We start from the raw sequence: 455,062 nt of genomic DNA on the forward strand, positions 1-455,062 counted from the left end.
CCCATGAGCCGGCAACCGATCGAATCGACCGCGACCGCGTCCGTGCCGGCGAGGGCGAGCTTCATCTCGACCGGGTCGCCATGCGTGGGTCCGTCCCCTTCCATGGCGAGGAAGGCGTCCACGACGCACAGGTCGGGCTTGGTCTGGCGCAGGAGCTCCGCGATCGTCTCGTGGTGGGCGTCGTTCCCCTGCGCGTGCAGGTACGGAGCGCGCGCCCAGATCCGGCCCGAAAGCCCGATGCTGGAAGCCGCCACCCACGTGCCGATGGTCCAATTCTTCACGCACAAGGAGACGCCGACGTCGCGATGGGTCTTCATGACCGTCAGGTCGACCGTAAAATCGGATTCCGCGACCGTTTTCGCGATTCCCATGGGCCCGAGCGATCCGTCGCGCTTCACGTACGTGCCCGGCACGGTCGCGTCGTCGTTCAGGTCAAACAGCCGGACGTCCGGGTATTCGCCAGGCAGGTTCTCGTACCCGAAATGGCGGAACGCGGCCTTGGTGCCGTGATACGAGGCGTCGGCGATGACGACGGGCGCGGCCGTCTTCGAACGGACGACGTCGAGCACGGCCCGTACCGCGTCCGCATGCGTCGAGGCGAGCTGGTTCAAGTGGTGCACCAGGTTTGGCTTGATGAGTACCGAACGGGCCGACACGAGCCCCGCGAGGACATCGGGAGGCAACGCCTCGATGGCTCGTCGGACGTTTTCCCTGCGGTTTTCCCCACGGATGACAGATACCTGTACCATAGTGTCGAAAGTATATCCCATATGCTGGGCATATTCGACTCCGGATTCGGCGGGCTCACGGTGCTCAAGGACATCCACCGCCGCCTTCCTTCCCTCTCCACCGTCTACCTCGGCGACAACGCCCGGGCGCCGTACGGGACCAGGCCCCAGGACGAGATCTTCGCGTTCACGCTCGAAGGGGTGCGCGCCTTGTTCGGGATGGGCTGCCCGCTCGTGATCCTCGCCTGCAACACGGCGAGCACCAACGCCTTGCGGCGCATCCAGCAGGAAATCCTTCCGACGGAATTCCCGGACCGTCGCGTGCTGGGAGTCATCCGCCCGACCGTGGAGCGCATCGGCGCGGCCGAACGCGTGGGCGTGTTCGCGACGCCGGCCACCGTCGCAAGCGGTGCGTATGAACGCGAGCTGGGCGGACCGGTCCCGCAAATCGACTGTCCCGGACTCGTGGACATGATCGAACAAGGCCGCGACCGTACGCAAGATGCCGACGAGATGGTGGCCGGATTCTGCGAGGAGATGATGGCGCTCGATCCCCGACTGGAAACCGCCCTCTTGGGCTGCACCCACTATCCGCTCGTCGAGGGTCTGTTCAAAAAACACCTTCCCGAAGACGTGCGGATCCTCGGCCAAGGCCCCATCGTCGCGGACGCGCTCGCGGACTATCTCGACAGGCACCCTGACATTTCCGCGCGCATCAGGACGGACGGGGAGAGAACGTATCTGACGACCGCGAACTCCGTGGACGACTCGCTCGCTTCCAGGTTTTATGGCAAGCCGATAAGCTTCACCCCGACCAGTTGATTTTCCGACCTTTTCCGGCTACCATCAACCGGCATTCGGGGGTCGTCTAAAGGCAGGACAGCAGCCTTTGAAGCTGTGAATGATGGTTCGATTCCATCCCCCCGAACCATGGGAACATCCGGCCCACCGGGTGTTTTCGTTTTATGATATACTTTAGGACGTTATGCCAAGGAGGAAAGCGACCCGGCCCGCGAAACGCGGACCACGGCAGCCCGCCACGCGCGGGGTGTCCGAGATTTTCCATTCCAAGATGAGCCAGGCGCATTCGCGCAGGATGCATGTGGCCGAGGTGCTGGTGGAACGGTTCGGCACGCTGCCGTTCCTCGCGCTCAACGCGATCTTCTTCGGGGCCTGGATCGCGGCCAATGTCGGACTGGTCCCGGGCATCGCCGTGTTCGACCCGTACCCGTTCGTGATGCTCACCACGATCGTCTCGCTTGAGGCGATCTTCCTGTCCATCATCGTGCTCATCGCCCAGAATCGGGCTTCCAAGATCGCGGACGTGCGCGAGCAGATCGACCTGCAGGTGAACGTGCAGTCGGAACGGGAAATCACGAAGATCCTCCATATCCTGGACAACATCCAGCATCGCCTCGGCATGAAAGGGCACGACCCGGAACTCGCGGCCATGAAAAAGGCGCTGGACCTGGAATGGATCGAGGATAAGGTCCTTGAGGAGATGAACGGGACGGAAAAAGGCAGGTGAACGTGGAAACGCAAAACGGCCCTCACGGGCCGTTTCGTCATGCGCGGCTATACCCGGAGATATTTGCGCATGGCGAACCCGGTGGCGATCATGGAGGTGGCGGCGAGCACGGCGAACTGGATGCCGAACACCATGATCCCCTCGCGTCGGTAGAACCCGAGCAGGTCGAGCGTGGCGGCGCCGTCGAAGAAGGCCCCGAGCGCCGGATCCGCCGCGGCCACGGCCGGGATCACGAGCGCGGCGGAAACGAGCGTCGCGACGAGGCTCAAGAGCACGGTCTCGACGAGGAACGGCGTGCGCACGAAGGCGCTCGTGGCGCCCACGAGCTTCATGATGCCGATCTCCTCGCGGTGGATCACGAGCCCCAGGCGCACGGTGTTGAACACGATGAGCAGCGCGATGGCGAAGAACGTCCCGGCCACGGTGACGCCCACGGCGCGGGCGCGGTCGGTGGTCTCGCGGATGCGGTCGATCACCCCCTGGTAATCCGTGAAGTCCTTCTCGCGCACGTCGTCCGCGAACTGCGGGCGATCAAGCGCCTCCATGATGAACGGGAAATCGCCCGGCGCGCGGGCCTTCACCACCAGCGTGGGGCCGAACGGGTTCTTGCCGATCTCCTGAAGCGAGGCGAGCACGGTGGCGTCGCGCTCGTGGCGGGCCTTGAAGCGCTCGAGCGCCTCGTCGCTCGTCGTGACCCGCACGTCGCGCACCTGCTCGAGCGCGCGCAGGAACCCGGCCGCGTCCGCGACATGCGCCTCGGTGGCCTCCGCCTTGAAATACACCGACACCTCCACCTTGTCCTCCACGTAGGCGATGGCGCGGTCCGCCACGAGGCTCAGCGCCACCAGCACGTTCACGGACAGGAGCGTGAAGGTCATCATGCTCACGGTGATGACGGACAGCCAGAAGTTACGCAAGATATTCTGGCCGGCGAACTTGATGACGCGCAAGACGGTCGTCATAGCTTATATCGTCCTTCTTCCTCGTCGGACGTGACTTCCCCGCCGGAAAGGCTGATGACCCGCTTGCGCAGGGCGTTCACCACGTCGCGGTTATGCGTGACGAGGACGACCGTCGTGCCGAAGGAATTGATGGTCTTGAGGAGCTCGATGATCTCCTGGGTGTTCACGGTGTCCAGGTTGCCGGTGGGCTCGTCGGCCACCAGGATCTTGGGGCGATGGACGAGCGAGCGGGCGATCACCACGCGCTGCTGCTCGCCGCCGGAGAGCTGGTCGGGATAGCGTCCGCCCTTCTCGTGCAGGTTCACGATCTTCAGCACCTGCGGCACCACCTCGCGGATGCGTTTCCCGCGTTCCCCCGCGACCTCGAGCGCGAACGCCACGTTCTCGAACACGGTCTTCCTCGGCAGCAGCTTGAAATCCTGGAACACCACGCCGATCTGGCGGCGCAAGAGCGGCACGTCGCGGTCCGGGATCGCGGTGATGTCCCACCCGCCGACGGTGATGCGGCCGTGGCTCGGGCGCTCCTCCGCGAACAGCATCTTGGCGAGCGTGGTCTTGCCCGTGCCGCTTTGTCCCACGATCGAGACGAACTCGCCGGGCTTCACATGCAAACTCACGTCGCGCAGCCCCACGACGTTCGGCGGATACACTTTCGAGACGTTTTTGAGTTCGATCACAGTCCGAGAGCTTGCCAAGCGCGAAATCGTCGCCTATCATACCGCGCATCGGTCGTCCGACACAACTTCCGCGGGTATAGTTTAGTGGTAAAACGAGTGCTTCCCAAGCATTAGTCGCGGGTCCGATTCCCGCTACCCGCTCCATGGACAGGTTCCGCACGCCACTTTAGCTCAGCTGGTAGAGCAATGCTTTCGTAAAGCAGAGGTCCCGGGTTCGAATCCCGGAAGTGGCTCCAGAAAACCGCCCTTCGATAAACTCAGGGCGTTTTTCTTTTCAAAAACGGCCTCATTTCTGGACCAACGTCCGGTATCGCGGCTGGTCGAAGAAATACGCCCACCACTTGGAGGAGTTCGCGACCCCGCGCGGGTCGACAGGCTCGCTGGCGCCGCGGTCCGCGGCCGATGCCGTCCCCTCATCGCGACGGACCACCACCACGGATTCGCCGGGCTTCTTGAGCCCGAGCTTGAGCCGCGCTTCCCGCTCGATCGCGGATTCCGTCTGCAGCATGGTGGCGAGCTCCCCGATGCGCACGTTGCGCGCCTCGAGCGCCGCGGCCTTGCCCTGCAGGTCCGCGATCTGGTCGCGGATGTCGCGGTTGCGCATCCACTCGCGCCCGAACGCGGCGCCAAGGAGCGCCAACACCCCGAGGTTCACCGCGAACAGGGCCCGGAAATGGAGCAGGCGGCTGATGGCGCTCGGGCGATGCTCCGGCATATCAGGCATCGTCCTTCTCCCCGAAGAACCGCTGCGCCGCCTCCGTGCGGACCTCCCGCTCCGCGGCGCGTTGCATCCCCTCGATCTTCTCGAGCGGGACGACCTTGGCCAGCCGCCGGATGCGCTGCTCGGCCGGATCGGCCTCCCCCTCGCGCGCGCTTCGGCGCAAATCGGCGATGAGGTCGTGCACCTTGGCCGGATGCTTCACCCGGCAGAACTCGATGTCGGCCGCGGCGCCGGAAATCTTCACCTCCACGTCGCCGTAGCGGCACAGGGTGGGCATGAGCCCCTTGATGCGGAAGGTGACCTCGTCCACGTCCGCGAAGGAGGCCTCGCACACCTCGGTGTCGAACAATCCCCGGCGCTCGATGTCGATCACGCGCCGGTCGGTGATGACGAGCATCGTGTCCGACCACTTCCGGTACGCGCGCCAGATGAACACGACCGCCGGCACGAGGATCGCGAAGAAGCCGAGCACGCCCAACCACCCGAGACGGAACAGGGGGAACAGGAGGAAAAACGGGAGCAGGAACCACAGCCCCAGCATGAAGAACGCCGGCACGCGCGGCAACACCACCTCGCGCACGGCCAGGAGGATCTCCTCTTCCGGCTTCAGTTGGATGACGCGTTGGAGATTCATAAGGCCTTGAGCGCCTTACGCACCGCCACACGGTCATCCCACGGCAGCTTCTTCCCATGAGCGACCGCCATCACCGGCTCACTGCCCTTTCCCGTGACCAGTACCAAATCTCCCGGCTGCGCCATCCCGATCGCCTTGTCGATCGCTTCAGCCCGATCCATCACGCGGAACAGTGTCTCCCCTTCGACCCCTCCGGCCTCTTCGGCCCCTTTCGCCACTTGATCGATGATCTCCATGGGTGGCTCGTCGTAGGGATCCTCATTGGTGACGATTACCACGTCGGCATGCGCGGCGGCCAGCTTGCCGATCTCCGCGCGGCGCCAGACGTCGCGTCCGCCGCCGGCCGAACCGGTGACATGGATGACGCGGCCGTGCTTCATGAGCCCCACGGCGTCGTAAAGCGCCTTGAGCGCGTAGGGCTCGTAGGCGTAATCGACGATCGCGGTGAATGGCTGCCCTTCGTCGATCGCCTCCAGGCGGCCGGGAACGGACGCGAGCTTACCCATCGCCTTCGCGATCGCGCCCCACTCGAACCCGAGCGCGCGGCAGGCGGAGGCGGCGGCGAGCGCGTTGTACACGTTGAACGTGCCCACCGGCTTCAGGTGGAACGCCACGTGATCCACCGAGAACACCGAACAGGAGCCGGAGGAATGGACGTTGCGCGCGATGACCGGCACGAACCGGGCGATGGCCGCTTCGGGATTCGTCCGTCCTTCAAGGCCGAACCCGTACTGACGCTCGGTCCCGAAGCCGAGGAAAAACGGCGCATGCGCGTCGTCCACGTTCACCACCGCCGCCTTGGCGAACGTCCGACCGCCAATCGTCTTGTCGTCGCCTTCCTCGAGATGCGAGAACAGCTTCCCCTTGGCCTTCTTGTAATGCTCGAACCCGCCGTGCGCCTCGATGTGCTCGGGCGTGAGGTTCGTGAACACGGCCACGTCGTAATCGATGCCGATGTGGCGGAACTGCTCGATCCCCTGCGACGAGGTCTCCACGATGGCGTATCCGCACCCGTTGAGCACCATGGCCTGAAGCAGCTTCTGCGTTTGGAACCGCCCGAGCATCGTCATCTTCTTGTCGTTCGCCCACTCGTGAGCCCCGACCTTGAAGCTGGCCGTGGTGGTCCATCCCACCTTCTCCCCCATCTGCTCGAGCATCCGGCCCAGGAACTGCACCGTGCTCGACTTGCCGTTGGTGCCCGTCACCCCGATCACCACGAGATGCCTGGACGGGTGGCCGTACCAATAGGCCGCCAGGTGCGCTAAGCCAAGGTGATACAGAGAAATCACCGGTTCGGGGACCAGCTTGCGCAGGAGGGATTTGAGCATGTCGCCGGTTAAGTATAGCATGGCCTCACTATGCCTGCCGCGCCACCGACAAGTTGGGAAAACGTGGCCGACTGGTACGGCAAGCACCAGGAAGAGACCGGAACGCTGCTCGCGAGCGTCGTCTATCCGGGGGCGTTGAAGCTGCTCGCGCCCAAGTCCGGGGCGTCATATCTCGACGTGGCCTGCGGCGAGGGGGCGTTTTCCCGATTGGTCGCCGCCAGGACGAAGGGTCACGTGAGCGGGTTCGACGCCGCCCCGAGCCTCATCGCCATTGCCAAGAAGCAGGCGCTGAAGCACGCGGCCTACGCCATCGCCGACGCACGGGCGTTCTCGAAGCTGTATCCGCTCAACTCCTTCGACGGCGCCACCTGCCTGCTGGCGATACAAAATATCGATGAGCCGGGAAAGGTCTTTCAGGAGGCGTCGAAGGCCCTCAAGCCCGCAGGGACGTTCGTCGTGGTGATGAACCATCCGGCGTTCCGCGTCCCTGGGGCGAGCAGCTGGGGATACGAGGGGAACGCCAAGATGTTCCGGCGCGTGGACAGGTATCTTTCCGCGCTCGAGATCCCCATCCAGGCGCATCCAGGAACGGACCCGACGGTCAAGACCGTCTCATACCACCGTCCGATCTCGTCTTACGTGAACGCCCTTGCCGACGCCGGCTTCGCCGTCACGCGCATGGAGGAGTGGACCAGCAACCGCGTAAGCAAGCCCGGCGCGAGGGCCAAGGCCGAAAACCTGTCGCGCAAGGAGATCCCGATGTTCTTAGCAATCAAGGCAACGAAGGTATGAGTTGGTGGATCACGCTCGCGAGGACGATGCCGGTGATGGTGCTGCTCCTGTTGAGCGCCGGCTCCGTCATTGCGGGGGATTATTTCGGAAAACTCTGGTCGCAGAAGCCGTCCCCGGCGCTCTTCGCGGTCGCGCTCGGCTGGTATCTCCTCTCCGGATTCTTCTATCTCCCCACCCTGCAGCGCGAAGGGCTCGTCATCACTTCCGTCATCTGGACCGTCATCAGCACGACCGGATTCCTGGTCATCGGACTCCTTCTTTTCAACGAATCCCTCTCGCCCATCCAGATGGCCGGCGTCGCGCTCGGGGTCGTTTCCCTTATCTTGCTGAGCGTCTGACCTCCAGAATCAACCAGAGCCGGGTCCTGGAAAGCGTTGGTCTTACCTCGAAATCCGGCATTCACTTCAAGTTCTTCACCGCCTCCACGAACTGGCCGCCGCGGTCGTAGGCGTTCTTGAACAATCCGAAGCTGGCGGTGCCGGGAGAGAGCAGTACGATGTCGCCGGCGCTGGCGGCTTTCTTCGCTTCGAGGACGGCGCTTTCCATGTCGCTCACGTTCACGCTCGGGACGGACGTGCCGACCGCCTGCTCGATCTCGGCCGTCGAGCTTCCCTCGAGGTACACGACGTGCTTGCAATGCTCGCGGATCGCAGCCGCCATCTCGTCGAAGCTGAACCCCTTGGCCTTGCCGCCCACGATCAGCACGACGCGCTTCTTGTCGTTCGCGAACCGCTTGAGCGCGGCGACCACGGCGTCCGGACTCGTCGCGTTGGTGTCGTTCACGTAGGTGACGCCGTCGAACTCGCGCACGGTCTGCTGGCGGCCCTGGAGCCCTTCGAAGGTCCGCAGCGACATGCATAAGCCTTCGTCCGGCACGCCGGCAAGGGCGGCGGCGAGCGTTGCCGCGAGCGCGTTCTGCACGTTGTGCTCGCCCTGCAGGCACGGCCAGTTCTGCGGGTGGCAGATTTCCCTGTCCGTCCCGCCGAGGCGCAGGTGCAGCGTGCCGTCCTCGGCGATATACGTCCCTTCGACGCTCTCCGGCAACGGCTTCGCGCTGAACCAGAAGGCCCTGGACTTCACCCGTTCGCCTACTTTGCGCACGATCTCGTGGTCGTAGTTGAGAACGGCTTTTTGCGACGGCGATTGCGTGTTGAAAATGATCTCCTTGGCCGCGAGATATGCGTCGAACGACTCGTAGCGGTCGAGGTGGTCCATGGACACGTTGGTGAGCACGGCCACCTCCGGGCCGACCTTCACGTGATCCAACCCTTCCAGGAGCCAGCTCGACAACTCGAGCGCCACCGGCACCGGCTTCTCCTCCGTGAGCATCCAATCCAATTCCTCAAGCGGGCTGTGCATGATGTTGCCGGCCACGACGGTCTTGGGATGCACGCGCTTGAGCATCTCCCCGATGAGCGCCGTCGTGGTGGATTTCCCGCGCGTGCCGGTGACGGCGCAGATAGGATGCGGATAGAAATGCCAGAACAGCGACACGTCGCTCTCCACGCGCACGCCGTTCTTCTCGGCGAGCTTCACGAACGCGGATTCCTTCGGCACGTCCGGGTTCTTCACCACGAGCTGCACGTTCTCGAAATCCTCCTCGCGATGTTCGCCCAGCACGAACACGGGCGCATAGATGTCGCGATCCGGGTACTCCTTGCGGTACTCCTCGTACCACTGGGTCACCAAGTCCACCGACGCCTTGAGGTCGGCCTCGCTCTTCAAGTCGGTCACCACGATCTGCGCGCCGTGGCGCATGAGCCATTTGGCCGCCCCGATGCCGCTCCCTTGCTTGAACCTCCCAAGGCCCATCACGGTGACGACGGCGTCCTGGAGGTCTGTAGGTTTGGTGAAATCGATAGGCATAGTCAGAATTCCCCTTTCAGGGCGGCAATACGGACCAGGATCATTGCTTTAGCCACGACGGTCCACATGCGGACGTATTGTACCAGAGCTTTCCGCCAACCCACCTTTTGGAACTTCCGCCGCATGGTGAGGCCCGGGAGCGGCACCGACCCGTACGGCAGGCGGTTGCGACGGCAATAATAGTTGAGCGCCTCTTCCAGCTGGAACCCGCGAAGCAGATGCGGCGGCACGCGCTCGATGATCTCGCGCGGGAGCGCGCGTTCGCCGGACACGAGCGGGAGCCAGCGCGTGAACGGGGTGAACCACCCGCGGTCGCGTTGGCTGCAGTTCATCACGCGGCTGCCGTCGAGCACGGGCGCAAGCAGGCGCTCGACATGGTCGGCGGTGAGTCCCACGAGGTCGGCGTCAAGCAGCAGGACGAGCGGCGCGTCGGTCATGGCGAGGCCGGAGAGCACGGCGGCCCCCTTTCCGCCGTTGGTCGGGCGCTCCACCACCCTGGCGCCGGCCTCGCGGGCGACGGCGGCCGTCCGGTCGGTGGACGCGTCGGACACGACGATCGTCTCTGACACGAGCGGGCTCGTCCTCACGGCGCGCACCACGTCCGCGACGGTCGTTTCCTCGTCATACGCGGGGATGATGGCGGCGACGCGCACGCTCATATCAGCGGCGTATCCTGCCGGCGCTTCCTTTCTCGCGCGATGCGCGACCGGGCTTCGGTTACGGCTTCAGCGACCGGCGCGGCAAGCGCGATGAGTCCTTCCTGTTCGGCCGGAAGCCTGCCGGCTGCCCGGAGGGACTCGAGCGAGGCCGTTGCGCGGGAAAGATATGCCTGCGCGAGCTCGAGTTCCTTGTCCGCCACGTCGAGCGAGTAGGCGTCCTCGTGCGCGAGCTCGTTCAGCGCATACGAGACTTTCATGGGCACCAAGCACGCGTTGAGGCACACGCGCAGGAGCTGCGGGTGGCGCTCCTTGGCGTAGGCGGCCTTCGCGAAGCGGAACGCCGGGCCGGCCCATGCGAGCGCGCGCTCGTACGTGGGCTCGCGCTCGAGGTCGCGACGCAGGAATTCGAGCACCGGCATGTCAGGGCCGTGCGCCGTCGCGTCTGCGGGTTCATGCTCATGCCCGTCATGGTGCGGACAGTCCTCGGATTCCTCGAGCCAGCCCGGGCCGATCTTCGCCGTGAGCTCCGCTTCGCTCGCGTCTTCGGTGTCCGCCTGTTCCCGGACGACCGCCTCCTCCGCCTCAAAGCCTGGGCCGGATTCCCGCTCCTCATGCGCGCGGCACAAATCATCGAAATCCTCTTCAAGGACGGCAAGCTCGTCCCGGCGGCTTCCCCATGGGTATTCCGGCAACATATGGCCGCATTTAACCCTTTCGGGCTCCCTGCGACAAGAACCGGCCTTTCACCGCCTCGATCACGACCACGCGCACGGCGCCAAGGGAGAGGACGAGGCCGAGGTCTGCGCCCGTGAGCGGCACATGGCCGAACGCGGCCATGACCGTCGGGACGAACAGGGTGATGGCGATGAGCAGCATCCCGCACGCCACCCCGGCCACGAGCCACGGATTGGAAAGCGGATGGATGCGCCACAACGGCACGCGCATGTTCTTGAGCGAGAACGCATGGACCACCGAGATGAACCCGACCGCGGCGAACAGGACGGTCTGCAGGTGGTCGAGCGGATATCCCGCGCGAAGCAGCAGGACGAACGAGAGGAAGACGGCGATGTCCGTGACGAGGCCGGTGAGGACGATGAGGCGGATCATCCGCCGGTCGAGCACCGGTTCGTCCCGTCGGCGGGGCGGATCCCGCATGATTCCCGGTTCGCCCGGCTCCATCGTGAGCGCGGCGCTCGGCAGCCCGTCCGCGACCAGGTTGATCCAGAGGATCTGCAGCGCCGTGAGCGGGAGCGGAAGGCCGGCAATGATCGATCCGCCGATGAGCAGGATCTCGGTGAAGCAGCTGGACAGCAGGTACACGCTCACGCGGCGGATGTTCTCGAACAGGACGCGCCCCTGCTCGACCGCGGCCGTCACGGTCCCCAGGTCGTTGTCGAGCAGGATGATGTCGGCGGCTTCCTTCGCCACCTCCGTGCCGGACCCGAGCGCGACCCCCACGTCCGCGGCCTTGAGCGCCGGGGCGTCGTTCACCCCGTCGCCGACCATGGCGACCGACGCGCCGCGCGCGCGCCAGGCCTCGACCAGTCGGATCTTGTGGCGCGGCTCCACGCGCGCATACACGTCGATGCCGGTCACCCGTCGCGCGAGCTCGCGGTCGTCCCAACGGTCGAGCTCCTCTCCGGTCACGACGCGATGCGTGCGGTCAAGGCCCGCCTCAAGCGCCACCAGCCGCGCGGTGTCGGGGTGATCGCCGGTCACGAGGACCGTGCGCACGCCGGCCGCGCGCGCCCGCGCGACCTGCTCCTGCGCCTGCGGCCTCAACGGGTCGCGCAGGCCGAGGAACCCGAGGAATGCCATCCCGCGAAGGTCGTCCGCCTCAAGCGTCTTCGCCCGCGCGCCGGCCTCCCGGGTGGCGCATCCGATCACGCGTACCCCGCCTTTCAGCAGCCGCGCGAGGACGCGGGACACCCGGCGCCGCTCTCCGTCGGTGAACGGATGGACGTCGCCGTCCTCTCCCAGGTACGACGCGCATCGCGCAAGCACGAATTCGGGGGCGCCCTTGTACAGGATGCGCGCCTCCTTGCCCGCCCACCGATGGAGGGTCGCCATGTCCTTGCGACGGGAATCGAACGGGATCTCGGCAAGCCGCGGGTGCCGGAGGCGCAAGGCGGCCGCGTCGATGCCGGCGGAGAGCCCCGCGCCCATGAGCGCGCGCTCGGTGGGCGACCCGTTCGTCGCCTGCTCGATCCCCTTCACGCGTTCCACCACCGCGTCGTTCACCAGCATCCCCGCTTCCAGGAGCGCGACGATGCCGCGGGATACCGAGAGGTGGCTCACGTCCGCGGCGGACGGGGCCCCTTCGGCCGGGACGACCTCCGCCACGCGCATCTCCCCTTCCGTGAGCGTCCCGGTCTTGTCCGTGCAGATCACCGACACGCTCCCGAGCGTCTCGGCCGCCACCAGCCGGCGCACGAGGGATCCCCGTTTGAGGATCCGCCGCATGCCGACCGCAAGCACCATGGTGACGGACACCATGAGCCCTTCCGGCACGGCCGACACCGCAAGCGCGATGCCCGTCTTGAGCATCTCGACCGTGCCGCGGCCGGACGCGATCCCGAGGACGAACAGCGCGAGGACGGTCGCGACCGCGAACAACCCGATCCGGGCGCTCAACTGGCGCAGCTGCGCCTGCAAGGACGTTTCCGGTTCCTCGGTCCCGACCACGAGCGAGGCGATCTTCCCGAGTTCGGTGAGGGAGCCGGTCGCGACCACCACCGCTTCCGCCCGGCCGGCCACCACGATCGTGCCGGCAAACGCCATGTTGACGCGCTCGGCGAGGATCGTCCCGATGCGGAGCGCCTCCGGACCTTTTGCGACCGGCATGGATTCCCCGGTGAGCGGCGCTTCGTTCGTCTCGCACGCCACGGCCTCGATGAGGCGCGCGTCCGCGGCCACCCGGTCTCCCGCGCGCAGCACGAGCCGGTCGCCAAGGACCAGCTCGGAAGCGCGGATCTCCCGTTCGCGCCCGTCACGGCGCACCATGGACATCGGCACGACGAGCGACCGGATCGCCTCAAGCGTGCGGGCCGCGCGGTATTCCTGGAAGAACCCGAGCGCCGCGTTCAGCGCGAACGCGCAGGCGATCACCGCCGCCTCGGCCTTGTCCCCGAGCGCGAGGCTCACGACCGCGGCCGCGAGCAACAGCAGCATGAGCGGCGCCGAGACCTGCCGGGCGAGCACCCCGGCCCATCCGTCATGACGGACGGTCGGAAGGGCGTTTGGTCCGTGGAGACGGAGGCGGCGCGCCGCCTCCGAGCCCGCCAAGCCGCCCGGAGGGGATCCGAGCGCTTTCAAGACGGCCGCAGCGGATTGCGCATGCCAGGGGCGTTCCATGTCCGGACGGTTCCTCCACGGCCCGGTTCAACGCCCGAGCGCCAGTCGCGGGACGTACCCGGCCCACGCGAACGAGGTGAGGAACGAGGTCATCTGACGGGTCAGGATCGGGAGGCTGAGGAGCGTGTCCTTGGGGAGGACTTCCGTGAGCGATACGGCCGCGCCCGGGACGAACAGCGCGAGCTGGGATCCGGTCACCGGGACGATCAGCTCCTCCCAATGCGTCCCGTATGCCGTCGTCGCGACGCGCTCGCTCGTGAGCAGGCGCGCGACCGGATACAGCGGACGCTCGGGATTCGCGACCAGCGCGTACACGGCGGCCTGTCCCGGAACCTGCACGAGCGCGCTCCCGGCCTTGGGCAGCATGGGGTCGCCCGCGGGAAGCGATTCGACGGTGGCGTCGCTTACCAATCGCACGTGGCGGAAGTCCGGCTCGTAGGTGAAGAACTGCACGTCGCTCACGAACGCGCGGGCCTTGAAATCGTCCGCGACATAGACGACGCCCGCGTGCCCCGGGCTGCGCAGGTACTCGCCCAGGCAGACGATATCCACGGCTTCCTCGGCGCCCGAGACGGCGCGCACGCGCGTGCCGGGCGCGACCGGCGCGTCGCACGACGGCGCGGCAGCGGAGGCAGCAAGCGGGAGGAACAAGGCGGCGACGAACGAGACGAGCGTGAGGCGCATGCGCATACGAAAGATTGTGCGCCTGTGGGGGCGGCGCGATTATGCGAACATCATACCAAAAACCCCGCGAACGTTCGCGGGACTCCTGTGCACAGCCTAGGCGTTCTGCGCCTCGGCGCGCTTGCGGGCGTTGTAGTCGAGGAAGGTCTTGCGGATGCGGATGGACTTGGGGGTGACCTCCACCAGCTCGTCGTCCCCGATGTACTCGAGGCTCTGCTCGAGGGTGAGGATGCGCGGGGGCTCGATCGCCACGCTCGCGCCGTCGCCCTTCGAGCGCATGTTGGAGAGCTTCTTCTCCTTGCACGGGTTCACGTCGATGTCCTCGGCTCGGGAGTGCTCTCCGATCACCATGCCCACGTACACCTGCGTCCCGACCGGCACGAACATCACCCCGCGCTCCTGCAAGTTGGTGACGGCGTAGCCCATCACGGTCCCCTGCTCCATGGAGACGATGGACCCGTGTTCATTGGCGCTCACGTCGCCGGCGAGCGGTCGGTAGCCCAAGAGCAGCGTGTTGATGATCCCCTGGCCCTTCGTATCCGTCATGAACTCGTTGCGGTAGCCGATGAGCCCGCGCGTGGGGATCTCGAACTCCATGAACGCGGTGCCGTTCTCCACCTTCATGTCCTTCATGTCGCCGCGGCGCTTGCCCATCTTCTCGATGATGATCCCCTGGAACGCCTCGGGCGCCTCGATGGACACGGCTTCGAACGGCTCGGTCTTCTCCCCATGCTCCTCGCGGAAGATCACCTGCGGGCGGCTCACCTGCAGCTCGTACCCCTCGCGGCGCATTTTTTCAATCAGAATCGCCAGGTGCAGCTCGCCGCGCCCGGAAACGATGAACGCGCCGTCGCCTTCGCCTGGGGCGACGCGCAGCGCCACGTCGTTTTGCAGCTCGCGGTCCAGGCGCTCCTTGATGTTGCGGCTGGTGGTGAACTGCCCTTCCTGGCCGGCGAACGGCGAGGTGTTCACGCCGAAGGTCATCTTCACGGTGGGTGCTTCCACGTTGAGCACGGGGAGCGCGACCGGGTTCGTCGGGTCGGCGAAGGTCTCGCCGATCTGCACGTCCTCGACGCCCGCCACGGCGACGATCTCCCCGGCGGACGCCTCGGGCAGGTCCACGCGCGCGAGCGCCTGGAACCCCTGGATGGCAACGACCTTGGCCGGCTTCACCTTCCCGTCACGGTCGATGTGCGCGATGCTTTGCCCAACCTTGATGCGGCCGTTCACCACGCGCCCCACCGCGATGCGGCCCTTGTAGTTGTCGTACATCACGTTGACGATGGACATCTGGAGCGGCTTCTCGACGTCGGCCTGCGGGGCCGGGATGTGGTCGACGATCGCCTGGAACAGCGGGGTGATGTCGGTCATCGCCTCGAGGTCCGGGGTAAGGCCGGCCTTGCCGTTCACGGCCGAGGCGTAGATCACCGGGAAATCGGCCTGCTCTTCGCTCGCCCCCAGGTCCACGAACAGGTCGAAGGTGTGGTTGAGCACCCACTCCGGGCGCGCGTCCTTCTTGTCGATCTTGTTGATGACCACGATCACCTTGTGCCCGGCCTTGATCGCCTGCTTCAACACGAACTTGGTCTGCGGCATCGGCCCCTCCTTGGCGTCCACGAGCAGCAGGCAGCCGTCCACCATGCTCATGATGCGCTCCACCTCGCCGCCGAAATCCGCGTGGCCCGGGGTGTCCACGATGTTGAACTTGATGTCCTTCCACACGATGGACGCGTTCTTGGCGAGGATGGTGATCCCGCGCTCGCGCTCCAATTCGTTCGAGTCCATGATGGTGGTCCCCATCGCGTCCGCGTTGCGGAACGTGTTGGACTGCTTCAAAAGCGCGTCCACCAGGGTGGTCTTCCCGTGGTCGACGTGGGCGATGATGGCGAAATTGCGCAGGTCAGGACGGGTCATAATGGGCGGATGGTAGCCAAAAATCGAATTCAGGTCAAGACAAAACCGCCTGAGGCGGTTCTGACTGGTGGGTCGGGTGGGGATCGAACCCACGACCTTGGGCTTAAAAGGCCCCTGCTCTACCATTGAGCTACCGACCCGTAGTGAGGAGAAAACGAGCTCGCTCGTATTCGACGAACGAGGGTTGGCAACGGCTTTGCCGTTACCGACCCATGAATGGCCGGATGGTATCCGAAAATCGACGGGAAATCAAGCCCCTCCGACGCTCCAGCCGGGCTGGAGGTCGGAGCCCCGACCCCCGAAGGGCGTCGGGGTTGACGTCCTCTTCCCCTCTCGTTCTACTTCGCTACAATATCCAGGTCTTCATTCTTTATCCCCACGCGGAGTCCGTATGAACACGGGAGTATGCATCACCTGCGGCGCGCAGGACGTCGACCTCGACGATGACACCGAGCAGTGCGCGGACTGCGTAGCCTTGGAAGGCGGAGCGCCCAAGAACGGCGCCGACGCGCTCGAGGAGACGACCTGACGATGACACCGCCCGACCGGGCGGTGTTTTCATTTCGCCATGAGACGCATCAGCCGGTGCGCGATCTTTTCCGCGACGTCGGTGGGGAGCGCGCGGGCCAGGCGGTCGCCGAGCGCGCGGCGCGCGGGCTCGTCGGCGAGCAGGCCGAGGATCGCCCGTTCGAGGTCGCCGAGGGTGGCGAGCGGCTGCTGGATCACCTTCGCGGCGCCCGTATCCTCGAGCACGGCGGCGTTGGCCATCTGCAGCGAGCCGTGGATGGGCACCAGCACCGCCGCCTTGCGCATCGCGGAGAGTTCGCTGATCGTCCCCATCCCGGCGCGGGCGAGCACCACGTCGGCGGCCGCGAGCGCGTCGGCCATGCCTTCGACGAGCAGCTCGACCGCATGGTAGTGCGCGCCGAACCGCTGGTAGGCGGGCTTCATCTTGCCCGGGCCCGTGATATGGATCACGTTGGCGATCCCCACCAGCTTGGGCGCCATGTCCATGCACATCTGGTTCAACCACTTGGCGCCTCCTCCCCCGCCGGTCACGAGCAAGGTGGGCAGACGCAGGTCGAGGCCGAAGCGGACGGCCGCACGGTCCTTGGCGCCGGCACGCACGCAGGCGCGCACGGGGTTGCCCATCAGCTCGGTCTTGCGGCGCGGGAAGGATCCCGCGGTCTGCGGCCAGGCCACGGTGACGAGCCGCGCCACGGGGGCGATGAGCCGGTTCGAGAGCAGCGGCCGCACGTCGCTCTGGTGCGTCCACACTGGGATCCCGCGGATGAATGCGGCATAGGCCATGGGCACGCCCGTGTATCCGCCGGCGCAGGCCACCAGCGACGGCTTCTCCCGACCGAGCACGAGCCAGGCCGTGACGAACGCTTGGAACGCGCGGAACGGGAGGGTAAGCCATTCGAGGGATGGATACCGGGTGAAACGCGCCACCGGCAGATGAAGGAATTTCATCCCTTGTTCACGGACGATCGCCCCTTCCGGGCCTCGTGACGTGCCGACCCACACGAACGAGACGGACGGATCCGTCCGCTTCCATGCCTCGGCCACCGCGATGAGCGGAGTGACCGGACCGAGCGTGCCGCCGCCGGCGAAAAGGATTTTCATAAGCAATATGTAGGATGAAGACTGTAGGAAGTAGGATCGTAAACTCTCGTCTCCGCTTATCCTTCAGTCTACATCCTACATCCTTCATCCATTTCCCTTCCTGTACCTCGATATGTTTAACACGACTCCCACCGCGGACAAACTGACGGCCAATGACGTCCCCCCGTAGCTCACGAACGGCAACGGGATGCCGGTCATGGGCATGAGCGCGGCCATGGAGCCGATGTTCACCAGGGCCTGGATCGTGAGCCAGGCGCCCACCCCCGAGGCCACCAGCTTCCCGAAGCGGTCCGGCGCCTCGTTGGCGATGCGCAAGGTGCGCCACAGCAACGCGATGAATGCCGCGATGAGCAGCGCGCACGCCACGAACCCCAGCTCCTCGCCGATCACGGCGAAGATGGAATCCCCGGCCACCTCGGGCAGGTATTGGAACTTCTGGCGGCTGTGGCCGTATCCCACGCCGAGGAACCCGCCGGAGCCGATGGCGAGCAGCGCCTGGTTGATGTGGTACCCGACCCCTTGGGGATCCAGCTCCGGATTGAGGAAGGTCATGAACCGCGCGGCGCGATACGGGGCGAAGCCGATGAGGGCCGCGAGGCCCAGCACCCCCGTGCTGATGAGCGCGAGCACGTAGGCGATGGGCGCGCCGGCGAGGAAGTACACCACGAGCGACATGGCGACGATGATCACCATGGTGCCGACGTCCGGCTGCAGGATGAGCAGCCCGATCACCGCCCCGAGCACGGCCACGAACGGGAGGAAATCCGCGGACATGTCCCTCCCCCCCCGTTCCCCGCGCTTCTCGAGCCAGCCGGCCAGATAGAAAAGGAAGGTCAGCTTCACGAACTCGGACGGCTGCACCGTGAACCAGCCGCCCACGTTGATCCAGCTGTGCGCGGTGCCGATCCCGGCCGAAAGCCCCGGCAGGAACACGAGCATGAGCAGGGCGATCGAGACGAGCAGCAGGTTCCAGGCGTTCTTCTTCCACACCGCATACGGGGTCCGCGAAAAGAACAGGAGCCCGGCGATCCCGGGGATGAGCCCGAACACCACCTGGTGCTTGAGGAAATAATAGCTGTCGCCGAACCGGTCATACCCGTCGGGCGCCGAGGCGCTCGCAAGCATGAGCAGGCCGAACGTGACCAGCCCGCCGACAAGGGCGAGGTAGGCGTAGTCCATCGGTTTGGCGTCGCCGGCGCGCATGCGTCAGCGCAGGGCGTCCAGGAGCGCGAGCGACACCCCGAGCGCGGAGGACACCATGGACACCACCCACAGGCGCATCACGATCTGCGGTTCGCTCCAGCCGATCGCCTCCAGATGGTGGTGGAACGGCGCGCTCTTCAGCAGCTTGCGCTTGAACAGCATGCGCCAGGCGAGCTGGAGCAGCACCGAGGCGGATTCGAGCACGAACACGATCCCGATCACCGGAAGCAGCAAGGCGGAGTTGGTGAGCATCGCCACGACCCCGAGGGTGACGCCGAGCCCCATCGCCCCGGTATCCCCCATGAACATGCGCGCCGGGGTGATGTTGAACCAGAGGAACGCGAGCAGCGCGCCGATGATCGCCCCGCAGAACGCGGCCAGGTCGTATTTCCCCTGCGCGAACGCGATCACCGCGAACGCGCCGAACGACATGAGCAGCGACCCGCCCGCGAGGCCGTCCAGACCGTCCGTCTCATTCACCGAGAACGCGGTCGAGACGATCACGAGGATGAAGAACGGCACGTACCACAGCCCCAAGTTGAAATCGCCGACGAACGGCACATGGAGCAGGTCCCAATCCAGCTTCGTGTAAAACCACCAGGCGCCGACCGCCGCGATGAGGGTATAGACGAGAAGGCGATGGCGCGCGCGCAATCCCCCGCCGTGCGCCCCGAGGCGTTTGACGTTGAGCCAGTCGTCGGCCAGTCCCACCAAGGCGGAAGCCACGAGCACGCCCAAGGGAAGAAGCGTTTCTGACCGCGAAATGAACGCCAAGCCGTCCTGAAACGGAAGCTGCGTATCGAAGAGGTTGAGAAGGCCGGCAAGAACCAGCACGGTCCCCCACACGAGCACGCCGCCCATGGTAGGCGTACCGGCTTTCTTCGCGTGGAGCTTGGCATACACCGGCGCCTCGTCGCTCGAACGGATCGTCTTCGCCATGCCCGAACGCGTGAGCAGGCGGATGAGGGCGGGAGCCCACGCGAACGCGGCCGCGAACGAAAGCGCGGCAAGCAGGAGCACCCGGGTGATGGCGAAGGATTCAAGAGGCATGCCTACAGGTTCAACAGCACCGTGAGCACCATGGCCACGCACAGCATCCCTTCGGCGAAGACGGTCGCGACGGCGAAAAAGGTGGAAAGCATCCGTTCGCGGCGGTAGAAGACGGCTTGGAACACCGTGTTCACCACGAGGAGCGTGGCTCCGAGCACGCCGGGGATGAACGCGTAATACCACGGCCCGAACCGGTCGATCCCGATGTAGACGTTGTAATGCAGCGGGATGAACGGTTCGCTCACGCGCATCGGGACGATCTTCCAGGCCGGCAGCGCGAGGGTCGCCGCCACGAGGAGCACGGAGGCGATCATCGTGCGACGGTATACGGATGACGAACGCACGAGGTCGGCGAACGACCCGGCGATGCGCGTGAGGAAGAGCCTGAGGCGAGGCATGCGGTTATCCGTCAATGGCGATCACCTCGCGCACCTCCGGGACGGCGTCCATGAGCGCGGCCTCCACCCCCATCTTGAGGGTGATGGCGGACATGGGGCAGCCCACGCATGCCCCCTGCAAACGCACCTTCACGATGCCCGTCGCGAGGTCGCAATCCACGAACGAAATGTCGCCCCCGTGCATGGCAAGGGAGGGACGGATGTCCGCGAGGACGGCTTCGACGCGTTCGCGCATAGGTGTTGAAAGCGTATCAAAATATCGTCGTCTTTGCGAGGAGGCACTGCTTTCAAGGCCGACGAAGCAACCTCCCGGGAGGTTGCTTCGTCGGCGGAGGCCTCCTCGCAAAGACAAAAGCGGGGGGACTCCCCGCCTTTTATATCACTTCGTTTCGGGCAACACGTGGCAGAACGTGCAGACCTTGAGCTTCCCGGTGAAGTTCGGCATCTGCTTCTTGGTGAACTTCACCTTGCCGGCGGCCTTTGCGTAGAGCGTGTCGTCGCCGCCCTTGGTGACGTTCTTCCCCGCGCGGATGGGGGTGCCGCGCTGGCGCACGAGGATCTGCCCCGCGCCGGCCTTCTCCCCGTCGCCGATCTTCACGCCAAGGCGCTGGCCATGGGAATCACGGCCAAGGGTGGTGGAACCGGCGGCTTTCTTATGGGCCATATCGGGGATGAGTCAAGTTGGCGGAAGTATAAGAAAAGACGGGGAAAGCGTCAAGCCCGCTTCACTTCGAAGACGAAACTCTTCAGATAGGCGGATTCCGGGAAATAGACGGACATCGGGTGGTCGGCGCTTTGGCGGACGGAGGCGAGGGTGTGCAGGTGCACGCCGGCTTGGACAGATGCGCGTCGGAGCGTGAACGCAAGGTCGGCTTCGGGGAAGAAGTGGGAGCAGCTGGACGTGACGAAGGTGCCGCCGTCCTTCACCAGCTTCATCGCGGCGCGATTGATGAAGTGATACGCCTTGGCTCCGGCTTCGACGTCCTTCTGCCCCTTGATGATGGCCGGCGGGTCGACGATGACCATGTCGTATTCGCCCTGGGCGCCCGCAAGCCATTGGAAGATGTCGGTCTGTTCGGTCGTGAACGTTTCGGGTCGTATGCCGTTGAGCTTCGCGTTCTGCGCGCACAGTTCGAGCGCGCGCGGCGACTCGTCCACGTTATGCACGCGCGCGGCTCCTCCGGCCATGGCGTAGACGCCGGTCGCCCCGGTGTAGGAGAAAAGGTTGAGCACCGACGCGCCCTTGGCGAAATGACGGACGCGCTCGCGCAGGTCCTTCTGGTCGCAGAAGAACCCGGTCTTCTGCCCGTCGATCGCGTCGGCCACGAACGTCAGGCCGTTCTCGGTGAACGGGACGGGGGCGGCGACCTTACCAACGCGCACGCCTGCGGAAAGCGCGAGCATCTCATCCTTTCGCCCGCTCATGTCGCTGCGCTCGACCACGTTCTCGACGCCGAGCGCCGAGACGATGGCCGCCACGATGTCCTCGCGTAGGCCGTCGAGCGCGGCGGTCGCGATCTGGAACACGGCCGTGTCGCCGTACCGGTCCACCACGAGGCCCGGCAGCCCGTCGGATTCGCCGAAGCAAACGCGGAATCCGGTCGTAGCCGTCCCGGGGCCATATCCCATCCGTACGCGACGTTCATGGGCTTTCCGCAGCCGCGTCTCGATGAACGCCCGGTCGATGGTCGCCTCGCCCGGCGCGAACACGCGCACGGCGATGGAGCCCTGGCGCGAGAACGAACCAGTGGCGATCACCTCGCCCTTCCGGTCGGCCACGTGCACGAACGCGCCGTGCGGCACCGACTCAAATGCCCCCTGCCCTGAGCCTGTCGAAGGGTCGAACGCGCCCGAAAACACCCAAGGGTGCCCGTAGGCGACCGATGCCTCCTTTCCTGCCTTGAGCTTGAGCGTGGGGTAAGACATATGCGTGTAGCGAAGGGATTACGAGAGGTAAGGGATGAGCGTAACAGAAAATGGGCTTCCGAACCAGGGGCACGGCACTCCTATGATTCATAGGTGATTCATGGGTTGACCGACGGCCTTTTCCGTCATATATATGCACGGGCACATTCACAATCGAACGAGGTTGGCATGCCTGAAAGGAAACGGCGACGGGATCGGATGCGGATCCCAAAAAAACACCTCCTACTCAAGGCGGAAGTGCGGGAGGACTATCACGGCTTTACCGAGTATGTCACGGCCATCCGCCCGTTCGTCCGCCGGCTCGCGGAACAAGAGCTCGAGGCGGCCATCGAACGTCATCGTCGCCAAGATCCGTCTGGCCGTCCCGCCATCGTGTACGACCAGCTCCCCCACGTGATCTGGGTGGCCATGCGCAGAAACGCGCATGAGATGCACCTGATCGATAAGATCCAAGAAGGGATCATCGGCGTCCTGACCGGACTCGAAGGCTATGATCCGGAGCAGCGGACGAGATTCGGAAACTTCATCCGTGTATGCATCCGGTATGCCATCGACCAGGCAGCCATCACGATGGACGAACGACGCCCGTATCGGATTCCTTACTCCGCATACAAGAAAATCTGGCCGGTGCGACGCGCGATCTACGCGCTGACCAAAGATGGAGGCTCCTACCCCACGAATGAGGAAATCTGGCTCTATCTGTCCAAGGACGAACAACAGCGCCCACACCAAAAAGGAGCCGGGGATCGGGAACTGACCCTGGCGGAGGTGACGCTCGCCCATCGGCTGATTTACGGGAAAAACATCAGCTGGCATGCGCCCGCCCTTCCTGTGGCAGGAAGCGGCACGACTATCGAGAACCTGATCCCTGCGGACGCAGACACGTCCAGGCTCGCCGAAAGCATGGATACGGCCGAAGAGTTGGCCGAATTCATGATAAGCGTACGCCAGGTGACGGCACGCATGCCGTGGAAACACCAAGGCGTTGCCAGGCTGCGGCTGGGCATCGAGACGCCCGAACCGCTGACGCTCGAGGAGATCGCCATGCGCTTCGGTGTCACGAAGCAGGCGAAAAGCCTCATCGTGAAAAACATCGACGGACGTCTCGCAGAACGCGGTTGGAGCCTCGACCTCCTCCGAGGACTGGTCGAACGGCTTGAGTCCATAAAAGAATGCCTGGAGGGATGCCCGATCGGCCTCCCGGATGCGATCGAGTTGTTTCCAGCGCCGCTTGAACGCCCGCTCCTCGATCATCCCATCGTCTCTGACGGCAAGCGGATCGCGGACATCCTTGCTGAACACGGACGGGAAGACGCACGAGGACTCCTCGTCCCCGCGGCCTTCCGCATCATTGCCGTCCGTTTGCGGCTAACGCCGACGGAAGCAAAGGCGGCAATCGCGTCGGCACAGACCGCGGGCATAGTGACGATCATGCCCGAGGGCGCGGTCCTTATGCCGAGCACAAAGAAACCCGTGCCGTTGCGGAGGGAATTGCGTCCCTTCGATGTGAAAGATTCCGTACGAGCCGATAGGCGCGGCTTGATTCAATGGGACGAGGCTACCTGGGGGACGATACGCGTGCTTGCGCAGCGGGCAGGAGTCTCTTATCACACGCTCAAGGCGCGGTTCGCCGACGCATTGAATATCAGACGGTTGGAAGCACGTGATGCTGGAGGCAAACCACAGACCTTCTTCAAGGAATCCGACGCCAAACGCCTCTTGCTGGAGCACTCGTCTCGCGGCTAAAGGAACGGATCCGACGATCGCGCACTAGCCCTCAAAAGGGCTAGTTTTTCTTTGCCGCGTCCACGAACGCCTGGAACAATGGGTGGGGCTTGAGCGGGGAGCTCTGGAACTCGGGGTGGAACTGGACGCCGACGAAAAACGGGTGGTCCTTGAGCTCGATGATTTCCACAAGGGCCCCGTCCGGGCTGGTGCCGGCCACCGTGAGCCCGCACGTGGCGAGCTTCTCGCGATACTCGTTGTTGAACTCGTAGCGGTGGCGGTGGCGTTCCGAGATCGTGTCCGTGCCGTACGCCGCGCGGCTCTTGGTGCCGGGCAGGAGCGCGCAGTCCCACGAGCCCAGGCGCATGGAGCCGCCGTACTCGCGCTTGAGCATCTTCTTGGCCTGGTCCGGCATCACGTGGATGACGGGCGATTTCGTGTCCGCGGCCACCTCGGTGGTGTGCGCGTCCGCGATTCCGCACACGTTGCGCGCGAACTCCACGGCGGCAAGCTGCATCCCGTAGCACAATCCGAGGTACGGCACCTTGTTTTCCCGGGCGAAGCGCACGGCCGCGATCATCCCTTCCACCCCGCGCGTGCCGAACCCGCCCGGCACCACGATGCCGTCGTAGCCCTTGAGCACCGCGTCGGCGCCCAGCTTCTCGATGTCCCCGGCGTCCACCCAGGTGAGGCGCGGCTGGCGGTGCGTGGCCCAGACCGCGTGCTTCACGGCCTCGATCACGGAAATGTACACGTCCGAAAGCACGAACCCGCCCGTGGCGAAATATTTCCCGACCATCGCGATATTCAGGGTTTCCGTGTCCGCGCCAATGCGGTCGTTCACCTCCTGCCAACGCGCGAGGTCGACCGGCTTGTCGGGCAATCCGAGCTGCCCGAGCACCAGGGAGCCGAACCGCTGGTCCTCCAGGATGAGCGGAATCTCGTAGATGCTGCCGACGTCCGGCGCGGCGATCACCCGCTCCTTGGGCACGTTGCAGAATAGGGCGATGCGCTCCTTGCGCTTGTCGTCCATCGGGAGGGTGGAGCGGCCCACCACGAACTCGGGCTGGATCCCCATCGCGTTCAGCATGCGCACGCTCTGCTGCACGGGCTTGGTCTTCATCTCGCCGAGGTTGCCCGGCACCGGCAGGTACGCCACGTGCACGTGGATCACGTCCTCTGGCCTGTGCATCTTCATGATGCGAGCGGCCTCGAAGAAGATCCCGTTCTGGTACTCGCCCACGGTCCCGCCCAGCTCGATCACGCACACGTCCGAGCCGTTCGCGCCCAGCTCGAACCGGCGGATGATCTCGTCGGTGACGTGCGGGATCGCCTCCACGTCCTCCCCTTCGTACTCGAACGCGCGCTCGCGGCGCAGCACTTCGGCGTATACCTGGCCGGTGGTGAGATAGTTCACGCGCTTGAGCGGCCGGCCCAGGAACCGCTCGTAGTTGCCCAGGTCCTGGTCGCACTCAAGCCCGTCAGAGGTGACGAACACCTCGCCGTGCTCGCTCGGGCGGATCGTCCCCGCGTCCTGGTTCAGGTACATGTCCACCTTCATGGCGGACACGCGGTAGCCGCGCGCCTCAAGGAGCGCCCCAAGGGAGGCGGTGGTGATCCCTTTTCCGAGCCCGGAAATCACCCCGCCTGATACGAATACGAATTTGGACATAAGAAAATGTAGGGTGAAGGATGTAGTATGAAGGATTTACCATCCTACATCCTACATTCTACATCCTACATACATTTACTTTTTCTCAACCGCCACCGACACTTCCGCCTCGAATCCGGCCGGGAGCGACACGGTCGCCCGCCCTTCGCCGACCTCTTTCATGGGCGCCATCCCGATCATGTCTTCTTCGACCTCGAACCCGGCCTTGCGCAGCGCCTTCGTGACCGTCTTCGCGGTGACGGCGGCGTAGAGCGTGCCGTCGTCGTTCGCCTTCTCCTTGAGGGTCACGAGGAACCCGTCCAGCTTCTGGGCGAGCTTCGCCGCCGCGGCCGTCCCTTTCTTCGCCGCCCGCGTCTTGGCCGCCTCCTGCTCCTTGAGCCGCCGCAAGGCGTCGGCCGTGGCCTGGATGGCGGCATTCTGCGGGAACAGGAAGTTCATGGCGTACCCGTCGGAAACCTCCGCCACCGCCCCGACCTTGCCAAGCGTCTTCACGTCCTTCAAGAGGATGACCTTCATACTGCGGGCGAGTATAACACGCGACGGGTTGGGGGATGCAAGCGGAGAAACCTTGAGGCGCCCGCGCCATATCTTGACATCGTACGAGCGGACACGTATCATCCCGGTTCATCGCTCCAGGAGGATCCGTGAAGCAGCCCGTCGCGTTCCATAAGAAAGCCATTTCCGCCGCCAAGACCACCGCCCAATTGACCCTCGTCGTGGGGGTCGCCGTCCCGGTCATCGCCGCGGCCGGCAGCCTCCTCGCCGCCGACCTTGCCTTCCACCACGCAAGCAAGGCGATCAAGCGCCGACTCGCGGAGCGCCACAACGCCAGGCTCGACCGCCGCAGCATCCGCGGCTGACCTTCCGCCGCAGCCCCATCAGGAACGAGCCCCTTCGGCGCGGATGCGCCAGGGCGACCCCGACGAACGGTCGGGGTCATTTTTTACTAAACCCAGCCAAATTATTGCAAACCATCCCTTGACAAAACCTCAAAAATATGGTATAAATATCCACGTGAAGTGATCGTTCCTTCCAAGCGGAGTTCGAAGACCGCTACAACCTTAAGGGGGAGAGTCTAAAGAATGCCCGTGGCTGTTGTTGTCGTGAGTCCCCCTCACACACGACGGCAGCCACGGGCCTTTTTCGTAAAAGGCTCTAACGCGAACCCGCCGACGTCGTCGGCGGTGAAAACAACGTCAGAAAAACAGGCCGGGTCCCTTGACCCGGCATTGAGGTGATTCTTGAAGAACCTGATCCTGATCGCGTCCATGCTTGCCTTCGCTGCCTGCGAGGGACGAACGATTGAGACCCCGGCGACGACCGTCAACGCCACCTGCCCGGCCCTGCCGGAGCAGAACGACGACGCGCTCCTCGCCTGTCTCGAGACCATTAGCGAGATGACGACCGCTGCGCAGGACGAGGAAAGCCTCGTCGCCTGCCTCGGGGACCTCGAGGCGGCGCTTGACCTCTGCGAAGAGGCTCCCGCGCCCGTCACGGTCGACGTGATCACGTGCCAGGCCAACAGCGCGGTCGTCGCGAGCGCAACCGATTGCCCTCGCGTCAACCTCGTCTGCGCGCCAGGCACCACGCCGTTTTCGAGTCCCGACACCGGCGAGTTCCGCTGCGATGAGCAGCATCTCACCATCGACATCGGGAACGGGACGCCGCAAGGCGACCTGGTGCTCCCTGGGACCGGCGTGGCCGACGTGGCGCACTTCCGCGTGACCAACCTCGGAACGGCGCCGGCTCCGCTCACGGGCGTCAAGCTCGAGAACGTAGCCCAGCAGCCGCTCGAGTCCGTCTACGTCGTCGACGTCATCCGTAACGGCGTCGGGACCTACGGGGTCTGCACCGGACGGATCGACCTGAATGACGGGAACGGCTGCCTGCGACCGCTCACCGCGGTGACGGTCGGCACCAATGAGTCGGTCGACGTGGTGGTGCGGGTGGAGACGCCTGCAGCCGGCACGTGGCCCAACAACGACCGGTACGTGCAGATGCGTCTCGTATCCGGCGAGCGTTCGGCCTACGGCAACTGGTTCCTGCTTGCAAACAGCAGGCTCACCGTGAGCAAGGCCAGCGGTTCCCCCTCGGGCGGCGCCGTTCCCGGGCTCATCGAAGTCGCGCAGATGAACTGGGCAGCGAACGCCCGCGGTGATATCTTCGGCCAACGCATGACGTTCGAGGTGGAAGCGACGGACAACGCCGGCAGCGGCTGGATCGACGGCCTGATGAACCCTGCCAAGTGGCAGGTGTTCGACCGCGACGACTCTTCGGAGATGCTCGATACAAACGCCGGCTGGTCCTTCCAGAGCACGGTCGACGGGCTGGTCATCGCGTCGCTGGACTTCTACCAGAACGGCTCATTGGTCGTCGAACAAGGCAATACGAGGATGTTCGTCGTAAAAACGGATACGACGGGCGCCGGCGCGAACGACACGTTCAGGCTGACGCTCGTGGACGTCCAGTGGACCGACGGACATGTTTGGTCCGACGGCTTCTACGTGAACAACCTGCCGGTCGAGTTCGGACGGATCGACTTCTGACAACCCTGCGTCCGGGGCGGTGGAATCGAGAGGGTCTCCTCTCTTCCCCGCCTCGGCGCGAACACGTTCTGAAGATTCTGCGATTGCGGTCATGCGACCTCAGCCGCGGACCTTTCAGGATAGATAACCAGTGCCGGACTTCGAGCCGGCCAGTATGGAGGACGCCATGACGTGGAAGAAGTTCGAAGGGAACGTGGTCGGGACCAGGGTCGAAGGCGATCCGTCGGTGCCGCCCACCAGGTGGTACAACCACCTGTGGCTGCTGATGTTCGGATGGAAGAAGGTCGCCGTGTTCATGGCGATGAACGCTTCCGCCCCCGCCCGCGTGGGCTTCCGTCCCTTCAGGGGCGACGCGATGCTCCGCGAGGAACCGCTCGATCGTGGGACCTTCCGGGTCCGGATCGGCCACGAGGCGTGCACCTTCTTCGTCGTCGGCGACGATGGCAAGGAGATCCCGCTGGAGCTCCTGAAGGTAACGACCCGGGACGATCCGGGCTACGACAAAGTCCCGCTCCTCTGAGGGGCGAGACGCTACGACGAGGGCGGAGGCAGGGTTCACTCCTTGCTTCCGCCTCTCCCCCAAGCGGATGAGCGCCACGCGCGTTCGTCCGCCTAGGCCGAGAAACAACCAGAATCCCCTCTGGCAATCCCGCCGGAGGTGACAATTGAACATAGGAGATACGAGTGAAGAACATCATCGCCCTGTTCGCGATCATCCTGGTCGGTTCGGCATGCGAAGGTCGCGTCGAAGTCGAGAAGATCGTTACGGAAGAGGTCGTCGTCTGGATCTGCACATGCAGCGACGGCACCGACACCGACTGCGATGCCCCGACCTGCGAAGGCGAGGTGATTCGCGAGACGGTCTGCGAAGCCGACGGTGAGTTGGTCGACGACCAGAGCGAGTGCCCGGAGCCACCGACTCTCGAGTGCGCGCAGGACTCCGATTGCGGAGGCGTCGGGACCGGATGCAGCGAAACCAACTTCGTGACCACGAACGCCTTGTGCACGGCAGAAGGATTCTGCGACCGGTTCGTGACCGACGTCGATCCCGAGAGCGAAGCCTGCGGGTTCGTCGGCGAAGGTGAAGGAGAGGGGGAAGGCGAAGGCGAAATGGTCGCGGCACCGATTCTGGTGAGTGATGACTGGTCGACAAGATCAGGAGACGACACTGCCCTATTCAGGTTTCGTCTGACACCGCCGTCAGACCATGCGATTAGCCTGTACCGAATCGCGTTCCGTATCGATAATCCGTTTCCAACGGAGACGTTCTGGAACGGGTGCGACCAACTCGCAAACCGATCCCGCTGGAGCACGCATATCGGGCCTGTCCCAGTGGATGGGACCGGTTGGGTAGTAGGCCAAGATCCCGTTGGGTACTGGGAGTTCTACTATTCGGGCGGCGGCGACCTTGGGATCTGCACGGGGAATGCGCCGCTCCGGTACGCCGTACTGACCCTTCCGCACGACTTCGGCATCCCTGGGCGCGACATCCCTCCTGGGATGGACTACGAGGAAACGGTCTACGTGGACCTGACGGGAATCGTCGGCGGCGAATGGGTTCAGTTGGGTCTCCCGTCCGACAGTGAGCTTGCTTCGCTTGGGATTGCCACCATCGAGTGGTATGACCGAGAGACGGGAGCGTTGCACCGATCTGACGAAGAGGCCGAGGGTCTTCCGCTCATCGGGACAGTCACGACCTTCTGACTCGCACGCGATCACGCCTACGACGCGCCCCATCCCACGGGGCGCGTTTTCTTTTTTTGCGGATGGCGTAAGATGGATGTGGATAAGCCGTAATCCCCCACGCTATGGCTACGCGCCGCAAGTAAGCGCTGGACGCCCTCGCTACGCCGAGGGCGTCTTTTTTTGGTATGATGGCGGCATGAAGCTGTGGAGGATCCGCAAGGAGGAACGTCGGCCGGCCCTGCGGCTGTGGGCCGGGTTGTTCTTGTCGGCCTGCGCCAACCTGCTCGCCTGGAGCGTGCTCACCGCGGTCTTCCTCAAGACCTACGGGATCGGCTCGTTTCCGCTCGTGTTCCTGTTGAGCTCGGCCGCGTCCATGGTCGGCTCCGCGCTCTACGCCCGGCTTGCCGCGCGCGCAAGCGCGGGAGCGTCGGCGCGGATCTTCTCGCTTGCCGCGGCCGTGCTGCTCGCGCTTGCGGCCGCGCGCGCGGGCGAAGGCGGCTTAGCGTTCTTCGCGCTCCTCTTGTTGGGCAACTCGGCGTTCGTGTCGTTCGTGGGGTCGCAGCTCATGGTGGTGGCCAACGACCGGTTCACCCCCTCCCAGGGCAAGCGCCTGTTCCCGCTCGTGAACACGGCGCACGTGGTGAGCGGGGTGACGGCCGGATTGTTCCTTGACCGGTTCGTCGGGACGCTTGGCATCGGCGGGATGCTCATGGCCGCCGCCGCGCTCGCGCTGCTCGCGCTCCCCTGCGCCGCGCGCACGCGCGCGGACAAGCGCGAGGCGTCGCAACAGGGAGAGGTCGGGCTTTTCGCATACGTGCGCGGCAACCGCTACGTGCTAGTGCTCGCCGGGATCGTGGCGATCTCCTGGGTACTCACCCGCGCGTTCGACGTGGCGTTCGCGAGCGTGGCCGATGCGCGCTTCCCCACGGCCGAGGCGTACGTGCGCTTCAGCGGCCTCTACCTGGTGGTGACGAGCCTCTCCGCGGTGCTGTTCGACGCCCTGCTGCTCAACCGTTTGCTCGAGCGCATCGGGCTCACCCGCGGGATGGCGTTCGTGAGCAACGCGGTCACCGCGGGCGTGGCAGCGATGCTGATCGTCCCGACCTTCTGGCCCGTGATCGCGGCCAACGCCGTGAGGAGCGTGCTCATCGACCTGCAGGCCACGTCAATGCAGGTGATGCAGGGGGTGCTTCCCTCCGCGAGGCGCGCCGGGGTGAACGCCTTCCTCGAAGGGTATCTTGCCACGGCCGCGGGGGCGCTGGGCGCGCTCGCCATGCTCGCCTTCGACGCCCTCGTGCCAAGCGCGTTCGCGCCGTCGGACTCGATGCGCATCCTCGCCGCGCTCATGCTCCTCCTGCTCGCCGTGCGCGCCTGGTTGAACGCCCGGCTGCGCGCGCGGTTCTTTGAGACGCTGCACGCGCAGGTGAGGCAGGGCGACGACGACGCCCGGCTGCGGGCGCTCGAGACCCTCGTCGAGCACAAGTTCTACCGCCAGGAAGGGATCGGACTGGTAATCGACGTGGCCAAGGACCCGCGCGCGAGCGTCGCGCTGAAAGAGACCGCGCTTTCGACCTTGGGCGCGGTCGCGGACCCATCGACCCTGCGCGTCCTCTACAACCTCCTCTCCGGCCGGGAGCGCGCGGTGCGCCTGGGAGCGGCCCGGGCGATCGCCGCGTTCCCCGCGATACGGGATTCCTTCTTCGACGACGCCTTCTCCCGCCACCACGCGGTAGAGAAGCTCCGCGCGCTGTTCGCAGGCGAGCCGGACCCGGAGGTGCGCGCCGTCGCGCTTGACGCGCTCGTAAAGCTCGAGGATCCCGACATCGTCCCCTTCCTCGCGAAGCTCCTGCGTGATGGCGATGCGCAGGCCAAGGCCGACTGCCTGTATTCCCTGCTGCGGTTCAACGACCCGGGCGTGATCGACGACGTGCGGCCGCTCTTGCGCGAGGGCGACCCGGCGCTGCGGGCGCTCGCCGTGCGCGTCATCTGGCCGTTTCCCTGGGAACGCAAGGCGCTCAAGGACGCGATCGCGGGCCTGTTCCCCGTCCTCAAGGAGGAAACGTTCCGACGGCTCCCGGCGGCGCGCAAGGAGGCGTTCCGCCTCGGGACGAAATTGGCGGGCGACATCCGGCTCCAGGCGGAAACGAAACGGCTTCGCGCCCTCCTTGGCTGGACCGACCGCGCCATCCGGCTTGAAGCCGCCCTTTCCCTCTCGAAACTCGGGGAAAAGGACGGTCCGGAGGCGGTCCGGACCCTCCTTTCCGACAAGAAACGTCCGGAGCTCGACCGCGTGGATCACTCGCTGAAATGGGGCCGATATGAACCGGATGTGCGGCTGCGCCTCGTAGATACCCTCGAAGAAATGGCGGAAACCCCTCGGAAGGGTTGACGCGGGCGAGATTTTCGGGTATGTTGGGTGGTCATAGTCCTTTTGACATTTTCATAGCGAATTTTGGCTTTTTCCTGGCCCCAACAACGAAGGAGCGCGCCATGACGCAGATGCACGAGAACAAGGACGCGTCCCAGGCGGACGCCCCTTCCGAGGCTACCGGTCAAAACGGGAACGACAGCCTTGATGAGGTGGACGTTGAGGAAGCCGAAGCCGGGACACCGGCACCGACAGGTACGCAAGCGCCGGCGGACGCGGAGACGCCGGAAGCGAAAACGGTCACAGCGTCCCCGGCATCGCCGGGGGAGGATGTGTTCATGAGCCAGGACGAGCAGAAGGCGCCGCAGACGCAGGCGTCAGACGGCAATACCCCGTCGGGCGGAACGTCCGCGCTGGCGGATCTTCCGCGCGGCCAATCGGGCGTATTCCCCGCCCCGAACTTTCCGTCGCCGAACTCGCAGGCACCGGTTGGCGGCGAGAGCGCGATGGTGAGGCCCGCCACAGGCGCGGACGCGAAATCTCCGCCGTCCAATCGTGATGCGATCATCGCCTTCGCGGACCATCTGGTAAGGGTCGGCATCGAAAAGACGGCGGGGGGGAATGTAACCACCTCGATCCAGTGCATCAAACTGATGCAACAGATCGAGGCGACCTACGCGGAGAAAAGGCGGCAACTGGCACAGGGGATTCTTCCGTCGATGAAGGCTGAGGCGGCAAAGCTCGCTCAAGAGATCGAACCAGAAAGGCGCGAACTCCTGCAGAGGAAAAAGGATCTCGACAAGCTCCAGGGGGAGTACGACGCGCTCAGTCAGCTCTGGGCGAGCAAGAGGAAAAAGCTCGAGGAGCTCGAGGGGACGGTCAGGAGTTTCACGCATATGGCGCGGCAGAACCCCCAGGCGCCGTCCCCCGCTCCGGCGACGGCGCAAAAGGCGCTTCCTCCGGCAGCGACCGCCGCGACGCCGGACCCCGACAAGCCCAACGGCTGATCGGCACGCCGCGCCGCGACCGACGAAAGACAGGCCCCCGACACGACATCGGGGGCTTTTTCATTCTCAACCCTCGTGGGACGCGTCGCGGATGGGCGCGTCGGAACGCCGGAGCAGCATCCCCCACCCGAAGAGCGTCACCACGGCCGCGGCAATGAGCGGGGCGCGCGGGTCGAACCCGCTCAACACGCCCGCCACGGCCGGGGGAAGCGCCATGGCGAGCGCCTGCACCGACTGGCTGATCCCCATGATCTCCCCTTGCGACCGTGCCCCGACGAGCGCGGAAACCATCGCGGTGAGATTGGGAACGATGAGCCCCTCCGATACGGAAATGACCGGCAAGATGAGGAACAGCCAACCGAACGTAGGCGGGATGATCAGGCCCGCGAGCGCCACGGCAAGCAGGGGGCTGCAGGCGCGCAGCACCGCGGACGGGCTCGCGCGCGCGGAGACGAGCCGGGCGAGCGCTCCTTGGGTGAAGGCGATCCACAGCCCGACGTAGGCGAACACCTGGCCGATCTGCAGCGGAGTCGCCTGGAACCGGTCGATGAGGAACACCTGGAAGAAATTCGTGAAGCAGGTGAACCCGAAGGTGAGCAGGAACACCACCACGAACATCGACCGCAGTGATGGCTGGGTAAACGCCTTTCGCACGTTGCGCACGCCCGTGAGGAGGCTCGCCGGGTTGTGCACGCGCTCGCGCAGCGTCTCTCGGAAAAACGCCAGCACGGCCATCAGGTTCACGAGGCCCAGGAGCCCGGCAAACCAGAACGGCGTGGCAATGGTAAACCAGGAAACGAGCGACGGATCCGCGAGCGAGCCGCCGAAAAACGGCCCGAGCACGAACCCGACGGCGAACGCCATCCCCACCAGGCCGAAGTTGTGCACCTTGGTGCGCGCGTCGCTCACGTCCGCAATCGCGGAGTACGCGATGGCGATGTTGCCGCCCGCGAGCCCGGCCACCACGCGGCTTACGGCCAGCAGCCAGAACTGCCCGCTCCCGACCCCGAAGGCGAACATCGCGTATCCCAACGTGTTCACGGCGATGGAAATGAGGAGCGGCCATTTTCGCCCGAACCGGTCGGACAGCGCCCCGAGGATGGGAGCCCCGAAGAACTGCGCGAGCGGATACAGCCCCATCACGACGCCCAAAAGCAGCGTGCGCGTGGCGTACGGCACCTCGGGGGAAAACAGCGGCGAGGCAGGGTCCACGAACAGCGGCCCGAGCACGGGAATGACGATGCCGAACCCGAGCATGTCGAGGAACACGGTAAGGACGACGGGGAACAGTGACGGATGCTTCATAGGCGTGTACGGTGAAGTATATCATTTCATGCCTATGAAACGACTCGCCGCCGCCGCCTTCGTCCTGTCCGCGTTCCTCCCCGCCCTGCCGGCCGCAGCCGGCGAGTGCTGGTCCGAGCCCTATCACGAGGCGTCCGGCTCGGCCACGATCCGCTCGGCCGTGTTCATGCACGACGGCCCATGCCAGGAAAACACCTCGGTGCTCGCCACGGCCCCCACGGGCGCCAGCGTGAACGTGCTCGCGGAGGACCACGAGTGGTACCTCATCCGGCTGGACAACGGGGCAACCGGCTGGGTGTGGCACACCTTCCTCAACCTCGGGGCGATTTCCCTGTCCGACTCCGACCGCGCCACCGTGGAATCCAAGTTCCCGCCCACCGGCGCCACCGTCTCGGCCCCCGCCCCAACCACCTCAACAACCTCAACCACCTCAACCACCTCGTCCTCCTCCCTGCTCTCCCGCGTCACCGGCCACATCCTCCTGCAGGTGGAACAGCACGGCGAGGCCTGGTACGTGGACCCGCTCACGAGCGCCCGCTACTACATGAAGGACGGCCCCACGGCATATGAGATGATGCGCACCTTCGGGCTGGGAGTCACCGAAGGCGACTACGCGAAGATCGCCACCGGAAATGCCGATCTCAAGTCGCGTCTCAAGGGACGCATCGTGCTGCGCGTGCAACTCCACGGCGAGGCGTATTACCTCCATCCCGATGGGTCGGTCTATTACCTGAAGGACGGCCCGGCCGCCTACGAGGTGATGCGCGCGCACTCGCTCGGGATCACCGACGCGGATCTCGCAAAGATCGCGTCGAAGACGCTCATCCTGAAACCCGTTTCCGCCTCAACCTCGACTTCAACCCCCTCAAGCTCCTCTAGCTCCTCAAGCTCCTTCTCCACGATCCGCATCTCCGACTCCCAGGAAGGGACGATCCCGTCGAACATCGACGTCATCGATCTCAACCGATACTGGATTTCGAAGATCAACGCGCTGCGCGCGGAACGCGGGTTGAGACAGCTCGCGCTCGACCAGCGGTTCGTGGACACCGCAAGCGAATGGGCCGGCTACATGGGCGTGAACGACGATCTCACGCACGAGCGCCCGGACGGCAAGACCATGCACCAGTGGATCGACGCCAAGGGCCTCGACTTCACGGAGCGTTATTCGCTCCCCGACGGGTGGACCAGCAACTACTTCACCGAGAACATCTCCTGGGATTTCACGGACGACTCGATGGACGGGGCGCGACAGGCGCTCGACAACACCCTCGCCTTCTATCTCGGAGAAGCGGCGAGCAACGGCCCGCACTACCGCACCGTCTACCACCCCGATTGGAACGCGGTGGGCGTCGGATTCCATTTCGCGCCCACGGACGACGGGTACAAGATGGTGATGGCGTTCCACTACGGGAGCCTGGAACGCTAGGCTTGACATGCGGCGGAAATCCGCCTACAGTGCGAGGCCCTTGTCGATCGTGACAGGGGCGAACGCCAGGACAAGAGACAGGAGCACCAAGTGAACAGTACGATCCTCGGCTTCCAGGACCAGCGCAGGACGCGATACCGTTGTACGGACCAACCGCCGCCTGACTTGAAACAGGTGTGCAAGGCGATCGCCAAGGCCGTGCGCCCCAAGCGGGGCGAACTCCTCTCGATTTCCAAGAGCGAGATCAAGAGCCGGGCGAAAAGCGCCTCGGGGACGTACGACGAACCCGGACCGCAGGACGACCTGTTCCGATTCCTCGACAACAACCACGTGATCGTCGAGGCGAACGGGAGCAGGACGGAGTTCTACTACGACGCCGACCAGGCGGAAGCCGTCCTGCGATGCTGCCGGGACGGCCGCCTGCCCCCGACTCCCGCCGGCACCGTCGAGGAACGCATCGCGCTCTTGCGCGAGCGGGCCATGGACCGGCACGCGAACGCCGATGACTCATGCGAGTCTTCCGCGCTCGAGCCCGAGTACGCCCAGCCTTCCGTGCCGCTCCCCGCGGCGCCCGCGCCCCCTCCCGCCCCGCGCGAGGTGACGGCCGCCCTCTTCACCGACGCGCAGCTGGACGCCATGGACCCCGAGACGCTCGTGCGCGCGCTCACCGACGTCGACCGGGCCATGAAGCCGCTCCAAACGCTGTCCGCCGCGATCAAGGCGCGCATCGACGCCGCGCGCCGCGCCTTCGAGGACGAGGCCCGCCGCGAGGAGGCGCAGGCGAAGGCCAAGGAGGAAGAAGCCGCCCTGCACGCCCGCAAGGCCGCGGCCGCGCGGGAGTGGCTCAAGAAGCACTTGGGATGAACGCACACGAGGAGGATCACAACGTGCCAGACAACCTGATAAGCCCGTCGAACATCGTGGAGCACATCGAGGCGCACGCCAACGGACAGTCCGATTCCTGCGAAGGCGCCCCGGTGCCGGAACGCCGGAAATACGAATTCGAGGTGTTCCCTCCCAGGGACATGATGGAGATGCCCGAGGAGGAGTTCGCCGCCTACTTCGTGCGCATGGCGTCCATGGCGGAGATCATCGACGAGATCATCGTCTCGGGCAAAGTGCTGCGCACCAGCCGCCAAAACGAGCTGCAGCGCAAGATTGCGGAAGCCGAGGAGAAGACGATGAAGGACGCGGAAGAGGCCGAACGCCTGCAGAAGGAGTTCCAGGCAAAGCGCGAGGCCGCCACCCTCAACGCCAAGGGCGTCGAGGCCTTGCGAGAGAAGCTCGCGAAGCTCAACGGCTGAAGGCGGAACGCCAAACGGACGTCCACGCCACGCCCCGGTCCTCGGGGCGTTTTCTTTTTCCACAGCCCGACAACCTTGACGCTTCGCGCTCGCGCAGGCATACTTGCGGCTCCCTGCTCTTTTCGGAGGAAACCATGACACGGAAAACGGACCGCTTCTCCTTGTACCTGGCGCTGTTCGCTACAGACGGCATCGCCACGGGGCTCGCCCTCTCCTATTTGCCCGCGGGCGCGGCGCTCACGCTCGCGATCTTCGCGGTCCAGGTCGTTCTGCTCGTTCTGCTCGTGCGTGACGTGAAGCAGTCCGACCCCGGAACCTATCCGTCCATGGTCCGGGTCGCGATCGCGGAGGAACCCGAGCGTACGGATCCGGGCATCCAGGCCCCGGTTTCCGATCTCCCGACCGACCCGGATGCCATGCCGGTGCCGACCCGGGAGCCGGCCGGTCCGGAGCGCGTCGATGCGCTTACCGCCTTCCTGATGGCGATGGACAAGCCCAAGCCGTCGGCGGAGGAGCTCGACGCCTTCCCGCTCGACCGCGAGTTCCCGACCGATCGGAACGCCCTCAACGCCTGACCGCGACGGACCTCGTCACGGCCCTCACCAAAGCCTGACGCTCGCGTCAGGCTTTTTTCTGACAAAAAAACAGGTGCCTAGGCGGCACCTGTGAGATCCTTTCGCATGCGTTCCCATTCCTCGTCGAGCCAGGCCCTGGCCTGTGCTTCGGCGACCGGCTCGTGGACCCGGACCGTCACCGTGACCGTGCGGCCAAACAGCGATGCTCCGTCGAGCATGGTGCGCCCCCCTTCCGGCGGCCGGTCCCAGGCGAACGTGACGGACACGACCGGACAGTGCGGCATGTTGCGCACGGCGGCCATGAACCCGCCGGCCTTGGGCGGGAGCACCTGCCCAAGCGGCGCGCGCGTCCCTTCCGGGAACAGGGCGAAGGACGCCCCTTCGCCCGCGGCCGCGGCCGCGGCGGCTTCCACGGCGCGGATGTCGCTCGCATGCCCGCCGCGTCGCACCCAGGCAAAGCCCGACGCGCGGAACATCGGTCCCCAGCCCCAGGCGCGCTTCATCGCATCCTTCGCGATCCAACGCACGTTGTCGATCCCGAGGCGCTCGAGCAGCCCCGGGAGCACGAGCGGCTCGATGAGAGAGTGCTGGTGGTTGGAAACCACGATGCACGGCCCGGAGCGCAACGGGACGACCTGCGCGGCGGTCGGGAACCGGTAGGTGACCTTGAGACGCATGAAGGAACGCAAGACGAGCATGAGCGCGGAACCCCAGAGGGACCGCCAGCGCGACAGGCGCAGGCGCAGGGCCGGACCCGGACGTTCGTCGAAGAGGATGAACGACCCATGGGCCACGCTTGCGGCCCACACGAGCGTGCCGACGCACAGGCAAACGAAGAACAGGGCGCGGATCCGCATGGGATCTCCTTCCTGCCGTGAGGCATCGGCACGGTAGCACCGACGGTTGACAAAATCAACGGATTCCCGTATCTTACCGGCAACGTTACCCGTCTTAAGGCGGGAAGGACTCGACCCTCGGAGTGCGGAAAGCGCGACTCGATGGATGCCGAGTCGCGTTTATCTTTTTTTTGAGGACTATGTCCCCTTCTTCTTCCGTTGCCCCGTCGAACTTCGACGGCCTGGGCATCAGCCCCAAGATCCTCGAGGCGCTCGACCGGCTCAAGATCACCTCCCCCACCCCCATCCAGAAACAGGCCATCCCCGTGGCCATGGACGGCAAGGACGTGGTGGGCATCGCCCAGACCGGCACGGGCAAGACCTTCGCCTTCGGCATCCCGATGCTGCAGATCCTCTCCCGCACCAAGGGCCAGGGGCTGGTGCTGCTCCCCACGCGCGAACTCGCGCTGCAGGTGGAGGAAAGCATCATGAGGCTCGCCGGCCGCTTCGGGCTTCGCACCGCCGTGCTCATCGGCGGCGCTTCCATGCACCGCCAGAAGGAGATGCTGCGCAAGGTCCCGCACATCATCGTCGCCACCCCGGGACGTCTCATCGACCACCTCGAGCAGCGCACCCTGAAGCTCGACCGCGTGAACGTGCTGGTGCTTGACGAGGCCGACCGCATGCTCGACATGGGGTTCGCGCCGCAGATCAACAAGATCCTCCGCCAGGTGCCCAAGGACCGCCAGACCATGCTGTTCTCCGCCACCATGCCCTCCGCGATCGCGAAGATCGCCGCCGAATACATGAAGCTGCCCGTGCGCGTGGAAGTGGCCCCGCAGGGGACCGCGGCCGAGCGCGTGGTGCAGGAGCTGTTCGTCGTTCGTAAGGAAGACAAGCCGCGCCTCTTGGAGCACCTGTTGCGCGAAGTGCGCGGGTCCGTGCTCGTGTTCACGCGCACCAAGTTCGGCGCCAAGAAGCTCACGCGCATCCTCGTGCGCGCCGGCCACGCCGCCGCCGAGATCCACTCCGACCGCTCGCTCGCCCAGCGCCGCGGCGCGCTCGAAGGGTTCAAGAGCGGCAAGCACCGCGTGCTCGTGGCAACCGACATCGCCGCGCGCGGCATCGACGTCACCGGCATCGAGCTCGTGGTGAACTTCGACCTGCCCGACCAGGCCGAGGACTACGTGCACCGCATCGGCCGCACCGGCCGCGCGGGCCACTCCGGCCGCGCCATCTCCTTCGCCATGCCCGACCAAGGGAGCGACGTGCGACAGATCGAAAAGCTCGTGCGCGTGCACCTGCCGGTCACGCCGACCCCGGGCGAATTGCCCGCGGTGGTGGTTAGCCCGGAGAACCGCAGCGATCACCGCGAAGAGGCGGGACGTCGCGGATATGGCGGCGGACGCGGCGGCTACGGTGGCGGCCGTTCCCACGGAGGCCGTCCGCAGCACGGCGGATCGCGCGGCAGCGGCCGCAGCGCCGACCAGGGCCGGGCATTCGGCGGCGGTCAGCGTCGCGAAGGCGGCGGATCGCCCGACGGACGTCGCGGCGGCACGCAGGCCGGCGTGCGCGGCAAGCACGAGCGCGCCCGCAAGCCCACCGACCCGGTGGAGAACCACCCCGACCGCTGGCAGCCGCCGGCGTCGTACAAGAGGTTTGGGAAGAAACGACCGGCGTAGTGGGGAAAACTTGAAGAACCAAAACTTGAAGGACCAGAGGAGACGTGAAAGGTTGAAGAACGAAAGGACGAAGTTCAAACTTCGTCCTTTCTTCTTTCTTCCTTTCGGGCGACCTTTGGTCCTTCAAGTTTTGGTTCTTCAAGTTTTTTCGCTTCATGGTTGCCGCTTGCGTCGGACCGGACCCTTCGCGGTCGGGAGCTCGAACCAGAACAGGCTGCCCTTCCCCTCCGTCGACAAGAACCCGATGCTCCCCCCGTGCTGCTCCACGAAATACTTGGCGATGGAAAGCCCGAGCCCCGAGGCGTTTGGCAGCATGGAGGAGGCGTTGCTCGCGCGGTAGAACCGGGTGAAGATGCGCGACTGTTCCGCCTCCGGGATGCCGATGCCCTCGTCCTCGACTTCGAACCGGACGCGGTTCCCGACCGCGGAAAGGCGCACGGCGACGCGTCCGCCTTTCTTGGAGTACGCGATCGCGTTCTCCATGAGCTTCCCCGCGGCCTCCCGGATCTTCTCCGGATCCGCCTCCACGGCCTCGGCGGCCTCCTTGGCGGCCTCGTACGAGCAATCGATGCCCTTCGCCCGGCAGCGCGGCTTCCATTCGGTAAGCACGCTGGACACGACGCTCGTGAGCGACAGGCGCTCGCGCGCGAAGGTCACGCGCCCCTCCTCGATGTCGGTGGCCACGAGCAGGTCGCCGATGCGGCGGATCACCTCGACCTCCGCGCCGTGCGTGATCTCCAGGAGCTGCCGCTGCCGCGCATGCAGCTTCCCCGCGCGTCCCTCCATGAGCGCCTCGAGGTTCCATCGCACCGCGTTGAGCGGCGTGCGCAGCTGGTGGGCGACGATGCGGATGAAGCTGTTCTTGAGCTCGTTCAACTCGCGGAGCTTCTCCTCGGAACGGAACCGCTCCGTGACGTCGCGGAAGATCCCCAGGTTGCGGTTGCCGCCCAGGTTGATGATGCGCACGTCGGCGATCAGCTCGGTGCCGTCCTTGCGCATGACCGAGGCGTCCATGCCGTTGCGCCCCTCGCGGATGAGGGTGAGCAGGAAGGCGAGCTTCTCCTCCTCGGTAAGCCGGTGGTCCATGAGGTCGCGCAGCGACATCCCGCGCAATTCCTCCTCGTCGTAGCCGAGCATCGAGCGGGCGGCGGGGTTGGCGTCCACGATGCGCCCGTTGTCCGCCATCACGAACACCCCGTCGATGGACTGCTCGATGTAGGAGCGGTACCGCTTCTCGCTCTCCGTGAGCCGTTCCTGCGTCTGCCGCTCTTCCGTGACATCGAACGCCATGCCCCCCACAAGCCGCACGCCCGCGTCGTTTATGATGGGGAACTTCATCACCTGGAAGGTACGGGGCTTGCCGGCGATCGTCACCTGCTCGACCGCGTTGAACGGCGCTCCGCTCTCCAGCACCTTCCGGTCGCCTTGCAGCGATGTCTCCGCGACCTTCTTCCCCAGGAGCTTCGCGACCGTGCGTCCCTGGATTTCCTTCCATGGGCGTCCAAGCGTGCGCCGCAGCGCGGCGTTGCCGTACACGTAGCGCCCGGCGGCGTCCGTCATCCATGCGGGGGACGGGTGCATGTCCATGAACAGCTGGAACCGTTGCCGCGCGCGGTCGAGCGCGGTCTCGGCGTGCGCGCGCGCCGCCTTGTTGAGGGAGAAGGCGTACCCGACCGCGATGTCGTCGGCAAGCTCCTCGAACAGCTTCAGGTCCTCCGCGTGGAACGCGGCGGCGGCCTCCGAGGCGAGGATGAACGCCCCGAACGGCTTGCCGTCCATCTTGAGCGGGAAGGCGGCGAGCGACGCGGCTCCGGCGAGGACGAGCTCCGGCGGGAATCCGGAGGCCCGGCCTCCCTCATGCGCGAGCACGCTTACGCCCTCGCGAAGCGCGCGCGCGACCGGATGCGCCGCGGCGGCCTTCCCCGGCGGGAGCAAGACGGAAGAAGCGACGTCGATGCCGGCGGCGGCGGCCACGCGCGGCGCGCGGCGCGGCGGCGCGACCACGATCCACGCGCCCAGGAACCCGGCGACGTCCACGCCCACGCGGCACGCCTCCTCGAAGAGGTCCTGCACGTCCTGCATGCGGAACAGCGCGCGGTTCACGCGCGCCGCCATCTCGCGCCGGCGCGCGAGCTGTTGGATGAGCCGGTCGCGCTCCGTCAGCCCGTTGACATGGCCTTCCATCGCCTTGGCGGTCGCGTTGAACGCCTCGGCGAGCGCGCGCATCTCGTTGTGCGCCTTCGGCACGTCCAGGCGCGCGCGATACTCCCCGCCTCGCAGGCGGGAAAACCCGTCCGCGAGGGCGCGGATGGGGTCGATGAGCAGGCGGCGGAACGCGTAGAGGGAGAGCGCGAGCGCGGCGAGGCCGAGCGCGGCGAGCAAGAGGAACGCGAAGGAGAACCTCCGATCGATGTCCGCGAGCACCCTCTCTTCGTCTATGCCGACCGAGGCGTACAGCCGCGCGTCGTGGGTCTCGCCGACCGGGGCGAACTGGAACGTCCTGCGCTTCCCGTCGAGTCCGGTCGCGCGCACCGACCCCCGCTCCCCGCCCAGCATGGCCTGCGCGAGCGCCGTCGCGGACGCGTCCATGCCCATGTAGCGCTCCGGCTCCGGGTACCGCGTCACGACCGTGCCGCCGCGGTCCACCTCGAGGAACGCCATCCCGTCGGGCAGCCCGATGTCGGCGGCCAGCTCGTTGAGCCAATCGAGGTCGAGCGCGATGAACACGACCTGCCGCACGTCCCCCGACGCGTCAAGCACCGGGTAGGCGGCGTTCAGGGCCCGGCGTCCCGTGATGCGACCGACTTGATAGGAGCCGACGGCGAACCGCTTCGTGGCCACGGCCTGCTTGAACCAATCCCGGTCCGCGGAACTCGTTTTCTCGACAAGCGGGAGCGCGCTGCAGGTGATGATGCCGTCCGCGCCGACCACCCCGATGTTGGCGAAATTCGGGGTCTCGGTCCTGATACGGGCCAACGCCAGGCCGCAGGCGGCCGGGTCGTCGCCTGTGACCGTGGAATCCTGGGCGAGCGTGAACAGGTTCTGCCGCGTGGAATCCAACAGGGCGTCCTGCTGCGCGACGAACGCCGTCAACAGCCGGCGGGACTGCCCGTGCACGGCCTCGATGCGGTGGGAGCGCTCCGATAACCCGATGCCGACCATGATGGCCGCGGCCGGGAGGAATACGATAAGCAGCGCCAACACCGCCCGGGCGCGCAGGGATGCGAATCGCAAAAAACGCGAATGGCGGTGCTCCTCCTTTGGCATGGCTTCAAGTATACCGCATCCCGCGTCCGGGTTCATATCGCGGTGCACACCGCCCGTCGGAAGGAGCGGGCCTACTGCAACCTCCTCCCCTCGGGTATACTTGTGGATAACCGACCTGCCTAAGCAGGTCGTCCCAAGGCCGAAGGCCGAAGGATCCTAACCATCGCTTCGTATGTGCGGAGGCTCGTGCGCGTGCGCCCATCACAAGGTGGGCCCCTTGCTCATCGCCCTGATCGGGCTCCTGTTCCTGCTCAAGACGCTGGGCGTCGTGGGCGCGGCCACCGTGGACCTGGCCTGGCCGGTGGCGCTCATCGTGATCGGGCTCATGAAGAGCGGGATGTGCAAGTGCTGTAAATGATTTCGGCCCTAGGCCGAAATCATCCTGAAGCCCATCAGGGCTGAAGGATCCCGTGAATCGTTTGAATCGAAAGACCGGCCACGCGGCCGGTCTTCGTTTTCTCGCCGTAAATTCACGCCTTGATCCGAAACCACTCCGAAACGGTCTTGGGCCAGCCGTATGCCTGCAACAGCGCGAGCGGGGCTCCCCAGTTGGCAAAACGCTCGACGAAGTCCCACACGGGCTCGCCCACGAGCGGGCGCACGAGCGCGGTCCAGAACCCCCAGATCGCCGCCCACAGGAGCACCGCGCGCGGGACGCCCCGCCACAAAAGCACGGCGGCGGCGACCGCGATGTCCGACCATCCGACGAGGGTGAGCAGCGTCGTCGCCGTCGGGGCATTGACCGAAAGGATCTCCTGGATCCAGCCGATCCACTGCGCCTTCCCCTGGACAGCGAAGACGCCGTGTCCAAGGAATTCGCCGGCGACGGCGATGCGCAGCACCCACTCGAATGTCTTGTTGTTCATACCTTCGTATTGATGATGAGTGAAGTCAGGACGGCGTGATTTCATCCGTCGGGCGGCTTTGACGGGTTTTCCGGCTCGGCGCGGTCAGGAAACGACGGATCTCCGGGAATCATGAGCGAGAGGCAGGCGGCGTATCCCTTGTCCATCACGAGGATGTGGGTGGAAAGCCACGACCCTGCGTACTCCGCGATTTCCCTGGCGAACCGGCGGCGGTCATGGACCGTCCCGCGGATCTGCGCGATGCGGCGCATCACCTCCTCGCGGAACGAGTTGTGGACGGCCACATGCTTCGCGCCATTCCCGCATTCGGGCAGGAGCAGGTGACGCTCCTCGGTGGCCAGGTGGAAGTAGGCGTAGTTGGCGAGCGCCATCACGTGCTCCTCCAGGATCTCCGGCGTGGCGTCATCCAGGCCGGCCGTGTCGATGAGCCGGTTGGCGAGGTCGAAGAACCGCCGATGCTGGCCGTCGATCAGGTCGTTTCCCAGAGCGTACTCGTCCTTCCAGGCGAAATGCTGTCCCATACCGCGTGCTTAGGCCGTCGTAACCGGCAGCTCGATCCAAAACGTGCTTCCCTTCCCCTCCTCGCTTTCGAATCCGATCCTGCCCCCGTGTTGTTCCACGAAATACTTGGAGATGTACAGCCCGAGGCCCGAGGAATCGGGTTTCATGGTGGAGGCGTTCGATGCGCGGAATAAGCGGTTGAACACGCGCGGCTGCTCCACCGCCGGGATCCCGATGCCGGTGTCCTTCATGCTGAAGCGGATCGCGCCGTCGCGGTACTCGAGATTCGCGTCCACGCGGCCTTTTTCGGGAGTGTAGGTGACCGCGTTGTCCATGATCTTGGCGAAGACGTCGCGCAGCTTCTCGCCGTCGCCCTGGAGCGCGGGGAGCGGCGCGCTCGGCGGCGCGTACTCGCAGACGAGGTCCTTGAGCGTGCAGCGTTTCTTCCACTCGGCCAGCACCCCGTTCCAGATGGTTTCCACGGACACGGTCTCCTTGGAAACGAGGGCGCGCCCCTCCTCGATGTCCATGGCCGTGAGCAGGTCGCGGATGCGGGAAATCACGTCGGTGTTGGCGTCGTAGGTGACGCGCAAGAACTCCTTCTGCTCGGCCTTGAGCGGCCCGAGCTGCTCGTTGAGCAGCGCCTCGATGTTCCAGCGGATGGCGTTGAGCGGGGTGCGGAACTGGTGCGTGACGATGCGGATGAACTTGTCCTTGAGCTGGTCGAGCTCCCTGATCCTCATCTGGGCCTTCTTCTCCTCGGTGACGTCCTGCACGGTGCCGTCCATTTCCAACGGCGTGCCGTCCTTCCCGTACGACACCTCGGCGCGCTCGTGCACGACGACGACGCTCCCGTCCGGGCGTACGACGCGATGCTCGATGTCGTACGGCGCATGCCCGCGGATCGACGCGTCGACGGCGCGCTTCACGAGATCGCGATCCTCGGGATGCACGCGCGCGAGGAACGCGTCGTAGGTGGGCTTGAACTCGCCCGGAGATGTTCCGAACATGCGATAGATCTCATCGGTCCACGCGAGCGTCCCCGTAGGCACGTCCCATCGCCACGCCCCGATGTGCGCGAGGCGCTCGGCGTTTTGTAGCATCAGGTTGGTAGTCGTCGAATCCTTCTGGGACGCGAGCGCGTCGTCGAGCGCGTTGAGCATCGCAGTCCGCGCGTCCTGGAGTTCCTTCGTCTTGAGACGGAGCTTTTCGGCCTCCTCGGAAAGCCGTTTTTCGCGCTCGCGCCCTTCACGCGAGGAAATCTCGAGCGAACGATCCATGAGCGCGCGGTCCTCGTCAGCGCCCTCGTACGAACGGCTGACGGCCTCAAGCAACGGCCGGCATTCTTCCGGCACGGTCTCCAAGGTCCCGAAGGCCTTGCGCAGCTGTCGCTCGAGCAGCGGATGCATACGGCCTTCAGGCCTCGCGCAGCGTGGTGACGGTCATGGTCTGATTGTGCAGCCGGCACTGCTTCTCGGTCGCCGCCGAGGGCGAAATCTCGCCGTAAGAGTAGAACCCGCAGCTGGCGGCCTGCTCCCCGACCGCCGCGCGCACGGCCTCTATCTCCTCCTCCACGCGCTCCTTGAGCACGAGCTTGCGGCCCACGCAGCTCACGAGCACCGCAAGCTCGGCCTGCCCGTTGTCCAATCCTTCGATCCCCATCTTTCCCGCTCCGGATGCGCCGTCCACCAACCGGTCGAAATTCGCCTTCATGAGCCGCGCCAGCGCCCCTTGTGGCATGTCCCCGGCAAAGGTAAGGCTCTGCGCCTTCTCGTCGACGGCCAACAGCGTGCGCGTCACTTCTTCTTCTTCTTCTTCTTCTTTGAGCCGCACCTGCAGCGGGAAGAGCAATCCGCTCCCGGGCAGGTCCTTGGCCTTGTCCCCGAGATATTCCTTGTACAAGGCGAGCGCGGGCTTGCCGTCGATCTCGTAGAGCACGTTCCCTTCCGAACGCGTGATCACGCGCTCGGGCCCGAACGGGTCCCAGCCGCCCAGCGACCCGTGGCCCACGCGCAGCTGCGCGCCGTACAACCCCACGAGCACGATCTGTCCCTCCGTTGCCGGGGCATCGAGCCCCACCAGCGTCTTCTTGAAATCCGCCCCGTCGCCCGAAAGCCCGCCTGTGACGGCCACGCCCTTGGGAAGCGCGCCGGCGAGCCCGCGCACGAGCCGCGTGCCGTTCACGCGCAATCCGTCGGAAAACACCATGGCGTGGACCAACCCCTCGTGCGGGAGGCACTGGCCGAGCTTGCGCCCCACTTCCTCGCTTTGCGCCGCATCCGAGATGGATTCCGCGCACGCGCGCACGGAGGAAGAGCGGAACCGCACGGCCGTGACCGAGAGCGACCCGTCGAGCACCTGCGCGCCGTGGATCTCCCCGGCCGTGGAGCAGCTCACGACATGCGCGTCCGGGTACATCGCCTTGAGTTCGGGATAGGTCGCGCTGTCCTCGAGCTTGGCGCGCGCGCCGAAGGCGAGCACGAGGTGCGCGCTTCCGGAAAGCTTCCCGGTGGCCGGTTTCCATCCGGTTTCCGCGGTCCACTGTTTCTGTTCTATCTCCATACGTCCCGTGGGAATCAGGCGCCGGGCTTATCGCCGGTCGTCGCGTGTGGCGTCGCCGTGCCTGGCGAGGCATCCGCGCCCTCGGCCTGCGCCAGCCGCTTCTTGAGCTCGGCCATGCGCAGCTCGCGGCCCACCAAGTGCGCGTTCACGCGCTCGAGCTCGCGTTTTTCCGCTTCCAGCTCGCGGACGCGGTCGGCGACTTCCTTTTCCAGGCGTTGTGCGTACGAGCGCTGTTCCTCGGCGAGCCGCTTTTGCTGCGTCACGTCCTCGAGGATGAGCAGCGCCTCAAGCGCCTTGCGCCCGGCAAGCGGCGTGCCCGTGAGACGGAACGCCCGCCCGTCCGCTCCGGGAATCTCCCGCTCGAAGGGCGCTCCGGCGAGCGCGCCGCGCAGCTCCCCTTCGAGCGCGCGTTCCCGGCACCAGGCCGAGGCAAGCAGGCCGTCGCCTTCCATGACCCCGGTCCATTCCTTCGCGCGGGCGTTCGCGGACGCGACCGTCCCGTCGGCGGCGACCGTGATGATCCCCACCGGCGCCTGGGTGAACACGGCCTCGTAGAGCTGGTTGAGGCTGCCGAAATACTCGTCCAGGCGCTCGGCCATGGCGTTGACCCCCTGCGCGGCCTGGCCGATCTCGTCACGCTTGATGTCGGCGGCCGGCACGCGCGCGCCGAACTTCCCTTGCGCGAGCTCCTTGATGACCGCCGTGCACGCGCCCACGCGCCGGCCCATCACCACGCTCAACCCCACGCCCAACGAGGCCGAGAACGCCAAGGTGACGAACAGCACGAGCGCGTTCTGCGCGCGCGCCGCGCGCGCGGCCGCGTCCACTTCGGTCGTGTCGATTTCCGAGACGAGCGTCCACCATCTGCCCGCCTGGCAGCGCGAGGCGCCGATCACGGGCACACCGCGGTAGTCGATCCACTCTCCGGACGCGGATTCGCCGGCCTCGCGACATCGTCGCACCGGCTCGGTGTCGACCTTGACCTTGAGCACCACATCCGGGACGAAACGCGACGGAGTGACGAAATGGCCGTCCGCGTTCACCAGATAGGTCTCGAAGGTCGACTCGGGACGATCGGAAAGGATCTCTCCCAACAGCGCGGTGAGGTCGCGCGCCGAGACATGCAGCACGAGCACGCCGCCCGGCGTGCCTGCCTCCTTGGCGAGCGGGGCGGAAAAATGCAGGGTCGGCTCGGAGGGGTGTCCTTGCTCGTCACCCTCGAGGACGACGAAGCCGTTTGTCACGGTCTCCACGAACGAGGCGGCCATGGCCCGGCGCCAGGCGTATTCGTATTCCAATTCCTCGGCGCTCTCGCTGTGTCCCACCCGCAGCGGCTCGGACGAGGCCACCACGCGCCCGTCGGCGTCGAACACTTCGGCAATCAGGATGGAACGATCGAGCGGCATCTTGAAGTCGCGCAAATACGCGCCGAGCTCGCGCGAGGCCTCCTGCGCCTCCGGGCTCTCCCTCGGCAGCGCGGCGATACGCGCGATCAGGGCGTTGATATGCCCGTCCGACGACCAATCGGACGCGCGCTTGGCGAGCCCGTCGAGGTACAGCGTGACGGAACGCTCGGCAAGCTCCGCCGTGACGGCCACGTGCTCCGCGAACTTGTCCTCCACGCCCTGCCGGATGGTCCCCAGGCTCACGCCGAACACCACGAGGAGCGGGACGACCCCCGAAAGCACGAAGGCGAGGACGAGCTTGGAGCGGATGCGCATGGGACGCAATCACGGCGCTAATCGCGCCCATCATAGCACGTTTCGCGCGCCGTCAAGAAACGTACACCCTCCGCGACGGCGGGATCGAGGCAATCGCCCGCTCGATGAGCGGCGCGACGGAAACTTGGGAAACCCACGCGGCGGGCGGACGCGTCGCGACCGTGTCCGTCACGATGATCTCGCGCACGCCCAGGCCGTGCAGCCTCTTCCAGGCCTCTCCGGCGAACAGCCCGTGCGTGACGCAAATCAGGAGTTCCTTGGCGCCGGCGCGGCGCAGGCGTTCGCAGGCCGCGACCAGCGTGGAGCCCGTGTCGAGCTGGTCGTCCACGAGCACGCACCGGTTCCCCACCGCGCCGACGGGCGCGCCGACCCGGACGCCGCGCGCGGTCCGCGCCTTCTCGAACCGCGTGACGGGACGCTTGTCCTTGAGCGCCCTGGCAACCGCCTCGCACCGCGCGACGGCGCCGTTGTCCGGAGCGACCAGCGTGGCGTCCTCCCATCCTCGGTCCAGGATCTCCTTCGCGAAAACCGGCGCGGGCGAGAGGGAAACGATCGGCACGGGGACCAGTTCCCTGTCCCGCAGGCTGTGCAGGTCCACGGTCACGATCCGACCGATGCCGGAGGCGCGGATGAGCTCCCCCAGCCAGGCGGTCGTGAGGCCAAGCCCCGGCTTCGCCTTGTCCTGGCGCATGTATGCCATGAACGGGATGACGGCCACCACCCGACCAGCCCCTTCCTTCTTGAGCGTATGCGCGGCAAGGAGCGTCTTAAGCAGGTTCTCGTCCGGAGGAGAAAAAGATCCGAACAGGGCGACCGTTCCGGAGAGCGTCGGGCATCCGGGAAGGTACAGCTCCCCGTTCTCATAGCGGCGGAAGGCAAGCGTCGTCATACTTGTTTCATCATGGCGACCACCTCTTCGTCGCTCACCTGGTCGAACGCCTCGTAATAATTGCCGATGGACCCGAGGAACATCGCCGGCTCGTGCAAGACGACGACCTCGTCAACCTCCTTCCCAAGCTCGCGCAGCGTATCGCGCGCCGCCACCGGGACCGCGATCACGACGGAAGACGGTTCGCGCGTCCGAAGCTCCGACAACGCCGCCTTCATGGTGAGCCCGGTCGCGATCCCGTCGTCGACCACGATGGCGGCCTTGCCCTTCACGGGGACGGCCGGTCTCCCGGAGAGGTATCGCTCGCGCCGTCGGCGGGCTTCCTCGCGTTGCCGTCGGACTTCCTCGTCGAACCATTTCGGATCCGCGGACCGGACTTCGTCCTCCTGACGCACGACGGCGCCCGTTTCCGTCACGGAGGCGATGGCGTATTCGGGGTTGTCCGGATGGCCGATCTTGCGTGGGATGAGCAGGTCGAGCGGGGCCTTGAGGGCCTTTGCGACCGCGACGCCCAGCACCACGCCCCCGCGCGGCAGGGCGTACACGACGACGGGCTTGCCGGCATAGGGCCGGAGCGCGTCGACGAGCTGCCGTGCCGCGTCCGCGCGATCCTTGAATCGGGGCATAGGTCGATACCCTATTGGCCCGAAGCGGCAGGGGCAGATCGGACGAACGCGTTCAGGGCCGCCCTCGTAAGCGGTCCGACCAGGCCGATGGGCGGGATGTTCTTCAATGCCTGAAACGCGGCGACGGCGCGCTGGGTGATCGGTCCATAGGTGCCGGAGGCGGACACGTCTTCTGGGAAATGCTTGAGGCACCGAAGGATCTCCTGCAGTCGTACGACCGCGTCACCGACGTTCCCAGGGCCGAGGTTCGAGGTGAACGGCGAGGACAGGACGCAGGCGGAGGCCACCGGCTCGGGGGCCCTAGCCTCGACGCACATGGCCGGATCGTCCTTCGCGTTGATCGTGCGGATGCTCCCCGCGGCCTCGTGGGTGTCGTTCCAGACCACCCGATCGAGCTTCGGCTCCCCGCGCAAGGACACCTGGAGCGCCAGGCGGTGGTGCCAGGCGGCGTCCAGTTCGAGCAGTTCGAACGTGACGGCGGAACAGTCGCGTGTATCGACTAGGACGCGGACGTCGTTGTAGTCGAAATCCCGTCCGGAATCCTCGAACCCGACGATGGTCCTGCCGTCGGCGGCGGGCGTCACGCGGACGTACGGCGTCCCCATATGCCGTTCGGTCCCGTCCGGGTTCACGATGTACAGGTCGTACCCGACCTCGTCGCACGCGACCTCGCACGGCGCTGGCAGAGCGTCCGCAGCGGGGACGGACGGAGGAGGCTCGACGTCGGTCGTGGGCGGAAGCGGCGGGAGGACGCCGGCAGGATCGACGTAGGGTTCTTCCACGTCCTCGACGATCGGAAGGATCGCCCCGACGACGTACGCGCCGTCCTCGTTGGCGTCGATGAGCGCGTACTGGCCGATGCCAAGATGCGAATCCGGCCAGATGAGCAGGTCACTCACGAGCGCTCCCGCGTTGGACAAGGCGATGCGCACGTTGTGGAGCCACCCGGCGTCCACCGCGAGCACGGTCACCACGATCCTGGTCCAGTCCGAGTAGTCCACCCGGATCACGACGTCGTCGAAGTCGAAGTCCGATCCCTTGTCCTCGAACCGGATGATGTCCACGGTGTCGCTCACGCGCTCGACGCGCGCGTACCGCGGGTCGGTCATGTGGCGCTCGGTCCCGTCGGGATTCACGATGTAGATGTCGTAGGACGCGGCGGAGAAGTCGACGTCCGGCGGGGCGGGTTGCGACGGCACGGGTTCGGTCACGGGGCTCGGCGGCGGAAGTTCGCTCGTCGTCTCCGGCGCGGACGGTTCCGGGGAGGTCGTCGTCCCGGTGTCGGATCCGGGATTGCTCGGAGGGTTCACGACGATGCTCCCTCCCCCGCTGCGCCGGGTGATTGAGAAGGAGATGTCCGTGGCGTCCGCAGCGGCATACGTCCCGTCGGCGTCGATGTCCGCATCGATGGTGCAGGTGCCAGCCGCGACGAACGTGACGATGCCGGTGGTCGAGCCGATGGTGCACACTCCGGTCGTGGTGCTCGTGTACGTCTTGGTACCGGCTCCAGCGGAAGCGGTGGACGTGATGGTCGGCTCCGCTTCGGTGATCAGGTAACTCGACTCGTACGAGCCCGCGTCGATGGTGAGCGTGCGGGCGGCGAGGGTCACGCTGAAGGAGATGTCCGTGGCGTCGGCCGTGTCATAGGTGCCGTCGGCGTCGATGTCCGCATCGATGGTGCAGGTGCCGGCGGACACGAACGTGACGATCCCCGTGGTGGAACCGATGGTGCACACGCCGGTCGTGGTGCTCGTGTACGTCTTGGTACCGGCTCCAGCGGAAGCGGTGGACGTGATGGTCGGAGGCGTGTCCGTGAGCTCGTAGCTGGCGACGTACGAGCCCGCGTCGATGGTGAGCGTGCGGGCGGCGAGGGTCACGCTGAAGGAGATGTCCGTGGCGTCGGCCGCGTCGTAGGTGCCGTCGGCGTCGATGTCGGCGTCGATGGTGCAGGTGCCGGCCGCGACGAAGGTGACGATACCTGTGGTGGAACCGATGGTGCAGACGCCGGTCGTGGTGCTCGTGTAGCTCTTCGTCCCCGTTCCGGCGGAGGCGGTCGACGTGATGGTGGGCGGGGTGTCCGTGAGCGAATAGCTGGAGACGTACGAGCCTGCGTCGATCGTGAGCGTGCGGGCGGCCAAGGTGACCGAGAACGAAATGTCCGTCGCGTCGGCCGTGTCATAGGTGCCGTCGGCGTCGATGTCGGCGTCGATGGTGCAGGTGCCGGCCGCGACGAAGGTGACGATGCCGGTCGTTGATCCGATTGTACAGACGCCTGTGGTCGTGCTCGTGTACGTCTTCGTTCCCGTCCCGGCGGAGGCGGTCGACGTGATGGTCGGGGGCGTGTCCGTCATGGAGTAACTGGCCACGTACGAGCCCGCGTCGATGGTGAGAGTGCGGGCGGCCAGCGTCACCGAGAACGAGATGTCCGTCGCGTCGGCCGTGTCATAGGTGCCGTCGCTCGCGATGTCGGCATCGATCGTGCAGGTGCCGGCCGCGACGAAGGTGACGATGCCGGTGGTCGAGCCGATGGTGCACACGCCAGTCGTGGTACTCGTGTACGTCTTGGTGCCGGCTCCAGCGGAAGCGGTGGACGTAATCGTCGGCGGCGTGTCCGTGAGCGTGTAGCTCGCGACGTACGAGCCGGCGTCGATGGTGAGGGTACGGGACGCCAGGCTCGTGGTGAAGTTCAGGATGGATCCTTCGAACGCGGTCGTGCAAGAGACGTTCGGATACGTGCCGGTGAGCGCGCTCGTGCACGCGCGGATCTTGAAATAATAGGTGATCCCGGAGGTGAGGCCGGTCACGGCATAGCTGAACGGCTGGGTGGACGACCCGCCGGCCGTGAGCGCGGCCGTGCCGGTGCCGTCGTCGACGGTGACGGTCGTCGTCCCGGAAGAAAGATCCGAGACGGTGCCGTACACGAACTGGATGCCGGTGATCGGGGTCAGGTTCGGGTTGATAGTGCCGTTCACCGTCGCCGTAGTCGCGGCCACGCTCGTCGCGGCGGTCGTGGTGGGGGTCGGGTCCGCGAGCACCGCAAGCGTGGTGAACGACAGGATGGTCCCCTGGGCCGATCCCGCCTTCACGCGATAATAGTAGGTCGTGCCGGACGAGAGGCCAGTGAGGCCGAGGCTGACCGCCGTCGGGTCCGTGAGCCCGTCGAGCGTGCCGGAGGCCGGCGTGGTCGCGGTCGTGGTCGTCGCCCCGACCAAGGTCGGGCTGGTGCCATACTCGAACTGGCCGGTGAGCACCGCCGTGCCGTTGGGGTCCACCGTGCCGTTGAGCGTCGCGGCGGAGGCGGTGATACTCGTGGCCGGATCCGTGACTGCCGAGATGCTGAAATCCGCCGTATCGGCGACGACCCCGACCGTGCTGGTGCCTGTGGAGGTGACCGTAATCCTCGACATCGCTGACGCCGTCGCTCCCACGAGGAAATCGCCGATCTTGGCGTATGCGGTGTTCGCGAAGCTGCCCACCGGCACCCACATCTCGTAGTCGATGCTCGCGGTCGTGCCGGAATTGAGCGTGAACGGGCCGGTGAAATGCAGCGGCTTGGGGGCCGCGTCCGCGGTGACGGTCACAGGGTCGCCGATCGCGACCCCGGTGCGGCCGATGTCGGTGACGGTCGCGCTTCCCGGAATGAAGATGGGGCCGGTTGGCGCTTGGTCCACGAACTCGTCCACCGTGAGCGTGGTGGCCGTCGTCGAAGAGGCGGTGAGGCGGTACGGGACCTCCACGTACGTCTCGCCGCTGCCGCTTTCCCCGGGAACCGCGCACGCGCCCGTGCAGTCCACGACCGTGAGCCCGGTGGTGGTCGTGACGCTCTTGGTAAGCGCCGCGTTGATGGTGAGCGAGGCGAACGAGATGTCGAGGGTGCCGCCCGCGGCGCCGGTGTCGGAGTGCTTCACCTGGGTGCCGCTCGCGATCTGGGCGATCGGCACGGCCGTGACCGTGCTCGTTGGGCGCCCCACCACGCGGAAGCCGTAGGAGATGCGGTATTCGGAGTTGTCGACGTTGGTGAGGCCGTTCGCCCCCGTGATGAGCAGCTGGTTCGCGTAGGTCACCTGGTCGGCGGTGTTGGCCCAGTTGGCGTTGCCGTCGAAGGTGATGGACACGCTTTCAAGGCGCAGCGCCCGCGTGGGCCAGGTGGACACGGCCGCGGGCGCGAGCCAGATGATGTCGAAATCCGGGGTGGAACCCGCGCCGATCTGCCCGGTCTGGCCCTCGACCGTGATCGTGACCAGCTGCCCGAGCTCCGGCGAGGTGTCCGAGACCTCGATCGCCGCGGCGCTCGTGAGCCCGTTGTCCGCGAGCTTGTTGGAGGCCGCCTTGATGGTCTCCTGCACCTTGGAGAACGAGAAGTCGCATTCGTACAGCACCGTGGCGCCCGCAAGGTCGGGGCGGTCGTCGTACACCTTGAGCGTGTGCCCCTGCGCCGACATGGTGGCGCCGGTCGCCTTCAGCATGAAGTAGGAGGTGCCGGTCGAGCCATCGGCGAGCGTCGGGAGTTGCATGGCGCTGTCCAGCGCGTTCGCGAGCGACACGTTGGACCCCGTGAAGGAACTCACCTGCGCCCACAGGCTCGATTGCGAGGATCCCGTCCCGTTGGTCACCCGGTAACCGATGTAGCCCGCGTCGAGCACCGGCGTGACGCCCGTGTCGATGTAAAACACGTTCCCATGGCTCGGGACCACCGTGATGCCGTTTTGCGCCGCCGCGCCCGAGGAGCAGGTGACGGCGGAGACGTCGTGGACGTTCGCGAACAGGGACGCGAACGCGGCAAAGACGATGATGCCGCACATCCCGATCGCCTTGCCCGCCGAAAACGAGCCGATTTGACATCGCATATATTGACCCTATCCTACCATGTTCCAATGGAACAGGAGGCGTCCCGTCTCGCCTATGCCTCCTCCTGCGGGATTTCGACCGTCACCCACCAGTCGTCGTTTTCGCAGCGGTAAAAGACCCTGTCGTACTTTTTTCGGCGGTCGCCGTAGCTCACGTCCTGCCGGAGCTGGCGCATGTTCCGATTGCAGTTCGGGCATTTCATACGTGAAAATCGTATCACGGCGCGGCGGGAAGCGAAAAATCCCGCTTGAACGAGCGGGATTTTGGCAGGGACGGTGGGAATCGAACCCACGTCAGAGGTTTTGGAGACCTCCGTCCTACCATTGAACGACGTCCCTACGCCGCGGCAGTATGTCAAAAACCCGCCCTCTTGTGAAGGGCGGGGTCTTGATGCTTACTTGGTCTCCTTGTGCGGCTGGTGGGCGCGGCAGCCTTTGCAGAACTTCGAAAGCTCCAGGCGCTCCTTGAGCGTCTTCTTGTTCTTGTGGCTCTGGTAATTGACCGTCTTGCACTGCGTGCACTCCAGCTTGATGAGGAAATCTTGGGACATAATTGGCAATCTGATTGGTCGGAACCTTACGGAAAAACGCGATTCGTGTCAAGGGAGTGGAGCCGTTGACCGGGATTGAACCGGTGACCTCATCCTTACCATGGATGTGCTCTACCAACTGAGCTACAACGGCATATTTCTTCTACCAAGTCCGACGCCCTGATGGGGTCGGACCCCCGACCTGCGCCGCAGCGCAGCGTCGGGGCTGAGCTACAACGGCGTGTTTTTATCGCGATGGCCCCGCCAGCCGAAGCCCCTCAAGGGCGAAGGCTGGAGCCGCCTGTCGGATTTGAACCGACGACCTGCTGTTTACAAAACAGCTGCTCTACCCCTGAGCTAAGGCGGCGTTATTCAAGCTTCCAAGTCCCATCCATAAGCTTTTCCTTCTTTATCCTCGACCAGCCCTTAATCTGACGTTCTCTTCTTCTTGCACACAGGAGGATCTTGTGGATCTCGTAGTATACGAGACGGACGGGAAGCCGTTTTGCCGTCCATAAAGCGGCCCTGCCCGCACGATGATCTTCCATCCTTCGCAGAAGATTTTCAGAACAACCTACATAATAACTGCCATCGCCACATTCCAACATGTACACGACGACGCGCCCTTCGACAAGCTCAAGGCATTCGACTCCTTTCCTGTTCCCTACGGAAGCGTTTTGCGTCGTATGGTCGCAGACCATGAGCGATCGTCTACCACGGACTCACTGCCCTTCGACAAGCTCAGGGCATTCGACTACCACATAAACGGCACGAAGGTAGTCGAATGGTGGGTGGAGAAGGGTTCGAACCTTCGAAGGCGTGAGCCAGGAGATTTACAGTCTCCCCCGTTTGACCACTTCGGTATCCACCCGTTGGTTGGAAAGGTGCCGAAAGGATAGCAAAACCTATCCTTCTTGTGAAGGCTCGGCCTCTGGCAGCGCTGACAGGCTTTCCTCGAAGACGGGGATCTTCTGGTTGTCAGGATTGCTCGCCTTGAGGCTCGCAATCCCCTTCTCGGCGTCCTTGCGTTCCTTGGCGAGGAGCGCGGTCTCGATGTAGCGGTCGAGGTACTTGGGATTGTGGGGCCGCTTCTCCACGGACTCGCGCAGGTGCGCGAGCGCGGCCTGCGTCTTCCCTTCGGCCAGGTCAAGGTCCGCGAGGCTCATGTGAACCGAAGCGTCCCCCGGAGAAAGGCGCAGCGCGAACGCGAGCGCCTCGCGCGCCTGGTCGTACTGCTTCACCTCGAAATACAGGTTCCCGAGCCCCTCGTACGCCTCGGCGCACTTCGGGGAATGGCTGATCGCCTCGATGTACTTCTTCTCGGCCTGGATGGGCTCGCCCTCGCGCGCGAACGCTTCCGCGGCCTCGAGCATCCCGCGGACGGCCTCGGGACCGACCGCCGCGCCGGCGTGCGATGGCGCGCGCTTGAGCTTCTGGTAGTACTGCTCCATCCTGTACAGCCGCTGCACGGCGAGGCGTCCGAGGCGCATGGCCCCCTTCCCCCCGGCGATGACGGCGCGACCGAGGCGCCCGAGCTTCTCGCTTTGCAGCCGCGCCACGCGATCGAGGATGATCGCCTCCTTCACGCGCCTGGTCCGCTCATCCGAGTCCGTGGACGTCTCCATCACCCGCAACTGCGGGATCTTGCGGACCACGATCACGCCAAGCACCGCGACGGAGGCGAGGAGCAGGAGGAGGGGGATGAGCCAGAGCACCATATCCCGTACTACAACAAGGACGTTCTCGTCAGGCAAGCGTCCTGAACGACCGTCTGGGAACAACCGGACTCTCGACCTGGATGGAATACCTCGAAGGGAGCCGACAAAAATGTCCTTGTTGTAGTACGGGGCATACGGTCAGCCTTGGGCTTCGATCACGTCGCAGGCGGCAGAGAGGATCTCGGCGAACTCGGTATGCTTCACGGAGGCGCCGCCCACGAGCACGCCGTCGACCTCCTTCTCGCGCAGGAAGGAATGGGCGTTCTTCCCGTCCACGGATCCGCCGTACAGCACGCTCAAACGGGATGAGAGGGCTGGAGCGAGCTTCGCCACGAGGCTGCGGACATGCGCGTGCATCGCCGCGGCATCGGCCGGGGAAGCGGAACGGCCGGTGCCGATCGCCCACACGGGCTCGTAGGCGACGAGCAGGCGCGCCTGGCCTTTCGGCCGCGCGCCCGTGAGTGCCGCGCGCAGCTGGCGCTCGACGACCGCCTCCTGCGCGCCGGCGTCGCGCTCGGCCGCGGTCTCGCCCACGCATAAGATCGCGTTCAATCCGGCCTCAAGCGCGGCGCGCGTCTTTTTCCCCACCATCTCGTCGGTCTCGCCCAGGTGCTGCCGGCGCTCGGAGTGACCGATGATCGCATGCGTGACCCCGTGCTCGAGCAGCATCCGCGGCGACACCTCGCCCGTGAACGCGCCAGCATCCTCCCAGAACAGGTCTTGCGCGCCGAGCGAGGCATGGCTTCGCGCGAGCACCTTGCGCACTTCGGAGAGCGCCGGGAACGGCGGGCACAGCACCGTCTCCGGGAAACAGCTGCGGCCGCGCAGCGCCAAAAGCACCCCGCGCGCGAGCGCCACGCTCTCGCGGGTGCCGACGTTCATCTTCCAGTTGGCGATGACGGTTTTCATAGAGTCGTAGGCGTTGAAGGCCTTAGGCGTGAAGGCATAAGGGATTTTCCTGAGGCCTTATCCGCCTGAGGCCTTCACGCCTATATTTTCAATCCTGCTTTGGCAGCGAATTCCTTTTCCCTCTTGAACGGGCCGATGGCTGCCACGGTGAGACGGGACAGGTCGAGCAGCTCCTTGGCCGCGGCTTTCACTTGGGCCGGCGTCACCTTGTCGAGAAGCGCCAGGTATTCGTCGGGGGACTTCACCTTCGGATGGAACAGTTCCTGCGTGGCATACCAGTCCGCGCGGTCGGAGGAATCCTCGAGCGCGAGGCGCAGGCGGCCGCGGACGTTCTCCTTGGCCTCCTTCAGCTCACGTGAGGTGACACCGATCGTACGCGCCTTCTTGAGTTCCGAAAGGATGGTGGCGACGGCGACCTTGAGCCGCGCGGCCTCGAGCCCGGAATGCACCTGGAACACCCCGGTATCCTCCATGGGCTGGTGGCTGGCGCGGATGAAATAGCACAATCCCTTGCGCTCACGCACCGAAATGAACAGCCTCGAACTCATGGTGCCCCCAAGGATGACGGCAAGCAAGTGCGCGGCCGGGACCCGCTTGTCGCCGATCGGGTAACCTGGAAAGCCGAACGCTACCTGGATCTGTTTCGTATCCTTGTTTTCCACGATGAGGCGCGGAGCCTTGCCTGGGGCCGGGATGGCCGCCGGGAGGAACGGCGCCGGTCCTTCCTTGGCGCGCCGCGACGTGCCGAACGTCTTTTTGAGCAGCGGGAGCGCCTTCTTGTCCACCTTGCCGGCGATCACCACCACGGCGCGCTCGCTCGTGTAATACGCGTCGCGAAACGCCAGCACCGCCTCGCGCGTCATGCTTCGTACGGTCCGCTCGCTGCCGCCGATGTCCCATCCGAGAGGGCTCCCGTCGAACATCTTCCCCTCAAGCAGCTCCTCCACGCGCATCATCGGGTTGTCGCGGTACATGTTGATCTCCTCCACGATCACGCCGCGCTCGCGGTCCATTTCCGCCTTGTCGAACTTCGAGTGGAACAGCATGTCGTTCAGCAGGTCGACGGCGAGGTCGAGGTGCGCGGCATCCACCTTGATGTGATAGCCGGTCCAGCTCTTGGAGGTGAACGCGTTGTAATCGGCGCCCACCGCGTCGAGCGCGCGGGAGATGTCGATCGTCTTCGGCCGGCGCTTGGTCCCCTTGAACATCAGGTGCTCGATGTAGTGCGCCGCGCCGTTGATGCTTCGCGCCTCATAGCGGCTCCCCACCTTGAACAGCACGAACACGGTGGCCGCATCGGTCCCTTCGAACGGGACCAGGTGCACGCGCATGCCGTTTGAGAGGACGTGACGGGAAGATTTCATAGGATGGAAGGCCTTAGGCGGACAAGGCTTCAGCGCTAAGGCCTTAACGCCTGCGGCCTTTACGCCTTCAACTGATTATTCAAATACCCTTCCAACTCCTCGAGCTTCACCCGTTCCTGCTTCATGCTGTCGCGGTCGCGCACGGTCACGGCCTGGTCGGAGAGCGTGTCGAAGTCGTAGGTGATGCAGTACGGGGTGCCGATCTCGTCCGCTCGGCGGTAGCGCTTGCCGATGGACTGCGTCTCGTCGTATTCCGTGCGCCAGCTCTTCGCGAGGCGAAGCGCCAGCTCGCGCGCCGGCGCGGTGAGCTCTTCCTTCTTGGACAGCGGGAGTACGGCAACCTTGATGGGCGCGAGCGCCTTCGGGAATCGTAAGACGACCCGCTTGTCCGTTTCCCCTTCTCCGGTCGGCGCTTCTTCCTCGTGATAGGCCGAAAGCATCACGGCAAGCACCGTGCGATCGAGGCCGAACGAAGGCTCGATCACGTGCGGGACGTATTTCTCGTTCGTGACCGGGTCGGTGTAGGTGATGTCCTTCCCGGACGCCTTCGCGTGGTTCGTGAGGTCGAAGTCCGTGCGGTACGCGAGGCCGTACAGCTCTTCCTGCCCGAACGGGTAGTCGAACTCGATGTCCACGGTGCGCTTCGAATAATGGGCCAGGTCCGCGGCCGCGATCTCGTGGTCGTGCACCTTCCCCGCGGGGATGCCGCAGGCGGCGATGAAGGCGTGCATCTGAAGGAGCCACGCCTCGAAATGCTGTTCCCATTCGCTGGGATGCACGAAATACTCGATCTCCATCTGGTCGAACTCCCGCGTGCGGAAGATGAAGTTCCCGGGCGTGATCTCGTTTCGGAACGCCCGGCCGATCTGCGCGATGCCGAACGGGACGCGCTTGCGGCTCGTCATGAGCACCTGCGGGAAGTCGGCGAAGATCGCTTGCGCCGTCTCGGGCCGGAAATACGCGACGTTCGCCGCGTCTTCCTTGGGACCGATCCAGGTCTTCATCATCAGGTTGAACGACGCCGGCTCGGTGAACGTCCCCTTGTTGCCGCATTTCGCGCACGCCTTCGAGAGGTCGATCTTATCGGCGCGATAGCGTTCGTGGCACTGCTTGCACTCGACCAGCGGGTCGGTGAACGTCGCGAGATGCCCGGACGCCTCCCACACCTTGGGGTTCATGATGAGGGCGGCGTCGATGCCGACCATGTCGAGGCGCTGTTGGACGAACGTCTTCCACCAGAGCGCTTTCACGTTGTTCTTGAGCTCGACCCCGAGCGGTCCGTAGTCCCAGGAGTTGGCCATGCCGCCGTAGATCTCGGAACCGGGAAAGATGAAGCCGCGGCTCTTGCACAGCGCGGTGAGGGTGTCCATGGTGACGTCAGGCATATGGGTTTATCTAGGCTGTTGGAGGCTTCGCCGTTGGTACTTCGTGTTGGTGTCGCTTCGCTCCGTTGGGATCTAACCGCATCAGCGACCAACGCCGCAGGCTCGAACGGCCCGCAGGCCACCAACGTCACACCGTCATGATTTCCTCTTCCTTCTTCGCGCCGATCGCATCGGCCTCGGCCACGAAATCCTTGGTGGCCTTGTCGAGCTCGTCGAGGATCTTGAACTTCTCGTCTTCCGACACGCTCTCCTCCTTGCTGCTCTTCATCACCTCCTCGCGCGCGGCCTCGCGCACCTGGCGCAGCGACACGCGGGCGTTCTCGAGGCGCTCCTTCATGTTCTTCACGAGGCTCCGGCGGTTTTCCTCGGTCATGGGCGGAAGGTTCAGTCGCACGCGCTGCCCGTCCACGGCCGGATTGACCCCGATGTCGGCGTCACGGACCCCCTTCTCGATCGCCATGAGCAATGACTTGTCCCACGGCTCGATGAGGAGCGTCTTGGCGTCGGACACGGTGATGGAGGCGACGCTCTTCAAATCCATCGCGCTGTCGTACGCCATCACCACCACGTTCTCCACCATGGCCGGGTTGGCCCGTCCGGTGCGAAGCGAAGACAGCTCCTTTTGGAGGTGCTCGATGACCGCCCGGAAGGCGGCGTTCTTTTGGCCTACGAATGGATGCATAGGGAACGAAAACTTGAAAACTTGAAATCTTGAAGGTCCAAGGGGGGTGTCCTTATTTTTTCACTTCGGCGGCGCCGGCGAGATAGAGGACCGAGGCGTTTTTCGGGTCGAGCGTGAGGAGCTGCGGGATGCGGGCGGTGGGAAGCGGGTCGGTGGCCCAGGTCACCCCGTCGTCGGTGCTCGCATAGAAGGTGCCGGCGGCCGCATACCAGAGGCGGGACGAGGCCGCGGGATCCATGGCAAGCGCCCTGATGCTCGTCTGGCCCGGAGAGGTGAGGAGCTTGATCCCCTCCCAGGTGGCGCCGAAATCGCGCGATCGGATGAGGCCGTAGCCCGTGGCGGCCACCACCGTGCCGGAATCCTTGTCCTGCACGAGAGCGGCAACCTTAGTCGCATTCCGGAAATCCTTCAACTCCTTGGTGACCTGGGTCCAGGCCTTGCCGGCGTCGAGCGTGCGGAAGAATCCGGCCCCGTCGGTCCCGATGAGCATCTGGCGGCTGTCGGCGCGGCTGAGCATGATCTGCGTGACGGCGGACTTCGTGGAAACCGACGTGCGCCAGCTCTTCCCCTTGTCCGTGCTCTGCAGCACGTCGCCGTTGCTCAGCCCGATCCACACCACGTTCGGGTTATACCAATCGACGACCAAGGCGGTCACCGACACCTTGGCGCGCGGTTCCACGTACGCCTGGTCATCTACGCTCCGCAGGCAGTCCACGGACTTGAGCACGCGGTTCCCGCGCGCCACGTACACCGTGCACGCGTCCTTGGGATCCACGGCCACGTCCACGATCGCGCCGGCGCGCAGGCTTTCGGCATGCGCCTGGCGCCATGAAGCCGTGCCGTCCTCGCTCAAGAACAGCCCGTTCTCGCGGGTTCCCGCATACGCGACGGACGGGTCCTGCGGGTCGAAGGTGAGAACGGTGACGTTCGTGCCGGCCATGGTGCCGACCCCTTTGGGACCCGGGACGGCCACGGCCTGGGCCCAGGTCTTTCCCGTATTCTCGGAACGCCACAGGCCGCCGTCCGGACCTTTGGCCGGGGTTTTGGGGCCGCCAAGGCCCGGGATGCTGCAGCCGGCGCCTATGAGCGCAAGGGAGACGAGCGGGAGAAGCAGGCGCGTACGCATACTGGGCATATTCAGGTTTGTCAGGTTTTTTCAGGTTGGTCAGTTGGTGAGGATCTCCTTACCGACCTTACAGACCTCACAGACTTATCAAGAGATGTTCGAGGGCGAGTTGGGGACTGGCGTTATGCAGGATCCCGCTGCGCGCCTCAGCGAGCCGCCGGAGGGAGCGCGTAAGGCGCAAGGCGGCGGGCGCGTCGCGCACGCTTCCGAGCATGCGCTCGCGCAACGCGCGTTCCCACGCGTCGAGCGTGCAGAGCGCGACGAGCGCCTTGTTGGCTTCGTCCTTTGGCATGAGCTCCGCGGCCGCTCGCAGGCGCCGGGCGATCGGAGCAGCCATGAGGTCGCGCACGGCGGCGCTCGCGACGTCTTCCTGCGCGCGATATTCGCCGTCGGTGAGCAGGCGGATCGCGACGCCCGGCGCGCCATGCGAACGGGCGGCGAGATGCGCCGCTTCCTCATGATCGAGCCCGCGACGGACGAGCGCCTCGGCGATCGCGGGTTCGGGGACGGCATGGAACCGGACGACCTGGCAACGCGACGCGATCGTCGCCGGCACGTCGTCCGCGCTCGGGGCGCGCAGCATGATGAGCGCGTTCCCTTTCGGTTCCTCAAGCGTCTTCAGGAGCGCGTTCGCGGCCGCGGCGTTCATCCGGTCGGCCTCCTCGATGAACATCGCCTTGCGCCCGGAAAGGCTCGTGAGGGAAAACCGCTCGCACGCTTCGCGCACCTGTTCCACGGAGATAGCCGATTTCTCCTTGCCCGTCTTCTCATCCGTTTCCCGTCGGACGAAGACGGCGTCCGGATGCGTCTCCACGGATCCTTCGCCCATGACCGCATTCAGAAGGGTGAGCGCGACGGTCGTCTTCCCCACGCGTGCCGGACCGACGAACAGGAAGGCGTGTGCCATCCGACCGCTGCCATGCATGCGGAAAAGCGCCTCACAGACGAGCGTATGGCCGATAATTCGGGAAAACGGCAAAGCCATAATGGCGCAAGTATATCATAGGCAAGGTTCCTTGACTCGGTTTCTTTAAACGCAGCTTAGATTAGCCAATATTTTGACGTTTCCCCTTGACAAAACCCCTAAAATATGATATAAATCTTCTCGTACTCTGATCCTTGGATAACTGGCGGAAACGCCATTGGGGAGTTCGAAGGCCCTAAATATCCATGAATTCAGAGGAGTGAGTATCTCAATGACAGGCGAACAGCCGGTTGTTGGCGTACTTCACGTACTCCCGCAACCGGTTGTTTGTTTTCTTGCCCACCGAAGCTCATCAGAGCGAAGGAGGGTTGTACCCGGAAATCTGGAGGAGAGAGTCCCCCGCCGAAGCCCGCAAGGGCGACAGTGGGTCGGATGCCTAATGCCATGACTCGGTCTTGTACTGACTCATGTCATACCCCTGGCATCCATGGGCCACACCAGTCGCAAGGCAGGTCACTGGCCCCCGACCCTCCAGATTCCCGGGTGCAACTTCAACCAGCACCCGTAGGAGGCAGCATGACGCGAATCAATTATGGAGACGACGACGTCCGGATCTTCGTCGACAGCGCGGAGGGCAACGCCGTCCTCATCGACCTGACCCCGCAGGAGAGGGAGGACGCGATCAGGTTCAACAACCTCCCGCCCGACCTCACCGACGTGGACCTGTCCGCGTTCGTGGACGAGCTGTTCGACGGCGTCGGCAGCACGAAGTAGGCAACGCCCTACAAACGCTCGCCTCTGTCGTGAGACAGGGGCCCAGCAAGGAACCGATGAGACGGATCTCGTCGTTTGCTTGGTGAATAAGCGACGGAAGTCGCTAAAAGCCATAGCGGGAATGAACCCCCGCACCCAACAACGAGAATCACGTGAACGCACCTCTCCCGAATCAGTCCCTCCACAACCTCGACGCCGCGATCGACGCCATCCCCGACACCGACAAGAAGGTGCGCCGCATCAACATCGACCAGCATGGCGTCCAACCGCTCGAGGTCGTCGCGCTGCTGAAGCGCCTCGTGGCGATCTCGGAGCACATGACGCCCGAGCACGACGCGGAGTTCCGCGCGCTCATGGCGCCGATGGTGATGGCGAAGTACGCGCGCTTCAACGAGGCGATCCGCGACATCGGCTACGTCGCCACGTGCACGCTCAAACAGCCGGCCATCGGCATCAACGAGGACTACAGCCTCGAGGACGGCCGGACCGTGGCGCTGCGCCTGCTCGTCGCGGCGCAGTCCAAGGGCGACGTGAAGATCCTCGACGAGGTCTTCAAGACCCTGCTGAAGCACGACCTCGTCAGCGTGAGCGACCTCAAGAAGAAGCGCTAGTCACGACGACACGGTGGGTCCCCCGCATGCATCCGATACGACATCGGAATCGCGTGCGGGGACCCACGACAGAAACGAGATGATGACCCGGCCTTCGCCCGATGCTTCGGCGGACAGGCCCCCGGTTCGTCAGCTGGTTCCTGGAGGATCCCGAACCTTTCATGCGGACCAGGACGCAGGAGAACACATGACGAACGTTGCCGTGCAGACCGTTTCCTCGAACTCCGTTTCGGCTCGGGCGAAGAGCTTGGCGCTGAAGGAGGTGTTCCGGTACGAGGGCCGCCTCAAGCGCGCCCGCAAGGTGAAGCCCGCCGTCATCGACCCCGTCGTGACGGCGGCCAAGGAGGAGGTGGAGCGGCTCGAAGAGGAGCTCCGTACCACCTCGAGCGCGGCGGCGTGCTACCAGGTCGAGCTCGAGCTCGACCGCGCCCGCCGGGCGCTGCACGTGGCGCACCTGCCGCCGCTGCCGCCCAAGCCGGTGAAGCGGCCCGTCGTCGCCCTGCCGGCCCCCAAGGCCGTCGAGACGCCGAAGCCGCCGGTGGTCGTCGTGCCCGAGCCCAAGCTCGAGCCGAAGCCGCCGGTGATCGACGCCACGGAGATCGAGCGGCGGGCCGAGCAGGCGGCGCAGAAGCCGGCGGAGGCCAAGCCGAAGCCCGAGCTCAAGCTCGTGCCCAGGCCGAAGACGGTCGAGCCGTCGATCCAGGAGATCGACGAGCAGATCGCCGCCATCGAGGCCCGCATGGCCGGTCCCAAGCCGACCGTCCACAAGCGCAGCCACGAGGGTCAGCGCCTGCGCGCGCAGCTCATCCAGCTGCGTCAGCAGAAGAAGGCCATGGCGCCAGCGCCGGCCAAGGTGCTGGGCACCATCAAGGTCGAGCCCCGCGGCCCGACCAAGCACAAGCCCATGGTCGCCACGAAGGCCGACAAGGTCATCGTGAACGACCCGCCGAAGAAGCAGAAGGGCGGCCGGCGCAACAACGCCTAGCCGCCAAAGACACGCATCGTGGCCCCTGCACCCTTCCGACGCCTGTCGGATCGGTGCGGGGCCACGAAAGAAAACTCCGCCATTCATCCTTGCCTTGGTACGCGCCTTCTGGCACGGACTAAGGTGAGGACGACGGGCGGAGTTTTCGTTTGTCCGACCGTTGACAGACGGCGGATTTTTTGATACGCTCGGCACCACTCTTTCACAACTGAAACGAGGAGAAAGATGAGCAAAAGCATCCTGTTCCTATTCGCGTTCCTGACACTCACCGGCTGCGACGGAAGGACGGTGGTCGAGAATACTCAGAAGGTCCGCGAGTGCTACTGCGGCGAGAACGAGATCGTGTGCGACGTCGACCCATGTGACCGAGAGATCGTCGAGGTCATCCGCACCGCCTGCCTTGATGGCAGCGTCGTCGACGACCCGCGCGATTGTCCTGCGGCCGGTGAAGGCGAAGGAGAGGGAGAAGGCGACACTGGACTTTTCGTCACGCTCTCAAGTTCGACGCCCGCAAGTCAGACGGTCCCGCCCGGCGCCGCCTCGGTGGAGTTCATCAAGGTGCGGCTCGCGGAAACGGATGCGCTGCTCCCCATCAACGATCTCACCTTCCGCGTCGGCGGCGTGGGTGCCGTCTCCAATATCGATTCGGCCACCTTGTACTTGGCAGATTCCTTCGATGATCCGGTTATCGACTTGCGCGTCTCCGATCCGCAGCCGATCGATCCGGTGACGCGCGAGGTGTCGTTTCGAGGAGGTTTCGGTCTCGATCCCGGCGAGACACGGACGTATGCCGTGCGCTTGGATATCGCCGCCGCCGTGAACAGCGGAGACACGGCGCGACTTGAGCTGGTGTCCATCGCATCCGACGGCCAGGACGTGTTTGGCGCGTTCCCGATCAGCGGGAACGCGATGACATTCACGGACCATCCGGTCGGGACGGTCCGGTTCGGACGATTCCCGTCCTTCAGCCCGGTCGTGGGCGAAACGGACGCCGTCGTGGCGCAATTCACCATCCAGGCCATGTCGGAGGGCGCGAACTTGAAAGCGCTGACGCTCAACTGGCCACAAGCGCTCGACAACGGTAACAGTTCGATTTGGAACGATGACGTGAGATTGGGTGATTGCTTCGCCTTCTCCAGGTCGCTGGTCTTTTGCGACCTGGATGACCAGCTCCACCTCGATCAGGATGAGATGCGGAGCTTCCAGCTCCGAACCGATCTGTTCGTCGAGGCCGGAGAGGTGATGCAGGTTGCCGTCGAAGACCCGACGGACGTGTTCGCCTTCGGAGACGAATTCGGCTTCCAGATGGCCGTGGACATCTCGGGATACGACGACGCGGATTCGGCGTGCACGGGACCGGGCCGAGACTGTTCCTATTCGGTCGTGAGTCCCGGATGCGCATTCCAAGTCCATGACGAGGGAGGGACGTTGTTCCAGACGCAGGCCCTGCCCTCCTTCTTTCCGACCTCCGGCGGCGAGGCGACCCGTGAGGTCGTCCCTGGACCGAACTCCGCGCTGACGTTTGAGGCATTTGCCCAGAACGCGTGCGATGGAAACGTGACCCTGTTCTGGATCAGCGATTTCTCCATCCGGGCTACGGATGAGGACGGAACCGGCTGGGTGGAGGATCTGCACGATAACGCGCCTGACATGATCCGGCTCGTAAACCTGACAACCGGCACGCAGACGCCAGGCACCACAGTGACATTCGGCCCGACGGTACATCAAGGAACGACGACGCAGTTCGGCTTCGGCTTCGAGTTCGATCCGGCGGAGTTCATCGAGAGCGGTGTGTTCTATGCGTATGAGCTCATCGTCGACACGACGGGAGCCTCGGTTGGTTCCAACGACAGCATTGAGGTGTCGACCATGTTCCTGGCGTATTGGAGCGACGGCAACGTGTCGCTTATGACCTCGAACCTTGGGCCGCAAATCGGGACCGTCCTGATTCACTGAACGGACCTCCGCGGCAAAAGACGCACCTAGCCCTGCGGAAACGTGGGGCTTTTTCTATTCCAAATTTCAAAAGGCCCAGGCAGCGATGCCATGGGCCCTTTCTTCATCAGGCTACAGCCTGATGGACTCTCTCCTCTTCCTCCAAACCCGCCATTGCCCTTCGAGAGCGCCGGTGGGTCTTTTTACTCTCTCCCCTTCGTTTCGGGGATATGCCCCTAACGGTTCCCTGGAGTTCCAGAGGAACCCAGAAGGCTATCCCTTTCTCCCAAATCTGTCAATCCCTCCATCCCCTTCGGCCCCTTCTCCCCCTTAAATCCCTTATAACCCTTCCGTTTCCCTGTCATTCCCCCTTGACACCCCTTAGGAAACCTGATAGCTTGGTCGGTCGTCGAAGCAGGCGTGCAGGCGACCGCCAACCTGTCGAAAGATGGCGTCTACGCAGGACAAAAAGATGGATCGAGTCAAATCGCAACGGGCGCAAAGCGCGCACAGGCCTGTCCCGTACCCACGGGAACCCCCATTGCCGACGGGCCGCAGGTGCCCCACGCCCATCTCCTGTCCGGGAGAAGGCGGCTGCTGAAGACTCCGTTCATCGACGACGACTGCGACGACGCACGACACGCCCTCCACAGCTCATCAGAGCGACGGAGGGTCTTTTATTTACACCTTCAGGACGGGGTATTCCGATGCCCCGGCCCAGGCCAGGTCGAACATGATGCGGATGGCGTCGGCGATCTCCTTGCTCACGATGACGATGGAAAGCGGCGCGGACTTGAAATTCACCAGGAACACGTGGCTGCCGCGTACGGTGATCTCGGCGTGAAGCGGGAATTTCTCCGGCGGGAGGTAGCGCACTTCCCCGTTCTTCACGCGCGGCAGGCGTTCCGCCGCGCCGGGAGACGTCACCAGCAGGGCGCGATGGAACGCTCCCTGGGCCTCCACTTCCGCGACATGTTCCGGTCGCGTCTTCATGATCGTCGGGTTGGCTTCCACGTCGTCGAGCGGGACGATCTGCACGTACTCGCCCTTGAGCGACAGGAACACCTCGCGCATGGTCGCCTTCCCTTCCACTCCTTCGAGATAGCGGATCTGCGGCTTGGCCCCCTCCACGTTGAACAGGCCGAGCAGCGTAGGCAGCACCTTCTCGAACTCGAGCTCCTTCTCCTCGATCTCCCGGCGCTCCATGCGCAGGATGCTGCGCAGGCGATCCGGCGATTCGGGGACGAAAAAGCGCTTCTTGCCGCGCACGAAGGTGCTCATGAGGCCTCGCCCCGCGAGCGATTCGATCATCACGTACGTGGTGGCGCGGTTCACCTTGGACTTGTGCGCGATGTCCTGCACCGGCGCGGGCCCGAGCTCGAGGGACGCGGCATAGACCGCGGCCTCCTTCTCCGACAGGCCAAGGTGCATCAGTTCGCGGAGGACTTCGTCCATATGTCAGACTAGTATAACACGCGCCGGAGCGACTCCCAGGTGAGCCGTGCGGTCTCGTCCCAGGAAAAGGCCGCCGCGCGGACGGGACCTGTGGCGGCCAGGCGTTCCCGCAGGGAGGCGTCCTCTGCGACGCGACGCATGGCGGCTGCCGCCGCTTGCGCGTCACCGACCGGAACGAAAAGCGGGGCGTCTCCCCCGACCTCACGGAAGGGCGGGATGTCGGAGGCGATCACCGGCGTGCCGGCGCGCATGGCTTCGAGCGGCGCGATGCCGAACCCTTCGGCACGGCTCAAGGCAAGGAGCGCCGTGGCGCTCGCGAGCGCGGAAGCGGCGACCGCTTCAGAGGCGTAACCTTCGAAACGGATCTTCTCGGCATACGGGCTCCTCGCCGCAAGCGTGCGCGCATCGGATGCCTGGTACCCGTCGCCGCCGAGGAAGCGCAGCTCGAACGGGTCGTCCGCGGGACGGGTCCGCTTGAACGCCTCGAAGGCGCGGACGGCCACGTCCGCGCCCTTCTTTTTCTCGACGCGACCCAGGACCAGGAAGAACGGGGCTGGCCTCGCGACCTCACCCATGCCCTCTCCTTCTAAAGGAGAGGGGTGGCTCGGCAGCGCGGGGGCGAGCGGGGTCACGTCGACCCGGTCGTGGGGGATGCTATACGCCTCGCAAGCGGTGCGTTTCGCGTAGGCGCTCACGGCGAGCAGGCGGACGGCGCGATGGACGACGGAATAGGTCTTGAACTCCAACGACATGCGCTGTCGTTCCTCATAGAGCTCGGGATGCAGGCGGAACTCCACGTCGTGCACGACGCCTGCGAGCTTCGTCTTCCCCGAAAACGCCGGGAAGCCTTGGGCCGGGACGAACAGCACGTCCACAGACCCCCTATCGTCCCCCTTCCCAAGGGGGACACGCGACCGCATCAGTTCCCAACCCACGCGCAGCGGCATCCATCCCCTCCCCGGCAGCCACGACAGCACCTTTGACGACCAGCCGGCGGGAAGGTCGGCAAGCGCCCCTTCGAGCGGCGCGGGTGAAAACAAAACCACGCGCTCGTCGCCGCGCAGCGCGTGGTTCTTCATGGCTTCGATCAGGCGGAAGGCATACCACTCGACACCCGTCTTTGTGGGTTTGGCGGCAGAGGAAGCGTCGATGGCGATGAGGGGCATAGCGATGAAAACTTGAAATCTTGAAAACTTGAAGGACCAAAGGGGGACGGAAAGGTTGAAGGACGAAGGTTAAAATTTCATTCTTTCTCCATTCGACCTTTCCACGGACCTTTGGTCCTTCAAGATTTGGTTCTTCAAGTTTTCAACTCGTAAAGATGCTTCTCTTGTACGCCTCCAGATTCTCCAATGCCACCCCAGTCCCCTTAACGACACACTGCTGCGGATCCTCGGCGACGAAGGTGGGGACGCCGGTCGCCTCGGCAAGCAGCGTGTCGAGGTTGCGAAGCTGGCTCGATCCCCCGGAGAGCACGATCCCCTTGTCCATCACGTCGGCGGACAATTCCGGCGGCGTCTTGTGGAGCACCTCCTTCACGGTGGCGATGATCCCCTCGAGCTCGTTCTGGATGGCGGCCGTGACGTCGTCGCTTGAGATCTGCACGATCTTGGGCAGGCCCGACATCATGTCGCGGCCCTTCACGTCCATGGTGAGGCGCTCGGGCATGTACATGGCCGAGCCGATGTTGATCTTGATGTCCTCGGCCGTGCGCTCCCCCACCGCCAGGCCGTACTTGCGGCGGACGTATTCCATGATGGCGGCGTCGAACTTCACCCCGCCGATGCGCACCGATTCGGACGCCACGATGCCGCCGAGCGAGATGACGGCCATTTCCGACGTGCCTCCGCCGATGTCGATGATCATGTGGCCGCTCGGGCTCCCGATCGGGATGTTGGCGCCGATCGCGGCCACGATGGGCTCCTTGATGACGTACGCGGCCTTGGCGCCCGCCGCGATCGCGGCGTCGATCACCGCGCGCCGCTCAGTGCTCGTGATGCCGCCCGGCACCGCCACCATCACCTCGGGACGGAACAATCGCATGCCGCCCAGCGCCTTGTTGATGAAATAGCGCAGCATCGCCTCGGTAGTGCGGTAGTCGGCGATGACGCCGTCCTTGAGCGGACGGCGCGCGACGATGGTGTCCGGGGTGCGTCCGAGCATGTCCTTCGCCTCCTTTCCCACCGCGAGCACCTTGTTGTCGATCGAGGACACCGCGACGACCGAAGGCTCGTGGATGATGATGCCGCGCTTGGGCACGTACACCAGTACCGTGGTGGTGCCAAGGTCGATCCCGATCTTTTTTGCGAACATAGATAAAGGCGTGAAGGCCTCAGGCGTTGAAGGCCTCAAGGCCTTGTCCGCCTGCGGGCCTACAAAGCCACTTCAAACACCCGGTCCTTATCCAAAACGGTCTCCAGCTCGTATACGTCATTTCCCCACTTGTCGCGGCCCTCCGGGACCGACGCGCTCGTGACGTTCTTATCAAAATCAAGGCGCAACGTCAAACCTCCCTCCTGCGCTCCGGCCTGCTTGAAGACCTTCAGGCGATAGGAGCCTGAGGCGATGGATTCGACCACCGACGGCGCGAGGAGATACTCGAAGACGAGGTCGCGCGAAGTCCCCGGTTCGATCGACGTGAACGCGCCGAACACCGTGAAGCCGAGCTCTTGCCCGACGTCGGCCCCTCCCGCGGCGCCGGAGGGCTCATGCAGGCGGTCGTCCTTGAGCGCGCCGGTGACGCGGATGAACTCGCTCCCCGCCGGCACGTACACGCGGGCGTAGGTGCGGTAGCGCGTGGTCTTCCAATCGAAGCGTCCCTCGTGGTCGTAATGGATGGTGACGCGACCCACGTATTGTCCGGAAGAATTCTTGAACGTCTCGTATCGGAGCGTGCGCTTGACGGCCGGGTCGGTCTTGAGGCTCGCGAGGTTCGCGTCCACCGCCATGAGCGCGTCGCCCCAGGCCGGAGACGCGACGCGCCCGCCCCAACCCACGGCGTCGATCACCCGCTGCGACGACGGATCCTCGCTGTAGAGGAGGAGGGATTTCGCGACGAGCGCGCGCTCGGCCGCCTGCGCGATCTCGCCCCAACGCGACACGGGCATCGCCTCGAGCCGCGCCTTCATCCGTTCCACGAGCTCGGCGACGATCTCCTTGCGCTGGGCGAGCGGGATGCCCTGCCCCGCGTAGCCGACCTCCACCTGGTACTCCAGCTTGTCGTAGACGTTCTCCGAGGAGAAGGTCTGCCCGCCCGCCTCGATGGGGCCGGTAAGCCGCAACAGGTCGGCGGCGAACGCGGGGGTGAAGCCGATCACGCCGTCAAACGCCGTCGGGGTGCCGCCACCAAGCTCCTGTTCGGATCGGAACAGGCGCAACGCGTCGCGCGAGGACGCGGCGAAGTCCGGCGACCAGTTAGCGTCGCGGAAGAACCATTTCTGCGCGCCCAGCCAGCGGCGCAGCGGTTCGGGCGGCACCTGCGTGACCCGCGCCTCGGCCGGGCCGTCGAGCGCGTACGCGTCGTGGGTGTAGAGCGCCGCGATGTCGGCATCCTTCACCGTCAGCGCGCCGTAGGTCCCGATGAACCCGCCGCCCGGACGCAGCTCCGCGTCGTTCAAGAACAGGAGCAGCGACGTCTTTGACCCGTCGATGCCGGCGAACGCCGGGAGGACGCGCGCGGCACGTGAGAGCAGGCGCAGCGTTTCCTCCGCCTGCGCCAGCTTCCCTGCAAGCGGTACCAGCGCGGCGAACGTGCCGGAGGCGACTCCCTCGCGGTCGGCTTGCGCGAGCTCGGCGCGCGCGATCGCGATGCGCTCCGCGGTCTCATCGAGCTCGTCCGCGGACGCGACGAGTCGGCGCAGGAGCAGGCGCTTGGTGGCCGACGGCAGGTCTCCCAGGCTCGTGCCCGGCGAAGCGCCTTCCGAAAGGGCCTGGAGGTCGGCGGCGGAAAGCCCCGAGAGGCGCGCGAGGTCGGCGCCGAGGGTGGCCGCGATCTTGAGCGCCTCCACGGCGGAGCGGCCCGCGGCGGCGAGCGCGGAGGCCGCCCGAGCCTGCGGAGCGACCCACGGCAGGAACTCGAGCGGCAGGAGGGCGGCGGCGTTGCGGTCGGCGCGGGCGAACCGCTCGTCGGCGCGCTCGAGCTCGAAGAGCGCCGTGTCGAAATCCAGCGATTCCGCCGCGTCACGGGCGGCCTCGAGCGCGGCGCGGCCGTCGGAGGCGGCGGCGTACAGGGCGCCGAGCGCGACCGCGAGCCAGATGGCGTACCCGACGAGGACGGTCGCGACGAGCGTCGCGGCGATCACAAGGCCCCGCTTGATGCCGTGACGGCGATGAACGGGAGCGGGTTCCGCGCGATGGAGGAAATTAGCGCTGTGGGACATGAGAGAAAGGCGTTAAGGCCTCAGGCGGACAAGGCCCACAGGACCTTTCACGCCTGCGGGCCTGAGGGCCTTAAGGATTTTCCTTTCCATTTCTTATAATAGTATAGCGCACTTCGGAGCTGGATCCTCGTGAGCGGGTTCATGAGCTGGCGCCAGAGGCTGCCCTCGGCCGTCTCGCGGCGATGATAATGGACGAGTTTCGCCCCTGGATGATAGGTGACCTTCCATCCGGCTTCCCAGAACCGACGGCACCAGTCCTGATCCTCGAAATACACGAAGAAGCCCGGGTCGAACCCGCCCACCTGCTCGTACGCCGTTCGCCGCACGCACAGGGCGGCCCCGAGCATGTAGTCCACGTCGCGGCTCTCCGTATGGTCCCACTCGGCCATGACATAGGCGTCGAGCGCCCGCCGCGCGCGCGGAAACAGCGGCGCGAGCCACGGCAGGCGCCGCCAGGCGATCACCTCCGGCGCCATGAAGCGGAAGCAGCTGTGCTGGACGGCGCCGTCCGGACGCAACAGCTGCGGCCCGCACATCCCCACCTCCGGGGAGGCGTCCATGAACCGCACGAGCTCCTCGAGCGCGCCTGAGAACACCGCGATGTCCGGATTGAACACCAACAAGTACCGCCCCGTGGCCTCCCCCATGGCGCGGTTCATCCCGCCGCCGAACCCGAGATGCCGGTCCGGGACGATCAGCCTGACCTCGGGAAATTCCCGGCGAACGGCCTCCGCCACGCGCATGGAAGGGTTGTTGTCCACCACGATCACCTCGTACGAGAGCTTGGGCGCCACGAGACGGATCCCCTTGAGCGTCTGCCGAAGCAGCCCGGGCGTGTTGTAATGGACGATGAGAATTGATAAATCCATACGAGGGGCAGATGGCAGTTGGCAGATGGTAGTCGGGGTCTTATGGCCCCCTAACTGCTAACTGCCCACTGCCAACTGCATTACTACACGAACCACTTCCTCATCTCCTTCGCGCTTGCCTTGCGAGAGCGCATGATCTCGCGGCGCTTGCGCAGCATGCGCGGGAGCCGCGCGAGCGCTTGGACGAACGCGCCGAGGTTGCGCGTCTCGAACACGGCGACGTACGCCAGCTGCAGCGCCTCCCGGCACAGGATCCACGGCGAGGCGAGCAGGCCGTTCACGAACAGCTCGTCCTTCATGAGCATGTTCCAATGGTTGCGGGCGGAATAGCCGGAACGCGCCTGGGAACGCCCGAACCGTTCGCGCAGGCGCTTGAACGCTCCGGCCGACTCGCTCCCGCCCATGGCGCGATGGTGGTGCGCGCGCGCCTCCGGCACGAACAGGGCGGAGAACCCGGCGAGGCGCAGCCGCCAGGCAAGGTCGACGTCTTCCTTATACGCGAAGAAGTCCGCGTCGAAATATTCTTCGTCGACCTTCACGTCCTCGAGCGCGGAGGCGCGATAGAGCGCGAGCGCGCCGGAAATCCCGAACACGTCGGTCAGGGCGTCGTACTGTCCGCGATCGAGCTCGCCCGCCCCGCGATCGGCCACCGTGCGAGCGCGCGTGCCCCGCAGCCCCGTGGAATCGATGACGTCGCTCTTCACCGTCTCGCGCAGGTCCTCGTCTTCCAGGCGCTCACGCGAGGCGCGCAACAGCTTCCCTCCGAGGCTCCCGGCCTCGGGGTGCGCATCGGCGGCCGCGACGATCTTCTCCAGGAAGTCCGGCGCGAGGATGACGTCCGGGTTCACCACGAGCGCGTAACGGCGCGCGAGGTCGTCGGAGGGCCAATGCGAGAGGGCGTAGCGGATCCCCTGGTTGTGCGCGGCCGCGAACCCGAGGTTGCGCGCGTTGCGCAGGTACGCCACGCGAGGATGATGCGCGCGCACGTACGCCTCGCTCCCGTCCACGCTGCCGTTGTCGATGATGAACGCTTGGAAATCCCGGAACGTCTGCGCTTCCACGGACGCAAGAAGCTCCGGCAGGTACCGGAGGCTGTTCCAAGCGACGATGGTGAGATGGACGCGGGGAGTCATGGCGGTAGGATGAAGGATGTAGACTGTAGGATGAAGGATGAAAAATATCCTACATCCTACATTCTTCATCCTACATATTTATCTAAGCTTCTTCGTGACGTTGAACCCGAGATAGGAGCCCAGCAGGAACCGCGTCTGCGCGTCGATCGCCGGCAGGGCGCCGAACAGGATGAAGGTGACGGGGAGCAGCAGCCACTGCGCCACCATGAGCAGCCACGCCCATCCCTTCACCGATGCCGGGCGCGGCGGGAGCAGCGTGAGCGACAGGATCCCGGACACGAACACGCCGGCCATGGCGAGCTGCATGATGTGCTGGAGCGTGAACGGGGCGGCCTGGATGAGCGCGTCCGGGTCGCGCACGAGCGCGAGCGGGAGCTGGCCGAACAGGAAGATGAGCAACGGCGCCGTGGCCCAGGTGTACATCCCTTCCAGGTGGTTGAACAGGTACCGCGCCTTCTTCATGAGCGGGATCCCTGGCGCGGCGCCAAACGCCGCGACCATCGCGGGAAGATGCTCCACCCCCCATGCCCAACGCCGCTGCTGCTTGTAGAGCGCCTTGAGCGCAGCCACGTACGTCTCCCCGGAAACGGCGTCCATGGACACGGGGAGGTACAGGGGCGTGACGCGATAGTCGCCGCGGTAATGCACGAACGCCTGCAGGAAGATGCGGCTGTCCTCCGAGACGATGTCCTTCTGCCAGAACCGGACGTCCTTGAGCATCTTCCACGGCATGGAGTGGCTGGAGAAGGTCCACAGCCGCTCGGGGCGCGCGAGCTCGCCCATGAGCCAGAAGGTGGTGCCGAACGCGGCGATGCGCACCGGCGCCGGCGCGGTCCAGATGGTGTTGGAAAACAGCACTACCGGCTGGTAGCTGCAGCGCAGGGGGTCCTCGACGGTGAGATACGTGCGCGCGAGGTACGAGAAGTACTGCGGATGCACCACCGTGTCCACGTCGAACGCCGAAACGATCAGGTCCTCGTCCTTCAGGGTCGGGAACTCGGCGGTGAGGACCTCATCCGCGCGGTGTCCGGCCCAGTTGAGGTTGGATCCCTTCCCCGGGATCTCGTCCGGCAGCCCGGCGGGATGTTCCGTGACGATCAGCTTCTTGAAGCGGTGACCGAACTCGCGCTCGATCGCGGCGGCGTTCTTGCGGAACCGATGCGCGTCGCGCTCTTCGCCGGCAAGCACCACGATCATGCGCTCGTGCGGCACGTGGGCGGACAGGAGCGATCGCAGCGTGGCGCGGATGACCGACAGTTCTTCCTTGTACGTGGGGAGGAACACCAGGTGGTGGATGCGTTCATGCCCCGGGATCTCCCGCACCCGCGCGGCCCAGTCCACCTTCGAGGCGCGGCGCACTTCCACCCAGGCGATCACCAGGAAGATGATGAAATACGCCACGCGGAAGAACCAGTACAGGTCGAACACGATGATGAACACCACCACGTACACCGGGGCGAAGAACGACAAGGCGAGTCCAAGGATGAGCGTCCCCCACACGAGCGCCCCCGGAAGCATCTCCCAAAAGCGCATGCGGCCGTACTTATAGCCGTAAAAGCCGTCCATAATCGAAAGAATCCTAACAAAAAACCGCCCTTGAGTCTAGGGCGGTCTTCGCCATATCCTACTCTATTTCCTTCCATTCCTTCTCACGCTCCTTCATGCTTTTTTCCAACTTCTTACGGACATCCTGAATCGTCATCGGCGTATGCGCCTGCTTCCCCCGATAATCGACCCAGAGTTCCCCATTGCCGACATCGAGGTGCGAGCTTTCGACAAAATCCCTATACGTTCCACCAAGCTCATTGATGCTCTCGACGTTTATAGACTTACCCATTGCCATAAGCGTCAGCCAGTCACTGAAATAATTGTGACTCACGGAAACTAGGTGGGTAGGTCTGTCCGGAAAGTGTTTTTTTGAAAGCTGATCCATGCGTTCAACATAATCCACAGCTAGGAAAGCGTATTCTTCCGGCGTTTGGATGAATTCGGCTGGATTAATCGTCGAAGGATCTATGTCTGGATGTGTACGTCTAAGTTCCTCCTTGAGCGCGGGGATTTCTTCCTTCCTTGCGGTCCAAATCTTTCCTACGATGGACTCATCTTTGTAGAGGCTGCGCCATTTTTGAAAAGCTGAGTCAGCCAGATCCTCCTTCCTGAGACTGTATCCGAGCATGGTTTGCGGAGCCGTCTCCGTGATGAGAAGTTTCTTGTCAGTTCTGGTTTTAGCTTCATCAATTTTCTCAGCATCCTTCACGGATACAGCTTCGAAGTCGCCATCTTGTGAAACCAGGTCGAGTAAACTTGATTCCAAGGTCCGCTTTGTATCAATTGCACGGCCGATGTTTGAAGAAAAAAGCACAATGACAGCAGGAGCAGGAATCTCCTTTAGACGTTCGTAAAGCTCATGCGCCTTTTTCTTGGCCTGTTCAATCCCCTGTTCGGATAATCCTTCCCCCTTCTTGTGTCCGTGACGCATGATCTCGAACTGTGTGCCCGACCGTCGTTCCGTCATAGATGAGAGGTATATTTGGCAGCCCGTTTTAAGACCGTAATCTTGCCGTTGGTGGCATCGAGCTCGATCAGGTCCCCATCGCGGATGATATCCGTCGCGTGATGGGTGGCTACGAGACACGGTACGCCAAGTTCACGAGACATGATGGCGGCATGCGAATTCAATCCGCCCTGGTTCGCGATGATTCCACCGGCCTTTTTCATGAGCGGAACGAACTCGGGCGAAGTCGTCTCCGTGACCAGGATGGTTCCCTGCGGCATTTCCATCAGGTGTACGCTCTTTACGAAATCCTCATAACTCTTCCCGTATTCCGGCAAGATGACACGGGCGCGCGCTGTCACTTTTCCACGGTTCGCGATCGTCCCGCCGCATTCCGTCATGTTCGAATAATCAGGTTCTGCGAAACGCCCGAGAACTAATTTCTTGTCGATACCATCCAATTCGTACCCGCGTCCGTTCTCGGAATAAATCAGGTACGAATGCTGACGTGCCCTGATGATGGTATCAGGCGCCAGAGTACCTTGTTCTAACAGGCGAATGAGCTGCTTAATGCTGTAAAATTTCACGTCTTCCACGTTCGTCCCATGTTGTGCGGCGGCCAAATCCGCATAATGGTAGAGGCAGGTGGTGAGCAATTCGACAAGTAAAGGGCGGCTCTTCATCTTGAGGTCGTCACCCAAGACCAACATGTTTTTCTCCAACAAGGCGTCGGTATTTTCGAAACAGCCATCTGTGAAGAAAAATTCGGTCTTTTCAAAGTAGTAATACAGCTTCTGGACAATCGCCTTGAGGTCGCAGACGTCATTGATGGTAACGACGGTCTTTTGACGGGACGTCTTGAGATAGGATTCGCTTTCAGCGATGACTTCTCGGAATCCTTTCTCAAAACGAACAAAATTTTCCTCTTGTGAAAAGATAGCCCGGCCGATCTTCATGGTCTCCGCCGCGATGGAACGTGGGATGTACGAGCGCAACAGGTCATTTTCATACATCCACAAGAAGCCCCGGTCGAAGTAATGCTGCGCGGAAAAATCTATAAGAAGATAACCCAACCCCTTGAAGTTAAAGGCACGGATATAGTCTTTCGGCGTAATTTTCTCCAATTGATACATAGGCATGATCATTAGCATGTAGCCTATCAAAAACATCGACACGAGGCTAGATTTTCCCTGAAAAATTAAGATGGGTTCTGTAACTACTGCAAAAACCATTTTTTCAAGGGTTTTCGGTTGACAAGGGCGTTAATTTCTGCTATCTTTCAACGTTGTTCGTTCCATCCAATCTACTGTTGAAAGCGGTATTTTGCAGCCGAAGTTCGGCGTCAAATAGCCGTTTTCAACAAAAGGAAAATCGTGGATCAATGGTTTGTTCCAAGATGTACCTACGGCATACGTGAAAGGCAGGGTAGTTAAGTGACCGACACGTCAAAACTCGAGACCAGCAAGCCGGCCTCTGACCTCATCCATGGCCTCTTCACCCCTCTCGCGCGCAAGCTCGAGATGGTGAGGAACTATCCCGGGGTGACCCAGGAGATGATCGCGGAGGCGCTCGATGAGGCGAATGTCTCTGGACTCCTCGGCCGCTACGAAGCCGAGAGCCCAGAATATCCGCGGCTCGACGTGGTCGTTACGGTGTACAGGGAGAGCGTCCTGGCAACGTTCCTGTACGCGCGCGATCGGATGCGCGAAGCCTTCGGTGAAGGATTCTCCCAGTGGGAACATGCCTATGGAGAGGGTGTGGATGAAAACCGCATCCGACTCCTCGAAGGCGTCCCAGATCATCGCAACTGTGTTCGTATCGAGGTGCTAGACCTCCGCGATTGTTGTGAACCCCAAAAGCGCACTCTGCCCGAAAGAGATGGGTATATGCCTAGCGCGTTCCGTGTGCCGAGATCGGCCACCTTCGCACCCATCTACGCCGGGGCTCAAAGCCCGAGGTGGGTACGTCAGATGAGCACCGCCGACGACGACGTTCCTTGGGTTATTTGTGGTGGAATTGAGCTCAATGATCCTTGCCTCGATAAACTGTGGGGAGCCTTGCCGGGTGTCAGGCTCTTTGAGGGGAAAGCTGAACTCTTCGCCATGAAGTGTGACTGCTGGGTCTATCCCAACTGTGCCATGCCTTCCCTCTGGACACGAGAAACCGTGGGGACCCATCACAGGTATCAGTTTATCTATGGGAAAGGTTGATCTCTTCACCTACGAATGTGACCGCTGTCTCTATGACGGCCACGCTTTGCCTCCCCTCCGGGAGTGAGCGTTGGCACAGGGATGCTCGGAACTCGAAATCCTCGGTCTTCGGACCTTAGATCTCAGTTCCGGGCTTTTTTACATACTCAAAGATATATTTCGCGCCGATGTCCGATCTTTACGATCTCGATGCGTTTCGCTGATGCGTTCACGATGCCGATGAGACGGTAATCCCCGACCCGGAACCTGACGTCACCCGCGGCCGGCTCGCGCAGGCGCTTCGCGAACGCGGACGGATTCGACTGTTTCCCGAGCCAGACGAGCTTGTGCACGATGCGGCGCGCGACGGCGTGGTCGAGACTCCGCAGGTCCTTCTCGGCCTGCGTGGTCAGGACCAGCTTAAATGCCATAGGCCTTGGCAAGATCGGCGATGGAAACGATCTCTCCCTTCTTCAATCCTTGTCGCGCCTTCTTCACGCGTGCTCGCAACGTGCGGCTCGACGCGGCTTCCAGGTCTTCGAGCAGCTCGTCCATCTCCGCACTGGAGAAGAAGAATCCGAGCGTGGTGCTCCCGCGCATCACGCGCGTGACGTCCCGAAGGGTCTTGGAAGGATTCTTCTGGACATCGCGGATCGAGGCGACGTGTTCCTTTGCCAACAGCTGGTAGACCTTTGCCATATCGTATGTAGATTATTACATACTTTATATCGCGGCGCAGAACCGTCCGTCAAGCCCGTTTCAAGATCCTCACGACCCCCTTCTCCGCGTCCACTTCCACCTCATCGCCATCTTTCAGAACTTTCGTCGCGACCTTGGTGCCGATGATGCACGGCTTCTTGAGTTCACGCGATACGATGGCGGCGTGGCAGGTGATGCCGCCCTCATCGGTGACGAACGCGGCGGCACGGCGCATCGCTGGAAGGAAATCCGGGGTGGTCATCGTGGAAACGAGGATTTCCCCTTCTTGGACGGATGCTACTTGCTCACGCTTCTTCAAGACACGGACCCTGCCGCTCACCTTCCCTTTCTGCGCGATCTGCCCTTTGAGCTCCCCGGCCATTTGCGCTTCCTTCGCAGGGTCGACCAAGACGATATCCGTATGATCCTGCACGTACTCATGGAGGGAAATGGCCCCTTGCGGAATACCGTCGACGAACAGGTACTTCTCGCGCCGAGCGCGAAGGGTCGCCGGGTCGATACCAGCTGCAAGGTCTGCCATGGTGACGTACCAGGTGAGATCCTCGTTCCCCGGCAGCAAGGCCGCCAGCGTCTTTTGGATATAAATTTCAGCGTCCACGAAAAACGTGTCGCGGGCGCGCAACTCCAACGCCAGGTCACGAGCGGATTGGAGCGAATCCTCGCTGGTAATCACGTAAAACAGCGCGAGCCAATTTGCGAGAGCGACGCGCGTCTTTTGCAGCGTACCCTTGAATCCCGCGACGGTCGTCTCGGGTATTGCCCAAATCGACATCAGTTCGGACAATTGCCCTTGATACTCGGCGACCTTCGAGCGCACGAGTTCCAGGTCTTGTCCGTACGCGCGCCCCGCATTCGCGACGATCCAGGTATTCGCCTCCTTGCGTACCCAGATTTCAATGATGCCATCCGCGCAATCGATGAGCAGCGCCGGGCGCGGAACGGCCGTGTCCCCGAACTTCTCCGGGACATCCACCAAGAAAGTCTGCATCCAGACTTCCTGCACGATTAAGGTTGATTGACGGCTATACAGCTTCTCGAAGGTCATAATTCTACGTCCCTTCAGGCACGCTTCAATCCTCACGACCCGCTTAGCGTCGTGATCGGCCGGCTTTGGACGATGTAAAACGTCCCGCCCTCCATGGCCCATTCGATGTCGCACGGGAAACCGTAATGTGCCTCGATGCGCTGGCAGATTCCGCCGATGTCGCGGATCTGATCGGGAGAGATCTTTTGCGCGTTTTTCTTTTCCGCTGGCACGGGGATCTTCTCATTCCCGCCGGTCGAGCGCACCATCATGAGTTCCTGCTCGGACACGTTCACGTCGATGAGCGACTTGTCGGTCTTGTCGACGACGTACGAATCCGGCGTCACCTGCCCGCCCACGATCATCTCCCCCAGGCCCCAAGCCGCCTCGATGATCATCTGGTTGCGGTCCTCCGTCACGGGGTGGACCGTGAAGGTGATGCCGGACACCTCGGACTGCACCATCTTCTGCACCACGACGGCCACCGACACGTGCGTGTCCACCATCCCCTTTTCGTTGCGGTACACGATGGCGCGTGGGGTGAACAATGATGCCCAGCAGCGCTTCACGTTCACGAGCAGCGTCTCGTGCGTCGTGTTGAGGTAGCTCTCCAGCTCCCCGGCCCAGCTGGCGACGGAAGAGTCTTCGGCTGTGGCGGACGAACGGACCGCGACGAACTCGGCACCGAGCGCGGCGAACGACGCCTCGATTTCTTTCCCGAGGTCCTCGGGAAACTTCGCGTCATGAATGAGGTCATGCAGCACGCGCGACGCACGGTCTACGGAAGCCACGTCCTCGTAGTTCACCTTGGCGAGCTGCGCCTTCACTTCCTGGGTCAGGTCCGTCTCCTCAAGAAACCGATCGAACGATTCCGCGACGACGACAAATCCCGGCGGCACCGGGATGCCGGCTTTCGTCATCTCCCCAAGCGACGCCCCCTTGCCTCCCGCTTCGCCGACATTTTCCTTTCCGAGCTGTTCGAACGGTTTCACGAAAGGCATATGATCAGGCTCGTTTCAAGATTGTCACGATTCCCTTCTCCGCGTCCACCTCTACCTCATCGCCGTCCTTGAGCACCTTGGTCGCGATCTTCGTGCCGATGATGCAGGGTATTTTCAACTCCCGCGATAAGATTGCCGCATGGCAGGTGATGCCGCCTTCGTTGGTGACGATAGCGACGCACTTACGGAGAAACTGCATGAAATCCGGCGAGGTCATGGAGATTGCCAGGACGAACGGCTCATCGGGTACTGCCTCCTTCGGATGCGCAACGACCCGCACGATTCCCCTTGCCTTCCCCCTGAACGCGACCTGTCCACGCACTTGATCATGTTTTCCCTCATCGGTTCTAACAGCATCGAAAATTTTTTTTGCGTTTTCACCGACCACGTAACTGCCCTTTTTCCCGTTTTCCCAATACACGAGCAAGCCACCGTCTCGCCTTGCACCAAGCAGGTCCTTGTACGTCTTGTCCTGCAGTTTCGCCAGCGTCAGTTCGCCAGCATACGAATATTTCAACGCGTCGTGGCTGACATCAAATTTTTCCGCCAACCCGCCTAGCGCCCAGTCGATTAACGCGAACAGCCGCTGTTCGTAAGCCATGCGCTCGTCGCGGTTGTACTGACAATACCCAAAGAGCGAGAAAATGTTCCGTTCCTGCGTGTTTGCGCCGAGCTTTTTCAAGATGGCCTGTTTGGCCTTCGCCAATACCTTCTGTTCCTTCGGGTTGAATTTCTGTGCAGCTTCGGCATCCCTCAGCACGTCCTCAGCCGAGTACTCGACGTACCCGTTGAAATTCGACTTGGCATACGCGAACGCGCGTGCCAACCGCTCGGCGGCCTTCCTTTTGTTGACGGCCCGGCGTATTTTTTTCGAAATAACGATTTGCCGTTTTACCGTTTCGGAAATTTCCGAACTATGGAAAAGGGTTGAAAAATGTGCCTGCCGTTGATCCAGCGGGACACGCTTCTGCTCCAACCACCAGTTCGTCCAGTCGGTCGCCATGTCCCCGATCATGGCTGCCAATGGCGAAACCGCCCAAATGTCTTCCAACACCCGCTGGCACTCGTGAACCAATTCGACCAATTGCTCTCCAGACAGCATGGAGAAGGCTTTGCCGCCGTATCGATGCCACAAGCGATCGGATTGCGCTTTGACCTTGTCCCAACGCCGAAGATACATTCTGAAGTTTTTTCCCGACAAGAAATAATCCAGTACGGAATATCCGAACATGCGGACGTTCAGTTTGATGAAGGATGTCTCTCCCTGGTATAGCCAATATCCATCCGCGAACAGGAGGGAAAAGCGGTAGTAACGCTCGATGTGCTGATCGGCCCATACCTTCATGTAAGGATCCAGAAACGCTGGCGTCCCCGGCCTCTGAGCGACGAGCCATGTCTTGGATTCGGGCAAAGGCGGATGCGGATAGGAAAATCGTACGGGATTCATACACGCATATTCGCCTCTACGAGAGAGAGCGGGGCCGGTATTTCGTCCTCTCTGTCGTAATGCGTGCGGCCATTGAGCGCCACATCAAGCGCAACTAAGCTCGACATGTGGCCTACGCCGTAAAAGAAGATGGGGAGTCCCTCATTCGCGTGCACGACCTCTTTTAATTTCAGCACCTCCTCACGCAACTGCGCTGCCCTCTTCTTCAAGATTGAGTCCTCACGAGCAAGATCCTGATTGACCGCAGTAAAAAATAATTCCATCTCCCGTGCATGGCCTTTTCCTCCTCCCGCACTCGAGATATATTGGCTCAACTCCTTATCGTCTTCCTGGTCTTGCTGCGCGATCCGCTGCATGAGTTGCAACATGCCTGGAGCTTCTTTGGGCATGTCGGACGTTCCCGTCGTCCGGATTCCCATATCCGTCGTCGACTCCCCTATCGTGTCCGTATAAATCTGCTTGGTCCCGCTTTCACGGATATGGTCTTCCAATGATTCTAGGATATATTCCGCTGTGAAACGCGTACGCGGATAGTTCGTGGTCGAAAAAATCACGAGCGCGCGTTCGGGAAGCGATGAAAAAATATCTTGTGCAAGTGTTTCCATCTTCTCGAGACTGCGATAGGTAACCTCTGGATCAGAAATGTGCAGACGCTCGCAGATTTCCTTCCATCTCGCCTGCTGTTTGCCTGTTAAGCCGGACGCCTCAACGGTTGACCGTTCCTCCCCGGCTTTCATCTTTTCCCCGTGCCTGATAAGTGAGAATCTTTCCATATAATCAAGGATGTTATCGAAAAACCGCCCTATTTACAAGGGCGGTTTGGCCGTTGCGAGTATCTTACTTCTCGCTCGTGAGGTCCTTGCGGAGCTGCTCGAGCACGCGGTGCGCATGCTCCTTGCCGCCCAGGCCGAACGCGAGGCCGCCGGCGAGCGCGAGCATGGCCACCAGGCCCGTGAACAGCGTGTTGATGATGGCCGTCGCGATCTGCAGCTGCACCAGGGCGGCCATGAAGCTGAACACCACGATCGCCCACTTGGCGAGGCCGGCGAGGAAATCCGCCGAGGCGAGCTGGGCCGCTTCCACGGCGCTTTTCACCACCGAGCGGACGAAGTTGCCGAGCAGGATTCCGGCCAAGAGGATGACCACGGCGATGATGACGTTCGGGATGTAGATCACCACCTGCTTCAAGTAATCCGTGATCTGCTCCCAGCCGAGGATGTCGGTGGCCGCGATGAGGGACACGATGATGAAGAACCAGCGCACGATCCAGGCGAGCAGGCGGCCCACGTGCAGGCGCAGCCCGACGCGTTCGAGCGCGGCCTTGAGCTCAAGCTTGGACACGAGTTCGTCGAGCCGCAGCAGCTCCACCGCCTTAAGCACCACATGGCTTAGGATGGCGGCCACCACGAGGCCGGCCACGAACACGACCGCGGCCGCCAGGACGTTTGGCAACGCCAGGGTGATGTTCGTCCACACGCTTAGGAGGGTTTCTTGGAACACGTTGACCGTCGGGTTCATACGTTGGGCTTAGGGATTAGGAGTTTGATATATAGGGTATAACGTTTGAGGATTTGGGCAAGGTGATGTTGGGGGGTCGGTCATACACAGGGCTTACGAATCCAACACCCGGTGTTGGACGGTTGAACGCCCCTGAACCCATCAATTGTTCAAGGCTCTTTTTTTCCTCATTCGCGATGCCGAACACGGGAATGTTCCGCGCAAACGCGATCGCGTTCGCGATCGTCACGGACATGCGGCTTGCCGTGAAGGCCCCCGGACCCGTCACGACGCACACGCGGCCCGCATCCGCGAGATCGCACCCCCAGGAGGCCAGCGTCTCGTCGATGGCCGCGAGATACCGCTCCGGTTCGGCTTCCACTTCGGTCGTCCGTGCGAGCTTCCCGTCCTCCATCCATCCGATCGAAATGCGACGGATATCCTGAGCAGAAATCACCAAAGACGTCATACGCCGAGCGTATTCACCATCACGATTTTCTCCCCGCCCAAGATGGACATGAGGAACCGGTCGGCGATCTGCCGGCGGTACAGGAACTCTTCCTTCGGGAGCAGCGTATAGTTCACTTCGTGGCCCAAATCCGCCTCGAACTGGCCGACGACGCGCTGGAGCTCGGAGGGATCGATGCCGCCGACGATGACGATGTCCGTGGGGACGTCGCTGCGGTCCACGAACCGCCCGGTGAGCGCGAAATACTCGATGCTCCCCTTCTTCTCCAACTCCTTCACGAGGATCTTCTTCAGGAGCACCTGCATCTTCTTGAACATCCCCCGCAGGTCCTCGAACAGGAGGAAGTCGGCGTTCACGATGTAGTACTTCTTCTTCTCGGCGAGCGAGGCTCCCGGCTTGGGGATGGCGCCGACCTTCTCGACCACCAGGCCGAGCTCCACGAGGTTCTTGAGCTCCCGGCGCACGGAATTGAGCTGGGCGTCGATCTTCCTGGTAAGCTCGCGGACGAAATAAGAGGTTTCCGGATTCATCAAGAACAGCCCGAGCAGGCGGGCGCGGGTCTTTGAGCCAAACAGCTGTTCAAGCTTGAACTCGTGCGAAGGCACAGGGAGGACGTTCGTTGCATTGCGACAAGCTCCTTCTCGGGTATAATCCTTGCACACCGCCTTGAATCGGGCAACCCATGGCTCCCAAGGAATCTTACCTGAAAGCCGGCACGTACGCGGATCCGAGCCCGAGCCCGTCCGCCCCGCGCCTCACCCTTACCCCGCTGCACGGACGAGACGGGTTCGCTTTCGCGTTGTGCGTGACCGCGACCAAGCGGCCGTCTCCGGACGCCAACCTCGCGTGCCGCCTGGTGGAGGAGCATCTGGACCGCCTGGCCGCCTCCTTCGGCATGGGCGACCACCCCCAGCACAGCTTCGAGGCGTTCCTTGGCGCGATGAACGCCGCCATTTCCGAGCTGGTGCGCACCACCGAGTGGACCCTTCCCATCCGCGACTTCCGGGCGCTCGTGGGGATCGCCTGCGGGTCGGAGATGTACCTCTCCGGCACCGGCGACCTCACGGCGATGTTCCTGCACCGCACGCAGGACAACCGTTACCAGGCGTTCAACCTCACCCGCAGCATCCAGACGGAGCAGGCGCTCCCCACCTGGGAAAAGCCGTTCGCCGTGGTGCTTGACGGGGAGCTGCGCCCCGGCGACGTATTCTGCCTGTCGAGCAAGGAGCTCGCTCCCGCCATCGGCAACGACGAGCTGTGCGGGGTGCTCTCCTCGCTCCCGCCCATCGGGGCAGCCGCGAGGATCCGCCAGTATTTTGCCTTCAACGACGTGCTTTCCATCCTGGTGCTGCGCGCGCAGGCCGAAGAGGCGGCGCCGGCCGTGGAGCAGGCCAAGCCCCGCTCCGAGGTGTCGCTCGACCGGCTGGTGGAATCGCGCGAGCGGACCGACCGCCTCATCGAGGACCAGGCGCCGCGCGGAAGCGCGCTGTTCGCCCTGGCCCGCCGTCTCCTGCGCCCCCGCGCCCCGGAAGAGCCCGGCATGCCGCGCCCGGCGGGATGGCTGCGACGCGCCGCGCGCTCCGCCTCCCGCGCCGCCCTCTCCCTCGTCGGACACACGGCCGCAAACGCGCCGCGCGGGGACGCCCGGGCGCGCATCGTGCGCGAGCCTAAGGAGCGGATGGGCGAACGGGTGAGCGGACTCGTCCTGCGCCTGCGAGACCTGCCCAGGACGAGCCGGAGGCTCGCGATCGCGGCCTTCTGCGTGCTCGCGGCGCTTAGCATCAGCCTCGCGGCGCTGTCGCGAACGCAGGCGAGACGCGAGGTCCAGGAGGCGTTTAACGAGCGTATGCGCGCCGTGGAAGAGCTGCGCGACCAGGCGGCAGCCGCGGCGATCTATCGCGACGAGGACCGCGCCCGGCTCCTCTACGGCGAGGCGCTTGCGGACCTTCGCGAACTCGCGCTCGACACGCCGGAGCGGCGGGAGGCCGGACGGCGCATCGAGCAGGACGTGACGGCGGCGCTCGACCGGCTGCGCCGCGTGGTGCGCCTGCCGGATCCTCCCCGGATCGCTTCGGCCCTGGACGCCCGGGCGGTCGTCGGCGACGGGACGCATCTCTACCTGTTTGGCGCCGACAAGGGCATCCTGCGGGTGAATCCATCCTCCGGCGCCGCGGAACCCCTGCCCGTTCCCGCCTCGGCCGTGGGCGTCGCCTTGAAGGCGTCCGTCGAGGACGCAACCGTGGCGTTCCTCGACGACCGTCCGGGCGTGTCAGAGCTCGTCCTGTCCGACGCCCAGATGAAGGTCACCTCCCTTGCCCCGGCCGCGGACGCCGCCTGGAAGGACCTCACGGCATACGGCGGACGCCTCTACGTCCTTTCCGTGTCGCTCGGCGACGCGCAGGTGCTGAAGTTCCCGAGCACCACGTCGGGATTCGGGCAGCCGAGCGGATGGATCCGCTCCAAGACCTCTTCGCTCGCCGACGCGCGCGGCCTTGCCGTGGACGGATACGTGTACGTGCTCACGGGGAGCGACCTCCTGCGCTTCGTGAACGGAGGGGAATCCGGCTGGGACCTGCGGGGGGCGGAGCCCGCCATGGCCGACGCGCAGGACGTCTGGACCTCGTTCGAAAGCGAGCGGCTGTACGTGCTCGAGCCTTCGCAGCGCCGCGTCCTCGTGTTCGCCAAGGAAGACGGGACGCTCCTCGCCCAATACGTCGCTGACGCGTTCGCGCAATCACGCGACCTGTTCGTGGACGAGAAGGAAGGCACCATCTATGTGCTCACGGGCGATGCGCTCTACGGCTTCCGCCCCACGGCGCAGCCATAAGCAAAACCGACCCGCGGGGGGCGGCGTTGCGCAACGGACATCATGTAAAAAAGATCCCGCTTCTTGGTCGAGGCGGGGTCGCGTCAATCGAAGACGAGCGCGGCGCGTTGCACGCACACGTCGAGGGATCCGAAGTGCACGTGCTGACAGAGGAACGCGACGGCGGCATCCACCTGTTCATTCGTGGATTTCTTCGCCTCCATCGCCTCCTTCAGCGGCCCTTTCGCGTGGTAGGAGGTGAAGAGGATCCACTGCTCGATGTACCGCCCGCTCCCCTCCTCGCGCTGCGACCTCATGCACTCGAACCCGTAGGATCGGAGCTTCGAGGCGTTGCGCTCGTAGCTTTTCGGCTCCCGATCGCCCGCGCCGACGTACTCGACGGTGATTTTCGGGAGGCAGCTGGCCTTCATCCTCTGCTCATCGAACATCTCGATCTGAATCGAGCCTTTGCCCGAAATGAACGGCTGCCAGAACGGACGCATCCGCTCGTCCTCGATCGGGTCCGGGGCCGGGAGGTGCGCTTCGGAGAACTGCAGTTGGCCGTCCTCCCCTTTTCGGACCCAGCAGGTGCCGACGGTCATGGCGGCATCCAGCTTCGCGATCTCCTCCGGCGTCAGGCCGGCGACCGTGACGGACTCGTGCCCGCGCGACTGGACGTACGCCCGTGCCTTCTCCTTCTCTGATGAACCGAACATGTGTCCTCCTCGTTCAAGTGCCCACGTTCAATACGCCCAACCGCAATCCATGTCAAACGAAAAACCGCCCTGCAGGGGGCGGTTCTCGAGATCCTTCGGCCTCGAGGTGGCCTCAGGATGACTTTGAAGTAACAGGATTGTTACTTCAAAGTCACCTGCGCGCCGGCTTCCTCGAGCTTCTTCTTCATTTCCTCGGCCTCGGCCTTCGCGACGCCGGCCTTCACCACTTTGGGGGCGGCATCCACGATCCCCTTGGCCTCGGCAAGGCCCAGGCCCGTGATTTCGCGCACGGCCTTGATGACGGCGATCTTGCTGGCACCGGCGCCGGTGAGCTCCACGTCGAAGGAGGACTTCTCTTCCGCGGCGGCAGCGCCGGCGCCGGCGGCGGCCATCACCATGGCCGGGGCGGCGGACACGCCGAACTTCGCTTCCAGGCACTTCACGAGCTCGGCGAGGTCGAGCACGGAGAGCTTCTCGATCTCGCTCACGAGGGAGGCGAACTTCGCCGGGACCTCGACTTTCACTTCGTCTGACATAACGATAGGGGGTAGGTAGTAGGGGGTAGGGGGTAGTATGGAGGATTTTTGTCCTACCACCTACCAACTACCACCTACGCACTTTAGTTAAGCCGCCTGCTTCACACGGATCGCTTCCAGCACGCGGACGAAGGCGGACACGGGAGCGAACATGGTGCCCACGACGCGGCCGCGCTGCGCCTGCTTGCTCTCGAGCTTCGCGAGCGCCTTCATGGCGTCCGCGCCGACGAACTTCCCTTCCAGGATGCCGCCGACGATTTGGATCCCTTCCTTATCCTTGCCTTTCGCGAGGTCCGCGACGAGCTTGGCCGGAGCCACTTCGTCCTCCATGCCGAAGGTGGCGAGGATGGAACCGGAGAGCGCCCCCTTTTCGACCTTGAGGCCCGACTGTTCGAGCGCCTTCTGAAGAAGCGTCTTCTTCGCCACGGTGAGCTCGACGCCGGTCTCGCGCCCCTTTGCGCGCAGCGCGTCGGCGTCGCCCATGGTGTACCCCGCGATCGAGGTGAACACCGCCGCCTTCATGCGGCCGAGCTTGTCGACGAGCCCGGAAAGGGCCTCTTCCTTTTGAGCCCTGGTTTTGGCCATAGGTATCGACCTTTAGGTGTATTAAAGAAAATTCTGCGAACGAATCGCAGAAGACACGCGCCAAACGGCGGGGAGGCTGGCCTCGACGGGACTTATCTCGGATCCTTCGCTTTCGCTCAGGACCTTCGGCCCGTTGTCTTTGGCGATCCAATTGCCCCGGCACTATACCCAAGGGCCGGGAGGGCGTCAACCCCCGACCATGGTCCCCGTGAACCGATGCCCGGAGAGGAGCGCGTCGAGATTCTTGAGGTCCGTGCCGTTCACGATGGCCACTTTCATCCTGGACGCGGAGGCGAGCTTCGCGGCCACCGGGTCGAACGGGACGTTCATGCCCGGGTCCCACTCCTCTCCCACCATCTTGCGGAACTCCTTCCAGCCGATCCGCATGACGGGCTCGGCATCCTTGTGCTTGCCCGGATCCTTGTCGTACAAGTAGTCGATGTTGGACAGGTTCACGATGAAATCCGTGCCTAGGCGCTTGGCAAGGCGCACGGCCACGTAGTCGGTGCTCCACCCAGGCTTCCATCCGGCGCCGATCATGACCGGCTTCGCCCAGCGCGTGGGCGCGCGCGTGGGATCCTTGATGACGGCCGGGTGCGCCACGTCGCGGAAGAGGGTGCGCAGCAGGTGGCCGTTCATGCGCGTGGCGTGGATGCCCAGCCAGTCGAGGTCATCGCGGGTGAGGTTGCCCATCTTGCGCGCCGCGTCCTGGTACGCGCGCGCCGTCGCCCCTCCGCCGACGACGATGAGGAACCGCCATCCCCGCGAGACGTGGCGCAGGATGAGCTCGCGGAACCCCTTGAGGAACTCGGTGTCCATGCCGCCCTTGGGCGCCACGATGGATCCGCCGAGGGACAGGACGAAGGTGGGCTTACCGGTCATGTTTCTTTTGCGTGCTTGATAAGCCAGTTGGTGCCCATGCTCACGACCCAGAGCAGGAACGCGGCCATGAACGCGGGAAGGAACCCGGAAACGTGGAACCCTTTCACGATGGTGCTCGTGAGCCAAATCATGAGCGCGTTGATCACGAACGCGAACGCTCCGAGCGTGAGGACGGTCACCGGCAACGTGAGGATGAACAGGAGGGGCCGGATGAGCGCGTTCACGAGGCCGAGCACGAGCGCCGCGACGAGCGCCGCATAGAACCCGTCCACGCCGAATCCTGGGACGACGTTTGCGATGACGATGAGCGCGAGCGCATTGAGGATCCAGCGGAGAATGAGGGACATAGGGTCAGACGGATTCGTATTTGGCCTTGATCTCGCGCACCTTGTTCTCCACCTCTGAAAGCTTTTCCTTGCAGGCGGCGGCGAGCTCGAGCCCGCGCTCGAACTTCTTGAGCCCCTCGTCGAGGTCGGCTTCGTCGCGCTCGAACCACTCGGTAATGGCTTCCAGCTCCTGGAAGGCTTTGGCGAAATTGACGGCTTTCTTTGCCATAGTTTGTTGGTACTGCGTGTTGGTGCGCTGCGGCGCGTTTGGGCCTGATGGCGTCGGCGACGAACGCAGCCGCAGGCTGCACCGACGACCCGTCAGGGCCACTCACGCCGAAGGCGCTGACATCATATCAACCTCTGCTTCCCCTTCCCGTTAATCCGCGTCACGTCGGCGTCAAAGCGCCCGCGCGCCAATCGTACCTCGACTTCGGCTCCCACCTCAAGGGCGGACGCGTCGCGGGCCACGTGGCCGCCCACGCTCACGATCCCGTACCCGCGCGCGAGCACGCGCGTGGGGTCGACGTTCTTCAGCAGCCGTTCGCCCCCGAACACGCGCTCGCGCAAGCGCGGGATCCAACGTCCGGCCGCGCCGTCGAAGGCGGAGACGGTCGCGTAGAGCCGCTCGCGCTCCCGAGACACGAACGCTCCGGCGGCTGATGCCACGTGGCCGACCGTCCGTCGATGCGCGTCGAGCTTCTCGCGCAGGCGCGTCTCGACGTGGCGCGCCATACTTTCGACCTCATAGCGCACCTCCTCGCGGCTCGGACAGACGCGCTCGGCCGCGTTGCTCGGCGTGGACGCCCGGACGTCCGCCACGTAGTCGCACAGCGACTCGTCGCGCTCATGGCCGATCCCGACGACGACGGGAATCCGACACGAGAACACGGCGCGGGCCACGGACTCGTCGTTGAACGCGTGCAGGTCCTCCAGCCCGCCGCCGCCGCGCGTGAGCACGAGCACGTCGGGACGCTCCGCCTCGGGGAGCGCGTTGAAATGGGCGAACGCGGCAAGGATCTCGGGCACGGCGCTTGCGCCCTGCACGTGCACGCTCGAAAACAGCACATCCACCCCGCCCCAGCGGTTGCCGAGCACGCGCAGGAAATCGCCGTACGCCGCGGCCTCGCGCGAGGTGATGAGCCCGACGCGCTCGGGAAACCGCGGGAGCGGCCGCTTGCGCGCGCCGTCGAACAGCCCTTCTTCCTGGAGTTTCGCCTTGAGCGCGAGGTACGCCCGCTTGAGCGCCCCTTCGCCGACGAGCTCGACCGCCCGCACGTCCATCTGGAACTTGCCGAACTTGGGGCTCACCTTGGCTCCCCCGGTCACGCGCACGCGCATCCCGTCCTCAAGCGGCACGGACAGCTGCCACACGGTCATGAAGCACTTGAGCACCGCTCCGGCTTCGGCGTCCTTCAGGTCGAAGCTCACCCACTTGCCGTGGCTTACGCGCAAATCCGACACCTCCCCTTCCACGCCCACGTCCGAAGGCACCTCGCGCAGCCGGTCGTTCACCAGGTCGAGGTATTGGGCGACGGAGATGGCGGCGGGGACGGACATGTCAGGAATTCGGCTCGATCACCAGCACGCGCTTCGCTCCCGAAAGGCCGCCCTCTTCCGCGTCCCAGTCGTCCATGGCATCCATGATCGTCTCGAACGGATACACGTATCCCTCCCCGCGTCGCGTCCCTGGATCGTTCGTGATGAACCCCTCCTCCGTCCAGCCGCGGATCACGATCATGTGGTAGAGAGGGCCCGGCTGCTTGAAGTACGGATTATGCAATTCCCTGCCCGCGGCCGGCATGATGACCGGGTGCCCGGCGCGCACTTCGCGCTTGATGTCCTCGACCGTCGGCGCCTTGACGACCTCGGCCGTCTCGTACCCGAAGAATTTCCTGGCGATGACCCCCGTCTCCGCCGCGGTCGTGTCCTCGAAGTACCCGAACTGCTTGTTCTCGAAATCGACGATGGCAAGGAGCTCCTTGTCCGCCCCGTCGGGGTCGAAAGAGGTCCGGCCGTCGTAGAACGCGTCCACCATGAGCAGGCTCGCCTCCTCGCAGGTTTCCTCATGCACCTCGTCCCAGATCGCGAGCGGCGCCTGGGAGGTGAACGGGACGGCGAGGTTGAAGGAGGTTGGGAGAGGCGTTAAGGCCTCAGGCATTGAAGGCTTCAGGGGAGATTTCGCCGGTTTGACTTCCGATGCCGGCACGGCTGCTGGGGCCTTGTCTGCCTGAGGCCTTACCGCCTCTTGAACGGTCACATCCTCGAAGCTCACCGCAGGCGGAAGCTCCGGTTGCATGGCCGAACGGAAATAGTCCGCGATGACCACGCGGTTCACGACGGCCGCCGCGAGGGCGGCGACGGAGAGCGGGACGATGATGAGCATCGGTCGTAAACGCATATCAACGGTACATCGGGACGGCCTTGATCGGCTTGCCGGGACTCGTCTGGAGGCAGCGCTTCTCCCCCTTGGACGGCCCTTCGCACTCGTAGCCGGACGGACATTGGTCGTCCGTGGCGCACACGCAATACGACGCACGCGCTTCGCGGCAGGTGGCGCCGCTCCCGTCGGTAAAGCAGATCACGCCGGGAAACGAACAGGCGTCGTGCACGTCGGGCGTATCGAAGCACTCGCTCACGCGCTCGTACCTCACCGTGCCTCCCGCCGCCTCGCACGCCTCGGTCGCCGGGCGGTTGAACGGTTCTTGCGTGGCGAGCGGCAGCTCCATGAGCGCCACGGTTTCGGGCGCCTTGGCCGTGCGGATCGCGAAGGTCGCCGCGGCGGCGATGACCGCGAGCGCCGCGACGAACAGGAGGAGCAGCCGGCGTTCGGAAATCTCGGCCATAGGCTATTCCTTCGGGACAGGTCGCGCGAACTCCGGAGCGGGCATGGGCTTGTACGGGTCGATGCCCGTCTGGGAACGGACATCCGGGGCGCGGCGCGAAGCCATCACTCCGATAACCGAGATGACGAGCAGCACGGCTCCGACCGTGAACGCGATGGCGAGTTCGTGTTTGATCACCTGTTTCATATTATCGGCAGTTTTCTTGTAACCATTCCTTCAGCTTCCACGTCGCGCGTACGTCATCCTCGTTGTAGTCCAGGATCTTCTGCTTGAGCGCGTCGTCCTTGGTGCCCAGCCATTTCTCGAACCAGATCACGGAGTTGGCTCCCGAGGCGTCTTCCGCGCGCCAGGTGAAGCCGAGATAACTCGCGATGTCCTTCAGGCTGTAGAAGGTGAGCGGGAAGATCACCGCGGGGCGCAGCGCCATGTTGACGTCGATGAGGTTGCGTTCCATGGCCTCGCGCGCGATGGCGCTCGTGCCGTAGCGCGCCGCGAACCGGCGGAGCACGTCGGCCTCGAACGTGCCGTAATGGTACACCGGCGTGTCGAACTCGCTCTCGAGGAACCCGGTGAAGTCGCGCCACATGCGCTCCTGGTCCTCCGGGCTCGACGCGAAGAAGGACCGGTATTCGCTCTGGTTCCCATCGACGACGAGGACGCCGAACAGGTAGTCGAGGTCGCGCAGCGGGTCGCTCTCGATATCGAAGTACACGGCGCGCTTCCCGACCGGGAAATCCACCATGCCCGTGATGAGATGCGTCCCCTTCTTGAGCGCCACGGCCTGGTCGCGCATGCGCTCGATGCGCTCGTGCCGCACGCCAGGCGCGCGATGCGACAAGGTCTCGACGGACGAGGCGGCCAGCTCGTCGATCGTCTTCACGCCGGCCGCGGAAAGCGCCGCCACCTCTTCCCGCCACACGCGATTCAAGAGCGACAGGTCGTTGCAAGATTCCGAGATCCCCTTGCACTTCGGAAACCACGGCGACTGCTTGCACCCGCTCGTCACGAAGTGCGCCGGCTTCTCCCCGGAGACGATGCGCTCGATCTCGTCGAGGGTCAGCGCGTACTCGCCCTCGAACGCGCCGATGTCGTATGGCAGCACCGTCTTGTCGGGCGTGATGACGTACCCGCGCTGCGGCTTCACCCCTTGGACGCGTTCGAGCAGCTCCGCGTAGAAGCAGCCCTGGAACGCGAAATCGTCGCGCATCTCCCGCGCGCCCTTGAAATCCGCCGCCACGTAATACCAGTCGCCCAGGCGCGAACGCCCTTCCACTTTTTCGAGCACGTCGGGGGTGCCGATCCAATGCTTATCGATGAGCACGGCGCGATAGATGGTGGCTCTTCCCTCCTTCATGAACGCCAGGGTCTGCATGAATCCGTCCTCGGGATCCTCGTACATGACCTCGGCCACGTCCGGACGGCCCTCAAGCAGTTCACGCTGCTTCTCATGGATGAGCCCCTGGGTGGTGAGCAGTTCGAGGAGCGGCTCATGCGGCGCCAGCTCGTCCGCATGCGCGTTGAAATACACCCAATTGGGGCATTTGAGGTACTGGTAGAACGACTTCTCCGTGATGAGGCGGGGCATGGACGGATTATATCATTCCTCGAGGTAATCGGCGGGTTCATACACGTTCCGCGCGTTCCAGATCATCCAACCAGACGCGCCGGCGTCGCGGGCGGCCTTGATCTGCGCTTCGATGCGCGCCGCGGTGTAGGTGGCGCCGATGTCGAAGTCCTGGATCCATGGACGCAACTTTCGCGCATACGCCTCGGGCGGGATGCCGAGCGCTTCGAGCATCGCCTTGCCAGAGTCGAACGAATGCTTGGGAACCTCGTACGGGTAGAGCGCCGGATTCTTGTATCCCTGGAATCCGACGGCGTAGTGCGACGGGTAGGTCATGGGCGAGACGAAATCGACGTACGGGAACGCGTCCACCAGCCGCTGGCCGATGTTGAAATCGTCGACGCTCTCGAAGGTCATCCCGAACAGGTCGAACGACACGGGAATTCCATCGGTTTTCAATCCTTCCCCGAGCGTCTTGAAGAATCCCTGCATCACCTCCACCTTGGTCTGTTTCCCGTCGTACACCGGATAACGGATGGCCGAGAGCGCGCCGTCGGAGGCGAAGCGCACGTAGTCGTACTGGATCTCGTCGAACCCGCGCGCGTACGCCTCGCGAGCGAGCGCGAGCGCATACGTCGCGACGCCCGGATCGGCCGGGTCCACCCAGGCCGCGCCGGTGTTGTCGCGCCAGAGGGAGCCGCGCGGATAGCGGAACGCGACCTCGGGATGAGCCGCGGCATACGCGCTATCGCGCATCACGGCCACGCGCGCGATGCGGTAGATGCCGGCGTCTTTCAGCCGACCGAGAAGCGCCTCAAGGTCGGGGATGGCCGGCTCTTCCTGCGCGTACGGCGCAAGCGACAGGTCAAGCGGCGCGAAGGCGAGCTCCCCGTCGTCCATCTTGAGGTCGATGACCACGGCGTTGATCCCGCTTCCCTTCATGTATCCGAGCAGCTCGTCGGCGCGCTTCGTGCCCGCGGTCTGGGCGGTCCAATACAACCCGCGCACTTCATCGGGAATCGGGACGTGGATGGAAGGCGGCGCCGCGTCGGCCACGGTGGGCGGGGGCTCCGGGACGCGGATGCATCCGGCGCCGGCAAGCGCCAGGGCGGCGGAAAGCAAAAGGAGGCGTTTCATGTGTCTGCAGCATAGCGGGAAAGGACCAAGGCCGGAAGAACCAAGGACCAAAGGAAACGAAAAAGGACGAAAAAAAGAAAGATGAAGGTTTAAGCCTTCATCTTTCAGCCTTGAGTCCTTTCACGTGTCCTTTGGTCCTTTAAAAACCTTGATTCCTTGGTCCTTACTTCTTGTCTTCCACCGTTACCTTCACCATCTTGTCGCCCACCTTGATCTTGTCCACCACGTCCATGCCGGAAAGGACCTTGCCGAAGATGGTGTAGTTCTTGGGGAGCGGGTAATCCGCGAGCATGATGAAGAATTGGGAGCCGTTGGTATTCGTGCCGGAGTTGGCCATGGCCACGATCCCGCGATCGTACCGGAAGTCGTCCTTGAGCTCATCCGCGAACCGGTAGCCGGGGCCGCCCGTGCCGATGCGCGGGTCGCCCGGCGGAAGCGTGCGCGAGTACGGGTCGCCGCCTTGGATTACGAACCCTTCCACGCGGCGGTGGAACGTGACCCCGTCGTAAAAGCCGAGGCCGGCGAGATACGCCATGTTTGAGACGGCGAGCGGCGCGGACTTGGGGTACAGCTCGAACGTGATGTCGCCCTTTTCCGTGTGGATGCGGACGACCTTTCCGGTGATCTCGGCGTCCGGCAGCACGCCGGGAGCCGTAAGGGTGGCTGGTTGTTCGGTCACAACGGGGGTTGGTTCGGGTTGGGTCGGGACGGAGGCCGGAGGGAGGGTGATCTCGACGGCATCGCTCCCGGAGAGCCCGGCGGGCGATCCCACTGGCGCACATCCTGCCCCGAGGAGCAGCAATCCGGCAAGGCCAAGGGAGAGACGACGGGACGACGTCATACTAGCGGGCCGAAACGGCCTGACCGTTGAAGGCGTTCACCTGGCTCGAGAGCGACGCGATGTCCATGCTCGAGACCAACACGGCTCCCGAGAGCACGAGCATGACCGCGGCCATGGCAAGGAACAGGCGGTTGGGGCCCAGCGGGAGATGGTGGCAGTCGCTGCAACCATAGGCTAGCTGCGGACCCGGCGGCGGTTCGATCGTAGGTTCGTCGGGGCCCTGCAGGAGCGACATGGGCCCGCCTTCGTCAAGGCTGCGGCGGGCATGCGTGCGGCGGCGCGCGCTGGTCGTGCTGATTCTTCGGGTGGCCATAGGGATGTGGTGGGGTGATGTGATTGTGGAAAAGTATAGCACATCCGCCTGACGCGATGCTACGGCGAAGGCGCGAGCGGGGCGTCGGGAGGACATCCGGTCCCTCCCTGGAACCGCACCGCCACGCGCGTGATCCCGGTCGGCTCGGCGACCTCCTTCGTGGCGACGATCTCGCGTCCGCGAACGAACGCGCCACCACACCCGCCACGCGAGAGCGGCTCCGCGACCAGGAAAAAGTCCTCGCTGCCCGGCTCCGCGACCGCGGAAAACGCCTCGTACCCGACGGTGCCGGAAGGCGGGAACGAAAGGAGGGCGTCGAGGAGCGCGGGCGAGACCGTCGAAGCGGGGCCTGGATCGGCCGGGGCCGCGGTCCAGTCCGACAGGCCGGCGGCCGCGTCCGCCATGAGACGTCCGTCGGCGCGGTCGTCCTGCGACGCGGCGCGACGCCACGCCCCCGCGGCCGGATCGTACCCCCACAAGGCGAGGGCGGCTCCGGGGAACCGCTTCGCGGCCCAGTCCGGGTCGTACGCCAACGCGACCTCGTATGGACGCATGGGCGCCGCCTCGTCGACCGTCACCCGATACGCGGGCGCGACGCCGGCGCTTGCGACGCGATCGGAGATTCGCTCCACGCGGATGGAGGAGAACGGACCCGCGGCCGTAAAGCGCCCGTCGTCGGAGCGGCCTTTGGCGCGATCGGGATCGGGCAAGGCGAACAGGGCCGTAGAGCCGAGGACGACGGCAAAGGCGAGGATGAGAGCGTGGACGGGCAGGCGGTCGTTCATGAAACGCGTTTCCTCGCCTTGTGCGCGCGCACGCGCTCGCCGGCCTTCGCGTGCGAGTCGCGGCAGGGCGGATCGACGTCGCACCGCGCGAGCGCGATGGCGTCCTGCTGCTCCCCGATGCGGTCCTCATAGGCCAGCTCCTCGTCGTGCTTTTGCTCGGCATCCTGCGCGAACACCGCCACCGCGGCGCCGGCGAGCGTGAGGAGCATGGCGATCACGAGCCAGGTGAAAATCATAATGACGCAGGGGGCATTCCTGCGTCATTCTACCATAGTCACGCCGCGTTCATGGCGGCGTCTTCCCAGGGCGTGCCCGGGCGTCCGAACGCGCCATAGACGGACAGGTCGCGGTACATCGGCCTCTCAAGGCTTAGCCTTTCCACGATGGCCTCGGGCCGGAAATCGAATGCCCGTTTCGCCGCGGCCGTGAGGTCCATCTTCGCGCCTTGGGCCTTTTCCCCGACCCCCCGCACCTCGATCGCAACGGGTTCGGCGCGTCCGAGCGCATAGGCGACCGTGACGGTGGCCGCATCGCATAGGCCCTGGTCAACGAACGATCGGGCGCACGTGCGGGCGAGATATGCGCCGCACCGGGACGCCTTGTACGGATCCTTTCCGGCCATGGGGGTATCGAATCCTGGCACCAGGCCGCCGTACGTGTCGGATGCCGCCTTGCGCCCGCTCATCCCCGAGTCGGCCCGGAACCCGTGCGCGGTGAACGGCCCGATGGGATTCACGGACATCTGCGGCGGCTCCACGCCGAACACGGGCACGATGAGGCGTTCGATGAGCGCGCCCTGCACGTCACGCGGCGCCATGTTGCGGGCGTGGGAGGCGAGCACGGTGACACCCGCCACGCGCGCGCCGTCTAGCGTCACCTGCACCTTGCCGTCGGGCCGCAGCCAGGAGAACGCCGGGTCGAGCCGTCGTAGGTCATCAAGGCGGCGTGACAGCTCGTGCGCGTAGACGACCGCGCGCGGCAGCCGCTCGCGCGTCTCGCGCGTGGCGTACCCGCGCACCACCACCAGGTCGGACGCGCCGCGCGGCGCCTTGCGCATCTCGTCGGACGGCTTTTCCACGTTCACGAACACTTCGATCTCGTCCGTGTAGCCGATCTCCGCATACGTCTTCTTCGCAAGCGCGGACAGGTCGAAATCCGCCGCGGAATCCAGTTCCCCGGCCACCATCATCATCCCGTGGGACCCCATCACGCACAGGTCCACTGATGCCTTCGGATCGCGACGCAAACACTCGTCCACGATGGCCTCGGCCACCTGGTCGCACACCTTGTCCGGATTCCCCGCGCACGCGCTTTCGACCACTTTCAACATATGGAGTGGGTGAAGGGTAGCCGTCCGAGCGCGGAAATTCAAGGGACGAACAGGGGAAACAATCGGGATAACAAAGAGCGCACCTACGGGGCATTGAGCAGATGGCTCTTTGCCGCGCGGGTGCGCGAGTCGACGGTCTATCGACCGTACTTCGTCTTGAGGTCTTCGAGGACGCGCTGCGTCCCCATCCGCTCGTAAGCATCGAGCACGTGCGGCGGCGGGGGCTCGACCCCGATGGTGCCCTCGCGGGTGTCCGTGCGGAACCACCCCTTGTGGTAGGTTCCATCCTCGGACTGGCCACGGAAGCACCAGCTCTGACCCGACCCGTCCTTGATACCGACCTCCGTGATGTGGAGCGTCAGCTTCTTGTTCTCCACCCACCAGTTCGACTTGTCGGTCGACTTGAGGATGAAGGTGACGGGACGGAGATTGTTCATGCTGCGCTCGAACAGCGCGAGCATGAGGTCGTACTTGCTGGGGCCGCTCTTGATACCGACGGTGACAGATGCCATTCGGCACCTCCTGACTTGCTGAATACCTCCTTGGATGGTGTGGAGGCGAGCACCGTTACGCACCCTTGCGGATGCGCCACCTGCCCATACGGGTAGGAATTGCGTCGTGTTTACGACTGATAAAAATACCACAAAAACGCCCTTTTGTCAATAGTTGGTGGCTAAGGTTGACCTAAATCGAAAACCCTCGGCGCGAACCGAGGGTTTTCGCATCCCGGGCCTAGGCGGTTGCGAACACGGACACGTCCCGCTCGATCCGTTTCGCGACGGCATCCTGCACGCAATCAAGGTCATAGTGCATTTGCAGGTTCAGCCAGAACTGCGGGGTGGTGCCGAAATAACGCGCGAGACGCAGGGCGGTGTCGGAAGAAACGGACCGTGTCCCGTGAATGATCTCGTTAATCCGCCGTGCGGGAACCGCGATGTCCTTTGCAAGCCGGTACTGGGTCAGCTTATGCGGACGCAGGAACTCATGGTCCAAAATCTCGCCTGGATGAACGGGTTTTTGTTTTGCCATATCAGTGATAATCGATAATTTCTACGTCATGCGCGTATCCGTCCTGCCACCGAAAGCATATGCGCCACTGGTCATTTATCCGGATGCTGTAACGATGCAACCGATCATGAAGGAGTTTCTCAAGACGATTCCCAGGCGGCACGACAAGGTCGGCTAATGCGCGTGCCGCATGGATCATCCTAAGTTTATAGAGAGCCGTCCGCTGAATGTCCGAAGGGATTTTTCTGGACCATTCTCTCTGGAACAGACGCGCGGTCTCCTTATCGGCGAAGCTCAGAATCATAATAACGCGTCACGTTATTAAATGTCAATGGGTTCGTGGAGTACAAAAAAACTCCCCAATGGCCCATTTAAGCCGGAAGGGAGTCCTCTGTCGTCACCCCGATGACCGGTGGAGGTCTCACGAAGATGAGAAGATTTAATCATGTTTTTTTCGTTTTGTCAAAGGCGAGACAAAGCGCCTAGAGATCCTTCAGGCCTGATGGCCTTCAGCCTGCCTGCCGGCAGGCAGGGATGCCACCGGCCTCTGCGGCCGGTGGCACTTATCCACAGTCCCCTCTTTTTCTGCCAATCTACGACCCTTGTGTTCGGTTTTTGTTCGGTCTACAATACGAACATAAAGCGAACAGGAGATTGCTTCGTCGGCTGAAGCCTCCTCGCAATGACAGACTCCTATGCCACCTCTCACGAAAAAACAGGCAGAAATCCTTGCTCACATCCGATCCCATATCGCGGAGCACGGGTACGCTCCAAGCTACCGCGAGATCGCCGAGAACTTTGGCCTCTCCTCCCCTGCCACGGTGCACCAGCATGTGAAGTCGCTCGCCGAGAAAGGGATGATCGAGGTGGGAGATGAGGGCGAAGCGCGCTCCATCGAACTCGTCGACACCGGCGAGAGCGCCTTGCTCGCGCTCGAGCTCCCGCTGGTCGGCCTCATCACCGCCGGGTCTCCCATCGAGGCGATAGAAGAGCGCGAAACCATGGCCGTGCCCGCGCAGTTCGTCCTCGACGGCGCAAACTCGTACGTGCTCAAGGTGAAAGGACGGTCGATGATCGACGACGGCATCCACGACGGGGACTTCGTCGTGATCGAACGCAATCCAAGTCCAAGAAACGGCGAGGTCGTCGTCGCCCTCCTCGACAACGCGTATGCGACGCTCAAACGGTTTTATCGCGAGACCAACCGCATCCGCCTCCAACCCGCGAACAGCACCATGGATCCCATCTACGTCAAAGACTGCATCATCCAAGGCGTCGTGCGCGCCGTGATCCGCAAGTTCCAGCCGGCGTAGCACCTCCGCCCGCCGAAGCCTTGGCGAAGGCGGGTCCCCTTCCCTCACGAATCATTTCATTCCCTAGCCGCTGAGCCGTTCAGGCTCCGCCCATGCTTTATGTCGTCCGCCACGCTCAAGTACTACGACGTCTCCATGGGATTCGTCCCGTTCCGCAAGGAACGCGAACTCGAACGGTCGATGAACCACCTGCGGCTGCGCGTGTCGCGCCGGCGCTTCAAGCGGGCCGTGCGGCAGATGCTGTCGCGCCTGGACTCGGTCGAGGAATAGTGGAACGTATCACCATCCACGCGGACCCACCTTCGCCAAAGGCTTCGGCGGGTCGACATGCATGGCAACGGATCATCATGCATGTCGACATGAACAGCTACTTCGCCTCGGTGGAGCAGCAGTTCAATCCCGCCCTGCGCGGGAAACCGATCGGCGTGACCGGAAAACGTACCGAACGATCGGTCGTCGCGGCCGCCAGTCGCGAGGCCAAGCTTCTTGGCGTGAAAACCGCCATGTCCACCTGGGAGGCGAGGCGCATCTGCCCCTCCCTCATCATCGTGCACGGCGACCCGCGCAAGTACGCCATGATCACCGAACGCTTCAACGCCATCTTCAACGACCATGCGGACAAGGTGGAGCGCTTCAGCGTGGACGAAAGCTTCCTCGACGTCACCATCGCCGCGCGGGACTACCTGGGCGCGATCGCCATCGCGCAGTCGATCAAGCACCATCTTCGTCGCGAGTGCGGGGAATGCATCACGGCCTCCGTGGGCATCGCTCCTAACAAGCTGCTCGCGAAGGCCGCATCGGAACGCATGAAGCCCGACGGACTTACGGTGGTGAAACCAGGTGAGGAAATCGCGTTCCTGGACACGCTCGCTCTCGAGGACGTCTGCGGCATCGGGCCGCGCATCGCGAGGCGCCTGGGACAGCTCGGCATCACCACGATCCCCCAGCTGCGCGCCGCGCCGCTGGGACTCCTCGTGAACGAATTCAAATCCTATGGATGCTGGCTGTTGAACGCCGCGCGCGGCATCGATCCGGATGACGTGGTGCACGACCCTTCGACAGGCTCAGGGCGGCGAGCGGTCGCCCCGAAATCCGTCGGGCATTCCTACACACTCCCCCGCGACGCCTGCGCGCCTACCACGATCCGTCGCTACCTGCTCGGGCTGTGCGACAAGGTCGCCTGGCGGCTGCGACGCGACGGGTACGCGGCCCGAAGCGTGAGCGCCTACGTCCGCTTCGGCGACTTCTCCGGCGCCGGACGACAACGACGATTCGATGAGCCCGTGAACGACGGGCTTTCCCTCTACCGCATCGCCTGGTCCTTGCTCACAGACCCCCTCATGCTCCCCCTTTCCAAGGGGGAGATAGCTCGTCCGGTCCGCCTCATCGGCCTGTCGGCTGGCAGGCTCGCGCCTGTCTCCGGACAACCCTCGCTGTTCGCCGCCGACCGCAAGCGCGAGCGCGTGAACGCCGCGCTCGATCGCGCCCAGCGCCGATTCGGCAGCGGCGCCTGGACCCGCGCATCGCTTCTCAATACGTCCATCCTGGAACGGACCAGCGGGTTCGCGTACGACCACGAACTCTAGTCCGCGCCGAAGGTCCCCTTGATCACCTGTTCGCCCGGGTCAGGATTCCCGTCCTTTTTCTCAAGCGTCACGACCACGCGCGTGTAATCGTCGACCGTCCCGTCTTTCCCCCCTTCCCAACGCACCACGAATTCCCCGAGGTCGTTCGTGACCATTTCCCCGAGGGAGAAGAACTCGTAGGGCACCTGACGGAGGAGCCACGCCTCGTACGCCTGGCTTTCGCGGTCGATCGCCAGTGGGGACATCACGAGCTCCACATAGGGTTTCCCGTCCTCTTGCCCGCGTCGGGCTACGCCGACCCTCACGCTCGAACGCACGTCAACGAGCGCCGCTTCTCGGTCTTGCCGGGCGGATTCAGGAATGGACGGGGTGATGGAAGTCGGCGTGGCGATCGGGGCCGTCGAGGCGATGGAGATCGCCTGGGGTTCTGGCGTGCGGGCGCGGAAGGCTTTCACGCTCACGGCAAAGACGCCCGCGAGCACCGTCACCAAGAACCCGGTCACCAACACGGGACCAAGTCGGAAGAACCGTCGAGATGAGCGGACATGAGCGTGTCTCACAGGTCGTCTACGTTCCTTAGCAGCCCTCGATACGGGACATCGGTCTTCTTCTCGCCGAGCGCGTCCAGCACGATCATCGGTTCCTCGTCGGTCCCCCACCGGGAACGGGAAGGCGGCGCCGTGCGCGGGGCATGCCGCAATCGTACCTCCTCGGCGAGCCCTTGAGGAAGCTCGGTCACCAGGGGCGACGGCGCGCCAATCGAGAACGCGTCGGTCATGGAGGCAATGGGATAGGTGAGGAACAGCCGGCGGCGCGCGCGGGTGATTGCCACATACAAGAGGCGGCGCTCCTCCTCAAGCCCGTCTTGCTCCTCGAGCGCGCGCGGATTCGGGAACTTGCCGTCGGCGAGCCCCATCACGAACACGGCGTCCCACTCAAGCCCCTTCGCCTGATGGATCGTCGTGAGCACCATCTTTTCTTCGTCCTGTGCCTCGCCGCTCCCGCCGCGCGCCGCCCCGTACTGGTCGGTGAGCGACACCTCATCGAGGAACGACGTGAGCGACTCGTAGCCGTCGGCGAACAGGGCGAACTGCTCCAGGTCGTCCAGCCGGTCGCGGAAATCCGGGTACTCGGCCTCGAGGTAATCGCGATAGCCGCTTCCCGCGACTTCGCGGATCATGCCGGATGGGCCGCCGGCGGCCGCCGCCTTGCGAAGCACGTCACGCGCCGCCTCCCAGCCGCGGGCCGCTTTTCCTGACACGGGACACCGCGCGAGCACGGCCTCAAGCCCCTCCGCCCCGCGCAGGCCGTCGACGATCTTCCCGGCCGTCACGAGCCCGATGCCGCCCTGGAGCGAGAGCACGCGCATCCAGGCAGCTTCGTCCTTCGGATTCGCGATCAGCCGCAGATGCGCCACGAGGTCCTTCACGTGCGCGCGCTCGAAAAACTTCATCCCGCCGCGGTACTCGTACGGGATGTCGCGCTTCATGAGCTCGAATTCGAGCGACTGCGAATGGAAGCTGGCACGGAACAGCACCGCGATCTCGCAGAGCGGCGTCCCCTCGTCGCGGAGCTGGAGCGCCTGCTCGGCGATATACCGCGCTTCCTCGGCATCCGTCCCGGCCGGCACCAGGCTCGGCTTTTCCTCGTGCGGACGCACGGCCCGGAGCTCCTTCTTGAACTGGTCCCGGTTATGCGCGATGACCCCGTTGGCGAGCGCCAGGATGTCGGGGGTCGAACGGTAGTTGGTGAGCAGCCGGAAGGTGGTCGCCCCCGGGAACAGCTCCGGGAACGCCAGGATGTTGCGGATGTCCGCGGCGCGGAACGAGTAGATGCTCTGCGCGTCGTCGCCCACCACGAGCAGGTTGCGGTGCACGAGCGAGAGCTCGCGCACGATGTGCGCCTGCAGCGCGTTCGTGTCCTGGTACTCGTCCACGAGCACGTAACGGAAGCGGTCCGCGAGCCGGTCGCGCACGTCGGGCCTCTCGCGCAGGAGCTTGAGGAGCAGCACGAGCAGGTCGTCGAAATCCACGGCGTCGGACGCCGCCTTGCGCGCCTCATAGAGCTCCGCGATGCGCTCGACGACGGGCGCCAGGTCGGAAAAATGCGGATGCTTGATCGTGAGCGCGTCGCGCACCGGGATCGTAGCATTGCGCGCGTAGCTCGCGATCCCCTTAAGCACGGCCGGCGACGGGAAGCGGCGGGCCGTCGTATCCACATCGGCCTCCTTCACGCACAGTTTGATGAGGTCGCGCGCGTCTTCCTCGTCGAGGATCGTGAACGACGGCGTGCGGCTGACGAGCGGCGCGTACTGGCGCAACAGCCGGTTCGCGACGGAATGGAACGTGCCGCCCCAGATGCCGGTGGCTCCCGCGCCGAGCAGCCCTTCGACGCGGTCGAGCATCTCCTTGGCCGCCTTATTCGTGAACGTGAGCAGGAGGATCTCGTCGGGTCGGACGCCGCCTTCCAGCAGATACGCCACCCGATACGTGACCGTACGCGTCTTGCCCGAACCAGCGCCGGCGAGCACCAGGCACGGCCCGTCCCCGCCCTCGACCACGGCCAACTGCTCCGGGTTCAGTTCCCCGGCATAGTCGATCTTGCGCGCTCCCGCCGGAGCGTCCTTGAGGACGAATTCCTTCATGTCCGCGCACTGTATCAGATTAAAAAGCGACCCGACAGATGTCGAGTCGCGTGCGTCGCAGGGCGGCGATCAGAGGAACTTGTGCAGGTCGTAGCCGATCTCGTACGCCTGATCGTAGTTCGGTCCGTTCTTGTGATTCAGGCATTCGATCATGGCTTGGATTCCGACCGTGAACCGCGCGATGGCGTTCGCCGAGGCGTACTCGGGCGTCGCTGGTGGCTGTGCCGCGGCGATGCTGTTCAGCACGGTGAGAAACAGTTCGAGTTGCTCCACCGTCGGCACGAACTTCCCTTTGGCCGCGAGCGAAAGCGGGATCATCACGAGGTGGTAGCGGCGACCGCCGTGAAGGTGGCGAACAAGATTCCGCCCCTTCTCGAACAGTGCCTTCGCGCCGACGAGGTTTCCCTCACGCAGCGCCGCGGCCATCGCGGGAAAGTCCTTCTTGCACTGGTAGCCGAAGAACCGGCAGAACGGGCTGATGATCATGCCGATCATGCGCTTCGCATGCGCGTCGATGCGGTCGGCCGTCTGGTGCCGCCTCTCCGGCGTCCACCAGTCGTCCGGCTTCGCCGCGGCTTCCGTGCATTGCTCGTCGAACGCATCGATGGCGTCGTAGACCCGGCCGACGAGGCGGGTGACGACGAAGACGCGGGTGTCGAGGTAGACGGGGACCGTCTCTTCCTCCTCGATACGGGCGTCATTCTCCTCGATGGCGAGGTTCAGCATGTACGTGACGACGGACGGATTGTTCCGGCCGCGCGAGTCCGCGAGAACCCGGCCGCGGGCAAGTCGCTTCTGCGCTTTCACCTTGTGCTCGTTGCGCGGTTTGCCGAACCGGTCCGGGGTAGCGTTCGCCTGTTCCCGGAACCCCTCGACGGCGGCGATGCCTCCGTGACCGACGAACTTCGCCTGCTGACGCAGGAGCCGCAGCTCGCGCGCGGCCTCTTTCAGGTTCGGCACGCTCACGAGATACTCGCCGACAGCCTGGTCGATGCCGCGGACGAACTCCTGCGGCTGACGGAACACCTGGCAGGGTTCGAACGGGCTGTTCTCGGGAAGAGCCAGGCGCTTGCCGAGCTCGACGTGACGATTGAGAAGGTCGCCTTCCCAGACGATCTGTTCGTCCTGATCCGTGTCGTTTGCCGACTCGGTCGCGACGTACACCCCGTCCATGATTTCGCCGACTTCCGCGCGCATCTGAACGCGGCCTTTGAGCGCGATGGCATGCGGCTTGCGCGGCAGGTTGAACGGGTCGGGATCGGGGAGGTTGGCGATGTCGATGAGCTCGCGCCTTTGAACCACGGGACACCTCTTTGTTTGGTTGCCAGTCTGGCTTGCCGACCCTACGACAAAAACGGACCCGTGTCAATGGATAAAACTTGAAATAGGAAAACTTGAAGTACCAACGGACACGTGAAAGGACGAAAAAGCGAAACGTTTCAAACCGTTTCGCCTTTTCGTTCTTCAAACGTTTTTCCACCCTCGTTCAAGATTTCAAGTTTTCCTGTTTCAAGTTTTCGTTCACCAGCTCCCTCCGCCTCCGCCGCCAAACCCTCCCCCTGACGAACCGCCTCCGCCGCTTCCGCCAGAACTCGCCGGCGCCGACGCGGCATTAAGCGACGAGATGAAGCTATCCATGCTGTTTCCGAATGACGATGCATCCCAGGCCGACCCGGCGGGACCCGCGTACCACGCAGGCGACGCCGTTTGCTTTTCCGCGAGCGCGGAAGCCCACTTGTCGGCCACCCCGAAGACGATGGCGTAGGGCAACAGCTTCTCGAAGATCCCCTGCTCCTCCTGCCAGCGCGACCGGTACTTTTCCGCTACCGACAGGTACTCCTTGAGCCCGAGCCCGCGGTCGGCCACGATGGCTCCCTTCTCGGTCTTCTTCGGCATGAACGGGGCGAACAGGAGGAAGAACCCGCCGGTCGTGATGAGCGAAATCATGGCGATGGGCCGCCCGGTGATGGCCGCCGCCTGCGCGCCGAGCAGGATGCCCACGGCGAGCACCAGGATCCCGATGACCGCATGCGCGAACCGTTCCGTGCGCGGGTTCTTCACGTAATAGCCGTCGTCGGCCATGTGCCGGTACAGGGCGTCTTCCAAGGCACGGCGCGCCTTCGCCGTCGCCGCGTCGGAGCCGGACAATCCCACTTCGGTCCTCCCCTCGAACAGGAGGTCGAGGAACGCGCGTTCATGCGGCTTGAGGTCGCCGTCCGGCCTCTTGAGCGTCAACGCGTAGTCCTTGTCCTTTTGCTCGATCGTGAGGAACCCGCGCACGGCCAGGTCCACCACCGTCGCCGCGAAGGCGCGCTGCACGCGGGCGGAAACGAGCGTCCCGAGCTCGGCCGGACGCAGCCCGGCGGGCGGCTCGTACTCCGCGACGATCGGCCTTTTCCCTTTCGGATCCTCTCCGTGATGCCGCCAACGATGGAACAGGACGAGGAACGCGAACAACGGGACGATCGGGAAAAACAGGTCCCAGTTGTCCGAAAGCCACCAGGCAAGCCGCGCTTGCGTGCCCGGCTCATGCGCCAGGTTCTTCGGGAACCGCACCGAGACGGTCATCGGTCCGGTGGCGGACATCCGGATCCCGTCCTTCACGAGCGTGAGCTCGCAGGAGGAGCCGGAAGAGGGGAAACACTCGTTGCGCAGGTCGCCCGCCGCGGCCCCGGCCACCTTCACGGTCGCCCGCACGGAAGGGAGCGGCGCGTCCCACGCGTCGCCGGTGACGTTCCAATACAGCTCATCCTCCAAGTCGCGGAACAGCAACGCGTTTTCCACGTGGTACGCAAGGTCGTAGCGGAAGTCGCCCGCGAAGGTGGCGTCCGGTTCGCCGATCTTGATCACCTGGTACGCGCCGGAGCGGTAGCTCTCGAACGGCGCGCGCTCCCCGTCGCGCCGGACCGAGTCGACCCGCAGGCGGATGCGGTGCGTGGACCCGTCGGGACGCTCGTATGCGACCGGGATGAACCGGAACAATCCGTGGCGCGGTTCTTCGAACGAGCCCGTGATCTCCTCGGCCACGTCGAAGGATCCGTCCGATCGCACCTCGATGTCCGAGCCAAACGACGTGAACGTGACGCCGCCCTGTCCTTGTGCGGACGCGGAGGCCGCGAAACAGAGAAGGCTAGCGAAGGAAGCGGCGACGGTTGTCCAGATGCTCCTCGAACGTGCGCGCATATTTCACTTCCCCTTCGGGAGTGGTGAGGAAATAGTAATAGGGGTTCTTCGTCGGATGCTCCGCCGCCTGGATGGCATCGATCCCCGGGTTGCCGATCGGTCCCGGCGGAAGGCCGGGATACCGGTACGTATTATACGGCGAATCCACTTGCAGGTCTTCATAGGTGACGCTCGGGCGGTTCCCGCCGGTCGCATAATTCACCGTGGAGTCCGCCTGCAGGGCCATCCCGATCTCCAGGCGCTTGCGGAAGATGTCGGAAACCTGCGCCATATCCTCTGCCCCCCGTACCTCGCGCTCGAGGATGGAGGCGAGGGTAAGCGTCTTCACGAAGTCCTCCCCTTGGACGATTCCGTTTTCCGCGAGTCGCAGGCCAAACGTGGCGCGGAGCTTCCCGACCACGTCTTCACTCGTCGCGTCCGTGTGGAACCGATAGGTGTCCGGGAACAGGTACCCTTCGAGCCCCGCGGTTGCCGCATCCCACTCCTCTTTCGTGATATGCGGCAAAGCAGCACGCGTCACCTCGCCGATCTGTCTCACCGTGTACCCTTCCGGAATGGTAATCTCCACCTCCTCTCCCGCGGTCGACAGGCTCAAGATGGAAAGCAGGGCCACGTAGCTCATCCCCTCCTTCAACGTGAACGTGCCGGCCTTAAGGCGCGGCGCCGCGCCGGTCAGCCGTGCGAACGCCCTGAACGCGAACGGGCTCTCGATGATCCCGGCCTCCTGCAGCTGTCCGGCCACCGTCCGCGCCGTCGCGCCGGAAGGGACCGTCAACGAGATTTCTTCCGCTCCCGGTCCTGGAGCGATGAGGATGGCGTCGTACGCCACGGAACCTGCCCAGGCGACGAATGCAAGAGAGCAAGAAATGGCGAAGAGAAGGAAGAATCGGCTCATACCACGTGAGGATAGCGTCCCTTGAGCTTCTCGACCACCTCCTTCACGCGCTGCGCGTCGGATTTCTTGCACACCAGGAGCGCTTCGGGCGTGTCCACCACGACGACGTCATCCAGCCCGAGCACGGCCACGGGCTTGTTCCCGTACGCATACACGAGCGACCCGCGCGTGTCGACGAGCACCGAGTCGCCGCGCTCCACATTCGCTCCTTCCTCCGCGAGCTGCGCATGCAGCGCGTCCCAGCTCCCCACGTCGCTCCAGGGGAACGTGCCCTGGATCACCGTCATGGCCGACGCGGGCATGCGTTCGGTGACGACGCGATCGAACGAGGCGCGCGCGCCCGAGAGGATTTCCGGCGCGTACCGGTCGCAGGCCTCGACGAACATCCGCGGGGTGGCCATGTAATAGTTCGCGTGCCAGAGATACGACCCGTCCTCGAGATACGACTTGGCCGTCTCGTAGTCCGGCTTCTCGGCGTGGCCCAGGAACTCGAACGCGTCCACCGCGCCGTCGCATGCCACCATCGTCCCGATGCGCGTATAGCCGAGGCCGGTGCTCGGGAACGTCGGCGCGATGCCGATGTCCGCGAACGTGCCGCGTTGCTTCACGATAAGCTCTCCGGCGGACAAGCAACGCAAGAACGCTTCATCATCGCCGATGAAGTGGTCGGACGGGACAAACACCAAGGGTTCGTCCGGCGCAACGTCCATAAGCGCCGCGGCGGCGAACCGCATGGCTGGCCCCGTGTCGCGTCGTTCAGGTTCGACAAGGATGCGCCCGACGAGCTCCGGGAGTTCCATCGCGACCAGCTCCGCCACCTCGGGAGCGACGCACGCGTAGATCTTTTCCGACGGGATCGACCGCAGCAGCCGCCGGTACGTGTCACGCAACAACGACTCCTCGGTGAGGAGTGCGGCGAACTGCTTTGGCTTGGCCGTGCGGGAAAGCGGCCACAACCGCACCCCTCCCCCGCCGCAGAGGATGATGGCGCGCATAGCTCAGTCAATGATACCGGTTGAAAGGAGGATCCATACCGCTGCGTATACGGCCAGGAATCCGACGAGGGCGCCCACCAACGTATCGGTCGGATAATGAACGCGGACGCGGACGCGCGACCAGGCCATGAGAACGGCCGACAGGACGAACAGCGGGGCGAACGGCTCGCCGTCAAACAGATAGACGTAGGCGATCGCTGATGCGATTGCCGTGTGCGCAGACGGGAATGAAGGGGTCTCCCACAACATCTTGATGAGAGCCTTCTCTCCGTTTTGGAACGGACGGCGTCGATGGAATGCCAGCTGGAGAAGGAATGCGAACAGCCAGGCGAGGAATACGGGAAGGATCAGGAGCAACAACCCCGTATATCTCGACAGCAGGAGCCCAAGACACAGGATGACGAAAATCAAATACGTCGCGCACCAAATGGCGACGCGGTCCAAAATGTTTTTCGGCTGGGCCAGTTCGGTGGTCATACGTTACAACAGCGCCGTCCCCGTCATCTCCGGCGGCTGCGGGATTCCCAAGACGGACAGGACCGTGGGCGCCACGTCGGCGAGCATGCCGACCGGCTGCATGAGCGAGAGGTCGCCATCGGGTACTTCCCCGGCAGGCGACGGCACCCCCTTGAACCGGTTCCCGACGATGACGAACGGCACGGGGTTCGTGGCATGTTCCTTGTCGATCTCGCCGGTGCGCACGTTGAGCACCTCCTCGCCGTTGCCATGGTCGGCCGTGAGGAACAGGACGCCGTCCTTCTCAAGCACGGCGTCCACCACCTTCCCGAGGAACCCGTCCACCGCCTCCATCGCCTTCATGGTCGCCGGAAGGTTACCGGTATGCCCCACCATGTCGGGGTTGGCGTAATTCATGATGATGAGGTCGTCCTCCCCTTTGCCGATCGCCTCGATCACGCGGTCGGTGAGGTCCGCGCCGCTCATCGCGGGCGCCTCGTCATAGGAGGCCACGCGGGGGCTTGGCACCAGGATGCGCCGCTCGCCCTTGAACGGCTCCTCTCGCGTGCCATTCACGAAGAAGGTGACGTGCGCGTATTTCTCGGTCTCGGCGATGTGCAGCTGCGTGAGTCCGGCATCGGAGACGGTCTCGGCCAGCGTCTTGGAAACGGCGACCGGGGGATAGGCGACTTCCACCGGGAGTCCGGACTGGTATTCCACCATGGTGACGGGAAGCAGGTCCTTGATCGTGGCGCGCGGGAACCGCGTGAAGTCCGGGATGACGAACGCCTTCACGAGCTCGCGCATGCGGTCCGGGCGGAAGTTGAAGAAGATGACCGCGTCGCCGTCCTTGACCGTCGCGACCGGCTTGTCCGCGTCCGTCATCACGGTCGGGACGAATTGCTCGTCATACACCTCGCGCGCGTAGCTCTCCCTGATGGCCATGATCGGGTCGCTCGCGGTCTCGCCGACCCCCGCCGCCATCGCGTCATACGCCTTCTGGACCCGATCCCATCGGTTGTCCCGGTCCATGGAATAATAGCGGCCGCTCATGCTCGCGAGCTTCCCGACCTTCAGCTTCTTCATCGTCGCGAGGAGCTTCCCGACGAAGTCGATGCCGGCGTTGTAGAGCGTGTCGCGCCCGTCGAGGATAGCGTGCACGAACACCTTCTCGGCTTTCTGCTTCTTGCACAGCTCAAGCAGCGCGAAGCAATGCTCATCCATGGAATGCACGCGCCCGGCGCTCACGAGCCCGATGAGATGGATCGCGCTCCCGTTCTTCTTCGCATGCCCGATCGCCTTCCGGAACGCCTCGTTCTCGAAAAAATCGCCGCTGACGATGTCGCGGTTGATGCGCGGGAAGGTCTGGTAGTACACGCGCCCGGCGCCGATGGCGAGATGCCCCACCTCCGAGTTGCCCATTTCGCCCCACGAGAGCCCCACCTCCTCGCCGGAAGCGCGCAGCGTCATGGTGGGATAGTCGCGGATGAGCGACCGGAACACCGGCATCTTGGCACGCGTGACCGCATTCCCCGGCCCATCCGGCGCCACGCCAAACCCATCAAGCACCATGAGCACCGCGGGTTTGGGGCGTTTATTCGAGGCATCTGCCATAGGTGGGGACATTGTAGCAGAAACCAAACCCCGTCCTCTTAGAGAGGCGGGGTGGTTGGTCCCGAGCCATGGTGGAGCCGACGGGATTCGAACCCGTAATGCCAGGTGTCAACCCTAGTGAGGTTGCCAATTACCTCCACGGCCCCGGCAACGTTTCCGTTGCGGCCCGGGATGTGAACAAAAAAGACCCCCTCAAATTGAGAGGGTCGTTTTTGTGACACCTGGATGGAGGAAATGCCTCACTAGGATATTAGGAGCGTATCAGTTTCCCGCGAAAATGTCAATCTTCACCTGTGGATTGTTTAATCGCCGAACTCTTCTGAACAGCCATTGCCTGGCGGTCAGATTCATATCAGGCCGTTTCCTCCTCAATCTCCATCAGCCGGTTGTATTTGGCGAGGCGTTCGGAACGCGATAACGAACCGGTCTTGATGTACTCGGCGTTCACGGCGACGGCAAGGTCCGCGATCGTCGTGTCTTCCGTTTCCCCTGAACGATGCGACACGGAAACCTTGTAGCCGCTCTTTTGCGCGAGGAGGATCGCATCGACGGCTTCGGACAATGATCCGATCTGGTTCACCTTGATGAGGATGGCGTTGGCGCACCCATGCGCCACGCCCTGTTCCAGCCGCGCGACGTTGGTGACGAAGAAGTCGTCGCCTACGAGCGCGAGCTTCGCGCCCAGCGTCTCGGTGAGCTTTTCCCAGCCGTCCCAGTCGTCTTCCGCGAGGCCGTCCTCAAGCGAGACGATCGGATATCTCTTGGCGAGCGCCTTCCAATACGCGATCATCTGGTCGCTCGTGAACGTCTTCCCGTCGGCTTTCAACACGTAGCGCTTGCGCTTCGCGTCATAGAACTCGCTCGCGGCAGGGTCCATGGCGAGCATCACGTCCTTTCCCGCCTTGTACCCGGCGGCCGCGATCGCTTTCATGATGGCTTTGAGCGCATCCTCGTTTTTCTTGAACGGCACCGCATAGCCGCCCTCGTCGCCCTTCAGCGTGGAGTATCCCTGCTTCTTGAGAAGGTCGCCCAGCGCATGGAAGATCTCCGCGCCGCAACGGACGCGTTCGGCAAACTTCTTCTGCATCGGCGCCACCATGAACTCCTGGAAATCGATCGCCCAGCCGGCGTGCACGCCGCCGTTCAGGATGTTCATCGTTGGGGTGGGGAGTCGGTAGGGGGTAGGGGGTAGGTGGTAGGCGCGGCGGAGGTAGGCGTAGAGCGGCATCTTCTTCGCGTTCGCGGCGGCGTGCGCCACGGCGAGCGACACGCCGAGGATGGCGTTGGCCCCGAGCTTTCCCTTGTTGAGCGTCCCGTCGAGCGCGCACATCCGCGCGTCCACGTCGCGCTGCTTCGTGGCGTCCATGCCGATCACGGCCTTGGCAATCGGGCCGTTCACGTTCTTCACGGCCTTGAGGACGCCTTTGCCGAAGTAGCGCAACGGATCGCCGTCGCGAAGCTCGAGCGCCTCGTGGCTCCCGGTGGATGCGCCGCTCGGGACGGAAGCCGTTCCAACCGCGCCGCCCTCAAGCATCACCGTCGCCTGGACCGTCGGGTTGCCTCGGCTGTCGAGGATCTCATGCGCGTGGACGGAGGAGATTTTGGTGGACATATGAAAGGGTTGTAAGGGTTTAAAGGGTTGTAAAGGTGTTGGAATTCTTTTTTGTAAAAAGGCTCCTTCACCTTTATCACTTTTACAACCTTTTCCACCTCATGTTTCTAACGCCTCGATCCCCGGCATCTTCTTATCCGCGAGGAAATCGAGCATGGCGCCGCCGCCGGTGGAGATGAGGGTGAACCGATCGGCGAGGCCGGCCTCCTCGAGGAGCGGGACCGTGTCGCCGCCGCCCACGATCGTCACGGCCTTGTCGCCCCGTGCCGCGATCTCGCGGGCGAGCTCAAGCGTGGCGGCCCGGAACGGTTCCTTCTCCACCCACCCGAACGGTCCGTTCCACACGATCGTCCTCGCCTCCTGGATCTCGCGCGCCATGAGCCGCATGCTCTGCGGCCCGATGTCCACGATGCGGTCACGCGCGCCGACCTCGGCGACGCCCACCGTCCGCGGCTTCCCCCGCGTCCCTGCCATGACGATCACGTCGAGGGGAAGGAGGAATTTCCCGCGGGATTTCTTGAGAAGGGCGCCGGCGACCTTCACCCCTTCCTCATCATACACCGAGCCGCCGACGTTCAGCCCTTCGGCCTTGAGGAACGCGGTCGCGAGCGCGCCGCCAACGAGGACGCGGTCCGCGTGCGGGAGCAGGTTCTCCATCACGGGGATCTTGTCCGCGGCCTTGAGCCCGCCCATCACGAGCGTGAACGGCCGGCGCGGATGCTTCATCGCCCGCCCGAGCACGGACACTTCCTGCGCGAGAAGCGGCCCGGCATAACTCGGGAGCTCGGCCGTGATCGCCTCCACGGACGCATGCGCGCGGTGACTCACGGCAAAGGCGTCGTTCACGTACAGGTCGGCGAGGAGCGCGAGCTGCTGCGAGAACGCCGGGCTGTTGCGCTCCTCGCGCGGGTCGAAGCGGACGTTCTCAAGCAGCACCACCTCGCCGTCCTGCATCTTCCCGACCAGCCGCTCCGCCGACGCGCCGACCACGTCGCGGGAGACCTTCACGGGCACGCCGAGCAGTTCCGACAGGCGCCGGCCCACCGGTGCCACGGAATACGCGCTCATGCGCCTGCCTTCCGGCCGGCCGAGATGGGTGGCGACGACGATGCGCGCGCCGCGCTGGCGCAGCCAATCAAGCCCCACGGCTGCGCGGGCGATCTTGCCGTGCGGGCCGTCCACGGCATGCCCCTTCACGACCGGCACGTTCCCGTCGATGCGCACCAGCACGCGCTTGCCGCGCAAATCCGCCCCGTTCTTGAGCGTCCGAAGGGCCATAGGGTCAATCGTTCTTCGAGTAGGCCCTGGTCCCGCGCACCCACACGTGGATGGCCCGGCGCAACGGGAGGATGGAGGAGAAATACAGGAAGTCCGCGACCTTGCGCGCGAGGTAGCCGAGGCCGTCCGAGAGCACCACGCGGCCGAGGTCGGCGATCGCGTAGCGGCCGCCAAGGGGGGTGACGGTCATCCAATGTTCGGGCGGGATCCAGGTGAGCGGCAGGCGGCGCTCCAGCCCCCGCGTGACGTTCTCCGCGACGATCGCCGCCTCGCGCGTGGCCGCCTGCGCGAGCGCGGGCACGCGTCCGCCGGTCTTCGGATGCAGGAACGACGTCGCGTCGCCAAGCGCCCAGACATGCTCCTTGCCTTTCACGGCGAAGGTCGGCGTGACGGCGATCCATCCCTTCGCGTCCGTGGGCAGGCGCAGCGCCTTCACGGACTCGGGCGGACGGATCCCGCCGGCCCACACCACCACGTCGGCCTCGCGCACGCATTCCTCCCCGTCCCCCTCGATCGCGAGACAGGCCCGGCCCGACTCGACGGAAACCACCTTCGTGCCGGTCATGATTTCGACGCCCAGGCGGTCGAGGCGCGCGCCCGCGCGGGCGCGGACCTTCTCCGGATGGTTCGGAAGCACGGAAGGCCCGGCTTCCACGATGCGCACGTGCCAGGCGTCGCGCGGGAGCTTCCCGGCATAGGTGAGGCGGTGCAGGAAATTGGCGAGCTCCGCGGCGAACTCCACGCCGGTCGGGCCGCCGCCGGCCACCAGCACGCACACGCGCTTCTCCTTGCCCTTGCGCTGCGCCTCGAGGAACGTGGCGATGCGTTCGCGGATGCGGATCGCGTCAGGCAGCCACTTGAGGAAATAGGCGTGTTCCGCCACGCCGGGCGTGCTAAACGTGTTCGGTACGGCGCCCAGCGCGATCACGAAGTCGTCGTAGCCAAGCCGGCGGCCGTCACGCAGCAGGATCTCGCGCGCTTCCTCGTCGATGCCCGAAAGGTCGCCGCGGACGAACCGCAGCGCGCTTTTCTTGACGCGCCTCTCGAAATCGGAAAACGGCACGGCGACCCCCGCGCGCAGCTCGCGCGCCGACGCGCCGCCGTCGCCAAGCCCGCCGGTGCACACCTCGTACAGGAGCGGGTTGTACACGTGGCTCGTCTCGCGGTCCACGAGCACCACCTCGAACGCCTTCAACCTGGCCCGGCGCTTCACGAGCTCGAGCGCGGTGCGGACGCCCGCGAATCCCCCGCCGACGATGACGATGCGATGCGCGCCCTTCACAGCTTGCCCACGTATTCCACCATGTCGATGAGCCGCATCGAGTACCCCCACTCGTTGTCGTACCAGGCGAGCACCTTCACGAGGTCTCCGCCGACCACGCGCGTCATCTCGAGGTCCACCACGCTTCCGTACGTGCTGCCGATGAAATCGGACGAGACGAGGGGCACGTCGCTCACCCCGAGGATCCCTTTCCAGCGCGGCGACTTCGACGCGTGTACGAACGCCTCGTTCACCTGCTCGGGGGTGACGCGCTTCTTCAAAACGAAGGTGAAGTCCGAGAGCGACACGTCAAGGGTGGGCACGCGCACCGCGATGCCGTCGAACAGCCCGTCGATCGCGGGAATGGCCTTGGAAAGCGCCTTGGCCGCCCCCGTGGAGGTGGGCACCATGTTCACGAGCGCGCTTCTCGCGCGGCGCAAATCCGGGTGCCGCGCGGGGGGGAGGCTGTCTACCAAGTTCTGCTCGGCCGTCACCGAATGGATGGTGGTCATCATCGCCTTCTTGATACCGAACGTCTCCTCCATGATCGCCACCACCGGGCCGATGGAGTTGGTGGTGCACGAAGCGTTATTCACCACCGTGTCGGTCTTTTTCGCGCCCTTGTGGTTCACGCCCATCAGGAACGTGGGCGTCTCCTTCGCCGGGGCGGAAATGACCACCTTTTTCGCGCCGGCCGTGAGGTGCGCCTGCGCGCTCTGGCGATCCGTAAACCGGCCCGTGCACTCCATCACTACCTGAACCTTGTGCGCCTTCCACGGGAGCTTCGTGGGCTCCTTCTCGGCCACGACCGGAATGGCGTGACCGTCGACGATGATGTGCTTCTCGTCGGAATCCACCTCGTGCGGCCAGGTGCGGAAGGTGGAATCGTACTTAAGGAGGTGCGCCAGGATCTTGGGCTCCGTGAGGTCGTTGATGGCCACGAACCGCAGGTCCTTGCGGCCCCAGCCTGCCTTGAACGCCGTGCGCCCGATGCGCCCGAACCCGTTGATGGCGACGCGAAGCATAATGGGAGTTGGTATTTGGGAGTTGGGAGTGGGTAGGAACGGAACGGGGGGAATTGTACCATCCGGCGACAGCAAACGAAAATCGGCCCCGGAGGGCCGATTTTCTTATCCGATCTGGAACCGAGCGAAGCGGCGGATCTGCATGTTCTCGCCCAAGAGGGCGATCTTCTCTTTCAGCAGGTCCTCGACGGTCTTGTCCTCGTCCTTCACGAAGGGCTGCTCGAGCAGCACGGTCTCCTGGTACCACTTGGAGAGGCGGCCTTCGACCATCTTCTCGAGGATCTCGGGACTCTTCGCGTTCGGGGCGGATTCCTCGCGGATCATCGCCTTCTGTTTCTCGACGAGCTCCACCGGCACGGCGTCACGTGAGACGTACAGCGGATCCGACGCGCTCACGTGGAGCGCGAGGTCGTTGCACAGTTCCAGGAACGCCTCGTTGCGCGCCACGAAATCGGTCTCGCACAGCACTTCCACGAGCACGCCGAGCTTGCCCGTGCCGTGCACATAGGCGTGCACGCGGCCTTCGTTCGTGAGGCGGTCGGCCTTCTTCACGGCCTTGGCGATCCCCTTCTTGCGCAGGTTCTCCGCGGCCGCGTCCAGGTCGCCGTTCGTCTCTTCCAACGCCTTCTTCGCGTCCATCATCCCGGCGTTGGTCATCTCGCGCAGCTGCGCGACCGTCTTCGCGTCGATTGCCATAGTGATAGTGCGTAGTGCGTAGTTGGTAGTACGTAGGGCGAGACCTGTTGCCTACGCACTACCCCCTACCGACTACGCACTTCCTCCTTAAAATTAATCTTTCTTCTCCACGACCGGAACCGCCGCCTTGAGCGCCTCGGCGCGCCCTTCCTTCACGGCATCGGCGACGAGACGGGACACGAGCGCGATCGTCTTCCCCGCATCGTCGTTGCCCGGGATCACCTGGGCCACGTTCGTGGGGTTCACGTTCGTGTCGCACAACGCCACTACCTTCGTCCCGACCACGGCCGCTTCGGTGAGCGCGGTCTTCTCGGTCTTCACGTCGATGATGAAGATGGCGTCCGGCAGCTTCTCCACGTCCTGGATGCCGCCCATCTTGAACTCCATCTCCGAAATCTCGCGGTCGATCATGAGCTGCTCCTTCTTGGTGTACTTCTTGAGCTCGCCCTTCTCGCGCTGGTCCTTGAGCGTCTTCAGGCGCTTGAGCGTCTTCTTGATCTGCGGGAAGTTGGTGAGCGTGCCGCCCAGCCAGCGCTCGGTGACGTGCGGCATGCCGCAACGGATCGCCTCCGCCTTCACGGCCTCCTTGGCCTGTGGCTTGGTGCCAACGAACAGCACCGTACCGCCACGGCTGGCAATCCCCTTCACGAAATCCAACGCCTGCTCGAGCTGACGCTGCGACGCCTCGAGGTCGATGATGTGCACGCCGGCCTTCGCGCCGAAGATGTACGGCTCCATCTTGGGGTGCCAGCGGCTGGTGCGGTGGCCGAAGTGCATGCCGGCTTGCAGCATGTCGGCCAAAGCGGGGATCTTTGGCATATCTCTATCCTTTTATACGACGACGGGGCGCGCCGGGCCCCTCCTTCGCTCCGTTTGGAGCTTCGGCGGGGAGGATCCGGTCGGCCTTGGCCCGTCTGTTTGATTTAGTGCGGGAAGGATACGTAAAACGGTAAAAACCGTCAATCCTTAGGCCTAAAGCCTGATAAGGCAGGGAATTTTTTAGAGATACTGCTTGATCTGATTCCAGGTGATGCCTGATGTCGTCTCGAGTTCCTTCAATATATAGTACAAGACATCCTTCCGAAGATCCGCGATAACAGTCACGGACTTCTGCGTGGCCGGCCAGGTCACTTTCACGTGATCGCCCTTGCCGCCGACGGCATTGGCCTCGAAACCGAGACGTCGGAGCGCGTTCAGGAATTTCTTTCGTGAGAGATCTCCTGGCAGCTCGCTACGCGAAGGCATATTCCTTCTCGCCCACACGGTGGACGCCTGCCTCCTTCGCGTACGAAGACGGCACCTCGAAGGCGGTGAGGATGGCATCCTTCACCTTCTCATCAAGCTCGTCTGCCCGATCGGCATGCGTGATGATGCTCCCGTACCGAAAATCTTCGCTGATGGCGACGACCGAACCGTCTTCCTGCTTCTCGTGTCGGAAATTGATGCGCCCGTAAAGACGGAAGTAATGGTTCAATTCAACCAATCCGCGCGGAGCGACCCCGCTTCCGAGGACGAATTTCACGAGGTGGTCTTTTGCCTGCTTATAGATGCCCATATTGCTCAAAACGTATCAGAAATCTTCGGAATATTCAATCGTTCTCACCGGATAAACATCGCGTCCCCGAACGAATAGAACCGATATCCCTTCTCGATCGCCTCTTGATAGGCGGCGAGAACATGCTCGCGACCGGCAAAGGCGCTGACGAGGACGAGGAGCGTGGATTTCGGGAGATGGAAGTTGGTGATGAGGGCGTCGATGACCTTGAAGTCGAAGCCGGGGGTGATGAAGAGGTTGATGTCGCCGGAGAATCCCCCGCCAGGAACGCCGCTTCCTTCGAGTGCACGGACCGTCGTCGTCCCGACGGCGATCACCCGACGACCTTCGGCTTTCGCCTTGTCGATCGCCCGCGAGGTTTCAGGAGAGATCGAGACCCACTCGCCGTGCATGACATGCTCCTCGAGCGTCTCGGTCTTCACCGGCCGGAAGGTGCCCAGTCCCACGTGCAGCGTGACGAATGCGAATTCCACCCCCTTTCCCTTCAGCTTTTCGATAAGCTCCGGCGTGAAGTGGAAGCCGGCCGTCGGGGCGGCGACGGACCCCTTCTCTTTCGCGTAGACGGTCTGGTACTTCGACGCGTCGTCCGGCGCCTTTTCGACGTAGGGAGGCACGGGCACTTCGCCGAACTCGTCGCAAAACGCGAACACTTCGTCGTCGGAAATGTTGAACGCGAGCGTCACCGACCCGTCCTCGTGCTTCTCGACGACCGTCGGCTTCAATCCCCCGATCTCGATGGCGTTCCCGACGTGCACGCGCTTGCCCGGGCGCACGAGCGCGTGCCACAGCGACGCGCCCTCGAGCGCGTCCGGGAGCGGACGCAGCAAGAACACCTCGAACTCCTTGTCGAACCGCTTCCCCCGCAGGCGGGCCTTGAAGACGCGCGAGTCGTTCATCACGAGCAGGTCGCCGGCCTTGAGCTCGCCGATGATGTCGCGAAACGCCTTATGCGCGGTCTTTCCCGTAAAACGGTCCATGACAAGCAACCGCGACGAATCGCGCGGCTCGGCCGGCACCTGGGCGATGCGCTCGGCCGGCAGCTGGTAGTCGTAAAGGGAGACAGGGGTTGACATGGGAGCGACCATACGCGATTTCCCTTGACTTTTCAAGGATCCGACCCTAGACTGCGACACCCTTCACGTCGAAGGGCTCTCACACGCGGAGGCGGAAGATGGCGACATTGAAGGCGCGGGTGTCGGACGTTCACTCGCTTGGGCGTCTCAAGCCCGGAGCCGACCCTGGCACGCCCATGGTCAAGCACGGGGTCATCGGATACGTCTGGCATGACCATCGGTCAGCGGACAAGGCGCATCCGGACGACGGGCGGCGTACGGCACATGTCGAATGCGGCGGCACGGACTACGGGCCGCACCTCGCCATGGAGCTCCATGACATTACGAGGAACAGGCTCCCGATTTACACGTTCCTCGAGAAGCCGGGCGTGCACGGCGCGGCGGTCGGCGACCGCCGGTGTCCCGTCCCGTTCGACAAGCTCCGTGAGGATTCGATCGACGCGGACGACGAGGGGAACCTCGTGGCCGTCTCGGTCCACGCCCTGACCAACGAGGTTTCGGCGATCCACGGCGGATGGGAAAGCCGCCGGTTCCGAGTCATCGGCGCGCTGCTGATCATCGGCAACGCGGTCGTGTTCCCGGCCGATGACGGCGAGGGGTACGCCTTGTACGCGCGGGAGACGCCCGCGACGGAGCGTCACAAGCTCCTCTGGATCGAGTCGGTGCACGGCAACGCCATCACCCTCGCCGGGTGCCGCATGGACGGGGAATTCGTCCAATTCACCCTCACCCTGGACGCCGGAGCCCAGGACCAGGCCGACGCGGCCTAGACCTCTGCCCGGAAACGGGCCTTGCGGGACGCCTTGCGTGTCCCGTTTTTTCTTTATCCTCGGCGAAGGACCCCGACGTTCCGGTTCGTGCCGGAAGTCGGGGCTCCGACCCCTTGAATGGGCAGGGCGTCGGAGTTGACAATTCCGACCCTTCCTTATAGACTTTCCGCAATTCCGAACCCCTTTATGAAGCAAGAAATCCATCCTGAATACCACCCCAAGGCCAAGATCGCCTGCGCGTGCGGCGCCAGCTACGCGGTTGGCAGCACCCTGCCGGAAATCGGGGTCGAGTTGTGCGCGGCCTGCCACCCCTTCTACACGGGCAAGCAGAAGATCCTCGACACGGCCCGCCGCGTGGAAAAGTTCACCACGCGCACGTCCAAGAAGGCCACCGTCGCCACCGGCACCAAGGTGAAGCGCGCCAAGCGCGCCGCGGCCAAGGCCGTGAAGACCGAAGAGAAGGCCAAGAAGGCGTAGCCGCGGGAAGGCGTCCGAGCGGACGCTTTTTCCTTTTGCTGATATTCTCCCCTGTATGGACCTCCTCAAGGAGCTCGACCAGGTGAAAAAACGCGTGGCGGACCTCGAAACCCGATTGGCCGATCCGGGCGTGCTTTCCGATCCCAAGAAACTCCGCGAGGCCGGCATCGAGTACCAGGAAGCGAAAGACCTGCTTGAGATCGGGGAACGCTATGCGCAGGCCGCCTCGGGGCTCGCGTCCGCAAAGGACATGCTTCGCGACTCGACCGACCCGGAGATGCGCGCCTTGGCCCAAACGGAAATCGAGGAACTTGCGGGAAAACTCCCGAAGCTCGAGGAGGCGTTCACCCTCGCCCTGCTCCCTCCCGATCCGCTCGATAAGAAAAACAGCATCGTGGAAATCCGCGCTGGCACGGGCGGCGACGAGGCCGCGATCTTCGCGGGCGAACTGTTGCGCGCCTATTCGCTGTTCGCCGAACGCCAGGGCTGGAAGGTGTCGCCGGTCACCATGAGCCGCGGCGAGGCGGGCGGGTTCAAGGAAGCGATCGTGGAGATCGAGGGGAAGAACGTCTACAGCAAGCTCAAGTTCGAATCCGGCGTGCATCGCGTGCAGCGCGTGCCGGAGACGGAAAAGGCCGGACGCGTGCACACCTCGACCGCGACGGTGGCGGTCATGCCCGAAGCCGAGGAGATCGACGTACGCCTCGACCCGAAGGACCTGAAAATCGAAGCGAGCACCAGCCAAGGCGCGGGCGGCCAGAGCGTGAACACCACCTACTCCGCCATCCGCATCGTGCATCTTCCCACGGGCATCGTCGTGCAATGCCAGGACGAACGCAGCCAGGCGCAAAACCGCTTGCGAGCCATGCAGATCCTGCGCGCCCGCGTGTTCGCGCACGAGCAGGAAAAGGCGGCCAAGGAACGCTCCGCCGCGCGCAAGTCGCAGATCGGCTCCGGCGACCGCTCGGAAAAGATCCGCACGTACAATTTTCCCCAGGACCGCGTCACCGACCACCGCATCGGGGAAAACTTCCACGACATCCCCGGCATCATGAACGGCAATCTCGCCCCGATCTTGGACGCGTTGAACGCGGCGGAATTGAAGGAGAGATTCGAGGCGTTAGCAGAGAAAGAAGCTTGAAAAGCGAAAGGAGTGCGTAAGAAAGAGGGTTATCCACAGAAATGTGGGTAACGCCCCTTGACGCGTCGTTTAGGGAACGATAAGCTGCTTCTCACGTTGATGAGGCAGAAACGAACCGACGACGTCCGTCAGGACGACCGAACGGGCGAAAAGCCTACGCAGCGTGCAAAGTGAGATGACGTCGCTCGAATCGAATGAAGGCCCCGCGAGGGAGACCGACAGGAGAAAAGAGCGAGGATCAGGAATCTTCTGAATCATTGATGGGAATCTCTGGTGGTCCTCCGTGACTTACTGGAACCCTCCCATCAGTGCCATCAGCCTCCCCGCCGTGAAACAGCGGAATAACCTGGCGCATGTGCATGCGTCTGGTCCAGGAGGAGCGCCGGCTCATCGAGTCGGAACCGGTCCCATTCCGGAAGGTGGAAAGCAGAAGAAGGTTTGCGGGGTAGCTGGGGAGGAGAAAGACCTCCATGCGAGCCGCAATTCAAGTCGTCGGACATGGAAGCCCGCAATTGCGCGGTTTCACCTAGAGGACGCTAATAACGTCCGCATAGGTCGCGAATGTCGGAGGGTCGCAAGACCCTAGGGATCAAGAGGCGATTCATCGCTACTTCCCTTCACTGATGACGCTCGGTGCAGCGATCCTGCACGACAAGTCATGTTTGACACCCTGCCATGGATCGCAAGATCACCAACATGGCTAGGTCCGAACGTCTTTGAACATGCCGATCCGGAGCCGAACGAGAGTAACATCTCCAGTAGGAAGGTGAGGTGGCTGGTGCTCTCGGGTGCCAGGAAAGACGTCGGGAACGTTCCCGATCGATATCGAACCGGCGCGTCAGGCATCTGGCGCGTGACATTCGACACGGTGGGTCCCGTTGGGATGTAGGAAGTAGGAAGAGCGCGTGCGCTCGGACGAAACTACGTCTCGCGGGCCACCCGTGAAGGATTGCGAGTTGGTCAACTCCAGCGAGCACCTGAGGCCCTAGCGAAAGCGAAGGCCTCTTGAATTTTCATTTCCGAACGTTCGCGCTAGGGTACCATGCGCCTATGACGGTATTCGAGGCCCTGCAATGGGCCAGCGGCAAACTCAAGCCCCATGCGGAATCGGCCATGCTCGACGCTGAGGTGCTGCTTGGGCATGCCTTAGGGCTTCCAAAGGCATGGGTGTTCTCGCATTTCGAGTACGAGCTGAAGCCGTACGAGGCCGACAGGTTCGCATCGTCCGTCGCGCGGCGCATGAAGCGCGAGCCGGTGGCGCACATCATCGGCCAAAAGGAATTCTACGGCCGCAAGTTCCGCGTCACTCCCGCGACCCTTATCCCTCGACCAGAAACGGAGCTGCTCGTCGAGCACGCGCTCAGGGCGAGCTACCCCTCTCCTTTAGAAGGAGAGGGCATGGGTGAGGTCTCGCGAGACAAGGACATGGGTGACGTGCTCTTCGCCGACATCGGGACCGGCAGCGGCGCCATTGCCATTTCCCTTGCCGCCGAATCCGGATTTCCGGCCGTCGCAACGGACGTGAGTCGCGAAGCCCTGGCTGTCGCGAAGAGCAATGCCGAAGCGCTCGGCGTTTCCGACAAGGTGGATTTCCGGCTCGGAAATCTCCTGGAACCGGTCACGGCCATCTTCAAGAAACTCGGAGACGCGTCGCCGGTAACGCACCTTGTCATCTGTGCCAACCTGCCGTACCTCACCGCGGAACAGGTCGCCTGCACGGACGCCGACGTAAAAGACTTCGAGCCGCATTCCGCCCTCGTCGCGGGCGAAGACGGCCTGTCCTGTTACTGGCAATTGTTCCGTCAGCTAAAGCAGAACCGCGGCCTGTTCCCCGCCCGCGTCACGGCCCTCATCGAGATCGACCCGTCGCAGCGCGACAAGGCCGTCGCCCTCATCACGCACGACTTCCCCGCCGCCAAGCCTGAAGTCCTGAAAGACCTTGCCGGCCTCGATCGGGTCATCTTCGCCGACCTATGAAAATACCAGGACCCGGTCCTGGTATTTCCGCGCGAACGCTTAAAAACTTGGTGCCTCTGCCGGCTCGTGGATGGATACCATTTCGGCGTCCGGGACCACTTCGATCCACGTAAGGCCGGCATTCATCTCCATCTCGGCGCCATTTTCGTCGAAGAAGCGGATGCGCTCCGTGGCGCTGGGCTTTTTCCAGGTGCCTTTCACCGCCTTGCCGTCCTGGAGCACCATCGCGCTCCCCTCCCCGACCGTCTTCACCTCGCGACGACCGACCGCGTCGACGACCTTCATCTGGGTGATCACGATGGCGACGTTCGCCGCGGCGACCGGAGAACCGTCCTGCATCTGATACGGGAGCCCGCCCTGGCGGCGCGCATACGTGCCCGTCTTCGGATCATACGTCCAGTCCGCCTTGTAACTCGTGGCGCCGAAGTCGACGGTGGCGCCCGCGCCCTCTGGCTCAGGCTCGATGTCCTTGAACGCCCAGGTGCCATACAGGAGCGTAGGCGCCTTGCCGAGGTCCTCCGCCTTCTTCGCCGCGGCGGCAAGCCGTTCGGACGAGGTGTACGCGTTGTGCGGGGCGAACCGGTCCGCAGAGCGCCAGTACGCGGCGCCGTTTCCGAACTCGTTGAGGTCGAAAACGCCCGTGCGGCCGATGAGCTCGAGCGCGGCGTCGGAACCGCCCACATGCGCGTACAGCGCGTCGAGCTCCTGCGCCCAGTCCACGAAATAGGGGCGGGCGGAGCGCACCGGACCGATCTTTCCCACGTCCGTCCCGGCGGCGAAGAACGCCTCGAGCCGCGGGATGCCGGCCTCCACCGGCGCTTCGATCACCAGGAACGCCTTGTTGACCCCGCTTTGGGGCCAGGCATCCACGCTGTGGTCCACCATGACGGCATACGCCAAGGGATAATCCTCCATCGGCTCCAGGCGACGCTCGCCCGTGAGCGGATGGCGGAAGGCGAGCACCTCCTCCCGCGCCTCGTCCGGGGCATCCGGACGGTCAGGCCAGATCACGCCGCGGAACGCGTACAGCCCCAGGACAAGCGCAAATGCAAGCGCGATGGCCATCGCGCTTGCATATCCCTCCTTGGTCTTGAGCTTCTGGAACCAGCGTTCCAATTCCTGTCGGTAGTTCGTCATGTGGGGATCCTTCGTGCCTGATGGTCCTCAGGATAAATTCGACTAAGTCGAATTTACTTCTTGGCCTTAGGTTCTTCCTTCTTCGCTTCCGGTTTCCCTTCCGCCCCTTCGGCCGCTTCGGCCCCTTCCTCCTCTTCCTTGCCCTTCTTCTCCACCTCGACCTTGGTGACGTCCGCTTCCGCGACCGTGTCGAGCGCGGCGATCTCTTCCTCGGAACGCGGCGCTTCCACGGAGGCGACGGCGCCCTGCGCGTCATCGAGGATGGTGACGCCCGCGGGGACCGCGATGTCGGAAACGCGGATGATGTCGTCGAAGGTGACGAGCGTGCTGATGTCAATCACGATCTCGCCCGGCAGGTCCTTCGGCAACGCGCGCACGGTGACCTCTTCCACCGAGTGGGTGAAGGTGCCGCCGAGGTTCTTGACGGCGTTGGACTCGCCCGTGAACACGAGCTTCACATGGGTCTCGATGGGCTTGGTCATGTCCAGCGCGCGGAAGTCGGCGTGGATCACCTCGTCGCGCAGCGGGTCGGTCTGGATGTCGTGGATGAGCACGTTCACCATCCCCTTGCCGTCGATCGTAAGCTCGACCACGCCGGATTCCCCGGCCGCCTTGTACAGGCGCACGAACGCCGGGCGGTCGACCTGGATGGCCGTGGGGGCGTCGATGCCGGCGCCGTATACGATGGCCGGGACCACCTCCTCGTTGCGCAGCAGGTAGTTCTTGCGCCCCTTGGTGGTGCGGACGTTCGCGTTCAGCTGGTAGGTCTGCATAGGGTGGTTCCTGGACGGGAAAAGCCCCGTCGAATGGGCCAAGTATGCAAAAACGGCTGTGATTTGTCAATGCCGAAGCGCGTAATGCGTAGGTGGCAGGTGGTAGGACAAAAAATCCTACGCACTACGTACTACCCCCTACGTACTCATCAGGAGCGGTTCGATCGGGTTTTCGAGGAGAATCGGACCCGCTTTTTCCCTAAGGTGACGGACCTGGCCAATGCGGCGAGACCGGGGCCGTCCACGAAGGCATGCAGCTCGATCACGTCATCCACGGTGATGGCGCCTGGGCGCTGGAACCGCAGGGCGTCGTCGGCGGACAGGTCCGTGAGGAGCGCGACCGAGGTCGCGGCTTCCCCCCGGCGCATCACCAGGGAAAGGGTGGCGCAGCCGCATCGCTCACAGGCGGCGTGGATCAGGCTCGTGTCATCCCGGGAGCCGAGCACGCGGCTTACGAGGTCCGTGCGGCGTTCGTCGCATGCGGCGCACGAGACGAGCTTCAGCGGCTCATTCCAGGCGTTGTTGGAAGGCATAGGGGTAAGCGTGGGGGTCACCTCCATACGATAACACGGGCAAGGAAGAAAGGAAGGTTAGGCCCCGTCGCGGCGGGAATGTACCGCGACGCTCTGCGCCACCCCGAGCATGAGCAGGGTGAACAAGAGCGAGCTCCCGCCGTAGCTTACGAGCGGCAGGGTGACGCCGGTCACGGGCATGAGGCCCAGGTTCGCCCCGACGTTCACGGTGAGCTGCACGAGGATCATGGCGCCGAACCCGATGAGCAAGTGGCTGGTGAAGTCGTCCCGGCTCGCGGCGGCGAGCTGGAGCAGGCGGACGAACAGGACGGCGAACGCGGACAGGACGATGACGACCCCGAAGAACCCGAGCTCCTCGGCGATGACCGCGAAGATGAAGTCGGTCTGGGACTCCGGGAGGAACTTGAGCTGGCTCTGCGACCCGAACCCCAATCCGCTGCCGAACAGGCCGCCGCTGCCGACCGCGATGATGGCCTGCGCGACGTTGTATCCTTCCCCGAGCGGGTCCAAGGACGGGTCGATGAACGAGAGGATGCGCGCTTTCTGATACGGGGCGAGCAACCCCTGCCAGGCCACGACCCCTACGAGCGCCGCGATCGCGAGGATGGGGACGAGGTGGCGCGCTCGCATGCCGGCGAACAGGCAGACGGCACCCCAAAGCCCCATGAGCAGGAGCGCCGAGCCGAGGTCGGGCTGGAGCATCACGAGGACGGCCGGCACGGCGGCGATCAGCCCGCTTTCCACCAGCTCGCGCACCGCGAACCGGGGGCGCGCACGGGAAGAGAAATACGCGGCGAGCGCCACCGCGAGCGCGAACTTCATGTACTCGACCGGCTGGAAGCGGAACGTCCCGAGGTCGAACCATCCGGTCGTGCCGCGCACGTCCTCGCCAAAGAGCAGCACGGCCCCGAGCATGAGGACGCCCGCGGCGTACGCGACGACGCTCCAGTTGCGCAACAGCCGGTAATTGCCGCGCGCGGCGAACAGGAACGCCGCGAGACCGACGCCCGCGGCCAGCAGCTGTTTCTTCACGTTCAGGAAATCCGACTCGGGACGGGACAGGGCCACGGAATAGATGGCGGCGAGGCCGAAGGCGAGCAACGCGAACACCGCGAAGGCGAGCGGCCAGTCCATGCGTCGCAGGCGGGCGAGGTCGAGGAGCATGGGGGGAGGGTAGACGAAAACTTGAAACATGAAAACTTGAAGGACCAAAGACCCATGAAAAGGTCGATGGATAAAAGGATGAAATTTCAAACTTCATCCTTCAACCTTTCCGTCACCCATTGGTCCTTCAAGTTTTGGTTCTTCAAGTTTTTTATCCTATTGCCCCGCCGGGATGTACACCTTGGGGTCGAAAATGTTGATTTCAGGGACCACCTGCGTCTCGCTCACGCTCGGGATGGGTCCGAACCAGTTGAGCAGCACCTCCTGGCTTTCCCCGGCGCGCAAGGAGGAGAGCGCGGTGCGGGTGACGCCGACCACGGAGCTGCCGCGCTTGAGCCGTACGAGGAACGACGGGTCGTAATAGCCGAACGCGCTGTCGTTCTTCACCGTGAACGAGACGCGTCCGATGGTTTTCGCGTCCACCTGCAGGTCGGCGCTGAACGCCGCGCCGGTGATGGCGAAATCCAGGCGGTCCCGCGCCCACGGCTCGTAGGCCCCGGTGAGGTGCTTGTCCACGCGGCGCCACGTGAGCCGGTCGAGCACGAGCTGCGGATCTTGCGGCGGGGCGTCGGCGCGCACGGCAAGCGCCACGAGCGCTTTCTCCTCCCCCGGCAGGATGAACTGGCGCTCGTGCGTGGTCTCCCCCGATCCGAGGCGGTAAAAGGCGTCGAATTCGGCGTACCAGTCGCCGTTGGGGTTGGTGGCGGTGGCATAGAGGTCGTACGTCCCTTCCCCGCCGGTGAGCACGGTCGTCCCCGAGAGGACGATCGGCTTGCCGGCGGTCTCGCGCGTGAACGCGGAAAGGTCGTCCTGGCCTAGGACGGCCATGGTCGCGATCGCGTCGCGCTCCGTCCCGTAGCTGATCAGGAACGTGTCAACGCTGGTCCAAAGGAAAAAGCCGATGAGGACCGCATCGACCAGGCCGAACAGCACGAGCGCCGCCTTCTGAAGCCGCGCCCGGTTCTCGATCCACCAAATCCCAAGCTTGTACGACCGTCGGCCCTCCGCTTCCTGTTCCAACAGAATCGGCTCCTCCATACTGGGAAAAGTATACCATACCCCCCTGCCCTGATCGCAGCATCGGGGCTTGGACACGTCCGGCCCCCGTGGTACCTTATGGCCATCGCTGACACGGTATTTCCTATGGCAAAACAGGACGAAAAAAAGCCTCAAAAGAAAGCTTCCAGCGGGTATGATGCTGGGAATATCCAGGTCCTCGAAGGGCTTGAGCCGGTCCGCAAGCGCCCGGGCATGTACATCGGCTCCACCGGGCCGACCGGACTGCACCACCTCATCTGGGAGGTGATGGACAACTCCATCGACGAAGCCATGGCCGGACATGGCAAGGTCATCACCCTGCGGCTCCTGCCGGAAGGGTTGATTTCGGTGGAAGACGAAGGCCGCGGCATCCCGGTGGATCCGCATCCGCAGTTCAAGGTGTCCGCGCTCGAGCTCGTGCTCACAAAGCTGCACGCCGGCGGCAAGTTCGGCGGCGGCGGGTACAAGGTTTCCGGCGGCCTGCACGGCGTGGGCGTGTCGGTCGTGAACGCGCTCTCGACGTACCTCAAGGCCGAGGTGAAACGCGACGGCAAGCTTTGGATGCAGGAATACGCCAAGGGCGTCCCGCAAGGCAAGGTGAAGGCCGTTGGCACGGCGCGCGGCACGGGCACCACCATCACCTTCCGGCCGGACCCGACGATCTTCGAGACGGTCGAGTTCAGCCTGAAGACGATCATCGACCACCTCCGCCAGATGGCGTATCTCCTGAAAGCCCTCAAGCTGGTGATCGTCGACGAACGCGCTGATGCGGCGACGGCCGGGTATGCCTTCTATTTCGAAGGCGGAGTGGCGAGCTACGTGCGCCACATCAACCACGGGAAGGAAGCCAAGCACGCGAACGTCTTTTACGTGCAGAAGCTCGACCTGGCCACCGACGTCGACGTGGAGGTGGGCATGCAATACACCGACGAATACCACGAATCCGTCTTCTGTTTCTGCAACAACATCTACAACCCGGAGGGCGGCACGCATCTGGTCGGGTTCCGCACGGCGCTCACCCGCGAGCTGAACGCCTACGCGCGCGGCAAGGGCTACCTCAAGGAGAAGGACGCGAACCTCACGGGCGAAGACGTGCGCGAAGGGCTCACGGCCGTCGTGAGCGTGAAGATCAAGGACCCGCAATTCGAAGGCCAGACCAAGGCCAAGCTCGGAAACACCGAAGCGCGCACGGCCGTGGAATCCGTTTTCGGCGAGGCGGTGAAGGTCTTCCTGGAAGAGCATCCGCGCGACGCCGAAGGGATCGTCGGCAAGTGCCTGCTCGCGGCCCAGGCCCGCGCCGCCGCCCGCGCCGCGCGCGAGACCGTGCTGCGCAAGGGCGTGCTTGAAGGGCTGACCCTCCCGGGCAAGCTCGCGGACTGCTCGAGCAAGGATCCCAAGCGCTCCGAGCTGTTCATCGTGGAGGGCGACTCCGCCGGCGGCTCGGCCAAGCAGGGCCGCGACCGCGAGACGCAGGCCATCCTCCCGCTCAAGGGGAAGATCCTCAACGTCGAGCGCGCGCGCCTCGACAAGATGCTCGGGAACAACGAGGTGAAGAGCCTCGTGATCGCGATGGGCACCAACATCGGCGAGGCGTTCAACATCAATGACCTGCGCTACGACCGCATCGTCATCATGACGGACGCCGACGTGGACGGCGCGCACATCCGCACCCTGCTGCTCACCCTGTTCTACCGCTACTTCCCGGAGCTCGTGAAGACCGGCCACGTGTACATCGCGCAATCCCCGCTCTACCGCGTGGCCGTGGGAAAGGACTTCCGCTACGCGTTCACGGAAGAGGAAAAGATGAAGGCGGTGGAGGAGCTCACCGGCGCGGTGACGGCGAAGAAGGCGGAAAAGAGAGGGGTGAAAGTGGCCGAAGAGGCCGAAGTGGCGACAGAACCCGCCGGCGAATCCGAGGACACGCCCGAACAGGCCATGGTGGTGGGCGGCGTGAAGGTCAATATCCAGCGCTACAAGGGTCTCGGGGAAATGAACCCGGAGCAGTTGTGGGAGACCACCATGGATCCCGCCACCCGCGTGATGAAGCAGGTGAACATCGACGACGCCGAAAAGGCCGACGAGGTGTTCGACGTGCTCATGGGCGCGGACGTGGCCCCGCGCAAGCGCTTCATCCAGACGCACGCCAAGGCGGTGAAGAACCTCGACATCTAGTTCGGCCGATGATACAAATCGGATGTATGGAGAAGGATCGCATGTACGATTTTTCCGTGATGTTCCAGCCTGCCGAGGAGGGTGGATATGACGTGTTCGTGCCCGCGCTCCCCGGATGCGTCACCCAAGGGGATTCGCTCGAAGAGGCGAAACGCATGGCCGAGGACGCGATCCGCCTGTACTGCGAAAGCCTGATCGCCTCCGGCGAACCGATTCCCCAGCGCTCCGGCGAATTCGTCGGACACGTGCGCATCGCCGCCGAGCCCGCATGACGCCCAAGCTCCCGATCGTTTCCGACAAGCAGGCCATCAAGGCGTTGGAACGGGCGGGATTTTTCGTTGATCGGCAAAGCGGGAGCCATGTCATCCTCAAGCGATTCAAGGACAACAGGCGCGTCGTCGTTCCCTTCCATGCCGGCGACCTGCATGTCGGCATCGTGAAGGAAATCCTCCGTCAATCCGGACTCCCGCCGGAAGAGCTGTCCTGAAAAAACCCGCCTCTTGCGAAGCGGATTCGAGACGGCGGGCCGAGAGGCTCGTCGTTTGCGTTCATGGCGTCTTTGCCGTGACGCGGCCCGTGAGGCGCCTGCCGCGCGCGTTCTTCAGCGTTAAGGCGTGAAGGACGAACGTGCTTCCGCAGGTCGAACATTTCACGGCCGTCCCGTAGGTCGCATCGACCCTCATTAGGCCGAGCCCGCAGTCCGGGCACCACATCGCGCCGGAATCATCCAATTGCTGGACCATGACCTGGCCTTCCCAGACCGTAAGCTCGTCCCCGGGATTCAAGGAACGTTCCTGTCGCGCGTAAAAACGTTCCTTCCACCACCGTTTGAACTTTCCCACCCGACCCTTCGACATGGGAAGCAAAAACTCAAATACCCCTTGGGGAATCGATGTGCTCGTCGAACGGCTCTCTTCCTGCATGCCTCAACCTCCACTTTCATCCTAGCCAACTACGGCGTTTTCGCAAGTGTTGACACTTCCCCGCCTCTCCTTTATCATTGCCCCGTCGCCCCGCAAGGGGGTTTTTAGATAAAGGAAAAATATGGAGGCTACTGCCGCCAAAACGCGCAACCCGATCCTCTGGGGGATCCGGTACCTGCGCGAAGCCAAGGAAGAGCTGGGGAAGGTCGCCTGGCCCAGCAGGGCGGATACCATCCGGTACAGCGTCCTGGTCGTGATCGTCACGCTCGGGATGGCCGCGTTCTTCGTCGCCCTCGACGCGGCGTTCGCCCTCGGCCTGGAACAGCTCATTACCCTTTCGAAGTAAGGAGGTCGTATGCCTAAACAGACCGCCAAGCACGGCCGGCGCTGGTACGCCATCCACACGTACTCCGGCTACGAGGAGAACGTGTCGGAGAACCTGAACCAGCGCATCGAGACCATGGACATGGAGGAGAAGATCTTCTCGGTCCTGGTCCCCAAGGAGAAGAAGATCAAGATCAAGAACGGCAAGCGCAAGACGGTGGAGGAGAAGATCTTCCCCGGCTACGTGCTGGTGGAGATGATCGTGACCGACGACTCGTGGTACGTGGTGCGCAACACGCCCAACGTCACCGGGTTCATCGGCACCGGCACCACCCCCACCCCGATCGCCGACGAGGAGATCGCGGCGCTCCAGAAGCGGATGGGCGTGAACGAGCCGGAATTCACGGTGGACGTGGAGAAGGGTTCCCCGGTCACCATCACCGACGGCCCGTTCAAGAACTTCGAAGGGAAGGTGGCCGAGATCGACGCCGAGCGCGGCAAGATCAAGGTGCTGGTCAACATGTTCGGCCGCGAGACCCCCGTCGAACTGGATTTCCTCCAGGTCAAGAAGATCTAATAACTCATAGCCTGGTCACCCTGAGCTTGTCGAAGGGAATCCAGTCAAAAAAATGCTATGGCCAAGAAGATCACCACGCAGATCAAGCTTCAGATCCCGGGCGGCGGCGCCACCCCGGCCCCGCCGGTGGGCCCGGCGCTCGGCCAGCACGGCCTCAACATCGCGGCGTTCGTGAAGCAGTTCAACGACGCCTCCGCCGGCCGCCGCGGAGAAATCGTCCCGGTCGTCATCAGCGTGTACGAGGACCGCACCTTCGACTTCATCATGAAGATCGCCCCGGCCTCCCAACTGATCGCCAAGGCCGCGGGCATCGCGAAGGGCTCCGGCAAGCCCAACGTCGACAAGGTGGGCAAGATCACCAAGGCGCAGTTGCGCGAGGTGGCCGAGAAGAAGATGCCGGACCTCAACACCAAGGACATCGACGCCGCCATGAAGATCATGGCCGGCACCGCGCGCCAGATGGGCGTCGACGTGGTATAACCCGTTCATAACCCATTAAGCCCAGCCCTATGACAAAAGGAGGCTCTGTCATCCTGCGCATCTACTTCTCGCTCGTGTCCTTCGTCACCCTGATGATCCTCGTGTTCTCGGTGTCGGACCTCGTGAACCTCACCCTCAAGACCTACCTGTTCCCGGCCGCGGACCAGCCGTCGTACACGGTGTACTGCGACCCGTCGCAGACCGCCGAGATGTGCGACCGCCAGCAGCGGGACGCCAAGGAGCAGGCGCTCGTGCAAAAGCAGCAGGACGCGGTGCGCGACCTGTCCCTGCTCATCGTCTCGGCCCCGATGTTCTGGATGCACTTCCGCATCGTGTACCGCGACTGGATGGAGGAGAAGAACAAGAAGGAGGCGTAAGAAATTAATTCCGTGGGAGACCTGCCCTTCGTGAAGGGCGGATCGCCATCACCACAAACGATATGTCCGGCAAGAAGACCCAGGAAGCCAAGAAGCTCATCGACGCGAAGAAGAGCTACCCGGTGGATGAGGCGCTCGCGCTCGTCGGGAAGATGCCCAAGCGCGGGTTCGACGAATCCGTGGAACTGCACGTGCGCCTCGGCATCGACCCCACCAAGGGCGACCAGCAGGTGCGCGGCACCATCGCCTTCCCGCACGGGGTGGGCGGCAAGGGCAAGCGCGTGGCCGCGTTCGTGGAGGCCGCGAAGGAAGCCGAGGCCAAGGAGGCCGGCGCCGACCTGGTGGGCGGCGAGGAGCTCGTGAACGACATCGCCACCAAGCAGGTCATTGACTTCGACGTGGCCATCTCGACCCCGGCGATGATGCCCAAGCTCGCGAAGCTCGCCAAGTTCCTCGGTCCCAAGGGCCTCATGCCCAACCCGAAGACGGATACGGTGGGCCCCAACGTCGGGAAGATGGTGGCCGAGCAGAAGGCCGGCAAACAGACGTTCAAGAACGATGCCGCCGGCAACGTGCACCAGATCTTCGGCCGCGCGTCCTTCGACCAGGCCAAGCTCAAGGAAAACCTCACGGCGCTCCTCGACCTCTTGAAGAAGATGAAACCGGCCACCTCCAAGGGGATCTACATCAAGTCCGCGACGATCGCCACCACGATGGGCCCGGCGATCCACCTCGATCCCAACGCCTGATTCCCCCCCCTGTTGATAACCGGCCGAAGGCCCCGCCATGGCGGGGTTTTTTCGTTGTGTTAGGATGCGGCTTGGAGGACCCCCTCCTTTTTGTTTGTCTATGCGTGAGTGAGCGAGCGGAATGACCGAACATCGGGCATTCCCGAGCGAACGAACGCAATATGACGAAGTCATATGGCATCCCGATCGGCCGCCCTGGCTGCCCAACATATCCGTTCCCTGCTGCGCCACGGCGCCGTGCGCGAGGCCGACGAGAGCTCGCTCCAGCCCTCGAGCCTCGACCTTTCGGTGTCCGGCGAGCTGTACCGCATGCGCGGGAGCTTCCTGCCGCAGCCGGGCGAGAAGATCCGCGACATCCTGAAGCGCGGCATCCTGTTCCCCGCCCCGCTCAACCAGCCGCTGGAATTGAACGGCATCTATTGGATCCGATTGAACGAACTGCTCGATCTCCCGCCGGGCGTGTTCGCGACGACGAACAACAAGTCCTCCTCGGGACGCATCAACCTGCAGACCCGGCTGGTGGCCAACGGCGTCTCCGCGTTCGACTACGTGCCGCGCGGCTACCGCGGAGAGCTCTGGCTGGAAGTCGTCCCGAAGTCGTTCCCCGTGAAGCTCTCCTACGGGGAACGTCTCAACCAGATGCGCTTCTACACCGGCAACGCGCGGCTCCCCGACGACGAGCTGCGCCGGGAATACGCCCGCTACGGGTTCCTGCGCGACGCGAAGGGCGAACACGTCCCCTTGCGCAAGCTCGCGCACCAGCCCGGGATCACCATGACCATCGACCTCGCGAGCCACGACGTCGTCGGATACCGCTGCGGCCCCACCATGGGGCGCCTGCTCGATTTCACCCGACGCGACCACGACCCGTCGGATTTCTTCGAGCCGATCCCGCGCCCCGCCGACGGCCAGTTCGTGATGCGCCGCGGGGAGTTCTACGTGTTCGCCACCAAGGAAGGGATCCGCGTCCCGCTCGAGTTCGCCGCGGAGATGGTCCCCTACGACGTCACCATGGGGGAGTTCCGCAGCCACTACGCCGGGTTCTTCGATCCCGGCTTCGGCTACGGCGCGCACGGCGAGACGCTTGGCACCCCGGCCGTGCTCGAGGTGTTCACGCACGACCGCGACTTCGTGCTGCGCGACGGCCAGCCCGTGTGCCAGATGACCTTCGAACGCCTCTCCGGCGCGTCGGAAATCTCCTACGGCGACCCCAGCCTCGTGTCCAACTACTACAAGCAGACCGGCCCCAGGCTCTCGAAGCATTTCAAGATGAAATGAAAAATGACGCTTCCCGCAGAGGGGAGCGTCATCCTGAGGAGCATCAGTGACGAAGGAACCCGTATGGTCCCGTCGTGCGTGCGTGTTCAGTCGTCCGCGGTGAGCTTGTCGAAGTTCGCAAGCAGGTACTCGAGGTTCCCGATGCGCTCGCGCAACGCCTTCGCTTCCGCTTCCTTGTCCGCGAGCTCGTCCTTGGCCGCGACGAGCTTGCGCTCGACCGCGTCCCGCGTGAGGGCCGAGGACGGCTTCGCCGGTTCGGGCGTGTCTGCCGCCGGTTTCACGGGTGGTTCGGCCGTCGCCGGAACTGCGGCCGTCGCGATGCGCTTGAGGTCCTCGAGCCAGCGCTCGGGCGGCACGGACATGCCCTTGCGCAAGGGCGCCGCGCGCCTGGGCGAACGTCGCTCGCCGTCGGGACAGGCGACGAACAGGATCGCCCGCGCCTTCGCCTCCACGATCCTGGTCTCGGCCGCCTTGGTGTTCCCGGTCACGGACAGGATCCCGAGCTCCCTCTTGAGGATCGGGGCGAGCATCCCGAGGCGGGTGCCGACCCCCTTTTTGAGCCGCCCCTGCGCGACCTCGACGAGGACGCCGGCCTCCTCGGGCGTGACGTACGCCCGGTGCGTGACCGTGACGCCGACGTTCCCGCCTTGCACGACGGTGAGCGGCGCTCGCGCAGGCGCCGGAGGGGACACGTCAATCACCGGCTCCGAGACCTTTCCCTGGACGCCGAGGTCGATCCCGAAGTCCTCCAGGAGGTACGCGCGCAGCAGCTCCCCGTTCACGGTGCCGTCTGATCGCATCGCCCGCCCGTTCCCGCAGTGGCCGGTCGACAGCGGCCGCTCGCTGAACAGGTGGTGGATCCACACCCGGGCATCGTCATGATCGCACGCGCCGTGAAGGGACCCGGCCAGGTCGATGCTCCCTCCCGCCTCCGTGAGGCGCCGCAACAGCGCCTTGTTCGCCCGCAAGGCCGCCGCGAGCGGCCGCGGATCGCGGAAGTCGCGCAGCAGCAGGTCCGTCGGCGGATGCGTGTGCTTCTTGGCGAGCTTGAGCGCCGTCCCGAGATTCAGCAGGCCCACCTCCTTCGCGTGATCGGGCACGCAGACCTGGTTGGACTGGAGCCACCGCTTGAGCGGCCGCACCAGCGAGTGCGCCTTGAACTTCTCGAGCAAGGCGTCGAGGTCCTGCTGGGTAAGGCAATAGTGAAGGATCTTGATGAGCATGCCGCCGTACCACTCGTTATACGGCAGGCCTCCGTTGCTGGAATGCCGATCATGACGATGAGACGTGGCCATTCGCGTTCCCCTTTCCCTGCACGATGCAGGCCCACGATCGTATCGGATTCCGGCCGTCAAGTCAAGGGATGAAAAAGACCCCGCCTTTCGCGAAAGGCGGGGTCGCATCGTTCAGGCGTTGTGTTCCATGAGCCAGGTGCAGAGCTGCCATTTGAGGTCCTGGAGGGACTTGTACTCGATGACCTTCTCCACCGCCGGGTTCCCCCGGAGGTAACGCGAGACGTCCGCGCCAAGCTCATAACACAGGAGCACGCGCTTCCTAGCCTCCCGCGCCCTTTCCGCTTCCCCTCCCGCCCCGTGGGACGGATAGGTCGCTTCGACGATGAGCAAGTCCCGCGTCACGACCTCGCGCGTGTCCTCCCGGTACACCTCCTCCGGGGCCGCGTCTTGGTGCCGATCCGGCCGGGCGCGGTCGTGGGAAATGAAGGCGTCGATCCCGCATTCGCTGCAGATCTTCCCGATCCACTCGTAGGTGCGTTTCATCCGGGCCGCGTCGTGGGCCGGAAGCCCCCGGAGCGCTCCGGCGACATAGGCGGTCTTGATCTTCTTCGTGATCGTGTCTCCCATCGGCTCTCCCTCCTCGTCATTCGTCCGTGATCCCCTTTTCCAGCCGCTTGGCGGATTGCCTGGCCTCCGACGCGGCGCGGGCCCACGGGTAGTCGTTGTGGTCCACGTGGCCGAGCAGGCCGATCTCGTCGATCCACGGGGCGCGCCTGCCGATTTCCTTGTGCATCTTTTGGCACACGCGGCGATAATCGTAGTGGCCTTGCGGGATGGTGCGGATCTCCAGCAGGTGCTGGCTCTCGCGCAGGTTGTATCCCATCATGAACCGGATGTGATGGCCGAAGGTGACGCAATATTGCGCCGCCTCGGGCCCGACCGCCTCGTCGAGCTTGTCGTAGAGCGCCCCGACCTCGGCGATGAGCGCGCGCACGTCGTCGGCTAGGCCGATGTCCTCCACGTCCTTGGGGACGGTGAAGCCCAGGTGCGGGTTCAAGAGCTGGCGCTGCTGGGTGAGGATGCGATGGCGATGCAGGTCGCGGAAGATGCCGTAGTTTCCCGTGACCTCGAAGGTGGCCGGATACCCGTGCTCGAACGCGCGGCCGGCGCGGTCGCGGCGGGTCTTCCTGTCCCCCACGATCTCCTTGAGGAGCGCGACCAATTTCTCCCTGCGCACGGTCATGAATCGACGGACGATCTGGTGAAACGGCACTCGCACGTGCGGGTAGTAGCTCGCGGCGAGCAGATGCGCGATCGGATCCGACGCGTCGGAGACCATCTCCGGGGTCTCCACCCATTCGACCTCCTTCCAGGACCGCTCGAATTTCCGGAACTCCGGGAATTCCCGCTCGATCTGCTCGCGCGCCACGCGCTCGGGGTCGATCATGTGCCGCTCCCCCTCGGGAGAGGCCCGCTTCACGTACTTGGGGATGAACCGGTTGAGCGTGTCGTGCAAGCGCGTGGCGAGGTCGCCGTATTCCGGGTTGCCCGAGGAATACAGGCGCTTGAGCAGGTGCTCGAAGCTGCGGCCGTTCCCCACCATCGCGAGGTTGGTGAGGGTGGCGGCCGGCAGCACGATGCGCGCCGTGTCGCAGGCGCGGGTCTTGAGGTCGAACTTGTAGACGCGATGGAACTCCTTGATCTCCTTCTCGTCCGTCAGCTCGTCGAGCCGGTACTTCTTCTCGTCGCCCGGCCGGATGGCGTAGGTCGCCTCGGCAATGGGCTTGAGCGTCTTGTAGTGCTCGGTGAGCGCTTCGGCGAGCTTCGCGTACATCGTGAACAGCTTGTCCATGACGCGCACGTACTCGTCGGCGTGCGGGCTTTCCATGATCCGCTTCTCGCGCAGGTACAGCCAGTACCCCGTGACCGGGTCGCGCTCGGTGTAGAGCACGTAGCGGCTGGACTGCTCGATGAACCCGGCAAGCCGCCGGTCCTCGATCGCCTTGGTCGCGAGGTTGCTCACCGAATTGAACAGCACCGTGGCGCACTCGAGCTCCTGCACCGAGTCGTCGCCGTACTGGATGAGCACGCGCTCGATGATCCCCTCGAGCTTCTTCGCCTTCACCTCGCCCATGGCGGTCCCGAGCTCGGCGGCCTCCTCGGGCGTGGTCACCAGGAACTCGTTCACGAGCACGTCCACCACGCTCCCGGCGATGCGGCTCTGGCGGGCCAGCATGGCTCCCGTCAGCCCCGCGAGCTTCTTCGCGTCGAGCGCCGTGACGGTCGAGTCCGGCGACAGCAGGTAGGGCTTCGCCAGCTCGAACGCCTCGGCCGTGATGAACGAGCGGTACGGGGCGGACACGCCGTCCCCGAACGCAACGACCTCTTCGCGCACCTGCGCCCCGTCGACCCCGCGGCTCACGCGCGTAAAGACGGCGCGCCGATCCGACGCGCCTTTCTTCTCAAAACGGACTTCTTCGGTATCCATAGTGATTCCTCCTTCGTTGCAGGGGCATCGTAGTCGCCCCCCTCCCCCGCCACAATAGCCGCTTATGCACACCCTGTGGGCGGGCCTGCCCGCCGGCAGGCAGGTTGACGTGCGGAGCGTTTCGGCCTATCCTCGCTTGACCCCGCACAGAAGGAGCACGCATGAACGTGGACAGGTCGGAAGAGGCGCGCACGAGGCCGATCTTCTTCCTCACGAGCAATGACGAGAAGGTCAGGCAGGGGGCGATCCTCGAGATCCTTGGGCGGAACCCGGCGTTCGTCGCGTTCATCCCGGGCGTCTCGTCCTCGCCGCTCACGACCGCGTTCGAACGGCGCGTCGCGAAGCACCTCCCGCTTTCCGAGTTCCACAGGCGCGAGAGCTCGAAGCAGATTGCCGCGAGCGCCTACGCGGACGGGCACGCGATCGGGCTGGAGACCCTGGCGGTGAACGAGGCGGTCATGGGCACGGACGGGAGGGTCGGGCTCACCGGATGGCCGGGAGAGCTGGCGCTGCCCCTCGTCCGGGCCGGCTATGACGTCCGCGTCATCTACGTCGAACGGGACGACCTCGCCCCGCAGCGCGCGCTCCGTGAGCACTACTGGGTCACGTGTGAGGCGCAACGCGTGCAGGCGGTGGCCCTGGCCGTCGACGACGTCCTCGAGTGCATCTGCCGGGAACTGCATCCGGAGCTGGCATTCCCGCTCGAAATCGAGCTCGGCTGCCGCTGACCCGCCTCCTGAGCGCGACGCGCTCGGAAGGCCTGTCCCCCAAAGCTTCTCGAAGCGAAGGGGGATTTTCTTTTTGCCGCTTGCCGAGCGGCACTCCTCGGCTACAATGGGGCGGTTATGCACATCCCCGTGAAAATCCTGAAGGTCCATCCGGACGCGATCATCCCCGAATATAAGACCTCCGGAGCCTGTGCCTTCGACCTCTCCCCCGTAGAGGACGCCGCGTTCGCTCCGGGCGAGACGAAGCTCGTGGGAACCGGACTCGTGTTCTGCTTCCCGCCAGGTCACGTGCTCGTGGTCGCCCCGCGCTCGTCGCTCTTCCGAAAGAAGGGACTGGTGCAGCCGCACTCGATCGGCATCGTCGATCAGGACTACTGCGGGCCGGACGACGAGGTGAAAATGCTCCTCAAGAACGACTCGGACGTCCCGGTCACGATTGCCAGAGGCGAACGGGTCTGTCAGGGCTTGTTCTTCCCGGTCGTCCATGCCGCCTTCGAGGAAGTCTCGTCGATGGACGCCCCGACCCGCGGCGGATACGGCAGCACGGGCTGAAATTTGGTATACTGGAACCCTGGTATGGCGCGCTTCATCGTGATTGACGGGACGGACGGCGCTGGAAAGAAGACCCAGACCGAACTCCTCATCGCCCGCATGGAGCGGGAAGGCCTTCCGGTGCATGCCGTCTCGTTCCCGCGATACGGGAACCCGTCGGCGTATTTCGTGGAGAAGTTCCTTCGCGGGGGATACGGTGCGGCCGCAGACAACATGGGGAAACGCGCTTCCCTGTTCTATGCGATGGACCGTTTCGACGCCGCGCCTGAAATCCGGAACGCGTTGGGCGAGGGCAAGCATGTCGTGACGGACCGCTATGTCGCCAGCAACATGGGGCACCAGGGTTCCTTCATGACGGACCTGGCGCAGCGTGACGCGTATTTCGCCTGGAACGACGAGCTCGAGCACGGGATCCTCGGCATCCCCCGCCCGGACCTCAACGTCGTCCTGCACGTCCCGGCCGAGATCGCCATCGGGCTGAAGCGACAGGCAGGCGGAAAGGACGGGAAGTCCGGGCTCGACATCGTGGAGAGCGACATCGAGTACTTGCGTGCCGGCGAACGATGTTACCTTGACATCGCCGCCCGCTTCCCCCGTTTCCGCCTCGTGGAATGCATGGACGGCGACCGCCTCCGCAGCAGGGAGGAAATCCACGAGCTCGTCTGGAAAACCGTCTCGGAATTCTTCCTCACATGACTATGCCCCCCAAACCCCTCATCACGATCGGCGAACTCATCGACCAGAGCTGGGACCGCTACCGCGAGTCGTTCACGGATTTCGTGAGCGTGAGCGGCTGGCTGCTCGTCGTCTCCGTGTTCGACGTGGTGGCGCGCGCGCTCTACCCCGCCACCATCCGCCTGTTGTCCGGCGCGCCGCTCACGTGGAGCGAGAACCTCGGCATCCTTCTCTATTGGCTCACCGCCACGGTCATCGCGCCCGCGATCGGGGTGTGGACCATCCTTGCCCTCATGAAACTCGCGGACGCCCGTTTGTCGGGGGTTCGGCTTGACCCCAAAACGGCCCTCAAGGCGGCGAAAAAGGAATTCTGGGGGATGACCTGGGTGACCGTGCTGGTCGCACTCGTGCTGCTCGCGACGCTTGCCTGCGGAGCGATTCCCGGCCTCGCGCTCACGACGATCGTCCTCGCGTCCGGCAAAGGCGGCCTGATGGTGCTCGTCTCAAACGTCGTGCTCATCATCGGCCTCGTCGTAGCCAACCTCCTCGTGCTCAAGTGGTCGGTGCGCTACGGGTTCGCCCCGTTCGCGTTCGCCGCGGAAGGCACGCGGGGGACGGCGGCGCTTGCCGCAAGCCGCAAGCTCTCCGAAGGGCGCCTCATGCGCGTGCTCGTGCGCGGCCTCCTGCCTGCCGCCATGTTCGGCCTCGTCGGATACGTGGCCGTCCGCTTCCTGTCATTGGTGTCCTACACGATCGTTTCCGCCGGCGCCGGCCTCAACCTCGACGTGCAGGTGCGCCTCATGTCCATCTCCGGAAGCGTGTTTCCCATGATCGTCGCCGTCCTCATCAATCCCCTGATCGTCCTCGTCGGCATGAAGCTGTACCGCAGCCTGAAGGGGTGATACGGTTCGGTCGATATGGTCTTGCAACCGGTCATCGGCCTCGAGATTCACGTCCAACTGAAGACCGGGACGAAGATGTTCTGCGGCTGCCCGGCCCACGACACGGGCGCGGCGCCGAACATGAACGTGTGTCCCGTGTGCCTGGGGAACCCCGGGGTGCTTCCGGTCGTGAACGAAGAGGCGGTACGCATGGGAGTGAGGATGGGCCTCGCGCTCGGGTGCGTCATCGCGGAGCGCTCCAAGTTCGACCGCAAGCATTATTTCTATCCCGACCTCCCGAAGGGCTACCAGATTTCCCAATACGACCGGCCCATCGCCGAGCATGGCGAAATGTCGGTGGACGTCCCTGGAAAGGACGTCGTCCGTCCCGTGGCGAAGATCGGGATCACCCGGGCGCACCTGGAGGAAGACGCGGCCAAGAACGTGCATGGGGAAGCCGGAAAGACCTTCGTGGATTTCAACCGCGCCGGGATGCCGCTCATCGAGATCGTCACTGAGCCTGATTTCCGCTCCCCGGCCGAGGCCAAGGCGTTCCTCACCGAGCTGCGGCTCATGGCACGCACGCTTCGCGTCTCCGACGCGGACATGGAAAAGGGCCAGCTGCGCTGCGACGCCAACGTCTCGTTGCGCGAAGTGGACGCGGACGGCAACGTCGTCGGAGAGCGCTTCCACCCCAAGACCGAGGTGAAGAACCTCAACTCCTTCCGCCACGTGGAACGCGCCATCGCCTACGAGATCAAGCGCCAAGGCGACCTGTGGCACGCGGGAAGCCCGCCTGCCGCATCCACCACGCGCGGCTGGGACGACGTGAAGCAGAAGACTGTGGAGCAGCGCGTGAAGGAGGCCGAGGGCGACTACCGTTACTTCCCCGAGCCCGACCTCCCGCCGCTCGCGCTCGCGGAGGTCGCCGACGTGGAACGCGCCAAAATGCCCGAGCTTCCCGCGGCAAAGCGCCGCCGGTTCGTGTCGGAATACGCCGTGAAACCCGAGGACGCGCGCCAGCTCGTGGAGGATCCCGCGCTTGCCGTCTTCGCCGAACAGGTCTTCTCCGAGATGCACGCCTGGCTGCAGGCGCTCCCCGAGCTCGATGGGGCGGAAGAGGCGACCTGGGAAAAAGAACGCGCCCGCATCGGCAAGCTCGTCTCATCGTGGCTCACGACGAAACTCCTCGGCGCGCTCTCCGCGCGCGGCGGCGACGTGCGCACCATGAAAGTTGACGCGGAAAATTTCGCGGAACTGCTCACGCTGGTCGCGACTGGCAAGCTCAACCAGCACAACGCCGCGATCGTGCTCGAGGAAATGCTCGAGAGCGGCGCGGATCCGTCGCACGTCATGGAAGACAAGCGCCTGGGCGCCATGCAAGACGCCGGCGCCATCGCCGAGGCGGTGGACCGCGTGCTCGCCAACTTCCCTGCCGAAGTGGTCCGCTACAAAGGCGGAGAAAAACAGCTGCTCCAATTCCTGATCGGTATGGTGATGAAGGAAACCGAAGGGGCGGCCGACGCGAAGGAGGCGAGGAACATGTTGTTGGTGAAACTGGAGGGATGAGGGTTTGCAAGGGTGGGCGGTGTGGGCATGAGTGAAGGAGTTAAAACCGTCGGACATATGTCCGACGGTTTTCCATCACCCCTGCAAACCCTTGCCCACCCCTGCCCACTCCTCTATCAGCCCCATTGCTTCTTCGTTTCCCTTCACCCAGTTGATCCGATCATCCCGCTTGAACCAGGTCATCTGGCGCTTGGCGTAGGCGCGGGTGGCCTTTTTCGTCTCTTCGACCGCGGCGGCGAGCGGGGCCTTCCCGTCGAGGAAGAAGCAGATCTGACGGTAGCCGATGCCGCTCATCGCTTCCGTATCACAGCCGTATTTCGTCTTGAGCGCGCGCACCTCGTCCACGAGGCCGTGCGCGACCATCTCTTCCACGCGCTCGTCGATGCGGCGGTTCAGTTCTTCGCGCCCCACCTCGAGGCCGATCTGCAGCGCGTCGTACTTGGGGTCGCCCTTCGTGAGCTGCTGCGAGAACGGCTTCCCCGTGGCAAGCGTCACTTCGAGCGCGCGCACCACGCGGCGCTTGTTGTCGCGATCGATGACCTCCGCGCCTTCGGGGTCAAGCCGCTTGTACTCGGCGTACAGGTCGCCAAGCCCCCGCGCGTCGAGCTGCGCGCGCAAGGCGTACACGGGCGGCGTCTGGGCATACGTCGGGTTGTCCACGATCGCCTTCACCCACAATCCGGTCCCGCCCACGACGACCGGCAGCTTGCCGCGCTTCAGGATGTCCGCGATCTTCCCGTCCGCATATTTCTTGTAGTCCGCCACGGAATACGGCTCGTCCGGGTTTGCCAGATCGAACCCCCAGTGCGGGACGCCTTGGATGACCCGAGATTTCCCTCCCGGAAACAACGCCGAAATCCCTGCGGCCTGAGGCCTGAGGCCTGAGGCCTCATCCCCAGCCGATTTCGCCGTCCCGATCTCCATCCCGCGATACACCGTGCGCGAATCCGCCGCGAGCACTTCGCCGCCGAACCGCTTGGCGACCTCAAGCCCGAGCGCGCTCTTTCCCGAGGCGGTGGGACCCACGATGACGATGATCTTCGGCATTGGTCCCGGCATGCCACGAGGATACCGCGCCCCGCGACCCCCATCAAACGGCAGGACTTGACACGGGCGGAACCATCGGTTAGAGTGCGTCGTTCCCTCCCACGAAAGGGGGCGCGCCATGCGCACCTCGGAACAACCGATCGACCTCGGATGCCACCGGGTCAAACGACAGGTGCTCGCCTGCAGCATCGACGCCGAATACGGGTTCTGCCGGTACGACGACGGCACTCTCGCCCTGGTGCTCGACGTGCGGCTCCCCCGCGGCACCGACGAGGCCGAAGCCTACGTCTGGCTCGCGTCCATGCGCCTGGTCGTGCGCGCTCGCGACAAGCGGGTGCTGCTCGACGCCGGGCAGCTGCCCGGCCTCATCCTCCACGGGCGCAGCGGCGACGACATCGAGTTCACCTTGGCCTTCGGACCGCTTCCGAGCGACGTCATGGGATGCCCCGGCGCCCGGATGTCCATCGAGACGACGGCACAGCGGGGCGGAATCCTCTACGGCAGCCCGATTCCCCCTCTCCCTCCCAGCCACGCCTGAACGCGTGGTCTTTTTATTTCTTCCCGTCGCCGCTCGTGTGTTATCATGCTTCAAATCGTTATCCCCACTATGGCAAAGAAGATGAATCCAGACGGTCCTGCGAGGAACGGCGGCCGGGAGTCGACGCGAATCGGCATCCCGAGCACGGTGTCGCAAGGGGAAAAGACCGACTTGTTCGATACGTTCCAAGTGATGCTGGAACAGACGACGACCGATGAAAAGATGACGGACGAGATGAAGGCCGAAACCTACTCGAACCTGCTCGAAGAGGCCGGGAGGCGCAGGGCGGAGGCGGGGCGCGAGGTGGCAAGCGTCCGCATCAAGATGGAGGACACGAAGGACCTGCCGCTTCCAAAAAAGACCATCGATGGGCTGTTGAAAAAGCAGGAGGCCGAGATGCAGGCATGGCTGGCCAGGGAGTCGGAATACCGCACGGCGGCCGAAAAGATCCGTTCCAGCCTGCTGGGGAATTTCGCGCGTCAGCTCACCTCGGAAAAACTGCTGGAGCTCCGCCTGCTCGACCAAGGCCATGTCGCGGCCGTTGCGGACCGGATCATCGCGCTCGAAGCCGAACAACAGGCCCTCGCCGAACAGTCGGAAAAGGCGAAGAAGCTGATGGCGAAGATCGACAAGGAAGAGCTGGCCTACGCGGAGCTCGGGCGTCGGTTCCGCCAACTCAAGGATCGTGCCGATGTGGCCGGCCTCAAGATCGCGCAGGAACGGAAGAAGCTCGATCGAGCCCGCAAGGAGATGGAAGCGGAAGCGAAGGAACAGGAAGAGGAACGGATCCTTCAACGCGCACCATCGCGACTCCGCAAGGGCACCAAGGTCCTGAAAGCCCCCGAATCGGACACCGTCGTGGACGAGGCTCCCCGGACGCTGACGGAAAGCCGCGAACGCACCGTGGAGCTCAAGCGTCCGAAGACCGTTGTGGACACCGCCCGAGACGAGGCTCCGGTGAGCATGACCGAGGAGAACGACACCTTGCTCGATCAGGGTCCGGCAACGGTCGATGAGGAGACCGTGGGCACGGACGAAGACGAGCCGGTGCACACGGCCGTGAGCGTCAAGGAAGAACGGCGAGGAAAGAAACAGGCAAAGGGCCTGGGAGGATGGATCAAGGGGTTGTTCAAATGACCCTGAAGTCATGGATCGGAACGGGGCGGACGCTTGACGTCCGTCCCTTTTTCGGCTATCATTGCAGGCGCTCAAAGAGGTACACGTGAAAGAAGTGACCGATCTTTCGAAGGTGCGGCACGCGCGGCTCATGGCGTCGTGCAGCAGGCGGCTGGTGAAGGTCAGCGATCCCGTGGAGGAACGGAAGGAACGGACGCATGGCGTACGCATCGTCCTGACCTTCCGCGAGCTGACGTTCCTCCCCTATCCGTTCCTGCGCGAGCTGACCATGCTGCTGGTGGATCCGGCGCTGCACCCGAGGATGCTCTGGCGGGCGAAGCTGCTGCTTCCCGACCTCAGCGACTATGCCGATGCGGGAGGGCAGCGCGCGGTGACGCTTCGGACCCATGGGACGCCTGAGCCGCGACGGCTCACGCTCCACGGCATGGTGGTGCTCACCGCGGGCGACCGCGAACTCCTGTCGTGCCGGGCGACCGCGCGCAAGATCGCGCGCGGCAACGCCGGCCGCTGACTCCGAGAACCTCGGAGTTTTTTCTTTCCCGTGGTAGAATGGGGGAAATTATCCCCACCCTATGGCACGAGGAGACAGCAGCGCGGCGCGCGTCGAACGCGCGGAACCAAGCGTGAAGGCGAGGCGCGAACAGCCGCCGCCGCTCAAGCCGGCGCTCGAGCGCCAGCGCGCCCTCAAGCTCCTGAAACGGGAATCGGAGGGGACGGACAAGAAAGCGCTCGAGGAGGCGCGGGCGAAGATCGAGACCGTCACCAGGACTCCCGCCCAGGATACGCGCCGGATGAGCGCGAGGGCGGCAAAAGAGATGGACCGGCTCACCCAAGCGCGGGCAGAGCTCGCGCGCCTCGCAGAAAAGACGGAAGGAGGCGCGGGAAACGCCGCCAAGGACCAGGTCATCGCCCAAACGACGGCGGACAAGGATCGGGCGATTGCGGTTTCCGCCAAACGCCTGCTTGAGAACTTTTCCGACGAGCTCACGGCCGCGGAACAGGATGATTTCAAGGAGATCGTGAGGGCCTGGAACGCGCGGGAAACGGCGGCAAAGAAGGAAACGGCGGCAAAAAGGGAGGCTTCGAAGCCGTATGCCCCTTCGCAACAGGACCGCGTCATGATGCTCGGCAACGAGATTGAGGACCTAAAGGAAGGGATGTCCGGTCCGGGCCTCAAGCAAGTGCGCGAAGAACTCGAGGATCTCGGCGTGAACCCGGACGTGGTGCGCATATCGCGCTGGAAACGATTCGCCACCGGCGCGCGGGCCCTGTTCAAGCCCCGCATCACCAAGCTGATGGCGGACTACCAGGACCTGCTCGACGACGTGGAGCGCAAGCAACGGGCCTTGGACGAGCTCACGCGCAAGGAACCCAGCAAGGAACAGCTCGCCCATCACCGGGAGACCGTCCGTGGACGACGAGACACGGCGCGTCAGAATCGGGCCCAAGAGTTCAAAGGACGCAAGGGGTTATAAGAAAACAGGGCCTCACGGCCCTGTTTTCGTTTCGCAATCCTTACGCCGGCATCCTGGCCGCGTCCGTCGCGCGCGCCACGAGTTCGGCCTGCGGCATGGCGAGCGCCTCCTCCGAGCCGAACACCTTAGCCTGCAGGTCGCCGCCTTCCGCTTCCTTCCCTCCGACGACGATCGTCCATGGCACCTTCATCAGGGCCGCGTTGCGGATCTTCTTGCCGAGCTTCTCGTCGGAGGCGTCCACCTCCACGCGGATGCCGGCCTCGGACAGGTCGCCCGCGAGCTTCTTCGCGTGCGCCACGTGGTCCTCGCCCACGGAAGCGAGGCGCACCTGCACCGGGGCGAGCCACATCGGGAACGCGCCCGCGTAGTGTTCGATGATGACGCCGAGGAACCGCTCGACGGAACCCAGGATGGCGCGATGCACCATCACGGGGCGCTTTTTCGTCCCGTCGGAATCCGCGTATTCGAGCTCGAACCGCTCCGGCTGGTTGAAGTCGAGCTGCGCGGTGGCGAGCTGCCACGTGCGGCCGATCGCGTCGGTCGCCATGAAATCGATCTTCGGGCCGTAGAACGCCGCCTCGCCCACGCCCACCTCGTAGGCCTTCCCCATCTCCTTCAGGAGGCCTTCGAGCGCCCCTTCCGCCTGCTGCCACAATTCCGGCGAACCGAGATACTTCTCCGGCTTCTCCGGATCATGCACGGAAAGCTGGATGGAGAGCGACATGTCGAACGCCTTATAGAACCCCTCCACGATCTTCGCGATGTCCGTGAGTTCGTCCTTCACCTGCTCCGGCGTGCAGAAGATGTGCGCGTCGTCCTGCGTGATGCAGCGCACGCGCGTGAGGCCGGCGAGCTGCCCGGTATTCTCGTCGCGGTACACGGTGGTGTTTTCCGCGAAACGCACCGGCAGGTCGCGGTAGCTGCGCGGGGAGCTCGCGTAGATCTGCGCGTGGTGCGGGCAGTTCATCGGCTTCAGCACGAACGGCTCGTCGGTCTTCTTGCTGGTGACATGGAAGATGTCATCCTGGAACTTGTCCCAGTGGCCGCTGGTCTTATACAGGTCGGCCTTGGCCAGATGCGGGATCCAGACGCGTTCATAGCCGTACTGGCGGTTGAACGACCAGACGAATTCCTCGAGCGCGCGGCGCATGGAGGCACCCTTGGGGGTGAACAGCGGGAGGCCCGGGCCCACGAGCGGCGAATAGGCGAACAGCCCGAGCTCGGCGCCGAGCTTGCGGTGGTCGCGCTTCTTGGCCTCCTCAAGCATCGTCAGGTACGCGTCGAGTTCCTTCTTCGACGCGAACAGCACGCCGTACACGCGAGTCATCTGCGGGTTCTTCTCGTCCCCGCGCCAGTACGCGCCCGAGACCTTGGTGAGCTTGAACGCGTCGCTCACTTCGGACGCCTTCGCCACATGCGGGCCGCGGCACAGGTCCACGAAACTGCCGGTGTGATACAGGCTTGCCATGTCCGCGCCTCCTCCGACGTCCTGCATCTCTTCCGGACGGATCTTCGTCGTTCCCTTCTCCTTCAAGTCTGACAGGAGCGACACCTTGAAGTCCTGGCCGGCCTTCTTGAAGAACGCGATGGCCGCTTCGATGGGCATCTCCTCGCGGCGGAACGCGTCGTCGCGCGCGACGATCTCGCGCATCTTCGCCTCGATCGCCGCCAGGTCTTCCTCGGAAATAGCACGCGGCAGCGACAGGTCGTAGAAAAACCCGTCGTCGATGACCGGCCCCACCCCGAGCTTCACTCCCGGGTACAGTTCCGTGACCGCGGCCGCGAGCACGTGCGCCCCGGAGTGGCGCATGGCGAAGAGCTTATCCTGTTCGTTCATAGCGGGAATTTCGGAGAAAAAAGCATGGGTAGCGTACTTGAAACGGTCGGAAGGGTCAAAAGGGTTTGAAGGGTGAAGGAAACAGCCGGCATATGCCGGCTGACCTACACTCTTAACGACCCTTCAAACCCTTCAAACCCTCATTCCACTTCCACGATCACGTGGTCGGGAAGGCGCGGGGCCTTGCGGATGAAGGGCGGGAAGAATTCCACGGTCACCTCCTCGGCGATCCCTTCCCCGACCAGCAGGGCGCGGATCTGGTCCGCGGTCTTGCCCGTGAACCGGCTCGGGGCGAGCGCGGAACTGTTGGTGGACGGGACCGAGGTGCCGTCGAGATACACCTTTACCGTGGCCGTCTCGCCCTTGAGGTCGGCTTTCTCGACCGAGGTCTGCAGCGCCTCGAGGTTGACGTCGTGGAATTCACGGCCGGGCTTCAGCTGTTCGTACAGCTTGCGCTCAGCAAGGTTGCCGGCCCCTTGGCGGTCGTAGAAGGCGCCGATCACCTTCACGTCGAGCGTCAGGTCGAAACGGTCCGTCTCGGTCCCCGGCTCCACTGACGCCTTCTTGCCGGTCACTTCCACGGCGAACGATTCGCCAGTGAACACCGTGCCGGCCTGCGTGCGCAACGCGGCCTTCGCGTCCGCGGCGACCTGTTCCTTGAGCTCGGTCTCCGCCCGCGCGATGTCCTCGGCGGAAACCACCGACACGGTCCTGGTCCCGCCCGTGAACGGGCCTTTGGTCTGCGCGTAGATGAGCGACTGCAGGGAAGACGGGAGCCCGGGAATGGTGAACGTCGCCTCCTGGACGTCGAAGGTGCCGCCGGTCTGGTCGGCGTACGCCGGGGCGTCCACGCTGCCGCCCGCCGGGACCGTGACCTGCGCGTCGATGCGGTACAGCTTGCCGTCGGGGGTGAGCAGGCGCGTGGTCTTCACGAGCGTCTGCGAGCTCCCGGTCTTGTTGAACAGGGTGACCGTGCCGCGCGAGGTGCCCACGACCTCCTTGCCGGCGCCGGCCGGCTTGAAGGAGCTCGTGCGCGACAGGCTCGTGGCAAGCACGCGTCCGCGGATCTCGTTCTCGCGCGTGGGCGTCTTCACTACGTCCAGGATGAGGTCGGCCTTGACCGTCTCCCCCACCGGCTTCACGCGGATGCGCGCCTCCACGGTGGAGACGTACAGCACGACCGCGAGCACGACGCCCACGAGCACGACGAAGGTGAGGGCGATGCGCCGGTACAGCTTGAGCGAGTGCATGTGGGACGGAAGCGCTTCCTCCTCGAGGACGCGCTTGCCGCCCCGGGCCGGTTTGGCTTTGGGAGACATGGCGTGGGGGTCAATTGTCCACAGGATAGCACTAAACCGCCTCCCGCACCACGTTCTGGCGGCCGACAAGCTGCGCGAGGCTCCCCACGAGGTCGTCCGTGACCGTCACGCAGTAGTCGGTTTCCACCCGCCGCACCCCGCCGCCGGCTTCCACGAGGAAACAGACCCGCTCCGTCCCCGGGCTCGCTTGGATGATCTCGCGCAGGGCGGCGACCATCTCCTGGTCCGGCTTCCCGCGCAGCGCGATGGAAAGCGACCCGCGATGCAGCAGCGCCGTCTTCACCTCCTCCATCCCCCCTCCAAATACCGGCCGCATCTTCTTTTCTTCCCCTTCCGACCCTTTCGACCCTTCAAACCCTTCCGACCCTCTTTCTGCCACCCACATCCCCCGCTCCAACATCTGCGCAAGGCTCGCGGCCTCCCCTTCTTTCACCACGATGAAGGAATTGGCGAGGAGCTTCCCTTCCTCCCCGTCGCGCTTTCCCACCTTGGCGGACACGAGGATCACCTGGTCGGGTGCTAGGATCGCCTTGAACTCGGCCCAGGTGCGCGGGAACACGATCGCTTCGCACTTGCCGCCCATGTCCTCGATCCCCACGAACGCCATGGCCTCCCCTTTCTTCGTCATGATCTCCTTCACGCTCGTGACGAGCCCGCCGCAGCGGGCGAACGCGCCGTCGGCCATGCCGGCGACCGAAACGCACGGCACGAGCAGCGCCCCCATCGTCTTCGCGACCTCCGCGTACGGATGCGCCGACACGTACAGGCCGAGCAGCTCCTTCTCCCAGGCCAGGATCTCCCGCATGGTGGCGGGGGCGGCGGGCCGCAGGGTGAGCGCTTCGGCCATGGCGCTGGGCGCACCGGCGAACAGCGACCCCTGGTTGGCGCTGCGCTCGCGCTCGCTCGTCTTGTTGAGCATCAGGATGCGGTCCACGTTCACGAGGAGCCGCTTGCGCTCCCCGAGCCGGTCCATGGCCCCCGACATGATGAGCGCCTCGAGCGACTTCTTGTTGAACGCGCGGTGGGTGACGCGCTTGGCGAAATCCGCCAGGTCCTTGAAGGCGCCGTTCGATTTCCGTTCCCCGATGATGGACGCGATCACTTCCTCTCCGAGGTTCTTGATGGCCACCAAGCCGAAGCGGATCGTCTTGTCATCGACGTACGTGAAGGTGGACAGCGACTCGTTGAGGTCGGGCGAGAGCACCTCGATCCCCATGCGCTTGCACTCCTTCACCGCCTCGGCCACCGTCTCGAGGTCGGCGCATTCGGCGGTCATGAGCGCGGTCATGTACTCGGCCGGGTAGTTGGCCTTCATGTACGCGGTGTCGTAGGCGATCATGCCGTAACTCGCCGCATGCGCCTTGTTGAACCCGTACGCCGCGAACGGCTCGATGAGCTTCCACAGCTCCTGCGCCTTCTTCTCGGACAGGCCGTTTTGCACGAACCCCTTGAGGAGCTTTTCCTTCTGCGCGGCCATCTCTTCGGGAATCTTCTTTCCCATCGCCTTGCGCAGCTTGTCGGCCTCGAGCCACGAGTAGCCCCCCAGCTTGATGGCGATGAGCATCACGTCGTCCTGGTACACGATCACCCCGTAGCTCTGGTCGAGGATCTCCTCCATGCGCGGATCGAGGAAGGTCACGAGCGACGGGTCGTGCTTGCGGCGGATGTATTCGGGGATGGACTCGATGGGGCCCGGGCGGTAGAGCGCCACCATGGCCATGATGTCCTCGATGCGCTTGGGCTTGAGGTCCGTCAGGTACTTGGTGAGTCCGTCGCCGTTCAGCTGGAAGGTCCCCATCGTCTTTCCGTCGGCGAGCAGTTCGAACGTCTTCGCGTCGTCCACGGGAATCTCCTCGAGCACGATGTCGATGTCCTTGGTGATCTTCACCAGCCTGATGGCGTCTCCGAGGATCGACAGGTTGCGGATGCCGAGGAAGTCCATCTTGAGGAGCCCGGCCGCTTCCACCGCCTTCATCTCGTACTGCGTGATCACCTTGCCCTCGCGCGTATCGACCTGCAGCGGGGTGTAATCGGTGAGCGCGGTGGGCGAGATCACGGTGCCGGCCGCATGGATGGACACGTGGCGCCCGCACCCTTCGATCTGCCGCGCGAGGTCGAGGATGCGACGCACCTGGGAGTTAGTGTCGTAGAGCTTCTTGAGATCCGGCGCCTCCTCGAGCGCGCGCTCGAGCGTCATGGGGAACCCCTGGCTCCCCTCGGGCACCAGCTTCGCGATCGCGTCCACGAACGCGTAGGTCTCGCCTAGCGCCCGGCCCACGTCGCGCACGGAGCCCTTGGCGAGCATCGTCCCGAACGTGCAGATCTGCGCCACCTTGTCGGCCCCGTACTTGCCGCGCACGTACTCGAGCACCTCGTCGCGGCGGTTGTCCGCGAAGTCGGCGTCCACGTCGGGCGCGCTTGGGCGCTCCGGGTTCAGGAACCGCTCGAACGGCAGCTTGTACGTGAGCGGGTTCACGGTGGAGATGCCGATCGCGAAGCTCACGAGCGACCCTGCCGCCGAACCGCGGGTCGTCGTCACGATCCCGTTCTTGCGACTCCACTCGATGTAGTCGGACACGATGAGGAAGTAGGGCGCGAACCCCTTCTGGGCGATGACGGAAAGCTCGTAGTCGATGCGCTTGGCCACCGCCTCGTCGACGGCGACGCCCTTCCCGACGATCTCCGCGTACGCGCGCTCGCGCAGCACCTGGTCGAAGGTCTTCCCCTCGGGGATCTTGAAGTCCGCGAAATTCCATTTGCCCAGGTCGAGCGTGACGACGCAGCGGTCGGCGATCAGCCGCGTGTTCTCGATCGCCTCCGGGCAGTCCGAGAAGCGGTCCTCCATGTATTCCCCGCTCACCATGGACGCGTCGTAGTCGTACTGCGCGAGGCGCTCGAAATCCTCAAGCGTCTTCTGTCCCTTGATGCAGTTGAGGATCTTCCAGGCCTCCACGTCGCCGGGCTTCAGGTAGAACGTGTTCTTCGTCGCGACGACCGGAACGTTCAACTCCCGCCCGAGCTGGATCATCTGCGCGTTCACCGCCTCCTGCTCCGGGATCTCCGGGCGGTCCACCAGCTCCAGGAAGAAATTCCCTTCGCTGAAGATCGAAACGTATTCCTTGATGAGGAGGACGGCCTTCTCCTTGTTGTGTTCTTTCAGTGCTTCTTCGATCTCCCCCATGTGGCCGCCCGAAAGAGCAATGAGCCCCTTCGCATGCGTGCGCAACACTTCCTTGTCGATGCGCGGCTTGTAATAGAACCCTTCGAGGAACCCGATGGACGAAAGCAGCACGAGGTTGTGATACCCCTCGTTGTTCTCCGCCAAGAGCACCAACCGGTTCGGCTTCGTGTCGATGCGCGCACGCTTGAGGTGCCGCCCTTCCTTCGCGAGATAGAAGTCCACCCCCAAGATGGGCTTCACCCCCGCCTCCGTAGCCTTCTGGTAAAACTCCACGGCCCCGTACATCGTCCCGTTGTCCGTGATCGCCACCGCGTCGTGCCCCAGCTTCTGGACGTGCTTCAACAGCGCCTTCACCTTGGGCAGCGCCTCAAGCAAGGAGTAATGGGAGTGCACGTGCAAATGCACGAATTTGGACTTCTGCCCATCGACCGACATGGGGTGAGGGTAACACGGGTCCACCCCTTGACCAAGGCCGGTTTTTCCGCAAGAATTCCCCAGTCTCATCGGAGGTCTCCATGGACGACATCCCGACCTTTATCCAAACCATCGCCGTAGGCGGCGGCGTCGCGCTCGTCGTGATCATGGCCGCTCGGCCGTCGTCGCTGCGCCGCATCGCGGCCTGGCGCATCGGCGGTTTCCATCCGTTCTCCCCCAACTGGATTACCGCGTGGAGCACGGTCATCACGCTCCTGGCGCTTGTCCCCTACTCCGTGGGAAAGCCGACCCTCGCGGTCGGGCTCGGGGTGTTCGGCGGACTGCTCGACCGCATCGACGGGAGGAGCGCCGCCGCTTGCGGCAAGACGCTCGACGCTCCGTCGCTGTGGCAGCGGGCCTATCGGCTTCGTCACGGGGATTACCGCCTCGTGGCGGGCGGACGGACCGCGCAAAAGACGAGGTTCTTCCGAAGGGTGCCCGACACCCGCTTCGGCCGCTGGTGGTTCGAGATGAACTTCGCCGGCGGCACGGACCTCGGCAAGGTATGGGACCCGTTCCAGGACAAGGTGCGCATCTTCTCCGTGACCGCGTTCTTCGTCTGGTACGGCCAGGTGCCGCTGTGGCCGGTGCTGGTCCAACTCGTTCCGGAAATCCTCGGCACGCTCCTGCGCCGGCCGTTCGACCTGCTGAAGGCCTACCATCATCCGGACCCGAAGGCGACCTTCGTGGGCAAATGGAAGACGCTCGCCCAGTGGGGCGTGGTCGTGGCGGCGATCCTCCTTGACCAAGGCTGGCTCGACCCCGCCATGCTCGACATGCCGGATGGCCGCTTCCTGCTGGGCAACCTCACGAACTTCGCCACGCTGTTCGCCATCGCGAGCCTCCTATCGCGCCTGCGGTTCGTCCGGCAAAACCGCGCGCTCGGGAACGCGATCGAGACGCTTGACCGTGGCATGAGCCACGACTGAAACCCCGGCCTGATGTCGGGGTCTTTTTCTGTCTGAAACCGCAAGGGTTAGGCGTTAGGCCGATGAGTCTGGAGATAAGGCTACACAGACCCCCTCATGCTCCCCCTTTCCAAGGGGGAGGTAGCTGGCAGGTGATGTGCAGCCGCGAAAGGACTTCTTCCGTCGCATCAAGGACCTCATCGTTCATGAATCGGACGACTCGGAAACCGAGATCAGCTAAATAGGCCGTGCGTTCCTCGTCGTGAGCCACTCCTTCAGGCGTGAAATGGCTGTCTCCATCCACCTCCACGACCAACTTGAGGGATGAACAATAAAAATCAACGATGTAGGGCCCAATCCCGAACTGGCGACGAAACTTGAGGCCGCCGACTTGGCGGTTTTGCAGATGCCTCCATAGCTCCTGCTCCGCCTTCGTAGAAGCGTGGCGCAAATCCCTCCTCCGTTCGTTGAACTCTTGTCTATTCGTGATAGACGGCATACGCGCTATCCTCCCCTTGGAAAGGGGAGGCATGGTGGGGTCTGCGAATTCAAACCACCTATTCCTTGCTCGCCTTCACAAACGCCTTGTAGATTTCCACCATGGCCAGGGTATCGAGCTTGCAGTAGGCGAGGAGGTCGCGGCGCAGCGCCTTTTTGCGCTTGGCAGTGGTGCGCGGATCCGTGAGCTCGGGCCATCCGGCCGCGGCCATCTCGCCGTTGCGGACGTTGAGGCTGCCGTAGGAAAGGCTCGGGACCACCACGGGGAGCACCTTCTTGAGGCTGGCGCTCCCTTCGAAGCGACTGTCGAGGTAGAGCCCGCGCTTCACCACCTGCATGAGGTCGTACATCCGCTCGTTGATCGAGCGCAGCGGTGCGCGCAACGACGGCACCAGGCGCGCGAGCTCCTCGTTGCGACTGGCCTCGAACCGCTCGTTCCACACGATCACGCTTCCCGCGCTTGCGATGTCGCGCGCGAGCGCGGCGGCCACGGGCCTCGCCGGATCCGTGGACGCGTCGTGCAGGAACTCCTTGTGCTCGAGCCTTCCGCCGGGCTTGCGCAGCACGTGCAGCGAATACTGGAACACGGCCTGCTGGTAGGGCCGGTACCCGTCGAAGTCCGGAATGGCCGAGGCGAACGTCTCGTAATCGAGGAAATGCAGCGGATACTCGAGCTCTGCGAACTCGCGCGCGAGCCCCTCGCGGTCGATGTTGGCCGCGGGCTTCTTCGCGCGCGCTCGCTTGAACGCCGCGGCGCCGCCCAGCGACTCGAGCAGGTCGGGCGGCACGTTCTTGGGCGCGATGACGCCGCGCGCGAGCAGCTCGCGCAGCCGCGCGCGCGGGAGGCCCGGCGCGATGGCGTACACGTCCTCGTGCAAGATGGTGCCGGCGTACAGCGGCAGGTACGGGCAGGACCCAGGCGCGGAGCAGGCCTTGAGGAGATCGAGCCCGGCTTTCGTGGAAAGCGCGAGCGTCTTCTTCGCGCGCGCGATCTGCGTGCGCGCCACCGGGAGCGCCGTCTTCACCTCCTGCGTGAGGTTCACCGTGGCGAGCACGCCGAACGGGTCCACCTTCCCCCGGCGCACGTACTGGTTGTTGACGTGCACGAGGAAGGTCTTTCCCACGCGGATCCCGGATTCCTCCAGGCAGACCCGCTGGAACGCGAGGTCCATCACGTGCGTCCCCTTCTGCCCCGTGGACGACTTCACCTCGTACAGGTCCCACGAGCGCCCGCGCTTCACCAGGATGTCGCAGCGGCAGGTGATCCCGTTGCCCGTGAAGGTAGGCTGGAACAGCACCGTCGCCCCGCCCGCGATCGCCGAAGCCGTGTTGCGCGCCCCCGCCTCGTTGAACCCCGCGATCTCCACCCCGCGCGGGAACAATTTCTTCGCGAACAGGTCCACCTTGTTCCCTTCGTCGAACAGCCGCTGCAAGGCCGCATCGATCGGCGGCAGCAGGTGCGGCATGTTCTTCACGAGCCACAGCTGGCAGGAACACTCGAGGAACTTGAGGAAGTTGGATTTGGTAAGCATGAAGTGTCTGATTATGTGCCGTTTTGCTCGAACAGCTTGAGGTACTCCTTATGCTTGTAGGTCTGGCCGTAGCGCTTCTCTTGCGGGTGGAGGATCCCTTCTTTGACAAGCCGACGGGCGAGGTTATATGCCCCTTGGCGCGAGACGCCCGCGACTTCCTCGATTCTCCGCGCGTTGATGATTGGCGACTTATACAGCTCCTTGAGCACCGCCAGAGCCCCGACGCTCGTCTTCCTTGGAAGCAACGCGATCGTTACCATGTCACGCTCGCGCAACATGACGATGGCATCACATGTTGCGATCGCCTCGGTCGCCACCTCGATGACGCCTTTCAGGAAGAATTGCAGCCACGCTTCGACGGATCCCTCCCGATATTCATCAAGACGTTCGAAATACGCCTTGCGATGCTTCTTCAGGAAGGCGGAGAGGTACAGGACCGGCCGAGCCAGGATTCCCTGTTGGCACAGGTAGAACGTCATGAGCAGGCGACCCATCCGCCCGTTCCCGTCGCGGAACGGATGGATGGTCTCGAACTGCGCGTGCGCGATTCCCGCCTTCAACAACGGCGGGATCTCCTTGGACTTGTGGAGGAACATTTCCAAGTCACCCAAGGTCCGCAACAGCTCATGTGCCGGCGGCGGCACGTACCTCGCGTCGAACGGGCTCGTCCCGTCAATCCAGTTCTGGTCATTACGAAACTGGCCGGGCCTCGGGTCATGGTCGCTGCGGGCATCCGTCATCAGCACCTCGTGCACGTCCTTAAGAAGCCGTAGCGTCAATGGAAAATCTTTCAATCTCTCCAATCCGGCATCCATGGCCTGGATATAATGCAGGATGTCGTCCACGTCCTGCGGCAGACCCGGGACTTTCTCGATTTCCGCCTGCAACGCATCGCTCAATTTCGCCCTCGTGCCCTCGATCTGGCTCGAATAGGCCGCTTCCTTCTTCACGTACATGAAGATGAAGAAGCCGATATCAGGCAACAGCTTGGTGATGCCATCCAGCTTACCTAGACGCAACGTAGCCTCGGCAAGCAGCCGGATTGTCTCAGGCTGCGTAACGAAGGAAGCCCCGCCCGGTGGAAATCGGTCAGGAATGAAGGCTTTATATCCTTCTTTTTGCTTTACATTGGCCCCGATTCGCATACATTGACATCTGTGTTATCAATGTCAATATTTAGACACTTTTTTTGACTTTAGTCAAACACATGTCAAGATCCCAACTCGGCGTCAGCCGTTCGGCCGCCAAATGGCAAAGGTGAGGTAGGTCGCGAAACAGACCCAGGCGAAGTACGGCGCGAGGAGCCACGAGGCGGCGCGTGAAGTCGGGCGGACCTGCCAGATGAGCCAGGCCACGTTCGCGGCGAGCGCCGCGGACACGAGGACCGCCGGACCGACGAGATGCAGGCCGAAGAACGTGACGCTCCAACCGACGTTGAGCAGGCCGTTCACGACGAACCCGCCGATGACCCGGCGGAATTCCCTGCCCCGCCTGGCATGCGTCCAATACACGATGATCGAAACGGCCGCGAGCACGAACAGGACCGTCCACACCGTGCCAATCACGTTCCCGCCCGGCGTCCACGCCGGCACCTGAATCGTCCGATACCAATCCATCCCCCGCGCCGTCACCAAACTCCCCGCCAGGGCGGTGAGAAAGACGAGGGTGACGATGACGAAGTTCGACTTGGTGAGCATGGAAACAATGATACACCGTGAAACGAAAGGCGGCACCAGATGGTACCGCCGAGCACTACGCCTTTTCGTAGAAGGTGAAGGTGTATTTCATCTCCGGCTGTTTCACGACGAGCCAATGCGTTGGCCCCAGCCCGTCGACCATCGTCTTCCCGATCCCCTCTTCGGAAACCGTGTACCCGACGACGCGGTCGTCGAAGTCTTTGCAATGCCTTTGCCCCATCTGGACCGCCACTTCGATCGGCCCGCAGCCCGAGCCGATTGCCTTGTATCCCCCAAGCTCGTCTTCACGCAGCGGAAAGATCGTCTTCGTCCGATTCGGCTCCATAAAACTCCAAAACTCTCCCGGAACGGAAGAGTTTGATGAGGTTACTTCTTCGAACAATGGCTGAAAGTCCTGAGCGTAGTCCCTTAAGCTTCTCACGGGACGGAGTCGAAGGACGGGTCAAAGGGCCGATTCCCTCGCTGCGCTCTGGATAGTATTCAGTTGTGCCCTCACGTTAACGGCTGAAAGTACGAAGGTCAAGAATGCGCAATATTGTTAAGTAATTTTCTGTGGATAAGCGGCTTGTATTTTGATGCTTTAGGGTTGATAATTAATACAACCCATATGAACCTTGGCGGCGCAATCAGATCCGCAAGAGAGGAGCTCGGTGTCGGCATTAAAAAACTTGCCGCCGAACTTGATATCGATTACTCGCACCTGAGTAAGATCGAGAACTGTCACATCAAGCCGTCAAAGGACCTGCTCATGCGACTCGCTTATGCGCTCCAAAAAGACGTCGACGAATGGCTGATCCTCTCGGGTTGTCTCCCAACCGACATCGCCAGGGCCGCCGCTCAGGACCCCGCGGGATTTCTAAAAAACCTTAGACGTTCTAAATACTGTAAACCTGAAGGAGGGAGTGTGATGAAAAAAAATACGCGAAACCCAGTCATCAGTCTTTTCACCGGAGCGGGCGGAATGGATCTCGGATTGGAGGAAGCGGGATTCGATACCGTGCTATCCGTTGAATTCAATCCCGTATTTCGTCAGACGATCCGCCTGAATCGTCCTGATTGGAATCCGGTCGACGACCATAACGGCGACGTGACGAAAATCTCCGTCGATTATATTTTGGAGAAAACCGGTTTAAAACCGGGCCAGGCCGCGCTGGTCGTCGGCGGCGCACCCTGTCAGCCTTTCAGCAATCTCGGCTCAAAGAGAGGCACGGCCGATTCCCGCGGAACGCTTTTCCAGGATTTCATCAGAATCGTAAAAGGCGTCAGGCCAAAGGGTTTCATCTTCGAGAACGTGGAGGGTCTGACACAGGACAAGCATAAAGGAGTGATCTCCACTTTGGAGAGCGCGTTTGCGAATCTCGGTTACCGCGTGTCCTCAAAAATCCTTCTGGCCGCCGACTACGGCGTTCCTCAGAAACGAAAACGCCTTTTCGTCATCGGGGTCAGATCCGGAAAAAATGCTCCGTCCTTCCCCGAGCCTACGCATTCAAAAACCAACGAGCCTGGAAAAAAGGCATGGGTTACGGTTCGTGAAGCCTTCGCGAAGATTCCGAAAGAACGTTTGAACCAGAATGATTGCCATTCCATGAATCATTCGCCTGGCATGCTAAAGCGACTTTCCTTGGTTCCAGCAGGAGGAAACTTTAAGGATCTCCCGAAACGACTGCTCCCCGATTGCTGGAAAAGCGGCAAGTATCAGGGTCAGGATACCTTCGGCAGGGTCAAGTGGAACGAACCGTCAGTGACCATCCGAACCTGCGGATATAATCCGACAAAAGGACGATACATTCATCCGTCCGAAAACCGCGGTCTTAACACGATCGAGATGGCCGTATTGCAAAGTTTCCCGATCGATTACAAATATTGCGGCGGACTGAAGACAGTCGGAGAGCAGATCGGCAATGCGGTGCCGCCCGGTCTCGCAAAAGCAGTGGGCCTTTCCATGAAAGAAGCGATCGGCTTAGCCTGAAGCGAGCTCATTTGCGCGTGGAGCGATCAAAAAAATCATCGATGTCCGATAACTTCCTGATGCATGAAATCCCGTCGACAGCTCGAACGGATTCCGCGAACACGTTCGTGATTGACGAAATCGCCGCCGTCTTTAATACGGCCTGGTCGGGTCCCGTAGGTTCCGTGTTGGTAAGCGCGTAATACTTGGTCGAAAAATCGATTTTCCAATAACGCGTCTGCAAGTGCGCCGTGAGAGCCTTGATGATGTTCCCTTCGTGGACGAACTGATAACGCCGGTCGGGACGGACCGACGTCTTGGCCGAAACGACGAATTTCATCCCGTCGAACGGGCATCTGCCGACGAACTTCTGATAAAGCCTGTCTAAAAATTCAGCGGTCGTTTCGTCAAACGTCTTGATGGCGGGTTGCGAGAAGGCGGCAGCCGCGGATTCACGATCGATTTTTCGCAGATCCAGGCAAACGAAGTCCGGGTTGGACATCTGCAGTTCGATGCCCTGCAGTGAGAGATGATCCTTGAGCTCACGGATCCTTGAGCGGACGTCTTCATCAAAAAATTCAGTGAACTCCACGGCGCTCACGTTCGGGATGGTGAATAGGCAGAATTTCCCGGATTTCTTGGAGAGGTTGTAAAATCTTGCCGCCAGAAGCATTTCGAACCACTCTCCCCTCGCGTTATTAAACGCGTTCGAATTGATGGCGACGCCGATCTCGCTCGCTTCCTTCCTCACAAAGGCCTCGATCTTTGCCAGAGCCTCCTCGATGTCGCAGTCTTCCGGAATTTCCGGAAAAACGGCAGAGATGGCCTTGACCCTCTTAATCTTCCATGAATTTCCTGAGGTCTGTTCGAGCGTCCTAGGTGCTGGCATATTAGCCAGAGTCTATCCGCTCCACCCGAAAAAGGCCATGGATATCTTTTCTCCGAAAAAACGCAGTGAAATAATGTCTGCGATCCGCAGCAAGGGCACGAAGCCGGAAAAGACCGTCTTCCGTGCGCTTCGGGCTAGCGGTATCTACTTCCGGACCCACTACAAGCGAGCCGTCGGGACGCCGGACATCGCCTTGCCCAAAAAGAAAATCGCCATCTTCATCGATGGTGATTTTTGGCATGGCTACCGCTACCCTGCCTGGAAGCGCAAGCTCAAGCCGTTCTGGAGGGCGAAGATTGAACGCAACCGGGCTCGTGATAAACGCACATTCGCGAGGCTACGACGTGATGGATGGAAGGTGCTGCGAATATGGGAACATGAGTTGACGAAATCCAGAGCGGAGACGACCATCCGACGGATTGCCGAATATCTATCCCACATTTAGAATCGATGTTTAAGCAGCCTTTACGACCTGTACTACCTTTCCAGCAATGAAAAGATTATCGTCTGAGTGTAGGATAATCGGCGTAAAAGATTCGGTAGATTCAGGCACAAGAGTCATCGTTTTGTTTTTCTTATCCAAACGGACCTTTTTAATTGTTGCGCAGCCGTCGATCACACTAACGACATAATCGTTGTCTCGTGGAGTTTTCTCTGTTCGATCGACTAGGACCAAGTCTCCATTTTCAATGTTTGAACCTTTCAGATTTGCTCTATTCATTGAGTTTCCGACAGCGCGAATTGCAAAAATTTTTCTCTGACCGACAATCCGTTTTGATACTTTCAAATAACCCTCGACTTCATCATTGGCAATGATTGAGGCCGTGCCACAATTCGCGGCACCAAAAATGGGAACTGAAATAAAATCTCTAGAAATCTTCTGAGGATTTGCAAGAAGATATTCTCGATTGAGAAAATCCGCGGTAATCAACCCGCGTTCCTGAAGACGAGTGAGATGATGTTTGACGATTTGGGGCGCGTCAGGAGCGCCAACAAGGCCTCCGATTTCACGCAGGGTTTTTCCAGACAGCCGGCGAGTTTTGGCCAGGTCGAGCAACTTTTTCTGAATTTTGTGAATGGGTCCCATATCGCGATGATAATGGAGTGGTGCAAAATAGTCAATTTGACGGAATTGACAGCCTAGACAAGCCCCACTACCATGATGGGGTCCGAAGCGGGAGAGAGGAACTGCCGGGCGAGCTCCCACAGGTAAAGGTCGGGCTCGAGCGAGGACCTTAATTCACCAGAATGCATATGGCACGTACGACACCATACCATTCCATCAATGGCACCGTTCATCACGTGTACACCCAGTGTACCGTGGGGAACAACATCGAGCGCGACAAGCGTCGCGACGGGACGGGCAACCTCCCGCTCTGCTCCGTGTGTCACGACATTGATCGCGGCTTGCGCGACAGGTAGACGCCGGCTAAATCGGGCGGGGACGCATGTCCTCGCCCGATCAAAGATTAATATAAGAACAAATATGCCCAAATCTACTCGCAACACGGGGAAACAGTGGTCGGCGACGGATGAGAAGGCGCTTCGAGGTCTTGCCGGGAAAAATACCCCTACACGTGTCATGGGCCTTAAGCTCGGCCGTACGGAAAATGCGATCAATTCCAAAGCCCAGGAGCTGGGAGTTAGCCTGAAGCCGACAAATCAACCGCCATATAACCGTAAAAAATGATTGAACGCTGGCGGGCCCGGTTTCCTACATCAACCCGCTCATGAACTCCATCACCCGCTCATCCATCATCAGATGCCTTAGCATCACCGGCTTAGCCAGCACGATTCCCTCCAGAGTCCGGCACCGGCTCAATGCCACGTACACCTGCCCCGCAGCAAATGCCCCGGTGCCGAGGTCGACGATCACCTTGTCGAAGGTCTTGCCCTGGCTCTTATGAATCGTCGCCGCCCACGCTAGGCGGAGCGGGACCTGGGTGAAGGTGCCTACTTTTTCCTGATCGAGCGTCTTGGCCTTCTGGTCGTATGCGGAGCGGTAGAGCGTCCACGTGGTGGGCGAAACGGTGAAGGTCTCGTCATCGTCGGTAAGGACCTCTACGGAAACGTCGTTGAGCTTGGTGACGGTGCCGAGCGTGCCGTTCACCCAGCGGCCTTCGCCGTCGTTCTTCACGAACATCACGCGGGCGCCTTTCTTGAGGAGCAGGCTTGCGTCCGTTGGCATGTCGCGCTCGGGGAAGCCGCCGGTGGTGCGGCCTTCGTACGCCACGGCCTTGCCGGAGAGCGCCTTAAGGCGGCGGTCGTTCACTTCATCGGCGGCGGCGTTGGTGGTGGTGAGGTAGATGTAGCTGGCGGCATCGCCCTTGAGCTTGCCGTCCACGCGGTCGTTGAGCTTGTTCAACTGCGCGGCGTCCATGGACCGGTCGCGCACGGTGTTAAGCAGCGACACGAAATCCTTGTCGCGCTGGCGGTAGACCGTTTCGAGCTCGATGAAGGCGACCTTGCCAACGTCGGTGAGGTTCCGCACCACGTCGGAGGAAAAGAAGTACGGGGTGCCGTAGCGGTCGGCGAAGGCGGTGCGTTCGTCGGAGCGGATGACGGGCGGGAGCTGGAACAGGTCGCCGATGGCGATCACGCGCACCCCGCCGAACGGGCGCTTGTCGCGGCGGACGGTGCGCAGGAAGATGTCCATGCAGTCCATGAGGTCGGCGCGCACCATGGAGATCTCGTCGATCACGAGCGCGTCGACGGACTGGTACAGCTGCGGCGGGGCTTCCTTGCCGTCATGCTGCGCCTCGAACAGGGTGATGCCCGGGGAGAAGCGAAAAAAGGAATGGATGGTTTCCCCTTCGATGTTGAGCGCGGCGACCCCGGTGGGCGCGAGATAGGCGCATTTGAGCTTCGTGGTCTTGCGAAACTCCTTCAGCAGGGTGGATTTCCCCGTCCCGGCGCGGCCGGTCACGAAAACGAAGGGGTCGTCCCCTTCCATGAAACGGATCGCGGCGTCGAACGCAGGATTTTTCTCTAAAACCGAACGGGTCGCCATTCCTAATGCTTCTTCCCCCGTTTCTCAATCACGTAGTCTACGAGCCGTTCCATCGGCGCGAGGACGCTTGCCATGCTCCCCGTGGCGCTCTCGAACCGGTGCCGGATGGTGCTGATGGCGTACTCGATGCGATCCACCTTGTCCTGCACTTCCGCCAGCACGTCGTTGAAGTTCTTCACCAACATGGCCGCTTGGAAAATGAGCCAGAACATCGCGGCGCTGACCCAAAGGGCGCAGAACGCGAGGACGATGTAGAGAATATCCAGTGGGGAGAGGGGGGGCATGGGGTTGAGGGTGAACCGTGCGGGTTTGAAGGGTTGGAAGGGTTTGAAGGGTTTGAAGGGTGAAGGAAGTCTTTTTATTTAAGAGCTTCGATCATCCGCCGCAAAAGGAACCCTGTCCTGCCCCGCAATTGTTCTAGTATAGCGTATTTCTCTTTGGAGAGATATCCGAGCTTGGTGGAAAGTTCCAATAAGTAGGCACATTCGGCGGCAGAACCACGGCTGATTACAAGGAACCTGACAAAATCCGGCCGGGTGGCCCTTGCCTGTCCTTCAACGATGTTCAGGGCGATTGACGATGCGGCACGGCGAAGTTGTGACGTGAGACCGAACTTCTCCTCTTCAGGAAAATTGGCGGTCGCTTGATACACAGCGACGACGAACCGGTCCGCAGCTTCCCACGCAAGCAGTTTCTTGTACGGTTGTTCCGTCACAAATCAATAAACCCAACCACCACCCTTCAAACCCTTCCGACCCTTCCAACTTAGCTCCTCACCACCGCCCCAAACTCCTTCTCAAGCACCTTCGCGAGCTTCATCATCTCCCCATCCACCTCGGCCGCCTCCAGGGTCTTCTCCATGGAACGGAACGACAGGTGCACCGCCACCGACTTCTTTCCTTCTTCGACGCCCGTTCCGCGATACACGTCGAACGGTTCCACGGCATGCAAGAGCGGCGACGCGTTCTTCATCTCCCCTTCGATGGTGCCGTACTCGGTGCGATTGGCGACGACGAACGCGAGGTCACGCTTCACTTCCGGATACGTCGGGATCGCGCGGTAGCTCTTCGCGGTCGAAAGATGCGGGAGCAATGCCTCGAAGTCGATATCGACAAGGACCGTCCGCACGTCGAGGCCGAACGCCTTGGCGACCGCCGGCGACACCTCGCCGATGGTGCCCATGTGCAGGTGGTCGTCGATCCAGATTTTCGCCGAACGTCCTGGATGCCAGAACTCATCCGCTTCTCGTTCAAGACGGAAATGGCGGACGCCGTCTTCGCGGAAGAAGCGCTCGAGGGTGCCTTTGGCTAAACGGAACGCGGCTGCGCCGTCTTTCCCCGTCACGGCGACGACGAGGCGCATGAGGGGCGACGGGATGTCCTTCGCGTTGGGAAGATACGCCGGGGCGAGCTCGAACAGCGCCATGTCCGGGAAGCGGCCTTGGTTCGCCTCCACGGTCGTGAGCATGGTCGGGATGAGGCTCGGGCGCATGTACTCGTGCTCGGAAGAAAGCGGGTTCGCGATCTTCACGGCCGCTTCGATGGGAATGGAATAGCGCTCCAGTTGCTGGGGCGACATGAACGCGTACGAGTACGTCTCGGTGAGCCCGGCGGCCTTGAGGATGTCCTTGGTGCGGCGCTCCCAGGCGATCATCGGGTCGAGGGTGGCGTGCGGCAGCTCGCCCTCGGGCAGTTTGCTTGGGATGTTGGCGTAGCCGTAGATGCGGGCGATTTCCTCCACGAAGTCACGGCTCCCCTCGATGTCGTGGTCGCGCCAGAACGGGACCGTCACCGCATACCCGTCCTTGCGCTTCTTTCCGACCATGAATCCGAGGTCCATGAGCATCTTCAGCTGCCTCTTCTCGGGGATCTCCACGCCGATCAGCCGGCTCGCCTGTTCCGGGTCAAACGGGAACGCTGGAGCCTTGTATGGCGCGGCCCGGTCGCTCCAGATTTTGCTCGCGACCTTTCCGCCGGCGACTTCGAGGATGAGCTCGACGGCGCGAGCGAGCGTATGGCCCGTCGCTTCGGTGGACAGTCCCTTCTCGAACAACAGTGAAGAGTCCGAGGCGAGGTTAAGGGCGCGACTCGTGCGACGGACAGACACCGGGTCGAACGTGGCACTCTCGAGGATGATGCGGGTCGTCGACGCGCTCGTCCCGGTCTCCATCCCGCCCATCACGCCCGCGATGGCCACGGGTTTCTTCCCGTCCGCGATCACGAGCATCTTCTCGGTGAGGTCGTAGTCCTTGCCGTCGAGCGCCTTCATGCTCTCGTCTTTCTTGGCACGACGCACCACGATCTCTCCCCCTTCAAGTTTGTCCGCATCGAACGCATGCATAGGCTGTCCCAGCTCGTGCAGCACGAGGTTCGTGACGTCCACCACGTTGTTGATGGGACGATGCCCGGCGAGGAGAAGCTTCTTCTGCAGCCACCATGGCGAAGGGCCGACCGTGACGCCGTCGATGAGGACGGCTTCGTATTTCTTGCAAAGATCCCAGTCTTTGACGGAAATCTTAAGGGTTGTAAGGGTTTTAAGGGTGGGAAGGGTGAAGGAGTTTTTATTTATTTGTTTTGCTCCGATCACCGCTGCTCCTTCGCGAGCTTGTCCGACGATCGATTTGCAGTCCGGGCGGTTCGAGGTTACTTCGATGTCGAATACGACGTCATCGAGCTCAAGCGCCTTTGCGAGCGACGTGCCAGCCTTTGCGTTCGTGATCGCGGACAGGTCCCAGATGTCCTGCTCGCCACAGGGCATCTTCTCGAACCCGATCTCCGCGGGAGCGCAGATCATCCCGTGACTCTTCACGCCGCGCAGTTCGGTCTCCTTGATCGCGACCAGGTCGCCTTGGCCATGCCATCGGACCTTCGAGCCGGGAAGCGCGACGGCGACGCGCTGCCCTTCCTTGAGGTTCGCCCCGCCGCACACGATCTCGACGGCGCCGCCGGTCCTGAGCGAAGTCGAAGGGCCGATGTCCGTCTGCGCGATGCGCAACTTGTCCGCATTCGGATGCGCCTTCACCGCTTTCACGACGCCGACCACCATCTTGTCGAACTTCTCGGCAAGGATTTCCATCCGCTCCACGCCGTTCCCGGCGGCCGTCGTCTTCTTCGCAAACTCTTCGGCCGACAGGTCGGTCTTCAGGTATTCGCGAATCCAGTTGTACGAAGCGAGGATGTTCATAGGGCAGGAGCCGTCAGCCATTAGCCGTTAGCCGTTAGCGGCTTATGACGTCAGGGCGTTAATCATCCGAAGGATTTCACTCAATAAATCGATTGTCTTTGCCGATTCCAAATGCCTGGTTCCTGGCAGTCGTTGCGAAAGAAGGATCTGCGTTTCCAGTTCGGCTGCGGAACCAAAGGCAATTGAAAGGAAGCGGTGAAATTCGTTATCAGTTCCTCGCATCTTCCCCTCAGCAATATTCGACGGAATGGACACGGCACACCTCCGCATCTGAGACGTCAGTCCGTAAATCTCTTCTTTGGGAAAGTCTTCCGTCAAACGGTACACCTCTTCAACCAACTCCATCGCCCGTTGCCAGACAATCAACTCTTTATAAGATCCTGTCTTCATACCTAACGGCTAATGGCTGACGGCTAACGGCTCTCAGAATTGCTGCACGAACCGCAGGTCGTTCCTATAAAGGATCCTGATGTCATCGATCTTAATCCCCTCCCGCATCATAAGCGTCCGTTCGACTCCCCAACCGAAGGCGAAGCCGGTGACCTTTTCCGGGTCGAGACCGCCAGCCTTGAGCACGTTCGGATGCACCATGCCGGCGCCGCCGAGCTCGAGCCAGCCGGTCTTGCACAGGCGGCAGGCTACGTTCTCCTTGCCTCCGCAGTTGTCGCAGGAGATGTCGACCTCGAAGCTCGGCTCCGTGAAGCGGAAGTGATGCGGACGAAGGCGAATGGAGCGGCCCTCACCGAAGAAGTTGCGCGCGAAATGGTCGAGCACGCCCTTGAGATGCGCGACGGACAATCCTTCGCCGATCATGAGCCCCTCGAACTGGTGGAACATGGGGACGTGCGTGACATCGCTCTGGCGGCGATAGGTCCGGTTGATGTTGATCATCCGGATCGGCAACTTCCCTTTTTCGATTTCACGGACCTGGCTGTTGCTCGTATGCGGCGTCAGGACGATGCGGCCCAACCTCCCCTCGGAGCACTGCGCGCTGGTCGGGGCGATGAAGAACGTTTCCCAGTCGTCGCGCGCGGGATGGTCCTTGGGCATGTTGAGCGACTCGAACGCGTACCAGTCCCAGTCGATCTCGGGCGCGCGCACGCGCGTGAAGCCGATGCGCGAAAAGATGTCGGTGACCTGCGCGATCGCGGTCGAGACCGGATGCAAGTGCCCTTCGTGCGGCGCGACGCCGGGCTCGGTGACGTCGATCCATTCCTTTTCGGCCATCGCCCCGGCTTCGGACGACAGGACGCGCTTTTCGGCCGCGGCGAAGGCTGCCTCCATGGCCTGCTTCACCTCGTTGGCCGTCTTGCCCGCGAGCTTGCGTTCTTCGTCGGCCAGGCCCGCCATCCGCTTCATGAGCTCGGCCATCTTCCCTTTGCGGCCAAGGAGTTCCACGCGCAAGGCTTCGAGCGCGTCGCGGTCGGCCGCCTTCTTAAGCGCGGCGAGCGCGTCGGATTTGAGTTTGTCGAATTGAGTCTGCATATGTCTCGCGTTCGCGAGCCTTTAGCCGATAGCCGTCAGCCGTCAGCGCTAATGGCTGCTGGCTAATGGCTAATGGCTTTTAACATCCCTGCTCCGTATTTCACGATGTCCTGATACGTGACCACGAGCACGAGCGCCATGAGCGCCACGAAACCGATCGAATGGATGAGCGCCTCGCTGCGCGCGCGCATGGACTGCCCGCGCGCTTTTTCCATGATGAGGAGGAAGATGCGACCGCCGTCGAGCGCGGGGAGCGGGAGCACGTTCACCACGGCCAGGTTGATGGAAAGGAGCGCCGTGAACTGGAGCAGGTACGTGAACCCGAGCTGCGCGGCCTGGCCCGTGAGCACCGCGATCCCGACGGGACCGGAGAGGTCCGCGCCGGCGCCGGTGCCGGTGAACAGCCCCTTCACGAGGCCGGCGAACGACAGCACCACTTCCTTCGTGTACGTGCCGGTAGCAAGCACGCCTTGCACGAACGCCTGCGGGAGCGGGTACGACACGAGGCCGGTCTTCACGAGGCCGACGCCGACGCCGTGGATGCCGGGCGCGGCCGCGAGGTCTTCGCTCGTGAGCGAGACGTTAAAGAACGTCCCGTCGTCGCGGCCGAGCACGAGCAGCACGCCCTGGTCGCCATGCGCGCCGATATAGGCGCGCGCGGCCTCGGCCGTAAGGAACGGCTCGCCATCCACCGACACGAGCACGTCGCCGGAGCGCACGCCGCCATGTTCGGCCGGACTCCCTTTGGCGACGGTCATCACGCGCAGCTCCACGTCGCGCACCTTGGCCGACGCGGGCATGGACTCATCGACGACGCTCGGGAGCCCGAGCGCGAACCCGGTGGTGATGAGGCCCGCGGCGAGCACGAGGTTCATGGCGACGCCGGCGGCGAGCACGGCAAAACGCCAGGCGCCGCGCTTGCTCGAGAAGCTCCCCGGGTGGTCGCGGTCACCCCCGCTCTCCCCTTTGATCTTCACGAACCCGCCGAGCGGGATGAGGTTGATGGAGTAGGCGGTGTCGCCCTTCTTCCAACTCCACAGCCGCGGCGGGAATCCGAACCCGAATTCCTCCACGGTCATGCCGGCCTTCTTGGCCATGATGAAATGCCCTGCCTCGTGCGCGAGCACGAGCACGGCAAGGACGGCGAGGAAGATGAGGAGGGTGAGCATGGCGGAATCTTAGGCGTTTTCGATGATTCCGGCAATCTCCTTGAGCCTGGAATCGAGATGTTCCTTCGAGGCCGCTTCGGCGTTCACGCGTAACAGCGGTTCGGTGTTGGACTTGCGTACGTTGAACCACCAGTCGGCGAACTCATACCGGGCGCCGTCGAGCCGGTCGATGGAGACGGCTTCGGATGCGTATTTCGCGTCGAGCGCGGCGAGCGCCTTGTCCTTTTCGCGCGCCTCGAAATTCGTCTCGGGGCTGCGGGCGTACCGGCGGTATGGCGCGATCAGCTCGGACATCGGCTTCCCGGAATCCGCAAGGGCCTTCAGGACCAGCAGTATCGTGAACTCGCTCGATTCCATCCCGCCGAACTCCGGGTAGAAGTAGTGCGCGCTCACCTCCCCGCCGATGGCGGCCCTTTCCATTTGCACGCGCCTGATGAAGTTGGTGCGCCCGACTTTTTCCGACACGGACCTTCCGCCGTGTTCCTTGATCGCGTCGCGCACGGCCCAGCTCGCGTTCGGGCTCCACACCACTGCCTTGCCGGGATGTTCTTTCAGGCGTAAAGAAGCGAGCAACCCAAGCATCTGGTCGCCGCCGATCGGCTCCCCGTTCTCATCCACGAACCCGATGCGGTCCGCGTCCCCGTCGAAGGCGACGCCAATCGCCGCCCCTTCGCGCTTCACCGTCGCGACGAGGTCGCGGAGCGTGTCGAGCTTGATCGGATTCGCTTCATGATTCGGAAACGTCCCGTCCGGCTCGAAATAGAGCGCCGTGAGCTTCGCGTCGAGCCTCGAAAAAATGTCGGGAAGAATGACGCCAGCCATCCCGTTGCCCGCGTCGACAACGACCTTCATGCCGTTCAGCTTCGGCATCTGCGCGAGTGCGAACAGACGGGCGAGGTACGGGGGCTTCACGTCGAGATGGGTGACGGGAGGCGATAAGGCCTCAGGCGTGAAGGCCGCAGCGCTGAGGCCTTGTCCGCCTAAGGCCTTGTCCGCCTCGATCGCCTCACGAATCTCCTCCCCGCTGATCGGCATCGCGTTCCCTCGCGTCATCTTGAATCCGTTGTACTCCGGCGGATTGTGCGAAGCTGTCACCATCACCCCTGCCTCATGCTCGGCCCAGTTGAACACCGCGAAGTTGAACATGGGCGTGGTACACATCCCGATATCCACCACCTCGGCCCCTTCAGACATCGCCCCGCGCGCCACTTCCGCGGCAAAGCTCGGGCTTGTCGGCCGCATGTCCCGTCCGACGACAAGCCTCTTGGCCCCCGTGAGACGCACCGTGGCCGCCCCGACGGCGAACGCGAGCTCGTCGCTCAACTGGTCCACGGTGCCGCGCACGTCGTAGGAGCGGAAAATCTCTGCTGGGAATCGCATAATTGTCGATTGACGGTTTGACGGGAAAACAGTAGCGTTAGTGTATAGAAAACCTAGTAATTTCGCTATGCCTTACCTCATTTGGATCCCCGCCCTCGTCGTCGTCGCCCTGCTCGCCTGGCTCATCCTCTCCTATAACGGCCTCATCCAGGGCCGAAACCGGGTGGACGAAGCCTGGTCGGACATCGAGGTGCAGATGAAGCGCCGCTACGACCTCATCCCGAACCTGGTCGAGACCGTGAAAGCGTACGCCAAGCATGAGGACAGCGTGTTCACCAAGGTCACGCAAGCGCGCTCGGCCGCGATGAACGCCAAGACCCCGGCCGAACATGCGCAGGCCGAGAACATGCTTACCGGCACGCTCAAGTCGCTCTTCGCCGTGGCCGAGGCCTACCCGGCGCTCCAGGCCGCCGGCAACTTCCTTGACCTGCAGCAGAACCTCACCGATGCCGAGGACAAGATCCAGTCGGCCCGCCGCTTCTTCAACGGCAACGCGCGCGACTACAACACCTCCCTCCAGTCGTTCCCCACCAATCTCATCGCGAGCGCCTTCGGCTTCAGGAAGCGCGAGTTCTACGACGCGCCGGACGTGGCCATGGAAACGCCGGCGGTGAAATTCTAGAAGGTTGGAAGGGTTTGAAAGGTCGGAAGGGTGGTGGAAGTTTTTTCAAAAAAGTTTCCTACACCCTTCAAACACTTCCCACCCTTCAAACCCTCAACCCATGTACTCCGAAATTTCCTCCAACAAGCGCGCCACCGTCCTGCTCATTTCCCTCTATGCGGCCATCCTCATCGCGCTCGGATGGGTGGCCGGGGAATATTTCGGCGACCCGTCCACGGGCATCGTGATCGCGACCGTGGTCTCGACCATGATGACGCTCGTGGGCTATTTCGCCGGCGACAGGATCTCGCTCGCCTCCGCGGGCGCCAAGGAGGTGACCAAGCGCGAGGCGCAGGAGCTCGTGATGATCGTCGAGAATCTCGCCATCACCGCGGGACTGCCCACGCCCAGGGTGTTCGTGATCGATGATCCCTCCCCCAACGCCTTTGCCACGGGACGCGACCCGGCTCATGCGTCGGTGGCCGTAACGACCGGGCTGCTGCGACGGCTCGATCGCGCCGAGCTCGAAGGCGTGCTCGCGCATGAGCTTTCCCACATCGGCAACTATGACATCCGCGTGATGACGCTCGTGGTGGTGCTCGTGGGCGTGGTCATGCTCCTTTCCGACATGCTCACGCGCGCGCTGTTCCACGGCCGCGACCGCGACGCGCCGGCGGCGCTCGCCCTCGTAGGCCTCGCGCTCGCCATCCTCTCCCCGCTCTTCGCCGAGCTCATCAAGCTCGCCGTGAGCCGCAAGCGCGAATACCTGGCCGACGCCTCGGGCGCGATGCTCACCCGCCATCCCGACGGCCTCGCCCGCGCGCTCGAAAAGATCGCCGCGGACGACCTGCCGCTCCAGCGAGCGAACCACGCCACGGCCCACCTGTTCCTGGCGAACCCCTTCGACCCGCACGTGACGAAGAAATTCGAACGATGGTTTTCCACGCATCCGCCGATAGAAGAGAGGATCAAGCGGCTGAGGACGATGGGAAACTAGGTAGTAAAGGTTGTAAAAGTGGTAAAAGTGAAGGAACACTTTTTAAAGAGAACTCCTACACCCTTACAACCTTTCAAACCTTTACAACCTTTCAGGTCTTCCTATGAAAGACATCACCGAAAAATTCACGACCCACCTCAAGAACGTCCTCACGCGGGCGCTCGTGTTCGTGGTGGAGCGCGGGAACCAGACGGTGAAGCCGGAGCACCTCCTGTGGGCGCTCGGCACGCAGAAAGGGTGCATCGGCGGGGAGCTGCTCGGCCGCGTGAAGGTGCCGCCCGAGAAGCTGCGCGACCTGGTGGGCGCGACGGGAACCGAAGGGACCGAGACGGCTCCGGGCGCCTTCGCGCTCAAGCTCTCCGAGAGCGCAAAGCGCATCCTCGAAAAAGCGGTACTGACCGCCAACGTGTACAACCACCGCTACATCGGCACCGAGCACCTGCTCTCGGCCATCCTCCAGCTCAAGGAGCCGGCGCTCGAGAGGTTCTTCGTCGCGGAACGCACCGACCTGGATGAGCTGCGCCGGGAGGTGACCGTGGTCCTCAAGGGATCCGCCTCGTTCCCCGAGATGATGGGCGCCGTCCCCGCGGCCGTGCCCGAGACGAGCCAGGAACCGGCGGCCCCGCAGGAGGGCGGCGAGAGCAAGGGGAGGAAGACCCCGGCACTCGAATATTTCGGCCGGGACCTCACCAGCCGAGAGGTGCAGGAGCGCATCGACCCGGTGATCGGCCGCGAGACGGAGATCCAGCGCATGATGGAGATCCTGTGCCGTCGCACCAAGAACAATCCCCTCCTGCTGGGCGAACCGGGCGTTGGCAAGACCGCCATCGTGGAAGGGTTCGCCAAGCGCGTGATGGAAGGCGACGTTCCCCCGGTACTGCGCGGCAAGCGCATCGTGTCGCTCGACCTCTCCGCCGTGGTGGCCGGCACCATGTACCGCGGCGAGTTCGAAGGCCGCCTGCGCCAGATCATGGACGAGGCGCGCCAGAATCCCGACATCATCCTGTTCGTGGACGAAATCCACGGGCTGGTGGGCGCCGGATCGGCCACGGGATCCATGGACGCCGGCAACATCCTGAAGCCCGCGCTCGCGCGCGGCGAGATCCGCTGCATCGGCGCCACCACGAGCGCGGAATACAAGAAGCATTTCGAGACCGATCCCGCGCTCGAGCGCCGGTTCGGCGGCATCCGTGTGGAAGAGCCCTCCCCCGAACGCGCGCTCGCGATCGTGCTTGGCGTGCTCCCGCAGTATGAGGCGTTCCACGGGGTGCGCATCGCCCCGCACGCGGCCGAGGCCGCGGTGCGACTTTCGGTGCGCTATCTCAACGACCGCCGCCTGCCGGACAAGGCGATCGACCTCATCGACGAGGCGTGCGCGGGCAAGCGCGTGTCCGCTCCCGAACCCGGAGCGGCCGAGGCCCGGCGCCTCATCCGCGCGCGGCTCGACGCGGTGGCCGACGAGAAGCGTACGGCCGTCGTCGAGGAGCGTTTCGACGACGCCATGGCGCTCAAGGACGAGGAGGAGGCGCTGCGCTCCGGTCTCAAGCGCGAGGAAGCTGCGCGCGGCCCCGTGCTTGTCGTGGACGAAGAGGACATCGCGCGCGTGATCGCCCGCTCCACCGGAATCCCGGCCGCCGACCTGGTGGAAGACGAGCGTGCGCAGCTCCTGGCGCTCGAGAGCACGCTCACGGAACGGGTGATCGGACAGGAGCGGTGCGTGCAGGCCGTGGCGCAGGCGCTGCGTCGCGCCAAGGCCGGGCTGTCGGCGCGCGAGCGTCCGCTCGCGAGCTTCCTGTTCTTGGGCCCGTCCGGCGTCGGAAAGACGGAGCTCGCCAAGGCGATCGCGCAAAGCGCCTTCGGCGACGAGCGCTCGCTCATCCGGCTCGACATGTCGGAGTATTCGGAGGCGTTCACCATGAGCAAGCTCGTCGGTTCCCCGGCCGGCTATGTGGGGTACCGCGAAGGGGCCAAGCTCACGGACGGCGTGAAGGCACGTCCGTACGGCGTGGTGCTGTTCGACGAGATCGAGAAGGCGCACAAGGACGTGCAGAACCTCCTGCTCCAGATCTTGGAAGAGGGCGAGCTCGCGGACGCCACCGGGCGCAAGGTGAGCTTCCGCCACAGCGTGATCGTGCTCACGAGCAACGTGGGGCTCGAGCGGTTCGGCCGCTCCGGGATGGGGTTTGTAAGCGGGGAGGAAGACGCGCGCGCCACGCTCGAGGCGGACCTTAAGGCCGAGCTGAACGAGCGCTTCCGCCCGGAGCTCGTGAACCGCATCGACCGCGTATGCGTGTTCGAGCCGCTCGGGCGCGACGTGCTCGCGCGCATCGCGCTGCGCGAGCTCACCAAAGCCGTGGTGCGCGCCACCGAGCGCGGCATCGCCCTCTCGATCGGCGCTGGGGTGGCAGAGCGCCTGGCAGAGCTTTCGGATCCCAAGGTAGGCGCGCGCGACGTGCGCCGGCTCGTGCAGGAGGCTGTGGAGTCGAAGCTCGCCGACCGGCTTCTCTCCGGAAAATCCCCGAAACGCCTCACGGTGACGGTCAAAGGCCGCGACATCGCCCTCACGGAATCCCGCCGCGCCTGAAATGCGGTACAATGGGCGCGTTATGGCTGCGGCCGCGTCCGATAAGAATCCCTCTCGCATCGCGCGGTTCGGACAACGGGCCGCGCTTTCGGGCATGCTGTTCTTGGGCGGCGCTCCGGGGCAGGCCAGCGAGGAGCCTGAAACGCAAGGTGTTTCCATCGTCGCCGGTTCGGCCGCGGAAGACGAGGGGGGCGACGAGGCGTTCGACGAGGCGGATGCGAGCGCGCGGCTCAAGGAGCGCACCCAGCGGGCCCGTGCCGCCGAGGGACGGCAAAAGGCCCAAGAAGACATGGCGAAGCAAGCCGGAGAGCCTCCGCCCGAAGTGGCGACCGTGTGGAGCCTGTTCATCGGCTGGGTGAGCAAGGCCGCGCTGGCTTCGATCATCGGGGCGTTCCTCTGGTTCCCCTTCCTCCTCGTCGTCGGGGACTTCGTCTTCCGGGGGAAGCATCCCTACATCCCCGGGGTCACCTGGGACCTGCTTCTCATGAAGATGGGGGCAACGCCGAAGGAGCAGGCCAAGCTCAACCTGCTCCCGGACATCCTGGCCAAGGCCATCGTGCTGTTCATGCTGCTCGTGGACATCCTCGTCGTCTGCCTTCTCGCCGTCCTCATGGTCATCCAGGTCTACCTCGAATACAAGGCCATCATGGTCATCGTCCGGATCTTTGGCCCGCTCACCAACAATCTGCTAGACTTGTTGAATCTGCCACATGTTCCCCTGCCCTGACCTATGGACGAACGGGTGAAGCGCGGCTTGCAAATCGCGGCGTTCGTCGGTTCCGTGCTGCTCATCGGGACGGGGTTGTATTTCGCGTTCTTCCGCGGACAGGCGGGACCGTCGCGGCCCCCGGCCGCCGTCCCCGCCGCGCCCGCCGCCCCTGGGAGCCTCCCGTCCGCCGGCCTCGGCGCTCCCGCCCCTGCCCCGAGACCGACGACGGCCGCCCCGCGCCTGCGCGCCTCGGCGATCGCGAACGGCGGCGCGACAAGCACCAACGAGGTCGCCGCGACCCCGGCCAAGGCCATCGTCGCCGCCGGCAGCGGGATCAGCTACTACGATCCCGCCGACGGGAAGTTCTACGGGGTGGACGCCGACGGGAACGTGCGGGCGCTTTCCGAGCAGGCGTTCCCCCAAGCGAGCGACGTGGAGTGGAACAAGGGGGCGGACAAGGCCGTCATCGAGTTTCCCGACGGCAGCAACGTCGTCTACGATTTCGCCACGCAGACCCAGGTGACGCTCCCGGCCCACTGGGAGGATTTCCACTTTTCCCCGGGGAGCGACGAGATTCTCGCCAAGTCGATGGGTCTCGACCCCAACAACCGGTTCCTGGTGGTGAGCAACGGGGACGGGAGCAACGTGAAGAGCATCCAGGCGCTCGGGAACAACGCCCATAAGGTCACGGTCGCCCCGAGCCCCAACGACCAGGTGGTGGCGTTCGCCGACACGGCCGATCCGCTGCCAGGAGGGATCGGACGCAAGCTCATCGTCCCCATCGGCAAGAACCAGGAACATTTCAAAGGGCTCGCCGTGGAAGGATTCGGCTTCTCCCCGAACTGGGCTCCCGACGGCGCGCGGCTGTTGTATTCCGTCTCCGGTGATTTCAGCTCCTACCTGCCGCAGCTGTGGATCGTCGACGCCACCGCCGCGACCATGGGTGAGCACCGTCAGGCGCTCCCCATCAACACCTGGGCGGACAAGTGCGCGTTCTCCGGGAACAATTCGCTGCTGTGCGCCGTCCCGCGCGCCCTTCCGGCAAACGCCGGGCTGCAGCGCGGCCTTGCCGACGCGGTCGCCGACGACCTGTTCCGGGTAGACCTCGCCACGGGCGCGGCGTCCCGCGTGGCGGTCCCGGCCACCAACACCCGGATGACCGGCCTCACGGTCACCGCCGACGGCTCCGCCGTGTTCTTCAAGAACGAATTCACCGGCACGCTGGAAAGCATCCGGTTGAAGTGAGGGCCTTGTGAAGTACCCCTGGCTCGTCATGCTCTCCTTCGCGGCCGTCGGGGCGATCGTCCTCGGGTTCTACGCCATCCGGCTTGAGCCGATCCGCAAGCAAGCGCCCTCCTCGACTCCCGTGACGACTCCGCTCACTACCCCGACCATCACCTTCGTCGATCCCTCGCGCGGACCGACTTCGGCCAAGGTGACCATCGTGGAATTCGCCGATTTCCAGTGCGAACCATGCGCGGCCACGGCAAAGGCGCTCGCGGAGCTCATGGCGGTCCGCACGGACATCCGCGTGGTTTGGAAAAACCTCCCGAGCGAATCCCATGCTCTCGCCCTGCCAGCTGCCGTCGCTTCCCTCTGCGCCGACCGCCAAGGGAAATTTTGGGAGTATCACGACGCGTTGTTCGCAGAGCGCGCTTCCCTCTCGTTTGAACGGCTGAGAGACATCGCCTTCGATCTCAAGCTCGACCAAGCGGCGTTCGCGTCCTGTCTTGATGCCCAGGAAACGCTCCCGCTCGTGCGCAGGAACGTGGAAGAGGCGCAGGCGCTCGGCCTCACCGCCTCGCCCACCCTGTTCATCGGGTCCGAGCGCGTGGTCGGGGCCGTCACCCTGGAAGAACTGGAACGGTATGTCGACGAAACGCGGTAACCTCGTCGTATTCCTGGCGTCCGTCGTCCTCTCGTTCGGCTCGGCCATGCCGGCGCAGGCGTCCCAAACCCAAGGTACCTGTTTTTGCGCGACGGCAGGAGACGACCCGTGCCGTGAAACGGCGGGAATCACCGTTGACTCAGTCCAGGCCGTCGAGACCCCTTCGGCGCTGGCGTACAGGATGTCCATCTTGTGTGCCACCATGCAGTGCGGTTCCAACGACCCAAACCTCTCATACGGTGTCAGTGACGTGTCGGACAGCGGGCTCAAGGCTGCGGTCAAGGCTGCTTGTGACACGCGCACGCCGCTCGCGGACGCCTATGAGACGGTCTTCGGGCGGCGCGCACCGGCGGCCACGGACGCGGGCAAACCGTTTGCGTCCGTAAAACCTGAACTCTCCTTTGACATCCCCGGCCTCGAATTCTCGGACGTCCTCAATAAGGATGGGAAACTGACCGTGAACTTCCTTGCCGAGTACATCACCGCCGTGTTCCGCCTGGTGCTTGGCGTGTCCACGACCATCGCGATCGTGATGATCATGGTCGGCGGGTTGCAATACGTGATGGCGGCAGGAACCGGCAACGTGAAGGCGGCCAAGGAACGCATCCGCAATTCCATCATCGGGCTCGCCATCCTGTTTTCCACCTTCGTCATCCTCTACACGGTCAACCCGCAGCTCACCTTGTTCGCCGCGCTCGAACTCGAGCAGATCCAGACCGTAAAGCTCGTCGCGGAGTCCGGTGACACGGGCGGAGGCGTCACGGCGGATCCGGCGGCGTTACAGGCAGCCGGCATCGAATGTCCGCAGGAAGGCGGTGCGGGAGACATCCCCATCATCGCCGAATCGTTCATCGGGAAGGTGACCTATCGCTTCGGGGGCAAGGGAAAGCCGCCTCCGTACACGTTCGACACCAAGGTCTCGAAGGACGGACAGGCGTTCAGCGGCTTCTGCCCGGAGGGGACCGTGTGCCTGGACTGCTCCGGGTTCGTCGACCTCGTGTACGCGTGCGCAGGACTTCCTCCAAAGCTCACGAGCGGCTCCGTGAAATTCGCGAACGAGACGCTCATCGACACCTCGACCTGCTCGGATGACGGCGGGGTCGAGACGGCCGACGGCTCCACGATCCTCGTTCCCGGCGACCTCATCGGCTTCAGCAAGGGCGAAAACGGCCAATCGGCCAGCGGACACGTGTGGATGTACCTTGGCGACGGGAAGCTCATCAACAGCGCGGGAAAACGCGAACCTCCTGGCAAGGCCGTGTTCACGCAATCATTGACGGGCGTCTGCAAGGCCTACAAGACCCTGCACGTGATCCGCGTGGCTCCCTGATATGTTCGCCTGCTCCAAGTGCGACGCGCAGACGTCGAAGTGGGCCGGGAGGTGCGCCGAGTGCGGCGCGTGGGGGACGGTGGGGGAAGAGGCGGACAAGGCCTCAGGCGGACAAGGCCTCAGGACGTTTGGAGCGAAGGCGAAGGCAATGAAGAGCGCGCCGCTTTCCGGCGCGTCGGCGGCGCCAAAGGCTCGGATCGCGACGACGATCGGGGAGATGGACCGCGTGCTCGGCGGCGGGCTCGTGCCTGGGAGCCTGGTGCTGCTTGCTGGTGAGCCGGGGATCGGGAAGTCGACTTTGGTGGCGATGGCGGCGGGACGGGTCGCGCGCGCAGACCCCTCCATGCCTCCCCTTTCCAAGGGGAGGATAGCTCAAGTTTTGTATGTATCGGGTGAGGAATCGGCTTCCCAGCTTGCGGACCGGTTCACGCGGCTTGGGCTCAACCCTGCGTCTGTCAATTTCCTGGAGCCCTACCCTGTCGAGACGCTCGTCGCTTCGATCGAAAAGGAGCGGCCTGCGCTTGCCGTCATCGACTCGGTTCAGACGCTCTCGTCAGAACTCGTTGAAGGCACGCCGGGTTCTCCTACTCTCGTGCGATACGCGACGGCGCTGTTGCTCGACCTGTGCAAGCGCACGGACGCCTGCGTGCTGCTCATAGGGCAAGTCACGAAGGACGGCGCCGTGGCAGGTCCGAAGACGCTTGAGCACCTGGTAGACGTCGTCCTTTCCCTGGAAGGTGATCCTTCACATGGCTACCGTCTGCTGCGCTGCATGAAAAACCGCTTCGGATCGACGGATGAAGTGGGCGTGTTCGAGATGGCCGGGTCCGGCCTGCTCCCGGTCGAGAACCCGTCTGCGAAATTCCTGGAGGAACGGGCGGCCGTGCCCGGTTCCGTCGTCGCCGCGTCGCTCGAAGGGAGCCGCGTATTCTTGGTGGAAGTCCAGGCGCTCGTCGAGAAGAGTGGCTACTCGACCCCCGTGCGACGCGCGTCCGGCTTCGATGCGGGACGGCTCACCATGCTGTGCGCCATCCTGTCGAAACGCGGCGGCCTTTCGCTCGCGGATAAGGACGTATACGTGAACGTGATCGGTGGGCTCACCCTCACCGAACCCGCCGCAGACCTGGCCGTATGCGCGGCGATCGCCGGGGCGGCCAAGGGTACGGCGTCAAAGGAACCGGTGTTGTATGCCGGCGAGGTCGGATTGGGCGGCGAAGTACGCAGCGTGCCGCATCTGGAGCGACGGTTGGCGGAGGCGAAGAGGATGGGGATCGGGACGGTGGTGACGCCAAAAACATTAAAAAGCGTCTCGGAGTTGTAAAGGTTTGAAAGGTTGTAAGGGTGTTGGTCAGCCGGCATATGCCGGCTGTTCAATCACCTTTACAACCCTTACCACCTTTACAACTTTTTTATTCCAAGTGCACCCGATCAAAACTCCTCTTCACTTTCTCCTTCAGCACCGGATGTCCGGACAATTCCGGGTCTTCCGCAAGCAGCTTCGACGCGGCATCGCGGGCGCGCTTCATGAGCGGGACGTCGGCAAGCGTCGCGAGTTTGAAGTCCGGGAATCCTGACTGCGCGTTGCCGAACAAGTTCCCTGCTCCGCGCAGCTGGAGGTCGGTTTCCGCGAGCGCGAACCCGTCGTCGCTCTCCACCATGGCCTGCAGCCGCTTTTCACCTGGCTTCGTGAGCGCGTCCGGCAGCAAGAAACAATACGATTGTGCCTCGCCCCGGCCCACGCGGCCGCGCAGCTGATGCAGCTGCGCAAGCCCGAACCGCTCCGCGCCTACGATGACGATGGCCGTAGCGTTTTGCACGTCCACGCCCACTTCGACGACGGTGGTCGCCACCAGCACGTCGATTTCGCCGGAACGGAACTCCTCGATCGCCTCGGCCTTTTCTGGCGAAGTCATCTTCCCGTGCAGCATCCCGATGCGCAGCCCCTTCAAGTCGCCCTTCGACAACATGGATGCCGTCTCTGACACCGACTTCGCCGCGATTTTTTCTGATTCTTCGATAAGCGGGCACACGACGTACGCCTGATGTCCGGTTGCGACCTCTTCGCGCACCTTTTCCCAAACGGCTTTTCGCTCCCCCTCCGTGACAAGGAACGTGGCGATCGGCTTCCGTCCCTTCGGTCGGTCGGGGATGACGGACAATTCGAGGTCGCCGTACAGCGTGAGCGCGAGCGAACGCGGGATCGGGGTGGCGGTCATGGAAAGCAAATGCGGCGCGGGGTCATCTTCGAGCAACGCCCGACGTTGCTCCACGCCAAAGCGGTGCTGTTCGTCGATCACCACGAGCCCGAGCTTTGGCAGGTCTACGCCGCCCTGGAACAGCGCATGGGTCCCGATGACGAACCGCACGTCGCCATTGCGGATCGCCTGGAACAGCTCGTCGCGCGGCACCGGCGCCTCGCGTACCAGGCACTGCGACGCCGTGTAGAGGGCGACGGGCGAGGACGGGAAGAACCGGCAGAACGCGGCGTGCTGCTGGCTCGCGAGGATTTCCGTCGGGGCGAGGTAGGCGACCCCGAGGCCGGCGTTGAGCGCGCTTGAAGCGGCGATCGCGGACACGGCGGTCTTGCCGCTCCCCACGTCGCCTTGCAGCAGGCGGTTCATGGGATGCGGGTTCCCCATGTCCTTCACGATCTCCCAGGCCGCGCGGCGCTGGCCCGGCGTGAGCGCGAACGGAAGCGTGGCGACGAACGACTTCAACCCCGCTTCGTCCACGGGAATCGGATGCGCGTCACGTTTCGCTGCCTGCCGCCGGATGTCGGCGTACTGGAGCTGGTGCAGGAACAGCTCGTCGAACTTGAGGCGGTCGACCGCCTTCTCGAGCGCCTCTTTGGACTCCGGAAAATGGATGCCCGCGATTGCCGCCCCCTCGCTGCCGAATCCCTCGTCCGAAAGCAAGCCGAGCGGCAGCCACTCCTCCATCTCCTGCGTGGCCGGAAGCGCGGCCTTGATCGCGGTGCGCAAGCGGCGGACGGTGAGCCCGCGCGTGAGCGGGTACACCGGCACGAGCCGCCCCGTATGCGTCCCCTGCCCGGCCGGTTCCCAGACGGGATTCACCAACGTCTTCCCGCCGAACTTCGCGTCCATGCGCCCGGCAAGCGACACGCGCGTGCCCGCGCGAAGCGACTTCTCGAGATACGGCTGGTTGAACCACATCACCTTGATTTCCCCGCTCTCGTCCGAGATGACCGCTTCGGTGAGCTTCAGTTTGGGATTCTTGTTGGCCGGACGTGTGGCGATCTTCTCGACCGTGCCCACGACCGTGGCCGTATCGTCATGCCGCAGCTTCGCGATCGGGAGCGTTCGGGAATAGTCGTCGTACCGATACGGGAAATACAGGAGCAGGTCGCGCACGGACACGACATCGAGGGTCTTGAGGTCCTTGGCCGTTTCGCTCCCGACCCCCGGCAGGGCGGTGACAGGGGTGCCTAAGTGCAGGGCCATAATGAAGGCATCTTAGAACATTGCCAGAAAAACAAAACACCCGTCTTTCGACGGAGGTTTTGTGGTGCGCCCGGCACGACTCGAACGTGCGACCCTCAGCTCCGCAAGCTGATGCTCTATCCAACTGAGCTACGGGCGCTCGCAACCTGCGGTTGCAGCGTATTCTTCATCTCTTCGGTTCAAAGCTTATACACCCGCTGCAACACGTCGGTCAAGGTTTCCTCGGTGCGATCGAGATTCTCCTTGAGAAACGGCAGCAGCGCTTCCCGGACGAGGTTCGGGTCCGTGTCCTCGAGCGGGATGGTGATGAGCGGGCGCAAGGACGACTGGAAATCGAGGTACAGGTTTTTCACCTCTGGCGGCTCGTACACGAGCGCGAAGCTCTTCATCACCTTGTACTCGTGGAAGGTGCCGCCGATGACCACGCCGTTGGTCGTCAGCACGACGCCGATGCGCGCCGGATCGCGGAACGTGGACAACAGGGTGATGATCCCCATCATGATCACGATCACCGCGAACAGGAAATTCGCGGTCCAGATGGCGTAGATGATGAGCGCGATGCCAAGGACCGAAGCGATCGCGTACCAACGCGTTGATCTGTGCTGACGCGGATACTCGTCCACCTCCCAAGAGAGCAGGTACTCCCCGGCGTGGACGGCGTCCTGCGTGTCGTGATCGTGTTCCTCCATACGTCGTTTCGATGGCGGAAAGGGTGGGATTCGAACCCACGAGACCTTGCGGCCTGCTAGTTTTCAAGACTAGTGCCTTAAACCACTCGGCCACCTTTCCATTGTTACTCGTTGATCTTCGATAAAGACACCCTTCGAGGGTCTGAGGACCCCTCAGGGTCTCAAAGACAGGGCATTCGACTCGGCTGGTCAACGACCATGAGCGGTCACCTACCGCTCAACACTGTCCTTCGATAAAGACTCAGGACATTCGACTACCTTCGTACATGGCACAACGGTAGTCGAATGGCGGAGAGGGAGGGATTCGAACCCTCGCGCCGGGAAAAGACCCGACCTACAGGTTTAGCAAACCCGCCCCTTCAGCCTCTTGGGTACCTCTCCACGTGTCATTTCCCAATACTGAAAGGTACTGGAATCCTAGCCGAAACCTCGAAAACATTCAACCTCTCGCCACCGCGAACCCCCGCACCTCCCTGGCCCCGGCGGCCTTGAGCGCGTGAGCCGCCGCGCCCATCGTGGCCCCGCTCGTGAACACGTCGTCGCACAGGAGCACGCGAGCGGGCATGGCACCGGCCGCCTCGAAGATCCCGTCCAGGTCCCCGGCCTTGCGGTCCGCGCGGCCGACCAGGGACCGCGGCCTGGTGTGCACGGAGCGGGACAACAGCGGGACGCATGGCACGCAAAGCGCGCGGGCGGCTTCCTCGGCCACTTCCCTGGCCTGGTCGAACCCGCGGGAGCGCAGGCGTTTCTCGTGCAGCGGGACCCAGGCGACGGCGTCGACGGGGAGCTCGGACGCCGTCTCGAGCGCGGCACGGACCTGTTTCATCACCGCCTCGCGTCCCTGCCCGTCCCCGCCGAACTTCCACGCCCCGATGAGCCTCCGCAGCGTCGGATCGACATACGGCCCCGCGCACAGGAGCCCGTCGAGCGGCGCCTGCTGTGGCACGTCACCGGGGACAGGAGAAAACGTGACCGCCTCGTCACACGTCCGGCAAATCGTCGCCCCTTCCGCTTTGCACCGAACGCAAAAACGCGGGAAAAGGGCGTCGATGAGCCAACGAATCATATCAGGGAGATCCTTCGTCGTTGATACGACTCAGGATGACGCTCCCTCTGCGGGAGCGTCATTTCCATGTCGCGGACGCGACCAACCACTTCCCTCCGACCTTCTCCATCGTCACTTCCAGGTCCTGGTATTTCACGCTCAAATCCTGCGGCGACCCCTTTGCTTCCTGCCGCTGGGTGCTCACACTGAACCGCATCGTGGTCGCCTGCCCTGAGCTTGTCGAAGGGTCCATCAGGTCGGCCGTGAGCGCGACCACGCGCGTGGTGACGCCGTAATATTCCGTCGGAGGCACCCCGGCGTCCGCCAGGGCCTCAAGCTGCGCGCCAAAGGCGGGGGTCGCGAGCGGGATCACGTCGCGGAGGTTGCCGAACGCGGCCTCGCTCGAGAAGCTCCCGTAGCGCTCGGCGAATACCTTGGCGACCGTCTCCGCGCCGGATTGCGTGACGCGCGCTTCCTGCGTGGGCGAGAGCGCCGCGGGAGCGGCGGCGGGAACCTCCGGGCTCGGGACGACCACGGGCTGGGCCGGGGGGACCGCCGGGGCGGATCGCAGCAACCACCACAGGATGAGGAGGAGGATGGCGACCAGCAAGGCGATAAGGATGAGGAGCTTCCGACGACGGGACATAGGGAAGGCGTTAAGGCCTCAGGCGGACAAGGCCTCAGCTGATGAGGCTTGATTTGATCTTTTCCAATTCGGCCTTCGCCGTTTCCTCGCTTGAGAGCAGCTTGGCGGCCGCATCCGCTTGGGCCTTGTCGTTATCGAGCGCCTTCACTTCTTCGTCGATCGCCATGTCGATCTCCCTTTCGGTTTCCGGCTTCCCTGGGGCCTTCCCGCCTGAAGCCTTCTCCTCCTCCCCCCGCATCTGCGCCTCGAACTCCTTCTTGGCCCGCTCGATCTCGAGGAGCTGCGCCGGATTGGTGGTGACGATCTGGTCCTCGGTGTAGGAAGCGACCACCTTGATGGCCGCGTGCTTCTGCCCGGCGAAGAAGATCCCCTCGCCCACGCCGGATTCGAGCAGCAGGTACTTCTCCCCGTCCGTGAGCAGGAAGGTCTTCTGCACGAGGTCGATGGCGGCCGGCGACTGCTTCAGGAGGAGCTGGAGCGAGGAGTTGTTGACGATCGCCTGGCCGTAGGGCGAACGCAGGAAGTCGTTCACGTCCTGGGTGATGGTGGTGACCCCGAGGAAGTACTTGCGGCAGCGCTTCACGAGCGCGAACACGAACTTCGCCGAGTCCTCGTACTGCATGAGCCACCAGGCCTCGTCGATCACCAGGATGCGCTTCTTGCGCTCGGAACGCACCACGTTCCAGATGTAGTTCACGATGGAGTACACCGCCGTGGGGCGCAGCTCGTCCTCGAGGTCGCGCACGGAGAAGATCACCAGCTGGTTGCTCATCGTGACCGTGGTAAGCGAGTTGAGGAGCCCGCCGAAGGTGCCGGTGGTGTACTTCATGAGGCGCGCCACGAGGTCGGCGGTCCCCTCCATGCCCTCGAGCACGTCCTGCAGGTCCTGCATGGTGGGCGGCTCGATGTTGGACAGGTCCATCAGGTCCGCGGTGATGTCCTTCTTGGCGTACGTCTCGATGAGCGCGCGGTCAAGCAGCGAATCCTCCTCCGGGGTGAACCCCACCTTGCCCGCCTCATTCCCGATCGGCTTGCCGATCATGATGCGCAGGAGGCCCTTGAGGGTGATCACGGCGCTCCGGATGATGTCTTCCACGCGCGTCCCCTCGCCCACGGCGCGCGGCAGGTCGAACGGGTTCACCTTGGCAGGCGAGGCGAGCGACACGCTGATGTAGGTGCCGCCCACCGCGTCGGAGAGATGCTTGTATTCCATCTCCGGGTCGATGACGATCACGTCCACCCCCATCATGAGCGAGCGCAGGATCTCGAGCTTGATGGCGTAGCTCTTGCCCGCGCCGGAGGTGGCGAACACGACGGCGTTCGCGTTTTGCAGGCTGAAACGGTCGAACAGGATGAGGGAGTTGTTGTGGCGGTTGATGCCGTAGAGGATGCCGTTGTCGCTCGTGAGCTCGGAGCTGATGAACGGGAAGCTCGCCGCGATCGGCGAGGTGTTCATGTTGTAGGTGATCATCAGCTCGTCGTTCCCTAGCGGGATGGTGGAGTTGAACCCCTGCTCGGCCTGGTAGTAGCCGGCCTTGGAATAGATGAGCTTGCTTCCGAACATCGCCTCGATCTCGGAGCCGGTGCGGTCGAGCTCCTCTTCCTTGGTGGCGTAGATGGTGATGTAGAAGGCGAATTGGAAGAAATGCTCGGTCCCCTGGGTGAGCGCGTCGCGCAGCGCCTCCACGTCGCGCAGGGCGGTCTCGGCGAGCGGGTCGCGCGGCGCGCCCTTGTCGGCGTTCCCGATGATGGTGGCCTCGAGCACGCCCACCTTCTTCTGCAACTGCTTCAAGATGACGTTGGCCGGGATCGGATAGAAGTACATCGCCACGTCGAACGTGCGGTTCATGTTGATGATCGGCGAACTCCACCCAAGGCCGATGTGGCGCGGATAGGTGATGATGAACACCGTGCGCACGTAGAGCCCCGAGACGCGCAGGTAGGTGGGGGTGACCTCGAAGGAGGCCGGCGAGATGAGGTCGCGCACGGTGACCACGCCCTTGCGGTAGATGCGTTCCTCCTCGAGCGCGATGCGCTCCGTGGCGACGCGCGCCTGCTCGACGCTCGCCGCTTTCGGCGGCGGCGCGGCCTTCTTCGGCGGCGGCGCGGCGGCTTGTCCGAGTTGTCCGATGTCGATTGCCATAATCAGGCCAAATCCTCTGTACGGATCTTCGCCAGGTCGTTCAGCTTTTCCGTGTCGAAGACGTCGGGGTTATAGGCGGTGTAATACAGCTCGATGAGCCCCTGGGTGTCGAGCCGGACGGCCGAGAGCCCCATGCTCGAGAGCGCGCCGCTCGTGACGTCCACGCGGCGGCCGAGCTGCTCCAGCCGGTCCTTGAGCTGCTTCTGGTTCAAGTTGGCGGCGGCGGCGGGCGAGAACGCCTCGCCCAGGCGCGTGAAGAAGTTCTTGCGCTTGTTGGACACCGGGTCGTAGGGCACCACCACGTAAAACCGCTTCTGCATGATCTCCCCGAGGGTCACGAGCTCGGTCACGAACGTGCGGTAATCGGCGATCTGCGCCCTGAGCAGGTCGTTTTCCGTCTTCTTCTGCTGGTCGTTGAGCGACTGGATGTACGCGTCGATGTTCATCTTGCGCGACTGGATCACGATCTGGACGGGATACTCGAGCGAATTGAGGAAGGTGATGTAGGACTGGATGATGGCCTCCTGCTCCTCCCCGCTCTTCAGCGCGAAATTGATGCTGCTTACGAGCAGCACGGCGCGCACGGTGCCGTCCTTGAGGAGCACCATGTCGTCGCGGATCTCCGCGACGTCCAGGTACCGCTGGGTCGCGGGGCCGGGCTTGGGTTTGGCGAGCGCCTTGGATTGCATAGCGCGTAGGTGGTAGTGCGTAGTGCGTAGTGCGTAGATTTTCCTACGCACTACGCACTACGTACTACGTACTCCCGTTTTCCGGCTTATACACCCCGCCGGTGTTCACCACGAGCGTGAGCTCCGCGAGCTTGGACGCCGATACCGGCGCCTTGCGCAGGGGCGGGGCCGGCGGCGGCGGCGCCACCGACCTGGTGAGCGCGCGCAGCTCGCCGTCGTTGAGCGTCTTGTCCCACACGCGCAGCTGGGGCTTGCGGAAGGTCTGGGTGATATTGAGGATGAAATAGTGGAACGGCTGGCCGTTGACCCGCGCGAAGGCGAGCACCACGCCCATGGCGAACAACGGGATCGCGGTCATCAGGAAGTAGACGAACGGCAGGGCCTTGTACAGGATCGCGTCCGTCATCAGCACCACGAGCATGATCACGAACTGCCGTCCGGTGACGGGCCCGAGGATCTTGTCTTCCGCATCGATGAATTGTGGGACGACGAATTGTTCCGGCATGGAATTCGTTACGAACCTACGAACGGCTACGAACCAACGAACGTCACATCCCCTTTTCGTAGTTTCGTAGCCGTTCGTTGGTTCGTAGCATATCTTATCAGAATCTAAGCTCCCCGTTGAGCTTGATGAGCGACGCGAGCTCGGAGGCGGTAAGCATGGCCGGATCCGCCTTGCGGCGCTCCTCGGCCACCTGGACCACCGATTTCCCGGAGCTGAGCGCCTCCTGGCTCAAGGCCACGTACAGCCGATGCACGGCCGATTCCCGCCAGCCCTTGATGGCCGCGATGCGCTGGTCGTACCCCTGGTCCTCTAAGAGCGCCACCTTGGCTTTCACCTTGCGCGCGGCCTCCTCGGGGTCCTTGGAAAGCCGGCGGAACTCGGCGAGCGTCATCCCGCGCAGCTCGTCCACCGGGCCGGCGAGGCGGCGCGCGGCGCGCACGTCGTCCACCCTGGGGCGTCCGGCGCCGGGCGGAATCGTGGCCGCCGACACGCGTGCGGTCGCCGCCGCCTTCATGGCTCCTATCGGGGCGGCCGAAACGGCGTCCGTGGGGCGGCCCGTGAGCTCGGCATAGCGCTTGCTAAGCGCCGCCTCCTCAAAGGCGCGGCGCGCTTCGTCCTTGCTCCGTTTCTCCTCCTGGGTCCGGGATACGAACTCCTTCTGCGCGCTCGCGGCCGTCGCGTCCGTCGAACTCCGGCGCTGTGCGACCAGCTTCTCGAGCGTTTCCACGGTCGTCGCGAGCGCGGCGCCCTGGATCCCGACCCCGCCCTTGTCCACGGCCGCCTCAAGCGTCTCACGCGTCTCGAACGCGTCGCGCACGTCGCGCACGCGGGCGTCGACCGCGAGCTCGAACCGCTTCTTCATGTCGGCGTTCGCGAAGGAGAGGCCGGCGGCCTGCGCGACCTGGTCGGCAAACGAGCCGCGCGGGACCTCACCCATGCCCTCTCCTTCGTAAGGAGAGGGATAGCTCGGTTTGATTCCCTTCTTCTTCGTGAGCGCCGCAACTTCGGCTGCGTCTTCGTCCGTCGGGACATCGACGGCTCTGCCGGCGAGGGGCTGGCGAGCTACCCCTTCCTTACGAAGGAGGGGCATGGGGAGGTCCGTGCCTGCGCTCGTGCCCGCGGTCGGGACGGGACTCGTCTCGCTTCGTACCGTCCCTGCCCCCTCCTTTCCAAGGAGGGGGGCCTGCGGGCCCTCGGGTGAAACGGCGGGTGCCTGGACCGTCTTTGGCGTGTCTGCGAACGAGATCTTCACGAACGCCAACCGCTCCGCGACCCCCTTGAGGAGCTCGCGCGCGTCCGCCTCGGGCATGTCGAGCCCGCCCACCTTGCTCGCGCGCGACATCATGTTGGCCGCCTCGTTCTCGTCGCGCACGCCTTTGACGAACGAGGTGACGAGGAGCACCAGGCGGTTCTGCAGCACGTCCGTCGGCATGCGTACCATGTGCTCGGCCAAGTACCCGGCCACGAACGATTCGGCGGTGACCTTTGGCATGTCCACCGTCTTCCCTCCCTCCATCTTGGAAAGGTCCCCGCCCCAAGAGGCGATCGCGCCGGCCACGTCGCCCACGGCCCCGGCGATGGGAAGCAGCCGGTCGGCCGCGAGGTCCACGGCCGCCGCCTTCGACTTCGCCTCGGGCACGCCAAGCTTCACGAGCTCCGACGGGAGCGCGTCGAGCGCCACTTCCCCGAGCACGACGCGATCAAGCAGCTTCAAGACGCCTGAAAGCTTTGGCAAGGCATGACGCTCCTCCCACTTCTTCAGGAACCGAACGGCGTCCGGATGGCTCAAGAAATCCAGGACGGGCTCTGGGATGTCCGCGTACGTTTTTGCCATAGGCTCCCGATGGCTCGATTAGACCGTGCCGGTCGGCGGCTTAGGCGTCTTGCTGGCCGCCAGCCGGCTCGCATACTCCCCACCGATCTCATTGATATCCTTCTCAAGCCGGCTCATCTGTTCCTGGAATCCCTTCATCGCCAGGCGTTCGTCGCCTGTCTGTTGGAAGCCAGGCTTCTGGTTGAGCTTCTCCAGCTTGATGCGTGCGTCGTTATAACGGAGGAGGAGATCGTTCGCGCGCCTCTGCACTTCGCGTTCAGCCTCGCGCGCGTCCGTCGGCGGAGGAGTCGCGGCTGCGGGCGCTGCCGCCGTGACCAAATCAGGCGGATTGGCGGAAGCGAACGCCGATGTCAGCGCCGTCTCCTGCCAGCCGCTCTCCTTCAGCTGTTCTTCAAGCGCGGCGAGCTTGCCGGTCTGGAGGTTGTCGTTGAGCATCGAGCGGATGTTGTCGATATCAGGAAGCATGGCCTTCTGCCCGTCCGGACCGGCCTGTTTGAACCCGCGCACCACGCTCGCCATGGCGTTGTCGTCGAGGTGCGGCAAGGCGTCGGCCTTTATGCGCTCGCGCGCCTCGGGCTTCATGCGGCCGATCACGAGCGGGTCGGCCTTGATGGCGGTGGCGAACGACTCGGCATTCTTCTCCGCAAAACCGGCGGCCTGGTCGGGATTCATCTGCTGCAATGCCGCGGTCACGTTCAGCGGGCTTTCTTTCTTGAGCTCCTCCTTGGACATCTTGGCGTAGAGGCCTCCCAGGCCTCCCTCATAGGCATCCTTCACGCGACCGCCCATGCGCCCGGCCGCGATATAATCAGGCACCTTGACCGGCTTGCCCTTGTCAGGCCCGTCTTTCCATACGTCGCCGCTGTCGATGTCCGCGATCCGGTCCTTGAAGCCCTTGTTGCCCGACAACGCGGCCCACGCCTTCGGATCCAACTTGCGCAGGCTTTCCACGTCGGTGATCTTGCTGAAGTCGCCCGTGACGTCGGGACGCGTCGCCTGCAGGTCCTTCAGGCTGTCGTTCATCGCCTTGTCCCCCTTGAAGAGGTCCGTCATTTCCTTGCCGCCCAGCTCTTCGTACAGGTTCCCGAACACGCCGGCCTGGTCGAGCGCCTTGCGCGCGTCCTTGTTGCTCGCCATCTCGGCGAATACCGCCTGCATCTGCTGCTTTTGGCGGCTGTCGAGCTTCTTGCCGGACTTCACCGACTGGCCGGCGGCCACCAACCCGGCGATCTTGGCGTCCTCGCCCATCCCTTCAAACGGCTTGCCGACCTTCTTGGCGGCTTCGGCGACCTTGGCCTGCTGGGCCGACACCTTCTCCATGGCCTTCGCGCGCTTGAGCGGATCCTCGATCCCCTTGGCCTTGGCCTCCTGCTTCTTGAGCGCGTCCATGCGCCGGCCCTGCATGAACTGGCTCGTATCGATGCGGCTCGCGGCCGCTCCGGCCACGTACTTGCCGCCGCGCGCCACCGCGCCCGCGCCCTTGCCGAGGCCTTTGGCGCCAAGCCCGCCCGCGAACCGGGCCATTACCCCGCCGGCGCCCTGGCCCTTGTGGAGCATCCCGCCGATCACCCCGCTCGCGCCATGGCAGAAATCCGCCGCGGCCTGGAACCCGGCGTAGAGCATCCCCATGCCGATCACGAAGGTCATGAGGTGCACCGGCTCGAAGATGGCGAGCTTGATGGGAAGTTCCTCGCCCGGAAGCCGCGGGGCGCTGAACGCCTCGAACCCCTTGCTTGCGGCGACGTTGCCCGCCCCGAGCACGGCCAGGGTGAGCCAGAGGAAAAAGGTGAGGAGCGGACCGGAAACGACGTAACAGTTGAACTTCTTCCACCAGTCCGCATAGGCGTCGCTGTGCGTGAGTCCCTGGATGCCGCCCACGAACCAGGTGAGCGGCGCGATGGTGACGAGGATCCACAGCGCCACGATGCGGATCACGAGGATCGCGAGCAGGATCATCACGGTGACCAGCACCCACAGGTTCATGATCACGTGCGCGACCGCGGCAAAGAAGAGGTCGACGCTATAGATAGCGCTGGTGTTCGTGAACTGGCTCCCTTGGATGCCGAACATCTGGACGAAGTTGCCGGCGGCCACGGCCTGAAGCGCGTTGGCGAACGTGAGCATCACCACCTGGCCGATGTCGATGATGATCCCGCAGATGGTCTTAGAGAAATTGATGACGATGGCGAACAGGAGGAGCCTGGGCACCTGCTGCTGCCACTGGAAGCGCGACGACCCGAAGATGGTCCCCACCGCGATCACCACGAGCACCACCACGAAGAACATGTTCACGGTGTCGCGCACGATCGCCCAGCCGGCCGAGACCACAGGCGAATCCACGAACCCGTTGTACTGCATCACCTTGATGACCGTCCCGAGCAGGATCGACATCAGGCTCGCGAGGAACGCCGCGACGTGGTCGATGAGGCCGGCGAGCAGGATCAGGACGTTGTCAATCGTGCTTGGCTCTTTCGGATTTGCCGCTCGCACTTGGATTGCCGTATCCTGCGCCCACGCGAGGCCTGGGGTCGCGAACGCGAGGAAAACGCCAAGAGCCGCTCCGATCTTCGCCGGACGCGAACAGAACCATTGCCAGTGCCTCCGAGGCTGCATAATTGGCGTAAGTATAGCATAGGGGAGGGTCTGCGGCCTATGGAAAACTTGAAGGACCAAAACTTGAAGGACCAAAGGGCTTGAAAAAGGACGAAATTTGAAGAGAAAGGCGTTTATACGACGACTTTGCCGATGATGGCACCGAAAATACGAACCAGTTCCCCTGCCTCGGCGGTCAGCCGTCCTCGTTCCTTCGCAAGCACGACACTGGAACCCACATCAAGGATTCCAAGCCAATACCCGCTTTCACGCGATTCCTTCTTTGCAATCTTCAAACGAAGAACGAAATCTTTCCGACTTACCCCTTCGTTCCCTTCCAAATAATTCGCCCCAATGGACCCGGACGACCGAATGAGTTGTTTGCCATCTTCCTTGTTCCAAGGATTCATCGGCAGCCGCTTCACCAACTGACGGACGTCCATGGCGAACTCAGATGTCCGCCGCTCAAGATCATAAATCCTCATAACTTCTTTCTATGCTATTTCAATCCTTCGCCCTTTCACCCTTCGTCCTTTCACGTTTCCATTGGTCCTTCAAGTTTTGGTTCTTCAAGTTTTAAGAAAATTGGCCCCAGGAGTCCCCCGGAGCCACATCGTCGTCACGGAATCATCAGAATCAGTCCACACCCAGTGCTCGTCGGGTCGTCGGACGTGTCGATGTCCACCGCTTCCCCGTCCACGTCGGCGGCGGCCGTCCCTTGCCTCGTCCCGTACAGCCCTTGCGAGGCGTCGTAGGGGCCGATGCACGACCAGCTCACGTGGCCGTCCGGCATCTCGTATTCCGCCGAGAACCGGAAGCGGTCGCCGCTCCCCACCCCGTCGAGGTCGTAGGTGACGGTCGCGGCGTCGTGGACCGTCCCGAGCTCGTGGTAGAAGAAGCCGTAGCTCCCGTCCGCGAACAGGTACTCGCCGGAGAGGGTGATGCGCTGTGCGGTCGCGGAGAACGGCGTGGTCCAGGTCAGGTGGAGCGCATGAGCCGCTCCAGCATCGTCTGCTCCGTCTGCGCCTCCTCCATCGTCCTCGGTCCCGTCCGTGTCGCCGCCATCAGGCGGAACGCCGTCAGCAGCAGGGTCATCCGATGCCGCGCCGTCGTCTCCGTCGTCGCTTTGCGGCGGTTCATCTTCGTTTCCTCCATCGTCATCTCCTTGTTCCGGCTCCGGGTCGAACTCCGCCACGCCGGGGATGACGGTCTCGTGCACGCACCCGTCCGGGTCGAACCCGAGACGCGTCGTTGGAATAAGCGCGTCCGGCTCGTACCGGACCGCCAGGTCGCCCGCGCCTTCGCACGAACGGTTGATTCCGGCAACGTCGCCGGTGATGACCACGAACCGCACCAGGTCTCCGGGCACCAGGTCGTCCACGACCGCCACGAACCCGTTCCCGACAGGCTCGAACGGATACGGCGCGTAGGCGCGGATGAGGCTCTCATCCGCGTGCGCCGTCTCGACCAGGAACCAGGTCTGGTCCGGGACGTTGCCGGGCACATAGGCGATGCCGAGCTGTCCCCCGTCGAGCGCGAGCAGCGCGTCGGGATCCGGCGACCCGTCCGGCGTCTGCTCCCCGCCGGCACCGCCATCATCGGACAGGCCGAACGCGACGGGCTCGTCGCAGGTCGAGACCCTCGCGCGCGTCACGCAGCCGAACCCGGTCGTGCAGTCCCCGAGCGGGAGCCCGGAGGCGGCGAGCGTGCCGTCAGGCACGAACCGGATGCGTGCCGGCGCATACCCGAGCATGAGCAGCGTCGGCCAGTCCGCGATGGGCATGAGCCCGCGCGGGGTCACGGCGTACACGTCGCTCCTCGACATCTCGCGCACGAGCGTGCCGGTCACGAGGCCTGGCGCCGGCGTCCAATCGAGGTCGGCGGGCGAACTGATGGTGGCGCCGACCCCGTAGCAGGCGAGCTCCTCGTCGGAGATCGTCAGCACGTCGTCGAAGTCGTAGCCGAGCGCGTAGAACGCGTTCTCGTCCACGACGTGGCGCGCTCCTCCGCCGTCCAGCTGGTACACGTGCGGGTCCGCGGGGGTCTTCACGAGCGCCCCGTCGGGATGCCGCAGCGGCACCGCGAGGTCCGACGCATACGAGCGGCCGCCCGGGATGCCGCACACGGCGTCGCTCCCATCAAGCCGCAGGCTCGTCCCGTCCGCGCCGCGCACGAGCACGGCGGAGGGGATGCTTTCGCCGCGTTCCGCCGGGAGGGCGGCATCGCCGCGGTGCACGCCAACGTGCACGTGGTCGCCGTCGCAGGCCCCGGTGCACCCCTCGTAGCCGATGAGCGTCCCCACGGCCACTTCCTGGCCGTCGGTGACGAACGCCCGCTTGAGGTGCGCGACGAGCGCGTAGGTGCCGTCGCCAAGGTCGACGTTCACGTGGATGCCGAAGCCCGTCGCCGGGTCCTCGTCATGCACCCGGGCGATGCCGGCGATCGGCGCGTACGCCTCCTCGTCCCGGTCATTGCGCGTGTCCAGATCGAGGTCATGCCTCGTGGATCGCGCGCGGTGGCTGTGCTCCCCGTCCGTTCCTTGGGTGCACAGCATCGAGGCGCCAGCCGGGACGGGAAGGTGAAGCGCGGCGATCCCGTCCGTCGCCCCTCCCACGTCGAGGTCGGGAGGCGTTTCTTCTGCCGATCCCGTGGTCGGCGCGAGGTGACACCCATACGCGAGGAGCGCGATGGCGAGAAGGGCGAGACAGGCGTTCGTGCCTTTCATCCTGATCTTCCTTTGTGAAGGTCCGCTGATGAGGCCTGCCGCGGTGTGCGACCGCCTCGCCCGGCGCGCCAGATCTTTCGCGCCGCGGCGAGAGCGTTCGACATGGCACGACCCTTGTCCCATGCCCGGTTTCCCCGACCGCCCGTCCCTTCCGCTCCGCGATGCCGCCCCGTTGGCTTCATTCGTATGCATCTACCGCCGCCGGTCGCGAGCTGGGCAGAGGATGGAAGTGGACGCGTGCGATCTTGCCTCCATTTCACTCGTTTTTTTCGCTCTTGTCAACCATTTTTTTGCTAATTTTAGCATAAAATCGTGTCATGTCGATTTGACATGACAATGCAAAATACCGCCGTTTGGCGGTACGTTGCGCGACCATCCCGTTGTCAGCTTAGGCGAACGTCTTGGGGTGGATAACATCCGTTCCCATCCACTGGCGCAAGACGACGGGGACGACGACCGACCCGTCCTTGTGCTGATAATTTTCAAGGATGGCGATCAGGATGCGGCCGATGGCGAACGCGGTGCCGTTGAGCGCATGCGCGAGCCCCTTCGCCTTCCCAGCCCCCCCTGAGCCTGCCGAAGGGTCCTTGTAGCGGATGTTGAGGCGACGGGTCTGGAAGTCGGTCGTATTGCTCGTGGAATGCGTCTCGCGATAGCGGTTCTGCCCCGGCATCCAGGTCTCGATGTCGTACGTGCGGGCGGAGGGAGCCCCGATGTCGCCCGAGCACAGCGCGACCACCTGGTACGGGAGCTTGAGCCCTTGCATGAGCCGCTCCTGAAGCGACAGGATGAGCGCGTGCTCCGCGTCGGACTCCTCCGGCTTCGTGAAACTGAACATCTCCACCTTGTCGAACTGATGCATGCGCAGGATCCCCTTCGTGTCCTTGCCGTAGCTGCCAGCCTCACGGCGGTAGCATGGAGAAATGCCCACGTAGCGCAGCGGAAGGTCCTTCGCGTCCAGCGTCTCGTCCATGAGCATGGGGCCGATTGCCTGTTCGCTGGTGCCGATGAGCACCGCGTCGTCGTTCTTCAGGTGATACACCTCCTCCTCGCCTCCGTGATCGAGGTATCCCATCGCCGCCATGGCCTTGGTGGAAATGATGTGCGGCGGAAGCACGGGGACGAACCCCTCTTTCATGAGCTCGGAAAGGGCGTACTGCACGAGCGCCAACTCGAGCTGCACCGCGGCGCCGGTGAAATACGCGAATCGCGCTCCGGATACCTTCGCGGCGCGTTCCACGTCGATCATCCCGAGCGCGGTCGCGAGCTCCATGTGGTCCTTCGCTTCGAAGTCGAACGTGGTCGGCTCCATGGATGTCCGGAGAACGACATTGCCGGTCTCGTCCTTCCCCTCCGGGACGTCGGCGCGAAGGATGTTGGGATACATCCGCACCTCACGCGCGAGCTCGGCTTCGATCTGGCCGAGCTCCGCCTCAAGCGCCTTGGCCGCCTCCTTCACTTCTTTCCCTTCCGCGGCCAGCGCCGGACGGGCCTCGGCGGAGGCCGTGGGAATCGCCTCGGCGATCTCATTCCCTCGGGCGCGCAGGGCGTCGATCTTGCCGATCTTCTTCGCGCGTTCCGCGGCCAGGCGCGAGGCCATGGACACGTCGATGGGCTTGCCGCGCTTGCGGTTGTTCTCGGCCACCAGCTCCGGGTTCTCCACGATCAGTTTCGGGTCGATCATACGTGGACATCTTGCCGGAGAAGGGGCAGGTTGTCCAAGCCCGAATCCAACACCAGGTGTTGGATTCGAAGATCGCACCCGTCCAACACCCGGTGTTGGATATTTGACTTTTCAAGGTTTTTCATATAATCTTAACTCAATCTCATTCATGACCCTCCGGTTTTCGGGGGGTTTTGCTTTTCCAACACCGGGTGTTGGACCAAACTTATGCGCGAGACGTCATTTATGAACGGAGAGTACTATCATGTCTATAACCGTGGTGTGGACAAGCGCCTCATTTTCCAGGCTGAAAGAGACCGACTGCGCTTCATGAAAGGAATCGTGGCCTTCAATGATGTCGGACGCCATGCTACCAAGTCGCTCCAACGCATCAGCCCTGTGGTACCGAGCAAAACGCCCTACGTAGAAGTGGTAGCCTACACGCTGCTACCAAACCATTATCATTTTCTTCTTCGCCAGGTCGCCGATCGTGGCGTCCCTGAATTCATGCGCCGTGTCGGGACTGGGTTCACGAAATACTTCAACCTTCGCTATCAGCGAAATGGCCGGCTATTCCAATCACCATTCCAGGCAAAACATGTGATGGATGATGGCTACTTGCTCCATCTCTCTCGGTACATTCATCTCAACGTCCTCGATCTTTCATTCCCTGAATGGCGGGATGCTGGGATTCAAGATTGGCCAGCTGCCATACGCTCGATGCGAGGCTACCTTTGGTCAAGTGCCAAGGATTATCTGGAAGGAACCAAAAGATTCTATATTCGACCTGATTCCATCCTCGAACAGTTCAAGCTCCCGGACGCATATCCCCGCTTCCTGAAAGACTGGGTCCAACACCCGGTGTTGGACCCGTAGATGGTGCCCGTCCAACACCCGGTGTTGGACGGGAGGAAAAAGGCTAACCTTCGCCCCGCTCTTGACATATCCCCATTTTTCTGGCCACCATGGAAGTGCAAGTGGGCCCACGCGGGCTGGCCCAACGCTCTTTCAAACAGCCCCAGAACCACCCGCCGCTCCCCAAAGGACGACGGGCAGAAAGGAGGGCGCCATGCGTCCCTTCCTGATGATGGCGACACTCGCCGCCCTGCCCCTCTTCGGAGGGTGCCCGAACGGCAACGGCCCGGACCCGAACGAGGGCGAGGGCGAAGGTGAGGGCGAAGGTGAAGGTGAGCCCGATAGGCTGGCCTTCGACATCCAGGCACCCGATGGTGTCTCGGCATGCGACTTCTACGTGCTGCCGATCTCGACAGAGCTCGACTACGGCACGCTCTCCGACTTCACGTCCGAGATCGAAGGGCTCGTGCCGGACTGCACGGACACGCGCACGTGCAGCATCGAGAAGGCTGGCAGCGACCCGTCGCTCTTCCACACCTACATGAGCTGCGTCAACCATCTCGCGGCGGACATCGTCGGTGAGCTGAACAACGAAGGCAACGTGGAGGTGCGCTGGCAAGACGAAGGGATTTGCGGCCTGGCGCCTGAAGCCACCTACTCGGGACCCACCGGCACGTTCTCGGTGACGACCTACATGGATGGCGGCACGCTCATCCTCGACGGCCTGCCGATCATCGGCGCCGTGGTGACGGGTACGACCTTCACCGCCGTCTCGGAGTTCGACGCGAACCAGACCATGACGGGCGAGATCCTGGATGACGACACCATGTCGCAGATCCACTACATGTGGTGCGACACGGTCACGTGTACCGAGGATGTCATCGACAGGCAGTAACGCAACTGGCACAGCAGAAGCTGTGCCAGTTTTTTCATTAGGCGACCGCGTTAAGGCTGCACGATAACGTATCCATTGTAATTGACCCATGGATTATCATCCGGGCAGCCGGTACCACCAGGGCACTGCAAGGGACGGCACTCATTTTGACTAAGGCCACCCTGACTCTCACCGTCGTAACACTTATCCGATGCATCAACGCCACCGGGACAGACGCCTGTGCAATATCCCCAATTATCCTTCACGAACACGCGGGGCTGGAACACGCAGGCGCCGCCGGCCTCTGGCACCTGGCCGCCCGTGCAGGGGGCGTTCAGCAGGCGGCCGTTATCCGGATCGATGCGGCAGGTGCGACCGGCGGTTTCCAGGTCGGCCACGAGCGTCGCGCTGCAGCGGTAGTCGTGAGAGTAGGATCTGTACGTAGAATCGCATGCCCGCGGAGTGAGGCCGAAGTTTGCCGGGCTGCTCCCGCCGCAGATGGGTTCGCCGTCGCGCGTAGCGCCGCGGTGGTTCTTGTAGAAGTTCCCGTCGTCGGTGGAACCGCTCTGGCTGTCGGTGGGCCAGTCGGCAGGCCCGTTCCCAGGTCCAGGATGTCCGTCGCCCCAGTCCACCACGATGTTCTTGATGGGCATCTGGTTGGAATTCGCGTACGTATAGAAGCTCACGGCCACGTGCTGCCGGCCGTCGATGCCCTTCACGTTGCCGCCCGCGAGTTCGTTCACCGTGAAGGTGCCGGGCGACCCTTCTTCGCACGTGCTTCCCTCGCATTTCTCCACGGACGTCACGACGGGGACGGTGCCGGACTTATTCGAAAGGTCCAGATCATCCGACGTCGGGACGTATGCGCCGCCCGTTTCCCCGTCCGGATCGTCCTCAAAATCGTACTGGAATCGGTTGAACACCTTCGTGAAGAACCGCGAGATGCCGCTCTGCACGCTCACGCCGAATCCCGTAAGGCCGTTGTCAGGCGTCGGTGCGGCCGGATCGCTGCTCCCGACCGCCGCCAAACCCGCAAGCGTGGCCGACACCTCGCCATTTACCGCCTTCCGCTCGTCGCCGCTGCCATCGACCGCATCCAAATCCTCGAACGGCCGCGCGAGCGCGAACGGGAGCATCCCTTCCTTCAGCGCCGGACCCTGCGCGTACTCCCCTTCGCCTGGATATGTGCGCGCGCCCGCAGAGCAGGCGTCGGCCAATGCGGTCTCGTCCCCGACATTCAAACCGATCGTGCCTATTCCCCCTCCGGTTCCCGCCCCATCATCGTCCGCGCACACCGGCAGCGGCCAGCTATCGCTCCCGACGACGTTTCGAGCCATCGCGAATTCGCCCGTATCGGGATCGCGCACGAACATCTCGTCCAGCAATGCGCGGCCGGCCGGGGTGGGGATCGTCTCCGGCCCGTACGGGAACGCTTGCCCGCCGTACGCGTACGATGACGTGAATCCGCTGTCACTCCAGAGGTTGTCGGTCTGCGCCTTGTTATCGAGCCCCTTGCTGCCGGTGCCTGTGACCTGCACGAGCTCCTGACAGGCGTAGTAGGGATAGACGCTTCCGGTGACGAACGGCCCGTCGGACACGCATTCGTTCGCGTCGGAGAGGTCATCCACCGCCGAAGAGCCCAGGCAGATTGTCATGCAGATCCCGAAGGATGTCCCGCCCACCACGTACGCGGCCGGGTTGCTCGCACAGCTCGCAAGGCAGTCTGCGAGATTGTCCGTTGCGGCTCCTGTGCCCTCGATCCGGCAATCATCCTTCACGGCGCAGCGTTTGCCAGTGAGGTCGCAGTGCTTCACCTTCGCGCCCGGGGCGCGATGGGCGATCCCGTAGGATCCTTGCGGGTCATTTTGCAGTCTTTCGTCATTGTTGTTGTCATCCTTGGGCGTCCCGTTGTCCGTCTGCACCCACCCGTACCCTCCCGGTCCCCACCCGCGGCCAGGCATCCCGTCGAACGTGCGGATCCAGATCGGGTCATAGCCGGTGCCTGGCGTCATGGGCACGCCGCGCACCGAGCAGTCCGCGAGATATTGGAAATCCGACACGCTCCCCGGGCCATTTGCGATGTCCCCAAGGCCGTACACAGGCGTCTCGAACACGGACGTACCTAGCTTGGAATAATGCGCGAGGCAATCTTCTCCCGGGTTCGCCCCCGCCGCATGGTGAGAATTTTGGGGGATGCAGATGTACGGGCAGTCATCCGTGGGGCGCGTCTCGCTCACGGCTAACGGATCAGGGATGCGCGGCTGATCGAAATCCGATGCGTTGTTCCCCGCTTTGCAGAATGTGCCTTTGTCTTTGGTCTCATCCGAACTCCCACCGTTCCCTTTCTCGTCGCTGTCGCAATAACCAAGCATGGCCACATACCCGTCCGGACAGAACGCGTTGCGGATGCAGCCGGTGTCATCGTTATTTTTTTGCGGAGAGTGGGAATCATTCTTTTCCCCGTATGAACCAAAGTCGCAATAGCCGCCTGGCCCGGCTTCCGCATCGGACGCTGCGCACGCATAATCCACGCTCCGTGTATCAGGGTCGGGCGAAGTCGGAAGGCCTGTCGTAGAATCCAATTGCACGCCCAACGGCCACAAATCCGCATACACCGCCGTCTCCGCGCAGTAGTAGATTTCCCCGGTGGCGTCGGCCGGGCGCTCGAAGCCAGCTTCGATGGACTTGCCGAACAGGTCGGTGGCGCCGGAGAGCTGGTCCACGGGGAGCCAGGTGAGGCAAGAACGGTCGCTGGGATCCTGGCTTCCGAACAGCTGGAACGAGGAGTCGCGCTCGAGACAGTACCCTTCCCACCCGAGCAGGGTATCCTCGGCCGTGCGCTTGGAGCAGCTGCCCGGACGGAATCCGGCGCTCACGGGGTTTTCGGACGTCGGCGGAGTGCCGGAATCGCAATCGGCGTCGTATTCGCATTCCATCCCTTTCTTCTCCGGGTTGGTGCACACGCCCGTGGGCGGCGCATCGGCGCGATCCGTGCCGTAATACCTGGTGATGGCCCCGTCGCCGTACGTCACCTTCTGGTACGAACACAGGCAGTCGTCGCTCGTCGCCCACCCCGAGCCGGATGCGACGGGGGCGCAGGTGTTGCTGCCGGAAAACTGGGGGATGAACGTAACCGGGGTCGGCGGTTGGAGATGTTCGCTGTCCCCGGCATTGATGTCAGGGCTATGCACCGAGACGATCTTCCCGGCGTCGAACGGCGAGGTGGGTTCGGGGTATGCGCGGCAAGCCGTGGACTCGGCGGTGGTGAGCTGAAGCTTGGCAATGCCGGAGACGTCGGTGAGGCAGCTGTCGTTGTAGCAGGCTCCAAGCTTCGCCTTGGCGCTCGAGATGCACTGCTGCGTACCGGAACACGCGACGGAACCGTCGGGCGAACAGGTGTCATCGAGCGTCTTCAGCTGGTCCACGCACTTGAGGTCGTCACAGATGCGGAATCCGCTCGCCGTGCAATCCGCGTCGGTCACGCATCCGGCGTTGTTCGTGGCCTGGCAGAAGCCGAACACGCACGTGTCGTCGCTCACGGAGGAGGAACAATCGTTGTCCGTGACGCATCCCGCGTTGGAGTTCTTGCAGAACCCGACGGCGCACGAACCGCCGCGGCCCACGCCGCCCGTTCCCGCTTCTTGGCAGCTTCCGGCCACGTAGGCGAGGCGGAAATCCTCCGGGGCGTCTTCGCAGGTCGCGTCCGAGGCGCAGTCGTCGTCGGAGGCGCAGGCGATCTCGCGACCGACGATCGTGCCCGGAAGGGTGACGCCCAGGTCGAGGATGGGATTGAGATTGACGCCGCGGTTGGGGATATTGATGTTGACGGAGGGGGCGGAACCTTGGGCCGGGTTGCCGTCCGCATCCACGCACCACCTCCCCGGGTTCACGTTGACTTGCGACAGGAGGTCCATCGAAAGCTGGTTCGGGATGGCGTACCCGGAGTACTCGAGCCCGTTCCAGCTCACGTCGCGGCTTGTGTAGACGGCCTCATCGAGCGTGATGGGCTGCGGGTCCACGAACCCGGCGCAGGCGTTGTCGCCGGTGCCTTGCCCGCGCGTCTCGCACAGCGCCAGGCCGTCGCAGATGGTGCGGAAGGTGGACGTGTTGGGGTCCCAGCTCGCGTGCGAGCTCGCGCACTGCAGCCACTCCGCACAGTCGCGGTTGCGGTTCACCTTGATGACGTCGTTCGCGTCGTTCTTGAACGCGGCGTCGATGCTCACGGCGGCCACCGCGGTCCCGTCGCTGCCCTTGCCCGTGCGCAGGTCCACGCAGGTACCGGAAACGGCGTCGCCGCGGTCGTCTTCGAGCGACGGGCAGTCCGAGTCCACGAGGCAGGAACCGGCGTACTCGGCGGCGGCATCGGCCGTGGACGTGTCAGAATTCCCCACGGCGAGGTCGCGATCCGCGCCCACGGGATAGCGGCACCGACGGCTGCACAGCGCCTGCGGGTCCGGAAGGCCGGCGAGATTCGCGAGGTCGTACCCGGCGGAGGTCGCGGGGCAAGACACCGGGTCGCGCAGGTCGAACGGGCGGCCGCCGAACAGCACGTCGGCATGCTCGGAGGCCACGTAGCTTGGACCGGACGCGAACTTGAGCGACGGGTCGGTGACATTGCGGAACACGGCGCAGCCGAGCTTCTGGCTCACCTGGCCTTCGCAGCGTTCGCTGCCGGTAGCGGTATCGGAGAGCGCATCATTATCGAGGAAGGTGTACTGCACCCCCTGCGGATACGCGCCGTGGTCGGTGTCGGACGGGTCCACGAACGCGGTGCACAGGTCGTACTGGGAGCCGCACTCCCCCACCCAGCCTTCGTAGCCGGCGTCGCCGTTGCGCCGTATGCCGAACGTGTTGCCGCTGATCACGACGTCCTCGTCGCACGGGACGATCGTCCCCTTCACGAACCATCCCGAGGCGTTCTGGCCGCCCACCCTGATGTCGGTCTTGAACTCGCAGCGCTGGTCGAGGGGATCCTTGAAGTAGAAGTTGCCGTCCTTGGTGGAGGAGAACTCCTGGCAGAACAGGTCCTCGTGCCCGCACAGCACCTGGTCGTACGTGTCCGGGTCGTCGATCACGAACGCGCTCGTAAACGAGGTGACCGCGGTCTTGTCCTGATTGAACTTGGGAGTGCCCACTTCGGTGCAGCCCACGGCGGCCACGGAACACTGGTCGGAGCCGTCGTCCACGAGATAGAGCGGGGAGTCGTTGTACACGACGCGCGCCTCCGGGCCCATCGTCACGTTTGGCGTCCCCGGGGGGATCACGCCGTCAGCATCGAACAGGCAGAATCTCTTTCCCGGAGCGATCTGGCATGCCGTGCGGCCCTGCACCGCGCACGGGGTGAGGACGGACACGGCCGCGCCACCCGTCGCGACGCAACGCGCGTTAAAGGTCTGGCCGTACTCCGACTCCGACGCATGCGTGTCGAAGAACGCTTCGCAGCCCACCGCCTGCTCGCTGCACAGCCGGCCGAAGCGGTAGAACTCGTCGGTCGCGCCTGCGCGATCCGTGTACGCTTCGCAGCCGAGATAGAACTGCGGCGCGTTCTGGCCGTTGGGGGCCGTGTCGCAGGAGGCCGGGGTTACCCAGGAATCCTTGATGAGCGCGAGCGTGTCGTCGGCCATGGTGACCCGGACGTTATCCAGGAAGAACTCGGTGCCGCCGCTCACGGCCGTGAACTGCAGGGCGGACTGGTCGTCGAACCCGTCGATCGTGGAGGAATCGATGGGGCCGAGGGAGTACGGCCGCCAGTCCGTGGTGAGGTCGGCTGGGACGTCCGAAATCGGGGAGGGCGTTCCATCGACGGGGCGGAACGCCACGTTCACGTCGCCGGTGCCACGCGCGAAGAAACTCACGGTAAACGTCCTCCCAGGGACGACGTTCCCCACAAACGGGCTCACGCTCCCTTCAAGGGTGGAAGCCCCTGCCCCGGCGGCGGCGTTGCTCACGCGCAGCGAATGCCCGCCCGCGGAAACCGCGTCGTTGCTCACCGCGACCGTGGCGCTCCCCTGCGCGGTCCAGTCGGTCGCGCCGTTTTCCTCGAACGTCTCCTCAAGCACGGTGGCCACGTTGCGGCCCCCGCCGCCGGTGTAGGCGCGGCACCCCGCGGCAGAGGCGGGACATGAGCGCGATCGCGACGGCAGGCCGAAGTAATGGCATTCGCCGGAAGCGGTGAAGAACCCGCCCGTGACGAAACAGGTGTCCCGCGCCGCGGCGGGGTCGGAAACGAGCTGGGTCTTGCGGTACGGGTGGCAGCTCTCGTCCACGAACACCGTCTCGCTGAAGCGGCGGTAGTGGATGTCCCCGTCGCCGTCGTAGAATTCGCCGCAGTCGAGATCGGTGATGGTGTCGGAGTGCTCGTCGCACGCGGCGTCCGCGCGCGTCGCCGGATCCGCGTCGTCGCACCTGATCGAATTCGGGTCGTCCATCACCGTGGCCGTGCACGGCGCGTCGTCGCGATTGGACTTGAGCAGCTGCGTCGGGCGCAGCTGGAACCCCTGCGCCTGCGTGCCGGTCCAGGTGAAATAGGTGACGCGATCCGCCCCGGCTTGGACGGGGGTGGTGCACGCGCGCAAATCGGTGTAGTGCTCCACCGCTTCCCCGCCCGCGGCGAGCGTATCGAGGTTCGTGAACGCATCGCAGCCGACGTTTGCCTCGGAACAGGCCTGTGCGGTCGTCGGGATGAAATTCACCGGGAACGCGGAGGCCTCGTACTTGGTTTCCTCCTGCTTGAACGCGGCGTACCCCACGCACGCGGCCGGGCAGCGGTCGATGTCGGAGGCGACGGCCGAGACGGACGGGTCGCCGTCCTCGGGCCGGTAACGCTCGCACCCGACGTCCACGGCCGCGCACACGGGCGCGAAGCCGGCGCATTCCTTGGGATCCGTGGGCAATCCGCGGCAGTCGAGGTAGCTCGGCGGAACCTTGAGCGAGGCGACGGCCGCGTCCACGTTGCCGGCATACCCGTCGGTGAACGGCGTGGCGTTTTCTCCCCGTTCAAGTTGCACCGAGTCGAGCGTTGCGCCGGACGGGGCGCTGAACGAGACGCTCGCGAGCGCGTTTGCGGGGAGGCTGAACGTGCAGGTCGTCGCGGCGTACGCCGCCGAAAGATTCGGCGCGGCCTGCACCTGGTTGCGCGGGGCAGCGGCGCCGATCACGGCGCACCCGCGCGTGGAGACATTGGTGAGGTCGATCGCGACGCCGGCAAGGGTGGTGAGCGTGACCGTCCCGACGGCCGTGCCGCTCCCCTTCGCCTCAAAGCTCAAGGTATAGAAGGAATCCTTGGACAAGAACACGCCGGATTGCGAAATCGTCCCATTCGTCCCGGATCCGATCCCCACGGCATCGGACCCCTGATCGGCGCCGAGCGCATCGGAGTACGTGACGGCCGATCCGAGCTGCCAGCCTTCGACGACGGGCGGGCTCCCGGCCGTGCCGCGCTCGAAGCTCCCGTTCTGCAACAGGTTGAAGGTGACGTTTTCCGCGCGAAGCAGCCCGGCGCATCCGGCATCGTTGCCGTTGCAGGACTTCACGTCATTGTTGAAATACGCGCGATCCCTGAACGCGTCCTGGGCGGCGTCCTTGGCGGCGACCACGTACGTTTGGCCGGCGGGGAGGAACTCGAACGTGTCATCGGCCGTGTCCGACGCGGTCCCGTGCGTATCCGGGAACTTGTTCACCCTGGACCACAGGCAGCCGGCGTTCCCGGAGTTGCAGCCGGCGAAATCCACGGTGTTGAGCAGGAACCCGTTGCGCTGGTTCGTCTGCGTGTTCTGGAGCGCCAGGCACCCGGCGAAGTCGGCCGGACAGGCGTCGCCGCGGAACTGCCAGACGTTCTTCTCGCGCACGCAGTAGCCGAACCCGCCCGTGCACTCGCCGTCGGCGTTCTCGGACAGGCAGCTCGGGGTGTCTGCGCACACCGGGGCGCGCGCGCCGGAGTTCGCCGCCGCGAGCGTCTCGCCGTTCACGAACGCGCGGCACTGGGTGTCGGGATACTTGAGGATCCAATTTGGATCGATGAGGTGGCACCAGCGGTGCATGTCGTCGGCGGTCCCTGCGGCATTGCAGTCGTCAAACCCGGCGATCACGTCCTCGAGCTTCACCGTCTCGTTGGGCTTCACCTTCCCCGCCGCCATCTCCCAGCCGATGGGGAGGATGCGCGCCTTGCGCAGCTTCACCAGATTGCCGAAACAATAGGCGCTGTCCTTGCACAGGATGTCCTGGTTCTTGGGGTCGTCGGGTCGCACGAGCGGCCAATCCTTGTGGATGAACCGCTCCTCGATCGCCTGCGCGACCGTGAGCGGATTGTCCGTGGCTCCGCGCGAGACCGCTTGGAAGAACGGCTGGTCGATGACGCAATGGTTGGGTCCGCGCATGACCACCCCGCCCGTGGGACAGGTGATGAATTCGCCGAGGATGTTGTAGTTGTCGACCGACGTGGGCGTGACCGCGATCAGCTTGGAGAAGTGCTCCTGGGCCTGCTCGCGCGCGTTGCTGACCACGGCAAGCGAATCGAACGGATTGCTCGGGAGCTCCGGGGCCGGGAAGAAACCCTCGTAAAGCTGCTGCGTCCATTTGGAGCCGAGGGTGCTCGTGAACACGCCCACCGTATGCCAGAGCATCCCCCACCAGAACTGCGGGTTGGCCGCGATGAGCGCCGCCACCCGCTCCTGCTTCTTCTCGTCCTTGCCCACGTTGGCGTGCAGGAAATCCTCGCGCAGGAGGACGGCGGGGGTCTTTATCTGGCCGGTCACCACGTCGGTGACGTCCTTGAATCCGCCGTTGAACTCCCGGTCGAGCAGGTCGAGGGTGCGCTTCTTGTTGTATTCCTCGCGCGTGGAGAAGGCGAGGTCGATGGACATGGACAGCTCGTTCTGGCCCGGTCGCAGCCCCTGCGCAAACGCGGCGAGCACGGGGCCGGTGGGATCCTTGGCGAGTTCCGCGGCCGAAGAAAGGAAGCTATTCCAGTTCTTGCCAATGGAAAGGAAATCGCATTTGGGCTTCTGTACCGTGTAAGATGCCTTGATGCCCAACGAGAGCGCAAGCTTGAAACCGTCCGTAAGCAGGCCTGGGTTGCAGATGTCGAACTTGAAGCCGGTGAGCTCGCCGAACCCGGTGTTCAGGAAATCCATGGACCCCCCCACGATGTCGAGGCCGATCGGATTGTTCCCGGAATCGAGCGGGTCGAACACGTGGTAGAGCGGCTGGTCGCCCTTTCCGCCGCTTGCCACGAACAGGGCGGACTCGTACGCGAGGCGATCGAGCACGAACGACATGAAATCGAACAGGGCGAACACGATGTTCGCCTCTACGATCGGCTTGAGCATCCCCTTGTCCACGGTCTCGATGGAGGCCGCCGCATGTTCCGCGATGCACCCCTCGCTGTTACCGGCAACGACAGGACAAGGGACGGCTTTCAGCGCCGCCTCCGTTGCGGGCACGGCCGGACTGGACGCGCTTTCATCCGCATGCGCAGGAACGGCAAGGAAGAACCCGATGATCGAGACCGAACATACGATCGCGACCGCCCCGGCGACCCATCGGCTCAACGCTGGAATGCCTCCCGTTCTACGCATAACACGTTATGGGGCTGAGGGGGGGAGCACGTCCGTAAACTGCCCGGCGGCGACCGCGTCCTTCACGGTCTTGTCGAACAGGTCGCGCAACGCCTGGTCGTCCATGGAATCCACGGCTTCCTTGGGGAGCCCTGCCTGGATGAGCGCCGCGCGCAGCTCCTCCGGGGAGATGCTCTTGAAATACGCTTCGAGTTCCTCGGTGGAACGGAACGAGGTCGGGGCCGACGCGAGGATCGGGGCCTGCGGAGGCTCCGGCACCGCGATCGTCGCCGGGCGCGCGAATGCTTCGTACCCGCTCCCACGCCCGCATTCCTTGCCAAGCGGACAGTTGGGGTCGTTGCCAGCAAGCACCTCCGTCTTGTCGTCGATCCCGTCGGAGTCCGAATCCTTGAGGTAAGCGCTCGTGCGATAGACGTTCTGCTCGTCGTAATCGGACAGGCCGTCCTGATCGGTATCCCGGGACTTGGAAAGCTCGATGGACTTAGCTTCCTGCTGGCTCGGGGTCAGGTACCCGACGGCGCTTCGCGCCAGCTGCTCGTCGATGGGCCGATGGATGCTTGATCCGAAGGACGCGAGGCCGATGCCGGCCGCGGAAGCCCCCATGACGACAAGAAGGACAAAAGCGGTCTTTTGTTCCCGGGAGAGCGCCTGGAATTGACGAAAAAATTCACCCACGGGAACGGGATTCAAAACGGGATTCCCGTGCGGAATTATACCACATCAAGCGCCCGAGCGAGCGAAACCCATTCATCCACAGCGAGCGTCTCGGCTCGAGCCTTCGGATCGAGCCCGGCCTTCGACAGCATTTCCTTCACTTGTCCGGTCGTCCCATACCCTGCCGCGACCAGATTCCCGTGCAATTGCTTGCGCGGATGGGAGAAACCGGCTTTCGCGAGGCGTATCACCTTCTCCCTCGGCGCGACCCCCTCATGCTCCCCCTTTCCAAGGGGGAGATAGCTCGTTTCCGCTACCCTCCCCTTGGAAAGGGGAGGCATGGCGGGGTCTGTGCGCAGGTCGAGCCTCACCACCGCCGAATCCACCTTCGGAATCGGCCGGAACGCCCCGCGGGGCACGTTCGTCACCTTTCGGACGTCGGCGTACAGCTGACAGACGACGGACAAGAGCCCCATGTCTCCCGGCTTGGCCGTGATGCGGTCGGCCACCTCCTTCTGGACCATGAGCACCATTCGCGACGGCCGCGGCTCGTGTGCCAAAAACCGCTCGAGGATGGGCGAGGTGATGTGGTAGGGGATGTTGGCGACGAGCTTGAAAGCTCCACCCACGACCCCCTCATGCTCCCCCTTTCCAAGGGGGAGATAGCTCGCTTCCGCTACCCTCCCCTTGGAAAGGGGAGGCATGGTGGGGTCTGTGCGCAGGTCGAACTTGAGAGCGTCGCCTTCCACGAGCGTGATGCGGTCACCGAACCGTTCACGGAGTCCCGGAATCAGGTCGTGATCCGCTTCGATGGCGGTCACCTTGGCGCCGGCGTCGACAAGGGCCTGCGTGAGCACGCCGGTGCCGGGGCCGATTTCGAGCACGGCCTCGCCCAGGACGATCCCGGCAGCCGAAACGATCTTCCGCAGGACGGAGGCGTCCTGGAGGAAGTTCTGTCCGAATGATTTCTTGGCGCGAGGAAGCATAGTTTCCCTGGGACCCGGTCCCGGCTGAAGGCGAAAATTTCGGGTTTGAAAATTCCAAACTTCGTTTGGAATTTCATGCTTGAGATTTCAGATGCGTCCTCATCCATGCCACCGTCTTCGCGAGCCCCTCCTCGAGGCCGACGGCCGGTTCCCATCCGAGGACCCGTTTGGCGAGCGACGCGTCGAGCACGCTCCGGCGTTCCTCGCCGCGGACCTCCGGGCCCGAACCGATCTTCCCGCGATAACCCGTTTCGCGCCGCAGCAGCCGGACGATCCCGTTCACCGACGTCTCGCGGCCGGTCGCGATGTTGAATACCCCGTGCGCGGACGGCTTCATCGCGAGAAGGTTCGCCCTGACGACGTCATCGACGTACACGAAATCCCGGCTCTGCTTGCCGTCGCCGTACACGACCGGCGTCTTCCCGGCGAGCATCTGGCGCGCGAACACGCTCACCACCCCCGCTTCGCCTCGCGCGCCTTGCCTGGGACCATAGACGTTGGCGTACCGCAGCGCCACGTACGGCAACCCATGCGTATGGCACACGCTGTGCAGGTAGAGCTCGAACGCGAGCTTGGAAACCCCGTAGGGGGAACGCGGCAGGCTCGGGACGTTCTCGGGGGTCGGGATGACCTTGAGCCCGTGATAGATGGCGCCGCCCGAAGAGGAGAAGACGAGCCTCTTCGCCTTGGCGCGCACGCACCCCTCCAGCACCCGCAACCCGCCGATCACGTTCACGCGCGCATCGCGGATCGGCTCGCGCACCGACACCCGCACGTCGATCTGCGCGGCCATGTGGAACACGACGTCGGGCTTGAGCTTCTCGATGAGCGCGGAAACCTTCGGGCTCTCGACGGAGAGCCTGAAGAAGGTCGCGTTCGGGTTCAGGTTGTCCCGCCGCCCGAGGGAGAGGTCGTCGATGACGTACGTCTTGATGCGGCGTCGGATGAGGGCGTCCGAGAGGTGCGACCCGATGCACCCGGCGCCTCCGGTGACGAGCGCGCGTTTGTATCTCATAGTTCGTAGTGCGTAGGTGGTAGTGCGTAGGTGGTAGGACGAAATCCTACGCACTACGTACTACCCCCTACCCCCTTTTAATTCCAGCTGCAAATAGGCTTCCATGAACGGCTCAAGCTCGCCGTTTAGCACTCCCTCGGCGTCGCTCGTCTCGTACCCGGTGCGGTGGTCCTTCACCAGCTTGTACGGATGCAGCACGTAGGAACGGATCTGGTTGCCCCATTCCGCGCTCTGGTAGTCGCCGCGCAGCCCCGCCTCCTTGGCCCGGCGCTCTTCCTCCTGCCTGGCCACGAGCTTTCCCATCAGGATCTTCATGGCGGTCTCGCGGTTCTGCTTCTGGCTGCGCTCGTTCTGGCACTGCACCGTGATGCCGGTCGGGACGTGCACGATGCGCACCGCGGAGTACGTGGTGTTCACGCTCTGGCCGCCCTTCCCTCCCGACATGAACGTGTCGATGCGCAGGTCCTTCTCGTCGATCTTGATGTCGGGCAGCTCGTCGAGCTCCGGCACGGCCTCGACGAGCGCGAAGGTGGTGTGGCGCATCTTCTCGGCGTCGAACGGGGAAATGCGCACGAGGCGGTGCACGCCGTGCTCGGACTTGAGGTAGCCGTACGCGTGCCGGCCCGTGATGCGGAAGGTGATGCTCTTGAAGCCGACGTCGCCCCGGCTCTCGTCGAGCACGTCCACCTCGAAGCCCTTGGCTTCGGCGAAACGCATGTACATGCGGAACAGCATCGCGCTCCAATCGTTCGCCTCGGTGCCGCCGGAGCCGGCATGGATGGACAGGATGGCGTTGCTGCCGTCGTAGGGCCCGGAGAACAGCACGGCGAACTCCATCTTGGCGAACCGCTCCTCGAACCCCTTGAGTGACGCGGCGATCTCGTCGCGCATCCCCCCCTGCCCTGAGCTCGTCGAAGGGTCCGCGTCGGCGAGCTCCGCGACGTCCTTCAGGTCGGAAATCTCCTTCAAGAAGGACTCCCAGGATCCCACTTCGCCCCGCAGGTCCGCCGCGCGCTTGCCCACCTTGCGCGCGTGCTCCTGGTCGCTCCAAAAATCCGCCGATTCCATCTCGGCTTCGAGCGCCTTCACCTCCGTCTTGACCGTATCGAGGTCAAAGCAACCCCCACGTGCGCAGGACGCGCTCGCGGAGGGCTTCGATCTGGCGGATGAGGTCTTTCATATCGAGAGGTCGTAAAGGTGGTAAGGGTCGTAAAGGTGTTGGAATCTTTTTTAAAAAATTTCCTTCACCTTTATCACCTTTCAAACCTTTACAACTTTATCGTCTTCGCGAACTTCCCCAGCACGGGCATCTCCCACTGCTTCCCGTTGTACGCGTTCACCATCCCGAGGATCATCAGGCAGAACAGGGCGAGGGAACCGAAGAGCCACACGACCGGTCCGATGGGCGGCACCGCGATGCCGGCCCACAGGAGGATGAGGGCGATGAGCAGCACGAGCCCTTGCTTGCCATGGAACCGGGCGAACGGACTGTCCTTCGCGAGGAGCAACGGGACGAGGCACAGGATGCCGAGATAGCCGATGGCGGCAATGGCGCGGTTCTCCTGCGCGTCGTCGATGGGTTGTTTGGCTGAGTCTGACACAGCGGATGAAGCATAAGGTAAAACATGAAATCGTGAAAGGATGTTGAAAGACATGTGAAGGAATGAAAAACGAAACGGTTTCACCCGTTTCGCCTTTCACACGTTTTCACGTGTCCGTTCAAGATTTCAAGTTTTCACGTTTCAAGTTTTCTCCTAGTACATGTCTCCCATCCCGCCTCCATGGCCCCCATGGCCGCCGGACGATTTCTCTTCCTTGGGAATCTCGACGACCGCGCATTCGGTGGTGATTACCATGATGGCAGCCGAAGCGGCATTCTGAAGTGCCGAACGTGTGACCTTAGCTGGATCAATAATGCCGGCAGCAATCATGTCTTCGTACTCGTCCTTTGCCGCGTTATAACCGATATTCTCATTTTTGAACTGTTCCTGTTCTTTTTGAATTCGTGCAAAAACGACTTCACCGTTTTGCCCGGCATTTTCTGCAATGATTTTCAATGGAGCCACCAAAGCAGCGAGCAGAGTCAAGACACCGGTCCCTTCCGCATTTCGTTTAATCGATTGTATGGGATCTGTGTCTGATGCCACCGGTTTAAAGTAGTGCGGCAGTAGATTGAAAGCGGTGCGCATCCCCGCAATCATCAGAGCAATGCCACCACCAGGAACGATGCCTTCTTCTACGGCCGCTCTGGTCGCGGACACAGCATCCTCAATTCGATGTTTTTTTTCTTTCATCTCGGTCTCGGTCGCTGCACCAACCTTGATAACGGCAACGCCACCCGACAGTTTTGCTGCACGTTCAAGCAATTTTTCTTTGTCGAAATCCGATTCTGTCTGCTTAATCTGAGCGCGGATGGCCGCGATACGATCCTCAATCGCTTTTTTATCTCCCGCACCACCAACAATGGTGGTATTTTCCTTAGTCGACACCACCTTGGACGCATGACCGAGGTCTGCAAGTGTTGCTGTTTCAAGTTTTATCCCGAGTTCATCAGAAATGAGCTTGCCGCCAGTCAAAATTGCAATGTCCTCGAGCATGGCCTTGCGGCGATCACCGAACCCAGGTGCTTTAATCGCAAGGGCCATGAACGTACCGCGCAATTTGTTTACAACAAGAGTCGTTATTGCCTCCCCATCCACATCTTCAGCAATGATGACAATCTCCTTTTTGCCAGACTGAGCAACTTTTTCAAGCAAAGGAAGGACGTCCTGTACCGAAGAAATCTTTTTATCAGTGATAAGAATGTGTGCGTCGCGGAAATCAGCCTCCATACGATCCGCGTTGGTAATCATGTAGGGGCTGACATACCCACGGTCGAACTGCATCCCTTCGACAACATCAACTTCTACGCCAAACGACTGTGATTCCTCGACAGTAATCACACCATTCTCCCCTACTTTCTTCATAGCCTCGGCAATCATCTTGCCGATCTCGGCATCGTTCGCTGAAATGCTGGCCACCTTTTCAATCGAGTCACCTGCAATCGGTTTTGCCAGTTTCTTAATTTCTGCAACAACTGCCTCAGTCGCTTTTTCTACCCCACGTCGAATACCATTTGCATCAGTTCCGGCAGCAATATTTTTCAAACCCTCAGCGATAATTGCCTGTGCAAGCACCGTCGCCGTCGTCGTGCCGTCGCCGGCCACATCGTTGGTCTTGCTTGCCACCTCTTTGACCAGTTCCGCGCCCAAATTCTCGGCCTTGTCCTCAAGGTCGATCTCCTTGGCCACCGTCACTCCGTCCTTAGTGACCATCGGCGCGCCAAAACCGCGATCAAGCACCACGTTACGACCCTTAGGCCCCAAAGTCACCTTGACCGCGTTCGCGAGCTTGTCCACGCCGCGCTTGAGCGCCGCGCGCGCCTCCTCGTTGAAGATGATCTGCTTTGCCATAGGTTATTCGATCACCGCCATCACGTCGTCGGCCTTGATGACGAGGTACTCGTCCTTGCCGACCTTCACCTCGTCCGGCGCGTACTTCTTGAACACCACCTTGTCGCCCGCCCTCACCTCCATGGCGGCGCGCGACCCGTTCTCGAGCAGCTTGCCGGGGCCCGCGGCGATCACTTCGCCCCGTTCCGGGCGTTCCTTGTCCACGGTGTCGGGAATGATGATGCCGGAGGCGGAAGTCTCCTCCTTGGAGGAGGCTTTCACGATGAGGTGGTCGCTGAGCGGACGGAGGTTCATAGGGTTTAGCAGTCGAATATTTTGAGTGCTAATGCCGGCATCTTGAAGAAAACGGGGGGGGATGTCAAGGGATGAAAAAAGCCCTGGCGAACCAGGACTTCGTGACGGGCGCGCAGCGTGCGTCAGCCGATCTTGATCTTGCGTCCGCCCGGCGGAAGCGGATCGGGGCAGAAGGAACGGTCGGTGACGAAGACGGAACAGGCGTCGAACGCCTGGTCGCGGGCGGCGGTCACGGATGCGACGAGGAGATTCATCGGGTCGTCCTTGTCTTTCGACGGGATGAAGACGGACGCCTGCCTGATCCCCGACCGGTCCATCAGTCCTTTCAGGATCCCGACGGCTTCCGCGTCCCAGTCCCATGCCGACGGACGTGCCGCCATCTGGTTGACGTCGGCTCCCAGGCGGATCTTGCGTTCACGAAACCCCGTCGGGTCGTCATGGAACGTGGCCGCGTCCCCGTCCAAGACGAGGACCGCTTCGGCGTGGATCGTCCTGCTCACCTCAAAATCGTCATGGACGGCCACGGCCCGGTCGAACTCCTCGCAGGTTTCCCGCTCGAGGAAAGCGATGGCCGACAGCCCCATCTCCCGCACGAAGGCGCGCGCCTGCTCCGCCTTCTTGCCGCGCGCGCATTCCTCGAACAGGAGCATGATGGCCGCGTCCACGGTCGCCTCTCGCTCCTGGGAGCGCGTCGCCATGGTGGCGCGATGCTCGGTCCCTTCCAGCGCGACGAGCACGAGGCCCGACCCGATGACCTTGACCGGGCCGTAGAGCACGCGCCGGTCGGCATCGGCGTCCTGGAGCATCCGCACGCCGGCGGACCCGAACGCCTTCTCCGTGTCGACGAAACGCCGGAGCTCCCTGGAACGCGCGTTGGGCGTCACCTGGTCCCAGATCATCTTCGCGCGCGACGCCGGATCCTGCATGGGCGGCGCGAAGTGCAACAGCGTCTCGAGGAACGCGCCATCGAGCGCGCCGCGCTCGCAGGCGAATGCCAGGCGGCCGCGCAGGTCATGCGTGCCCATCCTGCAGGCGAGGGCGGCCATCCTGTTGGCGCGATAGGCGTCGCGCAACTCGGTCATCGAACGGGAAAAGGGGGAAAGATCGGACATCGGATGCCTCCTTGGTTGCCCGCCAGGCATTGGTCGGGACGACAAAATCTACCAAGCCGGACCCGACGCGTCAACCTTTCCCCCGTACGACCGAGGCGCCCGCCACGGCGGCGAGCGACAGCCCGGCCCAGAGGCTCCACAGGTAATGGTCGAACAGGCCAAGGGTGATGAGCAAGACGGTTCCGGAGAGGGCAAAGACGCGTTCGGAGCGGACGTGGATTCCGTTCACCGCCTTCCATCCGCGACGCAAGAACGGAAGGGAGGCGAACAATCCTACGAGGCCCACCTCGACGAGATACAAGAGGAATGCGTTATGGACCGGCTGATATTCGTACGCCGGCGCGCCGGGTCGGAACGTGGAAAGCGCGAGGGTGTAGAGCGACGGGCCCACTCCGGTGACCGGGCTGATCGCAAAGGCCTCGGGAGCCTCTCGGTACGAAGCCGAACGCTCGGCGAGCGAACGGGCCTCGAGGCGCGCGCCGGGAGTGAAGCGCGTAAAAAGCTGGGTGTGGAACACGAGCATGGTGATGACGAGCGCCAGCAGCGATGCCCAGATGAGCGGCAGCCCGGCGTGCGCGCGAAGGCGGCCGTGCCACATGAGCGCCGCGACCACGAACCCGAGCGAAAGCGCCGCGGCAAGCCAGGCACCGCGTGAGAAGGTGATGACGAGCGTCGCGGCGAGGAGCATGGCGGGCAACGCGAGATGGTGTCGGCGCGCGTGGTCGCGCAAACGCGACGCGAGGACGGCCAGGGCCCAAAGCCCGACAGCCAAAAATCCACCGAACACGTTCGGATGCGGGAACGGGCCGTAGGCGCGCAGCGTGCGCTCCCCTGCCGCCGACTCGACGACCGACTGCCCGAGCGTCGCGGCATCATGACCGGCAAGCCCGAGCCATTTCTGCGGGAATGACGAGCCGGCAATGACCTGGTCCCAGCCGAGCAACGCCGCGGGGATGAGCCCGACGACGAATGCCGTGAGCGCCTGCGTCGCGTCCGTGCGTTCGTCGAGCAGGAGCAGGAACAGGAGCGCGGCCATGGCGGCATGGAAGGTGGCGCCTAGCGCGACCGCGGGGATGGGCGTGAAGACGGACGAGAACGCGCAGGCGAGGAGGATCCACGAGAGCGGGATCGCGAATCGCGACCTGTCGCCGAGCCGAAGACGGCCGTAGAGCGCGGCGGAGGCGAGCACGAGCAGCTCCGCGGCGTAGAGGGAGACGGTGCCGTACTCCCAGGGGAGACCGTCCATCTTTCCGGATACGACGATCCAACGCGTCTGCCAAGGAAGCAGCACGAGGGCGAGCAGGAGGGCGAAGCGCCCGAGGCGTTCACGCGTCATAGGCATAGGTCCGGCAAAGGGCCATCCATCGGTCGCGGTATTCCGCACGGCGGTCGTTTTCGTGGAACTTGAGCATCTCGTCGTTCACCACCACGCGGGAGTCGCGGTTCATGAGGGTGCGCAGGGAGTGCGGGAGGCGGCGGAGTTGGATCCAGCGGGCCAGACGCTCGACATGTCCACCACGTCCAACACCCGGTGTTGGACGTGTCGTTTCCTTAGGAAAACCAGGGTTCTCAAGATCTCGATTTTCAAAATCGCCAGGTTTTTTACAAAAACTGGAATTCCCAACACCAGGTGTTGGGTCCTGTGAACGGACATCTCCGTACACCGTCCGCAGCGACCGGATCCACACCTCCAGATACGGATCCCCTCCCGGCAAAGCGAGCGTCTCGAGGGCGGGCGCGGCCGTGGACGCGAAGAAGCTGAAGCAGAACGGGTCGCGCGCGCCGTCTTCGGGCCTCTGGCGCAGGATCGCGAATGGCGTGACGCACATGAGCCGCGCGGTCCAGGTAAGCCCCGGCATCGTGCGTACGAACAGGTCGATGTCGCTCTCCGGCCGCGTATGCATGAACGCGAGCGTGTTCGCGGCCGCGACGGCGCGCACGCCCGGGACACGACGAAGGAATCGGACGGCGCGGCGAAGGGCACGCATCTTGCGCAGCGCGTCACGACGACGCGCGTGGCGCGTACGCGCGAGCGCCACGGCGTCAGTGCCCGGAAGCGCATGGAAGCCGTCCTTAGACGGGTATCCCCCGCCCCGTAGCGCGGCATCGACCTCGTCGAGGGACGGCTTCTCGCCCGTGACGAACAACCATTTCCAGGTCTCGAACGCCGTGGGGGCGTAGTCAAAAAGCGAAAACCAAGCGAGGGTCCGGAGAATGGCCTTGTGGAGCGCTTCGTCCATAAACGCAAAGGATGCCCGTCTGGGGCATCCTACATGCTTCATCCGATGACCTCCACTGCGGCTGGTTTCTTCTTCCGGAACGCGACCATCTGCTGTCCGATCGACACCAGCGTGTTCGTGATCCAGTACAGGAGCAATCCGGCCGGCAACCCGGCGCCGATCACGGCGGTCATCACCGGCATGGTGTACTGCATGGACTTGTTCATGGCCGCCAGCATGTCCTCGTCCTTGGCCCCTTCCGGCACGGGCTTCTTGACTCGGGTCGCCGTGAGCATCCGCATCTGGGCGAAGGTGGCGAGTCCGGTGACGAGCGCGAGCGGGACGTTCTTCTTGGTAAGGTCGAGGATGCCGAGGAAGGTCTCGTTGATTCCCCCTGGATTGGGCACGAAGGAGTACAGGTTTGAGAACCCTTCGGTCGTGAGGCCGGACTGGAGCACGGCATACAGGGCGAACAGCACCGGCAGCTGCACGAGCACCGGCAGGCAGGAGGAAAGCGGGTTCACCTTCTCGCTCGCGTACAACGCGATCACCGCCTTGCCGAACGCGTCCTTATCGGCCCCGTGAGCCGCCTTGAGCGCGTCGATCTTGGGCTGCAACTCCTGCAGCGCTTTCTGGGACAACAGGGAGGAGTGGTTGAGCGGCCAGAACACGAGCTTCACGAGGATGGTGAGCGCGATAATCGCGAGCCCCATGTCGTGCCCGGGAATGATGTCGTACAGCCCGATCAACAGGTTGTAGAGCGGCTGATAAAGGACGGCGTGCAAGAGACCTCCCATAGGATGTCAGGAGTTAGTCGTCGGGAGTGGGGAGTCGGTAGGCTCGACGACCGGTTCAACGGTCGCCGTTTCCAACGCGGCCTCGGCCACGACTTCGGGGGCCGGCTTCCCAGCTTCTACGATGTTGATCTTCCAACCCGTGAGGCGGGAGGCGAGGCGCACGTTCTGTCCGCCGCGGCCGATCGCGAGGGAGAGCTGGTCGGCGTCCACGTGCACGGTGGCCGTCTTCGACCCCTCGTTGAGGTCGACCCCTTTTACCTTCGCCGGCGAGAGGGAATGGGGGATGAACCTGATCGGGTCGGCGTTCCATTCGACGATATCCACCTTTTCCCCGCCCAGCTCCGAGATGACGGTCTGGATGCGGGTGCCGCGCTGGCCGATGCACGCGCCGATCGGGTCTACCGCGTCGTCGCCGCTCGACACCGCCACCTTGGAGCGGCTGCCGGCCTCGCGCGCGATGGCGTTGATCTTCACCGTCCCTTCCCCTACCTCCGGGATCTCCACCTCGAACAGCTTGCGCACGAGCTCCTCCGACGCGCGGGAGAGCAGGATCTCGGGGCCGCGCGTGGTAAGGGAGACCTGCTTCACGAACACCTTGATGCGTTCGCCCGAATTGTACCGCTCGCTCGAGACCTGGTCCTCCGGGCGCAGCACGCCCGTGGTGCGGCCGATGTCCACCAGCACGATGCGTCCTTCGCGGCGCTGCACGGTGCCCACGATCACCTTCCCCTCATGCTCCTTGAACTCGCTGAACACGATCTCGCGCTCGGCCTCGCGCAGCTTCTGGGTGATGACCTGCTTGGCGGTCATGGCCGCCATGCGGCCGAACTCCCCGGCCATGGGCATCTCGGTGCGCAGGACGTCGCCGACCTGCGCGCCCATCTTGAGCACGCGGGCCTCGGAGATCATGATGTCGGTCTTGGGGTTGAAGCGCGGCAGGCCCTCCTCGTCGATGCTCACCGAAGAGATGACCTCGCCGCGGGCGCGCGCCTCGCGGATGCGCTCGGTGAGCGCCTCGATGCGCGCCTTGCGCTCGAGCTCCGCGCGCTCGAGCTCCTCCGGGTCCACGTCCTCGACCACGGTCTTCACGTCGAACACCCGCGTCTCGCCGGTCTCGGGGGAGAATTCCGCCTCGACGTTCATGTTCTTGTCGCCGAAGTCCTTGCGGTACGCGGCCGCGAGCGCGGACTGGATCGCGTCGATGACCGCCTCGTACGCGAGCCCTTTTTCCTCGCAGATCTGACGGATGGCTTGTTCGATGGGAGAAGGCATAGTGAGGAGGCATGAAGGCCTCAGGCGGACAAGGCATCAGCGCTGAAGCCTTATCGCCTGCGGCCTTAATCGCCTTTTTTTAACAGTCGAACCCGTCGCATGCGACAGGTTCCAGTGCACGAAGGCTATCACCCTGCGCCCGGACTGTCAATCGACGGAAAATGGGTGATGGCCCCGCTCGGGTCGATCGCGATCACGTCGAGCCGCCACGGCCTGGCCTCCAAGGCCTTCGCCGAGACGTACGCCTCAGCGCTCAAGCGCATGGTCAGGAACTTCTTGCGGGTGATAGCTTCCTCCGGCGCGCCGAACCTCGCGCTGCGCCTGGTCTTCACTTCCACGAACACGAGCTCCGGCCCGTCCTCGCACACGAGGTCGATCTCCCCGAACGGCGTGCGCGCCTGGCGCGCGACCATGGCGAGGCCCTTTGCGCGCAGGAACCGTTCCGCCGCACGCTCCCCCGCGTTGCCCAGCTGCCTTCGAGGATCCATAGGCGAAAACTTGAAACATGAAAACTTGAAATCTTGAAAGGACACGTGAAAACGTTTGAAGAACGAAATGGCTAAAACCGTTTCGTCCTTGTTCCATTCGTCCTTTCACGTCTCCATTGGTACTTCAAGTTTTCACGTTTCAAGTTTTTATTCACGGCAGGTATTTCTCCTTCTCGCGACGCAGGCGTTCGGCTTCGCGCGCCTTCGGCGCCACGCGCAGCGCCTGCCAGGCGATCGCGCAGGCCCACAAGAGGGCGCCGAGGACGAGCGCGGCGTACCAGAACCGGTCGCCGAGGAATCGGACGTTCTCGTAGCTCAGGAACGCGAGCACGAGCCCGACGATCCCGCAGGTGGAAAGCAGGCGGCCGACGCGGCGCAAGGCGCGCATGGCGTGGCGGTCGTACGAAGAGCGGGACGCGACCACGCGTACCACGACTCCCGAGACGACGCACAGGGCGAGGAGGCCGAGCAAAATCCGCCCGGCGACCGAAGAGATGTCCGGCGCGGCGCCGAACCAGAAGGAGACGGAAAAAAACGACTTGAGGAAAGAAATCATAGCGCCCAAAGAATGACAGCCGCGGCCGGAAACGTCAACGGTTATGCCGCCTTGAACACGAGGCCCCAATGGTGCGGGCCGGCGCGGAACGACTTGTGCTGCACGAACCCGGCGGACGTGACGATCGGGACGAGCTCCTCGGCGCTCAGGCGCCTCGCGGCGGGCGGGCCGAACGAGGCGCCGGCCTTGTCCCAATCCACCACGAGGAAGGTGCCGCCACGCTTGAGCACGCGCTTCACCTCCTTGAGCACGTCCGGGCTCTTCTTGATGAGCGAGGCGATGTTCACGATGGACAGCAGGTCGGCGGCGGCGTCCGGGATGGATACGCCGTGCAGCCGTTCGATGTCGCCCCACACCGTGGTCACGTTGCTCATCCCCTCGAGCTTCATCCGGCTCTCCACGCCGGCGAGCGCGCCCTTCAGGATGTCCACGGCCCACACGCGGCCGTCCTTCCCCACCATCTCCGAGGCCGGGAACACGAAATGCCCGAGCGTGCCCGCGCCGAAGTCGGCGTACGAGGCGCCGACGGACAACCCCGCCTCGGCAAGGACGGCTTTCGGGTCGAGGAGCGCACAGCCGGTGGAGAGTTTCATAGGTCAGCGGACGAACACGCGGGCGAGCGAGGTAAGCATGTCGGAAACGATGTTGGTGGCGATGAAGATGCCGAGGAAGGCGACCGCGAGGCCGATCAGCTTGAGGAACAGCCGGGTCTGCCCCACCCCGATCCTCTGCTCGGCGAAATCGATGGTGCCGGTCCAGGTGAACACGACCTCGGTCTTCCACACGAGGAGAAACCCGAGAAAAGCCACGACGAGGCCGAGCGGGATGCGCGCGATCGGGGACATAGATGGCGGAAGTATACCACAAACCCCCCGTCGGCCTGACAGGGGGTTTCGGGTGGGCGCTGTAGGGATCGAACCTACGACCTTCTCGGTGTAAACGAGACGCTCTGACCAGCTGAGCTAAGCGCCCGGGTTGACGAGGGCGTTTCCGAAGGGTATCTTAGCCGACGCGTCGCTTCAAGGAAGCGCGCGCATCACCCTACACGCAGCGGAGAAGCACGATGCTCACCAGCAGGGTCCTGAACCGAGAACCGGCCATCAACGAGAAGAACGTCCTGGAAGCCCTCAGGAACGGGGCGATGGACCGGGACAGGCTGTTCGTCCGCCTTGATGCGGCCTACCCGAACAAGAAGCCGAACAGGGACGGCATCCGCGGCGGCCGCCTCCATGACATGCTCGAACGCATGGAGCGCGGGGGACAGATCGCCGTCACGCGCGTCGAAGCCGCGGGCTACGGGTCGAAGCCGTGCGTCTTCTACTCCCTCCCGCCGGTCGTCGAGCAAAAGAACGCGACCGAGATGGACCCGTCGCCCGTCGGCATGCCGACGGCCGATGTCGCGTTCCTCCCGCCACAGGTCCCGCCGGCCCTCATGCCGTCCCACGGGACCTGATCCCTCCTTCCCCGTCGACGGGAAACGCCTGACCTGCCCCGTGCAGGTCTTTTTCATCCGTCCATGCTTGCCAAACGGCGGGTCGGCTGTTATCCTGCCGGCACCAATTTCGCGGACGTGGCGGAATGGTATACGCACTAGCTTGAGGTGCTAGCGCCCGCAAGGGCTTGAGAGTTCGACTCTCTCCGTCCGCACCATCGACGACATCCTTGAACCGAGGAAACACGAGGAAAACCGACCATTCGTGGCCGGTTTTCTCGTTGCTGCAGGGTGCAAGGACGCGAACGTCATTTGCGACCTGTGGATAAATCACGATGGTACGTCTGGGCGGCCGCTTCATCTATAGACAGCGGCTGATCCCTGGTTTGCATTGCCTCCGACATCGTCGAGGTCAGCACCCACGATAAGTGTCTCCGCCGATTCTGATACCGAAACGCCAAAGTGATCGATCGTGGCGCCGTCAGCGGCGCTGAACTTCTGGGCCTGATTCCAGGTCGATCCGGCACGGACGAATACGTACGCGGAACCCTGGTCGACGTTCGCGCCGACGGTATCTCGCTGGGCGCCAACGGCGACGACGTCGCCCGAGATGCTCACGGAAATCCCGAAGTCAGCGTTCGTGGAGCCATCCGAGGCAACGAGCTTCTGCTGCTCGGTCCAAACAGAACCGCTGCGGACGAACACGTAGGCGCTACCCTGGTTCAGGTTGCTTCCGACGTCGTCTCGGTTCGCGCCGACGACGACCGAATTTCCGGAGATGCCGACGGAGATGCCGAAGACGTCGTTCCCGGCCGCGTCGCTCGCGACGAGCTTCTGCTGCTGATTCCAGGTCGAGCCGACGCGGAGGAAGACGTACGCCGCGCCCGGCTGCCCGCGGCCGGCGATGTCCACCCCGTCGGCGCCCGCGACGACGGAGTCACCATCGATCGCGACGGACCGGCCGAGGAAGTCCGAGGCGACGCCGTCGCTCGCGATCAGCATCTGCTGCTGCGTCCACACCCCGCCGCTGCGCACGAACACGTACGCCGCGCCCTGCGCCGACCTGCCGGATACGGCATGGAAGAAGGACCCGACCACGATCGTGTTGCCAGAGATCGCCACGGCGCTGCCGAACTGATCGTCCGCGGCTCCGTCGGTTGCCACGAGCTTCTGTTGCTGCGTCCACACCCCGCCGCTGCGCACGAATACGTAGGCGCTTCCTTGTCCCGTGTTGCCGTTGACGGCGTCGAAGAAGGCGCCGACGACGGCGGTGTCCCCGGAGATCGACACGGCTTGCCCAAACTGCTCGCCCGAGCCGGGCGACGTGGCACCGTCTCCGGCGACGAGCTGCTGCTGCAGGGTCCACTGCGCCCCGTTGCGGATGAAGACGGACGCGGTGCCCTGGTTCGAGCTGCCGCCGACGTCGTCGCCGGGCGCACCGACGATCGCCGTTTCACCCGAGACGCTCACCGAATGCCCGAAGGCGTCGCTTGCGGCGCCGTCCGCGGCCGTGAAGGCCTGCTGAAGTCCGGTCGGGAAGATCGGCGCCTGGACACAGCCACCTGGCGGTGAGGTCGCGGCCCCGCTCGCCCAGAAGGCGCTCCCGTCGAAGGACACCGCCAAGCCGCCCGTCCAGTCGCAGCTCACGTCGAAGCCGGTCCACCAGAAGTCGGCGGTCTGGGCGAGGTCGGCCTCGGCGACCATGTAGTGGGAGGCCGACAACACGTCGCTTGGCTCGCAGCGACGGAAGTTGAATCGCCAGGGAAGGCCGTTCGTACAGCTGGCGCACTCGTTCGGGAACGGCGCGTCTCCGACAGGCAGGTCGGGGAGCAGGTACTCGACCCAGCCGTCTCCGTCGCTGTCGTCCACCGGGATCTCCTGCCCGCTCTCTGCGATCCCTTGCGCCCATCCGATGACGCATAGGTCGCTTCCCGCGACGAGGTTCGAGAGCGCCGTGCCGTCGTGGAGCTGAAACGCGCTCGGGTCGAGGAGCACCACGCGGCTGTCGAGCGAATCGAGGCGCAATGGGGGAAGCGGCAGGCACGTGCCCGCCAGGCATTCCTCGTTGTACGCGCATGAGCCGCATGAGCCCCCGCACCCGTCGGAACCGCACGTGCCCGCACACTGCGGCGTGCATGTGTCGACCATGAAGGAGCAAGACGATCCAAGCCCTGGCGACTCCGTCGGGTCATCGACGAGCGTGATCGGTCGCTCGTCGCTGTCGAGCACCACGAGCTCCGCGGCGCAGGCCGAAACGTCGGCCGGCGTCGGACAGAACCAGGCGTCGCTCGACGCGACGGTCGCTCGAAGGTCGAAGCGCAAACCTTCGCCCTGAGGCGGCGTGAGCAGGCATGCGTCCTGCGACCCGCTCGTCGAGCACATCGAGACCCACGGACCGACGGGCTGTCCGGTGGCGAGGTCGAAACGCTGCGCGAGCAGCTCGAGGCCCGTGACGGAGGGCCCGAGGCAGCGGTAGATGGCGTAGACGTCTCCGCCGGCGATGTCGCAGTAGTCGAGGTTCGCCCAGCAGTCCGGATCCTGGCAGTCGATCCACCCGTCGCCGTCGTCGTCGACCGCGTCGAAGCAGGATTCCGCGCAGACGCCCTCGTCCACGAGCGCGTCGCAGTCGTTGTCGATCGTGTCGCAGCGCTCCAGGGCGCCCGGGTTGACCAGCGGATCGCCGTCCCCGCAGTCGCCGGCGGCGCACGCCGCGCCGTCGAGCCGCGTCATCGTGAGGTCGCAGTACCCATCCCCGTCGCTGTCGCAGAACTCGTCGACGTTCCCGTCGCAGTCGTTGTCCTGGCCGTCGCACACCTCGCTCGACTCGATGCACGGGCCGACGCAGCCCGGCTCGCCGACGAACAAGCAGCAGCGACGCTGCGCGGGGTGGCAGCCGACGTCGCCGCAGTACGTGAGCTGAAAGTCGTTCCACTGGCACTGGCCGTCGAAGCAGCCGCCGGGCTCGTACACCTTGAGCTGGGTTTCGCCGTAGCACTCGGAGGGAGGGATGGTGTCGCAGGCGTCGGGCTCCCCGCAGGGGTCGCCGCAGTTGTCACTGCCGCAGATGGCGTTGCGGGCGGCGCAGTCGGACACGCAGTCGGGAACGCACACGGCGGTCGTAGAGCTGGTATTCTCGCAGTGCTCGCCGAAGCCACACGGTGGCGGAAAGATGTAGAGCCCTTCCCCGTTCTCGTCGAGTACCCAAGGGTGAACGGTGTCGCCTGGGTTCGGCGCCCAGCACTGCACGACGTCGGGCGTCGTGCAGATGGGGACACCAGCGCAGTCAGGATCGGCGCAGCCGATGAGGCCGTCGGCATCTTCGTCGGTCTGGGCGCCAGTGCACTGCTGGTCGACCGCAGGACACCCATCGACACAATCCTCCGGGGACGATGAGCAGTCCTCGGTCACCGTGGAGCAGACTCCATCGCCTCGGACGGGGCCGAAAGGTGGGTTGGAGCAGAGCGCGAGCACCTGTTGGCAATCGGCGCTCGACGCGAGCGTGGCGCAGTCGCTCGTGCTCTGATTCTGGGGGTTCGCATACAGATGAATGCGGACGCGTCCGTCGAACCCCGGCAGACTCCTCGTGGCTTCCCACCACATGAAACCGCGCGAGAAGTACTGGCATGGATGGCTCGAAGGACAGAGCGGCTGGGACGCTGGCGCGCTCGGCGCCAGCTTGCGTTCGTCCGCGTCGCTACCAGCGATATGCTCCTCGGACTCGGGAGCACCGAGCTTCGTCGGGCCGCCGGTCGGGTCGTCGTCAACCGGATCTTCCCCGTCGGCCATCAAGCACTTGAACGCGCCCCAGAACCCGCACCTTATCTGATGAACCGCGGTCTTGTTGTCGCGAAGGATGAGCGCACTGTCACGCGATCCCGGGCAGAGATCGTTGGGTGCGATGAAATCCTGGATCCAGACGCGTGGAGTGCCGGACTCGGGCCAGGGATGAACGGGATCGAGCGCGTCGCCGAGCTCCGCCGGACGGTCGATCCCGTCGACATCCCGACCTTCGATGTATCGCTCGACGAACGCGTATGAGTCGACATCGACGATGCCGTCTTGATCGAACGGTCGCCAGACTGCGGCGGTGGAACTTGTGCCTTCGAGCTGAACCCATCCAGGCCCGCATCGATCGCAGTAGGGATACTCATGCGCGGTAACCGCGTTGCCGTCCCACAGGAGGAAGCCGCGGTGGAAGTCTTGACGAGCGCCGTTCTCGAAGGAGTACTCGTCGGTGATCGGCAGGCCGAGCGTTTCCTCGGGGTTCTCTCCGAATGCGCACTGCGGCCCAGAGCCGGAGCAGGAACGGTAGAACTCACCGAATCCAAGTTTCAGGATTACTGCGCGATGTGCACCACCGAGGGCGTCGAAAACGATATCAACGCTGCCATTCAGCAGATCGGGCGCAGCGCCGTGATCGAACCTGTAGAAGTTCCTTGCCACACCACTCGGTCCGAACGAAGAAGCCACCACAGGCACCGCACTAGATCGAGCCCATGCTTCATAGGGGTGGGCCCACGTTGCTGGGACCAGGGTCGTCCCCGTGAGTGAAACACCGAGCCTGACGACGGCGTCACGCATCTTCGCGTCGTTCCATGACCTCAACCGCTGTGCTCGGTTGATGCAGCCCTCATCGACGCCGATGGGCTCAACAAGCTCCGCGCTGCCGTCCGCGTTGGTGTCGGCGCTGAGTTCGACACCAAGATACTCCGAGCAGATCTGAGTATCCTTCTGGTGATCGAAATGAAGATGTGGCGCGAAACAGTCGTCGTAAGAAAGAGCGCCCGGACGACAATCACAATCTGCTAGACGGCCTGCACCGCCAAGGTATCCGACAACATCCCCTGCCGCAAGCAGGTTCCCCTTGCGAACTTCAACGGAGGACATGTGGGCAAATCGCGCGTACGTCCCTCCGTCGCCACAGCTATCGACATCCTCGTTCCCGTATCTAACCACTACGATCCGGCCATAACAACTCGACGCCTTCTCCGCACGACAAACAACACCGTCCTGTGGCGTTACGATGGGAATCCCTTCATCATTATAGCCTTCAAACGACGTGCAAGCTGACGCCGAGACGTTGGGGTAGGTAGCCGCGTATCGTACCCAATCGATCCAGTTGAGATCCCAGGCGGCCTCATGTGCATGACTTGTTCCGCCACACCATCCGCGAGCCAACCACACCGCCTCGCCGCCGATAATCGGCATCGCAGCGTCGAGCGAGTCGCTCGCACACCCGTCATCACGATCAGGGCAGGGTGTGGCCAGTATCCTTGTGGCGACAGACACCACGGAAAGAAACACGATAGTCTGCTGTTTCATTTATCTCTCGATCTCGAGGCTATCGACGATTCCATCACAGGCATCCGAAATTGGTTGCGCTTGGGCATCAGCCACCAGTTCCGAGCGGACTGTGTTTGAGACCTCAATAACTGTCCGCGGATCAATGACAACGAATCTTTGCGCTAGAACCATGACGTTCTCGGTCTCCACTAGACGTCTAAATGCGACATTGCCTCGCAATGTAGTGAAGGTGTTCTCGTCTCCTACGCCCGCGGGAAGGTCTCCATCGTCACGCAGAGAATTCGCGAACTCCTTCAGGTCCTCGTCCGTTCGTATTGCGAAGGGACTCTCGTACAGCTTCATCGCGCACAAGAGCTCATTCCACCGAGCGGTGTTCCCATCTGGGGAGGCGTGCCATACGTTGCTAATGGGTTCACGGACGCTCCAGCCGAGTGGTGTCGTGAAGCGGGCTGTAACTGCGCCACCGAGTGAGATTCTCTCAACCCCATCCGGGAGCGGCTGCACGGGCTCGTCGGTGCATCCAGCGCCTGCGAGTGCCACGACGAGCAGAGCTAGTGCGAGAGCCTTTGCGAGGTGTCGTCGATGTCCTGGTGTTTCGGTCGGCATAGTGCTGGTACCCTCGGTCAAGCCGTCGGGCGATGATAGCGCGGTCAGCGGATCCGCGTGGAGGCGCACCGACTTGCGTCCCGACTGCGCCGCCCAATTGATGAGGCGCAGTCCACAAGTCGGTGACGCTCGCACCCTCATGGTGCCCGACGTCGCCACTGCCGTCCAGACTACGGCGCCGTTGCATCTATGTGGCGAAGTTGGCAAGGCTTCCCGACGGCGCCCTGGCGCCCTTGGAGGCAGCGCATGCGCATCGACGAGGCGGCGCGGCTTTTCGTGGCCCACGTCCGGGATGAACGCCGATTCTCCCCGGCCACGGTAGTCAGCTATCGAGCCGAGCTACACCTGCTCGGCGTGTTCGCCGTGACTCGCGCCGTCGCCGATGTCGAGGGCGTCACGCACGTCCTGCTCGTCGAGTACCTCGGCTCCGGGGAGCCGCCCGTCGCCCCCTCGACCCGCAACCGCAAGCTCACGGTGCTGCGCAGCTTCTTCGCCTTCCTGGTGGATCAGAGGCTCGTCGCGGCGTCCCCCGCCCAGGACGTCCCCTTCGCCCGCGCCCCTCGGCGCGACGAGCCGAGCCTCTCGGCTCGCGACGTGGGCAAGCTCCTCGCCGTCCTCGCCAAGGAGGTCAGCTGGCGGGGCGTCCGTGACAGCTGCATCGTCCTCCTGCTCTTCCACACCGGGCTCCGGCTCTCGGAGATGCTCTCCCTCGACGTGGGCCAGGTCGACCTTGGCAACGCCCTCCTGCGCGAGGTGCGGCGCAAGGGAGGGCGCGAGCAGCCGCTTCCGCTCAACGCCGACGCCCTCTCGGCGCTCAAAGCGTGGCTGGAAGCCCGCAAGGGGCTTGTAATCGAGGGAGACGCCCTGTTCGTCTCACGCCTGGGCGGACGGCTGTCCAAGCGCGCCGTGCAAGGCCGGGTGAAGGAGGTCGGAGAGGCCGCAGGGGTCCCGTCCCTGCACCCCCACCTTCTGCGCCATAGCTTCGCCACCGAGGTGCTGGCCGCCGGTGGGAACCTCGAGGAGGTCCGGCGCCTGCTCGGGCACGCGAGCATCACGACGACGAGCCGGTACAGCCACCCGAGCGACGAGGCGCTCCGGCGCGCCGTGGACCGCCTCTCGACCCCACCCAGCCCGCCCAGGCGTCCTCCGCGGGGAGCGCGATGAGAGCGCGGCACGACCGTGCGCTGTCTCGCGCGCTTGACTTCCTCCCGCGTAGTCTAGATGCTTCTGCGCCGTCGGTCGGGCGGCGCGCCGCACCCACGGAACCGCGGGGGCGAGTTCTCGTCAAGGTGCCGCACGACCCAGGAGGAAAGATGAAGACACGCCATCGGATCGTTCAGGTTCTCGTCGCTGCGGCGACGCTCGTGGTGCTCGTGGCGTGCGGGACCATCAAGACCACGCGCGATCGGTACGCGGTCGTCCCGTACGACGAGAAGGAGTTCCGCCAGGAGAAGGACGGCCTCATCGTCGAGTTCAAGCCGGTGGATACCTACCCGCCCGAGCTCATCGTGAACCTCGCCTCGTGCTCCGAGACGTACCAGCAGCAGATGCAGCGCCAGAAGACCGGCGGGGAGGCGCCGCGCGAAGACGTGCTCATCCTCGATCCCCGTCGCGGCGAGTACTTCTCGCGCGTGACGGTCACCAACACGAGCGACCACGTCGTGCGCATGACCACCGGCGTCTTCAAGCTCTTCGACCCGGCGAACAACGCCAACGACGCCATGACCAAGGACGACATCGTCGCGTCCATCGAAGGGGCGCGCTCATGCGCCAACACCGCCGAGGCGACGGCCAAGGCGCGCAACATCAAGCTGTTCGACCGCGCCGTGGAGTTGGTGCCCAACAGCAGCTTCTCGGGCTGGATCGTGTTCAAGGTCGCGCCCGAGATCATGTCGACGCCGGGCACATGGAAGGTCGCGCTGTATGAGCTGCCCATCGCCGTCGACGACGCCGGCAAGGTCACGAAGACGACTCGCTTCGAGATCCGCTCCATCTCGAAGAAGTTCGTCGACCGTTACGAGCAGGCCAACATGTTCGCCGCGCCACAGCTCGTCGGCACCGACGAGGTGACGCAATGAGGCCGGCGACCGAGCGGGCCACGCTCGCGTTCGCCCTTTGTGCACTGAGTGCGTGCGTCCCGACGCCGTCAAGCGGTGAGGGTGAAGGCGAGGGCGAGGGTGAAGGCGGGACTGGCGGAACAGGCCTGGCCCTTGGAGTAATCTGCATCAGTGCTGGCGGCGACGAGATCTGCCAGAATCAGGATGAGCTCATCGACCCAAGCATCAGCCGTTCCTCCGGTGGAGGGAACGTGTCGCTCTCCATCGAATTTGGCGACCCGTTCGATGGGCCCCTCAGCGCAGGCAGCTATGTATCGGGTCTGTATATCCTCGGCATTCCCGACGATGCTGAGGTGCCGTATGAATTCTTTGAGATTGGAAACGATGCACAGTGGTCAGTGTCGTGTGGTGCGTTGGCAACGAACAACCACAACAATAACCCAGAAGATGGACATATATATTCATATTCATCATCATCGTTTGAAGGTGATTTTCATATGACTGAAAATGGATATGATCCATTTTCAGGATCACTCGACGGGTGTCCGACTGTTGCGCCCGATCTGTCTGTTCGGTTCAATCTCATTCCGTAATGCGACGCGGCAGTCCAAGAAAAGTGCGCCACTTCGGGTGGCGCACGCGACGTTGACTACCGAACCGCCATTACCAGCCTCCCAGCCGCGCGCTCCAGCTCTTCGCGCACGGACATGTTCCAGGTCGGGACGAGATGCGCGGCTCTCGTGAGGGCATTCACGGCGTCGGCCAGCGTGTCGCCGGGCTCCTGCTTCCAGGCGTCGACGAGGGCGTTCACGACGGCGTCGCCGTCGCGTTCTCCGGGGACGACGACCTCCCTCGTCTCGACCCAGCGCTTGAACGTCGCCAACGGCTCGACCTTGAGCGTGCGGGCGTGGCCCCACGCGTCGAGGAAGAACCCGATCTTGGAGCGAGCCGCCTCGACGGCGACGGGGAGCGCGGCGCGGATGCGCTCGCGGTCGCCGCGGTGCACCTGGCTCGTGGTCTCGACGTCGCCCTCGGCCACGATGATGAGGTTGAGGCAGAGGTTTCGCAGTACGACAGCCGTGACGCGGATGCGCCCGCGTCCGGTGTCGTCGCACTCGAGCCTCACGCCGACGCGGAAGACGTCGCCTGCGGCGAGGTCGACGACATGCTCGGGCATCCACAGCGCCGTCGCCGTCAAACGTGCGTCCTCGTACAGCAGCTCGACGCGCGCATCGGCGAGCGCGGGCATCGCTGCCGTCACCACCTCATTCGCGTCGACGGAGGCGTACGTCGGCGTGACGACGGCGAAGGCCGACCTCCCACCGTCGTTCCGCCTGGTCCGGAGCACCACCGGCCGGGAGCTGCGCAGCTTGATCTGGGCGTTCACGTTCCTCGCGCGCAGCTCCGGCGTGCACAGCTCGGCGAGGTACTTGGCTCCCGCGCCGAACCCGAGGTGCTGGCAGAACGCCTGGAACGGCCGCGCTTCGAGGTTCATCGAGGCGCCGTCGGCGTAGCAGAGGCGGCCGTCGGGTTGGAGCCACAGCTCCTCGGGCTTCACGGTGATGTCGCTGCGCCTCTCGTTGCGGATCCGCTCGACGAGCGCAGCGGCGGCCATCGGGAAGAGCGGGAGCGCTTCGACCTGCTCGCGCTCGACGCGGAAGTTGCGGTCCCCGAGCTCGACGACGCGCGTACCGGGCGCGAACAGCGGCGGAGGCAGGGCGAACCCGCTGCCGACGAGTTGGCGCTCCTGCTCCTCGATGCGCTCCTTCGCGACGAGCGAGAGCTTGCCGGCGGCGGTCGTCGCGGGGGCGAGGAGCGCGACCGCCTCGGCCGCTTCCTCCTCGTCCTTCACCGACACCAGCGCAGCGGTCTGGTCGCCCGCCTCTCGTGCCTGCCAGTACGTGCGCATGGCATCGGCCTGCTGTTCATCCTGAATGAGCGTGGTCTCTCCAGCGATCGTGAGACTGAGCATGTCGTTCTCCTCGTTGCCGGCTTTGCTTCATGCAGAGACCGGAGGGCGCCCTCGACTCGGTTGGTCGTCGAGGTACGCCCTGCGATCTCCGTGACCGTCTCCCCCGCCGACGTAGCGGCCGTGCACCGCAACATCGGAGTCCGTCCCATCGCGCACGGCGACGGGAGCGGAGCAGCCACCTCGGGTCTCCGGGGGCCGCGGGGAGGGTCAGGCTTTGCAGCGAGAGCAGCGGGCGATACCGGTGCCGTCGACGGCGTGCTCGGCGTCGAGACGTCGGCGGCAGTCGCGGCAGCGGCCCGAGAGCATGCGCCGCACGCGGCGCCAGCGACGCATCCGCGCCTTCGCCGACGGGCGCTTCCTCGTCGTCATACGTTGCCGACCCGCTTGCAGCACCAGTAGCAGCGGGGCTTGCCAGCGACGGACTTGTACGGCCCGGTGATCTTCGCCTTGCACAGGCCGCACTTGGGTTTCGGCCGGTGGAACCGCTGGAATCCACGTCGGGGGGAGTACACGAAGCGCATATGGTCGGTGGTGAGGTCAGAACAAAGGCTGCTGATCGTCGTCGACGGCCGACGTGTGCCAGACGGGGCCGAGGAGCTTCGCCGGCTCCTTGATGTCCGCGGCCTCGGCGAGGAGTGCGAACCAGAACAGGCGGGAGGTCGCTCCAGGGAGCGCGGCGCGCGCCGCCGCCCGAAGGCGATCGAGCCTGGGCTTCGTCGTCGTGAGGGTCAGCACCCGGTGCGATGCGCATCCCCCGAAGGCGAGCGCCCGCGTTCGCCTGGAGCGCCAGTACGCGGCGTATCGGTCGGCCATCCTCTTGGGCGCCACCGTCCCCATGTCAATCTCGACGTCGAACGCGTGGGCTTGCCCGCCGTGCTGGAGCGTGACGGAGGCGTCGGGGACGACGCGGACGCGACTGGCGTTCCAGCCCTCGCTCGGGGCACGGAACTCGACCTCCTCGGGAACCTGCTTCCAGCAGAGGAGTCCCACGTCGCGCGCGAGGTCGCGGTCGAGCGTCGTGAGCGCGAGGCGGAGGTCGTTGCGGCGCAGCGTATGGTCGAGGAACAGGCCGCTGCGCCGCTCGGACTCGGACACCGTCCGGCGCTCCGCCTCGGGACGCGTCTGCTCGAGGGCGCGGGATCCCTTCCTCGAGAGCGCCCACACCGTGCAGCTGCGCCGGTCGTATGGCCGCACCGGCATGAACACCTTGGTGACGAGCGACGAGGCGTGCAGGCGACGCAACCGCGCGGACGCGGCCTCCTCGGTCGGGAACCAGAGCGTCGCGAGCTGCGGCGTGGTCGCGAAGCGGCATGCGCCCAGCGTCGAGAGCACGTCGAGGTCGCGTTCGGTCGTGAGCAGCGTGATGGGCTTGCTCATACGGGGAGGTTGGATTCGAGCCGGGCAAGCACCTGCTCTTCGAGGACGAGGACGCCGCAGAGCACGGCGAGGAACAGGCGCGAGTGGTACCGGTCCTTCCCGTTGCGCTCGCGGCTGCCGGCCTCTTCGTCGAGGCGCGAGGCGAGCTCCGGGAACAGCTCGATGGCCGCGTGCGCCACGGCGAGGTTCGTCGCGAGCCCGGCCTTGGCGCGCACCATGGCCTTCGCGCGGACGTGCTGCGCGAGGCGCTTCTCGATGGCGATGCCGCGCCGGCCCGCCTCGCTCTCGATGAGTGCCAGTTGGGCGTCCATGGTCGCGTTCGTGTCCTTGGGCTTCTGGGTGACGACGGCGATCGTGGTGACCCGTCCCTCGTCGAGGATCTCCCCGATCTGGGCGCCGAACTTTTGCTCGCGTCCCGACGCCGACGGGAGCTTGCGGACGTTCAGGACGAACTGGTCGAGGAGCCGCTCCGAGGTGACGAGAGCGAAGCCTACTTCCCGGCCGCTGGGTGCGATTGCCAGGCAAGTGGGCGTGCATGGCACGCGGCGCACGGGCCTCATACCGAGAGGCCGCCCTCCTCGTCGTACAGCACCTCCTCGAACGCGGCGGTGAGGTCGTGCAGCACCACGAGCGGCGCCATATGGAACGAGCAGACGGGTGTGAGCGCGTCCTCGACGAGCGCACCGGCAGCAGCGTCGACGGCGATGAGCACCACGCGGTTGGGCCATCGGGCCTCCAGCATGCCGGTGACGGCCTGGGCAAGACGCTCGATCGACGGCTGGTCACGCGGCGCGACGACGAGGAACACCTTGCCGCCGGCTGCGGAACTCCGGGAGAAGATGACGCGTTCTGCCGTGACAGCGATGACGAGGTCGACCTCCTCGCCTGTCGCGGTCGCCGGTGATGTCGTGGGTTTCATACCCCGACATCGTCCCAACGATCGCCAATCCCATTCAGGCGGTGCCGTATCGCCCCCGAGCTATGCGCCCCTGTGGATTGCCCCCTTGGATCCCCCTATCACTAAATTACTAATAGTCACCTGAGAGAGATGGCTGGAGAGGAATGGAGGGTGCAGGGAGGAAGGGGAGGAGAAAGGGAGAGACCGACAACTTCCTCGATCCACAGGCCGTCCGTCCGTCGATGGAAGATGGACACATCAGCGTGGACAACGTCCTCGACCGTTGGATGGGGCAGTCGCCATGCCGGGCCGCACCCACGGTCTGGGCACGGGTCCGAGGACGACAAGAAGACATGGCGTTGAAGCCATGTCCGTCATCCTCATCAACGCTCATGTTGCTGGTACGATATCGGCAACTAATCGTCGACGTATGTCACGAACAATCCGATATCGGAACGCCATCAAGTCCCTGCGGCTCCTGAAGAAGCTGCGCCAGCGCGACCTGGCAGAGCGTGCAGGCTGCGTCCAGGCCGACATCTCGAAGTATGAGCACGGACGCACGGTGCCAGACCTGCTCATGGCCATGAAGATCGCCACGGCGCTCGGTGCCCCCGTGGAGCGCGTGTTCTACGACGTGAGCGACGTGGCCGTCGCAGAGGTCGGCGAGAACATCCTTGGCGCGCAATCTCCTCCAGCCTGAGCAGGGAGGCCCATGCGGGGCACGCTGGATTACGTCGGCACTTCGTCGACGTGGAGGAGACATGAACCAGCCGCTCACCGTGAAGATCCCGATCAAGGACCGCGACGGCCGCGTCGTCGGCGAAAAGGAGGTCGCCACCTTCGCCGGCTTGCTCAACCGCGCCCATGAGGAAGGGCTCAAGCGCATCGAGACCAAGGTCGTGCAGTTTCCGCATCCGGACAACGGCGAGACGGCCGTCGTCGTGGCCGTGGTCGAGACCGCGAAGGGCACGTTCTCCGGCATCGGCGACGCGAACCCCGGCAACGTGAACCGACGCATCGCAAGCTGCCTCATCCGCATGGCAGAGACGCGAGCCAAGGCCCGCGCGTTGCGCGACGCCGTGAACGTCGGCGTGCTCGCCGCCGAAGAACTCGGCGACGACGGGGACGGCGCAGAGCCCCCACCCAGGCGCGCGAGCGGCCAAGCGCGTCAGCAGCCGCCGCGGACGTCGGCGAACGGGCACCGCGAGCGCGAGCTCGGCGACGACGGCAACCACTCGGGCAACGGCCGCGACGACCTGATGACCGTGCCCCAGCGGCGGATGCTGTACCGCCTCCTCTCCGAGCGCGGCTGCGAAGGCGAGGAGGCCACCGTGAAGCTGCGGGAGGCCGCGGGCGTCGAGTCGACCACGCAGATTTCGAAGTCGACGGCCAGCCGTCTCATCGAGCGGTACCAGAGCGAGCGTGACCGCCCGACAGAGAACGGTCACGCGAGGTGACCACCAGCAAGAGGACTCGTGGCGCTGAGCGATCCCCTCGTTTTTCGCGATTGCGTAGCCCGTGAGGATGCAACCGGTACGATGTCGGACAGGTCGACCCGAACCTCGGTGAGCGGGTAGCCTTGCATGGCCGTGACGATGGCACGTCGCACCGGCGCCATCGATCGGACGCCCGATCGATGCTTGCCACTGCGGCCCGTCGTATGCGGCGCCATGAAGAACCGCGCCCGCAAGAACGACAAGTCCGTGACCACGACCCAAGTCCACCAGTTCGTGCAGGGGATCCTCGAGGAGGATTTGCACGCTCGACGCGTCCTGTCGCTCGCGAACGCCGTGACCGGCGCCGTCCATGCGGCGGCGCTCTCGATCCACGCGATCGGTGCGGCGCTCGCGGCGGCGTCGGACCTCAACAAGAAGCACGCGGTCAAGCAGGTCGACCGCATGCTGAGCAACGCCGGGATCGCCATCGAGGAGCTCTTCCCTGTGTGGGTCGCGTTCGTGCTCGGAGTGCGCAAGAAGATTCGCATCGCGCTCGACTGGACCGACTTCGAAAAGGACGACCAGGTCACGCTGGCGGCGTATCTGATCACGGAACACCACCGCGCGACGCCGCTGGTCTGGAAGACCTACGCGAAGTCGACCCTCCGTGGAAACCAGTCGGACTACGAAGCGGAGTTCATCGACCTGCTGGACCGCGTGATTCCCGAAAGAGCCGAGGTCACGATCGTCGCTGACCGCGGCTTCGCCAGCGTCGAGCGCTACGGCCACCTCGACTTCCTGGGCTTCAAGTACGTCATCCGATTTCGCGGAGAGATCCAGGTGACGGACGCGGAAGGGACCACGCAGACCGGGAACCAGTGGGTGCCGCCCAAGGGGCGGGTGCGCCGAATCGAGGATGCGCGCGTGACGGCGGCCAAGGGCGTCGTGCCCGTCGTCATCTGCGTGAAGAAGGCGAAGATGAAGGACTCGTGGTGCTTGGCGACGAACCATGCGGAGCTGACGAGCGCCGAGATCATCAACTTGTACGGCCGGCGGTTCACGATCGAGGAGACGTTCCGCGACGTGAAGGACCAGCGCTTCGGCATGGGGCTCAGGGCGACGTCGATTCGCCAGCCCGAACGACGTGATCGCTTGTTGTTCGTCGCGGCGCTCGCGCACGCGCTTCTCAGCCTGCTCGGCGCGGCTGGGGAACGGCTGGGCCTCGACCGGATGTTGAAGGTGAACACGTCGAAGACGCGACAGCTCTCGCTCTATCGCCAGGGGCTCTTTTGGTATCAGGCGCTGCCGAACATGCGGGAGGAGCGCTTTGCCGCACTGATGACCGCCTATTCCGAGATTATTCAGGAGCATGCCGTCATGCGGAGAGTGTTCGGTGTTCTGTGATGGAAACGAGGGGATGGTTCAGCTCGTGGCGAGAACTCTCAGTGACGCAGGCGCACTGAGAACTGAGACCGCCTTGCCGCCTTGCTCGCCGACTTCCATTGGAGTCGGTTTTTCAGACAGAAGTCTGCTCTACTTCGTTTTCTTCTTTCCTGACTTCCCCCCTCTCGTTGGCGAAGAATCCTCCGTCTGCTTTTCAGCGGCCTTCCGGTCTGCAACCGCTAGGTGATGGAGGTGCTTCGCATAGCGTGCGAGCGCTTTCTCCTCGTCGACGTCGGTCTTCTCGGCCATGACCATGCCTTTTTGGGGATTGGTCAGACCAAAGCACCATAGCTCCCCGTCGACTTCGAGCCGCGCTGTGAACCGATGCCGGTAGATGCAGACCGCAACCGTGTTGCGACTGTTGGATAGCTGCTCCGCTAGATCGACAATCCGCATGCGGTGTCGCGGGGCCTTGATGAGGAGAGCAAGAATTCGTTTCGCTAACGGCTGCCCTGGCTCCCCACGCAGATAGCCGAGCGCCTCCTGCACCGCCCGAATCATCTTGTCGGTGACCTTGAGCTCGTCTCGCGACTTCGCGATGCGAGCCTCTATCTCAAGACGAAGCGCCAGCTGCTGATCCAGCTCTGCTTCGAGTTCCTCGATCGTCTTCACCGGGCGGAGTCTCTCTCAAGTCGCAAGGAAGCTCAATGACGAGACATCACACATGTATCCTACATGTAATATCCCATGTAATGTTTCTTGTTTGACAACATGACAGCATGGGCAGCGCAAGATGAAAAACGCGCCCAGGCGGGCGCGAAGGAGGGGAGGCAGCGAGTGATTAGTGACGGGGTCGACAGCCAGCGGTGGACGCCGCCCGGTTGCCCGGCCCGCCAACAAGCGCGGAGGACGCGCATGTCGAAGAGAGACCATCGGCCCCGTCGGCCACGGCCCAAGCAAAGGCCGTCGACGACAGGGGCCGAAGCAATCCCTCCCCAAGGTGCCTTGGGGCATGGATCCCGTCAAGACGACGTCGCCTCCAGAGCGCGAACGCTAGTCACATTTGATGAAGTCGCGCGGCTCCTGGAAGCGGCGCATCTGCCGACCTCGTCGGGCGCTCACGACAATGTGGCGCTCGCCGCAGCCTTCCTTGCGGAAGGCATGGCCCGGCTCATCGTCACAGTGATTACCCGTGCCGCTCGCTCGGGCCCGATGCCGCTCGACAATCCCCACGCTCTGCACCCCGCAGAGGAGCGCATGGTCGCCGGCGGCTATGCGTTCGATCTCCGCTCTGGCGTCGCATTCGCGCTCGACGGGTCGCGACCGCCCATCAAGTTGAAGCCGGCGATCCATCAGCTCCTCCGCTTCCTGTGGCTGCGCCCCTCGCGTGGGGCGACAAGCGCGGAGATTCACGATCACCTCCGCGCGCTCGGCGTGTACGGCGGAGACATTGAGAACGTGAGAAAGATCGTGGATCAGTTCCGGCGCGAACTTGGCCTTGGGCCTCGGGACGTCCTCGTCGGGCGCGCGGGGACCAAGGGCGGCGGATTCGACCTGGCTCCCGAGGACACGGCGTAGTCCCGAGGTGCGCACCCGATCCGGACGAGGTTTCTCTCGGGTGCTTCTGGATCGTGCGCGCGATGGATCTGTCTTCACCGGAGGCAGACCATGCAGCAGTACCGCAATCGCGCCGACATCCTGGAGGCGATCCTCCAGGCGCTCGCGTCCCTCGACAAGGCCGGACGCCTGGCCGTCGCCACCGCGCCGACCCCGAAGGCCGCACGCGCGGCCGTCGAAGGGATGGAGCGCGAGAAGCGCCGCGACAATCGCCGCAAGGGGATCGAGGTGCCCGCCGACCTTCCTCGCGAACAGCACGCCGGTTGGCGGGCCGAGGTCGAGGAAGCGCCGGAGCGCGGCACGAAGGGCAAGCAGGAGACGCCGGCGTTCATCGTCGAGGCACAGAAGGCCGCCGTCGCGGCCGAGACGCAGCTGACGGCGTTGGGCACGGACCTCGGCCAGGTCGACACCGCTCTCGCCTACGCGCAAGAGCGCCGCATCCTCGGACTGCGCCGCAGTCGCGTCGACGTCACCGCGCTCCTGAAGAAGCTGCGGCAGTACAAGCTCGTGAAATCCGTCGCCATCCTGCTCGAGCTCCTGCTCGGCCTCGCGGCGGTCGCCTCATACGAGGGGCTCCTCGACGTCTCTTCGGTCTCGGACGTCACCGCGGGGGAGTGGATCGAGACCATCCTGCTTGCCATTCCCGTCGACGGTGCGCTCGTGCTCGTCTCGTTCGGCCTTGCCTGGTGGCTGAAGAGGAAGGACATCACCAAGCCCACGGGCCTGCATGCCGCGGCGCTCCTCGGCGTCCTCGTCGTGCTCGTCGGCTGCCTCACGATCCTGCGGGTCGTCGCCGCCACGCCCGCCGACCATCTCGACGGCGCCGTGAGCGCGCTGGGAGCCATTGCCCTCACGATCCTGTCGGCCGCGGGCTCGGTCGCCACCGCGGTGGCCGTCGCGGTGACGAGCTTGCTCGCCGAACCCCTTCAGAAGGCGCTCGACGTGCACAACGCGCTGGTGCGCGACCTCGACGAGGACGTGGCGCAGGCGCACAGGCAGCATGCGCCGCCGCACGCGAAGGCGACCGAGCTGCAGGAGATTGTCGAGCGCCCCGCGCGCTGGACGCTCACGTTCAACGCGGCCGCCAAGGCATACGCGCTGCGCTCCCGCGACGACGAGGAGCAGGTGAAGTTGCTCGGCGACCAGGCGGAGTCGCTCTCCGCACGCGTGCTCGAGCTGTCGAGGCCCAGCCGCGAGGACCTGGTCCGCGACCTCGAGCAATACGAGATCGTCGACCGCGACAAGCATGGCGGCAACGGTGTCGCGAAGGGCATCGTGGCCGGGATCGCCGCATTCCTTCTCGCGCACGCCGCGGCGTGCCAGGAATCGGTGCCGCTGAACGCCGTGGTCATCTGCGACGCCACGGGCAAGCTGCCCGCATGCACGCCCTCGGTGCGCCAGGGCGTCGCTGCGCAGTGGGCGGGCACCGCCTTTGACCGTCCCGGCAGCGAGCTGCGCGTCATCCTCACCGCCGACACCTTCGAGAGCACCCGCTCCGTCGTCGTCGCTACCTCTCCCGAGCGCGAGAAGGGCGATCGCCGGCTCGCCCGCGTCCGATTCGTCCGCGAGGCCGTCGCGGACATGGGGAACCTCGACGTGCCCGGCGACGAGGGAGGCAGGAAGAACCGTTCCAACCTCGTCGCCGCCCTCGCGGTCGCGACGCTCGACGCCCGCGAGAAGCGCACGCCTCCCCAGCTCATCATCGCCACGGACGGCATGGTGGTCGTGGACCACGACAACGGCGAGCGGGATCCGACGGCATACGAGCGCATCGCCGGTCACCTCGGCGACATGGGCGTCGAGATCGACATGGGCCGGTTCGCGAGCGTCGTCGCCTGCGGTTTCCGCCGGGAGGGCTTGCCGCCCAGGCTCGTCGCCGCCCGGGACCGGTTCTGGGCGACGATCCTCGGTCGCTCGCCCAACGATCCTGTGCCCCCGTCCTCATGCGCAGGGCTGTTCAACGTGGGGAAGGGCGATCTGCGGGGGACGCCGTGAAGAACGCGCTCGTCGTCATCAGCAGCCTCATGGTCGCTGCGGCAATCGGCCTGCCGCTCGGCCAGCCCATGCGCCTGGTGGCACTCATGGCAGTGGTCGGGGGCGCGTTCGCCTTGGTCGTCAGCGCGAAGGAATGGAGCGGCAAGCTCTTCGCCGTCGGCATCGGCCTTGCCGTCTTCGGCACGTTCTGGGACGGGCTGTCGTTCCAGCTCCACCAGCTGGCCATGCTGGCGCTGCACGATCCGTCGGTGGTCGTCGTGCTCGTCATCATGGCTCTCGCCGCGCTCGCGCTCCTGCTCGCCAAGGCGTGGGCGCGTGGCACGCACGCCAAGGCGTCGACTCCGCGGGCCCGCGAGCGCGCGCGCCTCGTCGAACCGCACGACGGCCCTAGCCGGATTCCGTCAGCGAGCGCGCCTGACGATCTCGGGCTGTTCGGACCGCGGCATGACTGACGACCTCGTCCCCATCGGGTTCTCCTTCGACGGGGGGCCGTTCGTCCTCCCCATCGAGCGGGTGCTGCGCCACGCGCTGGTGACGGGCGCGACTGGCGCAGGGAAGACCGCCTTCGTCGTCGGCGCCGTGCTCTCGATCGCCAAGCGGTCGCCCTCGACCAGGTTCGTGCTCGTCGACCCCAAGGGAGAGCTGCTCGACACCATGCGGACGTTCGTGGGCGCCCTCGGGGAGCGGCCACCCTTCCTCGCCCGCCAGCTCCTGGTGATCGACCCGTTCGCTGCGGGGATGACGACGCCCATGAACCTGCTCGCGCCGGAGCCGGGGCTCGAGCGCTCGGTGCAGGCGAACGTGATCGTCTCCTCGCTCTGCGAGCTGTTCGACGGCGGGTTCGGCCCGCGCATGATGTCGGCGCTCACGACCTGCGTGCGCGCCGCCATCGAGGCCGGTGGCACCTTGCTCGACGTGCTCGAGCTGCTGCGCCGCCCCGCATACGGGGCACGCCTTGCCTCGCTCATCGCGGATGCGGAGGTGCGCCGCGCGGTCGTCGAGGACTTTCCGGAAGAGGCGGAGGCGACGCGGGCAGCGTTGCGTGCCCGACTCGAATGGCTGGTGTCGTCCAGGCCGCTGCGCGCCTGCCTGTGCGCCAAGGACGCCGCCACTGGCACCCAGATGCTCGAGCACGGCCTCACGCTGGTCTCCCTCGGCCCGCCAAGCGGGATGGGCGCCGCCGGAAAGGCGATGGCGGCGCTCATCATGGCCAAGATCTCGGCGGCGGTCTTCATGCGGGCGGTCGACCAGGCCGCAGACGTCCTCGTCGTCATCGACGAGGCGCCCGAGGTGCTGCGGCGCAGCGCCGCCGACGAGATGGAGCGCCTGCTCTCGATGGCCCGCTTCAAGCGAGTGGCCGTCTGGTCCCTTGCCCAGGGCATGCAGCAGGTCTCATCGTCGTCGGTGACCCTCGCGCGCTCGCTCGCGACCAACGCCTCGCTGCGAGCGTGCTTCCGCGGTTCGTCCCAGGACGTCGCCGACATCGCCCATGCCCTGCCGGTCACGGGCAGGATGCGCGACCCGCATCAAAGAGACCGGCTGCTGTCGGTCGCGCAAGAGCGTGCGCTTCTCGTCGAGCGTACCGTCTCGCTACCGCCCCGCTGCGCGCTGTTCGTCGAGGCCGGCGTCGGCGCGACCCTCCTGCGCACGCCGACGCTCCCGTTCGAGGAAGCGCGCGAACGGTTCGAGGCGCTGCCGGCGGCGGAGCGGGAGCGCGTGCGGTACGGGAGCAACTCCGTTCAAGTCGACGAGCTGCTGCGCACGGCAAAGCTCGCCGCATTGTCGGTCACCACGGCCACTGCGAGAGGTGCTCGGCCGGCAGCATCGACGAAGCACCGTCCGCGCCTGGTGCTGCCATGACCCGCGCCCTCGTCGCCGCCCTTGCCGACCTGCATGGCGGCGCCTTCGTCGCCGGCACGCTGGTGGTGGGCGCCCTGCTCCCCGTGGCAACCCTTATCGACGGGATCTGCATTCTCGTCCGGCTGCGTCGCCGTGCCCGCGTCCTTGCCGCTTCGCGTGCCCTCTGTCCTGCCGGCCACGAGGTCGACCTCGTCGGGGGCTGGCGATGCGAGGGCTGCGGCGCCGGCTTCGACGGGCACGGCCTTGATCGCTGCCCGTGCTGCGGTGCCGTGGCCGCCCGCGTCACATGCGCGTGCGGGCGGTACGTCGCGAATCCGCTCTTCGCCGACCTGGACGCGCCGTGAGAAAGCGCGAGCAACGCCAGGACCCCGGTGGCGCGCGCCTCATGCCCCGCGACCTGCGCGCGCTCGAGCTCGTGGCGCTGGCGCAGCCGGTCACCACCTCCCAGCTCGCCCGGTACCTGGGGATGAGCCTGCCCATGGCGCGCCGGCGCGTGCGCGCCCTGCGCGACCTCGCTCTCGTGAACGTCGCCGCGCCCCGGCTGGATGCGGAGAACAACGTCCTGCTCGCAAAGCGCGGGAGGCGCCTGCTCGTGGAGGAACGAGGCTTCGACATGGACGCCATCGCCGTCATGCGGGGGATCTCGAAGATCCACCTGGCCCACCACGCTGCCGGCGTCAGCTTCTTCGTGGGGCTCACGAACGCCTGCGAGCGCTCGACGAAGGTGTCTCTCGCGCGCTTCGCCTTCGAGGCCGAGCTGCGACGCCTCGCGGGCGGAAGCCCCGAAGTCCAGGTGCCCGATGCCGTCGCCGTCGTTCAAGGCCGCGGCGAGCGTCTTGCCCTCGCCATCGAGATCGACATGGGGAGCGAGAACCCGTCGTTCGTCGTCACCCGCAAGGCCCACCCGTACGCGCGGATGCATGCCTGCGGCGCGCCGCTCTTGGGCGAGGCGTGCTGGGTCGTCGCGTTCGTCGTGACGAGCGAGCGCCGTCGCAACCGCCTCGTCAGCGCGTTCCACGAGGCCGCGGTCCCCGAGGGGATCCTGTACCTCGCCGTCGGCCCAGGGCTCGACGAGCAGACGCTGCTCACCGACGGCTGGTGGACGACTCGCACGTCGCCGGACGGCGAGCATGCGCGGCTCGTTGAGGAGTCGCCTTTCGCGCCCGTGCTGACGGACCGTTCCGACCGTCGTCACGGCCAGGCGCCTGCGGACCTGATGGGTTCCGCGGGCTTGCCCGGTCGAGGGGTACGCGGATGACGCGCCCCCTCGCTCCCCATCATCACCCTCTTGCCGCCGTGCCTGTCGCGGTGGCGAACAACCTCGTGGAGGGGGCGACCAGGCACCTGCGGGTCGATTTCTTTCACGAGCCGTGGCCGGTCGGTGCGGGGTCGCCCGCTCCGGTCGTTAGCGCGCTTCGCGTGCCTTGTCCGATCCGCTCCGGCGGCGAGGACCGGCGCCGCGCCCGGGCTCCGTCGTCATCGACGGACGCCTTCGCCTGTCCGTCTGACGCGCACGTCTTCACGGACGTGCGCGCGGATGGCTGGCGTTCGCATGACGGTGGTGGGGAGCAAGTTCCAACGGCGTCAAAGGGTCGTACGCCGGCGCGCCCGCTCCTCCGCTCCCTCGCTGGCTCCTTCCTTTCCCGAAGCGCCCTGGTGCGATCCGCACGCTTCGTCGAGGAGGCCCCGGCGCCGAGCGGCACCATGCACGCCGTCGTCGACGGGCCGGCGCCATCCTCGTCGTCTGGAAGGCAGGGACGGGTACGCGAGCGCGCGGCGACAGGCGGGTGCTCCGCACCGGCCGGCCCACGGTTTTCGGTTGGGGCATTGCATGGCGACGGATGAACCGACCGATCTGCTCACGGGCGACGGTCTCCCGGCCGTCCTCACCGTCGACGAGGTCGCCGGCCTGCTGCGGGTGAACCGCAAGACGGTGTACGCGGCGGTCGCACAGGGGGCGATCCCTGGCGTGGTGCGCGTGGGCGGCACCATCCGCGTCTGCCGCGACGCCGTGCTAGCCTGGCTCGCAGGTGAAGGTCGCGTCTCGTCGTCACGGAGGGATCCATGACGGTGAGAAAAGAGAAGCGGCGCGACCCGGCGACGGGACGCGTCCGCGAGTTTTGGATGGTCGACGTCGACGTGGAGTTGCCCGACGGGAAGCGCACGCGGGTGCGCAAGGCTTCCCCGGTGCAGGCGAAGCGCGACGCCGAGCGATACGAGACGGAGCTGCGCCGGGCGATCCTCGACGGCAGCTACGGGAAGGAAGAGGAGGTCGAGAAGGTCGTGCCGCTCATCAAGGACTTCGTCCCCGCGTTCATCGAGGGCCACTGCCGCGCCGAGCAGCTGAAGCCCTCGACGATCGCCTCGGTGCGCCAGGTGCTCACGCACCGCATTGTGCCGAGGATCGGGGACAAGCGGCTCGACGAGGTGACAAGCAGCGACGTGCAGCGCATCAAGGCGGAGCTGTCGTCGCTCTCGAAGAAGACGGTGAACAACACGCTCGCGTGCCTGCGCGTGATGCTGCGCAAGGCAGCCGAGTGGGACGTCATCAAGGACGTCCCGTGCGCGATCAAGCTATTGAAGGTGCAGAAGGAGGAGATGAAGTTCCACGACTTCGACGACTACGAACGCCTCGTCGAGGCCGCGGGACGCGTGGACGCGCGAATCCAGCTCGCCATCCTGCTCGGCGGCGAGGCGGGGCTGCGCATGGGGGAGATCGCAGCGCTCGAATGGGGCCGCATCGTGTGGGCGAGGAACACGATCGTGGTCGCCGCCTCCGATTGGCGGGGACACGTGACGAAGACGAAGAGCGGCAAGGTCCGCGAGGTGCCGATGACGACGAGGCTCGCTGCCGCGCTCCGGGCGCACAGCAAGCTGCGTCGGCTCGACAACGACCTCGTGCTGATGCTCGACAACGGGAGGGCGTTTCATCGGGACGCTTTCCGCAAGGGCATCATGCGCGTGGAGCGACGGGCGGGGCTCGAAGTGACGGGAAGGGTCCATATCCTCCGTCACACGTTCTGCGCTCACCTCGCGATGCGCGGCGCGCCGGCGAAGGCGATCCAGGAGCTCGCCGGGCACGCCGACCTGTCGACCACGATGGGGTACATGCACCTGACGCCGTCGGCCCGCGCGGCGGCCATCGGCCTGCTCGAACGACGAGGACAACCGCAGGGTTACGGCAACCTGACGGCAATGGAAGGCACGAACGCAGAGGTTCTGGCGGTCGGCGAAAAGAAAACCCTCGGTTTCCCGAGGGCTTAGCAGGACGAAAAACTGGCGGAGCGGACGGGACTCGAAGACGAAACCGCTTACGCCCACAACATGGCGACGCGACGCGACTTCCACCCATTTCTCGTCGACGAATCGCAGAAAAGAGACGTCCATCCTGTGCCGCGCCGTGCCGTCCGATCCCGCCGTTCGGTGCAGGGTCACGGCAACATGGCGGCAACAGCTACTTGGGCTCCGCCCAGCCATCAGGCGGGGTCCTCTGCGTCCTCACCCACTCTTCTGCGCTCTCCTTCGCGTGCCGTTCGGCGGACGTGTGCACGCGGCCCTCTCCAGAAAAATCCGGGCCGACACGATCGCCCGTGTCGCGGCGAACGACCGTCGCCGTTGCCTGCCATCCGACACGAACCTTCTGCTTCCCGCTCACCGTGATGCTCCAGTACTTGTTGATGTCGTACGTCGCCATGCATCCTCCGGCTCCCGCCAGCGTTCAATCGCACGTCGGGTGCAATTCCCGCCTTGTCGAATCCCCGCACGTGGCCCAGCTCGACGAGGCGTTGTACTTCGTGTTGAAGTACTCGGCCATGCTGTCGTCGTTGCAGACATGACCACCGGTTGTCGGCTCAATGGCGTCGTAGGGCGTGGAGCAGCCGCCTGCGTTTCCGTAGAGAAAGGTGTCGCTCGACTTGAACGGTTGGAGCGGAGGCAGATAGTTGGAGCGGTCGCCCCACGTCTTCGGGCAACCCGCGGCATCGAACATCGAGTTGTGTGTCGCCGCGGTCCCGTGGTTCTTTGTGTCGATAGTCTTCAGGAGCGCCGTTCCGCTCGAGTTATATACAAATACCAGCGCAGCAGAGTGTTCGCCGAACGACCAGCAGCACGGCTTCCACCGGATGTATGCCCTGTGCATATATCGTACTGAGGTCGCAGTGAATCCTTGCATCATTGAAGAAAAATCGAGGATCTCGCCATTGGCTTGATCCTCGACCTCCGACACATCGGGCTGTGGGTCAGCTGCGGGCAGTTTCACGCCGCGCCATGTCTCGTCTTGCAAGGTGATATTCGCGATGTCCCGGAGTCCTTCTAGGCTCCACTTGAACTGTGCAAGGATCTCCTCATCGTTCTCCAGAAAATCGGCGGCGTCTCGGGCAAGAACCAGATCCTCATATCGCTGCTTCATGTTCAGATCGTCGGGGGGAGGCCGTATGCGTTCCCCCACATCGGGATCCAACGCTGTGTCTCCGCCGAACTGCGTAAGGAACACGAGGTCGTTCCGATCCGCAACCAGCAGATCGTCAAGAGTGCTCGATTCTTCGTCCGGGTTCCCAAGCCAGCTTTCTGGTCGCAGGGGTCCGCGCTCGAACTCGATCGACACGCGGGCCTCGCCGCGCTCGACGACAACCTTGAGTTTCGTCGCCGAAATCTCCTTGGAGACCATCTGGACATCGCTGAGTGCCGTCTCGTTGGCAGGATCTTGCACGGCGCACCCCATGCCGACGAGGGAGACGGCGGTTGCAAGTGCCAGGACGGTAGTCGTGAAGTTGCGCATAGAAGGCTCCCATGTAGGAGAAGGTATCACCCGGAGCCTTGGTTTGGCGAGCTGACCCCCTAGATCAGATCTGAAGTCAAGTGCTTTCCTCACATTTCGGGGACTTGCGTGGGCGACCGCCGCGCAGGGACAGCCAGCCATGTGTCAGGCTGGCAGCAAGGGGCCGCAGGCATCGTCGACAAACGCCACCGCGCGCTGGCTGAGCAGCGGTGCGAGGCGCCCACTATACTGGCGAGGTCAACGACGAGGTTTCGATGACCGCACCCGCCACCATGCACACCCTCGCCCTCACTATCACCAAGCCGTACGAACACCTCCGCCCGCGCGTGAACAAGCTCCTCGCCAAGCGCTTCCACCTCACGCCCGCCGTCCCGTGGTCCAGCTACCTCGGCCCGCAGCGCTTCCCGCCGAAGATGACGGTGGCGCTGCTCAAGCGGCTCTTCGCGCGCATCGGGCTGCCCGCCGAGGGGTACGACGCGCTGCTGTCGCCGTCAAACCACCTCCCCATCGCCTTCGGGATGCTGTCCACCGCCCGTCGCCGCGTCGACTACGGCCTCGTCGCGCACCTCCTCAAGGAGGCCGCGAACCGCATCGAGAGCGGAGCCCCGGCCACGGGCTTGATGCGTCAGATTCGGGCGGCGTCCACCGAGCTTCATGCGCGCCAGGCACGCCACCCGCGTTCGGCATGAGCCGGCTGCGGTGTGTACGATCCAGCCGTGGAACTTACTGGCAGCGGCTCCATCCGATACGGCTTCGAAGTGCGCGTCCGATTGCGCGCGAGCGCCGACCCCGGTGCGTTCATCGACCGGCTCATCGACGCGGTCGAAGTCGGCGGACTGTCGTTGGGCGGTGGCGGTCGCGTGGATCACTTCGCGGGCTTCGTCGCCCGCATGGACGACTTGAGCGCGACGGAGGCCGATCGCACATGGCTTGGGGCGTTTCTCGTTGCAGACGCCGACGTCGAGCACCACGAAGTCGGTGGACTGGTGGACGCGGACGCCGAGCCCGATGCCGCCGACCACAAGACGCGTAGCGGAGCCGCCTGATGACCTGCATCTTCTGCGACATAGTTGCCGGCAAGGCGCCTTCGCATCCCATCTGGGAGGACGACCATCATCTGGCGTTCCTCTCCATCTTCCCGAACACCGAAGGCGCTTCCGTCGTCGTCCCCAAGCGTCACTCCCCGAGCTACGCGTTCGACGTCCACGACGACGTGCTCATCGACCTCGTTCTCGCCACCGGGCACGTGGCGCGGCGCCTCGACGGGGCGCTCCAGGGCGTCGGACGCACCGCCATGGTGCTGGAGGGGTTCGGCGTCGACCACCTCCACGCCAAGCTGTTCCCCATGCACGGCACGCAGATGGCCGAGTGGCGTCCGGTTTCCTCGACGGTTCGTACCCACTACGCGACCTACCCGGGCTTCATCGCTTCCCACGACGGGGAGCGCGCTGACGAAGCCGCGCTCGCCTCGCTCGCGGCGAAGATCCGCAGCCACATCTCAAGAGCCGACATGCATGAGGACCACTTGGATCGGAAGGTGCCGGTGCAACGGAAATGGATACGGACAGGTGATATGCCCTGATTGATCTTGGTTTAAGTAGTGACAATTAGTCGGAGGCATGGATGTCACAGCTGAACGTTGATGGGCTCACTCCCGAAGAGATCAAGCTCCTTGAAACGCTCGCGAACACGCTGCGCGCGTCGCGCGACCGGGAAGCGGTGCGCGAGAGTTTCCGGACTCGCTGGGAGGAGTGGACCCGGACGGCCCCCTCGCTCTCGGAAGAAGAGGTGGGCACTGCCATCGCCGAGGCGATCGCTGAGGTCCGGGGACATGTGTGATTAGGGCGGCTGTTCGGCGCCGACGAGGCCGGAGCCGATGGTCGTCCCGGGCGCGTCCGCGCTCTGGCGGATTTGGCGCCGCCGACGGAGCGGCGCCATGACCGAGATGCCGAAAAGGCCGAGGGCGTTGGCCCACGGTTGCATTGATATCGTGAATGCTGGACAATTCCTTTATTTCATGGTTAGTATTTGTCGATCCGTGGATGCGCCACGGTTCACGGAAAAACCAAAGGGAGTCGGTCATGGCATCCCCCATCCAAGTCTCGTTTGAGGCGCCGATAAGCAGGGCGCGCAAGGCGGAGGTCGTGCGTCGAACGCGCCAGCGCATCGCGATCGAGCTCTTCAAGGACAGCACGTGGTCCGCGGGGCTCGCGGCCAAGATGTGCGGCCTCACCTACCGTGACTTCCTCGAGCTGCTCCGGAAGGAGGGCGTCACGTATTCGCGCCCCGTGAAGGGGGCCACGGCGGCAGGGCGACGGGCACTCTCCGGTGTCAGGCGTCGCGGCGCCGTGGGCCGATGAAGCTGATCGTTGACGCCGGACCGGTCATCGTCCTTTCCCAGATCGGCCGCATCGACATCCTCCCCGAGTTCTTCGACCCGGTGGTCGTGCCCAGGGAGGTCGCGCATGAGCTCGCACGCCCGGGGGACACACGGCCGGGATCGGGGTTCGTCAGCTTGCCGTGGGTGCGCGTCGAGCATGCCGATCCCAGACACGAGAGCCTCTTGCCGCCCGCGCACGGTCTCCACCGCGGAGAAGCCTCGGCGCTCATCCTGGCGGTTCAAGCTCTCCAAGCCGGCGAGGAGATGAGGGTGCTCATCGACGACGCCGCGGCGGTCAAGGCGGCCACCGCCTTGGGCGTGCCCTTCTTCCGAGTCGGCAACCTGCTCGTCCATGCCGCGCAGGAGGGCGTCATCGACCTCGCGGCCGCCGAAGCCGCGGTGCGCCAGCTCGCGGCTTGCAGGTACATCGACGCGCGCGTGGAACGCCGGCTCCTCGCCGACCTCGCGAAGCGACGGTGACGAACCTCCGCCACGACGATCAGGAACGCAGAGGGTCCGAAAGGGCCCTCTTTTTTTCGCCTTCCCTCGGCACGGCATGGGGGCATGACCATGGCTTCCAGCCTCCCACGCGCGGGCGAGGCGGCGCACGATCCGCTCGTATGGCCCGCCTCCGCGATTTGACGCGTTCGTCGCTTCGATCAATTGATGGAGGCGGCCTCCCTTCGACAGCTAACCCTGCCCTATGACCCCCTGCGTGATGTACACGCGGGTCTCGTCGGAAGAGCAGGCGAAGGTGGGGTACTCGATCCCTTTCCAGCGCGCCCGGCTCGAGGCTCACGCGCTCGACCGCGGCCTCGAGGTCGTCGAGCGCTTCGAGGACGTCCACAGCGCCAAGCAGACGGGGCGCCCGTCCTTCGAACGGCTGCTGCGATACGTCGAGGCGCACCCCCTCGTGCGCACGGTGCTCGTCCACCGGGTGGACCGGCTCATCAGGAACCACTACGAGTACGGCCTGCTCGTCGAGCAGCTCGGGCTGCGCGTGCTCTCCGTCGTGGAACCGGCCGAGGACAGCGCGGCCGGGCGCCTGCAGCACGGGGTCTCGGTGGTGATGGCCAAGTACCACTCGGACAACCTCTCCCAGGAGGTCGTGAAGGGGCTGCGCGCGAAGTTCGAGGCCGGCGGCTGCGTCACGAAGGCGCCCGTCGGCTACAAGAACGTCACGCGCACCCGCACGGAGAAGGCCAAGGTCATCGTCGACGGCAAGACGGCTCCCGCCGTGCGTCAGCTCTTCGAGACGTACGCGACGGGGCAACACAGCCTGGGCTCACTGGCCGAGGAGTTCTCCGATCTCGGGCTCACGACGAAGGACGGCCACCGCTTCACCGACGAGCGGGTGAAGCGCGTCCTGCAGCACCCGTTCTACGCCGGCCTGGTCCGCTATCGCGGTGACGTCCACGAGGGCACCCACCCGCCCCTCGTGTCCCGCGAGCTGTTCGAGCGCGTGCAGAGCGTCATCCGCGGCCGCAGCGACGTGCACGGAGCCAAGGGGAGCAAGTTCTTCCTCCTGCGCGGGCTGCTCTGGTGCGGCACGTGCGGCACAAAGCTCACCGCCGAGGACCACCCAAAGGGCAGCTATTACCGCTGCCTCCCTGGCCCCGATGGACGACGCGGATCCTGCCCGTACGTGCGGGTGCGCGCCCTCGACGGCCAGGTCGTCGCGCTGCTCAAGCTCATCGAGCTCACGCCGGCATTGAAGGCCGAAGCACTCGTGAGGCTCCAGGCTGAGGACGCCGCGCGGGCGAAAGCTAGGGTGACAGACGAACCCAAGCTGCTTGAGCGCAAGCGCAAGCTCGAGGACAAGCTCGCCCGCCTCACGGACGCCCTCGCCGACGGCACCCTTCCCAAGGAGGAGTACCGCGCCCGCCGTCTCGCGATCGACGACGACCTCCGCGAGGTCGATGAACGGACCGCCTTCCTCAACGAGGACTTCACGGCGCTGCTCGGCAACCACGAGGTCGCCATCGAGACCGCCGCGTCCCTCACCGCGTTCTACGGGTCGGCGGCCACCGAGGAGGAGCGCAAGACCCACCTGCGCCGCGTCTTCCAGCGGATCGAGGTCACGAACAAGGAAATCACAGGAATCGAGTACAACCCGCCGTTCGACCTGCTCCTGACGAACCCCGTCAAAGCAGGTTCGAGGATGTCGTGAAGTGCGCGCTCGTGGGGAAGCATCGTGACTGGACGATGCCGCCCCGCCCCTCAAGGAATCTCCCTTGATGAGCACCAAAAACACCCGCATGAAGCGGGTGTTTTTGTTTGTGTCAGAACATCCTGCTGCGTCCGGTGATGACCTTCAGCATCTTGGGCTCGATGGAAATGTCGAACCGGTCGGAGGTCATCTCCTCGCCGTCGGCCACGATGGTGAACGGCTTGTCGTCGCGCAGCTCCATGCGCGTGAACGGGAGCACGGTGCGGCCCATCTTGGGCTTCCGGAAGAACCTCCATCCGCGCGGCTCCTCCACCTCGAGGACGGCTTCCAATTTGCCGTCGCGCGGATCGGCCACCTGCTCCGGGCTGGGTACGAACCCCACCGCCAGGTTGCGCACCTGCAGGCTCCCGGCCTTCTTGGGCCGCATCCGGAACGACGCGCAGGAGATCTCGGCCCTGAACGGGGCGCAGGCGATGCCGGCCAGGAACCGCTTCCCGTTCACCACCCCCATGTCGATCGTCTCCACGATGCGGCCGGACAAGACGTCGCAGGCCTCCACCCCCTCCGGGATGCCGAGCAGGCGCGCCAGGAATGTGGGGGCGCCAAGCGGGATATAGCCGAAGGTGGTGCCGGGATATTCCGCCACCACGTCGAGCACGCGCCGCGCCGTCTCGTCGTTCCCGACCGCCACGACCGTCGCGAGCCCGCGCGACACCTCGCCCGCGATGATCTCGGAGGGGTCGCGAAAGAGGGCCAGGCGCACCACCTTGCCGCTCAAACCGAGATCCGTGAGGCGCGACTCGATGTCGGCGAGTTCCTTCTGGAACTTCGGTTTTTGGACGAACTCATCGTAAATGTACCCGTACACATCGCTACTCCTCCGTCGCGGCGGCCTCCACGACGCCCATGCTGATGCGGCCGTTCACCACCGCGCCCGGCGCGACGGAGAGCATCTGCGCCTCGATGTCGCCGTGCACGCGCGAGGACTCGAGCAGGTCGAGCCGGTCCGTGACGCGGATGTTGCCGGCCACCTCGCCGGCCACCACGGCGGAGGCGGCCGAGACGTCGGCCTGGATGCGGGCGCTTTCGCCCACGCGCAACGACGCGTCGGTGTGCACCGTCCCCATCACCTCCCCGTCGATCACCACGTCGCCTTTGCTCTGAAAATCCCCCTCCACGCGGACCCCCGTGGCGATGATGGTGTCGGCATGGCTGTTCTGCATGCCTCCCTCGGAACGTTTGAACATACCCGATATTCGTTTGTTTCCCTTACGGTACCGCGCCTCCGGACCATTGTGAAGGCGTCAGGGCCTTGAAAGCGGCAGGCGCACGGTAAACGCGGAACCCTTCCCCGCGCCTTCGCTTTCGGCCTCGATGGACCCGTGCATGGCCTCCATGAGCTTGCGTACCACGTACAGCCCGAGCCCGGAAGAGGATTTCACGTTCTTCGACGCGCTCCCGCGGGCGAATTTCTGGAACAGCTTCCGCTTGTCCGCCTCGCTCAGCCCGTAGCCCGTGTCCTTCACCTCGACCACCGCCTGGCGGCCTTCCGCGCGCACGGTGACGGTGACCTTCCCCTCAGCCGTGTATTTCACCGCGTTGTCGACGAGGTTCATGAACACCTCCTTGAGCTTGTCGGCGTCCGCGAGCACGGTCACCGGCTTCTTCGGCGCGTCGCAGGTGAGCGACAGCCCCGCCTCCTTGGCCTTGGGACCGATGAACGACGTGATCCATCGGCAGATCTCGGTGACGTCCACCTTGTCCTCGCGCACGGCGAGCCGCCCGGATTCGATGCGGGTGAGGTCGAGCAGGTGGTTCACGAGCAGGATGAGCGACTCCGTGCTCGTGCGCAGGGTCTCGAGCGCCGCATGCTGTTTCTTGTTGACCTTCCCTACCATGCCGTCCTCGAGCATGGCCACGTACCCCTTGGTGACCGCGAGCGGGGTACGCAGCTGGTGCGACGCGATGGAAAGGAATTCGGTCTTGAGCGCGTCGAGGTCCTTGAGCTTCCTATTGGCCGCGCGCAGCTTCTCCATGGCGTCCTGGAGCGACTCGTACGTCTGCGCCTTCTGGATGGCGATCACGATGAGGCTCATGAGGCCGTCGAGCGTCTCGCGCTCGTACTCCGTGAGGTCGCTCCCGTCCCGGTTGAGGCCAACGGCGATCACCCCGACCGCCTCCTGGTCGGAGTGGAGCGGGAGAACGAGGACGCTCTGCACGCCGGACTCCGTCTCGAACGCGGTGACGCGCGAGGCGCCGTAGGAAGGGACGAACACGTCCTTGAGGTCCTTCGTGCGGACGATCTTTCCTTGCCGGATCGCCTTCACGCAGGCGTTCGTCCTGCTTGCCAACGGGATCGGGCGACCGGTAGGGACCTCGGCGCACAGGCCGTCGTGCGAGCTGGCGCAGGCGACCGCGCGCCAATGGAGCGAACGCCCTTCGGCAAGCGCGATCGCGATGATGCGGTAGTTGAACTCGGCGGCGAGGATGCGCACGATCTCCGCCGCCATGGGCGAGACCTCGAGCGAGGTCATGGCCGAGGCGTCGAGCCGGCGCAGGAGCGCCATGGTCTTGTTGCGCACCGCGAGCTCCGCGTTCTTCGCGTACAGCTCGCGGTTGACCGAGTCGAGCAGCTGGCGGGACGCGACCGCCATAGCTAACGCAACACGTCGGGCACGTCAGCGGCGGCCATGTCCGGGATGAGCGTCTTCACCGCGTCGCGGCAGACTTCCACGGACGCCGGGCCGAACAGCCCTTCATAACGGCCGACGAGGCGCGTGAGGACCTCCTTCGAGCTCCCCGAAATCCCCACCTTCTTTCCCGACACCTTGAGCCCGGGCACCTTTTCCGCCTCACGCCAAGCCAACGGCCCGATCACGAGCTCCTGTTCCTTGATGATGCGTTCGGCGAGGATGGATGCGGCGGGCATACTCCGTCAAGGGTATCACGTTTCCATTTGCCGCGGGAGTGCCCGGCGCGTACCATGTGCCGCGAACCGTATCCCCACGCATGCCAAGCGCCTTCCCGAACTTCGAACCGCTGGGACTCGAGCACAAGCCGCTCGTCGAATCGTACGCATCCAAGTTCCCGCCCTATTCGGATTTCAATTTCACCAGCCTGTACTGCTACAACACCACCGGAAGCGTTGGCGTGTGCACCCTGAACGACAATCTCGTCGTCCGCTTCAGCGACTACCTCACCTGCAGGCCATTCTATTCCTTCCTGGGGGACGTCAAGACGAGCGAGACGGCCCACGCGCTGCTTGAGCACGCGAAAAAGGAAGGAGGAGAGGCGGAGCTGAAGCTGGTCCCCGAATCTGCCGTCCACGGCCTCGACCGCGCGAAATTCCGCGTAGAGGAGGACGGGGACAACGTCGATTACGTCCTTTCGATCGATAGGCTCGAATCGTATGAGGGAAGCAAGCTGAAGCCCCATCGGAACGCCGTCACTCGTTTTTTGCGTTCGCATCGACCCGAGACGCGCCGCCTGGACCTGACGGATCCCGCCATCGAGGAGATGCTTACGACATTCTTCCTGCATTGGGTCGAACAAAGGAAGATCCCGTTCTCCGAGGCGGAAAACGAGTTCAAGGCGATGTCCAACCTCTTCAAGCTTCTTCCTCACGAACCTATTTTCGGCATCGGCATCTTCGTCGACGGGACGCTTGCGGGTTTCTCGATCAGCGAGATCCTCTCCGAAGGATATGCGACCATCCACTATGAGAAGGGGGATCCGTCGCGTTATATAGGCATCTACGAATACGTCACGCAGGAGACGGCCAAGATCCTTTCAGGAATGGGCTGCATGCACATCAATTACCAGCAAGACATGGGGCTGCCAGGCCTCAAGGCATACAAGAAGGGATACCACCCCGCCTCCTACCTCCGAAAATTCCGCGTTTCGTGGAAGTAGATCCGCGCTTGTGATACCATTTCCTTACCTATGAAGTCCCCCGAATCGAAACGGCTGCGAGACGACTGGTCCTTGATGGTCGCCGTGGTGCTGTTCGCGGCCCATCTGGCATGGTGGGCGGCGTTGACCTTTACGAACGCCCCCGATGAGACGAAAGCGATCTGGGGGGCCTCCTATCAGACGGTCGCGCTCTGGGGCGGCATCTGTGGACTCATCATCGCCCGCTCCTGGGGCGGGATGGGAAGCGTGATGGGGCGGTCCGTGGGCGCGTTCGCGCTCGGCCTTCTGCTGCAGAACCTCGGACAGAGCGTGTTCAGCTATTACAACGTCATCGCGCACGTGGAGATGCCCTACCCCTCGCTCGCCGACCTCGGGTATTTCGGCAGCATCCCCTGCTACATTTACGGCGCCATCATGCTCGGGAAGGCGTCGGGCGTGAACATCTCCCTCAAGTCGGTCTCAAGCAGGCTCCAGGCGGTAGCGATCCCGCTCGCGATGCTCGGCCTTTCGTACTATCTCTTCCTGCGAGGATACGAGTTCGACTGGTCCGCCCCGCTGCGGATCTTCCTGGATTTCGGCTACCCGTTCGGTCAGGCGATCTACGTGTCGGTCGCGATGCTCGTCTACCTGCTCTCCACGAAGACGCTCGGCGGCATCATGAAGGACAAGGTGCTGCTCATCCTGTCGGCGCTCGTCGTCCAATACGCCGCGGATTACAATTTCCTGTCCCAAGCGTACGCGGGCACATGGGGCGTGAGCGGGTACGGGGACGTCATCTACCTCCTCGCCTACTTCCTGCTGGCCATTGGACTCATCCGGCTCAAGACCGAGTACATCCACCCGCGAGAAAAAGCCTGAACGTCATGGACTGGCACCTCTTGATCGGCATCGCGGCTGGCGTCCTCCAGGTATCAGCCATCGTCCCGTATGTGCGGGACATCCTGAAGCGCCAGACGAAGCCGAATATCGTCTCCTGGGCGCTATGGACCCTCATCCAATTGATCGCCATCTGGGTGCTGGTCACCTCGGAGGCGGGATTCTCCTGGTCGCTCATCCTGCTCCTCGCCACCACCTTCAACACCGGGTTGGTGGTGGTGCTGTGCCTCATGGGATACGGCTACAAGGAGTTCGGGCACGTCGAGAAGGCCTGCCTGACGATCGCCCTGGTCGCTATCGCGCTCTACGTCTTCACGAAGGACGCGGCCCTTTCCCTCGCCTTCGACATCGTGGCGGACCTGGTGGCCGCGACCCCTACGATCGTGAAGACGTTCCGCGAACCGCACACGGAAGCCGTCATGCCCTGGGTCATGGTATCCGTCGCCGCCGCGCTCGGCGCGTTGTCGAGCACCATCATCGACGTCGAGAACCTGGCCCTGCCGATCTATCTCGCCTTCGTGAACGGACTCATCGCCGCCATCGCCTTTTTCGGCCAAAGGGCGAAGCCGCAGAGCGCCCAGGCCTGACACGGACCGTCATCCCCACCACACCGTCTTCTCGCGCACGATCGAGTCCGGCGTGCCGAACGCCGTAAGGCAGCGGTCGCGGACGAGCTCGATGACGAACGGTTTGCACGAAAAGATGTCGATGAGCGCTTCGTCGTGGTTCGTGAAGGTATGGACGCTGATGTGGGAGAAGTCGAGCACCGCGAACCCCGAGAGTCCCGGGTTCTCGGGAATCCCTTCGCACACGGTCGGCCCGGCGATGACCGACATCCCGATTGACTCGACCGTCTCCTTGATGAACCGCGACAGGGCTCCGGCGTCGCGGATGACGGGATCGGCGTGATCGATGTCGAAAATGACGTGGTAGCGCGGGGTTCGCATATGTTCGGTCACATCTCCTCCACCGTGTCGATCCCGAGCAGCGCGAGGCCGTTTTCCATCACCTGGCGCACGGCGTCCACGAGGGCGAGGCGCTGCGCCTTGGCTGCGCCTTGGCTCTCGAGCACGTTCACGGCCTCATAGAAGGCAGCGAACGCCTGGGCGAGGTCGAACAGGCATTGGGCGATCCCGCTCGGGTGGATGGCGCTCGCGGACTCGTGCACCGTCTCCGGAAAGCGGGCGAGCTTCATGAGCAGCGCGCGTTCGGTGGGGTGCGTGAGGGCGTCGCCGGCGTTGGCGCGCTTGGCGCGACCCGCCTTCTTGAGCAGGCTCTTGGCGCGCGCGCAGGTATAGAGCAGGTACGGGCCGGTGAATCCGTCGAAGGAGAGCGCCTCCTGCATGTCGAAGGTGATTGCCTTGTCGAGGTCCTGCTTGAGCACCCCGAACCGGATGGCGGCGAAGGCGACGGCGCGGGCGACCTTCTCGACCTTCTTCGCGGCCCAGTCCTGGTGGCGCTTCGCGGTCTCGGCGCGGGCGAGGGCGACCATCTCGTCGCGGAAGGATTCGTACCGGATGATGTTCCCTTTCCGCGAAGACATGGCCCCTTCCTTGAGCGTGATGAACTCGTAGGATACGTGCCCGAGCTCCTTTTGGAACCCGGCGCGCTTGAGGGTCGCGAACAATTGCTTGAGCGCAAGGCTCTGCCGCCCGTCCACCACGTACAGGCTGCGGTCCGGATGGAAATCGTCTTCCTTGCGATAGGCGAGCGCAAGGTCCTTGGCGTTGTACAGGAGCGTCCCGTCGCTTTTCACGAGCAGGTTCACGCCCAGCTTCTCGGGGGTGAGATCCACGATCACGGCCCCTTCGCTTTGCACGGCGATGGAGCGATGGCGCAGGTCCTCCACGAGGCGTTTGGTCTCGCCGATGAGCTCGGACTCGTAATACGTCTTGTCGATGGTGAGCCCGAGCTCCTTGAAGATGGCGTGGAGCTCCGCGAGCGACCACTTGCGGCTCTTCTTCCACGAGGAAACGTACGGGCCCTTGAGCTCCTCCAGGTCGCGATGGATGACCGACACTTCCTTCTTCACCGCTTCGGGATCCGCCTCCTCGGCGCGCACCGCCTCGGTATACATGCGGCCCATGAACGCGATGCGGTCTTCCTTTCCTGGCAGCTCCCCGCTCTTCTTCATCATCCAGAGGGTCTTCGCCACGTGCGTGCCCAGGTCGTTGATATAGGAAACGGGGATCACCTCGTACCCGGCGGCGGATAGCAGGTTCACTACGGCCTGGCCCACGAAGAAGTTGCGCAGATGGCCCACATGCGCCTCCTTGTGCGTGTTGGGATTGGCGAACTCCACCATCACGCGCGTCTTCCCCGGCGGCGCCTTGCCATAGGCGTCTCCCTGCGCGACGATCTCGCCGAGCGCCGCGTCGCCGAGCGCCTTCATGTCGAGCGTGAAGTTGACGAACGGCCCGGCCGCGACGGCTCGCGCGACGAACCCCTTGGTCTCCAGCTTCGCAGCGATCTCGCTCGCGAGCTCGGTCGGGTTCCTCTTCGTCGCCTTCGCGAGCGCGAAGCACGGGAACGCCACCTCGCCCAGTTTCGCGTCCGGCGGGGTCGTCAAATCCGCCACGGTGGGGGTGAATTCCTTCCCCACCGCGGATTTCAAGTCGAGCAGGATCTGCCGCTTGGCGTCTTGGAAGGCGGACATAAGACTCAGGGGGTAGGGGGTAGTACGTAGTGCGTAGGATTTTCTACCACCTACCGACTACCCCCTCATGACCTTAATAAAATGCCTCTTTCCTTTCTGCACGACGACCCCCTCCGCCGTCGGGACGACCTGCGCGTCGTATCCCTTCACGACCGCGCCGGCGACCTTCACCCCGCTGCCGTCGATCAGTCGCTTGGCCTCGCCTTTGGACGCCACAAGCTTCGTCTCGACGAGCAGGTCGATGACGTTCAGGGGGCCCGAAACGCGATGATGGGGCATGTCGGTGGGCGTCTCGTGCGCCTTAAACATCGCGTCGAACCGTTCAGACGCTTCCGCGGCGGCCGTATCCCCGAAGAATGACCGGACGACCTCGCGGGCGAGGTGCGCCTTCACGTCGCGCGGGTTGGAACCGGTCGCGAGTTCGTCCTTGATGGCCGCGAGCTGGATGGCCGGGAGGCCCGTGAGCAGCTCGAACCCCGGCTCGATCATCCCGTCGGTCCAGCTCATGATCTTCCCGAACACGTCGTCGGCCGAATCCTCGAGCGTGATCATGTTCCCCTCGCTCTTCCCCATCTTCTTGCCCGTGGGGTCGGTGAGGAGCTTCGTGGTGATGACGAACTTCTCCTTGCCCTTCATGGCCTTCATGAGGTCGCGGCCCATCAGCATGTTGAAGGTCTGGTCGTTGCCGCCGATCTCGCCGTCCACGCCCATCGCCACCGAGTCGTATCCCTGCATGAGCGGATACAGGAACTCGTGCGTGTGGATCGGCTTCCCCTCCTTCCGACGCGCGTCGAACATGTCGCGCGCCTCGATCTGCTGGATGGTCGTGTGCGCGGCGAGATCGACCACGTCCGCGAACGACATCTTGGCCAACCACTTGGAATTGTATTTCAACTCCGCCTTGTTGAGGCCGGAAAAACGTAGGATCTTGCCGGCCTGCTTCTTGTAGCCCTTCGCGTTGGCAAGCACCTGCTTGCGCGTGAGGCGCACGCGGGTGGCGCTCTTGTCGGTGGGGTCGCCGATCATGGCGGTGAAGTCCCCGATGAGCAGGATGACCTTATGCCCGAGGTCCTGGAACTCGCGCAGCTTTTTCAGCACGATGGCATGTCCCATGTGCAGCGTCGGGCCGGTGGGGTCCACGCCGAGGTACATCGTGAGCTTCTTCCCTTCGAGCAGCCGCGCCTTAACGAAGTCGCGCGACGGGTACACGTTCTCCACGCCGCGCGTGAGGAAGGCGTCGATCCTTTGTGGGTCGGTGATGACGGGCATAGGTCAATGGAGAGTGTTGAGCTGTCCTTCGAGCGCCGCGAGCTTCGCGTGGGCTTCGTCCAGCTTCGCACGCATATCGGCGACCACCTTCTCCGGCGCTTTGCCGACGAATTCCTTGTTCTCAAGTTTGGCAGACGTGGTTTCGACGTACTTCTTCGTCGTCTCAATCTCGGCCTGTAGGCGCGCGCGTTCCTTTTCGACGTCCACGAGCCCGGCGAGCGGTACGTAGATGGTACACCCTGCGACCACGGCCGACGTAGAGCCGTCCGGTTTGGTGGCATCCGGGGCGATCGTGAGCTCGCCGACGCGCGCGAGGCGGCGGATGAGCGCCGCATTCTCCGTAAGGAGGTCCGCATGCTCCCCCGCGGCGATGGCCGCGGCGGTTTCCTTGCCTGGCTCCACCTTGTAATCCGCGCGCATGCCGCGCAGGGCGCCCACGATCTCGCGGACGAGGGAGAATTCCCGCTCCGCCACCTCGTCATGCACCCGCAGCGCCTCCGGCCACTCGGCGACCATCAACATCCCTTCGGCCCCTTCAGCCGCTTCGGCCCCCTTCATCTCCCCCCAAATGACCTCCGTCACGTACGGCATGAACGGATGCCACAGGGCGATGAGGCCGCGCAGCACCTCGATGAGGATGGAGTCGGTGCTTTTCGCGTATCCCGGCTCGGCGCGCTGCGCCTTGGCGATTTCCAGGTACCAGTCGGCGAACTCGTTCCAGGTGAAGTCACGCAAGAGCTCCCCCGCGGCCGAAAACGCCTTGGCATTGAGCAAGTTCGTCACTTCGCGGGTGACTTCTCCCAATCTCGACAGGATCCAACGATCGGCCAGCGTCTGCGGTTGCACGACCCTCTCATGCTCCCCCTTGGCAAGGGGGAGATAGCTCGCCTCGTTCACAGTCGTGAGCACGAAGCGGGAGATGTTCCAGAGCTTGTTGGTGAAATTGCGGAACCCGGCCACCTTTTCCTCGGACAGCTTCACGTCGTTCCCCGGCGTGGAACCGATCACGAGCGACAGGCGGGTGGCATCCGCCCCGTACTTCGCGATCATGTCGAGCGGGTCGATGATGTTGCCCAGCGACTTGCTCATCTTGCGCCCATGCTCGTCGCGGATGAGCCCGTGCAGGTATACCTCCTTGAACGGCGCTTCACCCAGCACGTACTGGCTCATGAGGATCATGCGCGCCACCCAGAAGAACAGGATGTCATATCCCGTCTCGAGCACGGACGTCGGGTGGAATGTCGCCAAGTCCTTCGTCTTCTCCGGCCAGCCGAGGGTGGAGAACGTCCAAAGCCCGGAGCTGAACCAGGTGTCGAGGGTATCCTCATCTTGAACCCAGTCGTCACCTTCCGGAGCCGACTCGCCGCAGAAAACTTCTTCGCCGCGGTACCAGACCGGGACGCGATGCCCGAACCAGATCTGGCGGCTCACGTTCCAGTCGCGTAGGTTGTCGATCCAATGGAAGTACGTCTTCTCGAACCGTTCGGGCATGATCTTCACCGTCCCGCCCTTCACGGCGTCCTGCATCAGCTTCTTGAGCGTGACCTTGCGCAAGCCGCGTCGGAACGGCTTGTTCACGTCGATGAACCACTGCAGCTTGGGCAGCGGCTCGATGGGCGCGCCCGTGCGTTCGGCAACCGATATGTTCTGGGCGACCTCTTCTTCCTTTTGGAGCAGGTCGTTGTCGCGCAGCCAGGCGACGACGGCCGCACGCGCCTCGAGCGTGGTCTTGCCCGCGACGAGCGAGCCGGCCTCGGGGAGCATGCGCGCATCTTCTCCGATGACCTGGATCGTTGGCAGACCATGGCGTTTCGCGATGTCCGCGTCGATGGCGCTGTGCGCCGGGGTCACGCCCAACGCGCCCGTGCCAAACGCCGGGTCCACGCTCTCGTCCGCGACCACCTTGATCGACCGTTTCGCGCCGGCGAACGCGACGTCGAACGTCTTTCCGACGAGCTTTTTGTAGCGCTCATCCGTCGGATGTACCGCAACGGCCGTGTCGCCCACTTTCGTTTCAGGACGCGTGGTCGAGATGGCGATCGGGAAGTCCTTCGAATACGTGAACGTGTACAGCGTCGCCTTCCCTTCCTTGTGGTTCACCTCGTCGTCGGAGATGGTGGTGCGGCCGACCGGGTCCCAATTAACCACGCGGAAGGCGCGGTACATGAGCCCGTCGTCGTACATCATCCTGAACGCCAAGTTCACGGCGCGGCTGCGCTTCTCGTCGAGCGTGTACGCCTCGCGCGACCAGTCAAGCGACGACCCCATCTTCTTCGCCTGGTTCACGATGGTGTCGTGGCTCTCCTTGGCGAACTTCCTCACTTCGTCCAGGAACCTCTCGCGCCCGAGCTCGCGGCGCGGGTCCTTCATCCCCTTCTCCGTAAGCAGCTTCTCGACCTTGGATTGGGTGGCGATGGCCGCATGGTCGGTGCCGGGAATCCACAGCGCCTTCTTCCCGCGCATGCGCTCGAAACGCACCATCAGGTCCTGTATGGCGAGCATGGCCGCGTGCCCCATGTGCAGCGTCCCGGTCACGTTTGGCGGCGGGAGCACGATGCAGAACGGCTCCTTCCGGTCGCCGGGAAGGTTGTCTGGATTGAAAAAACCGCTCTTCTCCCAAGCTGCGTATATCGCGTCCTCATGGGCAGTGGGTTCGTAGGCCTTCGGAATCTGTCGGTCCGGCATATTCGGTGCCAGCTTAGGCGAAAACGGAGTGGGAGGCAATGCTTGCGCGATGGGTATCATTCATTATCTACTGACGGATAAGCCGGCATGCTATGCTGAGCGGGTTAATGTCTTCACTATTATGGACTGTGTTTTTTGCAAGATTGCCAAGGGAGAAGCTCCGGCCCACAAAATTTGGGAGGACGAGAGGTATCTTGCTTTCCTTTCGATTTTTCCGAATACGGAAGGATTCTCCGTCGTCATTCCCAAGAAACATTACCCGTCTTATGCGTTCGATTTGCCCGACGCGGTCCTACACGGCCTCGTGCAGGCGGCGAGTCGGACCGCGAAACTGCTTGACCTGAAACTGGAAGATGTCGGCCGTACGGGCATGATCTTCGAAGGATTCGGCGTCGACCACGTCCACGCGAAGTTGTTTCCGATGCACGGGACCAAGGGGCCTGAATGGAAACCGATGAAATCGAACGTCAACAAGTATTTTAACACGTACGAAGGGTACATTTCCTCGCACGACCACGTACGTGCGGATGACGGAAAACTCGCCGAGCTGGCGCGACGCATCAGCGGGAAATAAGGCGTATCGCCTCCTAAAAAAGAAAAGGGCCTGGCTGCAGGATCGCAGCTAGGCCCTTGTATTTCCGTGATTCCGCATCAGAACCCGTAGAACGCTTTCGCGTTGTCATGGAACAGCTTTTGCTTCACGGACGCGCGTTCCGTCTCTGACAGCCCGGAAACGGCCATCCGTATGGCTCCTAACGCCTGCCAATGCGCGTGCGGCGCGCCCGCAGCCAAATGCCCGTATTCCCCATGCTCGGCAAGATCCACCCAATGATACGGATAATCCGTCGCCAGTCGCTCGCCGCGCTGCGGATGCGCATACGGCACGGAACGGATCAGCTGCAACGGCTCGTCCGAGCCGTACATGATCCTGTCCGAACCCACGATGCGCAGGGCCATCGCCACGACCTCTGCCGATGGCACCAACGCCGTATCGAAGGAAATCTGCGGATGCTTCGCGATTTCCACGAAGGCCTCCTCGAGTCCGGGCACCGCGTATTTCGTCAGGCTGAGATGGGCCAGGCAGACACGCAAGCGCGGAAAGTCCCGCACGAGCGTGAGAATCTGATCGAGGCACGCGGTAATCCGCATGGGCGGATGCAGGAGGATAGGCACGCCGAGGGCCTGTGCCTGTTCCAGGACCTCCTTCGGGAAATACTGATAGATCTCGCCGGCGGGCGGCTCGTGATACGAGTAGTACATTTTCAACGCCGAGACGCGCGGATGACCGAGCATGCCGATCGTGTACTCCACGTCGTCCGGGAGACCGTAGAGGGCGATCCGGTCTTCCGCCATGCTTTGCCCGAGCAGATACCGGTTCGCCTCCTTATGGTCTATACCTCGGAACGGCATCGCGAAACGCAAGGCATGGACCGTCTTCCCCGGATACAGGATCCGATGCCACTCGTCCGATTCCTCCAAGGTGAAGCTTGGGAACGTCGAAAGCATGTGCCCGTAAGCGCGCGCATCGACTGCCCGGACATGCTCAGGCGTGCTCCCGTGGGAATGACCGTCGATGATCGTCTCTGGCAGCCACTCCGCGAACTCCTCGACCAAACGCCGTTCGGCTTCGGTAAAGGACTTCGCATGCGCGAGATAGGCTTCCCGGTCGATGTTCCGTTTCATCGCATGCCTCCATCCGGCTTGCGTCTCACGCCATAGATGCCCCCGCGAGGAATCTGCAACATGAGGTCCGGTTCTGCGGGAATCTTCCGATGCACCCTGACGGAGTAGTTCAGGAAGCGCCCATTCTCATTGAAAAGCCGGACGTATTCCTTCCAATCATCCCTGGTCTCGGGGCGCATGCGTCCGACGTACTGATGGGCGCGCACCTCATCGGCCGGCACCGCTTCGTACTCGGTCTCGTATTCGAGGGTCAGCGGAAGCTCGTCGAACAGCCCTGCCCAATACGCCTTCGTGCCGTCCGGCGAGAGCCTCGTGCCGATCTTGGCGTTGAACTCCTCGACGAGCGCTTCGGGCGGAGGGGTGCGGTAGTGATAGAGCGCGGTCAGCAGGTATCCCCACGGTTTCACGACGCGCAACGCCTCGATGACGTGCCCCCTCCTTTCCTCGGGCGGGATGAACGGGAGATGCCCGCTTACCACCACATGGCTGAACTGACCGTCCGCGAACGGCAGCTTGCCGGCATCTCCTTGCTGGAAAGAAAGGAGATGCGCAACATGCCTGTCGACATTCTGACGCGCGGCGGCGATGCTCCCTTCATGCAAGTCGAGTCCGACGCATGTCGCCCCTACATATCGGGCCATCTCTATGGAGATGAACCCGGTCGAGCACCCGATTTCGAGAAGTGTCGACCACCGATCCATGAACGCGTTTCGCGCCCATTCCTTTACCGTCAGGTAGCTGCCCGGAGGCGTGTTGACTTGGCCGGATTTCGCGACGGTCGCCAGATACTTGCTCATGACCGAACCTCCTCATTCATTTGCCGTTTAAAGGACTCTTGATAAGGGACTGACTTACCAAGCCAATGACCTTAGGGCGTTTCCGGCGACTTGTCAAAGCTCGCGTAACGCTATATGAAAAGGGTATACTTTATGCCGTTGCGATATGGAAAAGAAGCCATATAGGCCGTTTCTGGTCTCATGCGGATTACGGGGAGGATACGACCTGTCCGCCCCAACACGCGCCATCACGGACGCGCGCGCCATCATCCAAACGTGGCTGGAAACCAGGATGAAAGGCGGGAAGAAGGTCGCGGTCGGCACCCTGTTTGAGGGCCAGTTTGTCTATCCTTGGATCGAAGGGACGGACGTCTCATCGAGATACGAACCCGCGTTCCACTATAAGGGAATGATCCGGGAAGACGCTTCGGACGAGGAAGCGTTGGAGATGCTCGCCGACCTGGCGCATGAGCTTGCACGAACGCTCCACCAAAAGCGGGTGCACGTCGAATTCTGTTCGGCCTATTACCTCGTCGAAAACGCATAGAAAGGCGGGGTCGCGCGCCGATTCGGCGGAAATGCTTGCAGAAGAAAAGGCCCGGGAAGCGTCATGCTTCCCGGGCCGCGTCGGTCAATCGCCGCCGCGTCACGGGGCGAGCCGGTTCGGACCGCGATAGAGATAGGTCACCTCGCGGACGTTCTTGATGCCGAGGAGCACCATCAGCATGCGCGTGAGGCCGAACCCGTATCCTCCGTGCGGCGGGCAGCCGTAGCGGAAGCAGTCGAGGTAGTGCTTGATCGGGTCGAGACCCAACCCCTTTTCCTGGGCCTGTTTCACGAGCTGGTCGTACCGATGCTCACGCTGGGCCCCCGACGTGACCTCCAACCCCTTCCAGAGGAGGTCGAAGCTCTTCGTGAGGGAAGAATCGTGCTCGTGCCGCATGTGGTAGAACGGGCGGACGCGGATGGGGTAATCCGTCACGAACGCGAATTCGTGGCCGGTCTTCTCCATGACATGGGCGCACACCTGGCGCTCCCCTTCGGGATCCAGGTCGCCTTCGCATTCCGGCGGGATCACGTGGCCCCGGCTCGCGAGGACCTCGTACGCCTCGGTCATCGTGATGCGTGGGAACGGCACGGTCGGGACCGTCACCTCCACGCCGAAATGCTCCTTGATTGCCGTGCCATGCTTGTCCTTGATGACCTGGAGCACATGCTGCAGCCACCGCTCCTCCATCTGCATGACGTCGTCGTGGGAATCGATCCACGAGAGCTCGACGTCGACGCTGGTGAATTCCGTGTCATGACGGGAGGTGAACGACGGGTTGGCACGGAACACGGGTCCAATCTCGAACACGCGCCCGAAGCCCGCGGCCATCGCCATCTGCTTGTAGAACTGCGGCGACTGGGCGAGGTAGGCAAGGCCGCCGAAGTACTCGACCTTGAACAACTCCGCGCCGGACTCGCTCGCGCTCCCCATGAACTTCGGGGAGTGGATCTCGATGAAACCCTGATCGAGCCAGAACTGCCGCATCGCGTGCTCCGCCGTCGTCTGCACCCGGAAGATCAGGTGGTTCGCGGGCCGGCGGAGATCGAGGAACCGCCAGTCGAGCCGGAGGTCGAGCGAGGACTCCTCCGTGACCGGAAGCACGGCGGGGGCGGCATTGAGGACGTTGAGGTCCTCCAACACGATTTCCAACTGCCCCAGCTTGATCTTCTCGTTCTTGACCACGCGCCCTCGCAGATCGACCGCGGATTCCGGCGTGAGGCTGGAGACGAGGGCGTTGAGGGGGCTGTCGGTCTTCTCGCATGCGATCTGGACGATGCCAGAATGGTCACGGACGATTACGAACTGCATCCGCTTCTGATCGCGGATCGTCTGGACCCATCCCTTCACGCGGACCGTCTGACCATCGGCTTTGGGGAGGTCCCCGACGAGTGTTCTTTCCATGGCTTCTCTCCGTCTCTGTCTGTTGGGGTGATGTGATGCCTGTGCCGACGGCAGAGGCTGTTTAAGGAGCGATCTTGCGGCGGAAGATGCGCGGGAACGGGATCGTGTCGCGCACATGGGGGATGTTCAGGAGCCAACGGATGAACCGCTCGACCCCCATGCCGAATCCCCCGTGCGGGACGCAGCCGAACTCGCGCATCTGCCGGAGCCATTCGTACCGCGGATCACCGAACTTCCCCTTTTCCTTCATCCGATCATCGAGCTCGGGCAGGGTAGAGATCTTTTCGGCGACGCCGAGCAGCTCCCCGTAGCCGTTCGTCGCGATGAGGTCCGCCGTCCTGGTGACGCGGGAATCATCGACGTCGATGACATAGGGGAACGGCTCGATCTTGCGCGGAATGCCGGTAATCCAGAACGGGGAGGAGAATCCGCGCGACAAGATCTCCTCTTCATCCGACCCCAGGCTGGCCCCGAACTCGAACGGGACGCCGAGGCTTGACAGCCGATTGACCGCCTCGACGTAGGTGATGCGCGGGAAGGGCACGCTCAGGCCATCGACGCAGAGCTCCGTCCCGAGCATGCGCGGGATATCCGAGTGATGCTCAAGACTGAACCGGACGACATGGCCGATCATGTCCTCGACGATGGCCATGAGGTCATCGACGCTGACCCACGCGAGCTCCGCCTTGATGTGCCAGTACTCCATGAGGTGGCGCTTGCTGCGCGTCTCTTCGGCGCGGAAGCTCGGCCCGATGTTGTAGACCTTCTCGAAGGCGTGGACCGCGCTTTCGAGGTAGAAGCCGACGCATTGGGTGAGGAACACGTTCTCGTCATGCACCGTTATGGGCATGGCCGTCCCGTCTTCATAGAGCGGGGCGGGGGTGAGGACCGGAGCCGTAATCTCGATATACCCTTTTTGGTTGAACCAGTCGCGCATCGCCATCATTGCGAGATGACGGAACCGCAGGATGGCCATCACCTTGTCGTTCCTCAGGTACAGATGCCTGTTCTTGAGCAGATGGTCGGCCATCTTCACGTCGAAAATGTCGAAGGGGCTGCGCGGATGCGGGCTGATCTCGGCCGCACTCCCGATGACCTGCATCTGCTCGACACGGATCTCCGGGGCGTTCGAACCGCTCTCCAGGATCCCAATGACCTTCACGGACGACTCGACGGGGACGTTCTTGGCGATGACATAGGCTGCGTTCTCCACCTTCACGACCGCTTGGATCATGCCGGTCGAGTCGCAGATATCGAGAAAGACGATGTCTTTCCCGTTTCTCCTTGACTTCACCCAGCCAGACAGATCGACCGCGGAACGTTCCGACCCGCTGCCACGCAGGAGATCTTTGACATAGACCATCTTCATGGCTATTTCCTTTGGCATCGATTGTGAACGTGCGTTCTTACGCGCGTAGCCGTCCCAAAGCCACCGGCCGTGGGACCGGACTTTTTCCCATATCTCTACCCTTCCGTCAAGAGCCTTGACGCTTCCCCTTCGGCCCGATAAGGTGCTCCATTCCCGTGCTTGTCTGTCGTAATGAACCGCAGCCCGAAACAAGCATGGCACTCGTGCACCACGAACAAGTTCTCGAAGCCCTGAAGCGGTCCGATCGGCCGCTTCTTGTGGTCGGGGCCGGGAGCGGACCTGACGGGTATGCGTCCGCGGTCGGGCTTTCGCTCGTGCTCGCGAAGCTCGGGAAGTCGCCCGAGATCGTGGCCAACGACGGGGCGACGCCAAAGACCCTCGCCTTCCTGGGCGCGCAAGACGTGAAGACGTCACTTGAGAAGCTGCGCCGGTTCCGCATCACGCTCGATACGAGCAAGGTGGCGATCGACGAGATCGCACAGACGCGCACGGCGGACGCGCTCGTCATCGAGGTCTCTCCCAAGGCTGGGTTTTGGGAGCCGCATGACGTCGCGACCGCGGCCGACGGCTACCGGTTCGACCTCATCGTGACCCTGGGTGCCTCCGACCTCGAGGCATGCGGGGGCCCGTACCGCGACAACCCGGATTTCTTCTATGCGGTGCCGGTGGTGAACCTGGACCACGCCCCGGGCAACGAGCATTACGGGGCCGTGAACCACGTGGACCTCGCCGCCTGCTCCGTGGGCGAGTCGCTCGCCGCGCTCGTGACGCAGATGGATCCCGACCTCATGGACGCGGACGTGGCCACAGCGTTCCTCACGGGAATGATCGCGAAGACGAAGAGTTTCAAGGCCCCCGGCCTCACCCCGAAGACGCTCGAGGCGGCCGCGAAGCTCGTGGCGCTTGGCGCCCGTCGCGACGACATCGTGGGCAGCCTCTACCGCACCCGCTCCGTGGCCACCCTGCGGCTGTGGGGGCGCGCGCTCGCCCGCCTCAAGCTCGAAAAGGAGGCCAAGCTCGCCTGGACGCTCATCGGCCGCCAGGACTTCTTGCATGCGGGCGCGGACGAGGCCGACCTCCCCGACGTCATCGAGGAACTGATCGCCTCCTGCCCCGACGCGCATGTGGCGGCGATCCTCTATGAGAGCCGCGACGGCTCCGTCCGCGCCGTCATCCGCGCCGAGCGGCCGCACGACGCCCAGGAGCTCGCCTGCGTCTTCGCCCCCACGGGCTCGCGCGAAGAGGCCCGCGCGCGCTTCACGGACAAGACGATTTCCGAAGCCGAACGCATCCTCGTGGGCGCTCTCATGATGAAGCTGACATGAAAAACCGACCCCTCGCGGGGTCGGTTTTCCATTCCGCTAGTACGTCGCGGTCGCGATGAAGGTGAGCGCGTCGCCGTAGTCGGCGTGGGCCGCGGTCACGGGGGTGGCGTTCACGTTGACGGAAACACGGGCGCGTCCTGCGTCGATGGGATCCGAGGTGGTGGAGAGGATGGAGGCGTTCGTCGTGGTGAGGTTTTTCACGTCGTTGGTTGCCCCGTTCGCGGCGCAGGTGCCGGCGGTATAGTCTCCCGCCTTTGCGAACGGGCCGCCGGCGGTCTGCGTGACGGAGATGACGCACAAGCCGTAGTTGGCGGTGGAGGAACTCATGGCCGCGGCGGAGTTGGGGATGGTGTCGGCCGGGGCCGAGGCGGAGACGAGGCCGCTGGAGCCGTTGACGTTCCTCACCGTGACCACAGCGCCCCCGGTGGCGTTGGTCGAGAGGTCGATCCAGACGCTCTTGTGCGTGGTGCCGGAGGAAGCGACCGTGCCCGGCATAATCTCGCCGAAGTCGAGGGAGTACGGGCCGGACGTCTCGGCGTCCCCCACGGACAGGTCGAGGTCGAAGGTGAGGGTGGGGTCCACCATGCCCGAGACGGTCACCTGGTCCTCGTCCACCACGGTGAAGGAACCGGAGCCGGAGTCGTTGCTCCAGGTGACGACATACGTGCCCGGGGTGGAATGGAGGGTGACCTTGGCGCCGGACAGGGTGATGGTGCCCACGCAGGCGGTCTTGGTCCCCGTGAGCGTGGTGGCGGTGTACCCGAAGCTCCCCACCGTCCCCCCGCCCGAGCAGGTGCCGGAGGTGAACGCCTGGGTCACGGTGAAGCCCGCGGGGAACGTGACCGTGAGCGGGGCCGTGTCAGGCCCGGTGAGCGCGAACTGGAGGGCGAAGTCCACGCCCGTGGACCCGGCCTTCAACCGGGAGAAGGTCATGGTGCCGGAGGTGGTGAAGGAGCCCACGGTGAAGGAAGAGTCGGAGTTGGTGGTGGCGCTCGCCGTGTCCCTCGCCGCGGCGCGGATGGTGTGAGAGCCGTCGGACAGGCCCGGGCCGATCGTGATGGAACAGGAAGCGGGAGACTCGGCCGGGGAGAAGGTGCAGGTCTTGATGACGTTCGTCGGGTCTGTGGTGCCGTCGAGATACAGCTGGATGCGGTTCACCCCGTTGTCGTCGGTCGCTGTGGCGGAAATGGTGGTCTGCTGGTTGACCGTGGGCGTGGAGGGGGCGGCGTTGACCGCCGTCGAGAAGGCGGGCGGGTCGTCGGTGAGGGTGAGGGAAAGAGTGCCGGCGCTCCCGTCCGCGGCCGAATCAGGGCCGGAGCCGCCTGCCGCGAGGACAGACGCTCCGGAGCCGCCGATGGTGTCCGCTCCGGCGTCGAAACTGCAGCCAGCAGATGCGCTCGCATAGGCGATGGCGATGCGGCCTCCGCCGCCGCCGCCGCCGTCGGTGAAGGTCCCGTTTCCGCCAGCCCCTCCGGTCGTTTGGAACGTTGGCGCCGACGTGCAGCTGAAAGACCCGGCCGTCACGTACACGGATCCGCCGGAGCCGCCGCCGGCGGAGTATTCTCCCCCGCTCGTGCCGCCGGCAGAGCCGTTCGCGCTGACGGAACCGTTGTGCGTGAAGGTGCCGGAAACGTCGAGGCGCACCTTGCCGCCGCCCGCGCCGCCCGAGTACGGGCTCGCCCCGCCGCCGGAAGAACCAAAGAGGCTGGGAGCCGTGGCCGAACCGTATGTCACGCCGCCCGTGCCGCCGCCGGAGCCGTTGCCTCCCGCGCCGCCATGGCCGGCGCCGTCACCGGCATCCCAAGCGCCGCCGGTGAAGCCGTATCCGGACGTGGAGACCGCGCAGACGTTGCTGCCGTCGGGACCGTACCCGTGCCCGGTGGAACTTCGGCAGCCCTTCCCCGCGGCGCTGATCGAGGACCCGGAATCGATCGTGAGCGAGGTGAGCGTGGTCCAGGTGACGTTGGCGTTCACCGCGGAGGACCCGGTGAGCGTGATGTCGATGGCGTCGTCGATGATCAGCTCGCCCTCGAGGGCCCCGTTCACGGTGAGGCCGGACCAGGACTGGTCGTCCCCGTCGGGGATGTTGAGGTTGATGTCGGTGTCGGTGCCGGTGTTGGTGAGCGTGACCCCGGAGCCTACGGTGAAAAACCCGGACGCTCCCAGGGTCATGGCTCCGGCAGAGGCGATGGTCGCGCCGGTGTTGATCGACGCCGAAGCGGCCGAGGTCACGCTGAACGCCCCGCCGGAAGAGAAGGTCGAGCCCGTGAGGAAGGCGACGGAAACGGGGGCGGAAAGCGTGAACGAGGCGATGGTCTGCCCGCAGGTGAACGTGCCGTCGAAATTCAAGGTCGTCCCGGCCGTGATGGAGGGGGTGGCGCCGCTCGAAATCCCGTTCTGGCAGTACTGGTTGTCCGCGTTCGCGTCGAACGTCCAGCTGTTCACGTCGTAATCCGTATCCGTGTACGTGAACCCGTGGAAGACCTTCACGTCGTCGTCGGTGGTGGGGCCGGTCCCCTGGGTGTCGACCAGGTATACGGTCCCGGTGTCGCCGGCCGTGGCGGCGCCTGGACCGGGGCCGCCGCTGGCAGAAAAATCACTTGAGTCAAATGAGAACGAACCCGACTGGTATTCGATGGCGATACGGCCGCCGCCTCCGCCGCCCGCGTCATACGTCTGGTCATATCCGGCGCCTCCATCGGCGCTGAACGTCCCGGTCGTCCCCTCGATAGCGGCGGTCGTCACGTAGATGGATCCACCGGAACCGCCTCCGGAACCGCCGATACCGGCATGGATGTAACCCGAGCCGCCGTTCGCCGTAATGGAACCGTTATGGGTGAACGTCCCGGAGACGGACAGGCGGACCGCCCCGCCTCCCGTACCGCCGACCGTCGTGCTGTCGACCGTCCCGCCCGATGAGCCGAACAGGACGGCGGCCGTGGCCGAGTCGTAGGTGGCACCGCCGGGACTTCCCGTGTGGCCGTTGCCACCAGCGCCGCCGTGGCCGCCGCCGCCCGATTCTACGCCGCCTGGGCTGTTCGCCCCGGATCCGACGGCGCCGGCCGTACACACGTTGGAGCCGTTGGGCCCGTACCCGCTGGAGGTGGTCCCTCCGCACCCTTGCACGCTCGCGCTCACCGTGGCCGTGTTCTCGATCTCAAGGTCGGAGAAATGGATCTCGGCGATGGCGCCAGTGCCGATATTGGAGCCAAGGGTGACCGTGGCGCCGGCCTTGATCTCGACGAGCGACGCGGTGCAGTCGTAATAGTCGCCCACGCTCCCTCCCCCGTCGTCCACGTCGTCAATCGACACCGAGCCGGTGACCTGGACGCCGGAAGTCCCGCCGTCGGAATCCGAGAACGGGCAGGAGAGGGCGGCGGCGCGGACCACGGCCGTGTCCTTGAGGAAGGAGAACCAGGTCGCGCTCGCGGCAGCGAACGCCAAAAGCGCCGTGACGACGAGCATGCTCGCGGTGCGCTTGAGGCGGTGGGGTTGGCGGAGGGAGAACATCTGCGGATAGTATACTTCATCCCCCCCTGTACCCTGCATCGCGCTTGTGGAAAAGAAAAACCGCCCTTCGACGCTCATGGGGCGGTTTTTCGTTTCACCTACGGGTTCGACGCGGCGGCTGGGGCTTCGGCCGCGGCTTCCGCGACGGGCTCGGTTGGGGGCGGCTGGGTGGCGCCGGTCTCGCCGGCCTCCACCGGTTCCGGGAGCACCGTGGTGTTCTCGCCGGCTTTCATGCGCTCGAGGCGCTTTGTGACCAGCTCGTTGTCCGGATTGAGCTCGGCGACGCGGGAAACGAGCGCGATGGCCTGCTCGCTCTTCCTCGCGATCTCATAGGCGCTCGCGAGGAACCACATCACGTTGGAATTGTCCTTCACCAGGCCGTTCGCGCGCTCAAGCTCGGCGATCGCCTTGTTCGTTTCCTTCAGGCGCAGGTACAGGAGCCCGAGCTCGAGGGAGAGCCCCACGTCGAGCGGGTTTTGCACGGTGAGCGCCGCGAGGCCGGCGGCGGCCTCGGACAGCTTGTCGTTGCGCTCGGCGAGCACGGCGAGGTAATAGCGCGCCGGGGCGTAGTCGGGCTTGAGCTCCACGGCCTTGTCGAGCGCCTCCTTGGCGGCCTGCAACTCCTTGGGGAGCGCCTCCTTGGCCTTCGCGGATACCTCCGCGTCCTTGTTGTTTTGGAGCGCCCGGGCGCGGTCGGCGACCGAGAGGTGCACGCGCGCGAGTTCCACGCGCAGCGACGGGTTGTTGGGCTCCAGATCGATCGCCTGCTGGAAGCTGGCCGCCGCGAAATCCTCGGCGTTGCCCACGAAGTTCATGAGCTCGCGGTAAATCGCGCCGCGGGTGCTCCAGTTGGCCACCTGCTCGGGCGCGATCGCGGTGGCGCGGCTGGCGGCGTCGACCGCGAGCGACACGTACTGCTGCAGCCGCTGCGTATCCTCGGGCTTGGGTTGGGCGCCAATGGCGGCCGCCACGGACCCGGCCTGCACGAGGCTCGCGGAGGCGAGGTTGCGCCAGTACAGGTCGCTGCTGGCGTTGCGATTCACGGCCTCACCCAGCTGGAGGAGAATCTCCTCGGCCGGCTTCCCTTCGCGGTCCATCTTGAGCGCCTTGGAAAACGCGAGCTCGGCGCCGTAGCGCTGCGCCACCACCGAGACGCCCGTGAGCGTGCCCACGAGCACCACCACGAAGGCGAACGACCCGGCAAGGCCCAGGCGCGGGTCATCCGAGAAGTCCACCGTCTTGGGCGCGAGGAGCACCTGCGAGGCCAACAGCCCCGAAAGGGCGAAGAGGAGGAAGGAGAGGGAGAAGTTAGACGCGTACAAGAGGTGCGCGAGCAGCACCGCGAGCCAGCCCGTGAGGAACACGAAGGTCATCTTCCACTCATCCCCCTCGCGCTCCTTGAGGATGCGCGAGAACGCCATCAGGCCGAGCAGAACGAAGAAGGCCGTGGCGAGCAGCACGGGAATCACGCCGTAGGTGGCAAGCGCGGTGAGGAGGTGGCTCTTGGCACGGTCGAACCGCAGGGTCCAGAACCGCGACTGGTTCACTTCCACCGGGCGGTACTTGGCGTAATCCTCGGCAAAGGTGCCCGGGCCGGAGCCAAACAGCATCGGGAGGACCCCCTCCTTGAGCGTTTGGCCGGCAATGCTCGCGCTCATCCCGTAGGTGGGCGAGATGACCGACGGGAACGGCAGCGAGAACGGGCTCTTGATCTGTGGGAGGATGAACACCACGGCGGCGGCGAGCATGAGCAGCGGAAGCACGAACCGCTGCGGGTGCGGGAAGCGCTTGGCCTGCAAGAACAGGAACGCGGCCATCACGAGCACGCCTGCGACCACCAGCATCCACAGGACCCAGAAGTCGACAGAGAGCAGGAGCACGAGCGCGAGCACGGCGTTGCCCACGGAAAGGACGCGCAGCAACAATCCGGCCTTGCCGTCCGGGGCCGGGTCGCCGCCGGAGCCGTCACTCACCACGAACGAGGCGCAGCCGAGCAAGGCGCAGACGGTGACGAACGCGGCGAGGGCGTTCACGGTGCCGATCGTGTTGAACCCGGCGGCGGCGCCGATGCCCGGGAGCGGCACGCCAAGCACGAGCGCGATGGCCATGAGCGCGGACAGGAAGCCGGCGCCAAGGAGCGCGGTGAGCAGCCGTCGCTGGAGCGAGGTCTCATGCGCGACGTGCGAGAGGAGCACGAACAGCAATCCGAAGGAGAGCAGCGACAGGAAGCTCATGTACTCCTGCCCGCCCTGCCCGATCCAGCTCAGGTAGCCGCTCGAGGAGAGCGCGGCGGACACGGCCACCGAGACGAGCGCGCCGGCGCCCACCGCGTACAGCCAGCTCGGCCGGATGGACAGCCGCTTTCGCATCACCATCCCGCCCAGCCAGGAGAACAATCCGACGGCGAGCAGGGCGACGAGCAGCGTCTGCTTATTGATCTCGAGCGCGTCCGACGTCCAGGGGAGGAAGAACAGCGGGAGCAGGAGAAAGAGCAGCACCAGCGCGAGGCGTGACAGCGGGCCGGCAAGGCGGACCAACTTCGACTCGCCCGAGGCGAAAGACATGTCCATACGTTAGACGAAATCATGAACGATTGGCCGCAGTATACCACGGCCTCCGGGCGCTGTCTGGTACAATGGGGTGGATAGGTCTTATGCCGTACGATCCCACCGACGCGGCGCGTCGCCTGCGGTCCCTGCTTGATCGGGACCCGGCGTTGGCGTTCACCAAGGCGTTCCTGCGCGATCATCCGGGTGCGGACCTGTACCTGGTGGGCGGCGCCCTGCGTGACGCCTTGCTCGGGCGCGACGCGAAGGACGTGGACCTGGTGGCGCGCGGACGCGCGCGCGGCGAACTCGAGCGTTGGCTGCGATCGCGCGGCGCGGTCGAGCTCGTGGGCGAGACGTTCGGCGTGTACAAGTTCCTCCCGCACGGGATCTCGCCGAAGGAGCGGCCGTTCGTGGACGTCGCCCTGCCCCGCCGGGAGCACGCGAGCGCCGGGAGCCTTGGCGGCTATCGCGATTTCGACCTGCAGGTGGATCCGATGCTTCCCATCGAGGCGGATCTCGCCCGGCGCGACTTCACGGTAAACGCCATGGCGTACGACCTGCGCCGCGGCACGATCGTGGACCCCTGGCATGGGCAGAGCGACCTGCGCCTGGGGGTGATCCGCGCCGTCGGCGTGCCCGGCGAACGCTTCCTGGAAGACCTTTCCCGCCTCCTGCGCGCCATCCGTTTCGCCGCGGAGCTCGGGTTCGACATCGAGGATGCCACCCGACTCGCCCTGCATGAAGCCGCGCCCAACATCAACGACGTCCGCGAAACGGATGGGGTCCGGCATTTCGTCGTGCCGCGCGAGACGGTGGGAAGCGAGCTGGCCAAGGCGTTCGTCGCGCACGCGTTCGTCGCCGCCGACCTCCTGCAAAAAAGCGGCCTCATGCGCGAGCTCCTCCCGGAGGCGGAAGCGTCCTTTTCGGGCGATGCGCGCTTCTTTGAGCCGCTGCGCGCGCTTCCCGCAGGCCGCCTCACGGCCGCGCTCGCGCTCCTCATGCGCGCCGTTCCCGCCGCCACGGTCATCCCGGCGCTCAAACGCGTCGGTTTGGACACCCTTCCCTCCGGGAGCCCCCTGCGCGCGCATCTCGATGACGTGGCATGGATCGTCACGCGCATCCAGCAAGGCGCCCCGGATCCCGCCACGATGCGCCCGGGCCTGTTCGAACGAACCTTCATGAACGGGCATGCGAAGAACTATGTCCTCGTGCTGAAGGCGCTCGGCAACGACGCGGTCGTCGCGGCTGCTGAAATGCGGGCGCAGGAGCTGCGCCGCGCCTGGGGAGTCACCGAAGACGAACGGATCCCCGCGCTCGTGTCCGGCGACGACGCGATTGCCGCCGGCCTCGCGCCAGGGCCCCGCGTGCGCCTCGCCCTCGACGCCGTGCGCGACGCGCAGCTCGAAGGCACGGTGATGACCCGCACGCGCGCGCTCAAGTGGCTCAAGGAACACCTGGGGACGGCGTACTGACGCGAGACGAAAAAGACCCCCGGAAGGGAGTCTTTTTTGGTGGGCGGCAGAGGAGTCGAACCTCTGACCTTCACAATGTCAATGTGACGCTCTAACCAACTGAGCTAGCCGCCCGAAAATGTGCCGCGAGCGTATCGAAAACGGACGTCCGCGTCAACCCTTCCGCCGCAAGGCGATCATCAGGTCCGAGACGTTGCTCCCCGTGTGGCCCGTCATGATCTGTCCCCCGGCTTTCTTGAAGAACGACGACGAGTCGTTGCGAGCGAGGAACGCGTCGGGGTCCAGTTTCTTCTTGCGTGCGGCGTCACGGACCGTTGCGTCGGCGAATGCGCCGGCGACCGGACCGTTGTCGATGCCGTCGGAGGCGCAGGAGAGCACGAGCCCGTCGTCCGGGACGTGTGACAGGGCCCCGAGCGCGAGCTCCTGGTTGCGGCCGCCGCGGCCCGAGCCGCGCACGGTCACGGTGGTCTCGCCCCCGGCGATCACCATCTCCCCGGGCTGCGGCAGCCCGGCAAGCGTGGCGCCCACCTGTCGCGCCTCGCCCGAGACCGCGGTGCCGTGCACGCGCACCACGTACCCGCGGCGCTCCCCTTCTTCTTCCATGGCCGCAAGCGCGGTGCGGTTGCCGAGGATCAGCACGTTGGTCACCCGCTGGAACAGCGCCGGATCCTTGGGGGTCTCGCGCAGCTCGCACGCGGGGAGCTTGCAGGCCTTGAGCGGGTCGTAGCGATCCATGATCCTGCGCGCGTCGTCGATGGTCGTCTGGTCGAGCACGGTAGGGCCCGACGCGACCTGGGAGATGTCGTCCCCGGGCACGTCGGAAAAGACGAGGCCGAGCACGGTCGCGGGAGCGGCGAGCGCGGCGAGCTGGCCGCCGAGGATCTCGGAGACGTGCTTGCGCACCGTGTTCGTCTCGTGGATGTCGGCGCCCTCGCGCATGAGCGCGGCGGTGAGCATGGACACCTGGTCGCACGTGAGCGCATGGGGCCAGCACAGGAGCGCGGAGCCGCCGCCGGAAGCGATCACGATGAGCAGGTCGTCGGGACGCAGGCTCTTCACGAGCCCGATGATCTCGCCGGTGGCGCGCACGTTGGCGGGGCTCGGCAGAGGATGGGAGCCGGCGATGCTCTTCAGGCGTTTCAGCTTCCCCGCCTTCACGTCGAGCACGATCCCGTCCGTGAGGCGTTCTCCGAGGATCCCTTCAAGCGCGGCAGCCGCCTCGTACGCGGCCTTGCCGATGCCGATCACGAACGTGCGGCCGAACCGGCTGAGGTCGAACCGCCGCCCGCGCACCGTGAGCATGCGCCCCTCACGCGAAACCGCCTCGCGCATGGCGGCGCGCGTGTCGATGGCCCGGAGGCCCGCCTCAAGCACCGCAAGCGCGTCGCGCCGGCGGCGGTCGGTGGCAAGGGCGGCGTAGTTCTTCACGACATGCTTCATACGATCGGCTCTTCAGGCTCTTCGCCGTCCTTCTCAAGCCGCACCCACGGGCGGATCGACGTGCTCGCGAGCGCGAGGATCAGGAACCCGCCCGCGACCAGGGCGGCGGCGCCGATCAAGAAGGCGACAAGGATGGTCGAGAAGCCGCAACCGAACAGGGCGGCCAATGACTCGGCTTTCGTCTGAGACGCCACGAGGCACGCGTTGAGCGCCGCGCCGGAGCGTCCGACGCCGTAGACGGACGCGCCGATGCCGCACGCAAACGCGAGCAGGGTGAACAGGCAGCTGAACCGCACCTTGCGCACGCGCCCGAGGCGCAACAGCGACACCAGCGCGAACATCACGCCGCCGCCCACCCAATAGAGGAGCGACCAGATGAGGGCGAGCAGGATGACGAGCGCGCGCACTTCTGGATCCATATGGGTCCGAGTATAGCACCATTGCCATTTCGCGCGTAAAATGGTGGAATGCGCCCTCGCCTAAGTCGCGAGGTCGCTCAGTTCAGGCCCGTAGCTCAGCTGGTTAGAGCGCCGAGCTTATACCTCGGTGGTCGATGGTTCGAGTCCATCCGGGCCTACCATGAAATCAAAACTTGAAACATGAAAACTTGAAGGATCAAAGGGTGACGGAAAGGTTGAAGGACGAAGTTTAAAATTTCATTCTTCATCCATTCGACCTTTCCATGAAACTTTGGTCCTTCAAGATTTGGTTCTTCAAGTTTTCGTTCACCCTATGCCATTCCTCTTCCTCGGCATCCTCATCCTCGGCGTCGGCATCTATTTCTATCGCGAGGCGAAAAAACAGCACGACCACGAAGGCGAGATCGGATGCAAGGCGCTCATCGTCGCCGGGATCATCCTGATTCTCGTGCATGGGCTGTTTTTCCGCACCGTGATCGTGCTCGGACTATGAAGAAGCTCGCCGTGCCGCCCGAAGCCGACAAGATGCGCCTCGACCTGTTCTTGGCGGGCGCGCTCAAGTGTGCGCGCACCAAGGCGCAGGCCCATGTGAAGGCCGGGCTGGTCCGTCGCGCCGGGGCGGCGATGAAGCCGCACGCGCCGGTGCATGCGGGCGACGTGCTCGAGATCGACCCGGTCGCGAAGGCGCCGGCGTCCAGGGCAAAGCTTCCCGAACTCGACATCCTGTTCGAGGATGATTCCCTGCTCGTCGTGAACAAGCCGGCGGGGCTCTTGGTGCACGAGGCGCACCCGGGCGACCTCTCCCCCACCCTTGCGGATGCCGCCGCAAAGCACGCGCCGAAGATCAGGAAGGTCGGCGAGGCGGGCCGCCACGGCATCGTGCACCGGCTCGACAAGGACGTGTCCGGCGTGATCGCGATCCCGAAGACGCAGGAGATGTTCGAATTCCTCAAAGCCGCCTTCACGAACCGCGAGCTGGGCAAGGAATACGTCGCGCTCGTGTACGGCAAGCTCCCCAAGGACCATGACCGCATCACGTTCAAGATCGCGAGGTCGAAAAGCAAGGGCCGCATGGTGGCGCGCCCGGAGTCGCAGGAAGGCAAGGACGCGGTCACCGAATACGAGGTCATCGCGCGGTACAAGACGGTCACGCTCGTGAAGGTGACGATCGAGACCGGCCGCACGCACCAGATCCGAACCCATTTCCGCGCCATCGACCATCCGGTGGTGGGAGACACGTTGTATTTCAAGAAGCGGATGAAGAACATCCGGCCAATCGAGATGGACCGATTGTTCCTGCACGCGCGGCGGCTGGAAATTCCCCTGCCGGACGGCACCCGCAAGGCGTTTAAGGCCCCGCTCCCCGCCGAGCTCGAAGCCGTCCTGAAGACGCTGCCGACGGTATGAAGACTGTAGGATAAAGGATGTAGGATTATGGGCGTTGAACCTTCGGAGCAGACCTTCCATCAAAGGTTACGGGGCAAGATGGACTCATACGTCCATCTTGTTTATGACCTGACGGGAAAATTCCCTTCGGAAGAAAAGTTTGGTGTGACTTCTCAATTGCGTCGAGCTGCATTATCTGTCGTGTTGAACTACGTGGAAGGCTTTGCGCGATTCCGAAGCCGAGTAAACAAGAACTTCCTAGAAATCTCCTTTGGTTCTTTAAAGGAATCGGAATATTTGGTCGACTTCTCGTCGAAGAGGGGTTATTGTTCGCGGGAAGAGACCGTCGTGATACGGGAGACGGCGCGAGAAATCGGCGCCATGCTATGGGGCATCCTGCAACGCATCGAGTAGCCATCCCATCCTTCATCCTACAGTCTTCAGTCTACATCCTACTTCCCTATGATCATCACCCTCTCCGGCCTTCCCGGCTCCGGAAAGACCACCATCGCCTCCATGCTCTCCGAGCGGCTTGGCGTGGAATGGTATTCGATGGGCGACCTGCGCGGCAAGATGGCGGCCGAACGCGGACTAAGCATCGACGAACTGAATGCGCTGGGCGAGACCGAGGCGTTCACGGACAAGGAGGTGGACGACTACCAGACCAAGCTCGGAGCATCCGGTGACGCGTTCGTCATAGACGGGCGGCTCTCGTGGCACTTCATCCCGAAGGCATACAAGGTGTTCCTTTCCGTGGACCCGAAGGAAGGGGCGCGCCGCGTGTTCGAGGCGCAGAAGGCGCGCGAGCGCGCCGACGAGCGGACGTACGCGTCACAGGACGAGGCTGAGGCGGCGTTGCGCGCGCGCAACGAGAGCGACCAGCGCCGATACCGGAAATATTACGGGCTCGACATCTTCCAAAAGGCCAACTACGACCTGTGGCTCGACACCACGACGCTCACCCCGCAGCAGATCGTGGCCACGATCCTGGCGGCCGTCGAAGCGCGGAAGGCTTGACGAATCACCCTCGCCCCGTTACCCTTCCGGCACCTTATTATTGCGTACGAACACTCAGCGGCTTTGCCCTGTGTTCCTCTGCCCAACGTGAATCCTATGGAAGAGAAGAAGCAGGCCAAGGCGTCCCAGGCCGACGTGGTGGCCATCAAGCCGGCGGACGTGAGGCCCGGCATGGTGGTGCGCGTGCAGGAAAAGATCAAGGACGTCACCAGCAAGGGCGAGGAGCGCGAACGCCTCCAGGCCTTCGAGGGGACGGTCATCTCGGTGCGCGGCGCGGGAATCTCCCGCACCATGACGGTGCGCAAGACCGCCGGCGGCTGGGGGGTGGAGAAGATCTACCCGCTCGCCTCCCCGGTGATCGGCGGCCTCGACCTCGTGCGCCAGTTCAAGGTGCGCCGTGCCAAGCTCAACTATCTCACCGAATGGCGCCAGAATCACAAGCGCCCGATGCGCGAGATGAAGAAGGCGAAGTGACAAAGAAAAACCGGCCGTCTGGCCGGGTTTTTCTTTGTCATCCTGAGGCTATAGGCCGAAGGATCTCAGAGGTTCGACAGGTCCTGGCTGGTGTACACGACCCCGCCGAGCGGATAGTCGATCATCTGGCTCTCCTTCACCGTCACGATCCCCTTGTTCCAATCGCGGCCAAACAGGGATTGCGCCGTGGCCTCGTCCGGGATCGAGTTGAGGCGCAGGTCGGAACCCACCACGAACACCTTGGGCTTCCCTTCGAACTTCACGCGGGTGCCCTTCACGAAGTGGCCGGACGCATCCTTCAGGGCCGCGGGCTTCACGCCGGCTCCCGGGACGAACGCGGCGGAATAGATCCCGCTCTTCTTCCCGCGCCAGTACGCGCGGCCGTCCTGGTCCACGACCGGCGAGGAGCCGAACCCGATATCGAACGTCACGCCCGTGGCCTGGTCGAGATAGGCGATCTGTTCAAGGCCATTGATGCCGACCGCCTTGCGCCCGTTCACGTCGAGCACGGCCACGGACAGGTCCTTGGGGGCGGTGGCGCCGTAGAGGCTCTCGATGACCTTGCCCGAGTGCTCGCTCGCGAAATACAGCTTGGAGCCCTCGAGATGGAACCGGCCATACGCGGCGACGCCGAGGTCCTTGGTCGCGCCGTAGAGGGTGCTCATGTGCACGCGGTCGTCCGCGTCGATCCACGCCATGCGCCACCCGTCGGACACGTAGGACGCGTTCACGTCGCGGAACCAGGTGATGGTCTCGCCGGTGCGGACCACTGCCGCGTCATCGATGCCGGGACGGTACGTATGGCGCGTAAAATTCTTGAAGAACTCCGCCGAGCCGTCGTAGCGGAAATGCGCGCCCACGATGTCAGCGTCCGGATCCGTCCAGGTCCCCTTGATCGCCTTCATGCTCCCCTTGCGACCGTCGATCACGCGGCTGTCCATGATCCACAATTCCTCGTTGCCGGCCTCGAAGGTGAGCTTCACGAGCGCCCGGCCGTCGTAGACGTCCTGGATTTCCTCGCGGCGCAGGTCGTAGTGCTGCGTGATGGGATAGGCGACCCCTTCCTGCGCGTCGTACACGAACACGGCCTGCTGGCGGTACGCCTTGTTCGGGTTCGGATTGTCGTATTCGAACTCGAAGAAATACTGGTCCTCGATCGAGAAGTCGAAATCGAACGCGTCAGCCGCGACATCAGGATTCTCGGCGAGAGAGACGAGCGGGCTCGTCATCACGTCCACCGAACGCGCGTTCTTCACGAACACGCTGTCGATGACGGTCTTCTTCTGCCCGCTCTTCACGTCAATCTCGACCACCGCGTACCGGTCAGCCTCGTCATCGATGGGCACGGCGTACATCAGGCGGTTGCCGTTCTTGAAGAAACGGTCCGCGGAGAACGCCTCCTTGGGAACGTGCGGAAACGCCTTGCCCGCCCCGTTCTTCACGAGGATCAGGGTATAGAGGCCGCCGGTCTCCGGCTCGGCCACGAATACGCTCTCCCCGAGGGTGAACGGACCGACCGCGTTCTCGGAAAAGGCGAGCTTTTCCACGCGGTACGCGCCGTAATTCCAGGCCGCATTGGCCTGCAGAGGCGCGAAACCGCCGGCGTCCGCACGGACGCCCATCGCAAGCGGCATGGCCACGAGGGCCATGGCGAACGCCGCGGAAGTAAGGATTTTCTTCATAATATTGGGGGAATTCCTTCCTTGGAATAACGCGGGACTATAGCAAAAAAGGGGCCTCCCGTCAACCCCGACGCTCCCTAAACGGGAGGTCGGGGCTCCGACCCCAAAGGGCGTCGGAGTGGGTGGCCCCTTCTTAACGTAATCGCCTCACTTGAGCAACGGCTTCAGGAACTCCCCGGTGACGCTCGCCTTCACCTTCACGATCTCCTTGGGCGTCCCTTCAGCCACCACCTTACCGCCCTTGTCGCCCCCGTCTGGCCCCATGTCTATCACCCAGTCGGCCCCCTTGATGACGTCGAGGTTGTGCTCGATGATGACCACGGTGTTCCCCTTGTCCACGAGCTGATGGAGCACGCCGAGGAGCCGCTTGATGTCTTCGAAGTGCAGGCCGGTGGTCGGCTCGTCCAGGATGTAGACGGTCTTTCCCGTCGCGCGTCTCGACAGTTCCGTGGAGAGCTTCACGCGCTGGGCCTCGCCGCCGGAAAGCGTGGTGGCGCTTTGGCCGAGGCGCAGGTAGCCGAGGCCGACCTCGTGGAGCACGTCTAGCTTATCGAACACTGCCGGCTGGTCGGCGAAGAAGCGGCGCGCTTCCTCGACGGTCATGTTCAGGACGTCCGCGATGGACTTCCCCTTGTAGTGGATCTCGAGCACTTCCTGGTTGTACCGCGTGCCGCGGCACTCGGCGCATTCCACGTACACGTCGGGGAGGAACTGCATCTCGATGCGCCGCATCCCGTCGCCCCCGCACGCCTCGCACCGGCCGCCGCCCTTCACGTTGAAGCTGAACTTCCCGGCGTCGAAGCTTCGCATCTTCGCCTCCGGCACCTCGGTGAACAGGTCGCGCACGGAGGTGAACACGCCGGTATACGTGGCGGGATTCGACCTGGGCGTGCGGCCGATGGGCGATTGGTCGACGGCCACCACCTTGTCGACGTGTTCCAACCCCTTGATGTCCTTGTGCGCGCCCGGATAGAGCTTGGCGCGATAGAAATGGCGGGAGAGCGCCTTCCCGAGGATGTCGAGGATGAGCGTGGACTTGCCGGAGCCCGACACGCCCGTGACGCACACGAGACGCCCGAGCGGGATCTTCACGTCGATGCCCTTGAGGTTGAAGGCGGAGGCCCCTTCGATCGTGAGCGCCTTGCCGCTCCCTTTGCGGTACGACTTGGGGAGCGGGATGTTCTTCTTGCCGCAGAGGTAGCTGCCCGTGAGCGACTCCTTGTCGCGCTCAAGCTGCGCGGGCGTGCCTTCGGCCACGATCTCCCCGCCGTATTCGCCGGCGCCGGGACCCACGTCGAACACGTAGTCGGCCGCGCGGATCATCGCCTCGTCGTGCTCGACCACGATCACCGAGTTCCCCACGTCCCGCAGGCGCTTGATGGTGCCGATGAGCTGGTCATTGTCGCGCGGATGCAGCCCGATCGAAGGCTCGTCGAGGATGTAGATGACGCCGGAGAGCGAGCTCCCGAGCTGGCTCGCAAGCCGCACGCGCTGCGCCTCCCCGCCGGAGAGCGTCATGGCAGAGCGATCGAGCGTGAGATACCCGAGGCCGACGTCGACGAGATGGGAAAGACGCGCCACCACTTCCTTCGCGACGCGTTCAGCGACCATCTTCTCTTCTTTCGTGAGGTCTGAGGCGTTGAAGGCCTTAGGCGATAAGGCCGCAGGAACGTTCGTCCGCCTGAGGCCTTGTCCGCCTGAGGCCTTGTCCGCCTTTCCCATCAACCCCTCAAAAAACACCGCGCACTCCTCGATGCTCTTGTTCACCACGTCGGCGATGGACAGGCCGTTGATCGTGATGGCGAGCACCTCCCGCTTGAGGCGCTTCCCGTCGCATACCGGACACACCATGGTGCGCATGTATCCCTCGAGCTCGTGGCGCACGTAATCGGAATCCGTCTCGCGGTACTTGGCCTCGAGCTGGGCAAGGATGCCGGGAAAGGTGACCTCCGCTCCGTCGAGTGCGTACGTGTCGTCACCGGTGCCGTAATACACCAGGTTCATCTTCTCCTTCCCGATCTTTTCGACCGGGACGTTCGTGGAGAACTTATGGCGCTTGCCCACGGCCTCGAGCAGGCGCAGGTAGCTCGTCTGGTTCCCGGCGATGCGCGTCCACGGCCGCACCGCGCCTTCGGCAAACGACAGGCGCGGATTGGGAATCACGAGCTCGGGCTCAAGCACGAGCTTCACCCCAAGGCCGGTGCAGCCGATGCAGGCGCCGTATGGGCTGTTGAAGGAAAAGAGACGGGGCTCCGGCTTGGGCAAATTCACGCCGCACTGGAGGCAGGAATAGCTTTGCGAGAAAAGCGTCTCGTCGCCCGTGTCGTCGCGCACCACGAGCAGCAGCCCGTTGCCGTACTCGAGCGCCTTCTTCACGAGGTCCACGATCTGCGCAGGCGGATATTCGATGCCGGCACCGAGCTCGGCCACCATCACCTCGATCGTGTGCGCCTTCTTCTTGTCCTTGCGCATGGCGATCGCCTCGTCGAGGTCCATCAGGAACCCGTCGAAGCGCACGCGGGAGAAATGCGCCGAAGCCGCGGCCACGAGCACGGCCTTGTGCTCGCCACGCACCTCGCGCACGACCGGCGCGAACAGCTGGATGGTCCCTTCCTTGGCGAGCGAGGTCACCTTCCCGACGATGGAGGTGAGGTCCTGCTCCGAAACCGGCTGTCCGCACGTGGGACAGTGCGGCCGGCCCGCGCGCGCGAACAGGAGACGGAGGAAATCGTAGATTTCTGTGACGGTCCCGACCGTGGAACGCGGGTTGTGCGAGGAAGATTTCTGGTCGATGGCGATCGTCGGCGAAAGGCCGGTGATCTCGTCCACGTCCGGCTTGTCCTGAAGCTCCAGGAACTGCCGCGCATAGCTCGAAAGCGACTCCATGTACCGGCGCTGCCCTTCGGCGTAGATGGTGTCGAAGGCGAGCGAGGACTTCCCCGAACCGGACAGGCCGGTGACGACCACCAGCTTGTTCTTTGGGATGTCGACCGAAACGTTTTTCAAATTGTGCACGCGCGCGCCACGGACGGAGATGACCTCTTTCATAACGGGAGGGGAGAAAAAAACTTGAAACCTGAAATCTTGAAGGACCAAAGGGTGACAGAAAGATTGAAGGACGAAGTTCGAAATCCCGTTCCTTTATCCTTTCGAACTTTCCATGAACCTTTGGTCCTTCAAGATTTGGTTCTTCAAGTTTTTACACACGAGTGCGCGCATGCTATCAGGGTTTTTCCGGCGGGGCAAGGGGACGGGGTGGCGAAACGAAAATGGCCCGACGCGTCGTCGGAGCCATTCGTGTGACCGTCCCCTGTCACGCAACCGATCAAGGAATGGCACCGAACCCTTCGGCACGCCTCTCTTCAAACTCCATTTCTTCCTCAATCTCCTCCGCCGACCAGCATTCGTCATTGACTCCGGTGCGTTCGACGAACTGACATGGTTGGATTTTTTTCTTCTTCGCGATGTCGCAGGGGTCAAGAGTACACAGCTTCTCGCCCGTCATATCGCCGGCTTCGTCAATCGTGCCCATGAGCGCTCCCGACACGAGCCATTCGTTTTTCGCTTTCTGTCCCATGTAATCATTGCACGCCTTGATGTCTGCACATCGGATCGATAATTCCGCGCAGGTTCCCGCAGCGATAAGGGCGGAACTGACCGCCACGCCAGCACCGACAGCCGCCCCCGTGACAGTGCCAACTCCTGGTACAACCGTACCGGCTGCAGCGCCTACCGCGACATCGGCTACGACAGCTCCGGCACCGAGCATGGCACTGCTATCGGTCGTAAAGAAGCAGTAGTTCAGCTCCGTGGGCGTCTGATCTTTCGCGAGTTCTTTCGGCACGTCGTCCTTCTTAAGCTGGCGACAGCTGCCGGCATCAGGCTTAAGGCCGATGGAATTATTTGGCACGGCGGCCTGACAGCTTACGCAAACCGCCTTGTCCCCGATGCCGGCGCACCGCGCCCCTTCCCCGGCGCTTGGCGGACACTCCATGACCTGGCAGATGGAACCTGCGGCCACATCGGTTCCCTTTTCGTCCTTCAGGACCGGCTTCGTGGCCCCGCAGAAGTTCAACCCAAGCTTGCCGGCAACGGCATCCCCGGTCTTGAAACCCTTATCCTCGAGCGTCTTGCAATCCTTGCTCCCGTCAAGCAGCGTCACCCGCTTCACCATGGGCGTGGCGGGGAGCTCTAGGCGCACTAGCTGCGGACTCACCGTGTTCAGGATCACGTACGCTCCCATGAGGAGCACGAGGCCGATGAGCGCCTTCTTGATGCGCTCCTTTCCCTTCATCACCTGCTCGCTCATCCCGGCCCCGATCACGTACTGCAGGCCGCCCACCATGATCATCACGATCGCGATGGTGGTGCCGATGCCCAGCAGGAGGTTGTAGCCTCGTTGGACGTAGTCGCCCAGGTCGCTCACCTTGCTCACTTCGCCGAGCTTGAAGGACAGGTCGATGTCCGCGTATGTGATGGGGGTGCAGTAGCCCTGTCCGCCAAAGGAAGCGACGCAGTCCGGCGCCTGCCCGAGCCACCGTCCCGCCTGGCGGCCCTTCCCGTCCGCCTGGGATTCGCATTCCTTCTGCGTGAAACACAGCGTGTTGTTCTCCGGCGTGTCGGTGGGCGTCTTGCCGCACATGATCTGCTTCTCCCCGCCTTTCTTGCAGCTGTCAGAACATGCTTCGGGTTGTTGCGGCCCGGTCGTGACGGCCCCGTTCGGGGAGGTGCAGTAGCACGTGCATGTGGTGGAGGCTGGCGCTGGCGCGGTCTGCGCGAAAACGACCCGCGGCATCGGGGCGAGGAAAGATATGGCAAGAAGGAATGCAGCCGCGAGACGAGACATATCACTGCGCAAGGGCGCGTTCGATGAGGCCGTCGAGGATGTCCTCGGGGATGGCGCCGGGGATCATCGTCCCATTGATGAAGAAGGTGGGCGTGCCTTCGACGCCGGCTTCCAGGCCGGCCTGGTAATCTTCGAGCACGGCGGTGCGCACGGAGGGGTCCGCCACGCAGGCGTCGAACGCGACGAGGTCGAGGTTGGCCTCGCGCGCGAGCGCCTTGAGGCGGGCCGCGCCGAGATCGGACTGGGAAAGATAGAGCTTGTCATGATACTCCCAGAACTTTCCCTGCGTGCCCGCGCACGAAGCGGCGATGGAAGCGCCGAGCGCGTCGGGATGCAGCTCGCCGAGCGGGAAATCGCGGTAGGCGTATCGGATGCGGTCGCCGTACTTGGCCGCGAGGGATCGCATCGTGAAGCTCGACGCGCGCGAGAACGGGCAGGCGAAATCCGCGAACTCGACGATCGTCACCTTCGCGTCCGGCGCGCCGAGGGCGGGCGCGGAGGCGCGGTCCGTCGCCTCGGAGGTCGTGCCGGACGAGAGCGCGGAAGCGACCGCGCTCGGCGTGTAGTTCGACAGGAAGGCGAGATCGGAACGCGTGATGGACCCGGCCTGGATGAGCCGCGCGTAGTGTCCCACGCGGTACGCGAACGACCCCGCGGCGGCGAGCGCAACGAGCACGCCGGCCGTGACGATAAGCGTTCGACGACGCGTCGACGATGTCGGGATGGGAGAATCCATTGGGAAAGTATAGCATGTAGGATGTAGACTGTAGGATGAAGGATGGGACAAATTATCCTACATCCTACATTCTTCATCCTACATATCGCCCCTATGGAGGAAGCCGCACACAAAGGCCTGGAGCGTTCGAAGCGTCGCGAAAAGAAAGGTCGCCCCAAGATGAAGGTGTCGGGACGCGGCATGAAGCGCTTCGCGGGCGCCAAGAAGACCGTCCCGCCCCGACGCCCTTTGGGGTCGGGGTCCCGACCATCGCCGGGAGCGATGCGTCGGGATTGACGATTCGGGGCGAAAATGGTATGATTTCGCCGTCTTTATGAACACCAACGCCATCCTCAACGCCGCGGAACTCGCGCTTGCCGTGCTGCTTGCGGCCTCCATCCTGCTGCAGTCGCGCGGCTCGGGACTTTCGTCCGCCTTCGGCGGCGAAGGGAACGTGTACCGCACCAAGCGCGGCATCGAGAAGCGCCTGTTCCAGGGCAGCGTCGTCCTGTCGATCCTGTTCCTCGGCGTCGCCCTGGCCAATGCCCTGGTGTAACGCCCTGTGTTCCGCCGCCCCCCACCCCAGGGACCCAAGGACCTGGCCATGCGCCAGGTGCTTTCCGTGAAACGCCGCCGCGGACTGCCCACGCTCAAGCAGTGGGGCGCCCTTCCGCGCCTGCTCACGCGCCGCGAACGGCTCTTGGCCCTGTCCTGCCTCCTCCTCTTCGTCCTTTCCGCCTCGGCGCTTGGCACATGGTATGTGGCCACCCACCGCCTGGAAATCCCGGCGGAAGGAGGCGAGTACGTGGAGGCCCTCGTGGGCGAGCCGCAGTTCGTGAACCCGCTGTACTCCACGGCCTCCGACGTGGACGCCGACCTGGCGCGCCTGGTCTATTCCGGGCTCTTGCGGTTCGATCCCAAGGAAGGCCTCGTGAACGACCTGGCTGAGAAGATGGAGATCTCCGAGGACGGGAAGACCTATTCGGTGACCGTGCGCGACGACGCGACGTTCCACGACGGGTCTTCCGTGCGGGCGAAGGACGTGCTGTTCACCATCACCGCGATCCAGGACCCGGCCTATCGCAGCCCGCTCGAGGTGTCCTTCCGCGGGGTCGCCGTAAGCCAGGTGGATGACCGCACGGTGGCCTTCTCGCTTGAGAAGCCGTTCGCGCCGTTCCTCTCCACGCTCACGGTCGGCATCCTCCCAGAGGGGCTCTGGGGCGGCATCCCGCCGCGCAATGCCCCGCTCGCCACCCGCAACCTGGAACCGATCGGGAGCGGCCCGTACAAGTTCGCCTCGTTCTCCAAGGACAAGAACGGGCGCATCCTCTCCTACACCCTCGCGCGCTATGCCGCGTATTACGCCACCCCGGCTCTCATCGACACGCTCACCTTCAAGTTCTACGCCGACGGGAACGATGCGCAGGGCGCGCTTGAGAACCGCAACGTCGAAGGGATGGCATTCGTGTCGAGCGACCAGGAAGAGGCGGTGGCGAAGAATCGGAACGTCACGCTGCTGCGCCCCTCCCTCCCGCGCGTCACCACGCTCTCCTTCAACCAGGAAAAGGCGGCGGCCTTGAAGAAGCCGGAGGTGCGCAAGGCCATCGCGCTCGCGCTGAACAAGCAGGCGATCCTCGAGGATGCCCTCAGCGGCCGCGGCGCCGTGGTCGACTCCCCGATCCTCCCGGACATGGTCGGCTACGCCCCGGACGTGGCCTGGCCCACGTTCGACCCCGCCGCCTCGATGGCCCTCCTTGAGAAGGCGGGGTTTCCGAAGGTCGACGGGTCGGACGTGCGCACGCTTCCGAAAGACCTGTATGAAGCCAGGAAGAAAGCGGCAGGCGAAGCGGGGGGCTCGACAACGAACGAGTTTTCCCTTACCCTGAAGACCGTCCAGCATCCGGAGCTCATCCGCACGGCGGAACGCATCGCGACGCAGCTCGCCGATATCGGGATCAAGGTGGAGGTTGCGGCCGTGCCGGCCGACGAACTGCTCGCGGACGTCATCGAACCGCGCGATTACGAGATGCTGCTCACCGGCACCCTGCTCGGCCTCGATCCGGATCCCTTCCCGTTCTGGCATTCGTCGCAGGCGTCCGGCAAGGGACTCAACCTCGCCAACTACGGCAACCGCAAGGCCGACACCCTCCTCGAGGAGGCGCGCCAGAGCACGGACGAAGCGACGCGCGCGGCCAAATACGAGGAATTCCAATCCCTGCTCGCGGAGGACCTGCCGGCGGTGTTCCTCTACCAGTCCGCCTACGCCTATGCGGTCTCGTCAAAGATCCGCAACGTGGACATCCCCCGCGTCATCACCCCTTCGGACCGATTCGCCAACGTTACGAGCTGGTACATCAAAACCAAGAACGTGCTGCGCTAGCCGCAGCCCCGTGCCCAGATGGCGGAATTGGTATACGCGCAGGTCTCAGAAGCCTGTGCCCTCACGGGCTTGAGAGTTCGAGTCTCTCTCTGGGCACCATCCCCCTTCGCCCAATCTGACGATTGGGCTTCGGGGGATTCCCACATGCATTTTCCTGAGACGTATCGCGGGATACGTCTCGTCGAAAGCGCACGTGAAACCGTTCGTTCTTACATGGAAATCTTTATTCAGTGCGTAGGGAGTAGGTGGTAGTGCGTAGGAATATCCTACGCACTACGCACTACCCACTACCACCTTAGTTATTTCTTATGGTTGACAAACAACCGAACCAGCAGCAACCCCGCCGCGATGGCGGACGCCGAGACCAGTCCCGCGGCCCGCACCAGCAAGGCGGAGGCCGATTCGACCGCTTCCGCGGGCGCGTGTTCACGCGCGACAACGTGAACGCCGGGGGCAGCGCCCCTTCTTCCGCGCCCTCCGGCGCGGGGAGGCCCCTTCCCCCGGGCAGCCCGAAGCTGCGCGTCGCCGTGCTCGGCGGCTGCGAGGAGGTGGGCCGCAACTGCACCATGCTCGAGTACGGCAACGACATCATCATCGTGGACCTCGGGCTGCAATTCCCCAACGAGGACATGCCGGGGGTCGATTACATCATCCCGAACATGACCGGCCTCAAGGGGAAGGAGAAGAACGTCCGCGGGGTCATCATCACCCACGGCCACTACGACCACATCGGGGCGATCCCGCACGTGGTCCCCAAGATCGGCAACCCGCCCATCTACGCGCTCCCCATGTCGGCCGGGATCATCAAGCGCCGCCAGGAGGACTTCGACACCCCGCCGCTCAACGTGAAGGTGACGAAGATCGACGACGTGCTGCAGCTGGGCGTCTTCCGCGTGTCGTTCTTCCACATCAACCACAACATCCCGGACTCCGCCGGCATCGTGATCGACACCCCGGCGGGCACCATCTGCCACACGGGCGACTGGAAGTTCGACTTCCACCCGGCCGGCACCCAGCATGCCGATTTCCAGCGCATCGCCGAGATCGGCAAGAAAGGCGTGCTCATGCTCATGGGCGACTCCACCTGCGCCGGCATCCCGGGCCACCAGAAGTCCGAGCGCGTGATCGGCGACGAGATCGAACGCATCATCGAGAAGGCGCCGGGGCGCGTGATCGTGGGCACCTTCGCCTCCCTGCTCTCGCGCGTGAAGCAGATCCTCGAGAGCGCCGAGAAGCACGGCAAGAAGGTGGCGCTCGACGGATTCTCCATGAAGACCAACGTGGAGATCGCCAAGGAGCTCGGGTTCATCAAGATCAACCTGAAGACGCTCATCCCCATCGACCAGATCGACAAGTACCCGCAGGAGAAGATCGTGGTGGTGTGCACGGGCGCCCAAGGCGAGAAGAACGCGGCGCTCAACCGCATCGCTTCCGACGAGCACCGCAGCGTGCGCATCATCAAGGGGGACACGGTGATCTTCTCAAGCTCGGTCATCCCGGGCAACGAGGAGAGCGTGCAGCGCCTCAAGGACATCTTCTATCGCAAGCGCGCCAAGGTGATCCACAAGGACATCATGGACGTGCACGCCGGCGGCCACGCCATGCAGGAGGACATCAAGCTCATGCTCGCCCTGTTCAAGCCCAAATACTACTGCCCCATCGAGGGCAACCACTTCCTCCTGCGCGAGAACGCCGAGGTGGCCTACTCCATGGGATGGAAGGAGGAGAACGTGTTCGTGGTGGACAACGGCCAGGTCATGGAGTTCTCCCCCGGCCACGGCACGCTTACCAACGAGAAGCTCCCCACCGACTACGTGTTCGTGGACGGGCTGGGCGTGGGCGACGTCTCCCAGGTGGTGCTGCGCGACCGCCAGGCGCTCGCCGAGGACGGCATGGTGATCGTGGTCGTGAAGATCGACAAGAAGAGCGGCATGCTCGTCGGCGCGCCGGACATCACCAGCCGCGGGTTCATCTTCATGAAGGAGCACCAGGAACTGGTGGAGGACGTGCGCAAGCAGGTCGCGAAGGTGCTTGAGAAGCGCTCCGCCTCCGAGGCCGATCCGGACGAGATCAAGCAGAAGGTGCGCGACGAGCTGGGGATGTACCTGTTCCAGCAGACGGAGCGCCGGCCGATGATCCTTCCTGTCGTGATCGAGGTGTAATAGGGTGGGAAGGGTTTGAAGAGTGTCGGAGAGCCGGTCATATGACCGGCTTTTCGTTTGGCTGCTCCCCTGTTACGATGGGCCGCGTATGGCAAAAGTCCTCACCGCGCTTCAACCGTCCGGGGTCCTGCACCTGGGCAACTACTTCGGGGCGATCGAACCGGCCGTAACCCTTCAAGCACAGCACGATCTGACGATGTTCATCGTCGATTATCATGCGATCACCGTCCCGCAGAAACCCGACGAGCTGCGACGCAACATCCTGTTCGCGGCCGCCACGTATCTCGCCTGCGGGATCGATCCGGCGAAGACGCTGCTGTTCCAACAGTCGGCGGTGCCGGCTCACGCCGAGCTCGGATGGGTGTTGAGCTGCATCGCGCGCGTGGGCGAGCTCGAGCGCATGACGCAGTTCAAGGACAAGGCGGGGGCGCGAGCCGAAAAGGTCTCCGTCGGCCTGTTCACCTACCCGGTCCTCATGGCCGCCGACATCCTGCTCTACGACACGGAGCTCGTCCCCGTGGGCGCGGACCAAAAGCAGCACGTGGAGCTCGCGCGCGACCTCGCCATCCGCTTCAACCGCGACTACGGCGAGACCTTCGTGGTGCCCGAACCGAGCATCCGCGCCGAAGGGGCGCGCGTCATGGGGCTTGATGACCCGACGAAAAAGATGAGCAAGTCGGCCACGAGCGCCAAGAACTACATTTCCCTGCTCGACGACGAGGCGACGGTGATGAAAAAGGTGAAAGCGGCCGTCACCGACTCGGGCGCCGCGGTCCGCGCCGGCGAGGGTCGTCCGGCGATGACCAACCTGCTCACCATCTACTCGCTCGTCACGCACCGCAGCGTGAAGGAAATCGAAGGCGACTATCTCGGCAAGGGCTATGGCGACTTCAAGGCCGACCTCGCCGAGGTCATCTCCCTCTGGCTCAAGCCGCTGCAAGCCAAGATCAAGACGTACCTCGCGCATGAGGACGAGCTGGTGAAGGTCCTCAACGCGGGGGCCGAGAAGGCCGCCGAACGGGCCGAGCGGCGCATGCAAAAAGTGCGGGAGAGGATCGGGGTGTCCCTCCGTTGACGGCCCGGCCGTTTCGTGCTAATCTCCCGGGGTCCTTGGAATGCCGGACGGCTACGCCCCGACGTCATGTCGGGGTGAGGAAAGTCCGAACACCCCTTGGGCCGCAAGGTCCTTTGAAAAGGAGCGTCGCTAACGGCGACCAGGTATGTCGGTGGGGTTTAAACGCGTTGGAGAAATTCACGCGTTTGCCTCTCATCGTAAGCCTAGGGAAAGTGCCACAGAGACTATACTATCCCCCGTCGCTCCTCACGGAGCCATGGGGGAGAAAGGTGAAAAGATCGCGGAAGTCGCAAGGCTACCGCGTAGGCCCCATGGCGACATGGGCGCGTGGAAAACCCGCTCCGGTGCAAGAGCAAGTTTGGTAGCTCGCTAGAACCTGGCGGCAACGCCAGGACCAGAGAGATGGCCGTCTCCGCCCCGCAAGGGACGACAGACAAAATTCGGCTTACAGGCATCTCCCGGGACACCAAAAAACCTCGCTTCACGCGGGGTTTTTTGTTACCATGCGTGGGCTATGAAGCGATCCGGACTGTTTTTTACGATCGTCCTGCTCCCGCTCGACCTGCTCGCCCTCGTGGCCGCCGCGGTGACCGCGTATTATTCGCGGTTCCTGCCGGTGTTCACCTCGGTGCGACCGGTCGTCTTCGATCTCACCATCGAGCGCTACCTTCCCGTGGCGGCGTTCGCGGCGTTCGTGTGGCTGCTCGTGTTCGCCGCGTCAGGGTTGTATACCACCCGACGGGTCGCGATCGCGCACGAGCTCACGCGCGTGGCGCTCGCCTGCTCCACGGGCATGGCGGCCGTGTTCGCCATCCTGTTCTTCTCCCGCACCTTCTTCGAGTCCCGCTACATCGCGGTGGCGGCCTGGCTCCTGTCCATCGCGTTCGTCTGCGCGGAGCGCCTCGCGGTGCGCCTCGTGCAGCGCAGCCTCATCCGCTGGGGCATCGGCGAGTGCCGGGTCGTGCTCATCGGGGAGAACCGCTCAAGCGCGGCGCTCGACGCCTTCTTCGCCGACCGGCACCGGTTCGGCTTCCATGTGACCGGGCATTTCAAGAGGTTCGATGGCGGGGTGGCGGAGCGCATCCGCGAGCTCAAGCGCAAGGACAAGGTCGACGAGGTGTGGCTCACCGATCCCGAGGCGAGCCGCGAGGCGGCGCTCGACGTCCTCGGGTTCACGGAAGTGGAGCATTTAGGCTTCCGCTATACGGCCGATTTCTTCGCTTCCGCCGTCGGAAAAAGCGTGATGCACGCCTTCGCCGGCGTCCCGGTGATCGAGGTGCGCAAGACCCCGCTCGACGGCTGGGGGGCGATTTACAAGCGCGCGTTCGACATCGCGGTGTCGGGAATCCTCATCGTCCTCACCGCTCCCGTCCAGCTCGCGATCGCCGTCGCCCTGTTCCTCGAAAGCCCGGGGCGCGTGCTGTTCTCCCGCCTCCCGCACGGGGGAAAGGTCATGCGCGTCGGGCAGGGAGGAAAGTCGTTCCACTACTTCAAGTTCCGTTCCATGGTGAAGGACGCGCACACGTATCGTTTCGATCCGGCGTTCCTCAAGCGATACGGGAACATGCGCGAAGGGTCCCCGCTGTTCAAGCTGAAGGACGACCCGCGCGTGACCCCGATCGGCCGCCTCCTTCGGAAATTCTCCCTTGACGAGCTCCCGGAGTTCTTCCTCGTGTTCCTCGGCCGCATGTCGCTCGTGGGCCCGCGCCCGCACCTGCCCGAGGAGGTGGCGCTCTATAAGCCGCATCAGCGCAAGGTGCTCACGGTGAAGCCGGGCATCACGGGGATGGCCCAAATGAGCGGCCGTGCGGACCTTGACTTTGACGAGGAAGTGCGGCTGGATATCCATTATCTTGAGCACTGGAGCCCTTGGCTCGACCTGTACCTGCTCCTCAAGACGCCGCTTGCGGTGATCTTCAAGAAAGGGGCCTACTAGGCGTTAAGGCCTCAGGCGGACAAGGCCTTAGCAGCTGATGCCTTAACGCCTGCGGCCTTCTCGCCTCTCACATGAAACTCGCCATCGTCCACGACCATCTCGTCCAAGACGGGGGTGCGGAAAAGGTGCTCGAGGCCATCCAGGAGATCTGGCCCTCGGCACCCACCTACGCCCTCGTTTTCGATGCGCGCCGGTTCCCTTCCTTCGCCGGAAAGGACATCCGCACCTCGTTCATCCAGCGGCTACCCTTCGCGAAGACGAACCTGCAGTGGTACCTGCCGCTCATGCCCACGGCCACCGAAGGGTACGACCTGCGGGAATTCGACGTGGTGGTGTCGAGCTCAAGCGCGTTCTCGAAGGGGGTGATCACCCGCGACGATGCCCTGCACGTGTGTTACTGCCACACGCCCACCCGTTACCTGTGGAGCGACACGCACAGCTACGTGGCCGAGCTGCGGCAGCCACGATTCGTGAAGGCCGCCCTCCCCCCGGTGCTTTCCGCGTTGCGGATGTGGGACCGCCAGGCCGCGGACCGCGTAGACGCGTTCGTGGCAAATTCCGAGACGGTGAAGCGGCGCATCGCGAAATACTACGGCCGGACGTCGGATGTGATCCATCCCCCGGTCGACATCCATCGCTTTGCCAATCTCCCGACTCCCGACTCCCGACTCCCGACTCCCTCCTACTTCCTCGCCGGAGGACGCCTGGTCGCCTACAAACGCTACGACCTCATCGTGGAGGCCGCGAACCGTACCGGCATCCCCGTGAAAATCTTTGGCACGGGGCCGGTGGAGCAGGCTCTGCGAGCGCGTGCCAAGGGAAACGTGGAATTCCTCGGCCGGGTGTCCCCAGAGCGGCAGGCGGAGCTCTACGCCGGAGCCAAGGCGTTCATCCACCCGCAAGAGGAGGATTTCGGCATCACGCCGGTGGAAGCCATGGCCTCCGGAATCCCCGTCATCGCCTGGCGGCGCGGAGGCGCGACGGAAACGGTCATCGAAGGGGTCACGGGCGAGCTGTTCGACGAGCAAAGCTGGGAGGAACTCGCCGACCATCTCATCCGGTTCGACGCTACGCGCTACGACGGAGCCGCCATCCGGGCGCATGCGTCCCGGTTCGGCCTGGAGCGGTTCAAGGCGGAACTGAAGACCTACGTCGAACGCGCCTGGGAGGAACGTCGACGCCGCTGATATGCGCGTGCTCGTCGGGGCCCGCGACCTGTCCGTTCGTTCCCCGAGCGGGGTCGGGACGTATGCGACCGAGGTCCTGCGACGGATGTTCCCGCTCGCCCCGTCGGACCGCTTCACGCTGCTCACCACGGGCATGCACGCCCCAGACCTGACCCATGCCCTCTCCTCCGAGAGGAGAGGGGTAGCGTGCTATCTCCCCCTTGGAAAGGGGGAGCATGAGGGGGTCGTGCACGTGCACCGCCGCGTCCCCAATAAGCTCCTGAACGCGAGCGTGATCCTGACGGGACGCCCGACCATCGACCGCCTCGCCAGAGGGACGTTTGACCGACTTTTCCTCCCGAATCTCGATATCGTATCCGTCCCGAGATCCCTTCCGCATGTCCTGACCATCCACGACCTGTCCTGGCGCCTGTTCCCCGAATGGTACTCGTGGAAAATGCGCGCCTGGCATGCCGCCTGCCGGCCGGAACGGCTCATCGGAAACGCCGCGACCGTCCTCGTCCCGTCAAACGCCACGGCTGACGACCTCTCTGCCTGTTTTCCAGGCGTCGCTGGTCGCATCAAGGTCATCCCGCACGGGGTCGCGGATGCGTTTTCGCCGCACTCGGACCCGTCAGACCATGGCTGGCGCTCGAAATTGGGTGTCCCGGGTCGCTTCCTGCTGTTCGTGGGCACCCTTGAACCGCGCAAGAACGTGGTCGCCCTCGTGGACGCGGTCGCGGCCTATCGAAAACGCGCCGGGGACGACATCGCCCTGGTGCTTGCCGGAAGGTGGGGGTGGAACGCCGGGGCGCTTCGGCGGCGCCTGTCACGCCCCGATGCCCAGGGTTGGGTCCGCCTGCTCGGATACGTCCCGACGCAAGCGCGTCCGGCGCTTTATCGCGCAGCCGAAGCCCTCGTTTGGCCGTCGCATTACGAAGGGTTCGGGCTCCCCGTGCTCGAAGCGATGGCGAGCGGGACGCCGGTCATCACCAGCCTGTCGTCCGGCGTGGCTGAGACGGCCGGGGATGCGGCCATCTTGGTGGATCCGCTGCTCACGGACGACCTCACCGACGCGATTGGACAACTCTTGGGTTCAAGCGCGCTTCGCGCACGATTGCGCGACGCCGGATTACGACGCACTTCCGGATTCGGTTGGGAACAGGCAGCCCGATTAACCCTTGAGGCCATTCACGGGGGCAAGGTTTAACCTCCAAGGTTGAACCTCGCCCCCTGTGTGGATAACCATCGGCTTGACCGCCGATTTTTTGCGTGAAATTTGCTATAATCAAGGCATGCGAGTGGGGATCGATGCACGCATGTTTGGGCCTCGTGTCGGAGGCGGCGGACTTGGCCGCTATGTTGAGCAACTCGTGAATCATCTGGAGGATGCCGATCGGAAAACCCAGTACGTCCTTTGGCTCCTCAACGCGAACCTCGAAGCGCCTCGCGTTTCGGAGGATCGGTTCGAGAAACGCCTCGCGGACATCCGCTGGTATACGTTACGCGAACAGCTGTTCCTCGCCCCCCGCCTGGACGCCGCGCACTGCGACCTCTTGCATTTCCCCCATTGGAACGTCCCGCTCGGGATCCGCACCCCGTTCGTCGTCACCATCCACGACCTGATCCTGCTCGACGAACCTCGCTCGGCGCGGGCGACCACGCGCGCCCCGCTCGTCTACGGAGCGAAGTACGCCGCCTACAAGGTCGTGCTTGCCCACGCGATACGCGCGAGCCGCGGGATCATCGCGGTATCCGAATACGCCAAGCGATCCATCCTGTCGCACTTTCCCGACGTGTCACCGGAGAAGATCTCGGTGGTCTACGAAGGCGTGACCGACCTACCCCCTACGCACTACCCCCTACCCCCTTCCGCTCCCTACATCCTCCACGTCGGTAACAGCTATCCGCACAAGAACCTCGAGATGCTCCTGAAGGCGTTCGTGATGGTCCATAAGGAGCATCCGGACGTGACGCTCGTGCTCGCCGGGGCGCAGGACGCCTTTTCCCGGCGCCTGGAGCGGGAGGCCGAGGCCCTCGGGATCCGCGACGCGGTCCGGTTCGTCGCGAACCCGGACGACGAGACCGTATCCGCCCTTTACCGCGACGCCCGCGCCTACGCGTTCCCTTCCCGAGCGGAGGGATTCGGCCTCCCGGGACTCGAGGCGATGAGCGCGGGGGTGCCGGTCGCCGCCGCGCAGGCCGGAAGCCTGCCGGAGGTGTACGGCGACGCGGCGCTGTACTTCCCGCCGCATGACGCCGCGGGAATGGCCGAAGCGATGGGAACGCTCCTCACGGACGAACCGATCCGACGCCAGCTGCGCGAACGCGGGCGCGAACGGGCGCGGCGCTACTCCTGGCGTCGCATGGCGGAGGAGACGCGGCGCGTGTACGAGCGGGCCATGAAGGCGTGAAGCACCCTATGGCGGTCCCCCAACCCAATCCCGGACCCCGCGTGAAGCGATCGCTCACGCACGCCGTAAGCGCGGATGCGCTCGCACGGATGCTTTTGGCGCGACGCAGGCGTTTGTCGTCGGAAGAATACGACCGCTGCGCCCCGCCCGTCCTTCGGGAGGGCGGCACCGGAGCGCCGAACCTGCGTGCCGGGCGCGGGACCGTTTCCCCCTACGTCATCCACCTTGCGCCGGAGAGCGCGCCATCCTCATCCGACGTCGGGGCGGAGGCGGAGATCCTGCTCAACCTGCTCGAGGCGGAAGCCCTGGTCCTTCCGGAGCGCCTGGAGGACCGCTCGCTCACGCTCGAGTCGCTCGACGTGTCGGACCAACTCGCGGAGGATCTCGCGACGCGCGGGCGGCTCAACATCGCCCTCCCGCGCCTTGCATCCGCTTTCACGGCCGTTCCTCCCTCCGGACTCTCGCGTACGGAGGGCTTTGACCTCTCCGCGCTCACCCCGCCTCCCGCGCCCGAAGACCTCGCGATGCTGCTCGAACTCCCCGAAGCGGAGGAGGCCGAAGACGTTCCGGAAGAAGACGGGGCTCTTGAGGCGATCGACCTTGAGATCGCCGGGATGATGCCCGAACCCGTCGCCATACCCTCGCCTACCACCTACCACCTACCACCTACCCCCTCCTTCTCCTTCCGCGCGGTCGCCTCGTTCGCCCTGCTCGCGGCCGCGTTCGTCATCCCCCTGCACGCGCTCGGGCTCATCGGGAGCGTGCGAGATGCCGGGTGGCGCGCCCGCGCGGCCGGCGAGGATGCCATGAACGCGCTTGAGAGCGGCGCCGCGTCGGCGCTCTCCCGCGACCCTGCCGCGGCAAGCGCCGGGTTCGCGCTCTCCGGCACCAGATTCTCCGACGCGCGCGAGGCGATTGACGACTTGGGCGCAGGCGTCCGGCTCCTGTCTGCGGCGCTTCCCGACGGGGCGGCCCCCGATGCCGCGGCCGCATCGGACCTCTCCCGCGCCGGCGAATCGCTCGCGACCGCCGGAGAGCGCATGGCGGACGGCTTCGTCGCGCTCACGCGGCAGATCGACCCGACGCCCGCCTCGCGCCTGTCGCTCCTCGCCACCTATTTCCGCGCCGCCCTCCCCCATCTTTCCGAGGCATCCGACCTGATTTCACGCGTCCCCGTCGCCTCGGTGCCGGAGGGTTCCCGCGACGCGCTTGAGGCGCTCAAGCGCCGCCTGCCCGTGCTCGCCTCCGGCCTCGCGGAACTGCTCGAGAACGCCGACCTCGCGCTCACCGCGCTGGGCGCCGACGGGGCGAAGCGGTACGTCCTCGTGTTCCAAAACGACGCCGAACTCCGCGCGACCGGCGGGTTCATGGGGAGTTTCGCCGAGGTCGAACTCGCGGAAGGCCGCATCGTGCGCATGCACGTGCCGGGAGGCGGGACGTATGACGTGCGCGGGATGATGCGGCGTTTCCTCTCCGCGCCCGGGCCGCTCACGCTCCTTTCCGCCCGCTGGGAGTTCCAGGACGCCAACTGGTTCCCGGATTTCCCGACCTCCGCGCGCCAGATCATCCAATTCTACGAAGAGGCCGGCGGCACGTCCGTGGACGGCGTCGTGGCGGTGAACGCCTCCCTTCTCCCGGACCTTCTCGAAGTGATGGGCGAGGTGGAAATGCCCGGATATGCCCGCACCGTGACGGCGGACAACGTGCTCCTGGAGGCCCAGAAGATCGTGGAGATCGAATACGACCGCGAGGAAAACAGGCCGAAGGCGTTCATCGGCGACCTTTCAGGAGCCCTGCTCGAGCGCGCCGCCGCGCTTCCCGTGGACGCGTTCCCCGCCCTGCTCGACCGCCTCGCGCGATCGCTCGTCGAACGCGACGTGCAGGTGTACTTCACCGACCAGGAACTCGAGCGGCGGGTGCGCGACCTCGGCTGGGGCGGCGAACTCAAGCGGACCGACGGCGATTACCTCATGGTCGTCGATACGAACCTCGGAGGCGGCAAGACCGACCGGGTGATCGACGAGGCCGTGGACGTTTCCGTGGCGGTGGACGCGGACGGTACCGTCACGGACACCGTGACGGTGACGCGCACGCACTACGGCGAGCCGGGCGCCCTGTTCACGGGAGTGAACAACGTGGATTACCTGCGCCTGTATGTCCCGAAGGGGAGCGTGCTCCTGTCCGCCTCGGGTTTCGACGCCCCGGACCCGTCGCTGTTCGAGTCCGTGGAGCCCGAATGGGAGATGGACGACGATCTCTTGTACGAGAAGGAGGGGGCATCGAGGCATGCGGCCTCTGGCACGGACATCTCCGAACAGGGCGGGAAGACCGTGTTCGGCAACTGGATGCAGGTCGATCCTGGGGAACGCGCGACGGCGACCTTCACCTATCGCCTCCCCTTCCGCGTGGCGGCTCCGGGCGCGCAGGAGGGTCTTGCGGATCGGCTCTGGTCCTGGCTCGGGCGCGCGCGTACCGACCGGTACACCCTTACCGTCCAGAAACAGTCCGGCGTCGCCTCGCGCACCACGAACCTCACCCTGCGGATCCCGGAGGCGTTGCGCGCCGTCTGGTCCTCGCACGACCTCAAGGGCGCTACCTTCGACAACCGCTCCGACGGCTTCTTTGCCGTGCTTTTCGAACGGTCAGAATGATATGACGGCCCACCACCCACCGAATCCGGACCTCGCAAGGGAGTTGAAGGCCATCTACGCGCAGGACGACGGGGAGCTCCCCGACCTTTCGTCGCTCGACCAGGCCCCGCGCCGGAGGTGGCGACGCTTCCTCGTGCGAGCCGTCCTCTTCCTCGGCATCATCTCCGCGGCCGCCTGGGGCGGGTTCTTCCTGTGGCGCGGACTGTCCACGCCCGCGCGCATCCTCGCGGGGACGATCGAAGGGTCGGGAAGCGTGCGTGCCGGCGAGGAAACGACCTATACGGTACGGTATCGCAACGAGGGCGACGTTCCCGTGGCGCAGCTCGAGCTCTCGCTCAACCTCCCCAGCGCGTTCCAGGTCACCAAGACGACCCCGGCGGCGGATGAGGGGACCACCTGGCGCCTGGGTTCGCTCACCCCGGGCTCCGACGGGGCCGTGACCGTGACCGGCTGGTTCCGCGCCGCGGTGCCGAGCGCGCAGACCCTGCAGGCGGCCTTCACCTACCGTCCGGCGAACTTCAGCTCGGACTTCCAGGATTTCAAGTCGCTCCCCGTGTCGGTGGACGGAAGCGTGCTCAAGGCGTCGGTGACGGGCCCGGAAAAGGCGCTCCCGGGGGACACGGTCGAATACGTGCTCGAGGTCGAGAATGCCGGCTCGGTCGCGCTCGAGGGAGTGCGTCTTCTCGTCGCGCTGCCCAAGGACTTCCATTTCCTGTCCTCGCAGCCGGCCCCATCCCGCGAAGGAGCCGTTTCCTGGGACCTTCCGCCGGTCGCGGCTGGCGGCAACGCCACCGTCACCATGAAGGGAAGCTATACGGCCTCCGCGGAAGGGACGCAGGCGGTCGAGGCGCGGGTCATGCTCGTCGCGGACGTGGTCGAGCTCGCGCAGACGGCGGCGAGCGCCCGCACGGACATGCTCGGAGGCACGCTGGACTTCCGCCTGCTCGTGAACGGCGGCGAAGACGACCTTACGCTCGATTCCGGCGGGGTGCTGCGCGTGTCGATCCCCTATGGCAACCGGGGGTCCCAAACCGTGAACGACGTATCCTTCCGCCTCGCGGCCGAGACCGGCGGCCCCGCCGCCCCGATCGATTGGGAAAAGGCCGTGGGGATCGCCGACGGGGTCCGCACGGGCAACGTGCTCATCTGGGACAAGACCGACCTGCCCGATCTTGCCGCGCTCGCGCCCAAGTCGGAAGGGGTGATCGACGTCACCCTCCCCATGCCCGCCTCCTTCGATCCCAAGACGATGTCCGACCGGTTCACCCTCACGCTCACCGCCGCGATCAAGGGCGTGGGGAGCGTCGTGAGCCCGCGCACCGTGTCGGCCACCCCGCTTGCCGTGCTCGTGAACAGCGATCTCGTCGCCTCGGCGGAGGCGCGCTACTTCACGCCCACGGGCGAGCCCGTGGGGCGCGGCCCCCTCCCGCCGAAAGCCGGGGAAACCACCGCCTACCGCGTGTACTGGACGCTTGAGAACCGCCTGCATCCGCTTTCCGACATTCGCATGAGCGCCACGCTTCCCACCGATGCCGGCTGGATCGACCAAAAGGACGCCGCGGCGGGGACCGTCGCCTTCGATGAGACCACGAGGACCGTGTCATGGACCGTCCCTGCCTGGCCCGAGGGCACCCCGATCATCCAGGCCTGGTTCGACGTGGTGACGGCCCCGAGCGACGCCGACGTCGGCTCGTTCCTGAAGCTGGTGAACGCCGCCGGCGCAGAGGCCACCGACACTCTCACCAAGGCGCGCTTGAGCCGCGCGCTTCCCGAGATCACGAGCGAGCTCCCCACGGACGAGGACGCGAAAGGAAAGGGAGTGGTGGTGGAATAAAGAAAGAAGCCGCCCTGCGAACCAGGGCGGCTTTCGTGTTCAGGCGGCTTCGGATTCGCCGCAGATCTCCTTCACGATGCGCTTCACCGCCTCCTCGGGGGTCCCGACCTCCGTCGGCGGCTTGAGGATCGGCCGTCCGATCACGAGATAGTCGGCGCCGACCTTGACCGCTTCGGATGGGGTCATCACCCGCTTCTGGTCGTTGGCATCGGCCCAGGCCGGTCGTACTCCTGGCGTGACGATCAGGAACCCCTCCCCGCACGCCTCGCGCACGAGGCGGATCTCCTCCGGAGAACACACGACGCCGTCGAGGCCGCTTTCCTTCGTGAGGACGGCCCGTCTCACCACGAGGTCCCGCAAGGCCCGTTCCCCGGCGTCGGCATTCGCATCCGCCCGCAGGTCGGCGGAGCCGAACAGGACGTTTGGCTTGGGAAGCGTGCCGGCCTTCACCAGGTCGGAATGCTTCTGGCTGGTGAGCACGGTCACGCCGATGAGCAACGGCTTTTGACTCTCGTCCGGGAACCGCTGCTGACGGATCACCCAGGCCTCGTCACGCGCCTGCACGGCCGCACGCATGCCGGCCTCGCCGGCATCGGCATAGACGTTCGTCATGGCGACCCCATGGATCGTCGCGGCACGCACCGCGCCGGCCATCGTGGCGGGGATGTCCACCAGCTTCAGGTCCAGGAACACGCGGCCGAAACGCTTCGCCTCGTCCACGATTGCCGGCCCGAACGCGACGAACGCCTGGAGGCCGATCTTGAGCATTCCGACATGGGCGCCGAGCTCCGAGGTATGTCGCCGGATGACGGCGTCGTTGTCCGAATCGAGCGCGACGATGATCTTCTTTGCTGCGTCTTGCGGAGTCATGCAGACCCCTCCTTTTTGCAAGGGAAATGAACGCGCGAGCACCTTAACAAACGGGCTGTAATGGGCAAGATTCATTGACGGAATCGCCTTCCGGACATACCATCGCCTCACTTCGCGCCCGTAGCTCAGCTGGATAGAGCGTCTCCCTCCGAAGGAGAAGGCCACACGTTCGAATCGTGTCGGGCGCACCAAAAACGACGTCCTCCGGGACGTCGTTTTTATATCCTCCGGACTGCCCGAGCAATCCGATACGCCCCGAACCGCAGCGGATCCAGCACCAGGTCGAACGTCCCTGGCGAGTCCACGCGTTCCCCGCCGAAGCCGAGCTTGAAGCGGGTGATGCCGGCCCACGGGTGGGAATCCAGAGCGCCTTCTGGGGCCACGCCCCACCAGTCGTAGGCAATGATCCCCTTGGCCTTGGCGTCCTCGATGAGCTTCCAGTGCAGCAAAAACGGCGCCATCACGTTGCGGTGCTCGTCGGAGGAGGCGCCGTGCAGGTAGGTCCGTGTGCGACCGAAATCGACCATGACGTTCGCGGCAATCACCTTCCCCTCGAACCGCGCGACGGCCAAAAACGCCTTCGTCTCGCCGGACAGGTTCTTGAGCATCGCCTCGTAGTACGCCCGGTCGTGCAGGCGGAATCCGCCGCGCGAGCCCGTCGTCTTGAACAAGGCCCATACCTCGTCGTCCAACACCGGGTGTCGGACGGAACATTCAACCCCTTTTCGCTCCGCAAGACGGATGTTGTACCGCGTCTTCTCGTGCATCCCGGCGAGCAGCTCGTCGGTGCCTTTGGTGAGGTCGGTGATGAGCGTATGCGACGGCTGCACGTCGATGGTGCGGCGCGCGCGGCGGTCAGTCGACGCGATGGACGGCTCAATACGGACGAAAGGAGATCCTTTCAGCTCCCCAAGCCCCTCAAGCTCCATCGTTCCCACCGGCCCCTTCGGGCAGTACAGGTACTTGAGGCCGAACGGCAACTTCGATTCGACGAACTGCCCGGCCCATTCCTTGAGGTCGCCGCGCCGGACCACCTTGCGCCCGAGCGACTCCTGGAACGTCCCCCATTCCCAGGACTGCAAGAATGCGCCGGAGCGGGGACCGCGCTCGGCGACGAATGCGTTCCACAATCGTTGATTCATCCCGTCTAGCATATTGGGGTCAGGTCTTGCATCGTGTTGCACAATGCAAGACCTGACCCCCTATCTAGCGCGACAACCGTTTCAACGCCTGCCGGATCTTCCCTTCCGTATCCCCTTCCAGCCCGTCCAATGCGTCCGCGGCCTGCTTTCGGCTGTAGCCGAGGCCCACGAGCGCGTCTACGGACTCTTCGGCCCCTTCCGCCACTTCGGCCCCTTCTTCCGCGAGCACGCCCGAGAGCTCAAGCACGATCTTTTGCGCGGTCTTCTTGCCAATCCCCTGCACGGAGGAAAGGAAGGCGATGTCCTGGGTCATGATGCGCTTCTTCACCTCGTCGACCGGGGCGACGCAGGCGATCTTCTGGCCGCTCTTGGGGCCAACGCCCGACACGCAGATGAGGCGGCTAAACAGCTCAAGCTCATCCGCCGTCCTGAACCCGAACAATTCGCGGCCGTCGTCGCGCTGCGCCTCGTGCGTGAACAGCGTGACCTCGCCGGACAGGCCGTTCATGGCCGCTTCCGGCATCGTGACGCGATAGCCGACGCCGGCGATCTCAACGATGAGAAAGCCGTTCCCTCGATGTGCGACCACTCCTTTCAGAAGCGCGATCATAGCGCCACCACCTTACTCGCCGTCGCCATCCTTTTCAAACTCCAGGGCGTAAAACCGCGTCGCGCGCTTCTCAAGCTCCTTCTTCTTGTCCTCCGGGAGCTTCGGCCAGGGAACTTCGCCGAGGACGGCGGCATGGATCACGGCGAGCGCGCGCCCGAACTTCGGCCCGGGTTCCATCTTGAGCAGGTCCATGAGCGCGAGCCCGTCGAGGCCGGCCTTCCGGAACCGGCGGTTGCGGTCGCGCGTGCGGTCCTCGGCGCGGCGCTTCTCCTTTTCCGCGCGCTTCCACGGGGCGTAATCGTGCTCGGCACGCAGGAAATGGATGAGGGGCGTCGGATCATGCCACACGCCGCCGTGCGGGCTGTGCCGCGCGCTCCCGCACACCCCGTCGAGCAGGAGGGCGGCCTGCATGAGGCCGATCAGGTCGTCCCCGTCGAACCCGCGGTCGGTGGCGAGCTTCTGGAGCCGGTCGATGCGCGCGGGGTTCGCCCGTCGCGAGAAATCCTCGAACGCGTCGAGGTGGTGCGCGATCACCTCCTCGAGGAGCGCCGCATCGCGATCAGTGAGCCGGTGCGCGTCGCACACGCGGTGCAGGAGGCCGTGATAGTTGGGCGTGTGCACGGCGCGATCGTGCCCGGGATAGTGGCATTGGATGCCGTACGCGTCGAAAAACGCCTGCTGCGAGGCGCGCGGCGGCTCCTGCGCGCGCTCGGAAGCGAACATGTCGTACAGCTCGAGGTACCGCGCGCGCAGCTTGGCGCGCTCCGAGACGCCGATGTCGTGCCAATGCGCCATGGGCTCGGTCTCAAACCCGAGCGCCGCGCCGCGGCTCCCGGGCAGCGACGTGAAAGACAGGGTCGCCCACTTCGCCGCGTCGTGGCACAGCGCGAAGCACTCGAACAGCGCCGCGTTCTCCTTGATCGTCTCCTCAAGGTCCTGGATCTTCCCTTCGTACCCCTTCAATCGCCGGAACTCCTCGATGTCGAGCAGGCGCAGCTTCCCGCCAACCAGGGCGTAGACGACCGTAAGGATCCGACGTAGATGGCTGTCCATGGCCGGACCCTCGCAATGGTGCGGGGGCGACTGGGGCGTGCGCAGCGACTCGGCGATGAGCGGCTCCTGCGAGGCGACCGCGCGAAGCTCGGCGTCGGCGCGCTCCCGAAGCGCCGCGTCGTGCTCCAGCCGCCGCATGGCCGCGTCCAAGTACTCGGTTTCCTGATGGGCTTTCCTCCGCATAACGGAAGCCATTTTAGCATAGAAAAACGACCCTGTGTTCAGGGTCGTCGCTGCACGAAACGCCACGCCATCTTCCATCCGTAACAGCTCGGATCGAAGGTCTCGAAGCGGACTTCCTCGTAATCGGTCTTCAGGACGTCCGCGGGCGGCTTGCCGACGCAATGGCTTGCCTGCCAATCCGTCATCCCTCCCTGCGGCACCTCCATCTCCAGATGCAGGTGAGCGCCGTGCACGTGACCGGTGTCGCCGACCTCCCCGATGACGTCTCCCGCACGGTCGATATGGTCACCGACCTTATGGAAGACGCGACGGAGATGGCAGTATTTCACCCGCTGCTGCACGGACGTACCGCCGTCCATCCAGCGGTACCGGACGAGAAGGCAGTTGTTGATAGGGGTGATTTCCTCGACCGTTCCATCGTCACGCACGGAAAGCACGGGAATCCCTTTCCGCATCTTCACGTCCATGCCGAGATGAAAATCCTGGACGCAACGACCTTTGCTGCTCGCCACGGGATTGCATCGAGGACCATACGGGCTGCCGACGACTTCTCGTACGTTCTTTTTCGTCGGTCGATTTTCGAACAGCACCGGATACACCAGCGCGCGGGTCGGATCGCAGCTCTTGCGAACGCCCCAGGCGTGGCATTGGCCGATGGTCTTTTGAACGTCGACGGCCGTATCGGTCTGCGAGACGATCGCGAACGCGAACAGGTAGGAAACGATCGCGGTCATGGCAGCCTCCTTGGTATAAAACTCTCGGGGCTCCCAATCACGTTGACTGGGCTTGCCGTTTGAGCCCCCAACCCGAGCAGATGCTCAAGGGTTGGGGTCGTGTGGCGCTTTGGGAAGCGCCGGGGTGCGGTGGCGGCCATGCAGGATCTCCTGCTTGATCGCCCGCATCACGTGGCCGGAGGCGTAGAACTCTCCGGCGAGGTAGATCACCCGGTCGAGCGCGGACAGCTTCTCGAAGAAGAACTGTCGTTTGCCCGTTTCCGGATGCATGTCGTAGGTAGGCCGCAGGCCGATGATCGCGTACGTCATGCCGACGAGCGGCAGGAGTTCGATCATCAGGCAGACGGCCTTCCCTGGGTTGTCGAGGTCGATGACCCGCAGGAACTCCTTCAAGGCGTACCGCCTTGCGCTTGTTTCTTGCGGGCCTTCTTGGCCGCCTTCTTTTTCGCCTTCTGGCTCTTCGCGTACTCCGCGAAGGCATGCTGGATCACCTTGATTGGGATCCAGATGGGCGAGAGAAGGAACCACTTGAGCCACCACTTCCCGATGTCGAGAGGGGTGAACCCAGCGATCTTCACGCCGGCCAGGTTCAGAACGAACCCGAGCACGAGAGCCGGCGCCACCACCCAGACGAGCGAGGTGTAGATCACCGCCGCCCAACCGTTGTGGGTGGAGAGGAGGAGGTTGTGAATCGCGTTCGAGATGAACTCCATGGTCTGTCTCTTCCATTTTCGTCGAAATATCGACGGGCATGGATGCCCTCTGGGGTTGAAGAACGGAGGTGTTCAGGATGGCCCTGAATCGAAAGACAGGCGCTTGCGCTGCCTGTCTGACGAGGAAAAGTGTACCACTTTTTTGCCCTTTTGTCAACCCCGACGTTTCAAGAATTTGTGTAATTCCAGCCAAATTATTGAAAGTCGGGGCCCCGACCCCGAAGGGCGTCGGGGGAGTGTTCAGCCAAAAATGCTTGTACCATCTCGAGCGTCACCGGGTGCTTCGTCCCGCTGTTCTTATGCCCCCACGCGCGGCCCATGCCGAAGGTGAATCCGCCGAAACGGTTGAACAATTTCTCGGCCGCGTCGGACTCCTGGACGTAGATGAACCCTCGGTCTGCCTCGACCACGATGATCGGGGTGGGCTTGCGCATGGCAAGCGCTGCGATGCGCGACAGCCGCACGCGCAGGTTTCCCGTCCCGTCCCCATGAACGATGAAATACCCGTTCCACGCTTCGCGCTTGTCCCACGCGCGCTGGGCCTGCGCCATCTTTTCCTGTTCCTTGCCTGGATCGCGCACCTCATCCATGAGCCGGTCCATGTGCTCGAAGATGCCGCGGATGTCCTTCCATGCATATCCCTCCTTCAAGAGCGCCCACACGTACCCGCGGTCCTGGATGCCGATCGCGCGCACCAGGCGCGGATCGAACCCGAGCGCCTTGAGTTTCTTGTCGGTGATGCGGAAGAGCGAGCGGAACTGCTCGAGCGAGGAGCGCAGCCGGCGGCCGGTCTTCGGGTTCCGGGCACGATCAAGGCCGGTGTACTCGTGATGATCGATGATGACCACGTCGAATCCGGCGCGCCGAAGCGACTCCTCCGCCTTGGGCCCGGGCATCTCCACGACCACCACGCGCTTGTGCCCGCTGGCCTTCACCCGTTTCAACAGCTCCTTTTCCTTGTCGAGCGTCGCCCCATGGCCCTGCCGCGACCGGATGACGGGAAGCCCCATCGCCTTCGCGATGCGCCAGATCTGAACGGCTTCGGGGTCGTTCACGGGGATGATGAGGACGCGGTCGCTCATAGGCATCATTGACGGATGACCCGCCTATCATACATACTTTCGGCGGCTCGTGCGTATCCCAAGGCATCGTGGAACCCATCGGGATCGGTCGCCGAACAGGCAGACGATGGAAACTGGCGAGCATGCCTCGAACACGAAGCATCGTAGGTTCGAAAATTCCGCTGGCCGGGCTTACGGGCGGCCACCTGCCGCCCCGTCATGACCAACCCCCACCGGAGGATACGATGCCCGAAGAAACGCGCGCCAACGCTCGCGACCGACTCGACTGCGGACTGGGAGGGTGCTCGGCCCCGATCATCCCGCTCCCCTTCCACCTGCCCGGGTTTTACCCCGCGGTCACCGTCCGCGCGGTGATCCCGAAGCCGAAGCCGATCGCGTAGCGTTCATCGCCGAGGGAAGACCTCCCCTCGGTGATTTTTTTGGATGAGAAAAGCCGCGGCGAAGCTAGTCGTCGCGGCTGGCGGGAGGATCCCGGAAGGCGCCGGCATCCTCGAGGCGTCGCGCGAGGGCGAGGCGCTCCTTCATGGCTTGCGCGAGGGTGATGTCGCCGCGCGTGAGCCGGGCGCCGACGTCCTCGTATTCGGGCGTGGCCTGGACCTGCCTGGTCACTTCGGCGAGACGGGAGAGTTCCGCCTCGTCCGGCAGCGCGGGGACGAACGGCACGCCTCCGGCGGCGGCCATGGCCGCCTGGGCCTGGAGCTGGGCTCCCTGGTTTGTCGCCATCGCGACCTCCTGCGTTTGTTGCGTGGGACTGGAAACCATAATGGAAAGGGGTTACGCCGTCAAGACGGCCTGCCCGCCTTGGATGACGAGCGGGGCTTCGAGGCGCTGCGACCCATGCAGGATGACGGAGGAGAGCGCCGGCACGCGCAGAAGGGTGTCTTCGGCCTCCTGCCCGACCACCTCGAGCATTTGCCCATGGGTGAGCGGCGTCTGCGCCCAACGCTTGTACCGTTCGACGGCCTTCAGGAATTCCGGCGTCCCGGCCACCCCGAGCGCGCTCGCGACGAGCGAATCGCGCACGAACAGGCCGGTCTCCAGGTCGCGCCGGCCGATCATCTTCAGGATGCCCGGGGCGGGCAGGATCTTCTGCGCGTATTCGCGGAGTCGCGCCTCTGCCGTCTCATCCGTCCACTCGCGATCCGGCTCGGACCCGATCGCGAACACGAGCGGCGTGAAATAGTCCTGGAGGAATAGCTCCCGGTCGGCGTTCGTGCGGGCCGTTTCCCGTTCAATCCATCGCCCTTCGCGCACCGACGCCTTGGCCAGGCGTTCGCCGTGCGCGGGCAGCGCCTCCTGCGCCGTGGCAAGCTTGTCCGCGTACCGCTGATGGATGGAGCGGATGAAAGCCGCGTCACGTTCAGAAACGGCGGCGGACTTGGATTGGATGAAACGGACGACTTGGACCGCATCCTTCTTTTTGGCAATGTCGTAAATCACCTCCACGAGGTCGATGCCCTGCTCGGCATCCAACCGGTCATGGGTACCGAGCATCTGGCGAAACGTGGCCGGAAGCCTTGCCTGGCGGCGGTCGTTTTCAAAACCATCCTGAAGGCGCTTCACGTCGGCGAACACCGCGAGCGCGCCACGCGCGAAGATGTCCGCATACTCCACCGGCTTGATCTCCTTTTTTACCAGCTTCCCCTGTTGGAACCGGAAATCCGGGAGCATGGGGAGGCCCCGCTCGGCCGCGGCAGCGCCAAACGCGCGCGCAAACCGCTTCGAGAGCGCGTCAGGGGCGATGGACCCGTTCACAAGGCCGCGCAAAAGCCTGTTTTGCAGAGCCGCCTCGGGCAGGCGCAACTCGCCGGCGCGTTCCCTCGATGCGATCGTAAGGAAATCCCTCACGACCTGATCCAAATCGACGACCTCGCCGCCCTTCACGTCGCGCACGGACATCTCCTGCATCTCCCCCCTCTGCGGCTTCTCGACCAGCCTGAACGCGGGCGGCTGGCGCTCGGAAGCTTGGGAAGACGGCTGCTCGGCCATAGGGGGAAACAAAATGGGCGAACGCCCGGAGGCGTCCACCCAATCTGACAAGCAGTATAGCACGTTTGACGACGGATTTCAAGGGCCGTTTTACGGCGTTTTCTCAAATCCGACCGTCATATCCATCTCATTGGCGCGGAAGGAGGCGGCGTTTGCCGGTTTCGCGCCATCCGTGCGCAAGCTTTTCGCAAGCGTGCCGGTGATGACGGAGTCCTTGTGCTCGTCGAGCATCAATTTCACGTCAGGATGAGAGCTTTCGACGAATACGACGATGCGGTCCTGGATGGTGAGGCCGGCTTCCTTGCGCATGGCGTTGATTTTACGGATCACCTCTCTGCTGGTGCCTTCTCGGACGAGTTCCGGCGTGAGCGTCGCGTCGATCTCGACGGCGGCATCCCCTTTTTTGACGATGACGGCCTTCACGTTCACCTCGTCCTTCAAGATCTCGACAAGCTCGGGTGCGAGTTCCCCGCTGGGGAGCGACACGGTCATGGACGAAAGCGCCTGGCGCACGTTCTTCCCCGCTTCCGCCCTGCGCTCGAGCGCTTTGGAGACGACGGAGCGGACGCGCGCCATGTCCGCGAGCAGATCGCCGTCCACGAGCGTCTCGTCCGCCTCCGGCCAGTCCTCGAGGTGCACGGACAGACGTTTCCCAACGCCGGCGAAACTGCCTTCTACGGCCTGATAGACGTGTTCTGCGAGAAACGGGGCGAACGGGGCGATCATTTTCGCGAAGGTGTCGAGGACGACGCGCAAGGTCATGACGGCTTCGCCCACAGACCCCCTGTCGTCCACCTTATCAAGGGGGACACTGGCCTTGAAACGGTCACGCGAACGGCGTACGTACCACTGGGAAAGGTCCGCGACGAATTCCGAGAGCGGCCGTGCGGCGCCAGCGAAGTCGTAGGCGTCCATGGCCTTCGTCTCGGCCTTGAGGGTCTCGTGGAGACGAGAGAGGATCCAGCGGTCGAGGACGTGGGAGTTGGTATTTGGGAGTTGGGAGTTGGTATGCGCGGGGGTGGCGTAGAGCTGGTAGAAACTGACGACGTTCTTCAGGATCATCACGAACTTCTTGTTCACCTCGTCCACGCCGGCTTCGCTGAAGCGCAGGTTCTCGCCGTGCACCACCGGGGAGGACATGAGATACAGGCGTACGGCGTCGGCGCCGTGCTTCTCCACCACCTCCATCGGGTCCGGATAGTTGTTGAGGCGCTTGCTCATCTTCTTCCCATCCTCGGCAAGCACGATGCCGTTCACCACCACGTTTCGGAACGCCGGCTTGTCGAAGAGCGCCGTGGCGAGCACGTGCAGGGTGTAAAACCAGCCGCGGGTCTGGTCCTGCCCCTCGGCGATGAACTCGGCCGGGAACCCCGCGTCGAACTTTTCGGCGTTCTCAAACGGGTAATGGAGCTGGGCGTACGGCATGCTCCCGGACTCGAACCAGCAGTCGAGCACGTCGGGGACGCGCGCGTAGGTCTTGCCGCCCTTCGTGATGGTGATTGGGTCAACGATGTGCTTGTGCAGGTCGGTAACCTTCACGCCCGAAAGCTCCGCGAGCTCGTCGCGCGAGCCAAGGCACAGCACGTCGCCGTCCTCGGCGCGCCACACCGGAATGGGAGTGCCCCAAAATCGGCTGCGGCTCACGGCCCAGTCGCGCGCGCCCTCGAGCCACTTCCCGAAGCGGCCCTCCTTCATGTTTTCCGGCACCCAATTGATCCCTTCGTTGTGTTCGAGGAGCTTCGCCTTGAGCTCCGTGACGCGCACGAACCACGACGAGGTCGCGTAGTTGAGCAACGGGGTGTCGCAGCGCCAGCAGTGCGGGTAGCTGTGCTGGATTTTCTTCTTCCAAACGAGACTCCCGCGCTTCGCGAGCGCCTTGATGATTTCCACGTCCATCCCCTGACCGTCCTCTTTGGACTTCACGGGACGACCCTTCACGGCGAACCCGTCCGTGACGAGCCCTTCGACAAGCTCAGGGACGAACGTCCCGTTCATCAACACATGCATGAGCGGCTTCACCTGCTCGCGCTTGCCAAGCTCCATGTCGTCGTCGCCGAACCCGGGGGCGATGTGCACCACCTGCGTGCCGTCCTCAGTGGAAACGAACTCGGCCGCGACCACGCGGAAGGCATTTTCCCATTCCTTGAAATATGGGAAGAGCGGCTCGTAGGTCGCCCCGACAAGGTCGCTCCCCTTTGCCGATCCGACGACGGCCGCGTCACGTAGCGGAAAATCCTTTTCGTTCGAAAGACGAGCGAGCGCCGCCTTCCCAATCAGGTATTTCGTCCCTTCTTTCTCGATGAGGACATACTCCATGTCCGCGCCAACGGCGAGCAGGACGTTCCCCGGAAGCGTCCATGGCGTCGTCGTCCACGCCACCAGCTTCGCCCCGGCGTGCGCCCCGCTCGTGAGCGTGAAGCCCGCGAACACCGAGATGTCCGTCACGTCCTGATAGTTCTGGCTCACCTCGAAGTTGGACAGCGCCGTCTCGCAGCGCGGACAAATATGCATGGGCTTGTGGCCCTCATACACGAGGCCGCGTTCCCACAGAGAGCGAAACACCCACCAGATGCTCTCCATGTAGGAGAGGTCCATGGTCTTGTAGGAGTTCTCCATGTCCACCCAGCGGCCGATGCGGCGGATCACCTTTTTCCACTCGTCCGCGTAGGTGAGCACCGTGTCATGGCAGGCGTCGTTGAAATTCCCGATGCCGAACGCCTCGATGTCCGCGCGGCTCTTGAGGTCGAGCTTCTTCTCGATGATGTTCTCGATCGGGAGCCCGTGGCAGTCCCACCCCCAAGTGCGCTCCACGCGCCGACCCTTCATCGTCCAGTAGCGCGGCGCGAGATCCTTCATCACCGACGCGACGATGTGGCCGTAGTGCGGCAGCCCCGTGGCGAACGGCGGGCCGTCATAGAACGTGTACGCCTTTTCCGCCGGCCGGTTCTCAATGGATTTCTCAAACACCGAATGCGTTTCCCAATACGAGAGGATGTCGTGCTCCTGGGAAGCGCCAGTGGCGCGTTTTTCATCTGCCATATCGCGGAAATCCTAACAGTTTGGGGGGTGGAGGGCAACGCCCGAATGGGTTACCCTATGGGCATTATGAAACCCACCATTTACGTCGGAGCCGACCATGCGGGCTGGGAGCTCAAGGAAGCGTTGGAGGAAACGCTCAAGGAAGAAGGGTACAAGGTCGTGGACATGGGCAACCGCGACCTGGTGGAGGACGACGACTATCCGGATTTCGGGTACGCGGTGGCGAAACGCGTGGTGACGGACCCAGGGAGCCACGGAATCGTGCTGTGCGGCAACGCGCAGGGGATCTGCATCGTCTCAAACAAGGTGAAGGGGATCCGCGCGGCCACCGGGTTCAACGCCGAGGCGGCCAAGATGGCGCGTACGGACGACGACAGCAACGTGCTATGCCTCCCGGCGCGGTTCCTGAAGCCGGCGGAAGCGAAAAAGATCGTGAAGGAATGGCTCGACACCCCGTTCTCGGGCGCGGAACGGCATGTGCGGCGATTGAAGAAGGTCGAGGAGATCGAGAACGAACAGTACGGAGTTTAGGTAAGTCAGGTAAGTCAGGAGCTCCTTACAGACCTGACAAGCCTGAAAAGCCTGAAAAGCCTATGATCGAAATCATCCCATCCATCCTCGTCCAAAGCGCCGACGAGTTCGAGCGGCGGCTGCGGCTCGTGGAAGACGGCTGCCTCACGGTGCATGTGGACGTGCTCGACGGGACGCTGTTCCCCTTCGTGAGCTGGTTCGACGCAAGCCGCGTGGGTACCCTTCGTACGCCCGTGCGATACGAGCTGCACCTCATGGTGGAGAATCCCCTGCCGATCATCGAGGCGTGGCGGAAGGAGGTGCCGGGATTCATGCGCGCCATCGTGCACGCCGAGATCAAGCGGCCGCTGGGCGCCGTGCTCGACCAGATCGCCGCGTGCAACCTTGAGGCGGGAATCGCGATGAATCCCGAGACGCCCATCCACGAGGTGCACCCGTTCGCGCACCGCATCCACCAGCTCACGGTGATGGGGGTGCACCCGGGAGCGTCGGGCCAGTCGTTCCTCGGGGAACCGATTCTCGAAAAAATGCGATCGATTGCCGAGCATTTCGCGGATTTGCCCGTGGAAATCGACGGGGGCGTTACCTCGGAGCTGCTCCCCGTGTTGATAGGGGCGGGAGCGACGCGCCTGTGCGCGGCCTCGTCGCTCTTTGGCGCCTCGGATCCTCTCGTCACCCTGCGGCACATGCGGGAAACCGCCTCGACGTACGACGCGTGAGCGTGCTATCCTCCCTTTAATCATTCATCACTGCGTAACGACCCTATGCGCAAGCTGGCAAGTCTCGTAAGCGCCGCCGCCCTCCTCGGGAGCATGCTCCCCTTCGCGGCCTCCGCGGCCACGGTCCCCCTCTCCCAGGTGCAGTCCGGCGACCTCGTGCGCGGGCAAAGCTTCTCCGCGGTGTACTACTACGGCAAGGATGGCTTCCGCTACGTGTTCCCCAACGACAAGACCTACTTCACCTGGTACGCGAACTTCAACACCGTGAAGTTCATCACCGACGCCGACCTCGCCAAGATCCAGATCGGCGGCAACGTCACCTACAAGCCGGGCGTGAAGATGCTCAAGATCAATTCCGATCCCAAGACCTACGCGCTCTCGAAGGGCGGCATGCTGCGCTGGGTAAAGACCCCTGAAATCGCGGTCGGGCTCTACGGCGCGGACTGGAACAAGAAGATCGACGACGTGCCGGACGCGTTCTTCTCGAACTATAAGAAAGGGGCGGACCTCGAACAGGTCAGCGACTTCAATGCGGCGGCCGAGCAGAGCAACGTCGATGACATCAACGACGACAAGGGCCTGCGCGCGCCCACGTTCATCGACATCGTGGACAACCAGTTCTCGGCCACGACCGTGACCATCCCGGCCAACACCGCCGTGAAGTTCACCAACAAGGGCGCAAACAAGCACACCGCCACGGCCACCGACCTCTCCTGGGGATCCGGCACGCTCGAAGCAGGCCAGAACTTCTCCCGCTACTTCAAGACCCCGGGCACCTACACGTACTTCTGCAGCTACCACCCGAGCATGACCGCGACGATCATCGTGCAATAAGGCCCGAGAAACGCCCCTACAACGGGGCGTTTCGATTTGTGCTAAAATGACCGTGATATGCCTGACCTCACCATTGGCCCCAAGGCGCGGAAATCGCTGCACTTGCACGACCGCAAGCTGATGCAGCTTGAGGAGCGGGCGGTGAAGATCCGCAAGGACGTGATCGAGATGCTGGTCTCGGCGGGTTCCGGCCACAGCGCGGGGCCGCTTGGGATGGCGGACATCTTTACGGCGCTGTACTTCCACGTGATGAACCATGATCCCAAGAATCCCGAGTGGGAGGATCGCGATCGGCTGATCCTCTCCAACGGCCACATCTGCCCCATCCGCTACGCGGCCATGGCGCACGCCGGATACTTCCCCATCGCGGAGCTGAAGACGCTGCGCAAGCTCGGGACCCGATTGCAGGGCCACCCCGAGCGCTCCAAGCTCCCGGGCGTCGAGACCACCTCCGGCCCGCTGGGTTCCGGTTCCTCGCAGGCGGCGGGACTCGCCTACGCGGCGCTGCTCGACAAGAAGCCGTGGCGCACGTACTGCGTGATGAGCGACGGGGAGCTCGAGGCCGGACAGACCTGGGAGGCGATGCTGTTCGCGGGCCGCAACCGGCTCTACAACTGCACCTTCATCATCGACCGCAACAACATCCAGATCGACGGCACCACCGAGGAGATCATGCCGCTTGAGCCGCTGCTGCAGAAGTTCGAATCATTCAACCTGCACGCCATCCATTGCGCCGGCAACTCCATCCGCGACTTCGTGCTCGCGGTGGAACGCGCGCACGGGGTGAGCGAGAAGCCCACGGTGATCATCGCCGACACCATCCCGGGCTACGGCGTGGGCTACATGGAATATGACTTCCGCTGGCACGGCATCCCACCCAAGCCCGGCGAGGAGGCGGATAAGGCCCTGCACGACCTTCGCACGCTCGGCGGCCGTATCAAATCCGAACATCAATAATTATCTGTCTTTGCGAGCCCATCAGGGCGAAGCAACCTCCCGTGAGATTGCTTCGTCGGCTGAGGCCTCCTCGCAAAGACAAGAAATTCTATGACCACCAAACCCGCCGCCGCCATCGTGATCGCCATCGGACTTCTCATCCTCATCGCCGCCGCGTCGGCCTTTCCTCCCGTCACGCAGACCATGCGGTCCATGATGGGCCTTTCCTTCGGCGGCCCGTCGGACGCGTTCGTGACCGGCTCCGTCCCGACGTTCATAGGCGGCATCAGTGCCGACAAGATGCGCCTGGAAGCGTCCGAGATGATGGGGTTCGCGGACGGACGCGGGATTCCCTCGCCCGTTCCTCCCATGATGGGCGGAAGCACGGCCGCAGAGGTGGATCAGAAGCTGATCAAGACCGGGAGCCTCGACCTCGTGGTGGATTCCGTGCCGGAAACCGCTTCGAAGCTGTCGGTCATCGCCGCCGGCAAGGGCGGGTTCGTGCAGGACTCGTCCGTTTCCGAGCGCGAGGACGGCACCCATTTCGGCTCCGTCACGGTGCGCGTGCCCGCGGCTCAATTCGAAGCGATGGTGTCGGAGGCCAAGGAGCTCGCGACGCTCGTGCGCAACGAGTCGGTGAACGGCCAGGACGTGACCGAGCAGTACACGGATTTGCAGGCGCGCATCAAGAACGCCCGGGCGCAGGAGACGGCCTACCTCGACATCATGCGCCGCGCGGGCACGATCGAGGACATCCTCGCGGTGCAGCGCGAATTGAGCAACGTCCGAGCCCAGATCGAATCCATGGAGGGCAGCCTCAAGTACCTAGAGAACGCCACCAGCTACTCCACGCTCTCGGTCTCCCTCTCGGAAGAACCGTCGGTGCGCCTCCCCAGCAAGGAGTTCCGCCCGCTCTCCTCACTGCGCGAGGCGGCCCAGGCGCTCATCACGGTCCTGCAGGGGCTGGTGACCTTCGCCATCTGGTTCGTGGTGATCGGCGCCGGGATGCTCATCCCGCTGCTCGTCGTCGTCTATGTCGCCTACCGCCCTGTGAAGCGCTTCTTCGCCCCAGGGGGCCGACGTTAATTGTCATCCTGAGTCTGGACCGCTGACGAAGGATCTTCGTTGGTAAACACCCAGACGGTCGTTCCATGACGATCGTCTGGTAGCCTCCAGACCAGGGTCCTTCACTTCGGCCTGAGGGCCTCCGTTCAGGACGACACGGCAAACTTCTAGAATCTACGATATGAAAACAGTTGGCCTCAACCCCGCCGCCTTCCTCGCGCGTGACGTGCTGAAGGCGGCGAAACTCAAGCAGGAGCCGACCAGGAATGGGTTCGGTGAGGGGTTGGTGCGCGCGGGCAAGGCGGACCCACGGGTCATGGCCGTCTGTTGCGACCTCACCGAAAGCACACGCGTGCTCGCCTTCAAGGCTGCGTTCCCGGACCGGTTCGTGCAGATGGGGGTGAGCGAGCAGGCCATGGCCTCCATCGCGGCCGGCATGGCCATGGCCGGCAAGGTGCCGTTCATCGCGAGCTACGCCGGGTTCTCCCCGGGGCGCAACTGGGAGCAGATCCGCACCTGCGTGGCACTCAACGACGTGAACGTGAAGGTCGCCGGCGCGCATGCGGGGGTGTCCGTCGGTCCCGACGGCGCCACGCACCAGATGCTCGAGGACATCGCCCTCATGCGGGTGATGCCCAACATGCGCGTGCTCGTCCCTTGCGACTCACTTGAGACGCGCAAGGCGACCGTCGCGGTCGCGAAACTCGACGGACCGGCCTACCTGCGCTTCGCGCGCGAGAAATCTCCTGTCTTTACCACCGAGAAGACCCCGTTCAAGATCGGGCGCGCCGAAGTATTCCGATTTGGGAACGACGCGGCCATCATCGCGGCCGGACCCGTGCTCTACGAAGCGCTCCTCGCCGCCGAAACGTTGCGAAAGGAAGGACTGGAAGTCCGCATCATCGACTGTCACAGCATAAAGCCGTTCGACGTGAAGACGGTCGTCGCCGCGGCGAAGGAGTGCGGAGCGCTCGTCACGGTCGAGGAGGCGCAGGCGGCGGCCGGCCTGGGGGGTGTCGTCGCGGAGACGCTTGGGAGCTTCGCCCCTGTCCCGCTCGAACGCATGGGCATGCAGGACAGGTTCGGCGAATCCGGTGAACCGACGGAACTCATGGAGGCGTTCGGCCTTACCGCGCCCTACATCGCCATGGCCGTGCGCCGCGCGCTCAAGCGCAAGAAGGGCGAGAAGGTCGCGGCTGTGCCGGAATACGTAACGGCGGCCGAGGCGCGATTGAAGGAGATGAAATCCGAAGCCAAACGGGCGTGATCCTTAGGAAAAATCGGCGTACAGCCGATTTTTCCATTATCTGTTACACTTTCCCCGTATGTTCGACCTGGTCGCGGTAGGAGACATCAAGCTCGACACCTTCGTGGTGCTCAATGAGGCCAGCGTGCAGTGCTCTCTCAAGATGCCGGAGTGCCTGCTGTGCCTCGAATACGGGGCGAAGATTCCCGTGAACGTGGTGGATGCCCAAATCGCGGGGTCGGCGCCGAACGTGGCGGTGGGCCTCTCGCGCATGGGGCTGAAGACCGCGGTCGTAAGCGTGATGGGCGAGGACGGCACGCGCGCGCTCGCGCTCAAGCGGCTCAAGGAGGAGAAGGTCGCTTCCACCTACATCCACGTGAGCAAGCGCGATCAGAGCGCCTACTCGGTGGTGCTCAACTACAAGGGCGACCGCACGATCCTCGCCTCCCAGATCGCGCACGAATACCGCCTCCCGAGGAAGATGGCGAGGACCAAGTGGCTCTACGTGTGCGAGATGGGGGTCGGCTACGAGAACCTCTACAAGGAGGTGGCTGCGCGCGCGAAGTCGGACGGGATGCTGGTGGGATTCAATCCGGGCACCATCCAGATCGCAGAGCGCAAGAAGGTGCTGTTCGACCTCATCAGCCGCACCTATGCCCTGTTCGTGAACCTGGAGGAAGCCCAGGCGCTCACGGAACAGAGGACTACCGAGATCCACCATCTCGCCACGGCGCTCTACAAGCTCGGTCCCAAAAAAGTAGTGATCACCGACGGCAAGAACGGCTCATACAGCTTCGATGGCCAGGAACTCCATCATTGCGACATCTTCCCGGGAAAGATGGTGGAATCCACCGGCGCCGGCGATGCGTTCGCCACCGGGTACCTCGGCGCGCTCACGCACGGCCAGCTCCACGACGAAGCGCTGCGCTGGGGATCGGTCAACGCCGCGTCCGTCGTAGGACGAGTCGGGCCGCAGCCAGGACTGCTTAAGACAAGCCAGATCCGCTCCCGATTGCGCCAGCACCCCTCGTTCCGAGCCCAACTCATGTAATCCCGTTATGCTCGCCACTCTTTCGGACGTCCTCAAGAAAGCCCGGAAAGGCCGCTATGCGGTCGGCGCCTTCAACGTGAACAACCTGGAGGCGATCCAGGCGGTCATCGAGGCCGCGCAGGCCGAACGTTCGCCGGTCATCCTCTCCACGAGCGAGGGTGCGATCCACTACGCCGGAATGGAGGAGCTGGGCTTGCTCGCGCGTCTCGCGGCGACGCGCGTAAAAGTGCCGGTCGTATTCCACCTCGACCACGGGAAAAACGTTCCGCTCATCGAGACCGCCATCAGGAGCGGCCTGTACACGAGCGTGATGTTCGACGGCTCTTCCCTCCCGTACGAGGAGAACGCGAAGGTCTCGTCACGGCTCGCGAAGCTCGCGCGCAAGCACGGCGTGAGCCTCGAGGCGGAGCTGGGCGCCATCGCCGGCATCGAGGATTTCGTGTCGGTCGCGGCCAAGGACGCGCACCTCACGCAACCCGCGCAGGCCGCGGCGTTCGTCCGCGCCACCGGCTGCGACGCGCTCGCGATCGCGGTGGGGACGAGCCACGGGGCGTACAAGTTCAAGAAGGCGTCCGAGCTCGATTTCCCGCGCCTGAAGGCGATTGCCGAGGCCGTGAGCGTGCCGCTCGTCTTGCACGGAGCGTCCTCGGTCCCCTCTTGGGTGAAATCCCTCTGCACCAAGTTCGGCTGTGAGATTTCCGGCGCCAAAGGGGTCGCCGACGCGCATGTGAAGAAGGCCGTGGGACTCGGCGTGTGCAAGGTGAACGTGGACACCGACCTGCGCATCGCCTTTGACGCCGGCATCCGCCAGTTCCTCGCCAAACGCCCGGAAGTGATCGACCCGCGCGAGATCCTAGGGCCGGCAAAGGCGCTCATGACGAGGGTCGTCCGTCAGAAAATGAAACTCCTTGGAAGCTCGGGCAAGGCCTAGGCGCATACCAACTCCCATCCCCCCTATGTTCGACATCGTCACCGTCGGGTCAGGCACGCGCGACGTGTTCCTCCTCTCCGACCAGTTCCAGATGATTCGCTCTCCGAAGTTCGCCACGGGCATCGGCGAATGCGTGTCGTTGGGGAGCAAGATCGAGGTGGAGAGCGTGATCCACACCACCGGCGGCGGGGCCACCAACGCGGCAGCCACCTTCGCGCGACTCGGGTACAACGCGGCCGTGGTATGCCGCGTGGGGGATGACAGCGCCGGGCGCGACGTGATCATCGACCTGCAGCGCGAGGGGATCGGCACCACGCTCATCCGCCGGGTCGCTGGCGAGGATACCGGCTACTCCGTGCTGCTCACGGACACGGGCACGGGCGAGCGCTCCGTCCTCGTGTACCGCGGGGTGTCCGGCTCCTTCACGGCCAAGGACATCCCTTGGGACGAATGCGCGGCCCGCGCGTTTTACCTCTCCTCCCTGGGCGGCAACCTCGCCGTTGCCCGCCGCCTGGTGTCGCACGCCGCGCAGTGCCAGGCGCTCATCGCCTGGAACCCGGGGAGCCGGGAGCTCAAAAAGGGGTTGGGGTCGATCCAGGATTTCCTCCCGGAAGTGAGCGTGTTCATGGTGAACCGCGAGGAGGCGATGATGCTCACGGGCAAGAAGGAGATTTCCGGGATGTTCGAGCGGCTCGTCACGGCCGACAACGTGGTGATCATCACCGATGGCGAGCGCGGCTCCTATGCCGCGCGCGCCGGCAAGGCCTGGTACGCGCCGGCCGCCGGGAGCAAGGCCGTATCGCGTACCGGGGCCGGCGACGCGTTCGGCTCGGGCTTCATGGCCTCCTTCGTGCAGGAGCGAGACGTGCCGGCCGCGCTCGCGCTTGGCACCCTCAACGCCGATTCCGTCATCCGCCAGGTCGGTGCCAAGTCCGGCATCTTGCGCAGGTGGCCCACCGCCGCGCAGATGAAGAAAATCAAGGTAAAAGCGCTATGAAAAAGCTGGTCGTCGCCGTCACCCGCGAGATTCCCGACGAGGGACTCGCCCTGTTGCGCAAGGACAAGCGGCTGTCCGTGAAGGTCTATGGGGAGGACCGGGCCATCCCGCGCAAGGAGCTGCTGCGCTTCGTGAAGGGGGCGGACATCATCCTCTCGATCCTCACGGAGCGGATGGACAAGGAGGCGTTCGACGCGGCCGGGCCGCAGCTCAAGATGGTGGCCAACTACGCCGTCGGCTTCGACAACATCGACCTGAAGGAAGCGGCCAAGCGCGGGCTCGTGGTCACCAACGCCGCGCATCCGAACGTGTCCGAGACGGTCGCGGAGCATGCCATCGCGCTCATGTTCGCGCTCGCGCATCGCGTCGTGGAGGTGGACGCCTTCACCCGCGCAGGCAAGTACCGGGCTTGGGGGCCGAAGATGTTCCTAGGGACCGACATGATCGGCAAGACCATCGGGGTCGTGGGCGCCGGGGCGATCGGCCAGGCCATCGTGCGGCGGCTCTACGACGGGTTCGGGATGGACGTGCTCTACGCCGACATGAAACGCAACCCGACGCTCGAGGCCCGTTCGAAAGCGCGATTCGTCACGCTGCCGGAGCTCCTCAAGAAGAGCGATTTCGTCTCCCTGCACGTGCCGCTGCTCCCCTCCACGCGCCACCTCATCGGCGCCAAGGAGCTCAAGATGATGAAGAAGACGGCATTTCTCATCAACACGGCGCGCGGGCCGGTCGTCGATGAGAAGGCGCTCCTCGCGGCGCTCACGAAGGGGGAAATCGCCGGGGCCGGGCTCGACGTATACGAATGCGAGCCGGCGATCGACTGCGATCTCACCGATACCCTCGAGCTGCGCAAGATGCGAAACGTGGTGCTCACCCCGCACACGGCCTCGGCCACGGTCGAGACCCGCCAAGCCATGAGTCGCACGGCCGCCGAGAACATCCTCGCCTTCGTGAATGGAAAAAAGCCGCCGAACATGGTGAAGACCTGAGGAGCTTGCGAAAAAACCGTGCCCATGGCACGGTTTTAAGCACTATGAATCACTCATCCCGCCTGTCGTTCCTTGCCGCAGGACTCGTCCTCTTGGGTGCCGGATGCGGCTCCGATGCCCCGCCGAAGCCTGACGCGTCAAAACCCGTCTCCGAACGACCCGCCGCCGAAGCTCCGTCCCCCGCCCCCTCTGACTCTGTCGCATCCGCCCCCTCGCAAGGCCTGCGGGAGATGCGCGCCGTCGACTTCCCGCTCATCACCAAGGCCGAGCGGTTCATCAACGAGAACCAGGGAAAGAAGCTTGGCAGTGCCGGATACGAGACCATCGTCGACATGGTCGTTGCCGACCCGGACAAGGCCGGAACGTATTACTTCGCCACCTCGGCCTACGACGCGGCCACAGGAGAAAACTTCGTCGGGGTGTATTCCATGGAGGAAACCAGTTACAACTGGTGGCGCGCGTACAAGCATACGTACAAGCGGGGCGATGACGGCTCAGCTCCCGCCCAGCTGCGCGTCGTGGGCAAGAGCGGCTCAATGCTCTATCTCGTCGCGGACAAGGTCGGCGCCATTCGAGCGGATGAGACGCTTATTTCGGACATCGGCCCGCTCCACGCCCTAGACTTAGACAAGCCGCTCGACGGCCTCAAGGAACTGAAGGCGGTCCCGCCGACGCTCGAGGGCAAACGGATCTGACACATTGACTCCCCTCTGTTTTTGAGCTATGATTTGGCCCATTGTGGGCCGTTAGCTCAGCTGGTAGAGCACCTGCTTTGCAAGCAGGGGGTCGTCGGTTCAAATCCGACACGGTCCACCAAAAAACGCCCGGTCACCGGGCGTTTTTTCTATCCTAGCCATTTCCTGCCCTTCTGTTAGCATCAAAGCGTATGAAGATTCCCGTCGTCCTGACTGCCCTGGCACTGGTCCTCTCCTTCCCTTCGCCTGCACAGGCCGCCTCGCCGCGCCCGCCCGCGACCGTGCGCCTCATGGAGGCCGACGGCACGGTCCGTGCCGCGTTCAAGCTCGCGACCGCGAACGCGGCGACCGGATTCACCGTCGCTTCGGCCGATCTCGGGGAGGATGGCGTCCCGGAGCTCATCTTCGGCGCCGGGCTCGGGAACGCCCCGGAGGTGATCGTCACGCGTCAGGACGGAAGCGAGATCGGCCGGTTCCTCGCCTATGCGCCGACATCCGGGATGGGCATCAACGTGGCCGCGTGCGACCTGGATGGCGACGGCACGCCGGAAATCGTCACGGCCGCCCAACGCGGCGGCGGGCCGCACGTGCGCGTGTTCGACAACTTCGGGCAGGCGGAGGATGGCGGCGGATTCTTCGCCTACGACGCCGCGGACCGCAACGGGGTGAACCTCGCGTGCGGGGATCTCGACGGTGACGCCGCAGACGAGCTCGTCACCCTTCCTGCCGCCGGCGCCGCGCCGCTCGTTCGCGTGTGGGACCTCTCGGGCGGGACCGCGGCGCGCACGCAGGAGTTCTATGCGCTCTCCGAGGACGATCGCCGCGGCGTGGTGGGCGTCGTGCATGACCAGGCACTCACCGTGTCGAGCCAGCATGCGAGCAGGACCGCCGTGCGCACGTTCGCGTTCGCGAGTCCGGCGCATCTTGCCGACGAAACCGAGTTCGACGATGCGGCCACGGGCGTCACGGGCGTGCTGTGGATAAATGGCGAGGCAATCCTCTCATCATCGTCCGGCAGCACGCTCATCGATGCGTTCGGCGCGACGTTCGTCACGGTCGCGGACGCGCCGTTCGGGAGCGTGCACGCCGCCGTCGCGGATCTCGAGGCGGACGGGACGGCCGAGCTCGTGGTCGTCGACGGGAAGCCCGCGTTCACCAACGACCCCTCGGAAAAATCCATCGTCGTCGACCTCTCTGAACAACGGTTGTACGCGTACGAACGCGGCATCCTCACGAATACGTTCCTCGTGTCCACGGCCAGGAAGGGATGGGTCACGCCGCCTGGAAAACACGTCATCCTAGCCAAGGTTCCGCTCGTGCATTACGCCGGACCGGGTTGGGATCTTGGCATCATCCCGTACAATCTCCGTTTCCTCCCCCACTACTACATCCACTACGCGCCCTGGAACCGCGCCATCGGCGTACCGATAAGCCATGGATGCGTGAATGCGGATCTCGAGGGCGCGAAATGGATTTACGACTGGGGCGACGCAGGAATCCCGATGGAAGTAAGAACGTGATAGGGGGTAGGTGGTAGTGCGTAGTGCGTAGTTTGGATGAAAAAAAGAAAAGTTTTTCCCAGCTATCACCTACCGACTACCGATTACCTCCTTTTCCTCTTTACACGACTTCAAAAAAATGCTACCATGCTTCTAATCGTCGATCGTTGCGCGTTCCTCGATCACGATTTGCACCATCGCGCGCGTGCGCGGTGACAAATCTTTCGCGGCAGCATCGCAAGATGCGTCCGCGCCTGGCGGGACCTTTACCCGCTGACCATTGGAGGCTATGAAGAAGAGGAAAAAGGCAGCCAAGCGCAAGCCGGCACGGAAGGCGAAGCGCAAGGCCGCTCCCAAGAAGCGCAAGGCGGCCAAGCGCCGCCGCTAGTCCGAAAGGACTCTCAAAAATCCCTCGAGACGCGTCGAGGGATTTTTGATTAGAGGAGATTTCGCTGCGCAGGCTTCGTCGGCCGCCCGTCTCCCAACAGCCTCACGGTCCCGAAGATGCCGTCATACCCTGGCTTAATGTCCACGCGCCCCTCGCGCATGCGGCGGATGGCCTCCGAGACGTTCGGCGTGGACGCGACCTCGGCGATGGCCTCGATGGGGGTGTCGAGCAGGAGCGTGAACTCGTCCGCGACCTGGTCCGTGAGCCTCTCGTACTCGGCACGGACGCGTTTTGACAGGACGCCCACCCCGAACGCGTCCGCGATCACCTCCTCGAGCGGCACGATGCTCTTGAACGGGATCTTGCCCTCCGGCGCCGCTTCCCTGTCCGCGAGCGCCTCGACGCGGTGCTCGACGCCCAGCGTGAGCGGTTTCTTGCAGGTCGGACATCGGCCGCCGAGTCGCTTCGTTTCCTTCGGCGCGCACGAAAACTTGCAGTCCGCGCAGCCGTCGAGGTGGTATTTCCCTTCTTCCGGGAAGAACTCGATGGTGTGGAGGAACCGCTTGGGGTCGCGCGACTTGAGCGCGTCCACGAACGCGTCGTAACTTGGTGCCGCAAGATCGAACACGTTCGCCTCGCGGCCAAGATTGCGCGGGCTGTGCGCGTCGGAGTTGGAGATGAGGGCGACGGTATCCAGCCCGGACAGTCGCCAATTCATCTTCGGGTCGCTGGAAAGCCCGGTCTCGATCGCGTGCACGTGCCTCGTCATGCTTCCGAAGCACTCTTCCAACGAATCGAAGCCGGATTTGCTCCCGAACACGCTGTACCAGGGCGTCCAGGCGTGCGCTGGAACCAGGATGATGCGCTCGTCGATGTCTTTCAGGGCCTTGAAGAGCTCTTCGGAGTCGGTGCCAAGGATAGGCCGTCCGTCGGACTTGCGATTGAACTCTTCCTTGTCGAGCCACGCATTCACCTTCGCGACCGTTTCAAGCGACGGGGCGAACAGCAGGTTGTGCACGCGCCGCGTCTTGCCGCCGCGCTTGTAAATCTGGCTCACCTCCGTCACCAACATGAATCTGACCCCTTTCGCCCCTTCGGCCCCTTTCAACCGATACAATCCCGGCTCGCTCTCCACCAGACGCTCGTTGAGGTGCTCCACCCACTTCGGATGCGTCCAATCCCCGGTCGCGACGACATCGATCCCCTTGCGCGCGCACCACTTCGCGATCGTCGGCAACTCCAACTCCTTCGAGCACGCGCGCGAATGCTTGGAATGCACGTGCCAGTCGGTTATGAGGCGCATAGTGAACGAAAACTTGAAACGTGAAAACTTGAAATCTTGAAATGGCAGCCGCGGGTGTCAGCCTGCGTCGTGGATGGTCGTCTGCCATCCGCAATTCGGACAGACGAGGACGGCTTCGTCCCCGCGCATCTCGATTCGCACGGGCGTACCGCATGATCGGATCGGACAGGAAACGATGTCGGGAAACCGTTCTTTTTTCTGCTGAAGAGCCCGTTGGACCTCCTGCTCGATGTTCTTCGACAGTTTCCTCGCCTCGAACATCGACTCGCGATTCTCCCTGAATTCAGGAGCAAACACGCTCATAGCATCGTTCTTGCCTTACGAACCTCATATCAGCGACCTTTTCTGCGCTCCAGAATGGCCTCCGCGATTTCCTTCTCCTCGACGGAGTTGATGCCGATGGCTTCTTCCGGAGCGATCTCGAGCGTACCGATCTTCTGGCCTTGCGCGAAGGCGAGGGCGACCAGGTCCGTGAGATAGAGCTCTCCCTGGGCGTTGTTCGGCCGCACCTTCTCGATGTTCCCCCAAAGCCAGGCGGCGTCAAAGCACATGAGCGCGGGATTCACCTCGCAGATCGCCTTCTCGTCGTCGTAGGCGTCCTTGAACTCGCGGATGCCGGTAATCCTCCCGCCTGCGTCGCGCAGGATGCGGCCCCAATGCTGGAACACGCGGTACCAGCCGTCGAATGACGGGACGGTGGTCGTGAACATGGTGAGGGCGTTGCGCTCCGCGATGTGCGCCTTGGCGAGCCGGCGGAGCGAGCCGGCGGAGATGAACGGGTGGTCGCCATACAGCACCGCGACCGCGTCGGCGGCACCGACGTTCGCCTTGGCGGACAGCACCGCGTGCGCCGTCCCCTTTTGGAACTCCTGGACGGCATAATCGCATTTCCCGCCGAACGTATCGCAGATGCGCGTGCGCTCATGGCCGATGACGACGACGGGTTTCGCGTCGAGCCCCGAGGCGGCAACGTTCTCGAGCAGGTGCTGCAGGATGGGCTTGTCGCCGACCGGGACAAGCGCCTTGGGGAGATCGCTCTTCATGCGCGTCCCCTTGCCGGCGGCGAGGATGACGACACGGAAGACGGGGGGATCACCTGGCAACGCCATACATCATCCCGATGACGAACCCGACGGCGAATATCGCCGAGACCTTCATCACCGCACACAAGGTGCACGATGTCTTTTTCGGTTCATCCATACGGCCATAAGCTTACCCGATGCCTCCGGCAAAAACAAAACCGGCCGGGTTTGCCGGTCGGCGATGTTTGAATCATGGCAAGGTCCCGGCGTCCACCTACTCTCGCCCAATCGGACTACCATCGGCCCCTGGCGGCTTAACTGCCGTGTTCGGGATGGGAACGGGTGTGACCCGCCGGGAACTGACACCGAGACGCTGCCATGATTCGTACAGAGAAAACACGATTTCAGGATCCGATCTGAAAGTGGTTGTAGAGCTCGACCTATTAGTACCGCTCCGCTCCACGCGTTACCGCGCTTCCACGTACGGCCTATCGACCTGCTGGTCTCGCAGGGGTCTCAAATGAATGCTTATCTTAGGGTCGGCTTCGCGCTTAGATGCTTTCAGCGCTTATCCGATCCGAACACCGCTACCGGGCGATGCCCTTGGCAGGACAACCCGTACACAGGAGGTTCGTGCTTTCCGGTCCTCTCGTACTAGGAAAGCATCCCTTCAACATTCGTCGCCCATGGTAGATAGGAGACCGAACTGTCTCACGACGTTCTGAACCCAGCTCACGTACCGCTTTAATTGGCGAACAGCCAAACCATTGGGACCTTCTCCAGCCCCAGGATGCGATGAGCCGACATCGAGGTGCCAAACCATGCCGTCGATATGGACTCTTGGGCATGATCAGCCTGTTATCCCCGGAGTAGCTTTTGTCCGATGAGCTTCCACCATCCTATATTGAATGGTCGGATCACTAACTTCCGCTTTCGCGACTGCGCGACTTGTAAGTCTTGCAGTAAAGCCGGCTTTTGCGTTTGCACGTCCAGCGCGATTTCCATCCGCGCCAAGCCGACCTTTGTAAACGCCTCCGTTACTCTTTAGGAGGCACCCGCCCCAGGTAAACTACCCACCAGCTTCTGTCCCGACTCCCGGATCACGGGTGCCGGTTAGAATCCACGTAACGCAAGGGTGGTGTCTCATTGGCGCCTTGCGGCTCCCACCTACGCTCAACATGCGGAACATGGACCCAAAAGCAAGTTGTAGTAAAGCTTCACGGGGTCTTTTCGTCTAACCACGGGTAATGAGCATCTTCACTCATCTTGCAATTTCGCCGAGTACTAACCTGAGAGAGTCGTCAACTCGTTATGCCATTCGTGCAGGACGGAACTCACCCGTCAAGGAATTTCGCTACCTTAGGACGATTATAGTTATCGCCGGCGTTCATCCGCGCTTCAGTCGAAGGCTGCCGCCCTTGCGGGCATGACCCCCTTCCTTAACGTTCGGACACTGGCCAGGCATCAGCCCGTATACATCATCTTTCGATTTAGCACGGACCTGTGTTTTTGGTAAACAGTCGGTTGACGTCTTTCGCTGCGGGTCTTCCCCTCCCGGGGAAAACCAGGCCTTATCCCGAAGTTACGGCCACTGTTTTGCCGAGTTCCTTAGGCTAGTTTCTCTCGTACGCCTTGGTGCATTATCGCACCCACCCACCTGTGTCGGTTTCCGGTACGGGTCTGCTTGGGATAGTCCTAGCGGCTTTTCTTGGCTCCGTGTCCTCCCCCCTCGGCTGCCTTGCGGCAGCCTTGAGATCGCCCCCTGGACGTCGCTGGCGGATTTGCCTACCAGCTACCAGGAAGCGCCCAACGCCATAGCCATAGGGCGCGGGGGACTTCACGAAGCGTCCCCGCTTCGGTCCCAAACAGAGCGCAGGAATATTAACCTGCTGTGCATCGGTTACGCCTCTCGGCCTCACCTTAGCTCCCGGCTCACCCTGGGACGATTCGCGTTGCCCAGGAAACCTCGGGTTTGCGGCGGAGGGGACTCTCACCCCTCTTCTTGCTACTTATGCCAACATTCTCACTTCGTACCGCTCCACCAGGCCTCACGACCTGACTTCAGCGCAATACGAATGCTTCCCTACCGCTCCGCCCTGAAAGGGCTGGAACCCTCAACTTCGGCACGTCGTTTAGCCCCGGTACATTTTCGGCGCGGAAAAGCTTGACCAGTGAGCTGTTACGCTTTCTTTAAAGGATGGCTGCTTCTAAGCCAACCTCCTGGTTGTATAAGCCTTTCTACCACCTTCTACACTCAACGACGATTTAGGGGCCTTAGTTTGAGATCTGGGCTGTTCCCCTCTCGACGTATGGAGCTTAGCCCCCATCGTCTGACTGCCGGGAAAACGCATTGGTATTCGGAGTTTGGTTAGGATGTCTACCTTGCGGCGACAGTCCCATTCAGTGCTCTACCCCCAATGCGCTGTTTACCAGCGCTAGCCCACAAGCTATCTCGGGAAGAACCAGCTATTACCGAGTTCGATTGGAATTTCTCCGCTACCCACAACTCATCCCCGTGTTTTGCACAGCACGTGGGTTCGGACCTCCACGGGTTGTTACACCCGCTTCATCCTGGTCATGGGTAGGTCACCCGGTTTCGGGTCGTGTATGTGCCACCATCTCACTTTGTACTCTCGGCACCCTTGCGGATACCTAGAATACAGAGTGAGAACACGCGGGTTAACGCTTGCTTTCACTGCGGCTTCGCCCCGTAGGGCTTAACCAAGCGACACACAGCACACTCGTTGGCTCATTCTTCAATAGGAACGCCATCACCCTTGCGGGCTCTGACTCCTTGTAAGCATACGGTTTCAGATACTATTTCATTCCCCTCACCGGGGTGCTTTTCAGCTTTCCCTCGCGGTACTTGTTCACTATCGATCGGAGCGCGTATTTAGCCTTGCCACATAGTCGCGGCAGGTTCCCACAGGATTTCACGAGTCCCGTGGTACTCAAGATCGGTCGCCACGCGTGCATCAAACGTTTCGCGTACGGGACTATCACCCTCTTTGGTTCCGCTTTCCAGCGGATTCCACTACGTTTCATGCATCGCGCCGGTCCTCAGGAGCGGACCATGCGACCGCCTTACAACACCTTCTACGCAACGGCTCCCGCCTTTCACCGCCAATCACCCATGCAACCGAAGTCACATACGCTCATGACGGTTTCACGTCTAAGGTTTGGGCTGTTCCCTTTTCGTTCGCCACTACTTAGGGAATGTCCTAACGTGTTCGCTCGTTCCCCCGGTTCCCCGGAATCACGAGCGACATAGTTAGCAGTCTTTTTCTTTTCCACTGGGTACTGAGATGTTTCACTTCCCCAGGTGCCCGACGTACACCTATGTATTCAGTGCACGACAATGCGGCATTCCCCGCATTGGGTTACCCCATTCGGAAATCTTCGGATCACAGGTTGCTTGCCACCTCCCCGAAGCTTATCGCAGGCTGCTACGTCCTTCTTCGGCGCGCTCTGTCGAGCCATCCACCGTATGCCCTTATGCTCTACAACCACTTCCAAACCAGATCTCGTTTGCCGCATGTCACCGCTACTTTCGGCGCCATGCGTCGCATCGCCTGAACTATCTGACAATCCAGGTTCCCTGTTCCATTTCCCCGACGCGAGTTGCAAGTCGCGACGACGGGTGCGTGGACATGGATGATCTGAAAGCGATCGTGTGTTCTCTGTCTGATTCAATTGTGAAGGGTCACGCTGGCCCTTCGAGCCAGGGACGAACCGTCGCGTGACGTCTCGTCTCTGTGCCGAAGGATGTCGTTCACCCGCCTTCGCTCTTGATAGAGCTTCGGTGGGTCATCCAGCTGATGCTGGATGAAAAAACCGCGCTTGGCAGCGCGGGGTACACCTTAAATGAAGGTTATCACCCCACGAGCCGATGAAGATTCCCGAACGTGTTTGACACAACGTTGCTCCCTGATCTCCACTTGCCCTCTCTCCATCCCTGCCAGGACATCCGAAATGCTGGGGACAAAGAAGGAAGTGATTACTTTGTAAGTGTCGGCATCTTAAATGAATCGAAAAACCCTGTCAAGGGAACTGTCCCCTGGGTTTCCACAGTAGCGGTGGATAACGAAAATAGGCTAAGATACGCCCATGTATCGCTTTCAGCTGACATCGGTCGGGGACATGCGCAACGAAGCGCTCCAAGAGCTTCGTGACCTGTATGTCGCCCGTCTCCATCCGTTCGCCAAGGTCGACCGGGAGGTGGTGCGTGCTACCCCGTTCCGCTCCGAGGCTGATCGGCCCAAATGCCGAGCCGAGGAGACTGGACGTTTACGCGCCTCTCTAAAGGAGGGGGCATTCACCGTGCTCCTCACCGAAGGCGGCAAGCTGTTCGATACCAAGGGGTTCGCGTCGTGGATGGACAAGACGGCAGAGAGCGGCGCTCGGCCTATCCAGTTCCTCGTTGCCGGCACGCTTGGCACCGAAGCGGAACTCGCAAAGGAAGTGGACATGACGCTCTCGCTCTCCCCCCTCACGTTCCCGCATGAGCTCGCCCTTGTTGTCCTGCTCGAGCAGCTCTACCGAGTGTGCACGGTCGTTACGGGGAAGACGTACCATTATTAGGCAGCTGGTAGAGGGAAAGAAAAACCCTGTCAAGGAGGGCTGTCCCGAGGGTTTCCACAGCATGGATGCGGGTTGAAATAAAGCCAGATTAAAGGAAAAACCCGCTAGAACCGTTGGTCCATCGCGGGTCGCGTCTTGGCAGCCATTTCAGGTGATCTTTCCCAGAGCCCAGTCGAGGTACAAGCCTTCGAGCCGAAGCTTCATGCCGACGATGCGTTTCACGACCACCTCATCGACCTTGCCGGTCTCCTGGGCGTACCGCTCGGCGAGCAAGGTCTCCGTCTCGATCTCTTTCTTTAAGGAGATAATCGCGACGGGACGATAGGGGTTCTCGGCGTGCTCTTGCGCGTGCCTGAACACTTGAAGCGACTCCTCTCGGGTCAAAGTGCGATGTGCCATGGCTTCCTCCTTGTCGGTGCCGAACCTTCTCTATCATCCTAAATGGACACGGTCAATCGAAAACCCACCGAACGCGCGGTGGGTTTTCTTGTCCCGGGCTCGAGCCGAAACGGCTCGCCAACCGAAGTCGGCTGGTGGAATCGACGGGATTCGAACCCGTATCTCTTGGTGGCAACCCTAGCGAGGTTAACCAGTTACCTCCACGATCCCGAATCCGAGCCCGGGATACACAAACAAAACGACCCCCATTTTAAGGAGGGTCGTTTCATTGCCACCAAGAGGATACCGTAGAGGTACTCACCAGGGTTAATGGTATTCAATCACGAAATATCATTTCCGTCAACCCATCTCCTGTGGAAAACCGCTTATGGATTCGCCAGCTCGTCGTGCAAACTGTGGCCGGGGGCGAATTCGAAGGGGCGGGACTTGAGGTCCTCGATCACTTCGACGAGGATCGGATACTCCGCGTCCATGAAGTGGCCACAGCCGTCGGTCTCGACCAGCTTCGCACGGAAGGATTCGGCCAGGCGCTTGGCGTGGTCGATGGGGACCATCGTGTCGTCCTTGGAGTGGACGACGACGTATTCGCGGGCCTTCCACATGAGCACGTCGGCGTCGAGGTCCACGATGAACAGGCGGCGCAGCGCCTGGTTCGACACCTTCCATGGGGCGGCCACCATCACGACCGCGCGCGGGGTCTCGGTCATTTCCACGGCCTCCAGGTACTGCAGGATGATGAACGCCCCCAGGCTGTGTCCCACGAACACGTCGTCGCCGGTGACCGGGCCCACTTGGGAACGCAGCGACTCCACGATCTCCGGGAGCTTCAATTCGCCGTCTTCGCCGAGCTTCAGCCCAAGCCGCGGCGTGACCACGTCGAACCCGCGGTCGCGAAGCGCGCCGGCAAGCGAGGGGATGAACTGCCCGTCGGGAGTGGAATTGAAGCCGTGGACGAGGATGGCTCTCATAGGTCGGTCGGTGGTGCCGGAAGTGGGACTCGAACCCACATGGGATTGCTCCCGCCAGCTCCTAAGGCTGGTGCGTATGCCAATTCCGCCACTCCGGCATGCGTCGCAGTGTAATGAAAGAAGCGGTTTGCGGCAATTATCCACATCCGGACGATTGACGGAAAAGCTTTTTCGTGGTGGAATGAACCTACAAGAGAACACGACCCTCCCTTCCTGGGCGGGTCGTGTTTTTTCTTGCCGCGCGAGTCCCTGGGACGCCAGGGCGCTCATTCACAAACCGACGCCTATGAAATACCTGATCATCATCGGGTTGCTGGTGGCGCTGCCGCGTGCGCCCGTGCGTGCCGAAGGGACACCGGTCGTCGTCCTTTCCGAAGTGGGATGGGCCGGATCGTCGCTCTCCACTGCGGACGAGTACATGGAACTCGCGAACCTCACGGATGCGCCCATCGACCTGTCCGGGTACCGGCTGATCGGCGGCGGGGACATCCTTCTCCCATCCGGAGCGACGCTTCCCGCGCGCGGCACGTTCGTCATCGCGAACTTCGCCGTGGAGGACGTCCGCAGCGCGCTTTCGAGGACGCCGGACTTCGTATCGACCGCCGTCGCCCTCTCGAATTCCGCGCTCGACCTCACGCTTGTCGCGCCGGACGGCACGGTCGTCGACCGTGCCGGGGACGCAGGCGCGCCCGCGGCCGGAAAAGCATCGAGCAGCGGCTCCGGCGCCCGCAGCATGGTCCGCGCCCTGCCGTTTGCGGACGGTTCGCTCGCCTCGTCATGGCGCACGATCGAGACGGCCGACGGGATGGACGAGGGATTGCCGGACCTCGGGACGCCTGGCGTGAACGACCTTGCCGAAGCGGCGGTCGAGACGCCAATGCCAGCCGTGACTGACCCGGTCGCAGCTGAAGTCGAACCGTTATCCGCTTCAGACGAGTCATCCCAAGACGTCGTCGAGACGCCAGAAACGGTGACGGAGCCGGTCGTCGCGCCGCCATCGGACGAACCAATCGTGACGGAGCCGGTCGTAGAACCCGCCCAAGAGAACGTTGTCGTCCTGAGCGATGGCGAAGGACCTTCTGTCGGGCAGCCTCCAATTGAAGATCCCTCATCGGCCGTCCAGACACAGGATGACACGACGACGGTCATCGCCTCCGAACCGATCGAGGTCGTCGCCACGCCAGTGGCGCTCATGCCGACGGTCTTCCCTCCCCACACGCTCCAAATCTCCGAGCTCTATCCCGTTCCCGCATCCGGGGAGGACGAGTTCGTCGAGATCCTGAATCCTTATAACAACCTGATTCCCCTTGCGGGCTGGACGCTGCGGGACGCGTCGGGCGCCAAGACCCCGCTCCCCGACCAGTTGCTCGGGCTCGGTCAGACGGTCGTCCTGAAAAATCCGAAAGGACGGCTCAACAACGACGGGGACGCGCTCGACCTGGTCGCCCCCGACGGCTCCGTGAACGACGCGGTCGCCTACGGCAAGGACGGGCAGAAGGCCGGACGCTCGTTCGTCCGCGTCGAGGACCATCTGGAACTCACGGTCCATCCGACGCCGGGGGAGGCGAACGTGCTCGAACCCGTCGTGACGCAGCCGTCAGTCTTCGACTCCGAGGTCGCTCAGACTCGAGGAGCCGTCATCACGCCGCCGCCAGCGGTTGCGCAGCCGGCCCCCGCTACCCCCTACCAACTACCCCCTACCCCCTCCCTCTATGTCCTCCCTCCCGTATCGGATCACCCAAGCGACGCGGGGATTCGGACGACGGCGCTCGTTCCTGCGCGCGCTCAACCAGTTGTCATTCCGAAGGCGGTCGCTTCTGCAAGATCCGCAGGCACGACCGCCAAGTCTGCTCCCAAGAAACCATCCGCCGCTCCTTCCCGCGTGACCGTCGCTCACGTGGCGGGGATGGCCGTGAACAAACGCGTGGTCGTGACGGCGACGGTGACCGCCGCGCCTGGCGCGATCGGCAAGCAGCTCATGGCCGTCCAAGACGAGACCGGAGGCATCACCGTGTTCAAGAACGACGGGGCGTTCCCGCAGCTCTCCCTGGGCGACCAGGTGGAAATCGCGGGCGTCGTGAGCTCCTCCCGCGGCATGAAGCGCATCCGGCTCGACGCGAAATCCGCGGTCCGGATCCTCGACCATGAGGACGCGCCCGAGGCCGCGGAAACGTCGGATCCTTCAGGGGAAGACGTCGGCGCGCTCATCAAGATGACCGGCCTGCTCGTGAAGACGTCGGCGGGGACGGCGGTCGAGACGGACGCGGGGGCGACCCCCGTGCGCCTTCCCGCCGAGAGCTCGATACGGCCCGGGACGCGCATTGAGGCCACCGGCGTGCTCACCTCGTCCGACGGGAAGTTCAGCCTCCTTCCGCGATCCGCCGCGGACGTGGTCGCCCTTGAGGCGCCAGCCGCCCAGGAACACGCGGCGCCGACGAAAGGGGCGGGGCGGGGCGCCTCCGGCATCGCGCTCACCACGCTCGTCCTCGCCGCGGTCACGACGTTCGTCCTGCGCCCACATGTCCAACGCCTTATCACCCATTATGAAAAACGCCCCGCTCTCCCTCTTCCTGCTCAAGCGCCGGATTGAGAACAAGGCCTATGCGTACGGCGTCTCCTCCGTGGTCGCCACCCTGCTCGGCGAATACGTGGTGGAACTGCTGCGCGCGAGCGCCTCCCACGGCGACCTCTCCGAAGCCGTCGCCCTCTAAACCCTTCATCATTCACCTTCCACTCATATGGCTATCAACGACAAGGCTTCCTGGTTCATGTCGCTCATCGGTTCCATCCAAGGGATGGCGGAAGAGCTCGGTCTCGACGACGTGTCCAGCCAGAAACTGCGCGAATTCGTGCTCGGCATCGCCAAGGAAGAATTCAAGGCCGGCAACCGCTCGGGCATCTCCTGGGCGCGCAAGAACCCGCCCAAGCAAGCCGTTGCTGCCGCCGCGTAGGTTGGTATACTCAGAGCGTATGGAAGACGTTGAATTGCGGGAGGCCTTCGCCGGCATCCACAGACAGTTCGAGAAGATCGACCAGCGGTTCGACCGAATCGACCAGCGGTTTGAGATCATCGACCAACGATTTGAGATCATCGACCAACGATTTGATGCGATGGACCAGCGGTTCGATGGGCTTGAGACGAAATTCGGCGGACTTGAGACGAGGTTCGGCGGACTTGAGCAGCGCTTCGATGGGCTTGAGACGAAAATGTCAACGCAGTTCCGCATCGTCAACGAAAAGATTGATGACCTTGCCGCTGCAACGAAGGCCGGTTTCGAGGAAGCCGGCCGACGCATGGACGACATGGACGTCCGTATCCGCCTCCTATCCCTCGAACGGCGCGTCGCTTCCTGACCCGACAAGAAAACCGCCCCGGCGCCGGGGCGGTTTTCCGTCCGATCCCGTGTCAAACAAAAAGGCTCGTCTGGCGACGAGTCTTTTTGGAGCGGGAAACGGGGATCGAACCCGCGGCCTTCTCGTTGGCAACGAGACGCTCTACCACTGAGCTATTCCCGCAAAAGCCTCTTCTTCTTTTGTGGTCGGGACTGTAACACCGTGTCTCGCGTCTGACAAGAGGTTATACTGTCTGCACTATGCCCCGACGAAGCGCCACCAACAAGCAGATTGCCGACATCCTGCGAGAGATCGGGCTCATCGACGAGGCTGAGGGAGTGCCGTTCAAGCCGCAGGCGTACGAGGTGGCGGCGGATCAGGTGGCGGCGTTAGGCGAAGATCTGTCCGACCTGTACAAGGCGTGCGGAGCGACCTGCATCGACGCGATCCCGGGCATCGGCAAGAGCATCGCGGAAAAGATCGAGGAACTGGTGACCACCGGGCGGCTGAAATCGTACGAGGCGCTCAAGAAGAAGTACCCGTTCGACATGCTGGCGCTCACCGGCATCCAGAACGTGGGGCCCAAGACCGCGCTCGCGCTCTACCGCGCGCTCAAGGTGAAGACCGTGCGCGACCTCGAGCGCGTCGCGCGCGCGGGGAAGGTCCGAAGGGTGCCGGGGTTCGGCCGCAAGTCCGAGGACGGCATCCTGAAAGGCATCGGGTTCCTGCGCGAGCACGAAGGACGGTTCCGTTTGCACGACCTGCTCCCGTTCGCGGAAGGGATCGTCGCGAAGCTGCGCGCGGTGCCGGGGGTGACGCACTGCGAAGCCGCCGGGTCGCTGCGGCGCATGAAGGAGACGGTGGGCGACGTGGACCTCGTGATGACGGCCACGGACCCGAAGCGCGCGCTCGACGCGTTCGTTTCCCTTCCGGAAGTCTCGCAGGCGCTCGAACGCGGGGAAAACCGCGCCGCGGTGCGCTACCGTTACGGCGTGAACGGCGACCTGCTGGTGCTCAAGCCCGAGGAGTGGGCGACGGCGCTCCTGCACTTCACGGGCTCGCGCGACCACAACGTCGTCCTGCGCGAGCGCGCGATCAAGCGCGGGATGAAACTGTCGGAATACGGCTTGTTCAAGGGGAAGAAGCGCGTCGTGACCAAGACGGAGCAGGACGTCTACGAGGCGCTTGGCATGGACTGGATGCCTCCGGAAATCCGCGAAAACCGCGGGGAAATCGAGGCGGCGCTTGCGCACAAGGTTCCCGCGCTCGTCGGCTACGGCGATCTCAAGGGCGACCTGCAGGTGCAGACCGGATGGTCCGACGGCGACGCGTCCATCGAGGCGATGGCGGGAGAGGCGAAGAGGCGCGGGCTCTCGTACCTGGCGGTGACCGACCACACGCAGGCGCTCGCGATGGCGAACGGTCTCGACGAGAAGCGGCTCCTGAAGCAAGGGAAGGAGATCGACGCGCTCAACAAGAAGCTGCGGGAATTCCGCGTCCTCAAATCCTCCGAATGCGACGTCCGCAGGGACGGTTCGCTCGACCTCGACGACGCCGCGCTCAAGACGCTCGACCTCGTGTGCGTGTCGGTGCACTCATCCTTCACCTTATCCGAGAAGGAGCAGACCGAGCGCATCATCCGCGCGTTCAAGCACCCGCTTACGAACGTGTTCTTCCACCCCACCGGCCGCATCGTGAACGCGCGCGAGGCGTACGCCGTGGATTTCCCGCGACTTCTCCGTGCCGCCAGGGAATATGGCGTGGCGCTCGAAGTGAACGGTTCCGAACGCCTCGACCTGAAGGACGCCCACGTGCGCGAAGCCGTGGAGGCCGGCGTGAAGCTGGTCATCGACTCCGACGCGCACAAGGCCGAGCATTTCGACAACCTCCGCTACGGCATCTCCCAGGCCCGCCGCGGCTGGGCCACGCGAGCCGACGTGCTCAACACGAAGCCTGTGGGGGCGTTCCTGAAGGCTTTGAAGGGGTTGAAGAAGTAGGCTAGGCTGCGAGAACGGGCAGGTGCCGAAATTGGTATCCGGAGGGGACTTAAAATCCCCGGGCCGAAAGGCCGTGTGGGTTCGAGTCCCACCCTGCCCACCATCCCCCGTCGCTCAACGGCGGTTGGGCTATGGGGGATTGTTTGAGAATGAAAAATGGCCACGACGCGTCGTCGGGGCCATCCTGAGGAGCTTCAGCGACGAAGGAACTCGTCGAGGTCGCTCGTTTGCCGTGCGAATGCGTGCGGTCGCGTGTTCACCCGAGGACGGTGGCCGTCTTCTCGACGCAGCGGATGGAACGGCCTTGCCCCCTTCGGAGCTCGCGCTCGGTGATGCACGTCTGCAGTACCTCCTTGCCGAAGAGGGTCGGAAGGTACCCGGCGTACTCGAGGTGCGTCACCACGAGGAGGACGTCGACCCCTTCGGACTTCTCCCGGATGAGCGCGAGCGCGGCGGCGTAGTCCTCTCGATGCCTGTTGTCCGACCAAAGCAGGTCGTGCCGCTCGAACGACGCGAGCGCGAGCGCCTGGGCCAGCACCTCAGCGCTGTCGACGGCGCGAAGGGCCGTGGAGCTCAACAGGCGGACCGCGCGCCCGGCCAGGTCTGGCCTCACCAGCTCGGCGAGATGGCGCATCTGGTCGCGACCAAGATCGTTGAGACGATCGTCCGCGCCGTAGTTCCCGTGACGGACGATGACAAGCAGATCCATGAAAGTACTCCGTTCCGCGACTTGCCCAGTCGCCGGGGTCAGGACGACGCGTCAACATAATAGGAAACGATGCTCCTGTCAACCTACTGAACCATGACTGTTTGAAATCCAGAAGTTCAAGAACACGGACCTTTGGCGCATCCCAAAAAGATCGTCCCGTCAGGCTGCGGAACGAAGGAACATATCGGTGAGATTAAAAAACCTCGACTCGTCGTCGAGGTCAGTGCGTCGGCTTCTCGCCGATGAAGCCGTCAATCCTGCCGCCACTATGATAACGCGCGGAGGCGAGGTCGTAGCGCGCCGTATGCATGAACACCTTCACGCGCAGCTCGTTCAGGAACGCCTCATCGACCTTTCTTTCCTCGATGGCGGCGATGACCCTCGGGTAATCCGCCGGATCGCACACCACGAGGCGCTTCCCTTTGGCGGCCGAGCGCAGCATGGCGGGGCCGCCGATGTCGGTCTGCTCGAGGACGTCGTCCGCCGTGGCGCCTGGCTTCGCGATCTCCGTCTCGAGCGGGTAGAGGTTCACGCACACGAGATCGATGTCCTTGATGCCCCGCTCGGCGATCTCCTCCGTGTGCTTTGGGCTGTCGCGACGCGCAAGCAGGCCGCCGTGCACCAGAGGATGGAGCGTCTTCAGGCGACCATCAAGCATCTCCGGGAAGCCGGTGTAGTCGCTCACCTCGATCACCTCGAGCCCTTCGATGCTCTTGAGGGCCTTCGCCGTCCCTCCGGTGCTCAAGAAGACATAGCCGAGCCTGGCCAGGCGTCGGGCCAGCGGCTCAAGGCCGGTCTTATCCGAGACGGAAACCAAGGCATACTTCTTTTGCATGGATCTTTCTCCAGGTGAAGGTGCGTCGTCGTCCAATCTGGAACTTCCAGACGACCGCCGCAGCTTACCGGAAACCCGGAATCCGGCAATGCGGGAGCTTGACTATCTCATCGCGCGAGCGAAGACCGGCTTGTACATGTCGTCGCGCGGATCGATCCGCAGCTCTCGTTCCTGCACGCGTTCCGTGAATACGACCGGTGCCCCTTCGACGACGCACAACGGGGTCCGTTCGTTCCCCTCCCCCATCACGAAGACGGCGGCAGCCGCGAGCCCGTCCGCGACATTCGTCTGCGTCATTTTCAACGTTCTCCCGAAGATATCGGTCTTCCCGCGATAGTCTCGCAGCCCTTTGATGCCCGCGTAGCCCAACGTGACCCCGGTGACGCCGGAACGCAGCGGCAATGTGCGGCTGTCCGTGATCACGACGCCGACCTGTTTCAGGCCATAGTGCTTCTTCAGGGCCTTCCGAAGCGCCTCGGCCGCGCCGAACGAGTCCTCGGGCCAGAGGATGAGCGATCCATCGGCGTTCGACTCGTCGATCCCGGCGTTGGGGCACCAGTGGCCTTCGTTCAAAGTGAGGTAACACCACTTGGTCTTCACCCATGCGTCCGATTCGCGCTTGATGAGCCGCACTTTTTTCCCGCGACCGCTCTTTTCAACGCGACCCTGCGCGAGCGCCACGATCTTAGACGTGACCACGAGCACGCTTTTCTCTTTTAGCTTCGGCACAAATCGAAATACGTACTCTTCCAAGGACTGGTTCGGATGAAAAATGGAGCCGCGAATGACGTTCACGATCATAAAGAAAGAGGACGGGAAGGCGACGAGCCTTCCCGTCAGAATTAGATGTCCTGCAAGGAACAATGTATGGCGCGAGCAAGGAAGGAGGCGATTTCCGAGGATGATACATCCGGATAAAGCAGCCGGTTTATCTCGATCTGAAGGGCGTCGACGCGTTGCCCGTTCCATTCTTTGGCGATGCTCCGGACAATCCATCCTCCACGATAGATTCCGGTAACGCCCAATCGTGAATCCGGCGAGAACACAACGCGATATCGCTCCTTAAGGACCCGAGCGACGAACAGGTCGCTTTTTCCAGGACATGTCCTGTGTCCATCAGAGCCCAACACGAAGTCATACGTCTCCGGTCCCGGCGAGGCGATAAAACTGTGGAGGTCGACGACGAGGCACCGGCCGTTCACGGCGACGGAGCGTCGGATAGCCTCGTGAAGATGATGATGGAACAGGTGGTACGTCGCTTCGAATCCGTCCACGAAGGGCTCCTGCCCTGGCGCGCGGTTTGCGTCCATATGAGAACGATGCAGCGCGCTCGCAATGCGGCTCGCGCTTATGCCCAATTCTGACAACTCCTTCACGCATGCGTCAGCGACCTCCCACGTCCCGACGTCGCGCGCATCCGGTCCGCATTCACGTTCCCATCGTAACGTCTCAGCGCGCTGCAGGGCACCGACGACGCGCGTGGCACCATCATGCGGCACGCTGATTACCACCGGCCCATCACCGAACGACACGTCGATGTACATGAAGCCTCCTTCAATTTGCAAACAAAAACGCAGAGGAAACGGAAATCCTCTGCGTTCAAACGCTCAGATGAAGCTGGACCAGGTTTGCATCCGATGCGTGAGAATCATATCGGAGAGGAATATACGGGAGGCGATGAAAAGAAGCAAGAAATAGGTTGCCCAACGCGGATCCTTCGTCAGCCGTTCAGTCTCAGGATGACAAGGCTGTCTGCTATGGACGGCGCTTGCCCCCGGCTCCCCCGCCCTCCATAATGAACCCGACCTATGATCGAACGTGACGAACCTCTCCCCGACGAACGTACCGTCTCCCCCGCCGAACAGGCGCCGGAGCGGGAGTTTGAGGTGGGGTTGCGTCCGCAAAGGCTCGACGATTTCGTGGGCCAAGCGTCAGTAAAAGACAATCTCTCGGTGCTTCTGGAAGCCGCGAAAGGCCGCGGAGAGCCGGTCGAGCATGTGCTCCTCTATGGCAACCCGGGCCTGGGCAAGACCACGCTCGCGCACGTGATCGCAAACGAGATGGGGGCGCAGGTGAAGGTGACGAGCGGACCGGCGCTTGAGCGCGTGGGCGACCTTGCGGCCATCCTTTCCAACCTCGGCCGCGGCGACGTGCTGTTCATCGATGAGATCCATCGGATGAACAAGACGATCGAGGAGGTGCTCTACCCGGCCATGGAGGATTTCGCGCTCGATCTCGTGGTCGGCAAGGGCCCCACCGCGCGCACGCTGCGGCTCAACCTGGAACCGTTCACCATCATCGGGGCCACCACGCGGCTTTCCATGCTCTCGTCCCCGCTGCGCGACCGCTTTGGCGCCACGTTCCACCTCAACTTCTACGAGGAATCCGACCTTGCCTCGATCCTTACTCGCAGCGCGCGGATCCTCAAAGTCGACGCCGACGCCGCCGCCGTGGCTCTGCTCTCGCAGCGCTCCCGCCGCACCCCGCGCGTGGCGAATCGCCTGCTCAAGCGCGTGCGCGACTTCGCCCAGGTGCGCGGCACGGGCCAGGTCGACGAGGCGGCGACGCACGCCGCGCTCGCCATGCTCGACATCGATGCCTTGGGCCTCGACCGCGTGGACCGGCACCTCCTTTCCGTCATCGCGGAAAAGTTCCGCGGCGGTCCGGTAGGCCTTGGCACCCTCGCGGCCGCCACCCAGGAGGAGGCCGATACCATCGAGGACGTGCATGAGCCGTACCTGATCCAGCTGGGCATGCTCGAGCGCACCCCGCGAGGCCGTATGGCCACGGAGCATGCCTACCGACACCTCGGGCATCCGGTTCCAGAACAGCGGATGCTATAATCCGTCATACCTGAAGCCTGAGGCCTTGTCCGCCTGAAGCCTAACGCCTCTATGCCCATCGCCATCCTCCTCATCCTTTACGCCCTGTTCGTCGTCTTTTTCGTCGTGTACGGAGGCTTCACCTGGTATCACTTGAGCCGCTTCGGGGTGGCGCACGGGCACCTTGTCGCCATGCAAGCGGTTTTCCTGGTGGGTTCCATTGCCCTGCTTGGCGCTTCCGCCCTTGCCATCCTGTCGTATGACTGGACTGCGACCGTCACGACCGACGATCTCGATCGCCTGATCGGCTCCATCTTCCAGACCGTATGATGCGCCTCGACCAACTTCCCAATCAGCAGGAGGGCGAGAAGGCCGCCCTGTTCCTGCATCGGCATTGGCTTACGCTCGTCTCGATCGCCGCCGTGTTCGGCTTGCTCACGCTGCTCCCGCTCGCCATCGCCGTTGAGTTCGCCGATGCCCTCGCGACCTTCTTGTCGGACCCGATCCTCGGCCCGCTGCTCACGGTGGTCATGTCCATCTACTATCTCGGCGTGTGGCTGGTGACCTTCTTCGAATACGCCGACTACGAGCTCGACATCTGGATCGTCACCAACGAACGCATCATCGACGTGGAACAGAAAGGGCTGTTCAACCGCGTGGCCTCGGAGCTGCACCTCGCGAACATCCAGGACGTGACGACCGAGGTGAAGGGCATGCTGGCCACCTTCCTCGATTACGGCGACGTGTACGTGCAGACCGCCGGCCAGAAGGACCGGTTCATCTTCAAGCACGTCCCGCACCCGAACAAGGTGAAGGAAACCATCATCGAGCTTTCCGACGCCGACAAGCGCCGCCATGGCGTAGGCAACGCCGCGCACGCGGTCTGACAATGAGAAAGCCGGCCTGATGGCCGGCTTTGACTTGAGATTGCTTCGTCGGCTGAGGCCTCCTCGCAATGACAGAGAGGACCGGTTTTCGTTTCTCCTTATTGCCACCGCTTCGTGATCCCGACGTCCGTGTAGAAGTAATGGAGGATCTGCTCCCAGCCCTGGCCGCGGTTGGCCATGCACAGCGCCTCGGTGGCGCTCATGCCGATGCCGTGGCCCCAGAGCCTGTAGCCTTTTTCCTTGTCGCACGGGCAGGCCACCCCTTTCACCCACGGCACGTCGCCGCCCCACACTTCGCCCCAGTCGTACGTCTTCCCGGCCGAGCGGGAGAAGTACGGGGTGATGGCGGTGCGGCCTTCGTAGGTGACCGTGCGGCCGCGCGTTTCCTCGACGCTCGCGACGATGCGCGGCGAGGCGGCCTCCTGGTCGTAGCCGCGATACACCTGGTCGTCGGCGTAGCCGGTGATGTGGAAGAACTCGGGCCCGCGCTTGGTGCCGCGCTCGAAGTGGTAGGTGGCATACGTGCGCGCCGCGGTGATGAGCGCCTTCTGGTATTCCATGTGACTGACGTTGCTCGTCTCGCCCAGCCCCTTGAGGTACCACTCCATCGGCAGCTCGTTGATGAGCCAGGCGCGGCTCTTCGTGTCGTTATAATGGAGCTCGAGCACGTTGCGGTAGCGGTTATACGGGCGGTCGGCCCCACGGTTGCGACGGTCCCAGTTCTCGACCGTGCAGATGCCGTTTGGCTCGTCCGGGACGAAGCGCAGGAAGGCCGGCGTCTTCTCGAACCCGTTGCCGCGGTCGAACCAGTAGCGGCTCTGCTTATAGAGCGCGGTGACCGCCTTGCGCGCCGGAAGCTCGGCGAGCAGCGACCCGTCGCCGCCCATCAGCTTCCAGGAGGTCTCGCAGCTCACCTTCACCTGGTTGTCCGTCTCGCCGTCCACGATGAGGATGCCCACGCGCAGCATGGGCTCTTGCATGTCGAAACGCTCCGAGGGCGAGGGGGCCGGCAGGTCGTCGCGCATCGGGGAATTGAACGCGTCCGGAGCGTTTTGGGTGACTTCCACCGGGATGTCCACCGTGAAATCCGGCACCACCTGCTCGTCCACGGCAAGCGCGTATTTCACCGTGTGGGCGCCCTGCGCCTTCGGGGCGTTGAACGTGAATTCGAAATACTCGAGCCCGCCCGGCGCCACGTCGGTCCCGACGTTCGCGACCAGCACGGACGAGGAAAGCCAGCTGCGGTGCTGCGTCTCGTTGCGGACGCTCGCGATCGCGAAATCCGGCGTGCGTAATTCGCGCTTGCGCCAGACAGCCGTGCCGGTGTTCTTGATCCCGACCTTGTACGCGACCGGATCCCCGCCCTTCGCGACGACCTTCTTCTGTGAGCGGATGAGGGTGAGGGCGGAGAGGCCCGTGGGGGGCTGGGTGATTGAGGTTGTTGAGGTGGGAGAGGTCTGGACTGGGGGCTGGGGGCTGGGGGCTTTTGCCGGCTCGGCCACGACGATGTTGACCGTAAACAGGCCGCCTGGAATCCAGGCGACATCTTCTGCGGCCAGGTTGAAGGTCTCGGCATACGTGCCAACGGCCTTCGGGGCCTTCAGGTTGAACGAAATGGTACCCGTCTCTCCTGCGCGAGCCGCCTGCTCCTTCATCACGGCCGGTTGGATGGGATTTTTCCACGAGGCATCCTGGAAAATGCTCGTGCGGTACTTCGGTCCGTACGTGTACACCGACACGTAGGCCGGACCGGAGTTGGCCCAAGCCGCCGTGCCGATATTCTTGAAGGAAATGGTGTATGCCTTGGTCTCCCCGGGCGCCATCACGAGCTTGCCGGAACCGGAACTGGAGATTTGCAGCGCCTCGTACCCCTTGAGCGGGGCGGCAAGCACGGAGGCCGGAGCTGCAAGAAGCACGAACGCCGCCACGAGCATGGCGGCGACGATCCGATGGGGTTTTCGCAAAGAAATTCCCTCCATAATTCGCCACTATCGTATCCGTTTTCCACGCTTCCGTCAACGACGGTTCATGCTACTATACCCGCGCATATGCCGACGGGTCACGGGCTCAGCAAAAATTTCGCTCTCCAGGCGGCCGGCAAGGCCGTTTCGGTCGTTTTGGGGCTCGTGATGATCGGGATCCTCACCCGCGCGCTCGGGCCGGAGGGCTATGGGGCGTTCACCACCGCTTCCACCTATTTGCAGTTTTTCGGGGTCATCGTGGATTTCGGGTTGACCCTCACGCTCCTTGTAATGATCTCCGAGAGCGGCGCGGATGAGGCCAAGGTCGCCGGCAACGTGCTCGGGCTACGGCTGTTCTCGGCCGCCATCCTGTTCGCGCTCGCCCCGCTCATCGCCCTCCCCATCCCGTGGGACGCCACCGTGAAGGCGGCGATCGCCGTGGGCGCGCTCGCCTATTTCTTCATGGCCGGTTCGACGATGCTTGTCGGGGTGTACCAGAAGCATTCGGTAATCTGGCGCGCATCGATCGCGGAAGTGGCGAGCCGCGTGGTGCTCGTGGCGCTCACGGCCCTGCTCGCCTGGTTGGGTGCCGGACTCACGGCCATGTTCGCTGCGCTCGTCATCGCGAACGTGCTGTGGCTCGCGCTTTCCATCGGCCTTGCGCGGCCGTTCGTGCGCCTGCGCCCGCTCATGGACCTCGCCGTGTGGAAATCCACGCTCGCGCGCAGCTGGCCCATCGCGCTTTCCATCCTGTTCAACCTGGTGTATCTGAAGGGCGACGTGCTCATCCTCTCGCTCATCCGCAGCCAGGAAGAAGTGGGTTTCTACGGGGTCGCCTATCGCTTTCTCGACGTGTTCACGGCCGTCCCCACCATGTTCATGGGACTCCTGCTCCCCTCCTTGGTCACGGACTGGACCGCCGGACGTCGGGAGGAATTCGGCCGTCACGTGAATCGGACGTTCGACCTGTTCGCGCTCGCCATCGCCCCGATGGCGGCCGGCGGCATCGCCATCGCCCCTTCGCTCATCGCGCTGGTGGCCGGATCCGGCTTCGATGCGGCCGCGCCGGCGCTTGCCGTTCTCATGCTCGCCACGCCGGGCATCTTCCTGGGCGCCCTGTACGGCCATGCGGTCGTCGGGATCGGCAAACAACGCGCCATGGTATGGGGCTATGCCGCCACGGCCGCCCTCACGACGATCGCCTACCTCTACCTGATCCCGCGCTGGGGGATCCTCGGCGCCGCCTGGGCAACCGTCGTCTCGGAAACGTTCATGCTCGCGCTCACCTTTTGGATGGTGATGCGCACGAGCGGCGCGCGTCCACGCCTTGTCGTTGCGACGAAAGCGGTCGCCGCGTCCATGGCCATGTATGCGTTGTTGAAATGGCTCCCGCCCATGGGAGCGCTCCCGTCCATCGCCGTGGGTGCCGCAAGCTACGCCGTCTTGGCCCTCGCGCTGCGCGCCGTGACGCTCGCGGACCTGCGCGCGCTCATCCCGCACCGATCGCCCGACCTGCGCTGACGTATGTATTTCCTCCTTCTCGGAGCGGCCTGCGGCTTGTTCGCCTTCGTCGCCTGGCGCGACCTGAAAGGCGGCGTCCTGCTGCTCGTCGCCGCGCTTCCCGCGTACCTGCTGCGCATCCAGGTCGGACCTGTCCCGTCGACGCTGCTCGAGCTTCTCTTCGGACTCTTGTTCGTCGTGTTCGCCCTTACGCGACGTGACCTGGTGCGCGCCTGGCTCGTCGAGCGTCGCGCCTGGCAATCGTGGTACGTCCCATTGGCGCTCCTCATCCTCGCCGCCGGCGTAGGCATGGCCGCGTCGCCCGTGATGCTGTCCGCGCTGGGGCTGCTCAAGGCATACGTCATCGAACCCATCCTCCTGTTCCTCATCGTGCGCGACCTGTTCGTGACGGAAACCGACAGGATGCGCCTCCTCCAAGCCCTCGCCGTCGGCGGCGCGTTCGCGGCGCTCGTCGGCATCGCGCAATACGCGCTTAACGCCGGCATCCCCGCGCCTTGGGACATCGAGCGACGCGTGACCGGCCCGTTCCCCTACCCGAACGCGCTCGGGCTGTATCTTGCTCCAATCATCACGATCGCTGGGGTGTTCCTTCTATCTGTCTTTGCGAGGAGGCCTCAGCCGACGAAGCAATCTCCCGTCACGATATGGTTCTGGTCCGTCATTCTCCTACTTTGCTCTGTCGCCATCTTCCTTTCGCAAACCGAAGCGGCATGGGTAAGCATCCCGCCAGTCCTGTTCCTGGCCGCCCTGCGCGAAAAGCGCTTGCGTGTTCCGACACTAAGTGTCGGCGCGGCCTTGATGTTATTGGTTTTCGCCATCCCGGCCGGCCGACACTTCGTGTCGACCAAGCTCCTGCTCCAAGACGCTTCCGGCCAGGTGCGCATCGCCCAGTGGCAGGAGACCATCGCGTTCTTGAAGGACGGGCATTGGCTGCTTGGCGCCGGGCTCGCGGGCTATCCGGGCGCCATCGAGCCGTATCACACGCATCCGGAGTATGAGATCTTCCAGGATCCGCACAACGTGATCCTCAACGTCTGGGTCGAGCTCGGCCTGCTCGGACTCATCGGCACTGCCCTGCTCGCATGGCAGGTCGTCCGGACCCCCAAGCGCGACTGGGTGGCGCTCGCCGCGTCGTTCGCCTTGCTGCAGATGCTCATCCACGGCCTGGTGGACGTCCCGTTCTTCAAGAACGACCTCGCGATGATGACCTTCGTCTTGCTCGCGCTCGTTGCCGCGCAAAAGAAAATGCGCTCGGAGGATCCGGGCGCGTGAGGATCACGGCAACAGCTTGATGAGATGTTCGAGGAAGACGCGCAGCGCGGGCGCATGTCTTTTCGCCTGTGCCTGATTGTCCTCGTGAGAGTGCTCCTGCTTGTCGTCGTTGGTGATGTACGACAGGGCGAGCACCCTCACCCCGCTCTTCCTGTGCCCGGCGAGCACCGACGCTTCCGGAAAGGTGCTCATGCCCACGCAGGTCGCTCTGTGCTCTCGCAAGACCGCCTTGTCGTACGCACGGCCTTCGAAGTTGGGACCGCGCACCATGGCATAGCAGCCCTTGAGCACCGCGAGCTTGTCCGTGTGCGGCCCGCCAAGCTGCGCGAGGCGGATGAGATCGGGGTCGAGCACGTCGTCCGCGCACCAGAACTCGTCGCGCGTGAGCGGGGGTGGCGGCGCGAACATCGACAGGAACCCGTCGATGGCTACCACCTGCCCGACCGAGGCACGACCTCCGAGCGCGCCGGCGGCGTTCGTAAGGACGAACGTCTTCACGCCCAGCTCGACCAGCATCTCCACCTGCAGACGCACCATCTGCTCCACGAGCGGATCGTGCATGCCCTCGTACTGGTGGACGCGTCCCCGCAAGACGATGACGGTCTTCCCGGCCACCTGGCCGTAGCAGACGAGTCGCTTGTGACCCTGGATTTCGCCGAGCGACTCGAAGCCCGGCAGGTCCCGCATGGGCATGGAACGTTCCTGGGCGATCTCGAGCAGGTCACCCCAGCCGGTACCCAGGACGAGCGCTGCCTTGGGCATGCGGGATTGTACGATGCTGAACTGCTTCTCGAGCGCCTTCGTGGCCGGCTCCAGATACGCCTTCGGATTGAACGAACTCATCGCTTCCTCCTGGGTCAAATGGACCGACCGCATCCTACCTGGCCCCTTGCCCCTGTCAAAAGACCGGCATGTGGCCGTGGCTCCTCGGCCTGGGTCGGGGCGTTTGTTGACTATCAGTATCTCGAATGCCGTTTCCATCGCTCAATTCCCAATCCGACGCCATATCCGACAGCAAAATAGCTACCGAGCAACAACAAGCTTAGCCCGACAAACCCCAATCGCTCCGAAAAACCGGCACAGAAGTCCGATGGGACATTCGTCAGATCGATGCAATAACCGGCCCCTCCCTCCTTGTCCGTCCATGGGGTGCTTCCTGGCTCCTCATACAACGACCAGTGCGTGCATGTCTGCTCGTTGAACGGACAAAACAGGCCGTACGGGACGATGAAATGGGAAAAGATCGGAAAAAAATGGCCGGTCAGCGTCATTGGCATGAGCACTCCATCAGGAACCATCCCGCCGTACGCGCGGTCGATGGCCGGTAGGGAAAAACCGACATAATAAACCGCGAGGGCGATGCAAACCATCACCCCCGCGATCCCGCCCCGAATTCGGAGCGACGGCTGCTTGAACCGATCCCAAAGTCCCATGCCGGCTACTTCTTCTTGTTCTTCTTCGGCTTCTTCTTGTTGCGTTGCTGGGCGTGGTTGCCTTTGGCCATACGCGTGCGTGACGAATGATGGGGAGATGATACCACGAGGGCCAGCTTCGCTTCACGCGACATCCGTTTGATCCGCGCCTCGCGCTTGAGGGCGGCGGAACGCGACGCGGCCGGTTCGCTCCACGCGAGCGCAACGGGGCGGCGGGAACGCGTATAGGCGGCGCCGATGCCGGCGTTGTGCTCGGCGATGCGGCGCGGAACGTCGGTCGTGACGCCCGTATACAGGCTCCCGCCATGCCTGCCGGCAGGCAGGTCGGCGCAGCGCGCGATATAGACGTGCCAGGGAGACATATCTTTCAACAAGACCGGCCAAGCGGCCGGTCTTCGCGTTATTTCGCCTTGCAGCGGGTCTTGCAGCGCGGCTTGCATGCCTTGCGCTTCTTCGCGACCTTGGCTTTGGCCATAAGGTGGAGGGATGAAGAATGATACGGACAGTATAGCACCCGATCGATTGACGATGAAGGTCTCGGATGATACGTTGCCGACGCCTTTTGGCCACGGAGAGGTGGCAGAGCGGTCGAATGCGTCAGACTCGAAATCTGATGTACCCGCAAGGGTACCGTGAGTTCGAATCTCACCCTCTCCGCCATGAAAAGCCGTCCGGTCCACCGGACGGCTTTTCATTCGGCTTCCGGGACCGGGTCCTGGTTTTTGCGCTATACTCCCCCTCGCTATGACCCTGGGTGACTGGTGGAACCTGATCCGCGGCGTGCCCACACAGGCCGGGCGGCCGCTGCCGGAAGGGTTCGTACACCCGTATGAGGACGCCGCCTACGTGATGGGCGGCTTCCGCACAAACGACTCGGCGATCCTTGTCCGAAACGGGTCTGTGCTTGGCGCGCGCTGGCGCGTGGGGCCGTTTAGCGTGGAGTCGTATTTTTCAGACACCGAGCCGTCAATCGCCTTGCACGATCGGCCGCGCATGGTGATGTGGCAGCCGCTCACGAGGCTCGACACACCCAAAGGCTGGTACCGGCCGCCCGTGCAGCTGCAGTCGCGCCAGCACGGGGTGGTGGACCTGGGGGCGGGAGGAGAATATTGGAAGGACTGGTCGAGCCACGCGCAGCGGCATCGGCGAAAATGGCTGCGCGACGAGGCGCACGAGATCGTGGAGGTCGCCTTCCCCGAATACGCGGCGGCGTACCGCGCCTCGGGCAAGCTCCCGTTCATGCGCGAGGACTTCCTCAAGATCATCGCGCGTCGGCTTGAGACGCAGGGCTCGAACATGCGCCTGCTCGTCGCGCGCGAGAAGGTGACGCGGCGGATCATCGCCGGCCTCGCCGTGCTCGACCTCCCCGACACGCGGCAAACGGTGCACGTGAGCGCCTTCCTCCATCCCGACGCCCATCGCACGAGCGTCGGCTACGGGCTCATCGACGCCTGGGCCTCCCAAAGCCTCGCCTCCGGCATCCGGTTCCTCTTCCTCGGACTCGTCTGGTACCCCGGCGACATGCGCGGCTGGAAGGGGTATTCCAAATTCAAGCGCCAGTTCGCTCCGCATCTCATCGTGTACCCGAATGCGTTGGTACGATTAGTGCGTAGGACGTAGGGGGTAGTGCGTAGAGGGATGATTGATTGCGGTTTTAGACGTAATACGCAAGAATTCCACCTACGCACTACGAACTACCAACTACGCACTCTATGATCCGCAAAGCGATCATCCCTGTCGCCGGCATGGGAACCAGATTCCTCCCCGCTTCCAAGGCGCAACCGAAGGAGATGCTTGCCGTGGTCGACAAGCCGGTCATCCAGTACATCGTCGAAGAAGCCGTCGCGAGCGGGATCGAGGAGATCATCTTCGTCACCTCCATCGGGAAGCGCGCCATCGAAGACCATTTTGACCGCAACTTCGAGCTCGAATATCGCTTGGAACAGAAGAAGAAGATGAAGGAACTCTCCCTCGTCGGGGCGATCGGCAAACTGGCCAAATTCGCCTTCGTGCGCCAGACGAAACCCCTGGGCGACGGGCATGCGGTACTCGCGGCGCTCCCCTTCATCGACCGGCACGAGCCGGTGGCGGTGCTGTTCGGCGACGACATCATCGACGGCAAGGTCCCGGCGCTCAAGCAGTTGCTTGAGGTGTACGAAAAATATCAGGACCCGGTGGTGGCCTTGCAACAGGTTCCGAAAAAGGACGTGTCGAGCTACGGGGTGATTGGCGGGAAGAAGATCAATAAGGCCACCTGGGAGGTGAAGACCTTCGTCGAGAAGCCGGCCGTGAAGGACGCGCCGAGCAACAACATCGTGATCGGCCGGTACGTGCTCACGCCCGACGTGCTTGCCGTGCTCGAGGACCAGCGCGCCGGCAAGGATGGGGAGATCCGCCTCGCCGACGCCTTCGCCACCTATCTGCAATCCGGCCGACCCATCTACGGCCACCTGTTCGAGGGCACCCGATACGACTGCGGCAACAAGCTCGGGTTCCTGAAGGCGCAGATAGAATTGGGACTGAAACATCCGGAAGTCGGGAAGGAGCTGAGGAAGTACCTGCGCGCCGTCCGTTAGTCGAAACGCGTCATCCTGGATGACGCGTTTTCGGATCCATAGTAAAATGGCGTCAATTCTATGACATTCTCCAAACGCTCGATTGCCGGCGCGCTCCTGACCGCGCTCGTCCTCACCGGCCAAGGCTGCGGCGGCCCCAGCGCGGCCGAAGTGGCGGCAACGAAGCCCGTCACCCTCACCGTGTGGCGCGTGTTCGACACGGCGAACACCATGCGTGACATCATGGACGCGTACACGAAGGTGCATACGAACGTGTCGTTCAAGTACGTGCAGCTGCGTCCCGAGGAATACCGGGACGAGCTCCTGCGAGCGTTCGCCGAAGGCAAGGGTCCGGACATCTTCTCGGTGCACAACGACGGCATGGGCGAATTCAAGAGCCTCATGGCCCCGCTGCCGGCAACCCTCAAGATCCCCTATACGACCGTGACCGGCTCCGTCAAGAAGGAAAAGGTGACGGTCATCCGCGAGGATCCCACCATCACCCCGCGCGAGGTGCGCCGCGACTTCCTCGACGTGGTGGCGGGCGACGTCGTGCTCCCGTTCCAGGCCACGCAGAACGCCCCCACCGAAGAAAAGGTGTACGGCCTCCCGCTCTTCGTGGACACCATGGCGCTGTACGTGAACCGTGACCTCTTGAACGCGGCCGGCATCGCGGAGCCGCCCGTCACGTGGGACGAGTTCCAGGCCGCCGTGATGAAGCTCACCAAGGTGGGCCCGAACAACGAGATCATCCAGTCCGGCGCCGCGCTGGGCACCGGGGCCAACGTGGAGCGCGCGTTCGACATCCTGTCGGTGCTCATGATGCAAAACGGCACCCAGATGACGGATTCCCGCGGAAACCCGACCTTCGGCTCCTACGAGACTCCCGCGCACACGAATCCCGGGCAGGACGCCGTGCGCTTTTACACCGATTTCGCCAATCCCACCAAGGAGGTGTACGGCTGGAACGCGCAGCAACCCAACTCCTTCGACGCGTTCGTGGCGGGAAAGACCGCGTTCTTCTTCGGCTACGCCTACCACCTCCCACGCATCCGCGCCCGCGCGCCCAAGATGAACGTCGAGGTGAGCCCCATGCCGCAGATCAAGGACAGCCGCGCGGTGAACATGGCCAACTACTGGATCGAGACCGTGTCAAAGGCGAGCAAGAACCAGAACTTCGCCTGGGACTTCGTGCAGTTCGCCGCCTCGGCCGAACAGGTGCCGAGCTACTTGAAGGCCGCCGCAAGGCCCACGGCGCGGCGCGCCCTCATCCAGTCCCAGGTGAACGACGAGGACCTCGCGGTGTTCGTGGGGCAGCTTCTCACGGCCAAGGATTGGTACCGCGGGGCGGACGCCGCGACGGCCGAGGCCGCCTTTGAGAAGCTGATCGACGACGTGCTCGCCGGCATGGACGTGGAAGACGCCATAAAGTCCGCCCAGAACCGCGTGATCCAAACCTTATGAGCGCCATCTGCAACGGGGCGTCCTGCACGGTCGCGGAGGTCGGCAGGTTCATGGCCGGCATCAGCAAGGCGTGCGGCAATGAGGGCAACTGCCAGCTGCCGGACATCATGCAGGTGATCGTGAACATCGGGAATTTCGTACTCGGACTCGTGGGCGCGGTCGTGTTCCTCATGTACGTCATCGGCGGGTTCTGGTTCATCTTCGCGCACGGCAACATGGAATACGTGAAGAAGGGAAAGACCATGATGACGACCGCCACCGTCGGATTGTTCATCGTGTTCTTCGCCTTTGCGGGGATCCAGACCTTGAAGAGCGTGCTCTCAGGCACGACCGCGGTACAGAAAGGCGGCAAGTACGTCCTGTGCACAGGGACGGCGACCGAAGACCAGGCCTGCGCCCTCAACAGCACCTGCAAGGGGTTCGTATGCACGAGCACCTGCGATGCCGACCACCCCAACGGCGATTTCCTATGCGCAGACAAGAACGATCCGTTCACCGCGCAGCGGATCACGAGCGAATGCGAACCCAAAAAATGCCCTGGAGGCGATGCGGTGCAGTGTTGCAGACTGAAGAAATGATTCCTCTTCCTATGAACCGCCTTACTCTCATCCTTACGTCACTCGCCCTCTCGGCCAGCCTTCTCCCGACGCCCGTGTCGGCGCAAGCCGGACCCCAGACGTGCGTGGACTCCTGCATAACGCTGTGCGCGACGGATCCTGACAGTCCAGACTGTCCGGATCCTCCCAATGAGGAAGGGTGCAACGCGCAGTGCGGCATTGCCCCTCCGACCACTCCGCCGGAGACGTCGGTCGGCGCACCAGCTCCGACCCCGCCTCCTGCCGACGTCCCCCGCACCCTCCAGAATCCGCTCGGCACCTCCGACCTGCGCCAGGTCATCGGCAACATCGTGCGGGCGCTCCTGGGATTTGCAGGGGCCGGGGCCTTGCTCATGTTCGTGTGGGGAGGGTTCCAGTTCATGATGGCCGCCGGGAACCCGAAGAACGTGGAGAAGGGCAAGCTGACGCTGATTTGGGCCACCGTAGGACTTGTGGTAATATTCTCGGCATACACCCTGCTCGACACCCTTATCAAGGCCCTGTCGGGATAGCGTGCTCTAAGCCACATTCATTCCTTAATCCTGTCTCATCAGGAGACGTCATATGCAGAAATCGTTCGCAAGGATCGCCGGCAAAGCCGCCGGCATCGCCGCAGCGGCCCAGGGCGCCCTCATCGCCGCGCACGTCAAGGCCCAGGCCCTCACGGGCGAGGAACTGTTCGGCGGCGCCGGGAGCACCACCGGCGGGACCGATTTCGCGGCCGCCGCAGGCCTCGGCTCCGGCGACCTTACCGACACCATCGCCTCCATCATCCGCACGGCGCTCGGATTCCTGGGCGTGGTCGCGGTGGTCATCACCCTGTACGGCGGCTTCCTGTGGATGACATCCGCCGGCAACGACGACAAGGTGAAGTCCGCCAAGAAGGTGATGATCTCGGGCATCATCGGCCTCGTCATCATCCTCTCCGCCTTTGCCCTCGCGAACTTCGTCATCACCCAGCTCTCCGGCGCCACGGCCGGGGCCTGATCCTTTCCCCATTCCCCCTCCAAAGCCCCGCAAGGGCGAAGGAGGGGTCATGGCTCGAGCTCCGACCGCCGGTCGAGGCTCGCGCTATGGCAACCCAGGCTTCGGACCTGATCTCAGGCGGACTGAATAAGGCGGCGGGCACGGCTGGATTCGGTACCGTTGCTGCCAGCGCACCTTCCAACCTTGGGGTTCTCATCGGCAAGCTCCTTTCCGCGGTGCTCGGCATCCTGGGCCTCGCGCTCGTCGTCTTGCTCATCTACGGCGGCATCCTGTATCTTACGGCTGCGGGGAACGAGGAGAACGTGAAGAAAGCCAAGCGCACCATCATGAACGCCGTCATAGGCATCGTGATCGTCGCCTCCTCTTACGCCCTCGCGAGTTTCGTGGTTTCACAGCTGCAGCGTGCGGGGAGAGAAGAGATCGAACTCACTTCCCAGGAGCTTGCCGAGATTTGTGCGCTGGATCCGACCAGCTCTGCGTGCCCGCAGGGCGCTGGTACGTCAGGAAGCGGAACCTCTGGTGGAGGTGGTACCCCATGTCCTCCGGGTCAGACCTTCGTGAATGGAGCATGTAGCTTCTAAAAACAATTGGTTCATAACGACCATATGAAACGTCTTTCTCTCAAGCTTTCCGCCGCCGCGTCGGCCGCTTCCCTCGCGCTCGCCCCGCTCGCCACCCGCGCTGCCATCACGCTGGACAAAGGACTCGCCGATATCGAAAGCGCCTCGGGCCTCACGGGCGGCGAGGGCGGCCTTCCCGCGCTCATCGGCAACCTCATCAAGGGGGTGCTCGGGGTGCTGGGCATCATCCTCGTCATCTACCTCGTGTGGGCCGGATTCAAGTGGATGACCGCGGCCGGAGACAGCAAGAAGGTGGATGAGGCGAAAGCCATGATCCAGAACGCGGTGATCGGCATCGTCATCGTGGTCGCCGCCTACGCCATCGCGAGCTTCGTCATCAAACTGCTCTCGACCGCGGTCGGCGGCTAGTCGCGGACACAATCGGAATTCAAAAGCGCCCTTCCCCACGAACCAGGGAGGGCGCTTTGTTTCCAGATTTCGTTGACGCTGGAAACCGCGTCATTGGCGTTTTACGCCGGTCTGCACGTGTGCGGACTGTGCACCACGTGCTGGCTCCGTCCGAACATCTTGTACGTGCACGTCCCGACTCGCTCGGTCTGCGTGCTGTAGACCGAGTCGTTGATCGGGACGAAGACGAACGTGTCGAACGCCGCCTCGTCGCCGAACTTGAACCGCTTCAGGTCCGCCTGCGTCGTGTGGCCGGCGTAGACCCTTCCGTCGGGAAGCGTCACGTAGCCATCGAGCAGGCACGTCTGCTCCGTGCCCGGCCGCTTCATCACGCTGTAGCCGACCAGCGTGAGCTCTCCCCCGCCCTTCGACGGGCAGTAGAGACGCGGCACGTCGTCAGCGACGAACCGGTTGGCGTCCTCCCGCAGGGAAGCGACGCACAGGCCGATGCTCGCGTGCCCACACTCCGTGGTGGCCATGCGGGCGAGCGCGGGGTTGGCGGGGATGAACGGCATCTCCGTCGGTTGTCCCGGCATCACCACCTGCGGCGGGACGAAGGTCCCGAACGGGGTAGTACAGGTGCCACAGGCAGTGTTGAGACCGACTGTGATGAGAACGAGGACGACGCTGATGATCTGGTTCATGGTGTGCTCCTGTGTCTGGGTGGGTGTGTGGAACTGCTAGTCGTCATCTCCGACCATTTTGGTGAGCGCGTCGACATCGCTGTCGAGCTCCTTGATGGCCGCGCCGTGCTCATCGACCGTCTTCTTCAGGTCCGCCGGCGCCGACGTTGCCGCCGTGCCGGGCGAGATCACCTGCGGCGGGGCCGTGGCGGCTCCGAGCAGGGCACAGTCGATCGGATCGCTGCACAGGCCACCGCCGTACGCCCCATTGGCGCCAAGGCGGTGCACGCTCTCGTGCTCGTTCTCGGTGCGCGCGAGCAAGGCCGCGTCCTGGGCCCCCACGGCGTCCGTGGTGACCGTCCGCTGCTTGCCGGCGATGAGCCATTTCAGGCACTTGCCCGCCGTGACGTTTCCCTTGCCGTCGTCGATGCGCTCGTGCTCGGCGCACCGGTCGGGCACCGGGGCCTTTACGACCTGGCCGGTCTTCTCGTCGACCTTGGACTGATACTCCGGCTCGAAGTCCTCGATCACCACCTTGGTATTGGTGGGATGGAAGAACCCTTCGAGGCTGACCGGGGTCGAGCAGCCGGCGAGGGCCGCGACGAACAGGATCACGAACGTGGTTGCGATGTCGTTCACTTGGAACTCTCTTTCTTTGGATTGTGAGGGTGCGAATCCCTCTGGGTGACGGGGTTGAGAAATGGTTTGCTGACCTGCCGTATCTGGAAAAACCCCAATTCCAGAACGTGTGAATATACCACTTTTTTGGGGTTTTGTCAAGGGGAAGAGGTTGATAAATTGGCTGTAATTAGCAAAATGAAGGATGTAGTATGAAGAATGTAGGATACAAAAAAGCGCTCGTTTCCGACGCTTTCCATTCATCCTTCATCCTACAGTCTTCATCCTTCATTCTGCTCCCCAATAAAAAAAGCTGGTTGCCATGGGAGTACCCATGACTTCCAGCCTCCGTGTAGCCTCTTCTTTCAGCCCGTGCACCCGAGGAGCTTCATCCGCTCCGCCGACAGCCCGTACTTGGCCGCCTTGGCGCACTTGTCCGTCTTCTTCGGCTTGTCGTTGGAAGCGGTCTTTCCGTGACCGCCGCCTCCGTTGCCGTTGCCATTCGACGCGCCCTTGTCAGCGACGGTCGTCGGCTTCTTCTCGCCCTTCAGCTCGGCCAGCTCGCCTTGCAGGGCCTTCAGCTCTGCCTTGAGCTTCGTCACGTCAGCCTTTGCTGCCGTGCCCTGCCTTTCGAACTCTTCCCGCTCGCTGATGGAGATGCCCTTCTGCTTGCTCATCTCCTTCAGCCCTTCTGCTTTCCCCTCTGCGTCGACAATTTCGGCCGGGATCGCGAGGATCCGCGCCGAGATCTCCTTGCGCCGGAGGAGCTTGGCCTTCTCCTCGTCCGTCTCCACGCCCGCACGGAGGGCCTCCACCTCGCGCTTCTTGTTTGCGAGGTCCTTCATGGACCCGATCTCCGCCGTCGCTTGCTCGGCGAGCGCGTCGGCCGCCGTCACGACCACCGTCGTCACGTCGGCGCGGACCTTCTTCGCCGCTTCATACCTGTCCTTACTGATCGGCGCGAACGTTGAGAAGTCCGGTGCGGTGTTTCCGCCGAATCCGGGAATGGTTTTGGTCTTCCCGTCCGGCGTGGTGACCGTCATCTCCGAACCCTTCACGAAGAACGATCCGACCACCGCCGCCGCGAGCACCACCGAGACGCCGGTCACGGGGATCCAAGCGAACTTGTGATCCTTGAACCGGTACCAGGCGGCAAACGCCGCCGCCGCGACCACGACCAGGATAGCGACCGCCACCAGGAACGCCGCATTCACCTGCACGCCGTACCAGAGGCCGCGGAGGACGTCCTGGAGGTGCGTCGACGACTGGTACAGGGTCCAGACGAGCGCCGCCACCACCACCGTCGGGATGAGCCAGTAGCACAGCAACGCGCTGCGCTTCATAAGCGACACCCAGATCCGGTCGATACTGCTTAGCTTGCTCTCGTCCTCCTTCCCGTCCTCGCCCCTGGCCTTGCGCAGCACCTGCTCCGCGTTGCTCATCTGCGCCCAGTGCGCCACGTAGAGCCCCATCACGCCCAGGGTGAGCGCAAGCCGCATGCCGAACGGGTACTTGGCACCCGGGTCCATCCACTCGAGCACCGCCGCGTACGCCGTCCCGATGCCCAGCACGACCAGCCCGAGCATGACCAGGTTGCGGAACTTCGTGATCGTCCCGGGCGTGTCGTCCTTGTAGTTCAGTCCCTGGTCGGTGCGGTCGAGCATCTCCTGCAGCAAGGTCGCCACCGGAGCGGTGAGGACCACCCCGACGATGCCCGCGAGCAGAGAGAACGCCGCCCCGACGAATCCGCCACCCATCGCGCCGAGTACCGTCACGACGACGGCCGCGGCGAGCGGGATAGCGTACGCCCAGAGCACCTTCGGCACCGCCTCGATGAACCTCCGCGCCCGTCCCTTCTTGGGCGGCGGGGGCGGAGGTGGCGGGGGTTGCACGGCCGACTTCTTGGCCACTTCGAACGCCTCGTCATGCGCCTTGCCAATAAGTGCCATGAGGCGTTTGCGGTGGCGCTCGGCCAAGTCGACGGCCTTTTGCAACGCCTGCGGATCCGTGGAAGGCGGATTCGCGGGCTTCAAACCATCCGCGACGGTCCGCGCCCAGTCGAAGCTGTTGGTGGGGTTCTTCCCCACCTTTGCTTGCGTCTGGCCGATGCGCAGGCACATGAACGCTTGCTTGCGCAGGCTCTTGATCTTAAACACCGATCCGAGCGCCGCATCGAACGCCGCCTTCGTGTCCTCGCCAGCCTTGGCTTGCGCCTCGGCAACGGCGAGGAACATCTCCGCCCTCTTCTGCGGATCCTCCTCGGCCCGCGCCTCGAGCGCCGTCGCGAGCGCGCCGGACAGGTCCGGCTTCTCCACGACGACCGCCGCCGGCTCCTCATCTTCCTTCTTGAGGAGGCCGCCGACGAAGTTCACCACCGTGACCGCGCCGAGCCCCGCCTTGTTGGCAAGCTCCTGCCTGCCCTTGGCGAAGGCGCGGATGGCCGCCGTGACGTCGTCGAAGCCCTTGTCAGTGAGCTCGCCGTCGTCGTCGAACACGTCGTTCTCGACCAGGGCCGCTGCGACTTCGCTCGGGAGGTTCATCACCTCGTCGAGATACCCGTGGCCTTCGATCTGCTTGAACAGATCTGGGCTGCGATGCGCGGCGGAGCCATAGGCGATGGCGATGGCGATGACGTTGCCGTCGATCTCCTTGCGCTCTCCGGGCTTCGCCTCTCCCTCCGCCGGCGCCGCCGCTTTCTTGGCCTCGTCGGCGATGCGCCGGGCGACCTCGGGCTCGCAGTGCTTGCACACCGCGCTCCCCCCGATGGCTGCCGCGGCTTTCGCTGAGACGAACCGCAGGTTCTTAGTGAAGTCTTTCGCGTTCGCCTGCAGGAGGGACCCGACCTCGCACAGGAGGACGGGATCCTTCTTCGAGTCGACGGCGACGTTGCCGTCACCGTCGAGCTGCACGGCGTGGAACACGCCGTCGAGCGTGATCGCGATCGGCCCTTCGAGCGTCTCCCGCTTCGCCACGACCTTCGTCTTGGCGTCGAGGACGGAGTCTCCCGAGCTCGGCGTCTCGTTCACGTCCTTGATCGGACGCGCCTTGGCCGCGTCGAGGGCGCTCAGGCCCTCGGACAACGTCTGCAGACTGAACTTCTTGACGAGCTGCGAAATGAGCCCTGGTCCGAACTCCTTATCGAGGGGAAGCGCGTAGGCCGCATCCGCGAGCAGGGCCGCAATGACTTCGACCGCCACCTCGAGGCTGGGAAGCTTCAAGGTGATATCCGTCAGCTTCTTCGTGAGCGGCCCGCCTGAGAGCCCCATCTCCTTCAGGTCCTGCACGAGGTGCGGGAGCTGCTGACGGAACTCCTCGCCGAGCTTCTTCGCCCCGACTTTCACGCCGAGGTCGAGCGGCTTCGACAGGTCGGGAAACCACTTCTTCCCGAGGGCTACGTCGAGATCCTTGTTCTGGTTGCCATCGTTCTGCTTGTTCTTCTTGCCCATTGGACACTCTCGCTTTCTTCTTTTTGTGCGGGAGGGGACCCCCGCTAGATTTTCAAAGGAGACGCGACCGGAACCCGGTACGCGATCTCTCCTAACGGGATACTCCCACTCATAAATCCCGCACGGAAAAGACCCTCCTATATACGCGAAAAACACCCTTTTGTCAAGAGTGTCTGACGGTACTCTTTGCTTACTTGAGCGAAAAATCTGTTATCAGCCGGCCTTCTTTTATGAGCGTTGTGGCGGCTTGTCGCGCCGTGGCAGTCCCGACGAGGGTCGCGCCGACCAATTTCCCCTTTCGGCCGAACAATTGGACGATGCCGGTCGCGGCATCGCCGAGGACCTTCGTCTCGTCGGCTTTTTCCCGCATCACGTCGCCGACGAAGGTGATCGGCGTCCCCAAAAGCTGCGTCGCGAATGAGGACACCAGGCAAAACGGCTGCCGCTCCCCGGCCATATTCGCCGCGACGCATCGCCCCTGCATCTGCGCGTTCATCCAGCTCCCCACCATGCGCTGCCGGCCGACGGACAGGTCGAAGAACTCGGCCACGTCCCCGGCGGTCCACACGTTGGGCGCGTTCGTCTCCAGATATTCGTTTGCCTTCACTCCCTGCCCCACCTCCACGCCGCCTTCGCGGATCCACGAAAGCTCGGCTTCGAGTCCGAGGCCCAGGCCGACGATCGCTGCCGAGTCCGCGGGCACAGACCCCCTCATGCTCCCCCTTTCCAAGGGGGAGGTAGCGCAGTTCGTCACGAGCGTGACGCCGGATGATTCGAGCTTCGTGCGCAGCATCTCCCACGAAGCGCCGTCGAGCGACGAGGAGAAGAACCGGTCGCCGCGCAGCCGCACTTCGATGGGCAACGCACGCGAAGCGAACAGGTCCACGAACTCGCAGGCGATGAACCCGCCGCCGTAGACGACGCCGCGCGGCTCGCGCCCTACCTCACCCATGCCCTCTCCTTCTAAAGGAGAGGGGTAGCTGGCTTCGTCCAGCAGCTTCAAGATGTGGTCGGCATCATCCACCGTCTGCATGTGGCAAACATTGCGTCCCTCGAGGTCAGCAGGGCGCGGCTGGCCGCCGGTGGCGATGAGGAGCTTGTCGTATTCCAGCTCGCGGCCGTCGGAAAGGGTGACGAACGCGTTCTTCGTATCGAGCGCCTGTGCGAACGTGCCGGCGAGCCACTCGATGCGGTTCTGCGCGTACCACGCGGCCTTTTTCAGGAACACGCGCTCGCGCGGCACCTTGCCTTGCAGGTAGTGCGGGATCAGCACGCGCGAATAGAGCGGATGGAATTCCTCGCTCACCAGCGTGATCTGCGCGTCCGGCAGGCGCTTGCGCAGCTCCTCGGCCGCGGTCGTGCCGGCGATTCCCCCACCCGCGATGACGAACCGTGTCTCGCTCACATTTCCGGAAACAGCTGTTTTCCCGCCTCGTCGTACACGAAGATGGCGAGCGTGGGGCAGGACTGCGCGCCCAGAAGGATGTTTTCCATCTCGGATTGCGTCACCTCAAGCTCGCGCTCATAGCTCTCTCCGCCCGGCTCTTGCCCGTGGTCGAGGACGTCGGCCTTGTTCTCGGCGTTTAGCTGGAACGTGTCCGGAGCGATGGTGACGCAGCTCGCGGCACCGATGCAGAGGTCGGGATCCACTTTCACTTTGATGCGAGGCATATCAACCGAAATACTTTTCCTTATAAAAACGGATCAGTTCCTCCGCCGCCGGCAAGACGCCAGGGTTGCCGATGCCGACCTTGGTCTTCTGTTGGACGGCCTCGAGCGTATGCGCCCCTTCGAGCACCGCCTCCTCGATGTCGCGGTCCGTGACCTTGGCGACCGGGTCCACCAGGCGGGCGGATTCGACCACCATCTTATCGGTCTTGCCCGCTCGGCGGTAGTAATCGTTGATGGCGTCTCGCAGCGCCTTGTCGCACAGCACCGAACAATGGAACTTGCGCGCGGGCAGACCGCCCAGGCGCGCCATGATGTCCTGCGGCTTGAGGTCGCGCGCCTCATCGAGCGTCATGCCGCCGTTCTCGGTCACCATCACCGACGCCATGGAGGTCGAGGCGATGGCGCTCCCGCACCCGAACGTCTTCCAGCGGAACTCCCGGATGCGTTCGGACTCGGGATCCACCTTCATCCACACGCGCAACTCGTCGCCGCAGGCCGGACTCCCCACCTTGCCGGTGGCATCGTACTCGTCGGGACCCACGTCGCGATCGATGAAGTTCTTCGGCCTGAAAAAGTGCTCCTTCACGGTGTCGGAATAGAACCAGGATTGCTTGCGGTCTCGGCTGGTGACGTCAGGCATAATACTTTTCATCGACCCTGACCGGCGAGATGGAGCGAAGCTTCTCGACGAGGGGCGGGAGGATGTCGAGCGCGTAATCCACGTCGTGGTCGGTGGTGGCGCGTCCCAGGCTGAAACGCAGCGACCCGTGGGCGACCTCGTAGGGGAGACCCAACGACAGGATCACGTGGCTCGGTTCGAGCGCGGCGCTGGTACAGGCCGACCCTGTGGAGGCTTCGATTCCCGCCGCATCAAGGTACAGCAGGAGCGCCTCCCCTTCCACGTCGAGGAACGACAGGTTGGCGTTGTTGGGCAGGCGCCGCGTGGCGTGACCGTTGAGCCGCGTCTTCGGCACCCGCGCGAGCAGCCCCTTCACGAGCCGGTCGCGCAGCGGGATGAGCCGCGCGTTCTCCTCCTCCATCCCGTCTTGCGCGCGGTCGAGCGCTTCCGCAAGGCCCACGGCGCCCGGGACGTTCTCCGTGCCCGGGCGGATACCGCGCTCTTGCGTGCCGCCGAACTGCAGCGGCTGGAGCTTGAGCCCGCGCTTCACGTACAAGGCGCCGATCCCCTTCGGCCCGTATATCTTTCCGCCATTGATGGTGAGCAGGCCCGCGTGCAGCTTTTCTACGTCGAGCTCCATGGCGCCGGCCCCCTGGCAAGCGTCGGTGTGCAGCACGGCCTTGGTCTTCCCCGCCTCGCGCATCTTCTGAAGCTCGCGGCCGATGTCGGCGACCGGCTGGATGGTGCCGATCTCGTTGTTGGCGAGCATCACGGACACGAGCACGGTGTCGGGACGCACGGCGGCGAGCACGTCTTCGGCTTTCACGAGCCCGTCGCGGTCTGGAGAGACGACCGTTTGCGTGAACCCTTCCTTGCGGACGAGGTGTCCGACCGATTCAAGTACCGCCGGATGCTCGAACGCGGTGGTGACGAGATGCATCCCTTTCTCCTTGTTGGCACGCGCGTATCCGAGCACGGCCAGGTTGTCGCTTTCCGTGCCTCCGGAGGTGAACAGGATCTCGTCGGGCCTCGCCTGCAGCCGCTTTGCGATGCGGGAGCAGGCGGCATCCACCGCGTCCTTGGCCGCCTTGCCGTCCCCGTGGAAGCTCGAGGGATTGCCGCAATCAGCCCCGAGGAACGGGCGCATGGCCTCAAGCACCTCCGGAGCAAGCGGAGTGGCAGCGGCGTGGTCGAGGTACACGTGGCGCCCCATAACAGGCGGAAGGTAACAGCGAAAACCATCCCTGACAAGAGATGGGGGCGAGGTTCAACCTCCAAGGTTGAACCTCGCCCCGGACTTCAGAGAACCACCCCGAACCTCGTCCGCACGAACCACCCGATGAGGAACCCGATGAGCGCCGCGCCCATGGATACCGCGAGCATTTCTAACCCGGACCTGATCCGATCCTGCTTCGTGAAAGAGGCGCTCCAATACCCGAGGCCGAACAGCGAGACCCCGGTGCAGGCGATGGACGGGAGATACGCGTTTTGGATGGGCAGGAGAAGGTACGGCAGCAACGGGACGAATCCGCCCGCGAAATAGAACGTTCCCATGACGAGCGCCGAACGCCGAGGAGTGATCTCTTCCTGATGCCTGCGACGATGTCCGTCGCGCTCGAACGCCTTCTCGGCCGCCGCGGACGACTTGGTGGAAAGATAGCTTCCGGCCGCCATGGAGGTGGCCTCTACGGCGATCAGCACGAGCCCCGAGAGCACGACGACGTAACTGCTTCCCGTCCCGGCCGCGATCCCGGTGATGGTGCCGAGCGTGGAAACCAGGCTGTCTTCCAGCCCAAAGACGATTTCCCGCATCGAGCTCACGATGTCTTTCCTCCATCCTCCTTGCATACTTTCGTGTATTATACCGTATCATTGACTCACCCTATGAATATCCCGGAAAAATACCGCCCGTTCGATCGCCCCACGCTCATCGTCGTCACGGATAACGTGCAAGCGAAGCTGTTCAAGGCCGATGGCCGCGAGGTGAACCTGGTCCATCTCATCTCCAAGAAACTTGAACCCATGGAACAGGAGCGTTCCGCCGTGATGACCGGCGCCGGCCCCCGCAGCGCCGACGAGCACAACAAGGGGGAGCTGAAAGCGTGGACGCGCGAGCGCCTGTACACGGAGCTTTCGACGGACCTCATGCATCGTCTCCAGGCAAAGGAATTCGAGGCGTTGGCCTTCACCGCGCCGGAAGAAGACATGAACGAGCTCAAGGAATGCCTGCACGTGGACCTGCTCAAGCACGCGACCGTGTTCGTTCCGAAGGACCTGGTGAACGACGAATTGGTGGACATCGTCATCCACGTGCAAGATGAGATGTAGAAACAAAAGCGCGCCCCGAAAGGGGTGCGTTTTTGGAGGCCACGGCCGGGGTTGAACCGGCGCATAGCGGTTTTGCAGACCGCCGCGTTAACCACTTCGCCACGTGGCCATTCGTGCGAGGACGATAACAGGTTTCTCCTTCCGAGGTAAAGGGCGCGACATGCGAATATTGACCAAACCGTCCGTTTCTGCCATCCTTCCGTCGCCACTAAACGGCAAGGAGACGCAGCAACATGAAGACGAAGACCGCGTTCGTGGTGGTTCTCGCCCTTTCCCTCCCCCTCTCCGCCCTCGCGGCGGACCCGCCGGCCACGCAGCCGGTCGCGCCCAAGGCACCTGCCAAGGTCGAGCCGAAGAAGAAGGCGCCGGCTCCGAAGGCCAAGGCGCCGACCAAGACAGGCCAGGAGCAAGCGCTGGCGCAGCCCGTAAACCCGAGCGAGCAGCTCGCGCTCGACATCAACAAGGAGCCGGACTGCGCGAAGTTCAAGTCGACGGGCGAGTACTTCACCTACATGAACTCTCGCGTGGATCTGCTTGGGAAGTACGCTGACGAGCTCGGTCATGTCTCGCTCATCCTCACGGTCGCGACGCAAGAGCGCGACATCAAGGATCCAAAGCTGCGTGAAGCGGCAGTCGCCGTCAACGATTCCGTCCAGATGTCGGCCAAGCGTCTGCGTGAGCTGGCAGTCCTGCTCCACATGCCCGGCAACCTCGCGGCCGGAGACGACAAGATGGATCCAGGGATGGTGTCGACGTGCAGGCAAATGCAGACGTCGACCGCTAATCTCTACCGCTCCACGATGCAGGTCGCATCGACGGCCATCAAGCTCCAACAGGTGCTCGACCGCCGCTATCCGCCCCCGCCGGACGCCGATGCGCCGGCGGCCACCCCCTGACCCGTCCATGACGGGTTTTTTCATACAAAAACCGGCCGCATTGGCCGGCTTTTCCGTCTAGTACACCTCAATCATCGCCCTGCGCCTCCCGAGCTTCCTCGCCTCGTCACGACTCTCCATCCACACGTCCATCGCCTGGCCGTACCGCGCGTTCATGCGGTCCTCGACGATGAATTCCTTGTCTCCGAACAGCTGCGGAATCTTCACTTTCGTCCCAATGGGGAGGAAGTTGGCGGCCACGATCCCGTCGCGAACATGGGTGCCAGAGGCGGTCACGAATGGGGTATCGTCGGTCTGCCACGGGTCGGAGTTGTACGCGCTCACGGGAACGACCATGCGCCGTTTCCAGGCGGGCTTCGGGGAATCCGGCAGCGTGCCGAACGGCCGGGTGGCATTCTGCATGGCCGCCACCTGCAGGGCGAGGGCTTCCGCGCGCTCGGCCTCGTGGGCATCCTCCCGCGCGAACGCCGCGGGGGCAGACATGACGAGGACGCTCACGAGACAGGCGGCGGCGAGTGAAAGGTCCAAAGCATGGCGGCGCAAAGCGCGCCGCGTGCCTTGGGCCCACACCATCGACGGTAAGGGACTCATAGGTCGCGACATTGTACGTTCGACGCGGCAACGAGTCAACGGATAACTTGAAAAAGAGGCTCAAATCCGCTACGATTCTCCGAACCGTATGTCCTCCCACCGCTACCCCTCCCATCAATGGCATCCCGGGCGGAGATCCCGCATGAAGCTCCCCAAGCTCAAGCTCTCCAAGGGGGCTTGGCAGAACATCCTGCTCGTCGTTTCCCTGCTCGTGATGGGCGGCTCCCTGTTCACGCTCGGGCTGTTCGCGTTCGTTTCCCGCGACCTGCCGGACCCGAAACAGCTCACGGAGCGCACCATTCCCGAGACCACTAAGATCTACGACCGCACGGGGGAGCATCTCCTGTACGCCATCTTCAATAAGGAGAACCGCACGCTCGTGAAGGTGCAGAAGGAGTTCTGTAATCCTGAGGCAGACATCGAGAAGGATGAAAAGGGAATTCCGCCCTTTGCGGTGCAAGCGACCATCGCGGCCGAGGACCGTTCCTTTTGCACGCACGGCGGGTTCAGCTTCAAGGGGCTGTTGCGCGCGCTCGTGTTCGGCGGATCGCGCGGCGGCGGCTCCACGCTCACCCAGCAGCTCGTGAAGAACGCGATCTTGAGCAACGAACGCACGCTCACGCGCAAGGCCAAGGAGCTCATCCTCTCGCTCGAGCTCGAACGCCGCTATGAGAAGGACGAGATCCTCCAGATCTACTTCAACGAGATCCCCTACGGCTCCACCTACTACGGCATCGAGGCCGCGAGCCAGAACTTCTTCGGGCGCCACGTGAGCGACCTCACGCTCGCACAGGCCGCGACCCTCGCCGCCCTCCCGCAAGTGCCCACCTTCTACATCAACAACCCAGACCGGCTCCGCGTGCGCCGCGACTGGATCCTCGCAAGCATGGCGGAACTCGGGTTCATCACGACGGAAGAGGCCGAGGAGGCGAAGAAGACGGATACGCCGCTCAACGACCGCGTGAGCAACATCTCAGCCCCGCACTTCGTGTTCTACGTGAAGGAACAGTTGGAGGCGAAATACGGGCAGCGCCAGGTGGAGGAAGGGGGCCTTAAGGTGATCACGACCCTTGATTACGACAAGCAGATGATCGCCGAGGAGGAGGTGAAGCGCGGGGTGGAGGAGCGAGGCGAGCAATATGCCTTCAATAACGCCGCACTCGTCGCGGAGGATCCCAGGACCGGGCAGATCCTCGCCATGGTGGGCTCCAAGGATTACTTCGACGACGAGATCCACGGCAAGGTGAACGTCACCACGCGAGCGCGTCAGCCGGGATCGAGCTTCAAGCCCATCGTGTACGCCAAGGGGTTCGAGCTCGGATATACGCCAAGCACGGTGCTTTGGGACGTGAACACCGTCTTCCCATCCACGACCGGCGCCTACAACCCGCATAACTACGACCTGAGCGAACGCGGACCTATCCGCGTGCGCGAGGCCTTGCAAGGGTCGCTCAACGTCCCGGCCGTGAAGCTGACCTATCTGGTCGGGGTGCCGCGCGCGCTCGATTTCGCCGAGACGCTTGGCTACACCACCTTCGAGGACCGCTCGCGGTTCGGGCTCTCCATCGTGCTCGGCGGGGCCGAGGTGAAGCTCGTGGAGCACGTGGGCGCCTATGCCGCGTTCGCCGCCGACGGGATCCGTATGCCGCAGGCATCCATCCTTAAGGTGGAAGACGCGCACGGGACCGTCCTCGAGGAATGGAAGCCGCCTGAAGGGGAGAAGGTGATGGAACCAAACGTGGCGCGCACGCTCACGAACGTGCTGTCGGATAACGCCGCGCGCGCGTACGTCTTCGGCGCGAATAATGCGCTCACGCTCGGCACCCGCCCGGCAGCCGCGAAAACCGGCACCACCAACGACTACCACGACGGGTGGACCATCGGCTATGTCCCGTCACTCGCTGCCGGCGTGTGGACCGGGAACGCGGACAACGCCGCGATGAAGAAGGGGGCGGATGGGAGTAAGATCGCGGCGCCCATCTGGAACGCGTTCATGAAGCGGGCGCTCGACGCGACGCCGGTGGAGACGTTCATGGGCCCCGTCCTGAATCCGACGGGCAAACGCATCCTCGATGGCGAGCTCGGCGGCACCACGGTCACCGTCGATAAGGCCACAGGCAAGCTCGCGACGGAATTCACCCCTCCCTCCATGCGTGAGGAACGCACGTTCGCTGAATATCACGACATCCTCCATTACGTGGACCGTGCCGACCCGCTCGGCCCGATCCCGGCGGACCCGGGGAGGGACGCCCAATATGCGGCCTGGGAAGCGGGCGTGGCTGACTGGCTCGCGCGCAAGGAAATCGAGACGGGGATAAAGGTCACCAATGCCGCGCCCCCCACGGAATACGACGACGTACACGTGCCAGGCAACTTCCCGAGCGTCACCATAGAATCACCAGGAAACGGCAGTGAGATCTCTTCACGCTCGATCGACGTGGCCGTGAACGCGTTCGCTCCGCGCGGCGTGCGTCGGGTCGAGTTCTATCTCGATGGATTTTTCCTCGGCTCCGACGAATCCGAGCCGTTCTCCTTGCATGCGTCGCTCCCTAGCACGGTCGGCCGAGGATTCCACACGCTTAAGGCTGTAGCCTTTGATGATGTGGAAAACAGCGGCTCTGACACGGTTGGCGTGCACGTTACCAGCGATGCCGAGGTCGGCGGATTCGATTTGTTGGACCCGAAGAACGGCCAAACGATCGAAAAAACCAGCTCCTCCTTCCCTGTAGCCGTCACATTGCAGGATCCGGGCGACTACAGCTCGGTCACGGTCACGGCCAAGCCGTCCGGCGCGGGTTCGCCACAGCCGGTCGGGACGAAGACCTTCCCCTCTTCCCCGTTCATCACCTTCGATTGGACCCTTCCCGCCGACGGGGATTGGATCCTCACTGCCTCGGCCGTCCGCACCCGTGATGGCGCGCGCATGGACACGGCCGGCATCGTGGTGCATGTCACCACCCCGTCAGGAACCGCCATCCCGACACCCTTGGACGGCACCCCGCCCCCATCGCAAAACGATTTGAATCCGTTCAAGACATGAAACGAAGAACGGGCCGTACGGCCCGTTTTCTTTTACTGTTTGATCGGCATCACGATATAGAGGTAGCCGGTCCCTTCTGATGGGGAAATGACACAAGGGTTGCCACCGTCGATCATCTTGAACGACACCCTATCGCCACCCATCGCGTTGAGGCCGTCGAGAAGGTAACGGTAGTTCACCGTGACGTTGTTGTCGGAGCCGGTCGCCTCCGCCCCGCACTCGGCCGTATTGTCGCCGCGCGCGGCATCAGTCGCCTTCACCCGAAGTTTCTTTTCGTTCACGTCGAATTCAAGCGTCACGTCGAAAAGGCCCGTCCGCGAGAAGAGGCTTGCGGTCTTCACCGCTTTCACCATGTCGTCACGATCCAGCAAGGATTGCGTTTGGAACGATTTGGGAATGATCTGCCGATAATCCGGATAATGTCCCTCAATGAGGCGGGAAACGAGCTCAACCGTCCCGTAATCGAATGCCGCTTGGTTGTCGGAAAGCTTGAGGGAGATTTCCGCTGGGGAATCCACCTCGTCCTTGAACACGGATAGTATTCGGTTCACTTCGGAAAGGGTCCTTGCGGGAATGATGACCGTCTCCTCCGTTTCGACGGATCCCGCCGGGAGAGGGACGACGGCTTCCGCAAGACGGTATGAGTCGGTGGCCGCAAGCGTCATGGTCGAGTTTGTCCCGCTGTTGCCGAAACGGATGCACACCCCGGCAAGCTCGGGCCTGGACTCGTTCGTGGCCACCGCGAACAAAACTTGGGAGAGGGCCGAGCGGAACGAGGCGACGGGGATGCGATACGAACGACTCGCCGTGACCTCTGGAACGAGCGGAAATTCCGAAGCGGGGAGTCCGTTCATCCGTGTCTTGTTTCCTGCGCATGAGACGGACATGCTCGTCCCCGCCTCCTCCACCGTCACGGTCTCGTTCGGAAGGAGGGATACGTAATCGAAGAAGAGCTTGGAGGGGACGGTAAACTCCCCTGGAACCTCTACCTTGCCACGCACTGAGCACGACACGGCTATTTCCAAATTCGTCGTCGTGAACCGTATCGCCCCGCCGTCCGCTTTCACCAGCACGTTCTGCAGGACGGGTAGGTTCACGTTCTTCGATGTGATGTGACTCGTGATGGACAACCCTTGATGCAGGTTCTCCCTAGTACAGGATAATTTCATATCGATTCCCCCCTTCCTTGTCACCCCGTTATCTATTATTAGATAGATAGAGTATGAGACTCACGAAGATAGTAAGGGGTGTGGACGGGGTGGATAGATAAGGAATAGGCTTAATATTCGCGAAAAAACAGTTGTAAGGAATGTGCATGGACCACCCCTTTGTCTTGAGGATGATCGGAGGATGGAAGATGAGATGGAATTCCCTTTCCGATCATCCCCCTTTTCCCCACACGCGCGTCCGCAAGGCATCTCACCCTCTATCCTCCGGTTATCGACTTGTGGATAGAGGTGGATAAGCTGTTTAAAGCGCGTACAGCCGTTGTTTGATGATTTCCAGGTCATGTTGAAGCTTTTCGTCCTCATTCAGGCAGTTCAGGATCTTGTCGTAGGCATGCATGGCCGTGGTGTGGTCTCGGCCGCCGAGTTCGGATCCGATGGCTGGATAGCTTGCCTTCATTTCCTCACGGAGGAGATACATGATGATCTGGCGAGGAAAGGCGAGGCGTTTTTCCCGGCTCTTTCCCAAGAGCTCATCGACGGGCAGGTCGAAGTACGTGGCGACCGTGGTGAGCACCTGGCGCGCGGTGAGCGTCTTCTTGTTCGTGGTCGGGTTGAAGCTCGTGAGGATGGGGCGGACGCTTTCCACGGTCGGGGGGATGTTCTTGAACTGGTGGAAGGCGATGACCTTGTTAAGCGCTCCCTCCAACTCACGCACGTTCGTCTGAACCACGGTGGCGACGTGGTTGAGGATGTCGTGGTCGAGAGCGTAGTTTTTTTCGCGACACTTAGCCCATAAAATGGCCACACGCGTCTCAAAATCAGGACTTCCCACATCGGCCATCATCCCGCATTCGAACCGTGAGATGAGGCGCTGTTCGAGCTCTGGGATGGCCTTCGGCGGCCGGTCCGAGGTGATCACGATCTGCTTATTGTTTTGATAAAGCTGGTTGAACGTGTGGAAAAACTCCTCTTGCGTTTCCTTCTTTCCCTTAAGGAATTGGATGTCATCGATGAGCAGGAGGTCCACGTTGCGGTAGCGAGACTTGAATTCCTTCATCTGGTTGCCGCGCAACGCCCCGATGTAGTCGTTCGTGAACCGCTCGCAGGTGACGTAGAGGACGTTGAGGCTTGGGGTCTTGCGTACCAGGTCATTCCCGACCGCTTGGAGGAGGTGCGTCTTGCCGAGCCCGACGCCGCCATAGATGAACAATGGGTTATAGACCCCGCCCGGCTGGGCCGCGACGGCTTGGGCGGCCGCATGGGCGAGCTCGTTCTGCTTCCCTACGATGAAGGTCGCGAACGCATACTTCCCGTTCAAGGTGAATTCCCCATTTTGCGGCTGGGCATGGGACGTTTCGACCTGGAATGGCATGGCATCGGCCTGGATCGGATGGTCGAGGGCAGGTTCAGAGGCAGGGGATGAAACCAGGGCGCCAGCCGCAGCAGGAATCTTGGAGTCCACCCGATAACTTATGATCCGGACCGTGTGGTTGGTGAGATTTTGCAAGGAGTTCATGATCTCCTTGTGATATTTTTTCTCAAGCCACGCCTTCGTGAACGCGTTCGGGACCCCGATGCACACCTCGTTTCCCGCATGGGAAGCGATGAACGTGTTACGAAACCATGTCGTGAAATTCGCCTTGCTTAGCGATAACTCAAGCTCCCCTAATACAGCATGCCACAACTCATGAGTCGTCATACCATCAACGGGACATTCCTCCTTAAATCCATTGAGTGACAGGTAGTGTAGTCCAGATATCCACAACGGGGCAAGTGTGTGGATAGGGGGGGAAACAGTTGATAAGTTGGGGATGGGGTGCTAGGATGGCCGTGCTATGAAACGAACGTTCCAACCCAAGAAAGCGCGCGCCGGAAAGGTGCATGGCTTCCGCGTCCGCTCCCGTTCAAGGAGCGGCCGGGCGGTCCTTGCCCGCCGCCGCGCGGTCGGACGCAAGCGTGTGTCCGTGCAGAGGAAAAAGCTCAAATGATCCTGCCTAAGGCAGGATCATCCTGAGCCCCGACATTACGTCGGGACGAAAGGATCCTATGTTGCCCGCGCAGAACCGCTTGCGGCATGAGAAGGATATCAAAGCACTCTTCTCCGAAGGGAAGGGTGTTTTTGATGCCCTCTGCGGATTGAAGTATCGCAAGAACGGGCTTGGGTCCTCTCGTTTCGCGGTGGTGGTCGGGACAAAAGTCTCGAAGAACGCCGTGGATCGCAATCGGGTGCGACGACGCATCCGTTCCGTGCTGGAAGCGCGCCTCGCTCTCATAAAGCCGGGATTTGACGTCGCCTTCCTTACCCGCCCGGGGGTCACGAAGAAGGATTTTGCGGCCATTGAGGCAGCGGTCGTGAGTTCACTCAAGCGCGCCAAGCTTTTGTGAGGATGATCGCCTTGGGAGCCATACGCCTGTACCAAATGACCCTCTCTCCGGATCATGGGCCGTTGCGTTTCCTCCATCCGAACGGATTTTGTCGGTTTCATCCTACGTGCTCGAGCTATGCGTTTGAGGCGGTCGAACGATTTGGTACAGGAAAGGGCCTGTGGTTGGCCATGAAACGCCTCTTACGCTGCCACCCTTGGTCACCTGGAGGCATCGACGAGGTTCCGAAATAAAACGGCCTAGACAGGCCGATTTTTATAAACTTCATCAGGGATTTCCACCTGTTTTAGCCGCGTTCCGGCCCCTCGGACGAGGTTCAAGCGGGACGGAGCTACCCCGAACTCGTCCGCGAGCAGCCGGAGGAGCGCTTCATTGGCTTTTCCCTTCTCTGGTGGGGCGTTCAGGTCGACTTTTATGGTCGTGTTGTCGAGCCATGACACAATTTTTGTTTCCCGAGCGTTCGGCCGGGCGTGAACTGTGAGGATCACATGGCTTCCTCCCTCATTTTTCGGATAGTTTCTACCACTTTACGGTGGATGACCCTGTTGCTGGCCACCAAATCGTCCTTCGTGAGGTCCCAGGGGGTTCCGTCGTAGGTGGTAACCCTTCCCCCGGCCTCTTTCACTAGCAGGACTCCTGCGGCCGTATCCCAAGGCTTGTCCCCCGTGAGAATGACCGCGTCCGCACGCCCGGCCGCGACGGAGGTGAGCATGATGGTGGCCGACCCTAATCGCCGGAAGTACGGCATGGACAGCTCAAGCGCAGTGACGATGTTGCGGTGGACCGCCCGGTCGCGGTTTCGATACCCACGTCCGGCCAGGAACATGGCGCCGTGGGCCACGCTTCGGCGAGTCACGCGGATTCGTTTGCCGTTCAGGAACGCCCCTTTCCCCCGCTCTGCCGTGAACATCTCATCGTGGATAGGGTCGTAAATCACTGAAAGTTCCGTCACCCGGTCCTTCACGCGGGCGATGGCAACGGCAAACAGCGGGATGCCGTTGATGTAGTTCGTGGTCCCGTCGAGCGGGTCGATGATCCAGGTGCGGCCGTCCCCGATCTCCATCGGGGCCCGGTCGGACTCCTCGCTCAAAAGGTGGTCGTCTGGGAACGCCTTGGCAAGACGGCGCAGGATGAGGCGGTTGCTGGCAAGATCCACTTCGGACACCGGCCCGCCCTTTTCCTTGAACCGGACCCGGTTATCCGGCCTCAAAAAGTGTCGTTTGAGGATCGCACCGGCGTCCCTGGCCGTCTTTACCGCGATGCGAAGCTCGGGAGACATAGCCCTCGTACATTACGCCTTGCGGAAACCCTTGAGAAGCCGCAGGTCTTCGCCCACCCCGTCGTCCCACGGGGTCTCGAGGATCAGGTCGAGATGTTGGATCTTGGGGTGCGAGACAATCGCCTGGAACCCTTTGAGTCCGATCTTTCCTTTTCCGAGGTGCTCGTGGCGGTCCTTGTGGGCCTCGAAATCGACCAGGGAGTCGTTGCAATGGGACATCACGAGCCGGTCTAATCCGACCAATTCGTCGAATTGGTCGAATGTGTGGCGAACGGCCTTGGCCGTTCGCAGGTCGTACCCCGAGGCGAACGCATGCTGCGTGTCGAAGCAGACGCCAATTTCCTTCCCACGCCTAGCCCCGTCCAGAAACGCCGCAATCTCTTCAAACGTGTCCCCCATCACCATTCCGGCGCCCGCGGAGATTTCGATAAGCAGCTGACAGTCGCCTTCATATCTGTCCATGACGCGATCGATTCCCTCGATGACCATCTCCAAGCCCTTCTCCTGTCCCACGTCTTTCGCCGAACCGGGATGGAACATCACGGCGCGACACCCAAGCGCGCTGCCACGTTCAAGTTCGTCGCGAATGATGCCAACCGATGAGTGTCGGATGCGAGGTTCGGACGAGGCGAGGTTGATGAAGTATGGAGCATGGATGTAAGCCGCCTTCTGCCCATGCTCCTTCATCGCGTCCTGAAACTTCGCCGAGACCTCCGGCGTGATTGGTGCCGGCTTCCCACCTTGGGGCGGACGGGAAAACATCTGGAACACCTCGCAGCCGAGTTCGGCGGCGTTCTTTGGTCCGTTCCAAAGGCCGCCTGCTGCGGAAACGTGAGCGCCGAATTTCATAGATTTCAATCCTAACACAACATTTGTTCAAGAAAAGAAAAAAGGGTGACACCGTCACCCCTTCGATAGTCATCATCCGAGCACACCTGCGAGTCGCCCCTTCCAGCTCTTGGTATGAAAAATACGTGCGACAGACTTGTTTCGAGCCTCCTTCCACCCAATGCGCCCATTGGCCCAGTCGTGTGCCGTATCCTTGTTTTCCTCGTCAAACACATACAGCGCATGGCCGTAGTTCGGCGAATCAACCACAAGGATGCGCTTGCTGTTCTTCAAGCCGGTGAACATGAGTCTTTCGCCGATTCCGACGAAAATGTCCTGTGTCTCGTCGAAGGTCCCTGGATCGAAACACTGTCCGTCCACGATGCGTCGGATGCGTTTCTGATTGCGCTCAAGCGCCATCTGACGCGCAAGTCGCATTCGGATCAGTTCGATCGTGTTCACACCGTCGAAATAACATCCGACGATGCTGTCGAGCAGCAGCGACCAGTTCCGCTCGTGAATCGGCTGGACGAACCGGATTGCCTTGTGGCGCGACCATTCGTACGGACGTTCTCGCGGGAAGGTGATATCCCCATTGGTGACATCCCCATTTTCCAGACGGAAGAAGGTATATTCGATTTCCGTCGCCATAATCTTCTCCACCTCCGCGACGCATAGGCTGATGAACGGATAAGGAAGGAATGTTCCTTCACGCATCCAGCCATCCTTGATTCGTTCCCAACCATCACGCCCATGATTGTCCCCGAATTCTCGATCGTAACACCTCCATTCACCGTACGACTCTGAGTCTACGTATCCATTCCTCCACCATTTTATGTATGGCAGGGGTTCGGAAATCATCCAAAACTCGCGACCGTCATTCAAGGTTCCTTCGATTTGTTCAATCGATGTCGGATACAGGTGTCCCTCAACCGCATGGCCAATGATTTTTCCATCGACCTCAAGACGGTTGATGTGCCGTCTTCCCTTAACGGCCATCACGGTTCTGACAGGCATTTCCCTCCGACTAAGCGTAGTGATGGCGACATCCCGGACAGGCCGAATCTTGACTAGGTGGCGCATCTCTTCCTCCGATTGATGTACGGAAAGAATTCCGTTGGTGCGACCGAAGCGATTTTCAATGATCCGGTAAGGATGCTACAGGAAAATTACGATTTTGTCAATAGATTTACTGTCAGTTTATTATTACAAACTCTCTTACAAAATCAGTAGAATATGCTATACTGTCATTATAGATATGACAGATAATGTTTTTCGAAAGACAAAAGGCAGCGAAAACCTTCTCGTTTCGAGACTGGAGGAGTTTGGGTTGAATGCCGCCGAAGCGCAGGTGTACGTCTATTTATTGGAACGAGGATCGGAGGCCGGAGGGTCGCACATAGCCCAGGCGACCGATCTGCACCGGCAATACGTATACCTAGCTCTCCCCCGACTCATCGAGCTTGGGCTCATCGAGGAGGTTCCACGCGGAAAGCAACACGCATACAAGGCCCGCTCGCCGATCGAGATTGAGAAGATCGGGCGCAAGCGCGCGTTGCTCGCTGGCGACCTCGCGCGGGATCTAAATGCCGTGAGTGCTATCGGGAATGAGCAGGATTTCGAGGTGGTACAAGGCACTCGTGCCATCCAGGATTTTGAGCTCCAATTTGTAGGGCGCGCAAACGAGGGTGAACAGGAGTGCATCATCGGCGGCGCCTCGCAAGCGTTCGGAGAGCTCATGCGCGACCAACTCGAGGCATATCTGGAGCTCAAAAAGGAAAAGAAGATCGTAGTGAAATATATAGGGACCGAAGACGAACGACCGTCGTATCAGAAATACATCGGGAAGTTCGCGCATCAGCAATATCGCTTCCTGCCAAAGCTTCCGAAAGGAAACGCGCACATGGTTGTGAGAAAAGACAGCGTGGCCTTTTATAGCTTTCTTCAGCCGCCGCTCGTGTACGTCGTGAAATCTCCCGTCGTCGCGGCAAACTACAAGCAATTCTTCCTCATGCTTTGGGAAATGGCGACGGTTTGAAACGGAAAAGCGGGGCCATTTGCCCCGCTTTTTGTTATTTCACCATTTCACTCCTTAGCTTATCGATCACCTTCCGATTTCGCAGTACGACCGTGACGTACTCCCGATACTGCGGCGAGTACAGGCGCTTCTTGGCCTCGGGATCCTCGTAATTTTCGGCCACCTTGTCGAGTTCTTCGTCCACTTCCTTGTCCTCGACGGTGATTTTCTCAAGCTTCGCGATCTCCTTCACGATGATGGCCACCTTCACGCGCGTGAGCGCCTGCGCGGCGAACTCGAGCTTGAGCTGCGCGATGGATTTCTTGATGGACGACAGGTACTTGTCGAAGTCGAGTCCCTGCGCGGTGACGTTGTGCTCGAGCTCCGAGAGCATCTTCATGATTTCCTCGTTCACGAGCAGGTCCGGGATGTCGTCGAAGCGGGAATCCTTGGCGATCAGCCCAAACATCTCACGCTCCACACGGCGTCGCTCCTCCTCCGCGCGCTCAGCCACGAGGTTCTCCTTGATGCGTCCGCGCAGCGTGGCAACGTCGGCCTGTCCCATGGACTTGGCGAACGCGTCGTCGATGGGCGGCGCCTCGAGATGATAGAGCTCGTTGAGCGTCACCTCGAAGTCCACGTCGGTGCCGGCAAGCATCTTGGACGCATGCCCCTCCGGGAACTTGAGGGTGAACGATTTCTTTTCGCCCTCCTTCATCCCCAGCACATGCTCCTTGAAGCCCGGAATGTAATACTCCTCGCCCATGTAAACCGCGTGATTGGGGGACTGCCCGCCCTCGACGGGGATGCCCGCCTTCTTCATGTCCATGGCCATCACCGCCTTGTCCTTGTCCGAAACGGCCGTACCGCCCGGAGCACGGACCTCCCTGGTCTGCATGCGCGTAAGGTCTTTCAGTACCAGGTCGACCTCCTTGTCCTCGACCGGTTTCGTCTGCGACTTCACCGACATCTTGTGCCAGTCCGCGAGCTTGGTCACGGCCGGCATCTTCGCGACCTCGGCGGTATATACGAGGTCATTGTCCGGGGCGAGCTTCACCACGTCGATCTTGGGCGAACCCACGGTCTCGAGGTCGTTCTTCGCGAACGCCTCGAACAGCGTGGCACGGACGACGGGCTCGAGCGCGGCCTCGTAAATCTTCATTTCCCCGACGCGGTTTTTCACCAGGTCGTACGACGCGTGTCCCGGGCGGAACCCGGGGATGGAGGTTTCCTCCGAAATCGCGGAAGCCGCGGTTTCAAGGTAGGATTTCAACTCCTCTTTCGGGACGGTGACCGTGATCTTTACCGCGTTTTTCGCGAGATTTTCGACCTGGATGGAAGGCATAATGGGCCGAGTTTAGGCCATAAACTCCCCCGCGTCAACGGGGAAACCAAACCCCGCCCTTTTGGGGCGGGGTTATTGGATGGTTATGCGATGAACGCGACGATGAGCAGCGCCACGATGTTCAGGATCTTGATCATCGGGTTGATGGCAGGGCCAGCCGTATCCTTGTACGGGTCGCCCACGGTGTCGCCGGTGACGGCCGCCTTGTGCGTGTCGCTTCCCTTGCCGCCGTAGTTGCCAGCCTCGATGAACTTCTTGGCGTTGTCCCACGCGCCGCCGCCGGTGGTCATTGAGATGGCCACGAACAATCCGGTGACGATGGAACCGATGAGGAGCCCTCCGAGCGCCTCCTTGCCAAGGCCGAAACCGACGACGATCGGGGCGAACACGGCGAGGAGCGATGGGAGAACCATCTTGCGGATGGCCTCCTGGGTGACGATGTCGACCGCCTTGGCGTAATCCGGCTTCCCAGTGCCCTCCATGATGCCAGGAATTTCGCGGAACTGGCGACGCACCTCGGCCACGACCGAACCGGCCGCCTGGCCCACGGCTTCCATGGCCATGGCGCCGAAAAGATAGGTCACGAGGCCGCCCAGGAACAATCCGGCGATCACGTCCGGGTCTGCCAGGCTGAAGATGACATCGCCGCCCTTTGCCTCGAGCGCGTGCACGAAATCGCCGAAGAGCACGAGGGTGGCAAGGCCGGCCGAGCCGATGGCATAGGCCTTGGTGACGGCCTTGGTGGTGTTGCCGACCGCGTCGAGGGGATCCGTGACGTCACGGACCTCCTTGGGGAGATCCGCCATCTCGGCGATGCCGCCGGCGTTGTCCGTGATGGGACCATACGCGTCGATTGCCACCACGATGCCCGTGAGCGAGAGCATGGCCATGGCCGCGATCGCGACGCCGTACAAGCCAGCCTGCTGGAAGGCGATGAGGATGCCGAGCACGATGGTGATTACCGGGAGCGCGGTGGACTTCATGGAGAGGGCGAGGCCGGCGATGATGTTGGTGCCATGGCCGGATTGGCTCGCCTCCGCGAGCTTCTTCACCGGGCCATACTGGGTGCCGGTGTAGTACTCGGTGATCATGATCATGAGGCCGGTCACCACGAGGCCCAGCAGGGCGCAGAGGTATACCGCCTTCACGTCGAGTCCCGCGACGCCCCCGAGCAGGTTCTTGGTGAGCGGATAGAAGCCGATGGCGGCCAGGATGCCGGATGCCGCGAGGCCCTTATAGAGCGCCCCCATGATGTTCTTCTTGTTGGCGCCGAGCTTCACGAAGAAGGTGCCCACGACCGAGGCGATGATCGCGACGCCGCCGAGCGCGAGCGGATAGAGGGTGGCGTTCAGGTCGTTCGGGAACAGGAGGTGACCGAGCACCATGGTGGCCACGGTGGTCACCGCATAGGTCTCGAACAGGTCCGCGGCCATGCCGGCGCAGTCCCCCACGTTATCCCCCACGTTGTCGGCGATCACGGCCGGATTGCGTGGGTCATCCTCGGGGATGCCCGCCTCGGTCTTACCAACGAGGTCCGCGCCCACGTCGGCGGCCTTCGTGAAGATGCCGCCGCCCAGCCTCGCGAACACGCTGATGAGCGAGCCGCCGAATCCCAGGCCGATGAGCGCGTCAACGTCCTGCGTGACAGCATAGAAGCCGGCGACGCCAAGGAGCGCGAGGCCTACCACGAACAAGCCCGTCACCGCGCCGCCCTTGAAGGCCATGTCGAGCGCCTTTTCAAGGCCACCCTTCGCCGCCTCAGTGGTGCGCACGTTCGCACGCACGGATACGGACATGCCGATGTAGCCGGCGACTCCGGAGAGGATGGCGCCCACGGCGAACCCGGCGGCCATGGTCCAGCCAAGCGCGAGGCCAAGCACCACGAAGACGACGGCGCCGATCATCGCGATCGTCTTGTACTGGCGCGCCATGTACGCGTTCGCCCCTTCCTGGATGGCAAGCGCGATCCCCTTCATTTTCCCGTCTCCGGACGGCTGCTTGAGAATCCAGTTGATGAGAAAGCCTCCATAAGCCAGGGCGACCACGGAGGCGCCGATGGCGTACTGAATGATGTCATTCATAGATGGGCCTGGATGGGCCAAAAAGTACCTAAGACGGTGTTATACTAGGAATGAAACCGCATATTGTCAAAGAGCCCATGTCCCCTTCGGCCCCGACCTTCCTCGTCGAACGCGAGCTCCGGAAGCGCGGTTTTTGCGCCATCGCCGGGGTGGACGAGGCCGGAACCGGGGCGTTGGCAGGGCCGGTCGTCGCGGGGGCGGTCATCTTTCCGTTCGACTCGAGGCTCGGGAAGGTGCGCGACAGCAAGCTCATTCAGGAAGGGGCCCGGGAGGAGCTGTACGAGCTCGTCATCGCGCGTTCGTCGGCGCATGCCGTGGGCATCGCGGAGGTCGAGGAAATAGCATCGGTCGGGTTGCGACGCGCCACTTTGAACGCGATGCGTCGAGCCGTGGAAGCGATCGCCGCCGTCGATTACGTGCTCGTGGACGCCTGGACCATTCCCGGCATCACGATTCCCCAACACGGCATCATCCGCGGGGACCGTACCGTAAAGTCCATCGCCGCGGCGTCCATCATCGCCAAGGTGACGCGCGACCGGCTCATGCGCGCGCTCGCGCAGGAGCATCCCGCGTACGGATTCGACATCCATAAGGGGTATGCAACGGCCGAGCACCGCCTGGCGATAAGAAAAGAGGGCCCGTGCCCCGTCCATCGGCTCTCGTATAGGTCGTTCCTGCCCATGGATACTAAATAAGGCTAAGATGAGCAGTTATTTCCCTTTTTTCCATTGACAGATGAGGCCGTGATTGCTACCATTCCGTCACTTGAAAATGAGGTAACCCTCCCTTTATCAAGCTCGCGATCAAACAACTGTTCGTCCGCGCGCTGCTTACGCTCCTGTACGGGCTGATCTGGTTTCGGAGGGCCGTCGTCCCGTTCATGAAGGCCGCTTCCACGCCCCTGCGCATCGCAGGGCGTTTTGTGTTGCGCGCGTTGGGGGTCCCGATCTACCGCCTGGCTTTCTTTCTCAAGCGGCAGACGGGCCGCGTGCTCATGCCGGCAAAAAACCGCGTCGCCTACCTGGCTTCCAACCGATATGCCATCCACGTGTCCGTGGTCGCCATCGCGGCGTTCGCGAGCGGGACGAATCTCCAGGGGAGCGAGGTGCGCGCCGAGTCGTTCGGGACCGGAAGCATGCTGTACGCCTTGGTCGCGCAAGACGATTCACAGGCGGTCGAGGTGGTATCCGCGCAGCCGGCTCCTCCCCCGTCGAACGTCTCGTATCTCGACAATGATGGCACCATCGCGTCGCGCGCCTATCCGGACCTCGACCTGAACAGCCATGCCTACGCGACCACCACGGTGGGCGGGAGCGCCGTTTCCGCCCCCACGATCTACGACGGAGGGGCGTCCGTGGCCCCGAGGACCGCGGTGGAGACCTATCAGGTCGCCGAGGGGGATACCTTGTACGGCATCGCCGACCGGTTCGGCCTCTCCTTGAGTTCGCTCCTGTGGGCCAACAACATGACGGTCCGAAGCATCATCCGTCCGGGACAGAGCGTGAAGATCCCCCCGATTGACGGCGTGATCTATACCATCAAGAAGGGCGACAGCCTGTCGAGGATCGCGAAGGCATACGGGGCCGAGACGGAAAGGATCATCGCGTTCAACCGCCTGTCGAGCGCCGACGACCTGGTGGTGGGCGAGCAGATCGTGCTGCCGGACGCCGAACCGCCCGCCCCGCCCCGCACGGCGTCCGTCGCGAGGATCTTCACCACTGGGAAGGCGCCGCTCACGGGACAAACGAGCACGCGCACCGGCGCGCTCGCCGGATTTAGCGGGGGATCCGGCACGTGGGTTTGGCCCACCAACTGGCATGTCATCACCCAGTATTACGGATGGAAGCACACGGGGGTGGATATCGACGGCGATTATACGACGGTGAGCCGTGCCGCGTCGGACGGCGTCGTCATCTATTCCGGCTGGAGGAACGGGTACGGGTACACCATCGAGGTGGACCATGGAAACGGGCTGGTCACGCGATACGCGCACCACTCAAAGAACCTGGTGAAAGTCGGACAAGCGGTGAGCGTGGGCGAGACGCTCGCGAAGACCGGCTCCACGGGACGCTCCACCGGTACGCACCTGCACTTCGAGGTGATCAAGAACGGCAAGTTCCAGAATCCGCTCGACTACGTGCGTTAAGGGAAAACGGGGCCGTGAGGCCCCGTTTCCGTTTGTGACGGAAGCGTCCTGGCTGTATCCTGCGCGCGAGGAGGCCGCCATGACGAGCATTGCCCTTTTGACCGACGGCATCGAATGGATGCGGCAGCTGCAGGCATCCATCTGGACGACACCGGATGCTCCGGGATGGTGTTACGGCCGGGCGCATCCGCCGCAGCCAGAGGAGACCAGGCCGCTCACGCGCTCGGAATGGGAACGCGTGCGGCGGGTCATCGAGGACAGGCGGTTGCCAGCGACGGTGATCAACGTGCATTTCGGCTTCGGGATCGCGCTGGCCGTCTTCGAACATGCGCCGGTCCCAGGAACGCCGCCGGAGATGCTGCTCGTCGTGTCCTACGAGCAGCTGCCCGGCACGAGGCCTGACGATCCGAACAAGTGGGACAAGGCATGGAAGTCCTTCAAGAGGATCATCACGCGCCCCGCCAACCTCGAAGCACTCGACTTCTATGGGATGGAAGCGCCGCGCGACAGGCAATACTACGAATATTGACGCGGGCGCCTGCACGGGCGCCCATCTTTTTCAGTTCGGAAGCCGGTATTGCAACGCTTCCGCGACGTGTTCGCGCGTGATTCCTTCCGTACCGGCGAGGTCCGCGATGGTGCGCGCCACCTTGCGCACGCGCGCGAGCCCTCGCGCGGAGAGCCGGCCCGATGATACGGCCGCTTCGAGCAAGGTCCGTCCCGCTGGATCCACGCGGCACCAGTCATCCAGGCGCGAGGCGGGGATTTCCGCGTTCGTGAACAGGCCCGTATCCGCGAACCTGGCCGTTTGCCGCCCCCGCGCCGCCTCTACCCGCAGCCGAACGGCCGCGGATCCCTCCGGCCGGCTTTCATCGAACAGCTTCCCGACATCCAGGTTCGGCACCTCGATGACCAGGTCGATCCGGTCCATGAGCGGGCCGGACATTTTTTTCTTGTAATGCTCCCTCACGTGGAGCCGACAGGTGCAATCGCGCCTGGGATCGTCGGCAAACCCGCACGGACACGGGTTCATGGCCGCGACAAGCATGAAACGCGAGGGGAATCGCACCGCTCCCAAGGCCCGGGACACCGTCACGTGGCCGTCCTCGAGCGGCTGCCGCAGGTGCTCGAGCGCGTGGCGCGGGAACTCGGGCAGCTCGTCCAGCAACGGGTGTGCATTACAGGTCTATAAAGAAATACTTTTCGGCAATGGGATTAACGTTGTAGAGGATGCTGATTTATCATTCAAAACAGCGCCTTTATAAGGCTGAATGGCACGTATCATATCAACTGGGTTCACCTGCGCTTGATCGTAAATAACCTCGCCTCGCCCCTCTACGGTTCCATCGATAATTTCTTTGCCCGTAAACCCTACGGTCACATTTACAACGCCACGCATGTCTTTAAGAGCATTTTCTACATTGTAAGGACAGGAGGCGCAGTACATGCCGTCAACCTTCATGGTCACATGACGCAGATTAGCTGCATCTACCTGTGTTGCGCTGTTCGATGGGTTGTTATGCGTTACAAGCCGAAAACCGATGACACCGGCTACAGCGAGGATAATTGCTGCTAAAATTAAATTTTTGTTCATAGAGCTAGTAAAGATATTTGTAAACCAAAGGCGCAAGGAATGGCACGAGCACGTATGTCAGCAAGAGATAAAGTATAATCATTGCGCAGAGGGCGATGACGACCTGCGCCGCCACCTTTTTATTATCGAGCCTGCCCGAACCGTCTCCGCAGTCGCAAGCAATTCTCTGTTTCCTTCTAAAGTAAAGCCATGCAGCAACAACGAAAAAGACAAGTGCGCCAGCAAGAAAATACGGCTTATTGTATCCGATGGAGAGCACGCTTGAAGCCGTGCCTACACCAAGTGCAATGAGAATAAGAGGCCCAAGACAGCAGAGTGAGGCAAGAAAGGCCGCCGCCACTCCAATTTTAAGAAATGTTTTGTCCTCGTTTTTCATATACAGCAACTTAATTTGCTAATATCTTTGGTGAATGAAAGAGCGGCAATTTTTATCGCCTCCGACAATGTTGGAAACATCGGCAAAGAATTCACCACATCGTCAATCGTGTTTTTGTTTTTCACCAGCATCATTGCTTCGGCGATCAATTCTCCGGCATTGGGTGCAAGGATATGGACTCCCATAATCTGTTTTGTCTGGGGGTGAATCGCCATTTTAATAAGTCCTTCAGTGCGGTGCATGATGATAGCTTTAGGAACATCCTCAAACGAAACGGTGCGACAAGCACAAACGCCCATTTGCCTCATCTGCTCGTCTTCGGTAAGTCCGACACCGGCAAGCTGGGGATCGGTAAAAATCGTGTAAGGCACGGTATTGTAATCAATAGAAAGCGTTGTGCCTTTGAGCGCATTTTCAGCTGCGAGCGTGCCTTCGCGTCCGGCAGTCGGCTCAAGACGCAGGGGGCCGTTCGTAACATCTCCGACGGCAAACACATTAGGATTTGATGTCTTAAAACGCTGATCCACTGTAATGGCTTGCTTCTTATCAATTTCAACGCCTGCAACATCAAGACCGATCCCTTGCGTGTTTGGGATTTTGCCGGCGGCCAAGAGTATTTCGTCCGCAGAAATTTCCTCCGGCTTGCCACCAACAGTGTACGAAACAACTTTTTTATCGCTCTCTTTGCGCGCGCTTTTTACCTCGGCATTCGTCTTTATGATAATGCCTTCTTTCTCCAGTATTTGCTGAAGGCGATCCGTAAGAATCTTTTCAGCCGGAGGAAAGATTGAAGCTCCGCGCTGGAGAATGGTTACTTTCGTGCCAAAACGCGAGAACATCTGGGCAAACTCAAGACCGAGAGGCCCTGCACCGACCACAATCAGCTCCTTCGGCTGTTTTTCAAGCTTTAATGCCTCAATATGTGTTATAAAGCCAGCTCCATTGATTCCCTCAATCGTAGGCACAGTAGCGGTAGAACCAGCTGCGATAATGAATTTCTCCGCACTTAATTTTTCACCATTTACTTCTATCTCATTTTGAGAAACAAATTTTGCTCTGCCTTCAATTGCCGTTACATGCTCCAAATTCTTTAATACTTTTTCGTATTTTTCTTGGCGCAATTTTTCCACAAGCGAGAGTTCGTCTTGCACGACTTTTTGAAAATCAAAGTTTTTCACCTCAATCTCAACACCGGCGACGCCGTGATGTTTGGCGTGGTGCAAAATCTCGCCGGCATAGAGTAGCGTCTTTGACGGCACACAGCCGACATTGACGCACGTGCCGCCGAGCGGAAGGCCGGAGTTCACAAGCGCGGTTTTTGCGCCGAGTTCATTGGCGCGGATAGCGGCTGCAAACGCGCCTGCACCGCCACCGATAATGATAAGGTCAAATTTTTGCATAGTGTTTTATGGCCACAGTCTGTCTTTGAGCATATTCGCTAAAGACGACTGTTTTAATTGGTAATATACAGTTCTGAAATCCCTTCGATTTTCAACAATATCGGCTTCTTTGAGCTTCTTTAGAGTATGGGACACGGCGGAAATGGATACGCCGATAATCTCTGCAATTTCTCCCACCGACAGCTCTCCATGCCGGCAGAGAAGATAACAAATCTTCAGTCGTGTCGGATCGCCGACCATATTGAATTCTTTGGCACACTGAAGAATTGCCTTTTTATCTTTAAGCTCCTTTTTTATCTGCTGTACATTTCTCGTTTGCATAGATATTCAAATGATAGCGAAAAAAATAAAATAGCGCAAGATCAAATGCCGAATCCACGTTTATTTGAATACAAGCTCCACCCCGAACCTGTTGGCATCCACACTTTCCCTCAGAACCTCAACGCGGCTCACTGTGCTTAAAAGTATGTTGCGCAGGATCGGCTTATTAGCGGCGAGGTTATCTTTGAGCGCTTCAATCTTCTGAATGCTTTTGAACGCATAATCCTTTGCGCGAAGCCGCATCAGATGCGTATCAAGACGCTCGCGCTCCTGAGCAATTTTCTTAAATTCCCCATCCAGTTTCGTCTTTCGCTCCCCGAACATTTTTATATCCAGCACTCCGTTCTCGTATGCAGTGACCAGCCGGGCAAGCTTTTCTCTGTTTTTGCTTTCCTGCAGAGACACGGCCTTAACCTCGCGCTCAACGCGCTTCGATTCGCTGGCTTTCTGATCCTGAATGAGCTGCGACAGAAGCTCCTTATTGTTTGCAATCTCAACGAATTTGTCGATGACCACGCTATCCAGCAATTCCATCGCAATATACTTATTTCCGCACTTCCGGAATGCATGGAATTTTGCGCAGACATAGTAAGGAGGCGCGTGGCTGTCATCGCCGGCATTATAGGCCCACATCGTAGAACCGCAGTGGGCGCACTTAACCAGTCCTGACAAAAGAGCCGTGGCATTGCTTGCTCTGCCTTTTATAGTGCTCTTTGCATCAATGATGCTCTGCACCTGCCAAAAAATTTCCTCGCGGATGATCGCCGGATGATTGCCTTTAGTGATGACCCACTTCGACGCAGGCTGCTTTTTCTGCTTGCCGAAGAATGTTCGCTTATGCTGCCAGCGCACAAGGCCGGCATACACCGGATTGGTAAGAACGAGCTTCACTGTCGAGTAGTACCAAAGCTTGCCGGACGGACTCGGAATCCCTCGGTCATTCAGGTAGTTGGCGATGTCGCGGTAGCTTTTATTTTCAAGATAGCGGTCGTAAATCTGCCTGACAATTTCCGCATCAGCATCGGTGACGACAACCTCGATCTTTGATTTGCCGTTGCCGAGATCAGTAACCTTCGGGTCGTATCCATACGGAGGGGATGAAGGATGCGGGAGATCGCCCCGCTTCACTTTATTGCCCATGCCCTGCCAGTAGCGCCGGCGTGTCGAATGAATTTCAATAGCGGACTTAAGCGCGCCGAACGTCTGGCTGAAGACGCGCTGGTCATTATAGATGTTGATATTCTGCGGATCATCCGGCTCCACCGGCTGATTGCAGGAATACACCTGAATGCCCCTCTTCAGCAGCAGCTTGCAGATTGTCTGCGAATCGGCATGATCGCGGCCAAGCCGATCATAGTCGTAAACCACCAGCACATCAAACGGCCGGCCGTTATTTGTGGATCGCAGCAGACCAAAAAATCCCTTCATGTCTTCAGGGACTTCTTCGGGCATGATCTCGTTGCCAAGCCACAGCTGGGTAATGAGGGCCTCGAATGCTTCGCGCCCCTTTACCTCGCGTCCGCTCTCAATATCTTTGATGGGAGCCATCACTAGCTCCCATCCGTGGTCTTTTATGGCTTTATCGCAGGCGTTGATCTGATGATCGATGCTGCCCTTATTCTCTTTTGCTTGTTGCTCGGTGGAAACCCGAACGTAGGTGACGGCGCGCATAGCATATTATCAGTATTTCTTAATGTGATAGACGAGCCTGCCCTGAATGCTCACCTCTCGGAGCTTATAAACCTTTTTGAAGGTCTTGGAGGCAGGCCGGAGCTCGACGTGATCCTTTTTCTTAAAGAAATACTTCATGGTAATGCCGTCAGGCGTTGCAGCGAGGACAATATCTCCGTCGTCCGGCCGTGCATCGGCATCAAAGACGCAGATGTCTCCGGTATTGATACCCGCTTCTTCCATAGAAACGCCGTCGGCGCGCAATGCAAAAATCTCGTGGGCATGGATCACCGCTGACCGGGGGAGCGCAATAACGTCCTCATCGCCCTGCTGAACATCGATGATGTCTCCGGCCGGAGCAATCCCAAGAATCGGAATCTGCACGAAATCATTTTCTTTCCTGTCGCCAAGCATGGAGCGCACTGCGCCCAAGACCTCGGACAGCTTCTCTTCTGCAGTCCTAAGCTCTGCGGCCTGCGGGAGCTTTTTGATATCAAACGAATAGCTCTTGTCGATGCCGACGCTTTGAATTGCCCTGCCTGCCTTTACCTCGATCCAGCGCTTTGTGAGGTCGTCCTTCGGAATTTCATAGGCACGCGAAAGGGCCTCGAGCTGCTTCTCGGACGGAAAACGTATGCCAAGCTCCCAGTTGCCAATCTGCGACTGGCTGACTTTCAGGCGGTCGGCAATTTCGCGCTGGGTCAGATTCTTCCCTTCCCTCGCGCTTTTTAGATATGCCCCAAAGTTAGTAACCATAGGATTATCAACACTCATGATGTAATTATACCAAATCTGTAATCAAGTGCAAATACCCCTACCTGTGGATAGACAGTATTCCGGCCTTTTTTGCCACCGAGTTATCCACTGCACCTGCTTTTGACTATCACACCAGAAATGATTATACTTACAACAAGAGTGATGTAATACTATGAAAACACCAGCAAAACCCCAAAAGAACCGCCAGCTGATCCAGGCCCGCAAAGAGCGCGGGTGGACGCAAAGAGAAATGGCGAAAGTCATCGGAATCAGCAGCAATTCATATCTGAGCCGTCTGGAGGCCGGACTTATTCGGCCACGCGTCGACACGGCACGAAGAATAGCCCTCGCCTTAGGGAAGCCTGTCGATGAAATTTTTTTGCACTGAAATCACACCAAAAATGATGTAAGACACAGCAACTATGACAAAGCTTATCTGCAAAAACTGCAAAAAAGAATTCAATGCCGACCGGCCTGAGCGCAAATTCTGTTCGAACAAATGCCGGCAGGGGGGCTCGCGCAAATTCCTGCCGGCAGATTGTGCGACGTGCGGAAAGAGATTCCGCCCCGACGCACCGGACAGGAAATACTGCTCAAAAGAATGCTTCAACAAGCGCCCGAGCAAAAACCGCATGCACTGCCAAATGTGCAAAAAAGAATTTGATGCGGATTCTTCAAAGCGGAAATTCTGCTCCAACGAATGCCGAAACAAAGCATACGGAACAGTGCGCATCGCCGAAGAGGCGACGGGCAAAGCGTACCTGTTCGGCCGGAGCAGGGCCACGGCAAAAGTATGCGTCGAGGCAGACGGCGTGCGCTACGACCTCGACGATCCGGCAAACAGAAAGCACCGCGACCGCGTCTCGCAAAACATCCTTCTCACAGTCGCAAAAATGAACGGCACGCTTGACGTGCTTCTTGAACATTCGCCTTAGAGGCCCGCAGCCCCTAAGGCGAGCGCTCAAGCGCTCGGAAAAGGTCGACGGAGCAACGACTCCGACAACAACCGGCAGCAAACATTAAGAAGCACCCCCTATGACAGAACAACCACCAAAAGAAATCCCGATAACAAAGGCACAGAAAATTCTGATCCAGAGCTGCCTTATTCAGTGCCTCGACCTTAACCGAGAAGCAAGAAAATACGCCGAAGGCAAAGAAGAAAAAGAGCTGAAAGCGGAAGCAAAGCTCATTCGGGAAACTCTCATGGCCATTCAAAAGGTCAAATAGCTTCCGCACTTAGAAATTAACAACTACGAATTATGCAGCAAGCAAAACACATCGCATCAATAACCTTCCAGTCTCTCGCATTCCTCATGATGCTCGACCTGCTGATCCTGTTTGCATCGATCGGGCAGATCGCACTCGAAGGGCGCACCGGACACTGGAATCCGTTCTGGCGCACGCAGGCCGAAATGGTCGTCCGGCTTCTCCCTCAAAACGAAAAGAAGCCCGTCTTTGCAGAGCTGGCTTCTTCCGAGCCGATCCTTTCGGATCAACAAGCTAATCATATCACCCAGCGCTGAACTATGTCTACACCAATCGCAGAAGAGACATGCGAATTGTGCGGAGGCGAGGGTGAAATCACAACGATGGAGCAGGTATGGCCGGGAGAGCCGCATTATGCCCCCATCGGAACGCAGAGATGCCTCTGCCAAATTCCGGAAATCGAACCGGAATACGCATAAATCAAGAAAAATTAACGAAATCTTAAAGAAGCCCCTATGACAAACCAACCAACAACGCATGTCGCCACAACGCCGAACCAAAGGCCGGCAACCACGCTGGAGCAGTTCCGGCATCAGCTTGTCGGCGACTATCAGAAACAGGTGCTCAATTACTTCAATGGCCAAAAAGAAAAAGCCATGAAGTTTATGAGCGCAGTCGTCTACTCGGCGCAGAAAAATCCTGCGCTCTTGGAATGCGACCGCACCACGCTCCTGCATGCCTTCATGGCATGCGCGGAGTACCAGCTCTACCCCTCCAGTGTGTCGGGCGAAGCATACGTAATCCCTTATAAAGGAAAGGCCCAATTCCAGCTCGGCTATCAGGGCATCATCACCCTGCTCTACCGCGCCGGCGTCGAAGCGGTCAACGCGCAGATTATCTGCGAAAACGACGCCTTCGAATACGAGGAAGGCCTCGAGCCGAACCTCGTCCACAAGCCGAATGTGCTCAAAGACCGAGGCAAGCCGATCGGCGTCTACGCCATCGCTGCCATCAACGGGCACAAGCTCTTCAAAGTCCTGTCGGAAGCGGAAGTAATGAAATTCAAAGGATTTTCGCAGAGCAAAAACTCCGAATACACGCCGTGGAATCCGGACAACGACCCCGAGCTGTGGATGTGGCGCAAGACCGCCATCAAGCAGCTCTCAAAGCTCCTTCCGAAAAACGACGCACTGCAGAAAGCAATCTCGGAAGACAATCAGGATTCAGTAATCGAAGCGCGCCGCTCAACCCTCGACGCAGGAGGGCCGGCGGTAGGCCGAGCGCTCCACGATCCAAACGCATCTAACGAGCCGGAAGGCAAATAACTATGGAATCACTAACAAACATCCAACAGGCCCCGGGCAAGACAATGCCGATCGGATCGCTGTCATACTCGGCGCTCACACAGCTGCTGCGCAATCCGCTCATCTTCAAAATGAAATACATTCTCGGCGTCTATGACGCAAAGATGAGCGTGTCCGGAATGATCGGGCGCGCAGGCCACGAAGCGCTGAAAGTGTACTACGGCGGCCACCCCGACATTCCGGTGCCGAAAGACCGCACGGAAGCAATTGCGCTCGCAAAAGAAACCGGCCTGAAATTCCTCGACGAATTCTCTGATGCTTACATCGAATACGGAAAAACCGGAAGTCGAGAGTCGATGCTCAAAGGATACACGCAGGCAATGGACTTCTACTTTGCCGAAGAGCCGGAGTACCACGAAATCCTGATGTCGGAGAAAAAACTCGAAGGAGAGCTGCGGACGCTCGGCGGAGATCTGCTGCCCCTCCCCGCAACCGGCGTGCCCGATCTGGTGCACCGGCGCAAAGACGGCGCAGTGGAAATCATCGACACAAAATTCGTAACCAACTTCACGGATTACGAAACCGAGGACTACATCAAAATCATCCAGTCGCAATTCATGTTCCATCTGCTCCTCGCCTCGGAGGGGATAAAGGCGGAGCGCATGCTCTTCCGCGAGATCAAGCGAACGCTCAACAGCAACGGCAACGCCGGAACTCCGCAGATCAGGGACTGGGCGGTGCCGTTTGACCACGAGCCGTACCGGATTATCTTCTACAACCTCTACAAAGACGTTGCGAAGTTTCTCTCAAACGATCCGATCTTCCTGCCGAACCTCTCCGACCCATTCGACGGCGAGCACGCAGGACTCATGTATGCGCAGGGCCTCATCAACGCGGATATGAGCGACGTCGAAGTGATGCATAAGGTGCGCGACATCGCCTTCACCTCAAAGAAGTTTGTCGCCTCAAGGCTCGACCGGGCAGAAAACAAAAATCTGCTGCCCGAAGAGCGGATCAAAGTCCGGCTCGCAGAATTCGGAATACCCGTGGAGCCAGTCGAGACAAGAGCCGGCGCATCGGTAACGCAGTACCGATTCCGAGTATCGGCCGGAGTAAGAATGACGGCAATCAAAAAGCACAAAGACGACATTGCGCATGCGCTGGGAGCAAAAGGAGAAATAAGAATCATCGCTCCGATCCCGGGCACAACGCTGGTCGGCGTCGAAGTAGAAAACGAAACGCGCACTGCGCCGAAGCTCGGCAAAGAGCACCTGAAGCCGGGCACGCTCTCGCTGCCGATCGGAATCAACGTCAGCGGAGAATGCGTCAGCGTCCCGCTCAGCGAAATGCCGCATCTCCTGATCGCCGGCACAACCGGAAGCGGAAAATCCACGCTCCTGCACAACATCATCACCGCACTTACCAAGCAGATGGCTCCTGAAGAAATGGAGCTGGTACTGATTGATCCGAAGCGGGTCGAGCTGGCGCCGTTTGCACGCAAACCGCACCTGCGCGGAAAAATTATCTACGAATACGACAGCGCAGTGCGCAAGCTGATGGAAATCGCAGATGAAATGGAGCGCAGATATCGGACTCTCGAAAAAGCCGGCAAGCGCGACATCGGCGAATACAACCAAAGCAAGCGGAATGCGGAAAACCGGATGCCTTACATCACGATCGTGGTAGACGAATTCGCAGACCTCATACTGCGCGCCGGCATCGAAGAAAAGCGGCGCAAGATCAACGGATACGGACAGAAAAGCCGGCCGTGGCTCTGCAAAGAAATGGAACGGCGCGGGCAAAATGTGCCTCACGGAATAACCAAGGCAGAGCTGGTCGAAGCGCTCGAAGAGCTGGATGCGCAGGATGAAATGAACCGGCCGGACGCCAACATCGAACTGCTGCTGGTTCGGCTGGCGCAGATGGCTCGCGCTGTCGGCATCCACCTCATCATCGCAACACAAAGGCCAAGCACCAACGTAATCACCGGCCTGATCAAAGCGAACTTCCCGACCCGCATCGCACTGACAACCGCATCGCCGACAGACAGCGAAGTAATACTCGGAAAGCGCGGAGCAGAAAAGCTCGCCGGCAAAGGCGACATGCTCTTCCTCCACCCCGCCAACCGAGGAGAGGTGCGATTGCAGGGATTCACCATGTAAAAACCTATGAGCACCAACGCAAGTAAAAACCAATCGCAAAAATGCCCGCACTGCGGAGCATTGATGCGCGAATACTGGCACCGGCTCACACCTGGGCTAGTTTCGGCGCTGGTGAAACTTCATCGGGCAGTCCGTTACTACAACCGGAACCGCATACACATCCACGACGACATGAAGATCGGCGCACGGCCTGACTTCCGCCTGACTGACAACGAATGGACAAACTTCACCAAGCTGCGCTTCCACGCGCTCGCAGCAAAGATCGACGATGAAAGCAGCCACTCCGGCTTCTGGCTGATAACGCGGAGAGGCGCGCAATTCCTGCGCGGACTGACGGCCGTGCCCCAGCGAGTGAAGACGTACCGGAACCGCGTGATTGACCACGACGAAAAGCTGGTGACGATCCGCGACTACCAGCGAAAAGTCACATGGTTTGAGCGCGAGTTCGACTACGACATCGCTATGCCGGAGACAAAGGTCGAGCTGCCGGCGCTGATGCCAATCTCCCTCGGCGTTGTCTACCGCTTCGAGATGGCAAGAGAACCGCAGCGACAGCTGTTCGCATAAAGTTATGGACAACGAAAAACCCACAAACGAATACGGACACGAAAAACCCACTGAACTGCAGATGGCCGATTTCCTCATGAACCGAGGAATCGACTCAATGGAAAAACTGCAGGAGCTTTTTGAGCCGCATTACTTTGTGGTAATTCCGATCGAAATTCTGGAGCGGAAGGACTTGAGCCCGAACGGCAAGCTGCTCTACGGAGAAATCTCCGCGCTCACAAAAAGGCACGGCTACTGTATCGCCACCGACAAGTATCTCGGCCAGCGGCTGTGCATCAAGCAGCGCACCATCCGGAAGCTGATGCTGGAGCTGGAGTCGAAAGAACTGATAATACGCGACACAAATAAGAGCGCCAAAGGAACATACCGCAGGATTTACCTGACATGGAGATGCCCACCCGTAGGCAAAAATATGCCTACCCCTAGGCATAAAGAGTCCCACCAGGAAGGCATGAATGTTCCTACCAAAAGAGAAATAGACAAAGAGAAATTAAAAAAAGAATCAGAGAGTGTTGTCGCGGACTTCGAAAAATTCTGGCATGCCTATCCGAACAAAAAAGCAAAGAAGCTGGCGCTGCAGAAATGGATGCACATCAGCCCTTCGCCCGAGCTAGCCGAGAAAATTATGAAAGCCATCGAGGCGGCCAAAAAGACCGACCAATGGAAGCGCGACAAAGGTCGATACATCCCGCATCCGGCAACTTACCTGAATCAAGAGCGCTGGGAGGACGAGCTGAAAGCCGACAGCCCCAAGACAGGCGCAGGCAAATTTGAAAGCATAAAAAGCACAAAAGTATGAAAACACCAGCACGATACGAAAAAGCAAACTGGGAAGAGGTGCCGGCCAAAATCCAGCAGGCATTTGAGTCAATGCTTAAAGGCGGAAAAGGCATCTACCTCCACGGAGGCGTGGGCACCGGCAAGACGCACATCTGCTTTGCCCTGAAAAAACACTACGAGGTGCCTCAAAGCTGGCGCTACCTGACTCTCTGGAATGTGGTCGACCTTATCCACGAAATCCGTGCTGATATCGACCGCCACTACCTCGACAAGAGGCGAGCCGAGGACGATCTGACCAATCCCGAAAACCGGCGCATCCTGATCCTCGATGACATTGGGGCCGAGAGGGCGACGGACTTTGTGGCAGAAACGCTCTACCGGATCATCAATCATCGCTACATTCACCAGCTGCCCACAATTTTCACCAGCAACTGCAACACGCAGGAACTTGCTGAAAAAATCGGAGAGCGCAGCACCTCGCGCATCGTAGAAATGTGCGACATTTACGAGCTGACCGGCAGCGACCGGCGAATAGCCGGCAACTCCCAATAAGTCCCAATTTTGAAGCCCTATGAAGATTGCATTCACCATCAAAGGAAATCAGGAAGACCCGCACGGCAACCCACTGCCGAAGATTAAAAAGACGCGGAATTCATACTGGACGAAAGAAGCCCAGCGCTATGCCGCGTGGAAGCGCTATGTGCAGATGCAATTCATAGGCGCTGTCCGGACGCAGGCAGGCCCCGACGAATGGAACAAGGCAAAGCGCCGGATTGCCTGCGGAGAAAAGCCGATAGCTCTTCCCCAAGGCGCAAAGGCCTCAATGCGCCTCAAAATTCTATGGAAAAACAGAGCACACGCCGATCCGGAGAATGTCTTCGGCTCAATCGCAGACGCGCTGTTCCAAAACGACAAGAATCTGGCCGGCAGCTTCGACTTTGAGCCGGCCGGCGACGGAATCGGGCGCGTAGAAGCAGAAATAGCCGTTTTAGAACCACATCAAAAATGATATAATTACATCAGACAAGATACACATCCGCGCACGCATCCCTCTCTTCTGGTCGATATGCCCGCGGCCTATCCCTTACGGGAATTCGGGCATAGGGAGGGAGTCGCGCGCGGAGGTGCAAGCAGTCAAAACCGGCACATATGTCAAAACAATGGAAAAAATTTGATGCGCTCCCGAATTACTTCGGAGGCAAGCGCAGAATCATACGGGATATTTTCAAGCGCGTCACCAAGCCAGACGGCGTATTTGTTGATGCATTCCTCGGCGGAGGATCGGTAAGCATGTGGGCGAAAGCAAAGGGCTACCGCGTTGTATGCAATGACATCGCCGAGCGCTCCTACGCCATCGGCAAGGCGCTCGTAGAAAACAGCAGAATAAAAATCGCCGACGAGGACGTGGCGCTCCTTTTTCAAAAAACTGAAAACAGCGGCTTTATAGAAAAAAACTATGTGCCGAAAATCATGGTGCGCAAGACCGCGCAGTTTCTCGACAACGCGTTCGCATCGCTTCGGGCAAACTTCGAGCCGGGCTCGATGCGCTTCTACCTGATGCGCCTGCTTCTCATGAAATACGTTGCCGGCACGCGCCAATTCGCAAAATACACGCACACTCGGGACACGATGGACTTGGATGCCGGCAAATTTGAATACCCATTCCGCTCAAAAAGCCACGCCTCGCACAATCTGCAGATGATAAGCCATCCTCTGCCGTATCTGCTCAAGCTGAAGGAGCTTATAAACCGAGGCGTTTTTGATAACCACCTGCAGAACGAAGTGCACAAGCTCGACGTATTTGAATTTCTGAAAAAAACAAAAGGCGACATCGCATACTTTGACCCGCCCTACCCCGACTCAAGCTCCTACGAAACAGAATACTACGTCCTCGACTGCATGATTGCCGGAGAAAAAATAGAAAAAGACGACAGCGTGTTCAGCCGGAAAGACGCGCAGGAATTTCTTGACCGAATGTTTGCATCCGCACTCCACATTCCGCACTGGATTGTGTCTTTAGGCCAGACCAATCCCGACCGAGGCATCAGCCCCGAGGAGCTGCTGGAGATGGTACGCAAATACCGGAAAGCCGACGTGGAAGTGCTGGAGCACCGCTGGTCAATCTCCAACATCGTCGGCAAAAAGCAGACAGAGGGCAATGTTGAATACATCGTTTACACCATATGAAAAAACAAGGAAAAGAACTCAAGACAGAAATCGTTCCGATCGGCTCATGCAAGCCGAACCCGTGGAATCCAAACCGGATGAACCGGAAGGAATTTGAGGCGCTCAAGCTGTCCGTTAAAGAGCACGGCCAAACCAAGCCGATTCAAGTCCGCCGGCACGGCAAAGGCATGCAGATACTCGGCGGATTCCACACATGGTCGGCAATGAAAGAGCTCGGCCTCGAGACAATCGCCGTGAACATCCACGAGCTCAATGACGACGATGCGCAGATTTACTCGCTGCAGGACAACATCGGCGGGCAGGACGACCTGCTCAAGCTCGGCATGCTCGTCTATGAGCTGACGAAGCGCGGTCACACTATCGAGAAAATCGCCAAAGTGTACGGACAGGAAGAAGAAACGCTGAAAGACGCGCTCAAAGTGGCCGAAGAAGAGGCAAACGAGCAGCTGAAAAAACTAAAAGAAGAAGTGGAGCGCCCGCATTTAGTCGAGGTGAGCTTTATCGTGGATGAAGACCCGAAAGAGCGCATCGCGCAGTTTGTGAAAGACGTCGCCGAATTCGCAAAATCACGCGGCGCGAATGTTGTTGAGACGAAAGAAAAAATAAATCCAAAGCGCGTGACCATTTCGCTGATTACGTTCAGCGTCACTGCACCGCAGGCGACGGTAATCAATGAGGCCATTGACTCGCTGGCGAAAAGCGAGAAAGCAACGCGATCGAGAGCGCTGGAGCTTATCTGCGCCGACTGGCTGGCAGGAAAATAAACACTATGGCAAAGCGCGACAAAAACAGCAAAGCATGCCGGGACGCCGTCCGCCTCAAGTATGAAGGCGTGCCTTATGCTGACATCGCAAAACAGACGCGCGTGCCGAAAACCACCATCGACAACTGGTTCGAGAAGAACGGACTTCTTCACAATGCCTATGAAGAATATGCGCTCGAGATGGACGCGCTCATCAGAAAAGAAAATCTTGCTGACATCCGGCGCGGAGCACAGACCGCAATCAAAATGCTCACCGCGCTCATGGGAAGCAAAAGCGACTTCGTAAAACTAAATGCTGCAAACAGCCTGCTTGACCGCTGGCTCGGGAAGGCAAAGCAGCCGATCGAGCTTCCGCCTGATCCTACTGATCCTGACGATATGAGCTACGAGCAACGGCTGGCGCTTTTTGAAAAAACCTATGGAAAACCGCCTGCCAACAATTCAGACAAGCGAAAGTAAGATCAGCGCTCTGCGCGAAGTGTACGGATGGTACCAGGACGAGCCGAGATCATTCATAGAGCACAACCTCCTGATCAAGACAAAATCGGGGGAGCTGAAACCGCTCGCATTCAACTCTCCGCAGCTGATCATTTACGGAGTCATCCAGCGCATCAAACAGGAGGGCAAGCCGATCCGTATCATTGTGCCGAAAGCGCGGCGAGAAGGCGTCTCGACGCTGGCCGAAGCGCTTATTTTTCACCGGACGGTGCGGAAGCGAAACACACACTCGCTGGTTATTGCGCATGATCCGGAAACAACAGACGAAATCTTTTCAATGTCCAAGCTCTTCTACGACGGCCTGCCGAGAAAAGAAAAACCGCTCGTCCGGTACAACAATAAAAAGCAGCTGGTCTTTGAGAATCCCGATCCAAAAACGCGCATTGAAGAGCCGGGCATCCGGTCGAAGATGACCATTGCAACTGCCGACAAAGTAAAGATCGGCCGAGGCCTCAACATTCACTGCTTTCACGCCTCCGAGGTGGCGTTTTGGAAAGACGCAAAGACGCTGATGCTCGCGGCACTGCAGGCAGTCCCCGACCTGCCCGACACCATAGTGATTGTTGAGAGCACCGCAAACGGCGTTGCCGGAACCGGCAAATACTTCTACGACTTTGTGCAGGAAGCGCTGGAGAATAAAAACGATTTTCAGGTGATATTTCTTCCGTGGTTTCTTATGCCGGAATACGAGCGCGCATTTGCCAGCAGAGAAGAAAAAGAAAAGTTTGCGAGGTCGCTTGATGCGTACGAAAAATGGCTGCCGACCGAGATGGCCAAATACGGAATCTCCGATCCGGACGCAATACTTGAAAAGCTGAACTGGCGCAGATGGGCTATCCCGAACAAAGCCGGTGGGTCCGCCGAGGATTTCAAGCAGGAGTATCCGGCAACACTGCAGGAGGCATTCATTGCATCGACAAATGCAGTCATCCCGAAAGAGCTGATAGAGGCGCAGCGAAAATTCATCCGGAAACCCCTTCCTGTCCAGGCATTTGCCGAAAACAGAAAGGCACTCGCGCTTACCGATGCAGGCGTGGAGATTTACGAGCTTCCTCAAAAAGGCCACTTCTACTCTCTCGGCGCGGACAGCGCAGAAGGCGAAGGAGGAGACGACGGCGCTCTCACAGTATTCAGCCGAAGAACCGGACGCGAAGTGGCGTCATTCGCCAGTGACCGCCTTCCGCCGGAAGAACTGGCAAAGCTTGCTCTCAACCTCGCGATGTATTTCAACAATGCGCTGATTGTGCCGGAAATAAATCATCCGGGGCCGGCGATGCTTGCCGTCTTCAAAAAATCCGGGTACCCGAACATCTACCGGCGCGAAGTAATCGATAAAATAACCAATGCAAAGACCCGCAAGCTCGGCTGGCGCACTAACTCCCTCACCAAGCCGATGATGGTACAGGACTTCAAGCAAGGCATGCGCGAAGAGGAGATCGGACTTTCATGCGAATCCACGGTCAACCAAATGCTCACATTTATAAGAACCGATGAGCGTGGCCTGCACGGCATGGGAGCGGAAAACGGCGACGGCGCCCCAAAGGAAAACCGCAACAAGGACGACCGGCTAATATCCGCAATGCTTGCGTGGCAGGGCATGAAGGAGCTTCCAGCCAGATAAACCTTTATGCTTGTCCACATCAAAAATGATGTGATATAATCAAACTAACCATACGTCGTAGAAGTCCCCCTAAAATTTCTATGGCGTCACAACAAGAGCTTGAAAAATTCAGAACTGAATACGACGAGGCGGTAAAGAACGCCCGCTACTACTTTCACCCAGAGTACGACAAAGCTTACAAACTTTTTGAGTCGTACACCGGAGACCGCGCCGAGGAACTGGAGCAGCTGACCAGCGGAGAAGTGTGGCAAAGCAATGTATTCATGCCGTACGTCTTCGGCTACATAAAAGCGTATTTGCAAAAGACAGTCGGCGTCATGCCGGACTTGCGCGTGCAGGGCACGCACGGCGAAGCACTGAAAGAAGTGCTCGAGCTTCTATGGGAATACCGCATGAGCGAAGATCAGATCGACTACTTCCTGCAGTGTCTTATTTTCGGCCACACTATCGGCAAGGACTTCCTCAAAAAAGAGGCCGTCAGAACGGTCGAGAAAAAAATCGGACTTATTGAAAAAGTTAAAAAGCTGTTCCGCAGACAGAAAACAGCCGGCTTTGTGTTTTGGCCTGATTTTGATCCGGTCGATGTCTACAATTTTTTCCGACATGTGCGCATGCGCAAGCTCTCCGATCCGCTTCCGGTATTCCAGCGCTACGTGATCACGCTTGATGAAGCCAAGGCGCAATACCCCGATGTCCCTGACAGCGCATGGGCTCGTTTTGTGGATAAAGACGGCAAGCCTCTCTCCGGCATGGGCGACACAACTGACTTCGCCTACGTGCGCAAAGAAGTGCTGCTTGAAATCCGCAAGAGCATCCGGCACACCACCAAAGCATCGCGCCAGTTCGGCGACGCCAATCCGGGCGTAAACTCCGAGCCGAAATCAAGCGACGTTCTCTTTGAAATCGTCGAACGCTGGATGGATGACCGCATGACGGTCTTCTGCCCGGGCGGAGGCGTCACCGGCGCGCTCGAAATCAAGGACGGCGCAAACCCGCACGACCACAGCGAAAAGCCGTTCCGGAAGGTGACGTTCTTCCCTCGCCCGTTCCAATTTGAAGGCATGGGAATGCCAAAGCTCCTCATGCACATGCAGGAGCTCGTGAACTCCGACACCAATAAAATCGAAGATGCTGTGACAGTGCGCATTAACGGCATGATCGCAGCTGCGCCTGTTGCGCTTCCGGGCTATGACCAGCGCAAGAGCATTGTTGTCCGGCCGATGGGCATTCTCTGGACGAACGATCCGGCATCGGTGCGCGAAATCCGCTTCGGCGACGTGAATCAGGGGAATTTTGTGCAGATCGACCGCATCAAGGAAATGATGCGCTTTGTCGCCGGCATCGACGACTACTCAACCCTTCAGGGCTCAAACGGCAAAGAAACTGCGACGGTCGCATCATTCATGCGCGAAGCAACGCTCGAGGGCGTCAAACTCTTCCTCTTCATGCTTCGAAACGCCTACATCGGCCACTTCGACCACTTTATTTCCATGATAAAGCAGCACTGGACGCGCCGGTCTGTCGTGCCGAAGCGCATTCTCGCCGCGCTCGATGACTATACTGACACCGACTTCCCTGTGCTCGAGGAAGGCTGGATCGGTCAGGACGGCAAGCATGCCCTCTTCCCCGATGAATATGAGCTGTCCGTCGAGCAGGCATCAACGCTGGCCACTTCAACCGAACTCCGCAAGCAGAAAGACCTCGAACTCTGGGAAAAAATCAAAGATATGCCGGACGATATCGCCGATCCGGAAACCGGCAAAGTGTTCTCCATCAAGAAATTCAAAATACTGGCGCGCATCTTCGAAGATTACGGATGGGAGGAAGATCAGTACATCGTGGAAAAGACAGCCCCTGTGCTTCCGGCTCCTTTGCCGGGCTCGACACCTCCCGCAGAAGGCATCACTCCGCCCGCACCAACCATTCCGCTTCCCGGGCAGGAAGCGGGAGCCAATCTGGGCGGTGCCGTGAGGCAGTAGTCCACAGTTAGGGCCATTGTGGACTACATCAAAGTTGTATATAATTACATCATAAAGATATGGCAGAACTTAAACCAACAAAAGGCAAGCCGGCAACGGCAGTCGAAGCTCCAAGCAAGCCGAAACGCGAGCTTCCGCGCGTGACATTTACCGCCGAGGATATTCCGGAAATAAAAAGCTGGAGCGTCGGCGGAAAATACCGCCTCGAAATGGAAGTCGAGCAGGTGGCAGCCGAAAAAGACCGCTACGGCTACGACGAGGGAAAGAATCAGCCCCTTACCGCAACATTCAAAGTCACGGCCGTCAAAGCCGTGAGCAAATCAGAAAAAGAAAGCAACCCGGGCTCCAAAAAGAACCGCCGGAATCCGAATGAACTCGGCTACTAAAATTATGAACGCTGACGCAAACAAAAAAATTGAAGAGCTTTCACAGGAAGATGCGCGCGCAATCGCCGATCTTGCCGAAAGCAAATACTTCCTTCCGCTCAAGCATCTCCTCGAAGCGCTGGATGCCGGCGCGACTACGCAGCTCAAAGACCACAAGAAACCGGATGCCGAGCTGCGCAAATGGCAGGGCGTCTGCGAAGGACTGGCCAACGTGACGCTCTGGATCGAGGCAATCGCAAAACAGGTCAAGAGCGGAAATAAAACCGGAGGCATATGACATACACCTAACACAATCGAACACAAAGAAGCCCCCTAACTTCTTATCAGCAATTGGCCGGCTCAGCTGACCGGCTAATCGCGGGGTTCTTAGGGGGACTTCTTACGCGATTGCAGGTCAGCCGAGCTGGTCAAAATACCAGCTCGGTTTGTTTGCGGACTACGCAGGAGCATCTAGGCCATGACCCTGAACGTAATACTCCGCCAACCGCAGTTCAAAACTCATATGAGCATTGAAACACCTACTGGCTCTGATCCGAAAGAAAACGCCGGCGCAGGCGCAAGCCTCGACGATGTGCTTTCCGGAAAGGAACACCCAGAGAGTCAATCACCAGACCCCAAGCCCAAGCCATCGGGCGACGGACACTCTGACAAGACGGGAGACGATGCCGGCAAAAAACCGGATGGTCAGCCCGCCGCCAACGCAGGCGCAAAAGGCGAAGACGGCAAACCCTCCAAGTACGCAAATCTTGACGAGGCGAACAAGGCGTACGGCGAGCTTGAAAAAAAGCTCGGCGAGCATGCCAAAGAGCTCGGAGAACTCCGGACTCTGAAAGAGGAGCATGAGAAAGTCCAAGGCTTCCTCACTGCCCTCGACAAGGCGCTCGCTGCCAAACCGGAACTGGCTGAACAGCTGAAGGCGGCTCTCGCCGGAAGCTCGGCCGGAGAAGGCAAAGGCAAAGCAGGGGCGGACAAAGATGAGGACGACGACTCTGTCGAAGCGACCGTCAACAGAATTCTTGACGATCGCGAGACGAAAGCGAAAGTCAAATCCGGAATCGATGCGTGGATGGATTCGCACAAGGAAGAGCTCGAAGCCGAAGACGGCAAGCTCGGCCACACGATCCTCGACACCATCGAAAAGGATAAGCTCCCATTCAATGCCAAAACTCTTCAGCTCGTCTATGACGCGCTGACCGGAGACAAAAAGGCAAAGAAGGCAGCCGAAGATGCGCTGAAAAAAGAGGAGATCGCCGATCTTGACCGCGAAAACGCCTCAGCCGTTGGGGACGGGGCACCGGCACCCAAAGGCAAAATCCCCGAAGGCGGATTTGATGCCTTCGTCAGCGGAATCGGAAATCCGAACCGCATGTAACAACCGAGTGCAGAGGCAATGCGCTCACAATCAACTGACAGTGAATTATGGCTGAACCAACTCACATCATCGGGCAGCTTGACACCCTCAGCGTCGAACAGTCGACTCGCGTTCCTGATGTAGACGATAAAATCTTCATCTTGGAGCCGGGCGAAACTCCTTTGACTGCCTTCCTTACGCAGATCGGCAAGATCGCGGACGGCGGTGGCAAATTCAAAGGATCAGCGCTTCAGAAGGAAGTCACCTTCAACCCCGAGTTCAAGGAGTATGAAGATCAGTACGGCGGCGTATGGGCGCGCATCAACAATGGCGCCGGATACGCCACGGGCGATACGGCATTTGTCGTGGACACACCGGGCGCTGCGATCTTCACCAAAGGCGATGTTGTAAAGAACACCCGCACGGGTGAAATTTACCGCGTCACTTCCGTGAACTACAGCACGAACACCATCACGGTGACTCGCGCACAGGGCTCTGTTGTGGCGACCGCTCTGGTCGACAACGACTGGCTGACCATCATCGGCACGGCGTCCGAAGAAGGCGCGGGCACGCTTCCGGCCAATCACACGCAGCTCGTTCCGGTCACGAACTACACGCAGATTTTCAAAACCTACGTGGAAGTATCGAAGACGCTCGACGCTTCAAAGACCTACCCGTCAATGAAGCCGGGCGAATACCGCCGGTTCCAGCGCGTGAAGAAGGCTATCGAGCACGCCAAGCTTATCGAGCGCGCCTACCTTTTTGGCGACAAAAAGGAAGTGGCAACGGGTCCCGACGGCGAACCGCTGCGCTACACAGGCGGCATCCTCGAAGCGATCACGGCTATAGGCAATGTCCAGGACGAAGCGAGCTCCGCCCTTACGGATACGGAATTCCGCAACTTCCTCCGCGACTATGCCTTCAAGTACGGCTCCTCGGAGAAGCTGTTCCTCTGCGGCAACGCAATCCTCGCCTACATCGAGAGCTTTGCCACCGGCAAGCTCCAGCTGACCCCAGACGACAAGACCTACGGCGTCATGGTGCGCAAGTACCAGTCTCCGTTCGGCATCTTGAATATCGTCCGCCACCCGATGTTCGATCAGGAATACTCCGGTCTCGGAGTAGTCCTCGACATCACCACGGTCAAGCATCGTCCTTTGAACGGCCGCGATACCGGGCTCACGACCAACGTGCAGGCACCGGGCGACGATAAGTTCAAAGACGAGTATCTGACCGAAGCAGGTCTCCAAAGGGTCAACTTCGAAAAGAACGCGATCCTTAAGGGCGTTGTCTAGCCGACTGGAGTGTGATCCCGACTCTCTTACTCAACGGGATACCAGAGCTTCTGCTTTGGCTTCCTGCCTCCTTTCGGGGGCAGAAGCGAGGGCAGAAAAACGCCCTTAGGCCAGGCGCGCAACAGTCCTCGGAGGTCAAAACATAACAGCAATAACAACATCCCTCGTATGGCAACATTCAGAACTCGCATCTATAAATCAGGCGGCGGCTCGCTCCGCATCGTTGTGAAGCCGGGCATGCCCCAATTCGAAGGAGGCGTAAAAGTCGGCGACAAGCCGGGCGTCTACGCTGACTTCGTCGGCGGAGAGTTTGTCACCAAAGATAAAGAAGTGATCGAAAAACTCCGCTCCCTTCCCACCTTCGGCGTCGACTTCGTTGAAGTTACCGACGAAGACGAGAGGGCCGGAAAAAATGCCGGCAGCGAAAGCACTGATCAGGCCGGCAATGCCGGAGATGATCAGTCCGATCCGCGCGCAGAGCTTGAGAAGCTGACTAAATCCCAGCTGCAGGAACTCGCGCAAGAGCGCGGAGTATCGCTCGATGCAAATCTCAAAAAGGCCGAGATCATCGACGCGCTTCTTAACGCACAAAAATAAGAAATCCCCCTGAAATTGTATGAGCAAATCCAACATCAAAATTCGGGCGGCTCATCGCGTCATTGTTGACGGCACAACTTACGAGCAGGACGACTTCCTGCCCGAAGACATTGATGCGGAGACGCTTGAGCAGCTGAAGCTCTCTCATGCCGTGTATGAGCAGGAGATGAGCCACGGTGAAAAATCATCGCCCGCTTCGGCCGAGGCCAAGCCGGAAGAGGACGAGGAAACCGAGGCGCCGAAAAGGCGGACTCGAAAAAAATAGCGTATGCCTATCGTCTCAAACGATCTAAAAGAATATAAATCTTCTGCATCGCAGTCATCGGGCGGTGCGATTTCGGGCACGCTGGTGACCGACAACGTCGACAACAACCTCTTCACTGACATAACCGGCGATGAGGCAGCTGCCGGCGGAACGGAATACCGAAAGATATTCCGCAAAAACGAGCACGGCTCGCTTGCATGGCAGAACGTGATCTCGTGGATACTCTCTCAGCCGACCAACGCCGCGCTTTCATTCGGCTTCGGCATTGATCATGCTGACGACGCCGACGGCGCGCAGGGCAACATGACCAACTTCAGCGCAGCTGCTGTGGTGGCTCTTGTTTCCGACGGCGCCGACACTCGCCAAGCGACCATCGTCGGCGAAGACAGCACCGGCGCACGGCAGACCGAAAACGTAACGCTAAACGGCGCGACTGAAGTACTGTCATCCGGCACCTATGCAAAAGTCTATGCGGTCTATCTCGCATCTCTTGATGCTTCCCGCACAGTTACAGTCAAGCAGGGATCGGGCGGAACAACCCGAGGAACCATCGGAACGAACAAAAAAATCTGCTTCCTGTGGCTCGGCAAAAAAGCATCCGGATCGATTATCGATGCCGAGGGCGGAAATGCTCCCGACAAAGCATCCGGCATGGAGCACGGCAACATAGCCGCAGCCGGAAACTTCGGCCTGTGGTACCGGCTGTCATGGCTTGCCGGCGCAGGCGCAGTCACCGCGAATTCCACGCAGGTGAAATCCGAAGGCGACACTGCAGCCTAATACGCACGGGGCCGTGCGAAAAACCAATCCAAATTTATGACCAAACCGCTTAGCAAAAAAGCACTCGAGCTTCTCAAAGAGCTGTTCTCCGAAATGTCCAACCTGCAGGTGCCTGCCGGCCTTGCCGAGCAGATCGTTGAAATCCGCAGCTGGACAAAAGAAGAACTGGCCAGAGCCGAGCGCGACAATCCAAGCGCAAAGTGAGCGGTCATAGAACACTGAGGCTATGGCGCTTGATGCAGTAAAAAATTTTGCAAAGGGCGCGGTCTCCCAGGGCTATGACTCGCTGGCAACCTCCATTGTTTTGGCCTCCGGGGACGGCGCACGATTTCCTGACCCGTCATCCGACGGTGAGTTTAATGTTGTCTGGTGGAATTCCACCGACTACGGCGACCCATCGGATGATCCCAATCGGGAGATTGTGCGTGTCACTGCACGGACTACGGATACGCTCACAATCACGCGCGCGCAGGAAAGCACCAGCGCAGCGAACCACAACACCGCCGGCAAAACCTACAAAGTAGCGCTCGCGATGTCGGCGAAAATGATCGCCGATCTGATTGCCGAACTGAACCTCCGCTTCAAGCAAGGCGGCAATGCTTTCGGCGCAGCAGCAGTTCTCGGAACGACCGACGACCAAGTCGTTCAGATACAGCACAACGGCAGCATCCGCCTCGAGCTCAATGCAAGCGGTCTCAATCTTTACGCCCCGCGCACGATTTACACAGCCGGTGGCGACATTTGGTTTGGCGCGACAACCGCGCACAACATCAAATTCAATACAAACAACTCCGAACGAGCGAGAATTGATTCTGCCGGCGATGTTAGCATCGGAACGACTTCGACAGGAGTCCGATTGCGGGTGGTCGATAACGACGGAGGCGGAGTCCGCGGTACCTATACCACGACCATAATGCAGATACACGGCAAGGATGCTGACGCAAACCATCTGCTGATTGATGCTGCAAACAACAATCCCTTTATCCTTTTCCGTCATTCAACAGGCACGTTCGCCTCTCCTGCCGCGACTGCAGGCAACAACTTTATTTCCGGCTTTGACTCTTATGCGCATGACGGCTCCGCATTTCAATGGGGCGCCCGATTTTTTGTGGCCGCTTCTTCCGGCGTTGCTTGGAGCGCTTCAAACCGAGGCACTGAACTTTGGTGCTATCTGTGCAATGTCAACACTACTTCGCCCGGGGTCAGATTGGTCATTAAAGGGAATGGAGAATTAACTTCCACTACCGGCACAACTATCGCCGAGGGCTCCGGCGGACAGATAAACTCGGTCAGCACAAAAAACGCGATGTCTGGCGTCGGGGCTATCGTAAATTATGCCTACGCCGGCATCCACAACGCGAACACCAACGGAGCGGGCGCCGGCATCGCTCTTACAGTTACCACTGCGTTCACAACCAACATTGCCGCTTCTCTTATCGGCTACCGCGTCGGCTCAAACGCCCAAGGGCGGCTCCTGATTTACACCAAACAGTCAACGACCGGCGGGGCTGCGCCAAACCTAGCGCTGGTTATTGATGAAAACCAGAAAGTTTTGATTTCGGGCACAAACGGCACTGCTTCTGCCCGCCTTCACATCCAGGAACCGACACTCGGCAGCGAAGCGCACCGCATCGAAACAGTGGCAACCAATGACGACGTGGCGGAGAAAGTGTATCAGGGACGCGCTGCGACGACTGATGCCACAGCGACAACCATCCTCACCCTCGCAACGATTACCGACTCGGTAAAGATGATTGAAATAAAAGTTGCAGCACGTCGAACCGGAGGCACCGGTGGCACTGCGGGGGACGGCGCGGGATATGCACGCGTTGCAACATTCAAAAACATTGCCGGCACAGTAAGCCAAATAGGAAGCACACAGGACAACGCAACCCATGAAAGTCAGGCCGTATGGGATGTTTCTTTCAGCATCAGCGGGACGAATGTACTTGTGCAGGTTACCGGCGCAGCCGACAACAACATCACGTGGCACGCAACTGCTCGCGTCTACGAATTGAGCACATAAACCTATGATTTACGGAACTCACGCATACGCAACAGCACCATACGCAGGAACTACACCGCAGAAAATATCCGTGGCTCGGATCATTGCCTATGTGCTCGATATTTTCGGATTGGCAGCGAAGCCGGCTACCTACCAGCTCGACATTTTCGCGCTGGCGAGCCGTGTGCTGACATACGCATGGGATCAATTCCAGCTGATCGCAAGAGAACTCGCTTATATCTTTGACCTCCGAGGACTTGCCAGCGTGGCTGTCTCATACATTCATGACATCTTTGCGCTGATCGGAAAAACCACCTCTTACGTCTGGGATATTTTCGGGCTCGCTGCGCGCACCGGATCATACCTATGGGATCAGGCAGCGCTCACTGCAAAAACGGTCGCGTATGTCTTTGGCATCAGCGCATTAGCTTCAAAGGCATACACCTATCTGCTCGACATCAATTCGCTGATTTACAAAATTACAGCGTATCTGCTCGACATTAAAAATCTCATCGCCAAAACGGCTTCCTATATCTGGGATCAGGCGACACTGATCGCCAAAACTCTGACCTACATTCTCGGCATCAATGCGCTTGCGGAAAAAACTTATACCTACATTCTCGATATCCGGATACTGGCATCCCGCTTGACGCAGTACGTGTTCGACATCATAGGCCCCGCAATCAAAACAACGGTCTATATGTGGGATCAGGCCCAGCTCGCAGCGCGCAGCATAACCTACCAATTCGGCATCTTCCTGAACGCGCTGATGCAGAGAACGTACATCTTCGATCTGAAAGAATTGGCTGCAAAGCTGACCGCATATCTCTTCGACATGCAGCAGCTCGCGACAAAAACATCAGCATACGTCTTTGACATGCTGAACCTCGCCGGAAAAACAATCGCGTACTTGTTCGATCAGACCATCCTCGCAGCAAAGCAGCTGGAGTATCTGTTCGATATGCAGCAGCTGGCTGCGCGCGTCACCGCCTATGTGCTGGATATCCGGAACCTCGCGGCAAAAACAGTCTCGTACCTTCTCGACATTCAAAATCTCATTGCCCGGGTAACTGCATACATCTTCGATATCCGCACAATCGCGGGCAAAGCAGGAACTTATCTGTTTGACATCTTCTCAGTAGTCGACCGGACGCTGACCTACCTGTTTGACATTCTGGCACTCGCTTCAAAGGCAGTGATTTATCTGCTGGATATTGAAAATACGATCGCAAAAATCCTGACCTATCGCTTCGAAATCAATGCCATCGTCTCGAGAATCCTGACCTACCGCTTCGACATTCTGATCACGATCGGCCGGATGTGGACATACCTGCTCGACATCTTCGGACTTGCCGGCAAAGCGATCCGGTATGTGTGGGATATTTTCAAAATTCCCGAGCCGATCAGAGTGGCAGTAGAGCTGCTGACGGCAAAATTCTCCGTGCTCCTCATGACCGCGAAAAGCATCATCGGCCTACCAAGCTCAAAGACCGGGATACCTCTCTCAAATGCGAAATCCGGAATAGAGCTGAAGCAGTCAAAGAGCGAGGCCGCTCTGAAAAGCGCGAAAGAGGAGATAAAACTTAAACCTTAAATATGGCAACCATAAAAATTGTACAAAACGATACCCGCCCTCCGCTTGAATTTGATATCACGCAGGACGGCAAGGCCGTAAATCTCACCGGCGCGACAGTCAAGTTTTACATGAAGAACGCAGATACTGGCGCAGTGAAAATCAACGGCGCAGCGTGCACGATCACCGATGCTGTAAAAGGCAAATGCCGATACAGCTGGCAGGCATCGGACACCAATACGGTCGGAACATACTCCGGAGAAGTTGAGGTAACCTTCCCCGACAGCTCGATCCACACGGGCTATAAGCAGATGATCATCGTCGTCCGCGACGACATATAAACATATGACCAGAGGAGAAATTAAAACCGCAATAAAAAACCAGACCGACGACAGCTCGGTCGCCGATTCCATTCTCAATGAATGGGTGCAGGATGCAGACCGCGCCGTGCAGACATGGCGTCCGGAAAAAGACAGCGAGCAGACGTTTGATCACTGGGACTACCTGCTCGAAGAAAAGGCCTACGAAACCGAGGCGAACAATAACCGATTCACGCTGCCGGACAACTTTCGCTCGTTTATTGAATTCACAATTGCCGACGACGAAAAGCCGTATCGGCTGATCGACTATGGCCTCCGGAACCGCTACAGCGACCATGTCTGCTGGATAATCGGCAAGTACCTCTACATCAAAGCGACGCCGGCTGAAGGCGGAAAAACAGCAACGCTGCTCTTCGTCCATATCTCCGATGAATTTGCTGCAGATGCAGATGAGCCGGAAATTGAATCGCTGTATCACGGTGCGCACGTCGCCTTCGGCAAAGGCCGCTATTACAACCAGCAGGGCGACACCGAGCTCGAGCGCGAGAACATGGCCGAGTTTGAGCGCGTCATGCGCCGCAAATGGCGCGATCAGACGCAGGCCCGCATGCAAACCAATCCGGACACAGTCACCATTCCGCGCCAGCACATTGTCTAAACATCTATGCCACTTCTGCGAAAAATTTGGAAACAATCGCGCTTCGACAAAGGACTCGGCAATCTGAATGCGCCGGGCATGTTTTGGTGGGCGCAAAACCTCGACTTTGAGTCGACCCCGCCGTATATCCGCGTGGCGCAGAAACTGCTCAAAGAAACTGACAGTGCTGCCGTTGCAACGCTTGCCGATATTTTCTGGAGCACGATATTCGACAGCACGAACTGGGCGATAAACATGCTCGACGGCAAAGTCTTCAAATTCAACTATCCGAGCTGGTCGGAAGTCCACGACAATGTGAATGCGTGGGGCGGGCTCGGCCTTTTCGGCGACAGCCAAATAGACAACTTCACGGAGAAAGGCTTCCTCTACTATGCATCAAACGGATGGGCGGGACGATATCAGCGCGAAACTGACACGTGGACTGACTCATGGCAGAGCTTTGCGGTCTCAAATAACGCAGAGCTGTGCCCGATCACGAAGTTTCTGAAATTCATCTGCTTCGGAAACCAGCGCTATGTAGCGGCATGGGATACCGGAGCCAGCTCGTGGAACGCGACGCGCATCACGCTTCCGCTTGGATACAAAATCAAGTGGTTTGCTCCGCTCACCGACTACCTCGTAATCTGCGCCTACAGCAATGCCTACGGTGCCGCGCTGTTTTTCTGGGATGGCATATCCGCAACTTACAACCGCGTGCTCCAGCTTCCGAACCTGTCGGCTCCAGCCGGAGTAGTGGACAAGAACCGGCTCTACGTGATCACCGGCGACGGCTGGATCAATCTCTTCGACGGGTCCGGCCTCGTGAAACTCAACCGCTTCCCCGACATCGAGTCCGGAGACATCAATCTCTCCATCAACCCTGATGCCGTCAAAGTGCACAAGGGCGTCATTCTTATCGGCCTTCGGGCCCACGGCTTCAATATGGAGAAGCGCTACTATGCCGGCGGAATATGGTGCTTCAATCCGGACACCAACGCCCTCTACTTCCGGCATACGATGTCGCACGGCGGCATCACCAACATCAGCGGAACCGGCGTCATCACAATAGGAAGCATTATGCTTTCCGTAAATTCCGATCAATTCCGCGCGGCTTGGTACAAAGGCGGCGGATCGGGCGCTTATGTCATTGACGTAAACAACGACACCGGCTCCTTCAAGCCGTATGACTGGAACGCAATCATAGTCAGCCCGCTCTTCGACGATGAGCCGTACCGGCGCAAGCGATTCATTCAGGAGGTGCTGAACTTTTGGAAGCCAATGCCGGAAACAAGCTTCGCCCGCTACGTGGTGAAATACAACACCGAAGAGCGCTATCAAAAATACTCGGCATTTGCCACCGGAGGCGGATCAAATTACTTCACTCTCTCATTTATCCCGACTGCCTACTTCAAAGTCGGCTACGAAGTCACAGTTGTCGCCGGAGGCGGCGCCGGACAAATCCGCCACATCACCAGCATCGACACCTCGCTTAACCGGGTATACGTGGACGAAACCCTGTATGCAGGAGCCAACTATGCCAGCGACTCCTATCTTCTCGTGACGCCGTTTCTGAAGATCGGCACAATCAAAGGAAATGAGAGCCCGAGCGCTATCAACAAGCTGTTCCGCTTCAATGCCCGCGCAAAGAAAATTCAGATCAAAATAGAAATCTGGTCGCCGACCGGCTTCACCGGGCAGTGGGACTTAGGCATCTCCGACATGAGCACGGTGTATGTGCCCGACCGGATTATAAAATAACCAAACACACATATGGCAACAGAAAAAAATTACACGCTTGAAAAAATCGACGAGCAGACCGCCCGCAAAACTGACACGCGGCAGTCTGTCACGATCGTAAATGTTGAGGATCTCCGCAGGCAGAAGGCCGAGCTTGAAAAGGAGATCGCAGACAGGCAGAAAATGCTTGCTGAAATTGAGGAGATCATCACGGAATTCGACAAACTGAAATAGCTATGAACAACGAAAGCCAAAACCCGCAAAATAAGCTCGATCCGTCGCTCGGATACCTGCTGACGATCCTGCGCGATATTCCAATCCTAAACACCGCGCCGAGCGATCCGCCGAAATATCCGATCAGCTTTGCGCTATACGACGACGGCTCCGTGCGCAGGTTTTACGTCTTCTTCAACGGAAATTGGCGCTACACAACGCTTACATGATCACATCAAAAATGATATAATATCAGCAACATAGCCATAGAAGTCCCCCTGCTTTCTATGGCAAACACACTCTACGATTACTACAAAACCAAAGGCCAGTCGCTCCCGTCAGTGCAGGAGCGCGCCAAGACCTTTGAGTCACTGGGGCTCGGATCATCAGCCGGATATAAAGGCACGTATGAGCAGAACGTGTCGCTTTTGAGTGCGCTGCAAAAACCGGCTGTTCCCAATCCTGCGACTCCCACCGCGCCTCCGGCGCCTGCTCCGACTCCCTCTCCTGCGCCAACTGCACCGAAAACAACCATCGACATTTACGGACAGAGCGTGCCCACGCAGACATCGCTTCTCGAGCAGTACCGGAAGCAGCTCGGCCTCGACAAGCTGACGGAAGACATCAATACCGCGCTCGCCAGCCAGCCGAAAAAATCCGACATCTATACCAAAGAGCTTGCATCGCTCGATCCGCAGCGCACACAGCTTAAATCGCTCGACCAGCGCATCGCCGAAATGGAAAACGCGCTGGATGCCTCTGAAGAGGATATCCGAAAGCGCACAACCGAAAGTGGCGGCCTCGTGACCGAGAGCCAGACACAGCGTCTCGTAGCCAGCGAAAAGAAGCCGCTTGTCGACGCCTACAACAAAATACTCGGCGAACGCAACCGGCTTGCCTCATCGCTCGGCGAAGAGGAGCGCCTCGCAAGAGAGCGTGCCGGCATCGCATACGAAGACGCGCTTCTTCCGCTGACCACCGCGCAGGCAAAGCTCTCGGCAATAAACCCTCTGTTTGAGCAATACTTTGGCGCGGCGAAATCCGATCTTGACCTGCAGATAAAGGCTGCCGAAACCGCAGCAGAAAAAAGGAACGCCAAAGTTGTCACCACACAGGTGGATGAAGGCGGAAATGTGAGCGTCGTGACGCAGGAAGCCGACGGCTCATTCAAAGTGAACAAAGTCGGCAATATCGGCAAACCGCAGAAGCAGAGCTCCGGCACTGAAGAGGCATACGACGACAATGACATCGAAGCATACGCTCTCGAGCTTCTGAATAACCCCAACTTCGACACTTCAAACGTGCCTCAAAAAATTCGCGCCAAAGTGCTCCGCAAGCGCGATGCGATCGTGGCCGAAGCAGAAAATCCTCAGCCGGCGCCGGGCTCTGTAAGCCCAGGTCCGCTTAGCGCATTCCCGAATCTGCAGGGACTCTCGTTCGGCTCAAGCAACAGCACGCCGGCATTTCTCCAGCCGGCAGCGGGAAGTTTCTCGCTCTTCAAGTAGCCACTATGACCTATGGCCTACATCAAAGACCCAAAAACCGGAAGATACATAAAGACAGCCGACACGCCGGCTAAAACCTTTCCTGCGCCAGCAGGGAATGTTCCCGTTGCCGGCAAACTGCCTGAAATTCAGGAGCCGGCAGCTCAGCCCGGGCAGATGCTTCGCTTTGAGAAAGGCCCAGACGGAAAATACATTAAAAAGACAGTCGCTGCTCCTGCAGAGGCAGCCCCATCCGCAACCACAAAAACCGGCAAGCCGAATCTCGCAACAGTCCCCGGGCTCATGCTTGCTGCAGAGCAGTCCGGCGTTGAGCTTCCCAAAGAAGCAACGGAAACCGGCAAGCGGTCGACACTGCAGAAAGTGCTCGACGTTCTCAATACCGGCGGATACGCCGTGGGTGGACTCATCAGCGGAAAAGGCATTAAGGCCGGCATCAAAGAAAAAATCCTGCCGTCCGAAGCATTGAATATAGAAAATCCGATCCTCGGATTTGCTGCCGATGTTCTGCTTGATCCGACCACATACATCACCTTCGGATACGGCGGAGGCGCAAAGCTGGCCGCTAAAGGCGGCTCGGTCATTTTGAATAAAGCAGGAACCAAGCTGCTCAAGAAAACAATTGCCGAAGTCGGCGAAGAGGCAGCGCGGAAAGCTCTCGCCAAAAAGATTGCCCAGGAGGGCGGAGAAAAACTGCTCGCCAAAGGCGGGGTCAAATTTGCCGGCAAGGAGATTGTGCCACGATCCGCGATCAATAAAGGCGCATCGCTGGCAGACACCGCGCTCGAGAAGCTTCCGGCAGTAGGCGCGGTCTATAAAGGCGCGAAAGAGCTCGGCGCAAAAGCGTTCGTGCCGTTTTCCGATATCAAAAAACTTCCGGGCGGAGAAAAATACGCCGAAAAATTTACAACATTCGCAAAAGGCACGCGCGCAAAGATCGCAGATACGGTCGAGGAATACACCAAGCTCGGCAAAAAGGCGCAAGAAGCGCTGGGGCCGGAGTATGGGACAAAAACAGCAGAGCTGCTGGAGACGGCATCGTACAAGCCGGCCAGACCGCTTCTCAAAGGCCTCAAAGATTACGAAAAAGAATTCATAAAATCGCAGGGCGTCAATCTCGACAATCTGGCAGTTTCCAAAACCGGAAAAGGAAAACCCCGGGACATTTTGAATATGCTCGAAGAGGGCGCAAAAAAAGAAGTCAAAGCGAAAAGAGGACGCCCGACTGCTGCAGCAAGCAAGTCAAAAGTTATTCTCATTGAAACAGCCGACGGCATGAAGGTGCTCGACGGCGCGCACCGGCTTGCCGGCGCACTCAAAAAAGGCGCGAAGGCAATCGACTATCATGTTGTGCGGGAAGTCGCGCCGAAAGCGGAACGCTCGCAGGTCGCCGATCTGATCAGTACGCTTCAAAAAGGACAGAAAGAAATTTCAAAAGCCGAAAAATCGCGTGGCATTCTGAAAACAGAACTGAAAGACGGCGGATATTTGCGTCATTTCCTAACGCCGGAAGCGCGCGAGTTTATGCAGAAAGGCGGAACGGTCTCCGGCGAGCTTACCAAGCCCCTCCGGGTGCGGACGCCGTTTGCTAAACAGCGCAAGCTCGAAGGAACGCTCGCCCAGATCAACAAAAAATTCCAGCAGGCCCACGGCATCAATCTGTTTGAGCCGGATGCATTCAAAGCGCTGGCTGGCCGGAAAGCCGAAAGCATCAAAGCCGTGAGCACGCACGACTTCTTCAGAGATATCGGCAAAGAATTCGGCATGAAGGCAAAATCAAAAAGTTTCAAAAGCCCCGTAACTGGAAAAACAGTCCGGGGCGCCCAGCCGGTCATTCAGGACGGCGTGCGCTATGTGGAAAGCTCCGTGCCCCAGCTCAAAGGCGTGCTCCTGCCGGAACCAATCGTGAAGCATCTCGACGAAACACGCCGGATACTTTCAAACGACGAGGCGACAAACTCATTCCTGCGCCTCTATGACCGCACGCTCGCAGTATGGAAAGGATCGGTCACAGGATGGTTTCCGGCATTCCACGGGCGCAACTTCATGGGCGGACTTTTCAATAACTGGCTCGGGGGCGTAAAAAATCCCGCACGCTATATTCAGGGCGACCAGATTGCCCGGGGAGCTGCCGGAAAATTTACCACCAATGTCGGCACTACCTACACCTACGACCAGGTGCGCACTCTTGCCCGCGAGCTCGGCGTCACCGGACAGCCGGGCTACTTGGACGTATTCAAAGAAGTGGAAAAAGAAATGGGAAAAGGCACGCTCCGCAAACTCGGCGAAACTCCGCAGGCAGTCATGGAGGTTGTGGAAAATCGTCTCCGCCTTCCGCTGTTTGTCGACCGCCTGATGAAGGGCGATGCACCAAGAGATGCTGCAATGCAGGTTTTCAAATTCCACTTCGACTACGCGCCGGAGGGCATAACCCAATTTGAGAAAAACGTGATGAAGCGCCTCATGCCGTTCTACCGCTGGACGCGAGGCAATATCCCGCTCCAGCTCGAGCAGATTGCCAAGCAGCCGGGCAAGTATGCCGCGATTGGCAAGATCGGCAATAAAGCGTACTCAGCCGAAGAGGACGAGGAGCGCCAGTATCTCCCGCCGTACATTCAGGAAGCATTCTCGTTCCGTGCGGGCAAAGACGAAAAGACCGGAGAAGTAAAATATCGCTACGGCATCAACGTGCTGCCGGCTGAAGATATCAACCGGCTCTTTCGGGGGAGCGCGCGGCGCACGCTTGAAGGTCTGATCGGGGAAACAGCTCCTCTTATCAAATATCCAATCGAGCTGGCAACGCGATACGATTTATTCCGAGGACAGCCGATCGAGAAATCAACCTACGTCGCAAAGTGGGTGCCGGAAGTTCCTGCGCTCGCAAAATTCCTCGATGTGAAAGCAGTTCCGAAAAAAGACGGAACCTACAGTTACATCGGCGACCCGTACAAGCTCCACTTTATCAACACATTTCTCGGCCGAATTTACAGCACAGCTGGAGCGAACACCGACGAAAAAAATTCGCTGGCAGAAAAAGCACTGTACAACCTGCTCGGCATAAAGAGCAAGAGCTTTGATATTGAAAAAGAAAAAAGCTACCGGGAGCGGGAGCTTAAAACGCGCATTGAAGATTTGCTCGAGCAGGAAGGCGTGATCCGAAAATTTGAATCGCCCTACATTCCGAATTCGTCTAAAGCCAAAAAGAAACAAACAGTGCCATACATCCCGCCAGTCCGATAAGACCGAGTATGCCGGATTCCCACTCATCCAATTTGCGCCCCTTCCAGAGCTTCCACAGTCCGGCTCCGAGGCCCAGCGCAAGAACGGCCGGAACCACGATCAGGCCGACGGCATCCAAGGCATCCTCCATGCCCCAAAGCAGATATCCCGCAGCCCAAGCAATCCCTATAACCAAGAGATATGCCAGCACCGGATAATTGTCCACAAATTTGCGCATAAAGGTCTAAAAACGTTGCAATCATTGGCATTTTACAGTTTCTCCAGCCCATTGGACAAGTCACTTTTTACACTTTCAAATCACATCAGCTAATGCTATAATTACATCAGGCCAGATGATACAAAATAACCTATGCCAGAGAGCTTAATACAACTTGGTGCCGTAGCCGTACTTTTTCTCGTAGCGATACGGGAATTCTTCTCGTACCTCAAAATGCGCAAAAACGGAAACGGCGGAAACGAAGGGCATTTGAGCGAAGCAATTCTCAATGAGCTCCGCGCGATGAATTCAAACCACCTCCATTCCCTTCGGGAAACACTCGAAGAGGGCAACCGAAACCTCATCAGCACAATTCATTCCGACAACACCAAGATGATAGAAATTCTCGGCGAAATAAAAGGCAACCTTAACCAAAGAAGGTAATCATATGGAAAACCAGCAAATGTTTATGTCCGGCGCAGTCATCGACGAGCGTCCGGAATCAGAAAAAGAGAAGGACTACCGGTTCGAGGAGATCGTGGCCGCGATCAACCCCGTTAACTGGATCGAGAAGCCACGCGATCAGTGGCGCAAGTTTCCAATTTTCAATCAGGATGGTTCCGGCTCCTGCGTTGCGCAGACCGAAGCAAAAGAAATGGGAATCATGCGCTGGCTCCGCGACAAAATATACGTTCATTTTTCGGCAACAGATATTTATCAGCGGCGCAGCAACAAGCCGGCAGGCGGAATGGTGGCCGTTGATGCCCGCAACATTGCGCGCAAGGGCGTGACGCTCGAAGCGCTTGCCCCCTCGCAGGCCATGAACGACGGGCAGATGGACTCCGCAGTCATTGAGGAATACAAGCGCAAAGTCGGAGAAGTGTTTGCGGTGCCGAATTTCGTTGCACTCCCGATCCGAGACATTGATACAGTGGCATCCCTCATTCAGACCACCGGCAAGGGAGTCATGGTCTGGTTTTACTTCGAATACCGCGAGTGGACGGACACTCCGCAGGTAATGAATCCGAATCTCGACCTTTACGCTGGCAGCACTAACCGGCATTCGGTGACCGCCGTTGACTTTACCCTCGTGAACGGCAAAAAAGCACTCATCATTGAAGACAGCTGGGGCCCGACATTCGGACTCAACGGACAGCGCGTGATTACCGAGGACTTCTACAAAGCGCGCAACTGGTATGCCGGCTATCTCGTGAACTTCCAGTTTGAAGATCAGACAAAACCTCTTCCCCAGCCACAGCCGGCTCCGAATCCGAAGCCAAAATACCGATTCTCAAAACCTCTCACATTTGGCATGACAAACTCCGATGTCAAAGCGCTGCAGGACATTTTGCGATACGAGGGACTGTTCCCGCAAAACACAGCCTCAACCGGATATTACGGCGCGATCACTGCGAAAGGCGTTTATCAGTTTCAGGTAAGGCACAAAATAGCGCCAATGGCCGAACTCAATGCCCTTCAGGGCCGAAGGGTCGGAGAGAAAACAATACAAAAACTCAATGCGCTGTACGCGTAACACAAAACTATGAGCAACATCCTCAAATCTGCAAGCAAGATCGTATTCATCCTGATGGCCGTCGCAGCATGCGCCGGATTCTTCCTCGGGAAGCTCGAAGCGAAGGACTTCATGGTGCTTTCCGGCATGGCCTTCTCCTTCTACTTCTCGAATAAAGGAGAAACATCCGGCAATCTTCCCTTCGCGGGTAAATAGCCGGCTCCGGCCGGCTGGCATTAACCAGCCGCCTATGAAACGAGCGATATCTTTTGCCGTCGCTCTTGTTGCTATAGGCATACTGCTGACGGCAAACCCAAAACCCGCTGTTGCCCCGCAGGGCGCAGATACCGGCAGGAAGCCGGCATTGCCCCAATCTGCAGCCGAAGACCCGCGTAAGGCCAAAATTGAGCGCGTTGACGCATACTTTACCGAGCGAAATATGCCACTTCGTGGCTACGGATCGGAATTTGTGGAGGTTGCGGAGCGGTACGGCCTTGACTGGCGCCTTCTGCCGGCAATCGCTGTGCGCGAATCATCCGGCGGAAAGCAGGCCTGCGGAAACAATCCATTCGGCTGGGCTTCCTGCCGGACGGACTTTGACAGTACCGAAAAAGCGATCGAACATGTCGGCCTCAATCTCGGCGGAGAAAATCCCCGCACTGCTCCCTATTACAAAAACAAAACCACGCGCGAGAAGCTATGGTTCTACAATGGGACAGTAAATCCGAAGTATCCGGACGAAGTGCTAGACATTATGGAGCGATTCTGACCTTTTGATCCTGAAATGCAACATTGTAGTGCAACGTCATCATTTATGATGTGCAGCCTGTGGATAACTTTTTGAGCGTTTTTGCGGCTTAACTAGGCCGCAAAATTGCATTTTATGCCGTAGTTGAGCCGTAAAAATAGCGGCATTTTTTTCAAATATCGGGTATAATACAATTATATGCAAACAACAACTCTCCAAAAACTCAATACCACCACGAAGTCTAAGGAGAGCAAGGCCGGCAAGAAGCGCGCGCACCGCGTAGCTTCGCTATTTTCTGGCTCCGGCGGAATGGATCTCGGCTTCGAAGATGCCGGATTTGATGTCGTATGGGCAAACGACGTAAATCACTGGGCATGCGAGACGTTCCGCAAAAATTTCAAGGGCCACATCGCCGAAGGAAGCATCGTCGAAATTAAGACAGATGATATTCCCGAGTGCGATGTCATAACCGGAGGATTTCCTTGCCAAGATTTTTCTATGATATGGAAACGCATGGGGCTCAAGACCGAGCGCGGAAACCTATATCGCCATTTCGTGCGCGTAGTGGTAGCCAAACAGCCGAAAATGTTTGTTGCCGAAAATGTGAAGGGTCTTTTGAGTGCCAACAAAGGAAAGGCGGTCAGACAGATCGTTGACGATTTCGCAAAAGCTGGATATAAGGTAGATGTCTACCCGATTAACTTCGCCAACTACGGCGCCCCGCAGCTCCGAGAGCGCGTGCTTATTATCGGTGTGCGGAAAGACCTCAATAAGGAATTCGTGCTTCCGAAGCCGACGCACACTCCACAAACGTATGTCACTGCGAAAGAAGCCCTGAAAGATGTAGAGAGGGTGCAGCTCAACAATGAGCACCAGAAAATTGAGCCGAGCACGATCGCAAAACTAAGAATCATTCCTCCGGGCGGAAACTTTTCAGACATACCAAAAAATTCGCAGCACTATGTGAAGGGCATGATCTCGCACGTATACCGGCGCTTGCATCCGGACAAGCCTTCAACTACGATCATTGCCGGCGGAGGTGGCGGAACATGGGGCTACCACTACAGCGAACCGCGCCCCCTGACAAACCGCGAGCGCGCCCGCCTGTTTGGCTATCCGGATAATTTTGAATTTGTCGGGTCGATAACCGAAGTCAGAAGGCAGATCGGAAACTCGGTGCCCCCTGCGGGCATTAAACCGATAGCCCGGGCAATCAGGAAATTTTTAGACGAACTATGATTTTTACATCGCATGAAACTCCTATATTCGAACATAAGCCCCTGCAAATATAGCAATTCTTCATTCAGCGAAGCATTTGAAAACGGGGTAGTAGGTTCAGACAACATAAAAATAGCCACTGGCTTTATAACGGAAGAATCATTGCTGGAGCTTAAATCCATCCTGCTTTTTTATTTTGAGGAGCACAAAGTCAAAACCTGCAGCCTTGTGATCGGCATGCACGGACGGGAGGGATTCACCCGACCCCAATACGACGCAGCCATAGACCTTGCCAATTTTCTGAAAGAAAAAGAGATCGGCAAAGTGTATGTTTGCACAGCCTTCAAATATCACGGCAAGACATACGTGTTCCGCAAAAACGGCGTGCCGGCGCCTATCTCTGCAATGCTCGGATCATCAAATCTCGGCAACCTCCTCGACAACCGGCAATGGGAAGTAGATGCCCTGTTTACAGAAGGAGGCGTTCTCGAAGAGCTGGACACGCTGCATGACGATCTGATCGCCAAGGCCTCTCGCGATATTCTTGAAATGCCAACACCGGCGACTTTTATTGAAAGAAAAGGACTTCTGGAAGACATCATTGATGTTGAAAAGGCGAACAATGACGAATACGGCAGAATCGATGAGTCCGCCACAACAGGACGGGTCTTTGATATTCCCCTCAAAACGGAGCCAAAAAGCAATCTCAATGTGTACTTCGGAAAAGGCAGGTTCGCCAGAGCAACCGGAGCAGTGCGCCCACGGCATTGGTACGAAGTCGAGCTTGTTGTCTCGAGAGAGATTACTGCTGCAGACGGATATCCAAAGCCTGATTCAGTGATCAAGGTTCTTACTGACGACGGCTGGCGGTTCAAATGCAAAATTCAGGGCGACTACGGAAAGAATTTCAGGTCGGAGGGCGACCTGAAGATACTCGGCCGCTGGATAAAAGGAAGGCTGGAGCGGACTGGATGCCTGAAAGTCGGCCAGCCGGTAACAGACGAAGTGCTGCAGCAATATGGTCGGAGCACTATCTCCCTAAAAGAGACAAACGATCCGGACACATGGCTTCTCGACTTTTCGGTATAAAACAATATGAGCGCTTACTTAGACAACTACCTCAAACGCGTGGGCGAGGCCAAGGGGCCGCGTCTTGTTGATGCGCTCAAAAAAAGTGCGGAGGAATTCGCAGAAAAGCACATCGAAACATTTGACTACAACAGCCACATTTCCGGCCTCCTTTACGGCCATGTACAGAGCGGGAAAACCGGGCAGATGCTCGCGATCGCTGCTGCAGCCGCCGACAAGGGCTTCAAATTTTTTGTACTGGTAACGACTGACAACGTGCTGCTGCACAAGCAGACACTCGAGCGCGCCAAAACTTTCCTCGGCGGATTTATGGCCGGCTTCAATGTGCTTGGCGAAATGGACGAGGAGGCATTTATTACGCGCGGGCTGCAAATGCCGACAATTATCGTGCTCAAAAAGAATTCAAGCGTGCTGAAGACATGGGCGAACAACATAAGCAGCAATGCGCTTTATAAAGACGAGCCACTGTTTTTGCTCGACGACGAGGCAGATGCATCAAGCCTCAACACCAAGGTGAACCAGCATGAGCAGAGCACCATCAATTCACTTTTAGAAAAAATCAGCCGTCAGGCGCCGTCAGGAATGTACCTGCACGTTACCGCCACGCCACAGTCGCTTGTCCTTCAGATTTCAAATTCAAACTGGAAGCCACAATTCTCTTTTTATCTACCGCCGGGCGAAGGCTACCTCGGAGGCGATTTCTTCTACGGAGAGGAATCAAAGAATCTCATAGAAACGGAAGACAACGAGCGGGACGATCTCTTGAAAGCCGAGCATGTCCCGATCGGCCTGCGCAAAGCAGTTCTCCATTTTCTTATTGCATCCTCTGATCTGTTTCTTACCAAAGAGAAGCCTGTTTGCAGCATGCTTATACATCCGGGTGCGCGCATCAGCGAACATGCAACGGTGCGGACTAAAGTCGAGAAATTTCTCGAGGGCGTAAAAAATGACCTTATTGCCAATTCGCAGACGCTGGAATTTGATCTGCGAGATGCATGGCAGGATTTCTCAAAAACAAAGGACGGAATAAAGAGCTTTGAGGATGTAATGAAATTCCTCCGCTCTGGCATGCCAAGCGTCAACATTGTGGTGCTCAACTCAAAGACGCCAGAGGGAGCAGTCTACGACAAAGGCCTAAACATCGTAATCGGAGGCAATACTCTCGGCCGTGGCGTGACTTTTCCAGGCCTGCAGGTTGTGTATTACTGCCGAAGCGCCAAAACTCCGCAGGCCGACACTTATTGGCAGCATGCGCGCGTCTTCGGCTATGACCGCGATCCCGGGCTATGCCGAATCTTCAGCCCCAAGCCGCTGATAAAGCTCTTCCGCGAACTGAATGATGCAAACAATGCGCTCTTTGAAACACTCCGGCAGAAAGGCCCGCAGGCAGTCAGCATTTTAAGCCCCGCCGGCACCAAACCGACCCGCATGAGCGTGGTGCTCCGCGAAGACCTGATGATTGTGGCCGGAGGCGTGAATTACTTCCCGCTGCTTCCAACCTCAGCGAACCTGACAGAGATAGACAAGGAGCTGGGAGCAAAGGATGACGAGCGCGACATCTCGCTTGATGAGGCAGAAAAACTTCTGCGACTGGCGGGTGTTGAAAAAACCGACCTATGGAACCAGCATTCATTCCCTGACTGCATTGAGACGCTCCGAAAAAACAACGTCAAATACGACTGTCGTCTGATTGTCCGCACCGAAAGAAGCATCAGCAAAGGCACGGGAACCCTCCTCTCGCCGACTGACCGCGAGATTGGTGCACAGCATGAAGATCGGCTCGTTCTGACCATGTACCGCCTCAAAGGAGAGGCGAGCAAAGGCTGGCAGGACAAGCCCCTGTGGGTGCCTAACATAAAATTCCCGAACGGCACTTATTTCTACTATCAGCTGAAATAAAATGGCAGACAAGCATACAAAAATTCAGAGGTCAAAAAACATGGCCTCGATACGGAGCGTGGGAAATAAGAGCACCGAAATGGCTCTTATTTCTTTATTGCGCCACAACAAGATTACCGGCTGGAGACGGCACAGCAAGAAAGCAGCCGGCCGACCGGATTTTATTTTCCATAAACAAAAAATAGCCCTCTTCGTAGACGGCTGCTTTTGGCACGGCTGCAAAAAACACTGCATTATGCCCAAGAGCAACCAGAAATACTGGGAACCGAAGATCGCCCGCAACAAAGCCCGCGACAAGGCCGTTAATCGGCACTATAAGATCGCTGGATGGCAAATACTAAGAATGTGGGAGCACGACATGAAACGTCCCGAGAAAATGCTCCTGAAACTTACCGCGATATTGGCCGGTAAATAAGCCACCTGTAATGCACACCAATTCAGAAACAGCACGCCGCGGTGCGCGAGCGTCACCTCGCCCGGCCGCGGATTCGCTCCGCCTCCCACCAGGGCGACGGCGCTCGCGCTGTGATGGGGGGTACGGAATGGCCGCTGCCGCATGAGTGCGTTGCCCGCCAGCATCCCGGAGACCGATGCGATGGTGGTCGCCTCGATCGCTTCCTCGCTCGTGAGTGGCGGGAGCAACCCCGGCAGGGCGCGGGCAAGAAGGGTCTTCCCCGTGCCAGGCGGGCCTTTCATGAGGAGATTGTGGCCCCCCGAGGCCGCGATTTCCAGCCCCCGCTTGGCATATTCCTGTCCACGGATGTCCGAGAAATCCACCTCGCATGGCGCAGGAGGCTTCGGGGGGAGCGGTTCGGACCTCTGGAGCGTCGAAATGCCGGTGAAGTGGTCCACCAAGGCGCTCAATGAATGGACGCCGAACACCTCGATGCCGTCGACCAGGGCGGCTTCCGGGGCGTTTTGCGACGGGACGAACATCCGCCTGAGTCCGCGGCTTGCCGCCATGCGCGCGGCGGCCAGGATGCCGTGCACCGGCCGCACGCTCCCGTCAAGCGCCAGTTCTCCAAGGATGACGGCATCCGAAACAGGCGGGCAGGTAAGGTCGCCGCTGGCGAACAGCATGGAAATGGCAACGGCAAGGTCGAAGAGCGGCCCCTGTTTCTTTACGTCTGCCGGAGCGAGGTTCACGGTGATGCGCGTGCGTGGGAAGGAGAACCCCGCGTGCTTGATGGCGGCGCGGATGCGGTCGCGCGATTCCTTTACGGTCGCATCCGGAAGCCCGACCACGTTGAAATTAGGCATCCCGAACGAAATGTCGGTCTCTACCGTCACGGGAACGGCGTCGATGCCGAGGATGGTGGCCGAAATGACCTGTCTCATAGGAGAAAAACAAAACCCCCGCCGGATGGCGAGGGTCATGTGATTGATTGACTATAGGATACCCGATGCGGGAGCCGTTGTCAAGTCGCGCGGCGGCCTCCCTCCACTCAACAGAAGCCCTCCGACCCCCGCGACGATGAGGATGTCGCACAGGTTGATCGCCAGGCGCCCGAACAGCAGCACATAATCGACCGTGAACCCGTAGGCGAGGCGGTCGAACAGGTTCCCGGCGGCCCCAAGCAGGATGATAACGGCAAAAAGGCTTCCCATCGGCCGGCGCACCCTTGATGTCCAGGCAAGACGCACGAGAAAGGCGGCGATGATTCCCGTGGTCACGAGGATAATCGGCATCCTGAACGGAAGGTCGAAGGCAATCCCGAAATTCTTATGGACGACGAGCTCCACGAGCCTCGGATGCGCAATCGCCTCATCGCCTGGGAGCGCCTGGAGCGCCCACGCCTTGATCCATTCGTCGGTGACGACCACGGCCGCCGTCCCAAGGACGGCGAGTGCACGAGCGATGCCCGGCTTCACATCTCCTGGGTAAGCGTTTTCTTGCACTGGATGCACGAGGTGGAGGTCGGCCTGGCGATGAGACGACGCTCGTCGATGGGTTGCTTGCAGTACTTGCACGTGCCATAGGTCCCCGTATCCACCAGCTTCAGGGCTCCCTCCACATCGCGAAGTGCCTTGACCAGTTCATCTTCGAGGGACAAGTTGTCGCTGAATTGAGCCACTTCTGAAGCGTTTTCATCCTCCGCATCGCCGGAGTTCGGGAAATCCGCCGTGTATTCCGTTTTAGCCGCTTGCGGGTTGCGGTGGGCGAATTGCCCAAGTTCATGCTCAAGACGAGCCTTCTCCATCACCAAAAGTCCTTTCATTTTGTCGATGAATGCAGCATCCATAAAGTCAAAAATCATCTAACTTTAGCACCTTTTAATAAAATATCACCCTTTAAGGGTGTTGGCAAACGGAACCAGGGGATGTTCCGAAAAAAAGTGAGAGGGCGTGACCCCTATAGGAAAATATGGGCTGCCCTCTCTGAGAGTGGACGGCTGAATGGGGCGAGCTCGTTTGAGCTCCGGGTTCCGCGCCGGACGGAACCGGATCGGGACTCGAAGCACAAACGAACATCTACCGGCCATGGAGCCAGAGTGTCCAACGCACCTCTCTACCATTCAGTGGTCTTATCCGCAGACGGCTTCCGAAAAGGAAGACCGTATGATGGGGCGGACGGGCCGAGATACTGATCTCGTTACCGAGATTTCGCATCGGAGCAGTAGAGAAGCGGGATGGCCTGCGAAAGTTCGCAGGCGCCGTGGGGCAGCGCATGCTTGTTGGGACCTTCGCAGGGTCTCCCAATGGTTGGGTGGGAGGTTGGGGAAGGAGCGTGTCGGGTACTGCTATAATCTACCATGAATAAAAGTTTGTGTCAAAGGATTGTTATTCAGCTCTGTTGAGCTAAGGAAGTAAGAAATAGTCCCAATGGTCAATTTAGGTTATCCACATTTACACCCAGTTGTACACGAGTTATCCACATTTAATTGCAAAAAGTAATCGTTGTCTGCATCCAATTATTGTTCACGGAAACACTAGCAAATTCACGTGCAAGCTCTGAAAGGACAGATGGTTGGATGGTGTCTGGGAACATCGCAGATAAGCCTACAAGGGCCGGAAGATCCACGAACAGAACATTCCCACCACAGGCCGTTTGGCTTCGTGGAGATTCCGTTATCCACGACTGAAGCAGATCAGGATCGTTGCTAAAAAGGATGTTCCCCCTATCTTCCGTGGTTTGAAGGATTGTTCCGTTACGTACAAGGACCCCCAAAACCTCATGTCCTGCCATGACGACGGACTCCACCGTGGTCTTCCCAGGGTCCGCAATGATTTCACTTGCCTTCGTATTGTCAGGCAGCAGCCAGTCTTTCGTCGTCGGGGATTGCATGGCGGCCGAAAGACGCAATACGTCCTGCGCGGCAAATCCATCAAGCCTTGATTTTTCAATTGAAAACAGATACCGATCGTTCTTCCCAAGAAGGATGGCTCCCGGCCCGGATGTCCAGGTCGAAATCGACTCCGCCTCTGGCCCTCGCAGAGGGACTCCAAGCTGGGAAAGAGATGGAGAAAGCCAACGAAGGTCTAGATTTGGCAACAATGGTGTAGCCACATAGGCAATAATTCCTTCGTAAGCCGGAATGGACATGCTTGGCAAACCCTTTGGGAGAAAGCGGATTTCAAGCGATGCGTCTCGTGTTACATACATCGTGCCGACAAGGTCGTCCGCAGTAGAAAACGAACCGATATCGCGTGATCCGCTCCATGCAGCGGGAGGAATGTTCCACGCGCGACGAACAGGCATCCCATGGATCGGTTGTGGTTGGTCAGAAAGGAGAAAGACATGGCGTTTTATCCGTTCCACCACGATTCCTTGGGAATCAAGTGCTGCCATGGGCATGTGGCGGTCGTCCGAGCGAACCGCAAGAGACCGCCTGCCGTCAGGACCGAAGAAAATGGCAAATTCACCTTGGACGAACGGTCGAATGTCCAAAACGGTCAGCGAGCGATTGGAAATGAGGGGGAAGGCCCCAAGCGTCCGCCCCATCACGTCCCAGCTTCCCCCTCGAGGGGTGAATCGAGCCACGGCGATTGTCCCTTCGGGCGCGGCTGCGGATAGGGTGTCACGGCCGAACCACGCCCCGGAAACCCCCCACGTCATGGCAAAACACAGGACCGCCGCCATGATGCGCCACGAAACAACCCGCCGATGGCGGGTTGTTTGGCTTGTCCCAAGCTGGATTCCGAGGTTTTTCATGATTCGTTACGGTCGCCGGGGCCCGTTCCCGAAGCCTGGGCGTGCCGGCGGACGGGTCGACGAGCCGCCCATGGCACTTTCGGGCGGTTTCTCTGGGTAGACGTTCCCCTCCGCCTGCTTCATGGACAGGTTTATGCGGCCAAGGTTGTCGATCTCCGTCACCTTTACCTGCACCTGCTGGCCCACCTTCACGATATCACCAGGTTCGTTCACGCGCCAAGGGGCCATTTCACTCACATGGACAAGCCCCTCCTGTTTTGGCAGGAACTCCACGAACGCCCCGAAGTTCATGAGGCGCGTGACCTTTCCTGCGAACGTTTCCCCCAACTTTACCTCCCGAGTGAGGTTGTGGACCCAGGCTAGGGCCTTTTGGGCCGCCTCGGCATTCACGGAGGTGATCATCACCAGGCCGTCGTCCTCGATGTCGATGCTTCCGACCCCGGTCACCGCGATGATCTCGTTGATCATCTTACCGCCCGGGCCGATGACCGCGCCGATCTTTTCCGGGTTGATCTTGAGCGTGATGATGCGCGGGGCGTACGGTGACAGCTCCGCGCGGGGCGCGGCGATCGCCGAGAGCATCGCGGCGAGGATGTGAAGACGCGCTTCCTTGGCCTGGCCGAACGTGACCTCGATGACGTCCTTGGTGAGGCCGTCGGTCTTGGTGTCCATCTGGATGGCCGTGACCCCCATGGCGGAGCCGGCGATCTTGAAGTCCATCCCCCCCGCGCCGTCCTCGAGGTCCTGCAGGTCGGTAATCACCTTCCATCCGCCCTTGCCGTCGGTGGCGAGCCCCATGGCCATGCCGGCGACCGGCGCCTTGAGGGGAACGCCCGCCGCCATGAGCGCGAGGGTCGCTCCGCAGGTGGAGGCCATCGAACTCGAGCCGTTCGATCCAAAAACCTCGCTCACGGCGCGGATGGTGTACGGGAAGCTTTCCTTTTCCGGCATCATGCCCGCGAGCGCCTTTTCCGCGAGCGCGCCGTGCCCGATCTCGCGCCGGCCCGGGCCGCGCATGGGCTTCACCTCTCCCACCGAGTAGGGGGGGAAGTTGTAGTGGAGGAAGAAGCGCTTCTTCTCCACGTGCTCCATGCCGTCGAGCTCCTGGGCGTCGCCAGGGCCGCCGAGGGTGACGGTCGCGAGCACCTGCGTGTCGCCGCGCTTGAAGTGCGCGCTGCCGTGCACGCGCGGGAGCACGTCCACCTCGCACACGAGCGCGCGCACGTCGCGGATCCCGCGTCCGTCCACGCGCTTGTCCTCATGCAGGATGGCGAGCGACACGGCCTCCTCGACCACCTTGCCGATGATGCCGGTGCCGTACTTCACGTCATCCCCTTCCACTCCCTGTTGTGACAGGAACGCCTCGGTGCGCTTCTTGATTTCCTTTTTCTGTGCGGCACGTTCCACCTTGCTGGCTCGCGGGGCGCCGAACATGAGCTCCTTGGTGGCCCCATGGATGAACGGGCGGGCCATTGCCTCGACCTCCGCGCGACGGGCGTTCTTGGCCGCTTCCACATCGGATTTCGGGGCGAATACGTCGCGCTTTTCCTTGCCGCAAGCCGCGCGCACTTCCTCGATGAGCTTGATGGGCGCCCCCATGTGCTTCATGCCGAACCAGAAGCCGCCGAGCACCACTTCCTCGGTCGCTTCCGTGGCGCTCGCCTCCACCATGATCACCTTCTCGGAGGTGCCGGCGAACTGCAGGTCGAGGTCGGATTTCTTGCGCGCCTCATAGCTCGGGTTCAGGACCCACTCCCCACCGATCGATCCCACGCGCACGCAGGCGATGGGGCCCCTCCAGGGGATGTCGCTCATGTGCAGGGCACAGGAGGCGCCGATCAAGCCAAGCACGTCCGGATCGTTCTCCCCGTCGAAGGAAAGGCAGGTGACGACCACCTGGATGTCGGTGCGGATGCGGTCGTCGAACAGCGGGCGGACGGCGCGGTCGATGGCGCGGCCCACGAGCACGGCCTCGTCGGTGGGTCGGCCTTCTTTCTTGATGAACCGGCTCCCCTTGATGCGGCCGGCCGCGTACAGGCGCTCCTCGTATTCCACCATGAGAGGGAAGAAATCCATCCCTTCGCGTCCGGAGTCGCTCATGACGGCCGTGGCGAGCACGATGGTGTCGCCGTAACGGACGGTGCAGGAGCCGCTGGCCTGCGTGGCATACTTGCCGGTCTCGATGGTGAGCGTCTTGCCTCCCCACTCGGCGGAGAATGATTTCACCTCTGGCATAACGAATTTGTCCTGTCCGGACGGGAGGCATCGAGCACCAGCTCGATTTCTCTGAGTCCGGACGGGAATATGGGCACGAGCCCTTAGCGATTAGCCTTTAGCCACTAGGGTTTCCTAATGGCTAACAGCTAACGGCTGATGGCTAGAACGATAGTCGGCGGCGACGGCGCTCCTCCTGGGTCGCGGCCGGACGGGCCGGCTTCTTGCCGCCGGGCATCACGCCAGGACCGCCGACCCCTTCCGGGCTGTCCGTCGAGCGCTCAAGCGCCACGCGCACGTCTTCCTGGGCCTTGGCGCTCTTCAGGCGCATGCCGCCGAGCAGGTAGCGCTTCTTGTCGTCGGAGAGGTTCACGAACCGGTCGGCGGCCTCCACCGACTTGCTGGAAGAGGTCTCGCGGAACCCCATCACCTCCACGATGCGGCCGCGGTTCTTCGCGTAATCGATGAGCGGCTCGAAATCGCCGTCGCCGGACACGATCACCACCACGTCGAGCATGTCGAGCATGCGGATCACGTCCACGGCGAGCCCCACGTCCCAGTCCGCCTTCTTCTGGCCGCTCGTGTACTCCATCAGTTCCTTCTGGCGCAGCTCGATTCCCTCCTTTTGCAGCGCCTCGAAGAACGGCTGTTCCTCCTGGCCCTTCGTGCTCACCACGTAGGCGGTGGCGCGGATGAGGCGGCGGTCGGCCACGGCGTCTTCCACGATGTTCTTGAAATTCACCTTGCTCCCGAACAGGTAGCGGGCGCTGTAGTACATGTTCTGCGTGTCGATGAACACGCCTACGCGTTGGTCCGGATGTTGCGAAGATGCCATAGGACGAGCAAGCCCCCGCACGAGGGCGGGGGTTTGCCTTACTTCAATTCAAGTTCTTTCTTGAGCTTGTCGGACGCCTTCGCGTCCTCGCGTTCGAGGTACTTGAGCAGGCGTCGGCGCTCGTTCACCTTCTTGATGAGCCCGCGGCGGCTCGAGTAGTCCTTCTTGTGCTCCTTGAGGTGCTTGGTGAGCATCCCGACCTCGCTCGTGAGGATCGCGATCTGCACCTGCGGGGAGCCGGTGTCGGACGCGTGCGTCCGGAACTTCTCGATGATCTTCTGCTTGGCCTTCACGTCCATCATATGCGTCGCGACCGTCCGAGAAGGGGTTGCCGACCCGCTTCCAAGACCGGCGCCTAAAGGATTTAATGCGTTGAGACTACCAGGAGCAGCCTGTCTCGTCAATGCCGAGACCGCCTTAGGGCTTGACGGGATCGGGAAAAACGGGTAGGATTTTCCGTTGCGTGGAAGGAGGTATCCCATGGAAGTCTCCCGCGACGGAACGCTCGTTCATCTCCTGTTCCGGCAGACGACGATTCAGCATATAGCCCTGCCCTTTTCAGCCCATTCGATGCAGACGGCGGCCGTGGCATTCGTCGCACCGGAAGGCTATGCGTTCGCCGACGGCCTGGAGGCGCTGCGCGACGCCAAGCTGAGTCTGCTCCTCCCGGACGGGTCTGCGTACCGCTGCAGGCTCGACGTCGCACAGCACAGCGCGGACCGGGTCGGCGGACGCCGTCGGGCGTTCGGCCTCATCTCCACCCCCCTGCCTCCGTTCAGGGATCTCCCCAAGGACACCGTGGTGCTCCTTGAGGATCGGCAAGGGACGATGCGGTTCTTCCCTTTCGAACGGCTGCGCAAGACCGGGTGACGACCGCCGCCTCTACAAGCCGGCGGCTTTTCTTTATACTGCTCCCATATGGCCGATCGCGAATCTTTTTCCTACGCCCCGTCTACCGAGGAACCGACGAAGAACGAGCTGCCGAAAGAAGCCGCCGTCATTCCTGCCGTTGAGGAAGTAACGAAGGCGGGCGCCGTTCCGGAAATCTCTCCCGAGGTCATTCGGAAGGAAGCGGCGGAGCTCGTAAGGGAGAAAGCAAAGGGAGAAGAGAAGCCCGCCCTGCCTCCTAGGCCTGAACGGACGATGGAAGACGATGAATTGGAAGAGCTCGGGAAGGTCATGCATGACGCCATCATGGGGAAACATCGCGAGACGGCTTCCGTGGAAGCCGGGAATCCGAAGTTGCCGGGGGAAGCGCGCATGGCCATGACCCTGGCCGTGCGAGACATGGCAAAAGAGCTGATGTCGAAGCTGGACCAGAAGGACCAAAGGCGGCTTGAGCTGGCACAGGCGCTCGTGAAGAACGCCGAGGAGATGGCGAGTCTCGGCACGGTTATCTGGTTCGACAAGGGCGCAAAGGTGCCGGCGGACCTGGACGCGAAGGTGGAGGAGATCAGGGCCCGATTCGCCGCAGAAGAACAGGCGAAGGAACAGGCAATCGAGGCGGAACGCGCAACGCCCGAATACCAGGCGCGACTCGCCTCCCAACAGAGAGAGATGGATGAAATAGTGTCGGAGTTGCAAAAAAAAGGAAAACAAAGCCTTTCTGAAAAAAAGCTTCTGAAGCATTTGGGAAGACCGTCGGAAGCGGAAGGGATCGCGAAGGGCATCCTTGAGCAAAAACCGGCAGGCCCCACTGAAGCGTTGATGGATGAGCTTGAGTCGAGGCCCGCGGCAACTCCCCTCGCCGAGGTGGGACCAGAAGACAAGACGTTCGTTCCAGAGAAACCGTTTTTCGGTGAGTCGACGAAGATCTCAACGCTCCCGACGGAGACGGTGGACGAACAGCAGGCGCGCATTCGCGCGGACGTGGAGGCACAGGACGTAAACCGCGTCTTCGGCGCCGTTCAAGGAGAGCGATCGATGGACGCGGGGAAGGTCCCACGAGGCGTGGAAATGATGACTCGGGCCATGGACGCGATGGAGGGAAAGGAAAATGAACCCGAAGAGGACGAGGAGAAACCGCAAACGAAGGCCGCTTAGCGCGGAGATCAAAACTCCCCCGACACGGCGTCGGGGGAGTTTCGTTTCCATGAGCCTAGAGCGCCGCGTCGACAGCCGCTTTCACGCTCTCGAACGGGAGCGCGCCGCGGATTTCCTGGATGGAGCCGTCCGAGCCGATGACGAACGAGCCCGGGGTGCCGGAGACGCCGGCCGTGGCGCCTGATGCGGCCTGGGCGCGGATCTTGGCGAGGGCCCTGTCGGAGGAAAGGCAGGTGTCGAACTTGCCCTTGTTGAGCCCGAGGTCGGCGGCGATCTTCGCGTAGGTCGCGGCGCCCAGCACGGCCTGGTTCTCGATGAGCTTGTCGCCATACTCCCAGAACTTGCCCTGCTCGCCCGCGCACTCGGCAGCCTCGGCGGCCGGCTCGGCCTCCGGATGGAACGAGAGCGGGAAGTGACGGTACACCCAGCGGACTTCGCCGGCGTACTCGGTCATGATTTGCTGCATGGTGGGGTGGAAGCGGGCGCAGAACGGGCACTGGAAGTCGGAGTATTCGACGATGGTCACCTTGGCGTCCTTGTCGCCGCGGATCCAGTCGTCGTCGCTCACGGGCGGGACCGGACCTGCCGTGTCAGCCGGGAGATTGCCGACGTCGGTGGGCGCGGCAGCCACCGTGGTGCCGGCGCTGGGGAGCTCGCAGGTGCCCTTGAGCAGGCATCCGCCGAGCAGGAGGAATCCGAGCGTGCCTAGCGAGAGCACGGCCGTGACCATCCCAAGGCCGAAGGCGGTCTTCGGGGGGAGCGTGTCGAGGAACCCACCTTCGCCGTGGCTTCGGCGGGCTGGCATCACGGGGGGCATGTGTCCGGTCTCCATAGGTGTGGATAATTCGTTGCGAATGAGGGCATGGTAACACATCGCCCTCGGATGCAAAGCGTTGCGAGGAAATGTCGGTTTTAAGTCTTCGCGCCGGCCCATGCGAGGTCGAACGCCATACGCATCATTCCCGCGATGGTCGGATCCTCGATGATGATGCCAATGAGGACATTTTCGTGGAAATTGATGATGGAAACGCCGTTTTTCCCGAATACGGTGATTTCGGCATTGTATGGGAACGATTCAGCCGGGACGTATCTGGCCTGAACGAAGAACTTTTTGGCCACTTCGTCGTACACGTTCTTGTTGTAGCTTCGGCTGAATGGGGTGTCGGGAAAGATGGCGCGCGTGGTAATGCCGAGTTTTTCCTTCCGCTCCACGTATCGCTCGACGAATTTCGGCGGGAGGACCTTCATCAAGTCCTCGACATTGCTGTACGCCAGCATCTCGTACGGCTGCGGCTGGTTCACGTGCTCCTCATAGACGGCGATTACGCCCTCGATCCCCTCGAAGAACCGCACACGAGGTTTGTTGGGCGTCTGCGAAAGAAGCCCTTCAAGCTCGGGCATGATTTTTTGTGCAAAGGCGTACTGCTCTTCCGCAAGTGCAATCTGCTTTTTTGCGTACCCCTTCAAACGCGCCGGATCCTCGACTTGGTAACACAGCTTCTTGTTGCGCTCGATTTCCGTGACTAAGCCATCGAGCCGCAAGGTTTCCAACACGTTATAGACCGTGCTGCGGTTCAATTTGGTCGTTTGGGCGATTTTAGAAGGATAGGCCAATCCAGCTTCCAAAACAGCCGCATATACGGCCGAGGCCTTGTCGGACAACCCCGCTTTTTTGAGGTCGGCAATGAGAGAGGGATTCATACTGATTTTAGACTACCAGCTTCTCCAAATTTTGTCAATCTAAACCCACAAAAATAGACCATTAAGAATAAATTGGCTGACTTTAGATAAAATAATAAATCAGAGTTGGGATTATGGATTGACAAAAGTATCAAAATATGATAAGTTGTTATCAACGATGAGGAGAGAGACTCGTCGTTAGAACCATCAAAACACAGGAGAGCGAAGATGAAGATTCTCGTGATTGAAGATAAGGAAATCCACCAGAATTCTGCCCGCGAGACCCTTCAGGGCCACGATGTCACCATCGTCGGATCGTACGACGAGGCGGTGAAAGCCATCCGCGAGCCGTATCCGTCGAAGCCCCTCGAATTCGACGCGGTGCTCACTGACATGAATCTGCCGATGAGCAAGGAGACGTTGACTCCGGATGTCTTCAAGGCCGACGAGCAGGTTCCCTACGGCCTCGTGCTCGCGTTGATGGCGGCCCATCGTGGCGCGAAGTTCGTCGCCATGGTGACCGACACCAACCACCACAAAGGCGCCATGAGCGCGGCGCTCGACTGCCTTGGCCCGAGTTACTACACGGACGAATACAGTGAAGGCATGATCAAGCGCTTCGAGATCAATGGTTGCAAAGCCGTGTTCGTTCATGCTCCGTTCCTGACGGATTCCTATCCTGACTCTGGTTGTCCCTGCGAGGATGGGTTGTGTAGCATTTGCCGCGGGACGTTGATGTCCTACGGCAAACCGTGTCGGTGTACGGAAGATGATCAAAATCAGGCCGGAAAATGCTACAGCTGCCACGGGACCCTCAAATATACGCGGGAGGTTAAAGAGCGGAAGGATTGGGGCAAGGTGCTTTCCTATCTCAAAGGATGATCTCACACGAGGAGGAGACTGGTTCTCAGTCTCCTCCCCTCAAATCAGCGCCTCAAGCAATCCCGCTTGAGCCCTGACAGAGGAAATTCCCGTATACCCGGACATTTCTATTTCCTGTTTACATTCATGACACATTGCTTGTGCTCAAGAGACGCTTTAGATAATCTATGCGTAATTGACATAATCCCTTTATGAATCGCCATGGCATTCAGGCAATCGGGGTCGCGGCATGTCTCCTGCTTACCGGCGCGGGCTGTACGAGCTATTTCACCACCGCCCCCGCACGACAAGTGAGCGATCAGGGTCCGATTAAGATCGGTTTCATCGGTCCGTTGACCGGCGACGTGGCTTCCATCGGCGTCATCGCCCAGGCGGGGGCGCAGGTCGCCCAGGACGAGATCAATGCCGCTGGTGGCATCAATGGGCGTCAGGTGCAGGTGATTTTTGAAGACGGCAAATGCAATGCCGCCGCGGCGACGGATGCGGCGAACAAGCTCATCAACGTGGATCGTGTGGCGGCGATCAGCGGCGGGCTGTGCTCGACGGAAACGTCGGCGTTCGGTCCGGCGGCCATGCAGAACAAGATGCCGGTGATTTCGTATTGTTCTTCCGCTCCGACCCTGACCGGGCTCGGCAAATATTTTTTCCGCACCTATCCGTCCGACGCGTTCCAAGGGACATTCGCGGCCGAATACGCCTACAACACCCTGCGCGCGCGAAAGGTTTCGATCCTGTATCATGTGTCTGACATCGGGAATGGCCTTAAGGACAGGTTCACGGCCCGATTCCAGGAACTCGGTGGCCAGATCGCGGGCGTCGAAGGTTCCGCCCAGGACAACAAGGACTACCGCACGCAGCTCGCCAAGGTGAAGGCCTCCAATCCGGACCTGGTGTACGCGCCGATGTACCCGGACGGCGGGACGGCGATGGTGAAGCAGTATGCGGAACTCGGATTGAAGGCGAAGATCCTCGCCATTGACGCCTGGGCCGACCCGAAGCTCCAGCAGGCGGTAAGCGGGAAGGCGGACATCCAGTACGTCGAGGTCGTCATGCCCACGTCTGAGGAATTCAATGCCAAAATCCTTGAGAAGACGAAAGGGACTGACGTCACCGTCTGCGGTTCACAATCCTATGACACCATGAAGATCCTCGCCCAGGTGATCGGGCAGGTCGGGACGGACCCGGACAAGATGGCGGATGCCCTGCACAAGGTGGATTACCAGGGTGCCTCCGGCCACGTCAGTTTCGACCAGAACGGGGATCTCACCACCGCCCAATATCTCATCAAGGAAATCGTTGGCGGCAAGGGAGTGCCTGTCGAATAAGGATCGACTTCGACGGCAGAGAGCACGGGACATCCCGTGCTCTCTGCCTGTCCGCGCCTATGGAAGCGGCCGCACAGGTCATCATAAACGGGATCATCGCCGCCGGCATGTATGCGATCATGGCCATGGCGTTTCATCTGGTGTACGGCGTTGGCCGATATTTCCATCTGGCCTTGGGCGCCTTTGCCTTGGTCGGCGGCTATGCCATGTTGTGGTGTTTGCGCGCATCCTGGCCGATCTGGATCGCCATGATCGTGAGCATTCTTGTCGCAGGGATGGTCGGATGGGCCTGTGACAGGTCCGTCTTTCGCCCATTACGAGCTCGTCGAGCATCGCCGCTCGTATCGATAGTGGCTTCCCTGGGGCTTCTCATATTTCTCCAGGCGATTCTGGCGCTTTCTTTCAGCGTGGAGTTCCGATCCTACCCCGTGACATTGTTTGAAGGGTCTCTTGAGATGGGCGGCGGCGTTATCACCTGGACGCAGCTTACGATCGTCGTGTCTGCCGTCGCCTGTTTCGCGGCCCTGCGCTTGTTTCTCACGAGGACGAAATACGGATGCGCGGTCAGGGCCGTGAGCGACGACGTCGAAGTTGCAACCATGATCGGGATCGACGTGGAGCGCGTGATGGGACTTGTCGCTTTTTTGGCCGCATGCCTTTCCGGGCTTGCCGGAATCCTGACCGGCTTTGATCTCGGCCTTCAGCCTACCATGGGCCTGGCCCTGATCCTCAAGGGAGCCGTTGCCGGCGTCATCGGAGGCCTCGGGACGTTGAACGGCGCCCTGCTCGGGGCCGCGTTCCTGGGCGTCCTCGAAAACGTCGGGATCTGGTTCATCGCGAGCCAATGGAAGGATACCATCACCTATGGGGCGCTCATCGTCTTTTTGGTTGCTCGTCCGCGCGGCATCTTGTCGAAACGCTGACTATGGACTTTCTCCTCCATGTCATGACCATTTCCGCGATCTTCGGGATTTTGGCGTTGGGATTGAACATCATCGTGGGCAATACGGGATTGATCTCGGTAGCGCATGCGGGATTTTTCGGCATCGGAGCCTATGCGGCCGCAATCACGATGACGCTGTACCACGCCGGCTTCACGACCGCACTCTTCTGTGGGATCGTCGTCGCCGGGGTCACGGCCCTTCTCACCGGTCTCTTGTTGAGCGGCTTGAGAGGCGATTATTTCGTGCTGGGGACCTTGGGGTTCAATGCCATCGTATACGGCGTCATGTTGAATCTGGATTCCCTCACGCGCGGACCGCTCGGCATCCCCGGCATCCCCCGACCGGCCCTGTTTGGCATGACCCTGCTCCAGCCGTTCCCGTACTTCCTGTTCGTGCTGTTTTTTCTGGTCCTGATCTCGCTCGTCTTTTCGTACGTCACTCGTATGCCGTTCGGCCGCGTGCTCAAAGCGATCCGGGAGGACGAGGAGGCCTTGCGGGTGTTCGGCTACCGCGTCCTGCGGTTCAAGCTTGCCGCGTTCGTGCTCGCGGCCATGATCGCCGCGGTCGCCGGGGCCCTCTACGCGACCTATATCCGTTTCGTGGATCCGTCCGCGTTCGTCGTCCTGGTTTCCGTGAACGTGCTCGTGATGATCATTCTCGGCGGCCTTGCCACGCTTCGCGGCTCGATCGCCGGGGCGGTCATGTTCATCGGCCTGTATGAGAGCGTTCGATTCCTCGGGTTTTCGCCCGACACGGCCGGACAAATGCGAGAAGCCGTCGTGGGCCTCATGCTCCTCCTCTTGATGCTGTTCCGACCGCGCGGCCTGTTCGGCGAATTCAAGCTATGATGCGCCCCGTATCCAATGGGAATGCCGCCGTTGAACTCCGGACGCTCTCCAAGCGTTTCGGCGGCGTTCATGCCTTGAACCGCCTGTCGCTCGGGATTCGCCGCAGCGCGATTACGGGAATCATCGGGCCGAACGGTTCTGGAAAAAGCACGCTCGTCAACCTGCTGACGGGCCTGCTCGTGCCGACGTCAGGCACGATTGCCATTCATGGGCTGGTCGTCCCGCTGCCGCTGCGCCCGTCTGACCTGCCAACCTACGGACTCACGCGCACGTTTCAGGACGTTCGTATCTTCGAGCAGATGAGCGTGATGGATAATGTTCTCGTTGTGTTGACGCCGCGTGGCGTCTGCCAATCGCTGCTCCGCCGATTGCCGCACGCCTCCCTCACCCGTGCGCAGGCCGTGCTCACCCGAGTCGGGTTGTGGGAGAAACGGACGGAGCTGGCCAGCCGCTGTTCGTACGGGCAGCGCAAGCTGTTGGAAATCGCTCGCGTGCTCGCCATGGACGCGGACATCTATCTTTTTGACGAACCGTTCGCGGGGTTGTTTCCGGAGAAGATCAAAGAAATATCAGGCCTATTCAGGGAATTGAAAGCCGCGGGAAAGACGGTCGTGCTCATCGAGCACAACATGGGCCTCATCCGCGAGCTGTCCGACGAGCTGATCGTCATGGATGCCGGGGAGCTCCTGGCCCAAGGCACGGCGGACGCGGTGCTTTCGCGCCGCGACGTCGTCGAGGCGTATCTGGGGGATTGATATGACAAGGGATGTATTGCTCCGCCTTGAACACGCCACCGTCGCCTACGACAAGCTCCCGATCCTTGAGGATGTTTCGGTCGCTCTGGACGAGGGGGAAATCGTTGCGCTGATGGGACCGAACGGAGCGGGAAAGTCTACCGTGCTCAAGACGATTTTCGGGATGACGCGGTTGCTGGAGGGTACGGTGCGTTGGCATGACGCGCCGTTCCATCCCCTGCCCCACCGGGCCGTAAGAATGGGAATCGCCTTCGTTCCGCAGGGTCGGCGGGTGTTTCCCAGCCTGAGCGTTGAGGAGAATTTGGCAATCGGCGCATTCACGGTCGACGACCGCCAGGAAGCGCATCGTCGCATGGAGGAGGTGATGGGATCATTTCCCGTGCTGCGTCAGAAGCGACACGACCCGTCGGGCACGCTCTCGGGCGGGCAGCAGCAGATGCTCGCGATCGCGCGCGGCCTCATGGCGGATCCCAAGGTATTGCTCCTGGACGAACCTTCACTCGGCCTTTCACCAAAACTGGTTAAGGAAGTTTTTGCCATGATCCAGGAAATCAACATCCGCCACAAAACCGCAATCATGGTCGTGGAACATAATTTGAAGTCCTTGTTCGACATCGTCGACCGAGCCTACTTGCTCGATCGCGGTCGCGTGGTCGCTCATGGGGATCCAGGGGAGATACGCAAGAGCGGCATGCTGGAGAAGATTTTCATGGGGAAAGGATGATTTTCGAGATAACAGACGGCGTTTTCTAAAGGATCATCCCAAAGCGGCCAGCCCTCCTGGCCGCTTTTGCTTTCACGCGAACATGGGAGGTTCAACCTCCCAAATCTAGTGTATCCTTATCGTAAGAACCTATGTCGATGGAAACCAAAGGCCCTGGGCAGGAGGTCATCACGCCGGACATGGAGGCGGCGAAGGCGCGAGTCATCTCGTATTTGAATTCCGGCAAGGCGGATAACGCAAAAAGAGTAAGCGACGCGGCCGGGCTGACACCTGAAATATTGCAATCTCAAGAGATCCGAGATGCCTTGAAGAGGCAAATTGTCGAGAATTTTTCTTGGGGCATCTTACACGTCGCTGCTGACCAGCAAGCGATGTTCCCACTGCCCGAGAAGGAATATCTCGCGGCGGCCCTGGAAGGGACGATTGACGCGCTATCCAACGGGCACATTGACAAGATCGAATTCATCAAGAGGACCGAGCCGGATTTTCCCAAGGACCTCCTTCAGTCCGCTGAGCTTAGGGCCGCGGCCGAGAAAGGGGTCGAGGTGCTGGTCGCGAAGGGGGAGTCGAGAGCCCGTGCCGAGGAGATGGTCCGCCAGCTGTTCGAAGAGAAATAGTCAGCGGAGACGGCCAGGAAACTCTCCTGGCCGCTGATCCATTGTTCCATACGGAACAGCTAATCTTCATTCCGCTCACGTCCGAATGATGCCGGAACGGGAGGCGGATTCGCCCTGTTCCGACCTGCCCAGCTCATACAACTGTTCCGCGCGCGCCGCGACCTTCTTTTCGATGAGCATCGCGATCGATTCCTCGGCGGCGCCGGCCCCGAGCTCCTTTACCGACTCCTCACGTTTGCGTGCCAGGAAATCCTCGTTCTTCTTCAAGGAATCGATATTGCTTTGCACGGCCATGAGCATCTCGGGATCCTGGATGACCGGGTTTCCCTCCACGCGACCCGGCGCCCCCTTCCCCTTCTTGAACTGCGGACTAAGCGTGTCCTCCCCCCGGCGGTTGATTCCCCACATAACGACGGTCTTATGAACAAAAATATCTTTACCCCCATTTTCCTCCATTGAAATCGTCCGTACAAGGCAAAAGCGACATGAAGGAGCGAAGCGTCGTATAATGGAGAGACTATGGCAAAGCTCTCTCGGCTCATGACCGATTTCCTGGAATACCTGGAAGTGGAACGTGGAAGGAGCGCGCGCACCATCCGCAATTACGATTTTTACCTGCGCCGATTCGCGGGATGGTCGAAGAACGTGGATCCGTCGCGTATCACCAAGGAACAGGTGCGCCAGTACCGCTTGTGGTTGAATCGTGAATTGCCTGGACGCGAAGGCGGCGTCATAAAGAAGAACACCCAGAACTATCATCTCATCGCGCTCCGGACGTTCCTCAAATATCTTTCTCGTCGCGACATCCCTTCCCTCGCCCCGGAGCAGATCGAGCTGTCAAAGCAAGCGGCGCGCGAGGTGGCGTTCCTTGAGACGGATGAACTGTCGCGCATGCTCGCGATTCCCCGTCAAGAGGCCGAAGGACTCATCGCCCTGCGCGATACGGCCATCCTCGAGATGCTGTTTTCCACCGGCTGCCGCGTGTCCGAGCTCGCGAGCCTCAAGATCGAGCAGGTAAACCTCAAGCGCGACGAGTTCACCGTGCGCGGCAAGGGCGACAAGCTGCGCGTGGTGTTCCTCTCTGACTCCGCCAAGGCCGCGCTCGCGGCCTATCTCGGCGCCCGCCGCGACCCCAGCCCGTCCCTGTTCGTGAGCCACGACCGCGCGAAAGGCGGCCGCGCCGAATCCGGCCCGCTCACGCCGCGCTCCATCCAGCGCCTCGTGGAGCGCTACGCCAAGGCCGCGGGGATCACGAAGAAGATCACCCCGCACACGCTGCGCCACACCTTCGCCACCGACCTGTTGCTCGGCGGCGCAGACATCCGCGCCGTGCAGTCCCTGCTCGGCCACGCCTCGATCACGACGACGCAGGTGTACACCCACATCACCAACAAGACGCTCAAGGACGTGCACAAGAGGTTCCATGGGAAATCGCGCGAGGGTTGACGCGAAGCGCGCGCGAGGGTAGCATCGGCTTCGCCGCATGAAGCCAGGAGCCGCCATGTCCGTTTCCGACGACGCCCACGCCGACCTGCCCGTTCCTTCCTCCCCGCCCGCCCGCCACCCGCACGATTTCATCTCTCCGGTCATCCGTTCGCTCGACCCGGAGGCGATCCTTGCCCGGATGACCGAGGCGTTCGCGACCCCCGACACGTACCTCGAGCTCGAGACCCCTCCGTTCCTCCCAGGCCTGCGCGCCTGACGCTTCGCCGCGCGCCCTTCCTCCGGACGCGCGTTTTTCATTGCCAAGCGTTGACGGAGATGGAAAAATGCGAGAGGATCCGCCGTTCGCTCCCATAGCTCAACTGGATAGAGCAAGCGGCTTCTATCCGCTAGGTTGCAGGTTCGACTCCTGCTGGGAGTACCACAAGGGCATCCGCATCGCCCCGAGCGAAGTCGAGGGGTTGACCTGCGGGTGTTTTTGTTGTTGGATGGCGTTTGCCAAGGAGGCGGCATGCGACTCGTCCCCGTCCTTTTCCTCATGTTGTGCGGGTGTGTCCACGCACCCGACCCTCCAGTCGAAGACCCGCGCTGCGCGGGCGCCAATGCCCGAGCCGCGCTTGAGCGCGCGAAGGCCGATCGCCGCCGCACGTTCGAGATCGCGGCCAAGGACGTGACCTCGGTCGCCGAGGAAGTCGGCCGGCTCGCGACGCGCGGCCTCAACGCGAAGAACGCGTCGCAGCGCCCGCTCACCGCGGAGCAGACGATGCAGGCCGACGGGAGGCTGCGCGGGGTGCGCGGCATCCTCTTGGCCGAGCACGACCATCTCCTCGACCTTGCCACGCACGCCTCTGACCCGTTCGACGGGAATGACGCGCGGTCGTCCTGCCGCGAGGTGGTCGCGAAAACGGATGCCGAGCTTTCGCAGACGCGTTCCGTGGTGCGAAGCGCGCTCCAGGAGTTCCAGATCGTCGCCGACGAGTA

Annotated in this window: 437 protein-coding genes, 26 tRNA genes, 2 rRNA genes and 1 other RNA gene (2 of these 466 only partly in view); 209 read left to right on the forward strand and 257 right to left on the reverse strand. The window is 62.6% G+C overall.

From position 1 onward, the window contains the following. Positions 1-770 carry the 5' portion of a DUF362 domain-containing protein gene (locus EPO34_01460; GenBank protein TAK03812.1) on the reverse strand. It extends 133 nt beyond the left edge of the window, so the window shows 770 of its 903 coding nt (coding positions 1-770); its start codon is at positions 768-770; the stop codon falls past the left edge of the window. Here EPO34_01460 and murI point away from each other — a divergent pair, their 5' ends adjacent. From murI to EPO34_01475, 3 genes are all read left to right on the forward strand, one after another. Beyond that, complete coding sequence (gene murI / locus EPO34_01465) at positions 771-1,550, forward strand: glutamate racemase (GenBank protein ID TAK03813.1); 780 nt, start codon at positions 771-773, stop codon at positions 1,548-1,550. It abuts the gene before it with no gap. 35 nt (positions 1,551-1,585) lie between these two features. After that, positions 1,586-1,659 (forward strand) — tRNA-Gln (locus tag EPO34_01470). A gap of 54 nt (positions 1,660-1,713) precedes the next feature. Next, positions 1,714-2,256: a DUF1003 domain-containing protein gene (locus EPO34_01475; protein ID TAK03814.1), complete on the forward strand. Its 543-nt coding sequence runs from the start codon at positions 1,714-1,716 to the stop codon at positions 2,254-2,256. Between the two features lie 47 nt (positions 2,257-2,303). Here EPO34_01475 and EPO34_01480 read toward each other — a convergent pair whose 3' ends face one another. Beyond that, entirely contained in the window at positions 2,304-3,218 is a 915-nt protein-coding gene (locus EPO34_01480) for an FtsX-like permease family protein (protein ID TAK03815.1), read from the reverse strand. Next, positions 3,215-3,895 carry a cell division ATP-binding protein FtsE gene (gene ftsE, locus EPO34_01485; GenBank protein ID TAK03816.1) on the reverse strand — a complete coding sequence of 227 codons (681 nt, stop codon included), beginning with the start codon at positions 3,893-3,895 and terminating at the stop codon, positions 3,215-3,217. The genes EPO34_01480 and ftsE overlap by 4 nt, the downstream gene beginning before the upstream one ends. Before the next feature lie 70 nt (positions 3,896-3,965). Between ftsE and EPO34_01490 the strand changes: the two genes are divergently transcribed. Continuing rightward, positions 3,966-4,039: transfer RNA gene (locus EPO34_01490), tRNA-Gly, on the forward strand. A 16-nt stretch (positions 4,040-4,055) separates the two neighbouring features. After that, positions 4,056-4,131 (forward strand) — tRNA-Thr (locus tag EPO34_01495). Between the two features lie 50 nt (positions 4,132-4,181). Here the strand turns inward: EPO34_01495 and EPO34_01500 are convergent. Genes EPO34_01500 through murE form a run of 3 tightly spaced genes read right to left on the reverse strand, consistent with a single transcriptional unit; the run spans position 4,182 to position 6,599 of the window. After that, the gene (locus EPO34_01500) at positions 4,182-4,619 is read right to left on the reverse strand and encodes a septum formation initiator family protein (GenBank protein TAK03817.1); all 438 of its coding nucleotides are present in this window, start codon (positions 4,617-4,619) and stop codon (positions 4,182-4,184) included. Next, entirely contained in the window at positions 4,612-5,250 is a 639-nt protein-coding gene (locus EPO34_01505; GenBank protein ID TAK03818.1) for a hypothetical protein, read from the reverse strand. The genes EPO34_01500 and EPO34_01505 overlap by 8 nt, the downstream gene beginning before the upstream one ends. Further along, positions 5,247-6,599, reverse strand: a complete 1,353-nt coding sequence (gene murE, locus EPO34_01510) for a UDP-N-acetylmuramyl-tripeptide synthetase (protein TAK03819.1) — start codon at positions 6,597-6,599, stop codon at positions 5,247-5,249. The genes EPO34_01505 and murE overlap by 4 nt, the downstream gene beginning before the upstream one ends. Positions 6,600-6,608: 9 nt before the next feature. Here murE and EPO34_01515 point away from each other — a divergent pair, with 9 nt between their 5' ends. Further along, positions 6,609-7,370 (forward strand): class I SAM-dependent methyltransferase, encoded by a 762-nt coding sequence (locus EPO34_01515; protein ID TAK03820.1) that lies wholly within the window; start codon positions 6,609-6,611, stop codon positions 7,368-7,370. Then, positions 7,367-7,708, forward strand: a complete 342-nt coding sequence (locus EPO34_01520) for a hypothetical protein (GenBank protein ID TAK03821.1) — start codon at positions 7,367-7,369, stop codon at positions 7,706-7,708. Before EPO34_01515 ends, EPO34_01520 begins: the two co-directional genes overlap by 4 nt. Positions 7,709-7,769: 61 nt before the next feature. Here the strand turns inward: EPO34_01520 and murD are convergent, their stop codons facing one another. From murD to EPO34_01590, 14 genes are all read right to left on the reverse strand, one after another. Further along, positions 7,770-9,236 carry a UDP-N-acetylmuramoyl-L-alanine--D-glutamate ligase gene (gene murD, locus EPO34_01525; protein ID TAK03822.1) on the reverse strand — a complete coding sequence of 489 codons (1,467 nt, stop codon included), beginning with the start codon at positions 9,234-9,236 and terminating at the stop codon, positions 7,770-7,772. A gap of 2 nt (positions 9,237-9,238) precedes the next feature. Next, complete coding sequence (locus EPO34_01530) at positions 9,239-9,895, reverse strand: glycosyltransferase (protein TAK03823.1); 657 nt, start codon at positions 9,893-9,895, stop codon at positions 9,239-9,241. Then, positions 9,892-10,590: a hypothetical protein gene (locus EPO34_01535; GenBank protein ID TAK03824.1), complete on the reverse strand. Its 699-nt coding sequence runs from the start codon at positions 10,588-10,590 to the stop codon at positions 9,892-9,894. Before EPO34_01535 ends, EPO34_01530 begins: the two co-directional genes overlap by 4 nt. A gap of 10 nt (positions 10,591-10,600) precedes the next feature. Further along, positions 10,601-13,249, reverse strand: coding sequence for a cation-transporting P-type ATPase (locus EPO34_01540; protein TAK03825.1), 2,649 nt, complete (start codon positions 13,247-13,249; stop codon positions 10,601-10,603). Between the two features lie 27 nt (positions 13,250-13,276). Then, positions 13,277-13,939: a hypothetical protein gene (locus EPO34_01545; protein ID TAK03826.1), complete on the reverse strand. Its 663-nt coding sequence runs from the start codon at positions 13,937-13,939 to the stop codon at positions 13,277-13,279. 90 nt (positions 13,940-14,029) lie between these two features. Further along, complete coding sequence (gene typA / locus EPO34_01550) at positions 14,030-15,847, reverse strand: translational GTPase TypA (protein ID TAK03827.1); 1,818 nt, start codon at positions 15,845-15,847, stop codon at positions 14,030-14,032. A gap of 65 nt (positions 15,848-15,912) precedes the next feature. Further along, positions 15,913-15,987: transfer RNA gene (locus tag EPO34_01555), tRNA-Lys, on the reverse strand. A 418-nt stretch (positions 15,988-16,405) separates the two neighbouring features. Then, positions 16,406-17,476, reverse strand: a complete 1,071-nt coding sequence (locus EPO34_01560; GenBank protein ID TAK03828.1) for a hypothetical protein — start codon at positions 17,474-17,476, stop codon at positions 16,406-16,408. Positions 17,477-17,560: 84 nt separating this feature from the next. After that, the gene (gene ftsW, locus EPO34_01565) at positions 17,561-18,679 is read right to left on the reverse strand and encodes a putative lipid II flippase FtsW (GenBank protein TAK03829.1); all 1,119 of its coding nucleotides are present in this window, start codon (positions 18,677-18,679) and stop codon (positions 17,561-17,563) included. A gap of 3 nt (positions 18,680-18,682) precedes the next feature. Continuing rightward, positions 18,683-19,729, reverse strand: coding sequence for a phospho-N-acetylmuramoyl-pentapeptide-transferase (gene mraY, locus EPO34_01570; GenBank protein ID TAK03830.1), 1,047 nt, complete (start codon positions 19,727-19,729; stop codon positions 18,683-18,685). 2 nt (positions 19,730-19,731) lie between these two features. Then, entirely contained in the window at positions 19,732-20,127 is a 396-nt protein-coding gene (locus EPO34_01575; GenBank protein TAK03831.1) for a hypothetical protein, read from the reverse strand. A 4-nt stretch (positions 20,128-20,131) separates the two neighbouring features. Next, on the reverse strand, positions 20,132-20,362 hold the full coding sequence (locus EPO34_01580) for a NifU family protein (protein TAK03832.1): 231 nt from the start codon (positions 20,360-20,362) through the stop codon (positions 20,132-20,134). A gap of 144 nt (positions 20,363-20,506) precedes the next feature. After that, positions 20,507-20,791 (reverse strand): 50S ribosomal protein L27, encoded by a 285-nt coding sequence (locus EPO34_01585; GenBank protein TAK03833.1) that lies wholly within the window; start codon positions 20,789-20,791, stop codon positions 20,507-20,509. A gap of 50 nt (positions 20,792-20,841) precedes the next feature. Beyond that, a complete protein-coding gene (locus EPO34_01590; GenBank protein TAK03834.1) occupies positions 20,842-22,053 on the reverse strand; it encodes a class I SAM-dependent rRNA methyltransferase in 1,212 nt (403 codons plus the stop codon). Positions 22,054-22,158: 105 nt separating this feature from the next. Here EPO34_01590 and EPO34_01595 point away from each other — a divergent pair, with 105 nt between their 5' ends. Continuing rightward, positions 22,159-23,799 carry a sigma-70 family RNA polymerase sigma factor gene (locus tag EPO34_01595; GenBank protein TAK03835.1) on the forward strand — a complete coding sequence of 547 codons (1,641 nt, stop codon included), beginning with the start codon at positions 22,159-22,161 and terminating at the stop codon, positions 23,797-23,799. Positions 23,800-23,839: 40 nt separating this feature from the next. On the opposite strand, the gene EPO34_01600 is transcribed toward EPO34_01595, so the two are convergent. Continuing rightward, positions 23,840-25,450 carry a CTP synthase gene (locus EPO34_01600; protein ID TAK03836.1) on the reverse strand — a complete coding sequence of 537 codons (1,611 nt, stop codon included), beginning with the start codon at positions 25,448-25,450 and terminating at the stop codon, positions 23,840-23,842. A 75-nt stretch (positions 25,451-25,525) separates the two neighbouring features. Next, positions 25,526-26,068 (reverse strand): 50S ribosomal protein L9, encoded by a 543-nt coding sequence (gene rplI / locus EPO34_01605; GenBank protein ID TAK03837.1) that lies wholly within the window; start codon positions 26,066-26,068, stop codon positions 25,526-25,528. 26 nt (positions 26,069-26,094) lie between these two features. Here rplI and EPO34_01610 point away from each other — a divergent pair, with 26 nt between their 5' ends. From EPO34_01610 to EPO34_01635, 6 genes are all read left to right on the forward strand, one after another. Continuing rightward, positions 26,095-26,310, forward strand: a complete 216-nt coding sequence (locus EPO34_01610) for a hypothetical protein (GenBank protein ID TAK03838.1) — start codon at positions 26,095-26,097, stop codon at positions 26,308-26,310. A gap of 381 nt (positions 26,311-26,691) precedes the next feature. Next, entirely contained in the window at positions 26,692-27,996 is a 1,305-nt protein-coding gene (locus EPO34_01615; GenBank protein TAK03839.1) for a hypothetical protein, read from the forward strand. A gap of 154 nt (positions 27,997-28,150) precedes the next feature. Further along, positions 28,151-28,516, forward strand: a complete 366-nt coding sequence (locus EPO34_01620) for a hypothetical protein (protein TAK03840.1) — start codon at positions 28,151-28,153, stop codon at positions 28,514-28,516. 164 nt (positions 28,517-28,680) lie between these two features. Continuing rightward, positions 28,681-29,700, forward strand: a complete 1,020-nt coding sequence (locus tag EPO34_01625) for a hypothetical protein (GenBank protein TAK03841.1) — start codon at positions 28,681-28,683, stop codon at positions 29,698-29,700. Positions 29,701-29,878: 178 nt separating this feature from the next. Beyond that, positions 29,879-32,071 carry a hypothetical protein gene (locus EPO34_01630; GenBank protein ID TAK03842.1) on the forward strand — a complete coding sequence of 731 codons (2,193 nt, stop codon included), beginning with the start codon at positions 29,879-29,881 and terminating at the stop codon, positions 32,069-32,071. Between the two features lie 101 nt (positions 32,072-32,172). Beyond that, a complete protein-coding gene (locus EPO34_01635; protein TAK03843.1) occupies positions 32,173-33,057 on the forward strand; it encodes a hypothetical protein in 885 nt (294 codons plus the stop codon). A gap of 66 nt (positions 33,058-33,123) precedes the next feature. Here the strand turns inward: EPO34_01635 and EPO34_01640 are convergent, their stop codons facing one another. Further along, positions 33,124-34,362 carry an MFS transporter gene (locus tag EPO34_01640; GenBank protein ID TAK03844.1) on the reverse strand — a complete coding sequence of 413 codons (1,239 nt, stop codon included), beginning with the start codon at positions 34,360-34,362 and terminating at the stop codon, positions 33,124-33,126. Between EPO34_01640 and EPO34_01645 the strand changes: the two genes are divergently transcribed. The 4 genes from EPO34_01645 (at position 34,292) to EPO34_01660 (ending at position 37,667) form a co-directional block, all read left to right on the forward strand. Further along, on the forward strand, positions 34,292-35,788 hold the full coding sequence (locus tag EPO34_01645; GenBank protein TAK03845.1) for a hypothetical protein: 1,497 nt from the start codon (positions 34,292-34,294) through the stop codon (positions 35,786-35,788). The genes EPO34_01640 and EPO34_01645 overlap by 71 nt on opposite strands. Positions 35,789-35,878: 90 nt before the next feature. Continuing rightward, positions 35,879-36,652 carry a hypothetical protein gene (locus tag EPO34_01650; protein TAK03846.1) on the forward strand — a complete coding sequence of 258 codons (774 nt, stop codon included), beginning with the start codon at positions 35,879-35,881 and terminating at the stop codon, positions 36,650-36,652. Beyond that, positions 36,649-37,092, forward strand: coding sequence for a hypothetical protein (locus tag EPO34_01655; GenBank protein TAK03847.1), 444 nt, complete (start codon positions 36,649-36,651; stop codon positions 37,090-37,092). The genes EPO34_01650 and EPO34_01655 overlap by 4 nt, the downstream gene beginning before the upstream one ends. Before the next feature lie 134 nt (positions 37,093-37,226). Beyond that, positions 37,227-37,667, forward strand: a complete 441-nt coding sequence (locus tag EPO34_01660) for a hypothetical protein (GenBank protein ID TAK03848.1) — start codon at positions 37,227-37,229, stop codon at positions 37,665-37,667. Between the two features lie 77 nt (positions 37,668-37,744). Here EPO34_01660 and EPO34_01665 read toward each other — a convergent pair whose 3' ends face one another. Next, on the reverse strand, positions 37,745-38,524 hold the full coding sequence (locus tag EPO34_01665) for a 1-acyl-sn-glycerol-3-phosphate acyltransferase (protein TAK03849.1): 780 nt from the start codon (positions 38,522-38,524) through the stop codon (positions 37,745-37,747). Positions 38,525-38,703: 179 nt separating this feature from the next. Between EPO34_01665 and EPO34_01670 the strand changes: the two genes are divergently transcribed. Beyond that, a complete protein-coding gene (locus EPO34_01670; protein TAK03850.1) occupies positions 38,704-40,185 on the forward strand; it encodes a DEAD/DEAH box helicase in 1,482 nt (493 codons plus the stop codon). Positions 40,186-40,338: 153 nt separating this feature from the next. Here EPO34_01670 and EPO34_01675 read toward each other — a convergent pair whose 3' ends face one another. Next, complete coding sequence (locus EPO34_01675) at positions 40,339-43,488, reverse strand: PAS domain S-box protein (GenBank protein ID TAK03851.1); 3,150 nt, start codon at positions 43,486-43,488, stop codon at positions 40,339-40,341. Positions 43,489-43,624: 136 nt separating this feature from the next. Here EPO34_01675 and EPO34_01680 point away from each other — a divergent pair, with 136 nt between their 5' ends. Continuing rightward, complete coding sequence (locus EPO34_01680) at positions 43,625-43,810, forward strand: hypothetical protein (protein TAK03852.1); 186 nt, start codon at positions 43,625-43,627, stop codon at positions 43,808-43,810. Positions 43,811-43,922: 112 nt separating this feature from the next. On the opposite strand, the gene EPO34_01685 is transcribed toward EPO34_01680, so the two are convergent. From EPO34_01685 to EPO34_01785, 21 genes are all read right to left on the reverse strand, one after another. Beyond that, a complete protein-coding gene (locus tag EPO34_01685; GenBank protein TAK03853.1) occupies positions 43,923-44,318 on the reverse strand; it encodes a hypothetical protein in 396 nt (131 codons plus the stop codon). A gap of 41 nt (positions 44,319-44,359) precedes the next feature. Continuing rightward, positions 44,360-44,839: a hypothetical protein gene (locus EPO34_01690; GenBank protein ID TAK03854.1), complete on the reverse strand. Its 480-nt coding sequence runs from the start codon at positions 44,837-44,839 to the stop codon at positions 44,360-44,362. A 9-nt stretch (positions 44,840-44,848) separates the two neighbouring features. After that, positions 44,849-46,228, reverse strand: a complete 1,380-nt coding sequence (locus EPO34_01695) for a PAS domain S-box protein (GenBank protein TAK03855.1) — start codon at positions 46,226-46,228, stop codon at positions 44,849-44,851. A 7-nt stretch (positions 46,229-46,235) separates the two neighbouring features. Further along, entirely contained in the window at positions 46,236-47,381 is a 1,146-nt protein-coding gene (locus EPO34_01700) for a hypothetical protein (GenBank protein ID TAK03856.1), read from the reverse strand. A gap of 14 nt (positions 47,382-47,395) precedes the next feature. Beyond that, positions 47,396-49,102 carry a sensor histidine kinase gene (locus EPO34_01705; GenBank protein TAK03857.1) on the reverse strand — a complete coding sequence of 569 codons (1,707 nt, stop codon included), beginning with the start codon at positions 49,100-49,102 and terminating at the stop codon, positions 47,396-47,398. Positions 49,103-49,154: 52 nt separating this feature from the next. Continuing rightward, a complete protein-coding gene (locus EPO34_01710) occupies positions 49,155-49,991 on the reverse strand; it encodes a ribose-phosphate pyrophosphokinase (protein TAK03858.1) in 837 nt (278 codons plus the stop codon). Further along, positions 49,988-50,617, reverse strand: coding sequence for a phosphoribosyl transferase (locus EPO34_01715; protein TAK03859.1), 630 nt, complete (start codon positions 50,615-50,617; stop codon positions 49,988-49,990). Before EPO34_01715 ends, EPO34_01710 begins: the two co-directional genes overlap by 4 nt. An 11-nt stretch (positions 50,618-50,628) precedes the next feature. Then, a complete protein-coding gene (locus tag EPO34_01720) occupies positions 50,629-55,464 on the reverse strand; it encodes a hypothetical protein (protein TAK03860.1) in 4,836 nt (1,611 codons plus the stop codon). A gap of 265 nt (positions 55,465-55,729) precedes the next feature. Beyond that, positions 55,730-55,803: transfer RNA gene (locus EPO34_01725), tRNA-Trp, on the reverse strand. Between the two features lie 56 nt (positions 55,804-55,859). Next, on the reverse strand, positions 55,860-56,015 hold the full coding sequence (gene rpmG, locus EPO34_01730) for a 50S ribosomal protein L33 (protein TAK03861.1): 156 nt from the start codon (positions 56,013-56,015) through the stop codon (positions 55,860-55,862). A 57-nt stretch (positions 56,016-56,072) separates the two neighbouring features. Continuing rightward, positions 56,073-56,148: transfer RNA gene (locus tag EPO34_01735), tRNA-Thr, on the reverse strand. A 138-nt stretch (positions 56,149-56,286) separates the two neighbouring features. Continuing rightward, positions 56,287-56,361, reverse strand: a tRNA-Thr gene (locus EPO34_01740). Between the two features lies 1 nt (position 56,362). After that, positions 56,363-56,695 carry a GIY-YIG nuclease family protein gene (locus tag EPO34_01745; GenBank protein TAK03862.1) on the reverse strand — a complete coding sequence of 111 codons (333 nt, stop codon included), beginning with the start codon at positions 56,693-56,695 and terminating at the stop codon, positions 56,363-56,365. Positions 56,696-56,779: 84 nt separating this feature from the next. Beyond that, a tRNA-Tyr gene (locus EPO34_01750) sits at positions 56,780-56,865 on the reverse strand. 34 nt (positions 56,866-56,899) lie between these two features. Then, positions 56,900-57,712, reverse strand: a complete 813-nt coding sequence (locus EPO34_01755; protein ID TAK03863.1) for a tetratricopeptide repeat protein — start codon at positions 57,710-57,712, stop codon at positions 56,900-56,902. Between the two features lie 138 nt (positions 57,713-57,850). Beyond that, positions 57,851-58,621, reverse strand: coding sequence for a triose-phosphate isomerase (locus tag EPO34_01760; GenBank protein TAK03864.1), 771 nt, complete (start codon positions 58,619-58,621; stop codon positions 57,851-57,853). Positions 58,622-58,701: 80 nt separating this feature from the next. Further along, a complete protein-coding gene (locus EPO34_01765; GenBank protein ID TAK03865.1) occupies positions 58,702-59,985 on the reverse strand; it encodes an insulinase family protein in 1,284 nt (427 codons plus the stop codon). Positions 59,986-60,044: 59 nt separating this feature from the next. Continuing rightward, complete coding sequence (locus tag EPO34_01770) at positions 60,045-61,370, reverse strand: glycine--tRNA ligase (protein TAK03866.1); 1,326 nt, start codon at positions 61,368-61,370, stop codon at positions 60,045-60,047. A gap of 127 nt (positions 61,371-61,497) precedes the next feature. Then, positions 61,498-62,052: a ribosome recycling factor gene (locus tag EPO34_01775; GenBank protein ID TAK03867.1), complete on the reverse strand. Its 555-nt coding sequence runs from the start codon at positions 62,050-62,052 to the stop codon at positions 61,498-61,500. 52 nt (positions 62,053-62,104) lie between these two features. Then, entirely contained in the window at positions 62,105-63,178 is a 1,074-nt protein-coding gene (locus tag EPO34_01780) for a hypothetical protein (protein TAK03868.1), read from the reverse strand. Positions 63,179-63,254: 76 nt separating this feature from the next. Further along, positions 63,255-64,163, reverse strand: a complete 909-nt coding sequence (locus tag EPO34_01785; protein ID TAK03869.1) for a DNA polymerase III subunit delta' — start codon at positions 64,161-64,163, stop codon at positions 63,255-63,257. Between the two features lie 516 nt (positions 64,164-64,679). On the opposite strand from EPO34_01785, the gene EPO34_01790 reads away from it, so the two are divergent. From EPO34_01790 to EPO34_01805, 4 genes are all read left to right on the forward strand, one after another. Next, positions 64,680-64,877 carry a hypothetical protein gene (locus tag EPO34_01790; protein TAK03870.1) on the forward strand — a complete coding sequence of 66 codons (198 nt, stop codon included), beginning with the start codon at positions 64,680-64,682 and terminating at the stop codon, positions 64,875-64,877. Between the two features lie 152 nt (positions 64,878-65,029). Beyond that, positions 65,030-65,488: a hypothetical protein gene (locus EPO34_01795; protein TAK03871.1), complete on the forward strand. Its 459-nt coding sequence runs from the start codon at positions 65,030-65,032 to the stop codon at positions 65,486-65,488. A gap of 187 nt (positions 65,489-65,675) precedes the next feature. Continuing rightward, on the forward strand, positions 65,676-66,473 hold the full coding sequence (locus EPO34_01800; GenBank protein TAK03872.1) for a hypothetical protein: 798 nt from the start codon (positions 65,676-65,678) through the stop codon (positions 66,471-66,473). A 225-nt stretch (positions 66,474-66,698) separates the two neighbouring features. Next, positions 66,699-68,429, forward strand: a complete 1,731-nt coding sequence (locus EPO34_01805; protein TAK03873.1) for a hypothetical protein — start codon at positions 66,699-66,701, stop codon at positions 68,427-68,429. A gap of 660 nt (positions 68,430-69,089) precedes the next feature. Here the strand turns inward: EPO34_01805 and EPO34_01810 are convergent. The 9 genes from EPO34_01810 to EPO34_01850 all read right to left on the reverse strand — a co-directional run bounded on the left by EPO34_01810 (position 69,090) and on the right by EPO34_01850 (position 79,970). After that, positions 69,090-69,863: a hypothetical protein gene (locus EPO34_01810; protein ID TAK03874.1), complete on the reverse strand. Its 774-nt coding sequence runs from the start codon at positions 69,861-69,863 to the stop codon at positions 69,090-69,092. A gap of 8 nt (positions 69,864-69,871) precedes the next feature. Beyond that, a complete protein-coding gene (locus EPO34_01815; protein TAK03875.1) occupies positions 69,872-71,029 on the reverse strand; it encodes a glycosyltransferase family 1 protein in 1,158 nt (385 codons plus the stop codon). A gap of 142 nt (positions 71,030-71,171) precedes the next feature. After that, complete coding sequence (locus EPO34_01820) at positions 71,172-72,176, reverse strand: rod shape-determining protein (protein TAK03876.1); 1,005 nt, start codon at positions 72,174-72,176, stop codon at positions 71,172-71,174. A 59-nt stretch (positions 72,177-72,235) separates the two neighbouring features. Continuing rightward, a complete protein-coding gene (locus tag EPO34_01825; GenBank protein ID TAK03877.1) occupies positions 72,236-74,242 on the reverse strand; it encodes a DUF4012 domain-containing protein in 2,007 nt (668 codons plus the stop codon). Positions 74,243-74,289: 47 nt separating this feature from the next. After that, positions 74,290-75,111, reverse strand: coding sequence for a glycosyltransferase family 2 protein (locus EPO34_01830; GenBank protein ID TAK03878.1), 822 nt, complete (start codon positions 75,109-75,111; stop codon positions 74,290-74,292). 83 nt (positions 75,112-75,194) lie between these two features. After that, positions 75,195-76,313, reverse strand: a complete 1,119-nt coding sequence (locus EPO34_01835) for a glycosyltransferase family 2 protein (GenBank protein ID TAK03879.1) — start codon at positions 76,311-76,313, stop codon at positions 75,195-75,197. A gap of 9 nt (positions 76,314-76,322) precedes the next feature. After that, on the reverse strand, positions 76,323-77,810 hold the full coding sequence (locus EPO34_01840; protein TAK03880.1) for a glycosyltransferase family 2 protein: 1,488 nt from the start codon (positions 77,808-77,810) through the stop codon (positions 76,323-76,325). Between the two features lie 58 nt (positions 77,811-77,868). Further along, positions 77,869-78,759, reverse strand: a complete 891-nt coding sequence (locus tag EPO34_01845; protein ID TAK03881.1) for a histidine phosphatase family protein — start codon at positions 78,757-78,759, stop codon at positions 77,869-77,871. Continuing rightward, a complete protein-coding gene (locus EPO34_01850) occupies positions 78,756-79,970 on the reverse strand; it encodes a hypothetical protein (GenBank protein TAK03882.1) in 1,215 nt (404 codons plus the stop codon). Before EPO34_01850 ends, EPO34_01845 begins: the two co-directional genes overlap by 4 nt. A gap of 201 nt (positions 79,971-80,171) precedes the next feature. Here EPO34_01850 and EPO34_01855 point away from each other — a divergent pair, with 201 nt between their 5' ends. Further along, entirely contained in the window at positions 80,172-80,948 is a 777-nt protein-coding gene (locus EPO34_01855) for a hypothetical protein (GenBank protein TAK03883.1), read from the forward strand. A gap of 146 nt (positions 80,949-81,094) precedes the next feature. On the opposite strand, the gene EPO34_01860 is transcribed toward EPO34_01855, so the two are convergent. From EPO34_01860 to EPO34_01900, 9 genes are all read right to left on the reverse strand, one after another. Continuing rightward, on the reverse strand, positions 81,095-81,358 hold the full coding sequence (locus EPO34_01860) for a type II toxin-antitoxin system RelE/ParE family toxin (GenBank protein TAK03884.1): 264 nt from the start codon (positions 81,356-81,358) through the stop codon (positions 81,095-81,097). Then, entirely contained in the window at positions 81,348-81,626 is a 279-nt protein-coding gene (locus EPO34_01865; protein TAK03885.1) for a hypothetical protein, read from the reverse strand. The genes EPO34_01860 and EPO34_01865 overlap by 11 nt, the downstream gene beginning before the upstream one ends. 49 nt (positions 81,627-81,675) lie before the next feature. Next, the gene (locus tag EPO34_01870; GenBank protein ID TAK04308.1) at positions 81,676-82,794 is read right to left on the reverse strand and encodes a hypothetical protein; all 1,119 of its coding nucleotides are present in this window, start codon (positions 82,792-82,794) and stop codon (positions 81,676-81,678) included. Then, entirely contained in the window at positions 82,725-83,672 is a 948-nt protein-coding gene (locus tag EPO34_01875; protein ID TAK03886.1) for a hypothetical protein, read from the reverse strand. Before EPO34_01875 ends, EPO34_01870 begins: the two co-directional genes overlap by 70 nt. Positions 83,673-83,676: 4 nt before the next feature. Next, a complete protein-coding gene (locus tag EPO34_01880) occupies positions 83,677-85,017 on the reverse strand; it encodes a hypothetical protein (GenBank protein TAK04309.1) in 1,341 nt (446 codons plus the stop codon). A 98-nt stretch (positions 85,018-85,115) separates the two neighbouring features. After that, entirely contained in the window at positions 85,116-85,892 is a 777-nt protein-coding gene (locus EPO34_01885) for a hypothetical protein (GenBank protein TAK03887.1), read from the reverse strand. Between the two features lie 64 nt (positions 85,893-85,956). Next, complete coding sequence (locus EPO34_01890) at positions 85,957-86,637, reverse strand: hypothetical protein (protein ID TAK03888.1); 681 nt, start codon at positions 86,635-86,637, stop codon at positions 85,957-85,959. A gap of 16 nt (positions 86,638-86,653) precedes the next feature. Further along, complete coding sequence (locus EPO34_01895; GenBank protein TAK03889.1) at positions 86,654-87,085, reverse strand: hypothetical protein; 432 nt, start codon at positions 87,083-87,085, stop codon at positions 86,654-86,656. Beyond that, positions 87,082-87,690, reverse strand: coding sequence for an ArsR family transcriptional regulator (locus EPO34_01900; GenBank protein ID TAK03890.1), 609 nt, complete (start codon positions 87,688-87,690; stop codon positions 87,082-87,084). Before EPO34_01900 ends, EPO34_01895 begins: the two co-directional genes overlap by 4 nt. A 77-nt stretch (positions 87,691-87,767) precedes the next feature. Between EPO34_01900 and EPO34_01905 the strand changes: the two genes are divergently transcribed. Further along, positions 87,768-89,912 carry a hypothetical protein gene (locus EPO34_01905; GenBank protein TAK03891.1) on the forward strand — a complete coding sequence of 715 codons (2,145 nt, stop codon included), beginning with the start codon at positions 87,768-87,770 and terminating at the stop codon, positions 89,910-89,912. Positions 89,913-89,995: 83 nt separating this feature from the next. Here EPO34_01905 and EPO34_01910 read toward each other — a convergent pair whose 3' ends face one another. The 20 genes from EPO34_01910 to EPO34_02005 form a co-directional block, all read right to left on the reverse strand. Beyond that, the gene (locus EPO34_01910; protein TAK03892.1) at positions 89,996-90,607 is read right to left on the reverse strand and encodes a hypothetical protein; all 612 of its coding nucleotides are present in this window, start codon (positions 90,605-90,607) and stop codon (positions 89,996-89,998) included. A 140-nt stretch (positions 90,608-90,747) separates the two neighbouring features. Beyond that, entirely contained in the window at positions 90,748-91,143 is a 396-nt protein-coding gene (locus EPO34_01915) for a 50S ribosomal protein L7/L12 (GenBank protein ID TAK03893.1), read from the reverse strand. Positions 91,144-91,230: 87 nt separating this feature from the next. Continuing rightward, complete coding sequence (locus tag EPO34_01920; GenBank protein TAK03894.1) at positions 91,231-91,728, reverse strand: 50S ribosomal protein L10; 498 nt, start codon at positions 91,726-91,728, stop codon at positions 91,231-91,233. Between the two features lie 186 nt (positions 91,729-91,914). Then, on the reverse strand, positions 91,915-92,610 hold the full coding sequence (locus tag EPO34_01925) for a UMP kinase (protein ID TAK03895.1): 696 nt from the start codon (positions 92,608-92,610) through the stop codon (positions 91,915-91,917). After that, entirely contained in the window at positions 92,607-92,957 is a 351-nt protein-coding gene (locus EPO34_01930) for a phage holin family protein (protein ID TAK03896.1), read from the reverse strand. Before EPO34_01930 ends, EPO34_01925 begins: the two co-directional genes overlap by 4 nt. Positions 92,958-92,961: 4 nt before the next feature. Then, complete coding sequence (gene xseB / locus EPO34_01935) at positions 92,962-93,165, reverse strand: exodeoxyribonuclease VII small subunit (protein ID TAK03897.1); 204 nt, start codon at positions 93,163-93,165, stop codon at positions 92,962-92,964. 122 nt (positions 93,166-93,287) lie between these two features. After that, positions 93,288-94,496: an exodeoxyribonuclease VII large subunit gene (gene xseA, locus EPO34_01940; GenBank protein TAK03898.1), complete on the reverse strand. Its 1,209-nt coding sequence runs from the start codon at positions 94,494-94,496 to the stop codon at positions 93,288-93,290. Position 94,497: 1 nt separating this feature from the next. Further along, on the reverse strand, positions 94,498-95,337 hold the full coding sequence (locus EPO34_01945) for a hypothetical protein (GenBank protein TAK03899.1): 840 nt from the start codon (positions 95,335-95,337) through the stop codon (positions 94,498-94,500). Between the two features lies 1 nt (position 95,338). Then, positions 95,339-95,782, reverse strand: a complete 444-nt coding sequence (locus EPO34_01950; GenBank protein ID TAK03900.1) for a hypothetical protein — start codon at positions 95,780-95,782, stop codon at positions 95,339-95,341. 3 nt (positions 95,783-95,785) lie between these two features. After that, a complete protein-coding gene (locus EPO34_01955) occupies positions 95,786-95,968 on the reverse strand; it encodes a hypothetical protein (GenBank protein ID TAK03901.1) in 183 nt (60 codons plus the stop codon). A 1-nt stretch (position 95,969) separates the two neighbouring features. Continuing rightward, positions 95,970-97,367, reverse strand: coding sequence for a TM0106 family RecB-like putative nuclease (locus tag EPO34_01960; protein TAK03902.1), 1,398 nt, complete (start codon positions 97,365-97,367; stop codon positions 95,970-95,972). A 12-nt stretch (positions 97,368-97,379) separates the two neighbouring features. Next, a complete protein-coding gene (locus EPO34_01965; GenBank protein TAK03903.1) occupies positions 97,380-98,483 on the reverse strand; it encodes a hypothetical protein in 1,104 nt (367 codons plus the stop codon). Between the two features lie 163 nt (positions 98,484-98,646). After that, the gene (locus EPO34_01970; GenBank protein TAK03904.1) at positions 98,647-99,324 is read right to left on the reverse strand and encodes a peptidylprolyl isomerase; all 678 of its coding nucleotides are present in this window, start codon (positions 99,322-99,324) and stop codon (positions 98,647-98,649) included. Between the two features lies 1 nt (position 99,325). Continuing rightward, a complete protein-coding gene (locus tag EPO34_01975) occupies positions 99,326-99,637 on the reverse strand; it encodes a hypothetical protein (GenBank protein ID TAK03905.1) in 312 nt (103 codons plus the stop codon). A gap of 59 nt (positions 99,638-99,696) precedes the next feature. Next, positions 99,697-100,422 carry a hypothetical protein gene (locus EPO34_01980; GenBank protein TAK03906.1) on the reverse strand — a complete coding sequence of 242 codons (726 nt, stop codon included), beginning with the start codon at positions 100,420-100,422 and terminating at the stop codon, positions 99,697-99,699. After that, positions 100,419-100,658 (reverse strand): hypothetical protein, encoded by a 240-nt coding sequence (locus EPO34_01985; GenBank protein ID TAK03907.1) that lies wholly within the window; start codon positions 100,656-100,658, stop codon positions 100,419-100,421. Before EPO34_01985 ends, EPO34_01980 begins: the two co-directional genes overlap by 4 nt. A 38-nt stretch (positions 100,659-100,696) precedes the next feature. Next, entirely contained in the window at positions 100,697-101,752 is a 1,056-nt protein-coding gene (locus EPO34_01990) for a hypothetical protein (GenBank protein TAK03908.1), read from the reverse strand. Positions 101,753-101,889: 137 nt separating this feature from the next. Next, entirely contained in the window at positions 101,890-102,264 is a 375-nt protein-coding gene (locus EPO34_01995; protein TAK03909.1) for a hypothetical protein, read from the reverse strand. A 220-nt stretch (positions 102,265-102,484) separates the two neighbouring features. After that, positions 102,485-102,781 (reverse strand): addiction module antidote protein, HigA family, encoded by a 297-nt coding sequence (gene higA, locus EPO34_02000; protein TAK03910.1) that lies wholly within the window; start codon positions 102,779-102,781, stop codon positions 102,485-102,487. 1 nt (position 102,782) lies between these two features. Then, entirely contained in the window at positions 102,783-103,064 is a 282-nt protein-coding gene (locus tag EPO34_02005; protein ID TAK03911.1) for a type II toxin-antitoxin system RelE/ParE family toxin, read from the reverse strand. A 391-nt stretch (positions 103,065-103,455) separates the two neighbouring features. On the opposite strand from EPO34_02005, the gene lexA reads away from it, so the two are divergent. Beyond that, positions 103,456-104,073: a transcriptional repressor LexA gene (lexA, locus tag EPO34_02010; GenBank protein TAK03912.1), complete on the forward strand. Its 618-nt coding sequence runs from the start codon at positions 103,456-103,458 to the stop codon at positions 104,071-104,073. Between the two features lie 92 nt (positions 104,074-104,165). Then, on the forward strand, positions 104,166-105,659 hold the full coding sequence (locus tag EPO34_02015; GenBank protein ID TAK03913.1) for a DNA polymerase IV: 1,494 nt from the start codon (positions 104,166-104,168) through the stop codon (positions 105,657-105,659). Here the strand turns inward: EPO34_02015 and EPO34_02020 are convergent. From EPO34_02020 to queA, 18 genes are all read right to left on the reverse strand, one after another. Beyond that, positions 105,656-106,219 (reverse strand): hypothetical protein, encoded by a 564-nt coding sequence (locus EPO34_02020; protein TAK03914.1) that lies wholly within the window; start codon positions 106,217-106,219, stop codon positions 105,656-105,658. The genes EPO34_02015 and EPO34_02020 overlap by 4 nt on opposite strands. After that, on the reverse strand, positions 106,216-108,303 hold the full coding sequence (locus EPO34_02025; GenBank protein ID TAK03915.1) for an ATP-dependent helicase: 2,088 nt from the start codon (positions 108,301-108,303) through the stop codon (positions 106,216-106,218). The genes EPO34_02020 and EPO34_02025 overlap by 4 nt, the downstream gene beginning before the upstream one ends. Before the next feature lie 69 nt (positions 108,304-108,372). Continuing rightward, positions 108,373-109,605: a hypothetical protein gene (locus EPO34_02030; protein ID TAK03916.1), complete on the reverse strand. Its 1,233-nt coding sequence runs from the start codon at positions 109,603-109,605 to the stop codon at positions 108,373-108,375. Positions 109,606-109,824: 219 nt separating this feature from the next. After that, a complete protein-coding gene (locus EPO34_02035; protein TAK03917.1) occupies positions 109,825-111,486 on the reverse strand; it encodes a DUF2207 domain-containing protein in 1,662 nt (553 codons plus the stop codon). After that, positions 111,434-112,381: an endolytic transglycosylase MltG gene (mltG, locus tag EPO34_02040; GenBank protein ID TAK03918.1), complete on the reverse strand. Its 948-nt coding sequence runs from the start codon at positions 112,379-112,381 to the stop codon at positions 111,434-111,436. The genes EPO34_02035 and mltG overlap by 53 nt, the downstream gene beginning before the upstream one ends. After that, positions 112,378-113,376 (reverse strand): hypothetical protein, encoded by a 999-nt coding sequence (locus EPO34_02045; GenBank protein ID TAK03919.1) that lies wholly within the window; start codon positions 113,374-113,376, stop codon positions 112,378-112,380. The genes mltG and EPO34_02045 overlap by 4 nt, the downstream gene beginning before the upstream one ends. Positions 113,377-113,379: 3 nt before the next feature. After that, on the reverse strand, positions 113,380-113,853 hold the full coding sequence (locus EPO34_02050; GenBank protein ID TAK03920.1) for a phosphatase PAP2 family protein: 474 nt from the start codon (positions 113,851-113,853) through the stop codon (positions 113,380-113,382). 3 nt (positions 113,854-113,856) lie between these two features. After that, the gene (locus EPO34_02055; protein TAK03921.1) at positions 113,857-115,446 is read right to left on the reverse strand and encodes a 2,3-bisphosphoglycerate-independent phosphoglycerate mutase; all 1,590 of its coding nucleotides are present in this window, start codon (positions 115,444-115,446) and stop codon (positions 113,857-113,859) included. Between the two features lie 69 nt (positions 115,447-115,515). Beyond that, positions 115,516-115,592 (reverse strand) — tRNA-Ser (locus EPO34_02060). Between the two features lie 206 nt (positions 115,593-115,798). Continuing rightward, positions 115,799-117,058 carry a phosphopyruvate hydratase gene (locus EPO34_02065; protein TAK03922.1) on the reverse strand — a complete coding sequence of 420 codons (1,260 nt, stop codon included), beginning with the start codon at positions 117,056-117,058 and terminating at the stop codon, positions 115,799-115,801. Positions 117,059-117,157: 99 nt separating this feature from the next. Further along, on the reverse strand, positions 117,158-118,336 hold the full coding sequence (locus EPO34_02070; GenBank protein TAK03923.1) for a phosphoglycerate kinase: 1,179 nt from the start codon (positions 118,334-118,336) through the stop codon (positions 117,158-117,160). 4 nt (positions 118,337-118,340) lie between these two features. Then, positions 118,341-119,684, reverse strand: coding sequence for an NAD(P)/FAD-dependent oxidoreductase (locus tag EPO34_02075; GenBank protein TAK03924.1), 1,344 nt, complete (start codon positions 119,682-119,684; stop codon positions 118,341-118,343). Further along, positions 119,615-120,622, reverse strand: a complete 1,008-nt coding sequence (gap, locus tag EPO34_02080) for a type I glyceraldehyde-3-phosphate dehydrogenase (protein TAK03925.1) — start codon at positions 120,620-120,622, stop codon at positions 119,615-119,617. The genes EPO34_02075 and gap overlap by 70 nt, the downstream gene beginning before the upstream one ends. Before the next feature lie 105 nt (positions 120,623-120,727). Then, entirely contained in the window at positions 120,728-121,318 is a 591-nt protein-coding gene (gene tsf / locus EPO34_02085; protein TAK03926.1) for a translation elongation factor Ts, read from the reverse strand. A 93-nt stretch (positions 121,319-121,411) separates the two neighbouring features. Next, positions 121,412-122,137, reverse strand: a complete 726-nt coding sequence (gene rpsB, locus EPO34_02090; GenBank protein ID TAK03927.1) for a 30S ribosomal protein S2 — start codon at positions 122,135-122,137, stop codon at positions 121,412-121,414. A gap of 180 nt (positions 122,138-122,317) precedes the next feature. After that, positions 122,318-122,563, reverse strand: coding sequence for a type II toxin-antitoxin system HicA family toxin (locus tag EPO34_02095; GenBank protein TAK03928.1), 246 nt, complete (start codon positions 122,561-122,563; stop codon positions 122,318-122,320). After that, positions 122,550-122,873, reverse strand: a complete 324-nt coding sequence (locus EPO34_02100) for a hypothetical protein (GenBank protein ID TAK03929.1) — start codon at positions 122,871-122,873, stop codon at positions 122,550-122,552. Before EPO34_02100 ends, EPO34_02095 begins: the two co-directional genes overlap by 14 nt. 44 nt (positions 122,874-122,917) lie before the next feature. Next, positions 122,918-123,946, reverse strand: a complete 1,029-nt coding sequence (gene queA / locus EPO34_02105; GenBank protein ID TAK03930.1) for a tRNA preQ1(34) S-adenosylmethionine ribosyltransferase-isomerase QueA — start codon at positions 123,944-123,946, stop codon at positions 122,918-122,920. Positions 123,947-124,044: 98 nt separating this feature from the next. Between queA and EPO34_02110 the strand changes: the two genes are divergently transcribed. From EPO34_02110 to prmC, 4 genes are all read left to right on the forward strand, one after another. After that, positions 124,045-124,716, forward strand: a complete 672-nt coding sequence (locus tag EPO34_02110) for a hypothetical protein (GenBank protein TAK03931.1) — start codon at positions 124,045-124,047, stop codon at positions 124,714-124,716. A gap of 186 nt (positions 124,717-124,902) precedes the next feature. Further along, entirely contained in the window at positions 124,903-125,193 is a 291-nt protein-coding gene (locus EPO34_02115) for a 50S ribosomal protein L31 (protein TAK03932.1), read from the forward strand. Positions 125,194-125,248: 55 nt separating this feature from the next. Beyond that, positions 125,249-126,334, forward strand: a complete 1,086-nt coding sequence (locus tag EPO34_02120; protein TAK03933.1) for a peptide chain release factor 1 — start codon at positions 125,249-125,251, stop codon at positions 126,332-126,334. A 1,050-nt stretch (positions 126,335-127,384) separates the two neighbouring features. Beyond that, entirely contained in the window at positions 127,385-128,311 is a 927-nt protein-coding gene (gene prmC / locus EPO34_02125; protein TAK03934.1) for a peptide chain release factor N(5)-glutamine methyltransferase, read from the forward strand. Between the two features lie 39 nt (positions 128,312-128,350). Here prmC and EPO34_02130 read toward each other — a convergent pair whose 3' ends face one another. The 5 genes from EPO34_02130 to EPO34_02150 all read right to left on the reverse strand — a co-directional run bounded on the left by EPO34_02130 (position 128,351) and on the right by EPO34_02150 (position 132,956). Further along, positions 128,351-129,448, reverse strand: coding sequence for a DUF3048 domain-containing protein (locus tag EPO34_02130; protein TAK03935.1), 1,098 nt, complete (start codon positions 129,446-129,448; stop codon positions 128,351-128,353). Between the two features lie 53 nt (positions 129,449-129,501). Next, positions 129,502-130,221: a 50S ribosomal protein L25 gene (locus EPO34_02135; GenBank protein TAK03936.1), complete on the reverse strand. Its 720-nt coding sequence runs from the start codon at positions 130,219-130,221 to the stop codon at positions 129,502-129,504. A 149-nt stretch (positions 130,222-130,370) separates the two neighbouring features. Next, the gene (locus tag EPO34_02140) at positions 130,371-130,754 is read right to left on the reverse strand and encodes a hypothetical protein (GenBank protein TAK03937.1); all 384 of its coding nucleotides are present in this window, start codon (positions 130,752-130,754) and stop codon (positions 130,371-130,373) included. Between the two features lie 57 nt (positions 130,755-130,811). Continuing rightward, positions 130,812-131,948 carry a rod shape-determining protein RodA gene (gene rodA, locus EPO34_02145; GenBank protein ID TAK03938.1) on the reverse strand — a complete coding sequence of 379 codons (1,137 nt, stop codon included), beginning with the start codon at positions 131,946-131,948 and terminating at the stop codon, positions 130,812-130,814. A gap of 126 nt (positions 131,949-132,074) precedes the next feature. Further along, on the reverse strand, positions 132,075-132,956 hold the full coding sequence (locus EPO34_02150; GenBank protein ID TAK03939.1) for a hypothetical protein: 882 nt from the start codon (positions 132,954-132,956) through the stop codon (positions 132,075-132,077). Positions 132,957-133,061: 105 nt separating this feature from the next. Here EPO34_02150 and gyrB point away from each other — a divergent pair, with 105 nt between their 5' ends. From gyrB to EPO34_02165, 3 genes are read left to right on the forward strand one after another with little or no spacing between them, the layout of a single operon-like run. Next, positions 133,062-135,128, forward strand: coding sequence for a DNA topoisomerase (ATP-hydrolyzing) subunit B (gene gyrB, locus EPO34_02155; protein ID TAK03940.1), 2,067 nt, complete (start codon positions 133,062-133,064; stop codon positions 135,126-135,128). Between the two features lie 41 nt (positions 135,129-135,169). Continuing rightward, positions 135,170-135,400: a type II toxin-antitoxin system HicB family antitoxin gene (locus EPO34_02160; GenBank protein ID TAK04310.1), complete on the forward strand. Its 231-nt coding sequence runs from the start codon at positions 135,170-135,172 to the stop codon at positions 135,398-135,400. Then, on the forward strand, positions 135,397-135,615 hold the full coding sequence (locus EPO34_02165; protein TAK03941.1) for an addiction module toxin, HicA family: 219 nt from the start codon (positions 135,397-135,399) through the stop codon (positions 135,613-135,615). Before EPO34_02160 ends, EPO34_02165 begins: the two co-directional genes overlap by 4 nt. A gap of 61 nt (positions 135,616-135,676) precedes the next feature. Here EPO34_02165 and EPO34_02170 read toward each other — a convergent pair whose 3' ends face one another. Beyond that, positions 135,677-135,913: a hypothetical protein gene (locus tag EPO34_02170; protein TAK03942.1), complete on the reverse strand. Its 237-nt coding sequence runs from the start codon at positions 135,911-135,913 to the stop codon at positions 135,677-135,679. A gap of 259 nt (positions 135,914-136,172) precedes the next feature. On the opposite strand from EPO34_02170, the gene secE reads away from it, so the two are divergent. The 6 genes from secE (at position 136,173) to EPO34_02200 (ending at position 139,836) form a co-directional block, all read left to right on the forward strand. Further along, entirely contained in the window at positions 136,173-136,397 is a 225-nt protein-coding gene (secE, locus tag EPO34_02175) for a preprotein translocase subunit SecE (GenBank protein TAK03943.1), read from the forward strand. Between the two features lie 9 nt (positions 136,398-136,406). Next, entirely contained in the window at positions 136,407-136,952 is a 546-nt protein-coding gene (gene nusG, locus EPO34_02180; GenBank protein ID TAK03944.1) for a transcription termination/antitermination protein NusG, read from the forward strand. A 57-nt stretch (positions 136,953-137,009) separates the two neighbouring features. Then, complete coding sequence (gene rplK / locus EPO34_02185) at positions 137,010-137,432, forward strand: 50S ribosomal protein L11 (GenBank protein ID TAK03945.1); 423 nt, start codon at positions 137,010-137,012, stop codon at positions 137,430-137,432. A 29-nt stretch (positions 137,433-137,461) separates the two neighbouring features. Then, positions 137,462-137,809 carry a hypothetical protein gene (locus EPO34_02190; GenBank protein TAK03946.1) on the forward strand — a complete coding sequence of 116 codons (348 nt, stop codon included), beginning with the start codon at positions 137,462-137,464 and terminating at the stop codon, positions 137,807-137,809. Between the two features lie 62 nt (positions 137,810-137,871). Beyond that, complete coding sequence (locus EPO34_02195; protein TAK03947.1) at positions 137,872-138,558, forward strand: 50S ribosomal protein L1; 687 nt, start codon at positions 137,872-137,874, stop codon at positions 138,556-138,558. A 174-nt stretch (positions 138,559-138,732) separates the two neighbouring features. After that, a complete protein-coding gene (locus EPO34_02200; GenBank protein TAK03948.1) occupies positions 138,733-139,836 on the forward strand; it encodes a 2'-deoxycytidine 5'-triphosphate deaminase in 1,104 nt (367 codons plus the stop codon). 86 nt (positions 139,837-139,922) lie between these two features. Here EPO34_02200 and EPO34_02205 read toward each other — a convergent pair whose 3' ends face one another. The 3 genes from EPO34_02205 to EPO34_02215 all read right to left on the reverse strand — a co-directional run bounded on the left by EPO34_02205 (position 139,923) and on the right by EPO34_02215 (position 143,559). Further along, positions 139,923-141,059, reverse strand: coding sequence for a hypothetical protein (locus tag EPO34_02205; protein TAK03949.1), 1,137 nt, complete (start codon positions 141,057-141,059; stop codon positions 139,923-139,925). 183 nt (positions 141,060-141,242) lie between these two features. Then, complete coding sequence (locus tag EPO34_02210; protein TAK03950.1) at positions 141,243-141,698, reverse strand: hypothetical protein; 456 nt, start codon at positions 141,696-141,698, stop codon at positions 141,243-141,245. Between the two features lie 16 nt (positions 141,699-141,714). Next, positions 141,715-143,559, reverse strand: coding sequence for a hypothetical protein (locus EPO34_02215; protein ID TAK03951.1), 1,845 nt, complete (start codon positions 143,557-143,559; stop codon positions 141,715-141,717). Between the two features lie 161 nt (positions 143,560-143,720). Between EPO34_02215 and EPO34_02220 the strand changes: the two genes are divergently transcribed. The 5 genes from EPO34_02220 to gatB all read left to right on the forward strand — a co-directional run bounded on the left by EPO34_02220 (position 143,721) and on the right by gatB (position 147,964). After that, entirely contained in the window at positions 143,721-144,287 is a 567-nt protein-coding gene (locus tag EPO34_02220; protein ID TAK03952.1) for a hypothetical protein, read from the forward strand. 117 nt (positions 144,288-144,404) lie between these two features. Then, complete coding sequence (locus EPO34_02225) at positions 144,405-144,839, forward strand: dUTP diphosphatase (GenBank protein TAK03953.1); 435 nt, start codon at positions 144,405-144,407, stop codon at positions 144,837-144,839. A 24-nt stretch (positions 144,840-144,863) separates the two neighbouring features. Next, positions 144,864-145,535 (forward strand): hypothetical protein, encoded by a 672-nt coding sequence (locus EPO34_02230; protein TAK03954.1) that lies wholly within the window; start codon positions 144,864-144,866, stop codon positions 145,533-145,535. A 2-nt stretch (positions 145,536-145,537) separates the two neighbouring features. Then, positions 145,538-146,416 (forward strand): hypothetical protein, encoded by an 879-nt coding sequence (locus tag EPO34_02235; GenBank protein TAK03955.1) that lies wholly within the window; start codon positions 145,538-145,540, stop codon positions 146,414-146,416. Positions 146,417-146,431: 15 nt separating this feature from the next. Continuing rightward, entirely contained in the window at positions 146,432-147,964 is a 1,533-nt protein-coding gene (gatB, locus tag EPO34_02240) for an Asp-tRNA(Asn)/Glu-tRNA(Gln) amidotransferase subunit GatB (protein ID TAK03956.1), read from the forward strand. 75 nt (positions 147,965-148,039) lie between these two features. Here gatB and miaA read toward each other — a convergent pair whose 3' ends face one another. Next, the gene (miaA, locus tag EPO34_02245) at positions 148,040-149,200 is read right to left on the reverse strand and encodes a tRNA (adenosine(37)-N6)-dimethylallyltransferase MiaA (protein ID TAK03957.1); all 1,161 of its coding nucleotides are present in this window, start codon (positions 149,198-149,200) and stop codon (positions 148,040-148,042) included. On the opposite strand from miaA, the gene EPO34_02250 reads away from it, so the two are divergent. From EPO34_02250 to EPO34_02265, 4 genes are all read left to right on the forward strand, one after another. Then, positions 149,184-149,549: a hypothetical protein gene (locus tag EPO34_02250; protein TAK03958.1), complete on the forward strand. Its 366-nt coding sequence runs from the start codon at positions 149,184-149,186 to the stop codon at positions 149,547-149,549. The genes miaA and EPO34_02250 overlap by 17 nt on opposite strands. A gap of 69 nt (positions 149,550-149,618) precedes the next feature. Then, a complete protein-coding gene (locus tag EPO34_02255; protein TAK03959.1) occupies positions 149,619-150,686 on the forward strand; it encodes a hypothetical protein in 1,068 nt (355 codons plus the stop codon). 85 nt (positions 150,687-150,771) lie between these two features. Further along, the gene (locus tag EPO34_02260) at positions 150,772-151,197 is read left to right on the forward strand and encodes a hypothetical protein (protein TAK03960.1); all 426 of its coding nucleotides are present in this window, start codon (positions 150,772-150,774) and stop codon (positions 151,195-151,197) included. A gap of 61 nt (positions 151,198-151,258) precedes the next feature. Further along, the gene (locus EPO34_02265; protein TAK03961.1) at positions 151,259-152,161 is read left to right on the forward strand and encodes a hypothetical protein; all 903 of its coding nucleotides are present in this window, start codon (positions 151,259-151,261) and stop codon (positions 152,159-152,161) included. Between the two features lie 40 nt (positions 152,162-152,201). On the opposite strand, the gene thrS is transcribed toward EPO34_02265, so the two are convergent. The 3 genes from thrS to EPO34_02280 form a co-directional block, all read right to left on the reverse strand. After that, positions 152,202-153,998 (reverse strand): threonine--tRNA ligase, encoded by a 1,797-nt coding sequence (gene thrS / locus EPO34_02270; protein TAK03962.1) that lies wholly within the window; start codon positions 153,996-153,998, stop codon positions 152,202-152,204. 140 nt (positions 153,999-154,138) lie between these two features. Continuing rightward, on the reverse strand, positions 154,139-155,317 hold the full coding sequence (locus EPO34_02275) for a hypothetical protein (protein ID TAK03963.1): 1,179 nt from the start codon (positions 155,315-155,317) through the stop codon (positions 154,139-154,141). Between the two features lie 31 nt (positions 155,318-155,348). Beyond that, entirely contained in the window at positions 155,349-158,933 is a 3,585-nt protein-coding gene (locus tag EPO34_02280; GenBank protein TAK03964.1) for a DNA polymerase III subunit alpha, read from the reverse strand. Between the two features lie 80 nt (positions 158,934-159,013). Here EPO34_02280 and EPO34_02285 point away from each other — a divergent pair, with 80 nt between their 5' ends. Beyond that, a complete protein-coding gene (locus EPO34_02285) occupies positions 159,014-159,901 on the forward strand; it encodes a hypothetical protein (protein TAK03965.1) in 888 nt (295 codons plus the stop codon). Between the two features lie 94 nt (positions 159,902-159,995). Here EPO34_02285 and EPO34_02290 read toward each other — a convergent pair whose 3' ends face one another. The 5 genes from EPO34_02290 to EPO34_02310 form a co-directional block, all read right to left on the reverse strand. Continuing rightward, complete coding sequence (locus EPO34_02290) at positions 159,996-160,379, reverse strand: endonuclease domain-containing protein (GenBank protein ID TAK03966.1); 384 nt, start codon at positions 160,377-160,379, stop codon at positions 159,996-159,998. Between the two features lie 58 nt (positions 160,380-160,437). Further along, positions 160,438-161,910, reverse strand: a complete 1,473-nt coding sequence (locus EPO34_02295; protein ID TAK03967.1) for a DUF2779 domain-containing protein — start codon at positions 161,908-161,910, stop codon at positions 160,438-160,440. A gap of 11 nt (positions 161,911-161,921) precedes the next feature. Continuing rightward, entirely contained in the window at positions 161,922-163,055 is a 1,134-nt protein-coding gene (locus EPO34_02300) for a Fic family protein (protein ID TAK03968.1), read from the reverse strand. An 84-nt stretch (positions 163,056-163,139) separates the two neighbouring features. Then, positions 163,140-163,607 (reverse strand): tryptophan-rich sensory protein, encoded by a 468-nt coding sequence (locus tag EPO34_02305; protein TAK03969.1) that lies wholly within the window; start codon positions 163,605-163,607, stop codon positions 163,140-163,142. A gap of 55 nt (positions 163,608-163,662) precedes the next feature. Next, positions 163,663-163,932, reverse strand: a complete 270-nt coding sequence (locus tag EPO34_02310) for a hypothetical protein (protein TAK03970.1) — start codon at positions 163,930-163,932, stop codon at positions 163,663-163,665. Between the two features lie 282 nt (positions 163,933-164,214). Here EPO34_02310 and dcm point away from each other — a divergent pair, with 282 nt between their 5' ends. Beyond that, entirely contained in the window at positions 164,215-165,576 is a 1,362-nt protein-coding gene (gene dcm / locus EPO34_02315; protein TAK03971.1) for a DNA (cytosine-5-)-methyltransferase, read from the forward strand. A gap of 7 nt (positions 165,577-165,583) precedes the next feature. On the opposite strand, the gene EPO34_02320 is transcribed toward dcm, so the two are convergent. Next, positions 165,584-166,444, reverse strand: a complete 861-nt coding sequence (locus EPO34_02320; GenBank protein ID TAK03972.1) for a hypothetical protein — start codon at positions 166,442-166,444, stop codon at positions 165,584-165,586. Between EPO34_02320 and EPO34_02325 the strand changes: the two genes are divergently transcribed. Next, complete coding sequence (locus EPO34_02325; protein ID TAK03973.1) at positions 166,272-166,889, forward strand: very short patch repair endonuclease; 618 nt, start codon at positions 166,272-166,274, stop codon at positions 166,887-166,889. The genes EPO34_02320 and EPO34_02325 overlap by 173 nt on opposite strands. A 9-nt stretch (positions 166,890-166,898) precedes the next feature. Here the strand turns inward: EPO34_02325 and EPO34_02330 are convergent, their stop codons facing one another. Next, positions 166,899-167,531: a hypothetical protein gene (locus EPO34_02330; GenBank protein ID TAK03974.1), complete on the reverse strand. Its 633-nt coding sequence runs from the start codon at positions 167,529-167,531 to the stop codon at positions 166,899-166,901. 399 nt (positions 167,532-167,930) lie between these two features. On the opposite strand from EPO34_02330, the gene EPO34_02335 reads away from it, so the two are divergent. Further along, a complete protein-coding gene (locus EPO34_02335) occupies positions 167,931-168,134 on the forward strand; it encodes a hypothetical protein (GenBank protein TAK03975.1) in 204 nt (67 codons plus the stop codon). Between the two features lie 24 nt (positions 168,135-168,158). On the opposite strand, the gene EPO34_02340 is transcribed toward EPO34_02335, so the two are convergent. The 8 genes from EPO34_02340 to EPO34_02375 form a co-directional block, all read right to left on the reverse strand. After that, on the reverse strand, positions 168,159-169,454 hold the full coding sequence (locus EPO34_02340; protein TAK03976.1) for an AAA family ATPase: 1,296 nt from the start codon (positions 169,452-169,454) through the stop codon (positions 168,159-168,161). A 2-nt stretch (positions 169,455-169,456) separates the two neighbouring features. Beyond that, positions 169,457-169,738, reverse strand: coding sequence for a hypothetical protein (locus tag EPO34_02345; protein TAK03977.1), 282 nt, complete (start codon positions 169,736-169,738; stop codon positions 169,457-169,459). A 74-nt stretch (positions 169,739-169,812) separates the two neighbouring features. Then, the gene (locus EPO34_02350) at positions 169,813-170,169 is read right to left on the reverse strand and encodes a four helix bundle protein (protein TAK03978.1); all 357 of its coding nucleotides are present in this window, start codon (positions 170,167-170,169) and stop codon (positions 169,813-169,815) included. A gap of 50 nt (positions 170,170-170,219) precedes the next feature. Continuing rightward, a complete protein-coding gene (locus tag EPO34_02355; GenBank protein TAK03979.1) occupies positions 170,220-172,658 on the reverse strand; it encodes a phenylalanine--tRNA ligase subunit beta in 2,439 nt (812 codons plus the stop codon). Between the two features lie 21 nt (positions 172,659-172,679). After that, positions 172,680-173,027 carry a four helix bundle protein gene (locus tag EPO34_02360; GenBank protein TAK03980.1) on the reverse strand — a complete coding sequence of 116 codons (348 nt, stop codon included), beginning with the start codon at positions 173,025-173,027 and terminating at the stop codon, positions 172,680-172,682. A gap of 33 nt (positions 173,028-173,060) precedes the next feature. Continuing rightward, positions 173,061-174,122: a phenylalanine--tRNA ligase subunit alpha gene (locus EPO34_02365; protein TAK03981.1), complete on the reverse strand. Its 1,062-nt coding sequence runs from the start codon at positions 174,120-174,122 to the stop codon at positions 173,061-173,063. Positions 174,123-174,184: 62 nt separating this feature from the next. Then, positions 174,185-175,291, reverse strand: coding sequence for a hypothetical protein (locus EPO34_02370; protein ID TAK03982.1), 1,107 nt, complete (start codon positions 175,289-175,291; stop codon positions 174,185-174,187). 9 nt (positions 175,292-175,300) lie between these two features. After that, a complete protein-coding gene (locus EPO34_02375) occupies positions 175,301-176,671 on the reverse strand; it encodes a phosphomannomutase/phosphoglucomutase (protein TAK03983.1) in 1,371 nt (456 codons plus the stop codon). Positions 176,672-176,738: 67 nt separating this feature from the next. Between EPO34_02375 and EPO34_02380 the strand changes: the two genes are divergently transcribed. The 8 genes from EPO34_02380 (at position 176,739) to radA (ending at position 186,101) form a co-directional block, all read left to right on the forward strand. Further along, the gene (locus EPO34_02380) at positions 176,739-177,293 is read left to right on the forward strand and encodes a LemA family protein (GenBank protein ID TAK03984.1); all 555 of its coding nucleotides are present in this window, start codon (positions 176,739-176,741) and stop codon (positions 177,291-177,293) included. A 100-nt stretch (positions 177,294-177,393) separates the two neighbouring features. Further along, the gene (locus EPO34_02385; GenBank protein TAK03985.1) at positions 177,394-178,269 is read left to right on the forward strand and encodes a zinc metalloprotease HtpX; all 876 of its coding nucleotides are present in this window, start codon (positions 177,394-177,396) and stop codon (positions 178,267-178,269) included. Positions 178,270-178,372: 103 nt separating this feature from the next. Further along, a complete protein-coding gene (locus tag EPO34_02390) occupies positions 178,373-180,853 on the forward strand; it encodes an ATP-dependent Clp protease ATP-binding subunit (protein ID TAK03986.1) in 2,481 nt (826 codons plus the stop codon). Positions 180,854-180,875: 22 nt separating this feature from the next. Continuing rightward, a complete protein-coding gene (locus EPO34_02395; protein TAK03987.1) occupies positions 180,876-181,580 on the forward strand; it encodes a hypothetical protein in 705 nt (234 codons plus the stop codon). 3 nt (positions 181,581-181,583) lie between these two features. Then, positions 181,584-182,807: a hypothetical protein gene (locus EPO34_02400; protein ID TAK03988.1), complete on the forward strand. Its 1,224-nt coding sequence runs from the start codon at positions 181,584-181,586 to the stop codon at positions 182,805-182,807. A gap of 7 nt (positions 182,808-182,814) precedes the next feature. Beyond that, positions 182,815-183,450, forward strand: a complete 636-nt coding sequence (locus tag EPO34_02405) for a hypothetical protein (GenBank protein ID TAK03989.1) — start codon at positions 182,815-182,817, stop codon at positions 183,448-183,450. Continuing rightward, positions 183,431-184,780: a hypothetical protein gene (locus tag EPO34_02410; protein ID TAK03990.1), complete on the forward strand. Its 1,350-nt coding sequence runs from the start codon at positions 183,431-183,433 to the stop codon at positions 184,778-184,780. Before EPO34_02405 ends, EPO34_02410 begins: the two co-directional genes overlap by 20 nt. Position 184,781: 1 nt before the next feature. Then, positions 184,782-186,101 carry a DNA repair protein RadA gene (gene radA / locus EPO34_02415; GenBank protein ID TAK03991.1) on the forward strand — a complete coding sequence of 440 codons (1,320 nt, stop codon included), beginning with the start codon at positions 184,782-184,784 and terminating at the stop codon, positions 186,099-186,101. A gap of 88 nt (positions 186,102-186,189) precedes the next feature. Here the strand turns inward: radA and recG are convergent, their stop codons facing one another. The 15 genes from recG to EPO34_02490 form a co-directional block, all read right to left on the reverse strand. After that, the gene (gene recG / locus EPO34_02420) at positions 186,190-188,241 is read right to left on the reverse strand and encodes an ATP-dependent DNA helicase RecG (protein TAK03992.1); all 2,052 of its coding nucleotides are present in this window, start codon (positions 188,239-188,241) and stop codon (positions 186,190-186,192) included. A 62-nt stretch (positions 188,242-188,303) separates the two neighbouring features. Next, positions 188,304-188,380 (reverse strand) — tRNA-Arg (locus tag EPO34_02425). A gap of 40 nt (positions 188,381-188,420) precedes the next feature. Then, positions 188,421-188,930 (reverse strand): hypothetical protein, encoded by a 510-nt coding sequence (locus EPO34_02430; protein TAK03993.1) that lies wholly within the window; start codon positions 188,928-188,930, stop codon positions 188,421-188,423. A 12-nt stretch (positions 188,931-188,942) separates the two neighbouring features. Then, a tRNA-Ser gene (locus EPO34_02435) sits at positions 188,943-189,030 on the reverse strand. A 186-nt stretch (positions 189,031-189,216) separates the two neighbouring features. Then, positions 189,217-189,311: transfer RNA gene (locus tag EPO34_02440), tRNA-Ser, on the reverse strand. A gap of 58 nt (positions 189,312-189,369) precedes the next feature. After that, a complete protein-coding gene (locus tag EPO34_02445) occupies positions 189,370-189,996 on the reverse strand; it encodes a ComF family protein (GenBank protein ID TAK03994.1) in 627 nt (208 codons plus the stop codon). A 58-nt stretch (positions 189,997-190,054) separates the two neighbouring features. Then, a complete protein-coding gene (locus tag EPO34_02450; GenBank protein ID TAK03995.1) occupies positions 190,055-190,621 on the reverse strand; it encodes a hypothetical protein in 567 nt (188 codons plus the stop codon). A gap of 34 nt (positions 190,622-190,655) precedes the next feature. After that, positions 190,656-192,764 (reverse strand): DUF87 domain-containing protein, encoded by a 2,109-nt coding sequence (locus EPO34_02455; GenBank protein ID TAK03996.1) that lies wholly within the window; start codon positions 192,762-192,764, stop codon positions 190,656-190,658. Positions 192,765-192,766: 2 nt separating this feature from the next. Continuing rightward, a complete protein-coding gene (locus EPO34_02460; GenBank protein TAK03997.1) occupies positions 192,767-193,453 on the reverse strand; it encodes a hypothetical protein in 687 nt (228 codons plus the stop codon). Positions 193,454-193,517: 64 nt separating this feature from the next. Then, positions 193,518-193,958, reverse strand: coding sequence for a PrgI family protein (locus EPO34_02465; protein ID TAK03998.1), 441 nt, complete (start codon positions 193,956-193,958; stop codon positions 193,518-193,520). A 97-nt stretch (positions 193,959-194,055) separates the two neighbouring features. After that, entirely contained in the window at positions 194,056-195,792 is a 1,737-nt protein-coding gene (locus EPO34_02470; protein TAK03999.1) for a hypothetical protein, read from the reverse strand. An 18-nt stretch (positions 195,793-195,810) separates the two neighbouring features. Further along, positions 195,811-198,405: a hypothetical protein gene (locus EPO34_02475; protein ID TAK04000.1), complete on the reverse strand. Its 2,595-nt coding sequence runs from the start codon at positions 198,403-198,405 to the stop codon at positions 195,811-195,813. A 113-nt stretch (positions 198,406-198,518) separates the two neighbouring features. Further along, positions 198,519-198,869 (reverse strand): four helix bundle protein, encoded by a 351-nt coding sequence (locus EPO34_02480; protein TAK04001.1) that lies wholly within the window; start codon positions 198,867-198,869, stop codon positions 198,519-198,521. A gap of 134 nt (positions 198,870-199,003) precedes the next feature. Further along, entirely contained in the window at positions 199,004-201,301 is a 2,298-nt protein-coding gene (locus EPO34_02485) for a M23 family metallopeptidase (protein TAK04002.1), read from the reverse strand. Between the two features lie 196 nt (positions 201,302-201,497). Then, on the reverse strand, positions 201,498-202,793 hold the full coding sequence (locus EPO34_02490) for a serine--tRNA ligase (GenBank protein ID TAK04003.1): 1,296 nt from the start codon (positions 202,791-202,793) through the stop codon (positions 201,498-201,500). A 207-nt stretch (positions 202,794-203,000) separates the two neighbouring features. On the opposite strand from EPO34_02490, the gene EPO34_02495 reads away from it, so the two are divergent. Together EPO34_02495 and EPO34_02500 are read left to right on the forward strand one after the other, a co-directional pair. Next, a complete protein-coding gene (locus EPO34_02495) occupies positions 203,001-203,648 on the forward strand; it encodes a hypothetical protein (protein ID TAK04004.1) in 648 nt (215 codons plus the stop codon). Between the two features lie 193 nt (positions 203,649-203,841). Beyond that, positions 203,842-204,522 carry a hypothetical protein gene (locus EPO34_02500; protein TAK04005.1) on the forward strand — a complete coding sequence of 227 codons (681 nt, stop codon included), beginning with the start codon at positions 203,842-203,844 and terminating at the stop codon, positions 204,520-204,522. Between the two features lie 50 nt (positions 204,523-204,572). Here EPO34_02500 and EPO34_02505 read toward each other — a convergent pair whose 3' ends face one another. The 18 genes from EPO34_02505 to EPO34_02590 form a co-directional block, all read right to left on the reverse strand. Further along, positions 204,573-214,076 carry a hypothetical protein gene (locus tag EPO34_02505; GenBank protein ID TAK04006.1) on the reverse strand — a complete coding sequence of 3,168 codons (9,504 nt, stop codon included), beginning with the start codon at positions 214,074-214,076 and terminating at the stop codon, positions 204,573-204,575. A 6-nt stretch (positions 214,077-214,082) separates the two neighbouring features. Beyond that, the gene (locus EPO34_02510; protein TAK04007.1) at positions 214,083-214,679 is read right to left on the reverse strand and encodes a hypothetical protein; all 597 of its coding nucleotides are present in this window, start codon (positions 214,677-214,679) and stop codon (positions 214,083-214,085) included. A gap of 107 nt (positions 214,680-214,786) precedes the next feature. Beyond that, positions 214,787-215,716 (reverse strand): ribosomal RNA small subunit methyltransferase A, encoded by a 930-nt coding sequence (gene rsmA / locus EPO34_02515; GenBank protein TAK04008.1) that lies wholly within the window; start codon positions 215,714-215,716, stop codon positions 214,787-214,789. 73 nt (positions 215,717-215,789) lie between these two features. After that, positions 215,790-216,731, reverse strand: a complete 942-nt coding sequence (locus EPO34_02520; GenBank protein ID TAK04009.1) for an NAD-dependent epimerase/dehydratase family protein — start codon at positions 216,729-216,731, stop codon at positions 215,790-215,792. Between the two features lie 60 nt (positions 216,732-216,791). Continuing rightward, positions 216,792-217,911 (reverse strand): peptide chain release factor 2 gene (locus tag EPO34_02525; protein TAK04010.1). Its coding sequence is split into 2 segments (ribosomal slippage): positions 216,792-217,844 and positions 217,846-217,911, totalling 1,119 coding nucleotides; the frame shifts between segments, so codons are not numbered across the junction. Between the two features lie 88 nt (positions 217,912-217,999). After that, positions 218,000-218,332, reverse strand: a complete 333-nt coding sequence (locus EPO34_02530) for a hypothetical protein (GenBank protein ID TAK04011.1) — start codon at positions 218,330-218,332, stop codon at positions 218,000-218,002. A 153-nt stretch (positions 218,333-218,485) separates the two neighbouring features. After that, the gene (gene groL / locus EPO34_02535; protein TAK04012.1) at positions 218,486-220,183 is read right to left on the reverse strand and encodes a chaperonin GroEL; all 1,698 of its coding nucleotides are present in this window, start codon (positions 220,181-220,183) and stop codon (positions 218,486-218,488) included. Positions 220,184-220,186: 3 nt separating this feature from the next. Further along, entirely contained in the window at positions 220,187-220,477 is a 291-nt protein-coding gene (locus EPO34_02540) for a co-chaperone GroES (protein TAK04013.1), read from the reverse strand. Positions 220,478-220,599: 122 nt separating this feature from the next. Next, a complete protein-coding gene (locus tag EPO34_02545; GenBank protein TAK04014.1) occupies positions 220,600-221,589 on the reverse strand; it encodes a hypothetical protein in 990 nt (329 codons plus the stop codon). Positions 221,590-221,659: 70 nt separating this feature from the next. Continuing rightward, positions 221,660-222,931: an O-antigen ligase domain-containing protein gene (locus EPO34_02550; protein ID TAK04015.1), complete on the reverse strand. Its 1,272-nt coding sequence runs from the start codon at positions 222,929-222,931 to the stop codon at positions 221,660-221,662. Then, positions 222,915-223,829 carry a hypothetical protein gene (locus tag EPO34_02555; GenBank protein ID TAK04016.1) on the reverse strand — a complete coding sequence of 305 codons (915 nt, stop codon included), beginning with the start codon at positions 223,827-223,829 and terminating at the stop codon, positions 222,915-222,917. The genes EPO34_02550 and EPO34_02555 overlap by 17 nt, the downstream gene beginning before the upstream one ends. A 38-nt stretch (positions 223,830-223,867) precedes the next feature. Further along, positions 223,868-224,605, reverse strand: a complete 738-nt coding sequence (locus EPO34_02560) for a YidC/Oxa1 family membrane protein insertase (GenBank protein TAK04017.1) — start codon at positions 224,603-224,605, stop codon at positions 223,868-223,870. A 6-nt stretch (positions 224,606-224,611) separates the two neighbouring features. After that, positions 224,612-225,877, reverse strand: coding sequence for a transcription termination/antitermination protein NusA (gene nusA, locus EPO34_02565; protein ID TAK04018.1), 1,266 nt, complete (start codon positions 225,875-225,877; stop codon positions 224,612-224,614). Between the two features lie 128 nt (positions 225,878-226,005). Beyond that, positions 226,006-226,365, reverse strand: a complete 360-nt coding sequence (locus EPO34_02570; protein ID TAK04019.1) for a YraN family protein — start codon at positions 226,363-226,365, stop codon at positions 226,006-226,008. A gap of 151 nt (positions 226,366-226,516) precedes the next feature. Next, positions 226,517-226,921 carry a hypothetical protein gene (locus EPO34_02575; GenBank protein ID TAK04020.1) on the reverse strand — a complete coding sequence of 135 codons (405 nt, stop codon included), beginning with the start codon at positions 226,919-226,921 and terminating at the stop codon, positions 226,517-226,519. Between the two features lie 41 nt (positions 226,922-226,962). Next, positions 226,963-227,514 carry a methyltransferase domain-containing protein gene (locus EPO34_02580; protein ID TAK04021.1) on the reverse strand — a complete coding sequence of 184 codons (552 nt, stop codon included), beginning with the start codon at positions 227,512-227,514 and terminating at the stop codon, positions 226,963-226,965. A gap of 3 nt (positions 227,515-227,517) precedes the next feature. Further along, complete coding sequence (locus EPO34_02585) at positions 227,518-227,766, reverse strand: hypothetical protein (protein TAK04022.1); 249 nt, start codon at positions 227,764-227,766, stop codon at positions 227,518-227,520. 50 nt (positions 227,767-227,816) lie between these two features. After that, positions 227,817-227,893: transfer RNA gene (locus EPO34_02590), tRNA-Val, on the reverse strand. A gap of 91 nt (positions 227,894-227,984) precedes the next feature. Here EPO34_02590 and EPO34_02595 point away from each other — a divergent pair. Continuing rightward, positions 227,985-228,374 carry a hypothetical protein gene (locus tag EPO34_02595; protein ID TAK04023.1) on the forward strand — a complete coding sequence of 130 codons (390 nt, stop codon included), beginning with the start codon at positions 227,985-227,987 and terminating at the stop codon, positions 228,372-228,374. Positions 228,375-228,485: 111 nt separating this feature from the next. Continuing rightward, positions 228,486-228,571, forward strand: a tRNA-Leu gene (locus tag EPO34_02600). A gap of 139 nt (positions 228,572-228,710) precedes the next feature. Here the strand turns inward: EPO34_02600 and EPO34_02605 are convergent. Then, a complete protein-coding gene (locus EPO34_02605; protein ID TAK04024.1) occupies positions 228,711-233,675 on the reverse strand; it encodes a hypothetical protein in 4,965 nt (1,654 codons plus the stop codon). After that, positions 233,676-234,263 carry a hypothetical protein gene (locus tag EPO34_02610; GenBank protein TAK04025.1) on the reverse strand — a complete coding sequence of 196 codons (588 nt, stop codon included), beginning with the start codon at positions 234,261-234,263 and terminating at the stop codon, positions 233,676-233,678. It lies immediately after the preceding gene. Positions 234,264-234,452: 189 nt separating this feature from the next. Here EPO34_02610 and EPO34_02615 point away from each other — a divergent pair, with 189 nt between their 5' ends. The 3 genes from EPO34_02615 to EPO34_02625 all read left to right on the forward strand — a co-directional run bounded on the left by EPO34_02615 (position 234,453) and on the right by EPO34_02625 (position 236,913). After that, entirely contained in the window at positions 234,453-235,427 is a 975-nt protein-coding gene (locus tag EPO34_02615; GenBank protein TAK04026.1) for a hypothetical protein, read from the forward strand. A 149-nt stretch (positions 235,428-235,576) separates the two neighbouring features. Then, positions 235,577-236,341, forward strand: coding sequence for a hypothetical protein (locus tag EPO34_02620; protein TAK04027.1), 765 nt, complete (start codon positions 235,577-235,579; stop codon positions 236,339-236,341). After that, positions 236,338-236,913 carry a hypothetical protein gene (locus tag EPO34_02625; protein TAK04028.1) on the forward strand — a complete coding sequence of 192 codons (576 nt, stop codon included), beginning with the start codon at positions 236,338-236,340 and terminating at the stop codon, positions 236,911-236,913. Before EPO34_02620 ends, EPO34_02625 begins: the two co-directional genes overlap by 4 nt. Positions 236,914-236,969: 56 nt before the next feature. Here EPO34_02625 and EPO34_02630 read toward each other — a convergent pair whose 3' ends face one another. The 3 genes from EPO34_02630 to EPO34_02640 form a co-directional block, all read right to left on the reverse strand. Then, a complete protein-coding gene (locus tag EPO34_02630; GenBank protein ID TAK04029.1) occupies positions 236,970-238,292 on the reverse strand; it encodes a hypothetical protein in 1,323 nt (440 codons plus the stop codon). Positions 238,293-238,829: 537 nt separating this feature from the next. Then, positions 238,830-240,206, reverse strand: a complete 1,377-nt coding sequence (locus tag EPO34_02635; GenBank protein TAK04311.1) for a hypothetical protein — start codon at positions 240,204-240,206, stop codon at positions 238,830-238,832. Between the two features lie 19 nt (positions 240,207-240,225). Beyond that, positions 240,226-240,588 (reverse strand): hypothetical protein, encoded by a 363-nt coding sequence (locus tag EPO34_02640; protein TAK04030.1) that lies wholly within the window; start codon positions 240,586-240,588, stop codon positions 240,226-240,228. 280 nt (positions 240,589-240,868) lie between these two features. On the opposite strand from EPO34_02640, the gene EPO34_02645 reads away from it, so the two are divergent. From EPO34_02645 to EPO34_02655, 3 genes are all read left to right on the forward strand, one after another. Next, complete coding sequence (locus tag EPO34_02645; protein ID TAK04031.1) at positions 240,869-241,267, forward strand: XRE family transcriptional regulator; 399 nt, start codon at positions 240,869-240,871, stop codon at positions 241,265-241,267. Between the two features lie 61 nt (positions 241,268-241,328). Beyond that, positions 241,329-242,024, forward strand: coding sequence for a hypothetical protein (locus EPO34_02650; GenBank protein ID TAK04032.1), 696 nt, complete (start codon positions 241,329-241,331; stop codon positions 242,022-242,024). A gap of 246 nt (positions 242,025-242,270) precedes the next feature. Next, positions 242,271-243,407, forward strand: coding sequence for an IS4 family transposase (locus EPO34_02655; GenBank protein ID TAK04312.1), 1,137 nt, complete (start codon positions 242,271-242,273; stop codon positions 243,405-243,407). A 129-nt stretch (positions 243,408-243,536) separates the two neighbouring features. Here EPO34_02655 and EPO34_02660 read toward each other — a convergent pair whose 3' ends face one another. Continuing rightward, complete coding sequence (locus EPO34_02660; GenBank protein TAK04033.1) at positions 243,537-244,058, reverse strand: hypothetical protein; 522 nt, start codon at positions 244,056-244,058, stop codon at positions 243,537-243,539. Between the two features lie 489 nt (positions 244,059-244,547). Here EPO34_02660 and EPO34_02665 point away from each other — a divergent pair, with 489 nt between their 5' ends. The 8 genes from EPO34_02665 (at position 244,548) to EPO34_02700 (ending at position 252,122) form a co-directional block, all read left to right on the forward strand. Further along, positions 244,548-244,964 (forward strand): hypothetical protein, encoded by a 417-nt coding sequence (locus EPO34_02665; protein TAK04034.1) that lies wholly within the window; start codon positions 244,548-244,550, stop codon positions 244,962-244,964. 90 nt (positions 244,965-245,054) lie between these two features. Continuing rightward, complete coding sequence (locus tag EPO34_02670; protein ID TAK04035.1) at positions 245,055-246,998, forward strand: hypothetical protein; 1,944 nt, start codon at positions 245,055-245,057, stop codon at positions 246,996-246,998. Then, positions 246,947-247,450: a hypothetical protein gene (locus EPO34_02675; protein TAK04036.1), complete on the forward strand. Its 504-nt coding sequence runs from the start codon at positions 246,947-246,949 to the stop codon at positions 247,448-247,450. The genes EPO34_02670 and EPO34_02675 overlap by 52 nt, the downstream gene beginning before the upstream one ends. After that, positions 247,443-248,858, forward strand: a complete 1,416-nt coding sequence (locus EPO34_02680; protein ID TAK04037.1) for a hypothetical protein — start codon at positions 247,443-247,445, stop codon at positions 248,856-248,858. The genes EPO34_02675 and EPO34_02680 overlap by 8 nt, the downstream gene beginning before the upstream one ends. Beyond that, positions 248,855-249,202: a hypothetical protein gene (locus tag EPO34_02685; GenBank protein TAK04038.1), complete on the forward strand. Its 348-nt coding sequence runs from the start codon at positions 248,855-248,857 to the stop codon at positions 249,200-249,202. Before EPO34_02680 ends, EPO34_02685 begins: the two co-directional genes overlap by 4 nt. Then, positions 249,145-250,116, forward strand: a complete 972-nt coding sequence (locus EPO34_02690) for a hypothetical protein (protein ID TAK04039.1) — start codon at positions 249,145-249,147, stop codon at positions 250,114-250,116. Before EPO34_02685 ends, EPO34_02690 begins: the two co-directional genes overlap by 58 nt. A 573-nt stretch (positions 250,117-250,689) precedes the next feature. Next, positions 250,690-250,926, forward strand: a complete 237-nt coding sequence (locus tag EPO34_02695) for a DNA-binding protein (GenBank protein TAK04040.1) — start codon at positions 250,690-250,692, stop codon at positions 250,924-250,926. Beyond that, a complete protein-coding gene (locus EPO34_02700) occupies positions 250,923-252,122 on the forward strand; it encodes a site-specific integrase (protein ID TAK04041.1) in 1,200 nt (399 codons plus the stop codon). Before EPO34_02695 ends, EPO34_02700 begins: the two co-directional genes overlap by 4 nt. Positions 252,123-252,312: 190 nt before the next feature. Here the strand turns inward: EPO34_02700 and EPO34_02705 are convergent, their stop codons facing one another. Both EPO34_02705 and EPO34_02710 read right to left on the reverse strand, forming a co-directional pair. Continuing rightward, positions 252,313-252,552: a hypothetical protein gene (locus EPO34_02705; GenBank protein TAK04042.1), complete on the reverse strand. Its 240-nt coding sequence runs from the start codon at positions 252,550-252,552 to the stop codon at positions 252,313-252,315. 24 nt (positions 252,553-252,576) lie between these two features. Beyond that, a complete protein-coding gene (locus EPO34_02710; protein TAK04043.1) occupies positions 252,577-253,635 on the reverse strand; it encodes a hypothetical protein in 1,059 nt (352 codons plus the stop codon). A 272-nt stretch (positions 253,636-253,907) separates the two neighbouring features. Here EPO34_02710 and EPO34_02715 point away from each other — a divergent pair, with 272 nt between their 5' ends. The 7 genes from EPO34_02715 to EPO34_02745 all read left to right on the forward strand — a co-directional run bounded on the left by EPO34_02715 (position 253,908) and on the right by EPO34_02745 (position 258,185). Further along, positions 253,908-254,324, forward strand: coding sequence for a hypothetical protein (locus EPO34_02715; GenBank protein TAK04044.1), 417 nt, complete (start codon positions 253,908-253,910; stop codon positions 254,322-254,324). Between the two features lie 12 nt (positions 254,325-254,336). Next, on the forward strand, positions 254,337-254,681 hold the full coding sequence (locus EPO34_02720; protein ID TAK04045.1) for a DUF469 family protein: 345 nt from the start codon (positions 254,337-254,339) through the stop codon (positions 254,679-254,681). Beyond that, positions 254,681-255,217, forward strand: coding sequence for an HIT family protein (locus EPO34_02725; protein TAK04046.1), 537 nt, complete (start codon positions 254,681-254,683; stop codon positions 255,215-255,217). The genes EPO34_02720 and EPO34_02725 overlap by 1 nt, the downstream gene beginning before the upstream one ends. A 41-nt stretch (positions 255,218-255,258) precedes the next feature. Then, entirely contained in the window at positions 255,259-255,474 is a 216-nt protein-coding gene (locus tag EPO34_02730; GenBank protein TAK04047.1) for a hypothetical protein, read from the forward strand. Between the two features lie 155 nt (positions 255,475-255,629). Continuing rightward, positions 255,630-255,995, forward strand: coding sequence for a hypothetical protein (locus EPO34_02735; protein ID TAK04048.1), 366 nt, complete (start codon positions 255,630-255,632; stop codon positions 255,993-255,995). Next, the gene (locus tag EPO34_02740) at positions 255,992-256,495 is read left to right on the forward strand and encodes a hypothetical protein (protein ID TAK04049.1); all 504 of its coding nucleotides are present in this window, start codon (positions 255,992-255,994) and stop codon (positions 256,493-256,495) included. The genes EPO34_02735 and EPO34_02740 overlap by 4 nt, the downstream gene beginning before the upstream one ends. 223 nt (positions 256,496-256,718) lie before the next feature. Next, positions 256,719-258,185 carry a hypothetical protein gene (locus EPO34_02745; protein ID TAK04050.1) on the forward strand — a complete coding sequence of 489 codons (1,467 nt, stop codon included), beginning with the start codon at positions 256,719-256,721 and terminating at the stop codon, positions 258,183-258,185. Positions 258,186-258,297: 112 nt separating this feature from the next. On the opposite strand, the gene EPO34_02750 is transcribed toward EPO34_02745, so the two are convergent. From EPO34_02750 to EPO34_02765, 4 genes are read right to left on the reverse strand one after another with little or no spacing between them, the layout of a single operon-like run. Next, the gene (locus EPO34_02750) at positions 258,298-259,053 is read right to left on the reverse strand and encodes a hypothetical protein (protein TAK04051.1); all 756 of its coding nucleotides are present in this window, start codon (positions 259,051-259,053) and stop codon (positions 258,298-258,300) included. A gap of 4 nt (positions 259,054-259,057) precedes the next feature. Further along, a complete protein-coding gene (locus tag EPO34_02755; GenBank protein ID TAK04052.1) occupies positions 259,058-259,432 on the reverse strand; it encodes a polymer-forming cytoskeletal protein in 375 nt (124 codons plus the stop codon). A 57-nt stretch (positions 259,433-259,489) separates the two neighbouring features. Then, complete coding sequence (locus EPO34_02760; protein TAK04053.1) at positions 259,490-260,839, reverse strand: sensor histidine kinase; 1,350 nt, start codon at positions 260,837-260,839, stop codon at positions 259,490-259,492. Between the two features lie 2 nt (positions 260,840-260,841). After that, the gene (locus EPO34_02765) at positions 260,842-261,114 is read right to left on the reverse strand and encodes a hypothetical protein (protein ID TAK04054.1); all 273 of its coding nucleotides are present in this window, start codon (positions 261,112-261,114) and stop codon (positions 260,842-260,844) included. Here EPO34_02765 and EPO34_02770 point away from each other — a divergent pair. Genes EPO34_02770 through EPO34_02780 form a run of 3 tightly spaced genes read left to right on the forward strand, consistent with a single transcriptional unit; the run spans position 261,102 to position 263,560 of the window. Beyond that, complete coding sequence (locus tag EPO34_02770) at positions 261,102-262,097, forward strand: DUF2156 domain-containing protein (GenBank protein TAK04055.1); 996 nt, start codon at positions 261,102-261,104, stop codon at positions 262,095-262,097. The two genes, EPO34_02765 and EPO34_02770, sit on opposite strands and share 13 nt — an antisense overlap. A 30-nt stretch (positions 262,098-262,127) precedes the next feature. Further along, positions 262,128-262,955, forward strand: a complete 828-nt coding sequence (locus EPO34_02775; GenBank protein ID TAK04056.1) for a hypothetical protein — start codon at positions 262,128-262,130, stop codon at positions 262,953-262,955. Positions 262,956-262,960: 5 nt separating this feature from the next. Next, on the forward strand, positions 262,961-263,560 hold the full coding sequence (locus EPO34_02780; protein TAK04057.1) for a hypothetical protein: 600 nt from the start codon (positions 262,961-262,963) through the stop codon (positions 263,558-263,560). Positions 263,561-263,569: 9 nt separating this feature from the next. Here EPO34_02780 and EPO34_02785 read toward each other — a convergent pair whose 3' ends face one another. From EPO34_02785 to EPO34_02800, 4 genes are read right to left on the reverse strand one after another with little or no spacing between them, the layout of a single operon-like run. Continuing rightward, positions 263,570-263,920, reverse strand: coding sequence for a hypothetical protein (locus EPO34_02785; GenBank protein TAK04058.1), 351 nt, complete (start codon positions 263,918-263,920; stop codon positions 263,570-263,572). 8 nt (positions 263,921-263,928) lie between these two features. Then, positions 263,929-265,629, reverse strand: coding sequence for an arginine--tRNA ligase (gene argS / locus EPO34_02790; protein TAK04059.1), 1,701 nt, complete (start codon positions 265,627-265,629; stop codon positions 263,929-263,931). A 57-nt stretch (positions 265,630-265,686) separates the two neighbouring features. Continuing rightward, a complete protein-coding gene (locus tag EPO34_02795) occupies positions 265,687-266,898 on the reverse strand; it encodes a tyrosine--tRNA ligase (protein TAK04060.1) in 1,212 nt (403 codons plus the stop codon). A 3-nt stretch (positions 266,899-266,901) separates the two neighbouring features. Further along, the gene (locus EPO34_02800) at positions 266,902-269,643 is read right to left on the reverse strand and encodes a valine--tRNA ligase (GenBank protein TAK04061.1); all 2,742 of its coding nucleotides are present in this window, start codon (positions 269,641-269,643) and stop codon (positions 266,902-266,904) included. A gap of 61 nt (positions 269,644-269,704) precedes the next feature. On the opposite strand from EPO34_02800, the gene EPO34_02805 reads away from it, so the two are divergent. Further along, on the forward strand, positions 269,705-270,157 hold the full coding sequence (locus EPO34_02805) for an HIT family protein (GenBank protein ID TAK04062.1): 453 nt from the start codon (positions 269,705-269,707) through the stop codon (positions 270,155-270,157). Positions 270,158-270,234: 77 nt separating this feature from the next. On the opposite strand, the gene EPO34_02810 is transcribed toward EPO34_02805, so the two are convergent. Both EPO34_02810 and EPO34_02815 read right to left on the reverse strand, forming a co-directional pair. After that, a complete protein-coding gene (locus EPO34_02810) occupies positions 270,235-271,266 on the reverse strand; it encodes a hypothetical protein (protein ID TAK04063.1) in 1,032 nt (343 codons plus the stop codon). Continuing rightward, positions 271,263-272,063, reverse strand: coding sequence for a class I SAM-dependent methyltransferase (locus EPO34_02815; GenBank protein ID TAK04064.1), 801 nt, complete (start codon positions 272,061-272,063; stop codon positions 271,263-271,265). Before EPO34_02815 ends, EPO34_02810 begins: the two co-directional genes overlap by 4 nt. Before the next feature lie 145 nt (positions 272,064-272,208). On the opposite strand from EPO34_02815, the gene EPO34_02820 reads away from it, so the two are divergent. Continuing rightward, positions 272,209-272,589: a hypothetical protein gene (locus EPO34_02820; protein TAK04065.1), complete on the forward strand. Its 381-nt coding sequence runs from the start codon at positions 272,209-272,211 to the stop codon at positions 272,587-272,589. 99 nt (positions 272,590-272,688) lie between these two features. Here the strand turns inward: EPO34_02820 and aspS are convergent, their stop codons facing one another. Beyond that, positions 272,689-273,993, reverse strand: coding sequence for an aspartate--tRNA(Asn) ligase (gene aspS, locus EPO34_02825; GenBank protein TAK04066.1), 1,305 nt, complete (start codon positions 273,991-273,993; stop codon positions 272,689-272,691). A 61-nt stretch (positions 273,994-274,054) separates the two neighbouring features. Further along, the gene (locus tag EPO34_02830; protein TAK04067.1) at positions 274,055-275,380 is read right to left on the reverse strand and encodes a hypothetical protein; all 1,326 of its coding nucleotides are present in this window, start codon (positions 275,378-275,380) and stop codon (positions 274,055-274,057) included. Positions 275,381-275,556: 176 nt separating this feature from the next. Between EPO34_02830 and EPO34_02835 the strand changes: the two genes are divergently transcribed. Then, positions 275,557-276,687: a hypothetical protein gene (locus EPO34_02835; GenBank protein TAK04068.1), complete on the forward strand. Its 1,131-nt coding sequence runs from the start codon at positions 275,557-275,559 to the stop codon at positions 276,685-276,687. A gap of 36 nt (positions 276,688-276,723) precedes the next feature. On the opposite strand, the gene EPO34_02840 is transcribed toward EPO34_02835, so the two are convergent. Both EPO34_02840 and EPO34_02845 read right to left on the reverse strand, forming a co-directional pair. Further along, positions 276,724-280,197, reverse strand: a complete 3,474-nt coding sequence (locus tag EPO34_02840) for a hypothetical protein (protein TAK04069.1) — start codon at positions 280,195-280,197, stop codon at positions 276,724-276,726. A gap of 98 nt (positions 280,198-280,295) precedes the next feature. Beyond that, positions 280,296-282,767 carry a hypothetical protein gene (locus tag EPO34_02845; GenBank protein TAK04070.1) on the reverse strand — a complete coding sequence of 824 codons (2,472 nt, stop codon included), beginning with the start codon at positions 282,765-282,767 and terminating at the stop codon, positions 280,296-280,298. Between the two features lie 65 nt (positions 282,768-282,832). On the opposite strand from EPO34_02845, the gene EPO34_02850 reads away from it, so the two are divergent. Next, entirely contained in the window at positions 282,833-284,218 is a 1,386-nt protein-coding gene (locus EPO34_02850) for a CCA tRNA nucleotidyltransferase (protein TAK04071.1), read from the forward strand. Positions 284,219-284,255: 37 nt separating this feature from the next. Here the strand turns inward: EPO34_02850 and EPO34_02855 are convergent. From EPO34_02855 to EPO34_02865, 3 genes are all read right to left on the reverse strand, one after another. Beyond that, positions 284,256-284,332, reverse strand: a tRNA-Val gene (locus EPO34_02855). Between the two features lie 39 nt (positions 284,333-284,371). Then, a complete protein-coding gene (locus tag EPO34_02860) occupies positions 284,372-285,658 on the reverse strand; it encodes a DUF4147 domain-containing protein (protein ID TAK04072.1) in 1,287 nt (428 codons plus the stop codon). Next, on the reverse strand, positions 285,655-286,077 hold the full coding sequence (locus EPO34_02865; GenBank protein ID TAK04073.1) for a hypothetical protein: 423 nt from the start codon (positions 286,075-286,077) through the stop codon (positions 285,655-285,657). Before EPO34_02865 ends, EPO34_02860 begins: the two co-directional genes overlap by 4 nt. Before the next feature lie 84 nt (positions 286,078-286,161). On the opposite strand from EPO34_02865, the gene EPO34_02870 reads away from it, so the two are divergent. From EPO34_02870 to EPO34_02895, 6 genes are all read left to right on the forward strand, one after another. Then, positions 286,162-286,238: transfer RNA gene (locus tag EPO34_02870), tRNA-Ile, on the forward strand. A gap of 152 nt (positions 286,239-286,390) precedes the next feature. Further along, positions 286,391-286,570: a hypothetical protein gene (locus EPO34_02875; protein TAK04074.1), complete on the forward strand. Its 180-nt coding sequence runs from the start codon at positions 286,391-286,393 to the stop codon at positions 286,568-286,570. Then, positions 286,486-287,484, forward strand: coding sequence for an RluA family pseudouridine synthase (locus EPO34_02880; protein TAK04075.1), 999 nt, complete (start codon positions 286,486-286,488; stop codon positions 287,482-287,484). The genes EPO34_02875 and EPO34_02880 overlap by 85 nt, the downstream gene beginning before the upstream one ends. Positions 287,485-287,511: 27 nt before the next feature. Next, the gene (locus tag EPO34_02885) at positions 287,512-287,877 is read left to right on the forward strand and encodes a four helix bundle protein (GenBank protein TAK04076.1); all 366 of its coding nucleotides are present in this window, start codon (positions 287,512-287,514) and stop codon (positions 287,875-287,877) included. Positions 287,878-287,925: 48 nt separating this feature from the next. Continuing rightward, on the forward strand, positions 287,926-288,480 hold the full coding sequence (locus EPO34_02890) for a hypothetical protein (GenBank protein ID TAK04077.1): 555 nt from the start codon (positions 287,926-287,928) through the stop codon (positions 288,478-288,480). A 96-nt stretch (positions 288,481-288,576) separates the two neighbouring features. Beyond that, on the forward strand, positions 288,577-288,954 hold the full coding sequence (locus EPO34_02895; GenBank protein ID TAK04078.1) for a 50S ribosomal protein L19: 378 nt from the start codon (positions 288,577-288,579) through the stop codon (positions 288,952-288,954). A 65-nt stretch (positions 288,955-289,019) separates the two neighbouring features. Here EPO34_02895 and EPO34_02900 read toward each other — a convergent pair whose 3' ends face one another. The 4 genes from EPO34_02900 to EPO34_02915 form a co-directional block, all read right to left on the reverse strand. Continuing rightward, a complete protein-coding gene (locus EPO34_02900) occupies positions 289,020-290,636 on the reverse strand; it encodes a hypothetical protein (GenBank protein ID TAK04079.1) in 1,617 nt (538 codons plus the stop codon). Between the two features lie 147 nt (positions 290,637-290,783). After that, positions 290,784-293,684 carry an excinuclease ABC subunit UvrA gene (gene uvrA, locus EPO34_02905; GenBank protein ID TAK04080.1) on the reverse strand — a complete coding sequence of 967 codons (2,901 nt, stop codon included), beginning with the start codon at positions 293,682-293,684 and terminating at the stop codon, positions 290,784-290,786. A 277-nt stretch (positions 293,685-293,961) separates the two neighbouring features. Beyond that, a complete protein-coding gene (locus EPO34_02910; protein ID TAK04081.1) occupies positions 293,962-295,482 on the reverse strand; it encodes a hypothetical protein in 1,521 nt (506 codons plus the stop codon). 1 nt (position 295,483) lies between these two features. After that, positions 295,484-296,218: a DsbA family protein gene (locus EPO34_02915; GenBank protein ID TAK04082.1), complete on the reverse strand. Its 735-nt coding sequence runs from the start codon at positions 296,216-296,218 to the stop codon at positions 295,484-295,486. Positions 296,219-296,531: 313 nt separating this feature from the next. Here EPO34_02915 and secG point away from each other — a divergent pair, with 313 nt between their 5' ends. The 12 genes from secG (at position 296,532) to EPO34_02975 (ending at position 311,815) form a co-directional block, all read left to right on the forward strand. After that, positions 296,532-296,753 carry a preprotein translocase subunit SecG gene (gene secG, locus EPO34_02920; protein TAK04083.1) on the forward strand — a complete coding sequence of 74 codons (222 nt, stop codon included), beginning with the start codon at positions 296,532-296,534 and terminating at the stop codon, positions 296,751-296,753. A 6-nt stretch (positions 296,754-296,759) separates the two neighbouring features. Next, a complete protein-coding gene (locus EPO34_02925; GenBank protein ID TAK04084.1) occupies positions 296,760-298,577 on the forward strand; it encodes a peptide ABC transporter substrate-binding protein in 1,818 nt (605 codons plus the stop codon). A gap of 12 nt (positions 298,578-298,589) precedes the next feature. Beyond that, positions 298,590-298,676, forward strand: a tRNA-Leu gene (locus EPO34_02930). Positions 298,677-298,885: 209 nt separating this feature from the next. Beyond that, positions 298,886-300,739, forward strand: coding sequence for a ribonuclease J (locus EPO34_02935; GenBank protein TAK04085.1), 1,854 nt, complete (start codon positions 298,886-298,888; stop codon positions 300,737-300,739). Between the two features lie 88 nt (positions 300,740-300,827). Further along, positions 300,828-301,814, forward strand: a complete 987-nt coding sequence (trpS, locus tag EPO34_02940) for a tryptophan--tRNA ligase (protein TAK04086.1) — start codon at positions 300,828-300,830, stop codon at positions 301,812-301,814. Between the two features lie 35 nt (positions 301,815-301,849). Further along, positions 301,850-302,279, forward strand: an RNA gene (gene rnpB, locus EPO34_02945) — RNase P RNA component class A. Positions 302,280-302,328: 49 nt separating this feature from the next. Continuing rightward, positions 302,329-303,750 carry a sugar transferase gene (locus EPO34_02950; protein ID TAK04087.1) on the forward strand — a complete coding sequence of 474 codons (1,422 nt, stop codon included), beginning with the start codon at positions 302,329-302,331 and terminating at the stop codon, positions 303,748-303,750. A 71-nt stretch (positions 303,751-303,821) separates the two neighbouring features. Further along, positions 303,822-304,937 carry a glycosyltransferase family 4 protein gene (locus tag EPO34_02955; GenBank protein ID TAK04088.1) on the forward strand — a complete coding sequence of 372 codons (1,116 nt, stop codon included), beginning with the start codon at positions 303,822-303,824 and terminating at the stop codon, positions 304,935-304,937. Between the two features lies 1 nt (position 304,938). Beyond that, positions 304,939-306,126: a glycosyltransferase family 1 protein gene (locus EPO34_02960; GenBank protein TAK04089.1), complete on the forward strand. Its 1,188-nt coding sequence runs from the start codon at positions 304,939-304,941 to the stop codon at positions 306,124-306,126. An 85-nt stretch (positions 306,127-306,211) separates the two neighbouring features. After that, the gene (locus tag EPO34_02965) at positions 306,212-307,330 is read left to right on the forward strand and encodes a glycosyltransferase family 1 protein (GenBank protein TAK04090.1); all 1,119 of its coding nucleotides are present in this window, start codon (positions 306,212-306,214) and stop codon (positions 307,328-307,330) included. Positions 307,331-307,338: 8 nt separating this feature from the next. Continuing rightward, the gene (locus tag EPO34_02970) at positions 307,339-309,981 is read left to right on the forward strand and encodes a DUF4012 domain-containing protein (GenBank protein TAK04091.1); all 2,643 of its coding nucleotides are present in this window, start codon (positions 307,339-307,341) and stop codon (positions 309,979-309,981) included. Next, the gene (locus tag EPO34_02975; GenBank protein ID TAK04092.1) at positions 309,485-311,815 is read left to right on the forward strand and encodes a DUF11 domain-containing protein; all 2,331 of its coding nucleotides are present in this window, start codon (positions 309,485-309,487) and stop codon (positions 311,813-311,815) included. The genes EPO34_02970 and EPO34_02975 overlap by 497 nt, the downstream gene beginning before the upstream one ends. A gap of 39 nt (positions 311,816-311,854) precedes the next feature. Here the strand turns inward: EPO34_02975 and pyrF are convergent, their stop codons facing one another. Further along, positions 311,855-312,760: an orotidine-5'-phosphate decarboxylase gene (gene pyrF / locus EPO34_02980; protein TAK04093.1), complete on the reverse strand. Its 906-nt coding sequence runs from the start codon at positions 312,758-312,760 to the stop codon at positions 311,855-311,857. Positions 312,761-312,799: 39 nt separating this feature from the next. Here pyrF and EPO34_02985 point away from each other — a divergent pair. Next, positions 312,800-312,876, forward strand: a tRNA-Arg gene (locus EPO34_02985). Between the two features lie 27 nt (positions 312,877-312,903). On the opposite strand, the gene EPO34_02990 is transcribed toward EPO34_02985, so the two are convergent. The 7 genes from EPO34_02990 to EPO34_03020 form a co-directional block, all read right to left on the reverse strand. Next, positions 312,904-313,839 (reverse strand): peptidoglycan bridge formation glycyltransferase FemA/FemB family protein, encoded by a 936-nt coding sequence (locus EPO34_02990; GenBank protein ID TAK04094.1) that lies wholly within the window; start codon positions 313,837-313,839, stop codon positions 312,904-312,906. Positions 313,840-313,891: 52 nt separating this feature from the next. Continuing rightward, complete coding sequence (gene ruvA / locus EPO34_02995) at positions 313,892-314,437, reverse strand: Holliday junction branch migration protein RuvA (protein ID TAK04095.1); 546 nt, start codon at positions 314,435-314,437, stop codon at positions 313,892-313,894. A gap of 12 nt (positions 314,438-314,449) precedes the next feature. Beyond that, positions 314,450-315,673 carry a hypothetical protein gene (locus EPO34_03000; protein ID TAK04096.1) on the reverse strand — a complete coding sequence of 408 codons (1,224 nt, stop codon included), beginning with the start codon at positions 315,671-315,673 and terminating at the stop codon, positions 314,450-314,452. Between the two features lie 38 nt (positions 315,674-315,711). Beyond that, positions 315,712-316,407: a M23 family metallopeptidase gene (locus EPO34_03005; GenBank protein ID TAK04097.1), complete on the reverse strand. Its 696-nt coding sequence runs from the start codon at positions 316,405-316,407 to the stop codon at positions 315,712-315,714. Positions 316,408-316,491: 84 nt separating this feature from the next. Next, positions 316,492-316,800 carry a hypothetical protein gene (locus EPO34_03010; protein TAK04098.1) on the reverse strand — a complete coding sequence of 103 codons (309 nt, stop codon included), beginning with the start codon at positions 316,798-316,800 and terminating at the stop codon, positions 316,492-316,494. Continuing rightward, positions 316,797-317,120 carry a hypothetical protein gene (locus tag EPO34_03015; GenBank protein ID TAK04099.1) on the reverse strand — a complete coding sequence of 108 codons (324 nt, stop codon included), beginning with the start codon at positions 317,118-317,120 and terminating at the stop codon, positions 316,797-316,799. Before EPO34_03015 ends, EPO34_03010 begins: the two co-directional genes overlap by 4 nt. 194 nt (positions 317,121-317,314) lie before the next feature. Continuing rightward, positions 317,315-318,202 (reverse strand): hypothetical protein, encoded by an 888-nt coding sequence (locus EPO34_03020; protein TAK04100.1) that lies wholly within the window; start codon positions 318,200-318,202, stop codon positions 317,315-317,317. Between the two features lie 122 nt (positions 318,203-318,324). Between EPO34_03020 and EPO34_03025 the strand changes: the two genes are divergently transcribed. After that, positions 318,325-318,582, forward strand: coding sequence for a hypothetical protein (locus EPO34_03025; protein ID TAK04101.1), 258 nt, complete (start codon positions 318,325-318,327; stop codon positions 318,580-318,582). A gap of 64 nt (positions 318,583-318,646) precedes the next feature. Here EPO34_03025 and EPO34_03030 read toward each other — a convergent pair whose 3' ends face one another. From EPO34_03030 to EPO34_03040, 3 genes are all read right to left on the reverse strand, one after another. Further along, positions 318,647-318,964, reverse strand: coding sequence for a hypothetical protein (locus tag EPO34_03030; protein TAK04102.1), 318 nt, complete (start codon positions 318,962-318,964; stop codon positions 318,647-318,649). Positions 318,965-318,976: 12 nt separating this feature from the next. Beyond that, positions 318,977-320,191 (reverse strand): hypothetical protein, encoded by a 1,215-nt coding sequence (locus EPO34_03035; GenBank protein ID TAK04103.1) that lies wholly within the window; start codon positions 320,189-320,191, stop codon positions 318,977-318,979. Between the two features lie 90 nt (positions 320,192-320,281). Continuing rightward, positions 320,282-323,230 (reverse strand): isoleucine--tRNA ligase, encoded by a 2,949-nt coding sequence (locus EPO34_03040; GenBank protein ID TAK04104.1) that lies wholly within the window; start codon positions 323,228-323,230, stop codon positions 320,282-320,284. Between the two features lie 66 nt (positions 323,231-323,296). Here EPO34_03040 and EPO34_03045 point away from each other — a divergent pair, with 66 nt between their 5' ends. From EPO34_03045 to EPO34_03105, 13 genes are all read left to right on the forward strand, one after another. Next, positions 323,297-323,761, forward strand: coding sequence for an RpiB/LacA/LacB family sugar-phosphate isomerase (locus tag EPO34_03045; GenBank protein ID TAK04105.1), 465 nt, complete (start codon positions 323,297-323,299; stop codon positions 323,759-323,761). Continuing rightward, a complete protein-coding gene (locus EPO34_03050; GenBank protein TAK04106.1) occupies positions 323,671-324,480 on the forward strand; it encodes a hypothetical protein in 810 nt (269 codons plus the stop codon). Before EPO34_03045 ends, EPO34_03050 begins: the two co-directional genes overlap by 91 nt. Before the next feature lie 45 nt (positions 324,481-324,525). Beyond that, positions 324,526-325,314 carry a hypothetical protein gene (locus EPO34_03055; protein ID TAK04107.1) on the forward strand — a complete coding sequence of 263 codons (789 nt, stop codon included), beginning with the start codon at positions 324,526-324,528 and terminating at the stop codon, positions 325,312-325,314. Positions 325,315-325,416: 102 nt separating this feature from the next. Then, positions 325,417-326,271, forward strand: a complete 855-nt coding sequence (locus EPO34_03060; GenBank protein ID TAK04313.1) for a transketolase — start codon at positions 325,417-325,419, stop codon at positions 326,269-326,271. Positions 326,272-326,361: 90 nt separating this feature from the next. Next, positions 326,362-327,336, forward strand: coding sequence for a DUF4349 domain-containing protein (locus tag EPO34_03065; GenBank protein ID TAK04108.1), 975 nt, complete (start codon positions 326,362-326,364; stop codon positions 327,334-327,336). A gap of 160 nt (positions 327,337-327,496) precedes the next feature. Beyond that, complete coding sequence (locus EPO34_03070) at positions 327,497-328,582, forward strand: transketolase family protein (protein TAK04109.1); 1,086 nt, start codon at positions 327,497-327,499, stop codon at positions 328,580-328,582. 58 nt (positions 328,583-328,640) lie between these two features. Next, positions 328,641-329,612 carry a carbohydrate kinase family protein gene (locus tag EPO34_03075; GenBank protein ID TAK04110.1) on the forward strand — a complete coding sequence of 324 codons (972 nt, stop codon included), beginning with the start codon at positions 328,641-328,643 and terminating at the stop codon, positions 329,610-329,612. Between the two features lie 7 nt (positions 329,613-329,619). Then, the gene (locus tag EPO34_03080) at positions 329,620-330,543 is read left to right on the forward strand and encodes a class II fructose-bisphosphate aldolase (protein TAK04111.1); all 924 of its coding nucleotides are present in this window, start codon (positions 329,620-329,622) and stop codon (positions 330,541-330,543) included. Positions 330,544-330,568: 25 nt separating this feature from the next. Next, on the forward strand, positions 330,569-331,540 hold the full coding sequence (locus EPO34_03085) for a carbohydrate kinase family protein (protein ID TAK04112.1): 972 nt from the start codon (positions 330,569-330,571) through the stop codon (positions 331,538-331,540). After that, a complete protein-coding gene (locus tag EPO34_03090) occupies positions 331,537-332,532 on the forward strand; it encodes a D-glycerate dehydrogenase (protein ID TAK04113.1) in 996 nt (331 codons plus the stop codon). The genes EPO34_03085 and EPO34_03090 overlap by 4 nt, the downstream gene beginning before the upstream one ends. A gap of 44 nt (positions 332,533-332,576) precedes the next feature. Beyond that, positions 332,577-333,227 carry a hypothetical protein gene (locus EPO34_03095; protein TAK04114.1) on the forward strand — a complete coding sequence of 217 codons (651 nt, stop codon included), beginning with the start codon at positions 332,577-332,579 and terminating at the stop codon, positions 333,225-333,227. A 45-nt stretch (positions 333,228-333,272) separates the two neighbouring features. Continuing rightward, positions 333,273-333,348 (forward strand) — tRNA-Ala (locus EPO34_03100). A 70-nt stretch (positions 333,349-333,418) separates the two neighbouring features. After that, positions 333,419-334,747 (forward strand): hypothetical protein, encoded by a 1,329-nt coding sequence (locus EPO34_03105; protein ID TAK04115.1) that lies wholly within the window; start codon positions 333,419-333,421, stop codon positions 334,745-334,747. Positions 334,748-335,163: 416 nt separating this feature from the next. On the opposite strand, the gene EPO34_03110 is transcribed toward EPO34_03105, so the two are convergent. The 5 genes from EPO34_03110 to EPO34_03130 form a co-directional block, all read right to left on the reverse strand. Continuing rightward, complete coding sequence (locus tag EPO34_03110; protein TAK04116.1) at positions 335,164-336,417, reverse strand: DNA helicase UvrD; 1,254 nt, start codon at positions 336,415-336,417, stop codon at positions 335,164-335,166. 57 nt (positions 336,418-336,474) lie between these two features. After that, a complete protein-coding gene (locus EPO34_03115; protein TAK04117.1) occupies positions 336,475-336,720 on the reverse strand; it encodes a hypothetical protein in 246 nt (81 codons plus the stop codon). A gap of 29 nt (positions 336,721-336,749) precedes the next feature. Next, entirely contained in the window at positions 336,750-337,526 is a 777-nt protein-coding gene (locus EPO34_03120) for a hypothetical protein (GenBank protein TAK04118.1), read from the reverse strand. Positions 337,527-337,700: 174 nt separating this feature from the next. Continuing rightward, positions 337,701-337,809: ribosomal RNA gene (rrf, locus tag EPO34_03125) — 5S ribosomal RNA — on the reverse strand. Positions 337,810-337,858: 49 nt separating this feature from the next. After that, positions 337,859-340,941 (reverse strand): 23S ribosomal RNA (locus EPO34_03130). Positions 340,942-341,546: 605 nt separating this feature from the next. Between EPO34_03130 and EPO34_03135 the strand changes: the two genes are divergently transcribed. Continuing rightward, entirely contained in the window at positions 341,547-342,020 is a 474-nt protein-coding gene (locus tag EPO34_03135) for a 23S rRNA (pseudouridine(1915)-N(3))-methyltransferase RlmH (protein ID TAK04119.1), read from the forward strand. Between the two features lie 147 nt (positions 342,021-342,167). Here EPO34_03135 and EPO34_03140 read toward each other — a convergent pair whose 3' ends face one another. From EPO34_03140 to EPO34_03155, 4 genes are all read right to left on the reverse strand, one after another. Further along, a complete protein-coding gene (locus EPO34_03140) occupies positions 342,168-342,404 on the reverse strand; it encodes a hypothetical protein (GenBank protein TAK04120.1) in 237 nt (78 codons plus the stop codon). A gap of 147 nt (positions 342,405-342,551) precedes the next feature. Further along, a tRNA-Ala gene (locus EPO34_03145) sits at positions 342,552-342,629 on the reverse strand. A gap of 155 nt (positions 342,630-342,784) precedes the next feature. Further along, positions 342,785-343,387: an alpha/beta fold hydrolase gene (locus EPO34_03150; protein ID TAK04121.1), complete on the reverse strand. Its 603-nt coding sequence runs from the start codon at positions 343,385-343,387 to the stop codon at positions 342,785-342,787. A gap of 11 nt (positions 343,388-343,398) precedes the next feature. Next, positions 343,399-343,485, reverse strand: a tRNA-Leu gene (locus EPO34_03155). Here EPO34_03155 and EPO34_03160 point away from each other — a divergent pair. The 3 genes from EPO34_03160 to EPO34_03170 all read left to right on the forward strand — a co-directional run bounded on the left by EPO34_03160 (position 343,464) and on the right by EPO34_03170 (position 346,741). After that, positions 343,464-345,977: a hypothetical protein gene (locus EPO34_03160; protein TAK04122.1), complete on the forward strand. Its 2,514-nt coding sequence runs from the start codon at positions 343,464-343,466 to the stop codon at positions 345,975-345,977. The two genes, EPO34_03155 and EPO34_03160, sit on opposite strands and share 22 nt — an antisense overlap. Before the next feature lie 148 nt (positions 345,978-346,125). Further along, complete coding sequence (locus EPO34_03165) at positions 346,126-346,338, forward strand: hypothetical protein (GenBank protein TAK04123.1); 213 nt, start codon at positions 346,126-346,128, stop codon at positions 346,336-346,338. Positions 346,339-346,357: 19 nt separating this feature from the next. Further along, entirely contained in the window at positions 346,358-346,741 is a 384-nt protein-coding gene (locus EPO34_03170) for a hypothetical protein (GenBank protein TAK04124.1), read from the forward strand. 87 nt (positions 346,742-346,828) lie between these two features. Here EPO34_03170 and EPO34_03175 read toward each other — a convergent pair. Further along, positions 346,829-346,903: transfer RNA gene (locus tag EPO34_03175), tRNA-Gly, on the reverse strand. A 77-nt stretch (positions 346,904-346,980) separates the two neighbouring features. Here EPO34_03175 and polX point away from each other — a divergent pair. Together polX and EPO34_03185 are read left to right on the forward strand one after the other, a co-directional pair. After that, positions 346,981-348,717, forward strand: a complete 1,737-nt coding sequence (polX, locus tag EPO34_03180; GenBank protein ID TAK04125.1) for a DNA polymerase/3'-5' exonuclease PolX — start codon at positions 346,981-346,983, stop codon at positions 348,715-348,717. Positions 348,718-348,733: 16 nt separating this feature from the next. Continuing rightward, positions 348,734-348,820: transfer RNA gene (locus EPO34_03185), tRNA-Leu, on the forward strand. A gap of 153 nt (positions 348,821-348,973) precedes the next feature. Here the strand turns inward: EPO34_03185 and EPO34_03190 are convergent. The 4 genes from EPO34_03190 to EPO34_03205 all read right to left on the reverse strand — a co-directional run bounded on the left by EPO34_03190 (position 348,974) and on the right by EPO34_03205 (position 351,805). Next, positions 348,974-349,426: a hypothetical protein gene (locus EPO34_03190; GenBank protein ID TAK04126.1), complete on the reverse strand. Its 453-nt coding sequence runs from the start codon at positions 349,424-349,426 to the stop codon at positions 348,974-348,976. Positions 349,427-349,646: 220 nt separating this feature from the next. Further along, a complete protein-coding gene (locus tag EPO34_03195) occupies positions 349,647-350,261 on the reverse strand; it encodes a hypothetical protein (protein TAK04127.1) in 615 nt (204 codons plus the stop codon). Positions 350,262-350,363: 102 nt separating this feature from the next. Next, positions 350,364-351,257 carry a hypothetical protein gene (locus EPO34_03200; protein TAK04128.1) on the reverse strand — a complete coding sequence of 298 codons (894 nt, stop codon included), beginning with the start codon at positions 351,255-351,257 and terminating at the stop codon, positions 350,364-350,366. After that, complete coding sequence (locus EPO34_03205; GenBank protein TAK04129.1) at positions 351,104-351,805, reverse strand: hypothetical protein; 702 nt, start codon at positions 351,803-351,805, stop codon at positions 351,104-351,106. The genes EPO34_03200 and EPO34_03205 overlap by 154 nt, the downstream gene beginning before the upstream one ends. A gap of 264 nt (positions 351,806-352,069) precedes the next feature. On the opposite strand from EPO34_03205, the gene ruvB reads away from it, so the two are divergent. The 3 genes from ruvB to EPO34_03220 are packed head-to-tail and all read left to right on the forward strand — an operon-like array spanning position 352,070 to position 353,970. Further along, positions 352,070-353,104 carry a Holliday junction branch migration DNA helicase RuvB gene (gene ruvB, locus EPO34_03210; GenBank protein TAK04130.1) on the forward strand — a complete coding sequence of 345 codons (1,035 nt, stop codon included), beginning with the start codon at positions 352,070-352,072 and terminating at the stop codon, positions 353,102-353,104. Between the two features lie 51 nt (positions 353,105-353,155). Next, complete coding sequence (locus EPO34_03215; protein TAK04131.1) at positions 353,156-353,413, forward strand: hypothetical protein; 258 nt, start codon at positions 353,156-353,158, stop codon at positions 353,411-353,413. After that, the gene (locus EPO34_03220; GenBank protein ID TAK04132.1) at positions 353,410-353,970 is read left to right on the forward strand and encodes a PH domain-containing protein; all 561 of its coding nucleotides are present in this window, start codon (positions 353,410-353,412) and stop codon (positions 353,968-353,970) included. The genes EPO34_03215 and EPO34_03220 overlap by 4 nt, the downstream gene beginning before the upstream one ends. A 98-nt stretch (positions 353,971-354,068) precedes the next feature. On the opposite strand, the gene EPO34_03225 is transcribed toward EPO34_03220, so the two are convergent. Continuing rightward, a complete protein-coding gene (locus EPO34_03225) occupies positions 354,069-355,949 on the reverse strand; it encodes a hypothetical protein (GenBank protein ID TAK04133.1) in 1,881 nt (626 codons plus the stop codon). On the opposite strand from EPO34_03225, the gene EPO34_03230 reads away from it, so the two are divergent. Both EPO34_03230 and EPO34_03235 read left to right on the forward strand, forming a co-directional pair. Continuing rightward, positions 355,920-357,452 carry a flippase gene (locus EPO34_03230; protein TAK04134.1) on the forward strand — a complete coding sequence of 511 codons (1,533 nt, stop codon included), beginning with the start codon at positions 355,920-355,922 and terminating at the stop codon, positions 357,450-357,452. The genes EPO34_03225 and EPO34_03230 overlap by 30 nt on opposite strands. A 3-nt stretch (positions 357,453-357,455) precedes the next feature. Next, positions 357,456-358,724 carry a hypothetical protein gene (locus EPO34_03235; protein ID TAK04135.1) on the forward strand — a complete coding sequence of 423 codons (1,269 nt, stop codon included), beginning with the start codon at positions 357,456-357,458 and terminating at the stop codon, positions 358,722-358,724. Positions 358,725-358,727: 3 nt separating this feature from the next. Here the strand turns inward: EPO34_03235 and EPO34_03240 are convergent, their stop codons facing one another. Genes EPO34_03240 through EPO34_03250 form a run of 3 tightly spaced genes read right to left on the reverse strand, consistent with a single transcriptional unit; the run spans position 358,728 to position 360,528 of the window. Beyond that, positions 358,728-359,705 (reverse strand): hypothetical protein, encoded by a 978-nt coding sequence (locus tag EPO34_03240; GenBank protein TAK04136.1) that lies wholly within the window; start codon positions 359,703-359,705, stop codon positions 358,728-358,730. After that, on the reverse strand, positions 359,681-360,157 hold the full coding sequence (locus EPO34_03245) for a hypothetical protein (GenBank protein ID TAK04137.1): 477 nt from the start codon (positions 360,155-360,157) through the stop codon (positions 359,681-359,683). Before EPO34_03245 ends, EPO34_03240 begins: the two co-directional genes overlap by 25 nt. A gap of 5 nt (positions 360,158-360,162) precedes the next feature. After that, positions 360,163-360,528: a GIY-YIG nuclease family protein gene (locus tag EPO34_03250; GenBank protein TAK04314.1), complete on the reverse strand. Its 366-nt coding sequence runs from the start codon at positions 360,526-360,528 to the stop codon at positions 360,163-360,165. A gap of 199 nt (positions 360,529-360,727) precedes the next feature. Here EPO34_03250 and EPO34_03255 point away from each other — a divergent pair. The 9 genes from EPO34_03255 (at position 360,728) to EPO34_03295 (ending at position 366,748) form a co-directional block, all read left to right on the forward strand. Further along, positions 360,728-360,817 (forward strand) — tRNA-Ser (locus tag EPO34_03255). An 84-nt stretch (positions 360,818-360,901) separates the two neighbouring features. Next, entirely contained in the window at positions 360,902-361,777 is an 876-nt protein-coding gene (locus tag EPO34_03260) for a hypothetical protein (GenBank protein ID TAK04138.1), read from the forward strand. 92 nt (positions 361,778-361,869) lie between these two features. After that, positions 361,870-362,733 carry a UTP--glucose-1-phosphate uridylyltransferase GalU gene (galU, locus tag EPO34_03265; protein TAK04139.1) on the forward strand — a complete coding sequence of 288 codons (864 nt, stop codon included), beginning with the start codon at positions 361,870-361,872 and terminating at the stop codon, positions 362,731-362,733. 60 nt (positions 362,734-362,793) lie between these two features. Beyond that, positions 362,794-364,176: an extracellular solute-binding protein gene (locus EPO34_03270; protein TAK04140.1), complete on the forward strand. Its 1,383-nt coding sequence runs from the start codon at positions 362,794-362,796 to the stop codon at positions 364,174-364,176. Next, entirely contained in the window at positions 364,173-364,754 is a 582-nt protein-coding gene (locus EPO34_03275; protein ID TAK04141.1) for a hypothetical protein, read from the forward strand. Before EPO34_03270 ends, EPO34_03275 begins: the two co-directional genes overlap by 4 nt. Positions 364,755-364,765: 11 nt before the next feature. Then, complete coding sequence (locus EPO34_03280; GenBank protein TAK04142.1) at positions 364,766-365,284, forward strand: hypothetical protein; 519 nt, start codon at positions 364,766-364,768, stop codon at positions 365,282-365,284. Between the two features lie 52 nt (positions 365,285-365,336). Then, positions 365,337-365,759 (forward strand): hypothetical protein, encoded by a 423-nt coding sequence (locus EPO34_03285; protein TAK04143.1) that lies wholly within the window; start codon positions 365,337-365,339, stop codon positions 365,757-365,759. A gap of 86 nt (positions 365,760-365,845) precedes the next feature. Next, entirely contained in the window at positions 365,846-366,340 is a 495-nt protein-coding gene (locus EPO34_03290; GenBank protein TAK04144.1) for a hypothetical protein, read from the forward strand. A gap of 24 nt (positions 366,341-366,364) precedes the next feature. Continuing rightward, positions 366,365-366,748 (forward strand): hypothetical protein, encoded by a 384-nt coding sequence (locus EPO34_03295; protein ID TAK04145.1) that lies wholly within the window; start codon positions 366,365-366,367, stop codon positions 366,746-366,748. 101 nt (positions 366,749-366,849) lie between these two features. Here the strand turns inward: EPO34_03295 and EPO34_03300 are convergent, their stop codons facing one another. From EPO34_03300 to EPO34_03335, 8 genes are all read right to left on the reverse strand, one after another. Beyond that, positions 366,850-367,431 carry a hypothetical protein gene (locus tag EPO34_03300; protein TAK04146.1) on the reverse strand — a complete coding sequence of 194 codons (582 nt, stop codon included), beginning with the start codon at positions 367,429-367,431 and terminating at the stop codon, positions 366,850-366,852. Positions 367,432-367,467: 36 nt separating this feature from the next. Continuing rightward, the gene (locus EPO34_03305) at positions 367,468-368,049 is read right to left on the reverse strand and encodes a hypothetical protein (protein TAK04147.1); all 582 of its coding nucleotides are present in this window, start codon (positions 368,047-368,049) and stop codon (positions 367,468-367,470) included. A gap of 344 nt (positions 368,050-368,393) precedes the next feature. After that, a complete protein-coding gene (locus EPO34_03310; protein TAK04148.1) occupies positions 368,394-371,474 on the reverse strand; it encodes a hypothetical protein in 3,081 nt (1,026 codons plus the stop codon). Positions 371,475-371,664: 190 nt separating this feature from the next. After that, on the reverse strand, positions 371,665-372,975 hold the full coding sequence (locus EPO34_03315; protein TAK04149.1) for a hypothetical protein: 1,311 nt from the start codon (positions 372,973-372,975) through the stop codon (positions 371,665-371,667). Then, positions 372,876-373,145, reverse strand: a complete 270-nt coding sequence (locus EPO34_03320; protein TAK04150.1) for a ferredoxin — start codon at positions 373,143-373,145, stop codon at positions 372,876-372,878. Before EPO34_03320 ends, EPO34_03315 begins: the two co-directional genes overlap by 100 nt. Position 373,146: 1 nt before the next feature. Beyond that, complete coding sequence (locus EPO34_03325) at positions 373,147-373,785, reverse strand: iron-sulfur cluster assembly scaffold protein (GenBank protein TAK04151.1); 639 nt, start codon at positions 373,783-373,785, stop codon at positions 373,147-373,149. Next, entirely contained in the window at positions 373,778-374,977 is a 1,200-nt protein-coding gene (locus EPO34_03330; GenBank protein TAK04152.1) for an aminotransferase class V-fold PLP-dependent enzyme, read from the reverse strand. The genes EPO34_03325 and EPO34_03330 overlap by 8 nt, the downstream gene beginning before the upstream one ends. A gap of 86 nt (positions 374,978-375,063) precedes the next feature. After that, positions 375,064-375,612 carry a hypothetical protein gene (locus EPO34_03335; protein TAK04153.1) on the reverse strand — a complete coding sequence of 183 codons (549 nt, stop codon included), beginning with the start codon at positions 375,610-375,612 and terminating at the stop codon, positions 375,064-375,066. A gap of 36 nt (positions 375,613-375,648) precedes the next feature. Here EPO34_03335 and EPO34_03340 point away from each other — a divergent pair, with 36 nt between their 5' ends. Then, the gene (locus tag EPO34_03340) at positions 375,649-376,092 is read left to right on the forward strand and encodes a hypothetical protein (GenBank protein ID TAK04154.1); all 444 of its coding nucleotides are present in this window, start codon (positions 375,649-375,651) and stop codon (positions 376,090-376,092) included. Between the two features lie 33 nt (positions 376,093-376,125). Here EPO34_03340 and EPO34_03345 read toward each other — a convergent pair. After that, positions 376,126-376,201: transfer RNA gene (locus EPO34_03345), tRNA-Cys, on the reverse strand. A gap of 124 nt (positions 376,202-376,325) precedes the next feature. Between EPO34_03345 and EPO34_03350 the strand changes: the two genes are divergently transcribed. Then, entirely contained in the window at positions 376,326-376,988 is a 663-nt protein-coding gene (locus tag EPO34_03350) for a hypothetical protein (GenBank protein ID TAK04155.1), read from the forward strand. Positions 376,989-377,045: 57 nt separating this feature from the next. Here EPO34_03350 and EPO34_03355 read toward each other — a convergent pair whose 3' ends face one another. Next, positions 377,046-377,516, reverse strand: a complete 471-nt coding sequence (locus tag EPO34_03355; protein TAK04156.1) for a hypothetical protein — start codon at positions 377,514-377,516, stop codon at positions 377,046-377,048. Positions 377,517-377,667: 151 nt separating this feature from the next. Between EPO34_03355 and EPO34_03360 the strand changes: the two genes are divergently transcribed. Then, positions 377,668-380,619: a hypothetical protein gene (locus EPO34_03360; GenBank protein ID TAK04157.1), complete on the forward strand. Its 2,952-nt coding sequence runs from the start codon at positions 377,668-377,670 to the stop codon at positions 380,617-380,619. Positions 380,620-380,651: 32 nt separating this feature from the next. Here EPO34_03360 and dnaN read toward each other — a convergent pair whose 3' ends face one another. Beyond that, positions 380,652-381,788: a DNA polymerase III subunit beta gene (gene dnaN / locus EPO34_03365; GenBank protein TAK04158.1), complete on the reverse strand. Its 1,137-nt coding sequence runs from the start codon at positions 381,786-381,788 to the stop codon at positions 380,652-380,654. 301 nt (positions 381,789-382,089) lie between these two features. Further along, complete coding sequence (dnaA, locus tag EPO34_03370; protein ID TAK04159.1) at positions 382,090-383,487, reverse strand: chromosomal replication initiator protein DnaA; 1,398 nt, start codon at positions 383,485-383,487, stop codon at positions 382,090-382,092. Between the two features lie 136 nt (positions 383,488-383,623). Between dnaA and EPO34_03375 the strand changes: the two genes are divergently transcribed. From EPO34_03375 to yidD, 3 genes are read left to right on the forward strand one after another with little or no spacing between them, the layout of a single operon-like run. After that, positions 383,624-383,776: a 50S ribosomal protein L34 gene (locus EPO34_03375; GenBank protein ID TAK04160.1), complete on the forward strand. Its 153-nt coding sequence runs from the start codon at positions 383,624-383,626 to the stop codon at positions 383,774-383,776. 58 nt (positions 383,777-383,834) lie between these two features. Further along, positions 383,835-384,173 (forward strand): ribonuclease P protein component, encoded by a 339-nt coding sequence (rnpA, locus tag EPO34_03380; protein TAK04161.1) that lies wholly within the window; start codon positions 383,835-383,837, stop codon positions 384,171-384,173. After that, positions 384,170-384,406, forward strand: coding sequence for a membrane protein insertion efficiency factor YidD (yidD, locus tag EPO34_03385; GenBank protein ID TAK04162.1), 237 nt, complete (start codon positions 384,170-384,172; stop codon positions 384,404-384,406). Before rnpA ends, yidD begins: the two co-directional genes overlap by 4 nt. A 6-nt stretch (positions 384,407-384,412) precedes the next feature. Here yidD and EPO34_03390 read toward each other — a convergent pair whose 3' ends face one another. From EPO34_03390 to EPO34_03405, 4 genes are all read right to left on the reverse strand, one after another. Continuing rightward, positions 384,413-384,661 (reverse strand): DUF167 domain-containing protein, encoded by a 249-nt coding sequence (locus tag EPO34_03390; protein ID TAK04163.1) that lies wholly within the window; start codon positions 384,659-384,661, stop codon positions 384,413-384,415. Continuing rightward, positions 384,658-385,452: an inositol monophosphatase gene (locus EPO34_03395; protein ID TAK04164.1), complete on the reverse strand. Its 795-nt coding sequence runs from the start codon at positions 385,450-385,452 to the stop codon at positions 384,658-384,660. Before EPO34_03395 ends, EPO34_03390 begins: the two co-directional genes overlap by 4 nt. A gap of 12 nt (positions 385,453-385,464) precedes the next feature. Continuing rightward, the gene (locus EPO34_03400) at positions 385,465-386,301 is read right to left on the reverse strand and encodes a deoxyribonuclease IV (protein ID TAK04165.1); all 837 of its coding nucleotides are present in this window, start codon (positions 386,299-386,301) and stop codon (positions 385,465-385,467) included. A 72-nt stretch (positions 386,302-386,373) separates the two neighbouring features. Further along, a complete protein-coding gene (locus EPO34_03405; GenBank protein TAK04166.1) occupies positions 386,374-387,297 on the reverse strand; it encodes a hypothetical protein in 924 nt (307 codons plus the stop codon). A gap of 241 nt (positions 387,298-387,538) precedes the next feature. Between EPO34_03405 and EPO34_03410 the strand changes: the two genes are divergently transcribed. Beyond that, entirely contained in the window at positions 387,539-388,318 is a 780-nt protein-coding gene (locus tag EPO34_03410; GenBank protein ID TAK04167.1) for a hypothetical protein, read from the forward strand. A 34-nt stretch (positions 388,319-388,352) separates the two neighbouring features. On the opposite strand, the gene tig is transcribed toward EPO34_03410, so the two are convergent. Both tig and EPO34_03420 read right to left on the reverse strand, forming a co-directional pair. Continuing rightward, a complete protein-coding gene (gene tig, locus EPO34_03415; GenBank protein TAK04168.1) occupies positions 388,353-389,642 on the reverse strand; it encodes a trigger factor in 1,290 nt (429 codons plus the stop codon). 83 nt (positions 389,643-389,725) lie between these two features. Beyond that, the gene (locus EPO34_03420) at positions 389,726-391,723 is read right to left on the reverse strand and encodes a sodium-translocating pyrophosphatase (protein TAK04169.1); all 1,998 of its coding nucleotides are present in this window, start codon (positions 391,721-391,723) and stop codon (positions 389,726-389,728) included. Positions 391,724-391,785: 62 nt separating this feature from the next. Between EPO34_03420 and EPO34_03425 the strand changes: the two genes are divergently transcribed. From EPO34_03425 to EPO34_03435, 3 genes are all read left to right on the forward strand, one after another. Further along, positions 391,786-392,418 (forward strand): ribonuclease HII, encoded by a 633-nt coding sequence (locus EPO34_03425; protein ID TAK04315.1) that lies wholly within the window; start codon positions 391,786-391,788, stop codon positions 392,416-392,418. A 185-nt stretch (positions 392,419-392,603) separates the two neighbouring features. Beyond that, positions 392,604-393,869, forward strand: a complete 1,266-nt coding sequence (locus EPO34_03430) for a M23 family metallopeptidase (protein TAK04170.1) — start codon at positions 392,604-392,606, stop codon at positions 393,867-393,869. A gap of 34 nt (positions 393,870-393,903) precedes the next feature. Then, positions 393,904-394,398 carry a hypothetical protein gene (locus EPO34_03435; protein TAK04171.1) on the forward strand — a complete coding sequence of 165 codons (495 nt, stop codon included), beginning with the start codon at positions 393,904-393,906 and terminating at the stop codon, positions 394,396-394,398. Between the two features lie 30 nt (positions 394,399-394,428). Here the strand turns inward: EPO34_03435 and EPO34_03440 are convergent, their stop codons facing one another. Genes EPO34_03440 through EPO34_03470 form a run of 7 tightly spaced genes read right to left on the reverse strand, consistent with a single transcriptional unit; the run spans position 394,429 to position 400,005 of the window. Next, positions 394,429-395,037: an ATP-binding protein gene (locus tag EPO34_03440; GenBank protein ID TAK04172.1), complete on the reverse strand. Its 609-nt coding sequence runs from the start codon at positions 395,035-395,037 to the stop codon at positions 394,429-394,431. 18 nt (positions 395,038-395,055) lie between these two features. Continuing rightward, the gene (locus tag EPO34_03445) at positions 395,056-395,463 is read right to left on the reverse strand and encodes a heavy-metal-associated domain-containing protein (GenBank protein ID TAK04173.1); all 408 of its coding nucleotides are present in this window, start codon (positions 395,461-395,463) and stop codon (positions 395,056-395,058) included. 4 nt (positions 395,464-395,467) lie between these two features. Beyond that, positions 395,468-395,839 carry a hypothetical protein gene (locus EPO34_03450; protein ID TAK04174.1) on the reverse strand — a complete coding sequence of 124 codons (372 nt, stop codon included), beginning with the start codon at positions 395,837-395,839 and terminating at the stop codon, positions 395,468-395,470. Further along, positions 395,836-397,239, reverse strand: coding sequence for a mercury(II) reductase (gene merA, locus EPO34_03455; GenBank protein ID TAK04175.1), 1,404 nt, complete (start codon positions 397,237-397,239; stop codon positions 395,836-395,838). The genes EPO34_03450 and merA overlap by 4 nt, the downstream gene beginning before the upstream one ends. 6 nt (positions 397,240-397,245) lie before the next feature. Further along, entirely contained in the window at positions 397,246-397,560 is a 315-nt protein-coding gene (locus EPO34_03460; protein TAK04176.1) for an ArsR family transcriptional regulator, read from the reverse strand. A 60-nt stretch (positions 397,561-397,620) separates the two neighbouring features. Then, positions 397,621-399,231, reverse strand: coding sequence for a hypothetical protein (locus EPO34_03465; protein ID TAK04177.1), 1,611 nt, complete (start codon positions 399,229-399,231; stop codon positions 397,621-397,623). Between the two features lie 9 nt (positions 399,232-399,240). Further along, positions 399,241-400,005 carry an XRE family transcriptional regulator gene (locus tag EPO34_03470; GenBank protein TAK04178.1) on the reverse strand — a complete coding sequence of 255 codons (765 nt, stop codon included), beginning with the start codon at positions 400,003-400,005 and terminating at the stop codon, positions 399,241-399,243. 154 nt (positions 400,006-400,159) lie between these two features. Here EPO34_03470 and EPO34_03475 point away from each other — a divergent pair, with 154 nt between their 5' ends. The 31 genes from EPO34_03475 to EPO34_03625 all read left to right on the forward strand — a co-directional run bounded on the left by EPO34_03475 (position 400,160) and on the right by EPO34_03625 (position 428,955). After that, positions 400,160-400,375, forward strand: coding sequence for an XRE family transcriptional regulator (locus EPO34_03475; protein TAK04179.1), 216 nt, complete (start codon positions 400,160-400,162; stop codon positions 400,373-400,375). Positions 400,376-400,409: 34 nt separating this feature from the next. Then, a complete protein-coding gene (locus EPO34_03480) occupies positions 400,410-400,922 on the forward strand; it encodes a hypothetical protein (GenBank protein ID TAK04180.1) in 513 nt (170 codons plus the stop codon). Between the two features lie 100 nt (positions 400,923-401,022). Beyond that, positions 401,023-401,214: a hypothetical protein gene (locus EPO34_03485; protein TAK04181.1), complete on the forward strand. Its 192-nt coding sequence runs from the start codon at positions 401,023-401,025 to the stop codon at positions 401,212-401,214. Between the two features lie 32 nt (positions 401,215-401,246). After that, positions 401,247-401,510, forward strand: coding sequence for a hypothetical protein (locus EPO34_03490; protein ID TAK04182.1), 264 nt, complete (start codon positions 401,247-401,249; stop codon positions 401,508-401,510). A gap of 198 nt (positions 401,511-401,708) precedes the next feature. Then, positions 401,709-402,518, forward strand: a complete 810-nt coding sequence (locus EPO34_03495) for a hypothetical protein (protein ID TAK04183.1) — start codon at positions 401,709-401,711, stop codon at positions 402,516-402,518. 2 nt (positions 402,519-402,520) lie between these two features. Next, positions 402,521-404,659 carry a hypothetical protein gene (locus EPO34_03500; protein TAK04184.1) on the forward strand — a complete coding sequence of 713 codons (2,139 nt, stop codon included), beginning with the start codon at positions 402,521-402,523 and terminating at the stop codon, positions 404,657-404,659. A 6-nt stretch (positions 404,660-404,665) separates the two neighbouring features. After that, positions 404,666-405,226, forward strand: coding sequence for a hypothetical protein (locus tag EPO34_03505; GenBank protein ID TAK04185.1), 561 nt, complete (start codon positions 404,666-404,668; stop codon positions 405,224-405,226). A 4-nt stretch (positions 405,227-405,230) separates the two neighbouring features. Beyond that, positions 405,231-406,025 carry a helix-turn-helix domain-containing protein gene (locus EPO34_03510; GenBank protein TAK04186.1) on the forward strand — a complete coding sequence of 265 codons (795 nt, stop codon included), beginning with the start codon at positions 405,231-405,233 and terminating at the stop codon, positions 406,023-406,025. Then, positions 406,022-406,558, forward strand: coding sequence for a hypothetical protein (locus EPO34_03515; protein ID TAK04187.1), 537 nt, complete (start codon positions 406,022-406,024; stop codon positions 406,556-406,558). The genes EPO34_03510 and EPO34_03515 overlap by 4 nt, the downstream gene beginning before the upstream one ends. Positions 406,559-406,577: 19 nt before the next feature. Then, the gene (locus EPO34_03520; GenBank protein TAK04188.1) at positions 406,578-407,015 is read left to right on the forward strand and encodes a hypothetical protein; all 438 of its coding nucleotides are present in this window, start codon (positions 406,578-406,580) and stop codon (positions 407,013-407,015) included. Positions 407,016-407,155: 140 nt separating this feature from the next. Continuing rightward, entirely contained in the window at positions 407,156-408,193 is a 1,038-nt protein-coding gene (locus tag EPO34_03525; protein ID TAK04189.1) for a hypothetical protein, read from the forward strand. Continuing rightward, entirely contained in the window at positions 408,190-408,957 is a 768-nt protein-coding gene (locus tag EPO34_03530) for a hypothetical protein (protein TAK04190.1), read from the forward strand. Before EPO34_03525 ends, EPO34_03530 begins: the two co-directional genes overlap by 4 nt. A 5-nt stretch (positions 408,958-408,962) precedes the next feature. Further along, complete coding sequence (locus tag EPO34_03535; GenBank protein TAK04191.1) at positions 408,963-409,415, forward strand: hypothetical protein; 453 nt, start codon at positions 408,963-408,965, stop codon at positions 409,413-409,415. After that, entirely contained in the window at positions 409,375-411,075 is a 1,701-nt protein-coding gene (locus tag EPO34_03540; GenBank protein TAK04192.1) for a hypothetical protein, read from the forward strand. Before EPO34_03535 ends, EPO34_03540 begins: the two co-directional genes overlap by 41 nt. A gap of 80 nt (positions 411,076-411,155) precedes the next feature. Further along, the gene (locus EPO34_03545; GenBank protein ID TAK04193.1) at positions 411,156-413,054 is read left to right on the forward strand and encodes a hypothetical protein; all 1,899 of its coding nucleotides are present in this window, start codon (positions 411,156-411,158) and stop codon (positions 413,052-413,054) included. Positions 413,055-413,113: 59 nt separating this feature from the next. After that, the gene (locus EPO34_03550) at positions 413,114-413,440 is read left to right on the forward strand and encodes a hypothetical protein (GenBank protein ID TAK04194.1); all 327 of its coding nucleotides are present in this window, start codon (positions 413,114-413,116) and stop codon (positions 413,438-413,440) included. 4 nt (positions 413,441-413,444) lie between these two features. Then, a complete protein-coding gene (locus EPO34_03555) occupies positions 413,445-413,717 on the forward strand; it encodes a hypothetical protein (GenBank protein TAK04195.1) in 273 nt (90 codons plus the stop codon). A gap of 225 nt (positions 413,718-413,942) precedes the next feature. Further along, on the forward strand, positions 413,943-414,812 hold the full coding sequence (locus EPO34_03560) for a hypothetical protein (protein TAK04196.1): 870 nt from the start codon (positions 413,943-413,945) through the stop codon (positions 414,810-414,812). Between the two features lie 161 nt (positions 414,813-414,973). Beyond that, positions 414,974-416,086 carry a hypothetical protein gene (locus tag EPO34_03565; protein ID TAK04197.1) on the forward strand — a complete coding sequence of 371 codons (1,113 nt, stop codon included), beginning with the start codon at positions 414,974-414,976 and terminating at the stop codon, positions 416,084-416,086. 168 nt (positions 416,087-416,254) lie between these two features. Then, positions 416,255-416,683 (forward strand): hypothetical protein, encoded by a 429-nt coding sequence (locus EPO34_03570; GenBank protein TAK04198.1) that lies wholly within the window; start codon positions 416,255-416,257, stop codon positions 416,681-416,683. Positions 416,684-416,702: 19 nt separating this feature from the next. Continuing rightward, complete coding sequence (locus tag EPO34_03575; protein TAK04199.1) at positions 416,703-416,948, forward strand: hypothetical protein; 246 nt, start codon at positions 416,703-416,705, stop codon at positions 416,946-416,948. A gap of 3 nt (positions 416,949-416,951) precedes the next feature. Further along, positions 416,952-417,728 carry a hypothetical protein gene (locus EPO34_03580; GenBank protein TAK04200.1) on the forward strand — a complete coding sequence of 259 codons (777 nt, stop codon included), beginning with the start codon at positions 416,952-416,954 and terminating at the stop codon, positions 417,726-417,728. A gap of 226 nt (positions 417,729-417,954) precedes the next feature. After that, positions 417,955-419,754 (forward strand): hypothetical protein, encoded by a 1,800-nt coding sequence (locus EPO34_03585; GenBank protein TAK04201.1) that lies wholly within the window; start codon positions 417,955-417,957, stop codon positions 419,752-419,754. Between the two features lie 4 nt (positions 419,755-419,758). Further along, positions 419,759-421,327, forward strand: a complete 1,569-nt coding sequence (locus EPO34_03590) for a hypothetical protein (protein ID TAK04202.1) — start codon at positions 419,759-419,761, stop codon at positions 421,325-421,327. A 2-nt stretch (positions 421,328-421,329) separates the two neighbouring features. Further along, positions 421,330-421,647: a DUF2479 domain-containing protein gene (locus EPO34_03595; protein TAK04203.1), complete on the forward strand. Its 318-nt coding sequence runs from the start codon at positions 421,330-421,332 to the stop codon at positions 421,645-421,647. A 4-nt stretch (positions 421,648-421,651) separates the two neighbouring features. Further along, positions 421,652-422,284, forward strand: coding sequence for a hypothetical protein (locus EPO34_03600; protein ID TAK04204.1), 633 nt, complete (start codon positions 421,652-421,654; stop codon positions 422,282-422,284). A 6-nt stretch (positions 422,285-422,290) separates the two neighbouring features. After that, complete coding sequence (locus EPO34_03605; GenBank protein TAK04205.1) at positions 422,291-424,021, forward strand: hypothetical protein; 1,731 nt, start codon at positions 422,291-422,293, stop codon at positions 424,019-424,021. A gap of 12 nt (positions 424,022-424,033) precedes the next feature. Then, positions 424,034-424,234 carry a hypothetical protein gene (locus EPO34_03610; protein TAK04206.1) on the forward strand — a complete coding sequence of 67 codons (201 nt, stop codon included), beginning with the start codon at positions 424,034-424,036 and terminating at the stop codon, positions 424,232-424,234. 2 nt (positions 424,235-424,236) lie between these two features. Beyond that, positions 424,237-424,443, forward strand: a complete 207-nt coding sequence (locus EPO34_03615) for a hypothetical protein (protein TAK04207.1) — start codon at positions 424,237-424,239, stop codon at positions 424,441-424,443. 57 nt (positions 424,444-424,500) lie between these two features. Then, positions 424,501-425,718 (forward strand): hypothetical protein, encoded by a 1,218-nt coding sequence (locus tag EPO34_03620; GenBank protein TAK04208.1) that lies wholly within the window; start codon positions 424,501-424,503, stop codon positions 425,716-425,718. Positions 425,719-425,730: 12 nt separating this feature from the next. After that, complete coding sequence (locus tag EPO34_03625; protein ID TAK04209.1) at positions 425,731-428,955, forward strand: hypothetical protein; 3,225 nt, start codon at positions 425,731-425,733, stop codon at positions 428,953-428,955. Here EPO34_03625 and EPO34_03630 read toward each other — a convergent pair. After that, on the reverse strand, positions 428,906-429,172 hold the full coding sequence (locus EPO34_03630) for a hypothetical protein (GenBank protein TAK04210.1): 267 nt from the start codon (positions 429,170-429,172) through the stop codon (positions 428,906-428,908). The two genes, EPO34_03625 and EPO34_03630, sit on opposite strands and share 50 nt — an antisense overlap. Positions 429,173-429,304: 132 nt before the next feature. Here EPO34_03630 and EPO34_03635 point away from each other — a divergent pair, with 132 nt between their 5' ends. The 8 genes from EPO34_03635 (at position 429,305) to EPO34_03670 (ending at position 436,033) form a co-directional block, all read left to right on the forward strand. Beyond that, positions 429,305-429,595: a hypothetical protein gene (locus EPO34_03635; protein TAK04211.1), complete on the forward strand. Its 291-nt coding sequence runs from the start codon at positions 429,305-429,307 to the stop codon at positions 429,593-429,595. Between the two features lie 4 nt (positions 429,596-429,599). Next, positions 429,600-430,685 (forward strand): hypothetical protein, encoded by a 1,086-nt coding sequence (locus EPO34_03640; protein ID TAK04212.1) that lies wholly within the window; start codon positions 429,600-429,602, stop codon positions 430,683-430,685. 9 nt (positions 430,686-430,694) lie between these two features. After that, positions 430,695-430,880 (forward strand): hypothetical protein, encoded by a 186-nt coding sequence (locus tag EPO34_03645; protein ID TAK04213.1) that lies wholly within the window; start codon positions 430,695-430,697, stop codon positions 430,878-430,880. 34 nt (positions 430,881-430,914) lie between these two features. Next, positions 430,915-431,433: a hypothetical protein gene (locus EPO34_03650; GenBank protein TAK04214.1), complete on the forward strand. Its 519-nt coding sequence runs from the start codon at positions 430,915-430,917 to the stop codon at positions 431,431-431,433. A 177-nt stretch (positions 431,434-431,610) separates the two neighbouring features. Then, positions 431,611-432,651, forward strand: a complete 1,041-nt coding sequence (locus EPO34_03655; GenBank protein ID TAK04215.1) for a DNA cytosine methyltransferase — start codon at positions 431,611-431,613, stop codon at positions 432,649-432,651. Between the two features lie 12 nt (positions 432,652-432,663). Continuing rightward, complete coding sequence (locus EPO34_03660) at positions 432,664-433,719, forward strand: NgoFVII family restriction endonuclease (GenBank protein ID TAK04216.1); 1,056 nt, start codon at positions 432,664-432,666, stop codon at positions 433,717-433,719. A gap of 6 nt (positions 433,720-433,725) precedes the next feature. Continuing rightward, positions 433,726-435,618 (forward strand): restriction endonuclease, encoded by a 1,893-nt coding sequence (locus EPO34_03665; GenBank protein TAK04217.1) that lies wholly within the window; start codon positions 433,726-433,728, stop codon positions 435,616-435,618. Between the two features lies 1 nt (position 435,619). Further along, positions 435,620-436,033, forward strand: a complete 414-nt coding sequence (locus EPO34_03670) for a very short patch repair endonuclease (GenBank protein TAK04218.1) — start codon at positions 435,620-435,622, stop codon at positions 436,031-436,033. Here the strand turns inward: EPO34_03670 and EPO34_03675 are convergent. The 7 genes from EPO34_03675 to EPO34_03705 all read right to left on the reverse strand — a co-directional run bounded on the left by EPO34_03675 (position 435,931) and on the right by EPO34_03705 (position 443,119). After that, the gene (locus EPO34_03675; GenBank protein ID TAK04219.1) at positions 435,931-436,995 is read right to left on the reverse strand and encodes an ATP-binding protein; all 1,065 of its coding nucleotides are present in this window, start codon (positions 436,993-436,995) and stop codon (positions 435,931-435,933) included. The genes EPO34_03670 and EPO34_03675 overlap by 103 nt on opposite strands. Before the next feature lie 12 nt (positions 436,996-437,007). Then, complete coding sequence (locus EPO34_03680; protein TAK04220.1) at positions 437,008-437,589, reverse strand: hypothetical protein; 582 nt, start codon at positions 437,587-437,589, stop codon at positions 437,008-437,010. Then, positions 437,487-437,876 carry a hypothetical protein gene (locus EPO34_03685; GenBank protein TAK04221.1) on the reverse strand — a complete coding sequence of 130 codons (390 nt, stop codon included), beginning with the start codon at positions 437,874-437,876 and terminating at the stop codon, positions 437,487-437,489. Before EPO34_03685 ends, EPO34_03680 begins: the two co-directional genes overlap by 103 nt. 620 nt (positions 437,877-438,496) lie before the next feature. Continuing rightward, entirely contained in the window at positions 438,497-439,771 is a 1,275-nt protein-coding gene (locus EPO34_03690; protein ID TAK04222.1) for a hypothetical protein, read from the reverse strand. Between the two features lie 6 nt (positions 439,772-439,777). Then, positions 439,778-442,006 carry a polyribonucleotide nucleotidyltransferase gene (gene pnp / locus EPO34_03695; GenBank protein ID TAK04223.1) on the reverse strand — a complete coding sequence of 743 codons (2,229 nt, stop codon included), beginning with the start codon at positions 442,004-442,006 and terminating at the stop codon, positions 439,778-439,780. A 142-nt stretch (positions 442,007-442,148) separates the two neighbouring features. After that, positions 442,149-442,820: an NYN domain-containing protein gene (locus EPO34_03700; protein ID TAK04224.1), complete on the reverse strand. Its 672-nt coding sequence runs from the start codon at positions 442,818-442,820 to the stop codon at positions 442,149-442,151. A gap of 38 nt (positions 442,821-442,858) precedes the next feature. After that, positions 442,859-443,119 carry a 30S ribosomal protein S15 gene (locus EPO34_03705; protein ID TAK04316.1) on the reverse strand — a complete coding sequence of 87 codons (261 nt, stop codon included), beginning with the start codon at positions 443,117-443,119 and terminating at the stop codon, positions 442,859-442,861. A gap of 286 nt (positions 443,120-443,405) precedes the next feature. Between EPO34_03705 and EPO34_03710 the strand changes: the two genes are divergently transcribed. Together EPO34_03710 and EPO34_03715 are read left to right on the forward strand one after the other, a co-directional pair. Beyond that, a complete protein-coding gene (locus tag EPO34_03710) occupies positions 443,406-443,690 on the forward strand; it encodes a hypothetical protein (GenBank protein ID TAK04225.1) in 285 nt (94 codons plus the stop codon). 48 nt (positions 443,691-443,738) lie between these two features. After that, complete coding sequence (locus tag EPO34_03715; protein ID TAK04226.1) at positions 443,739-444,863, forward strand: hypothetical protein; 1,125 nt, start codon at positions 443,739-443,741, stop codon at positions 444,861-444,863. A gap of 55 nt (positions 444,864-444,918) precedes the next feature. Here EPO34_03715 and EPO34_03720 read toward each other — a convergent pair whose 3' ends face one another. Beyond that, positions 444,919-445,797 carry a hypothetical protein gene (locus tag EPO34_03720; GenBank protein TAK04227.1) on the reverse strand — a complete coding sequence of 293 codons (879 nt, stop codon included), beginning with the start codon at positions 445,795-445,797 and terminating at the stop codon, positions 444,919-444,921. After that, on the reverse strand, positions 445,776-446,564 hold the full coding sequence (locus EPO34_03725; GenBank protein TAK04228.1) for a hypothetical protein: 789 nt from the start codon (positions 446,562-446,564) through the stop codon (positions 445,776-445,778). Before EPO34_03725 ends, EPO34_03720 begins: the two co-directional genes overlap by 22 nt. Before the next feature lie 207 nt (positions 446,565-446,771). Between EPO34_03725 and EPO34_03730 the strand changes: the two genes are divergently transcribed. The 7 genes from EPO34_03730 (at position 446,772) to EPO34_03760 (ending at position 452,638) form a co-directional block, all read left to right on the forward strand. Next, a complete protein-coding gene (locus tag EPO34_03730) occupies positions 446,772-447,425 on the forward strand; it encodes a hypothetical protein (GenBank protein TAK04229.1) in 654 nt (217 codons plus the stop codon). A 191-nt stretch (positions 447,426-447,616) separates the two neighbouring features. Beyond that, positions 447,617-448,750, forward strand: a complete 1,134-nt coding sequence (locus EPO34_03735; protein ID TAK04230.1) for a hypothetical protein — start codon at positions 447,617-447,619, stop codon at positions 448,748-448,750. Between the two features lie 59 nt (positions 448,751-448,809). Then, entirely contained in the window at positions 448,810-449,673 is an 864-nt protein-coding gene (locus tag EPO34_03740) for a branched-chain amino acid ABC transporter permease (GenBank protein ID TAK04231.1), read from the forward strand. Then, complete coding sequence (locus EPO34_03745; GenBank protein TAK04232.1) at positions 449,595-450,542, forward strand: branched-chain amino acid ABC transporter permease; 948 nt, start codon at positions 449,595-449,597, stop codon at positions 450,540-450,542. The genes EPO34_03740 and EPO34_03745 overlap by 79 nt, the downstream gene beginning before the upstream one ends. Continuing rightward, complete coding sequence (locus tag EPO34_03750; protein TAK04233.1) at positions 450,539-451,297, forward strand: ABC transporter ATP-binding protein; 759 nt, start codon at positions 450,539-450,541, stop codon at positions 451,295-451,297. Before EPO34_03745 ends, EPO34_03750 begins: the two co-directional genes overlap by 4 nt. A gap of 1 nt (position 451,298) precedes the next feature. Then, positions 451,299-452,021, forward strand: coding sequence for an ABC transporter ATP-binding protein (locus EPO34_03755; protein TAK04234.1), 723 nt, complete (start codon positions 451,299-451,301; stop codon positions 452,019-452,021). A 131-nt stretch (positions 452,022-452,152) separates the two neighbouring features. After that, the gene (locus EPO34_03760; protein ID TAK04235.1) at positions 452,153-452,638 is read left to right on the forward strand and encodes a hypothetical protein; all 486 of its coding nucleotides are present in this window, start codon (positions 452,153-452,155) and stop codon (positions 452,636-452,638) included. Between the two features lie 75 nt (positions 452,639-452,713). Here EPO34_03760 and EPO34_03765 read toward each other — a convergent pair whose 3' ends face one another. Next, on the reverse strand, positions 452,714-453,046 hold the full coding sequence (locus EPO34_03765; protein ID TAK04236.1) for a hypothetical protein: 333 nt from the start codon (positions 453,044-453,046) through the stop codon (positions 452,714-452,716). Between the two features lie 111 nt (positions 453,047-453,157). On the opposite strand from EPO34_03765, the gene EPO34_03770 reads away from it, so the two are divergent. From EPO34_03770 to EPO34_03785, 4 genes are all read left to right on the forward strand, one after another. Then, a complete protein-coding gene (locus tag EPO34_03770; protein ID TAK04237.1) occupies positions 453,158-454,084 on the forward strand; it encodes a hypothetical protein in 927 nt (308 codons plus the stop codon). 37 nt (positions 454,085-454,121) lie between these two features. After that, positions 454,122-454,340: a hypothetical protein gene (locus EPO34_03775; protein TAK04238.1), complete on the forward strand. Its 219-nt coding sequence runs from the start codon at positions 454,122-454,124 to the stop codon at positions 454,338-454,340. A gap of 88 nt (positions 454,341-454,428) precedes the next feature. Next, positions 454,429-454,505: transfer RNA gene (locus tag EPO34_03780), tRNA-Arg, on the forward strand. Between the two features lie 87 nt (positions 454,506-454,592). Further along, on the forward strand, positions 454,593-455,062 hold the 5' portion of the coding sequence (locus EPO34_03785; protein TAK04239.1) for a hypothetical protein. It continues 49 nt past the right edge of the window; only the first 470 of its 519 coding nucleotides appear in the window; the start codon lies at positions 454,593-454,595; the stop codon falls past the right edge of the window.

It is taken from the genome of Patescibacteria group bacterium, from assembly GCA_004297215.1.
GTDB lineage: Bacteria > Patescibacteriota > Patescibacteriia > UBA9934 > GWF2-40-263 > 2-01-FULL-63-20.

Bases quoted from the DNA above. Each gene is read 5' to 3' on its own strand.
- EPO34_02820 (TAK04065.1), top strand. From the start codon at position 272,209: ATGGAAAAGAAGCCATATAGGCCGTTTCTGGTCTCATGCGGATTACGG.
- EPO34_03240 (TAK04136.1), bottom strand. From the start codon at position 359,705: ATGGAAACGGCATTCGAGATACTGATAGTCAACAAACGCCCCGACCCA.
- EPO34_01600 (TAK03836.1), bottom strand. From the start codon at position 25,450: ATGTCCAAATTCGTATTCGTATCAGGCGGGGTGATTTCCGGGCTCGGA.
- EPO34_03540 (TAK04192.1), top strand. From the start codon at position 409,375: ATGGAAAACCGCCTGCCAACAATTCAGACAAGCGAAAGTAAGATCAGC.
- EPO34_02800 (TAK04061.1), bottom strand. From the start codon at position 269,643: ATGATACCCATCGCGCAAGCATTGCCTCCCACTCCGTTTTCGCCTAAG.
- EPO34_01620 (TAK03840.1), top strand. From the start codon at position 28,151: ATGGAGGACGCCATGACGTGGAAGAAGTTCGAAGGGAACGTGGTCGGG.
- gyrB (TAK03940.1), top strand. From the start codon at position 133,062: ATGGCAAAACAGGACGAAAAAAAGCCTCAAAAGAAAGCTTCCAGCGGG.
- EPO34_03625 (TAK04209.1), top strand. From the start codon at position 425,731: ATGGCCTACATCAAAGACCCAAAAACCGGAAGATACATAAAGACAGCC.
- EPO34_02765 (TAK04054.1), bottom strand. From the start codon at position 261,114: ATGCCCGCCGCATCCATCCTCGCCGAACGCATCATCAAGGAACAGGAG.
- EPO34_03190 (TAK04126.1), bottom strand. From the start codon at position 349,426: ATGGATCTGCTTGTCATCGTCCGTCACGGGAACTACGGCGCGGACGAT.
- EPO34_02735 (TAK04048.1), top strand. From the start codon at position 255,630: ATGCTGGACAATTCCTTTATTTCATGGTTAGTATTTGTCGATCCGTGG.
- EPO34_01705 (TAK03857.1), bottom strand. From the start codon at position 49,102: ATGCGCATCCGCTCCAAGCTCGTCCTCGCCTTCGTGCTTTCGGGGGTC.
- EPO34_01905 (TAK03891.1), top strand. From the start codon at position 87,768: ATGGCTCCCAAGGAATCTTACCTGAAAGCCGGCACGTACGCGGATCCG.
- EPO34_03555 (TAK04195.1), top strand. From the start codon at position 413,445: ATGAACGCTGACGCAAACAAAAAAATTGAAGAGCTTTCACAGGAAGAT.
- EPO34_03000 (TAK04096.1), bottom strand. From the start codon at position 315,673: ATGCGGAGGAAAGCCCATCAGGAAACCGAGTACTTGGACGCGGCCATG.
- EPO34_03170 (TAK04124.1), top strand. From the start codon at position 346,358: ATGGAAGACGTTGAATTGCGGGAGGCCTTCGCCGGCATCCACAGACAG.
- EPO34_03110 (TAK04116.1), bottom strand. From the start codon at position 336,417: ATGCGCCTCATAACCGACTGGCACGTGCATTCCAAGCATTCGCGCGCG.
- EPO34_01910 (TAK03892.1), bottom strand. From the start codon at position 90,607: ATGTTCGGTTCATCAGAGAAGGAGAAGGCACGGGCGTACGTCCAGTCG.
- EPO34_02915 (TAK04082.1), bottom strand. From the start codon at position 296,218: ATGGATTCTCCCATCCCGACATCGTCGACGCGTCGTCGAACGCTTATC.
- tsf (TAK03926.1), bottom strand. From the start codon at position 121,318: ATGGCAATCGACGCGAAGACGGTCGCGCAGCTGCGCGAGATGACCAAC.
- EPO34_02850 (TAK04071.1), top strand. From the start codon at position 282,833: ATGGGGTGGATAGGTCTTATGCCGTACGATCCCACCGACGCGGCGCGT.
- EPO34_02050 (TAK03920.1), bottom strand. From the start codon at position 113,853: ATGACCACCGAACTGGCCCAGCCGAAAAACATTTTGGACCGCGTCGCC.
- EPO34_03375 (TAK04160.1), top strand. From the start codon at position 383,624: ATGAAACGAACGTTCCAACCCAAGAAAGCGCGCGCCGGAAAGGTGCAT.
- EPO34_03335 (TAK04153.1), bottom strand. From the start codon at position 375,612: ATGCAAGGAGGATGGAGGAAAGACATCGTGAGCTCGATGCGGGAAATC.
- EPO34_03420 (TAK04169.1), bottom strand. From the start codon at position 391,723: ATGAATGACATCATTCAGTACGCCATCGGCGCCTCCGTGGTCGCCCTG.
- EPO34_03450 (TAK04174.1), bottom strand. From the start codon at position 395,839: ATGAAAAACGAGGACAAAACATTTCTTAAAATTGGAGTGGCGGCGGCC.
- EPO34_03215 (TAK04131.1), top strand. From the start codon at position 353,156: ATGCCCATCGCCATCCTCCTCATCCTTTACGCCCTGTTCGTCGTCTTT.
- EPO34_02710 (TAK04043.1), bottom strand. From the start codon at position 253,635: ATGCGCAACTTCACGACTACCGTCCTGGCACTTGCAACCGCCGTCTCC.
- EPO34_02450 (TAK03995.1), bottom strand. From the start codon at position 190,621: ATGTCCCGTCGTCGGAAGCTCCTCATCCTTATCGCCTTGCTGGTCGCC.
- EPO34_01975 (TAK03905.1), bottom strand. From the start codon at position 99,637: ATGGCCACCCGAAGAATCAGCACGACCAGCGCGCGCCGCCGCACGCAT.
- rpmG (TAK03861.1), bottom strand. From the start codon at position 56,015: ATGTCCCAAGATTTCCTCATCAAGCTGGAGTGCACGCAGTGCAAGACG.
- EPO34_03430 (TAK04170.1), top strand. From the start codon at position 392,604: ATGAAGGCCGCTTCCACGCCCCTGCGCATCGCAGGGCGTTTTGTGTTG.
- EPO34_02715 (TAK04044.1), top strand. From the start codon at position 253,908: ATGCACACCCTCGCCCTCACTATCACCAAGCCGTACGAACACCTCCGC.
- EPO34_03035 (TAK04103.1), bottom strand. From the start codon at position 320,191: ATGGCCGAGCAGCCGTCTTCCCAAGCTTCCGAGCGCCAGCCGCCCGCG.
- EPO34_01535 (TAK03824.1), bottom strand. From the start codon at position 10,590: ATGTTGCCGGAATACCCATGGGGAAGCCGCCGGGACGAGCTTGCCGTC.
- EPO34_01810 (TAK03874.1), bottom strand. From the start codon at position 69,863: ATGGACGAAGTCCTCCGCGAACTGATGCACCTTGGCCTGTCGGAGAAG.
- EPO34_03645 (TAK04213.1), top strand. From the start codon at position 430,695: ATGAGCAACATCCTCAAATCTGCAAGCAAGATCGTATTCATCCTGATG.
- EPO34_03775 (TAK04238.1), top strand. From the start codon at position 454,122: ATGAAGCCAGGAGCCGCCATGTCCGTTTCCGACGACGCCCACGCCGAC.
- lexA (TAK03912.1), top strand. From the start codon at position 103,456: ATGCCACCTCTCACGAAAAAACAGGCAGAAATCCTTGCTCACATCCGA.
- EPO34_01920 (TAK03894.1), bottom strand. From the start codon at position 91,728: ATGGCCAAAACCAGGGCTCAAAAGGAAGAGGCCCTTTCCGGGCTCGTC.
- EPO34_03525 (TAK04189.1), top strand. From the start codon at position 407,156: ATGTCAAAACAATGGAAAAAATTTGATGCGCTCCCGAATTACTTCGGA.
- EPO34_03050 (TAK04106.1), top strand. From the start codon at position 323,671: ATGGCTCGACACCCCGTTCTCGGGCGCGGAACGGCATGTGCGGCGATT.
- EPO34_02395 (TAK03987.1), top strand. From the start codon at position 180,876: ATGGCTGCGGCCGCGTCCGATAAGAATCCCTCTCGCATCGCGCGGTTC.
- EPO34_01530 (TAK03823.1), bottom strand. From the start codon at position 9,895: ATGAGCGTGCGCGTCGCCGCCATCATCCCCGCGTATGACGAGGAAACG.
- murD (TAK03822.1), bottom strand. From the start codon at position 9,236: ATGCCTATCGATTTCACCAAACCTACAGACCTCCAGGACGCCGTCGTC.
- EPO34_03575 (TAK04199.1), top strand. From the start codon at position 416,703: ATGAGCAAATCCAACATCAAAATTCGGGCGGCTCATCGCGTCATTGTT.
- EPO34_02325 (TAK03973.1), top strand. From the start codon at position 166,272: ATGGCGACGCCGATCTCGCTCGCTTCCTTCCTCACAAAGGCCTCGATC.
- EPO34_03275 (TAK04141.1), top strand. From the start codon at position 364,173: ATGAGCGCCATCTGCAACGGGGCGTCCTGCACGGTCGCGGAGGTCGGC.
- radA (TAK03991.1), top strand. From the start codon at position 184,782: ATGTTCGCCTGCTCCAAGTGCGACGCGCAGACGTCGAAGTGGGCCGGG.
- EPO34_01690 (TAK03854.1), bottom strand. From the start codon at position 44,839: ATGGGACAGCATTTCGCCTGGAAGGACGAGTACGCTCTGGGAAACGAC.
- EPO34_02880 (TAK04075.1), top strand. From the start codon at position 286,486: ATGCAAGGCGCTCATCGTCGCCGGGATCATCCTGATTCTCGTGCATGG.
- EPO34_02520 (TAK04009.1), bottom strand. From the start codon at position 216,731: ATGAGATACAAACGCGCGCTCGTCACCGGAGGCGCCGGGTGCATCGGG.
- EPO34_01675 (TAK03851.1), bottom strand. From the start codon at position 43,488: ATGAACCCGGACGCGGGATGCGGTATACTTGAAGCCATGCCAAAGGAG.
- EPO34_03360 (TAK04157.1), top strand. From the start codon at position 377,668: ATGTCCTCCCACCGCTACCCCTCCCATCAATGGCATCCCGGGCGGAGA.
- trpS (TAK04086.1), top strand. From the start codon at position 300,828: ATGGCAAAAGTCCTCACCGCGCTTCAACCGTCCGGGGTCCTGCACCTG.
- EPO34_02460 (TAK03997.1), bottom strand. From the start codon at position 193,453: ATGCAATCCAAGGCGCTCGCCAAACCCAAGCCCGGCCCCGCGACCCAG.
- EPO34_03730 (TAK04229.1), top strand. From the start codon at position 446,772: ATGAAGATTCTCGTGATTGAAGATAAGGAAATCCACCAGAATTCTGCC.
- EPO34_03725 (TAK04228.1), bottom strand. From the start codon at position 446,564: ATGAATCCCTCTCTCATTGCCGACCTCAAAAAAGCGGGGTTGTCCGAC.
- EPO34_02705 (TAK04042.1), bottom strand. From the start codon at position 252,552: ATGGCGACGTACGACATCAACAAGTACTGGAGCATCACGGTGAGCGGG.
- EPO34_03460 (TAK04176.1), bottom strand. From the start codon at position 397,560: ATGCAAACGAGAAATGTACAGCAGATAAAAAAGGAGCTTAAAGATAAA.
- EPO34_02780 (TAK04057.1), top strand. From the start codon at position 262,961: ATGGACTGGCACCTCTTGATCGGCATCGCGGCTGGCGTCCTCCAGGTA.
- EPO34_02150 (TAK03939.1), bottom strand. From the start codon at position 132,956: ATGGAGGAGCCGATTCTGTTGGAACAGGAAGCGGAGGGCCGACGGTCG.
- EPO34_01805 (TAK03873.1), top strand. From the start codon at position 66,699: ATGAGCAAAAGCATCCTGTTCCTATTCGCGTTCCTGACACTCACCGGC.
- EPO34_03740 (TAK04231.1), top strand. From the start codon at position 448,810: ATGGAAGCGGCCGCACAGGTCATCATAAACGGGATCATCGCCGCCGGC.
- EPO34_02775 (TAK04056.1), top strand. From the start codon at position 262,128: ATGAAGTCCCCCGAATCGAAACGGCTGCGAGACGACTGGTCCTTGATG.
- EPO34_02035 (TAK03917.1), bottom strand. From the start codon at position 111,486: ATGCGCGCACGTTCGAGGAGCATCTGGACAACCGTCGCCGCTTCCTTC.
- EPO34_02360 (TAK03980.1), bottom strand. From the start codon at position 173,027: ATGAAGACAGGATCTTATAAAGAGTTGATTGTCTGGCAACGGGCGATG.
- EPO34_02580 (TAK04021.1), bottom strand. From the start codon at position 227,514: ATGAAACTCTCCACCGGCTGTGCGCTCCTCGACCCGAAAGCCGTCCTT.
- EPO34_02550 (TAK04015.1), bottom strand. From the start codon at position 222,931: ATGCCTATGACGCGTGAACGCCTCGGGCGCTTCGCCCTCCTGCTCGCC.
- prmC (TAK03934.1), top strand. From the start codon at position 127,385: ATGACGGTATTCGAGGCCCTGCAATGGGCCAGCGGCAAACTCAAGCCC.
- EPO34_02640 (TAK04030.1), bottom strand. From the start codon at position 240,588: ATGAAACCCACGACATCACCGGCGACCGCGACAGGCGAGGAGGTCGAC.
- EPO34_02835 (TAK04068.1), top strand. From the start codon at position 275,557: ATGGCACTCGTGCACCACGAACAAGTTCTCGAAGCCCTGAAGCGGTCC.
- rplK (TAK03945.1), top strand. From the start codon at position 137,010: ATGGCCAAGAAGATCACCACGCAGATCAAGCTTCAGATCCCGGGCGGC.
- EPO34_02650 (TAK04032.1), top strand. From the start codon at position 241,329: ATGAACCAGCCGCTCACCGTGAAGATCCCGATCAAGGACCGCGACGGC.
- EPO34_01815 (TAK03875.1), bottom strand. From the start codon at position 71,029: ATGCCCCTCATCGCCATCGACGCTTCCTCTGCCGCCAAACCCACAAAG.
- EPO34_02215 (TAK03951.1), bottom strand. From the start codon at position 143,559: ATGGATACCGAAGAAGTCCGTTTTGAGAAGAAAGGCGCGTCGGATCGG.
- EPO34_02330 (TAK03974.1), bottom strand. From the start codon at position 167,531: ATGGGACCCATTCACAAAATTCAGAAAAAGTTGCTCGACCTGGCCAAA.
- xseB (TAK03897.1), bottom strand. From the start codon at position 93,165: ATGGCAAAGAAAGCCGTCAATTTCGCCAAAGCCTTCCAGGAGCTGGAA.
- EPO34_03105 (TAK04115.1), top strand. From the start codon at position 333,419: ATGAAGATTCCCGTCGTCCTGACTGCCCTGGCACTGGTCCTCTCCTTC.
- EPO34_02755 (TAK04052.1), bottom strand. From the start codon at position 259,432: ATGTTCAAACGTTCCGAGGGAGGCATGCAGAACAGCCATGCCGACACC.
- EPO34_02210 (TAK03950.1), bottom strand. From the start codon at position 141,698: ATGGGAGACACGATCACGAAGAAGATCAAGACCGCCTATGTCGCCGGA.
- EPO34_02865 (TAK04073.1), bottom strand. From the start codon at position 286,077: ATGGATCCAGAAGTGCGCGCGCTCGTCATCCTGCTCGCCCTCATCTGG.
- EPO34_02890 (TAK04077.1), top strand. From the start codon at position 287,926: ATGATCATCACCCTCTCCGGCCTTCCCGGCTCCGGAAAGACCACCATC.
- EPO34_01835 (TAK03879.1), bottom strand. From the start codon at position 76,313: ATGAAGAATGTAGGATGTAGGATATTTTTCATCCTTCATCCTACAGTC.
- EPO34_02070 (TAK03923.1), bottom strand. From the start codon at position 118,336: ATGGCCCTTCGGACGCTCAAGAACGGGGCGGATTTGCGCGGCAAGCGC.
- EPO34_02345 (TAK03977.1), bottom strand. From the start codon at position 169,738: ATGCCCCCCCTCTCCCCACTGGATATTCTCTACATCGTCCTCGCGTTC.
- EPO34_02230 (TAK03954.1), top strand. From the start codon at position 144,864: ATGGCGCGCTTCATCGTGATTGACGGGACGGACGGCGCTGGAAAGAAG.
- miaA (TAK03957.1), bottom strand. From the start codon at position 149,200: ATGCTGCAGGCGAGCACCTGTCGTTTGACCCGGTGGCATCCGAGGTCG.
- EPO34_01520 (TAK03821.1), top strand. From the start codon at position 7,367: ATGAGTTGGTGGATCACGCTCGCGAGGACGATGCCGGTGATGGTGCTG.
- EPO34_02685 (TAK04038.1), top strand. From the start codon at position 248,855: ATGACCCGCGCCCTCGTCGCCGCCCTTGCCGACCTGCATGGCGGCGCC.
- EPO34_02100 (TAK03929.1), bottom strand. From the start codon at position 122,873: ATGGGCATCTATAAGCAGGCAAAAGACCACCTCGTGAAATTCGTCCTC.
- EPO34_03160 (TAK04122.1), top strand. From the start codon at position 343,464: ATGCCAATTCCGCCACTCCGGCATGCGTCGCAGTGTAATGAAAGAAGC.
- EPO34_03690 (TAK04222.1), bottom strand. From the start codon at position 439,771: ATGAAAAACCTCGGAATCCAGCTTGGGACAAGCCAAACAACCCGCCAT.
- EPO34_02900 (TAK04079.1), bottom strand. From the start codon at position 290,636: ATGAAGAAAATCCTTACTTCCGCGGCGTTCGCCATGGCCCTCGTGGCC.
- EPO34_02320 (TAK03972.1), bottom strand. From the start codon at position 166,444: ATGCCAGCACCTAGGACGCTCGAACAGACCTCAGGAAATTCATGGAAG.
- typA (TAK03827.1), bottom strand. From the start codon at position 15,847: ATGACCCGTCCTGACCTGCGCAATTTCGCCATCATCGCCCACGTCGAC.
- EPO34_01715 (TAK03859.1), bottom strand. From the start codon at position 50,617: ATGCCCCGATTCAAGGATCGCGCGGACGCGGCACGGCAGCTCGTCGAC.
- EPO34_01775 (TAK03867.1), bottom strand. From the start codon at position 62,052: ATGCATCCATTCGTAGGCCAAAAGAACGCCGCCTTCCGGGCGGTCATC.
- groL (TAK04012.1), bottom strand. From the start codon at position 220,183: ATGGCAAAGCAGATCATCTTCAACGAGGAGGCGCGCGCGGCGCTCAAG.
- EPO34_02730 (TAK04047.1), top strand. From the start codon at position 255,259: ATGTCACAGCTGAACGTTGATGGGCTCACTCCCGAAGAGATCAAGCTC.
- EPO34_01875 (TAK03886.1), bottom strand. From the start codon at position 83,672: ATGCCTTTCGTGAAACCGTTCGAACAGCTCGGAAAGGAAAATGTCGGC.
- EPO34_02805 (TAK04062.1), top strand. From the start codon at position 269,705: ATGGACTGTGTTTTTTGCAAGATTGCCAAGGGAGAAGCTCCGGCCCAC.
- EPO34_02390 (TAK03986.1), top strand. From the start codon at position 178,373: ATGAAAGACATCACCGAAAAATTCACGACCCACCTCAAGAACGTCCTC.
- EPO34_02505 (TAK04006.1), bottom strand. From the start codon at position 214,076: ATGCGTAGAACGGGAGGCATTCCAGCGTTGAGCCGATGGGTCGCCGGG.
- merA (TAK04175.1), bottom strand. From the start codon at position 397,239: ATGCAAAAATTTGACCTTATCATTATCGGTGGCGGTGCAGGCGCGTTT.
- nusG (TAK03944.1), top strand. From the start codon at position 136,407: ATGCCTAAACAGACCGCCAAGCACGGCCGGCGCTGGTACGCCATCCAC.
- EPO34_02620 (TAK04027.1), top strand. From the start codon at position 235,577: ATGAAGACACGCCATCGGATCGTTCAGGTTCTCGTCGCTGCGGCGACG.
- EPO34_02140 (TAK03937.1), bottom strand. From the start codon at position 130,754: ATGCCTTCCAACAACGCCTGGAATGAGCCGCTGAAGCTCGTCTCGTGC.
- EPO34_02235 (TAK03955.1), top strand. From the start codon at position 145,538: ATGCCCCCCAAACCCCTCATCACGATCGGCGAACTCATCGACCAGAGC.
- EPO34_03220 (TAK04132.1), top strand. From the start codon at position 353,410: ATGATGCGCCTCGACCAACTTCCCAATCAGCAGGAGGGCGAGAAGGCC.
- dcm (TAK03971.1), top strand. From the start codon at position 164,215: ATGAACCTTGGCGGCGCAATCAGATCCGCAAGAGAGGAGCTCGGTGTC.
- EPO34_01560 (TAK03828.1), bottom strand. From the start codon at position 17,476: ATGAAAATCCTTTTCGCCGGCGGCGGCACGCTCGGTCCGGTCACTCCG.
- EPO34_03535 (TAK04191.1), top strand. From the start codon at position 408,963: ATGGCAAAGCGCGACAAAAACAGCAAAGCATGCCGGGACGCCGTCCGC.
- EPO34_01800 (TAK03872.1), top strand. From the start codon at position 65,676: ATGACGAACGTTGCCGTGCAGACCGTTTCCTCGAACTCCGTTTCGGCT.
- EPO34_02510 (TAK04007.1), bottom strand. From the start codon at position 214,679: ATGGGGGCTTCCGCGGCCGGCATCGGCCTCGCGTCCTTCGGATCAAGC.
- EPO34_02615 (TAK04026.1), top strand. From the start codon at position 234,453: ATGTGGCGAAGTTGGCAAGGCTTCCCGACGGCGCCCTGGCGCCCTTGG.
- EPO34_03080 (TAK04111.1), top strand. From the start codon at position 329,620: ATGCTCGCCACTCTTTCGGACGTCCTCAAGAAAGCCCGGAAAGGCCGC.
- EPO34_02480 (TAK04001.1), bottom strand. From the start codon at position 198,869: ATGAGGATTTATGATCTTGAGCGGCGGACATCTGAGTTCGCCATGGAC.
- EPO34_02875 (TAK04074.1), top strand. From the start codon at position 286,391: ATGCCATTCCTCTTCCTCGGCATCCTCATCCTCGGCGTCGGCATCTAT.
- EPO34_02135 (TAK03936.1), bottom strand. From the start codon at position 130,221: ATGCAGACCTACCAGCTGAACGCGAACGTCCGCACCACCAAGGGGCGC.
- EPO34_03285 (TAK04143.1), top strand. From the start codon at position 365,337: ATGCAGAAATCGTTCGCAAGGATCGCCGGCAAAGCCGCCGGCATCGCC.
- EPO34_03045 (TAK04105.1), top strand. From the start codon at position 323,297: ATGAAACCCACCATTTACGTCGGAGCCGACCATGCGGGCTGGGAGCTC.
- EPO34_02275 (TAK03963.1), bottom strand. From the start codon at position 155,317: ATGTCTCCCAAAGCCAAACCGGCCCGGGGCGGCAAGCGCGTCCTCGAG.
- dnaN (TAK04158.1), bottom strand. From the start codon at position 381,788: ATGAAATTATCCTGTACTAGGGAGAACCTGCATCAAGGGTTGTCCATC.
- EPO34_03410 (TAK04167.1), top strand. From the start codon at position 387,539: ATGACAGATAATGTTTTTCGAAAGACAAAAGGCAGCGAAAACCTTCTC.
- EPO34_02625 (TAK04028.1), top strand. From the start codon at position 236,338: ATGAGGCCGGCGACCGAGCGGGCCACGCTCGCGTTCGCCCTTTGTGCA.
- EPO34_02975 (TAK04092.1), top strand. From the start codon at position 309,485: ATGTCCCGAAGGGGAGCGTGCTCCTGTCCGCCTCGGGTTTCGACGCCC.
- EPO34_02560 (TAK04017.1), bottom strand. From the start codon at position 224,605: ATGGGAGGTCTCTTGCACGCCGTCCTTTATCAGCCGCTCTACAACCTG.
- EPO34_03735 (TAK04230.1), top strand. From the start codon at position 447,617: ATGAATCGCCATGGCATTCAGGCAATCGGGGTCGCGGCATGTCTCCTG.
- EPO34_03640 (TAK04212.1), top strand. From the start codon at position 429,600: ATGGAAAACCAGCAAATGTTTATGTCCGGCGCAGTCATCGACGAGCGT.
- EPO34_02795 (TAK04060.1), bottom strand. From the start codon at position 266,898: ATGCCCGTCATCACCGACCCACAAAGGATCGACGCCTTCCTCACGCGC.
- EPO34_02500 (TAK04005.1), top strand. From the start codon at position 203,842: ATGCGTCCCTTCCTGATGATGGCGACACTCGCCGCCCTGCCCCTCTTC.
- EPO34_02295 (TAK03967.1), bottom strand. From the start codon at position 161,910: ATGCTTACCAAATCCAACTTCCTCAAGTTCCTCGAGTGTTCCTGCCAG.
- EPO34_03665 (TAK04217.1), top strand. From the start codon at position 433,726: ATGAGCGCTTACTTAGACAACTACCTCAAACGCGTGGGCGAGGCCAAG.
- EPO34_03325 (TAK04151.1), bottom strand. From the start codon at position 373,785: ATGCCTGACGTCACCAGCCGAGACCGCAAGCAATCCTGGTTCTATTCC.
- EPO34_02680 (TAK04037.1), top strand. From the start codon at position 247,443: ATGACTGACGACCTCGTCCCCATCGGGTTCTCCTTCGACGGGGGGCCG.
- EPO34_01655 (TAK03847.1), top strand. From the start codon at position 36,649: ATGAACGCACACGAGGAGGATCACAACGTGCCAGACAACCTGATAAGC.
- EPO34_02745 (TAK04050.1), top strand. From the start codon at position 256,719: ATGACCCCCTGCGTGATGTACACGCGGGTCTCGTCGGAAGAGCAGGCG.
- EPO34_03630 (TAK04210.1), bottom strand. From the start codon at position 429,172: ATGCGCAAATTTGTGGACAATTATCCGGTGCTGGCATATCTCTTGGTT.
- ruvA (TAK04095.1), bottom strand. From the start codon at position 314,437: ATGATCGCGCTTCTGAAAGGAGTGGTCGCACATCGAGGGAACGGCTTT.
- EPO34_01820 (TAK03876.1), bottom strand. From the start codon at position 72,176: ATGTTCGCAAAAAAGATCGGGATCGACCTTGGCACCACCACGGTACTG.
- EPO34_03595 (TAK04203.1), top strand. From the start codon at position 421,330: ATGGCAACCATAAAAATTGTACAAAACGATACCCGCCCTCCGCTTGAA.
- EPO34_03405 (TAK04166.1), bottom strand. From the start codon at position 387,297: ATGCCTGTCAGAACCGTGATGGCCGTTAAGGGAAGACGGCACATCAAC.
- rpsB (TAK03927.1), bottom strand. From the start codon at position 122,137: ATGCCAAAGATCCCCGCTTTGGCCGACATGCTGCAAGCCGGCATGCAC.
- EPO34_03340 (TAK04154.1), top strand. From the start codon at position 375,649: ATGAATATCCCGGAAAAATACCGCCCGTTCGATCGCCCCACGCTCATC.
- EPO34_02740 (TAK04049.1), top strand. From the start codon at position 255,992: ATGAAGCTGATCGTTGACGCCGGACCGGTCATCGTCCTTTCCCAGATC.
- EPO34_01850 (TAK03882.1), bottom strand. From the start codon at position 79,970: ATGGTTTTTGCAGTAGTTACAGAACCCATCTTAATTTTTCAGGGAAAA.
- EPO34_03085 (TAK04112.1), top strand. From the start codon at position 330,569: ATGTTCGACATCGTCACCGTCGGGTCAGGCACGCGCGACGTGTTCCTC.
- EPO34_01925 (TAK03895.1), bottom strand. From the start codon at position 92,610: ATGACCGGTAAGCCCACCTTCGTCCTGTCCCTCGGCGGATCCATCGTG.
- EPO34_02845 (TAK04070.1), bottom strand. From the start codon at position 282,767: ATGGACATGTCTTTCGCCTCGGGCGAGTCGAAGTTGGTCCGCCTTGCC.
- nusA (TAK04018.1), bottom strand. From the start codon at position 225,877: ATGCCTTCTCCCATCGAACAAGCCATCCGTCAGATCTGCGAGGAAAAA.
- EPO34_02095 (TAK03928.1), bottom strand. From the start codon at position 122,563: ATGCCTTCGCGTAGCGAGCTGCCAGGAGATCTCTCACGAAAGAAATTC.
- EPO34_02110 (TAK03931.1), top strand. From the start codon at position 124,045: ATGGCGACATTGAAGGCGCGGGTGTCGGACGTTCACTCGCTTGGGCGT.
- EPO34_03280 (TAK04142.1), top strand. From the start codon at position 364,766: ATGAACCGCCTTACTCTCATCCTTACGTCACTCGCCCTCTCGGCCAGC.
- EPO34_03065 (TAK04108.1), top strand. From the start codon at position 326,362: ATGACCACCAAACCCGCCGCCGCCATCGTGATCGCCATCGGACTTCTC.
- EPO34_02280 (TAK03964.1), bottom strand. From the start codon at position 158,933: ATGTCGGTCGATGGGCAGAAGTCCAAATTCGTGCATTTGCACGTGCAC.
- EPO34_02065 (TAK03922.1), bottom strand. From the start codon at position 117,058: ATGTCCACCAAAATCTCCTCCGTCCACGCGCATGAGATCCTCGACAGC.
- EPO34_01575 (TAK03831.1), bottom strand. From the start codon at position 20,127: ATGCCTCGCCTCAGGCTCTTCCTCACGCGCATCGCCGGGTCGTTCGCC.
- mraY (TAK03830.1), bottom strand. From the start codon at position 19,729: ATGCCTCTTGAATCCTTCGCCATCACCCGGGTGCTCCTGCTTGCCGCG.
- EPO34_03480 (TAK04180.1), top strand. From the start codon at position 400,410: ATGACAAAGCTTATCTGCAAAAACTGCAAAAAAGAATTCAATGCCGAC.
- EPO34_01845 (TAK03881.1), bottom strand. From the start codon at position 78,759: ATGACGGAACGACGGTCGGGCACACAGTTCGAGATCATGCGTCACGGA.
- rnpA (TAK04161.1), top strand. From the start codon at position 383,835: ATGTTGCCCGCGCAGAACCGCTTGCGGCATGAGAAGGATATCAAAGCA.
- EPO34_03515 (TAK04187.1), top strand. From the start codon at position 406,022: ATGAAAACACCAGCACGATACGAAAAAGCAAACTGGGAAGAGGTGCCG.
- EPO34_03040 (TAK04104.1), bottom strand. From the start codon at position 323,230: ATGGCAGATGAAAAACGCGCCACTGGCGCTTCCCAGGAGCACGACATC.
- EPO34_02725 (TAK04046.1), top strand. From the start codon at position 254,681: ATGACCTGCATCTTCTGCGACATAGTTGCCGGCAAGGCGCCTTCGCAT.
- EPO34_01480 (TAK03815.1), bottom strand. From the start codon at position 3,218: ATGACGACCGTCTTGCGCGTCATCAAGTTCGCCGGCCAGAATATCTTG.
- EPO34_01645 (TAK03845.1), top strand. From the start codon at position 34,292: ATGACGATGCCGAACCCGAGCATGTCGAGGAACACGGTAAGGACGACG.
- EPO34_02910 (TAK04081.1), bottom strand. From the start codon at position 295,482: ATGTCTCGTCTCGCGGCTGCATTCCTTCTTGCCATATCTTTCCTCGCC.
- EPO34_03095 (TAK04114.1), top strand. From the start codon at position 332,577: ATGAATCACTCATCCCGCCTGTCGTTCCTTGCCGCAGGACTCGTCCTC.
- EPO34_01500 (TAK03817.1), bottom strand. From the start codon at position 4,619: ATGCCTGATATGCCGGAGCATCGCCCGAGCGCCATCAGCCGCCTGCTC.
- EPO34_02860 (TAK04072.1), bottom strand. From the start codon at position 285,658: ATGAAGCATGTCGTGAAGAACTACGCCGCCCTTGCCACCGACCGCCGC.
- EPO34_02120 (TAK03933.1), top strand. From the start codon at position 125,249: ATGGACCTCCTCAAGGAGCTCGACCAGGTGAAAAAACGCGTGGCGGAC.
- EPO34_01890 (TAK03888.1), bottom strand. From the start codon at position 86,637: ATGAACCCGACGGTCAACGTGTTCCAAGAAACCCTCCTAAGCGTGTGG.
- EPO34_03570 (TAK04198.1), top strand. From the start codon at position 416,255: ATGGCAACATTCAGAACTCGCATCTATAAATCAGGCGGCGGCTCGCTC.
- EPO34_02370 (TAK03982.1), bottom strand. From the start codon at position 175,291: ATGCTCACCCTCCTCATCTTCCTCGCCGTCCTTGCCGTGCTCGTGCTC.
- thrS (TAK03962.1), bottom strand. From the start codon at position 153,998: ATGAACGAACAGGATAAGCTCTTCGCCATGCGCCACTCCGGGGCGCAC.
- EPO34_03245 (TAK04137.1), bottom strand. From the start codon at position 360,157: ATGGGACTTTGGGATCGGTTCAAGCAGCCGTCGCTCCGAATTCGGGGC.
- EPO34_01545 (TAK03826.1), bottom strand. From the start codon at position 13,939: ATGCGCATGCGCCTCACGCTCGTCTCGTTCGTCGCCGCCTTGTTCCTC.
- EPO34_02990 (TAK04094.1), bottom strand. From the start codon at position 313,839: ATGCTAGACGGGATGAATCAACGATTGTGGAACGCATTCGTCGCCGAG.
- EPO34_03090 (TAK04113.1), top strand. From the start codon at position 331,537: ATGAAAAAGCTGGTCGTCGCCGTCACCCGCGAGATTCCCGACGAGGGA.
- EPO34_01755 (TAK03863.1), bottom strand. From the start codon at position 57,712: ATGGTGCTCTGGCTCATCCCCCTCCTCCTGCTCCTCGCCTCCGTCGCG.
- EPO34_01630 (TAK03842.1), top strand. From the start codon at position 29,879: ATGAAGCTGTGGAGGATCCGCAAGGAGGAACGTCGGCCGGCCCTGCGG.
- EPO34_01955 (TAK03901.1), bottom strand. From the start codon at position 95,968: ATGAAACAGGTGATCAAACACGAACTCGCCATCGCGTTCACGGTCGGA.
- EPO34_03200 (TAK04128.1), bottom strand. From the start codon at position 351,257: ATGGATTGTCCGGAGCATCGCCAAAGAATGGAACGGGCAACGCGTCGA.
- EPO34_02955 (TAK04088.1), top strand. From the start codon at position 303,822: ATGAAACTCGCCATCGTCCACGACCATCTCGTCCAAGACGGGGGTGCG.
- EPO34_03670 (TAK04218.1), top strand. From the start codon at position 435,620: ATGGCAGACAAGCATACAAAAATTCAGAGGTCAAAAAACATGGCCTCG.
- EPO34_03520 (TAK04188.1), top strand. From the start codon at position 406,578: ATGAAGATTGCATTCACCATCAAAGGAAATCAGGAAGACCCGCACGGC.
- EPO34_02690 (TAK04039.1), top strand. From the start codon at position 249,145: ATGCGCGTGCGGGCGGTACGTCGCGAATCCGCTCTTCGCCGACCTGGA.
- EPO34_02290 (TAK03966.1), bottom strand. From the start codon at position 160,379: ATGCCGTCTATCACGAATAGACAAGAGTTCAACGAACGGAGGAGGGAT.
- EPO34_03295 (TAK04145.1), top strand. From the start codon at position 366,365: ATGAAACGTCTTTCTCTCAAGCTTTCCGCCGCCGCGTCGGCCGCTTCC.
- EPO34_03560 (TAK04196.1), top strand. From the start codon at position 413,943: ATGAGCATTGAAACACCTACTGGCTCTGATCCGAAAGAAAACGCCGGC.
- EPO34_02225 (TAK03953.1), top strand. From the start codon at position 144,405: ATGCACATCCCCGTGAAAATCCTGAAGGTCCATCCGGACGCGATCATC.
- queA (TAK03930.1), bottom strand. From the start codon at position 123,946: ATGTCAACCCCTGTCTCCCTTTACGACTACCAGCTGCCGGCCGAGCGC.
- EPO34_03070 (TAK04109.1), top strand. From the start codon at position 327,497: ATGAAAACAGTTGGCCTCAACCCCGCCGCCTTCCTCGCGCGTGACGTG.
- EPO34_01790 (TAK03870.1), top strand. From the start codon at position 64,680: ATGACGCGAATCAATTATGGAGACGACGACGTCCGGATCTTCGTCGAC.
- EPO34_01770 (TAK03866.1), bottom strand. From the start codon at position 61,370: ATGCCTGACGTCACCATGGACACCCTCACCGCGCTGTGCAAGAGCCGC.
- EPO34_02585 (TAK04022.1), bottom strand. From the start codon at position 227,766: ATGTCCCCGATCGCGCGCATCCCGCTCGGCCTCGTCGTGGCTTTTCTC.
- EPO34_03715 (TAK04226.1), top strand. From the start codon at position 443,739: ATGGCCGATCGCGAATCTTTTTCCTACGCCCCGTCTACCGAGGAACCG.
- dnaA (TAK04159.1), bottom strand. From the start codon at position 383,487: ATGACGACTCATGAGTTGTGGCATGCTGTATTAGGGGAGCTTGAGTTA.
- EPO34_03075 (TAK04110.1), top strand. From the start codon at position 328,641: ATGTTCGACCTGGTCGCGGTAGGAGACATCAAGCTCGACACCTTCGTG.
- EPO34_02025 (TAK03915.1), bottom strand. From the start codon at position 108,303: ATGAAGGAATTCGTCCTCAAGGACGCTCCGGCGGGAGCGCGCAAGATC.
- EPO34_03700 (TAK04224.1), bottom strand. From the start codon at position 442,820: ATGGCATCTTCGCAACATCCGGACCAACGCGTAGGCGTGTTCATCGAC.
- polX (TAK04125.1), top strand. From the start codon at position 346,981: ATGCCCCGACGAAGCGCCACCAACAAGCAGATTGCCGACATCCTGCGA.
- EPO34_03005 (TAK04097.1), bottom strand. From the start codon at position 316,407: ATGACCGCGATCGTTTCCTACCTGTTCGCGTTCGCGATCGTCTCGCAG.
- EPO34_02695 (TAK04040.1), top strand. From the start codon at position 250,690: ATGGCGACGGATGAACCGACCGATCTGCTCACGGGCGACGGTCTCCCG.
- EPO34_03745 (TAK04232.1), top strand. From the start codon at position 449,595: ATGGAAGGATACCATCACCTATGGGGCGCTCATCGTCTTTTTGGTTGC.
- EPO34_03225 (TAK04133.1), bottom strand. From the start codon at position 355,949: ATGGAGGGAATTTCTTTGCGAAAACCCCATCGGATCGTCGCCGCCATG.
- EPO34_02380 (TAK03984.1), top strand. From the start codon at position 176,739: ATGCCTTACCTCATTTGGATCCCCGCCCTCGTCGTCGTCGCCCTGCTC.
- rplI (TAK03837.1), bottom strand. From the start codon at position 26,068: ATGATACGTGTCCGCTCGTACGATGTCAAGATATGGCGCGGGCGCCTC.
- EPO34_01970 (TAK03904.1), bottom strand. From the start codon at position 99,324: ATGACGTCGTCCCGTCGTCTCTCCCTTGGCCTTGCCGGATTGCTGCTC.
- EPO34_02630 (TAK04029.1), bottom strand. From the start codon at position 238,292: ATGCTCAGTCTCACGATCGCTGGAGAGACCACGCTCATTCAGGATGAA.
- EPO34_01885 (TAK03887.1), bottom strand. From the start codon at position 85,892: ATGGAAAGATTCTCACTTATCAGGCACGGGGAAAAGATGAAAGCCGGG.
- recG (TAK03992.1), bottom strand. From the start codon at position 188,241: ATGGCCCTGCACTTAGGCACCCCTGTCACCGCCCTGCCGGGGGTCGGG.
- EPO34_02310 (TAK03970.1), bottom strand. From the start codon at position 163,932: ATGGAGCCGAATCGGACGAAGACGATCTTTCCGCTGCGTGAAGACGAG.
- EPO34_03395 (TAK04164.1), bottom strand. From the start codon at position 385,452: ATGTCTCCCGAGCTTCGCATCGCGGTAAAGACGGCCAGGGACGCCGGT.
- EPO34_03765 (TAK04236.1), bottom strand. From the start codon at position 453,046: ATGTGGGGAATCAACCGCCGGGGGGAGGACACGCTTAGTCCGCAGTTC.
- uvrA (TAK04080.1), bottom strand. From the start codon at position 293,684: ATGAAAGAGGTCATCTCCGTCCGTGGCGCGCGCGTGCACAATTTGAAA.
- rsmA (TAK04008.1), bottom strand. From the start codon at position 215,716: ATGCTTCCTCGCGCCAAGAAATCATTCGGACAGAACTTCCTCCAGGAC.
- EPO34_02130 (TAK03935.1), bottom strand. From the start codon at position 129,448: ATGACGAACTACCGACAGGAATTGGAACGCTGGTTCCAGAAGCTCAAG.
- pnp (TAK04223.1), bottom strand. From the start codon at position 442,006: ATGCCAGAGGTGAAATCATTCTCCGCCGAGTGGGGAGGCAAGACGCTC.
- EPO34_02335 (TAK03975.1), top strand. From the start codon at position 167,931: ATGCCCAAATCTACTCGCAACACGGGGAAACAGTGGTCGGCGACGGAT.
- EPO34_01950 (TAK03900.1), bottom strand. From the start codon at position 95,782: ATGGCCGAGATTTCCGAACGCCGGCTGCTCCTCCTGTTCGTCGCGGCG.
- EPO34_02455 (TAK03996.1), bottom strand. From the start codon at position 192,764: ATGGCAATCGACATCGGACAACTCGGACAAGCCGCCGCGCCGCCGCCG.
- EPO34_01880 (TAK04309.1), bottom strand. From the start codon at position 85,017: ATGAAGGTATGGGCCGATCAGCACATCGAGCGTTACTACCGCTTTTCC.
- EPO34_01665 (TAK03849.1), bottom strand. From the start codon at position 38,524: ATGCGGATCCGCGCCCTGTTCTTCGTTTGCCTGTGCGTCGGCACGCTC.
- EPO34_03115 (TAK04117.1), bottom strand. From the start codon at position 336,720: ATGAGCGTGTTTGCTCCTGAATTCAGGGAGAATCGCGAGTCGATGTTC.
- EPO34_02485 (TAK04002.1), bottom strand. From the start codon at position 201,301: ATGCATACGAATGAAGCCAACGGGGCGGCATCGCGGAGCGGAAGGGAC.
- EPO34_01745 (TAK03862.1), bottom strand. From the start codon at position 56,695: ATGGTCTGCGACCATACGACGCAAAACGCTTCCGTAGGGAACAGGAAA.
- EPO34_01980 (TAK03906.1), bottom strand. From the start codon at position 100,422: ATGAACGACCGCCTGCCCGTCCACGCTCTCATCCTCGCCTTTGCCGTC.
- EPO34_02445 (TAK03994.1), bottom strand. From the start codon at position 189,996: ATGATTCGTTGGCTCATCGACGCCCTTTTCCCGCGTTTTTGCGTTCGG.
- EPO34_02205 (TAK03949.1), bottom strand. From the start codon at position 141,059: ATGCTCATCAAGATCCTTCACTATTGCCTTACCCAGCAGGACCTCGAC.
- EPO34_02815 (TAK04064.1), bottom strand. From the start codon at position 272,063: ATGAGCAAGTATCTGGCGACCGTCGCGAAATCCGGCCAAGTCAACACG.
- EPO34_03235 (TAK04135.1), top strand. From the start codon at position 357,456: ATGTATTTCCTCCTTCTCGGAGCGGCCTGCGGCTTGTTCGCCTTCGTC.
- EPO34_03615 (TAK04207.1), top strand. From the start codon at position 424,237: ATGAACAACGAAAGCCAAAACCCGCAAAATAAGCTCGATCCGTCGCTC.
- EPO34_03755 (TAK04234.1), top strand. From the start codon at position 451,299: ATGACAAGGGATGTATTGCTCCGCCTTGAACACGCCACCGTCGCCTAC.
- EPO34_02840 (TAK04069.1), bottom strand. From the start codon at position 280,197: ATGTTCTCCCTCCGCCAACCCCACCGCCTCAAGCGCACCGCGAGCATG.
- mltG (TAK03918.1), bottom strand. From the start codon at position 112,381: ATGAGCCGATTCTTCCTTCTCTTCGCCATTTCTTGCTCTCTTGCATTC.
- rodA (TAK03938.1), bottom strand. From the start codon at position 131,948: ATGTTTCAAGTTTTCGTCTACCCTCCCCCCATGCTCCTCGACCTCGCC.
- EPO34_01960 (TAK03902.1), bottom strand. From the start codon at position 97,367: ATGCCCCGCCTCATCACGGAGAAGTCGTTCTACCAGTACCTCAAATGC.
- EPO34_02675 (TAK04036.1), top strand. From the start codon at position 246,947: ATGCGCAGGGCTGTTCAACGTGGGGAAGGGCGATCTGCGGGGGACGCC.
- EPO34_02055 (TAK03921.1), bottom strand. From the start codon at position 115,446: ATGGCAGATGCCTCGAATAAACGCCCCAAACCCGCGGTGCTCATGGTG.
- ruvB (TAK04130.1), top strand. From the start codon at position 352,070: ATGATCGAACGTGACGAACCTCTCCCCGACGAACGTACCGTCTCCCCC.
- EPO34_03500 (TAK04184.1), top strand. From the start codon at position 402,521: ATGGAATCACTAACAAACATCCAACAGGCCCCGGGCAAGACAATGCCG.
- EPO34_03600 (TAK04204.1), top strand. From the start codon at position 421,652: ATGACCAGAGGAGAAATTAAAACCGCAATAAAAAACCAGACCGACGAC.
- EPO34_02665 (TAK04034.1), top strand. From the start codon at position 244,548: ATGGCCCGGCTCATCGTCACAGTGATTACCCGTGCCGCTCGCTCGGGC.
- EPO34_02895 (TAK04078.1), top strand. From the start codon at position 288,577: ATGGAAGAGAAGAAGCAGGCCAAGGCGTCCCAGGCCGACGTGGTGGCC.
- EPO34_02355 (TAK03979.1), bottom strand. From the start codon at position 172,658: ATGGCTGACGGCTCCTGCCCTATGAACATCCTCGCTTCGTACAACTGG.
- EPO34_03475 (TAK04179.1), top strand. From the start codon at position 400,160: ATGAAAACACCAGCAAAACCCCAAAAGAACCGCCAGCTGATCCAGGCC.
- EPO34_01870 (TAK04308.1), bottom strand. From the start codon at position 82,794: ATGGGCCATGGAGGGCGGGACGTTTTACATCGTCCAAAGCCGGCCGAT.
- EPO34_03350 (TAK04155.1), top strand. From the start codon at position 376,326: ATGAAGACGAAGACCGCGTTCGTGGTGGTTCTCGCCCTTTCCCTCCCC.
- EPO34_02700 (TAK04041.1), top strand. From the start codon at position 250,923: ATGACGGTGAGAAAAGAGAAGCGGCGCGACCCGGCGACGGGACGCGTC.
- EPO34_03025 (TAK04101.1), top strand. From the start codon at position 318,325: ATGCCTCGAACACGAAGCATCGTAGGTTCGAAAATTCCGCTGGCCGGG.
- EPO34_02305 (TAK03969.1), bottom strand. From the start codon at position 163,607: ATGCTCACCAAGTCGAACTTCGTCATCGTCACCCTCGTCTTTCTCACC.
- EPO34_03230 (TAK04134.1), top strand. From the start codon at position 355,920: ATGGGGTTTTCGCAAAGAAATTCCCTCCATAATTCGCCACTATCGTAT.
- EPO34_03310 (TAK04148.1), bottom strand. From the start codon at position 371,474: ATGGGCAAGAAGAACAAGCAGAACGATGGCAACCAGAACAAGGATCTC.
- murE (TAK03819.1), bottom strand. From the start codon at position 6,599: ATGCTATACTTAACCGGCGACATGCTCAAATCCCTCCTGCGCAAGCTG.
- xseA (TAK03898.1), bottom strand. From the start codon at position 94,496: ATGTCCGTCCCCGCCGCCATCTCCGTCGCCCAATACCTCGACCTGGTG.
- EPO34_03770 (TAK04237.1), top strand. From the start codon at position 453,158: ATGGCAAAGCTCTCTCGGCTCATGACCGATTTCCTGGAATACCTGGAA.
- EPO34_01985 (TAK03907.1), bottom strand. From the start codon at position 100,658: ATGATTTTCACCTGGCTCGTGATCGCCATGCTCCTCACGCTCGCCGGC.
- EPO34_03610 (TAK04206.1), top strand. From the start codon at position 424,034: ATGGCAACAGAAAAAAATTACACGCTTGAAAAAATCGACGAGCAGACC.
- EPO34_03120 (TAK04118.1), bottom strand. From the start codon at position 337,526: ATGGCGTTGCCAGGTGATCCCCCCGTCTTCCGTGTCGTCATCCTCGCC.
- EPO34_02760 (TAK04053.1), bottom strand. From the start codon at position 260,839: ATGGCGGTCGCGTCCCGCCAGCTGCTCGACTCGGTCAACCGCGAGCTG.
- EPO34_03055 (TAK04107.1), top strand. From the start codon at position 324,526: ATGCGCAAGCTGGCAAGTCTCGTAAGCGCCGCCGCCCTCCTCGGGAGC.
- EPO34_02385 (TAK03985.1), top strand. From the start codon at position 177,394: ATGTACTCCGAAATTTCCTCCAACAAGCGCGCCACCGTCCTGCTCATT.
- EPO34_02200 (TAK03948.1), top strand. From the start codon at position 138,733: ATGGCATCCCGATCGGCCGCCCTGGCTGCCCAACATATCCGTTCCCTG.
- EPO34_03135 (TAK04119.1), top strand. From the start codon at position 341,547: ATGTATCGCTTTCAGCTGACATCGGTCGGGGACATGCGCAACGAAGCG.
- EPO34_03510 (TAK04186.1), top strand. From the start codon at position 405,231: ATGGACAACGAAAAACCCACAAACGAATACGGACACGAAAAACCCACT.
- EPO34_01825 (TAK03877.1), bottom strand. From the start codon at position 74,242: ATGTCCCACAGCGCTAATTTCCTCCATCGCGCGGAACCCGCTCCCGTT.
- EPO34_03635 (TAK04211.1), top strand. From the start codon at position 429,305: ATGCCAGAGAGCTTAATACAACTTGGTGCCGTAGCCGTACTTTTTCTC.
- EPO34_01965 (TAK03903.1), bottom strand. From the start codon at position 98,483: ATGAAACGCCTCCTTTTGCTTTCCGCCGCCCTGGCGCTTGCCGGCGCC.
- EPO34_03705 (TAK04316.1), bottom strand. From the start codon at position 443,119: ATGGACGTGAAGGCCAAGCAGAAGATCATCGAGAAGTTCCGGACGCAC.
- EPO34_03470 (TAK04178.1), bottom strand. From the start codon at position 400,005: ATGAGTGTTGATAATCCTATGGTTACTAACTTTGGGGCATATCTAAAA.
- murI (TAK03813.1), top strand. From the start codon at position 771: ATGCTGGGCATATTCGACTCCGGATTCGGCGGGCTCACGGTGCTCAAG.
- EPO34_01995 (TAK03909.1), bottom strand. From the start codon at position 102,264: ATGGCATCTGTCACCGTCGGTATCAAGAGCGGCCCCAGCAAGTACGAC.
- EPO34_02490 (TAK04003.1), bottom strand. From the start codon at position 202,793: ATGATCGACCCGAAACTGATCGTGGAGAACCCGGAGCTGGTGGCCGAG.
- EPO34_01685 (TAK03853.1), bottom strand. From the start codon at position 44,318: ATGAACAACAAGACATTCGAGTGGGTGCTGCGCATCGCCGTCGCCGGC.
- EPO34_03020 (TAK04100.1), bottom strand. From the start codon at position 318,202: ATGAGCGACCGCGTCCTCATCATCCCCGTGAACGACCCCGAAGCCGTT.
- pyrF (TAK04093.1), bottom strand. From the start codon at position 312,760: ATGAATCTTGCCCATTACAGCCCGTTTGTTAAGGTGCTCGCGCGTTCA.
- secG (TAK04083.1), top strand. From the start codon at position 296,532: ATGAACACCAACGCCATCCTCAACGCCGCGGAACTCGCGCTTGCCGTG.
- EPO34_02885 (TAK04076.1), top strand. From the start codon at position 287,512: ATGGGCGTTGAACCTTCGGAGCAGACCTTCCATCAAAGGTTACGGGGC.
- EPO34_02165 (TAK03941.1), top strand. From the start codon at position 135,397: ATGACGCCCAAGCTCCCGATCGTTTCCGACAAGCAGGCCATCAAGGCG.
- EPO34_03260 (TAK04138.1), top strand. From the start codon at position 360,902: ATGACCCTGGGTGACTGGTGGAACCTGATCCGCGGCGTGCCCACACAG.
- EPO34_03655 (TAK04215.1), top strand. From the start codon at position 431,611: ATGCAAACAACAACTCTCCAAAAACTCAATACCACCACGAAGTCTAAG.
- EPO34_03550 (TAK04194.1), top strand. From the start codon at position 413,114: ATGGCAGAACTTAAACCAACAAAAGGCAAGCCGGCAACGGCAGTCGAA.
- EPO34_02400 (TAK03988.1), top strand. From the start codon at position 181,584: ATGGACGAACGGGTGAAGCGCGGCTTGCAAATCGCGGCGTTCGTCGGT.
- EPO34_01720 (TAK03860.1), bottom strand. From the start codon at position 55,464: ATGCGATGTCAAATCGGCTCGTTTTCGGCGGGCAAGGCGATCGGGATG.
- EPO34_01505 (TAK03818.1), bottom strand. From the start codon at position 5,250: ATGAATCTCCAACGCGTCATCCAACTGAAGCCGGAAGAGGAGATCCTC.
- EPO34_01930 (TAK03896.1), bottom strand. From the start codon at position 92,957: ATGTCCCTCATTCTCCGCTGGATCCTCAATGCGCTCGCGCTCATCGTC.
- EPO34_02950 (TAK04087.1), top strand. From the start codon at position 302,329: ATGAAGCGATCCGGACTGTTTTTTACGATCGTCCTGCTCCCGCTCGAC.
- EPO34_02285 (TAK03965.1), top strand. From the start codon at position 159,014: ATGGACGACATCCCGACCTTTATCCAAACCATCGCCGTAGGCGGCGGC.
- EPO34_03330 (TAK04152.1), bottom strand. From the start codon at position 374,977: ATGGGGCGCCACGTGTACCTCGACCACGCCGCTGCCACTCCGCTTGCT.
- EPO34_02115 (TAK03932.1), top strand. From the start codon at position 124,903: ATGAAGCAAGAAATCCATCCTGAATACCACCCCAAGGCCAAGATCGCC.
- EPO34_02965 (TAK04090.1), top strand. From the start codon at position 306,212: ATGCGAGTGGGGATCGATGCACGCATGTTTGGGCCTCGTGTCGGAGGC.
- EPO34_02595 (TAK04023.1), top strand. From the start codon at position 227,985: ATGCTCACCAGCAGGGTCCTGAACCGAGAACCGGCCATCAACGAGAAG.
- EPO34_01760 (TAK03864.1), bottom strand. From the start codon at position 58,621: ATGAAAACCGTCATCGCCAACTGGAAGATGAACGTCGGCACCCGCGAG.
- EPO34_01785 (TAK03869.1), bottom strand. From the start codon at position 64,163: ATGGCTTTGCCGTTTTCCCGAATTATCGGCCATACGCTCGTCTGTGAG.
- EPO34_01540 (TAK03825.1), bottom strand. From the start codon at position 13,249: ATGGAACGCCCCTGGCATGCGCAATCCGCTGCGGCCGTCTTGAAAGCG.
- EPO34_01780 (TAK03868.1), bottom strand. From the start codon at position 63,178: ATGCGTACGCGCCTGCTTCTCCCGCTCGTCTCCCTTGCGCTCATAGGC.
- EPO34_02570 (TAK04019.1), bottom strand. From the start codon at position 226,365: ATGGATCCTCGAAGGCAGCTGGGCAACGCGGGGGAGCGTGCGGCGGAA.
- EPO34_03660 (TAK04216.1), top strand. From the start codon at position 432,664: ATGAAACTCCTATATTCGAACATAAGCCCCTGCAAATATAGCAATTCT.
- gap (TAK03925.1), bottom strand. From the start codon at position 120,622: ATGCTTCGCGTCGCCATCAACGGGTTCGGGCGCATCGGGCGCACGGCG.
- EPO34_02430 (TAK03993.1), bottom strand. From the start codon at position 188,930: ATGGAGGAACACGATCACGACACGCAGGACGCCGTCCACGCCGGGGAG.
- EPO34_02770 (TAK04055.1), top strand. From the start codon at position 261,102: ATGCGGCGGGCATACTCCGTCAAGGGTATCACGTTTCCATTTGCCGCG.
- EPO34_02605 (TAK04024.1), bottom strand. From the start codon at position 233,675: ATGAAACAGCAGACTATCGTGTTTCTTTCCGTGGTGTCTGTCGCCACA.
- EPO34_03015 (TAK04099.1), bottom strand. From the start codon at position 317,120: ATGGAGTTCATCTCGAACGCGATTCACAACCTCCTCCTCTCCACCCAC.
- EPO34_03165 (TAK04123.1), top strand. From the start codon at position 346,126: ATGGCTATCAACGACAAGGCTTCCTGGTTCATGTCGCTCATCGGTTCC.
- EPO34_01840 (TAK03880.1), bottom strand. From the start codon at position 77,810: ATGGACGGCTTTTACGGCTATAAGTACGGCCGCATGCGCTTTTGGGAG.
- EPO34_03760 (TAK04235.1), top strand. From the start codon at position 452,153: ATGTCGATGGAAACCAAAGGCCCTGGGCAGGAGGTCATCACGCCGGAC.
- EPO34_01915 (TAK03893.1), bottom strand. From the start codon at position 91,143: ATGTCAGACGAAGTGAAAGTCGAGGTCCCGGCGAAGTTCGCCTCCCTC.
- EPO34_02410 (TAK03990.1), top strand. From the start codon at position 183,431: ATGTCGACGAAACGCGGTAACCTCGTCGTATTCCTGGCGTCCGTCGTC.
- gatB (TAK03956.1), top strand. From the start codon at position 146,432: ATGGTCTTGCAACCGGTCATCGGCCTCGAGATTCACGTCCAACTGAAG.
- EPO34_01765 (TAK03865.1), bottom strand. From the start codon at position 59,985: ATGAAATCTTCCCGTCACGTCCTCTCAAACGGCATGCGCGTGCACCTG.
- EPO34_01860 (TAK03884.1), bottom strand. From the start codon at position 81,358: ATGGCATTTAAGCTGGTCCTGACCACGCAGGCCGAGAAGGACCTGCGG.
- EPO34_02645 (TAK04031.1), top strand. From the start codon at position 240,869: ATGCCGGGCCGCACCCACGGTCTGGGCACGGGTCCGAGGACGACAAGA.
- EPO34_02265 (TAK03961.1), top strand. From the start codon at position 151,259: ATGGCACGAGGAGACAGCAGCGCGGCGCGCGTCGAACGCGCGGAACCA.
- EPO34_02045 (TAK03919.1), bottom strand. From the start codon at position 113,376: ATGCGCGCCATCATCCTCTGCGGCGGGGGAGGGGTGCGGTTGTGGCCG.
- EPO34_02340 (TAK03976.1), bottom strand. From the start codon at position 169,454: ATGGCGACCCGTTCGGTTTTAGAGAAAAATCCTGCGTTCGACGCCGCG.
- EPO34_03585 (TAK04201.1), top strand. From the start codon at position 417,955: ATGGCGCTTGATGCAGTAAAAAATTTTGCAAAGGGCGCGGTCTCCCAG.
- EPO34_01680 (TAK03852.1), top strand. From the start codon at position 43,625: ATGTGCGGAGGCTCGTGCGCGTGCGCCCATCACAAGGTGGGCCCCTTG.
- EPO34_01700 (TAK03856.1), bottom strand. From the start codon at position 47,381: ATGGAGATAGAACAGAAACAGTGGACCGCGGAAACCGGATGGAAACCG.
- EPO34_01670 (TAK03850.1), top strand. From the start codon at position 38,704: ATGTCCCCTTCTTCTTCCGTTGCCCCGTCGAACTTCGACGGCCTGGGC.
- EPO34_03750 (TAK04233.1), top strand. From the start codon at position 450,539: ATGATGCGCCCCGTATCCAATGGGAATGCCGCCGTTGAACTCCGGACG.
- argS (TAK04059.1), bottom strand. From the start codon at position 265,629: ATGTCCGCCTTCCAAGACGCCAAGCGGCAGATCCTGCTCGACTTGAAA.
- EPO34_02935 (TAK04085.1), top strand. From the start codon at position 298,886: ATGGTTGACAAACAACCGAACCAGCAGCAACCCCGCCGCGATGGCGGA.
- EPO34_03290 (TAK04144.1), top strand. From the start codon at position 365,846: ATGGCAACCCAGGCTTCGGACCTGATCTCAGGCGGACTGAATAAGGCG.
- galU (TAK04139.1), top strand. From the start codon at position 361,870: ATGATCCGCAAAGCGATCATCCCTGTCGCCGGCATGGGAACCAGATTC.
- EPO34_01475 (TAK03814.1), top strand. From the start codon at position 1,714: ATGCCAAGGAGGAAAGCGACCCGGCCCGCGAAACGCGGACCACGGCAG.
- EPO34_02555 (TAK04016.1), bottom strand. From the start codon at position 223,829: ATGGACGAAGCGCTCCACAAGGCCATTCTCCGGACCCTCGCTTGGTTT.
- EPO34_03445 (TAK04173.1), bottom strand. From the start codon at position 395,463: ATGAACAAAAATTTAATTTTAGCAGCAATTATCCTCGCTGTAGCCGGT.
- EPO34_02540 (TAK04013.1), bottom strand. From the start codon at position 220,477: ATGAACCTCCGTCCGCTCAGCGACCACCTCATCGTGAAAGCCTCCTCC.
- secE (TAK03943.1), top strand. From the start codon at position 136,173: ATGGAGGCTACTGCCGCCAAAACGCGCAACCCGATCCTCTGGGGGATC.
- EPO34_03605 (TAK04205.1), top strand. From the start codon at position 422,291: ATGCCACTTCTGCGAAAAATTTGGAAACAATCGCGCTTCGACAAAGGA.
- EPO34_02970 (TAK04091.1), top strand. From the start codon at position 307,339: ATGGCGGTCCCCCAACCCAATCCCGGACCCCGCGTGAAGCGATCGCTC.
- EPO34_02810 (TAK04063.1), bottom strand. From the start codon at position 271,266: ATGAAACGGAACATCGACCGGGAAGCCTATCTCGCGCATGCGAAGTCC.
- higA (TAK03910.1), bottom strand. From the start codon at position 102,781: ATGGCAAAACAAAAACCCGTTCATCCAGGCGAGATTTTGGACCATGAG.
- EPO34_03720 (TAK04227.1), bottom strand. From the start codon at position 445,797: ATGGGCCGGCGCGAAGACTTAAAACCGACATTTCCTCGCAACGCTTTG.
- EPO34_01865 (TAK03885.1), bottom strand. From the start codon at position 81,626: ATGGCAAAGGTCTACCAGCTGTTGGCAAAGGAACACGTCGCCTCGATC.
- EPO34_03300 (TAK04146.1), bottom strand. From the start codon at position 367,431: ATGAACCAGATCATCAGCGTCGTCCTCGTTCTCATCACAGTCGGTCTC.
- EPO34_01660 (TAK03848.1), top strand. From the start codon at position 37,227: ATGACACGGAAAACGGACCGCTTCTCCTTGTACCTGGCGCTGTTCGCT.
- EPO34_03545 (TAK04193.1), top strand. From the start codon at position 411,156: ATGGCGTCACAACAAGAGCTTGAAAAATTCAGAACTGAATACGACGAG.
- EPO34_02465 (TAK03998.1), bottom strand. From the start codon at position 193,958: ATGCCGGAACAATTCGTCGTCCCACAATTCATCGATGCGGAAGACAAG.
- aspS (TAK04066.1), bottom strand. From the start codon at position 273,993: ATGGAAAGAACACTCGTCGGGGACCTCCCCAAAGCCGATGGTCAGACG.
- EPO34_02160 (TAK04310.1), top strand. From the start codon at position 135,170: ATGTACGATTTTTCCGTGATGTTCCAGCCTGCCGAGGAGGGTGGATAT.
- EPO34_03530 (TAK04190.1), top strand. From the start codon at position 408,190: ATGAAAAAACAAGGAAAAGAACTCAAGACAGAAATCGTTCCGATCGGC.
- EPO34_01895 (TAK03889.1), bottom strand. From the start codon at position 87,085: ATGACGTCTTTGGTGATTTCTGCTCAGGATATCCGTCGCATTTCGATC.
- EPO34_02545 (TAK04014.1), bottom strand. From the start codon at position 221,589: ATGTCCGATCTTTCCCCCTTTTCCCGTTCGATGACCGAGTTGCGCGAC.
- EPO34_03320 (TAK04150.1), bottom strand. From the start codon at position 373,145: ATGCCTCGCATCAAAGTGAAAGTGGATCCCGACCTCTGCATCGGTGCC.
- EPO34_01830 (TAK03878.1), bottom strand. From the start codon at position 75,111: ATGGATTTATCAATTCTCATCGTCCATTACAACACGCCCGGGCTGCTT.
- EPO34_02255 (TAK03959.1), top strand. From the start codon at position 149,619: ATGGCAAAGAAGATGAATCCAGACGGTCCTGCGAGGAACGGCGGCCGG.
- EPO34_03505 (TAK04185.1), top strand. From the start codon at position 404,666: ATGAGCACCAACGCAAGTAAAAACCAATCGCAAAAATGCCCGCACTGC.
- EPO34_02365 (TAK03981.1), bottom strand. From the start codon at position 174,122: ATGCAGACTCAATTCGACAAACTCAAATCCGACGCGCTCGCCGCGCTT.
- EPO34_02220 (TAK03952.1), top strand. From the start codon at position 143,721: ATGAACGTGGACAGGTCGGAAGAGGCGCGCACGAGGCCGATCTTCTTC.
- EPO34_02190 (TAK03946.1), top strand. From the start codon at position 137,462: ATGACAAAAGGAGGCTCTGTCATCCTGCGCATCTACTTCTCGCTCGTG.
- EPO34_03205 (TAK04129.1), bottom strand. From the start codon at position 351,805: ATGTACATCGACGTGTCGTTCGGTGATGGGCCGGTGGTAATCAGCGTG.
- EPO34_02015 (TAK03913.1), top strand. From the start codon at position 104,166: ATGCTTTATGTCGTCCGCCACGCTCAAGTACTACGACGTCTCCATGGG.
- EPO34_03580 (TAK04200.1), top strand. From the start codon at position 416,952: ATGCCTATCGTCTCAAACGATCTAAAAGAATATAAATCTTCTGCATCG.
- EPO34_03270 (TAK04140.1), top strand. From the start codon at position 362,794: ATGACATTCTCCAAACGCTCGATTGCCGGCGCGCTCCTGACCGCGCTC.
- EPO34_03620 (TAK04208.1), top strand. From the start codon at position 424,501: ATGGCAAACACACTCTACGATTACTACAAAACCAAAGGCCAGTCGCTC.
- EPO34_02670 (TAK04035.1), top strand. From the start codon at position 245,055: ATGCAGCAGTACCGCAATCGCGCCGACATCCTGGAGGCGATCCTCCAG.
- EPO34_03195 (TAK04127.1), bottom strand. From the start codon at position 350,261: ATGCAAAAGAAGTATGCCTTGGTTTCCGTCTCGGATAAGACCGGCCTT.
- EPO34_03685 (TAK04221.1), bottom strand. From the start codon at position 437,876: ATGATTTTTGACTTTATGGATGCTGCATTCATCGACAAAATGAAAGGA.
- tig (TAK04168.1), bottom strand. From the start codon at position 389,642: ATGCCTTCCATCCAGGTCGAAAATCTCGCGAAAAACGCGGTAAAGATC.
- EPO34_01695 (TAK03855.1), bottom strand. From the start codon at position 46,228: ATGCATCCGCTGCTCGAGCGACAGCTGCGCAAGGCCTTCGGGACCTTG.
- EPO34_01640 (TAK03844.1), bottom strand. From the start codon at position 34,362: ATGAAGCATCCGTCACTGTTCCCCGTCGTCCTTACCGTGTTCCTCGAC.
- EPO34_01580 (TAK03832.1), bottom strand. From the start codon at position 20,362: ATGCGCGAACGCGTCGAAGCCGTCCTCGCGGACATCCGTCCCTCCCTT.
- EPO34_03495 (TAK04183.1), top strand. From the start codon at position 401,709: ATGACAAACCAACCAACAACGCATGTCGCCACAACGCCGAACCAAAGG.
- EPO34_03465 (TAK04177.1), bottom strand. From the start codon at position 399,231: ATGCGCGCCGTCACCTACGTTCGGGTTTCCACCGAGCAACAAGCAAAA.
- EPO34_03400 (TAK04165.1), bottom strand. From the start codon at position 386,301: ATGAAATTCGGCGCTCACGTTTCCGCAGCAGGCGGCCTTTGGAACGGA.
- EPO34_03650 (TAK04214.1), top strand. From the start codon at position 430,915: ATGAAACGAGCGATATCTTTTGCCGTCGCTCTTGTTGCTATAGGCATA.
- EPO34_01710 (TAK03858.1), bottom strand. From the start codon at position 49,991: ATGACGACGCTTGCCTTCCGCCGCTATGAGAACGGGGAGCTGTACCTT.
- EPO34_02470 (TAK03999.1), bottom strand. From the start codon at position 195,792: ATGGCAAAAACGTACGCGGACATCCCAGAGCCCGTCCTGGATTTCTTG.
- EPO34_02960 (TAK04089.1), top strand. From the start codon at position 304,939: ATGCGCGTGCTCGTCGGGGCCCGCGACCTGTCCGTTCGTTCCCCGAGC.
- EPO34_01945 (TAK03899.1), bottom strand. From the start codon at position 95,337: ATGCGTTTACGACCGATGCTCATCATCGTCCCGCTCTCCGTCGCCGCC.
- EPO34_01990 (TAK03908.1), bottom strand. From the start codon at position 101,752: ATGTTGAAAGTGGTCGAAAGCGCGTGCGCGGGGAATCCGGACAAGGTG.
- EPO34_03485 (TAK04181.1), top strand. From the start codon at position 401,023: ATGACAGAACAACCACCAAAAGAAATCCCGATAACAAAGGCACAGAAA.
- EPO34_02575 (TAK04020.1), bottom strand. From the start codon at position 226,921: ATGATTTCTTTCCTCAAGTCGTTTTTTTCCGTCTCCTTCTGGTTCGGC.
- EPO34_02635 (TAK04311.1), bottom strand. From the start codon at position 240,206: ATGCACGCCCACTTGCCTGGCAATCGCACCCAGCGGCCGGGAAGTAGG.
- EPO34_01515 (TAK03820.1), top strand. From the start codon at position 6,609: ATGCCTGCCGCGCCACCGACAAGTTGGGAAAACGTGGCCGACTGGTAC.
- EPO34_02830 (TAK04067.1), bottom strand. From the start codon at position 275,380: ATGCCAAAGGAAATAGCCATGAAGATGGTCTATGTCAAAGATCTCCTG.
- EPO34_02005 (TAK03911.1), bottom strand. From the start codon at position 103,064: ATGATTCTGAGCTTCGCCGATAAGGAGACCGCGCGTCTGTTCCAGAGA.
- EPO34_02375 (TAK03983.1), bottom strand. From the start codon at position 176,671: ATGCGATTCCCAGCAGAGATTTTCCGCTCCTACGACGTGCGCGGCACC.
- EPO34_01635 (TAK03843.1), top strand. From the start codon at position 32,173: ATGACGCAGATGCACGAGAACAAGGACGCGTCCCAGGCGGACGCCCCT.
- EPO34_01585 (TAK03833.1), bottom strand. From the start codon at position 20,791: ATGGCCCATAAGAAAGCCGCCGGTTCCACCACCCTTGGCCGTGATTCC.
- ftsW (TAK03829.1), bottom strand. From the start codon at position 18,679: ATGCGCGCCGGCGACGCCAAACCGATGGACTACGCCTACCTCGCCCTT.
- EPO34_02785 (TAK04058.1), bottom strand. From the start codon at position 263,920: ATGCGAACCCCGCGCTACCACGTCATTTTCGACATCGATCACGCCGAT.
- EPO34_03030 (TAK04102.1), bottom strand. From the start codon at position 318,964: ATGGTTTCCAGTCCCACGCAACAAACGCAGGAGGTCGCGATGGCGACA.
- EPO34_02300 (TAK03968.1), bottom strand. From the start codon at position 163,055: ATGCGAATCGGGGCCAATGTAAAGCAAAAAGAAGGATATAAAGCCTTC.
- EPO34_01590 (TAK03834.1), bottom strand. From the start codon at position 22,053: ATGTCTTACCCCACGCTCAAGCTCAAGGCAGGAAAGGAGGCATCGGTC.
- EPO34_02195 (TAK03947.1), top strand. From the start codon at position 137,872: ATGTCCGGCAAGAAGACCCAGGAAGCCAAGAAGCTCATCGACGCGAAG.
- EPO34_03150 (TAK04121.1), bottom strand. From the start codon at position 343,387: ATGAGAGCCATCCTCGTCCACGGCTTCAATTCCACTCCCGACGGGCAG.
- EPO34_02475 (TAK04000.1), bottom strand. From the start codon at position 198,405: ATGCAGCCTCGGAGGCACTGGCAATGGTTCTGTTCGCGTCCGGCGAAG.
- EPO34_03490 (TAK04182.1), top strand. From the start codon at position 401,247: ATGCAGCAAGCAAAACACATCGCATCAATAACCTTCCAGTCTCTCGCA.
- EPO34_02610 (TAK04025.1), bottom strand. From the start codon at position 234,263: ATGCCGACCGAAACACCAGGACATCGACGACACCTCGCAAAGGCTCTC.
- EPO34_02495 (TAK04004.1), top strand. From the start codon at position 203,001: ATGCGCGAGACGTCATTTATGAACGGAGAGTACTATCATGTCTATAAC.
- EPO34_03590 (TAK04202.1), top strand. From the start codon at position 419,759: ATGATTTACGGAACTCACGCATACGCAACAGCACCATACGCAGGAACT.
- EPO34_03675 (TAK04219.1), bottom strand. From the start codon at position 436,995: ATGACCCTCGCCATCCGGCGGGGGTTTTGTTTTTCTCCTATGAGACAG.